Source organism: Cupriavidus sp. C1SS-2L (genome assembly GCF_057073735.1).
Genome location: NZ_CP172708.1, coordinates 1914575 through 2375947, shown reverse-complemented (window position 1 = coordinate 2375947; position 461373 = coordinate 1914575). Strand labels below are relative to the sequence as shown.

General features: G+C 64.7%; 391 protein-coding genes, 7 tRNA genes, 3 rRNA genes and 1 other RNA gene (2 of these 402 only partly in view). 270 read left to right on the top strand and 132 right to left on the bottom strand.

Translation table 11 applies throughout. The features are described from left to right. The 4 genes from ACIGJG_RS10970 to ACIGJG_RS10955 all read left to right on the top strand — a co-directional run. Position 1: transfer RNA gene (locus tag ACIGJG_RS10970), tRNA-Asp, on the top strand (it extends 76 nt beyond the left edge of the window). A gap of 816 nt (positions 2-817) precedes the next feature. Then, positions 818-893 (top strand) — tRNA-Ala (locus tag ACIGJG_RS10965). Positions 894-1001: 108 nt separating this feature from the next. Beyond that, positions 1002-1076: transfer RNA gene (locus tag ACIGJG_RS10960), tRNA-Glu, on the top strand. Between the two features lie 68 nt (positions 1077-1144). Continuing rightward, positions 1145-1221, top strand: a tRNA-Asp gene (locus ACIGJG_RS10955). 136 nt (positions 1222-1357) lie between these two features. Here ACIGJG_RS10955 and ACIGJG_RS10950 read toward each other — a convergent pair. The 6 genes from ACIGJG_RS10950 to trxA form a co-directional block, all read right to left on the bottom strand. Beyond that, entirely contained in the window at positions 1358-2710 is a 1353-nt protein-coding gene (locus ACIGJG_RS10950; protein ID WP_011298281.1) for an MATE family efflux transporter, read from the bottom strand. Positions 2711-2800: 90 nt separating this feature from the next. Then, on the bottom strand, positions 2801-4582 hold the full coding sequence (locus ACIGJG_RS10945; RefSeq protein WP_011298280.1) for an ArnT family glycosyltransferase: 1782 nt from the start codon (positions 4580-4582) through the stop codon (positions 2801-2803). Between the two features lie 177 nt (positions 4583-4759). After that, the gene (locus tag ACIGJG_RS10940; RefSeq protein ID WP_011298279.1) at positions 4760-5020 is read right to left on the bottom strand and encodes a type B 50S ribosomal protein L31; all 261 of its coding nucleotides are present in this window, start codon (positions 5018-5020) and stop codon (positions 4760-4762) included. 174 nt (positions 5021-5194) lie between these two features. Next, positions 5195-6052, bottom strand: a complete 858-nt coding sequence (locus ACIGJG_RS10935; protein ID WP_220630891.1) for a M90 family metallopeptidase — start codon at positions 6050-6052, stop codon at positions 5195-5197. A 95-nt stretch (positions 6053-6147) separates the two neighbouring features. Next, entirely contained in the window at positions 6148-7410 is a 1263-nt protein-coding gene (gene rho / locus ACIGJG_RS10930; RefSeq protein WP_011298277.1) for a transcription termination factor Rho, read from the bottom strand. A 187-nt stretch (positions 7411-7597) separates the two neighbouring features. After that, positions 7598-7924, bottom strand: a complete 327-nt coding sequence (gene trxA / locus ACIGJG_RS10925; protein ID WP_010814265.1) for a thioredoxin TrxA — start codon at positions 7922-7924, stop codon at positions 7598-7600. A 425-nt stretch (positions 7925-8349) separates the two neighbouring features. On the opposite strand from trxA, the gene ACIGJG_RS10920 reads away from it, so the two are divergent. The 3 genes from ACIGJG_RS10920 (at position 8350) to ACIGJG_RS10910 (ending at position 15259) form a co-directional block, all read left to right on the top strand. Next, entirely contained in the window at positions 8350-8625 is a 276-nt protein-coding gene (locus tag ACIGJG_RS10920; RefSeq protein ID WP_011298276.1) for a hypothetical protein, read from the top strand. A gap of 170 nt (positions 8626-8795) precedes the next feature. After that, positions 8796-11669 (top strand): PD-(D/E)XK nuclease family protein, encoded by a 2874-nt coding sequence (locus ACIGJG_RS10915; RefSeq protein ID WP_011298275.1) that lies wholly within the window; start codon positions 8796-8798, stop codon positions 11667-11669. Next, a complete protein-coding gene (locus tag ACIGJG_RS10910; protein ID WP_011298274.1) occupies positions 11666-15259 on the top strand; it encodes a UvrD-helicase domain-containing protein in 3594 nt (1197 codons plus the stop codon). The genes ACIGJG_RS10915 and ACIGJG_RS10910 overlap by 4 nt, the downstream gene beginning before the upstream one ends. 217 nt (positions 15260-15476) lie before the next feature. Here the strand turns inward: ACIGJG_RS10910 and ffs are convergent. Continuing rightward, an RNA gene (ffs, locus tag ACIGJG_RS10905) (signal recognition particle sRNA small type) lies at positions 15477-15575 on the bottom strand. Positions 15576-15705: 130 nt separating this feature from the next. Here ffs and ACIGJG_RS10900 point away from each other — a divergent pair. The 11 genes from ACIGJG_RS10900 (at position 15706) to ACIGJG_RS10850 (ending at position 28909) form a co-directional block, all read left to right on the top strand. Further along, positions 15706-18192, top strand: a complete 2487-nt coding sequence (locus ACIGJG_RS10900) for an adenosylcobalamin-dependent ribonucleoside-diphosphate reductase (protein ID WP_011298273.1) — start codon at positions 15706-15708, stop codon at positions 18190-18192. Positions 18193-18291: 99 nt separating this feature from the next. Next, entirely contained in the window at positions 18292-20484 is a 2193-nt protein-coding gene (locus ACIGJG_RS10895; protein ID WP_011298272.1) for a DNA polymerase III subunit gamma/tau, read from the top strand. Positions 20485-20549: 65 nt separating this feature from the next. Then, the gene (locus ACIGJG_RS10890) at positions 20550-20876 is read left to right on the top strand and encodes a YbaB/EbfC family nucleoid-associated protein (protein WP_008647477.1); all 327 of its coding nucleotides are present in this window, start codon (positions 20550-20552) and stop codon (positions 20874-20876) included. Between the two features lie 61 nt (positions 20877-20937). Beyond that, positions 20938-21552 carry a recombination mediator RecR gene (gene recR / locus ACIGJG_RS10885; protein ID WP_011298271.1) on the top strand — a complete coding sequence of 205 codons (615 nt, stop codon included), beginning with the start codon at positions 20938-20940 and terminating at the stop codon, positions 21550-21552. Between the two features lie 69 nt (positions 21553-21621). Further along, a complete protein-coding gene (locus ACIGJG_RS10880) occupies positions 21622-22527 on the top strand; it encodes a LysR family transcriptional regulator (protein ID WP_011298270.1) in 906 nt (301 codons plus the stop codon). A 147-nt stretch (positions 22528-22674) separates the two neighbouring features. Next, on the top strand, positions 22675-23871 hold the full coding sequence (locus tag ACIGJG_RS10875) for a CaiB/BaiF CoA transferase family protein (RefSeq protein ID WP_220630888.1): 1197 nt from the start codon (positions 22675-22677) through the stop codon (positions 23869-23871). After that, the gene (locus ACIGJG_RS10870; protein WP_011298268.1) at positions 23868-24848 is read left to right on the top strand and encodes a hydroxymethylglutaryl-CoA lyase; all 981 of its coding nucleotides are present in this window, start codon (positions 23868-23870) and stop codon (positions 24846-24848) included. Before ACIGJG_RS10875 ends, ACIGJG_RS10870 begins: the two co-directional genes overlap by 4 nt. A gap of 76 nt (positions 24849-24924) precedes the next feature. Then, complete coding sequence (locus ACIGJG_RS10865; RefSeq protein WP_011298267.1) at positions 24925-25938, top strand: Bug family tripartite tricarboxylate transporter substrate binding protein; 1014 nt, start codon at positions 24925-24927, stop codon at positions 25936-25938. Positions 25939-26106: 168 nt separating this feature from the next. After that, on the top strand, positions 26107-27150 hold the full coding sequence (locus ACIGJG_RS10860; protein ID WP_011298266.1) for an ABC transporter substrate-binding protein: 1044 nt from the start codon (positions 26107-26109) through the stop codon (positions 27148-27150). A gap of 118 nt (positions 27151-27268) precedes the next feature. Continuing rightward, the gene (locus ACIGJG_RS10855) at positions 27269-28081 is read left to right on the top strand and encodes an ABC transporter ATP-binding protein (protein WP_041679646.1); all 813 of its coding nucleotides are present in this window, start codon (positions 27269-27271) and stop codon (positions 28079-28081) included. Positions 28082-28117: 36 nt separating this feature from the next. Then, the gene (locus tag ACIGJG_RS10850) at positions 28118-28909 is read left to right on the top strand and encodes an ABC transporter permease (RefSeq protein ID WP_140950595.1); all 792 of its coding nucleotides are present in this window, start codon (positions 28118-28120) and stop codon (positions 28907-28909) included. A gap of 7 nt (positions 28910-28916) precedes the next feature. Here ACIGJG_RS10850 and ACIGJG_RS10845 read toward each other — a convergent pair whose 3' ends face one another. Further along, positions 28917-30335 carry a sensor histidine kinase gene (locus tag ACIGJG_RS10845; RefSeq protein ID WP_011298263.1) on the bottom strand — a complete coding sequence of 473 codons (1419 nt, stop codon included), beginning with the start codon at positions 30333-30335 and terminating at the stop codon, positions 28917-28919. Then, entirely contained in the window at positions 30332-31012 is a 681-nt protein-coding gene (locus ACIGJG_RS10840) for a response regulator (RefSeq protein WP_011298262.1), read from the bottom strand. The genes ACIGJG_RS10845 and ACIGJG_RS10840 overlap by 4 nt, the downstream gene beginning before the upstream one ends. Positions 31013-31507: 495 nt before the next feature. On the opposite strand from ACIGJG_RS10840, the gene ACIGJG_RS10835 reads away from it, so the two are divergent. Continuing rightward, on the top strand, positions 31508-32566 hold the full coding sequence (locus tag ACIGJG_RS10835; protein WP_041679645.1) for a porin: 1059 nt from the start codon (positions 31508-31510) through the stop codon (positions 32564-32566). 176 nt (positions 32567-32742) lie between these two features. On the opposite strand, the gene ACIGJG_RS10830 is transcribed toward ACIGJG_RS10835, so the two are convergent. Further along, a complete protein-coding gene (locus ACIGJG_RS10830; protein ID WP_011298260.1) occupies positions 32743-33717 on the bottom strand; it encodes an NADPH:quinone oxidoreductase family protein in 975 nt (324 codons plus the stop codon). Between the two features lie 217 nt (positions 33718-33934). Between ACIGJG_RS10830 and surE the strand changes: the two genes are divergently transcribed. The 5 genes from surE to ACIGJG_RS10805 are packed head-to-tail and all read left to right on the top strand — an operon-like array spanning position 33935 to position 38496. Then, positions 33935-34687, top strand: a complete 753-nt coding sequence (surE, locus tag ACIGJG_RS10825; protein WP_140950594.1) for a 5'/3'-nucleotidase SurE — start codon at positions 33935-33937, stop codon at positions 34685-34687. Positions 34688-34715: 28 nt separating this feature from the next. Then, a complete protein-coding gene (locus ACIGJG_RS10820; protein ID WP_140950593.1) occupies positions 34716-35609 on the top strand; it encodes a protein-L-isoaspartate(D-aspartate) O-methyltransferase in 894 nt (297 codons plus the stop codon). An 8-nt stretch (positions 35610-35617) separates the two neighbouring features. Continuing rightward, complete coding sequence (locus ACIGJG_RS10815) at positions 35618-36481, top strand: peptidoglycan DD-metalloendopeptidase family protein (protein WP_140950592.1); 864 nt, start codon at positions 35618-35620, stop codon at positions 36479-36481. A gap of 6 nt (positions 36482-36487) precedes the next feature. Beyond that, on the top strand, positions 36488-37663 hold the full coding sequence (gene rpoS, locus ACIGJG_RS10810; protein WP_011298256.1) for an RNA polymerase sigma factor RpoS: 1176 nt from the start codon (positions 36488-36490) through the stop codon (positions 37661-37663). Next, on the top strand, positions 37660-38496 hold the full coding sequence (locus tag ACIGJG_RS10805; protein ID WP_011298255.1) for a 3'-5' exonuclease: 837 nt from the start codon (positions 37660-37662) through the stop codon (positions 38494-38496). The genes rpoS and ACIGJG_RS10805 overlap by 4 nt, the downstream gene beginning before the upstream one ends. A gap of 33 nt (positions 38497-38529) precedes the next feature. Here ACIGJG_RS10805 and ACIGJG_RS10800 read toward each other — a convergent pair whose 3' ends face one another. Further along, on the bottom strand, positions 38530-39384 hold the full coding sequence (locus ACIGJG_RS10800; RefSeq protein WP_011298254.1) for an endonuclease/exonuclease/phosphatase family protein: 855 nt from the start codon (positions 39382-39384) through the stop codon (positions 38530-38532). Positions 39385-39516: 132 nt separating this feature from the next. Here ACIGJG_RS10800 and rlmD point away from each other — a divergent pair, with 132 nt between their 5' ends. After that, entirely contained in the window at positions 39517-40908 is a 1392-nt protein-coding gene (rlmD, locus tag ACIGJG_RS10795) for a 23S rRNA (uracil(1939)-C(5))-methyltransferase RlmD (protein ID WP_011298253.1), read from the top strand. 74 nt (positions 40909-40982) lie between these two features. Here rlmD and ACIGJG_RS10790 read toward each other — a convergent pair whose 3' ends face one another. Continuing rightward, entirely contained in the window at positions 40983-41684 is a 702-nt protein-coding gene (locus tag ACIGJG_RS10790) for a Bax inhibitor-1/YccA family protein (RefSeq protein ID WP_011298252.1), read from the bottom strand. Positions 41685-42029: 345 nt separating this feature from the next. Between ACIGJG_RS10790 and ndk the strand changes: the two genes are divergently transcribed. From ndk to ACIGJG_RS10710, 16 genes are all read left to right on the top strand, one after another. Further along, positions 42030-42455 carry a nucleoside-diphosphate kinase gene (ndk, locus tag ACIGJG_RS10785; RefSeq protein WP_011298251.1) on the top strand — a complete coding sequence of 142 codons (426 nt, stop codon included), beginning with the start codon at positions 42030-42032 and terminating at the stop codon, positions 42453-42455. Positions 42456-42506: 51 nt separating this feature from the next. Then, on the top strand, positions 42507-43661 hold the full coding sequence (gene rlmN, locus ACIGJG_RS10780; protein WP_011298250.1) for a dual-specificity RNA methyltransferase RlmN: 1155 nt from the start codon (positions 42507-42509) through the stop codon (positions 43659-43661). Then, a complete protein-coding gene (gene pilW / locus ACIGJG_RS10775) occupies positions 43658-44437 on the top strand; it encodes a type IV pilus biogenesis/stability protein PilW (protein WP_011298249.1) in 780 nt (259 codons plus the stop codon). Before rlmN ends, pilW begins: the two co-directional genes overlap by 4 nt. Next, positions 44430-45446 (top strand): RodZ domain-containing protein, encoded by a 1017-nt coding sequence (locus ACIGJG_RS10770; RefSeq protein ID WP_011298248.1) that lies wholly within the window; start codon positions 44430-44432, stop codon positions 45444-45446. Before pilW ends, ACIGJG_RS10770 begins: the two co-directional genes overlap by 8 nt. A gap of 40 nt (positions 45447-45486) precedes the next feature. After that, positions 45487-46779 carry a flavodoxin-dependent (E)-4-hydroxy-3-methylbut-2-enyl-diphosphate synthase gene (gene ispG, locus ACIGJG_RS10765; protein WP_011298247.1) on the top strand — a complete coding sequence of 431 codons (1293 nt, stop codon included), beginning with the start codon at positions 45487-45489 and terminating at the stop codon, positions 46777-46779. A 39-nt stretch (positions 46780-46818) separates the two neighbouring features. Beyond that, complete coding sequence (gene hisS / locus ACIGJG_RS10760; protein ID WP_011298246.1) at positions 46819-48189, top strand: histidine--tRNA ligase; 1371 nt, start codon at positions 46819-46821, stop codon at positions 48187-48189. A 110-nt stretch (positions 48190-48299) separates the two neighbouring features. Then, a complete protein-coding gene (locus tag ACIGJG_RS10755) occupies positions 48300-48932 on the top strand; it encodes a YfgM family protein (RefSeq protein WP_011298245.1) in 633 nt (210 codons plus the stop codon). A 54-nt stretch (positions 48933-48986) separates the two neighbouring features. After that, a complete protein-coding gene (gene bamB / locus ACIGJG_RS10750; RefSeq protein ID WP_011298244.1) occupies positions 48987-50165 on the top strand; it encodes an outer membrane protein assembly factor BamB in 1179 nt (392 codons plus the stop codon). Positions 50166-50409: 244 nt separating this feature from the next. Beyond that, entirely contained in the window at positions 50410-51753 is a 1344-nt protein-coding gene (der, locus tag ACIGJG_RS10745; protein ID WP_140950591.1) for a ribosome biogenesis GTPase Der, read from the top strand. Positions 51754-51961: 208 nt separating this feature from the next. Beyond that, the gene (hfq, locus tag ACIGJG_RS10740; RefSeq protein ID WP_006577126.1) at positions 51962-52201 is read left to right on the top strand and encodes an RNA chaperone Hfq; all 240 of its coding nucleotides are present in this window, start codon (positions 51962-51964) and stop codon (positions 52199-52201) included. A 278-nt stretch (positions 52202-52479) separates the two neighbouring features. After that, on the top strand, positions 52480-53724 hold the full coding sequence (gene hflX / locus ACIGJG_RS10735; RefSeq protein ID WP_011298242.1) for a GTPase HflX: 1245 nt from the start codon (positions 52480-52482) through the stop codon (positions 53722-53724). A gap of 104 nt (positions 53725-53828) precedes the next feature. Further along, positions 53829-55202: an FtsH protease activity modulator HflK gene (gene hflK, locus ACIGJG_RS10730; protein WP_011298241.1), complete on the top strand. Its 1374-nt coding sequence runs from the start codon at positions 53829-53831 to the stop codon at positions 55200-55202. Between the two features lie 10 nt (positions 55203-55212). Further along, positions 55213-56124 carry a protease modulator HflC gene (gene hflC / locus ACIGJG_RS10725; RefSeq protein ID WP_011298240.1) on the top strand — a complete coding sequence of 304 codons (912 nt, stop codon included), beginning with the start codon at positions 55213-55215 and terminating at the stop codon, positions 56122-56124. A gap of 170 nt (positions 56125-56294) precedes the next feature. Then, positions 56295-57446: an ATP phosphoribosyltransferase regulatory subunit gene (locus tag ACIGJG_RS10720; protein WP_011298239.1), complete on the top strand. Its 1152-nt coding sequence runs from the start codon at positions 56295-56297 to the stop codon at positions 57444-57446. 87 nt (positions 57447-57533) lie between these two features. After that, the gene (locus tag ACIGJG_RS10715; RefSeq protein WP_011298238.1) at positions 57534-58874 is read left to right on the top strand and encodes an adenylosuccinate synthase; all 1341 of its coding nucleotides are present in this window, start codon (positions 57534-57536) and stop codon (positions 58872-58874) included. Between the two features lie 129 nt (positions 58875-59003). Continuing rightward, entirely contained in the window at positions 59004-59573 is a 570-nt protein-coding gene (locus tag ACIGJG_RS10710; protein ID WP_011298237.1) for a phosphoribosyltransferase, read from the top strand. Positions 59574-59627: 54 nt separating this feature from the next. Here ACIGJG_RS10710 and ACIGJG_RS10705 read toward each other — a convergent pair whose 3' ends face one another. The 3 genes from ACIGJG_RS10705 to ACIGJG_RS10695 all read right to left on the bottom strand — a co-directional run bounded on the left by ACIGJG_RS10705 (position 59628) and on the right by ACIGJG_RS10695 (position 61183). Then, positions 59628-60239: an NAD(P)-dependent oxidoreductase gene (locus tag ACIGJG_RS10705; protein WP_011298236.1), complete on the bottom strand. Its 612-nt coding sequence runs from the start codon at positions 60237-60239 to the stop codon at positions 59628-59630. Positions 60240-60345: 106 nt separating this feature from the next. After that, positions 60346-60780, bottom strand: a complete 435-nt coding sequence (locus ACIGJG_RS10700; RefSeq protein WP_011298235.1) for an Rrf2 family transcriptional regulator — start codon at positions 60778-60780, stop codon at positions 60346-60348. Between the two features lie 316 nt (positions 60781-61096). Continuing rightward, positions 61097-61183 (bottom strand) — tRNA-Leu (locus tag ACIGJG_RS10695). Between the two features lie 70 nt (positions 61184-61253). Here ACIGJG_RS10695 and rnr point away from each other — a divergent pair. The 3 genes from rnr to ACIGJG_RS10680 all read left to right on the top strand — a co-directional run bounded on the left by rnr (position 61254) and on the right by ACIGJG_RS10680 (position 65679). After that, on the top strand, positions 61254-63842 hold the full coding sequence (gene rnr / locus ACIGJG_RS10690; RefSeq protein ID WP_041679644.1) for a ribonuclease R: 2589 nt from the start codon (positions 61254-61256) through the stop codon (positions 63840-63842). Positions 63843-63930: 88 nt separating this feature from the next. Beyond that, positions 63931-64671 carry a 23S rRNA (guanosine(2251)-2'-O)-methyltransferase RlmB gene (gene rlmB / locus ACIGJG_RS10685; protein ID WP_041679986.1) on the top strand — a complete coding sequence of 247 codons (741 nt, stop codon included), beginning with the start codon at positions 63931-63933 and terminating at the stop codon, positions 64669-64671. A 225-nt stretch (positions 64672-64896) separates the two neighbouring features. Beyond that, positions 64897-65679, top strand: coding sequence for an SIR2 family NAD-dependent protein deacylase (locus tag ACIGJG_RS10680; RefSeq protein WP_483672310.1), 783 nt, complete (start codon positions 64897-64899; stop codon positions 65677-65679). A 21-nt stretch (positions 65680-65700) separates the two neighbouring features. Here ACIGJG_RS10680 and tal read toward each other — a convergent pair whose 3' ends face one another. Continuing rightward, entirely contained in the window at positions 65701-66657 is a 957-nt protein-coding gene (tal, locus tag ACIGJG_RS10675) for a transaldolase (protein WP_140950589.1), read from the bottom strand. A 146-nt stretch (positions 66658-66803) separates the two neighbouring features. Between tal and rpiA the strand changes: the two genes are divergently transcribed. Next, positions 66804-67490, top strand: a complete 687-nt coding sequence (gene rpiA, locus ACIGJG_RS10670; RefSeq protein WP_011298230.1) for a ribose-5-phosphate isomerase RpiA — start codon at positions 66804-66806, stop codon at positions 67488-67490. Positions 67491-67566: 76 nt separating this feature from the next. On the opposite strand, the gene ACIGJG_RS10665 is transcribed toward rpiA, so the two are convergent. Both ACIGJG_RS10665 and argA read right to left on the bottom strand, forming a co-directional pair. Continuing rightward, complete coding sequence (locus tag ACIGJG_RS10665) at positions 67567-67839, bottom strand: oxidative damage protection protein (protein WP_011298229.1); 273 nt, start codon at positions 67837-67839, stop codon at positions 67567-67569. Between the two features lie 146 nt (positions 67840-67985). Further along, positions 67986-69419 (bottom strand): amino-acid N-acetyltransferase, encoded by a 1434-nt coding sequence (gene argA / locus ACIGJG_RS10660; RefSeq protein ID WP_011298228.1) that lies wholly within the window; start codon positions 69417-69419, stop codon positions 67986-67988. 23 nt (positions 69420-69442) lie between these two features. On the opposite strand from argA, the gene hrpA reads away from it, so the two are divergent. The 6 genes from hrpA (at position 69443) to ACIGJG_RS10630 (ending at position 78194) form a co-directional block, all read left to right on the top strand. Continuing rightward, complete coding sequence (hrpA, locus tag ACIGJG_RS10655) at positions 69443-73414, top strand: ATP-dependent RNA helicase HrpA (protein WP_011298227.1); 3972 nt, start codon at positions 69443-69445, stop codon at positions 73412-73414. A gap of 212 nt (positions 73415-73626) precedes the next feature. Beyond that, the gene (locus ACIGJG_RS10650; protein WP_235679811.1) at positions 73627-74550 is read left to right on the top strand and encodes a YVTN family beta-propeller repeat protein; all 924 of its coding nucleotides are present in this window, start codon (positions 73627-73629) and stop codon (positions 74548-74550) included. 18 nt (positions 74551-74568) lie between these two features. Further along, positions 74569-75420 (top strand): polysaccharide deacetylase family protein, encoded by an 852-nt coding sequence (locus ACIGJG_RS10645; protein ID WP_140950587.1) that lies wholly within the window; start codon positions 74569-74571, stop codon positions 75418-75420. Beyond that, positions 75420-76394 (top strand): sterol desaturase family protein, encoded by a 975-nt coding sequence (locus tag ACIGJG_RS10640; RefSeq protein WP_220630885.1) that lies wholly within the window; start codon positions 75420-75422, stop codon positions 76392-76394. The genes ACIGJG_RS10645 and ACIGJG_RS10640 overlap by 1 nt, the downstream gene beginning before the upstream one ends. A 90-nt stretch (positions 76395-76484) precedes the next feature. Then, positions 76485-77360 carry an EI24 domain-containing protein gene (locus ACIGJG_RS10635; protein ID WP_011298223.1) on the top strand — a complete coding sequence of 292 codons (876 nt, stop codon included), beginning with the start codon at positions 76485-76487 and terminating at the stop codon, positions 77358-77360. Positions 77361-77372: 12 nt separating this feature from the next. Beyond that, positions 77373-78194, top strand: coding sequence for a competence/damage-inducible protein A (locus ACIGJG_RS10630; protein WP_011298222.1), 822 nt, complete (start codon positions 77373-77375; stop codon positions 78192-78194). Between the two features lie 68 nt (positions 78195-78262). Here ACIGJG_RS10630 and ACIGJG_RS10625 read toward each other — a convergent pair whose 3' ends face one another. Continuing rightward, positions 78263-78727, bottom strand: a complete 465-nt coding sequence (locus ACIGJG_RS10625) for a rhodanese-like domain-containing protein (RefSeq protein ID WP_011298221.1) — start codon at positions 78725-78727, stop codon at positions 78263-78265. A gap of 514 nt (positions 78728-79241) precedes the next feature. Between ACIGJG_RS10625 and ACIGJG_RS10620 the strand changes: the two genes are divergently transcribed. The 4 genes from ACIGJG_RS10620 (at position 79242) to ntrC (ending at position 84176) form a co-directional block, all read left to right on the top strand. Continuing rightward, positions 79242-80657, top strand: a complete 1416-nt coding sequence (locus tag ACIGJG_RS10620) for a 3-hydroxylaminophenol mutase (RefSeq protein WP_011298219.1) — start codon at positions 79242-79244, stop codon at positions 80655-80657. A gap of 127 nt (positions 80658-80784) precedes the next feature. After that, on the top strand, positions 80785-81351 hold the full coding sequence (locus tag ACIGJG_RS10615; RefSeq protein WP_011298218.1) for a hypothetical protein: 567 nt from the start codon (positions 80785-80787) through the stop codon (positions 81349-81351). Positions 81352-81355: 4 nt separating this feature from the next. Beyond that, positions 81356-82537, top strand: a complete 1182-nt coding sequence (glnL, locus tag ACIGJG_RS10610) for a nitrogen regulation protein NR(II) (RefSeq protein WP_011298217.1) — start codon at positions 81356-81358, stop codon at positions 82535-82537. A 91-nt stretch (positions 82538-82628) separates the two neighbouring features. Further along, entirely contained in the window at positions 82629-84176 is a 1548-nt protein-coding gene (ntrC, locus tag ACIGJG_RS10605; RefSeq protein ID WP_041679642.1) for a nitrogen regulation protein NR(I), read from the top strand. Between the two features lie 56 nt (positions 84177-84232). On the opposite strand, the gene ACIGJG_RS10600 is transcribed toward ntrC, so the two are convergent. Further along, a complete protein-coding gene (locus ACIGJG_RS10600) occupies positions 84233-85033 on the bottom strand; it encodes an HAD-IIB family hydrolase (protein ID WP_041679984.1) in 801 nt (266 codons plus the stop codon). A gap of 205 nt (positions 85034-85238) precedes the next feature. On the opposite strand from ACIGJG_RS10600, the gene ugpB reads away from it, so the two are divergent. The 18 genes from ugpB (at position 85239) to ACIGJG_RS10510 (ending at position 105874) form a co-directional block, all read left to right on the top strand. Beyond that, the gene (gene ugpB / locus ACIGJG_RS10595; RefSeq protein WP_140950585.1) at positions 85239-86555 is read left to right on the top strand and encodes a sn-glycerol-3-phosphate ABC transporter substrate-binding protein UgpB; all 1317 of its coding nucleotides are present in this window, start codon (positions 85239-85241) and stop codon (positions 86553-86555) included. 109 nt (positions 86556-86664) lie between these two features. Then, positions 86665-87546 (top strand): sn-glycerol-3-phosphate ABC transporter permease UgpA, encoded by an 882-nt coding sequence (ugpA, locus tag ACIGJG_RS10590; RefSeq protein WP_011298213.1) that lies wholly within the window; start codon positions 86665-86667, stop codon positions 87544-87546. A gap of 15 nt (positions 87547-87561) precedes the next feature. Further along, positions 87562-88410, top strand: a complete 849-nt coding sequence (gene ugpE / locus ACIGJG_RS10585) for a sn-glycerol-3-phosphate ABC transporter permease UgpE (RefSeq protein ID WP_011298212.1) — start codon at positions 87562-87564, stop codon at positions 88408-88410. Positions 88411-88458: 48 nt separating this feature from the next. Then, positions 88459-89568 carry a sn-glycerol-3-phosphate import ATP-binding protein UgpC gene (locus ACIGJG_RS10580; protein ID WP_011298211.1) on the top strand — a complete coding sequence of 370 codons (1110 nt, stop codon included), beginning with the start codon at positions 88459-88461 and terminating at the stop codon, positions 89566-89568. Positions 89569-89570: 2 nt separating this feature from the next. Further along, entirely contained in the window at positions 89571-90338 is a 768-nt protein-coding gene (ugpQ, locus tag ACIGJG_RS10575) for a glycerophosphodiester phosphodiesterase (RefSeq protein ID WP_011298210.1), read from the top strand. Between the two features lie 310 nt (positions 90339-90648). Next, on the top strand, positions 90649-93501 hold the full coding sequence (locus ACIGJG_RS10570) for a 2-oxoglutarate dehydrogenase E1 component (protein WP_011298209.1): 2853 nt from the start codon (positions 90649-90651) through the stop codon (positions 93499-93501). Positions 93502-93587: 86 nt separating this feature from the next. Further along, on the top strand, positions 93588-94868 hold the full coding sequence (odhB, locus tag ACIGJG_RS10565) for a 2-oxoglutarate dehydrogenase complex dihydrolipoyllysine-residue succinyltransferase (protein WP_483672309.1): 1281 nt from the start codon (positions 93588-93590) through the stop codon (positions 94866-94868). A 105-nt stretch (positions 94869-94973) separates the two neighbouring features. Continuing rightward, the gene (gene lpdA, locus ACIGJG_RS10560) at positions 94974-96398 is read left to right on the top strand and encodes a dihydrolipoyl dehydrogenase (RefSeq protein WP_011298207.1); all 1425 of its coding nucleotides are present in this window, start codon (positions 94974-94976) and stop codon (positions 96396-96398) included. Between the two features lie 152 nt (positions 96399-96550). Beyond that, positions 96551-97648, top strand: a complete 1098-nt coding sequence (gene zapE / locus ACIGJG_RS10555; RefSeq protein ID WP_011298206.1) for a cell division protein ZapE — start codon at positions 96551-96553, stop codon at positions 97646-97648. A 102-nt stretch (positions 97649-97750) separates the two neighbouring features. Further along, positions 97751-100300: a heavy metal translocating P-type ATPase gene (locus ACIGJG_RS10550; RefSeq protein ID WP_011298205.1), complete on the top strand. Its 2550-nt coding sequence runs from the start codon at positions 97751-97753 to the stop codon at positions 100298-100300. A gap of 10 nt (positions 100301-100310) precedes the next feature. Next, on the top strand, positions 100311-100457 hold the full coding sequence (ccoS, locus tag ACIGJG_RS10545; RefSeq protein ID WP_011298204.1) for a cbb3-type cytochrome oxidase assembly protein CcoS: 147 nt from the start codon (positions 100311-100313) through the stop codon (positions 100455-100457). Between the two features lie 138 nt (positions 100458-100595). Next, on the top strand, positions 100596-102044 hold the full coding sequence (ccoN, locus tag ACIGJG_RS10540) for a cytochrome-c oxidase, cbb3-type subunit I (RefSeq protein WP_011298203.1): 1449 nt from the start codon (positions 100596-100598) through the stop codon (positions 102042-102044). Between the two features lie 18 nt (positions 102045-102062). Beyond that, positions 102063-102725, top strand: coding sequence for a cytochrome-c oxidase, cbb3-type subunit II (gene ccoO / locus ACIGJG_RS10535; protein WP_011298202.1), 663 nt, complete (start codon positions 102063-102065; stop codon positions 102723-102725). Positions 102726-102728: 3 nt separating this feature from the next. Further along, positions 102729-102893, top strand: a complete 165-nt coding sequence (locus ACIGJG_RS10530; protein WP_011298201.1) for a cbb3-type cytochrome oxidase subunit 3 — start codon at positions 102729-102731, stop codon at positions 102891-102893. Positions 102894-102895: 2 nt separating this feature from the next. Then, the gene (gene ccoP / locus ACIGJG_RS10525; protein WP_220630881.1) at positions 102896-103810 is read left to right on the top strand and encodes a cytochrome-c oxidase, cbb3-type subunit III; all 915 of its coding nucleotides are present in this window, start codon (positions 102896-102898) and stop codon (positions 103808-103810) included. A 49-nt stretch (positions 103811-103859) separates the two neighbouring features. Beyond that, positions 103860-105332, top strand: a complete 1473-nt coding sequence (gene ccoG / locus ACIGJG_RS10520; RefSeq protein WP_011298199.1) for a cytochrome c oxidase accessory protein CcoG — start codon at positions 103860-103862, stop codon at positions 105330-105332. Positions 105333-105416: 84 nt separating this feature from the next. Further along, positions 105417-105632 (top strand): FixH family protein, encoded by a 216-nt coding sequence (locus ACIGJG_RS10515; protein ID WP_140950869.1) that lies wholly within the window; start codon positions 105417-105419, stop codon positions 105630-105632. Then, positions 105629-105874, top strand: a complete 246-nt coding sequence (locus ACIGJG_RS10510; RefSeq protein WP_011298197.1) for a hypothetical protein — start codon at positions 105629-105631, stop codon at positions 105872-105874. The genes ACIGJG_RS10515 and ACIGJG_RS10510 overlap by 4 nt, the downstream gene beginning before the upstream one ends. Before the next feature lie 42 nt (positions 105875-105916). Here the strand turns inward: ACIGJG_RS10510 and fnr are convergent, their stop codons facing one another. Next, positions 105917-106642: a fumarate/nitrate reduction transcriptional regulator Fnr gene (fnr, locus tag ACIGJG_RS10505; protein WP_041679641.1), complete on the bottom strand. Its 726-nt coding sequence runs from the start codon at positions 106640-106642 to the stop codon at positions 105917-105919. A 79-nt stretch (positions 106643-106721) separates the two neighbouring features. Between fnr and ACIGJG_RS10500 the strand changes: the two genes are divergently transcribed. From ACIGJG_RS10500 to truB, 8 genes are all read left to right on the top strand, one after another. Continuing rightward, complete coding sequence (locus tag ACIGJG_RS10500) at positions 106722-107477, top strand: sulfite exporter TauE/SafE family protein (protein WP_140950870.1); 756 nt, start codon at positions 106722-106724, stop codon at positions 107475-107477. A 555-nt stretch (positions 107478-108032) separates the two neighbouring features. Beyond that, the gene (gene scpB / locus ACIGJG_RS10495) at positions 108033-108911 is read left to right on the top strand and encodes an SMC-Scp complex subunit ScpB (protein WP_041679640.1); all 879 of its coding nucleotides are present in this window, start codon (positions 108033-108035) and stop codon (positions 108909-108911) included. Between the two features lie 5 nt (positions 108912-108916). Further along, positions 108917-110770 carry a 23S rRNA pseudouridine(2605) synthase RluB gene (gene rluB / locus ACIGJG_RS10490; RefSeq protein WP_483672308.1) on the top strand — a complete coding sequence of 618 codons (1854 nt, stop codon included), beginning with the start codon at positions 108917-108919 and terminating at the stop codon, positions 110768-110770. Positions 110771-111055: 285 nt separating this feature from the next. Beyond that, entirely contained in the window at positions 111056-111544 is a 489-nt protein-coding gene (gene rimP, locus ACIGJG_RS10485; RefSeq protein WP_011298192.1) for a ribosome maturation factor RimP, read from the top strand. Then, positions 111541-113016 carry a transcription termination factor NusA gene (nusA, locus tag ACIGJG_RS10480; protein WP_011298191.1) on the top strand — a complete coding sequence of 492 codons (1476 nt, stop codon included), beginning with the start codon at positions 111541-111543 and terminating at the stop codon, positions 113014-113016. Before rimP ends, nusA begins: the two co-directional genes overlap by 4 nt. Before the next feature lie 96 nt (positions 113017-113112). Beyond that, the gene (infB, locus tag ACIGJG_RS10475) at positions 113113-116013 is read left to right on the top strand and encodes a translation initiation factor IF-2 (RefSeq protein ID WP_011298190.1); all 2901 of its coding nucleotides are present in this window, start codon (positions 113113-113115) and stop codon (positions 116011-116013) included. A 62-nt stretch (positions 116014-116075) separates the two neighbouring features. Beyond that, positions 116076-116444: a 30S ribosome-binding factor RbfA gene (rbfA, locus tag ACIGJG_RS10470; protein ID WP_011298189.1), complete on the top strand. Its 369-nt coding sequence runs from the start codon at positions 116076-116078 to the stop codon at positions 116442-116444. A gap of 66 nt (positions 116445-116510) precedes the next feature. Further along, positions 116511-117458 carry a tRNA pseudouridine(55) synthase TruB gene (gene truB / locus ACIGJG_RS10465; RefSeq protein WP_483672307.1) on the top strand — a complete coding sequence of 316 codons (948 nt, stop codon included), beginning with the start codon at positions 116511-116513 and terminating at the stop codon, positions 117456-117458. Here truB and ACIGJG_RS10460 read toward each other — a convergent pair. Then, the gene (locus tag ACIGJG_RS10460) at positions 117374-117574 is read right to left on the bottom strand and encodes a Type 1 glutamine amidotransferase-like domain-containing protein (protein ID WP_235679809.1); all 201 of its coding nucleotides are present in this window, start codon (positions 117572-117574) and stop codon (positions 117374-117376) included. The two genes, truB and ACIGJG_RS10460, sit on opposite strands and share 85 nt — an antisense overlap. A gap of 114 nt (positions 117575-117688) precedes the next feature. Here ACIGJG_RS10460 and ACIGJG_RS10455 point away from each other — a divergent pair, with 114 nt between their 5' ends. Next, positions 117689-117883, top strand: coding sequence for a DUF3606 domain-containing protein (locus ACIGJG_RS10455; protein WP_041679639.1), 195 nt, complete (start codon positions 117689-117691; stop codon positions 117881-117883). A gap of 174 nt (positions 117884-118057) precedes the next feature. Here ACIGJG_RS10455 and ACIGJG_RS10450 read toward each other — a convergent pair whose 3' ends face one another. The 4 genes from ACIGJG_RS10450 to ACIGJG_RS10435 all read right to left on the bottom strand — a co-directional run bounded on the left by ACIGJG_RS10450 (position 118058) and on the right by ACIGJG_RS10435 (position 123095). Then, a complete protein-coding gene (locus ACIGJG_RS10450) occupies positions 118058-119659 on the bottom strand; it encodes a DHA2 family efflux MFS transporter permease subunit (RefSeq protein WP_011298187.1) in 1602 nt (533 codons plus the stop codon). Positions 119660-119661: 2 nt separating this feature from the next. Next, the gene (locus ACIGJG_RS10445) at positions 119662-120951 is read right to left on the bottom strand and encodes an EmrA/EmrK family multidrug efflux transporter periplasmic adaptor subunit (protein ID WP_483672306.1); all 1290 of its coding nucleotides are present in this window, start codon (positions 120949-120951) and stop codon (positions 119662-119664) included. Between the two features lie 43 nt (positions 120952-120994). Next, positions 120995-122539, bottom strand: a complete 1545-nt coding sequence (locus ACIGJG_RS10440) for an efflux transporter outer membrane subunit (RefSeq protein ID WP_140950872.1) — start codon at positions 122537-122539, stop codon at positions 120995-120997. 79 nt (positions 122540-122618) lie between these two features. Further along, positions 122619-123095, bottom strand: coding sequence for a MarR family winged helix-turn-helix transcriptional regulator (locus tag ACIGJG_RS10435; RefSeq protein WP_011298184.1), 477 nt, complete (start codon positions 123093-123095; stop codon positions 122619-122621). A gap of 190 nt (positions 123096-123285) precedes the next feature. Here ACIGJG_RS10435 and typA point away from each other — a divergent pair, with 190 nt between their 5' ends. From typA to dusA, 5 genes are all read left to right on the top strand, one after another. Beyond that, complete coding sequence (typA, locus tag ACIGJG_RS10430) at positions 123286-125106, top strand: translational GTPase TypA (protein ID WP_011298183.1); 1821 nt, start codon at positions 123286-123288, stop codon at positions 125104-125106. Positions 125107-125425: 319 nt separating this feature from the next. Continuing rightward, the gene (locus ACIGJG_RS10425) at positions 125426-126991 is read left to right on the top strand and encodes a methyl-accepting chemotaxis protein (RefSeq protein WP_220630878.1); all 1566 of its coding nucleotides are present in this window, start codon (positions 125426-125428) and stop codon (positions 126989-126991) included. Positions 126992-127091: 100 nt separating this feature from the next. Then, positions 127092-128174 (top strand): enoyl-CoA hydratase/isomerase family protein, encoded by a 1083-nt coding sequence (locus tag ACIGJG_RS10420; RefSeq protein ID WP_483672305.1) that lies wholly within the window; start codon positions 127092-127094, stop codon positions 128172-128174. Between the two features lie 127 nt (positions 128175-128301). Next, positions 128302-128865: an NADPH-dependent FMN reductase gene (locus ACIGJG_RS10415; protein WP_011298180.1), complete on the top strand. Its 564-nt coding sequence runs from the start codon at positions 128302-128304 to the stop codon at positions 128863-128865. A gap of 780 nt (positions 128866-129645) precedes the next feature. Further along, positions 129646-130671 carry a tRNA dihydrouridine(20/20a) synthase DusA gene (gene dusA, locus ACIGJG_RS10410; RefSeq protein ID WP_011298179.1) on the top strand — a complete coding sequence of 342 codons (1026 nt, stop codon included), beginning with the start codon at positions 129646-129648 and terminating at the stop codon, positions 130669-130671. A 446-nt stretch (positions 130672-131117) separates the two neighbouring features. Here the strand turns inward: dusA and ACIGJG_RS10405 are convergent, their stop codons facing one another. The 3 genes from ACIGJG_RS10405 to ACIGJG_RS10395 form a co-directional block, all read right to left on the bottom strand. Beyond that, positions 131118-131267: a hypothetical protein gene (locus ACIGJG_RS10405; RefSeq protein WP_166486968.1), complete on the bottom strand. Its 150-nt coding sequence runs from the start codon at positions 131265-131267 to the stop codon at positions 131118-131120. Between the two features lie 314 nt (positions 131268-131581). After that, a tRNA-His gene (locus tag ACIGJG_RS10400) sits at positions 131582-131657 on the bottom strand. A gap of 103 nt (positions 131658-131760) precedes the next feature. Then, complete coding sequence (locus tag ACIGJG_RS10395) at positions 131761-132054, bottom strand: hypothetical protein (protein ID WP_084791905.1); 294 nt, start codon at positions 132052-132054, stop codon at positions 131761-131763. 200 nt (positions 132055-132254) lie between these two features. Here ACIGJG_RS10395 and ACIGJG_RS10390 point away from each other — a divergent pair, with 200 nt between their 5' ends. Together ACIGJG_RS10390 and ACIGJG_RS10385 are read left to right on the top strand one after the other, a co-directional pair. Beyond that, entirely contained in the window at positions 132255-132431 is a 177-nt protein-coding gene (locus ACIGJG_RS10390; protein ID WP_166487004.1) for a hypothetical protein, read from the top strand. 68 nt (positions 132432-132499) lie between these two features. Next, positions 132500-132706: a hypothetical protein gene (locus tag ACIGJG_RS10385; protein WP_041679638.1), complete on the top strand. Its 207-nt coding sequence runs from the start codon at positions 132500-132502 to the stop codon at positions 132704-132706. Positions 132707-132712: 6 nt separating this feature from the next. Here the strand turns inward: ACIGJG_RS10385 and ACIGJG_RS10380 are convergent, their stop codons facing one another. The 7 genes from ACIGJG_RS10380 to lexA form a co-directional block, all read right to left on the bottom strand. Next, positions 132713-134146 (bottom strand): C25 family cysteine peptidase, encoded by a 1434-nt coding sequence (locus ACIGJG_RS10380; protein ID WP_483672304.1) that lies wholly within the window; start codon positions 134144-134146, stop codon positions 132713-132715. Further along, the gene (locus tag ACIGJG_RS10375; RefSeq protein WP_483672303.1) at positions 134143-135489 is read right to left on the bottom strand and encodes a hypothetical protein; all 1347 of its coding nucleotides are present in this window, start codon (positions 135487-135489) and stop codon (positions 134143-134145) included. The genes ACIGJG_RS10380 and ACIGJG_RS10375 overlap by 4 nt, the downstream gene beginning before the upstream one ends. A gap of 27 nt (positions 135490-135516) precedes the next feature. Further along, the gene (locus ACIGJG_RS10370) at positions 135517-139227 is read right to left on the bottom strand and encodes an nSTAND1 domain-containing NTPase (RefSeq protein ID WP_483672302.1); all 3711 of its coding nucleotides are present in this window, start codon (positions 139225-139227) and stop codon (positions 135517-135519) included. Position 139228: 1 nt separating this feature from the next. Continuing rightward, entirely contained in the window at positions 139229-141283 is a 2055-nt protein-coding gene (locus ACIGJG_RS10365) for a CHAT domain-containing protein (RefSeq protein ID WP_483672301.1), read from the bottom strand. A gap of 21 nt (positions 141284-141304) precedes the next feature. Beyond that, positions 141305-142117 carry a hypothetical protein gene (locus ACIGJG_RS10360; protein ID WP_011298172.1) on the bottom strand — a complete coding sequence of 271 codons (813 nt, stop codon included), beginning with the start codon at positions 142115-142117 and terminating at the stop codon, positions 141305-141307. A gap of 314 nt (positions 142118-142431) precedes the next feature. Continuing rightward, complete coding sequence (locus tag ACIGJG_RS10355) at positions 142432-142605, bottom strand: hypothetical protein (protein WP_011298171.1); 174 nt, start codon at positions 142603-142605, stop codon at positions 142432-142434. A gap of 126 nt (positions 142606-142731) precedes the next feature. Next, complete coding sequence (gene lexA, locus ACIGJG_RS10350) at positions 142732-143388, bottom strand: transcriptional repressor LexA (RefSeq protein ID WP_011298170.1); 657 nt, start codon at positions 143386-143388, stop codon at positions 142732-142734. A gap of 211 nt (positions 143389-143599) precedes the next feature. Between lexA and ACIGJG_RS10345 the strand changes: the two genes are divergently transcribed. The 8 genes from ACIGJG_RS10345 to ACIGJG_RS10310 all read left to right on the top strand — a co-directional run bounded on the left by ACIGJG_RS10345 (position 143600) and on the right by ACIGJG_RS10310 (position 149647). Further along, positions 143600-144598 (top strand): asparaginase, encoded by a 999-nt coding sequence (locus tag ACIGJG_RS10345; RefSeq protein WP_041679637.1) that lies wholly within the window; start codon positions 143600-143602, stop codon positions 144596-144598. Between the two features lie 101 nt (positions 144599-144699). Beyond that, positions 144700-145074 (top strand): 30S ribosomal protein S6, encoded by a 375-nt coding sequence (rpsF, locus tag ACIGJG_RS10340; RefSeq protein ID WP_011298168.1) that lies wholly within the window; start codon positions 144700-144702, stop codon positions 145072-145074. Between the two features lie 77 nt (positions 145075-145151). Further along, positions 145152-145451 carry a primosomal replication protein N gene (priB, locus tag ACIGJG_RS10335; protein WP_011298167.1) on the top strand — a complete coding sequence of 100 codons (300 nt, stop codon included), beginning with the start codon at positions 145152-145154 and terminating at the stop codon, positions 145449-145451. Between the two features lie 3 nt (positions 145452-145454). Further along, positions 145455-145733, top strand: a complete 279-nt coding sequence (gene rpsR, locus ACIGJG_RS10330) for a 30S ribosomal protein S18 (protein ID WP_011298166.1) — start codon at positions 145455-145457, stop codon at positions 145731-145733. 36 nt (positions 145734-145769) lie between these two features. Next, entirely contained in the window at positions 145770-146222 is a 453-nt protein-coding gene (gene rplI / locus ACIGJG_RS10325; protein ID WP_011298165.1) for a 50S ribosomal protein L9, read from the top strand. A 204-nt stretch (positions 146223-146426) separates the two neighbouring features. After that, positions 146427-147818, top strand: coding sequence for a replicative DNA helicase (locus ACIGJG_RS10320; protein WP_011298164.1), 1392 nt, complete (start codon positions 146427-146429; stop codon positions 147816-147818). A 181-nt stretch (positions 147819-147999) separates the two neighbouring features. Then, positions 148000-148626 (top strand): DUF47 domain-containing protein, encoded by a 627-nt coding sequence (locus ACIGJG_RS10315; RefSeq protein ID WP_011298163.1) that lies wholly within the window; start codon positions 148000-148002, stop codon positions 148624-148626. Between the two features lie 13 nt (positions 148627-148639). Continuing rightward, positions 148640-149647, top strand: a complete 1008-nt coding sequence (locus ACIGJG_RS10310; protein WP_011298162.1) for an inorganic phosphate transporter — start codon at positions 148640-148642, stop codon at positions 149645-149647. A gap of 70 nt (positions 149648-149717) precedes the next feature. On the opposite strand, the gene ACIGJG_RS10305 is transcribed toward ACIGJG_RS10310, so the two are convergent. The 5 genes from ACIGJG_RS10305 to ACIGJG_RS10285 form a co-directional block, all read right to left on the bottom strand. Continuing rightward, positions 149718-150398 (bottom strand): C40 family peptidase, encoded by a 681-nt coding sequence (locus tag ACIGJG_RS10305; protein ID WP_011298161.1) that lies wholly within the window; start codon positions 150396-150398, stop codon positions 149718-149720. 41 nt (positions 150399-150439) lie between these two features. After that, positions 150440-150892 carry a hypothetical protein gene (locus tag ACIGJG_RS10300; protein WP_140950863.1) on the bottom strand — a complete coding sequence of 151 codons (453 nt, stop codon included), beginning with the start codon at positions 150890-150892 and terminating at the stop codon, positions 150440-150442. Between the two features lie 114 nt (positions 150893-151006). Next, entirely contained in the window at positions 151007-152710 is a 1704-nt protein-coding gene (locus ACIGJG_RS10295) for a PhoH family protein (protein ID WP_140950864.1), read from the bottom strand. A 376-nt stretch (positions 152711-153086) separates the two neighbouring features. After that, positions 153087-153554, bottom strand: coding sequence for a peroxiredoxin (locus tag ACIGJG_RS10290; RefSeq protein WP_483672300.1), 468 nt, complete (start codon positions 153552-153554; stop codon positions 153087-153089). Between the two features lie 160 nt (positions 153555-153714). Next, complete coding sequence (locus tag ACIGJG_RS10285) at positions 153715-154104, bottom strand: Mth938-like domain-containing protein (protein ID WP_011298157.1); 390 nt, start codon at positions 154102-154104, stop codon at positions 153715-153717. Between the two features lie 311 nt (positions 154105-154415). Here ACIGJG_RS10285 and ACIGJG_RS10280 point away from each other — a divergent pair, with 311 nt between their 5' ends. From ACIGJG_RS10280 to clpB, 15 genes are all read left to right on the top strand, one after another. Then, on the top strand, positions 154416-155651 hold the full coding sequence (locus ACIGJG_RS10280) for a pyridoxal phosphate-dependent aminotransferase (RefSeq protein ID WP_041679980.1): 1236 nt from the start codon (positions 154416-154418) through the stop codon (positions 155649-155651). A gap of 49 nt (positions 155652-155700) precedes the next feature. Beyond that, entirely contained in the window at positions 155701-157011 is a 1311-nt protein-coding gene (locus tag ACIGJG_RS10275; RefSeq protein ID WP_011298155.1) for a homoserine dehydrogenase, read from the top strand. Between the two features lie 21 nt (positions 157012-157032). Further along, the gene (gene thrC, locus ACIGJG_RS10270) at positions 157033-158481 is read left to right on the top strand and encodes a threonine synthase (protein WP_011298154.1); all 1449 of its coding nucleotides are present in this window, start codon (positions 157033-157035) and stop codon (positions 158479-158481) included. A 179-nt stretch (positions 158482-158660) separates the two neighbouring features. Then, complete coding sequence (locus tag ACIGJG_RS10265) at positions 158661-159902, top strand: molybdopterin molybdotransferase MoeA (protein ID WP_011298153.1); 1242 nt, start codon at positions 158661-158663, stop codon at positions 159900-159902. 26 nt (positions 159903-159928) lie between these two features. Then, positions 159929-160186 (top strand): molybdopterin converting factor subunit 1, encoded by a 258-nt coding sequence (gene moaD, locus ACIGJG_RS10260; RefSeq protein ID WP_011298152.1) that lies wholly within the window; start codon positions 159929-159931, stop codon positions 160184-160186. Position 160187: 1 nt separating this feature from the next. Continuing rightward, on the top strand, positions 160188-160688 hold the full coding sequence (gene moaE, locus ACIGJG_RS10255) for a molybdopterin synthase catalytic subunit MoaE (RefSeq protein ID WP_011298151.1): 501 nt from the start codon (positions 160188-160190) through the stop codon (positions 160686-160688). Further along, positions 160688-161068 carry a fluoride efflux transporter CrcB gene (gene crcB / locus ACIGJG_RS10250; RefSeq protein ID WP_011298150.1) on the top strand — a complete coding sequence of 127 codons (381 nt, stop codon included), beginning with the start codon at positions 160688-160690 and terminating at the stop codon, positions 161066-161068. Before moaE ends, crcB begins: the two co-directional genes overlap by 1 nt. Positions 161069-161284: 216 nt before the next feature. After that, a complete protein-coding gene (locus ACIGJG_RS10245) occupies positions 161285-161920 on the top strand; it encodes a TetR/AcrR family transcriptional regulator (protein WP_011298149.1) in 636 nt (211 codons plus the stop codon). A gap of 51 nt (positions 161921-161971) precedes the next feature. After that, complete coding sequence (locus ACIGJG_RS10240) at positions 161972-163159, top strand: substrate-binding domain-containing protein (protein ID WP_011298148.1); 1188 nt, start codon at positions 161972-161974, stop codon at positions 163157-163159. Positions 163160-163191: 32 nt separating this feature from the next. Beyond that, a complete protein-coding gene (locus ACIGJG_RS10235) occupies positions 163192-163959 on the top strand; it encodes an ABC transporter ATP-binding protein (protein ID WP_011298147.1) in 768 nt (255 codons plus the stop codon). Continuing rightward, positions 163952-164701, top strand: coding sequence for an ABC transporter ATP-binding protein (locus ACIGJG_RS10230; RefSeq protein ID WP_011298146.1), 750 nt, complete (start codon positions 163952-163954; stop codon positions 164699-164701). The genes ACIGJG_RS10235 and ACIGJG_RS10230 overlap by 8 nt, the downstream gene beginning before the upstream one ends. A gap of 78 nt (positions 164702-164779) precedes the next feature. Further along, positions 164780-165805 carry a branched-chain amino acid ABC transporter permease gene (locus tag ACIGJG_RS10225; RefSeq protein WP_140950865.1) on the top strand — a complete coding sequence of 342 codons (1026 nt, stop codon included), beginning with the start codon at positions 164780-164782 and terminating at the stop codon, positions 165803-165805. A gap of 13 nt (positions 165806-165818) precedes the next feature. After that, positions 165819-166895, top strand: coding sequence for a branched-chain amino acid ABC transporter permease (locus tag ACIGJG_RS10220; RefSeq protein ID WP_483672299.1), 1077 nt, complete (start codon positions 165819-165821; stop codon positions 166893-166895). A 192-nt stretch (positions 166896-167087) separates the two neighbouring features. Then, positions 167088-169211 (top strand): D-(-)-3-hydroxybutyrate oligomer hydrolase, encoded by a 2124-nt coding sequence (locus ACIGJG_RS10215; protein WP_011298143.1) that lies wholly within the window; start codon positions 167088-167090, stop codon positions 169209-169211. A 325-nt stretch (positions 169212-169536) separates the two neighbouring features. Then, positions 169537-172125 (top strand): ATP-dependent chaperone ClpB, encoded by a 2589-nt coding sequence (gene clpB / locus ACIGJG_RS10210; RefSeq protein WP_011298142.1) that lies wholly within the window; start codon positions 169537-169539, stop codon positions 172123-172125. Between the two features lie 85 nt (positions 172126-172210). On the opposite strand, the gene ACIGJG_RS10205 is transcribed toward clpB, so the two are convergent. Next, positions 172211-175012: an autotransporter family protein gene (locus ACIGJG_RS10205; RefSeq protein ID WP_483672298.1), complete on the bottom strand. Its 2802-nt coding sequence runs from the start codon at positions 175010-175012 to the stop codon at positions 172211-172213. Positions 175013-175637: 625 nt separating this feature from the next. On the opposite strand from ACIGJG_RS10205, the gene ACIGJG_RS10200 reads away from it, so the two are divergent. The 19 genes from ACIGJG_RS10200 to loiP all read left to right on the top strand — a co-directional run bounded on the left by ACIGJG_RS10200 (position 175638) and on the right by loiP (position 194536). After that, on the top strand, positions 175638-176645 hold the full coding sequence (locus ACIGJG_RS10200) for a sulfate ABC transporter substrate-binding protein (RefSeq protein ID WP_011298140.1): 1008 nt from the start codon (positions 175638-175640) through the stop codon (positions 176643-176645). 366 nt (positions 176646-177011) lie between these two features. Then, positions 177012-178067 carry a sulfonate ABC transporter substrate-binding protein gene (locus ACIGJG_RS10195; protein ID WP_483672297.1) on the top strand — a complete coding sequence of 352 codons (1056 nt, stop codon included), beginning with the start codon at positions 177012-177014 and terminating at the stop codon, positions 178065-178067. Between the two features lie 42 nt (positions 178068-178109). Next, positions 178110-179273, top strand: a complete 1164-nt coding sequence (gene ssuD / locus ACIGJG_RS10190) for an FMNH2-dependent alkanesulfonate monooxygenase (RefSeq protein WP_140949691.1) — start codon at positions 178110-178112, stop codon at positions 179271-179273. 10 nt (positions 179274-179283) lie between these two features. After that, on the top strand, positions 179284-180087 hold the full coding sequence (ssuC, locus tag ACIGJG_RS10185) for an aliphatic sulfonate ABC transporter permease SsuC (RefSeq protein WP_011298137.1): 804 nt from the start codon (positions 179284-179286) through the stop codon (positions 180085-180087). Between the two features lie 12 nt (positions 180088-180099). Then, entirely contained in the window at positions 180100-180999 is a 900-nt protein-coding gene (locus ACIGJG_RS10180) for an ATP-binding cassette domain-containing protein (RefSeq protein WP_483672296.1), read from the top strand. 66 nt (positions 181000-181065) lie between these two features. Beyond that, positions 181066-181281, top strand: a complete 216-nt coding sequence (locus tag ACIGJG_RS10175) for a TOBE domain-containing protein (RefSeq protein WP_011298135.1) — start codon at positions 181066-181068, stop codon at positions 181279-181281. A gap of 86 nt (positions 181282-181367) precedes the next feature. Beyond that, entirely contained in the window at positions 181368-182210 is an 843-nt protein-coding gene (locus ACIGJG_RS10170; protein ID WP_483672295.1) for an EAL domain-containing protein, read from the top strand. Continuing rightward, positions 182207-182866, top strand: a complete 660-nt coding sequence (locus ACIGJG_RS10165) for an RBBP9/YdeN family alpha/beta hydrolase (RefSeq protein ID WP_483672294.1) — start codon at positions 182207-182209, stop codon at positions 182864-182866. Before ACIGJG_RS10170 ends, ACIGJG_RS10165 begins: the two co-directional genes overlap by 4 nt. A 139-nt stretch (positions 182867-183005) precedes the next feature. After that, positions 183006-183962, top strand: coding sequence for a sulfate ABC transporter permease subunit CysT (gene cysT, locus ACIGJG_RS10160; protein WP_011298132.1), 957 nt, complete (start codon positions 183006-183008; stop codon positions 183960-183962). Position 183963: 1 nt separating this feature from the next. After that, positions 183964-184887, top strand: a complete 924-nt coding sequence (gene cysW / locus ACIGJG_RS10155; protein ID WP_483672293.1) for a sulfate ABC transporter permease subunit CysW — start codon at positions 183964-183966, stop codon at positions 184885-184887. Further along, on the top strand, positions 184884-186020 hold the full coding sequence (locus ACIGJG_RS10150) for a sulfate/molybdate ABC transporter ATP-binding protein (protein WP_483672292.1): 1137 nt from the start codon (positions 184884-184886) through the stop codon (positions 186018-186020). The genes cysW and ACIGJG_RS10150 overlap by 4 nt, the downstream gene beginning before the upstream one ends. Continuing rightward, positions 186017-186964: a CysB family HTH-type transcriptional regulator gene (locus tag ACIGJG_RS10145; protein ID WP_220630747.1), complete on the top strand. Its 948-nt coding sequence runs from the start codon at positions 186017-186019 to the stop codon at positions 186962-186964. The genes ACIGJG_RS10150 and ACIGJG_RS10145 overlap by 4 nt, the downstream gene beginning before the upstream one ends. 349 nt (positions 186965-187313) lie before the next feature. Beyond that, on the top strand, positions 187314-188483 hold the full coding sequence (locus tag ACIGJG_RS10140) for a sensor histidine kinase (RefSeq protein ID WP_011298128.1): 1170 nt from the start codon (positions 187314-187316) through the stop codon (positions 188481-188483). Between the two features lie 48 nt (positions 188484-188531). Continuing rightward, complete coding sequence (locus ACIGJG_RS10135; protein WP_011298127.1) at positions 188532-189353, top strand: LytR/AlgR family response regulator transcription factor; 822 nt, start codon at positions 188532-188534, stop codon at positions 189351-189353. A 148-nt stretch (positions 189354-189501) separates the two neighbouring features. Further along, on the top strand, positions 189502-190764 hold the full coding sequence (locus tag ACIGJG_RS10130) for an MFS transporter (protein ID WP_041679636.1): 1263 nt from the start codon (positions 189502-189504) through the stop codon (positions 190762-190764). Between the two features lie 44 nt (positions 190765-190808). Continuing rightward, the gene (rraA, locus tag ACIGJG_RS10125) at positions 190809-191306 is read left to right on the top strand and encodes a ribonuclease E activity regulator RraA (RefSeq protein WP_140949700.1); all 498 of its coding nucleotides are present in this window, start codon (positions 190809-190811) and stop codon (positions 191304-191306) included. 1 nt (position 191307) lies between these two features. Further along, positions 191308-191724, top strand: a complete 417-nt coding sequence (locus ACIGJG_RS10120; RefSeq protein ID WP_140949702.1) for a gamma-glutamylcyclotransferase family protein — start codon at positions 191308-191310, stop codon at positions 191722-191724. A gap of 437 nt (positions 191725-192161) precedes the next feature. Continuing rightward, complete coding sequence (aceA, locus tag ACIGJG_RS10115) at positions 192162-193457, top strand: isocitrate lyase (RefSeq protein ID WP_483672291.1); 1296 nt, start codon at positions 192162-192164, stop codon at positions 193455-193457. A 326-nt stretch (positions 193458-193783) separates the two neighbouring features. Continuing rightward, a complete protein-coding gene (gene loiP / locus ACIGJG_RS10110) occupies positions 193784-194536 on the top strand; it encodes a metalloprotease LoiP (RefSeq protein WP_140949704.1) in 753 nt (250 codons plus the stop codon). 136 nt (positions 194537-194672) lie between these two features. On the opposite strand, the gene ACIGJG_RS10105 is transcribed toward loiP, so the two are convergent. Continuing rightward, entirely contained in the window at positions 194673-194873 is a 201-nt protein-coding gene (locus ACIGJG_RS10105; RefSeq protein ID WP_140949706.1) for a DUF3562 domain-containing protein, read from the bottom strand. 267 nt (positions 194874-195140) lie between these two features. Here ACIGJG_RS10105 and ACIGJG_RS10100 point away from each other — a divergent pair, with 267 nt between their 5' ends. Genes ACIGJG_RS10100 through ACIGJG_RS10085 form a run of 4 tightly spaced genes read left to right on the top strand, consistent with a single transcriptional unit; the run spans position 195141 to position 199220 of the window. After that, positions 195141-197525 (top strand): HAMP domain-containing protein, encoded by a 2385-nt coding sequence (locus tag ACIGJG_RS10100; protein WP_483672290.1) that lies wholly within the window; start codon positions 195141-195143, stop codon positions 197523-197525. Positions 197526-197566: 41 nt separating this feature from the next. Beyond that, positions 197567-198277 carry a methyl-accepting chemotaxis protein gene (locus tag ACIGJG_RS10095; RefSeq protein WP_245001867.1) on the top strand — a complete coding sequence of 237 codons (711 nt, stop codon included), beginning with the start codon at positions 197567-197569 and terminating at the stop codon, positions 198275-198277. Continuing rightward, on the top strand, positions 198274-198807 hold the full coding sequence (locus tag ACIGJG_RS10090; RefSeq protein ID WP_220630744.1) for a hypothetical protein: 534 nt from the start codon (positions 198274-198276) through the stop codon (positions 198805-198807). The genes ACIGJG_RS10095 and ACIGJG_RS10090 overlap by 4 nt, the downstream gene beginning before the upstream one ends. 47 nt (positions 198808-198854) lie before the next feature. Continuing rightward, positions 198855-199220, top strand: a complete 366-nt coding sequence (locus tag ACIGJG_RS10085) for a response regulator (protein ID WP_011298117.1) — start codon at positions 198855-198857, stop codon at positions 199218-199220. A 57-nt stretch (positions 199221-199277) separates the two neighbouring features. Here the strand turns inward: ACIGJG_RS10085 and ACIGJG_RS10080 are convergent, their stop codons facing one another. Then, positions 199278-199712, bottom strand: a complete 435-nt coding sequence (locus ACIGJG_RS10080; protein ID WP_011298116.1) for a universal stress protein — start codon at positions 199710-199712, stop codon at positions 199278-199280. 185 nt (positions 199713-199897) lie between these two features. Beyond that, on the bottom strand, positions 199898-200848 hold the full coding sequence (locus ACIGJG_RS10075) for a LysR family transcriptional regulator (protein ID WP_140949712.1): 951 nt from the start codon (positions 200846-200848) through the stop codon (positions 199898-199900). Positions 200849-201098: 250 nt separating this feature from the next. Here ACIGJG_RS10075 and ACIGJG_RS10070 point away from each other — a divergent pair, with 250 nt between their 5' ends. The 3 genes from ACIGJG_RS10070 to ACIGJG_RS10060 all read left to right on the top strand — a co-directional run bounded on the left by ACIGJG_RS10070 (position 201099) and on the right by ACIGJG_RS10060 (position 204086). Next, positions 201099-201800, top strand: a complete 702-nt coding sequence (locus tag ACIGJG_RS10070) for a haloacid dehalogenase type II (protein ID WP_011298114.1) — start codon at positions 201099-201101, stop codon at positions 201798-201800. Positions 201801-201854: 54 nt separating this feature from the next. After that, entirely contained in the window at positions 201855-203441 is a 1587-nt protein-coding gene (gene aceB / locus ACIGJG_RS10065; protein WP_140949714.1) for a malate synthase A, read from the top strand. 153 nt (positions 203442-203594) lie between these two features. Further along, positions 203595-204086 carry a DUF3597 domain-containing protein gene (locus tag ACIGJG_RS10060; protein WP_011298112.1) on the top strand — a complete coding sequence of 164 codons (492 nt, stop codon included), beginning with the start codon at positions 203595-203597 and terminating at the stop codon, positions 204084-204086. 80 nt (positions 204087-204166) lie between these two features. Here ACIGJG_RS10060 and ACIGJG_RS10055 read toward each other — a convergent pair whose 3' ends face one another. Beyond that, complete coding sequence (locus ACIGJG_RS10055; protein ID WP_235679808.1) at positions 204167-204619, bottom strand: NAD(P)/FAD-dependent oxidoreductase; 453 nt, start codon at positions 204617-204619, stop codon at positions 204167-204169. A gap of 258 nt (positions 204620-204877) precedes the next feature. Between ACIGJG_RS10055 and ACIGJG_RS10050 the strand changes: the two genes are divergently transcribed. Both ACIGJG_RS10050 and ACIGJG_RS10045 read left to right on the top strand, forming a co-directional pair. Further along, positions 204878-205528: a DsbA family oxidoreductase gene (locus tag ACIGJG_RS10050; protein ID WP_220630742.1), complete on the top strand. Its 651-nt coding sequence runs from the start codon at positions 204878-204880 to the stop codon at positions 205526-205528. Positions 205529-205715: 187 nt separating this feature from the next. Beyond that, on the top strand, positions 205716-206162 hold the full coding sequence (locus ACIGJG_RS10045) for a PaaI family thioesterase (RefSeq protein WP_011298110.1): 447 nt from the start codon (positions 205716-205718) through the stop codon (positions 206160-206162). 27 nt (positions 206163-206189) lie between these two features. Here ACIGJG_RS10045 and ACIGJG_RS10040 read toward each other — a convergent pair whose 3' ends face one another. From ACIGJG_RS10040 to ACIGJG_RS10025, 4 genes are all read right to left on the bottom strand, one after another. After that, positions 206190-207047: a lysophospholipid acyltransferase family protein gene (locus ACIGJG_RS10040; protein ID WP_041679633.1), complete on the bottom strand. Its 858-nt coding sequence runs from the start codon at positions 207045-207047 to the stop codon at positions 206190-206192. Positions 207048-207349: 302 nt separating this feature from the next. Further along, positions 207350-208165: a MetQ/NlpA family ABC transporter substrate-binding protein gene (locus tag ACIGJG_RS10035; protein WP_011298108.1), complete on the bottom strand. Its 816-nt coding sequence runs from the start codon at positions 208163-208165 to the stop codon at positions 207350-207352. A 418-nt stretch (positions 208166-208583) separates the two neighbouring features. Continuing rightward, entirely contained in the window at positions 208584-208991 is a 408-nt protein-coding gene (locus ACIGJG_RS10030) for a VOC family protein (RefSeq protein WP_483673071.1), read from the bottom strand. A gap of 67 nt (positions 208992-209058) precedes the next feature. Beyond that, the gene (locus ACIGJG_RS10025; RefSeq protein WP_483672289.1) at positions 209059-209751 is read right to left on the bottom strand and encodes an SGNH/GDSL hydrolase family protein; all 693 of its coding nucleotides are present in this window, start codon (positions 209749-209751) and stop codon (positions 209059-209061) included. Positions 209752-209865: 114 nt separating this feature from the next. Between ACIGJG_RS10025 and ACIGJG_RS10020 the strand changes: the two genes are divergently transcribed. Both ACIGJG_RS10020 and ACIGJG_RS10015 read left to right on the top strand, forming a co-directional pair. Next, positions 209866-210336 (top strand): SRPBCC family protein, encoded by a 471-nt coding sequence (locus ACIGJG_RS10020; protein ID WP_011298105.1) that lies wholly within the window; start codon positions 209866-209868, stop codon positions 210334-210336. After that, positions 210333-211814 (top strand): DHA2 family efflux MFS transporter permease subunit, encoded by a 1482-nt coding sequence (locus ACIGJG_RS10015; RefSeq protein ID WP_483672288.1) that lies wholly within the window; start codon positions 210333-210335, stop codon positions 211812-211814. The genes ACIGJG_RS10020 and ACIGJG_RS10015 overlap by 4 nt, the downstream gene beginning before the upstream one ends. 41 nt (positions 211815-211855) lie before the next feature. Here the strand turns inward: ACIGJG_RS10015 and ACIGJG_RS10010 are convergent, their stop codons facing one another. Beyond that, positions 211856-212125, bottom strand: a complete 270-nt coding sequence (locus ACIGJG_RS10010; RefSeq protein WP_011298103.1) for an acyl-CoA-binding protein — start codon at positions 212123-212125, stop codon at positions 211856-211858. 121 nt (positions 212126-212246) lie between these two features. Here ACIGJG_RS10010 and tsaB point away from each other — a divergent pair, with 121 nt between their 5' ends. Genes tsaB through ACIGJG_RS09990 form a run of 4 tightly spaced genes read left to right on the top strand, consistent with a single transcriptional unit; the run spans position 212247 to position 215506 of the window. Then, a complete protein-coding gene (gene tsaB / locus ACIGJG_RS10005) occupies positions 212247-213011 on the top strand; it encodes a tRNA (adenosine(37)-N6)-threonylcarbamoyltransferase complex dimerization subunit type 1 TsaB (RefSeq protein WP_041679631.1) in 765 nt (254 codons plus the stop codon). Between the two features lie 56 nt (positions 213012-213067). Then, positions 213068-213553 (top strand): ribosomal protein S18-alanine N-acetyltransferase, encoded by a 486-nt coding sequence (gene rimI / locus ACIGJG_RS10000; protein WP_084791933.1) that lies wholly within the window; start codon positions 213068-213070, stop codon positions 213551-213553. Beyond that, positions 213550-214407: a uracil-DNA glycosylase gene (locus ACIGJG_RS09995; protein ID WP_483672287.1), complete on the top strand. Its 858-nt coding sequence runs from the start codon at positions 213550-213552 to the stop codon at positions 214405-214407. The genes rimI and ACIGJG_RS09995 overlap by 4 nt, the downstream gene beginning before the upstream one ends. After that, on the top strand, positions 214388-215506 hold the full coding sequence (locus ACIGJG_RS09990) for a DUF1853 family protein (protein ID WP_011298099.1): 1119 nt from the start codon (positions 214388-214390) through the stop codon (positions 215504-215506). The genes ACIGJG_RS09995 and ACIGJG_RS09990 overlap by 20 nt, the downstream gene beginning before the upstream one ends. Before the next feature lie 16 nt (positions 215507-215522). Here ACIGJG_RS09990 and lplT read toward each other — a convergent pair whose 3' ends face one another. Further along, positions 215523-216842 (bottom strand): lysophospholipid transporter LplT, encoded by a 1320-nt coding sequence (gene lplT / locus ACIGJG_RS09985; RefSeq protein WP_011298098.1) that lies wholly within the window; start codon positions 216840-216842, stop codon positions 215523-215525. A gap of 476 nt (positions 216843-217318) precedes the next feature. On the opposite strand from lplT, the gene alr reads away from it, so the two are divergent. From alr to ACIGJG_RS09965, 4 genes are all read left to right on the top strand, one after another. Beyond that, on the top strand, positions 217319-218440 hold the full coding sequence (gene alr, locus ACIGJG_RS09980) for an alanine racemase (RefSeq protein WP_011298097.1): 1122 nt from the start codon (positions 217319-217321) through the stop codon (positions 218438-218440). A 90-nt stretch (positions 218441-218530) separates the two neighbouring features. Next, the gene (gene radA / locus ACIGJG_RS09975; protein ID WP_041679630.1) at positions 218531-219895 is read left to right on the top strand and encodes a DNA repair protein RadA; all 1365 of its coding nucleotides are present in this window, start codon (positions 218531-218533) and stop codon (positions 219893-219895) included. 3 nt (positions 219896-219898) lie between these two features. Beyond that, complete coding sequence (locus ACIGJG_RS09970; protein ID WP_483672286.1) at positions 219899-220471, top strand: GNAT family N-acetyltransferase; 573 nt, start codon at positions 219899-219901, stop codon at positions 220469-220471. 165 nt (positions 220472-220636) lie between these two features. Then, positions 220637-221122 (top strand): disulfide bond formation protein B, encoded by a 486-nt coding sequence (locus ACIGJG_RS09965; protein WP_011298094.1) that lies wholly within the window; start codon positions 220637-220639, stop codon positions 221120-221122. Positions 221123-221213: 91 nt separating this feature from the next. Here ACIGJG_RS09965 and ACIGJG_RS09960 read toward each other — a convergent pair whose 3' ends face one another. Further along, positions 221214-223145 (bottom strand): ATP-binding cassette domain-containing protein, encoded by a 1932-nt coding sequence (locus tag ACIGJG_RS09960; protein WP_483672285.1) that lies wholly within the window; start codon positions 223143-223145, stop codon positions 221214-221216. 265 nt (positions 223146-223410) lie between these two features. Between ACIGJG_RS09960 and ACIGJG_RS09955 the strand changes: the two genes are divergently transcribed. From ACIGJG_RS09955 to ACIGJG_RS09910, 10 genes are all read left to right on the top strand, one after another. Beyond that, on the top strand, positions 223411-224379 hold the full coding sequence (locus ACIGJG_RS09955) for a MurR/RpiR family transcriptional regulator (RefSeq protein WP_258234599.1): 969 nt from the start codon (positions 223411-223413) through the stop codon (positions 224377-224379). Positions 224380-224384: 5 nt separating this feature from the next. Next, a complete protein-coding gene (locus ACIGJG_RS09950; protein ID WP_011298091.1) occupies positions 224385-225359 on the top strand; it encodes an isoaspartyl peptidase/L-asparaginase family protein in 975 nt (324 codons plus the stop codon). Between the two features lie 48 nt (positions 225360-225407). Then, the gene (locus ACIGJG_RS09945; RefSeq protein WP_140950847.1) at positions 225408-227297 is read left to right on the top strand and encodes a dipeptide ABC transporter ATP-binding protein; all 1890 of its coding nucleotides are present in this window, start codon (positions 225408-225410) and stop codon (positions 227295-227297) included. A 26-nt stretch (positions 227298-227323) separates the two neighbouring features. Next, a complete protein-coding gene (gene gsiB / locus ACIGJG_RS09940; protein ID WP_220630735.1) occupies positions 227324-228880 on the top strand; it encodes a glutathione ABC transporter substrate-binding protein GsiB in 1557 nt (518 codons plus the stop codon). Between the two features lie 122 nt (positions 228881-229002). Beyond that, positions 229003-229923 (top strand): glutathione ABC transporter permease GsiC, encoded by a 921-nt coding sequence (gsiC, locus tag ACIGJG_RS09935; protein WP_011298088.1) that lies wholly within the window; start codon positions 229003-229005, stop codon positions 229921-229923. A gap of 12 nt (positions 229924-229935) precedes the next feature. Then, a complete protein-coding gene (gene gsiD / locus ACIGJG_RS09930; RefSeq protein ID WP_011298087.1) occupies positions 229936-230847 on the top strand; it encodes a glutathione ABC transporter permease GsiD in 912 nt (303 codons plus the stop codon). Positions 230848-230853: 6 nt separating this feature from the next. Further along, positions 230854-231894: a DmpA family aminopeptidase gene (locus tag ACIGJG_RS09925; protein ID WP_011298086.1), complete on the top strand. Its 1041-nt coding sequence runs from the start codon at positions 230854-230856 to the stop codon at positions 231892-231894. Beyond that, complete coding sequence (locus ACIGJG_RS09920) at positions 231891-232709, top strand: M55 family metallopeptidase (RefSeq protein WP_140950849.1); 819 nt, start codon at positions 231891-231893, stop codon at positions 232707-232709. The genes ACIGJG_RS09925 and ACIGJG_RS09920 overlap by 4 nt, the downstream gene beginning before the upstream one ends. Before the next feature lie 110 nt (positions 232710-232819). Then, entirely contained in the window at positions 232820-233578 is a 759-nt protein-coding gene (locus ACIGJG_RS09915; RefSeq protein ID WP_011298084.1) for a hypothetical protein, read from the top strand. A gap of 73 nt (positions 233579-233651) precedes the next feature. Beyond that, a complete protein-coding gene (locus ACIGJG_RS09910) occupies positions 233652-234734 on the top strand; it encodes a M14 family metallopeptidase (RefSeq protein ID WP_011298083.1) in 1083 nt (360 codons plus the stop codon). A 103-nt stretch (positions 234735-234837) separates the two neighbouring features. Here ACIGJG_RS09910 and ACIGJG_RS09905 read toward each other — a convergent pair whose 3' ends face one another. Continuing rightward, positions 234838-235737 (bottom strand): LysR substrate-binding domain-containing protein, encoded by a 900-nt coding sequence (locus ACIGJG_RS09905; RefSeq protein ID WP_011298082.1) that lies wholly within the window; start codon positions 235735-235737, stop codon positions 234838-234840. A gap of 186 nt (positions 235738-235923) precedes the next feature. Between ACIGJG_RS09905 and ACIGJG_RS09900 the strand changes: the two genes are divergently transcribed. The 3 genes from ACIGJG_RS09900 to ACIGJG_RS09890 all read left to right on the top strand — a co-directional run bounded on the left by ACIGJG_RS09900 (position 235924) and on the right by ACIGJG_RS09890 (position 239145). Continuing rightward, entirely contained in the window at positions 235924-236925 is a 1002-nt protein-coding gene (locus tag ACIGJG_RS09900) for a Bug family tripartite tricarboxylate transporter substrate binding protein (RefSeq protein WP_011298081.1), read from the top strand. 18 nt (positions 236926-236943) lie between these two features. Next, on the top strand, positions 236944-237954 hold the full coding sequence (locus ACIGJG_RS09895; protein WP_220630734.1) for an NADPH:quinone oxidoreductase family protein: 1011 nt from the start codon (positions 236944-236946) through the stop codon (positions 237952-237954). A gap of 72 nt (positions 237955-238026) precedes the next feature. After that, entirely contained in the window at positions 238027-239145 is a 1119-nt protein-coding gene (locus ACIGJG_RS09890) for a CaiB/BaiF CoA transferase family protein (RefSeq protein ID WP_049796463.1), read from the top strand. 25 nt (positions 239146-239170) lie between these two features. On the opposite strand, the gene ACIGJG_RS09885 is transcribed toward ACIGJG_RS09890, so the two are convergent. Then, positions 239171-240016 (bottom strand): LysR family transcriptional regulator, encoded by an 846-nt coding sequence (locus ACIGJG_RS09885; RefSeq protein ID WP_011298078.1) that lies wholly within the window; start codon positions 240014-240016, stop codon positions 239171-239173. An 84-nt stretch (positions 240017-240100) separates the two neighbouring features. On the opposite strand from ACIGJG_RS09885, the gene ACIGJG_RS09880 reads away from it, so the two are divergent. Continuing rightward, entirely contained in the window at positions 240101-240712 is a 612-nt protein-coding gene (locus tag ACIGJG_RS09880; RefSeq protein WP_011298077.1) for a cysteine hydrolase family protein, read from the top strand. Positions 240713-240785: 73 nt separating this feature from the next. On the opposite strand, the gene ACIGJG_RS09875 is transcribed toward ACIGJG_RS09880, so the two are convergent. From ACIGJG_RS09875 to ACIGJG_RS09865, 3 genes are all read right to left on the bottom strand, one after another. After that, positions 240786-240862 (bottom strand) — tRNA-Val (locus ACIGJG_RS09875). 64 nt (positions 240863-240926) lie between these two features. Further along, positions 240927-242474 carry a class I adenylate-forming enzyme family protein gene (locus tag ACIGJG_RS09870; RefSeq protein WP_011298076.1) on the bottom strand — a complete coding sequence of 516 codons (1548 nt, stop codon included), beginning with the start codon at positions 242472-242474 and terminating at the stop codon, positions 240927-240929. Between the two features lie 60 nt (positions 242475-242534). After that, positions 242535-243542: a tripartite tricarboxylate transporter substrate binding protein gene (locus ACIGJG_RS09865; RefSeq protein ID WP_011298075.1), complete on the bottom strand. Its 1008-nt coding sequence runs from the start codon at positions 243540-243542 to the stop codon at positions 242535-242537. A 231-nt stretch (positions 243543-243773) separates the two neighbouring features. On the opposite strand from ACIGJG_RS09865, the gene ACIGJG_RS09860 reads away from it, so the two are divergent. After that, a complete protein-coding gene (locus ACIGJG_RS09860) occupies positions 243774-244106 on the top strand; it encodes a helix-turn-helix domain-containing protein (protein WP_483672284.1) in 333 nt (110 codons plus the stop codon). Further along, the gene (locus tag ACIGJG_RS09855; protein WP_166487001.1) at positions 244103-244264 is read left to right on the top strand and encodes a hypothetical protein; all 162 of its coding nucleotides are present in this window, start codon (positions 244103-244105) and stop codon (positions 244262-244264) included. Before ACIGJG_RS09860 ends, ACIGJG_RS09855 begins: the two co-directional genes overlap by 4 nt. Before the next feature lie 12 nt (positions 244265-244276). Here ACIGJG_RS09855 and ACIGJG_RS09850 read toward each other — a convergent pair whose 3' ends face one another. Together ACIGJG_RS09850 and ACIGJG_RS09845 are read right to left on the bottom strand one after the other, a co-directional pair. Continuing rightward, positions 244277-244813 (bottom strand): dihydrofolate reductase family protein, encoded by a 537-nt coding sequence (locus tag ACIGJG_RS09850; RefSeq protein ID WP_041679972.1) that lies wholly within the window; start codon positions 244811-244813, stop codon positions 244277-244279. 97 nt (positions 244814-244910) lie between these two features. Beyond that, a complete protein-coding gene (locus ACIGJG_RS09845) occupies positions 244911-245831 on the bottom strand; it encodes a LysR family transcriptional regulator (protein WP_041679628.1) in 921 nt (306 codons plus the stop codon). Positions 245832-245971: 140 nt separating this feature from the next. Here ACIGJG_RS09845 and ACIGJG_RS09840 point away from each other — a divergent pair, with 140 nt between their 5' ends. The 5 genes from ACIGJG_RS09840 to ACIGJG_RS09820 are packed head-to-tail and all read left to right on the top strand — an operon-like array spanning position 245972 to position 252102. Next, positions 245972-246982 carry a Bug family tripartite tricarboxylate transporter substrate binding protein gene (locus ACIGJG_RS09840; protein WP_011298071.1) on the top strand — a complete coding sequence of 337 codons (1011 nt, stop codon included), beginning with the start codon at positions 245972-245974 and terminating at the stop codon, positions 246980-246982. Next, complete coding sequence (locus ACIGJG_RS09835; protein ID WP_011298070.1) at positions 246975-249074, top strand: acetate--CoA ligase family protein; 2100 nt, start codon at positions 246975-246977, stop codon at positions 249072-249074. Before ACIGJG_RS09840 ends, ACIGJG_RS09835 begins: the two co-directional genes overlap by 8 nt. A 1-nt stretch (position 249075) precedes the next feature. Continuing rightward, on the top strand, positions 249076-249846 hold the full coding sequence (locus ACIGJG_RS09830; protein WP_011298069.1) for an enoyl-CoA hydratase/isomerase family protein: 771 nt from the start codon (positions 249076-249078) through the stop codon (positions 249844-249846). Next, the gene (locus tag ACIGJG_RS09825; RefSeq protein WP_011298068.1) at positions 249843-251261 is read left to right on the top strand and encodes an aldehyde dehydrogenase family protein; all 1419 of its coding nucleotides are present in this window, start codon (positions 249843-249845) and stop codon (positions 251259-251261) included. Before ACIGJG_RS09830 ends, ACIGJG_RS09825 begins: the two co-directional genes overlap by 4 nt. 22 nt (positions 251262-251283) lie before the next feature. Continuing rightward, the gene (locus ACIGJG_RS09820; RefSeq protein ID WP_011298067.1) at positions 251284-252102 is read left to right on the top strand and encodes an enoyl-CoA hydratase; all 819 of its coding nucleotides are present in this window, start codon (positions 251284-251286) and stop codon (positions 252100-252102) included. A 36-nt stretch (positions 252103-252138) separates the two neighbouring features. Here ACIGJG_RS09820 and ACIGJG_RS09815 read toward each other — a convergent pair whose 3' ends face one another. Further along, entirely contained in the window at positions 252139-253569 is a 1431-nt protein-coding gene (locus ACIGJG_RS09815; protein WP_483672283.1) for an aldehyde dehydrogenase family protein, read from the bottom strand. A 145-nt stretch (positions 253570-253714) separates the two neighbouring features. On the opposite strand from ACIGJG_RS09815, the gene ACIGJG_RS09810 reads away from it, so the two are divergent. After that, positions 253715-254641: a LysR family transcriptional regulator gene (locus ACIGJG_RS09810; RefSeq protein WP_011298065.1), complete on the top strand. Its 927-nt coding sequence runs from the start codon at positions 253715-253717 to the stop codon at positions 254639-254641. Positions 254642-254736: 95 nt separating this feature from the next. On the opposite strand, the gene ACIGJG_RS09805 is transcribed toward ACIGJG_RS09810, so the two are convergent. After that, positions 254737-255537, bottom strand: a complete 801-nt coding sequence (locus ACIGJG_RS09805) for an SDR family NAD(P)-dependent oxidoreductase (protein ID WP_483672282.1) — start codon at positions 255535-255537, stop codon at positions 254737-254739. A 109-nt stretch (positions 255538-255646) separates the two neighbouring features. Here ACIGJG_RS09805 and ACIGJG_RS09800 point away from each other — a divergent pair, with 109 nt between their 5' ends. The 3 genes from ACIGJG_RS09800 to ACIGJG_RS09790 all read left to right on the top strand — a co-directional run bounded on the left by ACIGJG_RS09800 (position 255647) and on the right by ACIGJG_RS09790 (position 259281). Beyond that, positions 255647-256609, top strand: a complete 963-nt coding sequence (locus tag ACIGJG_RS09800) for a GlxA family transcriptional regulator (protein WP_483672281.1) — start codon at positions 255647-255649, stop codon at positions 256607-256609. Positions 256610-256837: 228 nt separating this feature from the next. Next, complete coding sequence (locus ACIGJG_RS09795; RefSeq protein WP_483672280.1) at positions 256838-257974, top strand: zinc-binding dehydrogenase; 1137 nt, start codon at positions 256838-256840, stop codon at positions 257972-257974. 386 nt (positions 257975-258360) lie between these two features. Then, positions 258361-259281: a hypothetical protein gene (locus tag ACIGJG_RS09790; protein WP_483672279.1), complete on the top strand. Its 921-nt coding sequence runs from the start codon at positions 258361-258363 to the stop codon at positions 259279-259281. A 379-nt stretch (positions 259282-259660) separates the two neighbouring features. Here the strand turns inward: ACIGJG_RS09790 and ACIGJG_RS09785 are convergent, their stop codons facing one another. From ACIGJG_RS09785 to dapC, 7 genes are all read right to left on the bottom strand, one after another. Further along, the gene (locus tag ACIGJG_RS09785) at positions 259661-260911 is read right to left on the bottom strand and encodes an MFS transporter (protein ID WP_011298060.1); all 1251 of its coding nucleotides are present in this window, start codon (positions 260909-260911) and stop codon (positions 259661-259663) included. Between the two features lie 68 nt (positions 260912-260979). Then, positions 260980-261873 (bottom strand): 50S ribosomal protein L3 N(5)-glutamine methyltransferase, encoded by an 894-nt coding sequence (prmB, locus tag ACIGJG_RS09780; RefSeq protein WP_483672278.1) that lies wholly within the window; start codon positions 261871-261873, stop codon positions 260980-260982. A 45-nt stretch (positions 261874-261918) separates the two neighbouring features. Beyond that, positions 261919-263070, bottom strand: coding sequence for a succinyl-diaminopimelate desuccinylase (dapE, locus tag ACIGJG_RS09775; protein WP_483672277.1), 1152 nt, complete (start codon positions 263068-263070; stop codon positions 261919-261921). Positions 263071-263085: 15 nt separating this feature from the next. After that, positions 263086-263433 (bottom strand): ArsC family reductase, encoded by a 348-nt coding sequence (locus ACIGJG_RS09770; protein WP_140949518.1) that lies wholly within the window; start codon positions 263431-263433, stop codon positions 263086-263088. A 25-nt stretch (positions 263434-263458) separates the two neighbouring features. Next, positions 263459-263821, bottom strand: coding sequence for a hypothetical protein (locus ACIGJG_RS09765; protein WP_181184388.1), 363 nt, complete (start codon positions 263819-263821; stop codon positions 263459-263461). A 113-nt stretch (positions 263822-263934) separates the two neighbouring features. Continuing rightward, entirely contained in the window at positions 263935-264762 is an 828-nt protein-coding gene (gene dapD / locus ACIGJG_RS09760) for a 2,3,4,5-tetrahydropyridine-2,6-dicarboxylate N-succinyltransferase (protein WP_011298055.1), read from the bottom strand. A gap of 76 nt (positions 264763-264838) precedes the next feature. Beyond that, the gene (dapC, locus tag ACIGJG_RS09755; protein ID WP_483672276.1) at positions 264839-266038 is read right to left on the bottom strand and encodes a succinyldiaminopimelate transaminase; all 1200 of its coding nucleotides are present in this window, start codon (positions 266036-266038) and stop codon (positions 264839-264841) included. A gap of 177 nt (positions 266039-266215) precedes the next feature. Here dapC and ACIGJG_RS09750 point away from each other — a divergent pair, with 177 nt between their 5' ends. Next, entirely contained in the window at positions 266216-267181 is a 966-nt protein-coding gene (locus ACIGJG_RS09750) for a DMT family transporter (protein WP_140949516.1), read from the top strand. Between the two features lie 11 nt (positions 267182-267192). On the opposite strand, the gene ACIGJG_RS09745 is transcribed toward ACIGJG_RS09750, so the two are convergent. Then, positions 267193-268020 carry a ferritin-like domain-containing protein gene (locus tag ACIGJG_RS09745; protein ID WP_011298052.1) on the bottom strand — a complete coding sequence of 276 codons (828 nt, stop codon included), beginning with the start codon at positions 268018-268020 and terminating at the stop codon, positions 267193-267195. Positions 268021-268429: 409 nt separating this feature from the next. On the opposite strand from ACIGJG_RS09745, the gene smc reads away from it, so the two are divergent. The 4 genes from smc to def are packed head-to-tail and all read left to right on the top strand — an operon-like array spanning position 268430 to position 275948. Then, positions 268430-271945: a chromosome segregation protein SMC gene (smc, locus tag ACIGJG_RS09740; protein ID WP_011298051.1), complete on the top strand. Its 3516-nt coding sequence runs from the start codon at positions 268430-268432 to the stop codon at positions 271943-271945. After that, entirely contained in the window at positions 271942-273270 is a 1329-nt protein-coding gene (locus ACIGJG_RS09735) for a cell division protein ZipA C-terminal FtsZ-binding domain-containing protein (protein ID WP_011298050.1), read from the top strand. Before smc ends, ACIGJG_RS09735 begins: the two co-directional genes overlap by 4 nt. A 12-nt stretch (positions 273271-273282) precedes the next feature. Then, positions 273283-275418, top strand: coding sequence for an NAD-dependent DNA ligase LigA (gene ligA, locus ACIGJG_RS09730; protein ID WP_011298049.1), 2136 nt, complete (start codon positions 273283-273285; stop codon positions 275416-275418). Further along, a complete protein-coding gene (def, locus tag ACIGJG_RS09725) occupies positions 275415-275948 on the top strand; it encodes a peptide deformylase (protein WP_483672275.1) in 534 nt (177 codons plus the stop codon). The genes ligA and def overlap by 4 nt, the downstream gene beginning before the upstream one ends. A 97-nt stretch (positions 275949-276045) precedes the next feature. Here def and ACIGJG_RS09720 read toward each other — a convergent pair whose 3' ends face one another. The 3 genes from ACIGJG_RS09720 to map all read right to left on the bottom strand — a co-directional run bounded on the left by ACIGJG_RS09720 (position 276046) and on the right by map (position 281632). After that, positions 276046-278130, bottom strand: coding sequence for a pseudouridine synthase (locus ACIGJG_RS09720; protein ID WP_011298047.1), 2085 nt, complete (start codon positions 278128-278130; stop codon positions 276046-276048). A 23-nt stretch (positions 278131-278153) separates the two neighbouring features. Continuing rightward, positions 278154-280736 (bottom strand): [protein-PII] uridylyltransferase, encoded by a 2583-nt coding sequence (locus tag ACIGJG_RS09715; RefSeq protein ID WP_041679625.1) that lies wholly within the window; start codon positions 280734-280736, stop codon positions 278154-278156. Positions 280737-280813: 77 nt separating this feature from the next. After that, entirely contained in the window at positions 280814-281632 is an 819-nt protein-coding gene (map, locus tag ACIGJG_RS09710; protein WP_011298045.1) for a type I methionyl aminopeptidase, read from the bottom strand. A 344-nt stretch (positions 281633-281976) separates the two neighbouring features. On the opposite strand from map, the gene rpsB reads away from it, so the two are divergent. From rpsB to ACIGJG_RS09630, 16 genes are all read left to right on the top strand, one after another. After that, positions 281977-282720, top strand: a complete 744-nt coding sequence (rpsB, locus tag ACIGJG_RS09705; RefSeq protein ID WP_011298044.1) for a 30S ribosomal protein S2 — start codon at positions 281977-281979, stop codon at positions 282718-282720. A gap of 296 nt (positions 282721-283016) precedes the next feature. Next, entirely contained in the window at positions 283017-283895 is an 879-nt protein-coding gene (tsf, locus tag ACIGJG_RS09700; protein WP_011298043.1) for a translation elongation factor Ts, read from the top strand. Positions 283896-284166: 271 nt separating this feature from the next. Continuing rightward, positions 284167-284877 (top strand): UMP kinase, encoded by a 711-nt coding sequence (gene pyrH / locus ACIGJG_RS09695; protein ID WP_011298042.1) that lies wholly within the window; start codon positions 284167-284169, stop codon positions 284875-284877. 108 nt (positions 284878-284985) lie between these two features. Further along, on the top strand, positions 284986-285546 hold the full coding sequence (gene frr / locus ACIGJG_RS09690) for a ribosome recycling factor (protein WP_011298041.1): 561 nt from the start codon (positions 284986-284988) through the stop codon (positions 285544-285546). A gap of 48 nt (positions 285547-285594) precedes the next feature. Beyond that, entirely contained in the window at positions 285595-286365 is a 771-nt protein-coding gene (gene uppS, locus ACIGJG_RS09685) for a polyprenyl diphosphate synthase (RefSeq protein ID WP_140953192.1), read from the top strand. Between the two features lie 38 nt (positions 286366-286403). Continuing rightward, positions 286404-287225 carry a phosphatidate cytidylyltransferase gene (locus ACIGJG_RS09680; protein WP_011298039.1) on the top strand — a complete coding sequence of 274 codons (822 nt, stop codon included), beginning with the start codon at positions 286404-286406 and terminating at the stop codon, positions 287223-287225. A 17-nt stretch (positions 287226-287242) separates the two neighbouring features. Continuing rightward, positions 287243-288430, top strand: a complete 1188-nt coding sequence (gene ispC / locus ACIGJG_RS09675) for a 1-deoxy-D-xylulose-5-phosphate reductoisomerase (protein ID WP_011298038.1) — start codon at positions 287243-287245, stop codon at positions 288428-288430. A gap of 104 nt (positions 288431-288534) precedes the next feature. Beyond that, positions 288535-289926, top strand: a complete 1392-nt coding sequence (rseP, locus tag ACIGJG_RS09670) for an RIP metalloprotease RseP (protein WP_011298037.1) — start codon at positions 288535-288537, stop codon at positions 289924-289926. Positions 289927-290024: 98 nt separating this feature from the next. Then, positions 290025-292379: an outer membrane protein assembly factor BamA gene (gene bamA / locus ACIGJG_RS09665; RefSeq protein WP_011298036.1), complete on the top strand. Its 2355-nt coding sequence runs from the start codon at positions 290025-290027 to the stop codon at positions 292377-292379. A gap of 21 nt (positions 292380-292400) precedes the next feature. Then, positions 292401-292928 (top strand): OmpH/Skp family outer membrane protein, encoded by a 528-nt coding sequence (locus tag ACIGJG_RS09660; protein WP_011298035.1) that lies wholly within the window; start codon positions 292401-292403, stop codon positions 292926-292928. 34 nt (positions 292929-292962) lie between these two features. Next, positions 292963-294051, top strand: a complete 1089-nt coding sequence (gene lpxD / locus ACIGJG_RS09655; RefSeq protein ID WP_011298034.1) for a UDP-3-O-(3-hydroxymyristoyl)glucosamine N-acyltransferase — start codon at positions 292963-292965, stop codon at positions 294049-294051. Positions 294052-294061: 10 nt separating this feature from the next. Continuing rightward, the gene (fabZ, locus tag ACIGJG_RS09650) at positions 294062-294514 is read left to right on the top strand and encodes a 3-hydroxyacyl-ACP dehydratase FabZ (RefSeq protein ID WP_011298033.1); all 453 of its coding nucleotides are present in this window, start codon (positions 294062-294064) and stop codon (positions 294512-294514) included. A gap of 128 nt (positions 294515-294642) precedes the next feature. After that, positions 294643-295446, top strand: a complete 804-nt coding sequence (gene lpxA / locus ACIGJG_RS09645) for an acyl-ACP--UDP-N-acetylglucosamine O-acyltransferase (RefSeq protein WP_140949564.1) — start codon at positions 294643-294645, stop codon at positions 295444-295446. A gap of 88 nt (positions 295447-295534) precedes the next feature. After that, entirely contained in the window at positions 295535-296668 is a 1134-nt protein-coding gene (gene lpxB, locus ACIGJG_RS09640) for a lipid-A-disaccharide synthase (protein ID WP_483673070.1), read from the top strand. Further along, positions 296668-297324, top strand: coding sequence for a ribonuclease HII (gene rnhB / locus ACIGJG_RS09635; RefSeq protein ID WP_483672274.1), 657 nt, complete (start codon positions 296668-296670; stop codon positions 297322-297324). Before lpxB ends, rnhB begins: the two co-directional genes overlap by 1 nt. Positions 297325-297349: 25 nt before the next feature. Beyond that, complete coding sequence (locus ACIGJG_RS09630; protein ID WP_011298029.1) at positions 297350-298135, top strand: TrmH family RNA methyltransferase; 786 nt, start codon at positions 297350-297352, stop codon at positions 298133-298135. Between the two features lie 12 nt (positions 298136-298147). Here the strand turns inward: ACIGJG_RS09630 and ppsR are convergent, their stop codons facing one another. After that, complete coding sequence (gene ppsR / locus ACIGJG_RS09625; RefSeq protein WP_011298028.1) at positions 298148-299053, bottom strand: posphoenolpyruvate synthetase regulatory kinase/phosphorylase PpsR; 906 nt, start codon at positions 299051-299053, stop codon at positions 298148-298150. Positions 299054-299333: 280 nt separating this feature from the next. Here ppsR and ppsA point away from each other — a divergent pair, with 280 nt between their 5' ends. The 3 genes from ppsA (at position 299334) to ACIGJG_RS09610 (ending at position 303326) form a co-directional block, all read left to right on the top strand. Beyond that, a complete protein-coding gene (gene ppsA, locus ACIGJG_RS09620; protein ID WP_011298027.1) occupies positions 299334-301718 on the top strand; it encodes a phosphoenolpyruvate synthase in 2385 nt (794 codons plus the stop codon). A gap of 172 nt (positions 301719-301890) precedes the next feature. Beyond that, on the top strand, positions 301891-302316 hold the full coding sequence (locus ACIGJG_RS09615) for an NfeD family protein (protein WP_011298026.1): 426 nt from the start codon (positions 301891-301893) through the stop codon (positions 302314-302316). A gap of 80 nt (positions 302317-302396) precedes the next feature. Next, on the top strand, positions 302397-303326 hold the full coding sequence (locus ACIGJG_RS09610) for an SPFH domain-containing protein (protein WP_011298025.1): 930 nt from the start codon (positions 302397-302399) through the stop codon (positions 303324-303326). A 31-nt stretch (positions 303327-303357) separates the two neighbouring features. Here the strand turns inward: ACIGJG_RS09610 and smpB are convergent, their stop codons facing one another. Continuing rightward, a complete protein-coding gene (gene smpB / locus ACIGJG_RS09605; protein ID WP_011298024.1) occupies positions 303358-303810 on the bottom strand; it encodes an SsrA-binding protein SmpB in 453 nt (150 codons plus the stop codon). 202 nt (positions 303811-304012) lie between these two features. On the opposite strand from smpB, the gene ACIGJG_RS09600 reads away from it, so the two are divergent. Both ACIGJG_RS09600 and ACIGJG_RS09595 read left to right on the top strand, forming a co-directional pair. Then, positions 304013-304450: a type II toxin-antitoxin system RatA family toxin gene (locus tag ACIGJG_RS09600; protein WP_011298023.1), complete on the top strand. Its 438-nt coding sequence runs from the start codon at positions 304013-304015 to the stop codon at positions 304448-304450. Further along, the gene (locus ACIGJG_RS09595; protein WP_140949561.1) at positions 304437-304772 is read left to right on the top strand and encodes an RnfH family protein; all 336 of its coding nucleotides are present in this window, start codon (positions 304437-304439) and stop codon (positions 304770-304772) included. Before ACIGJG_RS09600 ends, ACIGJG_RS09595 begins: the two co-directional genes overlap by 14 nt. A 25-nt stretch (positions 304773-304797) precedes the next feature. On the opposite strand, the gene ACIGJG_RS09590 is transcribed toward ACIGJG_RS09595, so the two are convergent. Beyond that, positions 304798-305313 carry a DUF4124 domain-containing protein gene (locus tag ACIGJG_RS09590; protein ID WP_483672273.1) on the bottom strand — a complete coding sequence of 172 codons (516 nt, stop codon included), beginning with the start codon at positions 305311-305313 and terminating at the stop codon, positions 304798-304800. A gap of 101 nt (positions 305314-305414) precedes the next feature. Further along, positions 305415-306374 carry a DMT family transporter gene (locus ACIGJG_RS09585; protein ID WP_140949559.1) on the bottom strand — a complete coding sequence of 320 codons (960 nt, stop codon included), beginning with the start codon at positions 306372-306374 and terminating at the stop codon, positions 305415-305417. Between the two features lie 122 nt (positions 306375-306496). On the opposite strand from ACIGJG_RS09585, the gene guaB reads away from it, so the two are divergent. From guaB to pdeM, 5 genes are all read left to right on the top strand, one after another. Beyond that, on the top strand, positions 306497-307960 hold the full coding sequence (gene guaB / locus ACIGJG_RS09580) for an IMP dehydrogenase (protein ID WP_140949558.1): 1464 nt from the start codon (positions 306497-306499) through the stop codon (positions 307958-307960). 76 nt (positions 307961-308036) lie between these two features. Then, a complete protein-coding gene (locus ACIGJG_RS09575; RefSeq protein WP_483672272.1) occupies positions 308037-308660 on the top strand; it encodes a hypothetical protein in 624 nt (207 codons plus the stop codon). After that, positions 308635-310254, top strand: coding sequence for a glutamine-hydrolyzing GMP synthase (guaA, locus tag ACIGJG_RS09570; RefSeq protein WP_140949557.1), 1620 nt, complete (start codon positions 308635-308637; stop codon positions 310252-310254). Before ACIGJG_RS09575 ends, guaA begins: the two co-directional genes overlap by 26 nt. A gap of 266 nt (positions 310255-310520) precedes the next feature. Then, positions 310521-313217: a ligase-associated DNA damage response DEXH box helicase gene (locus ACIGJG_RS09565; protein ID WP_220630724.1), complete on the top strand. Its 2697-nt coding sequence runs from the start codon at positions 310521-310523 to the stop codon at positions 313215-313217. After that, a complete protein-coding gene (gene pdeM, locus ACIGJG_RS09560; protein ID WP_140949556.1) occupies positions 313214-313909 on the top strand; it encodes a ligase-associated DNA damage response endonuclease PdeM in 696 nt (231 codons plus the stop codon). The genes ACIGJG_RS09565 and pdeM overlap by 4 nt, the downstream gene beginning before the upstream one ends. A 26-nt stretch (positions 313910-313935) precedes the next feature. Here the strand turns inward: pdeM and ACIGJG_RS09555 are convergent, their stop codons facing one another. Further along, positions 313936-314337, bottom strand: a complete 402-nt coding sequence (locus ACIGJG_RS09555; protein ID WP_041679619.1) for a hypothetical protein — start codon at positions 314335-314337, stop codon at positions 313936-313938. Positions 314338-314522: 185 nt separating this feature from the next. Between ACIGJG_RS09555 and ACIGJG_RS09550 the strand changes: the two genes are divergently transcribed. Next, positions 314523-315029 (top strand): DUF1993 domain-containing protein, encoded by a 507-nt coding sequence (locus tag ACIGJG_RS09550; protein WP_140949554.1) that lies wholly within the window; start codon positions 314523-314525, stop codon positions 315027-315029. A 27-nt stretch (positions 315030-315056) separates the two neighbouring features. Here ACIGJG_RS09550 and ACIGJG_RS09545 read toward each other — a convergent pair whose 3' ends face one another. Then, complete coding sequence (locus ACIGJG_RS09545; protein ID WP_011298012.1) at positions 315057-316262, bottom strand: MFS transporter; 1206 nt, start codon at positions 316260-316262, stop codon at positions 315057-315059. A gap of 414 nt (positions 316263-316676) precedes the next feature. Between ACIGJG_RS09545 and queE the strand changes: the two genes are divergently transcribed. From queE to ACIGJG_RS09520, 5 genes are all read left to right on the top strand, one after another. Next, a complete protein-coding gene (gene queE / locus ACIGJG_RS09540) occupies positions 316677-317312 on the top strand; it encodes a 7-carboxy-7-deazaguanine synthase (RefSeq protein ID WP_140949553.1) in 636 nt (211 codons plus the stop codon). A gap of 95 nt (positions 317313-317407) precedes the next feature. Continuing rightward, positions 317408-317884, top strand: coding sequence for a 6-pyruvoyl trahydropterin synthase family protein (locus tag ACIGJG_RS09535; protein WP_011298010.1), 477 nt, complete (start codon positions 317408-317410; stop codon positions 317882-317884). Between the two features lie 7 nt (positions 317885-317891). Next, positions 317892-318425 carry a tRNA adenosine(34) deaminase TadA gene (gene tadA / locus ACIGJG_RS09530; protein ID WP_011298009.1) on the top strand — a complete coding sequence of 178 codons (534 nt, stop codon included), beginning with the start codon at positions 317892-317894 and terminating at the stop codon, positions 318423-318425. A 24-nt stretch (positions 318426-318449) separates the two neighbouring features. Beyond that, positions 318450-319406: a muramoyltetrapeptide carboxypeptidase gene (gene ldcA, locus ACIGJG_RS09525; RefSeq protein ID WP_011298008.1), complete on the top strand. Its 957-nt coding sequence runs from the start codon at positions 318450-318452 to the stop codon at positions 319404-319406. 175 nt (positions 319407-319581) lie between these two features. Further along, the gene (locus ACIGJG_RS09520) at positions 319582-321204 is read left to right on the top strand and encodes an ABC-F family ATPase (protein WP_011298007.1); all 1623 of its coding nucleotides are present in this window, start codon (positions 319582-319584) and stop codon (positions 321202-321204) included. A 69-nt stretch (positions 321205-321273) separates the two neighbouring features. On the opposite strand, the gene ACIGJG_RS09515 is transcribed toward ACIGJG_RS09520, so the two are convergent. After that, complete coding sequence (locus tag ACIGJG_RS09515; RefSeq protein WP_140949552.1) at positions 321274-321897, bottom strand: hypothetical protein; 624 nt, start codon at positions 321895-321897, stop codon at positions 321274-321276. 188 nt (positions 321898-322085) lie between these two features. Here ACIGJG_RS09515 and ACIGJG_RS09510 point away from each other — a divergent pair, with 188 nt between their 5' ends. The 4 genes from ACIGJG_RS09510 (at position 322086) to ACIGJG_RS09495 (ending at position 327640) form a co-directional block, all read left to right on the top strand. Then, a complete protein-coding gene (locus ACIGJG_RS09510; RefSeq protein ID WP_483672271.1) occupies positions 322086-323516 on the top strand; it encodes an aldehyde dehydrogenase family protein in 1431 nt (476 codons plus the stop codon). Between the two features lie 124 nt (positions 323517-323640). Then, a complete protein-coding gene (locus ACIGJG_RS09505; protein WP_483672270.1) occupies positions 323641-326130 on the top strand; it encodes a penicillin acylase family protein in 2490 nt (829 codons plus the stop codon). Positions 326131-326198: 68 nt separating this feature from the next. Beyond that, entirely contained in the window at positions 326199-326918 is a 720-nt protein-coding gene (locus tag ACIGJG_RS09500; protein ID WP_140949549.1) for a glutamine amidotransferase, read from the top strand. Beyond that, on the top strand, positions 326915-327640 hold the full coding sequence (locus tag ACIGJG_RS09495) for an MOSC domain-containing protein (RefSeq protein WP_220630720.1): 726 nt from the start codon (positions 326915-326917) through the stop codon (positions 327638-327640). The genes ACIGJG_RS09500 and ACIGJG_RS09495 overlap by 4 nt, the downstream gene beginning before the upstream one ends. 14 nt (positions 327641-327654) lie before the next feature. Here ACIGJG_RS09495 and ACIGJG_RS09490 read toward each other — a convergent pair whose 3' ends face one another. Further along, positions 327655-327897: a DUF1289 domain-containing protein gene (locus ACIGJG_RS09490; protein WP_011298001.1), complete on the bottom strand. Its 243-nt coding sequence runs from the start codon at positions 327895-327897 to the stop codon at positions 327655-327657. A gap of 193 nt (positions 327898-328090) precedes the next feature. On the opposite strand from ACIGJG_RS09490, the gene ACIGJG_RS09485 reads away from it, so the two are divergent. The 9 genes from ACIGJG_RS09485 to ACIGJG_RS09445 all read left to right on the top strand — a co-directional run bounded on the left by ACIGJG_RS09485 (position 328091) and on the right by ACIGJG_RS09445 (position 336806). After that, positions 328091-328555, top strand: a complete 465-nt coding sequence (locus tag ACIGJG_RS09485; protein WP_140949546.1) for a PaaI family thioesterase — start codon at positions 328091-328093, stop codon at positions 328553-328555. Positions 328556-328760: 205 nt separating this feature from the next. Beyond that, the gene (locus ACIGJG_RS09480) at positions 328761-329702 is read left to right on the top strand and encodes a LysR family transcriptional regulator (RefSeq protein ID WP_011297999.1); all 942 of its coding nucleotides are present in this window, start codon (positions 328761-328763) and stop codon (positions 329700-329702) included. A gap of 187 nt (positions 329703-329889) precedes the next feature. Then, positions 329890-331038: an acyl-CoA dehydrogenase family protein gene (locus ACIGJG_RS09475; protein ID WP_483672269.1), complete on the top strand. Its 1149-nt coding sequence runs from the start codon at positions 329890-329892 to the stop codon at positions 331036-331038. Positions 331039-331064: 26 nt separating this feature from the next. Further along, on the top strand, positions 331065-331580 hold the full coding sequence (locus ACIGJG_RS09470) for a MaoC family dehydratase (RefSeq protein ID WP_011297997.1): 516 nt from the start codon (positions 331065-331067) through the stop codon (positions 331578-331580). A gap of 10 nt (positions 331581-331590) precedes the next feature. Beyond that, on the top strand, positions 331591-332805 hold the full coding sequence (locus ACIGJG_RS09465; protein WP_041679967.1) for a thiolase family protein: 1215 nt from the start codon (positions 331591-331593) through the stop codon (positions 332803-332805). Between the two features lie 13 nt (positions 332806-332818). Then, entirely contained in the window at positions 332819-333235 is a 417-nt protein-coding gene (locus tag ACIGJG_RS09460) for a Zn-ribbon domain-containing OB-fold protein (RefSeq protein ID WP_140949543.1), read from the top strand. Between the two features lie 54 nt (positions 333236-333289). Continuing rightward, on the top strand, positions 333290-334312 hold the full coding sequence (locus ACIGJG_RS09455) for a Bug family tripartite tricarboxylate transporter substrate binding protein (RefSeq protein ID WP_011297994.1): 1023 nt from the start codon (positions 333290-333292) through the stop codon (positions 334310-334312). A 6-nt stretch (positions 334313-334318) separates the two neighbouring features. Beyond that, the gene (locus tag ACIGJG_RS09450; RefSeq protein WP_140949541.1) at positions 334319-335524 is read left to right on the top strand and encodes a CaiB/BaiF CoA transferase family protein; all 1206 of its coding nucleotides are present in this window, start codon (positions 334319-334321) and stop codon (positions 335522-335524) included. Positions 335525-335651: 127 nt separating this feature from the next. Next, positions 335652-336806 carry a CaiB/BaiF CoA transferase family protein gene (locus ACIGJG_RS09445; RefSeq protein ID WP_483672268.1) on the top strand — a complete coding sequence of 385 codons (1155 nt, stop codon included), beginning with the start codon at positions 335652-335654 and terminating at the stop codon, positions 336804-336806. Positions 336807-336841: 35 nt separating this feature from the next. On the opposite strand, the gene ACIGJG_RS09440 is transcribed toward ACIGJG_RS09445, so the two are convergent. From ACIGJG_RS09440 to ACIGJG_RS09415, 6 genes are all read right to left on the bottom strand, one after another. After that, positions 336842-337642 carry an SDR family NAD(P)-dependent oxidoreductase gene (locus tag ACIGJG_RS09440; protein ID WP_011297991.1) on the bottom strand — a complete coding sequence of 267 codons (801 nt, stop codon included), beginning with the start codon at positions 337640-337642 and terminating at the stop codon, positions 336842-336844. A 35-nt stretch (positions 337643-337677) separates the two neighbouring features. Further along, positions 337678-338940: a CaiB/BaiF CoA transferase family protein gene (locus tag ACIGJG_RS09435; protein ID WP_483672267.1), complete on the bottom strand. Its 1263-nt coding sequence runs from the start codon at positions 338938-338940 to the stop codon at positions 337678-337680. 157 nt (positions 338941-339097) lie between these two features. Further along, positions 339098-340558, bottom strand: a complete 1461-nt coding sequence (locus ACIGJG_RS09430) for an aldehyde dehydrogenase (protein ID WP_140949538.1) — start codon at positions 340556-340558, stop codon at positions 339098-339100. Between the two features lie 59 nt (positions 340559-340617). Continuing rightward, the gene (locus tag ACIGJG_RS09425; protein ID WP_140949537.1) at positions 340618-341673 is read right to left on the bottom strand and encodes a zinc-dependent alcohol dehydrogenase family protein; all 1056 of its coding nucleotides are present in this window, start codon (positions 341671-341673) and stop codon (positions 340618-340620) included. Further along, positions 341661-342593: an alpha/beta hydrolase gene (locus ACIGJG_RS09420; RefSeq protein ID WP_220630715.1), complete on the bottom strand. Its 933-nt coding sequence runs from the start codon at positions 342591-342593 to the stop codon at positions 341661-341663. Before ACIGJG_RS09420 ends, ACIGJG_RS09425 begins: the two co-directional genes overlap by 13 nt. 33 nt (positions 342594-342626) lie before the next feature. Then, positions 342627-343955 (bottom strand): MFS transporter, encoded by a 1329-nt coding sequence (locus ACIGJG_RS09415; protein ID WP_483672266.1) that lies wholly within the window; start codon positions 343953-343955, stop codon positions 342627-342629. A 410-nt stretch (positions 343956-344365) separates the two neighbouring features. On the opposite strand from ACIGJG_RS09415, the gene ACIGJG_RS09410 reads away from it, so the two are divergent. The 4 genes from ACIGJG_RS09410 to ACIGJG_RS09395 all read left to right on the top strand — a co-directional run bounded on the left by ACIGJG_RS09410 (position 344366) and on the right by ACIGJG_RS09395 (position 349148). Then, positions 344366-345175 (top strand): enoyl-CoA hydratase/isomerase family protein, encoded by an 810-nt coding sequence (locus ACIGJG_RS09410; protein ID WP_483672265.1) that lies wholly within the window; start codon positions 344366-344368, stop codon positions 345173-345175. 68 nt (positions 345176-345243) lie between these two features. Next, positions 345244-347202, top strand: a complete 1959-nt coding sequence (locus ACIGJG_RS09405) for an AMP-binding protein (protein WP_483672264.1) — start codon at positions 345244-345246, stop codon at positions 347200-347202. Positions 347203-347215: 13 nt separating this feature from the next. Beyond that, entirely contained in the window at positions 347216-348397 is a 1182-nt protein-coding gene (locus ACIGJG_RS09400) for a CaiB/BaiF CoA transferase family protein (protein ID WP_483672263.1), read from the top strand. Positions 348398-348584: 187 nt separating this feature from the next. Further along, complete coding sequence (locus ACIGJG_RS09395) at positions 348585-349148, top strand: lecithin retinol acyltransferase family protein (protein ID WP_140949532.1); 564 nt, start codon at positions 348585-348587, stop codon at positions 349146-349148. Here the strand turns inward: ACIGJG_RS09395 and ACIGJG_RS09390 are convergent. From ACIGJG_RS09390 to ACIGJG_RS09380, 3 genes are read right to left on the bottom strand one after another with little or no spacing between them, the layout of a single operon-like run. After that, positions 349078-350589, bottom strand: a complete 1512-nt coding sequence (locus tag ACIGJG_RS09390; protein ID WP_220630712.1) for an efflux transporter outer membrane subunit — start codon at positions 350587-350589, stop codon at positions 349078-349080. The genes ACIGJG_RS09395 and ACIGJG_RS09390 overlap by 71 nt on opposite strands. Positions 350590-350607: 18 nt before the next feature. Next, on the bottom strand, positions 350608-351825 hold the full coding sequence (locus ACIGJG_RS09385) for an efflux RND transporter periplasmic adaptor subunit (RefSeq protein ID WP_483672262.1): 1218 nt from the start codon (positions 351823-351825) through the stop codon (positions 350608-350610). After that, a complete protein-coding gene (locus ACIGJG_RS09380; protein ID WP_483672261.1) occupies positions 351822-355040 on the bottom strand; it encodes an efflux RND transporter permease subunit in 3219 nt (1072 codons plus the stop codon). The genes ACIGJG_RS09385 and ACIGJG_RS09380 overlap by 4 nt, the downstream gene beginning before the upstream one ends. 199 nt (positions 355041-355239) lie before the next feature. Here ACIGJG_RS09380 and ACIGJG_RS09375 point away from each other — a divergent pair, with 199 nt between their 5' ends. Then, positions 355240-355914 carry a heavy metal response regulator transcription factor gene (locus ACIGJG_RS09375; RefSeq protein WP_011297978.1) on the top strand — a complete coding sequence of 225 codons (675 nt, stop codon included), beginning with the start codon at positions 355240-355242 and terminating at the stop codon, positions 355912-355914. Then, positions 355911-357314, top strand: a complete 1404-nt coding sequence (locus ACIGJG_RS09370) for a heavy metal sensor histidine kinase (RefSeq protein WP_140949529.1) — start codon at positions 355911-355913, stop codon at positions 357312-357314. Before ACIGJG_RS09375 ends, ACIGJG_RS09370 begins: the two co-directional genes overlap by 4 nt. 11 nt (positions 357315-357325) lie before the next feature. On the opposite strand, the gene ACIGJG_RS09365 is transcribed toward ACIGJG_RS09370, so the two are convergent. The 6 genes from ACIGJG_RS09365 to prpB form a co-directional block, all read right to left on the bottom strand. Next, entirely contained in the window at positions 357326-357544 is a 219-nt protein-coding gene (locus tag ACIGJG_RS09365; protein ID WP_011297976.1) for a hypothetical protein, read from the bottom strand. Between the two features lie 231 nt (positions 357545-357775). Continuing rightward, positions 357776-358900: an asparaginase gene (locus ACIGJG_RS09360; protein WP_011297975.1), complete on the bottom strand. Its 1125-nt coding sequence runs from the start codon at positions 358898-358900 to the stop codon at positions 357776-357778. 304 nt (positions 358901-359204) lie between these two features. Beyond that, complete coding sequence (prpF, locus tag ACIGJG_RS09355; protein ID WP_011297974.1) at positions 359205-360398, bottom strand: 2-methylaconitate cis-trans isomerase PrpF; 1194 nt, start codon at positions 360396-360398, stop codon at positions 359205-359207. Positions 360399-360467: 69 nt separating this feature from the next. Then, on the bottom strand, positions 360468-363080 hold the full coding sequence (gene acnD, locus ACIGJG_RS09350) for a Fe/S-dependent 2-methylisocitrate dehydratase AcnD (protein ID WP_011297973.1): 2613 nt from the start codon (positions 363078-363080) through the stop codon (positions 360468-360470). 112 nt (positions 363081-363192) lie between these two features. Beyond that, positions 363193-364347 carry a bifunctional 2-methylcitrate synthase/citrate synthase gene (gene prpC, locus ACIGJG_RS09345; protein ID WP_011297972.1) on the bottom strand — a complete coding sequence of 385 codons (1155 nt, stop codon included), beginning with the start codon at positions 364345-364347 and terminating at the stop codon, positions 363193-363195. Between the two features lie 41 nt (positions 364348-364388). Beyond that, the gene (gene prpB / locus ACIGJG_RS09340; RefSeq protein ID WP_011297971.1) at positions 364389-365297 is read right to left on the bottom strand and encodes a methylisocitrate lyase; all 909 of its coding nucleotides are present in this window, start codon (positions 365295-365297) and stop codon (positions 364389-364391) included. Positions 365298-365551: 254 nt separating this feature from the next. Between prpB and prpR the strand changes: the two genes are divergently transcribed. Next, the gene (prpR, locus tag ACIGJG_RS09335; RefSeq protein WP_011297970.1) at positions 365552-367543 is read left to right on the top strand and encodes a propionate catabolism operon regulatory protein PrpR; all 1992 of its coding nucleotides are present in this window, start codon (positions 365552-365554) and stop codon (positions 367541-367543) included. 9 nt (positions 367544-367552) lie between these two features. Here prpR and ACIGJG_RS09330 read toward each other — a convergent pair whose 3' ends face one another. The 4 genes from ACIGJG_RS09330 to ACIGJG_RS09315 all read right to left on the bottom strand — a co-directional run bounded on the left by ACIGJG_RS09330 (position 367553) and on the right by ACIGJG_RS09315 (position 371062). Then, the gene (locus ACIGJG_RS09330) at positions 367553-367990 is read right to left on the bottom strand and encodes a carboxymuconolactone decarboxylase family protein (RefSeq protein ID WP_011297969.1); all 438 of its coding nucleotides are present in this window, start codon (positions 367988-367990) and stop codon (positions 367553-367555) included. A 156-nt stretch (positions 367991-368146) separates the two neighbouring features. Further along, positions 368147-369586 (bottom strand): MocR-like pyridoxine biosynthesis transcription factor PdxR, encoded by a 1440-nt coding sequence (gene pdxR, locus ACIGJG_RS09325; RefSeq protein ID WP_483672260.1) that lies wholly within the window; start codon positions 369584-369586, stop codon positions 368147-368149. 76 nt (positions 369587-369662) lie between these two features. Further along, complete coding sequence (locus tag ACIGJG_RS09320; RefSeq protein ID WP_011297967.1) at positions 369663-370667, bottom strand: cysteine synthase A; 1005 nt, start codon at positions 370665-370667, stop codon at positions 369663-369665. A 101-nt stretch (positions 370668-370768) separates the two neighbouring features. Continuing rightward, on the bottom strand, positions 370769-371062 hold the full coding sequence (locus tag ACIGJG_RS09315) for a putative quinol monooxygenase (protein WP_011297966.1): 294 nt from the start codon (positions 371060-371062) through the stop codon (positions 370769-370771). A 221-nt stretch (positions 371063-371283) separates the two neighbouring features. On the opposite strand from ACIGJG_RS09315, the gene ACIGJG_RS09310 reads away from it, so the two are divergent. Then, positions 371284-372525, top strand: coding sequence for a cyclic di-GMP phosphodiesterase (locus tag ACIGJG_RS09310; RefSeq protein ID WP_011297965.1), 1242 nt, complete (start codon positions 371284-371286; stop codon positions 372523-372525). 89 nt (positions 372526-372614) lie between these two features. Then, a complete protein-coding gene (locus tag ACIGJG_RS09305) occupies positions 372615-373928 on the top strand; it encodes a mechanosensitive ion channel family protein (RefSeq protein ID WP_011297964.1) in 1314 nt (437 codons plus the stop codon). 15 nt (positions 373929-373943) lie between these two features. Here ACIGJG_RS09305 and purT read toward each other — a convergent pair whose 3' ends face one another. Further along, positions 373944-375149: a formate-dependent phosphoribosylglycinamide formyltransferase gene (purT, locus tag ACIGJG_RS09300; RefSeq protein WP_041679615.1), complete on the bottom strand. Its 1206-nt coding sequence runs from the start codon at positions 375147-375149 to the stop codon at positions 373944-373946. A 202-nt stretch (positions 375150-375351) separates the two neighbouring features. On the opposite strand from purT, the gene ACIGJG_RS09295 reads away from it, so the two are divergent. Further along, positions 375352-376539: a BamA/TamA family outer membrane protein gene (locus ACIGJG_RS09295; protein WP_140949526.1), complete on the top strand. Its 1188-nt coding sequence runs from the start codon at positions 375352-375354 to the stop codon at positions 376537-376539. 21 nt (positions 376540-376560) lie between these two features. On the opposite strand, the gene ACIGJG_RS09290 is transcribed toward ACIGJG_RS09295, so the two are convergent. The 6 genes from ACIGJG_RS09290 to ACIGJG_RS09265 form a co-directional block, all read right to left on the bottom strand. Then, positions 376561-378018 carry a PQQ-dependent sugar dehydrogenase gene (locus ACIGJG_RS09290; RefSeq protein WP_483672259.1) on the bottom strand — a complete coding sequence of 486 codons (1458 nt, stop codon included), beginning with the start codon at positions 378016-378018 and terminating at the stop codon, positions 376561-376563. A gap of 68 nt (positions 378019-378086) precedes the next feature. Continuing rightward, complete coding sequence (locus ACIGJG_RS09285) at positions 378087-379256, bottom strand: MFS transporter (protein ID WP_011297960.1); 1170 nt, start codon at positions 379254-379256, stop codon at positions 378087-378089. 319 nt (positions 379257-379575) lie between these two features. Continuing rightward, positions 379576-381285, bottom strand: a complete 1710-nt coding sequence (locus ACIGJG_RS09280; protein ID WP_011297959.1) for a CocE/NonD family hydrolase — start codon at positions 381283-381285, stop codon at positions 379576-379578. Between the two features lie 45 nt (positions 381286-381330). Then, on the bottom strand, positions 381331-382419 hold the full coding sequence (locus tag ACIGJG_RS09275) for a porin (RefSeq protein WP_483672258.1): 1089 nt from the start codon (positions 382417-382419) through the stop codon (positions 381331-381333). A gap of 34 nt (positions 382420-382453) precedes the next feature. Next, a complete protein-coding gene (fahA, locus tag ACIGJG_RS09270; protein ID WP_011297957.1) occupies positions 382454-383764 on the bottom strand; it encodes a fumarylacetoacetase in 1311 nt (436 codons plus the stop codon). A gap of 7 nt (positions 383765-383771) precedes the next feature. Then, positions 383772-384575, bottom strand: a complete 804-nt coding sequence (locus ACIGJG_RS09265; RefSeq protein WP_483672257.1) for a cyclase family protein — start codon at positions 384573-384575, stop codon at positions 383772-383774. A gap of 188 nt (positions 384576-384763) precedes the next feature. Here ACIGJG_RS09265 and ACIGJG_RS09260 point away from each other — a divergent pair, with 188 nt between their 5' ends. The 5 genes from ACIGJG_RS09260 (at position 384764) to ACIGJG_RS09240 (ending at position 389060) form a co-directional block, all read left to right on the top strand. Then, positions 384764-385480 (top strand): TetR/AcrR family transcriptional regulator, encoded by a 717-nt coding sequence (locus ACIGJG_RS09260; protein WP_011297955.1) that lies wholly within the window; start codon positions 384764-384766, stop codon positions 385478-385480. A gap of 301 nt (positions 385481-385781) precedes the next feature. Next, on the top strand, positions 385782-387209 hold the full coding sequence (aspA, locus tag ACIGJG_RS09255; RefSeq protein WP_483672256.1) for an aspartate ammonia-lyase: 1428 nt from the start codon (positions 385782-385784) through the stop codon (positions 387207-387209). 176 nt (positions 387210-387385) lie between these two features. Further along, positions 387386-388003, top strand: coding sequence for an RNA polymerase sigma factor (locus ACIGJG_RS09250; protein ID WP_011297953.1), 618 nt, complete (start codon positions 387386-387388; stop codon positions 388001-388003). Then, positions 387996-388679: an anti-sigma factor family protein gene (locus ACIGJG_RS09245; protein WP_140949522.1), complete on the top strand. Its 684-nt coding sequence runs from the start codon at positions 387996-387998 to the stop codon at positions 388677-388679. Before ACIGJG_RS09250 ends, ACIGJG_RS09245 begins: the two co-directional genes overlap by 8 nt. Positions 388680-388832: 153 nt before the next feature. Next, the gene (locus ACIGJG_RS09240) at positions 388833-389060 is read left to right on the top strand and encodes a hypothetical protein (protein WP_041679612.1); all 228 of its coding nucleotides are present in this window, start codon (positions 388833-388835) and stop codon (positions 389058-389060) included. Positions 389061-389187: 127 nt separating this feature from the next. On the opposite strand, the gene ACIGJG_RS09235 is transcribed toward ACIGJG_RS09240, so the two are convergent. Next, complete coding sequence (locus tag ACIGJG_RS09235) at positions 389188-391629, bottom strand: TonB-dependent receptor (protein WP_483672255.1); 2442 nt, start codon at positions 391627-391629, stop codon at positions 389188-389190. Between the two features lie 163 nt (positions 391630-391792). Between ACIGJG_RS09235 and ACIGJG_RS09230 the strand changes: the two genes are divergently transcribed. The 4 genes from ACIGJG_RS09230 (at position 391793) to ACIGJG_RS09215 (ending at position 396168) form a co-directional block, all read left to right on the top strand. After that, positions 391793-393205, top strand: coding sequence for a sensor histidine kinase (locus tag ACIGJG_RS09230; RefSeq protein WP_220630704.1), 1413 nt, complete (start codon positions 391793-391795; stop codon positions 393203-393205). Then, the gene (locus ACIGJG_RS09225; RefSeq protein ID WP_220630703.1) at positions 393202-393822 is read left to right on the top strand and encodes a response regulator transcription factor; all 621 of its coding nucleotides are present in this window, start codon (positions 393202-393204) and stop codon (positions 393820-393822) included. The genes ACIGJG_RS09230 and ACIGJG_RS09225 overlap by 4 nt, the downstream gene beginning before the upstream one ends. 198 nt (positions 393823-394020) lie before the next feature. Next, a complete protein-coding gene (locus ACIGJG_RS09220) occupies positions 394021-395763 on the top strand; it encodes a PQQ-dependent methanol/ethanol family dehydrogenase (protein WP_011297947.1) in 1743 nt (580 codons plus the stop codon). An 84-nt stretch (positions 395764-395847) separates the two neighbouring features. Next, positions 395848-396168 (top strand): c-type cytochrome, encoded by a 321-nt coding sequence (locus ACIGJG_RS09215; RefSeq protein ID WP_011297946.1) that lies wholly within the window; start codon positions 395848-395850, stop codon positions 396166-396168. 73 nt (positions 396169-396241) lie between these two features. On the opposite strand, the gene pqqE is transcribed toward ACIGJG_RS09215, so the two are convergent. From pqqE to ACIGJG_RS09185, 6 genes are all read right to left on the bottom strand, one after another. After that, complete coding sequence (gene pqqE, locus ACIGJG_RS09210) at positions 396242-397411, bottom strand: pyrroloquinoline quinone biosynthesis protein PqqE (protein WP_483673069.1); 1170 nt, start codon at positions 397409-397411, stop codon at positions 396242-396244. After that, positions 397383-397655 (bottom strand): pyrroloquinoline quinone biosynthesis peptide chaperone PqqD, encoded by a 273-nt coding sequence (gene pqqD, locus ACIGJG_RS09205; RefSeq protein WP_483672254.1) that lies wholly within the window; start codon positions 397653-397655, stop codon positions 397383-397385. The genes pqqE and pqqD overlap by 29 nt, the downstream gene beginning before the upstream one ends. Continuing rightward, a complete protein-coding gene (gene pqqC, locus ACIGJG_RS09200) occupies positions 397652-398344 on the bottom strand; it encodes a pyrroloquinoline-quinone synthase PqqC (RefSeq protein ID WP_483672253.1) in 693 nt (230 codons plus the stop codon). Before pqqC ends, pqqD begins: the two co-directional genes overlap by 4 nt. Then, entirely contained in the window at positions 398341-399258 is a 918-nt protein-coding gene (gene pqqB, locus ACIGJG_RS09195; RefSeq protein WP_483672252.1) for a pyrroloquinoline quinone biosynthesis protein PqqB, read from the bottom strand. Before pqqB ends, pqqC begins: the two co-directional genes overlap by 4 nt. 99 nt (positions 399259-399357) lie before the next feature. Next, positions 399358-399432 (bottom strand): pyrroloquinoline quinone precursor peptide PqqA, encoded by a 75-nt coding sequence (gene pqqA / locus ACIGJG_RS09190; protein WP_009277446.1) that lies wholly within the window; start codon positions 399430-399432, stop codon positions 399358-399360. Between the two features lie 367 nt (positions 399433-399799). Beyond that, positions 399800-401821: a sigma-54-dependent Fis family transcriptional regulator gene (locus ACIGJG_RS09185; RefSeq protein ID WP_483672251.1), complete on the bottom strand. Its 2022-nt coding sequence runs from the start codon at positions 401819-401821 to the stop codon at positions 399800-399802. Positions 401822-402105: 284 nt separating this feature from the next. On the opposite strand from ACIGJG_RS09185, the gene pedF reads away from it, so the two are divergent. Both pedF and ACIGJG_RS09175 read left to right on the top strand, forming a co-directional pair. Next, positions 402106-402585: a cytochrome c-550 PedF gene (gene pedF / locus ACIGJG_RS09180; protein WP_011297940.1), complete on the top strand. Its 480-nt coding sequence runs from the start codon at positions 402106-402108 to the stop codon at positions 402583-402585. Positions 402586-402653: 68 nt separating this feature from the next. Next, positions 402654-403541 carry a substrate-binding periplasmic protein gene (locus ACIGJG_RS09175; protein ID WP_011297939.1) on the top strand — a complete coding sequence of 296 codons (888 nt, stop codon included), beginning with the start codon at positions 402654-402656 and terminating at the stop codon, positions 403539-403541. A 55-nt stretch (positions 403542-403596) separates the two neighbouring features. On the opposite strand, the gene ACIGJG_RS09170 is transcribed toward ACIGJG_RS09175, so the two are convergent. Then, complete coding sequence (locus ACIGJG_RS09170; RefSeq protein WP_011297938.1) at positions 403597-405126, bottom strand: argininosuccinate lyase; 1530 nt, start codon at positions 405124-405126, stop codon at positions 403597-403599. Between the two features lie 150 nt (positions 405127-405276). Continuing rightward, positions 405277-405837, bottom strand: a complete 561-nt coding sequence (locus ACIGJG_RS09165; protein ID WP_011297937.1) for a hemerythrin domain-containing protein — start codon at positions 405835-405837, stop codon at positions 405277-405279. 526 nt (positions 405838-406363) lie between these two features. On the opposite strand from ACIGJG_RS09165, the gene ACIGJG_RS09160 reads away from it, so the two are divergent. Then, complete coding sequence (locus ACIGJG_RS09160; protein WP_483672250.1) at positions 406364-408460, top strand: penicillin-binding protein 1A; 2097 nt, start codon at positions 406364-406366, stop codon at positions 408458-408460. Positions 408461-408509: 49 nt separating this feature from the next. Here the strand turns inward: ACIGJG_RS09160 and ACIGJG_RS09155 are convergent, their stop codons facing one another. Next, a complete protein-coding gene (locus ACIGJG_RS09155) occupies positions 408510-408950 on the bottom strand; it encodes a hypothetical protein (protein WP_011297935.1) in 441 nt (146 codons plus the stop codon). 157 nt (positions 408951-409107) lie between these two features. Here ACIGJG_RS09155 and ACIGJG_RS09150 point away from each other — a divergent pair, with 157 nt between their 5' ends. Next, complete coding sequence (locus ACIGJG_RS09150; protein WP_220630701.1) at positions 409108-410313, top strand: M48 family metalloprotease; 1206 nt, start codon at positions 409108-409110, stop codon at positions 410311-410313. Further along, on the top strand, positions 410310-415769 hold the full coding sequence (locus ACIGJG_RS09145; protein WP_483672249.1) for an AAA domain-containing protein: 5460 nt from the start codon (positions 410310-410312) through the stop codon (positions 415767-415769). Before ACIGJG_RS09150 ends, ACIGJG_RS09145 begins: the two co-directional genes overlap by 4 nt. A 5-nt stretch (positions 415770-415774) precedes the next feature. On the opposite strand, the gene hisN is transcribed toward ACIGJG_RS09145, so the two are convergent. Further along, positions 415775-416566: a histidinol-phosphatase gene (gene hisN / locus ACIGJG_RS09140; RefSeq protein WP_011297932.1), complete on the bottom strand. Its 792-nt coding sequence runs from the start codon at positions 416564-416566 to the stop codon at positions 415775-415777. A 90-nt stretch (positions 416567-416656) separates the two neighbouring features. After that, the gene (locus ACIGJG_RS09135; protein WP_011297931.1) at positions 416657-416995 is read right to left on the bottom strand and encodes a hypothetical protein; all 339 of its coding nucleotides are present in this window, start codon (positions 416993-416995) and stop codon (positions 416657-416659) included. Between the two features lie 346 nt (positions 416996-417341). Here ACIGJG_RS09135 and ACIGJG_RS09130 point away from each other — a divergent pair, with 346 nt between their 5' ends. The 3 genes from ACIGJG_RS09130 (at position 417342) to ACIGJG_RS09120 (ending at position 419796) form a co-directional block, all read left to right on the top strand. Continuing rightward, entirely contained in the window at positions 417342-418628 is a 1287-nt protein-coding gene (locus ACIGJG_RS09130) for an MFS transporter (protein ID WP_011297930.1), read from the top strand. A gap of 115 nt (positions 418629-418743) precedes the next feature. Next, positions 418744-419208, top strand: coding sequence for a fumarate hydratase (locus ACIGJG_RS09125; protein ID WP_140950478.1), 465 nt, complete (start codon positions 418744-418746; stop codon positions 419206-419208). 90 nt (positions 419209-419298) lie between these two features. Next, positions 419299-419796 (top strand): hypothetical protein, encoded by a 498-nt coding sequence (locus ACIGJG_RS09120; RefSeq protein WP_011297928.1) that lies wholly within the window; start codon positions 419299-419301, stop codon positions 419794-419796. Positions 419797-420161: 365 nt separating this feature from the next. Here ACIGJG_RS09120 and ACIGJG_RS09115 read toward each other — a convergent pair whose 3' ends face one another. The 4 genes from ACIGJG_RS09115 to ACIGJG_RS09100 all read right to left on the bottom strand — a co-directional run bounded on the left by ACIGJG_RS09115 (position 420162) and on the right by ACIGJG_RS09100 (position 424081). Beyond that, positions 420162-420932 carry a ferredoxin--NADP reductase gene (locus tag ACIGJG_RS09115; RefSeq protein ID WP_011297927.1) on the bottom strand — a complete coding sequence of 257 codons (771 nt, stop codon included), beginning with the start codon at positions 420930-420932 and terminating at the stop codon, positions 420162-420164. A gap of 148 nt (positions 420933-421080) precedes the next feature. Further along, positions 421081-422079: a Bug family tripartite tricarboxylate transporter substrate binding protein gene (locus tag ACIGJG_RS09110; RefSeq protein WP_140950479.1), complete on the bottom strand. Its 999-nt coding sequence runs from the start codon at positions 422077-422079 to the stop codon at positions 421081-421083. Positions 422080-422164: 85 nt separating this feature from the next. Continuing rightward, the gene (locus ACIGJG_RS09105) at positions 422165-422923 is read right to left on the bottom strand and encodes an SDR family oxidoreductase (RefSeq protein ID WP_011297925.1); all 759 of its coding nucleotides are present in this window, start codon (positions 422921-422923) and stop codon (positions 422165-422167) included. Between the two features lie 204 nt (positions 422924-423127). After that, a complete protein-coding gene (locus ACIGJG_RS09100) occupies positions 423128-424081 on the bottom strand; it encodes a 2-hydroxyacid dehydrogenase (RefSeq protein WP_483672248.1) in 954 nt (317 codons plus the stop codon). 108 nt (positions 424082-424189) lie between these two features. On the opposite strand from ACIGJG_RS09100, the gene ACIGJG_RS09095 reads away from it, so the two are divergent. From ACIGJG_RS09095 to ACIGJG_RS09080, 4 genes are all read left to right on the top strand, one after another. Next, positions 424190-425332, top strand: coding sequence for a citrate/2-methylcitrate synthase (locus ACIGJG_RS09095; protein ID WP_140950482.1), 1143 nt, complete (start codon positions 424190-424192; stop codon positions 425330-425332). A gap of 186 nt (positions 425333-425518) precedes the next feature. Further along, positions 425519-427174, top strand: coding sequence for a S53 family peptidase (locus tag ACIGJG_RS09090; RefSeq protein WP_483672247.1), 1656 nt, complete (start codon positions 425519-425521; stop codon positions 427172-427174). Further along, positions 427110-428834, top strand: coding sequence for a S10 family peptidase (locus ACIGJG_RS09085; protein WP_483672246.1), 1725 nt, complete (start codon positions 427110-427112; stop codon positions 428832-428834). The genes ACIGJG_RS09090 and ACIGJG_RS09085 overlap by 65 nt, the downstream gene beginning before the upstream one ends. Before the next feature lie 228 nt (positions 428835-429062). Next, complete coding sequence (locus ACIGJG_RS09080) at positions 429063-429908, top strand: class II glutamine amidotransferase (RefSeq protein WP_011297920.1); 846 nt, start codon at positions 429063-429065, stop codon at positions 429906-429908. A 24-nt stretch (positions 429909-429932) separates the two neighbouring features. Here the strand turns inward: ACIGJG_RS09080 and ACIGJG_RS09075 are convergent, their stop codons facing one another. Further along, the gene (locus tag ACIGJG_RS09075) at positions 429933-430400 is read right to left on the bottom strand and encodes a CBS domain-containing protein (protein ID WP_011297919.1); all 468 of its coding nucleotides are present in this window, start codon (positions 430398-430400) and stop codon (positions 429933-429935) included. 151 nt (positions 430401-430551) lie between these two features. Between ACIGJG_RS09075 and ACIGJG_RS09070 the strand changes: the two genes are divergently transcribed. Next, on the top strand, positions 430552-430680 hold the full coding sequence (locus tag ACIGJG_RS09070) for a hypothetical protein (protein ID WP_258234682.1): 129 nt from the start codon (positions 430552-430554) through the stop codon (positions 430678-430680). A 30-nt stretch (positions 430681-430710) separates the two neighbouring features. On the opposite strand, the gene ACIGJG_RS09065 is transcribed toward ACIGJG_RS09070, so the two are convergent. From ACIGJG_RS09065 to rpoD, 6 genes are all read right to left on the bottom strand, one after another. Further along, a complete protein-coding gene (locus ACIGJG_RS09065; RefSeq protein WP_041679953.1) occupies positions 430711-431055 on the bottom strand; it encodes a DUF190 domain-containing protein in 345 nt (114 codons plus the stop codon). Positions 431056-431166: 111 nt separating this feature from the next. Continuing rightward, positions 431167-432075 carry a DMT family transporter gene (locus ACIGJG_RS09060; RefSeq protein WP_140952950.1) on the bottom strand — a complete coding sequence of 303 codons (909 nt, stop codon included), beginning with the start codon at positions 432073-432075 and terminating at the stop codon, positions 431167-431169. Positions 432076-432157: 82 nt separating this feature from the next. Beyond that, complete coding sequence (locus ACIGJG_RS09055; protein WP_011297916.1) at positions 432158-434938, bottom strand: Hsp70 family protein; 2781 nt, start codon at positions 434936-434938, stop codon at positions 432158-432160. 29 nt (positions 434939-434967) lie between these two features. Then, positions 434968-436812: an Hsp70 family protein gene (locus tag ACIGJG_RS09050; RefSeq protein WP_483672245.1), complete on the bottom strand. Its 1845-nt coding sequence runs from the start codon at positions 436810-436812 to the stop codon at positions 434968-434970. Continuing rightward, positions 436809-437393, bottom strand: coding sequence for a DUF2760 domain-containing protein (locus ACIGJG_RS09045; protein WP_483672244.1), 585 nt, complete (start codon positions 437391-437393; stop codon positions 436809-436811). The genes ACIGJG_RS09050 and ACIGJG_RS09045 overlap by 4 nt, the downstream gene beginning before the upstream one ends. A gap of 290 nt (positions 437394-437683) precedes the next feature. Continuing rightward, the gene (gene rpoD / locus ACIGJG_RS09040; RefSeq protein WP_483672243.1) at positions 437684-439645 is read right to left on the bottom strand and encodes an RNA polymerase sigma factor RpoD; all 1962 of its coding nucleotides are present in this window, start codon (positions 439643-439645) and stop codon (positions 437684-437686) included. 536 nt (positions 439646-440181) lie between these two features. On the opposite strand from rpoD, the gene ACIGJG_RS09035 reads away from it, so the two are divergent. Both ACIGJG_RS09035 and ACIGJG_RS09030 read left to right on the top strand, forming a co-directional pair. Beyond that, the gene (locus tag ACIGJG_RS09035) at positions 440182-441576 is read left to right on the top strand and encodes a sensor domain-containing diguanylate cyclase (protein ID WP_235679803.1); all 1395 of its coding nucleotides are present in this window, start codon (positions 440182-440184) and stop codon (positions 441574-441576) included. Positions 441577-441840: 264 nt separating this feature from the next. Next, complete coding sequence (locus ACIGJG_RS09030) at positions 441841-442503, top strand: hypothetical protein (protein WP_166487000.1); 663 nt, start codon at positions 441841-441843, stop codon at positions 442501-442503. A 118-nt stretch (positions 442504-442621) separates the two neighbouring features. Here the strand turns inward: ACIGJG_RS09030 and ACIGJG_RS09025 are convergent, their stop codons facing one another. Beyond that, complete coding sequence (locus tag ACIGJG_RS09025) at positions 442622-442846, bottom strand: hypothetical protein (protein WP_140952940.1); 225 nt, start codon at positions 442844-442846, stop codon at positions 442622-442624. A 180-nt stretch (positions 442847-443026) separates the two neighbouring features. On the opposite strand from ACIGJG_RS09025, the gene ACIGJG_RS09020 reads away from it, so the two are divergent. From ACIGJG_RS09020 to ACIGJG_RS08985, 8 genes are all read left to right on the top strand, one after another. Next, positions 443027-444560 (top strand): 16S ribosomal RNA (locus ACIGJG_RS09020). Between the two features lie 329 nt (positions 444561-444889). Then, positions 444890-447770, top strand: a 23S ribosomal RNA gene (locus ACIGJG_RS09015). Positions 447771-447891: 121 nt separating this feature from the next. After that, positions 447892-448004: ribosomal RNA gene (rrf, locus tag ACIGJG_RS09010) — 5S ribosomal RNA — on the top strand. The 16S, 23S and 5S rRNA genes sit together here, the layout of an rRNA operon. A gap of 329 nt (positions 448005-448333) precedes the next feature. Then, the gene (locus ACIGJG_RS09005; protein WP_245001951.1) at positions 448334-450805 is read left to right on the top strand and encodes a hypothetical protein; all 2472 of its coding nucleotides are present in this window, start codon (positions 448334-448336) and stop codon (positions 450803-450805) included. A 31-nt stretch (positions 450806-450836) separates the two neighbouring features. Continuing rightward, on the top strand, positions 450837-452762 hold the full coding sequence (locus ACIGJG_RS09000) for a GMC family oxidoreductase (protein ID WP_011297909.1): 1926 nt from the start codon (positions 450837-450839) through the stop codon (positions 452760-452762). Next, on the top strand, positions 452710-453141 hold the full coding sequence (locus ACIGJG_RS08995) for a hypothetical protein (RefSeq protein ID WP_011297908.1): 432 nt from the start codon (positions 452710-452712) through the stop codon (positions 453139-453141). The genes ACIGJG_RS09000 and ACIGJG_RS08995 overlap by 53 nt, the downstream gene beginning before the upstream one ends. Positions 453142-453148: 7 nt before the next feature. Then, entirely contained in the window at positions 453149-455416 is a 2268-nt protein-coding gene (locus ACIGJG_RS08990; protein WP_483672242.1) for a xanthine dehydrogenase family protein molybdopterin-binding subunit, read from the top strand. 14 nt (positions 455417-455430) lie between these two features. Continuing rightward, complete coding sequence (locus ACIGJG_RS08985; protein WP_011297906.1) at positions 455431-455895, top strand: (2Fe-2S)-binding protein; 465 nt, start codon at positions 455431-455433, stop codon at positions 455893-455895. A 31-nt stretch (positions 455896-455926) separates the two neighbouring features. Here the strand turns inward: ACIGJG_RS08985 and ACIGJG_RS08980 are convergent, their stop codons facing one another. After that, a complete protein-coding gene (locus ACIGJG_RS08980; protein WP_011297905.1) occupies positions 455927-456391 on the bottom strand; it encodes a ferritin-like domain-containing protein in 465 nt (154 codons plus the stop codon). A 425-nt stretch (positions 456392-456816) separates the two neighbouring features. On the opposite strand from ACIGJG_RS08980, the gene katG reads away from it, so the two are divergent. The 3 genes from katG to ACIGJG_RS08965 form a co-directional block, all read left to right on the top strand. Further along, complete coding sequence (katG, locus tag ACIGJG_RS08975) at positions 456817-459003, top strand: catalase/peroxidase HPI (RefSeq protein WP_140951087.1); 2187 nt, start codon at positions 456817-456819, stop codon at positions 459001-459003. A 296-nt stretch (positions 459004-459299) separates the two neighbouring features. Continuing rightward, complete coding sequence (locus ACIGJG_RS08970; RefSeq protein WP_483673040.1) at positions 459300-460853, top strand: TolC family protein; 1554 nt, start codon at positions 459300-459302, stop codon at positions 460851-460853. Continuing rightward, positions 460846-461373: the start of an HlyD family secretion protein gene (locus ACIGJG_RS08965; RefSeq protein WP_011297902.1), read on the top strand. It continues 618 nt past the right edge of the window; 528 of the gene's 1146 nt are visible here — the first part of the coding sequence; its start codon is at positions 460846-460848; its stop codon lies beyond the right edge, outside the window. The genes ACIGJG_RS08970 and ACIGJG_RS08965 overlap by 8 nt, the downstream gene beginning before the upstream one ends.

Below are 461373 nucleotides of genomic sequence, written 5' to 3'. Positions count from 1 at the left end.
AAACTAAACCCACATGGTTAATGCCATGTGGGTTTTTTCTTATAAGTGAGAGGATTATCTGATAATCACCGTAATGGCAAATAACTGTTGCGGTTTATATCGAAGCTGTATATAATCCTTTTATTCGCTGAACGCGGTGTTAATACCGAAGACGGTGAAATGCAGTAGCGAAGTAAATGCAGTAGCGAAAGAAATGCAGTAGCGAAGTAAATGCAGTAGCGAAGTAAATGCAGTAGCGAAGTAAATGCAGTAGCGAAGTAAATGCAGTAGCGAAGTAAATGCAGTAGCGAAGTAAATGCAGTAGCGAAGTAAATGCAGTAGCGAAGTAAATGCAGTAGCGAAGTAAATGCAGTAGCGAAGTAAATGCAGTAGCGAAGTAAATGCAAATGCAGTAGCGAAGTAAATGCAGTAGCGAAGTAAATGCAGTAGCGAAAGTAAATGCAGTAGCGAAGTAAATGCAGTAGCGAAGTAAATGCAGTAGCGAAGTAAATGCAGTAGCGAAGTAAATGCAGTAGCGAAGTAAATGCAGTAGCGAAGTAAATGCAGTAGCGAAGTAAATGCAGTAGCGAAGTAAATGCAGTAGCGAAGTAAATGCAGTAGCGAAGTAAATGCAGTAGCGAAGTAAATGCAGTAGCGAAAGTAAATGCAGTAGCGAAGTAAATGCAGTAGCGAAGTAAATGCAGTAGCGAAGTAAATGCAGTAGCGAAGTAAATGCAGTAGCGAAGTAAATGCAGTAGCGAAGTAAATGCAGTAGCGAAGTAAATGCAGTAGCGAAGTAAATGCAGTGCGAAGTGCCGCGAAGTAAATGCCGTAATACGGGGCTATAGCTCAGCTGGGAGAGCGCTTGCATGGCATGCAAGAGGTCAGCGGTTCGATCCCGCTTAGCTCCACCAGAATTCAGGAAGCATCGCAGTAAAAAAGATGCTTCCAAAGCGCAGAGAAGTTTGTTAGAATAGCGGACTAATCAGCGCGAGACGGAACGTGTTGAGAGACAAGTTTCTGTCCCCTTCGTCTAGAGGCCTAGGACATCACCCTTTCACGGTGAGTACAGGGGTTCGATCCCCTAGGGGACGCCATAACATCGGGCGTAATCAAATGCCTGAATATGCTGCGTCGAGCGAAGCTCGAGGTAGCAGCCGACTAAGGAGTGGTAGTTCAGTCGGTTAGAATACCGGCCTGTCACGCCGGGGGTCGCGGGTTCGAGTCCCGTCCACTCCGCCAAACTAAACCCACATGGTTAATGCCATGTGGGTTTTTTCTTTTGTACTTGGCTCAATATCAAATACCGGATCAGTGCCAATAGCGCGGGCCATTCACTCTCCATCCGGGCAGAGAGCCAATACCCGCCCAATAATGCTCAGTGCCGTTCCGCTGCACTGATACGCATGAAATACCGAACCAGGAAAAAGCCGGCCACTGCCAGGCTCGCGCTGTTGGCGATCCAGAAGCCGGAGGCGCCGCGCGTGAACGGGGGCAGGGTATCGATCAGCCCGAATCCCAGCACATACCCCCCACCAATTCCGATGCCCCACAACGAACCGGCGTAAATCAGCGTCGGAATCAGCGCAATTTTGTAGGCGCGCAGGATAAAGGCCGTCATGACCTGGACGGCATCAAAAGCCTGATAGAAGGCGATAAACAGCACCAGTGGCAGTGCCGCGGCCACGACAGCACCATCCTTCGTATAAGCGTGCAGCACAGTCTCCCTCAGCAGCCATAGCAGGCAGCCGGTCAACATGGCCAAGGCTGCTGCCAGGCAGATGCCGCGCCACGCGAGGCGGCTGGCGCCAGCCATGTCGCGCGCGCCAATCGACTGGGCAACCAGCGTCGAGGTGGCGATGGCCAGCGAAAGTGGCAGCATGTAGGCCACGGCACCCAGGTTGGCGATGATCTGGTGTCCGGCAAGCATGACGGTGCCCATGCGCGTGATGAAAATGGACATCAGCGTGAACGATGTGATCTCGATCAGGTAAGTCAGCCCCATCGGCACGCCCAGCCGCAACAGTGCCCGCAACTGTGTGGCCACGGGCCAGCTCCAGGCCGAGAAAATCTTCAGGGACCGATAGACCGCGCTGTAGCGCAGGATCAGTAGCCCCGCGATGCACCAGGTCCAGCTGATCAATGTCGAAGCGAGCGCGCAGCCGGGGCCGCCCATGGCCGGCACGCCGAAGCCACCGTTGATAAACCACGCATTGAGCGGCACCTTCAGGGCCAGGCCGACGATCTGCAGCATTGTCACCATGACCGGGCGCGACAGCGCATTGTTGAGCGCCGAATAGATGCGAAAGCCCAGCGCGGCGGGCAGGCCGAACGCGCCGATATGCAGATACTGGCTCGCCTTGCCGACCAATTCCGGTGGCGCCTTGGCGAAGGCAAGCAGCGGTTCCGGGAAGGCGAGCAGCAGGACGCCAGGGACGGATAGCGCCAACCCGAGCCACGCGGCTTGCCGGACTTCGCTGCCGATCTCGTCGCTGCGTCCCGCGCCATATAGCTGGCCGGCAATCGGCGCTAGCGCCTGCAGGACGCCCATCAGGCTGATGTAGACGGTGATATAGATCGAGCCGCCGAGGCCGACCGCTGCGAGGTCGCTGGCCGACGCGCGACCGGCCATGACCGTGTCCATGACGCCGAACGCTATAACGGCTAGCTGGCCAACCAAAACTGGTGCGGCAAGATGGGCGATGCGCCGCAGATCGTGGAGCAGGTTCATGCCGGATTCATACGAGCGCGAGAGAGCGCATAAGTCAGCCGGCAGCGGCGGCGCGGCCGCCAGCCATGCCGCCGGCAGGAGGGTTCAGGGTTACTGGGGCAGACGGCGCCGCGGCAGTTCAGGGCGTGTGTGCGTGGCGTGCGAAGTATCGACCAGGCGATACATCCGGAAACGTTCGTCACGGTCGGCCGGGCGGCGGCCTTCCCAGATCAGCCGCCATTCGAAATGCGAGATCTTGCTCGGCTCGCCGTAATCGGCGCTGTCGTGCCGCAGCAGGATGTCGCAGCCATCCTCGGGGCCACCGAAGCGGAAATGTCCAAAGTAGGCGAACGAAGCGAGCTGCGCATTGCCCATGCGGATCGGCTGCACGCATTCATAGGTCGACGGCAGCGCCATGGACGCGGCTTCGACGACATCACGGTAAGTCTTGCCGTAATTGATCGACGGCAGCCACAGCGTCATGGCCATGACCCACATCAGCGTGGTGCCGGCTGCGGAAATCACGACGGGGCGCCAGATCTGCTTGGGCGCGCGCGACAGGCGCCAGCGTACCACCAGCACCCACGCCACCGTCGCGAGCAGCGCGAAGATGACCGCGGAAAGCGTGAAGTGGTGCTGGAAGCCGGGCAACTGCCGGAACACGTTGCGGGCGATGCGCGGCGGCCATCCTGTCGTCTTGGCGATCCACAGGAACCACACCGTGCCGCCGAAGATGGTGAAGAACAGCAGGGCGAACCAGTCGATCGCGTTGATCACGCCGCGCGCGAGCGTCGGCAGCGCAAAGGCACCGAGAATCGCCATCGGCGGCAGCAGCAGGATGAATTGCACGTCGCTGGCGTTGGTCTGCAGGAACAGCAACACCAGTGTCGGCAACAACAGTGCGAGCGGCAGCGCCACATGCGGGGCGCGGCGCATGCCGGCCCAGGCAACCCAGGCCCAGCCTGCGATCGGCCAGACCGGCCACGCATACAGGAACAAGTTGCGCATGTTGAAGCCGAAGGTCTGCATGTTCGGCGCGCCGTAGCTGCGGCGGTCATAGCGTGCCCACTCGCGGATGTAGCTCACCGCTTCAGTCCGGTCTGCCACGCTGAAATAGGCAGCCGCCAACCACGCCGCGACGATCACGAGCGCCATGGGCAGGCCAATCGCGGCCAGGCGCCGCCAGGAGAGCTGAGCGCAGATCGCCGCGCAGACCGCGCCCGCAAGCAGCAAGGCCAGCGGCAGGATGGGGCCGCTGGCGAGCGTCAGGGCCCCGAGGCCAATGCCGAACAACAGGCTGCCCTGCACGGGCTTGTCCAGGCTGCGGACCAGCGCGTACAGGATCATCGCGATCAGCGCGACCTGGCCGACCTGGGCGGTCGTTTCATGGCCGCGGACAGCCAGGCCGACACAGGCCAGGAACACGAGCAGCGCACCGTCGGCGAGCGTGCGGCCATAGTCGCGCGCGCTCGGTTGTCCGCCGAAGGCATAAGCAAAGGGCTGGACCTCGTCGCGGCGTCCGAGCAGGTAAGTCGTGTACCAGATAAAGGCGCAGGTGGCGAAGAAGCACAGCGCCGTGGCCAGGCGCGACGCATCGGGGGCGCCGAGCCAGCCGCCGAACAAGCGGATCATGGCGGCACCGATCCAGAACACCAGCGGCCCGTCTTCGGTGAACGGGCGCCCGGCGATGTTCGGCATCAGCCAGTCATGCACGCCGCCCGTTGCAAGCTGCCACATCACGCCGAACCCGGCCGCATCCTCGTTCTTCCATGGGTCGCGGTCGAACAGGCCGGTCAGCCCGTAGATGAGACAGATGGCCAGCAGCAGGACGCGGGGCAGCGCACCGGTTGCGGCGGCAGTCAACTGGACGGGGGAAGTCTTGGCTTCACGCATCGGCGGGTCGGGTCAGCAATGCGGCGCGAGCCGCTGCCGCAAGCGAAACGGCGGCGCTATTGTCATGACAGAGGGTAAAAATGCAAAGAGGCAGCCGCGGCTGCCTCTTTTGCGGGTTTGCACGGTACCGGAACATCCGTCCCCAGGCACCACGCAAACGGAAGTTCGCCGGAGCGATTACTTCGCAACCTTGCCCAGCTTGCTGCCGAACTTCTGGCGGAACTTCTCGACGCGGCCGGCCGTGTCCATGATCTTCTGGGTGCCGGTGTAGAACGGGTGCGATTCCGACGAGACTTCGATCTTGGCCAGCGGGTATTCCTTGCCGTCCTTCACGATCGTGTCTTTGGTCTGGATGGTCGAACGCGTAATGAAGCTGAAGTCGCAGGACATGTCCTGGAACACGACTTCGCGGTAATTCGGGTGGATGCCTTCTTTCATGGTGATTCCTTACTGGTTGGGTAGCCAGTCCGCTGCGCGCTGCCGGCACAATGCCGCGGCGGCCAACGAACCACTTGCCGATTACGGGCAAACCGGAATTATGGCAGAAAAACAATGGCTTGGGGAAGCGCAACCACAATTCGCGGCCGACCGTCTCCTGCTCGTCGGCGCTGGCTATGCGGAAGTTCCAGCCGGGTCCTGCCGGAAGAACGTTGCGAGGCATTGGTACACCACCGGCCAGTGGCGCTTCAGGCCCACGGGCTCGACAAAAAATGCTTCGGCCGTCACTGCAAAGAACTCGCTCGGTGCCTCGCAGCCGTACGGGTCGATCAGCCGCAAGGCGGCCGGCAAGCGCTCGGGGTGTTCCCAGGCTTCGACCGGATGCCGGTCCCAGGTCTCCGCGAAACGGTCGTATTCAGTCAGGAATGTCTCGGCCCACGCTTCGGCATCGACGCCAGGGTGCAACACCCGCGAGAACGGCGGCACGCCGTCCGGCTCGCCGTCGAGCATGTCGAGCTTGTGGGCGAATTCATGGATGACAACGTTGTACGTGTCTGCGGGAACGTCGTGCTCGGTATCGAGCCCCCCGCCTGGGGATTCGACGTCGGGCCAGGACAGGATGACCGGGCCGTGTTCCCAGGCTTCGCCGCTCGCCTCTTCGACGATGCCATGCACGAGACCGATCTCGTCTTCCACCGTACGCCGGATGATGAATTCGCCCGGGTACAGCACGATGCCATGCCAGCCGCGATACCACTCGATGCCAAGCCGGAGGATGGGAACGCATGCCTGCACGGCGACACTGACGACCATGTCGTCGCTCAGCGGCAGTTCGTGCGCGGTCGAATATTCCTTTTCGGCGATGAAGAGCGTGGCGAGTTCACGCAGTGCACGCCGATCATCTTCCGGGTAGCGCTGGACGAACGGCAGTGCCGACACGGTGTGGTCCCACAGCGCATCGGGAATCGCGTAGTGCTCCAGCTTGCGGGCTTTCGAGCGGGTGCGCAGGAATTGGGTCAGTTTGCCGAGCATGGTGCTAGGGGGCAACGTTGCCGCGGGCCACACGACAAAAAACAAAAAGGCGTGCCGCGGCACGCCTTTTGTTCGCAGGGCGAAGATGCCGAGGCTTAGCCGCCTCTGCGCATCATATCGAAAAACTCTGCGTTGTTCTTCGTCGCTTTCATCTTGTCCAGGATGAATTCCATCGCCTGCACTTCGTCCATGTCCGAGATGAACTTGCGCAGGATCCAGATCTTCTGGAGGATGTCCGGCTTGATCAGCAGTTCTTCGCGGCGCGTGCTGGACTTGTTCAGGTTGATCGACGGATAGACACGCTTTTCGGCGAGTCGGCGTTCCAGGTGCACTTCCATATTGCCGGTGCCCTTGAACTCTTCGTAGATCACGTCATCCATGCGACTGCCGGTTTCGATTAGCGCGGTGGCGATGATGGTCAGCGAACCCCCTTCTTCCAGGTTACGCGCGGCACCGAAGAAACGCTTCGGGCGTTGCAGCGCGTTGGCGTCGACACCACCGGTCAGCACCTTGCCGGAGGCCGGCACCACGGTGTTGTAGGCGCGGGCCAGACGCGTAATGGAGTCCAGCAGGATCACCACGTCGCGCTTCAGTTCGACCAGGCGCTTGGCCTTCTCGATCACCATTTCGGCCACCTGGACGTGGCGGATGGCCGGTTCGTCGAACGTGGAGGCGACCACTTCGCCGCGCACCGAGCGCTGCATTTCGGTCACTTCTTCCGGGCGCTCGTCGATCAGCAGCACGAACAGGTCGGCTTCCGGATGATTGTTGGCAATGGCGTGCGCAATATGCTGCAGCATCACGGTCTTGCCGGACTTCGGCGAGGCCACTAGCAGTGCGCGCTGGCCGCGGCCAATCGGCGCGATCATGTCGATGATCCGGCCGGTGATGTTTTCTTCCGCCTTGATGTCGCGTTCGAGCTGGAGCGGCCGGTTCGGATGCAGCGGCGTCAGGTTCTCGAACATGATGCGGTTCTTGACCGCTTCCGGCGGATTGCCGTTGACCTTGTCGACCTTGACCAGTGCGAAGTAGCGCTCGCCGTCCTTCGGCGTGCGGACTTCACCTTCGATCGAATCGCCGGTATGCAGGTTGAAGCGGCGGATCTGCGACGGGCTGATATAGATATCGTCCGTGCTGGCCAGGTACGACGTTTCCGGCGAGCGCAGGAAACCGAAGCCGTCTGGCAAAACTTCCAGGGTGCCGTCTCCGTAGATGGTTTCGCCCATCTTGGCGCGCTTCTTCAGGATCGCAAACATGAGTTCCTGTTTGCGCATCCGCTGTGCGTTGTCGATCTCGAGCGTTGCCGCCATTTCGAGAAGCGCAGACACGTGAAGCGATTTGAGTTCTGTCAGGTGCATAGACAAAGGGTACAGAAGGCCCGGACGGGCGAGACCTAGAGGGAAGGGGGAAGAAATGAGCGAACGCTCGGGGAAGTTGTTGGTGGCATCTTAGCACAATCCGACCGGCGCGCCAGGACGTGGCGCACGCACATCGGATCGTGGGAAACCCGGAGCCCGCGTCGTCAGGGCTCCGGCAGGCAATCGCTTACAGGTTGCCGTCGAGGAACGCCGTCAGTTGCGACTTGGACAGTGCGCCGACCTTCTGGGCCGCCACCGCGCCGTTCTTGAACAGGATCAGCGTCGGGATGCCGCGGATGCCAAACTTGGCCGGCACTTGCTGGTTCTCATCGACGTTGATCTTGGCGATCTGCAGCTTGTCGCCATAGTCCTTGGCCACTTCGTCCAGGATCGGGGCGATCATCTTGCACGGGCCGCACCATTCCGCCCAGAAGTCGAGCAGGACCGGCTTGTCGGACTGGAGGACGTCGGCATCGAACGAGGCGTCGCTCACATACTTGATTTGTTCACTCATGGCGGAAAACCTCTGGTTTCGCTCAGTTTGTCAATGGCTGGGAATGGCCGAACCGTTACCTTACACGAGAATCCCCGAATTCGCCTGAGGCACTCCGGCGGGATTCGGCAGGGCCTCGGTCGCCTCTGTTTCGCGGATATGGTACCAGTTTGCGGATTTTCAAGCGCCCGTCTGCAAGGGGCTCAAAACCTTCCGGAAAATCGTCGGCGTGGGGATATTCTGCCTTGAATCCCGCATTTACATGAATGCTTGTTTCAATGATGCCAAGAGATTCCGTCAATCGTAGATGTGATTCATACGGCATATGTCAGAATCGACAGCTGGCGCCGGATTTGCCCGCATATGTGCCTGATGCGCAGGCCGCACGCGTAGAATGGAAGGGCAGCACTTCCTGCGCGCCATGCGCCATCGACAAGGCCATCGACATGACTCCCGATTCCCGCAAGCCCACAGAGCCCGACGCCGGACAGCCGTCCCCGGATGTGGAACACCTGAGCGACGCGCTGGATCACATCAGCAGCGCGGTCGAGACCAACAGCATTGCCAGCGGCGCAGCCAAGGGGCTGGTGTACAGCATCATCGAGACCCTTGGCACGCTGGTCGGCGACCCGGATCTGCCCGAACACGCCCGTTCTGGCTACGAAGGCCTGCTGGAAACCGCTCGCGAAATCCGCGCGCGGATCGAAGGCGGCCCGCACTGAGCCAGCCCGTACCCGACCGCGCAGATCCCGGGCTTTTGTACAGAGCCGCCGCCGACATTTGCGGCGGGGACCATGGGGATTTTGTTGTTTTTGCCATTGCCGTTGTTTTTTCCTTCGTTGTCGTATCCCTTTTCTCCACGCAGGCCGCGTAGCACGCGGCAGGTGCGCCCATGACGCCGCTGCGCTTTCGTCCCGGCCCGGATTTCCTCGACCAGGCAGCTGCGGCTGCCTGGTTTTTCCTTGACCGCTGCGGTGTGTCCGAAGCGGGCGCGCACGTGATCGTTCCCACGGCGGCGCAGATCCCCGGCGTACGCATGGCGCTCGATGCTGCAGCGCGCGCCGCCGGCCAGCCGCGGCTGCTGCCGCGCGTGCTCACGCTCGGCCACTGGCTGCTCGACCTGCCGCCTGAAGGCGCGCCGGTGCGCAGCCATGCCGCGAGGCTGCTGGCCGTGCAGCAGGCCGTGCGCGCGCAGGACTGGCTCAGGCGATCGTTTGGCGCCCAGACGGAATCTGCCGCGTGGGGCCTCGCGCAGACGCTGCTGTCGATCTGCGACGAACTCAATACGCGCTGGCTCGAAGACGTCGCCGTGAGCGACGGCGAAGCCATGGATGGCACTGACCGCGCGGCGCTGCTGCAGGGGGCGCTCGAACGTACCTATGCGCACCTGTCCGAGCGGATGCTGGGCGAGGAGTCGCGCATCGTGCTCGCGTTCTGGCAGGCGCTGTCGGGACCCGACGATCCGCTGCCATCGCGCCGGCGTGCGCTGCGCCGGCTCGCGCAGCAACTGTCCGGGCCGGTCGTATGGATCGCCCCGACGCCGCCGACGCCTATCGAAGGCGCCTTCCTGCGTGATGCCGACGAGCTCGTGCCAGTGCTGGAGATCGGCTACGACTGGTCTGGCGCCGCCGAAGCCCAAGAGCCGGGCTGGTATGACACTCTGATCTCGCTGTGGCCCGAGGCACGGATCTCCGATGCCGCCGACGCCCCGGCATTCACGCCAGCGTTGCCCACATTGCCCGAAGGGCGCCCGGCTATCCGCGTCATCGGTACCGCCCGTTTCGAGGATGAAGCGGCCGCTGCGGCGGACCAGCTCGTGCAATGGCTCAACGCCGGGCGCCGCAATATCGCGCTGGTCGCACACGACCGCGTCGTGGCCAGGCGCGTGCGTGCTTTGCTGGCGCGCGCCGGTGCACCGGTGCGGGACGAGACCGGCTGGAAGCTGTCGACCACGCGTGCGGCCGCGGCACTGATGCGCTGGTTCGACCTGCTCGTGCGCGATGGCGACACCGCCGCGCTGCTCGACTTGCTGAAAAGTCCGTTCTGCCTGCCCGATTTCCCGGACCGCGGTGCCGCCATCGCGCTGATCGAGCGCCAGGTCCGCCGCGACAATGTCAGTGGCGGTTGGGACCGGCTGCGCCATCTGCCGCGCGCATTGCCCGCTGCGTTGGCCGACGCCGATGCTGACGACACCGAAATCAAGCGCGCCGAGGCAGTGCGCCGCAGTGCGGGCGAGCTGCTCACCATCCTTGCTGACGAGGCGGCACGCTGGCCGCGTGGCCTCGCGCAGCATCCGTTGTCGATGTGGCTCGGTTGCCTGGACGGCACGCTTGACGCGCTCGGCATGCGCGCCGCGCTCGCTGCCGATGAAGCCGGTCGGCAATTGCTCGATGCACTCGCGCGCTTGCAGGACTTGCCTTCGGATGAAACCAGTTCGCACGCCACGCTGAGCCAGGCCGAGTTCCGCGCGATGCTGTCGGCCTTGCTGGAGTCCGTGGCGTACAAGGAGCCATCGGCGGCAAGCGCGGCGCGCATCACCATCTTGCCGCTGAACGGCGCACGCATGCGCCGTTTCGACGGCGTGGTGGTGGTGGGCTGCGATGACGCGCAACTGCCGTCGAGTGCTGCGGAACTGATGTTCTTTTCCAACCAGATGCGCCGCGAACTGCAGCTCGAGGACCGCGAGTCACGCTTTGCGCAGCAGGCGCGCGACCTAGCCGAAGTCCTGCTTAACAACGACGACGTGGTGCTGACCTGGCAGCGCCTGGGCGGCCGCGGCGAGCCCAAGCACGTATCCGGCTGGATCGAGCGCCTTTCCGCATGCTGCGCGCGCGCTGGTGTCGCCATTGAAGCCAGCATGGCACCGCTGGTTCATCAGACCTTCGCCGAAACGCAGGGCATGCCCGCACCGGCAGCACCCCAGCTGGTGCCGGCACGCTGGAGCGCGCAGGCCTACAACATGCTGCGGCGCTGCCCGTATCAATTCTTCGCCGGCCGCATGCTGGGCCTGGCCGGGCTTGACGCTGTCAGCGATGATCTCGAGAAACGCGATATCGGCGAGCTGCTGCACCGCGTGCTGCTGCGCTACCATCGCGAACTGCTGGCGCGCCGTGAGCGCGGCGAGACGGTGCCGGAGGCGGAGCGCCTTGACCGGCTGCGCGAAATCTCGGACGACGTCTTTGGCGCACTGATGGCCGAGGACGGCAATGCCATCGGTTACTACCGGCGTTGGTGTGAAGTCCTGCCGTCCTACGTGACCTGGCAGACCGAGCGCGAAGCGCAAGGATGGTTCTGGCGGGGCGGCGAAATCGACGCCGGCGTGGACCTGCCCATGCCGGACGGCAAGCCGATCCGTTTGAACGGGCGCATCGACCGGCTCGACCAGGGGCCGGGCGGCGCGCATGCCGTGCTCGACTACAAGACGCAGAGCGCCGCGCGCCTCAAGCGCAAGACCAGCGAGGTCGAGGAGGACTGCCAGCTGCCGTTCTATGGCCTGTTGCGCGCGGATGCGGTCGGCGGAAGCTGGGTGGCGCTGGAGGGCGTGCGCGACGGCGCCGCCAGCCTGCAGCGCGAAGTCGACCTGCCTGATTTCGACGCCGCCGTTGCGTGGCTCGAGCGGCAGTTGCGCGACGACGTCATGCGCCTGCGCGAAGGCGCGCGGCTGCCGGCGTTCGGCGACGCATCCGCCTGTATGTATTGCAGTGCCCGCGGCCTGTGTCGCAAGGGCTTTTGGGAATCCACCGCCGTGCCAGCGCTGACAACATGACAGTTCACGCCTACCTGCGCGACGGCCAGCCGGTGGCCGAGGCCGATTTTACCCGCGCCGCTTGCGATCCCGCCAGTTCCGTCGTGGTTGAGGCCTGCGCCGGCAGCGGAAAGACCTGGCTGCTCGTGGCACGTCTGGTGCGCCTGCTGCTGGCCGGCGCCGCCCCGCACGAAATTCTGGCGATTACCTTCACGCGCAAGGCCGCGGAGGAAATGCGCGAGCGTCTGCTGGAAGTGCTCGCACAACTCGCGCGCGACAGCGACGAGGCCGTGGTCGAAGCGCTTGTCATGCGTGGCATGACCGCGCAGGCCGCCCATGAATCGCTGCCGCGCGCGCGTCGCCTGCACGCTCAGGTACTCGCCGCGCCGGGCCGCATGGCCATCGACACGTTTCACGGCTGGTTCGGCACGCTGCTGCGCGGCGCGCCGCTCGCCTCAGGTGTCGTGCCGGGCGCTTCGTTGCGCGAAGATGCGCTGCGCATGAAGCGTGAAGCCTGGGCGCCAGTCTGGCGCGCGCTGGCGACGCCGAAGTACGCCGAACTCAGGCAGGCTTATGAAGCGCTGGTCGATGCGGTCGGCGAATTCCAGGCGCGCGGCCTGCTTGATGCGATGTTCCACGCGCGCAGCGAATGGTGGGCCATGCGCGAAGGCGGCGATCCGGCCGAGGCCCTGGCCGAGTGCCTCGGAGAAGATGCGCAGGGCGAGGTGCTTGTGCAGGCCCTGTGCGATGAAGTCTCGCTGGAGCGGTGCCAGTCGCTGGCATCGCGGCTCGGTACGGCTGGCAAGACAGAGCAGACCCATGCGGGCCGCATCCAGGATGCGTTGATCGCCATCGGCAATTGGCGCGAAGCCGGCGCGGTGTCCGGCAAGCCATGCGAGCAGGCGTTTGCGCTGCTGCGCACAGCGTTCTTCACGGCGGCGGGCAGTGCGCGCTCGCTACGCCGGACCAGCGCGCTGGTCAAGTCGGCCGGCGGGGAATCGCAGGCGGATGCACTGTTGGCCGAGCACGGCGAGTTGTGCGCGATGCTCGAAGAGATCAGCGCCAGACGCTGCGAAGCCGCGGTGCTGGCTGTCAATCTTGCGCTCTACCGGCTGGGCAATGCGCTGCTGGAACGCTACCAGCAGTACAAGAGCGAGCAGCGCGCGATGGATTTCGCCGACCTCGAATGGCAGGCCGCCTGCCTGATGGCGGACGAGGAAACCGCCACCTATCTGCAGGTGCGTCTCGACGCGCGCTACCGCCATCTGCTGCTCGACGAATTCCAGGACACGAACCCGCTGCAGTGGCGCATCCTGCAAGGCTGGCTTGCCGGGTACGCAGGTCTTGGCGAGCGCCCGACGGTGTTCCTGGTAGGGGACCCGAAGCAGTCGATCTACCGGTTCCGCCGTGCCGACGCGCGCCTGTTTGGCGCGGCCAGCACCATGCTGCAAGCGGAGTTCGGCGCTACTGTGCTGCGCACCAATCGCACGCGGCGCAATCGCGCGGAAGTGCTCGCATGGGTCAATGCGGTGTTTGACTCTGCGCGTGCTGAGGGGCGATATCCGCTCTACGAAACGCAGACCACGGCGCTGCCGGAAGGGGGCGGGCCGGTCTGGTTGCTGCCTCTCGTGGAGGCCGAGGACAAAGGAGATGAGGCGCTCGCCAACGCATCGGAATCGGCAGATGACGCTACATCCGAAGTCGGCCACCGCGACACGCTGCTGCAACCGCGGCGGCAGGAGGGCGATTCGCTGCGCCTCGAAGAAGGCCGGCGCGTAGCGGCATGGCTGCGGCACATCCATGACACTGTCCCCGTGCACGAAGGCGGCGAACAGCGGCCAGCGCGCTGGAGCGACATGCACCTGCTGGTCCGGCGCAAAACCCATCTGGCCGACTACGAACGCGCGTTGCGCGAGGCCGGCATCCCGTGCCTGAGCCCGCGCCGCGGCGGCCTGCTGGCTACGCTGGAGGCGCTCGATCTGTCGGCGCTGCTGGCATTCCTGATGACGCCCGAGTCGGACCTGGACCTCGCCCACGTGCTCAAGAGCCCGCTGGTTGGCGCCACGGACGATGACCTGATCGCGCTGTCGCAGCTGGAAGGCGAGCGCGGCTGGTGGACGCGCATTGAGGCGAGCGGTGTTCCGGCATCATGCTCGGACGCCGTGCGCGATGGCGTGGCGCGGCTGCGGCATTGGTTGCGGCTCGCGCCGCACCAGCCCGTGCACGATCTTATCGACCAGATTTTCCACGGCGGCGAAGTGCGACGGCGCTATGCCGAGGCCGCGCCGCCAGACATCCGCGAGCAGGTGCTGGCGAACCTCGATGCCTTCCTGAAACTGTCGCTGGATCTCGACGGCGGCCGTTATCCGAGCCTGCCGAAGTTCATCGACGAGTTGCAGGAAATCCGACGCGGCGACGAGCAGGAGAGCCCGGATGAAGGCGGCATGGCCGAAGATGCCGAGCCAACTGATGAGGATCCTTCGCAGGCCGGGCTCGATGCGGTGCATATCCTGACCGTCCATGCCGCCAAGGGCCTGGAGGCCCCGTTCGTCGTGCTGCTGGACGCGAACCATAGCGATCCCGCACCGGATCGCGGCGGCATCCTGATCGACTGGTCGCCGGAATCGCGGGTGCCGCGGCATTTTTCCGCATATGGCAAGCGCAGCGAGCGCGGGCTGGCCCGAGCGCCGCTGTTCGAAGCCGAGGCCGCGCTGGGCGAGCGGGAGAACTGGAATCTGCTTTACGTGGCGATGACGCGGGCCCAGCAAGGCCTGCTCGTCAGCGGCGTCAAGGGGCGCGCCAGCCGCAATGCCGAGGCGGAGTCGGGCAGCGAGATTTCGGGAAGCTGGTATGTCAGGCTGCAGGCGGCCGGCGTAGGCGCGGCCGTGGCCGATCGTCCTCCGGTGGAAGCGGGCAACGTGCCAGCGGTTTCCCGCGCGAGCGAGCCCGTGCGCTTCACGGATTTCCGCTTGCGCTATCGCGATGCGGCTGACGTGGCACGGTTTGCCGAAGATGCGGACGACTTGGACGCGCCGCTGCTTGAGACATCGGGTGACGAGACCGAAGGCATCGTCTTCAATGCCGCCGCGGCGCGCCACGGGGAACTGATCCACGCGTTGCTGGAGCGGATTACACGCTATCCGGACGCGTTTGATGCCGTGCCGGACGTGGAAACCGTGCTGCGCTGGTTTCCGCTTGCGGGCGCTGGCTCGCCAGGCGCGAAGCAGGCATGGCAGGCGCAGATCGAAGAGGCGGTGGAGGCGGTGCGCACGATGCTGTCGGCCGAGGCGCTTTTCCCGCTGCTACGGAGCGCCGACGCAGTGTCCGCGCGCAATGAGGTCGAACTGTACGATGGCCGCGGCCGCCTGTTGCGTATCGACCGGCTGGTGGAGTTCGACGACAGGGTCGTCATCATCGACTACAAGCTGCGTTTGCTGCCGCAGGAACATGCCGCTTACCGCAGCCAGCTCATGCGCTACGTGGTGGCCGTGACGCCGATGTTCCGCGGCAAGCGCGTGGACGCTGGGGTGGTCACGGCGAAGGGGGAATGGATCCCCGTCGAAGCGCTGTCCGTGCCGGCAGCGGAGCCAGTGCAGGGTTCGCTGTTCTGAAAGCAGAGCCGGGCGCGTCCTCCCATCTCGCCGGAATCGGTGCAGAATGGCGAGGACGGCGCCCGTGGCGTTGCTGTACTACAGTGACGGGATGCCCTGCGTGGACGAACGCACGACGTATCGACGACGTATCGGAAAGGCCTGAGAAAAGTAGGGGATTTTTTTGCCGGACAGCCCGTGAAGCCGGACCGAGGCAGGGGGAAGCGGAAGGAATGAGGTGGACGAGCCTGGCCCTCGGCACTGGTGGAAAACGGCTATGGCTGCTTCGTTCCCGACCTGACCAGGTTGACCGCGCCACCATGCGAGGAGGCCCGTCCGACCGCTATTGTACCCCAGAGTGGCGCACTGCGTCGAACTTGCATCGGATTGATCTTGCGCAGGCGCGTTTGCCTGCCGTGGCTGGAGCATACCGGCTGCCCAATCGGACATGAATGGTGAGCCAAGACATGAACGCAAACGACCAGATCCTGCGCGGCGCGCTGGCGCCGCAGGAAATCTCGACCGAAGTCCTGCTGGAGAAATACGCCAAAGGCGAGGAGCAGAGCGTCACGGACGTGCGCAAGCGCGTGGCGCGCGCACTCGCGCAGGCCGAGACGGAGGATCAGCGCGAAGGCTGGACCGCGCGTTTTCTTTGGGCGCAGGAGAGCGGTTTTGTGCCGGCTGGGCGCATCAACTCGGCCGCGGGCACCGGCATCCAGGCCACGCTGATCAATTGCTTTGTGCAGCCCGTGGGCGATTCGGTGTCGGAGCCGCGCGGTGGCAGGCCCAGTATCTATACGGCGGTCGCGCAGGCAGCCGAAACCATGCGGCGCGGCGGCGGCGTCGGCTATGACTTCTCGGCCATCCGGCCGGCCGGTGCGCTGGTGCGCGCGACGCATTCGCGCGCTTCGGGCCCAGTGTCGTTCATGAAGGTGTTCGACGCGTCGTGCGCGACGGTCGAGTCGGCCGGCGCACGGCGCGGCGCGCAGATGGGCGTGCTGCGTTGCGACCACCCCGATATCGAGAGCTTTATTCACGCCAAGGACAAGGGCGATCTCAGCAACTTCAATATTTCGATCGGCGTTACTGACGAGTTCATGCGCGCGGTCGAGCGTGACGAGGAAGTCGAACTCGTGCACGAGGCCGAGCCCGGTGCCGACCTGATCGCCGGCGGCGCCTACCGGCGCGACGACGGCCAGTGGGTCTACCGGCGCATGCCTGCCCGCCTGCTCTGGGATCAGGTCATGCATGCGACCTACGACCATGCCGAGCCCGGCATCCTGTTCCTGTCCCGCATCAACGCCGACAACAACCTCTATTACTGCGAGACCATCGAAGCGACCAATCCGTGTGCCGAGCAGCCGCTGCCGCCATACGGTTGCTGCTGCCTGGGCTCGATCGACCTGACGCGCTTCGTGCGGCAGCCGTTCACGCCGGACAGCGATTTCGACTTCGACGCGTTCGCGGAAGTCGTCCGGGTGTCCACGCGCATGCTGGACAACGTGCTCGACGTGACCTTCTGGCCGCTGCCCGAGCAACAGGCTGAAGCGCAGGCCAAGCGCCGCGTGGGGCTGGGTTTTCTGGGCCTGGGCAGCGCGCTCGTGATGCTTGGCCTGCGCTACGACAGCGAGCCGGCGCGGGTGGTGGCCGCTCGCATCGCCGAACGCATGCGGGATGAGGCGTACCTTGCATCGACGGAGTTGGCTGCGGAGAAGGGCGCTTTCCCGTTGTTCGACGCCGATGCCTATTTGCAAAGCGGTTTTGCGAGCCGGCTGCCCGAGCCTGTGCGCCAGGCGATTATGCGCAATGGCCTGCGCAACTCGCACCTGCTGTCGATCGCGCCAACCGGCACCATCACGCTGGCCTTTGCCGACAACGCTTCGAATGGCATCGAACCGGCGTTCTCGTGGACGTACCAGCGCAAGAAGCGCATGCCGGACAACACGTACCGCACGTACGAAGTGGCCGACCACGCATGGCGGCGCTACCGTCACACGGGTGCGGACATGAACAAGTTGCCGGATGCCTTCGTCACGGCGCTGCAGATGTCGGCGCTGGACCATATGCGCATGCTGCAGGCCGTGCAGCCGTATATCGATACCAGCATCAGCAAGACCGTCAACGTGCCGGAGGATTACCCGTACGAGGCGTTCCGGAACCTCTATCTGGAGGCTTGGAAGGCCGGGCTCAAGGGGCTGGCGACCTATCGGCCCAATAGCGTGCTCGGTGCAGTGTTGTCGGTCAGTGTGCCGGCTGTCGCGGCCTCCTCGACGGCGACGACCGTTGACGACCCGTTGGTGCGGCCGTATGGCAGCCGCCCCGTGGGCGACCTCGAAGGGGTGACTTCCAAGCTCGACTACATGACCTACGAGGGGCACAAGACCGTCTACCTGACCGTGAACTTCATACGGGTCAGCGGCATGGTGGACGGCAAGCCGGTCGAGATCGAGCGGCCGATCGAGTTCTTCATGCCGGCCGGGCAGCGCAGCGAGGGGCAGCAGTGGATCACGTCGACCATGCGCCTGTTGTCCATGGTGGCGCGCTCCGGCGGCTCGGTGGCGAAGGCGCTGGCCGACATGCGCAATGTCGTATGGGACAAGGGCACGGTCCGCTACGGTACGCTGGCGCGGCAGGACGGCACCGAGGTGCCGCGTTTCCATGATTCCGAGGTGGCGGCCATCGGCTATGCGCTCCAGCGCATCCTGATCAAGCGCGGCTTTCTTGATGCCGAAGGTATCCAGGTGCCGGTGGCCGAACTGGCAGCGCGCCTGGCCCGCCGCGAGAATGGCGCCGCCGGGGCGGAGAGCGGGAAGGGCAACACGGTCGCCGCTGCCCCTGTCAACCCGGCCCTCGGCACCGGAAAACCATGCCCGGAGTGTGGCGCGCACGCCCTGCACAAGGTGGACGGCTGCGCCAAGTGCGCCAACTGCGGATACGTGGGCGAGTGCGGCTGACCGTGCCCGGCGCTAGCCCAGTCGGCGCCAAGGCTGGCGGGGGCGGCGGTTGCCGTGGCGGCCGCCGTCGCGGCCCCGCCTTTTGCTACAATCGCCGGCATGAGTTATCAAGTTCTAGCGCGCAAATGGCGCCCCAGGGATTTCACCACGCTGGTCGGCCAGGAGCACGTGGTCCGCGCGCTCACGCACGCGCTGGAACAGCAACGGCTCCACCACGCCTACCTGTTCACCGGCACGCGCGGGGTCGGCAAGACCACGCTGTCCCGGATCCTGGCCAAGGCCCTCAACTGTACCGGTGCTGACGGCAACGGCGGCATCACGGCGCAGCCGTGCGGCCAGTGCAAGGCATGCACCGAAATCGATAGCGGCCGCTTCGTCGACTATATCGAGATGGACGCGGCCTCGAACCGCGGCGTCGACGAAATGGCGCAGCTGCTGGACAAGGCGGTGTACGCGCCGACGGCGGGGCGCTTCAAGGTCTACATGATCGATGAAGTGCACATGCTGACCAACCACGCCTTCAACGCGATGCTGAAGACGCTGGAGGAGCCGCCCGGCCACGTCAAGTTCATCCTGGCCACGACCGACCCGCAGAAGATTCCGGTCACGGTGTTGTCGCGCTGCCTGCAGTTCAATCTCAAGCAGATGCCGCCCGCGCAGATCGTGTCCCACCTGGACAATATCCTCGGGCAGGAAGGCATCGGCCATGACGGCAATGCGCTGCGGCTGCTGGCCCAGGCGGCCCACGGCTCGATGCGCGACGCGCTGTCGCTGACCGACCAGGCCATTGCCTACAGCGCCGGCGAGGTGTCCGAGGAAGCCGTGCGCGGCATGCTCGGCGCAATCGACCAGGGTTATCTCGTGCAATTGCTCGACGCGCTGGCAGCCGAGGACGGCGCCGCGCTGATCGGCATTGCCGACGCCATGGCCGACCGCAGCCTGTCGTTCGCCGGCGCGCTGCAGGACCTTGGCTCGCTGCTGCACAAGATCGCACTGGCCCAGGCCGTACCGGCTTCGGTGCAGGACGAATGGCCGGAAGCTGGCGATGTGCGCCGTCTGGCGGGCGTGTTCGATGCGCAGGAAGTCCAGCTCTTCTACCAGATCGCGAACCTTGGCCGCAGCGAGTTGGCGCTGGCGCCTGACGAGTACGCTGGTTTCACCATGACGCTGCTGCGTATGCTGGCGTTCCGCCCGTCGTCGACGCCGGAACCGCTGCCTGCATCAGCGCCGGGGCAGGGCGGTGGCGCTACGCCGCGTGCCCGTACTGTGGCAGCGTCCGCGCCGGTCGTGGCTGAACCCGTGGCGCGCTACGCGGAATCTGCTGCGTCGCCGACGCCTGCCCCTGCGCCCGCTCCGGCAGCGCAGGCCCCTGCGGTGGCTGCGCCGGCCAGGCAGGACGCTGGTGGGGATGCACCGATGTCGCCTGCCCGGGCCGCCCTCGCGGCAGCGCGGCAGGCTTCTGCCGCTCGCGGCGGTGGTAGTGGTAGCGGCCGGGCGCTTGCCGCGGCGCCGATGTCGACCCCGGCAGGCGGTGCCGCACGCCAGCCGGCCCAGCCGCTGCGCGCGCCGGCACCCGCCGCCGCCGCGTCGCGCCCTGCGCCTGCGCCCACGGCAAGGCCGGTGCCGCCGGCCGCAGCGCCTGCACCGGCCCGCAAGCCCGCCCCGCAAGCCGAAAGTGCCCCGCCGTGGGAGGCGTCGGGCGGCAGCGACATCCCTCCGTGGGAAGACCTGCCTCCTGACCTGCCGGTCTTTGGCCCCTATGACAACGAGCCCGTGAGCCTGCCGACGAAGGCAGCAGCGCCGGCGCGCGCGTCGAAGCCGGAAGCTCCGGCCCCCGAGGCGCCCCGCCCGCGGCCTGTGGCAAAGGCTGTTCCGCCGCGTCCGCCCGCAGCTGCGGAAGACGGTACGCCGCCGGTGTTCACGGGGGAGTGGCCTACGCTGGCCGCCAACCTGCCGCTCAAGGGCCTGCCGCAGCAGTTGGCCTACCAGAGCGAACTGACCCAGGTGGTCGGGCGTACCTTCAACCTGCGTATTCCAGTTGCGGCGCTCGGCGAAAACGGCGTTGCCGAGCGCCTGCAGCAAGTGCTGTCGGACCACTTCGGTGTGCCGGTGCGCGTGCAGTGCGAAATCGGCGCGGTCTCCGAGACGGCCGCCGCGGCCGATGCGCAGGCCCGTGCCGAGCGCCAGCGCGAGGCGGAGGCCAATATCGAAGCCGACCCGTTCGTGCAAGGCCTGCTGCGTGACTTTGGCGGCCAGATCGTGCCGGGCTCGATCCAGCCGCGCGTGGCCTGAATTTTCCGGGCCGCGCGGGGCGCGGCCTTCCAACCGCTTTCTATCGAATCCAGGAGCATTCCATCATGATGAAAGGTCAACTGGCCGGGCTGATGAAGCAAGCCCAGCAAATGCAGGAAAACATGAAGAAGATGCAGGAGCAGCTCGCCCAGATCGAGGTCGAGGGCCAGTCCGGCGCCGGCCTCGTGAAGGTGGTCATGACCTGCAAGAACGACGTGAAGCGCGTCACCATCGATCCGAGCCTGCTTGCCGACGACAAGGATCTGCTCGAAGACCTGGTTGCCGCCGCGTTCAACGACGCCGTGCGCAAGGCCGAGGCGACCACGCAGGAAAAGATGGGCTCGATGACCTCGGGCCTGCCGCTGCCCCCGGGCTTCAAGCTGCCGTTCTGAGGCACGCCGACGGCATGATCAAGACGCGCGCAATGTCCATGCGGTACGTGGGAGGGCGGCCGTGAAGGCTGCGCCGCCCACCTCGCTGCAGGCGCTGATCGAGGCGCTGCGGGTGCTGCCCGGCGTGGGTCCGAAGTCCGCCCAGCGCATGGCCTACCACCTGCTGCAACACGACCGCGAGGGCGCGCGCAAACTCGGCGATGCACTGCGCGGGGCGGCTGACCATATCCGCCATTGCGCGCGCTGCAATACGTTCACCGAGCAGGAAATCTGTGAGACCTGCCTCGATGACCGGCGCGACGGTTCGATCCTGTGTGTGGTGGAAACCCCGGCGGACCAGATCATGATCGAGCAGACGCTGACCTATCGCGGCAAGTATTTCGTGCTGATGGGCCGGCTGTCGCCGCTTGACGGCATCGGCCCGAAGGAAATCCATCTGGACCGCCTGCTCGCGCGAGCCACCGATACGGAGATGGGCGGGCCGGTGGGCGAAGTCATCGTCGCGACCAATTTCACCAGCGAAGGCGAGGCCACCGCGCACTACATCGGCGAGATGCTCAAGGCGCGCGGCCTCAAGGTATCGCGCCTGGCACGCGGCGTGCCGGTCGGTGGCGAACTCGAGTACGTCGATGCCGGCACCATTGCCCGCGCGGTGATGGACCGCCGCAATCTCTGAGGCTGGCGCACTCCGCATCATGACCTGCTCCGAACTGCCTCTCGCTAACCGACTCCTGCACTGCCCGCAATGAACCTGGCCCGCTTCGATCTTGTCACGCTCGGCTTGTTCGTGGCCGTCGTCCGGCAGGGCAGCATTTCGGCGGGAGCGAGGCAGTCGCACCTGGCCGTGGCCGCCGCAAGCAAGCGCATTTCGGATCTGGAAGCAGCAGTGGGCGCCCCGCTGTTTTTCCGTCATGCCGCGGGCGTGCAGCTGACCGAAGCCGGGCAGGCCTGCTACCACCATGCGCTGACGATCCTACAGGACGTGGAGCGCATGGCCGGGGTGATGTCCGACTATGCAAGCGGCGTGCGCGGCCAGGTGCGCGTCTGCGCCAATACCTCCGCCATCACGCAGTTTCTGCCTGACGACCTGGCGGTTTTCATGCGGCTGCATCCGACCATTCGCATCGAGCTCGAAGAGCAGAACAGCAGCGACATCGTCGCGGCGCTGGTCGAGAATCGCGCCGACGTCGGCATCTTTGCCGATCGCACGCCGTGCGCGGGCCTGGTGACCGTGGAGTACCGCCAGGATGAACTGGTCATGGTCACGCCGCCGGGCCACCCCTTGTCCGAGCGTGGGCCGGTGCGCTACGCCGACACCCTCGAATTCGACTTTGTCAGCCTGCCGCAGGTGACTTCCCTTGCCGCGCGCCTGCTCGAGGAAAGCAGCCGGCTGGACCGCCCGTTCCGGCTGCGCATCCAGGTGCGCAGCTTTGACGCCATGTGCCGCATGGTGATGGCCGGCCTTGGCGTGGGCGTGCTGCCGCGCATCGCGGCCGAACCGCATGTGAAGTCGATGGGACTATCGCTGGTGTCGCTGCAGGATGCCTGGGCGAAGCGCTCGCTGCTGATCGGCATGCGCGACCCGGCCGGCCTGACGGTTTCGGCGCGGCTGCTCATTTCACATCTTTGCGGCGACCGCGCGCCGTTCTAATCACATCTGCAAGCCGCAGGCCTTTCGCATTCGGAGAAAGCCCGCTTCACCGATTGCCGATTCCGGCCAGCCCGCCGCTGGGGCAAACTCCGTCGAAACGCAAACACGCCCGCAACGCTCAGCGGGCCGCACCGTACGGAGACAACCATGGCGCAACAGATTCTCGAGGGCATCCGCGTCCTCGAACTCGGGCAACTGATTGCCGGCCCTTTTGCCGCCAAGACCCTGGCCGACTTCGGCGCCCACGTGGTCAAGATCGAGCCGCCGGGCCTGGGCGATCCGCTGCGCAAATGGCGCATGCTGCATGAGGGCACATCGGTCTGGTGGGAAGCGCAGTCGCGCAATAAAGAATCAGTCTGCATCGACCTGCGCCAGCCCGAAGGCCAGGCGCTGGTGCGCAAGCTGGCCGCCGAAGCCGATGTGCTGATCGAGAATTTCCGCCCCGGCACCATGGAAAAGTGGGGCCTCGGTTGGGACGTGCTGCACGCCGACAATCCGCGCCTGATCATGCTGCGTGTGTCTGGCTATGGCCAGACGGGCCCGAAGAAGGACGAACCGGGGTTTGCCGCCGTGGCCGAAGCCATGGCCGGCCTGCGCCACCTGACCGGCGAGCCGGGCCGGGCTCCCGTACGTGCCGGCCTGTCGCTGGGCGACACGATCGCCGGACTGCACGGTGCGATGGGCGTGCTGCTGGCCCTCTACCAGCGCGATGCGCGTGGCGGGGAAGGGCAGGTCATCGACGTGGCGCTGTACGAGTCGCTGTTCAATCTCAGTGAAAGCTTGCTGCCGGAATACTCGGCATTCGGCGCGGTGCGCCAGCCAGCCGGCGGCGCGCTGCCCGGCATTGCGCCATCGAACGCGTATCCGTGCCAGAGCGGCGAGTATGTACTGGTGGCGGCCAACGGCGATGCCATCTTCAAGCGCATGATGCATGCGATCGGCCGCGCCGACCTGGCCGAGGACCCGGCGCTCGCGCAGAACGATGGCCGTGTGAAGCGTGTCGAGGAAATCGATGCCGCGATCGCTGCCTGGACCAGCACGCAAAGCGTGGAAGCTGTGCTCGCCGTGCTGCGCGAGGCCGAGGTACCGTCTGGGCGCATCTACACCGTCAAGGACATCGCTGAAGACCCGCACTACCGTGCGCGTGGCGTGATCGAATCCGTCACGTCGGCCGGCGGCCTGACCGTGGAAGTGCCCGGCATCATGCCGAAACTGTCGGGCAGTCCCGGCGCGATCCATGACCGCGCGCCGACACTGGGCGAGCACACCGACACGGTGCTGGAACAGGCAGGGTTTGACGCGGCAGCCATCGCCGATCTGCGCGCACGCAAGGTAATCGCATGAGCGCCGCCGAATTCAACTCCCCGGCCTTGCGCGGCCCAGCCCGTATCGAGATTAACGAAGTGTCGCCTCGCGACGGCCTGCAGATCGAGCCGGTCGTGGTGCCTACCGATGCCAAGGTCGCCTTTGTCGATGCGCTGTCCGCCTGTGGCTTCGCGCGCATCGAAGCCACATCGTTCACATCGGCCAAGGCCATCCCGGCGCTTGCGGATGCCGAAGCGCTGATGCACCGCATGCATCGCCGGCCCGGCGTGCGCTATACCGCGCTGGTGCCGAACCTCCGTGGCCTGGAGCGCGCGCTTTCGTGCCGGCCCGATGAGGTCAACCTGGTGATGTCGGTCAGCGAAACCCACAACCGCGCGAACCTGCGCATGACGCGTGCACAATCGGAGGCGCAGTTGCTCGCGATGATCGCTGAGGCCCGCGCGGCCGGTGTGCCGGTCAACGTGTCGCTGTCGACGGTGTTCGGTTGTCCGTTCGAGGGCGAGGTGAGCACTGACGCCGTGATGGCATTGGCTCACAGCTTTGCGGAGGCCGGCGCGCAAGGCATCACGCTGTGCGATACCACCGGCATGGCTTTTCCGAACCAGGTCGCGCAGATGTGCGAGCAGTTCCAGCAACGCCTGCCGGATACGGGCCTGACCATTCATCTTCACAACACGCGCGGCATGGGTTTGGCGAATGCCGTGGCAGCCTGGGAAACCGGCGTCACACGCTTCGATGCCGCGGCCGGCGGCCTTGGTGGCTGCCCCTATGCGCCCGGTGCGAGCGGCAATGTCAGTACTGAGGAGCTCGTGCACATGTTTGCCTGCATGGGCGTGCAGACCGGCGTGGACCTGCCTGCGCTGCTCGATGTCGTCGCCGGCATTCCCGCGCTGGTGGAACGCGACATCGGCAGCCAACTGCTGCGCGCCGGCCCGCGCCTGCGCACGCATCAGCCGCCAGCCTGGCTGGCAGAGCATTTCGCCGGACAGGACTAGGTTCCTGAGGCATGCGCGCGCCGGGGCAAGCGGCGCGACGACAAAAAAAGACTTTTACCGATACCGGAGACATTCCATGAAGCAAGCCTTTTCCCTACGGCCGGCGCGCCGCAAGCTCATGGCCGCAGCCATGCTCGCCCTTGGCGGCGCTATCGTCACCACTGCGCCGCGCGCCTTTGCGCAGGACGGCAGCTACCCGACTCGACCTGTCACGCTGGTGGTCTCGGCCGCGGCTGGCGGCACCACCGATCTGGCGGCACGCATGATTTCGGAGCCGCTGGCCAAGGCGCTGGGCCAGGCCGTCGTGGTGGACAACCGCCCCGGCGGCAACGGCAGCATTGCGGCGCAGGTCGTCGCGCGTGCCAAGCCGGACGGTTACACGCTGCTGGTGCAGTACTCCGGCTTCCACGTTATCACGCCGCTGCTGGTGAAGAACCTGCCGTGGGATCCGGTCAAGGATTTCGCACCGGTCGCCAATCTGTTGTCCGCTCCGCAGGTGCTCGTGGTCCGCCAGGGGCTGCCGGTGAAGTCGCTCAAGGAACTGGTGGCCTATGCCAAGAGCCATCCGGATAAGTTGAACTACGCATCGTCGGGCAACGGTTCATTGCAGCACGTCTCGACGGAGTTGCTGAACCAGATGGCTGGCATCCGCATAACCCACGTGCCGTACAAGGGCACCGGCCCGGCCATGACCGATCTGCTCGGCGGCAATGTGGACCTGACCATGACCACGCCGCCGCCGCTGATGGGCCATATCGCCGCGGGCAAGCTGCGTCCGCTGGTGGTGACCAGCAAGACCCGTCTGCCAAGCCTGAAGGACGTGCCGTCGGCGCCGGAAGCCGGCTATCCCGACCTCGACGTGTCGTCGTGGTTCGCGATGTACGCGCCGGCGGGCACGCCCAAGCCCGTGATCGACAAGCTGGCCGGCGAGATCGAGAAGATCATGCGCACCGATGCGTTCCGCAAGAAAGCCGAGGAGCTGGGTGCCGAGGCTGTCTTCATGGGGCCGCAGCAACTGGCGCAGTATCAGAAGGCAGAACTGGCGCGATGGGGCAAGGTGATCAAGTCCGCGGACATCCACGCCGAATAAGCGCGGACGGCAAGCCGATCGAAAGCAATGGGGCGTATGCTGAAGCCGGCAGCAATCTGGCCGGCTTTAGGTATTCGCACCGATGCGGGTCGGTGAAAGGTCCGCTAGCATCGCACTGGGCCGCAGCGCGGCACGCCGTTTGCAGATCCCAACGGGTAGGAGAATCGAATGTATAACAAGAAATTCTGGAAACAGTTCCTGATCGCGCTGGCGCTGTTTCTGGCCGGGTGGTTCACCTTCGGTCAGGCACAGGCTCAGGGCAAGCCCGAGAAAACCAAGGTGACGATCGCCGTCGGCGGCAAGAACCTTTTCTATTACCTGCCGCTGACCATTGCCGAGCGGCTGGGCTACTTCAAGGAAGAAGGGCTGGACGTCGAGATCGTGGACTTCGCCGGCGGTGCCAAGGCGCTGCAGGCCGTGGTGGGCGGCAGCGCGGACGTGGTGTCCGGCGCGTTCGAACACACCATCGGCTTGCAGGCCAAGGGGCAGCGCTACCAGGAGTTCGTGCTGCAGGGCAGGGCGCCGCAAATCGTGCTGGTGGTCTCGAACAAGACCATGCCGGGGTTCAAATCGATCGCCGACCTGAAGGGCAAGAAGATCGGCGTGACCGCGCCGGGCTCGTCGACGAATATGATGGCGAACTTCGTGCTGGCCAAGGCCGGGCTCAAGCCGTCCGACGTGTCGTTCATCGGCGTGGGCGCGAGCGCCGGCGCGGTGGCTGCGATGCGTTCGGGCCAGATCGACGCCATGGCCAACCTGGATCCGGTGATCTCGATGCTGACGCAGAAGAACGAGGTCCGCATCGCTTCGGATACCCGCACGCTCAAGGACACGCAGACTGTGTTCGGCGGCAATATGCCGTCGGGCTGCCTGTACGCGTCGGCAGCGTTCATCCAGCAGAACCCCAACACCACCCAGGCACTGACCAACGCGATGGTCCGCGCACTGAAGTGGCTGCAGAAGGCTGGCCCGTCCGACATCGTCAAGACCGTGCCCGAAAGCTACCTGCTCGGCGATCGCGCGCTGTACCTGGCTGCGTGGGACAAGGTCAAGGAAGCGATCTCGCCGGACGGCATGATGCCGGCCGATGGTCCGCGCACCGCGCTGAGCATGCTGCAGCAATTTGACGCCGAGCTGAAGGGCAAGTCCGTCAAGCTCGAAGACACGTACACCAACGCGTTCGTGCAGAAGGCCAACGCGAAGTACAAGTAAGCCTGCGCCGCGTGCGTCCCGGGCCCGCTGCTGTGTGCAGCCGGCCTTTGCATTGCGGGGCCGGCGGCCATCATCACCCTCGATGCGCGCCATGGCGCGGCGAACGAGACGGTTTCCCATGAGCATTCCCGCACTTTCCCTCGACAAGGTCACCTGCACCTTTGTCTCGCGCGACGACCGCAGCCAGCGCTATACGGCGGTCAAGGACGTTACCCTGGCCATCCAGCCGGGCGAGTTTCTATCGGTGGTCGGCCCGACCGGCTGCGGCAAATCCACGCTGCTCAATGTCGGCGCCGGGCTACTGGAGCCGTCGAGCGGCGAGGTCCGCGTGTTCGGTGAGCCGCTGCGCGGCATCAACCAACGCGCCGGCTACATGTTCCAGGCCGAGGCGCTGATGCCATGGCGCAGCGCTCTAGACAACGTCGTGGCCGGTCTCGAATTCCGCGGCGTGCCGCGCGCCGAGGCCGTGAAGCAAGGTGAGGAGTGGCTGCGTCGCGTAGGCCTGGGCGGCTTCGGCGACCGCTATCCGCACCAGCTTTCGGGCGGCATGCGCAAGCGCGTGAGCCTGGCGCAGACGCTGGTGCTGGATCCGGACATCATTCTCATGGACGAGCCGTTCTCCGCGCTCGATATCCAGACGCGCCAGCTGATGGAGAACGAGGTGCTGGACCTGTGGGCCGCCAAGCGCAAGGCTGTGCTGTTCATCACGCACGACCTTGATGAGGCGATCGCCATGAGCGACCGCGTGGTGGTGCTGTCGGCAGGGCCGGGCACGCATCCGATCGGCGAGTTCGCGATCGATTTGCCGCGCCCGCGCGACGTAGCCGAGATCCGCAACCATCCGCGCTTCGTCGAACTGCACGCCGCGATCTGGGACGTGCTGCGCGAAGAGGTCCTGAAGGGCTATGCGCAGCAGCGCAACGCGGCCTGATTGCTGCGTTCAACCTGACATCGAATCCGAATTTCCATGGCATTCCGTCCTGACTCCAAGGGCATGCTGCGCGTCTGGCAGCTGCTCGTCCTCGTGGTGATCCTCGGCGTGTGGCACTTTGCCACGCGGTCGCAGGAGGTCGCCTTCTTCTTTGGCGAGCCGCTGATGGTGGCGCAGCGCATCTGGAACTGGTTCATCGTCGAGCGCGATATCTACCTGCATCTCGGCGTGACGCTGCTGGAGACGGTGCTGGCTTTCGGCATCGGCACCGTGGCCGGCCTGGGTGTCGGCCTCTGGCTCGCGCTGAGCCCGCTGACGTCGGCGATCCTCGACCCCTACGTGAAGGCGATGAACTCGATGCCGCGCGTGATCCTGGCGCCGATCTTCGCGGTGTGGTTCGGGCTGGGCATCTGGTCCAAGGTGGCGCTGGCCGTGACGCTGGTGTTCTTCATCGTGTTCTTCAACGTCTACCAGGGCGTGAAGGAAGTCAGCCCGGTGGTGCTGGCCAATGCGCGCATGCTCGGCGCCAATCGCCAGCAACTGCTGCGCCATGTCTATCTGCCGAGCGCGACGAGCTGGGTGTTTTCGTCGCTGCATACGTCGGTCGGCCTGGCCTTTGTCGGCGCGGTGGTCGGTGAATACCTGGGCTCCGCGCGCGGCGTGGGCTACCTGATTCTTCAGGCCGAGGGCACATTCGACATCAACACCGTGTTCGCGGGCATCGTGGTCCTGACGGCGTTTGCGCTGGTGCTGGACTGGATGGTCGGCGCCGGTGAAAAGCGGCTGATGAAATGGCAGCCGAAGACCGGCGAGACCGAGAAGCTCTGAAGATGGACTAGGCCTGCGGCTCGCCACCCGGCGCGGGAAAGCGCACCGTCACGGTGAGCCCGCCGCCGGGCGTGTCGTCGAGGCCGGCAGTGGCCTGATGCAGCCTGGCGATCTCCCTGACAATCGGCAGACCTAGCCCGGTGCCTTCCACGCCTTGGCCGCTTTCGCCACGGTAGAAGCGTCGGAAAACGTCTTCGCGTTCGGCGGAGGCAATGCCGGGACCGTCGTCGATCACCTGCAGCTGGGCGGTGCCGTCCGCTTCCTGCGCCACCCGAACCGTGACAGTCGATCCGTCGCCCGCATAGCGGATCGCGTTGTCGATCAGGTTGCCGGTAAGTTCCTGCAGCAGTTCCATCTGCCCCTGCACCGTGACGGTGTCATCGCCTTCAAATCCCAGGTCCACGCCATGCCGGCGTGCGACCGACACCCATTCCAGTGCCACCGCTCGCGCAGCGGCATCGAGCGGCACGTCGCGCAGCGTGGGCGCGTAGCCGCTGTCCGGATCGAGCCTGGACAGCGACAGCAATTGCTGCACCCCCTTGGCTGCATGGCGCACGGTGCCGTGCAGCAGGCGCATGTGTTCGCGCACGCGCTCGCCATCGGGCTCGCGCAACGCCAGTTCGGATTCGGCCTGGATCACGGCGAGCGGCGTCTTGAGCTGATGCGCGGCATCGGCGAAGAAGCGCTTGCGTGCCTGCAGCATGCGGTGCAGGCGATCCACGTACTGGTTCAGCGCGCGCACCAGCGGCTTCATTTCGGACGGCAGGTCACGATGCTCGATCGGGTCGAGCTGGCTCGCGCTGCGCGCCGCCACCGTATCCGACAAGCGATGCAGTGGCCGCAGCCCGCGGCGCACGCCCAGCCAGACGATGCCGAGCGCCAGCGCTACCAGCACCAGTTCCTGCAGCAGCGAGCCCACCAGGATCTCGCGCGCCAACGCCTGGCGCGGTTCGATGGTTTCGCCCACCACGACCCACACCAGCTGGCTGCGGGCCGAGCCCACGTCATGGATTGGCAGCGCCTGCGCGGCCATGCGCAATGGCTGTTCGCGAAACACCGTGTCGTAGAACACGGTTCGGTAGAGCGGCGGGCGCGTGCCGGGCGGTCCCGGCAGATCGGTGTAGCCGGTGACCGTCTCGCCGTGCTCGTCGCGCACCTGATAGAAGACGTGGGGGCCTGCCTTGTCGTCGAACAGTTCGAGTGCCAGGTTCGGCACGTCGATCTCGAGCCGGCCGTCGCGCAGGGCAATGCCCTCGCGCATGGCGCGCAGCGATGCCTCGAGCGTGCGGTCGAACGCCGTGTGCGCAGCCGACATGGCGCGCTCATAGGTCAGCCAGGCATCGAGCGCCAGCAATCCCAGCAGCGGCAGTAGCAGCCACAGCGACAGTTGCAGGCGCAGGCTCGGTGTCCTGCCCCACATGTTCATGGCGCAGGCTGTGGCCGCGCTTCGATCAGATAGCCGAGCCCACGCAGCGTGACGATCGCCACGCCGCTGCCATCGAGCTTCTTGCGCAGGCGGTGGATGTAGATCTCGATGGCATCCGGATTGACCGACTCGTCAATGCCGAAGATCTTCTCGGAGAGGGCTGACTTGTTGACGGCCTTGCCATTACGCAGCAACAGCACTTCGAGCACCGATCGCTCGCGCCGCGTGAGTTGCAGCAGTTCGCCGTCGATCGTGAACGCGCGGCTCACGCTGTCGTAGTGCAGCGGGCCGCAGCTCAGCTGTGTGGATTCATGGCCGTGGCTGCGGCGGATCAGCGCGCGTGCGCGCGCTTCTAGCTCGGAAAGGTCAAAGGGCTTGGCCAGGTAGTCGTCGGCGCCCAGGTCCAGACCGCGCACGCGGTCCTCCACCGAGCCATGCGCGGTCAGGATGAGCACAGGCATGCGGTTGCGGCGTTGGCGCAGCCGGCGCAGCACTTCAAGACCGTCCAGCCGTGGCAAGCCGAGATCGAGGATCAGCAACGCATAGTCCTGCGTGGCCAGCAGGTGGTCGGCGCTACGGCCGTCGTGCATGCAGTCGACGGTGAATCCGGCCTGGGTCATGGCCTGGGTCAACGAGTTGGCCAGCATCAGGTTGTCTTCGGCAAGCAGGATACGCATCGGGGTAATTCAAAGCGGCAAGGCAGGCAGCGCTGCGGGACGGGCAAGGCGGCGCTTGCTGCACCGGCCCAATAGCCGTGCGCCCAGGCGTGCATGTCCGTGTCCCGCCACGGCGCACAGCCCGGGGGCAATTCAATGGATGGAATGGCCCAGACAGATACAGCCAAGTGCACGGTCTTTGAAACTAGGGAAACTCCCAACCCCGGGTTGGTGCATCACGCGCCAATCCGTCTTCGCACGAAAGCGAACTGAAAGTGCCGGTCCCCTACGATGCCGCTCATTCGAGTGTTCCACCGCCAGCGGATGGAGCGCCATAACGACCAGGGGACAGGTTGTGGTGGGTGTGCCGGCATGCGGTCGTGCCGGTACTGCGGCCGACGCGGGGCGGCCGTCATGCCACCGCGATTCGCCGCCGGCTTTACCGGCGGGCACGATCCTCAGGCGAACGCGATGGCTGTTACCACAAACCACAACAAGCAAAGCAAGGAGAGAAGAATGAAACGTACGGCACTGGCTCTGGCCTGCATCGGTCTGACGGGCACCGGTTCGGTCTGCGCCCAGTCGAGCGTGACCATGTATGGCCTGGTCGACGCGGGGGTCGAGTATGTCAACCATGCCGGGCCCAATGGCTCAGTGGTCAAGCTGACCTCGGGCGGGCGCAATACCTCGCGCTGGGGCATGCGCGGCGTCGAGGATCTCGGCGGCGGCCTGAAGGCGGTGTTCAACCTGGAAAGCGGCATTGCCATCGACACCGGCAATCTCGATACGAGCGGCACGCTGTTCGATCGCCGCGCCACGGTCGGCCTCAGCAGCAACTATGGCCAGGTGGTCATGGGCCGCACGTTCACCACGACGTACGACTTCATGCTGCCGTTCGACCCGATGGGCTACGCGCCGAACTATTCGTGGGCGACGTCGTCCACGGCGACCGGCGGTCGCAAGGACGGCCTGTTCTCGCGTGCATCGAATGCCGTCCGCTATGACGGTAAGTTTGGCGGCCTGAAGCTGGGCGCGACCGCGGCCATGGGGGAAGTGGCGGGCGACTTCAAGACCGCGTCCAAGTATGCCCTCGGCGTCGGCTACAACGCGGGCAAGTTCGCCGCCGCGGCGACCTGGGATCGCCAGAACGGGGCTGGCAGCAGCACCACGCCGGCCGATACCACGGACTATATCCAGGGCATCCACGCGGGCGCGAGCTATGACTTCGGCAGCCTGTCGCTGTTTGCCGGCTACCGCAACTACAAGCGCACGCTGACCACCGGCGCGGCGTCGGAGCGCAGCGATATGTACTGGGGCGGCGCAAGCTATGACTTCACGCCGGCGTTCACGCTGTACGGCGCGGTCTACAAGCAGAACATCAAGGGCGGTAACGACGCCGATCCGATCCTGTTCTCGCTGCGCGCGCAGTACTCGTTCTCGAAGCGCACGCTGGCCTATCTGTCGGCCGGCTATGCCAAGGCCCGCAACGGCCAGAACGTCAGCCTGTCGCGCGATTTCGTGGGGTACGCCAACAGCCAGACCGGCGTGATGGCCGGCCTGCAGCACCGCTTCTGATCAGAGAGTGTCATGTCGAGTCAGCGACTGTTGGAGTGGCTGACCTGATTGGGAACTGTCTTCCGCTGCCAGTAGGGGTGTGCGTGAAGGTGGAAGACAGCTTGGGGCGTCTTGCCCCAGCAGGGGATGCAGAGCGTTGCCGCACGCTCTGCGTCCTTATTTTTTGTGGCGCCTGTTCAGGGAACGATCACCACCTTGCCGGTCACCTTGCGCGCTTCCATGTCCTTGAGCGCCTGCGGAGCCTGCTCCAGCGGGTAGCGCGCGGAGATGTGCGGGCGCAGCTTGCCTTCCTTCATCCAGCCAAGCATTTGCGCCATATTGGCCTGGTTCGCACGCGGTTCGCGCCGCACGAAATCGCCCCAGAACACGCCCACGAGCGAAGCCCCCTTGAGCAGCGCCAGGTTCAGCGGAATCTTCGGGATCTCGCCATTGGCGAAGCCCACCACCAGATAGCGGCCCCGCCATGCGATCGAGCGGAACGCCGGTTCGGCATAGACGCCACCCACAGGGTCGTAGATCACGTCCGGACCGTTGCCATCGGTCAGCGCCTTGACGCGTTCGCGCAGGTCTTCGGTGCTGTAGTTGATCAGCGCATCGGCGCCGTGTTCCTTGCAAACTGCGAGCTTTTCATCGGTCGACGCCGCCGCGATGACGCGCGCGCCGATGGCCTTGCCGATTTCAATCGCGGCAAGCCCCACGCCGCCAGCTGCGCCGAGCACCAGCATGGTCTGTCCGGCCTTGAGTTCGCCACGGTCGACGACGGCGTGGTGCGAGGTGCCGTAGGTAAGGGTGAATGCTGCCGCGGTTTCGTAATCCACGCCGGGCGGCATGGGCACGACCTTGTTGGCCGGCGCCTTCACGTGCGAAGCGAATGCGCCGTTGCCGAGATACGCAATGACGTTGTCGCCGGGCTTGACGTGCGTGACGCCCGCGCCAACGGCAGTCACGATGCCCGCCAGTTCCGAGCCCGGCGTGAACGGCAGTTCCGGCTTGGCCTGGTATTTGTTCTGGATGATGAGCACATCCGGGAAATTCACGCCGGCGGCCTTTACCTCGATGACCACTTCGCCCTGATCCGGCACCGGATCCGGCAGGGTTTCGACGGTCAGGGAATCGGGCGGCCCCCAGGCCTTGCACAGTACGGCTTTCATCATGTCTCCGGTGATATGTATGGGCGGGTAATCGTGCCGTGTGCCGCCGCGCGCGGCGAGACGGCAAGACCAAGTGTAACGCAAATAGCACGATCGTTCTGTTATGGGTTTTCACCCGTTTGCGCGAGTTTGCCGACGCGCCGGCGACGCCTGGCAGAGCGGTTTGGCAGTGCCTTGAGAGGCCGCTTGCACAGTCGTCGTCAGGTACAATCGCGGGATGCACATTCTTCTCGCTAACGACGACGGTTATCTCGCGCCGGGACTGGCCGTCCTGCATGCCGCGCTCGCGCCGCTGGGCCGCATTACGGTGATCGCGCCCGAGCAAAACCACAGCGGTGCTTCTAATTCGCTGACGCTGCAGCGACCGCTTTCGATCTATGAAGCGCGGGAAGGCGTGCAGAAGGGTTTCCGCTTCGTCAACGGCACGCCGACCGACTGCGTGCATATCGCGCTGACCGGCCTGCTCGACGAAAAACCCGACCTGGTGGTGTCCGGCATCAACCAGGGACAGAACATGGGCGAGGACGTGCTGTACTCCGGCACGGTCGCCGCCGCTATCGAAGGCTACCTGCTCGGCATTCCTTCCATTGCTTTCTCGCAGCTGCACAAGGGCTGGGAGCATCTCGACGCCGCCGCCCGCGTGGCGCGCGACATTGTCGAACGCGCGATTGCGACGCCGCCGGTCGAACCGTTCCTGCTGAACGTCAATATCCCGAACCTGCCGTTCGAACACATCAAGGGCTATCGTGCCACGCGGCTCGGCAAGCGGCATCCGTCGCAGCCGGTGATCGCGCAGGTCAATCCGCGCGGCGATCTCAATTACTGGATCGGCGCCGCCGGGGACGCACGCGATGCGAGCGAGGGCACGGATTTCCACGCGACCGCCGAAGGCTATGTTTCGCTGACGCCGTTGCAACTCGACCTCACACATCGTGGCCAGCTCGAGGCGCTTGCCCAGTGGCTGAACTAGCCATTCCCGCCGCAGTGCCTCAGCGCCGATGAGTCCCACACCCCCTCGCAGCAAGTTTCCCCTGCCGCTGGATGCGGTAGTCCAGCGCAAGCCAGCACCGGCGCGTACCGCCGGCATGCCCGCGGTCGGTGCGCCGGGCCCTGCGCAGGCGCAGGCCAAAGCCCGCGACAAGCAGCCGTCGGCGCCCACGGCTGCGGCCAGCGCCGTAGAGGCGCGTGCCTCGGCGGCGACGGCGGGCGGGGGGGGCATGGCATCGGACCGCGCGCGCGGCGCGCTGGCGGCGCGGCTGCGCGCCTCGGGTATCCGCGACGAACGCGTGCTGGCCGCCATTGGCACTGTGCCGCGCCATCTGTTTGTCGAGCCCGGGCTGGCATCGCAGGCGTATGAAGATGCAGCGCTGCCCATCGGCCATCAGCAGACGATCTCGAAGCCTTCCGTGGTGGCGCGCATGATCGAACTGCTGCGCGAGGGCCTTTCGGCGGACACGCCGGTCGAGCGCGTGCTGGAGATCGGCACCGGCTGCGGTTATCAGGCCGCGGTGCTGAGCCTGGTGGCGCGTGAAGTTTTTTCCATCGAGCGCATCCGGCCGTTGCACGAGCAGGCCAAGGCGAACCTGCGGCCGCTGCGTGTGCCGAACCTGCGGCTGCACTATGGCGACGGCAGGCTAGGCCTGCCGCAGGCTGCGCCGTTTTCGGCCATCATCCTTGCCGCCGCCGGCATGGAGGTGCCGCAGGCCCTGCTCGAGCAGCTTGCCATCGGCGGCAGGCTGATCGCGCCCGTGGCGGTGGTTCCGCCAGCGGGCGGATCGGGCCAGACGGTCACGCAGCAGTTGCTGCTGATCGAGCGGCTCAATCGGCATCGTTTTCACCGGACCGCGCTTGAAGCCGTTTTCTTTGTGCCCTTAAAATCGGGCACCATCTGAGTCGAACTATGCACAAGATCGTGAATTCGCAACAATTTGCACGCGCAGGCCAGCTTGTGGCGGCTTCCACGCTGGTGGCGATGCTGGCAGCCTGCGCCAACTCGCCGATGCCGGCACCCGTGGTGGACCGGACTTCCACTGCCGGCACTGCCCCTGCAGCCCCGCTGGAGCCGGCACCCCCTGGGTACTATCGGGTCAAGCGAGGCGATACCCTTTACCGCATCGCGCTCGAGAACGGCCAGTCGTACCGCGATGTCGCGGGCTGGAACAATATCAGCAACGCCAACCAGATCGAGGTCGGCCAGTTGTTGCGTGTCGTGCCGCCAGGCGCCGACGTCAACGCCGGCCAGGGCGTGACCACGACGCCGGTGGCGCCGGGCGCGATCCAGTCGCAGCCGATCGATCAGGCGCGGCCGGCCGGCACGCCGGTGCCGCCGCCTGCAGCCACCACCGCGCCTGCGGCAGGTGCCGCAGCGTCCGCGGGCACGTCAGGCCCGGTTGCGGACACCGCGATGAAACTTGCTTGGCCGGCAACCGGCCAACTGGTCGGTAAATTTGATGACAAGAGCAATAAAGGCATCGATATTGCGGGCAAGAAAGGCGATGCCGTGCTCGCCGCCGACGACGGTCGGGTGATTCACGTTGGCCCCTTGCGCGGCTACGGGAATCTTGTCATCATCAAACACAACGAGACATTTCTTACTGCCTACGGCCACAACGACAAGGTGCTCGTGGCAGAGCAATCAACGGTCCGAAAGGGGCAGAAGATTGCGGAGATGGGCAATAGTGATACCGACCGGGTAAAGCTTCACTTCGAAGTTCGCAAGAACGGAAAGCCGGTTGATCCGATGCGGTATCTGCCACCACAGTGAGGGTTCATGCCACGCCAGAAAACTGTCTCCTCCGGAACCGTCAGCAGGGCTCGCCGTCCCAAGCAGCCGGAAGTGAAGGCTGGTGTGGCCCAAACCGACGATCGCGTTGAACTGGATGCATTCGACAAGGATGTCGGTGCCGACCTGATTCCCCCGACCGACGAGCCGATCTCGACCACGACAACGGTCGGCCTGCGCGAAGCCGATTTGCTCAGCGACGACAACGACCGTCAGCTGCGCGATGATGACGAGGATGAGGCAGAGGAGGAAGAGGAATCCGAAAGCGAGAACGTCGCCGAAGCGGCGCCCGAGCATGACGACTTCCGTACCGTGCTGCATACCGAGCTGGCTGCCGATACGGTCCAGCACTATCTGAATCGCATCAGCATCAAGCCGCTGCTGTCCGCTCCTGAGGAGTTGCATTTCTCGACGCTGGCCAAGGACGGCGATTTTTCCGCGCGGCAGGTCATGATCGAACGCAACCTGCGCCTGGTCGTGAGCATCGCCAAGGGTTATCTCAATCGCGGCGTGCCGCTGCTGGACCTGATCGAGGAAGGCAACCTTGGTCTCATGCACGCGATCGAGAAATTCGATCCGTCACGCGGTTTCCGTTTTTCTACCTACGCGACCTGGTGGATCCGCCAGAGCATCGAGCGCGCCATCATGAACCAGGCGCGCACGGTACGGCTGCCGGTCCACGTGATCCGTGAACTCAACCAGGTGCTGCGCGCCAAGCGGCATCTCGAAAAAGGCGGCACCGACGGCCGCGACGCCAGTCTCGAAGACATTGCCCACCTGCTGGGCAAGACGCCTGACGAGGTGCAGGACGTGCTGGCGCTTAACGAACATACCACCTCGCTCGATACGCCGTTTGACCTGGACCCGGGCTCCAGCCTGCTGGACTTCCTTTCCGACGAGCACAACGCCGCCCCGGACCAGGAAGTCGCGCACCGCGAGCTCGAAGGCCTGATGAAGCTGTGGCTGGCCCGCCTGTCGGAAAAGCACCGCTATGTGGTGGAGCGCCGCTTCGGCCTCAACCATATCGAACCGGCCACGCTTGAAGAGCTGGCCGAAGAGATGGGCCTGACGCGCGAACGCGTGCGCCAGATCCAACAGGAAGCCCTGGTCAAGCTCAAGCGGCATTTCGCATCGCAAGGTGTCAGGAAGGACGCTGTTCTATGACCCCTGTGCTGGTATTCGACATCGAGACCATTCCCGATGTCGACGGCCTGCGCCGTTTGCATGACCATCCCGCATCGATGAGCGACGAGGAAGTCGCCGAGCAAGCGTTCTCAGCCCGCCGCGAAAAGACCGGAAGCGATTTCCTGCCGCACTATCTGCAGCGCGTCGCGGCGATCTCGTGCGTGTTGCGCCGGACGCAGCGCGACGGCTCGGCCGTGTTCCATGTCGGCTCGCTGGGAACGCTCGAGGATGGTGAGGCCACGCTGATCCAGAAGTTCTACGAACTGATTGCGCGCTACAGCCCGCAGCTTGTGTCGTGGAACGGTGGCGGCTTCGACTTGCCCGTGCTGCACTATCGTGGCCTGGTCCATGGCGTGACCGCGCCGCGATACTGGGAAATGGGCGAGGGCCGCGACGACGACAGCCGCGACTTCAAGTGGAACAACTACATCAGCCGCTACCACATGCGGCATCTGGACCTGATGGACCTCCTTGCCATGTACCAGCCGCGCGCAAGCGCGCCGCTGGATGACCTGGCCAAGCTGTGCGGCTTCCCAGGCAAGATGGGGATGGATGGCAGCAAAGTCTGGCAGGCGTACCGGGAAGGTCAGCTCGACGCGATCCGCGCCTATTGCGAGACCGACGTTGTCAACACCTACCTGATGTACTGCCGCTTCCAGCTCATGCGCGGCGGCCTGCTGCCGCGCGAGTTCGATCTCGAGATGGAACTCGTGCAGGAATCGCTGGCCGAGCTGCCAGGCGAGCAGTGGATGGAATACCTGCGTGCATTCCGCCTGAAGCGCCTGACGCCAGAAGACGAAGAGATCGAGTAAGTTGGCGAACGGTCGGCGATCCCGCGGGCCTTTTCATATATCCAGTGACAGCACGATGGGCTGGTGATCCGAGTCCTTCGTCGCTGCATTGACTTCGCAACGCCTGACGCGTTCCGCCAGGTTCTCGGTGACAAAGACGAAATCGCACGCGAAGGGCGGCTCGGGCCATTGCTCCTTGTCGTACATCGCGCAGGTCGGCGCATGCGACTGGCCCGGATGGATGTGCATCCAGGCATCGCGCCACGGCGTGGTGTCGTCGTCGAACGGTTCGAGCATTCGCCGGTAGGCGATGTCGTCGGGCTTGCTGTTAAAGTCGCCGCAAAGGACGGCTTCCGTTGGCCGCACCGCCGGCGTGAATGGCCCCGGCGTCGATTCACTGCGCCCGGGACGCAGCGCATGGCCGCATGCTTCCGCGTGCCAGTCTCGCAGGGCGTTTGCCTGGGCGGCGCGCTGATGCGCCGAGTAGTATTCCAGGTGTGTGCAGATGACGCGCAACGGCCGGCTGCCGGCCTGCAGCGTCGCTTCGATCGCGACGCGGGGCATGGACGCTACGTCGGGGTCCGCCGGCCACGGCAGCGCGTGGCGGAAGACTTCATGCACGGGCAGGCGCGTGGCAATCAGGTTGCCGAACTGGCGCGGGCCACCGTCGCTGCCGAAGCGGTCGACGCCCGGCGCGAACAGCAGCCGATAGCCGGGCAACAGCGCGGACAGTTCGGACACCTGGTCTGCCCCGGGCGCGCCGCGCAGCTCGCCGAAGCCGCGTGTGACTTCCTGCAGGCAGATGACGTCGGCATCGGCCATCGCCCGCATGGTGGCCACGCTGCGGGACAGGTCCACGCGTCCGTCAGCGCCGCGGCCCCATTGAATGTTCCATGAAATCAGTTCCATTGCATCACTCCTTTGCGCGATGCGGCACCATTACCCGGGCGTCGGAGCGCGCGTCTGGACTACAATCGCGCTTTCGCAAAACAATACGTCAGGTTTCGTCTGGTGTCCCAAGCCGTGTCCTCCCCACAAGAAATGCCGGCAGCGCCGCGTGCGGCATCTGCCTCTCCGGCTGCCGTCGCGCCCGGTTCCGATCCCGTGGTTTCCATTGACAGCCTCGACATGGAGGCGCGCGGCGTCGGGCGCCTGGTCAATGAAGACGGCACTCCCGGCAAGGTCATCTTCGTCGAAGGTGCGTTGCCCGGCGAAACCGTGAGCTACAAGAGCTTCCGCCGCAAGCCGAGCTACGAACAGGCCCATCTGCTGGAAGTGCGTCGAGAATCGGTGATGCGTGTCAAGCCAGGTTGCAAGCACTTTGGCGTGTGCGGCGGATGCTCGATGCAGCACCTGGACTCGCGCGCGCAGCTTGCGATCAAGCAGCGGGTACTCGAAGACAACCTCTGGCACCTGTCGAAGGTTCGTCCGGAAGTGATGTTCCGGCCGATCGCCGGGCCGGACTGGGGCTATCGCTACCGCGCACGGCTGACGGTGCGGTATGTGGCTAAGAAGGGTGGGGTACTGGTGGGTTTCCACGAGCGCAAGAGCAGCTACGTGGCGGACATGACAAGCTGCGAGATCCTTCCGCCACATATCTCGGCGATGCTGGTGCCGTTGCGCGAACTGGTGACGGGCTTGTCCATTCGCGACCGCATGCCGCAGATCGAACTGGCGGTGGGCCATGAGGTTACGGCGCTGGTGCTGCGCATCCTCGAACCGCTGACCGACGCGGACAAGGACCTGCTGCGCGCCTTCGCGGACCAGCACAATGTCCAGTTCTGGCTCCAGCCCAAAGGCCCGGATACCGTTGTGCCGTTCTATCCGCTCGACCGTGAGCTGGCCTATACGCTGCCCGAGTTCGGCATCCGTATGCCGTTCAAGCCGACCGACTTCACGCAGGTCAACCACCACATCAACAGGGTACTGATCGGCCGCGCACTGCGCCTGCTGGACGTCCAGCCCCAAGACCGCCTGCTCGACCTGTTCTGCGGCATCGGCAACTTCACGCTGCCACTCGCCACGCAGGGCCGCTCGGTCATGGGCATTGAAGGCAGCGAGGCGCTGACGACCCGGGCGCTGGCGAATGCCGGCTACAACGGCCTGGCGGAAAAGACGGAATTCGCCTGCCGCAACCTGTTCGAAGTGACCGCCGAAGATATCGCCGCGCTGGGCCGCTTCGATCGCTGGTTGATCGACCCGCCGCGCGAAGGTGCGCTGGCGGTGTGCAAGGCGCTGGGCGAGCTGTCGCAGCAGGGCAGCGACGTGCTGCCGCAACGCATCGTCTATGTGTCGTGCAGCCCGGCAACACTGGCGCGCGACGCGGGCCTGCTGGTGCATGAGGCCGGGTATCGCCTGGCAGGGGCGGGCGTCGTGAACATGTTCCCGCATACGTCGCACGTCGAATCGATTGCCGTCTTCGAGCGGCGTTGAGCGCGCGACAACGCTAGCGCCCAATGAAAAACGCCGGCCAAGTGGCCGGCGTTCTTGTTTTACGCAGGACTGCGTCAGTCGCGGCTGCCGCCGAAGATGCCCAGCAGGGCCAGCAGGTTCGTGAAAACGTTGTAGACGTCGAGGTAGATCGCCAGCGTGGCCGTGATGTAGTTGGTTTCGCCGCCATTTACCACGCGCTGCACATCGAACAGGATGTACGCCGAGAAAATGCCGATGGCGATCACCGACACCGTGATCATCAGCGACGGAAGTTGCAGCCAGATATTGGCCACGCTCGCCAGAATCAGCAGAATCAGGCCGACGAACAGGAACTTGCTGAGGCCCGAGAAATCACGCTTGCTGACCGTCGCAATGGTAGCCATGGCGCCAAACACCGCCGCTGTGCCGCCAAAGGCATACATGATCAGCGCCGGCCCATTCGAGAACTGCAGCACCGCGCCGATCAGGCGCGACAGCATCAGGCCCATGAAGAACGTGAAGGCGAGCAGCAGGACCACGCCCATGCTGCTGTTCTTGGTCTTCTCGATGCCGTAGAAGAACGCGAATGCGATGCCGAGGAACAGGATCAGCGACAAGCCGGGGCTGCCGGCCATGAAGCTGAAGCCCGTGGCCACGCCGATCCATGCGCCGAGCACGGTCGGGATCATCGAAATGGCGAGCAGCCAGTAGGTGTTGCGCAATACCCGATTACGCACGACGACATCGCTGACCGTCGACGCATTGCCGAAACCGTAGGTGTTCAGCTTGTTATCCATGGTGACTCCTGTTTCTGAATGGTGAGGCGCCGGAGCGACCCGGAGCGACGCAACGCCAATGTGGCACCGCGTCTGCGGAATTGCAAGAGGATTAAAGTGTCACATTGGTCACTTCCATGCGGTAAAGGCCAGATTTGTTGCTCACGTTGGACGGTTTTATATGTATTGCGTTCCGTGCATTGTGTGGTCAACGGAAGGTGTCGGTTTCGACGCCCCGGATATGGCGTTTTCCGCTCATGCAGCTGCACTTTCGCGAAAGGCTGGCTGCGCTCGAAACCGTCATCGTCTCGTGCTAGAATTGCACGTTTAATCCATTTGTAACCCCTTCATTTTTCGGAGTTTTTCATGGCGATCGAACGCACCCTGTCGATTATCAAGCCGGATGCCGTGGCCAAGAACGTTATCGGCCAGATCTACGCCCGTTTCGAGGCCGCCGGCCTGAAGATCGTTGCTGCCAAGATGGTGCACCTGTCGCGCGGCGAAGCCGAGCAGTTCTACGCTGTCCACAAGGAGCGTCCGTTCTTCAAGGACCTCGTCGACTTCATGGTTTCCGGCCCGGTCATGATCCAGGCGCTGGAAGGTGAAGGCGCCATCGCCAAGAACCGCGACCTGATGGGCGCCACCGACCCGAAGAAGGCCGACAAGGGCACCATCCGCGCCGACTTCGCCGACAGCATCGACGCGAACGCCGTGCACGGTTCGGACGCTGCTGAAACTGCCGCTGTGGAAATTGCCTTCTTCTTCCCGGGCATGAACGTTTATACCCGTTGATTGTCTGGTCAATTCCAAGACTAGACAGACACGGAAGCTGAGTTTGCCGTCATGAACGATCTCGTCAACCTGCTCGACCTGGATGCGGACGCGCTCACTGCCTATTGCGGCGAGCTCGGCGAGAAGCCGTTTCGTGCGCGGCAGCTGCAACGCTGGATCCACCAGTTCGGTGCCAGCCGTTTCGACGCCATGTCGGACCTCGCCAAGTCGCTGCGCGAAAAGCTCGCGACGCGCGCCGAGATCCGTTCGCCGGCCGCCATCACCGACAACCTGTCGGCTGACGGCACGCGCAAGTGGCTGCTCGATGTCGGTAACGGCAACGCGGTGGAGACGGTGTACATCCCCGAGGAAACGCGCGGCACGCTGTGCGTCTCCTCGCAGGCGGGGTGCGCTGTCAACTGCCGGTTCTGCTCGACCGGCAAGCAGGGTTTCTCGCGCAATCTGACTACGGGCGAAATCATTGGCCAGTTGTGGATGGCGGAATTCGCCATGCGCGAACAGCTGGGCCGTGGGCCCAAGGACGACCGCGTCATCTCCAACGTGGTGATGATGGGTATGGGCGAGCCGCTGCTGAACTACGATGCCGTCGTGCCGGCCATGCGGCTGATGCTCGACGATAACGCGTATGGCCTGTCGCGCCGCCGCGTGACGCTGTCCACTTCCGGCGTGGTGCCGATGATGGACCGTCTGTCGAAAGACCTGCCGGTAGCGCTGGCCGTGTCTCTGCACGCGTCGAACGACGCCCTGCGCGACGTGCTCGTGCCGCTGAACAAGAAGTACCCGCTGGCCGAACTGATGGCGGCATGCCGCCGTTATCTGGAATTCGCCCCGCGCGATTTCATTACTTTCGAATACTGCATGCTCGATGGCGTCAATGACGGCGTCGAACATGCGCGGGAACTGTTGAAGCTTGTGGCCGACGTGCCGTGCAAGTTCAACCTGATCCCGTTCAATCCGTTCCCTGAATCGGGTTTGAAGCGTTCCAACAACGATCAGATCCGGCGCTTTGCGCAGGTACTGATGGATGCGGGCATCGTGACCACGATCCGCAAGACGCGCGGCGACGATATCGACGCGGCATGCGGCCAGCTTGCCGGGGAGGTCAAGGATCGCACCCGGCTTGCCGAGCGGGGCAAGTTCGGCAAGATCACGCCTTTGGTGCCGGTCGCCGCGACTGGCCAAGCCGGGGAGGCTCGCCCTGCATGATCCGTCTGATCGCTGCAGCCCTGTTGGGGCTGCTGATGTTGTCCGCCTGCCAGTTGCCGCCCGCACCGACGCAGGACCTCCAGACTACTTCCGACCAGACCGATGCAAGGCGCCGCGCCAGCATCCGGCTGCAGCTCGCCACCAATTACCTTGAGGCCGGCCAGAATTCGGTCGCACTTGACGAGGTGAAGCAGGCGATTGCCGCCGACCCGGCCATGGCCGACGCCTACCATGTGCGTGCGCTGGTCTACATGGCGATGAACGAGAAGGCGCTGGCCGACGACAGTTTCCGCACCGCGGTCTCCATGCGCGGCAATGACGGTGACCTGCTCAATAACTACGGCTGGTTCCTGTGCCAGGAAGGCCGGTATGGCGAGGCGGTGCCGATGCTCGAACGCGCGGTGTCGGCGCCTTCCGCTGGCGGGCCGGCAAAGCCGCTGATCAGCCTCGGAGCCTGCCAGTTGCGCAATGGCGCCGGCGCGGAAGCCGAGAAGAACCTGAAGGCGGCGCTCGGCTATGACCGGAACAATCCTGTCGCCAACACCAACCTGGCGCTCGTCTATTACCGGCGTGGCGACCTCAGGCAGGCTCAGCAATTTGCCGAGCGTGTCAACAACAGCAAATTCGCAAGCGCGCAATCCCTCTGGCTGGGTGCGCGCATTGCGCGCCGTCAGGGCGACGCGGCGGCGCAGGGTGCCCTGGCGGCACAGCTGCGCCAGCGTTTTCCCGACTCGCGCGAATTGAGCGCGTACGAACAAGGAGCATGGGATGAGTGAGCAAGAGCGCGCCGCAGGCCAGGCCGCATCGACGGGACACGTCGGCGGGGGCGCGACCGATTCAGAACGTGAAGCCGTGGCGCGCGAGATCGGCGCCCTGTTGGCGCAGGCACGGGAATCGCAACGGATGTCCGTCGAGGACGTGAGCGCCCGTCTGAAGGTGGCGGCGCCGAAGCTCGTGGCGATCGAATCCGGCAACGTCGAGGCGCTGCCCGACATCACGTTTGCCAAGGGCGTGATGCGCGCGTACGCACGCATGTTGCACGTGGACATTGACGGCTTGCTTGCGCGTTTCCACCCGCGGCCCGTGCAGGTCACCGAAATGGCGCGCCAGCGCGAAGGCGGTCTCAACGAGACGTTTGACGATCGCAGGCGCTTTGGCAAGCGCGGTGGCGGCGCAGGGGCCGGTGGGCGCTGGGTTTGGCTGGCACTCGTGATTGCCGGCCTGGCGGCAGGCGGCTGGTTCGGGCTCGACCATATGAAACAATGGCTGGAAGCGCGCAACAGCGCCGCTCAGGCCGCGCCAGCCGAAGTGCAGGAACCGGCGGGCCAGGGCGGCGAGCCGGGCACCGTGACGGCTGCACTGCCGCCGGTCATGGCTGCCGCCGACTCTCCGGCTCCGTCCGAGGAATTGCCCGCCAGCGCGCCGGCCGCGAGCGGCGTCGCGGTGCCCGCACAGTCCGCGGCAGCGACCACGGCCGTGCCCGCCGTGGCAACGACGGTCACGCCGGTTGCCAATACGGCGCCTGTTGCAGCGACTCCCGCGGCGCAAGGCGAACTTCAGATCAAGTTCTCCGCCGATACCTGGTACGAGATCCGCGACCGCAACGGCAAGGTTGTCCTCGGCGGTACCGCCAAGGCCGGCCAGGAAGTCGCGGGCGGCGGCACGGCACCGTACAAGGTGACCATCGGCAACGTCAAGGGTGTGGAATCGATGAGCCGGAACGGCACGCCGGTTGACCTGAAGGCGGCGAATCGCAACAACGTGGCGCGGTTGACGCTGCCCTGACGCGGCTCGACACCGTGCATCATTGCGAGGTGGTAACGCTATGAACGAACAGCTTTGTCTTCCGGTCCTGCCGGGCCCGCTGCCGCGCCGCGAAAGGCGCCAGGCGAGCATCGCGTGGGGCGACAACATCGTCACCATCGGTGGCAGCGCGCCGGTGCGCGTGCAGTCGATGACCAATACGGATACCGTCGATGCCATTGGCACGGCCATCCAGGTCAAGGAACTGGCGCGCGCGGGCTCCGAGATCGTGCGCATCACGGTCAATACGCCCGAGGCAGCGGCAGCGGTGCCGCATATCCGCGAGCAGCTCGACCGCATGGGCGTCAACGTGCCGCTGGTGGGCGATTTCCACTACAACGGCCACAAGCTGCTGCAGGACTATCCGGCCTGCGCCGAGGCGCTGTCGAAGTACCGCATCAACCCCGGCAATGTGGGGCAGGGCGCCAAGCGCGACACGCAATTCGCGCAGATGATCGAGATGGCCTGCCGGTACAACAAGCCGGTGCGCATCGGCGTCAACTGGGGCAGCCTGGACCAGGACCTGCTCGCGCGCATCATGGACGAGAACGCCGGCCGCGCGGAGCCGTGGCCCGCGCAGAGCGTGATGATCGAAGCGTTGATCACTTCGGCGATCGATTCGGCAAAGAAGGCCGAGGAAATCGGCCTGCCGGGCAACCAGATCATCCTGTCGTGCAAGGTGTCGCAGGTGCAGGAACTGATTGCGGTGTACCGCGAACTCGCGCGCCGCTGCGACTATGCGCTGCACCTCGGCCTGACCGAGGCGGGCATGGGCAGCAAGGGCATCGTGGCGTCGACGGCGGCGCTGTCGGTGCTGCTGCAGGAAGGCATCGGCGACACGATCCGGATTTCGCTGACGCCGGAACCCGGTGCGCCGCGCGAGAAGGAAGTCTATGTCGGGCAGGAAATCCTGCAGACCATGGGCATGCGGAATTTCACGCCGATGGTGATTGCGTGCCCCGGCTGCGGCCGCACGACGAGCACCACGTTCCAGGAACTGGCAGCAAGCATTCAGGCGTACCTGCGCGAGCAGATGCCGCAGTGGAAGACCGCTTATCCGGGCGTCGAAGAGATGGATGTGGCCGTGATGGGCTGCATCGTCAACGGCCCTGGCGAAAGCAAGCATGCCAACATCGGCATTTCGCTGCCGGGTTCGGGCGAATCGCCGGCGGCGCCGGTGTTTGTCGATGGCGTCAAGGTCAAGACGCTGCGCGGCGAGCGCATCGCCGAGGAATTCCAGGCGATCGTCGACGAGTACGTTCGCACGCATTACGGTCCGGGCGCAGCGCGGGCAGAGAAGGAAGCGGTGGCCTGAGCCGGCATTGGCCAGTCCACCCAGCAAGATAACGACAGAATGACGCAAAACGAGAATCCGTCCGCGCAAAGCGGCGCCAAGCCAGAAGACAAGGCACGCCCCGCGAAGGCCTTGCAGGGCGTGAAGGGCATGAACGACATGCTGCCCGCCGATGCCCCGCTGTGGGAGCATTTCGAGAACGCCGCGCGTGCGATGCTGCGCGCCTACGGCTACCAGCAGATCCGCACGCCGATCGTCGAGCATACCCAGCTGTTCGTGCGCGGTATCGGCGAGGTCACGGATATCGTGGAGAAGGAGATGTATTCCTTCACCGATGCGCTCAACGGTGAACAACTGACGCTGCGTCCGGAAGGCACTGCCGCCGCCGTGCGTGCGACCATCGAGCACAACCTGCTGTACGACGGCCCGAAGCGCCTGTGGTACACCGGCCCGATGTTCCGCCACGAGCGCCCGCAGCGCGGCCGCTATCGCCAGTTCCACCAGCTCGGCGCTGAGGCGCTCGGCTTTGCGGGCCCGGATGTGGATGCCGAGATCATCCTGATGTGCCAGCGCCTGTGGGACGACCTGGGCCTGACCGGCGTGCGGCTGGAGATCAACTCGCTGGGCCAGGCGCACGAGCGCGCCGCGCACCGCGAGGAGCTGATCAAGTACCTCGAAGGCTTCAAGGACATCCTGGACGAGGACGGCAAGCGCCGCCTCTACACGAATCCGCTGCGCGTGCTGGATACGAAGAATCCCGCGCTGCAGGAAATGGCCGCCAACGCGCCCAAGCTGATCGATTTCCTCGGTGAGGAATCGCTCGCCCACTTCGAGGGCGTGCAGCGGCTGCTCAAGGCCAACAACATCCCGTACAAGATCAACCCGCGCCTGGTGCGTGGGCTGGACTACTACAACCTGACGGTGTTCGAGTGGATCACCGACAAGCTCGGTGCGCAGGGCACCATCGCCGGTGGCGGCCGCTATGACCCGCTGATTGCGCAGATGGGCGGCAAGGCGGCGCCGGCTTGCGGCTGGGCCATGGGCATCGAGCGCATCATCGAGCTGATCCGCGAGGAAGGCGTGGTGCCTGATGCGGTCGGTTGCGACGTCTATCTGGTGCATCAGGGCGAAGCGGCGCAGCAGCAGGCGACGGTTGCCGCCGAGCGCCTGCGTGATGCCGGCCTGGACGTGGTGCTGCATGCCACGCCCGATGGCAAGAGCGGCAGCTTCAAGTCGCAGATGAAGCGCGCTGACGCGAGCGGTGCGGCGTATGCCGTGATCATTGGCGAAGATGAAGTCGCTGCGGGCGTGGTGCAGGTGAAGGAACTTCGCCAGGGCGCGCAGGCTGAAGGTGGTGGCCAGCAGGCGCAGGTGCCCGCTGAAAACCTGGTCGATTACCTGATCGACGCGATGGTCGGCGCCAGCGAATAACGCGACGACTGACGACGCAAGTAACGGCGTAGCAAGATCCGCCCGGCAGGAAGCGAAGCCTGCCGGAAGCGGCCTGAGATACAAACCAACCGCAAAAAGACTGCCTCGACATGGCATACGATCTGGAAGAGCAGGAACAGCTTGAAAATCTGAAGGCCTGGTGGCGTCAGTATGGCAATGCCCTGACGTGGATCCTGATTGCCGCCTTGCTGGCATTCGCTGCCTGGAACGGCTGGAAGTACTGGGAGCGCAAGCAGGCTTCCGAAGCGGCCGTGCTGTATGACCAGGTGATGAAGGCCGCCGAAGGCCGCGATGCCGAGCGCGTGAAGCGCGCAGCGGGCGACCTCGAGGACAAGTTCGGCAGGACCGCCTATGGCCCGATGAGTGCGCTGGTGGCCGCCAAAGTGCTGTACGATGCCGGCGATCTGGCAGGTGCAAAAACCCAGTTGCAGTGGGCAATGGACCACGGCGATGGCGAGTACTCGCATATCGCGCGCGTGCGCCTTGCCGGCGTGCTGCTTGATGAGAAGGCCTACGACCAGGGCCTGGCGCTGCTGAAGGACGAGCCGCCGGCGGCGTTCGTCGCGATCTACGCCGATCGCAGGGGCGATCTGCTCGCCGCGCAGGACAAGCGTGCCGATGCACGTGCCGCCTACCGCAAGGCGCTGGACAAGCTCGGTGCCGACGATCAGTCGATGCGCCAGATCATCCAGTTCAAGCTCGACGCGCTGGGCACGGCCTGATCGCCGCTGCACGTGAAGGACATCCGCCATAACCCAATCCAGGATTCGAACCCTATGACGTTCATGCTTTCCGGTGCCGAACAACAAGGCCAGTCCCACCGCAAGATTGCCCGTGCGCTCGTCGCCGGCGCCTGCCTTGTGGCCCTGGGCGGCTGCTCGCTGTTCAGCAAGGAGAACAAGCATCCGCCGGCCGAACTGAAGCCGGTGTCGGCGACGCTGTCCGTGCGCCAGGCGTGGAAGGCGGACGTCGGCAAGAGCGGGCCGTATGCGCTGCAGCCGGCCGCGGCGGGCAACAACGTGTATGTGTCGGCCAACAACGGCACCATCATGGCGCTGGACGGCGCAACCGGCCGGACGCTGTGGAAGGCCAAGACCGACGTCGACATCACCACCGGTCCGGGCAGCGATGGCTCGGTGACGGCGGTGGCGGGCGAGAAGGGTGCCGTCTACGCGTTTGACACCAGCGGCAAGCAGATCTGGAAGAAGCAGGTCAACGGTGAAGTCCTGTCGGCGCCGCTGGTCGGCAATGGCATCGTGGTAGTGCGGACGACCGATACCCGGGTGCTCGCACTGGACGCCCAAACTGGTGAGCGCCGCTGGATCTACCAGCGTTCGCAGACGCCGCTGAACCTGCGTGCGGCCATGGGCATGGTCTTCGCCGGCGACGGCATCGTGATGGGCTTCCCCGGCGGCAAGCTGGGCGTCCTGACGCCGGCCAACGGCGTGCTGCGCTGGGAAAGCGCGGTTTCCTATCCGAAGGGCGTGTCGGAAATCGAGCGCCTGAACGACGTGACCGGCCAGCCCATGGTGAGCGGCCGCCAGGTATGCGCGACCACCTTCCAGGGCCGCGTGGCCTGCCTGGAGCTGGCCAATGGCCAGCCGCAGTGGGGCAAGGATTTTTCGTCGCCGTCCGGCCCGGCGCAGGATGACAATGCGATCTATGCCAGCGACGAGCAGTCGGTGGTGTTCGCGTTCGATCGCCAGAATGGCAACGAGCGCTGGAAGAACAACGAACTGCGCTATCGACGGCTCGGCGCGCCGCTGGTACTGGGCCGTTCGGTGGTGATGGGCGACTTCGAAGGCTATGTGCATTTCCTCTCGCGGGAGGACGGCACGGTGGTGGCGCGCATGAAGACCGATGGCAGCGCCATCAGCGCTGCGCCGGTTGTGGCGGGGCAAACCATGGTTGTCCAGACGCGCGACGGCGATGTCTACGGCTATGTGCCGGGCTGAGCCGACGATGAGCCACTGAAGCGTCAATGAGGCAGCGACTGCCCGTACACCTGTCGGTACGGGCGGCGCAATTCCGGTAGCATGATCCCTGGTCGTGCGGCGAAATGCGGGACGGGCTTGGCGCCAGTTCCGCCCGACAGGATAAGCGGCTGGCCATGCATATTTTGCATAAGGCGCCGTAGGATCAACTGACTCCGGAGTTCCAGGGGGACGGCAGGTGCCGGCCCCCGTTTCCGTTTATTGCATGAAACCAGTTATTGCACTTGTCGGCCGCCCGAACGTCGGGAAGTCGACGCTATTTAACCGCATGACCCGCTCACGCGACGCACTCGTCGCCGACCTGCCGGGCCTGACGCGCGACCGCCACTACGGAGAGGGTCGTATCGGCGATCGTCCGTTCATTGCCATCGATACCGGCGGCTTCGAGCCGGTGGTCAAGGAAGGCATCGTCGCCGAGATGGCCAAGCAGACCAAGCAAGCCGTGGTCGAGGCGGACGTTGTCATCTTCATTGTCGATGGCAGGCTGGGCCTGGCCCCGCAGGACCGCGCCATTGCAGACTACCTGCGCAAGACGGGTCGGCGCGTGATGCTCGCGGTCAACAAGGCCGAGGGCATGAAGTACACCTCGGTCGCCGCCGATTTCTATGAACTTGGCATGGGCGATCCGTACGCGATTTCGGCCGCGCACGGCGACGGCGTTCGAGAGCTCGTGGACGAGGCGCTGGAGCTGGCTGTCCAGGAGCGTCCGGAGCTGGCCGAGGAAGACGCGGACAGTGGCAAGGGCGTGAAGATCGCCATCGTTGGCCGCCCCAACGTCGGCAAGTCGACGCTGGTCAATACGCTGATCGGCGAAGAGCGCGTGATTGCGTTCGACATGCCTGGCACCACGCGCGACGCGATCTACGTGGAGTTCGAGCGCGGCGGCAAGCCGTACACGCTGATCGACACCGCGGGCCTGCGGCGCCGGGGCAAAGTGTTCGAGGCAATCGAGAAGTTTTCGGTGGTCAAAACGCTGCAGTCGATCGCCGACGCCAATGTCGTCATCCTGCTGCTTGATGCGCAGCAGGATATTTCCGACCAGGACGCGCATATTGCCGGTTTCATCGTCGAATCCGGCCGTGCCCTTGTAGTCGGTGTCAACAAATGGGATGGCCTCGACGGCCATACCCGCGATCGCATCAAGCACGATCTCGAGCGCAAGCTGCAATTCCTGAGCTTCGCCAATTTCCATTTCGTGTCTGCGCGGGAACGCACAGGCATCGGTGCGCTGATGCGTTCCGTGGACGATGCGTATGCCGCGGCCATGGTCAAGCTGCCCACGCCGCAGCTCACGCGGGTGCTACAGGAGGCCGTGGAATTCCAGCAGCCCAAGCGCGCCGGCGTGTCGCGGCCGAAGCTGCGCTACGCGCACCAGGGTGGCTCCAACCCGCCGATCATCGTGATCCACGGCAACGCCTTGTCGTCCGTTTCCGAGACCTACCGGCGTTATCTCGAGAACCGCTACCGCGCGGCGTTCAAACTGAAGGGGACACCGCTTCGCATCGAATTTCGTACGAACAAAAACCCGTATGCGGACTCGAAGGACTGAGGTCCTGGCGGGTGCCTGGCGCGGCAAGTTTTCGTTTGCGTTCGTTTGGAACTGCGGCTAAATTTGCGGTAGCAGGGGTTCTCTGCACGCTGATGCAGCTTGGTACCGTTTTTGATCTTTTTTCTGGCGCGAGCTTGCGCCGATTGACTTGAACCGGGGACTTCCGTCCCCATTATTCACCACTAAACCTATAAATTTGGAGTGTGCCATGAGCAACAAAGGGCAACTGCTACAAGACCCGTTCCTGAACGCGCTGCGCAAAGAGCACGTGCCGGTTTCCATCTATCTGGTCAATGGCATCAAGCTGCAAGGCAATATCGAATCGTTCGACCAATATGTCGTGCTCCTGCGTAACACCGTGACGCAGATGGTCTACAAGCATGCGATTTCCACCGTCGTCCCGGCTCGCGCGGTCAATTTCCGCGTGGATGATTCCGCCGAGGGCTGATTTTCCTGCCGGCCGCAACGGCTTGCGGCCTCTGCCAGCCGACATCGTGCCAATGCCAGCCGGCGTTGCCGCGGTGCCGGTCACCGGTTCGCAAGTGCGGCCGGCATGCGGTGAACCGGAACGGCTGCCAGCTGTCCCCACGCCGCAATTGCGCAAGGGAGCGCGCGCCTGTGCAGGCCCGCTCCCGTCCCGCTGAACCGGGACACGTCCGGCCTTCCGTCCGGCTCATATCCGGACATCTCCCCAAACCGTCTCACTTCGCGCGTAGCGCCCCCCGCTTGGATCCCAGAGCTACCTCCAACACCGAACCGTCGCGTGCCATTCTCGTTGGCGTGGATTTCGGCAAGCACGATTTCCAGGAAAGCCTGAGCGAGCTTGCCTTGCTGACCACCACTGCCGGCTCCATGCCGGTGCATACGCTGACCGGCAAACGTTCGCGCCCGGACCCGGCGCTGTTCATCGGCTCGGGCAAGGCCGAAGAGCTGCGGGAAGCGGCGGACGCGCTGGATGCCGATATCGTGGTGTTCAACCATGCCCTGAGCCCGGCACAGCAACGTAACCTCGAACGCTTCTTGCAGCGCCATGTGATTGACCGTACCGGCCTGATCCTGGACATCTTCGCGCAGCGTGCCCAGAGCCACGTGGGCAAGGTGCAGGTGGAGCTGGCGCAGGTTCAATACCAGGCGTCGCGGCTCGTCCGTGCGTGGAGCCACCTGGAGCGGCAGAAGGGCGGTATCGGCATGCGGGGCGGCCCGGGCGAACGCCAGCTCGAACTGGACCGACGCATGCTGGATGACCGGGCCAAGCGGCTGAAGTCCGACCTTGCCCGGCTGCAGCGGCAGCACCGCACGCAGCGGCGCGCCCGCGCGCGCAACGACACCTTGAGCATTTCGCTGGTGGGCTATACCAATGCGGGCAAGTCGACGCTGTTCAATGCGTTGACCAAGGCCGGCGCGTACGCGGCCAACCAGCTTTTCGCGACGCTTGATACGACCTCGCGCCGGATGTTCCTGGACGGGCTTGGCAATGTGGTGCTGTCGGACACGGTCGGCTTCATCCGTGACCTGCCGACGCAACTGGTCGAGGCGTTCCGCGCAACGCTGGACGAAACTGTGCATGCCGACCTGCTGTTGCATGTCGTCGATGCGTCTAGCCCCGTGCGGCATGAGCAGATCGAACAGGTCAACCGTGTGCTGGCGGAAATCGAAGCGTCCGGCATCCCGCAGATCATCGTGATGAACAAGATCGATGCTGCGCCGGAACTGCTCGAGCAGGGCGTGCGTGTGGAGCGTGACGAGGAGGGCGTTCCGACGCGGGTGTTCCTCAGTGCGCGCGAGGGCATTGGCCTGGATGCGTTGCGGCAGTCGATCGTCGAGGTCGCGCAATGGCTTGCGAGCCGTCCGCCCGAGCCGGCACCGTTTGATCCACGGCTGGCGGAGCAGGGGCCGCGCTTGGACGACGAGGAGTTTGAATGGGATGAGCGCGAGGGTCACGATGATCGCGAAGATCGCCGCCCGTCCTGATCCTTTTCGGCGAGATTCGCGGCCGGATTACGCGCATTGGCCAAAAGTGGCGCAGATGACTGCTAGAATCCCCCTGTTACAAACTTCCCGGACCCGTGCACTTCATGCCCCAGTTCTCCCGGAATCCTGAATCGAGCCTGACCCCGGGCGGCCGATTTCCGCTGCGTGCGGGATGGCAGCGCCTGCGCGCAATTTTCTCGCTGAACGATCCCCGCTGGGGACGCGATGGCCAGGACGAGGAAGACAAGGACGGCCGCGCGAACGACCGGGACGGGAACCGTCAGCAGAACCAGCGTCCGCAGGATGGCCCGCCTGACCTCGACGAGCTCTGGCGCGACTTCAACCGGCGCCTGAACGGGCTGCTTGGCCGCAAGGAAAACGGTGGCGGCAACAACCAGGGATTTGGCGGACCGCGGACGCCGGGCAAGAGCTCAGGCGTGGGCGTGGGCGTCGTCGCAGCCGCGATCGTCGGCATCTGGCTGGCCAGTGGTTTCTTCATGGTGCAGGAAGGCCAGACGGCCGTGATCCTGCAGTTCGGCAAGTTCAAGTATTCGACCGGCCCCGGCATCAACTGGCGCCTGCCCTGGCCGATCCAGTCGGCGGAGGTCGTCAACCTGTCGGCCGTGCGTTCGGTGGAAGTGGGGCGCTCCACTTCCATCAAGGACAGCAACCTGAAGGACTCGTCGATGTTGACGCAGGACGAGAACATCATCGATGTCCGCTTCACGGTGCAGTACGCCATTCAGGATGCAAGCGAATTCCTGTTCTTCAACAAGACCGACCGCGGTGGCGATGAAGAGCTCGTGACGCAGGCTGCCGAGACTTCGGTGCGCGAGATCGTCGGCCGCAACAAGATGGATGCGGTGCTTTACGAGAACCGCGAGCAGATTGCGCAAGGTCTGGCCAAGTCGATCCAGTCGATCCTGTCTGCCTACAAGACCGGTATTCGCGTGATCTCGGTGAACGTGCAGAGCGTGCAGCCACCCGAGCAGGTACAGGCCGCGTTCGACGACGTGAACAAGGCCAGCCAGGATCGCGAGCGTGCGATCAGCGAAGGGCAGGCTTACGCCAATGACGTAATTCCGCGCGCCAAGGGTACGGCGGCGCGCTTGAAGGAAGAAGCCGAGGCCTATCGTGCGCGCGTGGTGGCACAGGCCGAGGGCGACGCTTCGCGCTTCCGTTCGGTGCAGGGCGAATACGCCAAGGCGCCGCAGGTGACGCGCGACCGCATCTATATCGAAACCATGCAGCAGATCTACGCCAACTCGAACAAGATACTGGTGGATGCCCGCCAGGGCAGCAACCTGCTTTATCTTCCGCTCGACAAGCTGATGGCGCAGAGTCAGGCCGATGGCCGCGGCGCGCAGACGCCGTCGCAGCCGGCCAGCGGTGCCGGCACGCCAGCGCCCACGCAGGATTCCCCCGGCGACAACCGGTCGCGCGAATCCCTGCGCAACCGTGACCGCGATTCGCGCTGAGGAGACCGTCATGAACCGACTGATTTCCTTTGCGATCGGCGCTTTCATCGTGCTCGCCGTGGCGTCTTCGATGATGTTCGTCGTGGATCAGCGCCAGTACGCCGTGGTGTTCGCCTTCGGCGAGATCAAGCAGGTGGTGCGCGAGCCGGGCCTGCACTTCAAGTTGCCGCCGCCGCTGCAGAACGTGGTGTTCATGGACCGCCGCCTGCAGACCATCGACGTGGCCGCCAGCGAGCGCTTCCTGACCGCTGAAAAGAAGAGCATGGTGGTGGACTGGTTCGTCAAATGGCGCATCACTGATCCGCGCAAGTTCTACGTCGCGTTCGGCGGCAATGTGCGCAGCGCTCAGGACCGCATGACGCAGCGTATTGATGCCGTCGCGCGCGAAGAGTTCGGCAAGCGCACCGTGGCTGACGTGGTCGCCGGCGAGCGCGAGAAGGTTATGCAGAATATCCGCGCCGGCATGTCGGAGTATGCGCAGTCGGTCGGGGTCGAGATCCTGGACGTGCGCCTCAAGCGCGTGGACCTGCTGCCGGCCATCAGTGAATCGGTGTACCGCCGCATGGAAGCCGAGCGCAAGCGCGTGGCTAACGAATTGCGCTCGACGGGTGCCGCGGAAGGCGAAAAGATCCGCGCCGATGCGGACCGCCAGCGCGAAGTGGTGCTGGCCGAAGCCTATCGCGACGCCCAGGTAATCAAGGGAGAGGGCGATGCGAAGTCTTCGCAGATCTATGCCGATGCCTTCGGCAAGGATCCCCAGTTCGCGCAGTTCTGGCGCAGCATGGAGGCATATCGCAATACCTTCCGCGACAAGCGCGACATCATGGTGCTGGAGCCGAACTCGGACTTCTTCCGCTACATGCGATCAAGCGGTGGCGCTGCGGCGCCGGCGGCAAGCGGCGCGTCCGGAGGGCGGCGCTAGCGAGACCGCGGAATTTGTGGCGAGATGACAAAACCCCGGCTTGCCGGGGTTTTGTCCGGCTGGAGGTCTGCACCGGAAGTGACGGCGCGGACGCGCTGGCCGATACCGGACTCGCCGGGTGTGCAGGCCAGGCCTGCCCGCAAACGTGTCATACAGAGAAGAGATTCATCATGTCCAACCATTGGCTGCTGCCAGAAAACATTGCCGACGTGCTGCCGTCGGAGGCCCGCAAGATCGAGGAATTGCGCCGCCGCATGCTGGACTTGTTCCGCACCTACGGCTATGAGCTGGTCATGCCGCCGATGCTGGAATACCTCGAGTCGCTGCTGACAGGGACCGGGCATGACCTGGACTTGCGCACGCTCAAGCTCGTGGACCAGTTGTCGGGCCGCACGATGGGCCTGCGCGCCGACATCACGCCGCAGGTTGCCCGTATCGATGCGCACCTGCTGAACCGCCCCGGCGTGACCCGCCTGTGCTATGCCGGCAACGTCCTGCATGCGCGCCCGGCCGGCTTCCACGCAACGCGCGAGCCGATTCAGGTTGGGGCCGAGATCTATGGCCACGCCGGCCTGGAAGCCGATGTCGAAATTCAGGAGCTGATGCTGGCCGCGCTGCAAGCTGCTGGGCTGTCAGATATCCGCATCGACCTGTGCCATGCCGGCATCCTGGAGGCACTGCTGGACGGCCTGCCATCGATCCGCCGGATCGAGGACGCGCTGTTCGCAGCGCTGGAGACCAAGGATGTCTCGGCGCTGCGCGAGATTACGCAGGGCATGCCGCAGACCGAGCGCGATGCGCTGTTGGCGCTGCCGACGCTGTATGGCGGCGTGGAGGTCATCGACCGCGCGCGGGCGACGCTGCCCGCCAGCCCGGCGATCGGCCGTGCGCTCGATGAATTGGTCGCACTTGCCACGCAGGTGCGCGGGGCCAGCATCAATATCGACCTGTCCGATTTGCGTGGTTACCACTATCACAGCGGCGTGATGTTCGCGGCGTACGTGGCAGGTTTGCCGAATTATGTGGCGCGTGGCGGCCGCTATGACAAGGTCGGTGAAGCATTCGGCCGTGCGCGTCCGGCAACCGGGTTTTCGCTGGATTTGCGCGAAGTTGCCGCCTTGTCGCCGATCGAAGTGCGCGCTCAGGCAATATTCGCGCCGTGGGACGCCGATCCGGCGCTTCGCGCGGCCATTGTGGCATTGCGTGCAGCCGGGGAGATTGTGATCCAGTCGCTGCCCGGCCACACCAAGGAACTCGACGAATTCAACTGTGACCGGCAACTCGTACGCCAGGAAGCAGGCTGGGTCGTCGCGCCTCGCTAGGACTTGCCGCCGGGTGGTTGCCCCAAAAAGCGGGAATCGACCGGTAACAAGAGTAGAATACGTTTTTAACCTATTGACCAAAGCAATATGTCCGCATCCGCAGTAGGCCAGGGACGCAACGTCGTCGTGATCGGCACCCAGTGGGGTGACGAAGGCAAGGGGAAAATCGTCGATTGGCTTACCGATCATGCAAAAGGCGTGGTGCGGTTCCAGGGCGGCCACAACGCTGGCCACACCCTGATCATCGGCGGCAAGAAGACCATCCTCCGACTGATCCCGTCGGGAATCATGCGTGAAGGCACCGTCTGCTACATCGGCAACGGTGTGGTGCTGTCGCCGGAAGCCCTGTTCCGCGAAATCGAAGAACTCGAGACGGCTGGCCTGGAAGTGCAGAAGCGTCTGCGCATTTCGGAAGCCGCAACGCTGATCCTGCCGTACCACGTGGCCATCGACAAGGCACGCGAAGCGCGCCGCGGTGCCGCCAAGATCGGCACGACCGGCCGTGGCATTGGCCCTGCTTACGAAGACAAGGTGGCACGCCGCGCGCTGCGCGTGCAGGACCTGTTCGATCCGCAACAGTTCGCCGAACGCCTGCGCGAAAACCTGGATTTCCACAACTTCATGCTGACGCAGTACCTCGGCGCCGAAGCCGTGGACTACCAGCAGACGCTCGATGACGCCCTGGCCTTTGCGCCGCGCCTGGCACCGATGGTCGCTGACGTGTCCGCAGAGCTTTATGCCGTCAATGCTGCCGGTGGCAACCTGATGTTCGAAGGCGCGCAAGGCACGCTGCTCGACGTCGACCACGGCACCTATCCGTTCGTGACGTCCAGCAACTGCGTGGCCGGTGCGGCTGCCGCAGGCGCCGGCGTCGGCCCGGGCCGCCTGAGCTACATCCTGGGCATCACCAAGGCCTACTGCACGCGCGTTGGCGCTGGTCCGTTCCCGAGCGAGCTGTACGACAACGACAATCCGGCGCGCCAGGATCAAGTCGGCGTGCGTCTGGCCAACGTCGGCAAGGAATTCGGTTCGGTCACAGGCCGTCCGCGCCGCACTGGCTGGCTCGATGCCGCCGCGCTCAAGCGCTCGGTGCAGATCAATGGCGTGTCGGGCCTGTGCCTGACCAAGCTCGACGTGCTTGATGGCCTAGAAAGCATCAAGCTGTGCGTGGGCTACACGCTCGACGGCAAGACCGTGGACATCCTGCCGCGCGGCTCCGATGCTGTCGCGCGCTGCGAGCCGGTCTACGAGGAATTCCCGGGCTGGAACGAGTCGACCTTTGGCGTGAAGGCGTGGGATGCGCTGCCGGAAGCGGCGCGTGTCTACCTGAAGCGTGTGGAAGAAGTGGTTGGTATCCCGATCGACATGATCTCGACCGGTCCGGACCGCGACGAGACCATCCTGCTGCGTCACCCGTACCTGGCCTGATCCGGCGTACAACGTTGCAACGGCCGCGCGCCACAAGCGCTGCGGCTGGCAAGAACAAATCGGCCCGCGCATGCGGGCCGAACTATATCGGTCAACCGACCAGAAGACAGAAAGCAGAAAGAGCAAATCATGAATCAGCCAACGAACGACGACGAGAACCTGTGGGTATCCTGGGATGAGTACCATCGCCTGGTAGCACGCCTGTCGCTGAACGTGCATGAATCGGGCTGGAAATTCGACAAGATCCTGTGCCTTGCCCGTGGCGGCTTGCGCGTGGGTGACCAGATGTCCCGCATCTTCGATGTGCCGCTGGCCATTCTGGCCACCAGCAGCTATCGCGAGGCGGCAGGTACGCAGCAGGGCGATCTCGATATCGCGCAGTACATCACCATGACGCGCGGCGAGCTGACCGGCAAGATTCTGCTGGTCGACGACCTCGTCGATTCGGGCGTGACGCTCGAGCGCGTGGGACGCCATCTACGGGAGCGCTATCCCGCAGTGACGGAAGTCCGTTCGGCCGTGCTGTGGTACAAGGCCTGCTCCAAGGTGCAGCCGGACTACCACGTGACGTTCCTGCCCTCGAATCCGTGGATCCACCAGCCGTTCGAGGAATACGACACGCTGCGTCCGCACAACCTGTCTGCCTGGCTCAAGCGCGGAAAGCGCTCGCAGGACGGACAGGACAGCGCGCAAGCTTAACGCGCGCTATCGTGTCAAAGGGCGGCCCCACGCCGGGGCCGTCCACCATCGGCGTTAGTAGCCGACGGTGAAGCGCTGGCGCGGATGCGCCGGCTGCTCGATCTCATCGAGCATCGCAATCGCGTAGTCTTCCATCGAGATCCAGCTCTTGCCGGCGGCATCCGCCAGCAGTTGATCCTTGCCTGCACGGTATTTGCCGGTGCGCTGGCCCGGCTCGAACAGGGCGGACGGCGACAAGAACGTCCAGTCCAGATCCGATTCTCCGCTCAGTGCATTGAGGAAGTCGCGTCCCGCGGATGCCTCACTCTTGTATGCGGCCGGAAATCCCGGTGTATCGACGAGTTGGCTGCCAGGCGCCACGAACAGGCTGCCTGCGCCGCCCACCACAAGCAGGCGCGGCACGCCTGCGGCCTTGACCGGCCCCACGACCTGCTGCGCGTTCAGCTGTTCGAATCGGGCGGTGCTGATGGCCACATTGTGGCCGGCCAGCGCTGCGGCGAGCGCCTGGCTGTCGGTAGCGTCGATATCGTGCGTGGCCAGTCCTTCTCGTGCCGGCAGGCGGCTGACCGTGCGGGCCAGTGCGGTGACGTGGTGGCCGCGGCGCAGCGCTTCGTCGATCAGGCGGGTGCCGACGCGGCCCGTGGCGCCGATGATGGCGATATTCATGGTTGCTCCTTAAGTCAGGATGAAAGCGGGTTAGCGGTTGCCACGTGTTTGGCGTGGAGGCTCCGATATGAAACTACTTCAGTTACATATCGGGGTAAAAAAAATTTCAGCGCTTACGACGCTGCGCAGCGCGCTCGACATCGGCGAGCATGCTCGCAATCGTGATTTCGGCCAGGGCATTATCCATCGCGGATTGGGCGCGGTCCGCCACCTGTCGCAACGCTCCGGTGATTTCCCTGCCAACCATGCACGCCGGATTGGGCGCGCTCTGGTGCAGGGTAATCAGCGCCGTCGTCTCGACCGCGCGGAATACGTCCAGCAGGGTAATGCGTTCAGCGGGGCGGCTCAGTGTAGAGCCCCCGGTACTGCCCATGATGCTGGTGACGAGTCCCGCTTCGGCAAGCTGGCCGATCAGCCTCCGGATCAATGCCGGATTGGTCCCCACGCTGCCGGCAATCAGCGATGACGGCAGCGGCTCGCTGGCGCTGGCCAGCAAGGTCAGGATATGGACGGCGACGGCGAACCGGCTGCTGGTGGTCATGATGGAGAATCGAATGTGAAACCATGATAGTTACACATGAATGGGATTGTCAATCGGTGGAAAGGTGGCGGAATGCAGCTTCGTGGCGACTCGCGCGATTTTGTGTCGTAAAGGTGGCAGCAGAATGCCGGAATCGCCACTGAAACTGATACACTGGTTCGCAGCAGTCCGTATGGCTGCGATAAATCAACAAATGGAATGCAGCGGCGACTGGCTGCAAATCGAGGAGTGCAAATTGCCGGATCAGATGCGCAAGGCGAAGGCGGAAAACAAAAAACCCGCAGGCTTTGAAAGCGCTGCGGGTTTCTCGCTGATCTGGTGCCCAGGAGAGGACTCGAACCTCCACAGTGTTGCCACCGCTAGGACCTGAACCTAGTGCGTCTACCAATTCCGCCACCTGGGCAGGTGTCGAAACAACCGAAGCGCTCATTATAGAGAGCGCCGAAATTTTGTCAAATAGTTTTCAGAAAAAATTGAATCAAAACAACTATCCGATCCCTAGCCGTGAAGAAATCCTCGGCGTACTGAGAACATCGGGGTCGCCCCTGTCGGCCGGCGATATCGCCAAGGCCCTGTCCGTCACGCGCAAGGAGCATGACGGATTCCAGAAGCGCCTGGCCGCGATGGAACGCGACGGGCAGGTCGAACTGAACCGCAAGGGCCGCTATGAACTGGCCCATCAACCCAATTTCGTTACCGGCCGCGTGCAGGGGCACCGCGACGGTTTCGGCTTCCTGATTCGCGACGATGGCGAGGACGATATCTTCCTGCCCGAGCGCGAACTGCAAAAGGCCATGCACAACGATCGCGCGCAAGTGCGCGTGGTCGGCTACGACCGGCGCGGCCGCCCGGAAGGGCAGATCGTCGAGATCCTGGAACGTGCCAACCGCTACGTGATCGGCCGCCTGCTCAGTGAAGGCGGCGTGCTGGTGGTCGCGCCCGAGGACAAGCGCATCGGCCAGGACATCCTGATCCCGCCGAAGGCGCAGGGCAAGGCGCGCGTTGGCCAGGTGGTCAGCGTCGAACTGATCGAGTTCCCGGACCGCTACGTCCAGCCGGTCGGGCGCGTGGTGGAGGTGCTCGGCGATATCGACGATCCGGGCATGGAAATCGAGATTGCGGTGCGCAAGTACGGCGTGCCGCATGCGTTCTCGCAAGCCGCGGCCAAGGAAGCCTCGGCGCTGCCCGATGAGGTGCGCCAGACCGACCTGGACCACCGCATTGACCTGCGCGATGTGCCGCTTGTCACGATCGACGGCGAAGACGCGCGCGACTTCGACGACGCGGTTTACTGCGAGCCGGTGAAGATGGGCCGCAGCAAGGGCTGGCGCCTGATCGTGGCCATTGCCGATGTTTCGCACTACGTGCGGCCTGGCACGCCGCTCGATGCCGACGCGCTCGATCGCGCCACCTCCGTGTACTTCCCGCGCCGGGTGATCCCCATGCTGCCGGAGAAGTTGTCGAATGGCCTGTGCTCGCTCAACCCGCAGGTGGACCGCCTGTGCATGGTGTGCGACGCGGTGATTACGGCCAAGGGCGAGCTGAAGGGGTACCAGTTCTATCCGGCGGTCATGCACTCGGCGGCGCGGCTGACCTACAACGAGGTCTGGTCGGTCCTGTCGAACACGAAGGGGCCGGAGGCCCACAAGCGCGCCGAGCTGGTGCCGCATCTGCAGAACCTGTACGAGCTGTTCCAGGTCCTGCTCAAGGCGCGGCGCGAGCGTGGCGCGATCGATTTCGATACCACCGAGACCTACATCGTCTGCAATGCCCAGGGCAAGATCGAGCAGATCCTGCCGCGCACGCGAAATGACGCCCACCGGCTGATCGAGGAGTGCATGCTGACGGCCAACGTCTGCGCGGCCGATTTCCTCGAGCGCTTCAAGCACCCGGCGCTGTACCGCATCCACGCAGGCCCGAGCGAGGAAAAGCTCAAGAACCTGCGCGAGTTCCTGAAGACCTCGGGCCTGTCGCTCGGCGGCGGCGACAAGCCGCAGGCGTCCGACTACGCCGAGGTGATGGACAAGATCAAGTCGCGGCCCGATGCGCCGATGCTGCAGACCATGCTGCTGCGCTCGATGCAGCAGGCCGTGTACAGCCCGGACAATATCGGCCACTTCGGCCTGGCGTACGAAGCCTACGCGCATTTCACCAGCCCGATCCGCCGCTATCCGGACCTGCTGGTGCACCGCGCGATCAAGGCCGTCCTTGCGCACACCAAGTACCAGCCGGCCTTCGCTCACGGTACCGAACTCAACACCGCGATCTCGCCGAAGGCGCGGCGCCTGCAAGCCAAGGACGCCGAGCAGAAGGCGGAACTGACGGCGGCGCGTGCACGGCGCAACGAGGCGATCTGGGACGAACTGGGGCTGCACTGCTCGGCCAACGAGCGGCGTGCCGATGAGGCATCGCGCGATGTCGAGGCCTGGCTCAAGTGCTACTTCATGCGCGACAAGCTCGGCAGCGATTTCGCCGGTACCGTCAGCGCCGTGACGTCGTTCGGCATCTTCGTGCAGCTCGACGAGCTGTACGTGGAAGGGCTGGTGCACGTCACCGAACTCGGCAGCGATTACTTCCAGTACGACGAAGCGCGCAACGAACTGCGCGGCGAACGCACGGGTATCCGGTACCGACTGACGGATCGCGTGCGCGTGCAGGTGTCGCGTGTGGATCTCGACGCGCGCAAGATCGACTTCCGCCTGGTGCAGGAGCCATCGGCCAAGACGCTGCGGGCCCGTGCCGGCGTTGGCGAACCGCCGCGTGTGCCGGCCGCCCATGCGGTGCCGGCGCGCAAGAAGGGCCGGCAACTGGCGGCTTTGCTCGGCGGTACTTCCAAGCCGGAGGAGTCGTTCGATGAAACGCTGGACCGCGTGATCGAAGAGCAACCGGTGTTCGAAGCCGTGATCACGCCGCTGCGTCCGCACGTCAAGACCGGCGGCAAGCCGGCCAAGCGTGCCGCCAAGCCCAAGCCAGCCCATCTGGACAAGTCGCGCAAGCCGGCCTCGAAGACGCACCCGGCCAAGACCGCAGGCAAAACCTCGCGCACGCCGCGCAAGCGTTGAGCCTGAGCCGCTCCGGGGCGCCTCCACATCGGCGCCCCGGACGGCACGCACAAGCGTGATGGCCGGGCCGGGCGAGTACAATCGCGCCATGGCTAAACAAAAACTTCTGATCGGCTTTCACGCCGTCACCGCGCGCTTGCGCCAGGACGCCAAGGGCGTCACCGACGTCTATGTCGAGGCTTCGCGCCGCGACCGTCGCATGCAGGACTTCATCCGCCTGGCCGAGAGCCTCGGTGTGCGCCTGCACCCCGTTGATGCCGAACGCTTGCGCGGCATGGCGGGCACCGACCGTCATCAGGGCGTGGTGGCGCGTGCTGAAGACGTGGCGCTTGCACTCAATCTCGACGAATTGCTCGATGGTATTGAGGGCACGCCGCTGCTGCTCGTGCTCGACGGTGTGACGGATCCGCATAACCTCGGCGCCTGCCTGCGTGTGGCGGACGGCGCCGGCGCGCATGCGGTGATCGCGCCCAAGGACCGCAGCGTCGGACTGAATACAACCGTGGCCAAGGTGGCGAGCGGCGCGGCCGAGACCGTGCCTTACATCACCGTGACCAATCTTGCCCGCACGCTGCGTGAACTGCAGGAACGGGGCATCTGGGTGGTCGGCACGGCCGACGGTACTGACAAGACGCTCTACGACGTGGACCTGAAGGGCCCGATGGCGATCGTCATGGGAGCCGAGGGCGAGGGCATGCGCCGCCTGACGCGCGAGACCTGCGACGAACTGGTTGGCATCCCCATGCTTGGCGGTGTCGAAAGCCTGAACGTGTCGGTGGCCAGCGGTGTCTGCCTGTACGAAGCGGTGCGCCAGCGGCGCTTGAAGTAAAGCATCCTTGAATCTGCTGCCGCTGTAACGCGGCATGCCGGCCGTCAGCGCTGACCCCGTCGCACGGGGCTAGAATCTGTGTCATCCCCTGGCCTGGCCGCGCCGGCAGCACGTGTGAGCAGGCCGTTGCCGCCGTGCCATGCCTGTCCGACTTCCTGAAGGCGATTGCTATGCAGTGCATTGCAGATATCCCGCAATCTCGGCCGACAGGCGGGAAATGACACCATGAACGATGATCCCCTCATCCCCCTGTCGTCGCCGTGGCCCGGCCTGGAAGAAGCCCGGGAACTGATTGCCCAGGCTCGCAGCGTGTTCGTGCTGACCGGGGCGGGCATCTCCGCGGAATCCGGCGTGCCGACGTTCCGGGATGCGCTGACCGGTCTCTGGGCACGTTTTGATCCCGAGGAGCTGGCGAGCGAAGAGGCATACCGCCGCCAACCGGCACTGGTGTGGGAGTGGTATCAGCATCGCCGCGACCTCGTGGCTGCCGCACGGCCGAATCCTGCGCACTATGCGCTGGTGGCTTTGGCCGCGCAGAAGACGGTGACGCTGGTCACGCAGAATGTGGACGGGCTGCACCAGCGCGCCGGCAGCGATCATGTGATCGAGCTGCATGGAAACCTGTTCGCGAACAAATGGCTGAACGGCTGCGGGCGCTGCGATGAGGCCACGGCGATTCCCGGCGATCCGCCACGCTGCAGCCTGTGTGGTGCGCTGATGCGCCCCGGGGTGGTATGGTTCGGGGAAGACCTGCCGCGTGTGGCGCGTTTCCGCGCCGAACATGCCGCCGAGACGGCGGACCTGTGCCTGGTCGTGGGGACGTCGGGGTTGGTGTACCCGGCAGCCGGGCTGCCGGGTTTGGCCAGGGATCACGGCGCACGGGTCGTCGTGGTGAATCCGCAGCCCTCGGTGCTGGATCAGACCGCTGATGTGGTACTGCAGGCAGCAGCAGGTGCAAGCCTGCCGCTGCTATGGCCGCAGTCCGGCTCCGATACGGAGATGGACTGAGCGGCCGCCTCGGTCGGCGCCTTAGCCGGCGATTTCCGCAACCAGCTTTTCCAGCTTGATTGCGTCCGCAGCAAACAGACGGATGCCTTCAGCGAGTTTCTCGGTGGCCATGGCGTCTTCGTTGAGCTGCCAGCGGAAGGCTGGCTCATCGGCCGGGATGCGGGCAATATTGCCTGCCTGTGCGAGATCGACCGACAGCTTGCGCTCCACCGTGCCTTCGGTGCGTGCCAGTTGCTCGAGCAGGTCCGGGCTGATCGTGAGCAGGTCGCTGCCGGCCAGCGCGACGATCTGTGCAGTGCTGCGGAAGCTGGCCCCCATCACTTCGGTGTTGTAGCCGAATTTCTTGTAGTAGTCGTAGATCTGGCGCACGGAGCGCACGCCCGGATCGTTGTCGCCCGCATTGGTGGCAGCGTCCCACTGGTCGCCGGCCTGCTTCTTGTACCAGTCGAGGATGCGACCGACGAACGGCGAGATCAGTTGCGCGCCGGCCTCGGCGCACGCGACTGCCTGCACCAGCGAGAACAGCAGCGTCATGTTGCAGCGGATGCCTTCGCGCTGCAGGATCTCGGCGGCGCGGATGCCTTCCCACGTCGATGCAATCTTGATCAGCACGCGCTCGCGCGCCACGCCGCGCTGTTCGTACAGGCGGATCAGGTGGCGGGCCTTTTCGACCGTCGCTTCGGTATCGAACGACAGCCGCGCATCGACCTCCGTCGACACACGTCCGGGCACGATGGCGAGGATCTCGCAGCCGAACGCGATCAGCACGCCGTCCATCACGGCGTCGACACCGCCTTCGTTGTGGTAGTCGCGCACGGCCTGTTCCAGAAGTCCGCGGTATTCGGGCTTCTGCACCGCCTTGAGGATCAGCGACGGGTTGGTGGTGGCGTCCTGCGGCGTGTACTGCTTCATCAACTGGAAGTCGCCGGTATCGGCCACGACCGTGGTGAACTGCTTGAGTTGTTCGAGCTGGTTCATGATCGGTAAGTCGTTGCAGTCGTCATGGGGAGGCGGGAAGGCGGCCGACTCGCGGCGCCGTTGAGGCATTGTACCGTCGCGGGCAGCCTTGCCATCGCAATCCGCTACACTACGCGTTTTTCCCCGAAAGCCATCTGGCTGTTGTCATGACTCAGGATGAACTCAAGGCGCTGGTGGCGCAAGCCGCGGCCGACTACGTGAAGCAGGAAGTCCCGGAAGGCGCCGTGCTCGGCGTTGGCACCGGTTCCACGGCCAATCTTTTCATTGACGCCGTGGCGGCGTTCAAGGATCGCTTCGCGGGTGCGGTATCGAGCTCCGAGGCGTCCACGCGCCGGTTGCAACAGCATGGCTTCAAGGTGCTCGACCTCAATGAAGTCGACGATATCCCCGTCTATGTCGACGGCGCCGACGAGATCGACGCCAGTGGCGCGATGATCAAGGGCGGTGGCGGCGCGCTGACCCGCGAGAAGATCGTGGCCTCGGTCGCCGGCCGTTTCGTCTGCATCGCGGACGGCAGTAAGCTCGTCGAAACGATGGGCGCCTTCCCGCTACCCGTCGAAGTGATTCCGATGGCACGCGCGGCGGTCGCGCGCCAAGTCGCCGCGCTTGGCGGCCAGCCCCGCCTGCGCATGAACAAGGACGGCGGCATTTACAAGACCGACAATGGCAATGTGATTCTGGACGTAAGCGGCCTGAAAATCACCGATCCGCGCGGGTTGGAACAGTCGATCAACCAGATTCCCGGCGTCGTGACCGTGGGCCTGTTCGCGCTGCGCGGTGCGAACGTGCTGCTGCTCGGCACGGGCGAGGGCGTGCAGCGCACCGATTACTGATCGGCCAGTGGCTGCAAGCCACAATGAAAATGGGGTGCCGGCGGCACCCCATTTTCATTTCAATCGTGCAGGAAGATCAGGCCTGCGGAGGCACGTAGCCCGCGGCCTCGTCCGCGCCCTCGCCGAAGAAGTACTTCTCCGTCTGCTTGAGCAGATACTGGCGGGCACGCGCATCGGCCATGTTCAGGCGGTTCTCGTTGATCAGCATGGTCTGGTGCTTGAGCCAGCCGGCCCAGGCTTCCTTCGAGACGCTTTGCCAGATCTTCTTGCCGAGTTCGCCGGGCAGGGGCGGGAAATCGAGCCCTTCGGCTTCCTTGTTCAGCTTAATGCATTGGACCATGCGGGCCATGAGGACTCCTTGTGTGCGTGGTCGGAAGCCGGCGCGGCATGCCGCGCGTCCTGCGCTCCCGTTTTGTGGTTCAGTGGACGACTGGTGCGATATTGTAGCCAAGCAGGGCGGGGCGCCGCCCCACGGCGGCATTGCCCCTACATTTCCTACAGCTTTTTCATCAGCACCATCGATTTGCGCTGCCAGTTGTAGAGCTTGCGCTTGTCCTCGGGCAGGTCGTCCACATTGGCGTGGACAAAGCCGCGCTTGAGGAACCAGTGCTCGGTACGCGTGGTGAGCACGAACAGGCGTTCGAGCCCCAGCGCGCGCGCGCGCCGTTCGATACGCTTGAGCAGGCGCTCGCCGTCGCCGGTGCCCTGTGCTTCGGGCGACACCGTCAGGCAAGCCATTTCGCCCATGTTCTCGCGCGGATAGTCGTACAGCGCGGCGCAGCCGAACAGCACGCCATCGTGCTCGATCACAGAGAAGTTGCCGATATCGCGCTCGATCAGGTGGCGGCCGCGCGGAACCAGCGTGCCGTCCTGCTCCAGCGGCGCGATCAGCTGCAGGATGCCGCCGACGTCGTCGAGCGTGGCTTCGCGCAGGCTTTCCAGGTCGGTGTCGGAAATCATGGTGCCGACGCCGTCGTGCAGGAACAGTTCCAGCAAGACCGAGCCGTCGAGGTCATAGGGAATCAGGTGCGCACGCGGCACGCCGCCCTTGAGCGCCTTGACGAGGTGTTCGAGGAAGTAGGCCACGTCGGGCTGCAGGTCATTGTTCTGCAGGCGGTCCACGGCGGTGCGCAGCGACATCTCCTTCATCAGCTTGCCGACCGGATCGAGTACGCCAGGGACTTCGGTGATGAAAATGAGCTTGTCGGCCTTCAGCGTGGTGGCGGTGGCGCTGGCCACGTCCTCCATGGTCAGGTTGAAGGCTTGGCCAGTCGGCGAGAAGCCGAGCGGGGACAGCAGCACGATCTTGCCGTGGGACAGCGACATGCGGACCGATTCGCCGTCGATCTTGCGTACCATGCCGGTGTGCTGGAAATCCACGCCGTTGACGATACCCACGGGCCGCGCCGTGACAAAGTTGCCCGAAATCACGGAAAGCTGCGCGCCGGCCATCGGTGTATTCGGCAGCCCCTGGCTAAAAGCGGCCTCGATGTCCAGACGCAATTCGCCCGAAGCTTCCTTGGCGCATTCGAGCGCTGCGTTGTTGGTGATGCGCACGCCATTGGCGAATTGAGATTCGACATGGCGCAGGGCCAGCTGCTCTTCCACCTGCGGCTGCGAGCCGTGCACCAGCACGATCTGCATGCCCATGGCATGCAGCAGCGCCACGTCATTGACCAGCGCATTTAGGACGCCGGCCTTGACCAGTTCGCCACCGAAAGCGATCACGAAGGTCTTGCCGCGGAATGTGTGGATATACGGTGCGACCGCTCGCAGCCAGTCGACGAATTGCTGATGGTCCGGCGCGCCGCGCTCGCCGGCTTCGGTCTGGGGCGCGCCCACGGCGGGCTGCGATTCGGTGGCAGGCTGTGGCTCGGCCGGCTCGGAAGGAGCGGGCGCCTGCGGGGGCGTGTCGGTTCTGGCATTCATGCCGCGGATTATAATCCCGGCCAATGTCAGAACAACGTCCCGCCAAGCCTTCTTCGCCACGCCAGCCTGCCGCTGGCGCACGGCCTGCCCCCCGATCCGACGGCCGTCCCGCGCAACGCCCGCCATCCCGTTCCGGCCCGCGGCCCGAAATTGCACCGGGCGCGCCCGGCGGGGAGGCGCCGGCCAGGCGCGCGCGCCCGACACGGCCGCCGCGCCAGGCCAATCCGCTGCCGCCGATCACGTTCCCGGAGGCACTGCCGGTCTCGGCCCGCCGCGACGAGATCGCCGCGGCACTGCAGGCCAACCAGGTCGTCATCGTGTCGGGCGAGACTGGTTCGGGCAAGACCACGCAGCTCCCTAAGATCTGCCTGTCGATCGGCCGTGGGCCCGGGCGCGAAGGCGGCGGGCTGATCGGCCACACCCAGCCGCGGCGGATTGCTGCCACTTCGACGGCCAAGCGCATCGCGCAGGAACTCGGCTCCCCGGTGGGCGAGCACGTGGGCTACCAGGTGCGGTTCAACGACGTCCTGTCCGCCGGTGCCTCGGTCAAGCTGATGACCGACGGTATCCTGCTCGCGGAGACGCAGAACGATCCGCTGCTGCGCGCGTATGACACGATCATCATCGACGAGGCGCACGAACGCAGCCTGAACATCGATTTCCTGATCGGCTACCTGAAGCAGATCCTGCCGAAGCGCCCGGATCTCAAGGTCATCATCACGTCGGCCACGATCGACGCGCAGCGTTTCGCCACGCATTTCGCGGCCAACGGCAAGCCGGCCCCGGTGATCGAGGTGAGCGGACGGCTGTATCCGGTGGAGATCCGCTACCGGCCGATCCAGCAGGACAAGCCCGCCGACGCTCCGCCGAAGAGCGCGCAGGCGCGCGAGCGCGACCTGTACGATGGCATCGTCGATGCGGTGGACGAGCTGGCTCGCCTTGGCCCCGGCGACGTGCTGGTGTTCCTGCCTGGCGAGCGCGAGATCCGCGAGACCGCCGAGGCGCTGCGCAAGCATCATCCGCCGCACACCGAAATCCTGCCCCTGTTTGCACGGTTGTCGGTGCAGGAGCAGGAACGCGTGTTCAAGCCGTCGAACACGCGCCGCATTGTGCTGGCAACCAACGTTGCCGAGACCTCGCTGACGGTGCCGGGCATCCGCTATGTGGTCGATACCGGGCTCGCACGCGTCAAGCGCTATTCGTATCGCAACAAGGTCGAACAGCTGCAGATCGAGTCGATTTCGCAGGCCGCCGCTAACCAGCGCGCCGGCCGTTGCGGGCGGGTGGCCAACGGCGTTTGCATCCGGCTCTATGAGGAGTCGGAGTTCCAGGGCCGCGTGCGCTTTACCGATCCGGAAATCCTGCGCTCGTCGCTGGCGGCCGTGATCCTGCGCATGAAGGCGCTGCGGCTGACAGAGATCGAATCGTTCCCGTTCATCGAGCCGCCGCTGGGCCGCGCTATTGCCGACGGCTACCAGTTGCTGCAGGAACTCGGCGCGGTCGACGATGCCAACCAGCTAACCGGCACGGGCCGGCAACTCGCCAAGCTGCCGCTGGACCCGCGCGTGGCGCGCATGATCCTGGCCGCGCGCGAGCAGCACTGTCTGCGCGAGGTCCTGGTGATCGCCAGTGCGCTGTCGGTGCAGGATCCGCGCGAGCGTCCACAGGAAGCGCAGGAGGCGGCCGACCAGGCGCATCGCAAATTCATGGACGAGAAGTCCGAGTTCCTGGGCTGGGTCAAGCTGTGGAAATGGTTTGAAGAGGCCGTTGCGCACAAGAAGTCGAACAAGCAATTGCAGGATCAGTGCCGCGCCAACTTCCTCTCGCATGTGCGGCTGCGCGAGTGGCGCGATGTGCATTCGCAGCTTCTGACCACGGTGACCGAGCAGGGTTGGCGGCTGAACGACAGTGAGCCGACGTTCGAGCAGTTGCACAAGGCGCTGTTGACTGGCCTGCTAGGCAACGTCGGCTGCCGCATCGAGGACAGCGACGGCAAGGGCCGCGAATATCTTGGCGCGCGTGGCATCAAGTTCCACCTGTGGCCGGGCTCGCTGATCGCGCGCAAGGTCGGCCGCTGGGTCATGGCCGCCGAACTGGTCGAGACCAGCCGGCTGTTCGCGCGCACGCTGGCGCGCATCGAGCCAGAGTGGCTGGAGCAAGTTGGCCGCCACTTGCTCAAGGTCAGCTGGAGCGATCCGCACTGGGAAAAGAAGGCGGGGCAGGTGCTCGCGATGGAGCGCGCCACGCTCTACGGGCTCGTGGTGTACCAGCACCGCCGCGTGCACTACGGGCCGATGAACCCGAAGGAAGCGCGCGAAATCTTTATCCGCCGGGCGCTGGTCGAAGGCGAGTTCGACACGCGGCTGCCGTTCTATGCGCATAACCAGCGACTCGTGCGCGAGATCGAGAATCTTGAACACAAGTCGCGCCGCCAGGACGTGCTGGTCGATGACGAGCTGATCTACGCGTTCTACGACCGCGCGATTCCTGCCGACGTCTGCCAGCAGACAGCGTTCGAACAGTGGTACCAGACTGAAAGCGCGAAGGACCGCAAGCTGCTCTACCTGAACCGCGACGAGCTGATGCGGCATGAGGCGGCCGGCATCACGACGGACTTGTTCCCCAAGACCATGTCCGTGGCCGGCGTCGACATGGGACTGACATATCACTTTGAACCGGGCAGCCACCGCGACGGTGTGACGCTGGCCGTGCCGCTGTACGCGCTCAACCAGGTACGCCCGGAGCGCACCGAATGGCTGGTGCCGGGCATGATCAAGGAGAAGGTTCACCTGCTGCTGAAATCGCTGCCGCAGAAGCTGCGCCGCCATTGTGTGCCGCTGCCGGACTACGCCGCCGGCTTCGTCGCGCGGCAACCGTTCGGCGAGGGCGAGCTGACCGACGTGCTGATCGCCGATATCCGCGAACAGACCGGCACGATGGTGCGGCGCGCCGATTTCAAGCCGGAGACGCTGTCCGCGCACCACTTCATGAACTTCAAGGTGGTCGACGAGCACGGCCGGCAGTTGGACATGGGGCGCAACTTGGCGCAGCTTCGCGCCGAACTCGGTGGCCAGGCGCAGCAGTCGTTCCAGAACATTGCCGCGCGCGACGTGCCGGCGGCCGAAGCCGGCCAGTACGAGGGTTTGACGTCCTGGTCGTTCGGCGAACTGCCCGAGCTGCTGGAGATCCGCAAAGGCAACCAGACGCTGTTCGGCTACCCGGCACTCGTGGACAAGGGCACGCATTGCGACGTCGAGGTGTTCGACGATCCGCAGGAGGCCGAACGTATTCACCATGCGGGCCTGCGCCGGCTGTTCGCATTGCAGCTGCGCGAGCAGGTCAAGTTCATCGAGAAGAATATCCCCGGCCTGCAGCAGATGGCGATGCAGTACATGACGCTCGGCACGCAGGAGATGCTGCGGGAGCAGATCGTGCTGCTGGCGCTGGAACGGGCTTGCCTGCAGGCGCCGTTGCCCCGCAACGATGCCGAGTTCACCGCGCGCAAGGACGAGGGTCGGGCCCGGTTGTCGCTGCTCGCACAGGAGATCGCGCGGCTGGCGGGCACCATCCTGGCCGAGTACGCCGGACTGCCGCGCAAGCTGCTGCAGGCCAAGCCGTTCGGCACGGCCTACGCCGACATGGAAGCGCAGCTTGGACGCCTGATGGGCAAGCAGTTCATCATCGACACACCGTATCCGCAGCTCGTGCATTTCCCGCGGTACCTGAAGGGTATCGCCATGCGCGTGGACAAGCTCAAGGGCGACCCCGCTCGCGACACGCAGCGCATGCAGGAAATGATGCCGCTGCTGCAGCAATGGCAGCGCGCAGAAAAGCAGTTGCGCACGCAAGGCAAGGGGGGGGGCGATGCCAGGCTCGACGAATTCCGCTGGATGCTGGAAGAACTGCGCATTGCGCTGTTTGCCCAGGAACTGCGCACGCCTGTGCCGATGTCGGTCAAGCGGTTGCAAAAGGTCTGGGAGGCGATGCAGCGGTAAACCACCGCAGGACCATGCCGATGGGGCAGGAACAGCACAAAGATGTGTAACGAATTGTGAAAGACTTGTTCCTGATCAGTTCGCCGGTCATCGTGGCGTCGGTCCGAAACGTTAGAATGTGCGATTCCGCCTATGGATTAACTGGACTTATGCTCGTGTTGCGTCGTGTTGTTGCTGGTGTGTTGACGGTCGGCTCCCTGGCCCTGGGGTTGATGACGTCGCCGGCCTCGGCGGAAGTCGTGGTGGTGCTCAATTCGGGTGATGCTACCGTCACGCTGATCGACAAGGACTCGCAGAAGGTACTGGAGACCTTCCCGGTCGGCAAGGAACCCCACCACCTGATCGCCACGCCGGACGACAAGTCCCTGATCGTGGCGAACGCCGTGGGCAATGACCTCGTTTTCCTCGATCCGGTGACCGGCAAGGTGCAGCAGCGCGTCCCGAACATCGACGATCCGTACCAGATCGGCTTTTCGCCCGACCAGAAGTGGTTCATCGCCACTGGCAACCGGCTGGACCGCGTCGACCTCTATCGCTGGGACGGCAAGGCGCTGAAGATCGCCAAGCAGTTTCCGCTGGCCAAGACGCCGAGCCATATCGCCTATACCGCCGACAGCCGTATCGCGTTCATCACGCTGCAGGACTCCAACGAGGTGGTCGCGATCGACCTTGTCACGCAGAACGTGATGTGGCGCATGGACGCGGGCTCGGCGCCGGCGGGCATCTGGGTGACGCCGGACCAGCGCTACCTGCTGGTCGGCATGACGGGCGCCGACTATGTCGCGGTGATCGACTGGCGCACACGTACCATCGTCAAGCAGATCCAGACCGGAAAGGGCGCACACAACTTCCGTGCCGTCGGTGACAAGCGCCACCTGTTCCTGAGCAATCGCGTATCGGGCAGCATCAGCATCGTCGACCAGCAGACGCTGACCAAGGTGGGCGAGATCACCGGACTGCCGCCGGGTCCGGACGACATGGAGCTGACTGCCGACGGCAAGACGCTGTGGGTGACGTTCCGCTGGGCGCGCGCGGTCGGCCTGATCGACGTGGCCAACCGCAAGCTGGTGAAAACCATCCGCGTAGGCCGTTCGCCCCACGGGATTTATTTCCGCACCCGGGCGCCGCTCTACTGACGACCGCAGGGCAGGATCATGAGCAAGTCCAACGTGTCTCGCTTCAACTGGCTGATCGCCGCCATCGCGGCAATGGCCGCGCCGGTGACGGGTCTGCAGGCTGCTGACGCCACCTTGGCGCCAGGCCAGGCCTGCCGGGCAGGCACGCTGTACCTGACCTTCGATACAGGCAGCATGAGCCAGGCCCAATTGATTGCCGACACGCTGCGCCGCCACCATATCAAGGCCACGTTTTTCCTGGCCAACGAGCCGACCATCAACAAGGATAGCTCGCTGGAGGCCGGTTGGGCGCCATACTGGAAGGTGCTGGCAGCGGATGGTCATGCATTCGGCACGCATACGTACGATCATGTCTATCTACGCAGCGTGCGCGATGGCAAGGTCACCATGCGCCCGCAGTTCGGTGCCGATGCCGGCAAGGATGTCACCATGGACGCCAACGGTTTTTGCCGCGAGCTGCAACGCAGTGCACAGGCGCTGCGCGGCATGACGGGTGTCGACATGGTGCCGCTGTGGCGCGCGCCGGGCGGCCGCACCGCCCCGCAAACGCTGCAGTGGGCCGAGCAATGCGGGTTCAAGCATGTGGGATGGGCTCCGGCCGGTTTTCTTGGTGACGAATTGTCATCGGAGCGCTATCCGAACCAGGCGCTGCTCTCACGCGCGCTGCGCGACCTGCGCGACGGCGATATCACCATGGCGCACCTTGGCATCTGGTCGCGCAAGGACCCTTGGGCACCCGGCGTGCTGGAGCCGCTGATCACGGGGCTTGAGCACAAGGGCTTCTGTTTCGCCACGCTGCGCGAGCACCCGGCTTATCGGGACTGGATCGCCACTGCCGGACAGGGTGCGCGCAAGGAGGGCAAGCGCTGATGTGGGAAACCCTCAACGGGTGGATTGCCCAGTTCGAAGGCACGCTGTTCCAGGACGTGGTGCTGCCGCTTGTCTACAACCTGGGATTCGGCGGCTATGCCGAAGACGCGTTCACCGGCACCGAATGGCTGCTGGTGGGGCTGGTGCAGATCGCCGTGATGGTGCTGATTCTGGGCCCGCTGGAAAAGCTGCGCCCGGTCGAGCCGGTCACCGACCGGGCCGGCATCCGCACTGACATCCTCTATACGCTGATCCACCGTCTCGGCCTGTTCCGGCTGGCGATGTTCTTCATGCTGGCGCCGCTGACCGATGCGCTGGAAGGGCATCTGCGGCTGGTCGGCTGGCAGCGTGTGAACGTGGAGGACTGGTGGCCCGGCGTGACGTCGATCCCGCTGGTCAGCTTCTTCGTCTACCTGCTGCTGTTCGATTTGCTCGACTACTGGTACCACCGGCTGTCGCACACCTACCGCTGGTGGTGGAGCCTGCACGCGGTGCATCACAGCCAGCGCCAGATGACGCTGTGGAGCGATAACCGCAATCATCTGCTCGACGACATGCTGCGCGACCTCGTGTTCGCCCTGGTTGCCATTGCGGTGGGTGTGGAGCCGTCTCAATACGTGCTTCTCGTAGCGCTGTCGCAACTGCTGCAAAGCCTTCAGCATGCCAACCTGCGCCTGCACTTCGGCGCGTTCGGCGAACGCCTGCTGGTCTCGCCACGCTTTCACCGTACGCACCATGCCGTGGGGATCGGGCATGAGGCGGCCGGCGTGCCGGCGCGTCTCGGCGGCTGCAACTATGGCGTGATCTTCCCGTGGTGGGACATGCTGTTCGGCACCGCTGTCTTCACGCCGGCATACCATCCGACCGGCATCCGCGACCAGATGCCGCCTCCCACGGGCAAGGGCCGCGACTACGGCGCGGGGCTGCTGGCCCAGCAGTGGTACGGCATCAAACGCCTGCTGCGCCTCGGCTGAGCGACACGCCGCGGCACAGGCGGCGTATGCTAGTGTTCCGGTGCGCGTGCATTTTCCGGCGCATTGCACTGTTCCCTTCCGATATCCTGCATGAACGATATTTTTCGCTCGTTTGGCCGCGCGCTTGTGAGCCAGCTGCATCCTCGCATGCTGATGCTGACGATCCTGCCTTTCCTCCTTGCGACGGCGCTGTGGGGCGGCCTGCTCTGGTGGGGCTGGGACCCGATCATGGGCGCCATGCGGTCTTTCCTCGAAACTTCCGTGCTGACCAGCTGGATCTACAGCACGCTGGACTGGTTCGGGCTTCAGTCGATGCGAGCCGTGGTGGCGCCCTTGTTCGTGGTTGCCCTGGCGGTGCCGTTGGTCATTGCGTCGATGCTGCTGTTCATCAGCCTGTTTTCGGTGCCTGCGGTGGTGCGCCATCTCGAGCGTAGCTACCCGGACCTGGACAAGAAGCGCGGCGGCAGCGTCGTGGGCAGCGTGTTCCAGTCGCTCGGCAGCACGGTGGTGTTCCTGGTCCTGGTGGTGGTGACGTTGCCGCTGTGGCTGATGCCGCTGTTCTTTGCACTGATTCCGCCCGTGCTTTGGGGCTGGTTGACCTACCGCGTAATGACCTATGACGCCCTGGCCGATCACGCGTCCGCCGAAGAGCGAAAGACGCTGATGCAGCGCCATCGTGTCCCGCTGCTGACGATGGGCGTGGTGGTCGGGCTGCTCGGCTCAGCCCCGACGCTGCTGTGGGTGTCGTCTGCTGCGGTCATTTTCCTTTTTCCGTTCGTGCTGGCAGGTACGCTGTGGCTCTACGTGCTGATCTTCATTTTCTCGGCGCTGTGGTTCGGCCATTTCTGCCTGCGTGCGCTCGCGCAACTGCGTGCCGAACGGGCCTCGACCGCGCCGCCTTCGGCGCCGGCCGGTGACGTTATTGATCTGGCGCCGTCCGACGTGCGCCGCATTGAACATTCCTGAAGCGGGGGCATCATGGGTTTCGGCCTGATCGTCATTGGCGACGAAATACTTTCCGGGCGGCGGGAGGACAAGCACCTGCGCCGCGCCATCGAGCTGCTTGGCGAGCGCGGCCTAAAACTGGACTGGGCCCAGTATGTCGGCGATGACCGTGAAAGCATCACAGCCACGCTGCGCCGCACACTGGCAGGCCCGGATGTGGTGTTCTGCACGGGTGGTATCGGTGCGACGCCCGACGACCATACGCGCCAGTGCGCGGCCGCAGCGCTCGGCGTGCCGCTGGTGCTGCATCCCGAGGCCCGCGAACAGATCGCACTACGGATTGCCGAAACCGCGCAGGGCGATCCAGTCAAGGGCGACCTCAACCTGCCCGAAAACCAGCATCGCTTCAAGATGGGGGAGTTTCCCGAGGGCGCGCGCATCATCCCGAACAGCTACAACCGCATTCCGGGGTTCTCGGTAGCCGACCACCATTTCATGCCAGGCTTCCCCGTCATGGCATGGCCGATGATGGAATGGGTACTGGACCATGCCTATGCCCACCTGTTTCATCAGGCTGGCCAGCAGGAACGTGCGTTCTACGTGTTCGAGGCGCCGGAATCGACGCTGACGCCGCTGATGGAGCGGGTCGAGGCGGCGTTCCCGGGGATCCGCGTGTTTAGCCTGCCATCAGTGGGCGATGCGCAGCGCGGGGAGATTTTTGCCCGGCGCCATATCGACCTTGGCGTCAAGGGCGCCTCGGAGCAGGTCGCACCGGCGTACGCCATGCTGCTCGAAGGGGTACGCAGCATGGGATTCGAAACGGTGGAGCAGGCCGGCGCGGACGCTGCGCGCTGAGTTGTTCCGAGACAAGAACACAGGGGCCGCGGCCCCTGTTTCATTTTGCGCTTCTACGCTTGCGCGCTTCAGGCGCCGTGCCACGGCAGGCCGCGTACGCACCAGCCCTCAACGGTCTTGCGGTGGTGGTTGTCGTCGCGGTTGCCTTCGAAGCCTTCCAGCACATCCATCGCGTACTGGTAACCGGCTTCGGTCGCAACACGCGCGGCATGCTTGGAGCGCGCGGCGCTGCGGCACAGGAACAGCACCGGCGCGTTGGCCGGCACGCGCGCCTTCAGTTCTTCAACGAAGCGCGCGTTCTGCGCGCCGCCGGGATAGGACATCCACTCCACGTGGGCGAATTGCGCGTCGGGCAGGTCGACGCCGCCGACCCAGTCGAGCTCGGCCTGCGTGCGCACGTCGACCAGCACAGCCGACGGATCGCTCTGCAGCAGCGCGAAGGCTTCCACAGGCGACAGCGCGCCGAAATACGGAAGCTGGTTCTGTTGCTGACGTTGTTGCGCAGTCTTGAGGAGTTCGTCTCGGGTGGTCATCTGGCTGACAAGATTGGTAGTTGGAATGGCGGAGCTGCCAAACCGTTATTCTATAGCGCGCCCCGCCAATGACCATCGATGCAGGCGGGTCGATTCGTCGCTTGCGCAGAGGCAATGAAGCGCAATGGGGCGTTTGCGGTGCGCAATGAACCTGTTTGGTGCATAAGCACTAATAAGGTGCCAAATCTTGATGTGCGCACCGTTATGGTGTTTTATGGGTGGGGTACTTTGCCGGTGTTCTGTTGCGTTTGAATCACGTTGTCATGAGGCGGCTCTGCGCCCGTTGATCGACGTGCCCCCGCAGCGGTGCGCGGGCTTTGGATCCGCACTTTTTTCGGGACGGCGGCAATGCGGCAGGCATTTCCTTGGCATGCTTTCTGCTAACATTCCTCGTCCTTTTCAGGGCAAGGAATCGCGCGGGCACAGCGGCCGTGAGGCTCAGCACTTTGCCGTTGACGCGATGACCGGCCCACGAATGGCTTTCTAGACTTCAGCCGAATTTCAGGAGATTGGCATGGCCCAAAGCGTTGCAGATGTGATGAAGCTTGTGAAGGAAAACGACGTCAAGTTCGTCGATTTCCGTTTCACCGATACCAAAGGCAAGGAGCAACACGTTTCGGTGCCGACCTCGCATTTCGACGACGACAAGTTCGAAAGCGGCCATGCCTTCGACGGTTCGTCCATCGCTGGCTGGAAGGGTATCGAGGCTTCGGACATGCTGCTGATGCCGGATTCGAACACCGCCTTCATCGACCCGTTCTACGAAGAGCCGACGCTGGTGCTGACCTGCGACGTGGTCGAGCCGTCGGATGGCAAGGGCTATGACCGCGACCCGCGTTCGATCGCCAAGCGCGCAGAAGCCTACCTGAAGAGCACCGGCCTGGGCGACACCGCCTTCTTCGGTCCGGAACCCGAATTCTTCATCTTCGACGGCGTGACCTGGAACGTCGACATGCAAGGCTGCTTCGTGAAGGTGCATTCCGAAGAAGCCCCGTGGTCGTCGGGCAAGGAATTCGAACACGGCAACTCGGGCCACCGTCCGGGCAAGAAGGGCGGCTACTTCCCGGTTGCCCCGATCGACACGTTCCAGGACATGCGTTCGGAAATGTGCCTGATCCTCGAATCGCTGGGCATTCCCGTTGAAGTCCACCACCACGAAGTGGCTGGCCAGGGCCAGAACGAAATCGGCACGCGCTTCAGCACGCTGGTGCAACGCGCCGACTGGACCCAGCTGCAGAAGTACGTGATCCAGAACGTCGCCCACACCTACGGCAAGACCGCCACGTTCATGCCGAAGCCCATCGTCGGCGACAACGGCTCGGGCATGCACGTGCACCAGTCCGTGTGGAAGGACGGCCAGAACCTGTTCGCGGGCAACGGCTACGCCGGCCTGTCGGAATTCGCGCTGTACTACATCGGCGGCATCATCAAGCACGCTCGCGCGCTGAACGCCATCACCAACCCGGGTACGAACTCGTACAAGCGTCTGGTGCCGGGCTTCGAAGCGCCGGTGAAGCTGGCCTACTCGGCCCGCAACCGTTCGGCCTCGATCCGTATTCCGTACGTTGCCAACCCGAAGGGCCGCCGTATCGAGACCCGCTTCCCGGATCCGCTGATGAACCCGTACCTGGGCTTCTCGGCACTGCTGATGGCCGGTCTGGATGGCGTGATGAACAAGATCCACCCGGGCGAAGCTGCCGACAAGAACCTGTACGACCTGCCGCCGGAAGAGGATGCAAAGATCCCGACCGTCTGCAACAGCCTCGACCAGTCGCTGGAATACCTCGACAACGACCGTGAGTTCCTGACCCGCGGCGGCGTGTTCTCCAACTCCATGCTTGACGCCTACATCGAGCTGAAGATGGAAGAAGTCACCCGCTTCCGCATGACCACTCACCCGGTCGAATTCGAAATGTATTACTCGCTGTAAGCGAGTTGTTGCCCGGCGATGACGATAGGTTGTGGTCGGGCAACAGTAGCACCATCAAGGGGCGGCTTTGGCTGTCCCTTTTTCTTTTGATGGCTAGAATGGGGCTTTCCGTTCAACCCTATCGCTGATGTTCATGAACGAGTTCGCGCCCCTGGCCCGGCTGGCCAAGCTGCTGCACCATTCCCGTGTCCGACTCCCCATCCTGGTGTCTGCGGCCGTGCTGCTGGCATCTGCGTGGAGCCAGACTGCACAGGCGCAGTCCTCCGACGTCTATGTCTGCGTCGGCCCCAATGGCGTGCCCGAGTATCGCAATGGCAACGCAGGCAAAGGCTGCAAGCGGCTGAACCTGCCCGATGTGGTTTCCGTGCCAGGCGGGCGTACCTCGGCGTCGGCAAAGGCTGCTGCGGCTCCGGCAGCGACAGCGTCCACGGCCGGTTTCCCCCGGGTGGATAGCGCCACGCAGAAGAGCCGTGACAGCGAGCGGCGCACCGTGCTGGAGCAGGAATTGCAGGCCGAGGACGCCAAGCTGGCCACCCTGCGTGCCGAGTACAACAACGGCCAGCCCGAGCGGCAGGGCAACGAACGGAATTATCAAAAGTATCTGGATCGCACGGCAGCCATGCGCGATGACATCGCCCGCAGCGAAGCCAACGCGGCGTCGTTGCGCCGCGAGCTTTCCAACTTGAAGGACTAGTCATATGCGTCGCCTGATTCGCAGCGTGTCGCGCAGGAGCGGTAGCGCCGATGGCGCCGGCGGCGACACTGCCGGCCGGACTCCACCGGCCAATGGTCCGGGCAGCGGTCAGGTGTTGCCACTAGGCGCGGTGGCGCTGCATGCCGGCCTCGATGTCGTCGCTAACCCGGTACTGCTCGTCAGGCAACCGGGTCTGGGCGTGATGTATGCCAATCCGGCGGCGGAATCGACCTTCGCAGTGTCGCGCAAGGCGATGGTGGAGTTGTCGTTGTCGGACCTGTTCGGGCAGTCCGAAGAGCTGCAGGGCATGATCGACACGGTGATCACGCGCCAGTTCGATGTGCGGCGCCAGGACTTGGTGCTGCGCCCACCATTGCAGGAGCCCATTCACGCGCACGTGGTCATCGGCGCGCTGGAGGCCTTCAGCGATACCGTGCTCGTTGAGATCCTGCCCAACGAGCAGAAGGTTCGCAGCGACAGGGAAGAGCGCATTCTCGACCTGACGGCCGCTAACAAGGAATTGATCCGCAATCTCGCCCACGAGATCAAGAATCCGCTCGGCGGTATCCGTGGCGCGGCACAACTGCTCGAGTTCGAGTTGCCCGAACGTGCACTGCGCGAATACACGCAGGTCATCATCAAGGAGTCGGACCGGTTGCAGACGCTGGTGGACCGGCTGCTGGAGCCGCACCGCCATCCGCATATCGTGTCGAGCCTGAATATCCACGAGGTGCTAGAGCGTGTGCGTTCGGTCGTGCTGGCCGAGTTTCCCAACGGGCTGGACATCGAGCGCGATTACGATGCCAGCCTGCCCGAACTGCGCGGCGACATGGAACAGCTGATCCAGGCCGTGCTCAATATCGTCCATAACGCAGCCCAGGCGCTGGCCGAGCGCATTGCGCGCGGCGACGCGCAGATCATCCTGCGCACGCGCGTCGCCCGCCAGGTCACGATTGCGAAGCGATTGTTCAAGCTGGCATTGGACTTGCATGTGATCGACAACGGCCCGGGAATTCCCGATGACATCCGCGAACGCATCTTCTATCCGCTGGTTTCGGGTAGGGACGGCGGCAGCGGACTCGGTCTCACACTCGCTCAAACCTTCGTGCAGCAGCACGAGGGCTTGATCGAATGCGAGAGCAGGCCGGGCTGTACCGACTTCCGCATCCTGCTGCCGCTGCACTAGCTGTCCGCCGGCATCCGCGATCGATCGTTGCACTTGCCGCCAGGCCGGGCATGCGGAAGACCAAATGACACCGAGCAGACAAGCGACGCACATGAAGCCGATCTGGATAGTCGACGACGATCAATCAATCCGCTGGGTACTTGAAAAGGCCCTGGCCCGTGAAAGCCTGCTCTCGCGCAGCTTTACCAATGTCCGCGACGCACTCGCGGCGCTGGAAGACGATGTTCCGCAGGTCCTGATATCGGATATCCGCATGCCCGGCGGCTCGGGCCTGGACCTGCTGCAGGCCATCAAGGCGAAGCACCCGGGCCTGCCGGTCATCATCATGACGGCCTATTCGGACCTGGACAGCGCCGTGGCGGCATTCCAGGGCGGCGCCTTCGAATATCTGGCCAAGCCGTTCGATGTCGACAAGGCCGTCGAACTGATCCGCCGCGCGCTCGAAGAAAGCCTGCGCGAGGAGGAGATGGACGACCGGCTCGTCGATGCGCCGGAAATCCTCGGGCAGGCGCCCGCGATGCAGGACGTGTTCCGCGCGATCGGCCGCCTGTCGCAATCGAATGTGACGGTGATGATTACGGGCGAGTCCGGTACGGGCAAGGAACTCGTCGCGCGAGCCTTGCACAAGCACAGCCCGCGCGCGAATGGCCCGTTCATTGCGCTGAACACGGCCGCCATCCCGAAGGATCTGCTCGAATCCGAACTGTTCGGCCATGAGCGCGGCGCGTTCACGGGCGCGCAAACCATGCGCCGCGGTCGCTTCGAGCAGGCCGAGGGCGGCACGCTGTTCCTCGATGAAATCGGCGATATGCCGTTCGACCTGCAGACCCGGCTGCTGCGTGTGCTGTCCGACGGAAACTTCTACCGTGTGGGCGGGCACAATCCGCTGCGCGCCAATGTTCGCGTGATTGCCGCCACGCACCAGAACCTGGAGTTGCGCGTCAAGGAGGGCCTGTTCCGCGAAGACTTGTTCCACCGCCTGAACGTGATCCGGCTACGCCTGCCGCCGCTGCGCGAACGTCCCGAGGACATCACGCTGCTGGCACGGCATTTCCTGCAGAAGAGCGCGAAGGAACTGGGCGTGGAGCCCAAGCGCATGTCCGACGAGGCGCTGGCGTACGTGAGCACGCTGCCGTTCCCGGGCAACGTGCGCCAGCTAGAGAACCTCTGCAACTGGCTTACCGTGATGGCGCCGGCCCAGACCATCGAGGTCAAGGACTTGCCGCGCGAGATGATCGGCACCGGCAGTGCGGAAAGCGCGCCGGTGCCGCGTGCGGTCGAGGCGCGTTTGCCATCGGCTGATTTCGAGGGCGGCCATGATCTTTCCGATTACGGCGGACTGGCCATGCCAGTCGCCGAGGCGGACACCATGACCGCGGTGAGGCCAGTCACGGCGACCTCGATGCCAGCACCTTCGTCGCTCGCGGCCGGATGGGAAACCCTGCTCGCTGGCGAGGCAAAGGCAATGCTGGAGTCCGGCCAGCCGGAAGTCATGGACGTGCTGACGCGGCGCTTCGAAAAGGCCGTACTGGAGGCGGCGCTCGGTGTGACGCGGGGCCGCCGCGTGGAAGCTGCCACGCGGCTTGGCATCGGACGCAATACAATCACGCGCAAGCTGCAGGAACTGGGCTTCGACTAAGCTACCGATGATGGCTTTCAGCGAAAAGGCCGGGTTCGCCCCGGCCTTTTCTCTTGCTATGCACTATCCGAGCGCGCCGCAAGCAAACGCTCGGCCATCTCGGCGAATCCATCGCCGCCCACGGCCTCGGTCACGTAGGCCGGCGCCACCGGCAATTGCGGCAGGATCTCGCGCACGTTGGCGACGCCGACCGACAAGGGGAAATGCGCGAACATGCTCGCATCGTTGGCCGAGTCGCCGATGAACAGCCATTCGTCGCGCCGGATGTCGAGGTCTTCGCCGAGCAGTTCCGCCGCACACAGCCGGCTCATGCTGAGCTTGTCGTGCTGGCCGAACCAGCCGTTGACGTGGATGGAGCTGACTGTCGCCGTCATGCCTTCGTCTTGCATGAGCCGAACAATATGGGAAACCGCATCGGGCGGCAGCGGCGTGACATCCTCGGCGTGGTCGATGGCCAGGTCGGCTGCGTGCCAGGCCTGGTCAGAGGCGAGCGTGCTGCCGGGGACTTCGCGCACGATGCGCTCGCCCAGTGCACGGATACGGTCGCGATTGCGGGCGCGGGTTGGGGCGTCATCGAGGAAGCGCGTCAGCAATCGGCCATCGCGCAGGTGCGAGTAGAACGCGCCGTTCTCGCCAATGATGGCGTCCACGGGCCATAGCCGCACCAGGATCTCGGCCCAGGCGATGCAGCGGCCAGTGACCGGGATCACATGCAGGCCGGCCTGGTGGAGGTGCTCCAGCGCGAGGGCTGCTCGCGCCGGCAGCCTGCCGCCCGTGGTCAGGGTGCCATCGATGTCGGTCAGGATCCCGCGCACGCGGCGCAGGGCGGGGGCGGCCAGGGTTTGGAGCGGTTGCATGGTGCCGGATTGTACTGCCGCTTGCCCTGCACCATTGCGGGAAGCGGTGGGGTCGGTCGACATTGCACTGCAATAAGTCTCGTACTGGTGATTTTGCTGAATTGCCGCCCGGGGTGCGACAGGCGTAACATGCCGGTGTCATAAAAAGCACATAAATTCGCTTGTTTCCCGATGCAGCGAACAACTTGACCAGGAGAGACCACCCATGTCCTTTTCCCGTAGTGTGCTGAAGATCGCCGTGCTGGCCGCCCTTACCGGGGCGGGCAGCGCCCAGGCAGCGGTCGAGATCCAGTGGTGGCATTCGATGGAAGGCGCCTTGAATGACAAGGTGAATGCCATTGCCAACCAGTTCAATGCCAGCCAGTCCGACTACAAGATCGTGCCCGTCTACAAGGGTCAGTATGACGAGTCGCTGGCGGCGGGTATTGCGGCGTTCCGGTCTGGCAATGCGCCGGCCATTCTGCAGGTATTCGAAGTCGGCACGGCCACCATGATGAATGCCAAGGGCGCCATCAAGCCCGTGGCCACGGTCATGAAGGAGGCGGGCGAAAAGTTTGATCCGAAGGCGTACATTCCGGCGGTGGCGGGCTACTACACGTCGAACAAGGGCGAGATGCTGTCGTTCCCGTTCAACAGTTCGACCACGGTGATGTACTACAACAAGGATGCGTTCAAGAAAGCGGGGCTGGACCCCAACAAGCCGCCTGCAACCTGGCAGGAAGTGGCGACCGACTCAGCCAAGCTGAAGGCGGCCGGCGTTTCGTGCGGCTACACCACTGACTGGCAGTCCTGGGTGCACCTGGAGAGTTTCTCTGCCTGGCACAACGTCCTCTTCGCGACGGAAAACAATGGCTTCGGCGGACCGGGCGCGCGCCTGGTGTTCAACTCGCCGCTGCATGTCAAGCACATCGCCAACCTGCTGGACATGTCGCAGAAGGGCTATTTCGTCTACGGCGGCCGCAAGGATGAGCCGAAGGCCAAGTTCATTGCCGGCCAGTGCGCGATGCTGACGGGCTCGTCGGCAGCGCTTGCCAATATTCGCAAGAACGCCAAGTTCGACTTCACAGTGGCGCCGTTGCCGTACGAGCAGGGCGTGCCGGGTGCCCCGCAGAATACGATCATCGGCGGCGCATCGTTGTGGGTCATGAGTGGCCGCAAGCCGGACGAGTACAAGGGCGTGGCCAAGTTCTTCTCGTATCTGTCGCGCCCCGATGTCCAGGCCGACTGGCACCAGTCGACGGGCTATCTGCCCGTGACGGTGGCCGCCTACGAGCTCACCAAGAAGTCGGGCTACTACGACAAGAACCCGGGCGCGGACGTGGCGGTCAAGCAGATGATCGTCAAGACCACGGATAAGTCGCGGGGCATTCGCCTTGGCAACTTCCCGCAGATCCGCAGTGTGATCGACGAAGAGCTCGAGGCAGTCTGGTCGGGCAAGAAGCAACCCAAGGAGGCGCTCGATGCCGCCGTGGCGCGCGGCAACGAACTGCTGGAGCGGTTCCAGAAGACCGTGCGCGAGTAAGCTTCGCCAGTTCTGTAGCGGGGCCGGGACGGCCGCAAGTGCGGGCGTCCTGCCTCTGCATGGTATTCATGCAAGGCGGCCGCCTGGCCGTCGCGGCGCGGGATGTCTTATGGAAAAACGGGTTGTTTTCCGCTCTTCGTGGCTGCCCTATCTGCTGGTGCTGCCGCAGATGGCGGTCACGCTGATCTTTTTCTTTCTGCCTGCCGGGCAGGCCCTGTATCAATCGGTGCTCCAGCAAGACGCGTTCGGCATCGACCTGCAGTTCGTCGGGCTGGACAATTTCCGGGTGCTGGCGAATGACGGCGAGTACCTGCACTCCTTGCAGGTCACGGCTGTGTTCGCGGTGGGAGTGACGCTGCTGGGCCTTTCCGTGTCATTGCTGCTGGCCTACTTTGCCGACCGCGTGGTGCGTGGCGCGACGGGGTACAAGACACTTCTGATCTGGCCCTATGCCGTGGCGCCGGCGGTGGCCGGCGTGCTGTGGATGTTTCTCTTCAATCCAACGCTGGGCGTCGTGTCCTATGCGTTGCATGCTGCAGGCTTGCACTGGGATTTTCTGCTCAATGCCAACCAGGCGATGTTGCTGGTGGTGATCATCGCCGCGTGGAAGCAGATCAGCTATAACTTCCTGTTCTTCCTTGCCGGGCTGCAGAGCATTCCAAAGTCGCTGATCGAGGCGGCGGCGATCGATGGCGCGGGACCGTGGAAGCGCTTCTGGTCGATCGTGTTTCCGCTGCTATCACCGACCACCTTCTTTCTGATGGTGGTCAATGTGGTGTACGCGTTTTTCGACACCTTTGCGATCATCGACGCGGTGACGCACGGGGGGCCGGTCAACGCGACCAATACGCTGGTGTACAAGGTCTACCACGACGGTTTCCGTGGGCTGGATATCGGCGGCTCGGCGGCGCAGTCAGTGGTGCTGATGGTGATCGTGATCGCGTTGACCGTGGTGCAGTTCAAGTACGTGGAACGCAAGGTGCAATACTAAGAGGCGGGCTGCAAGATGGTAGAACGACGACCTTTGCTCGATGTACTTTCTCATTTGATGCTGCTCCTTGGCGTGGGCATCGTGGCCTTTCCGGTCTATGTGACCTTCGTCGCGTCGACACTAACCGCGGACGAGGTACTACAGGCGCCCATGACGTTGGTGCCAGGCAGCCACTTGCTGGAAAACTACAGGACGGTCCTGGTGGACGGTGTTGGCAATGCCGCGTCGCCCGTTTCCACGATGATGATGAACAGCCTGATCATGGCGCTCGGGATTGCGCTGGGCAAGATCGCGATCTCCATCATCTCGGCCTTCGCGATCGTCTATTTCCGCTTCCCGCTGCGCAAGACCTTCTTCTGGCTGATCTTCATCACGCTGATGCTGCCGGTGGAAGTCCGCATTCTGCCAACCTACAAGGTCGTGTCCGACCTCGGCATGCTCGACAGCTATTTTGGCCTGACGATTCCGATCATCGCCTCGGCCACGGCCACGTTCCTGTTCCGGCAGTTCTTCCTGACGATTCCCGACGAGCTTGCCGAAGCGGCGCGCATCGATGGCGCAGGGCCGCTGCGCTTCTTCTGGGACGTGGTGCTGCCACTGTCGCGCACGAGCATCGCGGCCCTGTTCGTGATCCAGTTCATCTACGGCTGGAACCAGTACCTGTGGCCGCTGCTGATCACCACGCAGAAGTCGATGACGCCGATCGTGGTCGGTGTGACGCAGATGATTTCGCGCTCGGGCGATGCGGCAACGGACTGGAACCTCGTAATGGCCACCGTGATGCTGGCCATGATTCCGCCAGCTGTCGTCGTGGTGCTGATGCAGAAGTGGTTCGTCAAGGGACTGGTCGAAACCGAGAAGTGAGCGCGCGATCCGGAGACTGGATTCACGCAGGCTGTTCAGGAACACACAATGGCAAAACTGTCGCTTCGCAATGTTCAGAAGACCTATGCCGGCAACGTCAAAGTCGTGCACGGTATCGACATGGAGATCGCTGACGGCGAGTTCATCGTCATCGTCGGCCCATCGGGCTGCGGCAAATCCACGCTGCTGCGCATGGTGGCGGGGCTGGAGACCATCACCGGCGGGGATATTCATATCGGCGATCGGGTCGTCAACAATCTGGAGCCGGCCGAGCGCGACATCGCCATGGTGTTCCAGAACTACGCGCTGTACCCGCATATGAGCGTGTACGACAACATGGCGTACGGGCTCAAGATACGCGGCATGGCCAAGGCCGAGATCGAGCAGCGCGTCAAACATGCGGCCGGCATTCTCGAACTTGCGCCGCTGCTGGACCGCAAGCCCCGGCAGCTTTCCGGCGGCCAGCGCCAGCGCGTGGCGATGGGGCGTGCCATCGTGCGCGAGCCGTCGGTGTTCTTGTTTGACGAGCCATTGTCGAACCTCGATGCCAAGCTGCGGGTGCAGATGCGCCTGGAGCTCAAGGAGCTGCATCGACGACTTGGTACAACGAGCCTTTACGTGACGCATGACCAGGTCGAGGCCATGACGCTGGCTGACCGCATGATGGTGCTCAACGGCGGGCGTGTCGAACAGATCGGTACGCCGCTGGAGGTCTATACGCGCCCGGCCAGTACTTTCGTGGCCGGCTTTATCGGTTCGCCGCCGATGAATCTGGTCCCGGTCGCGCGCAACGGCGGCATGGCGGGAGCGGGCGGCGTGGCGCAGATGCGCGTGTTAGGGAAGGAGGGGGGCGCCAGCGACGCGACGCTTGGACACCTGCCGATGGGTTTGCATCTGCCGGCCGAAGCGCTGCTCGGGCTGCGGCCGGAGCATATCGAGCCGTGTGCTGCGCATGATGCGATTGCCGAAGTCGACGTGCGCGTGGTCGAAGCACTGGGTGCGGATTCCTTTGCCTATGGATCACTGGGTGGCCAGCCCATCGTCGTGCGGCTCGACAGCCATGCCCGGGTGCGCGCCGGCGACAAGCTGCCGGTGACATCGTCGCCGGATCATCTTCACTTCTTCGACGCCCAATCGGGCAAGCGCATCGAGGCCTGAGCATGGATGCACCGCAATTCGCGCCCGTCACGGCGGCCAACTGGCCATACCCTCGCCACATCGCGCACCGCGGCGCCGGCAAGCTGGCGCCCGAGAACACGCTGACTGCCGTCCGCCTCGGTGCGTCGTTTGGCTACCGGATGTTCGAGTTCGATGTGAAGCTGAGCGCGGACGGCAAGGCGGTGCTGATGCACGATGCCATGCTGGATCGGACTACCAGCGGTACCGGCCGCGTCGATGCACTAACGTTCGGCGAGTTGGCTCAGCTCGATGCCGGAGCCTGGCACAGCCCCGGATACGCCGGCGAGCCGGTGCCGACCCTGGCCGCCATCGCGCGTTATACGCGAGCCAACGGGCTTCTCTGCAATATCGAGATCAAGCCTGTCCCCGGGCGGGAAACGGAAACCGGCGCTGCAGTCGCGCTGGACGCCCGGTCCATGTGGCGCGGAGCCGACGTGCCGCCCCTGCTGTCGTCGTTTTCGGAAGAGGCGCTCGCCGCGGCGCGGCTGGCCGTGCCGGAGCTTCCGCGCGCCTTGCTGGTCGATGTGCTGCCGCCGGACTGGCTCGCCCGCGCGCAGGCGCTCGGTTGCGTCGCGCTGGATGCGAACCACAAGGGGCTCGATGCTCAGGTCATTGCCGCCGCGCACTCCGCGGGACTGAAGGTGCTCAGCTATACCGTGAACGATCCCGGGCGCGCTGCCGAACTGATCGGCTGGGGGCTCGACGGACTGATTACGGACGCTGTCGACGCCATTTCCCCGGCCGACTAATTGTTGCGGATCTGTTGTTTGAGACGCGAATTAATGCGGCGTGTAATACCACATCGCGAAAAGTCCACATAGCGCATAAGCAAACGTGCTATTCTTACCGCCGTGAAGACTTAGGTCCTTCCCCGCACAACTTGCCCTTTCGGGCCTTGTGGCGGCACTTATACTCCGGCGCCCTAGTGGTGCCGTTTGTCCAAGGGCCGTTCGTTGGGCTCCCAAGAGTTGTTTGCGATCCGCTAACCGGTCAAGCCGTGTCGCGGAAGGTTGAATAACCCGCTGAACTCCGGCATACCCGGAGAAAAGTGAGCGTCCCATGATGCAGCAGTATCAGAGCAATTCGTATCTCTTCGGCGGCAACGCCCCGTACGTTGAAGAGCTGTACGAAGCCTATCTCCAGAACCCCACTTCGGTTCCCGACAACTGGCGCGCGTATTTCGACGCGATGCAGAACGTCCCGGCCGTCGATGGTTCCAATTCGCGTGACGTTCCGCACGCTCCCATCGTTGCCTCGTTCGCCGAGCGCGCCAAAGCAGGCCCCATCAAGACCATCGTTGCCTCGGCCGATTCCGACATGGGTCGCAAGCGTGTCGCTGCCACCCAGCTGATCGCCGCCTACCGCAACATTGGGTCGCACTGGGCCGACCTGGACCCGCTCAAGCGCCAGGAGCGTCCGCCCCTTCCGGATCTGGACCCGGCTTTCTACGGCTTCTCCGAAGCTGATCTCGACATCGTCTTCAATGCCAGCAATACCTACTTTGGCAAGGAGTCGATGAGCCTGCGCGAGTTGCTGAACAACCTGCGCGAAACCTACTGCGGCACCATCGGCGCCGAATTCATGTATGTGAGCGACCAGGCGCAGAAGCGCTGGTGGCAGGAGCGCCTGGAATCCACGCGTTCCAAGCCGGTGTTCACGCTGGAAAAGAAGAAGCACATCCTGGACCGCCTGACCGCGGCCGAAGGCCTGGAGCGCTTCCTCCACACCAAGTACGTCGGCCAGAAGCGCTTCTCGCTCGAAGGTGGCGAGAGCTTCATCGCGGCCATGGACGAGCTGATCCAGGAAGCGGGCAGCAAGGGCGTGCAGGAAATCGTGATCGGCATGGCCCACCGCGGCCGCCTGAACGTGCTGGTCAATACGCTGGGCAAGATGCCGGCTGATCTGTTCGCCGAATTCGAAGGCAAGCACGTCGACGACCTGCCGGCCGGTGACGTCAAGTACCACAAGGGTTTCTCGAGCGATGTCTCGACGCAAGGCGGCCCGGTTCACCTGTCGCTCGCGTTCAACCCGTCGCACCTGGAAATCGTCAACCCGGTGGTCGAGGGCTCGTCCAAGGCGCGCCAGGAGCGCCGCGGCGACGCCGGCCACAAGGAAGTGCTGCCGGTGCAAGTGCACGGCGACGCGGCCTTTGCCGGCCAGGGCGTGGTGATGGAGACGCTGAATCTCGCGCAGACCCGCGGCTACGGCACGGGCGGCTCGATGCACATCGTCATCAACAACCAGATCGGTTTCACGACTTCGGACCCGCGCGACGCCCGTTCGACGCTGTACTGCACGGACGTGGTCAAGATGATCGAGGCGCCGGTGCTGCACGTGAACGGCGACGATCCTGAAGCCGTGGTGTACGCCATGCAGCTCGCCGTTGATTTCCGCATGGAATTCAACAAGGACGTCGTGGTCGACATCATCTGCTTCCGCAAGCTGGGCCACAACGAGCAGGACACTCCGGCTGTCACGCAGCCGCTGATGTACAAGAAGATCAGCCAGCATCCGGGCACGCGCAAGCTGTACGCCGACAAGCTGGTCGCGCAGAACCTGGTTCCGGCCGACTTCGGTGACCAGAAGGTCAAGGAATACCGCGCCGCGATGGACGCCGGCAAGCATACCTCCGACCCCGTCCTGTCGAACTTCAAGAACAAGTTCGCCGTGGACTGGATGCCGTTCCTGAACCGCAAGTGGACCGATGCTGCCGACACTGCCGTGCCGGTGACCGAGCTGAAACGCCTGGCCGAGCGCATCACCACCACGCCTGAGACGCTGAAGCTGCACCCGCTGGTGGAGAAGGTCGTCAAGGACCGCGCCAACATGGGTCGCGGCGATCAGCCGCTGGACTGGGGCATGGGTGAACACCTGGCCTTCGCCTCGCTGGTGGCATCGGGCTATCCCGTGCGTATCACCGGCCAGGACGCCGGCCGCGGCACCTTCACGCACCGCCACGCCGTGCTGCACGACCAGGCCCGTGAGCGCTGGGATGCCGGCTCGTATGTGCCGCTGCAGAACGTGTCGGAAAACCAGGCACCGTTCACCGTGATTGATTCGGTGCTGTCGGAAGAAGCTGTGCTCGGCTTCGAATACGGCTACTCGGCTGCCGAACCGAACGCGATGGTGATCTGGGAAGCCCAGTTCGGTGACTTCGTCAACGGCGCGCAGGTCGTGATCGACCAGTTCATCTCGTCGGGTGAAGTGAAGTGGGGCCGTGCCTCTGGCCTGACGCTGATGCTGCCGCACGGCTACGAAGGCCAGGGTCCGGAACACAGCTCGGCACGTATCGAGCGCTTCCTGCAACTCTGCGCGGACCACAACATGCAGGTCTGCCAGCCGACCACGCCGGCCCAGATCTTTCACCTGCTGCGTCGCCAGATGATCCGTCTGTTCCGCAAGCCGCTGGTGATCATGACGCCGAAGTCGCTGCTGCGTAACAAGGACGCCGTCTCGCCGCTGTCCGACCTGGCCAAGGGTCACTTCGAAACGGTCATCCCCGACCACGAGGAACTGAACGCCAGCAAGGTCAAGCGCGTGATCATGTGCTCGGGCAAGGTCTACTACGACCTGGTCAACACGCGCAAGGAACGCGAGGCGAACGACACCGCGATCATCCGCGTGGAACAGCTGTATCCGTTCCCGCACAAGGCGCTGGCCACGGAGCTCAAGAAGTACCCGAACGCCAACGAAATCCTGTGGTGCCAGGACGAGCCCCAGAACCAGGGTGCCTGGTTCTTCGTGCAGCACTACATCATGGAAAACATGACGGAAGGCCAGAAGCTCGGTTATGCCGGTCGTCCCGCCTCCGCTTCGCCGGCAGTGGGCTACTACGCAAAGCACAACGAGCAACAGAAGGCGCTGCTGGACGCGGCGTTCTCGAAGCTCAAGGGCTTTGTCCTGACCAAGTAAATGTGGCAGCACGGCGGCGCTCGCAGGTGACCGCCGTGTTCTTTCCTGCCTGAAGAACAAAACGCATACACGAGGAATTCACAACCATGGCTATTGTTGACGTCAAGGTTCCGCAACTGTCCGAATCGGTCGCCGAAGCGACCATGCTGAACTGGAAGAAGAAGCCTGGCGAAGCCGTCGCCCAGGACGAGATCCTGATCGAGATCGAGACCGACAAGGTCGTGCTGGAAGTGCCGGCACCGTCGGCCGGCGTGCTGTCGCAGATCATCAAGAACGACGGCGACACCGTCGTGGCCGATGAACTGATCGCCAAGATCGACACCGAAGCCACCGCTGGCGCTGCGGCTCCCGCCGCCGCCGCACCGGCTCCGGCCGCTGCCGCACCGGCTCCGGCCGCTGCCGCACCGGCTGCTGCCGCCGCTGCTGCGCCGGCCGCCGCTGGCGCAGTCGCCATGCCGTCGGCTGCCAAGCTGATGGCCGAAGCCGGCCTGTCGGCTGGCCAGGTCGCCGGCACCGGCAAGGATGGCCGCATCACCAAGGGCGACGTGCTGGGCGCTTCGGCTGCTCCGGCACCCGCACCGGCCGCCAAGGCGGCGCCGGCACCCGCCGCCGCTAAGCCGGCCCTGCCGCAAGTTGCTGCCAATGTGGACTTCGCCGCGCTGGGCGACCGTCCGGAAGAGCGCGTGCCGATGAGCCGCCTGCGCGCCCGTATCGCCGAGCGCCTGGTGCAGTCGCAATCGACCAACGCCATCCTCACCACCTTCAATGAAGTGAACATGAAGCCGGTGATGGATCTGCGCAACAAGTACAAGGACCGCTTCGAGAAGGAACACGGCGTGAAGCTCGGCTTCATGTCGTTCTTCGTGAAGGCCGCTGTCCACGCGCTGAAGAAGTACCCGGTCATCAACGCGTCGGTCGACGGCAACGACATCGTTTACCACGGTTACTTCGACATCGGTATCGCTGTCGGCTCGCCGCGTGGCCTGGTGGTGCCGATTCTGCGCAACGCCGACCAGATGAGCCTGGCCGACATCGAGAAGAAGATCGCCGAGTTCGGCGCCAAGGCCCGCGACGGCAAGCTGTCGCTGGAAGAACTGACCGGCGGTACGTTCTCAATCTCGAACGGCGGCACGTTCGGTTCGATGCTGTCGACTCCGATCATCAACCCGCCGCAATCGGCCATCCTGGGCGTGCACGCGACCAAGGATCGCGCCGTGGTGGAAGACGGCCAGATCGTGATCCGTCCGATGAACTACCTGGCCATGTCGTATGACCACCGCATCATCGATGGCCGCGAAGCCGTGCTGGGCCTGGTGGCGATGAAGGAAGCGCTGGAAGATCCGGCCCGCCTGCTGCTGGACCTGTAAGAACCGGTTTCCCCGCGCGCTGCCGCAATCGGTCGCGCGGGGCGTGTTCCCAGTGTTGAGGGAGTGCCGGCACAAGCTGCTGCCGGCGCCCAGAAAGGAATTTCCATGAGCAAACAATTCGACGTGCTGGTGATCGGCGCCGGCCCCGGCGGCTATATCGCCGCTATCCGTGCCGGCCAGCTCGGCCTGAACGTGGCGTGCTGCGAAGGCAACGCCTACGACGATCCCAAGAACGAACCGCGCCTGGGCGGCACCTGCCTGAACGTGGGTTGCATTCCCTCGAAGGCGCTGCTGGCTTCTTCGGAAGAATTCGAGAACGCCCAGCACCATCTGGCCGACCACGGCATTACCGTGGGCGACGTCAAGGTCGACGTGTCCAAGATGCTCAAGCGCAAGGACGACATCGTCGGCAAGATGACCAAGGGCATCGAGTTCCTGTTCCGCAAGAACAAGGTGACGCTGCTCAAGGGCTACGGCAAGTTCGTCGGCAAGACCGCCGAGGGCTTCCAGGTCGAGGTCGCCGGTGAAGTCGTGACCGCAAAGCAAGTCATCATCGCTACTGGTTCGAAGGCTCGCCATCTTCCGGGTATCACGGTCGACAACGACCTGGTCAGCGATAACGAAGGCGCGCTCAAGTTCCCAGCAGTGCCGAAGAAGCTGGGCGTGATCGGCGCCGGCGTGATCGGCCTGGAGCTGGGCTCGGTGTGGCGCCGTCTCGGTGCTGAAGTGACCGTGCTGGAAGCGCTGCCCGCATTCCTGGGTGCCGCTGACGAAGGCGTGGCCAAGGAAGCGCAGAAGCAGCTGACCAAGCAGGGCCTGAAGTTCAGCCTCGGCGTGAAGGTTGACGAAGTGACGACCGGCAAGAGCGGCGTGACCGTCAAGTACACCGACAAGGATGGCGCTGCCCAGACGCTGGAAGTCGATCGCCTGATCGTGTCGGTCGGCCGCGTCCCGAACACCGACAACCTGGGCCTGGAAGCTGTCGGCCTGGCCGCTGATCAGCGCGGCTTCATCGAAGTCGACGATCACTGCGCCACCAAGGTGCCGGGCCTGTGGGCCATCGGCGACGTGGTGCGTGGCCCGATGCTCGCCCACAAGGCCGAGGACGAAGGCGTGGCTGTGGCCGAGCGCATCGCCGGCCAGAAGCCGCACATCGACTACAACTGCATTCCGTGGGTGATCTACACCTTCCCGGAAATCGCATGGGTGGGCAAGACCGAAGCACAGCTCAAGGCCGAAGGCCGCGAGTTCAAGGCTGGCCAGTTCCCGTTCATGGCCAATGGCCGTGCACTCGGCATGGGTCATCCGGAAGGCTTCGTCAAGATGCTGGCCGATGCCAAGACCGACGAGATCCTGGGCGTGCACATCGTCGCCGCCAACGCGTCGGACCTGATCGCCGAGGCCGTTGTGGCGATGGAGTTCAAGGCGGCGAGCGAAGATATCGGCCGCGTCTGCCATCCGCACCCGTCGATGTCGGAAGTCATGCGCGAAGCCGCGCTGGCCGTCGACAAGCGTCAGCTCAATATGTAAGGCATTTGCCTGCATTTGCCTGAGCACCGGCGCGCCGCAACAGCGGCGCGCCGTTTTCACTTGCAAACCATGCCGGATCGAAACGGTGCCGGGCATGGCCGCGAAGGGCGTATTGGTGCCTTTCGCGCGCAGTCCAGAACGAAACAGCCAGCATGAACGTCAGCGAGTACTACGAGAAGGAACTGAAGGAGCGCGGCTACCATTCCGACGAGGCGCAGTTGCGCGCCGTGGCGCGCCTGCAGCAGTGCTACGACGAATGGGTGGCCTACAAGAGCCGGCGCAGCAATGCCATTCGCAAGCTGCTGGTGCACCCGGAAGTACCCAAGGGCGTGTACATGTGGGGCGGGGTGGGGCGTGGGAAGTCCTTCCTGATGGACAGCTTCTATACGTGCGTCCCGGTCGTGCGCAAGACCCGCCTGCACTTCCATGAGTTCATGCGCGAAGTGCATCGCCAGCTCGAAGAGCTGCGTGGCCGTCCCGATCCGCTGGACGAACTGGCCAAACGGATCGCCCGGCGCTACCGTCTGATCTGCTTCGACGAGTTCCACGTCAGTGACGTCGCGGATGCCATGATGCTGCACCGGCTGCTGCAACAGATGTTCGAGAATGGCGTGCAGTTCGTCATGACGTCCAATTACCGCCCGGACCTGCTGTACCCGGACGGCCTGCACCGTGACCGCGTGTTGCCCGCCATTGCGTTGCTCCAGCAGAAGCTGGACGTGCTCAATGTCGATGCCGGGATCGACTATCGCAAGCGCGCACTGGAACAGGTCGAGGCGTATCACACGCCGCTCGATGCCAAGGCCAACTCGGCGCTGCGCGATGCCTTTACGTCCATCGCGGGCGTGGCCGATGAGTCGCCGGTACTGCATATCGAACACCGCGAACTGCGTGCTCTGCGCAAGGCGAATGGCGTGGTCTGGTTCGACTTTGCGACGCTGTGTGGGGGCCCGCGCTCGCAGAACGACTACCTGGAGCTGGCATCCCAGTTCCACACTGTTATTTTGTCCGATGTTCCGCGCATGACGCCGCGGATGTCGTCGGAAGCCCGTCGTTTCACATGGCTGATCGACGTATTCTACGACCACAAGGTCAAGCTGCTGATGTCCGCTGAAGTGCCTGCGGATGAGCTTTACGTCGAAGGTCAGATGGCCAGCGAATTCCACCGTACGGTCTCGCGCATTATCGAGATGCAGTCTCGCGAGTACCTGGAATCCGAACGGCGCACTATGGATACCTCGCTCACCTGAGCGTTGCGGCCGGATTAGCGAAGGCAGCCGGCCATTATTGACCTATATCAAGGCCGATTTGGAGATCGGCATATACCCTCCAACGGGTAAAAAAAGATCTCCATGTCCGCCCCACACGCCAACCTCCTTGCGGACCCTCCGTCGTCCGCCCTCCAGAACGCTTCCGTCAAGCGCACGGCGCCGGCCGCGCGGTCGGCGTGTTTCCATTGTGGGCAGCCAGTGCCCGCGGGCCAGGCGTTGGCCGAGGAGATGGCCGGCCAGCGGCGCGTATTTTGCTGTGGCGGATGCCAGACCCTGGCACGCACGCTTCACTCCGCCGGCTTTGCCCATCTCTATGGGGACGAGGCACGCTTTGCCCGTCCCATCGATGACTCCGCCAGGCGGGAATCCGAACCGGTCTGGGCGGCCTACGATACGCCTGAACTTCGCAGCCAGTTCGTGCGCCCGCTTGAAGGCGGCCGCGCCGAGATCACGCTGGCGCCCGAAAGCATCCGTTGCGCGGCCTGCGCCTGGCTGATCGAGCAGCATCTGGGGCGCTTGCCTGGCGTGGAATCCACGATCGCAAACGTGGCGACGCGCCGCGTCGTTGTGCGATGGCGCGATGCGGAGCAGACGGTTTCCGGCCTGCTGGCCGCATTGGCCGAGATCGGCTACGTAGCATGGCCGTTCGAGGTCTCCCGCAGCGACGAGGCTGACCGTCGTGCGCGTCGCAGCCTGCTGATGCGTATGGCCGTAGCCATGCTCGGCATGATGCAGGTGATGATGTACGCGTGGCCGATCTACACGCACGAGGCCACGATTGACCCCGGCATGCTGCAATTGATGCGCTGGGCCAGCCTGGCCCTGACGTTGCCGGTCGTCTTCTATTCGGCATCGCCGATCTTCTCGGGTGCCCGGCGCAGCCTGCGCCAGCGGCATCTAGGCATGGATGTGCCGGTCGCTATCGGCGTTGCCGCCGGGTTTGTGGCCAGCACCGTGGCGACAGTGCGCGGTGTTGGCGAGGTGTATTTCGATTCTGTGACGATGTTCGTCGCCTTCCTGCTGGCCGCGCGCTATCTGGAGTTGCGTGTACGGCAAGCCTCGCGCAGCGGCGCCGAAATGCTGGCGCGCCAGTTGCCGGCGACATGCGAGCGGCTTGGTGCGGAAGGCGCGGCGCCGGAGCGGGTACCGGTCGCGCGCCTTCAGCACGGAGATCGCATCCGGGTCAGGGCGGGGGAAATCATTCCCGCCGACGGCACGATCGTATCGGGCGCGAGTGAACTTGACGAATCCATGCTGACCGGTGAAAGCCGGCCCGTGCATCGCACCGTGGGCGACATGGCGCTGGCGGGGTGCTACAACACCGCCAGCCCCCTGGAAATCGCGGTGGATCACGTTGGCGCTGGCACGCGGCTGGCCGAGATCGTGGCCGTGCTTGATCGCGCGCTGGCGGAGAAGCCGCGCCTTGCGGCATTGGCTGACCGTGTCGCTGGCTGGTTCGTGGCCACGTTGCTCGTGCTGGCTGCGTTGACCGGCGTGGTATGGGCGCTCTGGATTGACCCTTCAAGGGCCCTGCTGGTCACCGTCGCGGTGCTGGTCGTCAGCTGCCCGTGCGCGCTTTCCCTTGCCACGCCGGCTGCGCTGGCTGCAGCGGGTGCCGCGCTGTCGCGACGCGGCCTGTTGCTCACGCGGTCACATGCGCTGGAGACGCTGGCAGGCGTGACGGATGTCGTGCTGGACAAGACTGGCACCTTGACCGAAGGATGCTTTGCGCTGACGGGGCAACAGACGCTCGGGCCCAAGCCTGCGGCCCAATGCCTGGCGCTGGCGGCTGCCATGGAGGCGGGCAGTGAACATCCGATAGGGCGGGCGCTGGTTAGCGCCGCTGGCAGCGCTGGTGTCGATATCGGCGGCGCGTCCATGGCCACCGTACGCAATGTGCCGGGGCAGGGGGTCGAGGCTCAAATGCAGGGCAAGCGCTTTCGACTCGGGCGCACCGCCTTTGTGGCCGGAATCCGCAATGTAAACGGTGAGGAGCAGATCAAAGAAGCAGACACCGTTTCGGTTCCAGGGTCGACGCAGGTATGGCTCGGCGATGAAGCGGGCATGCTGGCTGTCTTCGCATTGTCCGACAAGGCGCGCGAATCGACGCCGCAACTGCTGGAGGCACTGAGCCGACATGGGGCGCGTTGCCACCTGGTCAGCGGCGACAGCGCCGAGACCGTGCAATGGTGGGCGTCGCGCTTCGGTATGGATCACGCCATCGGCGCCGTATCACCGGAAGGCAAGCGCGACTATGTCGCGAAGCTTCAGCGCAAGGGCGCCGTTGTGCTGGCGGTCGGCGATGGCATCAACGACGCGCCAGTACTTGCGCAGGCGCAGGTGTCTATCGCCATCGGTAGCGGCGCTCCGCTTGCACAGGCAGGTGCCGATGCAGTCCTGACCCACGGCAACGTCGCCGACATCGCGCACGCGCTTGCGCTGGCGCGTCAGACCCGCCGCGTGGTGCGGCAAAACCTTGGCTGGGCCTTCTTCTACAACGTGGTTGCCATTCCGCTGGCAGCCACGGGCGTTGTCACGGCGTGGATGGCAGGGATCGGCATGTCGGTGTCGTCGCTGCTGGTGGTGGCCAATGCCTGGCGCCTTTTGCGCGCGGGCAGAAACGGAGTCTAGGAGTCTGGGAATGGAAACGCTGTACCTGTTGGTCCCAATGAGCCTGGTCCTTGTCGTGGTCATCGCCGGTGCCTTGTGGTGGGCGCTGCACGCCGGGCAGTACGACGATCTGGACCGGCCGGGAGAGGCCATTCTGCTGGACAACGACAAGCCTTGAACCGGGGCCACGGACTTGCCATGTGGAGATAGGTTCAGGGGCAACCTCCGCAACTTGATAAAGATCAACGCGGCAAGAGCGTTGCTTCCATACAGTCACAGTGTCAATCGGTTTATTCTTCTTTCTGTGGGGGTCTGAATGGATGTCTCAGCCGCGTCTTCACGCGTCGACACCTTCAATTACGGCGTCGTAAGACAGTTCGCTGTCATGACGGTAGTCTGGGGGATCGTCGGCATGGCCGTCGGCGTGCTGCTCGCAGCGCAGCTGATCTGGCCGGATCTTAACTTCAACACGCCGTGGCTATCGTTCGGTCGGTTGCGACCGCTGCATACCAATGCGGTGATCTTTGCTTTCGGCGGCAGCGCGTTGTTCGCGACCTCGTACTACGTGGTCCAGCGTACTTGCCAGGCTCGCCTGTTCTGCGGCCCGCTCGCCGCCTTCACGTTCTGGGGCTGGCAACTGGTGATCGTCGCGGCTGCCATCACGCTGCCGCTGGGCATCACCAGCTCGAAGGAATACGCCGAACTCGAATGGCCGATTGATCTGCTGATCACGGCCGTCTGGGTCGCCTACGCCATCGTGTTTTTCGGCACCATCGTCAAGCGCAAGACCCGGCATATCTACGTCGCTAACTGGTTCTTCGGCGCGTACATCCTGACCATCGCGATCCTGCATATCGTCAACAACATCGAGATGCCGGTGTCGATGTGGAAGTCCTACTCCGCCTATGCCGGTGTGCAGGACGCGATGATCCAGTGGTGGTACGGCCATAACGCCGTGGGCTTTTTCCTGACCACCAGCTTCCTGGGCATGATGTACTACTTCATCCCGAAGCAGGCCGAACGGCCGATCTACTCGTATCGCCTGTCGATCGTCCACTTTTGGGCGCTGAATTTCACGTACATGTGGGCTGGCCCGCACCACCTGCAGTACACCTCGCTGCCTGACTGGGCACAGTCGCTGGGCATGGTGTTCTCGCTGATCCTGCTGGCGCCGTCGTGGGGCGGCATGATCAACGGCATCATGACGCTGTCGGGCGCCTGGCACAAACTGCGTACCGATCCGATCCTGAAGTTCCTGGTGGTGGCGCTGTCGTTCTACGGCATGGCCACGTTCGAAGGCTCGATGATGTCGATCAAGACCGTCAACGCGCTCTCGCACTACACGGACTGGACCATTGGCCACGTGCACTCGGGCGCGCTAGGCTGGGTCGCGATGATCTCCATCGGCTCGCTCTACTACCTGATTCCGCGCCTGTTCGGCGAGAAGCAGATGTACAGCGTGCGGCTGATCGAATGGCATTTCTGGATCGCGACCATCGGCGTGGTGCTCTATATCGCCTCGATGTGGATTGCCGGTGTGATGGAAGGCCTGATGTGGCGCGCCACGCAGCCTGACGGCACGCTGACCTACGCGTTCGTTGAAGCGGTCAAGGCCAAGTATCCGTTCTACCTGATCCGTCTGCTTGGTGGCATCTGCTTCCTGTCCGGCATGCTGCTGATGGCCTACAACGTCGCGAAAACCATCATCGGCAAGCGCGCGGTGGATGCACCGATTCCGGTCAGCATTCCTGCCTCCGCTCACTGATTCATCAGGATAGAAACGATGTCCGCAAAACAAAGCTTCTTTTCCCACGAAACGCTGGAGAAGAACATCGGCTGGCTGATTGTCTGCACGATCCTGGTGGTCAGCATCGCCGGCCTGGTGCAGATCGTGCCGCTGTTCTTCCAGCATTCCACGACCAAGCCCGATGTCGGGATCAAGCCGTACTCGCCGCTTCGGCTGATGGGCCGCGATATCTACATCCGCGAAGGCTGCGTCGGCTGCCACTCGCAGCAGGTGCGTACGCTGCAGGCCGAAACCGAGCGTTATGGCCATTTCTCGACGGCGGGCGAGTCGGTCTACGACCACCCGTTCCTGTGGGGCTCCAAGCGTACCGGTCCTGACCTCGCGCGCGTCGGCGGCCGCTATTCCGACGACTGGCAGCGCATCCACCTGCGCAATCCGCGTGACGTGGTGCCGGAATCGGTGATGCCGTCCTACCCGTGGCTCGAGACAGCGCAATTGCCGACCAACGACGTCCAGGCCCGCATGCGCGCGCTGGTTCGCCTTGGGGTGCCATACACCGAGGCCGAAATCGCCAAGGCGCCCGAGGAAATCAAGGGCAAGACCGAAGAGGATGCGCTGGTCGCGTACCTCCAGGGCCTGGGCACCAATCGTCGCAACGTACGTGTGGAAGCGGCCCCTGCCGCGCCTGCAAAGGAGTAAGCCATGGCGATGCTGACTGCGTTTTTCACGGTCGTGTCGATGGTCGTGTTCCTCGGGATCTGCTGGTGGGCCTGGTCGAAAGGCCGGCAGGCCGCCAACCAAGAGTCCGCGATGCTCCCGTTCGCACTGCCTGACGAGATCCACACAACACCGAGCCGGAATACCTAGTCATGAGCGATTTCTTTTCCGATTACTGGAGTTACTACATCGCTGCCATCGCGCTGGTCGGGATCGTGTGGTGCGTGTGGCTGCTGTTCTCCCAACGCAAGGTCACCAAGGTCGCCAACGGCGGCGATGACACTGGCCATGTCTGGGACGGCGATCTGCGTGAACTGAACAACCCCTTGCCACGCTGGTGGATGTGGATGTTTCTGCTGGCCTGCATCTTTGGCCTGGTCTACCTTGTCCTTTATCCGGGGCTGGGCTCCTATGCCGGTGTGCTGAAGTTCTCCACGCAAGGGGAACTGGCTGCGAACCAGCAGGCGCAGGAGAAGCTGCAGCACGATATCTATGCCAAGTACCTGAACATGGATATCAAGAAAGTGGCGGCGGACCCGCAGGCACGCGAGATCGGCCAGCGTCTGTTCCTGAACTACTGCGCGCAATGCCATGGCTCGGACGCGCGTGGCAGCCGCGGTTTCCCGAACCTGACGGATCATGACTGGCTCTATGGTGGGGAACCCGAAACGATCCAGCAGACCATCACCAAGGGCCGCAATGGTGTGATGCCGCCGTTTGCGTCGACCATCGACGGCAAGCTGGCCGGTGACGTTGCGCAGTACGTGCGTTCGTTGTCGGGCCTGTCGTCCGATCCGATCCGTGCATCACGTGGCGAGAGCACCTTCAAGTCCACCTGTGCGGCATGCCATGGCGCGACCGGCAAGGGCAACCAGGCGCTCGGCGCACCGAACCTTTCCGACAATGTGTGGCTGTACGGCAGCTCGGAAGGCAGCATCGTCGAGGCGATCCTGAAGGGCCACAACAACCACATGCCGGCGCACGAGGAAATCCTGACTCCGGAGCGCATCCGCATGCTGACGGCCTACGTCTGGGGCCTTTCGAATACCGGAGGCGCAGGGCAATGATCACAGACTCAGGCCCGGGGCGCGCCGTATTGCATAAGGGGGGGCGCCCATGAATGCACCCGGGACAGAATCGCTGGCCCGGACGGCTGGCCCGCAAGGGCCGGCGTCGGCGCCTGTCGATACCTCCGACGAGACGCTCTACGAGGTTCGCCGCAAGATCTATCCGCGCTCGGTGACGGGGGCGTTCTCCAACTGGCGGGTCTGGATGGTTCTCCTGACCCAGCTCATCTACTACGGCACGCCCTGGCTGCAATGGAATGGCAGACAGGCCGTGCTGTTCGACCTTGGCGCGCGCAAGTTCTACATCTTTGGACTGGTGCTCTGGCCGCAGGACGTCATCTACCTGGCCGTCCTGCTGGTGATCTCCGCGCTATCGCTGTTCCTCTTCACTGCGCTTGCCGGGCGGCTCTTCTGTGGCTACGCATGTCCGCAGACGGTCTACACCGAGATATTCATGTGGATCGAGCGGCATGTCGAAGGCGATCGCTTCGCTCGGATCCGGCTCGATGGCGATCCGTGGAGCGTGCGCAAGTTCCGGCTCAAGGCCACGAAGCACTTCCTGTGGGTGGTGGTCGCGCTGTGGACAGGATTCACGTTCATCGGCTACTTCGCGCCGATCCGCGACCTTGGCAGTCAGGTGCTTGCCTTCTCGCTAGGGCCGTGGCAGGCATTCTGGATGCTCTTTTACGCGTTCGCCACGTGGGGCAACGCTGGCTTCATGCGCGAACAGGTCTGCAAGTACATGTGCCCGTATGCGCGGTTCCAGAGCGTGATGGTCGATCGCGATACCTATGTGGTGACGTACGACGTCGGTCGCGGCGAGCCGCGCGGCAGCCGGTCGCGCAAGGTGGACCACCATCAGGCGGGACTCGGGGACTGCGTCAATTGCAGCATCTGCGTGCAGGTGTGCCCGACGGGCATCGATATCCGCGACGGACTGCAGTACGAGTGCATCGGCTGCGGCGCCTGCATCGATGCGTGCAACCAGGTCATGGACAAGATGGATTACCCGCGCGGGCTGATCCGCTACACGTCCGAAAACGCGATGCGCAAGGCGCTGTCCGCAGCGGTTGCGCGCAAGCGTCTGGTGCGTCCGCGGGTCATCATCTACTCGGTCATCTGGCTGGTACTGGTGGCGGGCTTCGCAGCCTCGCTTGCGCTGCGCACGCCGTTGAAGGTCGACATCATTCGCGATCGTGGTGCGCTGGGCCGGGAAGTGGATGGACGCTGGATCGAGAACGTTTATCGCTTGCAGCTCATCAACACGACTGAGGCGCCTATGCGTATCAGCGTGCGTGCTGAAAGCGATGACCTGAAGAACCTGACCGTCGAATACGATCCGGATGCGCAGGCCCTGGCGCCGACCTCGAACAAGCTGGTGCCGATCCGGATCCGCGTGCCGATCGATGATGCCGCGCAGGGTACGCACAAGATCAGCGTGACAGTGACCAGCGAAGGTACGGGGCAGGGTAGTGCGCAAATCAGGCAATCTACCAGTTTCATCGTGCCGCGCAATTTGTAAAGCTAAAGGCGGTTGCAGCGCATCGGCGCTGTGCCGCACCAACCGCGAGCGCCCGGACAAGGCGCAGACGAAGGGGGCAAGACGATGCAAGAGGGCAATCCGTGGTGGAAGGAGCCGTGGCCGTGGCTGCTGATGAGCGGCCCGTTGCTGGCGATGGTGGCTTGCGGCGTAACGATCTGGCTGGCTTCCGCGAATCCCGACCGGCCTGTGGTCGAAGGTGTCGCACGCCATGGTCTGGTGGTCGAAAAGGTAGGGGCTTCCTCGGGTGGTGCCAAGGCGCCCCAAGCGAGGCAGCCATGAGGCTGCGCTGGCTGATGTGGGTACTGTGGCCAGCGTTCCTGATGGCCGGCGTAGCGACGGCGACGGTGTTTTCCGTGGTCGATCCCGGTGACCTGAATTTCTTCGGCCAGCCCATCGAGGCTTCACGCGAGGCCGTCTACACGATCGGATTCCTGCTCGCGTGGGTCTTCTGCGCGTTGTCCAGCGGCTTGACGCTGTACACGATGCCGACGAAGCTCAGCGAAACGGACGAACTGGAGTAAAAGGGAGGGCGGCCGCCTTGCCACGCAAGGCGGCCGTCTGCTTCAGCAGGAACGGCTGTAGACCTGCTTGATGCCTGCCATGTCGACGAGTTTCACATGGCGCTGGCGAATCTGGATCAGGCCGGCTTCGGCAAAGCGCGAGAAAAGGCGGCTGACGGTTTCGAGTTTAAGCCCGAGATAGCTGCCGATTTCTTCGCGGCTCATGCGCATGACGAACTCGGTCGAAGAATAGCCACGCGCGGAGAGTCGTTCGGACAGGTTGATCAGGAACGCGGCAAGGCGTTCTTCGGCGCGCATGGAGCCCAGCGTGACGAGCATGAGTTGGTCATTCGAGATTTCCTTGCCCATCAGGCGAAGGAACTGCTGCTGCAGCGATGGCAGGTCCATCGAAAGCGACTGCAGGTCGGACAGGCGCACAACGCAGACTTCGGTATCTTCGAGTGCGGTTGCGTCCGACGCGTGCTGCATTTCGCCGAGGCCGTCGAGGCCGACCACCTCGCCGGGCAGATGGAATCCGGTGATTTGCGAGCGGCCGTCTTCCGTGGTCACATGCGTTTTCAAGGTGCCGAAGCGGATCGCATAGACCGCGGTCAACGGATCGCCCATGCGGTACAGGGTCTCGCCCTTGTGGACGCGAACGCGTTCCTGCACCAGAGTGTCCATCTTCTGCAGGTCTTGCTGGTTCATGCCCACCGGCAGGCACAGTTGCCCCATGCCGCAAGTGGAGCAACGGGGCGACATCTCGGTGACGGGAATGGATGTTAGCAATTGGAACCTGCGAGTAATGAGCGGCGAGGGCGCAATGTATGCATTTTAACGCGCGATGTGATGCGGTAGGGAGTTGCAGTTGACATTTGGTGTGCTTCTCAGTGTTTTCATGCTAGCCCTGCTGGGTGGCTTTCACTGCGCTGCCATGTGCGGCGGCGTTGCGCTGGCTGTCGAGCAGCGTGCCGGGGACGTACCGGTTGCCATGGTGCGCCGGCGGCAGGACTGGGTCGTGGAATTGCTCGTCATGCACCTCGGGCGGATTTCCACCTACATGGTGCTTGGCGCGTTGCTCGGCGGGGTGGGTGCGACGGCCTGGCGGCAGGACTATCTGCCGGTGCAGCGCTGGCTGTTCGGGGCGGGCAGCGCCATGCTGCTCTTGTCCGGTTGGAGGCTCCTGCGTGGCGAGGCGTTTTCCATCGTCTGGCTGGAACAGCTTGCGGCGCGGGCCAGCAGGGCCATTGCTGCGGGCATGGCGCGTCCTGGTCGGAAGCCGCCGGTTGGCGTAGTGCGGCGCGGTGGCCTGATCCGGCGCTATGGAACAGGTCTGGCGTGGGGCCTGGTTCCCTGTGGCATGGTCTATGGTGCACTGGCGCTCGCGCTGCTGGCCGGAAATGCGCCGTCCGGGGCGCTGGTGATGGGCGCATTTGGCCTTGGCACGCTGCCGAATCTTCTGGCGCTGTCCAGTTTTTCGGGACTCCTGCGGGCCTGGTCGCGCCGGAGACGGGTCAGGATGGGAGCCGGGGTAGCAGTCATGGCGTTTGGGGCGATGGGTATCACCCGTGCGGTGTTATTGCCACATTCGCTGGCCGAGCATGGCTTCTGCCTGGTGTTCTAAGGCCCGGGGCGACGCGCTGTCGCCGCGTAGTGGTTGCAGGCGTGGGCGGGAATGCCATACAATCCTCTGCATTGCGGTATCGCGCGGCGTGTTTTCCGAGCGGCGCCTGGCAGCCCTTCCAAAAAAAGGGGCGCGCCCAGGGTTTCGGGCAATGAGCTGACATTTCGGCGCCGAACCCTTCCGCAGTCCATCCGGTTCAAAAGATCTGGTTTCAAAAGTCCGGCTGGCACTGCGACCGTGGTGCGGTCATTGCTGGCCCTGCTCCCGATATCCGTTTATTTTCTTGCGGCCTAGGCGGACGTTCGCCGGAAGCCATGTCCGTCCATTTGGGCGCGTGCAAGAGGTTCGTGCACTGGTACTTGCCGGTGACCGGATGATCTCCTGCCGGATCGACCCGGCAAATCGATGCAAAAAGAAGGTGCACGACCTTGAGGCGAAAGCGCTTCCAGGTTTGCTGCGCGACGAGATGGTGGTGGCATTCGCACCGCTGAATCCACAATGTCCAGGGCTCCGGGTTCGTCCGGGAGCAGGTGCAAAGACAGGCTGCACACCCACATGAATACCCAAGAGGCGAAAATCGTCCTCGAGACCGCGCTGATCTGTGCGCAGGAACCCCTGCGCGTAGGCGATCTGCGCCGGCTGTTCGCCGAAGATGTCGGTGCGGATACCATCCGGGTCCTGCTCGATGAACTGCGCCAGGACTGGCGCCAGCGCGGGGTCGAGCTGGTGGCGCTGGCCAGTGGCTGGCGCTTCCAGAGCCGCCCCGAGATGCGCGAGTACCTGGACCGGCTCAATCCTGAGAAGCCACCCAAGTATTCGCGGGCCGTCATGGAAACGCTGGCGATCATTGCGTACCGACAGCCGGTGACGCGCGGCGATATCGAGGAAATCCGTGGCGTGACGGTCAGCACGGAAGTGATCAAGAAGCTGGAAGACCGTAGCTGGATCGAAGTGATCGGCCACCGCGATGTGCCCGGCCGGCCGGCGCTGTATGCAACGACCAAGGCGTTCCTGGACGATCTCGGGCTGCGCACGCTCGATGAGCTGCCTCCTCTCGAAGACGCCCAGGCGCAGGCCCAGGCGACGCTGCTTGACCAGCAGGCAATAGATTTTGAAGAGCTGGCCACGGCGCAGCCGGTGGTCGGCGACGAAGAGGCCTTCCCCGAATCGGGGGCAACGCCGCCGGCAGGCGAGGTGGCTGAAGTCGCCGAAGCCGCACCGGTTGCCGATGAGTCGCCGGCCGAGGCGGCCGACGCTGTCGCACAAGCCTCCGCCGATGCCATGCACGTGGCAGACCTCGCGTCTGCCGTTTCCGAGGCAAACGGCTTCCATGCCGAAGACGCGCCGGGCGATCAGGACGGCGGCAATCCATCCGGCGACGACGACGCTGCGCCGCCGCACGCGAACGAGCACGATGAGCGCGTGCCCAACTGAACAATATGCAACATCCGATAGTGAATACTTTGTCTGACTCCGCTGAACAAGACACCCGGGCCGCCGGGGCACCGGCCGCCGATGGCGCTGCAGAATCCGGATCAGGCTCCGATGGCGCGCCGCGCAGGAAAGGGCTGAGGCGCGGCTTGCGCAACCTGGTGGCTTCGCGCCGGCAGGCTGCGCAGGATCGCGACGACCGCGGCGAGGAGACGGAATCTTCGGCACCGGCCGATGCGGGCGAGGGCAAGGCTGCCGGCGAGGCCGGCGGACGTGCCGCCCCGCGTGGCCGCGGCAAGCGCAAGCCGGCCAGGGCCGAAGGCACCGCGCCGCGTGAAGGCGGCCAACCCGCGCAGGAAGGTGGCGAAAAGGCCGAGTCGGCTGGCCGCAAGCGCAAGCCACAAGGCCAGCGTGCAGCCAGGGTTTCTCCGGAAGGTGACGCCCAGCCGGCAGCCCGGCAACAGGGCCGACGCAAGGGCGGCCCCCAGCAGGGTGGTGTCCAGCAACAGCGCAAGGGTCAACGCGGCGCCGAGAAGTCGGCCGCAGGCAGCGAAGACCTGTTCCGTTTCGTCATTTCCGACCAGTACGACCAGGAAGACACCGTCATTCCCCGCACCAAGGCAAAGCCGGTGCGCGAACTGTCGGCCGACGACGATGCACCGAAGCTGCACAAGGTCCTGGCCGAAGGCGGCCTTGGCTCGCGGCGCGAAATGGAAGAGCTGATCCTGCAGGGCCGCGTCTCCGTCAACGGACTGCCCGCGCATATCGGCCAGCGGATCCTGCCGACCGATCAGGTGCGCGTAAACGGCAAGCTGATCCACCGCAAAGTCTCCACCAAGCCGCCGCGCGTGCTGCTGTACCACAAGCCGGCCGGTGAAATCGTCAGCCAGTCAGATCCGGAAGGCCGTCCGACCGTGTTCGATAGCCTGCCGCGCATGAAGACCGGCAAGTGGGTCGCCGTGGGGCGCCTGGACTTCAATACCGAAGGCCTGCTGATCTTTACGACGTCCGGCGATATCGCCAACCGCTTCATGCATCCGCGCTATGGCGTGGAGCGCGAGTACGCGGTGCGTACGCTGGGCGAACTGGCGGAAGCCGATCGCCAGCGTCTGCTGCATGGCATCAAGCTCGATGATGGCGAAGCCAATTTCCTGCGCATTGCGGATGGCGGCGGCGAGGGCGTGAACCAGTGGTATCACGTGGCGCTGACCGAAGGCCGCAACCGCGAAGTGCGGCGCATGTTTGAGGCGGTTGGCCTGACTGTGTCGCGTCTGATCCGCACGCGCTACGGCCAGTTCCTGCTGCCGCGCGGCCTCAAGCGTGGCCGCTGGCAGGAGCTGGAGGCGAACGAGGTCAAGTCGATGATGACTGCGATCGGCCTGAAGGTGCCCGGCACGAGCGAGCAGGGCGGCAAGGGCGTGACCAAGGTCGGCGGGCGCAAGCAGCGTACCGAGGCGGCGATCGCAGGCATGCCCATGCACACCGGCATGGACGGTTTGCCGCGCGTCGACAAGGGCGGCGCTGGTCGTGGTCAGCCGGATCCGATGCGCACGTCGATGGGCTATATCAGCCATGGTCCGACCGTGTTGACGTCGCACGCCGCCAATCTCGGTGGTGGGCGCGGGCAGGGAGGCGGGCGTGCTGGTGGTGCCGGCCGTGGCACGGGCATGGGACTGGGTGGCCAGGGTCGGCCCCAGCGCCGCGGCGGTGGCGATGTCAACGGCAATGTGATGCCGAAGGCGGCCAAGTCCGGTGGCAGCGGTGGCGGTGGTGGTGGTGGTGGTGGTGGCAACCGCCCGGGCCGTGGCAACAAGGGTGGTGGCGGCAACAATCGCGGTGGCAATCGCGGCGGAAACCGCTGAATCTTCCCGCTCCAACCCCGGCGGCTAGCGCCTGCCGGGGATCCATTACGCGCCGATACATGCCCTTTTGCCTTTTGGACATAATCTGCGTATAATTAAAGTCTATTCAAAAAGTCATCCTCCAGAGGATGGGCGAATGATGGGCATTGCGCCCATTTTTTTTTGGTTCGCCCGTTTGACGCATGCGCGCTGGAGTTGGCTGGCAGGTGGCTGTGCCCATGTCGTCCCAGGCGGGGCAGGCAAAGCCGGCCTGCCTGGTGTTGATGGCCATTATTCGGGAATACAGTGCATCTGGCAGATTTGATCGAAACCACCCTTAACGGCATGGGATACGAGCTGGTTGAGCTCGAACGGGCTCCGGCCGGACTGTTGCGTGTCTATATCGATCAGCCTGAAACCGGCATCGTCATTGAGGATTGCGAGAAGGTAAGCCGGCAGCTGACCCATGTGCTGACCGTCGAGAACGTCGACTATGAACGGCTCGAGGTCTCGTCGCCGGGGCTGGACCGGCCGCTGAAGAAGCTGGCCGACTATGTCCGCTTTGCCGGGGCAGAAGCGCGCGTGACGCTGCGCCTGCCCGTCAATGGGCAAAAGAACTTCACAGGCATCCTGCGTGAGCCCACTGGAGAGGCTGGCGCGGAGAAGGTCGGCCTGGAGTTCGAGGGCAAGGATGGTCCGGCGTTGCTGGAATTCACTGTATCTGATGTCGACAAGGCGCGCCTGGTGCCGGTGATCGACTTCAAAGGAAATCAAAGAAAAGGGAACAAGCAATGAGCCGCGAAGTTCTGTTGCTCGTCGATGCGCTTGCGCGTGAGAAGAACGTCGACAAGGATGTGGTATTCGGCGCGCTGGAGGCTGCACTGGCCTCGGCGACCAAGAAGCGTTTCGAGGAAGACGTGGATATCCGTGTCGCTATCGACCGGGAATCGGGCGAGCACGAGACGTTCCGCCGCTGGCTTGTTGTCCCTGATGAACAGGGCCTGCAGGAGCCGGACAAGCAGATCCTGCTGTTCGAGGCGCGCGATGACGACGCCAGTCTCGAGCTGGGCGACTATGTCGAACAGCAGATCGAGTCGGTCGAATTCGGTCGTATCGGTGCGCAGGCCGCCAAGCAGGTGATCCTGCAGCGTATCCGCGACGCCGAGCGTGAGCAGATCCTGAACGATTACCTCGAGCGCGGCGAAAAGATCATGACCGGCACGGTCAAGCGTGCCGACAAGAAGGGCCTGATCGTCGAATCCGGTCGCGTGGAAGCGCTGCTGGCACGCGACCAGATCATCCCGAAGGAAAACCTGCGCACCGGCGACCGTGTGCGTGCGTACATCCTGAATGTGGATCGCGCCGCGCGCGGCCCGCAGATCGAACTGTCGCGCACCGCGCCCGAGTTCCTGATCAAGCTCTTCGAGAACGAAGTGCCGGAGATGGAGCAGGGCTTGCTCGAGATCAAGGCGGCTGCCCGTGACCCGGGCGTGCGTGCCAAGATCGCCGTCGTGGCGCATGACAAGCGTATCGATCCGATCGGTACCTGCGTCGGCGTGCGCGGTACCCGGGTGACGGCCGTGCGCAACGAGATCGGCGGCGAAGCCGTGGACATCGTGCTCTGGTCCGAAGATCCGGCGCAGTTCGTGATCGGCGCGCTGGCGCCGGCACAGGTACAGTCGATCGTCGTGGACGAGGAAAAGCACTGCATGGATGTGGTCGTCGATGAGGAGAACCTCGCGGTGGCCATCGGTCGCAGTGGTCAGAACGTACGCCTGGCGTCCGAGCTGACCGGCTGGCAGATCAACATCATGACGCAGGAAGAGTCGGCGCAGAAACAGGCCGAGGAAAGCGATGCCGTGCGCAAGCTGTTCATGGCCAAGCTCGACGTCGACGAAGAAGTGGCGGACATCCTGATCGAGGAAGGGTTCTCCACGCTGGAAGAAGTGGCCTATGTTCCCATCAGTGAAATGATGGAAATCGAGGCGTTTGATGAAGACACCGTCAACGAGCTGCGCAACCGCGCACGTGATGCGCTCCTGACGATGGAACTGGCCCGGGAAGAGAAGGTGGAAGAGGTGTCGCAGGATCTGCGCTCGCTCGACGGCCTGAATCCCGAGCTGATCGGCAAGTTGGCCGAAGGTGATATCCATACGCGTGACGACCTGGCCGAACTGGCCGTCGACGAACTCGTCGAGATGACGGGCGTCACCGAGGAAGAAGCCAAGGCGCTGATCATGAAAGCACGGGAACATTGGTTTAACTGAGGGACACGTCCGGGACGCGTGCACAGCACATTGTCCGGACGCGCTTTCCGCATACGATTTGTCCCGACGTAGAAACCATGCATTGAAAGGGTTTGAATGGCAAGCACAACAGTTGCCCAACTGGCCGCAGAACTGAGTCGCAGCGCAGCTGCCCTGCTGGAACAATTGCAGGCGGCTGGGCTGGGCAAGGCGACGCCAGAAGACATCGTCACGGAATCGGATAAGACCAGGCTGCTGGACTATCTGAAGCGCTCGCACGGCCAGGCCGATGACAGCGCACGCAAGAAGATCACACTGACCAAGCGTGAGACTTCCGAGATCCGTCAGGCTGACTCCACCGGCAAGACTCGTACCGTCCAGGTCGAGGTACGCAAGAAGCGCGTGCTGATCAAGCGTGACGAGGCGGGCGCCGACCAGCACAACGAGGCTGCGGATCAGCATGCCTTGGCAGCCGAGGCTGCTGAGCAGGCACGCCGCGAGGAAGAGGAACGCCAGCAGGCTGCAGAGCTGGCGCGCCAGGAAGCCGAAGCGAAGGCACGCCGCGAGGCCGCCGAGCGCGAGGAAGCCGAGCGCCGCGCCAAGCAGGAGGCACTGGAAGCCGAACAGCGCCGCCAGGCTGAACTGCTTGCCAGGAAGGCCGAAGAGGAAGCCGCTGCCGCGCGTGCCGTGGGCGAGGCCGCCGAGGACGCTTCGCGCAAGAAGGCCGAAGACGAGCAGGCTCGTGTCGCCGTCGAGCGCGCTGCCGCGCAAAAGGCTGCCGACGATGCCAAGGCTGCCGCCGACAAGGCGCGTGCCGAGCAAGACGCCGCACGCAAGCGCCGCGAGGCTGCCGAAGCCGAAGCCCGCGCCATCCAGCAGATGCTGAATGCGCCGGCGCGCGTGCTCAAGGCACCGTCCGAGCGCAAGGCCGAGGAAAAGAAGGCCGAGCAGACTGGTACGCTGCACAAGCCGGTGAAGCCGGCTTCCGCGACCGCGACCGAAGCCAAGGCGGGCGACAAGAAGCCCGCGGCGACGACCACGACCACGACCGCGACCACCACCGCCGACAAGAAGGGCAAGACCGGCAAGCCCGGTTCGTGGCAGGACGACAGCAGCCGTAAGAAGGGCAGTGGCCTGAAGACGCGTGGCGATTCGTCGGGCGGCGTGGGTGGTTGGCGCGGTGGCCCGCGCGGCCGTGGCGGCCGTCAGCAGCATGCCGACGATGGCCGCAGCAACTTCCAGGCACCGACCGAACCGGTGGTGCGTGAAGTGCACGTGCCGGAAACCATCTCGGTGGCCGACCTGGCGCACAAGATGGCCGTGAAGGCGTCCGAGGTCATCAAGCAGATGATGAAGCTCGGCCAGATGGTCACGATCAACCAGGTGCTGGACCAGGAAACCGCCATGATCGTGGTGGAAGAAATGGGCCACAAGGCGTTCGCCGCCAAGCTGGACGATCCGGAAGCGCTGCTCGTGGTGGACGGTGAAGAACACACCGACGCCGAACAGCTGCCGCGTCCGCCGGTGGTGACCGTGATGGGTCACGTCGACCACGGCAAGACCTCGCTGCTGGACTACATCCGCCGCGCCAAGGTGGCGGCGGGCGAAGCTGGCGGCATTACGCAGCACATCGGTGCCTACCATGTGGAAACCGAGCGTGGCGTGATCACGTTCCTGGATACCCCGGGTCACGAGGCCTTCACGGCCATGCGTGCCCGCGGTGCCAAGGCGACCGATATCGTGATCCTGGTGGTCGCGGCCGACGACGGTGTGATGCCGCAGACCAAGGAAGCCATTGCGCACGCCAAGGCTGCCGGCGTGCCGATCGTCGTGGCGATCAACAAGATCGACAAGCCGGATGCCAACCCGGACCGCGTCAAGCAGGAACTGGTGGCGGAGCAGGTGTTGCCGGAAGAGTACGGTGGCGATTCGCCGTTCGTGCCAGTGTCCGCCAAGACCGGTGCAGGCATCGAGGATCTGCTGGAGCAGGTGCTGCTGCAGGCTGAAGTGCTGGAACTGAAGGCGCCGGTGGATGCACCTGCCAAGGGTCTGGTGGTGGAAGCCCAGCTCGACAAGGGCAAGGGCCCGATCGCGACGATCCTGGTCAGCAGCGGCACGCTCAAGCGTGGCGATGTGGTGCTGGCTGGCAGCGCCTACGGCCGCGTGCGTGCCATGCTGGACGAGAACGGCAAGCCGACCAAGGAGGCAGGTCCGTCGATCCCGGTGGAAATCCAGGGTCTGTCGGAAGTGCCCGCCGCGGGCGAGGAAGTGCTGGTGCTGCCGGACGAGCGCAAGGCACGTGAAATCGCGCTGTTCCGCCAGGGCAAGTTCCGCGACGTGAAGCTCGCCAAGCAGCAGGCCGCGAAGCTGGAGACCATGCTGGAGCAGATGACGGAAGGCGACGTGCAGACGCTGCCGCTGATCGTCAAGGCCGACGTGCAGGGTTCGCAGGAAGCGCTGGTGCAGTCGCTGCAGAAGCTGTCGACCGCGGAAGTGCGCGTGCAGATCGTGCATGCTGGCGTGGGCGCCATCTCGGAGTCGGACGTCAACCTGGCGACCGCTTCGAAGGCGGTCATCATCGGCTTCAACGTGCGTGCCGACGCTGGTGCGCGCAAGCTGGCCGAGAACCATGGCATCGACATCCGCTACTACAACATCATTTACGATGCGGTAGACGAGATCAAGGCGGCCATGTCGGGCATGCTGGCGCCGGAGAAGCGCGAGACCACGATTGGTCAGGTGGAAGTGCGCCAGGTGTTCCGCGTGCCGAAGATCGGCGCGGTGGCCGGCTGTATGGTTACCGACGGTCTGGTCAAGCGCAACTCGCTGGTGCGCGTGCTGCGCAACAACGTGGTTGTCCACACCGGCGAACTCGACTCGCTCAAGCGATTCAAGGACGACGTCAAGGAAGTCAAGCAAGGCTTCGAGTGCGGTCTGTCGATCAAGAACTTCAACGATGTTCAAGAAGGCGACCAGCTCGAAGTGTACGAAATCACCGAGGTGGCGCGTACGCTGTAAGGCGATACGCAAAACGGCAGGCTCCGGCCTGCCGTTTTCACTTTGGAACAAGACAGTATTGAATGGCCAAGAAAGGCAATATCTCCTCCCGCAATCTGCGCATTTCCGACCAGATTCAGAAAGAACTGGCCGAAATGATCCAGCGCGAAATCCGTGATCCGCGCCTGGGGCTCGTGACGCTCCAGTCCGTGGCGCTGACGCCGGACTACGCGCACGCCAAGGTGTATTTCACCGTGCTCGGTGCGGAACCCGAAGTGGCCGCTGCCATTCTCAAGGAGAAGGCTGGCTACCTGCACTCGCTGCTGTTCAAGCGCCTGCACATCCATACGGTGCCGACGCTGCATTTCCATCACGACACGTCGGTGGAGCATGCGATCGAGATGTCCAAGCTGATCAACGAAGCGAACGCCACGCGTTCCAAGGACGACTGATTCCGGCCTCGCCGGGAAGCGCCGTCCTGGCGCGGGCCGTATCGCCCGTCGCCCCGCATTGTTTCCATGACTGACTCCGCAAACAATCGTCCGCCCCGGCTGCCGCGCCGCGAGGTGCACGGCGTGCTGTTGCTCGACAAGCCGCTAGGGCTGTCTTCCAACGACGCGCTCGTGCGCGCCAAACGCCTGCTGCGGGCCCTCAAGGCCGGCCACACCGGCACGTTGGACCCTCTCGCCACAGGGCTGCTGCCGCTTTGCTTTGGCGAGGCGACGAAGTTCTCGCAGGACTTGCTCGATGCGGACAAGACTTACGAGGCGGTCGTCAGGCTCGGTCAGAAAACCACAACCGGCGATGCCGAAGGCGAAGTTGTGGTTGAGCGGCCGGTGAGCTGCGACCGTGCCGGGCTGGACGCCGCAATCGCACGATTCCTCGGTGAGATCGACCAGGTTCCGCCGATGCATTCTGCGCTGAAGAAGGATGGCCGGCCGCTGTACGAGTACGCGCGAGCGGGGCAGACCGTGGAGCGACCCGCCCGGCGCGTCACGATTCACGCGATCGACGTGCTCGATTGTGCTTTGCTGCTGGCGCCTTCCTTCACGATGCGGGTGAAGTGCAGCAAGGGTACGTATATTCGCACGCTGGCCGAGGATATTGGCGAGGCGCTCGGCTGTGGCGCACACCTGACCGGGTTGCGCCGCATCGCTGTCGGCGACCTGACGCTCGATGGCGCTGTGACGCTCGATCAGATCGACGCGCAGGCGGACGAGGCCCGCCCGGCCATGCTGGCGCCGGTCGATGCGCTGTTGCGACGCTGCCCGCCGGTGACGCTGTCCGCCGAAGCGATGTCGCGCTTCCTGCAAGGTCAACGCCTCGCATACCGGGATCTGGACCCCGACAGTGCGCCGCAGGAAGGCGTGCTTGCGCGTGTCTATGGCGGCGAGCCGCCGAAGCTGCTCGGCGTGGCCCGCATGCGTGAAGGCGCCCTGCGGCCGGAACGACTGGTCCGGCTGTAAGCGTCCGGCAGGCCGCTCCCACGCAGACATTGCAACAGGCGGAAGGTGTTGCCGCCGCCGACTACGATCAGCTCGGCGCTGTCGATGATCCGGCGTGCCGCTTCCGCGTCGCCCACGCGGTTCAGAGACCGTACCGATGCGAATTCAAGCGCTCAGATTGTGCGGGTACAGACCAATCGCTCGCCTACAATGCAAGAGCCGTGTGAAGGCCAATGGCAACAGGAGGCAGCATGAGCGAGCAGATCAGCCAGTTCCGACCTCTCGATCCGGGCCGGATCAACCTGATGGACCCGGCGGAGGTGCAGTACTGGTGTCAGGAACTGGGATGTACCGCAAGCGCCCTGGAGGACGCGGTGGACGAGGTGGGAGAGCACATTGCGGCGGTGCGCGCACAGTTGGAGGCGGGGCAGCCAGGCGCGCATTGACGGCGATGCACACGGTCCGGCGCAGTCAGGCCGTGCCGTAGTCAAACAAGCCACGCGGTTCCGGGGGATCCGGAGCCGCGTGGCTTTGTTACGAGCCGCTCGCGGGCGTCGGCGCTTGTTCCCGCCTGTTCCCGTCTGTTCCGGTCTGTTCCCGGATGTTTCCGTCTGTTCCTGTCAATGTGCGCCGGCTGCGGCGTCTGCTCCTGCGCCGCCCTTGCCCGGCTTGGTGAGCCACACGAAGCCAATCAGCACGAAGAACAGTACGCCCGAGATCCAGAAGATGTCGTTCGCGCCGAGCATCGCCGCCTGCTGGCTGATGTTGCGCTCCATGACGCCGACGGCCTGTGCCTGGTTCATGCCCATCTGCATCAGGTGGTGCAGTTGCTCGGAGTAGGCCGGGTTGTAGGGATTGATCTTCTCCACCAGTTGCGCGTGGTGCAGGGCCGAGCGGTTCTCCCACACCGTGGTCGAAATCGACGCGCCGATACCACCGAACGTGATACGCACGAAGTTCGACAGGCCGGACGCCGCCGGGATTTTCTCCGGTGGCTGGCCGGACAGGATGATCGACGTGAGCGGGATGAAGAACATCGCCATGGCGGCGCCCTGGATCAGCGTAGGGATCATCAGCGTGACGGTGTCCACTTGCGTGGTGAATCCGGCACGCATGAGGCTCACGATGCCGAACGTGATGAACGCTGCCGTGGCGACCCACCGTGCGTCCATCTTCGGCAGGTTGCGTCCGATGAGCGGCGACAGCAGGATCGCGAAGATCCCCACGGGCGCCATCACAATGCCGGCGTCGGTGGCCGTGTAGCCCACGATGGTCTGCAACCACAACGGCAGGATCACCAGGTTGCCGAAGAACAGCCCGTATGCGACCGAGATCGCCACCACGCCCGAGCTGAAGTTCCGGCCCTTGAACAGGGTGATGTCGACGATCGGATGCTTCTCGTAGGTCTCCCATACCAGGAAGAACAGGAAGCCGAGCACGGCCACCAGCGTAAGTACCACGATCTCGGTCGAGTGGAACCAGTCGAGCTCCTTGCCCTTGTCGAGCATGAGCTGCATCGAACCCACCCAGATCACCAGCAGCGCGAGCCCGATGCGGTCGATCGGCAGCACCTTGGTTGGCGTTTCACGGTCCTTGTAGATCGCCCACGTGGCGTACGCGGTAAGCAGGCCCACCGGCACGTTGATATAGAAGATCCACGGCCACGTCATGTTGTCCGAGATCCAGCCGCCGAGCAGCGGCCCCATGATCGGCGCCACGAGCGTGGTCATGCCCCACAGCGCGAGCGCCATGGTGCTCTTCTGCGGCGGGTAGCTCGACAGCAGCAGCGACTGCGACAGCGGGATCATCGGCCCGGCCACGGCGCCCTGGAGGATACGTGCTGCGAGCAGCGTTTCCAGGTTAGGCGCGACGCCGCACAGCCACGACGACAGCACGAACAGCAGGATCGACGTGATGAACAGGCGCACCGCGCCGAAGCGCGTGGTGAGCCAGCCCGTCAGCGGCACCGAGATCGCGTTGGCCACCGCGAACGAGGTGATGACCCAGGTGCCCTGGTTCGGCGCCACGCCGAGGTCGCCTGAAATCGCCGGGATCGACACGTTGGCGATCGACGAATCCAGCACGTTCATGAACGTGGCCAGCGACAGCGCGATGGTGCCGATCACCAGCTTGCCGCCGCTCAGCGGCTGCGGCTGCGCGGGGCGCGCCGGCAGCTTTGGTGCGGCGCCGGCGCGTTCAGCCACGGTCAGTGCGTCCGCCATGATCAGCCGCGGTTGGAAGGCCGCGCCACAGCGGCGCTGGCCGCGTCATCGGCCGGAACATTGATGACCGGTGCGCCCTTGGCAGGTACGGCATCTGCGGGAGCTGGCGCGCGGCCGCCATTGTTCACGGCGATGATGCGCGCGATCAGCTGGTCGGCGTCTTGCGCGACCTTGTCGTAGACGTCCGTCTGCATCGGCTTGGCCGCGGCGGCGCTGACCATGGCGGCGCCTTCTTCATGGCGCACGTCGACGGTCACGTTCATCGACAGGCCGACGCGCAGCGGGTGATCCTTGAGCTGCTGCTGGTCAAGCGCGATACGCACGGGCAGGCGCTGCACCACCTTGATCCAGTTGCCGGTGGCGTTCTGTGCGGGCAGCAGCGAGAACGCGGAGCCGGTACCGGCAGAGAAGCCCGCGACCTTGCCGTTGTACTTGACCTTCGAACCATAGACGTCGGCTTCCAGCGTCACGGGCTGGCCGATGCGCATATGCGTGATCTGCACTTCCTTGAAGTTCGCGTCGACCCAGACCTGGTCCAGCGGCACGATGGCCATCAGCGGTGCCCCGGCGGCCACACGCTGGCCGACCTGGACCGAGCGCTTGGCGACGTAGCCCGTGACCGGCGCGGGCAGAGCGGAACGCGCGAACGACAGATAGGCCGAGCGCAGGTTGGCTGCCGCGCGCTGCACGTTCGGATGCTTTTCGACGGTGGTCTGGTCGGTCAGCACCTTGTTCGAGGCGAGCTGCTCGCGTGCGGCAAGCAGAGCCGATTGCGCCCCCTGCAGCGCGGTCTGTGCGTGGGAGATTTCTTCGCCCGACACCGCACCCGAGCCGGCGATCGCCTGGCGGCGGCGCAGGTCGTCGCGCGCCTTGGCGACGTCGGCCTCGCGCAGCGCCACGTTCGCGGCGAGCGAGCCGTTGTTGACGTAGAGCGTGCGGACTTCGCGCACGGCCTGCGCCAGCATGGCCTCGGCCTGTTCCAGCGAGACTTGCGTATCGGCGCGGTCGAGCTGGATCAGCGGCTGGCCTGCGGTGACGAGCTGCGTGTCATCCGCGGCGATCGACACCACGGTGCCGCCTACCAGCGGCGTGACCTGGACCACGTTGCCGGCGACGTACGCGTCATCGGTACTTTCGAAGTGGCGCGCGTACAGGCCCCAGTACACGCCGTAGCCGACGCCTGCCACGACGATGGCCGCGGTCAGGGAAAGCAACAGGCGCTTGCGCTTGCCATTGTTGTTGACGGATGCCGCCGGAGTGTTCGGGTTGCCGGCTTGCTGGTTATCGCTCATTTTGGTCTCTCGTGAATCTGTTCTGCGACGGCGGGCGCGCGGATCAGCCGCGTGCGCCGGCCTGGCTGGTTGTCTGATTCGCTGCGGCGGCGGGGGCATGGCCTTCGCCGCCTTCCTTCGGCTCTTCATAGCCGCCGCCGAGGGCCTTCATCAGCGCCATCTGCAGGTCCAGCCGGCGGGCCTGCAGGTCGGTGGCGAGACGGCGTTGCTGAAGCACGTTGCTCTCGGCGTTCAGCACGGTCAGTTGCGTGCCAAGGCCTGCCTTGTAACGCGTGGTGGCGAGCGCGTACGCGTGTTCGGCCAGGTCCAGCGCTTCACGCTGTGTCTTGATCTGGTTGTCGACGCTGCGGATGCTCGTCATCGTGTCGGCGGTTTCCTTGAGGGCATCGACCAGCGTCTGGTTGTAGCTGGCCACGGCAATGTCATAGCGCGCGTACTTGCCCTTCAGGTTGGCACGCAGCCGGCCGCCTTCGAAAATAGGGAGGTGCAGCGCGGGGCCGAAGCCCATCGTACGGCTGATGCCCATGAACAGGTCTTCCGGGCGCAGCGAGGCCAGTCCCGCAAAGCCGGTCAGGGTGATGTTGGGCAGGAATTCGGTCTTCGCGACCTTGATTTCCTTGCTGCTGGCTTCGACGCGCCAGCGAGCGGCAACCAGGTCGGGCCGGCGGCCGAGCAGGCCGATGGTCAGGTCATCCGGCAGCTTCGGCGTGGCCTGCGCAAGCAGGACCGGCTTCTGGATCGACAGGCCCCGGTCCGGCCCCTTGCCGAGCAGCGCAGCGATCTGGTTGCGCGACAGCGCGATATCTTCGTCGATGCGCTGCAGGTCGGTGCGTGCCGCTGCCACAGTGCCGCGTGCCTGGGTGGTTTCCACCTGCGTGTCGAGGCCCGCGGCCAGGCGCTGCTGCGACAGGCTCGTCAGGTCCTGGCGTTGCGTGATGGCGCGCTCGGCCACGTCGCGTTGCGCGTAGAGCGCGGCGAGGCGGGCGTAGGCCCTGGCGATCGACGTGGTCAGGATCAGGCGCGAGGCCTGGCTTTCAGCCTCCGCGGCGCGGTCGTCCGAGAGCGCCGCTTCGAGCGCCGAGCGGTTCTTGCCCCAGAAATCGAACTCGTACGACAGGTTGGCCTGCAGGTGCGACTGGTTCCACCAGCGCCCGGCCAGCGGTGTGCCGGCGAACAGGTCGGTCTGCGAGAAGATCTCGCGCGTGATGTCCGCGCTGAAGCCGACGGTCGGATAGAGAGCGCTGCGGGTCACGTCCGCCATGGCGCGCGACGCTTCCACGCGCGCAAACGCGACTTGCAGGTTGGGATTGTCCTTGACCGCTTCGTCGACCAGCGCGTGCAGCTGCGGATCCTGGAACTGGTCAATCCAGTCCATGCCGGGCCATTGGCCTTGCTCGGACGGCAGCGTCTGGCCGGTGGCCAGCGCGCTGGGGTCCATCACGGTCTGGGTGCTGTGCGAGTCGCCGAGGGCGGCGCAACCGGCGAGCACGGCCGCGGCCACGACCGTCAGAGCCAGCGTGCTGGCGCGACGGCCCAAGGTGCGTGCACGCGATGGGCTTGTAACAGGTGTTGAAAGGGCGTGGTTCATTGTTGATGCATTGGGCGAAGGGGCCCAGCTTGTTATCTGGATCGATGTTGGTGGCGCAAGCGCAAAGCGTGCCGGCACGCTAGCCGGAGTTATTGCAGATCACACGCCTGAGCATGCCGCGCAGAATTTCGATCTCTTCCGCGCTGAAGCCGCGGAAATGCTGAGCCATCACCTTGCAGAAGACTGTGGGAAGTTGCGCCGCCAGCGCGTGCCCCGCTGGCGTGAGGGTCACATCCAGAACGCGGCGGTCGTCATCACGGCGCGTGCGTTCGATCAGGCCTCGCTTTTCCATGCGGCTCAGCAGCCGCGTGATGGATCCCATGTCCGTATTCAGTTCCCGGCCCAGGTCCGTGACCGTGCTGGCGCGCCCGGATGACAGCATGATCAGGCAACTGGCCTGGGCATGAGTGATGTCGAGTCCGCTGACTTCCTGTTCAATGCTGTGCGCGAGCGTGTTCTTGGCCCGCGAGATCAGGTAGCCCACACTCTCCGCCATCACATAGCGGGCGGGATCAAACGGATCGTCGGATGAAGTGGCGGAATAGCCGGGTGACATCATTTGCCTCTGCAATCTTTGCTATGGCAAATATATGTAGCCGTTTAACTATCCGCAAGGATAGAAATTCGGCATTTCGGTTTTAGAAATAATTTACCCATGTCTTCGGCGCAGTTGGCGCAAGGCATGTCGCGCCGCAGCATGCTATAATGTTGGGTTACTTCAGATTTCCGTACAGCGAGACGCTGCAATGACCCGCGCCATCCGTAATATCGCCATCATCGCCCACGTCGATCATGGCAAGACCACCCTGGTCGACCAACTCCTGCGCCAGGCAGGCACCTTCCGTGACAACCAGCAGGTTGCCGAACGGGTGATGGACTCGAACGACCTGGAAAAGGAACGCGGGATCACGATTCTCGCGAAAAACTGTGCCGTCGAGTACAACGGCACCCATATCAACATCGTCGACACCCCGGGCCACGCCGACTTCGGCGGTGAAGTGGAGCGCGTGCTGTCGATGGTCGACGGCGTGCTGCTGCTGGTGGACGCCGTCGAAGGCCCGATGCCGCAGACCCGCTTCGTGACCCGCAAGGCACTGGCGCTGGGGCTGAAGCCCATCGTGGTCGTCAACAAGATCGACCGCCCGGGCGCGCGCCCGGACTGGGTGATCAACCAGACCTTCGACCTGTTCGACAAGCTGGGCGCCACCGACGAGCAACTTGACTTCCCGGTCATCTACGCCTCTGGTCTGAATGGCTTTGCCGGCCTGACCGAAGACGTGCGCGACGGCGACATGAAGCCGCTGTTCGAAACCGTGCTGGACAAGGTGCCGGTGCGTGACGACGATCGCGACGGTCCCCTGCAACTGCAGATTATCTCCCTGGACTACTCGAGCTACGTCGGCAAGATCGGCGTGGGCCGCATCTCGCGTGGCCGCGCCCGGCCGCTGCAGGACGTGGTGGTCAAGTTCGGCCCCGAAGGCAACCCCATCAAGGGCCGCATCAACCAGGTGCTGAAGTTCCAGGGCCTGGAGCGCGAGATTGTGTCCGAAGCGGAAGCCGGCGACATCGTGCTGATCAACGGTATTGAAGAACTGGGAATCGGCTGCACGGTGTGCGCGCCGGACGCCCAGGACGCGCTGCCGATGCTGAAGGTGGACGAGCCGACGCTGACCATGAACTTCTGCGTCAACACCTCGCCGCTGGCGGGCCGTGAAGGCAAGTTCGTGACCAGCCGCCAGCTGCGCGAGCGCCTGGACCGCGAACTGAAGTCGAACGTGGCGCTGCGCGTGAACGACACCGGCGATGACACGATCTTCGAAGTGTCGGGCCGCGGCGAACTACACCTGACCATCCTGCTGGAAAACATGCGTCGCGAAGGCTACGAACTGGCCGTATCGCGTCCGCGCGTGGTGTTCAAGGAAATCGACGGCGTCAAGAACGAGCCGTACGAACTGCTGACCGTTGACGTCGAAGACAGCCACCAGGGCGGCGTGATGGAAGAGCTGGGTCGCCGCAAGGGCGAACTGCTCGACATGGCATCGGACGGCAAGGGCCGTACCCGCCTCGAATACCGCATCCCGGCCCGCGGCCTGATCGGTTTCCAGGGCGAGTTCCTGACGCTGACGCGCGGTACCGGCCTGATCAGCCATATCTTCGACGACTACGCACCGGTGCGCGAAGGCGGCCTGGGTGAGCGCCACAACGGCGTGCTGATCTCGCAGGACGATGGCGATGCCGTGGCCTACGCGCTGTGGAAGCTGCAGGATCGCGGCCGCATGTTCGTGAAGCCGGGCGATGCGCTGTATGAAGGCATGATCATCGGCATCCACAGCCGCGACAACGACCTGGTCGTGAACCCGATCAAGGGCAAGCAGCTGACCAACGTGCGTGCTTCGGGTACCGACGAAGCTGTGCGCCTGGTGCCGCCGATCCAGATGTCGCTCGAGTATGCGGTGGAGTTCATTGCCGACGACGAACTGGTCGAGCTCACGCCGAAGAGCATCCGCCTGCGCAAGCGCCACCTGAAGGAGCACGAGCGCAAGCGTGCCTCCCGCGAAGGCGTGTAAGAACGCGCTTCAACGCAGTAATAAAAAACCGCGCCTTGTGCGCGGTTTTTTTATGGCGTCCTTTCAAGATGGTCCAGGAATGCCGGCGCGAACGAGAGCGCGATCAGTCCGGGATCGAGCGATTCGGTGTGCATGCGCATAGCTTGCAAGCGCCGCAGAAAGACACCAGGAGAGATAGCTCCTGGTGCCAGATTCACGTTACCGGACGATGCAAAAAAGTCAGTTCTGTCTGTCGTCAGGCAAGGGTCAAGGAACGATCGGGAGCGCCGTAGACCAGCAGGACGGCCGGTCGGGCCGTTCCCTTTACTCCGGAGAGCCCATGTTTCGCAACACTACTATCGGCGCCAGATTGTGGTTCCTGATTGTCGTCACCAACCTCCTTCTGTTGATTGTCGGAGCCTTCGGCATGATCGGCATGTCGCGCAGCAATGATGCTACGCACGAAATCTATGAGCACCAGTTGACCGCTGCCATGCGCCTCGCGGAGGCCCGTTCCAACCAGTTGCTGGTCCGTGTATTGCTCGACCAGGCGACGCTTGCCAAGGATCCCGCCGATGCGCGCGCGCGCGCCGAAACGGCGCAGGGTTTCGCGCGCGATTCGGAGACCGCGTGGAAGGCTTACCTCGCCGTGCCTCGCTCCGCGGAAGAATCGAACCTGACGCAGGATGTCTCTGCCAAGCGGGAAGCGTTGTTCTCGCAAGGCGTTGCGCCGATGGTTGCGGCGTTGAGGGCCGGCGACCGCGAAGCGGTGATGACGTCGGTGATGAAAACCATTCCAAAGCTCGACATCGCGCTGACTGCAGCCAGCGGCGATCTGAGTCGCGCGCAGATCGCGAGTGCGCACCGCGTGTACGAAGAATCGCAGCAGCGCTACAACGAGTTGCTCGTGTGGTCGGCGGTGGTGCTCGTTGCCGGCCTGGTCTTCAGCACAGTTGTGGCATGGCGTCTGCGCCGTTCTATCGTGCAGCCTCTGGACGTTGCCATCGCGCGATTCGAGCGCATTGCAGATGGCGATCTCAGTGGCGCTGCCACCGATGCCGGCATCGTTGCCGACGAAAAGGCGCGCAGCGAAACCAGCCGCATGCTTGGGATGCTCGGCAATATGCAGGCCAGCCTGGTGTCCATGGTCAGCCAGGTCAACGGCGGTGCGGATTCGATCGCCGCGGCCAGCCGGCAGATTGCGAGCGGCAATGCCGACCTGTCGCAGCGCACGGAACAGCAGGCCGCGTCGCTGGAAGAAACGGCGTCTAGCATGGAAGAACTGACCGGCACGGTACGCCAGAACGCCGACAGCGCGCGCGAAGCGGCGACTCTCGCCAACGACGCGACGACGCTCGCCGAGCGCGGCAGCGAAGCGGTGCTGCGCGTGGTGCATACGATGCAGTCGATCGACGCAAGTTCGGGCAAGATCGTCGACATCATCGACGTGATCGAGAAGATCGCATTCCAGACCAACATCCTCGCTTTGAATGCGGCGGTAGAAGCCGCACGGGCAGGCGAGCATGGTCGGGGCTTCGCGGTGGTCGCGGGCGATGTGCGCGATCTCGCGCAACGTTGTGCGGGCGCTTCGAAGGAAATCCGCGGACTCATCGGCAAATCGGTGGCCAATGTGCGCGAGGGCACGGGTCTTGTGGATGACGCGGGCCGTGCGATGCAGGACATCGTCGATGCCGTGCGGCGCGTGAGCGCGATCATCCGCGATATCAGTTCTGCGTCGGACGAGCAGTCCAACGGCATCGAGCAGGTGAACCTCGCGGTGTCGCACATGGATGGCATGACGCAGCAGAACGCAGCACTGGTGGAGCAGGCCGCTGCCGCGGCAGCATCGCTTCAGGATCAGGCGCAGCGGCTGATGTCGCTGGTGTCGACGTTCCGGCTCGCGTGACGATACAAGGCTGTGACGCGTGTGCGGATGCCGCACATGCAGCGCTCCCGCGCGAATGATCGGCGTAGAATCGCGGCTTGCATTTGCGTAGGAGAGCATCATGACTGACTTCGTCACGACAGAAGTCCAGGGTGGCATCGGCTACCTGACGCTGAACCGGCCGCAGGCGCTCAATGCGCTGTCGCTGGAGATGATCCGTGCCATGACCGCGGCACTGCAGGCCTGGGTCAATGCACCGGAGGTCGTGGCTGTAGTGGTGGCGGGGGCCGGTGGCAAGGCATTCTGCGCCGGCGGCGACATTCGCTATTTCCACAAGGCCGCGCATGAAGGCGATCCGCTGCTCGATCAGTTCTTTGTCGAGGAATACGCGCTCAATTTTCTGATCCACCGCTACGCCAAGCCTTATATCGCGCTGATGGACGGTGTCGTCATGGGCGGCGGCATGGGCATTTCGCAAGGGGCGCGCCTGCGCCTCGTCACGGAGCGCACCAAGATGGCCATGCCGGAAACCAATATCGGGCTGTTTCCGGACGTGGGTGGGGGCTGGTTCCTCGCGCGTACGCCGGGCCGCATCGGCGAATACCTGGGTCTCACCGGCACGGTCATTGCCGCGGCCGATGCGCTCTATGCTGGACTGGCCGACGCCTATCTGCCTTCCAATGTACTGGCTGAAGTGGTCAGCGCGCTGCGCGCGCGCACGTTCGACAACGGCCAGGCCGTGCTCGACCACATCGCCACGTTCGCGCAGCAGCATCGCGATGCGTGCATGCCGGCGCAAAGCCAGCTTGCGGGGCTGTCGGCCGAGATCGACCGTATCTTTGCCGGGGACACCATGGTCGACATTCTTGCCGCGATCAGCGATGCGCCGGGCGACTGGGCCGCGCAAACGGCAGCAATGCTGCGCAGCCGTTCGCCGCTGATGCTGCACGTATCGCTCGAGCAGATCCGCCGTGCGCGCACCATGTCGCTGGACGACGAACTTCGCATGGAACTCGACATGATGCACTACGTGTTCCGCAAGGGCGACGGCGTGGAAGGCATCCGTGCGCTCGCTATCGACAAGGATCACAAGCCACGCTGGCAGGACGCGCGCGTCGACGACGTGAGTCACGAGAAAGTGCTGTCCTTCTTCGATAGCCCGTGGCGTGCGGAAGATCACCCGCTGGCCAGTCTCGGCAAGTAAGGGGGTGAGCCACGCGGCTCTCCAGACTCGGGTAGAGTGACGGCTGGATCGGCGCCAGGCATGACAGGCCATCCATGTGGCCGGCGCCATTCCGCTTCACTCGAACCGCACAGTTGAAGGAGTCGTTATGAGCAATCCTCGTGATGTCGCTGTACTGGTGGGAAGCCTGCGCAAGGAGTCGTTCAGTCGAAAGCTGGCCAAGGCGCTGATCGCGCTGGCGCCACAGCCACTCAAGCTCGAAATCGTCGAGATTGGCAACCTGCAGTTGTACAACCAGGACCTCGACGCCAGTCCGCCAGCCGAGTGGACCGCCTTTCGCGACCGCATCCGCCGTGCCGATTCGGTCCTCTTCGTCACACCCGAATACAACCGCTCCGTGCCGGCGCCGCTGAAGAACGCGATCGATGTCGGATCGCGTCCATATGGCAGCAGCGCCTGGGACGGCAAGCCCGGCGGCGTGATCAGCGCTTCGCCCGGCGCCATCGGTGGTTTCGGGGCGAATCATCACCTGCGGCAGTCGCTGGTATTCCTGAACGTGCCGATCCTGCAGCAGCCAGAGGCCTATATCAGCGGCGTGGACAAGCTGTTCGACGAGCAGGGCGGTATCGCGAACGAATCTACCCGCGGTTTCCTGGGCAAGTACCTGACAACGTACGCGGCCTGGATCGAACGCAACGCAGCTGCGCGCTGATGTAGCTGGCGGATGGCACGGGCCGCGGCGCAATCGTGCGCTGTGGCCTATCTGCTGTCCTGTTTTTTACCACGGCCTGGGACCGAATCGACCTATCTCCGATAGCAACACGATGCTCGTTCTCATCATTTTGCGGCTTTGTGTAATCGTCCCATGCGCACTGTTCTGGCCGGTTTCAAACCGCTTGAGCAGCCGAGATACGTCATAGCATGATATATCGGATCGGGATTCGTGCGCGGAGGTCACCGGAGGTGACTTGGTTTTCGATGTCATGTTGACAGTCCGGCGCCGGCGTAGCCGAGCGCTTCAATGGGCCGGAGCGTAGCGAGCAGGCTTGCCCAGGAATCCCCTCGACTCACTTGGCGAGACCCGATGGCGGGGCGCGTTGCCGTGTTCTGCGCGCGATCATACCGGTTGAGTGGGATGGTGCGCCGACATTCCATGCGCCGGCAGGGGGCGGCGCAAGGCGGGCCTGACCGGGTGCGTTCCACTGCCCGTGCTTGGCTGAAGGCCAACGAAGTCGGCCTGGTGCGACCAATGTCATGGTTTGGTTGTGGGGGGCTTCCGGCCTCGCTTCGGGCGAATCTGCGCCGGGTAACCTATACTCTTGTCCTTGCGTTCGCTCGACAATCGTTTCCGTTGCCCGGCGGTGCTACACGAAATGCTTCGTGGTGCTACAACGTAGCGCTTGCACCCCAAAATGGCTTCAACGAGGTCAATTCCGAGACGACGAGACAGGGCGAGACCGCCCGCAGACCCTAGTACTGACGCCGTTTTCCCATGAAAGTAAGCCCCCGCCGCATCTCGGTTGCCCCGATGATGGACTGGACCGATCGCCATTGCCGCACCTTCCATCGCCAGCTCAGCCGCCATACCTGGCTGTACACGGAGATGGTGACCACTGGCGCGCTGCTGCATGGAGATGTGCCACGGCACCTGGATTTCAACGCCGCCGAGCACCCGGTGGCGCTGCAACTTGGCGGCAGCGAGCCAGCAGATCTCGCCGTAGCCGCTCGCCTTGGCCAGCAGTGGGGCTATGCGGAAGTCAATCTGAATTGCGGATGCCCGTCCGAGCGCGTACAGCGTGGTGCATTCGGCGCTTGCCTGATGGCCGAACCGCAACTCGTGGCCGACTGCGTGAAAGCCATGCGCGATGCCGTGTCGATTCCCGTTACGGTCAAGCATCGCATCGGCATCGATAAGGTCGAGCATTACGGTTTCGTTCGGGATTTTGTCGGAACCGTGGCGCAGGCAGGCTGCGAAACGTTTATCGTCCATGCACGCAATGCCATCCTGAAGGGGTTGAGCCCGAAGGAAAATCGCGAGATCCCGCCGCTCCGCTATGAAGTTGCCTATCAGTTGAAGCAGGATTTCCCGCAACTGGAGATCCTGATCAACGGCGGCATCGTCAGCTATGACGAAATGGCGAGCCACCTCGAGAATGTCGACGGCGTGATGATCGGCCGGGAGGCTTATCACCAGCCCTATGTGCTGGCGGAGATGGATGGCCGGTTCTACGGCGACGCGGAGGCGCCGGTGCGATCGCGGCTGGACGTGGAGCTAGCCATGCAGCGCTATATCGGCGAACTGGTGGAGCGCGGCGGTTACATGGGCGCCGTCACGCGCCACATGCTGGGCCTCTACCGCGGTGTGGCGGGTGGCCGCGGCTGGCGGCGCGTGCTGTCAGACGCCAAGCGGATGTCGGCGGCCCGCACGCATGCCAATGTGGATGCGCTGTTCGAAGAAGCGCGGTCCCATCTGCATGCTAACGCCCCGCTCGAACCCGAGCATCGCGCAGCCGCATAGGCGATTCGGAGGGCCGGCGCCAGAAAAGTCATCGAATAAATACTCTAATTCCGAATGGTGGATTTATGCATCAGGGCAGGGCGGGTAGCGGGAGCGGCACTTGCGTCGATTCGTCGCCCGGAGACCCGCACCAGGAAAGGGATTCCCCTAATTAGCCGAAGGCAGGCCCTTTCTTACACTGTGCCTGCCCTCGAATACAGGGCTTTCTTCAACTGATTATTCAGCCCGCTTTGCGGGCTGCTTTTTTTTGGAGTTGTGCGACGGCGACTTCGGTTTACCCGAATGGCGCTAGTCCCGATTGCCGGTTACATTGGAACGGCCTTCAGGGCATTTGAGATCGCAAAAGTTAAGAGTCCGCGCTGCGGGCTCTTTTTTTTGGGGCGTCTTTCATGTCGAGCAATGACGCTTTGATAGTACTGTGACGATAAAGTTCCACGCCGTGTGAGCTATTTGCTCGTATGGCTGACGCCGACGTCAATCGTGCCGTAGGTGGTAATGCTCGACCCCGACCCGCCATCTGTTGCGCCACTACCGGCGCAACCTGCCAGCGCCATTGCCAACAGGGCTGCTGCTGCCATGCCAAATACCTTGTTCACTGCCGAACTCCTGAAAGCGACACAGCAACTTTGGCTGTGGCGATGCCAAGGGGTTCCGTACGAATGATCCGGCAGATGCCAAAAAAGACAGGCGGCGCTTTAGTCGGCCGCCTGACGGGAAGGTCGAGGGGGGTCAATTTCCCTCGGAAGAGAGTATCTGTGTGCGACGACAACTGTTGAACCCTGCGTAGGTAGGGGCTGTGCGTAGCATATATGCGGGGAAATCGGATATCGCTTTCCGGCTGGCGTAGCCGTTGGATACCCTGAAAACAAAACAGCCGCTTGAGAAAGCGGCTGTTGTGCAAAGATATTCTTGGGGTGGCTGATGGGACTCGAACCCACGACGACAGGAATCACAATCCTGGACTCTACCAACTGAGCTACAGCCACCGTAGAGGTCATCAGCGAAGCGCTGATCGACGAAAACCAAGATTATACAAACAACTTTCCGGTATGGCTAGTATCCCGCACAATTTTTTTTAGGAAAGCGTCTTTATCCTTTGGAGGGGCTCCACTTGGCCTCCAGCAGTACGGCTTGCTTGATGGCTTCGACGGTTTCCGCCTCGGTGTCATAGTGACCCAGCAGCCGGCGCGACTTGCCGTTCAGCACAGCTTCTTGCAGCGCCCGGTCCGCTGCCTCGGAAGTGCCTGGTTGCCAGCAGTAGCGCGCGGTCCATTTGCCGTCCTGCAGGCGCTCCGCCACCCAGATCAAACGGAAGTCTTCAAACACAACGCCAAATGGCGCCTGGTCGTCCCCCACAGCCCACCTCGTTTCTTGCAGTTCCATTGAGCAGCACATTGGCAGTGCCTTACCGCGAATCATGCTATCACGCGTCACCTCGAACACCTGCCGTCGTCCATCAACTTCTATCGCTCAGGTCTTTCCCCAATATGTCCCGGAATGCCAAGAAAATGTCCCGCAATATCAAATGACCTGAGCCAGATTTTCCATACTGAAGCCGCAACAACCTTACGGCGGTCATTATCATGTTTGCTCTCGCGTTCTGGTGTCTTTGCTCTTTTGCGGTTGGCCTGCTGGCTCACATTTTGGGTCGTTCAGGTGCTATCTGGGTGGCGTTCTCGATGGTCTTTACGCCGTCGCTCGGGCTGGTCCTCATGGCGATCCTCGGCAAGAAGAAAACGGCACAACCGCAGTGGATCTGAAGGCTCGTCGAGCGGTCCTGATCATCTGAAGCTTCATGCTACGATGGACCGGCTTTCGGGAGACCGCCATGGAATATCGATACAAGGGCCGCGAAATCTCGATTCAGGCGCTTAAGGCCGCCGAGGGCCAATGGAACTGGTCCTTTTCCATCCGGGGCCATGGACACAGGCATAACGCCGGAGCGCTTTTGACATCGGAAGGCGATGCAATCGACGCGGCCTATGCGGCGGCGAAACACGAGATCGACGATATCTCCGGCGACGCCAACGACTAGCCCGCGCTATCGCTCCATATCCCCCACCCGCAATCGCACCGCCGGGTCGCCCAGCACAACGTAATTGCGTGCATCGTCCCGAGCGATCCAGCGCAGGGCCAGCTCGGTTTCCGACACCGCGGCTCCCGCACTGCGATCACGTAGCACATCGGCGAGTTCCGTACTCAATGCTGCCCAGCGAATATTGAAGCGATCGGTGGCCTGGCCCACGCGCTGGCCGCGCAGCAGGCTGCCGACCACGTCGCGAAAGCCCTGGGTTTGCGGATCGGCGCGCTCGGACTGGAAGCTGTACGCCCACGCACGATCCACATGGCCCAGCACGGCCAATGCTCCGCCCTGCGGGTGTGCGAGCAGCCGCTGGGGCAGGCGCGCCGTGAACGGGTAGGGCGCGATGCGGTGGCTGTCGGCGCCGGGTGCGCTGAAGTTGTCCAGATCGGGAGAGCCCGCGCCGAAGCACGCAAAGCAGAAATGGATCAGGCCATGGCATTGCGCGTCGGCGGGAATGTCGCTACCTGCAAACCAGTGGCTCGAGTCGATGGCGCCATAGCCGGGCCAGTCCTGGCAGACGAGTGCACCTTGTACTTCGGCAATGCGGTCGTCGTCGGCGCGCACGCACATGCCATGCGATCCGGTCAGCAGCACGGCCGGCGCGCCGTCGGGACCGTCGCCGCGTAGCAGGCCCCTCAGCGCTGCCTTGGTGGCGGCATCGCCGAGCAAGGCGCGCATGGCAAAGCCTTGCCGTTCGCCGAGCGGTTTGGTTTGCGCGGTTCCCATGGCCAGTGGCGCGGCGAGCTGGCGCGTCAGCATCTGCGTGGCGCGGTCGAAGTCGTGGCACGTGGCGAAGAGGGCGACGTTGCGGCGCGATGGCACGGTTGGCGCGCTTTCGTAGGCGACGATGCTGTCGGCGTAGCGCCGGTAGTCTTCGAATTCAGGGAAATCCAGCCTGCCGACCGCCCAGTAAAGGTCAAGCGTGTACTGGAAGGCGAACGATATCCCGTCAGGCGGCCCAATCAGAAGCAGGTAGTACGGCACACCAAGCGCAGGATCGACGACGTTCAGTGACACCTTGTGCCGAGCCAGCCAGGTCGTGGCAGTGTCGCCGTGCAGGCAGCCGCCCGGGCCGTGGAAGATTTTGATGTCGCCCGCTTCCGAACGTCGCTTTTCGATCAACGGAGCGAGTGCTTCAAGGTAGGGCGCGGGATCGGTGTCGGCGGCGAACAGCAAGCCCCAGCCGGCTTCCGCGAGATTGTCGGCGTCCACGTCGCCCATGACGGCATAGGTATCGATCTGTCGCGCCTTTTCTGCGGCACGCTCTGGCGCTCGGCGGCCGGCCTGCTCGCGCGTGCAGAACGCCTCGATGCCTGCCTTGTCGAGATCGGCCAGCGGTTGCCCGGTGTCCGCGTGTATCCCCAGCGCGATGGGCAGCGACGTTTCGCTCATGGTGCCTCCGTGGCGCTTGCCTCAGCGGCCTGCCAGATCAGGTGCGCCACCTGTGGTCCGCTGATGTCGTTGTGCGCGCCCGAAACGCCCGACTTGTGGCAGATATAGTCGCTCGCTTCAACGTTCAGCACGCGTGCGCCGGGCATGGTGTAGCGCCCGTCGATATCGAGCATGGCGGTGTCGGCCGCGGCCTCCACGCCCTGGATGCCGAATGCGCCGATTGCGCCGAAGGTGGGATAGGTTTGCGCAGCGTCGAACGCGACCTGTCCCGCGACGCCGGCGGCCCAGGGATAGAGTTCGCACACCGCTGTGTCATGCCGCGAACGCGTAGTGACCAGCGGCCCGTGCAACTTGCCGTCGGCCAGCAGCCGATGGCAATAGCCTGCGGAGTCGGGCCGTACCGGAATCGACGGTGCATAGGCCCACAGCGACATCGCGCCCTGCACGAGCACGCAGGAATCCACCGGCCGGCGCAGTGCCGCGGCACCGCCGGGGCCACCCAGTGCCGCCGACATGACGATGCAGCCGAAGCTGTGGCCCATCAGGTGCAAGCGGGCGTCGGGCAGGGCATCCAGCAAGCGATTGATCAGCGGATGCACGCCTTGCTCGCCGACGGTCTGCGCGCGCTTCTTCATGGTCCAGAACGAGAGCTGGCGCAGCGGTGCGAGGATACCTCCAAGCGAAGGCGCGCCAAACGCGGCGCTCAACTGGCTCGCTTCGGCGAACGACGCATCGGGGTTGAAGGGCAGGCGGTCGGCACTGGCATCGCCGTCCACGCCTTTTGCGCCAAGCGCGAGTGCCTGGTCAAGCTGCAGGTAGGCCTGCCGCACTTCGGGCGGCAGCCGAGCGGCGTCGGCGCCGGTGCGCGCCGCTTCCACGATGACGGCCAGCGCTGCGCGGATTTCCGGTGTATCGCCAAGGCGCTGCGCATAGGCGTCGATCATGGCGTCCTTGCCTGCGTGCGCGGGAGCGGCAAAGCTCGCGCTGTCGCCCAGTTCTTCGTCCCCCCAGGGCAGACTTGGCCAATGCACGCCGATATGGGCCAGTGCGAAGCCCGGTCGTGCCATTTGCATTTCCTGCTCGTCGACCGCGCAGCTGCTGAATGCACCGATCCAGCGGTCATACTGGCTGCGCGCGGCCGGGATATCTCCCTGCCAGCCGTGGCTCCAAAGGAAGATGTCTGTCGGCGCGGGGCCGTCGCGCCATTGCGCGAGCAGGCGGTCGGACAGGCGTCCGGCTTGCGCACCTAGGGCGTCCGGGTCGTCGTTGCGCTCATTGCCGTCGGCGTCCAGCGCGATCAGCGCGTAAGTGGTGCCAGTGGCTGCGATGGTCTGGATTGGCATGGCGGACTCCTGATGTTTGTGCCGGCCTCAGCGCGTCTCGCACGCATCCGGCTGCCGCGTGTCGGCCTTGAAGTAGTCGGCCTTCTGCTGCGCCGTGAAGCCGCCCCCCACAATGGCGCAGGCTTGCCGGCGCCACGCGTCGAGATCGAGATCCCAGACGGCAGCGACTTCGGTGCCCGCGGCATAGAGCCAACGCCCGTCGTCGCTGACGGAAAGCTGGGCGACGGGCTGGCGCGGGTCGTGGTACAGCGCCTGCGGAATCGGCAGCGGCCGGTCGGCATGGCTGTCGAGCAGGAACAGGTTGCCGTGGTCGTCGCCGGCGACGACAAATGGCGCATCCGGGACGGCAAGCGAGGTGATGACGCCCGACGCATCCTGCTTGAGCAATACTGGCGCGACCGATGCCTTGGCGGGATCCGTGGATGGCTGTGGTCCGATCGCAAGCCGGTACACCTTCCCGAGGTAGTTGCCTGCGACCAGCGCATTGCCCTGGTGGTCGAAAGCGAGGCTCGTGATCTGGCCACGCGGCAGGTCCTGGAACTGGCGCACCAATGTGGCCCGCGCGCCAGCGCAATCGGGCGCGGAAACGTCGATGCGCCACAGGCTGAGGCGGTCGTCGTCGGACACGGCAAGCTCGCTGCCGCCGGGGCGGAATACGGCATTGGTGGCGCGCGCAAGATCGTCCGGCAGTGGTATCTGGCACGGCGTTGATGCGCCGGGTTTGCCGGCTGCCGGCAAGCGCCACATCTGCAGGCGGCGGCCATTGCCGGGATCGTCGGAGCGTATCGCGAGCAAATCGGCGCCTGCACTGAGCGCGAGGCGGGCCTGCTTGCCGGCCCTGACGTCCGGCAGCGGCAGGCCTGCGCCGTCGGTACCGACCATCCACACATTGCCGCTGGCATCTGCCAGCGCCAGGCGTTGTGCCGCGCGCGACCATGCCAGCGCGGTGACGGGCGGCTGGAACTGACCGGGCAGGCGGCGCACGGCGGGCTGTGCGCCCTCGGCTTGCAGCATCGTCAGTCCCTGGCTATCGCTGGCGGCAGCCTGTGATGGGCTGCTGCCGGCAAGGGCCAGCAATTGCGGCGGGGCGTTGTCCTGCTTGCGCGCCACAATGCGTGCGATCGGATTGCGCGGCGTATCCACGCGCATCTGCAGCAGTTCGCCTTGTTCGGTCGAGGCCAGCAATTGCTGGTGCCCGCCCGGTGCAAGCCCGGTGATCTGCGCGGGCAAGTCGATCAGCTCGTTGCGCACGACCTGCATGCCTTCGGGGTCGAGCTGCCATTTGATGACACGGCCGTCCCATCCGCCGGACAGCAGTTGCCGGTCGCCTGTGAAGACGAGCCGGACGACCGCGTCGTCATGGCCGGAAAGCGGACGGGGCCAGCGCCCGCCATCCGCGGCGCGCCAGACATCGATGCGGCCGCTGCGCGTACCGGCCACGACAAGGCTGCCATCAGGACTCACGGCGACACTGTGGTAGCCGGAAAACCAGTCGGTGTTGCCGGGCGGCGAAGTCAGCTCCTGAGATGGGTCGGTTAGCAGCAATGGCCCAGGCGCGGCGCCCTCCGACAGGCCCCAGAGCCTTGCCTTGCCATCGCGCGATACCGTAGCGAGTTGGCGTCCGTTGTCGAACAGCGCCAGTCCGGTGACGCGCATGGCATGCGCGCGGCCGGTGGCGACCGGCTGCTGCCAGTTGCCGCCCGCACGGGCCAGGTCCCATATGACTACCCGGCCGCCTTCGAAGCCGGCGACCAGCCGCCGACCGTCACTGGCGAGCGCGGATACCGGACCCCAACCGGCCGACGGGCGTGCGCCGCGCGGCAGTGCCAGCCGCGTGGCCCGGCCGGGCTGCGCGATGCTCCACAGCGCCACGCTGCCGTCCTGGCCGCCCGTGGCGAGCGTCCCGGCTCCGGCCAGCACGAAAGCACGCACGCCTTGCGGATGCTGGTTGCGCAATTGCGCCTCGTCGAGGCTGGCGCTGCGTCCGCCCGGTGCCAATTCGACAATCTCGATGGCCCAGCGTCCGTTTTCGAGGCGCGCTGTCACGCGGTGCGTGGCATCGGCCTGGACTTCGAGCATGCGGCCGTCGGCGCGGGCCAGGTAGGCATCGATATGGCGTGCGCGATGCAGCGTGCCGAGCAGCGGGCGGCGGAAATCGAATGCATTGTCGGGGCGATCGTGCCCGTGTTGTCCGCGCGTGCCTTCGACGGCGGCGAGCAATGCCGCGTCGGGCGCCGGACGTGAATTGAGCAGCGAAAACAGCGCGTTCTGGCGCGCAAGATCCTGCTTGGTTGACCGCAGTTGCCATGCCGACAGCACGAAGCCGATCAGGAACAGCAGCGTGACCGTGCCCAGCGCATAACCCAATATGCGCCATTTGCGCGAGCGTGCGCGAGATTCGCGGTGGCGCCGGTATGCCGCCAGGAAGCGGTTCTCGGCTTCGCTGTGCATGTCTTCCGGTTCGAGCAGGGTGTCGTCGAGTTCTTCGGTGGACGTGAGCTTGCCGAAGACGCCCGGGTTCTCGCCGGACAGCGCCCACGCGCGCGCAAGTTGCTTCCAGTGCGGCAGGAACTGCGTGCGCCATTGGGCGTTGCTCGCGCGCAGCGGCTCGGTCAGGCGGTCGTGCGTGAGCTCGTACCACTGCGCGTCCTGCCGGCTCTGCGCACGCACGAGGTGATATTGCTGCAGCACGCCAAGTTCCGCCGCGGTGGGCGACGCGCGAACACCGGCATCGAGCGTCGCCTGTGCGCGCATATTCGCGGCGGTGATCAGCCGGCTTTCGATCCATTCGCGTACCACGCGCTGGCGCGCGCGGGTCGGCGCCGCAGCATCGAGGGCGAGGTTGCAGTACGAGGCCAGCGCGGCACCCGTGTCGAGCCGTTGCACCTGATCGAGCGTAATGACCGCACCGGCGGGCGGGGTGCCGGCTTCGCCAAAGCACTGTCGCCACAGGCTCAGGCCAACAACTTGCAGCTGGACCGGTTCGACAAAGCGGCCCTCGCGCATAACGGCCTGGCCATTTGCGTCGCGCGTGCGGATCTGCGCGAGGTCATGCACCAGGCGTTCCGCGGCGTCTTCGCGGAAATCCACACCCACGGCTTTTGCCGGCCCGGTCAACGCCTCCAGTGCCTGCTCGCGCGTCAGCAAGTCGATACGCATGGTGTTGGTGAGCCGCGTCGGCACGAGATCGCGATAGGCGTCGAGCCACGAGAAATATTCCTCGCGCATCGACACGAGTGCCCAGACCGGGCTGGCGCCGTGCTCGAGCACATCGCCGAGCTGCGCGAAAAACTCGCGCTTCTGCGCGATGTCGTCGCTGTCGAGCGTGAAGATCTCCTCGAACTGGTCGAGCACGATCATGAGCCGTCGCGGCCTGGTGTTGCTGGGCTGATCCTGCATGCGGGACACGCACGACAGCAGCGTGTCGTCCGCGCGCGGCTTTACGCCCGTGCGCGTGGCCCAGCAATGCAGCACGCTCGTGACATAACGGTTGGCACCGCCATACGGTGCGCTCACGCGCGCGGTGGGCAGCACGTCAAAGCGATCGGCCAGCCGCGGACGCAGCCCGGCTTCGATCAGCGAGGTCTTGCCCGCACCCGATGGCGAGTACAGCAGCACGATGCGGTCGGCGATGAGGCGGTCGCGCAACTCTTCGATCTCGGCGTCGCGGCCGAAGATGGGGTCGGTTTCGTCGAGTGGACTCGGGCCGATGTAGGGGCCGGCGTGGGCGTCTGCCATGTCATGGCTCCATGCGCTGCTGTAGCTCGGCGGTGAACATGCCGACATCGCCCCAGTACAACTTGAGCCTGGCCTTGTCCTGGAAATAGCGCTCCAGGTAGCGGCGCGCACTGACCGGGTCGACGATGCTGTTCGGATCGAGCTGTGCCGACAGGTGCTGGTATTCCTGCCGCAGGTCCGCTCCTTCGAGGTTCAGGATGCTGCGGAACAGGATGCGGAATTCCCACGACTGCACGTCGAAGCCGACGAAGAGCAGGGCGCTGTCGTTCAACCTTGCACGCACGGCAAGCGGGATCGCATTGCGGTTGACCGAGACGCTCGTGAGGTAATCGAAGTAGTGGTCTTCGGTGAGCACGAGCGAGCCGGGCTCGCGCAGGTCGCCGAACAGCTTGAGCACCATCGGCGCTTGCGCGGTCGGTGCGGCGCGCTTGCGGCCCTCGGCGAGCGCGTCGTCGCAAGCCTCGGCCTGGCGGTTCCAGCGGCATAGCCGCACGCTCGGATCGGCACCGTTCTCGCGCAGCGCATCGGGAAGGAGGTCGCTGGGGTCGGTGCTCAGGTACACCGGCAGCTTCAGACGCGCCATGGTGCGATACGGACTTTGCGGCTCGCGGTCGCGCTGCGCGCGGCCGACGGCGCTGACCACGTCGCTGAGCTGCGCGATGATGTCCTCGTTCTTCAGCGCGAGCAGCTCGGGTGGGAGCAGGTCGCGATACAGCTGCACGATATGCTGGTAGGCGAACTTGTAGAACAAGCGCCGCGGAAATACCCCCTGCTGTGAAACCGCGAGGTACTGGGCGACTTGCGGCAGCTCGTCGCGCTCGTGCGGCGCCATCGGGAAGTGGTAGGCCTCGGCCCACATTTGCGCGAGCTGCAGCCGTGAACCAAACACCGTTTCGCTCATCGCGGGGCCGAGGATTGGCGTGGTCTCGCCGTGGCGGATGTTCTCGATGACGGCGCGCCATGCGTCGCCGCCATCGCCGTCGTCGGGCGCGAAGCCAGGTGGATAGAAGATGCGGCCGCTGTCCAGTCGCGTGAACACCGCGGGCATCCACCAGTCCGGATGCTCGCTGACCGCCGCGCGTGCCACGCCGGCGGCGCGATCGACTTCGCCATGCTCGCGCAACTCGGCAAAAAAGAGCGGCAGGAACGCATCCATGGTGGCCATGCCGACATTGCCCTGCATCGCGAGCACGGCCGGCACGCCGGCCTGCGCGAGCAGAGGACCCAGCGCCATCAGCGTGCTGGCGCTGCGCGCGGCGCCAGCACCGGCGCTCTGGCATGAGCACAGCACGACCAGGCTCGGCGGGCGCTCCAGCGTGCCGATGCGGTTCACGAGCACGCTGCCGCTGACCGGATCGCGGCTGCCGTCGGCCTGTTCGAGCCAGAGCATGGGCTGGTCATCGACGAGCGCGCCGTGGCAGATCAGGCAGAACACGTCAGCGCCTTCCTGCAGCGCGGCGAAGATGCGGTCGATCGTGGCGTGGCCCGGCTCGGCCAGTGTCGTGGCTGGAATCGGCGCTAGCGCGGCAATGACGCGCGCGGCTTCGCCGGCCGCGTCGATCGGCTTGAGTTCGGGGCCCAGCCCGCTCGGGTTCGCTACGACCACGAGCGCGCTGACATCGCTCTTCGCGCGCAGGCGTGGCAGGCGCATCTCGCGCGCGAACAGGTAGCGCGAAAAGAAGCAGCGCTGGGTGATGAACAACGCGTGCTCGCCGGCGGGGTCGTACAGCGTTTCCCACGGCAGCGCGTGCAGTTCCCGCGCATCGACGCCGATGCGCAGGCGCACGCGCAGGTCCAGGCGACGCTCATTGGCCGATGCCTGGGCGACGACGAAGGCGTCACGCAGTGGCGGTGCGCCGAACAGGCTCGCGGCCAGCGCGCGGCCGCATACCTGCGGATCGGCATCGCGCAGGGCGGGGTCATCCGGCGCAAGCTTTAGCGCGACGCGTGGCGTGATGACGTCGCCTTCTGGCACGCGATGCCTGGCCTCGGCTTCGTATCCGCCCGCGGCATCCGTGCCGATGACGATTTCCAGTTCGGAGTAGTTGCGTGGCATGGGCGGTCGGGGGAGGGAGGCCTATGCCAAGGTTCGCGGATCGCCGGGCAGGTAGTGCCCGGTCACGTCGCGGTAGGCTGCCGAGGTACGCTTGCCCGGATAGCCGTCCAGTTTGACGAAGATTCCGGGGTACGTATTGAGCCAGCGCTGTAGCGCGTCTGCCTGCGCGATGACGGTGGCATCCATAGGCTTGCGCGCGGCATAGCGCACGACCAGCGGCGCATCTGTCTCGGCATGCGGTGGCTGGTCCGCGAAGCCGATCGCACCGGTCTCGGCCATGCGCCGCAGCAGTACCGCGGCGCCGCACTGGCGCGACACCGCCGTGTCGGACCACGTGCCATCAGCCACGTATTTGCCGCAAACGTAGTGGTTGGAAAAGCTCCAGAGGTAAGGCGTCGAGACCTGCGGATGGTAGGAGCGGTAGCCGAAGCCGTTGTACCGCTCCACCTGGAACAGCATGCCGGACAGGCTCCAGTCGGTGGCCGCGCCAAGTCCCTTGAGGGCCAGCGCATCGGCTGCACTGTCTTCCCAGCTGAACGGCGGCGAACTGGCGCGCGGGCGGCCGGCGGGCACATGCGTGGTGCGGGCGCCCAGCGGGTCGCCATTGTGGAGATGGCAATCGAACCGCTGGCCGCACTCCATGTTGTGGATCACGGCGATGAAGTGCCAGGGCACGCCTGAGAGGGTGCCCGCAGTCTCATAGCGAGGCCGGTTGCGTTCCAGTGACCTGACGAGCCCGTCGACGTCCGCCGCGCGCGCGGCGTTGATGACGCAGTTGTTGAACAGCGATGCGTAGTCCTGACGCAAGGCGTCCGTTAGCGCAATGGTGGCCATGATGCCTCCCATGCGGATTCGCTGACGGCGCCGACAGCGCCGAGCGTTCGCAAATACCCCGGCAAACGCAAAGCTGGCGGCCGGCGGCAACGGGCGCGAGCCGGTCCCCTCCGATGGCGCGCCATGCTGCGGTCGGGCCGTTCTGCGACGGCGCCGTGGCGCGCTGTGCCTGCTATCTGAAGGCTAGAAGGTGACACCCTCGATGGAAAGGTGCCGCGGACAAAACAAATGAAGATGAGATATGCAGAATATGCAATTCTCGATCAATCTGCCATCAAGGAGGGCTGCAGCGCCCTCATGCCTGGCGGGAAGGATCAGGCCAGGAGCTTCGGCGGCTCGGCCAGTTCCAGCATGCGGCAGATGTCTGCCATGCTGCCGACCATGGTGCGGCGCTGCGCGCCCTGGTAGATGCGAACGCCTTTCGATTGCCGGAACGGGACCGGCTTGACCGGTTGACGGGCGGCGGCAATGTGGTTGATTTGCGGCATGGCTACACCTCTCGATTTGGCAAAAGCAGCAAAAAGCGGCAAAAGCGGGGTCAACACCCGTCTGGCGGGCGGCATCGGTACAGCAAAAGGGGAGGGCGGCGACCGGCGCGCGGCTGGCCGCGTCGGTCAGAAGCCCGAGGAGCGGATCAGCCCGACGGCGATACCTTCCAGTGAGAATTCTTCTCGCCCGGGCGTGACCATGATGTTCGGAAAGTCCGGGTTTTCCGCGATCAGTTCGATCGCGCCGTCACGGCGCTGCAAGCGCTTGACGGTCACGTCATCGCCGAGCCGGGCCACGACGATCTTGCCGTTGGGCGCTTCGCTGGCCTTGCGCACGGCGAGCAGGTCGCCGTCGAGGATGCCGGCGTCGCGCATGCTCAGGCCGCGCACGCGCAGCAGGTAGTCGGGGCGTTCGTCGAAGACCGAGGCGTCTACCTGATACTGGCGGTCGATATGTTCGGCGGCGAGGATCGGGCTGCCGGCGGCCACGCGGCCCACCAGCGGCAACGTGAGCTGCATGATGCCGGACACGGGCAGCGAGAACTGGTCGGGCATCTCGGAATCGCTGCGCGCCACCTTGAGGCGGATGCCGCGCGAGGCGCCCGGCGTCAGTTCGATCACGCCCTTGCGTGCCAGCGCCCGCAGATGCTCTTCCGCGGCATTGGGTGATGAGAAGCCGAACTCGGCAGCAATCTCGGCGCGCGTGGGCGGAAAGCCCGTATTGCGGATCGTGTTGCGGATCAGATCGAAAATCTGCTGCTGCCGGGGTGTCAGGGTCGCCATGGAAGCGCTTTCTTGATGAGTGCCCCGGTGCAATACGGCTGCCAGCCAGGCGGGCACTGTATGTTTAAACAGTATGCCTGTGATTTTATACAGTATCGGCACAAGCGCAAGCAGAATTTCAGAGCCGTCTGCTCGACTTCGGGTTTGCCGGCATGCCGCAGGTAGAATCGGCGAACCTTTACTTCCTCGTGCCCTGCCCATGTCACGATCCATGTCCCAGCTTCCCCGCGTCGTCATTCTGGCTACCGGCGGCACCATTGCCGGCGCTTCCGCCAATCCGGCCAGCAGTGCGCGCTATCAGGCTGCAACGGTGCCGGTGACGACGCTGCTGGCTGCCGTGCCGGCGCTGCAATCCGTGGCCAGGGTTGAGGCCGAGCAGGTGGCGCAGGTCGACAGCAAGGACATGGTGTTCTCTCTATGGTCGACGCTGGCGGCGCGCGTGCAGCACTGGTCGGGCCAGCCGGACGTCGCGGGCATTGTCATTACGCACGGCACCGACACGCTGGAAGAAACCGCCATGTTCCTGCACCTGACGCAGGCTTGCCCGGTGCCGGTGGTGCTGACTGCGGCGATGCGGCCGTCGACCTCGCTGTCCGCCGATGGTCCGCTAAACCTGCTCGATGCGGTTCGGGTTGCGGCCCATCCCGATGCCTGCGGCAAGGGCGTGCTGGTCGTGCTGAACCAGCAGATCCACGCGGCGCGCGACGTGGTCAAGGCGCATACGTCCGCGGTAGATGCTTTCGTATCGGTACCATGCGGGCCGCTTGGCTTCGTGCAGGACGAGCTGGTGCGCATTGCCCGCGCGCCGGTGCGGTCTGGCGTGGGGGTGTTGCCAGTGCCGCAGCATTGGCCCGATGTGGAGATCATCGCCAGCTATGCGCAACCTGGCCGCATGGTGGTGGATGCCCTCGTCGGCGCTGGTGTGCGGGGGATCGTCGTAGCGGCGGCGGGCAACGGCTCGGTACACGAGACGCTCGTGGCCGCGCTCAGGGATGCCGTGGCGGCTGGCGTCGCGGTGGTCCGCAGTTCGCGTACCGCGGCGGGTCATGTGGCGATTCCGCCAGTTGTTGATCCTCTCGGCGGGGCATTCCTTTCCGCCGCCGATCTCAATCCCTATAAGGCCAGGGTCCTGCTGTTGCTGGCCCTGGCGCAGGATCCGGGGCTCGCTTCCGACCCGGAGCGCCTGCAAGGGCAGTTTGCCTCTTCGTGACAGCGGTTGCGCGTTTGTCAATAGCCGGGCTATAATTTAAGGCTATTCAACCTTGCCGCACCGGACGTGACGCCCGGGTGGCTCATCCAAAAGGAGCGTCAATGCGTCATTACGAAATCGTCTTCATCGTCCATCCGGACCAGAGCGAACAAGTCCCGGCCATGATCGAGCGCTACAAGTCGCTCGTGACGTCGCAAGGCGGTCAGGTTCACCGCGTGGAAGACTGGGGCCGTCGCCAGATGGCTTACATGATCCAGAAGCTGGCCAAGGCTCACTACGTTTGCGTCAACATCGAGTGCGGCAAGGAAACCCTGGCTGAACTGGAGCACGCCTTCAAGTTCAATGACGCCGTGCTGCGTCATCTGATCGTGCAGACCAAGAAGGCTGAAACCGCTCCTTCGCCGATGATGAAGGAAGTGCAGCGCGAAGAAGCCCGTAAGGCCGCGCAAACGACCACCGAAGGCCAGGCCGCCTGAATGCGGACTGCGGTGCCTGTCGTGGCTGGCAAAGCTGACCACGGCGGCATGGGCAACACACTGCAAGGGGCCGCGCGTTGAACCAGCTTCGGCTAGCCGCCACCTTGGCGGAACGCGATGCTCTCAGGTATACCCCGGCCGGCGTGCCCGTCGTGAACTGCATCTTGCAGTACAGCGGCGAGGCGGTCGAGGCGGATACGCCGAGGCAGGTCGAGTTTGCCATTGCTGCGATGGGGATCGGGCCGGTTGGCCAGCGCCTGGAGCGATTGCCGCTCGGCACGCTGCTCGACTGCGAAGGATTCCTGACTCGCAAGCACCGCAACAGCAAGGCCCTCGTCTTTCACATCACCGGATGTAAAGCATTCGTAAAGGATTGAATCATGGCATTCATCAAACGTGACAACAAGAACAAGAAGCGCTTCCAGCAACAGAACCCGCTGTTCAAGCGCAAGCGCTTCTGCCGCTTCACCGTGGCTGGCGTGGAACAGATCGACTACAAGGATCTGGACACCCTGAAGGACTTCATCGGCGACAACGGCAAGATCACGCCGGCTCGCCTGACCGGTACCAAGGCTCACTATCAGCGTCAGCTGGATACGGCCATCAAGCGCGCCCGCTTCCTGGCGCTGATGCCGTACACCGACCTGCACAAGAACTGATAGTCCAGGCCATAGGTCCGTAAAGGAGAGAACACGATGCAAATTATTCTGCTGGAAAAAGTGATCAACCTGGGCAACCTGGGTGACATCGTCAAGGTGAAGGATGGTTACGCCCGTAACTTCCTGATCCCGAGCAAGAAGGCCCGCCGCGCCACGCAAACCGCGATCCAAGAGTTCGAGGTGAAGCGCGCCGAACTGGAAAAGGCTGCTGCCGAGAAGCTGGCCGCTGCGCAAGCTGAAGGCGAGAAGCTGAACGGCCAGACCGTCCAGATCAGCCAGAAGTCGGGTGTGGACGGCCGCCTGTTCGGTTCCGTGACCAATGCCGACATCGCCATTGCCCTGGGCACCCAAGGCTTCAAGGTCGAGAAGGCTCAGGTTCGCCTGCCGAACGGCCCGCTGAAGACCGTTGGCGAGCACCCGGTCGCCGTTGCCCTGCACACCGACGTGGTGGTCGACGTGACCGTCGCCGTCGTGGGCGAGCAAGTCTAAGCAAGACCTTGCGTGGCCGGCCTGTCCGGCAAGCGCAACAAGAAAGGCAGGAGCATGGCTCCTGCCTTTTTTCTTTGTCTGCGGCATCCGCGCCGTGTCACCTCCGTTTTCGCTGCACACGTTCTGGTGTCAAGGCCTGATGCCGAATTGTTGCCGCTCATTTGTCAGGCGGGTAGCGTCCGCCCGCCGGTATAATCCCACCCCATGAACGCGCCCGTCGCCGACCCCCAACTCGACAGTCTCAAGGTACCCCCGCATTCGATCGAGGCCGAGCAATCGGTACTCGGTGGTCTGTTGCTGGACAATGCCGCCTGGGACCGTATTGCCGATTTCATCTCCGAAGCGGACTTCTACCGCTTTGACCACCGGATGATCTTCCAGAGCATCGCGAAGCTGATCTCCGCCACCAAGCCGGCGGACGTGATCACGGTCTTCGAGATGCTGCAGGTGGCCGGCAAGGCCGAGGAAGTCGGTGGCCTTGCGTACCTGAACTCGCTCGCGCAGAACACGCCTAGCGCCGCCAATATCCGGCGCTACGCGGAAATCGTGCGCGAGCGTGCGGTGCTGCGCAAGCTGGTGACGGTGGCGGATGACATCGCTTCGTCGGCATTTGCGCCACAGGGCCGTGAAGTCCGCGAACTGCTGGATGCAGCAGAATCCAAGGTCTTCGCGATTGCCGAAGAGGGCTCGCGCGGCCAGAAGGGTTTCCAGGAAATCCAGCCGCTGCTGACGCAGGTGGTCGAGCGTATCGACGAGCTGTACCACCGCGATTCGACTACCGACGTGACCGGCGTGCCGACCGGCTTCATCGACCTCGATAAGATGACCAGCGGCATGCAGCCCGGTGATCTGGTCATCGTGGCAGGCCGCCCGTCGATGGGCAAGACGGCCTTCTCGCTGAATATCGGCGAACACGTGGCCGTGGAACAGGGCCTTCCGGTCGCGGTGTTCTCGATGGAAATGGCGGGCACCCAGCTGGCCATGCGTATGCTGGGTTCGGTCGGTCGCCTGGACCAGCACCGCCTGCGTACCGGCCGGCTGCTCGACGAAGACTGGCCGCGCCTGACGCATGCGATCCAGCGCATGAACGACGCCCAGCTCTTCATCGACGAGACGCCCGCGCTGAATCCGATGGAACTGCGTGCGCGCTCGCGCCGGCTGGCACGCCAGTGCGGGCAGCTCGGCCTGATCATCATCGATTACCTGCAGCTGATGTCGGGCTCCGGTGGCGGTGAGAACCGGGCGACCGAAATCTCGGAGATTTCCCGTTCGCTGAAGGGCCTGGCCAAGGAACTGAACTGCCCGGTGATCGCGCTGTCGCAGCTGAACCGAAGCCTGGAGCAGCGCCCGAACAAGCGCCCGGTGATGTCCGACCTGCGTGAATCCGGCGCTATCGAACAGGATGCCGACGTGATCCTGTTCATTTACCGCGACGAAGTCTACAACCAGGATTCGCAGGACAAGGGCACGGCCGAAATCATTATCGGCAAGCAGCGTAACGGTCCGATCGGCACGGTGCGCCTGACCTTCCTGGGCCAGTTCACCAAGTTCGATAACTTCAGTGGCGGTCCTGCCTTCTTCGACAACGACAACTGAAGTCAAGCCTGCCTGCGAACAAGCGTCTCGTTTGCGACATATGGGCGGGCATTGCAGCAACAACCCTGTAAAATATTGCGCTTTGATGACGGGGGCTCAAAAAGCTGCCGTCGCGCGACGCATTGCGCATCCTCCAGCAACAAACCAAGCGGCGCCATGGCGCTGCGACAAGGAACATTCCATGTTCGGCCGATTCATGCCCACTGAGGGCAAGTTCTTCGAATACTTTAACCAGCATGCCGACTGCGCGGTGACTGCCGCCCATGAACTGCAGACACTGGTCAATGACTTGCCCAATGCCGAGGCGCATGCCCGCCGGGTCCAGGCCACAGAAAAGAAGGCCGACCGGATCACGCACGACACCATCGACCTGCTGCACAAGACCTTCATCACGCCACTGGACCGCGACGAGATCCACAAGCTCATCACGACCATGGACGACATCCTGGACCTGATGGAAGACGTGGCGGAAACCATTTCGCTGTACGACGTGACCAGCCTGACCGATGAGGCGCTGCGTCTCGCCGCCATCTGCGTGCAGTGCTGCGATCAGGTCAAGATCGCCGTGGGCCTGCTCGAGGACATGGGCAACGCGAGCACCATCCTGAAGACCGCTCAGCAGATCGACCAGCTGGAATCGGAAGCTGACCGCGTGATGCGCTCGGCCATGTCGAAGCTGTTCCGCGACGAGACCGACGTCAAGCGGCTGATCAAGCTGAAGGCCATCTACGAACAGCTCGAAACGATTACCGACAAGTGCGAGGACGTGGCCAACATCATTGAAGGCATCGTCCTGGAAAACGCCTGAAGCGGAATCGGCAATGCATACCATTCAAATGAGCCTGTGGGTGATCGGCCTGCTGGTGGCGCTCGCACTGCTGTTCGATTTTATGAACGGCTTTCACGATGCAGCCAACTCGATCGCCACGGTGGTGTCTACGGGCGTGCTCAAGCCGCACCATGCGGTGGCCATGGCGGCAATGTGCAACGTCGTCGCGATCTTCATCTTCCACCTGAAGGTGGCAGCCACCGTCGGTACCGGCACCGTAGACGTCAATATCGTTGACCACTACGTGATTTTCGGTGCGCTGGTCGGGGCCATCGCGTGGAACGCGATCACGTGGTACTACGGTATTCCTTCGTCGTCGTCGCATGCGCTGATCGGCGGTTTGGTCGGGGCTGCGGTGGCCAAGGCTGGCACCGGTGCACTGGTGGGCAACGGCCTGCTGAAGACCGTTGCCTTTATCGTGATCTCGCCGCTGCTGGGTCTCATCCTCGGCTCGCTGATGATGGTGATCGTGGGCTGGACCTTCTTCCGTACGCCGCCGTCGCGCGTGGACCGCTGGTTCCGCCGGCTGCAGCTCGCGTCGGCGTCGCTGTACAGCCTGGGCCACGGCGGCAATGACGCGCAGAAGACCATCGGTATCATCTGGATGCTGCTGATCGCCAGCGGCCATGTCGCGGCGGGCGGCGAACCGCCGGTGTGGGTGATCGTGAGCTGCTACGTGGCGATTGGCATGGGCACGCTGTTCGGCGGCTGGCGCATCGTGCGGACGATGGGGCAGAAGATCACCAAGCTGAAGCCTGTCGGCGGCTTCTGTGCCGAAACCGGTGGCGCGATGACGCTGTTCCTGGCATCGGCGCTGGGTGTGCCTGTGTCGACCACCCACACGATTACCGGCGCGATCGTCGGTGTGGGCTCCGCGCAGAAGATGTCGGCGGTCCGCTGGGGCGTGGCTGGCAACATCGTATGGGCCTGGGTGCTGACCATTCCGGCCTCCGCGTTCATGTCCGCGATAGCGTGGTGGGTTGGCCGCCACATCCTGTAAGGCTGGGTGGATATCCGCGTATGAAGAAAAGCCAGGCACTTGCCTGGCTTTTTTGTCGTTCTGGAAGTCGCTATTTATTGGCGAAAGCCGCGATCGGATCGTCGTCGACAGCCGGGACGGGGTCAGGTGGCGCAGCGGGGGGCACTGGTGTCGGGACAGGACTGGCGGGCTGAACCGGCAGCGGCTGGTTGACGGCCGCCACCACGCGGCGCGCGCCGTTGTATCGCGATGCCCAGTATGGCTTGCCCATGTCCTCGAGCCGCACCGTGCCGCCAGTGGACGGCGCGTGCACGAATCGGTTCTGGCCGACGTAGATGCCGACATGGGAATTGGCGCGCCCTGTTGTATTGAAGAAGACGAGGTCGCCTGAAGCTACCTCGCTTCGGTCCAGCGCCGAGCCGCGCGTGCCCATGGCTTCGGTGGTGCGCGGCAGGTTGACGTCGGCGGCGCGCGCAACCACGTATCGCACCAGGCCACTGCAGTCGAAGCCGCTGTCCGGCGTATTGCCACCGTAGCGGTATGGCGTGCCGACCAGCGACATGGCCTGGATCGAAATTTCTTCCAGTCCCGCACTCGGATCGATCATCGGCTTGCCCGGGGTGCGGGGCAGACTGGCGTGGCGGGTCGGCGCGCCGGCGCACGCCACGAGCAGCAGCGCGGCGGCACATACCAGCGGCAGCCGTGCCCCGGCAGGAACCGCGGGCAGGCGCAGCCGGATGGCGCGAAGAACAGGGGAACGGCGCGAAGGCATCCTTGCTGGGTCGGTCGCCAGCCTTGACCCGGATCCTTTCGCTACCAGCGCAACTGTGCGTCGCGGCTGCCGGTGCCGATCTTGATGGTCTTGGTCTGGCCCTTGTAACTGGCCTCGATATTGTAGCTGCCTTCTGGCGCACGTATGAGGCAGCGTGGGCCGGCGGCGCGGAACGTGGCAATTTCCTGCTCGTCGCGCAACAGGCGCACGGCGACGTCAGACAGGAATTCGCCGTTGCTGCCCTGCGTGAACAGAATGCCCATATTGAAATTCTTTTCCAGGTCGGCCAGTGCCTTGCGTTCGTCTTCGGCGATGCCGCCGCAGACATAGCTTACCGGGCCCATGGTGCGGATCACCATTTCGTCGGCGGCGTGTGCGGGCCGCCATGCGGTGCTCAGCGCCATCCCCGCGGAGGCCAGTGCAGCCAATGCCAGCATGCGCTTGCGGTCCTGCAGGCGCAGCGTAGCCGGGACGCGCGGTTGCTGAGGGGTCATCGACGCCTCCTGTCGGGCAATCTCACAGCGAACGGGACAAGCGCCCGCGGCCCGTGGGCCGGGGAGCGAACCATGTCCGCCGGCCGGGCCACGAGGGCCGGCCGGCGGCAAGCCTTACAGTACGTCGCCAGCGTGATCGGCCAGGCGCGAGCGCTCGCCGCGCGCCAGCGTGATGTGGCCGCTGTGGCTCCAGCCCTTGAAGCGGTCCACCACGTAGGTCAGGCCCGACGAACCTTCGGTCAGGTACGGCGTATCGATCTGCGCGATATTGCCCAGGCAGATGATCTTGGTGCCCGGGCCCGCGCGCGTGACCAGCGTCTTCATCTGCTTCGGCGTCAGGTTCTGCGCTTCATCGATGATGACGAACTTGTTGACGAAGGTGCGGCCGCGCATGAAGTTCATGCTCTTGACCTTGATGCGCGAGCGGATCAGTTCCTGCGTGGCAGCGCGGCCCCATTCGCCCGCGCTGTCGTCGCTCTTCTGCAGGACTTCGAGGTTGTCGTCAAAGGCGCCCATCCACGGCTGCATCTTCTCTTCCTCGGTGCCGGGCAGGAAGCCGATGTCCTCGCCGACCGGCACGGTAGCGCGGGTGACGATGATCTCGTTGTACAGCTTCTGGTCCAACACCTGTTCCAGACCCGCGGCCAGGGCCAACAGCGTCTTGCCGGTGCCGGCCTGGCCAAGCAGCGTGACGAAGTCGATGTCCGGGTTCATCAGCAGGTTCAGCGCGAAGTTCTGCTCCCGGTTCCGGGCCGTCACGCTCCACACATTGTTCTTGTGGTGCGTGTAGTCCTTGAGCGTTTGCAGCAGCGCGGTCTTGCCGTTGATTTCCTTGACCTGCGCGTAGAGCGGCAGGCTGCCGTCAACCGGCTCCAGGTAGACGAACTGGTTGACCAGGAAGGAGGGCACGAGCGGGCCGGTCAGGCGATAGAACATCGCGCCAGTCTTGGGGTCCTGCCAGCTTTCCACGCCCTTGCCGTGCTTGGCCCAGAAGTCGCTGGGCAGCTGCATCACGCCTGCGTAGAGCAGGTCCTTGTCTTCGAGAACCTGGTCGTTGTAGTAGTCCTCGGCCGGCAGCCCCAAGGCACGCGCCTTGATGCGCATGTTGATGTCTTTCGACACCAGCACGACCTCGCGCTCGGGGTACTGCTGCTGCAGCGCGCTGACCACGCCCAGGATCTGGTTGTCGGCCTTGCCTTGCGGCAGGCCTTCGGGCAGCTTGATGTCGTTGAGCTTGGTCTGGAAAAACAGCTTGCCCTGCGCGTCGCGGTTGCCGAGCTTGGCCAGCGGCAGGCCGTCATCGAGCCCGCCGCCGGTGCCGCTCACGAGCGAATCGAGCGTGCGGCTGACCGTGCGCGCATTGCGCGCAACTTCGCTCATGCCCTTCTTGTGGTTGTCGAGCTCTTCGAGCGTCATCATCGGCAGATAGACGTCGTGCTCTTCAAAGCGGAACAGCGAGCTCGGGTCGTGCATCAGCACGTTGGTGTCGAGCACGAACAGCTTGCTCGGACCTTCGGTCTTGCGTGCGCGGCGCGTCGGGCCGGCGGCCGGTTTGACCAGGCTGACCGGAGGTGTGGCGGCGGGCGTTGCGGGAATGTCTTGCGTGGGTGTCGAACGGGCGCGGGTGCCACCGGCAGCGCGCGCCTTGACGGCAGGCGCCTGTGTTTCGCCGGTTTCCAGCAATGCCACGCGTTCGAGCGCCGGCACAGGTTTTTTCCCCTGTGCGACGGCTTTGGCCTTGGGCACCGCAGTGACCGGAGCGAACTCGCTCGGATCCAGCAATTGGGCAGGCTTGGCGGGCATGGTAGGCAGCGGCATGCTTGGCTTTCCTTTCAGGGGGACAAGATGGGGGCGGAACTATCCGTGTGGCAACTCGCAAGGAGAATGCCAGCGGCCACCGGGGCATGCACGCGCGAGGCACCCGGGGCATCGGATAAACAAAAAAGCCGCCAGCCCTGCGGTACAGGTTTGGCGGCTTGCTTGCGGACCTGCGACACGGCAGATCCGCTACCGGCCTGCGGCGCGAACCGCCTGGGCCAGGAAGTCGAATCAGCGTGGCATCCGGAATCTGAACTCATTACGACCCAATGTATCCGAAGGTTTTCGGTTTGGCAATTGCCAGTCACGCGGGGTATGCGTGGTGTCGCAGCAATGCCAATCGGCTCGCGTTGCCGGAGGCCACGCGGATGGTGTTTCAGAGACCGCGCACGATCTCCAGCACCTCGTCCACGTGGTTGGGTACCTTGATGCCGCGCAGCTCGTGGCGCAGGATGCCCTTGCCGTCGATGATGAAAGTACTGCGTTCGACGCCGCGGTGTTCCTTGCCATATAGCTTTTTCATCTTCATGACATCGAAGAGATTGCACACGGCCTCGTCGGGATCCGAGATCAGTTCGAACGGCAGTTCGAGTTTCGCCTTGAAGTTCTCGTGCGAGCGCAGGCTGTCACGCGAGATGCCGAACACGGTCACGCCGGCCTTGATGAAGTCGTCGTACTGGTCGCGGAAGTTCATGGCCTCGGTCGTGCAGCCGGGGGTGTTGTCCTTCGGGTAGAAGTACAGCACCACGGTCTTGCCGCGGTGCTCGGACAGGCGGAAGGTACCGCCGTCACCAGTGACCGGTGCGCTGAAGTCGGGCACTGCCTTGTTGAGACTGACTGTCATTATTATGGCTCCAGGGGAGGGGCGGTGTCGGAGACGCTGCGAGAGTGTGGGCACAGGGGGCACGGGTAGCGCGCCTGCGTCACGGAAGGGGCAGATTGGGGCGTGCAGCCGAACTTCAAGCGTGGCGTCGCCTTAACTTTCCCTGGCGGCCAATGACGGCTCAGTTGTCCGTGGCTTCCGGCTCCAGCAGCAGCACGGCCGCCACCTTGCGCCCTTCCGCCATCAGGATATTGTAAGTGCGGCATGCGGCCTGCATGTCCATGGCGTCGACTCCGACATGCTTGCGCGCGAGCGACGCGGTCAGGCGCGGGTGTGGAAAGCGCAGCTTCGAACCCGTGCCCAGCAGCACGACTTCGGGCCCGAGTTCGGCCAGCGTCTCAAAGTGGGCGGGCTCGAGGTCTTCGAAGCGTTGTACCGGCCAGGGACGGACTTCACCCTCCGGCAGTACCAGGACTGAGTGCGTGTGACGTATCAGGTTGATTTCAATGTAGTCTGGCCCGTAGGCCGTGACGGTATTGAGCGACTGTGGCTGGTCAGCGTGGAGTTTCAATTTGGGCCCCGGAGGCGGCCTGGCTGGCGCAGCGGTGCCTTCCGCGGGGCGGATGGCCGGCAGCGCGGGCAGGCAGCGGGTTGGCGGCAGGCTGCAGGCGCGGGCGGCGGGTATCCCCGAGGCACGCTGCAATGCAAGAATTGCTGCCGAAGTCTGTCATAATCCGATAAATTATAGCTTTTGCCTCCGTGTCTGCCACTTTCGCGGCGTGACTGCGTTGCATCGCAGCGGACGGCGCCCTGAGACACTCCATCCGGATTCCCATGTTCGCTGCCGCCGACGCGGCAGTTTTCGCCTCCGCCGATATCGCCGTGAAACCCATCCAGAAATCCAACAAACTCAATAACGTTTGCTACGACATCCGCGGCCCGGTGCTGGAAAAGGCCAAGCAGATGGAGGAAGAGGGGCACAAGATCATCAAGCTGAATATCGGCAACCTGGCCGTATTCGGTTTCGATGCCCCGGAGGAAATCCAGCAGGACATGATGCGCAACCTGCCGAATTCGGCGGGCTATTCGGATTCCAAGGGCATTTTCGCCGCGCGCAAGGCGATCATGCATTACACGCAGCAGAAAAATATCCAGGGCGTCGGCCTGGAAGACATCTACGTGGGCAATGGCGCCTCGGAACTGATCGTGATGGCGGTCAACGCGCTGCTCAACAGCGGCGACGAGGTTCTGGTGCCGGCGCCGGACTATCCGCTGTGGACTGCGGCAGTGAGCCTGTCGGGTGGCACGCCGGTGCACTATATCTGCGACGAGTCCAACGAGTGGATGCCTGATCCGGCCGATATCCGTGCCCGCATCACGCCGCACACCAAGGCCATCGTCATCATCAACCCGAACAACCCGACCGGCGCGCTGTATTCGGACGAACTGCTGCTCGAGATCGTCGCGATCGCGCGCGAGCACGGGCTGATCATCTTCGCCGACGAGATCTACGACAAGGTCCTGTACGACGGCAATGTCCACACCTCGATCGCCTCGCTGTCGACCGACGTGCTGACGGTGACCTTCAACGGCCTGTCCAAGAACTACCGCTCGTGCGGCTACCGTGCCGGATGGATGGTGGTGTCGGGCGACAAGCGTCCGGCGCTCGACTATATCGAGGGCCTGAACATGCTGTCCTCGATGCGTCTGTGCGCGAACGTGCCGGGGCAGTGGGCCATCCAGACCGCGCTGGGCGGCTACCAGAGCATCAACGACCTGGTTGCCGAAGGCGGCCGCCTGCGTCGCCAACGCGACCTGGCCTATGAGCTGATCACCGCGATTCCGGGCGTGAGCTGCGTCAAGCCCAAGGCCGCGCTGTACCTGTTCCCGAAGCTGGACCTGTCGATGTACCCGGTGCAGGACGACCAGGAGTTCATTTACGAACTGCTGCAGGAGTCCAAGGTGCTGCTGGTACAGGGCTCCGGCTTCAACTGGGACAAGCCGGACCACTTCCGAATCGTATTCCTGCCGCATGAGGAGGATCTGCGCGAGGCGATCAATCGCATTGCGCGCTTCCTGGAGGCGTATCGAAAACGCCACGGCAAGGTGGCTGCCTGATCAGGTGGCCGCTGCAACTTATCCTTAGCAACCTAGAGTCAGATCGTCCATGAACCCCATCAAAGTTGGCCTGCTCGGCATCGGTACCGTCGGTAGCGGCACGTTTAACGTGCTCAAGCGCAACCAGGAAGAAATTCGCCGCCGCGCTGGCCGCGGCATCGAGATCGCTGTGGTGGCGGATCTCAACACCGAGCGCGCACGCGAGCTGACCAACGGCGAAGTCGAAATTGTCAACGACGCCAACCTGGTGGTGGCGCGCCCGGACATCGACATCGTGGTCGAGCTGATCGGCGGCTACGGCATCGCGCGTGAGCTGGTGCTGAAGGCCATCGAGAACGGCAAGCACGTGGTCACCGCCAACAAGGCGCTGCTGGCCGTGCACGGCAACGAGATCTTTGAAGCCGCACGCAGGAAGGGCGTGATCGTCGCGTTCGAGGCCGCAGTGGCCGGTGGCATCCCCATCATCAAGGCACTCCGCGAAGGCCTGACCGCGAACCGCATCCAGTGGATCGCCGGCATCATCAACGGCACCACGAACTTCATCCTGTCCGAGATGCGCGACAAGGGCCTGGATTTCAACACGGTCCTGAAGGAAGCTCAGCAACTCGGCTATGCCGAGGCCGATCCGACCTTCGACATCGAAGGTGTCGACGCCGCGCACAAGGTCACGCTGATGAGCGCCATCGCGTTCGGCATGCCGGTGCAGTTCGAAAAGGCCCATGTGGAAGGCATCACCAAGCTGGCCGCGACCGACATCAAGTACGCCGAGGAACTGGGCTACCGCATCAAGCTGCTGGGCATCACGCGCCGCCGTGACGATGGCGTGGAACTGCGCGTGCATCCGACGCTGGTGCCAGCCTCGCGCCTGATCGCCAACGTGGAAGGCGCGATGAACGCGGTGCTGGTGCAGGGCGATGCCGTGGGCGCCACGCTGTACTACGGCAAGGGCGCCGGCGCCGAGCCGACCGCCTCGGCCGTGATTGCGGATCTGGTGGACGTGACCCGCCTGCACACCGCCGACCCGAATCACCGCGTCCCGCACCTGGCGTTCCAGCCGGACGAGCTGTCGAACGTGCCGGTGCTGCCGATCGAGGAAATCAACAGCGCCTACTACCTGCGCATGCGCGTGTCCGACGAGACCGGCGTGCTGGCCGAGATCACGCGCATCCTGGCCGAGGGGGGCATCTCCATCGACGCGATGCTGCAGAAGGAATCGCGCGAGGGCGAGCCGCAGACCGACATCATCATCCTGACCCACGTGACGCGCGAGAAGCATGTCAATGCCGCCATTGCGAAGATCGAGTCGCTGCCGACTGTGCTGTCGCCGGTCACGCGCCTGCGCATGGAAGAACTGAACTGATCGGCAGGATATTCCGGACCCATGAAATACCAGTCGACCCGCGGCCACGAAGTGCCGCAATCGTTCTCTGAAATCCTGCTGGGCGGCCTGGCGCCGGACGGCGGCCTGTACCTGCCCGTGCAGTACCCACAGGTCACCGCCGACGAGCTGGAGGCCTGGCGCAAGCTGTCGTACGCCGACCTGGCGTTCGAGATCCTGAGCAAGTTCTGCGACGATATCCCGGCCGAGGACCTGCGCGCGCTGACGCGCAAGACCTATACCGCCGAGGTGTACTGCAACGCGCGCGCCGGCGATAACACCGCCGACATCACGCCGCTGCGCACGCTGGGCGAGGAAGGCGGCACGAAGCTGCAACTGCTGGGCCTGTCCAACGGCCCGACGCTGGCCTTCAAGGACATGGCCATGCAACTGCTCGGCAATATGTTCGAGTACGCGCTGGGCCGTGCCGGGCTGGAGCTCAACATCCTGGGCGCCACGTCCGGCGATACCGGCAGCGCTGCCGAATACGCGATGCGCGGCAAGCGCGGCATCCGCGTGTTCATGCTGAGCCCGCACCGCAAGATGAGCGCGTTCCAGACCGCGCAGATGTTCAGCCTGCAAGATCCGAACATCTTCAACCTGGCGGTGGAAGGTGTGTTCGATGATTGCCAGGACATCGTCAAGGCGGTCTCGAACGACCTCGAATACAAGGCCCGCCAGCGTATCGGTACGGTCAATTCGATCAACTGGGCGCGTGTGGTGGCCCAGGTCGTGTACTACTTCAAGGGCTGGCTGCTCGCGACCACGGGCCCAGGCCAGAAGGTGTCGTTCTGCGTGCCGTCGGGCAACTTCGGCAACGTCTGCGCCGGCCATATCGCGCGCATGATGGGTTTGCCGATCGACAAGCTCGTGGTTGCCACCAACGAGAACGACGTACTCGACGAGTTCTTCCGCACAGGCGCCTACCGTGTGCGCAAGTCGGCCGAGACTTACCATACGTCGAGCCCGAGCATGGATATCTCGAAGGCGTCGAACTTCGAACGCTTCATCTTCGACCTGCTCGGCCAGGACGCCGGCAAGCTGGCCGCGCTGTTCCGCGATGTGGACGAGAAGGGCGGCTTCGACCTGTCGGGGACGCCCGAGTACGAGCGCATCCGCGGCGAGTTTGGCTTTGTCTCGGGCCGCAGCACGCACGGGGACCGCGTGGCGACGATCCGCGACATGTCGGCGCGCTATGGCATCACGATCGATACCCATACCGCGGATGGCATCAAGGTGGCGCGTGAGCATCTCAGCGCCGACGTGCCGATGGTAGTGCTGGAAACCGCGCTGCCGGCCAAGTTTGCCGACACCATCCGTGAAGCGCTGGGCCACGAGCCCGAGCGCCCGGCGGCGTTCGAAGGCATCGAGAAGCTGCCGCAGCGCTTCGAGGTGATGGCCAACGACGCCAGCCAGGTCAAGGCCTTTATCGCTGGTCACACCGGCCTGTAAGCGGAGCGGGCGCCAATGTGGCTGCGGCGCCGCCGCATGCCTTGGCGGCGCCAACTCGCTACAATCAGGCTAGCCGTGGCCCAGTCGCGGCCCCCGGATTGCCCGCCAGGTCGAATGACCCAGTGCGACGCAATGCGCGGGCCGTTTTTCATGGGCGCCCAGAAATCACACATCCCACCATGACCCAAGCTGCAGCGTCTTCCCGCCCCCCGATGCTGACCATGGCCCAGGCGCTCGACGCCTTGCTGGCCGCCGCCCGCCCGCTGGCGCAGTTCGAGCAGGTCGATACCCTGGCCGCCAACGGCCGCGTGCTGGCCACGCCGGTCACCAGTTCCCTGCAGGTGCCGCCCGCCGACAATACGTCGATGGATGGCTACGTGATGCGTGCCGCGGACGTACCCGCAGCCGGTACACGCTTGCCGGTGTCGCAGCGTATTCCGGCCGGCCATGTCGGTACGGAACTGGCGCCGGGCACCGCCGCACGCATTTTCACCGGCGGGCTGATCCCGCCGGGCGCCGACGCGGTGGTGATGCAGGAACAGTGCGTGGCCGATGGCAATGACGTGATCGTCAACCACGTGCCGCAGTCCGGCGAGTGGATCCGCCGCGCCGGCGAGGACATCGAAGCCGGTAGTGTGATCCTGCCCGCCGGTACGCGGCTGACACCGCAGGCGTTGGGTCTGGCTGCTTCCGTGGGCCAGGCACGGCTGGAGGTGGTGCGGCGTGTACGCGTCGCAGTGTTCTTCACGGGCGACGAGCTGGCCATGCCTGGCGAGCCGCTGAAGCCGGGTGCCATCTACAACTCGAATCGCTTCACGCTGCGTGGACTGCTCGAGAACCTCGGTTGCGAAGTCAGCGACCTTGGCATCGTCCCCGATACGCTGGCTGCCACGCGAGAGACCCTGCGCAAGGCTGCGCAGGGCCACGACCTGATCATCACGTCGGGCGGTGTCTCGGTCGGCGAAGAGGACCACATCAAGCCCGCGGTCGAAGCCGAAGGGCGTCTCGACATGTGGCAGATCGCTATCAAGCCAGGCAAGCCACTGGCGTTCGGGCACGTGAACCATGGCAGCAGCGATGCGGCGTTCTTCCTTGGGCTGCCGGGCAACCCGGTGTCGAGCTTCGTCACGTTCCTGCTGTTCGTGCGGCCATTCATCCTGCGCCTGCAAGGCGTGGCCGACGTGGCGCCGCGGCGCCTGCCGCTGCGAGCGGACTTCGAACTGAAGAAGGGCGACCGCCGCAACGAGTTCCTGCGCGCGCGCATCAACGCCAATGGCGGCCTGGACCTGTTCCCGAACCAGAGTTCGGGCGTGCTGACCTCCACGGTGTGGGGCGACGGCTTGATCGACAACCCGCCCGACCGGGCGATCGCGCACGGCGATACCGTGCAGTTCATTCCGTTCGACGGCCTGCTCGCATAGTGGGCCATAAGGTGCAAGAAGTCGCGATGAACATCGAACTACGTTTCTTTGCCAGCGTGCGCGAACAACTGGGCGTTGCCGGGGAGCGCGCCGAAGTCCCGGGCGACGTGCGCACGGTAGGCGAGCTTCGCCAATGGCTGCGTGCGCGCGGTGGCGCGTGGGCGGAAGCGCTGGCGGAAGGCCGTGCGCTGCGCATGGCCGTTGACCACGCCGTGGCACGCGCTGATACGGCGATCACCGAAGGCTGCGAGGTGGCCTTCTTCCCACCGGTCACCGGAGGCTGACATGAGCGTCAGGGTACAGAGGGAGGATTTCGACCTCGGCGCCGAAGTCGCGGCGCTACGGAGCGGCCGTCCGGCCGTGGGCGCGGTGGCAAGCTTCATCGGCACGGTACGCGATATCAGCGAGGGTAGCGCCGTCAGCGCGATGGAGCTCGAGCACTATCCCGGCATGACCGAGAAGGCGCTCGCCCGCATCGAAGCCGCTGCCTGCGCGCGCTGGGAGCTACTGGGCGTGACGATTATCCACCGCGTCGGGCCGCTGCTGCCGCTGGACCAGATCGTACTGGTGGCGGTCGCCTCCGCGCATCGCGGCAATGCGTTTGCGGCGTGCGAATTCATCATGGACTACCTCAAGTCCGAAGCGCCGTTCTGGAAGAAGGAAGAGACGCCGGAAGGTGCGCGCTGGGTCGACGCCCGCGTGACCGACGAGGCGGCCCTGAAGCGTTGGGGGATTCCGTCCTTCAACGCGAGCGGCACTGAAGCCGACAGCGACGGCGAGGCCTGATGGGGCCGCTCGGATTCGTTGCGGTCGGCATCGGCGCTGCGGTCGGCGCGTGGCTGCGCTGGGGGTTATCGGTCATGTGGAACGCCCTGAACCCGGCCTTGCCGTACGGCACGCTGGCCGCCAACCTGCTCGGCGGATACCTGATCGGGCTAGCCGTGGGCTTTTTCGATACTCATCCCGGGTTACCGCCGGAATGGCGGCTGCTGGCCATCACGGGCTTCCTCGGCGGCCTGACGACGTTCTCCACCTTTTCCAGCGAAGCGCTGGCCAACCTGATATCAGGTGACTACGGCTGGGCCTTGCTGCATCTGCTCAGCCACCTTGGCGGCTCGTTGCTGTTCGCCGCGCTGGGCCTCTGGACGTACCGCCTGCTGGCCTGAAGGCCGTATCGGCAGCCGCGCCCGTCGGCTCGCTCGCGCGGCGTGATACGGGAAAGCCATGAATTGACATCGGCCGCCGAGGCCTCATACGATGAAACATGAATCAGTCATCATGTTTCGCAGGGCCGCTCCGGGCAGAGGAGGCCGGACGGCGGGCAGGGCGCGGGACACAGCTTGCACACACAGAGGGCGCCCGAGCGTCACAGTGGAGACACGATGTCCCAGACCGACTCCGGCAGGACTGAATCCGCCAGGACTGAATCCGGCATCTGCCCGCCCAAGACCCCGCGCGGGCAGAAAACCCGCGAGTCCCTGCTGCGTGCCGCCGAGAAGGTGTTCGGCGAGAAAGGCTACTACGTCGCATCGATTTCCGAGATCACGCAGGAAGCCAAGGTGGCCATGGGCACCTTCTACCTGTACTTCAAGGACAAGGAAGATGTCTTCCGCGCGCTGGTCCAGCACATGCTCGAGCTGCTGCGCACCCACCTGCGCAAGCACGTGGCGCCGGCCACCAGCCAGATCGAGGCCGAACGGCTGGGCCTGAAGGCGTTCCTGTCCTTCGTTTCCCGACACAAGAACCTCTACCGGATCGTGCTCGATTCGTATTCGGTGGACGAGACCATCTACAGCGGCTACTTCCAGGTCTTTGCCGATCTCTACAGCCGGCGCCTGAGCCGTGCGGCAGAGCAGGGCGAGTTCCGACCCGGCGACGCCGAGGTGCGCGCCTGGTGCCTGATCGGCATCAGCAATTTCCTGGGTATGCGCTATGCGCTGTGGAAACGGCCGGCATCGATGGAGAAGGTGGTCGATGCCGCGTTCGACATGATCACGCACGGGCTGCAAGCGCGGTGATGGCTGGCGGCGGCCGAGATACCGAAGCGACAAGAAAAAGAGGAGACAACCATGCAACGCAGAACGATCGCCATACATGCCCTGGCGCTGGCCGCCGGCTTGCTCGCCAGTGCGGGCGTGCTTGCCAAGGACATCCGCATTGCCCACGTCTACGACAAGACCGGCGCGCTGGAAGCCTATGCCAAGCAGACCCAGACTGGACTCATGATGGGCCTGGAGTACGCCACGAACGGCACCATGACCGTCAACGGCAACAAGCTCGTGGTGATCGAGAAGGACACCCAGGGCAAGCCCGATGTGGCGAAGGCCCAGCTCGCGGCTGCCTACAGCGATGACCGCGCCGATATCGCGCTGGGGCCGACGTCGTCCGGCACCGCGCTGGCCATGCTGCCCGTGGCGGAGGAATACAAGAAGATCCTGCTGGTCGAGCCCGCCGTCGCCGATTCCATTACTGGGGATAAGTGGAACCGCTACATCTTCCGCACCGGTCGCAACTCGTCGCAGGATGCCATCTCCAACGCGGTGGCACTGGACAAGCCCGGCGTGCAGATCGCCACGCTGGCGCAGGACTACGCCTTCGGCCGTGATGGCGTGAAGGCGTTCAAGGGCGCGCTGAAGAACGCGAAGATTGTCCATGAGGAATACCTGCCGACCAACACCACCGACTTCACCGCCGGTGCGCAGCGGCTGTTCGATTCGCTCAAGGACAAGCCCGGCCGCAAGGTGATCTTCATCATCTGGGCCGGTGCGGGCAACCCGTTCAAGATCGCGGACCTCGACCCGAAACGCTACGGCATCGAGATTGCCTCGGGCGGCAACATCCTGCCGGCCATGACCAGCTACAAGAATTTCCCGGGCATGGAAGGCGCGACGTACTACTACTTCGGCATTCCGAAGAACAAGGCCAACGAATGGCTGGTGTCGAACCACTACAGCAAGTTCAAGTCGCCGCCTGATTTCTTTACGGCTGGCGGCATGTCGGCCGGCATCGCGCTGGTGGAAGCGCTGAAGAAGACGGGCGGCGACACCAACACCGAAAAGCTGATCTCGACGATGGAAGGCATGGCGTTCGAAACGCCCAAGGGCCGGATGGTCTTCCGCAAGGAAGACCACCAGGCGATGCAGTCCATGTACCACTTCAAGATCAAGGTAGACCCGGCGTTCGCCTGGGGCGTGCCCGAGTTGGTCCGCGAGATCAAGCCCGAAGAAATGAACGTACCGATCCGCAACCGGCGCTGACGGACGTGGCGGCCACTGCGGCAACGCCGCCGATGCTGGAAACGCGCGATCTGACCATCCGCTTCGGCGGCCATGTGGCCGTCAATGCGGTGTCGTGCGCGTTCCGGCCCGGCGAGCTGACGTGTATCGTGGGTCCCAACGGCGCGGGCAAGACGACCTACTTCAACCTGATCTCGGGACAGCTGCCTGCCATGGCAGGGCAGATCCTGCTGGACGGGGAGGACGTGACTCGCCTGCCGGTCTCGCTCAAGGCGCGCCGCGGCATCGGGCGCGCGTTCCAGCTGACCAGCCTGTTCCCGAACCTGCCGGTGCTGGAAAACGTGCGCCTGGCCGTGCAGGCGCGCCAGCAGCGCGGCATCGACCTGCTGTCGATGTGGACCAGCCACCGCGGCGTGCGCGCGCAGGCGGAGGCTTGCCTGGAACGCGTGGCGCTGGCCGACAAGCGGCACCTGCCGGTGGCCGCGCTGCCGCATGGCGACCAGCGCAAGCTCGAGGTTGGCATCTTGCTGGCGCTGCAGCCGCGTATCTTCATGTTCGACGAGCCGACGGCCGGCATGAGCGTGGACGAGGTGCCGGTGATCCTGGATCTGATCCGCGAAATCCGGCAGGACCGCAGCAAGACCGTGCTGCTCGTCGAACATAAGATGGACGTGGTGCGCTCGCTGGCCGACCGCATCATCGTGCTGCACAACGGCACGCTGATGGCGGACGGCGACCCGGCGGAGGTGATTGCGTCGCCGATCGTGCAGCAGGCGTATCTGGGCGTGGCCGAAACCGGCATGGAGGCAAGCCATGCGTGAACAACATGACCACGCCAGCGCAAGCCCGATCCTGCGTCTGCGCGATGTGCAGACCCATATCGGCCCGTATCACATCCTGCATGGCGTGAGCTTCGACGTGCCGCGCGGCGGTGTGACCATGCTGCTGGGGCGCAACGGCGCGGGCAAGACCACGACGCTGCGCACGATCATGGGCCTGTGGCGCGCCAGTGCGGGCACGGTGGCGTTTGATGGTGGCGACATCACCGGACACGGCACGCCGGCCATCGCGCAGGCTGGCATTGCTTACGTGCCCGAGAACATGGGCGTGTTTTCCGATCTGACAGTGGCCGAGAACATGAGGCTGGCCGCGCGTAGCGGCGCCATCGACGAGCGGCGGCTGGACTGGGTCTTCCGCATGTTCCCAGCGCTAAAGACGTTCTGGCACCAGCGCGCCGGGGTCCTGTCGGGCGGCCAGAAGCAGATGCTGTCGGTGGCACGCGCCATCATCGAACCGCGCAAGCTGCTGATTGTTGATGAACCGACCAAGGGACTGGCGCCGGCCATCATCCAGAACATGATCGCCGTGTTCCGCGAACTGAAGCAGACCGAGGTGTCGATCCTGCTGGTCGAGCAGAATTTCCATATGGCAAAGTCGGTGGGCGATACGGTGGCCGTGATGGATGACGGGCGTATCGTGCACACCGGCACGATGGCGGCGCTGGCGCAGGATGAAACGCTGCAGCAGCGCCTGCTTGGGTTGTCGCTGGCAGCGCACCAGTAAGGACGCACGCAGTTCGAGGATTTGCTGGCCTTTCCCGCACGCGCGGGAAGCGAGTACACGATCAGCAGGACGAGACACATGACAACTTCAACCACGTTGCCCTCGGCAGGCGCGGCATCGCTGCCGAAAGTCCGGCGTGACTGGACGCCGCTGGCCCTGGTGCCGCTGCTGATGCTGCTGGCATTCCCGCTCGTGGGCAGCGGTTCGACCTGGCTGACGCTGACCATTGCCGGACTGGCCATGGGCATGATCATCTTCGTGGTCTCGTCGGGCCTGACGCTCGTGTTCGGCCTGATGGACGTGCTCAATTTCGGCCATGGCGCCTTCATTGCGCTGGGCGCCTATGTGGCGGCATCGGTGCTGTTGCCGCTGTCGGGCTGGGTCCAGGCCGACAGCCTCGCGCTGAACCTCGCGGTGTTCGCGCTGGCGGTGTTCGCCGCCATGGCGGCGGCCGGGGCGGTGGGGCTGTTCTTCGAGCGCGTGGTGGTGCGCCCGGTCTACGGCCAGCACCTGAAGCAGATCCTGATCACCATGGGCGGCATGATCGTGGCCGAGCAGTTGATCAAGGCCATCTGGGGGCCGGAAACCATCGCACTCGAGGTGCCAGCGGCGTTCCGCGGCGCGGTGCTGCTCGGCGATGCCGCGATCGAGAAGTACCGGCTAGTCGCCATGGTACTCGGGCTGGTGGTCTTCATCGCCATGCTGCTGCTGCTCAACCGCACGCGTATCGGCCTGCTGATCCGGGCCGGTGTGGAAAACCGCGAGATGGTGGAAGCGCTGGGCTATCGCGTGCGGCGCCTGTTCATCGGCGTGTTCGTGGCCGGGGCCGCGCTGGCGGGCATGGGCGGCGTGCTGTGGGGCCTGTACCAGCAGAACATCACGGCGGCGATCGGCGCGCAGGTCAATGTGCTGATCTTCATCGTCATTATCATCGGCGGACTGGGCTCCACCACCGGTTGCTTTGTCGGCGCTGTGCTGGTGGGGCTGATGGCTAACTACACAGGCTTCCTGTTCCCCAAGGTGGCTCTGTTCTCGAACATCCTGCTGATGATGCTGATCCTGCTGTGGCGGCCGCAAGGGCTGTTTGCGGCGGCCAGGCGCTGAGAGGAGACGCGACATGATCCGACTGCTTTCGGGCGACCTGCCGCGCAGCCGCTTGCTGGGCGCGATGCTGGTGCTGATCGTGCTGGCCCTGGCCTGTGCGCCGTTCGTGTTTCCGGGCGCCCGCGCGCTCAACATGGCGGCCAAGATCTGCATCTTCGTGGTGCTGGTGGGCAGCTATGACCTGCTGCTTGGCTATACCGGCATCGTGTCGTTTGCCCACACCATGTTCTTCGGCATCGGCGGCTACGGCGTGGCGATTGCCATGTCGCGCATGGAGCCGGGGTGGGGCGCGCTGCTGGCGGGAACCGTGGCGGCGCTGGCGGTGTCGGCCGTGCTGGCGTTCCTGATCGGCCTGTTCTCGCTGCGCGTGCGGGCCATCTTCTTTGCCATGATCACGCTGGCCGTGGCCACGGCCTTTGCCACGCTGATCTCGCAGCTGTCAGAATGGACCGGCGGCGAGGACGGCCTGACCTTCAAGGTGCCGGAGGCCTTGCGCCCCGGCTTTTCGCTTGGGGACGCCGAATGGTTCGGCGCGCCGCTCAATGGCAAGCTGCTGAGCTACTACCTGGTCTTTGCCGGCGCCGTGCTGCTGTTCCTGCTGTTGCTGCGCATCGTCAACTCGCCGTTCGGCCGGGTATTGCAGGCCATCCGCGAGAACGATTTCCGCGCCGAGGCGATCGGCTACCGGACCGTGGTCTACCGCACAGTCTCCACGGTACTGTCTGCCATATTCGCGACCATGGCTGGTGTATTGATGGCGATCTGGCTGCGGTACAACGGGCCGGACACCTCGCTGTCGTTCGAGATCATGGTCGATATCCTGCTGATTGTCGTGATCGGCGGCATGGGCACGCTCTATGGCGCGGTCATCGGCACGACGTTGTTCCTGCTGGCGCAGACCTACCTGCAGGACGTGATGAAGCTCGCGAGCGATGCTACGGCGTCCGTGCCCTTACTTGCCGGACTGTTGCACCCGGACCGCTGGCTGCTGTGGCTGGGGCTGCTGTTCGTCCTCAGCGTCTATTATTTTCCGCAGGGCGTGGTGGGACGGCTGCGCGGCGCCGCTTTGTCGCGCGATGCCTCATCCTGAACCGGCGCACGGAGATGGTATGCCAAGTATGTGATTGACTGGCTGCACCGGAACGCCCGGCACTAAAGCACAAGCTGCGCACGCGGTTTTCGGGTCACGGACAAGCGGTGTGAGACCAGGCAGTTTGCAGTTCGAAAGTCTTACCGGCAGGAGCGGAACGTCAGCAAACCTCGGCAAAACAGGAGGCGTCCCATGCACCATGACAACTTTCGTCGCCTTGGCAACGCAGCATTCGCGGCAGCGGCGGCACTGCTGGCCGTTGCCTGCGGGGGCGGCGACAGCAGCGACGGCAACACCAACCCGAACATCAAGCCGGCCAACATTGGCACGGTGACGATCCAGGCCTACGATGGCGCGACCGATGACCTGCTGACGGCCGGGCTCGGCAAGGACGGGTTGGCGAGCGCCACGGCGCCTGTCCCCGCGAGCCCGAACAGCCCGACCGCGGCCGAGTTGCGCCGCTATGCGATCTACACCAACTACCGCGCCATCGTGGACACCACGGCCGGCGGCGGCTTTGGCTCGCTCTACGGGCCCAATGTGGATGCGCAGGGCAATGTCACCACCGGGCAGGGCAAGATCGCTGGTGTGGAGTATCTGGCCTTCTCCGACGATGGCAGCGGGCAGGAAAACGTGACCATGCTGGTCCAGATCCCGAACACGTTCAACCAGAGCAAGCCGTGCATGATTACCGCGACGTCTTCCGGCTCGCGTGGCGTGTATGGCGCCATTGCCGTGGGCGAGTGGGGACTCAAGCGCGGCTGCGCGGTGGCCTATACCGACAAGGGCACCGGCGCCGCGCCGCACGATCTCGACACCGACACCGTGCCGCTGATCGACGGCACGCGCACGACGCGTAGCGCAGCCGGTACCAACGCCCAGTTCGCCGCGAGACCCGGCATCCTGTCGCTCGCTGATTTCACGGCGCAGGTGCCGCATCGCCTGGCTTTCAAGCACGCGCATTCCCAGCGAAACCCCGAAAAGGACTGGGGCAAGTTCACGCTGCAGGCGATCGAGTTCGGCATCTGGGCCATCAATGACCGCTTCGGCACAGTCGCCTCCAACGGCGTGCGCCAGCGCACGCTGGCCAAGAGCAAGATCGTCGTGATTGCGTCGAGCGTATCCAATGGCGGCGGCGCGGCGGTTGCCGCGGCCGAGCAGGATACCGATGGGCTGATTGATGGTGTGGCCGTGGCCGAGCCCAACCTGAACCTGCCGCCGAATGCCAGCATCCTCGTCAAGCGTGGCAGCAAGCCGGTCAATGCGTCGGGTCGTTTGCTGTACGACTACATCACCACGGCCAACTTGCTGCAGCTATGCGCATCCCAGGCGACCGCGCTGGTCAATGCCCCGGCGTTTGCCACCAACCAGTTCTATATCTCCCGCTGCCAGACACTTGTGGACAACAAGTTGATTTCCGGCACGACGGTGAGTGACCAGGCGGCGAGTGCACTCGACCAGCTACATCTGGCTGGCTGGGAGCCGGAATCGGATGCACTCCATCCGTCGTTGTCGCTATTCGATACGGCGGCCTCGATTGCCGTGACCTACGCCAATTCGTACGCCAGGGCCAGCGTGACCGACCGGCTGTGCGGCTACAGTTTCGCCGCCACGCTGGCTGACTTCAAGCCGGCGGCGATCGCGCCGTCCGTGCTGGCATCGATGTTCGCTACCGGTAACGGCGTACCGCCGACCAGTACCGTACAACTGATCAATGACCGGGATCTGCAGCATGGGCCGTTCATGAACGGCCAGTCGGTGTCGGCTTCCAATAACCGGGCCGATGCCAACTTCGACGGGGCCAAGTGCCTGCGCGACCTGCTGACTGGCACCGATTCGCAGGCGCAGGCGCTGCAGTCGGGCGTGTCGCAGATTCAGCGCTCGGGCAACCTGCACGGCAAGCCAGCGCTGATCGTGCACGGCCGCAGCGACGGCCTGCTGCCCGTGAATCACACCTCGCGGCCGTATCTCGGATTCAACCGGCAGCAGGAAGGTGCGGCCAGCAAGCTGTCGTATATCGAAGTCGAGAACGCCCAGCATTTCGATGCTTTCATTGGGGCCGTGTCGGGGTACAGCAACCGTTACGTGCCGCTGCACCTGTACCTGATCCGTGCGCTCGATGCCGTCTATGACAACCTCACGACCGGCAAGGCGCTGCCGCCGTCGCAGGTAGTGCGCACCATTCCGCGTGGCGGCGCCACCAATACGACGACCGCGCCGACGCTGCTGCCGGTCAACGTGCCACCGATCTCGGCAAGTCCGGATGCTGCCAATCAGATCGCGGCCAGCACTGGCTCTGTCGATGTGCCTGATTGATGCGTGCCGGTGTCCGTACCGCAATGCGACTGCGAGGTCGGTGCGGCCGGTGACTTGCACGTCATCTGGCGACGTTCCCGGTGTAGTGGAGGGAAAGGCTCATTCCGGGGCGGAATCCTCTCTGGAAACAAGGGAAGACTTACGCTAGACAGCGACGTCCCGTGCCGCTCGTTTGGCGTATCGCATCCCGCACTCGCAGACATTTCAAGATTGCTCCGGCGTGGCCTTGAAATGTCAAGTCAAAGCCTTATCTTTCGGAAAGACATCCAGTGTCCGGCGGGGCGAGCTTCCTAGCATCAGGACACTCACTGAGAGAGGGAATCCTATGCGTCTTGACAAACTGACTACCCGGTTCCAGGAAGCGCTGGCTGATGCGCAAAGCCTGGCACTGGCCAATGACAACCAATACATCGAACCGCAGCACCTGCTGCGTGCGCTGATTGCGCAGAACGACGGCGCAGCCAAGGCGCTGCTGCAGCGCGCCGGCGTCAACGTGAACGGCTTGCAGACCGCGCTGGACGCGGCCATCAAGCGTCTGCCGCAAGTGCAGGGCACCAGCGAGGTCCAGGTGGGCCGCGATCTGGTCAATCTGCTTAACGCCGCCGAGAAAGAATCCATCAAGCGCGGCGACCAGTTCATCGCCAGCGAGCTGTTCCTGCTTGCCGTGTCGGAAGACAAAGGCGAGGCCGGGCGCATTGCGCGCGAGAACGGGCTGAACCGCAAGCCATTGGAAGCGGCCATCCAGGCCGTGCGCGGCGGCGATGCCGTCAATAGCGCCGACGCCGAAACGCAGCGTGAGGCGCTCAAGAAGTACACCATCGACCTGACCGAGCGCGCTCGAATGGGCAAGCTCGACCCGGTGATCGGCCGCGACGACGAGATTCGACGTGCGATCCAGATCCTGCAGCGCCGCACCAAGAACAACCCGGTGCTGATCGGCGAGCCGGGCGTGGGCAAGACCGCGATCGTCGAAGGCCTCGCGCAGCGCATCGTCAACGGCGAAGTGCCCGAAAGCCTGAAGAACAAGCGCGTGCTGGTGCTCGACATGGCCGGCCTGCTGGCTGGCGCCAAGTACCGCGGCGAGTTCGAGGAACGCCTGAAGGCCGTGCTGAACGATGTGGCCAAGGATGAAGGCCAGACCATCGTCTTTATCGACGAGATCCACACCATGGTCGGCGCCGGCAAGGCTGAAGGCGCGATCGACGCGGGCAACATGCTCAAGCCGGCGCTGGCGCGCGGCGAGCTGCACTGCATCGGCGCGACCACGCTGGACGAGTACCGCAAGTACATCGAAAAGGACGCCGCGCTCGAGCGCCGTTTCCAGAAAGTGCTGGTCGATGAGCCGAGCGTGGAGGCGACCATCGCCATCCTGCGCGGCTTGCAGGAAAAGTATGAGCTGCACCATGGCGTTGAAATCACCGACCCGGCCATCGTCGCTGCGGCGGAGCTGTCGCATCGCTATATCACCGACCGCTTCCTGCCCGACAAGGCCATCGACCTGATCGACGAGGCGGCTGCGCGCATCAAGATGGAAATCGACTCCAAGCCGGAGGCGATGGACAAGCTCGAGCGCCGCACCATCCAGCTCAAGATCGAACGCGAGGCGGTCAAGAAAGAGACCGACGAAGCGTCGCTCAAGCGCCTGGACCTGATCGAGCAGGAGATCACGCGCCTGGAAAAGGAGTATGCGGATCTCGACGAGATCTGGAAGGCCGAAAAGGGCGCCGCTCAGGGTACGGCTGCGCTGAAGGAAGAGATCGAGAAGGTCAAGCTGGAGATCGCCAAGCTGCAGCGCGAAGGCAAGCTCGACAAGGTGGCGGAACTGCAGTACGGCAAGCTGCCGGGCCTGGAGGGCAAACTCAAGGCTGCGACCGACGCCGAAGCGAGCGAGCAGAAGCAGCCCAACAAGCTGTTGCGCACGCAAGTCGGTGCCGAGGAAATCGCCGAAGTGGTGAGCCGCGCGACGGGCATCCCGGTATCGAAGATGATGCAGGGCGAGCGCGAGAAGCTGCTCAAGATGGAAGACCGACTGCACAACCGCGTGGTGGGCCAGGACGAAGCCGTGCGGCTGGTGTCCGATGCCATCCGCCGTTCGCGTGCGGGCCTCGCGGACGAGAACAAGCCGTATGGCTCGTTCCTGTTCCTGGGACCGACCGGTGTCGGCAAGACCGAACTGTGCAAGGCCCTGGCCGAGTTCCTGTTCGATTCGGAAGAGCACCTGATCCGCATCGACATGAGCGAGTTCATGGAGAAGCACAGCGTGAGCCGCCTGATCGGCGCGCCGCCGGGATATGTCGGCTATGAAGAGGGTGGTTACCTGACCGAAGCCGTGCGCCGCAAGCCGTACAGCGTGGTGCTGCTCGACGAAGTCGAGAAGGCACACCCGGACGTTTTCAACGTGCTGCTGCAGGTGCTGGACGATGGCCGCCTGACCGATGGCCAGGGACGTACGGTGGACTTCAAGAACACCGTGATCGTGATGACGTCCAACCTCGGTTCGCAGATCATCCAGTCGATGGTGGGCGAGCCGCAGGAAGCGGTGAAGGGCGCGGTATGGCAGGAGGTGCGCACGCATTTCCGGCCCGAGTTCCTGAACCGGATCGACGAAGTCGTGGTGTTCCACGCACTCGACCAGAAGAACATCGAGTCGATCGCGCGCATCCAGCTGCAACGCCTGCAGGGTCGCCTGGCCCGCATGGACATGACGCTGGAGGTCAGCGAACTGGCGCTGGAGAAGATCGCGAGCGCGGGTTACGACCCGGTGTTCGGGGCCCGTCCGCTCAAGCGGGCGATCCAGCAGCAGATCGAAAACCCGGTGGCACGTGCCATCCTGGAAGGAAAGTTTGCTGCGAAGGATGTGGTGCCGGTGGACTATGCCGATGGGGCGTTTGTGATCGGTGGAGTTGCCCAGTAAGCGCGAAGCCTGACAGCAATGTCGCCTTCATGTGCTTGCCAAAAACCCGCCGCAGCGATGCGGCGGGTTTTTTGTTGTCCCGGGCTTACCAGTTGAACCGCACGCCAAGCTTGCCGTCCCAGGCCTGCCGCGTGCCATCGAATCCGCGCTGGTATCCGGCACTGGCGTAGGCGAACAGGTTGCGCCGGAACTCTGCGCTGAAACCGGCCTTGAGTTCGCTCCAGCCGCCCGACAGATCTGCCTGGAACGGGATGAACCCCGATGCAGTGGAAAACGCCGTGCGCGGATCGCCAAGAAATTCATACCACGCCGATACACGTGCCCACACGGTGAACTGGCGCGGCTGGACAGCTTCGTCGTCTTGCCATGTTCTGGCGATTCGTGCGCCGACACGGCCCGCCAGCGAGCGGACGTTGTCGAAGTGCACGGTGGCGCCCGCATCCGACGAGTCGTCGAGCTTCACCCACTGGTACAGCAGTTGCGATTGCGGTTCCAGCACCCAGCCCTGGCCCAAGGCAAACGGATAGCCTGCTTCGATGGATGAGGCAAGCCCGACGCCATGGGTGGTCAGTTCGGGCAGGCCGCGGTTCGAGCTTGCGCGCACGTTGTACCAGGTGCCCTGAATCACGCCGTCCAAGTACCAGTCCTGCAGGCCGTAGTGGGTCCAGTAGCTGCCGACCGTGTAGCCGTCGAAGCGGTTGGTGCCGGCACGCACGCCGGTGAAGTGATCGACATCCATGCCCGCGTAGCCGATGGCGCCATAGACGCCGGCGTGGTCGCGGCGTCCGTCGTCATGCGTGTGGCGCAGCAGGTCTGCGCCGATTTGCATGCCGGCGAAGCGATAGTCGTAGCTCGGTGTCTTGCCGTAGATGCCACGCTGGCCGCCATCGCGATTGCCCTGCATGCCGATGACGCGGCCCCAGCCAGCGCTGGGCACCGGCTCGCCTGAAAGGTCGCTGCGGTTGCGCAGCACGGCCTGCTCGCCCATGCGTTCATGCAGCGTGTCCATCAGCGAGCGGCCGTACTGAAGCGCCAGCGGTGCGATGGCGGTATAGAGCGAGACTTCAGGCCGGTAGTTGGGAATCGGCGGTACAGGACCAGGAGGTGCGGGCGATGGCTTCGGCGCAGGGCAGGGCGGGGACGGCGCTCCCGCGCCCGAACAGTCGAGTGTCGAGCGCAGGTACCAGCTCTGCGGCGCGCTCGCGTCGGTGCTGCCGCGCTGCAGCGTGTACTCGTACGGGCCTGCGACCACGGGGCCGGCCAGCGCAAAGGCATGCGGTTCACTGGCGTGGGCGTCGATGACGAGTATGCCGTTGCCGGTCGTGGTGGCGCCGGGGCCACCGGCATTGCGTATGCGCAGCGCCGTGGTGCCGGATGCCATGTCTGCGACCTGCAGGCGATCGGACGGTGATTCGTCGATGCCCAGTCGGGTATTGAGCGTCAGATTGCCGGACTGGCCGGTGTAGCTACGCGTGGCGAGCAGGTGAAAGCCATCACCGAAGACGATGGCCCCGCTGTTGGTCAGCGTGCTGACGGTGCTGTCGGCAGTGACGGTCCACTGGCTTTGCTGTACGCCAAGCGTGCGTGCGCCGGTGACGGCCCCTGTCAGCACTGTTCTGTTGGTCAACGTGACATCTGCAATGTTGCCGCCGGAGGCATCGGCAACGATGTCACCGTTCAGCGTGGCGCGGTCGGCTGCCAGGGTGAGTCGTGCCGCCTGGCCGTTCATCGACATGACTTCGGCCACGCGTCCTGTGCCGGCGCGCAGGATGGCCCCGTTCCGCACGGTCAGATCCATATCGCTGCCCGCTACCTGGGCGGCTGATTGCGCCGTATCGACAAGGCCGCCGTCGATCAGCACGGTAACAGGTGCATTGGCGTCGGCAGCATGGCTGTAGAGGCCAGCGCCGCTGCCGGTGCTGCGTAGGGTCACGTTGTACAGGTCGAGCCGTGCGCCGTTGGCGAGCTCGGCCCCATGGGCCTGCTGACCCGACGTGTTGACTGTCACATTGCGCGCGACCATGCTGGCGCCCTCATGGACGGCCAATCCGTGGCTGCCTGGGCCAGTCGTGGTGATGGTGCTATCGGCCAGCGTGATGGCGCCGTGCTGCGTCGCGAGCGCGCCAAGGGCGGATGGGCCTTCGGTGCGGACCTGCGCGTTCTGCGCCGTCAGGCTGGAGCCATCGGCGTACACATACAGGCCATGGCTGCCGCGGCCCGCTGTCGTAATGGCACTGTTGCCACGCAGGTTCAGCACGCCGCCGTTGCGAGCGATGGCGGCCGGGGCGTCGGCGCCGTTGGTGCGGATCGTGAAGTTGCCAGCGCCGTTCACGCCGAGAATTCCGCGTGAACCCGCATCGGTCGCAAACAGGCCCGGCGCCGAATCGCCGCGCGTGGTGATGGTGGTGGTGCCTTCCAGGTCGATGACGCCGCCGCCCTGAATCGCCGCGCCTGCCGCGCGCGCGCCGCTGGTCGTGAGGTCAGAGTCCGTCAGCCGGATGGCGCCGCCGAAGTCTTCGAACGCCGCGTGCGATTGCTCGCCCGAGGTCACGATCGTGGCTTGCGCGGTGATGTATTGCGAGCCGAAGCTCTGCACGCCGTAGGAATTCTTGCCGCTTGTCATCACGGAATTGCCGGGCACGGTGAGCGTGATCTTGCCTTGGCTTTGCGCGAAGATGCCCGTTGCGTCGTTGCCGGCGGTGAACAGCTTGAGCGGGCCGGTGGCCGTCACGATGCCGCCGTCTTGCGCAGTCACCGCAGCCTGGTAATCGCCCCGGCCGGTATCGATGGTGCCACCGGCAAGCGTCAGCTCGCACGCATTGGCAACGGCCTTGCCGCCTTGCCATGGCGAACATTCGGCCGCTTCGGCCTCGGGGACTCCGGGCATGGCACCGAAGATAAGCAACGCCAGGGAAGATCTCGCGAGCATAAGCGGGCGCGCCGGGCGGCACGTTATGAAAACCGAAAGGGACACTAACGGCAGCAAAGGGCGTACGCAATTGCAGTTTTTTGAGCGCCCGATAAAGTGTTTTGCGATGCAGCAAAGTACTGAACGGTTTGTGATGCGGGCGGCGCAACCCGGCGCGGCGAACCGAAAAATCCATGCGTCCCGACGCAATGAGCCCGGCTTGACCTTGATCAATCCGGAATCGAGGCTGTCCCGATACCATTGGTTCTGTCATGGAGATGCGGGGGCGCTCTTCATGACTTGTCTACCCGTTTCCGAATGGAAACTTGGCCCGCACCGGTCATACGGTGCGGGCGTTTTCTTTTGGGCGTCCGCTTTTGGTGTCCGATTGACCACCAGAGCCACCCTGCGTCACCCATGCACCGGCATGTGCATATTTCCGCGCGATCTTATGCGGAAAACACGCAAGGATCGGCGAAACCATTCGTTCCGTTCAGATAGGCCCCTCGGTAGTCTTGCTCCTGACATAAGCCCGACCACACATTGCGGGCAAGCCAATGAGGCGCCTCCGGCGCCAGTCACGAGACCTGACGGGAGCAACAAGATGATCCGCAAGCTGGCCATTGGCCTGGCCGCATTTGCCGCTATCGGCGCCGCGCAGACGGCGACGGCAACCAATCTGCTGAACGTTTCGTATGATCCGACGCGCGAACTGTACGTGGACGTGAACGCCGCGTTTGCCAAGGCCTGGAAGGCGCAGGGCGGCGATACCGTGACAGTACGCCAGTCGCACGGCGGCTCGGGCAAGCAGGCCCGCTCCGTGATTGACGGCCTTGATGCCGATGTGGTTACGCTGGCGCTCGGCTACGACATCGACGCGATTGCCGAGAAAGGCCTGATCAAGCCAGACTGGCAGAAGCGCTTGCCGCACAACGCCTCGCCGTACACCTCGACCATCGTGTTCCTGGTGCGCAAAGGTAACCCGAAAGGCATCAAGGACTGGAACGACCTGGTGAAGCCAGGCGTGCAGGTCATCACGCCCAATCCCAAGACTTCGGGCGGCGCGCGCTGGAACTACCTGGCCGCATGGGGCTATGCGCAGCGACAGCCGGGCGGCAATGACGCCAAGGCGCGCGAATTTGTTGGCGAACTGCTCAAGCACGTGCCCGTGCTCGATTCCGGCGCGCGCGGCGCGACCACGACCTTTGTCGAGCGCGGCCTTGGCGACGTGCTGATCGCATGGGAAAACGAAGCGATCCTGGCGATCAAGGAACTCGGTCCGGACAAGTTTGACATCGTCGCGCCGTCGGTCTCGATCCTGGCCGAGCCGCCCGTCGCGGTGGTCGACAAGGTGGTCGACAAGAAGGGCACGCGCAAGGTGGCCGAAGCCTACCTGCAGTTCCTGTACACCGATGAAGGCCAGGAAATCGCTGCCAAGAACTACTACCGTCCGATTTCAGCGAAGGTGGCCGCCAAGTACGCGGCAAACTTCCCGAAGGTGAAGCTGTTCACCATCGATGAAGCTTTCGGCGGCTGGCAGAAGGCGCAGAAGACCCACTTTGCCGATGGCGGTTCGTTCGACCAGATCTACCAGCCCGGCAAGAAGCAATAGTCATCCAGAAGACGGACGGGCCGGCCCCAAGGTTTCGGGCGACCGGCACCGTCCCGCCAACCAGAAGAAGGAAGCCCCGATGTCGATCCTTACGCTGTCCTGCAGTCCCTCGGGGCTATCGCCCTCTGCTTCGCTGCCCCGGCGCTCCACGCAGGCCGCGGCGACACAGCGATGTCCCGCCTGAGCTGATTCGTAGTCCCGCCGGCGAACCGTACTGACGTACCGACACCGGGCCGGCGCCTCCACCGCAATCACGTTGTCATGCCGCCTGCAGAGCAGGCCGGCAGGGCGGATTGCGGACCGCATTCGGCCACAACCATCCATGCAGACAGATTGCCGGACCAGCGCCGGCTGAGGAAGCCATCCATGACATCGTCCAGCTTGTCGCCGGTTGCCGGCGAATCGATCCATTCCCGCCATCCGCAAATCGGCAGCCAGCGCCGCCGCCGCATTCTGGCCGCCGCGCTAGTGCTGGCGACCGGCCTGGCCTACGGCGTGTTGCCCGGCCGCGCCGAGGCGCAATCGACGAACGTCGATCCGAAGGTGCTGCGCATCGGCTACCAGAAGTACGGCACGCTGACGCTGCTGAAAGCGCGCGGCACCTTGGAGAAGCGCCTGGCGCCGCAGGGCATCACGGTCAAGTGGACGGAATTCCCGGCCGGGCCGCAACTGCTGGAAGGCCTCAACGTGGGCGCGATCGACTTCGGCACGGTCGGCGAAGCGCCGCCGATCTTCGCGCAGGCCGCCGGCGCGCAACTCGCGTATATCGGCAACGAGCCGCCGGCGCCCACTGCCGAGGCCATCGTCGTGCCGAAGGACTCGGCCATCAAGAGCGTCGCCGACCTGCGCGGCAAGCGCGTGGCGCTGAACAAGGGCTCGAACGTGCATTACCTGCTTGTGCGCCAGCTCGAGAAGGCCGGCATTCCCTTCAGCGACATCCAGCCGGTCTACCTGCCACCAGCAGACGCGCGTGCCGCATTCGAACGCGGCGCGGTCGATGCGTGGGTGATCTGGGACCCGTTCCTGGCCGCCGCGGAAAAGCAGCTCGGCGCGCGCGTGGTGGCCGATGGACGCGGCGCCGACGGCAAGAACGTGGTCAGCAATCACCAGTTTTATCTCGCGTCGCGTCCCTATGCGCAAGCCAGGCCCGAGATCGTCAAGCTGCTGCTCGATGAACTCGCGTCGCTCGGCGCGTGGGCAGAGAAGAACCCGAAGGACGCGTCGGCCGTGCTGACCGGCGAACTCGGACTCGACCCCGCCGTGCTCGACCTGGCCGTCTCGCGCTTTTCGTATGGCGCGCGGCCGGTGAGTGCTGACGTGCTGGCTGAGCAGCAACGCATTGCCGACGTCTTTCACTCGCTCAAGCTGATCCCGAAGCCGATCAAGGTCTCGGACGCAAGCTGGCAGCAGGCGCGGCGCTGACGCAAATCCTGCTGGACGACCACAACGATAACGAGGTACCGCATGCAAGTATTCTGGTTTATCCCGACCCACGGCGACAGCCGCTACCTGGGTACGTCCGAAGGCGCGCGCGAGGTTGGCATCGACTACCTGAAACAGGTAGCCGTTGCCGCCGACACGCTGGGCTACGAGGGCGTGCTGATTCCGACGGGACGTTCGTGCGAAGACCCGTGGGTGGTGGCATCGGCGCTCGCTGCCGTGACGCAGAAGCTGCGCTTCCTCGTGGCCGTACGCCCGGGGCTGATGACGCCGACGCTGGCCGCGCGCATGGCCGCGACGTTCGACCGCATTTCAGGCGGACGGCTGCTGGTCAACCTGGTGACGGGTGGCGATGTGGCCGAACTCGAGGGCGATGGCCTGTTTCTCGACCACGCCGCACGCTACGAAGCGTCGTCCGAGTTCATCCGCATCTGGCGCGACGTGCTCGCGGCCAGCCATGACAGCGGCGAGATCAGCTTCAAAGGGCGCCACCTGAGGGTGAAGGGCGCGCGCGTGCTGTACCCGCCGTTGCAACGCCCCCATCCGCCGGTGTACTTCGGCGGTTCTTCTGCCGCTGCACACGAGCTGGCGGGCGAGCAGGTCGATACCTACCTGACCTGGGGCGAGCCGCCGGCCGATGTCGCGCTGAAGCTGGCCGACGTGCGCAAGCATGCCGAGCGCCACGGCCGCACGGTGAAGTTCGGCATCCGCCTGCACGTGATCGTGCGCGAGACCGAGGCCGCTGCCTGGGCCGCGGCGGACGATCTCATCAGCCGCCTCGACGACGAGACCGTGGCGCGCGCGCAGGCCGTGTTTGCCAAGATGGATTCCGAAGGCCAGCGCCGCATGGCTGCATTGCACGCCGGTGGCAACAAGCGCACGCGCGAGGCGCTGGAAATCAGTCCCAACCTTTGGGCTGGCGTAGGCCTCGTACGTGGGGGCGCAGGCACGGCGCTGGTGGGCAATCCCCATCAGGTCGCGGAGCGCATCCGCGAATACGCCGAGCTGGGCATCGATACCTTCGTACTGTCCGGCTATCCGCATCTCGAAGAAGCGTACCGCTTCGCGGAACTGGTGTTCCCGCTGCTGCCGCTTGCCGTACGCAACAAGCTGCCCGGGCAGGTCCTGTCGGGTCCATTCGGGGAAGTCATGGCGACCGGCATCGTGCCGCGCGCGTCGCAGAGCTGAGGAGGCCGCCATGTCCGCTGTTTGGATTGGGTCGCCGCGCCGTGACTGGCGAATCGTGGCGCGCACGCTCGCGCCGTGGGTCGTGCCTGCGCTACTGCTCGTTGCCTGGCAGGCTGCATCGCAGCACGGCTGGCTGTCGACGCGCGTACTGCCGGCGCCGCTCGCCGTGGTGAAGGCCGGCTGGGAACTGGCCCGTTCGGGCGAACTATGGACGCACGTCTGGGTCAGCACGTGGCGCGCCGTTGTGGGCCTCGCCGTAGGCGGAGGCCTTGGCCTGTTGCTCGGGTTGCTGACCGGTACGTTCCGCACCGCGGCCACGTTGCTCGACAGCACGCTGCAGATGGTCCGCAACATTCCGACGCTTGCGCTGATTCCGCTTGTGATCCTGTGGTTCGGCATCGATGAGACCGCCAAGCTGTTCCTGGTCGCGCTGGGCGTGTTTTTCCCGGTGTACCTGAACACGTTCCACGGCATCCGTGCCGTCGATCCGGGTCTGATCGAGATGGCGCGCAGCTACGGGCTGTCGGGCTGGCGCCTGTACCGCGAGGTGATCCTGCCCGGCGCGCTGCCGAATATCCTCGTTGGGGTGCGTTTTTCGCTGGGCCTGATGTGGGTGATCCTGATCGTTGCGGAGACCATATCGGCGCAATCGGGCATCGGCTACATGACCATGAACGCGCGCGAGTTCCTGCAGACCGATGTGGTGCTCGTGGGCATCCTACTCTATGCGCTGCTTGGCAAGCTGGCCGATGTGCTGTCTCGCGGGCTCGAACGAATCTGGCTGCGCTGGCATCCCGGCTATCAGGCTGCATAAGGAGAACGCGACATGCAAAGCAATCCCGTGGAACAGGCCGCGCTCGCTTATGCCGGTACGCGTCTGAAGCAGACGGATGCGCCGCTCAGTGCCGAAACGCAGCCTGGTGGTGTCGCGCTGCACGTGCAGCAGGTCATCAAGCGCTATGACGGGCGTGAGGTGCTGCACCGTATCGAACTCACAGCGGCACCGGGAGAATTCGTCGCCATCGTGGGCCGCAGCGGCTGCGGCAAGAGCACCTTGCTACGGCTGGTGGCAGGGCTCGAATGCGCGGACGAAGGCGCCATCACGCTCGACGCACAACCGGCACGTACGCTGCAGCAGGACATCCGCGTGATGTTCCAGGACTCGCGCCTGCTGCCGTGGAAAGGCGTGCTGGAGAACGTAGCGCTGGGCCTGCCGCGCGAACGCCGCGAAGAGGCCGCAGCGGTGCTCGCGCAGGTTGGCCTCAGAGATCGCGCGGATGCGTGGCCGGCGCGGCTCTCCGGCGGGCAGCGCCAGCGCGTGGCACTGGCGCGCGCGCTGGTGCACCACCCGCGCCTGCTGCTGCTCGACGAACCGCTCGGTGCGCTGGATGCGCTCACGCGCATCGAGATGCAAGGGCTGATCGAATCGCTGTGGCGACGCTTAGGCTTTACCGCGCTGCTCGTGACGCACGACGTGTCCGAGGCCGTGGCACTGGCCGACCGCATCGTGCTGATCGAAGACGGCCACATTGCGATGGATGAGCGCGTGGCGCTTCCACGGCCCCGGCAACATGGCTCGGCCGCGTTCGCGCAGATTGAGGAACGGGTGCTGCGGCGGGTCATGCAGCACACGCCGGATGCGGAGGGCGTTTCGCAATCAGAGCCGGAAGCCACCGCGGACTGGTCGCTCGTGCGCACGGTGGAGTCGGTGCGCTTCGCGGTGTAACGCATTCGGAACCCGCGCATCGTCATTACACAATCTTCATACGCCTTCACCAAAGGAGCTTCTATCATGAGCATTCAGGCGATCAACGTACGCAACCAGTTCCGCGGCAAGGTTGCCGCCATCATCGAAGGCCCGGTGGTTTCCGAAGTGGACGTGGAAACGCCAGCCGGCATCGTCACCTCGGTCATCACCACGCGCTCGATCCGCGACCTCGGCCTCACGCTGGGCAGCGAAGTCGTTGCGCTGGTCAAGGCCACCGAAGTGTCCATTGCCAAGCTGTAAAGTGCCGCGGGCTGTGTACGCACGGCCTGCAGCTTGACTGTCCAATAGGAACAAAGGCGCCGGGAGGCGCGAAAGGAAACACAGGCATGGCCATCGCAGGCGCGAACGCACCCGAAGCCACGTGGGGCGCCCTGGAGCGCTATCTTGAAACGCTGCCGCGGCAGCCGCTGGCCGACCGCCAGCTTTGGCGCGACGCGCGTGGCCAGGTGCAGGGCCAGTTCTTCAACTGTTCGCTCACGAGCGCATTCGAGCCGCTGGTGACGCTGGCCGACCGCGAGGTCGTTGCACACGAAGGGGCGATCCACACGTATGCAGAGGACGGTGTCGGCCTTGCCGCCTGGAAGCTGTTTGCAATGGCCGCCGATGACGCTACGCTGGTGTCGCTGGACCGTCTGTCGCGCCTCGTGCATGCCATCAATTACTTTGCCGCGGACGGCGCCCACAAGCTGGTGCTCAATGTGCACAACCGCCTGCTGGCGGCAGTGGCCGATGACCATGGCTCCGCATTCCGGCGCGCGCTGCAGTCGCTGGGCCTGCCCGTCGATCGCTTCGTGATCCAGGTGCCCGCCAGCGCCAATGACGACTTGCCGCTGCTGCTGCATGTAGTGGGCAACTATCGCCGCAATGGCTTTGCCGTGAGCCTGCAGGCGTCCGATCCGGCCGAGGCCGGCGCGTTGATGGCGCACGCCTTGCCCGACTGGCTCAAACTGGATATGCGCCGTACATGGACCGACCGCCAGCTTGCCGGGCTGGGCGCGAGCGCGGCCAACGCCGGCGTCACGCTGATTGGCCGGCGGCTGCAGGACGCATCGAGCGTGGAGCGCCTGCAGGCGGCAGGTATCGGGCTGGGGCAGGGCGCGTTTGCGGGCGGGCTGATGACGCCTGCGTCGCTGCGGTCTGCACGGACATTGAGCGAGGAGGTGGCATGACGGAGATTAGCAAGCCGGTTCCGCGCCTGGAAATCCCCAGGCACCTGCAAGTGCTCACGGTGCCGGGCCTGCACGGCAGCGGTCCGGGGCACTGGCAAAGCCGCTGGGAGCAGCGCTTCCCCGGCTGGCAGCGCATCGAGCAGCATGACTGGTCGCGTCCGAGCCTGCCGTTGTGGGCGGAACGCGTGTCAGAAGGCGTCATGCGCGCGCAACGCGTGGCATCGCGCGGCGCGGTGCTGGTCGCGCACAGCTTCGGGTGTCTGGCCACGCTGCGGCAGGCAGCGCTCGATCCGGCGGGCATCGCCGGCGCGCTGCTGGTGGCGCCCGCGGATCCAGACAAATTCGCTGTCGCGCATCTGTTGCCCGCTTACAGGCTGCCATTCCCAACCATTCTGATTGCGAGCCGCAACGATCCGTGGATGCCGCAACGCACGGCCTTCAGCTGGGGGACGCTTTGGGGCAGCGAGCTGATCGATGCGGGCAGCCTCGGTCACATCAATGCAGATTCCGGCCTGGGTGAGTGGGGCGAAGGTCTGGGTTTGCTTGGCACGCTTGTGCAGCGGATCAACTTCGCAGGTAGCGCCGAAGCCACAGGTGACCAGACAGCTCCTTGGGAAGCTGGCGTGGAAGTCACTTCTACGGTCCCATATATCTAAATCGTCTAAGAAAATTCGCAAAGATTCGTTCTGTTTATAAGGCGGCATCTGCAGAATTTGTCTCGTAGGGCCGGTGCTTTATGCGCCGGTTTCATAAGGACCCGCGCCACGTCGCGGGGCCGATCACCAACGAGACGACATGCCACCGACCATTTCCCTGGCGGACACGCCCCCACCGGCCGCCCCCGATTCGCGTGCCAGCCGCAGCGCGCCGGGCCGTAACAGCCGCCAGCGCTTTACGGTATTGCCAGGCTTTGGCCTGTCCCTCGGTTTCACGATTTTCTATCTCACGCTGATCGTGCTCGTCCCGCTGTCGGCCACGTTCCTGAAGACGTTCACGATGACGTGGGAGGCCTTTTGGACGACGGTGACGGCGCCACGCGTGGTCGCCTCGTATCAACTGAGCTTTGGTGCTTCGCTGATCGCCGCCATCATCAATACGGTCTTCGGGCTGGTGGTCGCGTGGGTGCTGGTGCGCTACCGCTTTCCGGGCAAGCGCCTGATCGATGCGCTGGTGGACCTGCCGTTCGCGCTGCCCACGGCCGTGGCTGGTATTGCGCTGACGGCATTGTTCGCGGGCAATGGCTGGATTGGCCGCTATCTGGAGCCGCTAGGCATCAAGGTGGCCTTCACCCCGCTGGGCGTGGTGGTGGCGCTGACTTTCATTGGCCTGCCGTTCGTCGTACGCACGGTGCAGCCGGTGCTCGAAGACGTCGAGCAGGAGCTCGAAGAAGCCGCGGCCAGCCTCGGTGCCACGCGTCTGCAGACCTTTATCCGCGTGATCCTGCCCGCCATCCTGCCCGCGCTGCTGACCGGCTTTGCGCTGTCGTTTGCACGGGCCACCGGCGAGTACGGCTCAGTGGTGTTCATCTCCGGCAACATGCCAATGGTCTCGGAAATTGCGCCGCTGATGATCTATTCGAAGCTCGAGCAATACGACTACGCCGGCGCCACCGCCGTGGCCGTGGTGATGCTGGTGATTTCCTTCGGGCTGCTGCTCGTGATCAACCTGCTGCAGGCCTGGACGCGCCGCCACCAGTCGGGCGCGCATAGCGGCCTGGCACTCGAAGCGCCCGCCACGGACAAGGAGCACTGACATGGCCGGCGCAGTTTCGGGCCGCCTTGGGCGGCAGGGTGGGGCCCACCACAAGTTCGACGCCACCGGCGAAGCCGTATGGGTGCGCTTCACGCTGATCACCGTGGCGGTGTTGTTCCTTACGCTGTTCCTGTTCGTGCCGCTCGCATCGGTCTTCTACGAGGCGCTGCGCAAGGGCGTAGAGACTTACTGGGAAGCGCTGATCGAGCCGGACGCGCTGTCTGCAATCGAGCTCACGCTGACGGTGGCCGCGATTGCCGTGCCGCTGAACTTGGTGTTCGGCGTGGCTGCAGCATGGGCCATCGCCAAGTTCGAGTTCCCGGGCAAGAGCCTGCTGACCACGCTGATCGACCTGCCGTTCTCGGTGTCGCCGGTGATCTCGGGCCTGGTCTATGTGCTGATGTTCGGCGCGCAGGGCTGGTTTGGTCCGTGGCTGGAGGCGCATGACATCAAGATCATGTTTGCGGTGCCCGGCATCGTGCTGGCCACGATCTTCGTAACCTTCCCGTTCGTGGCGCGCGAGCTGATTCCGTTGATGCAGGCGCAGGGCAGTGAGGAGGAAGAAGCCGCCATCGTGCTGGGTGCGTCGGGCTGGCAGACCTTCTGGCACATCACGCTGCCGAATATCCGCTGGGGCCTGCTGTACGGCGTGATTCTGTGTAACGCCCGTGCGATGGGCGAGTTCGGCGCGGTATCGGTCGTATCGGGCCATATTCGTGGCCTGACCAACACCATGCCGCTGCACGTGGAGATCCTCTACAACGAGTACAACTTCGCTGCGGCATTCGCGGTCGCATCGCTGCTGACGCTGCTGGCCCTGGTCACGCTGGGCATCAAGACGCTGGTCGAACTGCGCGCCCGCAAGGAAAACGAAGACGCTGCCACGGAACGTCCGCTGGCTGCATTGCAAGGACAGGCATCATGAGCATTCAGGTCAAGAACGTAGAGAAGCGCTTTGGCGATTTTGTCGCGCTGGACAACGTCTCGCTGGACTTCGAAGAGGGCGAGCTGACCGCGCTGCTGGGGCCGTCGGGCTGCGGCAAGACCACGCTGCTGCGCATCATCGCGGGCCTGGAGCGCGCCGATGCGGGCCAGATCGTGCTGGCCGGGCGCGATGCCTCGGAGCAGCATGTGCGCCAGCGCCAGGTTGGCTTCGTGTTCCAGCACTATGCGTTGTTCAAGCACATGAGCGTGTTCGAGAACGTGGCGTTCGGCCTGCGCGTGAAGCCGCGCAACGAGCGCCCGAGCGAAGCGAAGATCCGCGAGAAGGTGAAGTCGCTACTGGAACTCGTCCAGCTCGACTGGCTGGCCGACCGCTATCCCGCGCAGCTTTCGGGTGGCCAGCGCCAGCGTATTGCGCTGGCCCGCGCGCTTGCCGTGGAGCCGCGCGTGCTGCTGCTCGACGAGCCGTTCGGCGCGCTCGATGCCAAGGTGCGCAAGGAACTGCGCCGCTGGCTGCGCCGCCTGCACGACGAACTGCACGTAACCAGCGTATTTGTCACGCACGACCAGGAAGAAGCGCTTGAAGTAGCCGACCAGGTGGTGTTGATGAATCGCGGCCACGTCGAACAGTTCGGCTTGCCGGAAGCGGTCTACAACCATCCGGCCACGCCATTCGTGTTCGGCTTCCTCGGCAATGTCAACCTGTTCCATGGCCGCCTGGAAGTGGGAGAGAGCGGTGGCCTGCTGCATACCGGCGAAGCGGTGCTGCCCGTGGTGGGCAGCGGCCATGAGACGGCCGGTGACGCGGTGGCCTATGTGCGGCCGCACGATCTCGATCTCGAACGCTATGCGCCGGGCACTGACGGTATCGCCGTCACGCTGCGCCGCGCGCTGACGCTCGGCCCCGTGGCTCAGCTCGAACTTGAGCGCGAAGACAACCAGGACGTCATCGAAGTGGCGCTGCCGCTTGAACGCTTCCGCCACGCGGGCTTCCGCGAAGGCGAACTGCTGGCGGTGCGTCCGCGCCAGCTGCGTGTCTTCACCCAGCACACACAACAACAATCGAACGCGCGCGCCAACGGCGCGACGTCAAGCCGGCAAGGGGCAGTGCGATGAATTTTCAGCAACTCCGATCGATCCGCGAGGCGGTACGCCGCCAGTTCAACCTGACCGAAGTCGCCAACGCGCTGTACACCTCGCAGCCGGGCGTGTCGCGCCAGATCCGCGAACTCGAAGAAGAACTCGGCGTGGAGATTTTCGAGCGCTATGGCAAGCGCCTGACCGGGCTGACCGAGCCGGGCCGCGAGATCGTGCGCATTGTCGAGCGCCTGCTGCTCGAGGCCGAGAACCTGCGCCAGGCCGGCGACGAATTTGCGGGCCGCCATACCGGCCGCCTGACGGTGGCCACGACGCACACGCAGGCACGCTATGCGTTGCCGAAGGTGGTGCAGTCGTTCCGTCGCGAGTATCCGCACGTCACGCTCGCGCTGCAGGAGGCGTCGCCCACGCACATCGTCGAACTGCTGCTGACGGGGCAGGCCGACATCGGCATCGCGACCGAGGCGCTTGCCACCGAGGCCGGGCTGACCTCGTTTGACGCCTACACATGGCAGCACGTGCTGGTGGTCTCGCCCGATCATCCGCTGACGCTCGTGCCGGAGCCGACGCTGGAAGACCTGGCCGGTTTCCCCCTGATCACGTATGACGCCGGCTTCACCGGCCGCCGCAAGATCGATGGTGCCTTTGCCGAGGCCGGCCTGCAGCCCGAAATCGTGCTGACGGCGCTGGATGCGGACGTCATCAAGACCTATGCCGAGCTCGAACTTGGCGTCGGCATCATTGCCTCGATGGCCTACGACGACCGCAAGGATTCGGGCCTGGTGCGGATTTCCGCCGACCATCTGTTCGACTCCAACACCACGAGCGTCGCAGTGCGCCGTGGCTCATACCTGCGCGGCTATGCGCACGCCTTCATCAACATGTTCGCGCCGCACCTGTCACGCGATACGGTCTCCAGCGCGCTGGGCGAAAGCGACACGCGGCAGGCCCTGGCCGCGTGATTGCGCGCCGGCTACCCGGCCGGCCTTGCCTCGCTGCCCCATCCGGGCAGCCCCATCTGTGCAGGCAGCGGCGCATGCCGCTGTCCATCCCGTCCCGGCGCGGTTCGCGCCGCGCGCCCGCCGTTCGTCGCACGATACTTTTCTTTCCGGCCCAAGGCATCGTAAAGTGCCTGCACGTGCGGGAGACGTCGACTGAGAAGCGACTCTCCGTTCCATGCTGCAGCGCAACAGAGACTGCGCGCGATGCCATTGACAAGTGAGAGAGACATGAGAACGGGTGGCTCAGGCGGGGCAGGAACCGTATGCTTGCGGATCACCGCACATTGCGTAAGGCATAGGGCACGCTAACATGAACGCCATGGAACGCTGTATCTCTGCTGCCATCCCGTCCCGGCTGACAATCCTTGGGCGTGACCTGCTCTTTGTGCTTTGCATGAACACGGTGATCGCGGTCAGCCTGAACTACGGCTTCCAGACCGGAGGCACGCTGTGGCACAACTTTGTCTACAGCCACCTGATCGGCATATCGATCTGGATGCTGATCGATATTCCGCGCGTGATGATTTGGTGGAACGATCGCCCGCGCCGCTGGCCGTTCCTGTTCCTGGCCGCGGCAGCCGTGCCTATGGGCGTGGTGCTGGGCAGCTGGGCCACGCGCGAAGTACTGAACCTGCCGCCAAAACTGTCCGCTGAAACCGGCGATATGCTGCGCATGTGCCTGGTGGTGGGCATGCTGGCGTCCGCCAGCATGATCTATTTCTACTGGTCACGCGAAAAGCTGGCTTATCTAGAACGCCAGGCCGCGCTGGACGCCCTCCAGCGCGAAGAAGCCGAGAAGCAACTCGTGCGCGCTCAGCTGATGGCACTCCAGGCACAGATCGAACCGCATTTCCTGTTCAACTCGCTGGCCAATCTCGACGGACTCATTGCCACCGACCCGCGCGCGGCACGCAAGCTGCTGCAACGGCTGATCGGTTTCCTGCGCACCTCGCTGTCGCATACGCGGGCCGAGCAATGCACGCTGCGTCAGGAGTTCGAGTTGCTGCGCAGCTATCTCGATATCCAGGGCATGCGCTTCGGCACGCGCCTTGGCTACGACTTCGACCTGCCTGCCGAGCTGGCCGGTGTGGAGATTCCGCCGATGCTGATCCAGCCGCTCGTGGAGAATGCGGTCACGCATGGCATCGAGCCGTGCATGCGCGGTGGCCACATTACGCTGTCGGCGCGCGCGGCTGGCGAAGACGCGGTACAGGTCATCATCGCCGATACCGGCGTCGGCTTCGGCCATGGATCGGGCAAGGGCTCTGGCCTCGGCCTGACGCACGTGCGCGAACGGCTCGCGCGCATCTTTGGCGCGGCGGCCAGCATGCAGATGGAAGAAAACACGCCGCGCGGCGTGGTCGTGCGTCTGACGCTGCCGATGACCCGCCATACCGAAGTGCCAATGCCGGCGCCGGCTGCTCCTCCCGTGCCGGCCACGCCTGCCGGTGCTACACCGGCCATGCCTCGCCTCGGATGATCTGAAACGCCCTGCCTGCTGACATCGATCACGCCCCTGATCCCTGCCATGACTCCGACCCTGCTGATTGCCGATGATGAACCCCTGCTGGCCCGCGTGCTGGAATCCGAGCTGAGCGCGCTGTGGCCGGAAGCCAGCGTGGTCAGCGTGGTGCACGATGGCGTCGCTGCGCTGGAAGCCGCACGGCAACAACAGCCGACCGTGGTGTTCCTCGACATCCGCATGCCCGGTATGAGCGGCATGGACGTGGCCCGCGAACTGGTCGAGTTCGATGACCCGCCGCTTGTGGTATTCGTGACGGCCTACGACCAGTTCGCGCTGGAGGCGTTCGAACGCGCCGCCGTGGACTACGTGCTCAAGCCCGTGCAGCACGAGCGGCTGGAGGCAACGGTTTCGCGGCTGAAGGCGCGGCTGGCGGCGGCACAGGCCGATGCGGAGCCGAGCACCGCCCAAATCGACAACGACCGGCTGGCTCAACTGCTTAACCGGCTGGATGCGCTGGAGAATCCAACAGCCGCCCGTGCCGCGACAGGGCAGCAGGGCAGTTACCTGCGCTTCATCAAGGCGCTGGTCGGACAGGAGGTCCGCATCATCCCGGTCGATGAGGTGATTTACCTGGAAGCGACCGACAAGTACGTCAACGTCGTGTCTACCGGTGGCGAGGCGTTGATCCGCACCAGCCTGCGCGAACTGGCGCAGCAGTTGGATCCCGAGCGCTTCTGGCAGATCCACCGCGGTACCGTGGTCAATATCACATGCGTCGCCAGCGCTGTCCCGCAGTCGCTCGGCCGCGTGTCGCTGCGCCTGCGAGATCGGCCGGAATCGCTGCCCGTGGCCCGGCAGTACGCCTACCTGTTCAAGCAGATGTAGTTGGCTCCGGCGTTGCGGCGGCGGCTGCACCGGGACGCAGTCGCTTGCGGTTTTCCACTATGATGCGAGCTTCGGTGCGCGTTTTTGCATGCCCTCGCTTGCAGGGCTGCGGCGCGCGTGCCTGGCTCCATCCCGCGAATCCGCCGCCATGACTACCGCCGCTTTCGATCCCAGCCGCAATACGCTCCGCCATGATGCCCAGGTGATCGGGCTGGTAGGGCTGGCGCACGGGGTTTCCCACTTCTATCACCTGTTGCTCGCGCCGCTGTTCCCATGGATCAAGGCGGAGTTCGGGCTGAGCTATGCCGAGCTCGGGCTGCTGATGACGGTCTTCTTTGCTGTGTCGGCAGTGGTGCAGACGGCGTCAGGCTTCGTGGTGGATCGCATAGGCGCCCGGCCGGTGCTGTTTGGCGGTCTGGCCTTCCTGGGTGCGGCGGCCTTGCTGCTGTCGACGAGCACCGGCTATGCGATGCTGCTGTTCGGCGCCGGCGTGGCGGGACTAGGCAACGGCGTGTTCCATCCGGCCGATTTCACGCTGCTGAACAAGCATGTGTCGCAGCCCCGGCTAGGCCATGCGTTCTCGGTGCACGGCATCTCGGGCAACCTGGGCTGGGCGGCCGCACCGGTATTCCTGGTAACCATTGCCAACCTGGCGACATGGCGCGTGGCGCTGGCCGCTGCTTCGGTGGTGGCCTTCAGCGTGCTGGCGGTGTTGCTGGTGCTGCGCCATGTGCTCGACCCGCGCGAACTGGGCAGTGCGGTCGGCCGTCCCAAGGCCGCGCAGTCCGGCGCCGGCGGCAGCCTGCTGGGTTTCCTGAAACTGCCGCAGGTCTGGGTATGCTGGGCCTTCTTCCTGCTGACCACGTTCTCGGCCGCCGGCATCCAGAGCTTCGCACCGACGGCGCTGACGCAGCTCTACGGCATTCCGTTTACGCTCGCGACGGCGTCCTACACCATCTACATGCTCTGCAGCGCGGGCGGCATGGTGGTCGGCGGGTTTGCCGCGACACGCACGAGCAACCATGACAGGCTGATCGCGCTGAGCTTCACGGTATCGGGCCTGATGGCCGTGCTGGTGGGCCTGAATGTTGCACCGGGCCTGTTGGTGCCGGTGCTGCTGGGCGTGGTCGGCTTTGGCGCGGGCACGGCGGGTCCGTCGCGCGACCTGCTCGTGCGTGCTGCGGCCCCGGCCGGGGCTACCGGGCGCGTGTACGGGGTGGTGTATTCGGGCCTGGATATCGGCCTGGCGAGCGGCCCGCTGTTCTTCGGTGCGCTGATGGACGCGCACCTGCCCAACTGGGTGTTCTTCATGATCGGCGGCTTCCAGCTGGTGTCGATCCTGACCGCCGTGACGGTCGGCAACGGCAACCGTTCGCGCCGCGATGCTGGTTCGCAGGCAACGGCGGCGTAGCGCTGACCAGGCGGTACCGAAATTCTTCCTTGCAGGAGTGTTAGATGAAGCATGTCACCACCGATCTTTGCGATGCCAACGAGCCGCGTCTGGCTGACGGCACGCTGCGCGTCATGGCTCCGGTGTTCCGCGCGTTCGGCAAGCAGCAGGCCTTTGCCGGCCCGGCTGCGACGCTGAAGATCTTTGAAGACAACTCGCTCGTGCGCGAGGCGCTGGAATCGCCGGGGCGGGGCCGTGTGCTCGTAGTCGATGGCGGCGGCTCGCTGCGCTGCGCGCTGGTCGGGGGCAACCTCGGTCTGCTGGCCGAGAAGAACGGCTGGGTCGGCATCATCGTCAATGGCTGCGTGCGCGACACGGGCGAGCTGGATGTCTGCGACATCGGCATCCGCGCGCTCGCCGCGCATCCGCAGAAGAGCCAGAAGCGCGGTGCTGGCGAGCGCGACGTGGCAGTGCAGATGCCCGGTGCCGTGGTACGCCCCGGCAACTGGATCTACGTGGATGCCGATGGCGTACTGGTGTCCGAAGAAAAGCTTGGTGCCTGATATGCCAAAGGTTTTTGTCTACGGCACGTTGCGCGCCGGCGAGGTCAACGATCTGAACACTGCTGCACACCGGCACGGCATCGCCGCCCCTACGCTGCTCGGCACGGGGACCATTGCCGGGCGGCTCTATGACTTCGGCACCTATCCGGGGCTGGTGCTCGATTCGACGGCCAGTCCGGCGGTGGGCGATATCTACGACGTGCCTGAGGCGCTGTTGCCGGTCCTCGACGAGATCGAGGAAGTCTATCCGGGCCAGGCCTCGCTCTTTGTCCGGGAAGAACAGGCCGTCCTTCATCAGGGCCAGCCGGTGGATTGCCTGTTGTATCCGGTGGCCGATGCAGCCGTCACGGGACTACCGTGCATCAACAGTGGCGACTGGGTGGCTTACCGCAAGGCGCGAGATACCGCTGCAGCGTGATACTCGCTTCTGCTTCTATCCGTCCAAAACGGCGCCCATCCAAGGCGCCGTTTTTCATTGTGCGTTCGATAGGAAGCACCGCCACATGTGCCCGACAGTATTGACAATCCAATCGGCCTTTTTCTGCTCATATTCCACAATGTGGAAAGATATTTTGAGCCGCAAAATTAGAGGGTTGCAGAGCACAACGAGATTTCTCATGATGGAATATTGTGTCCCGCATCGTGAAATAAACCTGGTAAGCCTTTGATATCCATAGATAAAAAAACTAAGTAGTAGCTGCATTCAAGGCTTGTTGCGACGCGGGACGTTTCCCTACACTCTTATATAAGACAAATGACCTGAGACGTAAAAGACGCGTCACCGTCGACAAGAGCGGACAGGTCAGGCATCACAGGTTTCCTTGCCATCCCCCGTTTGTCGACAGGAGAGTGAACATGAACCGCGAACAACAAATCCAGGCTCTGCAAAAGGATTGGGATACCAATCCACGCTGGAAGGGCATCAAGCGCAACTTCACGGCTGAAGACATAGTGCGCCTGCGCGGTTCGGTCCAGGTGGAGCACACGCTGGCACGCCGCGGTTCCGAGAAACTGTGGAACTTGCTGCATACAGAGCCGTTCGTGAACTCGCTGGGCGCACTGACCGGCAATCAGGCCCTGCAGCAAGTCAAGGCCGGCCTGAAGGCCATTTACCTGTCGGGCTGGCAAATCGCTGGCGATGCCAATCTCGCCGGCGAGATGTACCCGGACCAGTCGCTGTATCCGGCCAACTCGGTGCCGCAGGTCGTCAAGCGCATCAACAACACGTTCCAGCGCGCCGACCAGATCCAGTGGAGCGAGGGCTCGGGCGACACCGATTTCTTCGCCCCGATCGTGGCTGACGCAGAAGCCGGCTTCGGCGGTGTGCTGAACGCGTTTGAACTGATGAAGTCGATGATCGAAGCGGGCGCAGCCGGCGTGCACTTCGAAGACCAGCTCGCTTCGGTGAAGAAGTGCGGGCACATGGGTGGCAAGGTACTGGTCCCGACTCGGGAAGCCGTGGCCAAGCTGACCGCGGCGCGTCTGGCTGCCGACGTGTCGGGCGTTCCGACATTGGTGATTGCTCGTACCGATGCCGAAGCTGCTGACCTGCTTACCTCGGACGTAGACGACAACGACAAGCCGTTCTGCACTGGCGAGCGCACTGTGGAAGGCTTCTATCGCGTCCGCAACGGCCTGGAGCAGTCGATCTCGCGGGCCCTGGCCTACGCTGAAGTTGCTGATCTGGTGTGGTGCGAAACCGGCAAGCCGGACCTCGAGTTCGCCAAGAAGTTTGCCGAAGCCGTGCACGCCAAGTTCCCGGGCAAGATGCTGGCCTACAACTGCTCGCCGTCGTTCAACTGGAAGAAGAACCTCGACGACGCGACCATCGCCAGGTTCCAAAGGGAGTTGGGCGCGATGGGCTACAAGTTCCAGTTCATCACACTGGCCGGTTTCCACTCGCTGAACTACTCGATGTTTAACCTGGCCTACGGCTACGCCCGCAACCAGATGAGCGCGTTCGTGGAACTGCAGGAAGCCGAGTTCAAGGCAGCCGAGAAAGGCTTCACCGCCGTGAAGCACCAGCGCGAAGTCGGCACCGGCTATTTCGACGCCGTGACACAGGCGATCGAAGGCGGCCAGTCATCGACAACCGCATTGAAGGGATCTACCGAAGACGAGCAGTTCTTCGAAGACAAGAAAGTGGCCTGACTCTCCTGGCCACCGTTTGCTGAAACATAGATCGGGGGGAACCGAGCAGTCTCTAGGTTCAGCAGACCAGGGGGAGCGTGCGACCATCACGCTCCTCTTTTTCAGGCACCGCGCCGTTTCTCTCTCAGGAGGCGGCGCGGTTTTTTTTGTCTGCTCGGCAGGGCAACTCAAATGTAATTAATTGTCATAATTGGTGGCTATCGCGCATCAACTGTCCCGCTGCGGCATAAAAGTGGAATAAAGTCCGGGTGCCCTGAATGACACATTCAAGGCACATCCGACACACATCCTCTTGCACGCTTGCCGTGCGTTGATCCCGCGACACCATGAAAGCAACTCTTCTCATTGCCCTCGCAGCAGCCGCCGCCGCGACCCTGGCCGGCTGCGCCGGCACCAACCTCGACGGCATGATGGCCGCCGGCAGCAGCCTGGCCAAGGCGGCTACGCTCAGCGACGCCGACGTCAAGAGCCTGTCCGACCAGGCCTGCGCTGAATCCGACAAGACCAACAAGATCGCCGCCTCCGGCAGCACGTATTCCAGACGCCTGGCCAAAGTCATGACGGGTCTGAAGAATTCGGATATGCCCAACGTGAACGCCAGGGTCTACATGACCAAGGACGTCAACGCGTGGGCGATGGCCAACGGTTGCGTGCGCGTGTACAGCGGCTTGATGGACATGATGACCGACGATGAGGTGCGCGGCGTGCTCGGCCACGAGATGGGCCACGTGGCGCTGGGCCACACGAAGAAGGCGATGCAGGTCGCCTACACGGCAACCGCGGCGCGTGGCGTGGCAGCGTCGGCCAGCAGCAGTGCGGTGGCCGCATTGTCGTCGTCGCAACTCGGCGAACTCGGCGAGAAGCTGATCAACGCGCAGTTCTCTCAGTCCCAGGAATCGGCGGCGGACGACTACTCGTTCGACCTGCTGACGAAGAACAAGGCCAGCAGAAGTGGGCTGGTAACGGCGTTCCAGAAGCTGGCCAAGCTCGATGGCGGCAAGTCCAGCATGTTCTCGTCGCATCCTGGATCGGATGCGCGCGCCCAGCATATTCAGGAGCGCATCAACAAGGGTGCGTAAGTACGGCGGCCCTGCAACGGCGGGTACGGCAACAACGCCACGCCCGTCCGCTCGCCCGCTTCGAGCTCTACGAGGCAAGACGCCTGGGCCGCAACCGCGTGGTGTGCTTGGCCTGGCGGCACAGCGCCTCAGCGCCTCAATGCAAGATGTGCTGGCCGTCCTTGATTTCCTGCCGGACACGCCGCGCCACCATCAACGGCAGATAGTCGCGGATGCGAGCCTGTGCGCTCAGATCCTCCATCGTGTGTTCGTACATGTCCGCGACCAGCGCCTCCGGGGCGTGGCATTCCTCGGCGATCTTGCGGATCAGTTGCTGCTTGCTGTCTGTCTTTATCATGGCCGTTCCTCCGCGACTGCCATCCAGATCAGCAATCTGACTCCGCCGGGCAAGGTCCTTTTTGACCTGGCGGTGCCTCTTCCCGAACGCCGCTGCCTGACCTGCAAGTTTCCGCTCCCGCGTTGCATAAGTAAAAAAAGTGACGCGTAGTCATGTCGCGGTAACACTTTGTCACAATAATTTGGCCCTGTCTTTCACCTCTCTTCTGACTTGCGCAATGCCGCAGGATCAGCTCGCAAACGCAGCATTGGGGCATTGCAGGTAGCTATGAGTATTCGTCATCGCATTACGCTGTTGATCATGCTGGCGTTCCTGTCGCTGGCCGGTATTGGCGGCTACGCCGTCTATCAGACGCGGGGCAGCGCCGCACAGGTCAGGGAAGTGACGGAAGGCGTCGTGCCGAGCGCGCTGGCGTCTGCCGATGTCGTCGCACTCGTCAAGGATGTGCAGCTTGCGACGATGGCGCTCGTGTATGCGCCCGATGCCGCGCTGGTGGCGCAAAGCCAGTCCGAACTGAAGGACCATCAGGCGGCGTTAAGCGTGGCGCTCGCAGCCCAGGCGGAGCACGCGCATACGCAGGCTCAGCGCGGACTGGTGGACCAGGCCAGGGAAAGCTTCGGCAATTACGCCGAGGCCATCCGCGAGACCGCGGAAATGAAAGCCGCCGGCCGCGATGAACTCGCGCAGGCCTTTCTGTTTGCCAACGTGGCGCGCTATCGCGACGAAATGGAAAAGATCGTTCAGACGCTTCGCGTGGAAAAGAACCGCGAGAAAGACGAGGCCATCATGGCACTGAACGGGCTGATGAGTACGACTACCACGGCGATCGGCGTGGTGAGCGGCATCGCAGTGCTGCTACTGGTTGGTGTCGGCATGGTGCTGTATCGCCAGATCGCTCGCCCGCTGACACGCATGCAGGCAATGATGAGCGAGATTGCGGACAGCCAGGATTTTTCGCGACGCGTACCGGTCGGCAGCGCGGACGAAATCGGCCGTTCGATCGTCGCGTTCAACAGCATGATCGAGAAGATCCAGGAGAACGCAGGCCTGCTGGGCCAGAAGACTACCGACATGCAGGCCATCCTGCAGAACATGCAGCAGGGCATCCTGACCGTGGTGCCGGGCGCCGTTGTTCATCCCGAGTACTCGAAGTTTCTCGAACAGATTCTGGAAACGCACGAGATCGAGGGCCGCCATGTCATGGAGCTGATCTTTGCGCACAGCGATATCAGCGCCGAGCTGGCGTCGCAGGTGGATGCTGCGATTGACGCCTGTCTAGGGCAGGACCTGATGAACTTCGACTTCAACGAGCATCTGCTCGTGAAGGAAGTCACGCGCCGCATGCCGGACGGGAGCGTGAAAGTGCTGGACCTGAGCTGGTCGCCGATCACCGACGAGTACGACAACATCGTGCGGCTGATGCTGTGCCTGCGCGATGTCACGCAACTGCGCAAGCTTGCCGCCGAAGCGAGCGAACAGAAGCAGGATCTCGAGATCATCGGTGAAATCCTCGCGGTGAACGAGGCATCGTTCAGCCGCTTCATGGAAAGCGCGGTCGGGTTTGCGCGCGAGAACGAGCGCATCCTGCGCCAGAACGTGCAGGCGGACATCGACGCGGTCAACGCGTTGTTCCGCAATATGCATACCGTGAAGGGCAATGCGCGCACGCACCAGTTCCGCCATATTGCCGAAGTCGCGCACGAGATCGAACAGTCTTACGACTCGCTGCGCAGCGCCGCCGCCCAGGGCAACTGGGACAAGGACCGCCTGCTCGACGAACTTGAGCGCGTGCATGACGCGCTGGGCCGTTATGCAATGATCAGCGAATCGCGGCTCGGGCGCAGCATGCAGGGCGGTGGTTCGGCGGTGGGCATGCCGTCTGCCGATGAAGAAGCCATCCGCGCGACGCTGGCGCTCGTGGAGCAATCTGATCCGACCAGCCTGCGCGAACTGGCTGCCATGCGTGATGCCGTGCACCGCAACCTGAGCTGCCTTGGGACAGTCAGCGTCGATCATGCGCTGTCGGGCGTGATCGACTCCCTGCCGTCGCTGGCCACGGAACTCGGCAAGGTCGCACCGGCTGTACAGGTCAATGGTGGCGGCCAACGCGTAGTGGCGAAGGCCGGCGCCGTGCTCACGGATGTCTTTACCCACCTGTTGCGCAATGCGCTCGACCACGGGATCGAGCAGCCCGACGTGCGCCGACTGGAGGGCAAGCCGGCTGCAGGCCGGATCACGGTCGATGTGATCACGGACGAACAGGGCCTGCGGGTAACGCTAGCCGATGACGGTCGCGGGCTCGGCCTTGGGCGCATCCGCAGCGTTGCCATCGCGCGCGGTTGGTTGCAAGCCAATCAGGCGTGCAGCGATGCGGCGCTTGCGCAGTTCATCTTCCGCGCCGGGTTTTCCACGGCGCAGAACGTGACGGCTGTTTCGGGTCGCGGTGTCGGCATGGAGGCGGTGCTGGCCTTCTTGCAGCGCGAGGGCGGCAACGTGAGCCTGCACTTTGCCGACGACAACGAAGGCGCGATGTTCAGGCCCTTCGAAACCATCGTGCGGCTGCCGCAACGCTACATCGTGGACGCCGCCGGACTTGAGGGCCGGCACCCGCAAGCGGACCGCGCGGCCGTACCGCAGCCGATGGAAGCGTAATCGATCTACGTATCAGTATCAGTGCAATGCGCAGACAGACTTTGACAGAGGGATCCGCCGGCCGTGCCGGCACGTGGGCCGCGCGATGCAAGACATGGTTCGGTGAAAGGCGCACCGTGCGCGCCACGGCAGCGCAGCCGGTGGTTGAGCCGCCGGTGTGGCACGACGATGGCGAGCGCGAGCGGCGCGAGGCTGCCGAACAGCGCGTGGCGCAGCTCGAGCAGGAACTTGCGCAGAGCCGGGAGGCTTTGACGGAGCAGTCCCGGCAGGCACGCCAGGCAGCCGAGGCGCTGCGCGGCGCGCAAGAGGCCGCGCGCAACGGGGCTGCGCATGCCGCCCGTATCGCTGCCGAAACGAACCGCCTGCGCGGCCTGGCCACGACCTTCGAGCGCTGGCACGAGCAGATGATCGCGCTGATGGCGCAGAACCGCGAGATGCACACCAAGAATGCGGAGCTCGCTTCTATCGTGCGACACGTGGTCATTGTCTCGCTGAACGCTTCGATCGAAGCCGCGCATGCCGGGCAGTTCGGCCGCGGCTTTGCGATCGTCGCTGGCGAAGTCAGGACGCTCGCGGCCCGGTCGGAAGCGCTGGCGCGCGGCTTCGGCGAATGCCTGCACAAGAACGACCTGTCCACCGCAGCGACGTTCCAGGATATCCAGGCCGGCGGCAAGATGATTACCGCATCGCTGAGCCAGGTCGAGTCGCTGGCCGGCCAACTCGTTTCCCTGTCTGGCAGGGCCGGGTCGTGATCAGCGCGAACGCAAGCGACAGCTTCGACCGGATCCTCCAGCACGCCGTGCGCAGCCGGCTGGTGATGGATGCCGCCGACCACTGCAACGTGGCGCGCGTCAGCACGGAAACCATGGAGACCGACGCGGATATCGTCACGTTCACGATTTCGGGCCTCGCGTTTCGGTTGCTGCTCCTGCTGCACCTGCCGGCGCGTGCACAGACGCGCCAGTACTTCGTGCGTGATACGGCCAGCGTGACGCCGCTGGAAGGCTTCCTGGAAATCGGCAATCTTTGCTGCGGCGCCATCAGCCAGGTGCTGTCCGCGTATTTCCCGGATCTGGGTATGTCCACGCCCTACGTGCTTGGCGCGCATTGCCTGTCGTACGTCGATGCGCTCGGCCCCCAAATGCTGGCCACCTATGCGGTGGTCATCAACGATGGGGTGCAGGTGGGTGTGACGCTGGCGGTGTGTGCCAATGGTCCGCTCGACTTCCAGGCCGAAGTCGCGGCGGAGACCGAGAGTGGCGGCGAGCTGGAATTGTTTTGACACGAAAATTGATACGAAAGTTGATGCAAAGGAAAGCGAGGCAATAAATGGGGAAGATTCTCGTAGTAGACGACTCGAGCACCGTGCGGGACGAGGTCGCCGGATTCCTGCGGCGCAATGGCCTGGATGTCGAGACTGCGGTGGACGGCAAGGACGGCCTCGCGAAGCTGCGTGGCCGTCAGGACATTCGCCTGGTGGTCAGTGATATCAATATGCCCGAGATGGATGGCCTGACCATGGTGGAAAAGATCCGCGGCGAACTGAAGAACGCCGGTGTCAACATCATCATGCTGACCACGGAAAGCAGCCCGGCCATGAAGGAACGCGGCAAGGCAGCCGGCGTGCGCGGCTGGATCGTCAAGCCGTTCAAGGGCGACGCCGTGCTTGAGACGTTCCGCAAGCTCGCGGCCTGAGCCAGAACGGCAGGGGCAGGACCGGGCCGTTGGCCTCGGTCCTGCCAGCGATCGAAATTAGCGATAAACGATCACCGGAATGTCGGTGTGCGTGAGCACCTTCTGGGTTTCCGAGCCCAGCAACAGCCCGGACAAGCCGCGCCGGCCGTGCGACGCCATGAAGATCACATCGCAGCCATGCCGCTCGGCCGCGTCGATGATGCCGAGATAAGGCACTGCAAACGTCGACATGTCGGTGTCAAACGTCACGCCCGCCGCCATGGCGAGGTTTTCCACTTCCTTCAGGTATAGCTTGGCCTGGTTCTCGATGCGGTCCTTGAAGGCCTGCGGTGCCTCGACCACGATCTCGCTGAACGGTGTGTATGGATACTCTTCCAGGCAGACATAGGCAGTGACGCGTGCGCCGATGGCCTTGGCTAGCTCCAGTCCGCCGTTGATTGCCTTCTTGGAGAGGTCGGAACCGTCGGTGGGGAGAAGGATGTGTTGGAACATGCGGGACTCCTTTCATGCGGGGGATGAGGGGAGGGCAGGCCCGGTTGCGACCTTCACAAGACTTTTGCTTGCGACCGGAAAGCGCCTGTCTGAAAACCATTGTAGACAGTGTGCCGAGTAGGGCATTGCGCTAAATCAATTGCAACAGAGTGCGATAGCGCACATCCTGCTCCCGCGTAGCTGCCTTATCCCGCCACTGCCGTCATGGCTGTCCGAGCCGGAGTCTGCTCAGTCCGGCGCCAGTAGGCCGGATTGCCGTAAGTGTTCTTCAGATGGTCGATAAACAAGCGCACGCGCAGCGGCAGGTGCTTGCGCTGCGGAAATACGGCGTGGATGCCGATCGGCGGCGCCTGGAACTCATCGAGCACTGTCACCAGCCGGCCGCTGGCGATTTCGCTGCCCACCTCCCACCACGAACGCCAGGCCAATCCATGCCCCTGCAGGCACCACTCGTGGAGCACGGCGCCGTCCGTGCATTCCATATCGCCGCCCACTTTGACCGTGACCGTACGGCCTTCCTGCTGGAATACCCAGCCGCGCTGGACATTGGCGCTCGCGCCGAACGCCAGGCAGTTATGGCCCTGCAGTTCTTCCGGCAGAACCGGAGTGCCTGCCCTTGCCAGATAGTCGGGTGATGCCACCACCACACGACGTGTTTCGGCGAGCCGGATGGAAACCAGGCTGGAATCCGGCAGATCGCCCAGCCGAATGGCGCAGTCAAAGCCTTCATTGACGAGATCGACGACGCGATCGGACAGATCCAGCGTAATCGTCACATCAGGGTGCGATTCGATAAACAGCGGCACGAGCGGCGCCACATGCTTGCGTCCGTAACCGGCCGGGGCCGTGACACGCAGGTGGCCGCTGGCCTTTACGCCACCGGCCGACACGCTGGCTTCCGCGTTGTGCAGGTCATTCAGGATGCGCTGGCAGTCTTCCAGGAAGGCTGAACCCTCGAAGGTCAGGCTGATCTTGCGCGTGGTGCGGATCAACAGCTTGACGCCCAGCCGCTCCTCCAGGGCATCGATGCGCCGTCCGATGATGGCGGGTGCCACCCCTTCGGCTCCCGCCGCGGCGGACAAGCTGCCGCGCGAGGCCACGGATACAAAAGTCTCCAGTTGTTTGAAATGGTCCACAAATGTTTGCCTGCGATGCCTGCGCGATCACCCGCACGGGCTGGTGGACGGGGATTTCACGCAAATGGGAGAGGATTGGTGTTTATTGTTCGATGAGTCAGCCAAGATTAGATGCCGAAAAGTAAAAGATCAAGTGACCCGGGCCCGCTTTGCCGCACTGCAGCGACTGCCTACAATGCGATGCATTCAATGGTGTACAGCCCCACGCAAACGCCTACGGCACAGCACATCTCCAGAAACCAGAGCGCCCATGACCAAGATCCGCGCAGTCGTCTTCGACGCCTACGGCACGCTGTTCGACGTGTATTCCGTCACGGCGCGCGCGGAACAGTTGTTCCCGGGCAAGGGTGAGGCACTGGCATTGCTGTGGCGCGAGCGCCAGATCGACTACACCCGCGTTCGCAGCATGGCCTCGCCCGACGGCAAGTACTACAAGCCGTTCTGGGCCCTGACGGTGGATTCGCTGCGCTACGCCGCAGAGCGGCTGCGCGTGACGCTGGACGAGGCGACCGAGGCGCAATTGCTTAAGGAATACGCCTGCCTGTCCGCGTTCCCGGAGAACCTGGGTGCGCTCAAGCGACTGCGACGCGCGGGCCTGCCGCTCGGCATCCTGTCCAACGGCAATGCCGAGATGCTGGACATTTCGGTCAAGAGTGCCGGCATGCACGGGCTGTTTGACCACGTGCTGTCCGTGGATGCCGTGCGCCAGTACAAGACGGCACCGGCGGCCTATGCGCTCGGGCCGAAGGCATTCGACCTGCCGGCAGAAGACATCCTCTTTGTCTCGTCGAATGGGTGGGATGCCTGCGGCGCGACCTGGTTTGGCTACACCACGTTCTGGATCAACCGTGCCGGCCACCCGGCGGAGCGCCTTGACGTAGCGCCCTCCGGCACCGGGCACGATATGAACGACCTGCTCGATTTCGTCCGCGCCAAAGGCGTGGAAATCTAAACGGCAACGAGCGGTCAACCCTCTAACAAGCTATCGACTAACAGGAGAAGACTGATGGCTATCACGCTGCCCGCGGGCATGAAGATTACCGGCGAGATCCTGCCGGCCTACGAAGATATCCTCACGCCGGAAGCCCTGGCCCTGGTAGACAAACTGCACCGCGCCTTCGAGCCGCGCCGTCAGGAACTGCTGGCCGCGCGCGTGGAACGCGCCAAGCGCCTGGACGCTGGCGAAGTGCCCGATTTCCTGCCGGAAACCAAGCACATCCGCGAAGGCGACTGGAAGGTTGCCCCGATCCCCAAGGCCCTGGAATGCCGCCGCGTGGAAATCACCGGTCCGGTCGAGGCCAAGATGGTCATCAACGCCTTCAACTCGGGCGCTGACAGCTACATGACCGACTTCGAGGACTCCAACACCCCGAACTGGCACAACCAGATGCAGGGTCAGGTGAACCTGAAGGCTGCCGTGCGCCGCACGCTGACGCTGGAATCGAAGGGCAAGCAATACAAGCTCAACGACAAGATCGCTACGCTGCAGGTGCGTCCCCGTGGCTGGCACCTCGACGAAAAGCACGTCACGATCGACGGCAAGCGCGTCTCGGGCGGCATCTTCGACTTCGCGCTGTTCCTGGTCCACAACGCCAAGGAGCAAATCGCCCGCGGCGACGGCCCGTTCTTCTACCTGCCGAAGATGGAGAGCCATCTGGAAGCACGCCTGTGGAACGATATCTTCGTGATGGCCCAGAACGAGATCGGCCTGCCGCAAGGCACGATCAAGGCCACGGTGCTGATCGAAACCATCCTCGCCGCGTTCGAAATGGATGAAATCCTGTACGAACTGCGCGAGCACAGCGCTGGGCTGAACGCCGGCCGCTGGGACTACATCTTCTCGTGCATCAAGAAGTTCAAGAACGACAAGAACTTCTGCCTGGCCGACCGCGCCAAGGTCACCATGACCGCGCCGTTCATGCGCGCGTACGCACTGCTGCTGCTGAAGACCTGCCACTATCGCGGCGCGCCCGCCATGGGCGGCATGAGCGCACTGATCCCGATCAAGAACGATCCGGAGAAGAACGCCATCGCCATGCAGGGCATCATCAACGACAAGAAGCGCGACGCGACCGACGGCTACGACGGCGGCTGGGTGGCTCACCCGGGCCTGGTCGAGCCCGCCATGAAGGAATTCGTGGCTGTGCTCGGCGACAAGCCGAACCAGTTCGAGAAGCAGCGTCCGGACGTGAACGTGAAGGGTTCGGACCTGCTGGACTTCCAGCCGGAAACGCCGATCACCGAAGGCGGCCTGCGCATGAACATCAACGTGGGCATCCACTACCTGGGCGCCTGGCTGGCCGGCAACGGCTGCGTGCCGATCCACAACCTGATGGAAGATGCGGCCACCGCCGAAATCTCGCGCTCGCAGGTGTGGCAATGGATCCGCTCGCCGAAGGGCAAGCTGGAAGACGGCACCAAGGTCACGGCCGAACTCGTGCGCAAGCTGATTCCGGAAGAACTGGCCAAGGTGAAGGCTGAAGTCGGCGGCGAGACCAAGACGTACGACCGCGCTGCGGAAATCTTCGAGCAGATGTCGACGTCGGAAGACTTTGCCGAATTCCTGACGCTGCCGCTGTACGAAGAAGTCTGAGCCTGTAGCGGCTTAAGGCAGGGCTTAAGGCAGTGAAAAAACCCGCGGTGAGAGCCGCGGGTTTTTGTTTGAGTAGTGGTATTGCCGGGCCGGCTGACGACAGGGAATGAAAGTTGCACGGAACGCTCTCGTCAATCTGAACAGGGAGCTGACATGAGCATCTTCAAGGACATCCTGAACAAGCTGTTGCACCGGGGCCAGTCCGCGCAAACGCAGACACAAGCGCAGACCGGCACTGCGACCGCCACGCCTGGCACGACACCCAGTGCTACCACCGGGACGACGTCGCCCTCAGCGAGCCCGCAGGCACCGTCCGCTGGCGCAGTGCCACCGGCAGGCAGCACGGCGCCATCTGGAACGACGGCAAGCCAGCAGCAGCCGCTCTCGCAAGTCGACGTGGAGGCCGTCATGGACAAGGCTGCCAATGATTCGGGCCAGGCGCTCAGCTGGCGGACATCCATTGTCGACACGCTCAAGGCACTGGGCGTCGACAGCAGCCTCGAACATCGCAAGGCACTTGCGAAAGAGCTGAACTACTCGGGCGACACCAACGACTCGGCAGCGATGAACACCTGGCTCCACAAGCGCGTGATGCAGGAACTCGCTGCAAACGGCGGCAAGCTGCCGAAGGACCTGACCGACTGACCGGACTAACCGTTTTGCACGGCCCTGAAAAACTGCGCTACGTGTTCTGCAATGCGCAACGTTACCGGGGGCTGACGGCATCAAAGCGGGTCGCGCAGCTTGTAGTACCACATGCCGAGCACCAGTGCCGGCGTTCGCAAGGCATCGCCGCCCGGAAAGCGGCGATGCCGGATGCGCGCGAACACATCGAACCGCGTGGCATCCCCGCTGACGGCTTCGGCCATCAGCTTTCCCGCCATGCCCGCGAACACCACGCCATGCCCGGAGAAGCCTTGCGCGTAGTAAAGGCATTTGCCGATACGGCCGAGGTCGGGTGCGCGGTTCATGGGGATGTCGATAAAGCCGCCCCAGGCATATTCGATCTGCAGATCGGCCGTCTGCGGAAATACCCTGACCATGCGTGAACGGATGCGCTCCACAAGGTTGCGCGGCGGGCGCGCGCTGAACGTCTCGCCGGCGCCGAACAGCAGCCGGCGATCCGCGCTGAGGCGGAAGTCATCGACGATGAGGTTGTTGTTCGAGGCGGCAGCCATGGCCGGTCGATCGCCCGTTCGCCCTCGGCCCCGAACCCGACGATTGCCTGGCCGCCGTTACGCCCCGAGGCACCCCACCCGATTCGTTGCGGTCCAGTCCCCATACACGCCGACGACCTCGCCCAGGTAGGGGCTGGCAACACGCAACACCGTTTCGTGTTTGAGGACCGTCAATTCCCTGCGTCAGCAAGGTCTAGCGATTCGCGATACCCTGTCCGCCACTGTTACTCCACGAATCGCGTTCCCGTCACAAACACCATGACCCAACCGCTCCGCATCGACTTCGTTTCCGATATCTCCTGCCCGTGGTGTGCCATTGGGCTGTCTTCGTTGCAGCTTGCGCTGTCGCGCCTTGGCGATGCGGTCGACGCCGAGATCGCCGTCCATCCGTTCGAACTGAATCCCGACATGGGTCCCGGCGGTGAGACGATCGTCGAGTACCTCGGCAAGAAGTACGGGCGCACTCCTGAGCAAGTTGCCGAGACGCAGGCGATGATTCGCGATCGTGGGGCTGCGGTGGGCTTTGCGTTCGGGCCGCGCACGCGTGTCTACAACACGTTCGATGCGCATCGGCTGCTGCATTGGGCAGGGCTCGAAGGTCGCCAGCTTCCGCTCAAGCTGGCACTGCTGAAGGCCTACCATGGCGACGGCCGGGATCCCAGTGACCATGATGTGCTGGTCGATGTTGCGGAGTCGGTAGGGCTCGATGGCGCGCGGGCGCGCGAGGTGCTGCAGGGCGGCGACTATGCCGATGAGGTGCGCGAGGCGGAACGCGAAAACCAGTCGATGGGCATCAGTTCTGTGCCTGCCATCATCTTCAACCGCCGTTACCTGGTGACGGGCGGACAGCCGGTGGAAGCCTTCGAGCAGGCGATCCAAAGCATCCTGGCGGAAACCGCAAAGGAATAAGGGATTCACGCGGACAAAAGGGACCGTTCGCGAAATCCGGCTTTACGCGCAGGGGCAAATCGCCGGAAGTTACGCTCTTGCTGTCGCGCGATAGCAAACGGGCCTGCGCTTCCTGAAGGGGCGGCCCGGCGTGCCCCTGTAGCTTGCAAGGCGTGCGCTTCCCCAAGAAGCAGCGCCGATTCATGAAATGAAAGATCCATTCTCCGAAACCGCCACTGCTGCGGATGTTGTTTCGTGCGACGAGCGCGGCCGATTCAGCCTCGATAATCCTGCGCTGGAAAGTGTCGGTGTCCGCATTACCCAATGGCGCCGCGATTACGTGGAGCTGGAGCTCGACGTCGCGCCCCATATGCTAAACCGCAGCCGTGTCATTCACGGCGGCACCATCTGCACGTTGCTGGATGCTGCGACCGGTTATTCGGGCCTGTACTCGCCGCCCGGCGAAGCGCCGTTGCACGCCGTCACGTTGTCGCTGACGTCAAACTTCCTGAGCAACGGGACAGGCAAGCTGCTGACCGCGAAAGGCATGGTCGAGCGGCGTGGCCGTTCGATCTTCTTCTCGCGCGCGGAGGTCTGGCTGGACGAAGAAACGCTCGTCGCCACGGGCGTGGCGACGATGAAATACCTCAAGTGAGCGAGGAATGCGCCGCGAGCGCAGTCGTCACGCGGCGTTTGCGGTCTCCGTGCTGTTCGCGCTCGGCGCTTGCGTGCCGGACGGTACCTTGTAGCGGTTGTAACCCCACAGATACTGCTCGGGGAATCGGCGAATCATTTCCTCGACCTCGGCATTGATCCACGCTGCCTGTTCTTCCGCGGTCGGCGGCATCGGCGCCGTCAGTCGCTTCACATGCATGCGCCAGCCGCGCCCATGCGGCAGCCGCTCGCCGGCGGCGATGATCAATGGCGCACCAGTTTGGGATGCCAGCTTGCACGGCAAGGTGATCGTATAGGCTTTGCGGCCGAAGAAGGGCACCCACACGCCATCGCCCTTGGGGGCCTGGTCGGGCAACAGACCGACCGCCTCGCCCTGCCGCAATGCGCGTACGAACGCACGTACCCCCTGTGCGGTCGCCGGAAACGCCTTCAGGTTCGACGTTTCGCGCACGGAGTCGAGCAATTCCCGAAACACTGCCTTGCGGTGCGGCCGGAACATGATCGTCAACGAGATGCGTTCCGCGGCATAGCGGGCCGCCAGTTCGAAGCATCCCAGGTGAGGCGTAAGCATGACGAGACCACGGCCTTCGGCGAGCGTTTGCTCGATCACGTCCCAGTCTTCGCAGATGACCTTCTCCATACAGTCCGCGCTGCGAAACCAGACATGGGCCAGTTCGGTCATCATCGCACCGGTTTCGGCCGCCGCGCGGCGTGCGAAAGCAGGCCCCGGATATCCGGCTTGGGCCGCATTCTGTTGCACATGCTGGCGGTACCGGCCCGGCAGGGCATAGACGAGCCGTCCCAACATGCGTCCGACTGCATGGGCGACCGGCAGCGGCAGCGCGGCAACGAGCCGTACCACCATGGAAAGAGGGCTGCGTGAGGAAGGCTGGCGCGGGGAGTCGGTCACGCGAGCGTCTCCCTTTTCAGCGTGAAATCATTGGCGCGGCGGAACATGCGGGCCTCTCGCGTTGAAGGGCGCTCACTGTACCACGCATCGGTTTGCGGGCCCGGGTTTTGGCAGGAGACACGGTGCGCTTGCACGGCACGTACATGGTCGCAATCGTGGGGGATTTGCCGTGGCGTACGGGACCGGATCATGATGTTCGATGCTTGATCCGGTCCCGTATGGCTATCAGTCCATCAGGACATCACTCCGTCGTTCCATCAGAACGAAGGGACCATCGCGCCCTTGAACTGGGTCTTCATGAACTGCTTGACGTCTTCCGACTGATAAGCCGCCACCAGCTTCTTCACCCACGGCTTGTCCTTGTCCTGCGTGCGAACGACGATGATGTTGGCGTACGGGCTGTGGATGTCTTCCAGGGCGATTGCATTCCTGGTCGGCTGGAGGCCGGCGGCCAGCGCGTAGTTGGTGTTGATGACGGCGGCGCCGACGTCGGGCAGGGCGCGAGCAAGCTGGGCGGCGTCCAGCTCCACGATCTTCAGTTTCTTCGGGTTCTCGGCGACGTCCAGCGGGGTCGCGTTGGCGCCGTTTGTGCCTGCGCCGGCCTTGAGCTTGATCACGCCCTGTGCCTGGAGCAGCAGCAGGGCACGGTTCTCGTTCGACGGGTCATTCGGCACGGCAACCTTGGCGCCCTGCGCCAGATCCTTCGGCGACTTCAGGTTCTTCGAGTAGATGCCCAGTGGCGAGATGTAGGTGTAGCCCACGCTAACCATCTTGTAGCCGCGCTGCTTGATCTGGCTGTCGAGGTAAGGCTGGTGCTGGAAGCTGTTGGCGTCGAGGTCGCCGGCATCCAGTGCGGCGTTCGGCTGCACGTAGTCGTTAAATTCCACGACCTTCACGTTCAGGCCATTCTTCTTGGCCGCTTTCTGCACGACTTGCCAGACTTCAGCGTCCGGCCCGCTCACGGTACCCACGCGAATAGTCTGTTCCTGGGCCGAGGCGTTGCCGGCGGCGGCAATGAAACCTACGGCGGACACGGCAACCGCCAGACGCTTGTAAAGGGAGATGCTGCGCATAGGAGAGTTTGGATGTTATTGGAAGCTTGTGGCTTGAAAGGCGCCTGGCCCCGGTCCGTGTAGGGTGGGGCGGGCGAGGCCAAAGATTAACGCAATTGCGTACAAACGGGGTGGCGCAGGGGATTTTGGCGTCTATTTGTTTTTCATATGCTTATGAATTCAAGCATCAGGCTCGGCTTGGCATTTAATGCTGCCCGGGTTGTCCTGCCACTGGAGATACTCGTCGTCGACGTTGGCGAAATCGCCGAGAGCTAGCGTGTCTTCACCCGCGGCGGAAATTGCCCGACTGGCCGTAGCCCAGCCTTGCCCGAGCGTGGGCCAGGGAGGGCAGTGTCGTTGGGTTTCATTCGATCTTCTGAGGAAGGGATTGTCACTACGGAATCCGCATCGTTGCGGACTAGGAATATAGCAACGCAGCTTAGTGCCGCGCCGCCCCATACCCCTCACCCTTCCACTCAATAAAACAGAGCCCATGCCCGAACGGGTCCGACAGCGTCGCCTGCCGGCCCCAGTCGAACTCCTGCGGCCAGTCCTCGATCTTCGCACCGGCTTCCAGCGCGCGCTCGATGGCGGCTTCGAGGTTGTCCACGACAAAATCGAGATGCACCGGCGTCCAGTGCCGGCGGTAGTCGCGCCGGGTATCGGCGCGCGAGGTCGGGCGCGTGCCGGCCGGCTTGACGAGCAGATAGATGGGCGTGGCACCGCCCGTCATTTCTGCGACGGTATCGTCAAACAGCTTGCGGCTCAGGCGCAGGCCCAGTCCTTCCTGGTAGAAGCCGATGCCGCGCGGCAGGTCATCGACGTCGACGTTGATCAACAACTGCATCATGGTCTCCTGACAGCTTCGGGGGATTTGCCGCCTCATTGTGCGCCCGCGCTCCTGACAGCTGCTGTCAGGAGGGATGTCCCGAGGATTCAGCGAGCAGCGCACGAACGACCGGTTGCAGGGCATCGCCCAGGGCGACATGGGCATCGGCGTCAAGGTGTACGCCGTCGACGGCACTGCTCTGGATCACGGTGCCCGCATCGAACAGCGCACAGTCGACAGTGGCGCACAGTTCGCGCAGCGCCCCGGGCAGGCCTGCCCACTTGTGTTCGCCGCTGGCGAACTTGGGCGCGAGCGGCCCGCAGGGCGTGCGGATCGGCGGCGGCACCACCACCAGGATCGGCGGCGTCGGCATTCCCGGTTCGATCGGCGCTGTCCGGATGGCGTGGACCAGCGCGCCGACGCCCTGTGCCGCATGCCAGGCGTTGTGCGGATGCATGGACTGGAAATCGTTGTTGCCCAGCATCAAAACCACGAGCGCCAGCGGGGAATGGATCTCGATGCGCTGCGCCAGCCCTTGCAAGCCGTTGCGGCCCGGTTTGAACGGGTCGTCCCAGACGGTGCGCCGGCCGTTCAGGCAGTCCTCGATGATGCGGACCGGGGCGCCGCCGTCGGCGTTCAGGCCGAGTTCGAGCCGGCCTGGCCAGCGAACCGGGAAGGGAAGCCGCCGGCGGGTGCCAGGCACGATGCCCCACGAAAGCGAATCGGCATAGACCAGGATTTGCAGCGGATCGACTTCAGACGGCGCGGTCAATGGCATGCGAAGGGCTCCTTCAGGCGCGTGGCGCGGATGCTGCGCTGCGCAGTGAAATGGTACTGACGAACCAGCCGGACACCTCATAATATCGATTACATCAGAACACGGAGAAATAAGTTGCGTTTCGAGCACTTGGTAGAGATCAACGATCCAGGCAATCCTCAACTGGATCCGCTCACGCCTGACCAGCTCTGGCAAGGGTTGGTCCTGCGCGCCGAGTCGCCCGAACTGTTCGTGCTGGGCCTGGACCGCGCCGAAGTCGTCGGGCGCGGCGAAGGCTGGATCGACCGGGTGCTGCATTTCGGGGCTGCGAAGATCCATGACCGCGTGGTGTTCGAGCCGCGACGCCAGGTCCGCTACGAGACCGCTGCCACCGCCGAACACGCCGGCGGCACGCTGACGATGGTGATCGAGACGCCCGCGGCGGACGCGCTGCTGCTGCGCTTCGTGTACGACACGACCATGCCGGCCGTAGATGCCAGCGGCGACGACCGCTACGCCGAGATCGTCAAATCCGCCTATCACGAGGCGGACATCGACACCGTCCGCAAGATCCGCGAGATCGCCGCCACGGGGCGCCTGGGGTGAGCCGCGCTCCGCAAGCGCCGGAAGATTCCGGCGGCGGGTCGGGCGGACCGACCCGGGCGGCGCTGCGCGCGCGCTACGGCGACCGCCTGCGCTGGCTGGTACTGCTCACGCTGATGCTTGGGACGATGTCGTCCATCGTCTCTTCCACCATCATCAACGTGGCTATTCCCGACCTGAGCCGCCATTTCGTGCTGGGACAGGAACGCGCACAATGGGTCGCGGCCAGTTTCATGATCGCCATGACGCTGGCGATGCTGCTAACCCCGTGGCTGCTCAACCGGTACGGCCTGCGGCGGACGTTTCTGGGCGCGCTGGCGCTGCTGGGCGTAGGCGGGGCGGTAGGCGGGCTCTCGCCGACCTACGGCGTGATGATCGCGATGCGCGTGGCGGAAGGCGCCGCCGCGGGCATCATGCAGCCGCTGCCCAACATCCTCGTACTGCGTGTCTTCGACGAACGCGAGCAGGGCAAGGCCATGAGCCTGTTCGGTTTCGGCGTGGTGCTGGCGCCCGCGCTGGGTCCGAGTCTGGGCGGTTTCCTTGTCGAGGCCTTCGGCTGGCGCTCGATCTTCTTTGTGGTGGTTCCATTGACGCTCCTCGGCGCAGTCATGGCGCGTCGCTTCATGGCCGTCGACTCGATCATGATGGGCGAACGCAAGCCGCTGGACTGGCGCGGGCTAGCGCTGGCCGGTGTCGCCACGGTCTGCCTGTTGAACGGGCTCGTGGAAATGCGCGAAAGCGTGGGCGCCGGGCTGGCGCTGGCCGGTCTGGGCGTGGTGCTGATCGTGGTGTTCGTGATGTGGCAGCTGCGCGCGGCCGATCCGCTGATGGACATGCGGCTCTACAGCTACCGCCAGTTCTCGGCGGGCGCGGTGGTCGCGTTCATCTACGGCGCCGGCCTGTTCGGTTCGACCTACCTGCTGCCGGTGTACATGCAGATGGCGCTGAGCTATACGCCGTCGCGCGCGGGCCTGGTGCTGCTGCCGGCCGGCATTGCGCTTGGGATTACGATCGCTGTGGCGGGACGCTTCACGCATCGCGTATCGCCGCACTTGCAGGTGTCGTTGGGACTGGCGCTGCTGGCGCTGTCGTTCCTGCTGATGGCGACGGGTTCGCCGTCCACGCCGTACCTGGTGCTGGTGGCGCTGGCGGTGCTGGGCCGAATCGGGCTCGGTTGCATCCTGCCGTCGCTGACGCTGGGCTCCATGCGCGGTGTGGACTTCTCGCTGATTGCGCAAGGATCTAGCTGCATCAACTTCGTGCGCCAGCTTGGCGGGGCGATCGGCGTCAGCCTGGCCGGCGTGGGCCTGCAATGGCGGCTGAACCAGCACGGCGTGGCGCTGGGGCAGGGCGGCGACGTGCTGGCGCAAGCCGCGCGTATCCGCGCGTTCGATGAAACCTTCCTGGCCGTAGGCCTGGTGATCGCCACGGCCATTCTTGCGTCCTGGCGCATCCGGCCGAAGCCGGTGCCAGGAGCTTGAGGCGGGGCGCCGTCTGCTGGAACGGACGGCGCCAGCGAAGCCTAGTTCGTCGCGCCGTTGCGCAGGTCTTCCACCAGCGCGATGTAGCTCTCCATGGCCGCATCCCTGGCCGTGCCCTTGAGGGCTTCCCACGCCTCGAACTTGTAGCGGCCGACGAAATCCGTCATGCCCGGCTTGTCGCCGTGGGCATCGCCTTCGCTGCCTTGCTTGAACAGTGCGTACAGGCGCAGCAGCGTCATGTTGCTGGGGCGCTCGCTGAGTTGCTTGACGTCGATCTGGGCCTGTTCGAACCGGGCTTGCAGGTCACTCATGGGGTCTCCTGGTGAGGTCGGGGGAAAGAATGGCCCGATGATAGTCGCCAACCCGCCGCCCGCGCCCGTCAAAAAACCGAGGAAGGACTCGGTTTGGGGCGCCACCGGATACAATCGCGCCATGTCCTGGATTCTTGCTGTCGAAACTTCCACCGAGTGGTGTTCTGTTGCACTGGGCCGTGCCACGGCGGATGGCGCGGTCGAGTCATGGTCTCGCCATGAACATACCGGCGCGCGCTCTTCCGCGCGCGTGCTGCCCGCGGCAGGGGAGCTGCTGGCCGAGGCCGGCATTGCACTGGCCGATTGCGCCGCGATTGCGTTTGGCGCGGGCCCGGGCTCCTTTACCGGCCTGCGTACCGCCTGCGGCGTGGCGCAAGGCCTTGCCTTCGGCGCCGGGCTGCCGGTCATTCCCGTTAACACGCTGATGGTCTGCGCCGAAAGCGCACGCGGCGCCACGCCGGCTTTGCCTGCTGACGTGTCGGTGCTGGTCGCGCTGGACGCGCGCATGGACGAAGCCTATTCGAGCGCCTTCCGCTGGAACGAAGCGGCGCAGGAATGGGCGGCCGAAACGCCGCTGCAGGTCGGCCCGCCGGAAACCGTGCCGCTGCCGGCCGGCGAATTCTGGGTAGCCGGCAACGCTGCGACGGTATTTGGCGAGCGCCTCGCGGGACTGGCACAGGCTACGCGCGTGCTGCCCGATGCCATGCCCCATGCGCAGCCGATGCTGGCCATCGCACTGCGCGCGCTGGCGCGCGGCGAAACCATCGACGCCGCTGACGCCATGCCGATCTATCTGCGCGACAAGGTCGCCCAGACCATCGAAGAACGCGAAGCGGCCGCTGCCGCCAAGGCCGCTGCGAAAGCTGCGACAGGGGGCGCATCGTGAGCGTGTCCTACCGTTCGGATGCGACCGCAACGCCTGACTGGCCGGACATTCCGGCCATGCCCGCGCTCGCGAATGGCTGGGCGCTTGGACGCATGAGCGCGCTGGACCTGCATGCGGTGGCGGAGATCGAATCGCGTGCCTACACCCATCCGTGGACGCGTGGCAATTTCGAGAACTCCATCAAGGCAGGCCATATGGGGCTGACCCTGCGCGATCCGCTGGGCCTGCTCGTGGCATATGCCGTGCTGATGCCGGTCGTTGACGAGATGCACCTGCTCAACATCACCGTGGAGCCTCACCGGCAGCGCCAGGGTCTGGGCCGGCTGATGCTGGCGGTGGCATTGGCCACGTCGCATACCCACCACCTGCATACGATGCTGCTCGAAGTGCGGCCTTCCAATACCGGCGCGCTGGCGCTGTACCTGGAGGCGGGCTTTGTCGAGATCGGACGTCGCAAAGGCTATTACCCGGCAACCGGTAACGCTCGCGAAGACGCACTGGTGCTGCGTCGGGCCTGGTCCGGCGGGGAGGACGCAGCATGAGCCGACGCGCGCAGTTCCTGGAAGTGCTGGGGATTCCGACCGAGTGGATTTCGCGCAGGCCGCCTGCCGCCGCTGAAGGCGGCACTGTCGAGGCGGACTTGCCGACCGCTATGGCCGCTGAACCGGAAGAACCAGCGGAAACGATATCCGTGTCGGCGCAGACATTGGTCGACATGGAGGCAGTCGGGGTCGTCGAGGTCGCGGAGGCGTTCGCAGAGCCGTTGCCGCCAGCGGTTGTCGATCTGCCGGTCATCGCCCCGGTTTCGGACCGGGCAGCTGCTATTGCCACCATGGACTGGCCCACGCTGGACGCCGCCGTGGCCGCGTGCGAGGCCTGCGGGCTGTGCAGCACACGCACCAATACCGTGTTCGGCGTGGGCGACCGCGAAGCGGAATGGATGCTCATCGGCGAGGCCCCTGGCGAGAACGAAGACCTGCAGGGCGAGCCGTTCGTCGGCCAGGCCGGCAAGCTGCTCGACAACATGCTGGCGTCGCTCGGGCTCAGGCGCGGCCGCAACGTGTTCATCGCCAATGTGCTGAAGTGCCGTCCGCCGGGCAACCGCAATCCGGAACCGGCCGAAGTCGATCAGTGCGAGCCGTTCCTGAAACGGCAGATTGCGCTGGTGCGGCCCAAGGTCATCGTCGTACTGGGCCGCTTTGCCGCGCAGTCGCTGCTGCGCACCACGACGCCGATCGGCAAGCTGCGCGGTACCGTCCACAGCTACGAGGGGATTCCCGTGGTGGTGACCTACCATCCCGCCTACCTGCTGCGCACCCTGACCGACAAGGCGCGCGCATGGGAAGACCTGTGCCTGGCCCGAGAGGTGCACGATCGTGCGGGAGCCCAGGCCTGATCTCCCGATAAGCCACGGCGGCAACGGCGTGCATACGCCGGCGCTGCCGCTGTGGCGTCAGGCCGCATCGCAACGCGCCCGCGACCTGGCCTGGTGCACGTTGTCACCCCCACTGCTGGAGACCCTGCCCGGTACCGCCAATGGTGACGCGCGTCCGGCTCGCTGGCCCGCGGGTACCCAGGCCGCCTGGGAGCGCTGGCTCGAGCAAGCCGATCCCGCTGGTCTTCCCGCCACCATTGGCGAACTTGCCAATGGCATTGCCGATGCCTTGCCTGAAGAGCCAGGCCGCGCGCGAAGCCTGCGGCTGGGGCGCCATGCCGAGCGCCTGCTGCATTTCGCCCTGCGCCATGCGCAGGGGCTGGAACTGATTGCCGCGAACGTGCCGGTGCGGCGCGCGCATGGCCATGGCATCCAGACGCTGGGCGAGCTCGACTTTGTCTGGCGCGATCTGGGCAGCGGTGAGGTCGTGCACTGGGAAATGGCCACCAAGTTCTATCTGATGGTCGATGCTGGCGGCACGCCGCCGCAAGGGCTGCGAGCGTTTGTCGGTCCCAACCTTGTGGACCGGCTGGGCGACAAGCTCGACCACATCGTGCATCGTCAATTGCCGCTGGCGCGCACGGCCGAGGCGCAGGCGCTGCTGGGTCCTGCGGTGGACCGCAGCGAGGTCTACCTGCTTGGGTGGCTGTTCTATCAGGATGGCCAGTTGCCGGCGGGGCTCGATGCGCTGGGCATTGCGCACAATCACCTGCACGGCTGGTGGTCCACGCTCGATGACTGGTTCGCGCGCGCCTCTTCGGCGCCCGGCGCGCGCTGGTGCCGGCTGCCGCGCCCGGGATGGTTGTCCGGCGCATGGCTGGAGGAACGCGATACGGAAGGCGCCGCAACGCTGCGCGAGGCGCTGGCACAGCGCTTTGCGGATCCTGATCACGGCCACAGCTGGCGACGCGAATCGCCGGTCATGCTGTGCGAACTGGAACCCGCCGGCGCGCAGGCGCCGGGCTGGTGGCGCGAACGCTCGCGCGGCTTCGTGGTACCGCCGGGGTGGGAAGCCCGGGCGCGCGTGCGCGCCGCGGAGCCGGTGGAGGCGAACCCCTAGCGTTGCCTAGGGGTCCCTAGTGATGCTTGTCCTCGCCGATCATGGCGAGCGAATTGAACGTGCGCACGTTGTACTTGTGCACCTTCATGACCAGCGCCATGGTGATGCAGATGAACAGGCCGAGCGCGACGATGACGAGGCCGATTGGCACATTCAGCTTGATCAGCAACGCATACAGGCACAGCATCAGCAGCACCGAAACATTCTCATTGAAGTTCTGCACGGCGATCGAGTGGCCGGCGGACAGCAGCACGTGGCCGCGGTGCTGCAGCAGCGCGTTCATCGGCACCACGAAATATCCGGACATGGCGCCCACGATCATCAGGAATACATAGGCAATCGCCATATACAGCGGCATGTGCAGGCCCAGCACGTCGACCATGATCTGCGGCATGGCGTCCTTGGTGTAGAAGGCCATCAGCATCACGGTAGCGCCCATGGCCACGCCGAATGGCAGCACGGACAGCGACTTGCGCAGCGGAATGCGCGCCGCCGCCATGATGGCGCCGACCGCCACGCCGACGGCGACCACGGCTTGCAGCAGGGCGCCCTGGGACAGGTTCAGGCCCAGCGACTTTTCCGCCCACTTCAGCACGATGAACTGCAGCGTGGCGCCCACGCCCCAGAACAGCGTGGTCACGGCCAGCGAGATCTGGCCGAGCTTGTCGCGCCAGAGCGCGACAAAGCAGTCGCCGAATTCCGCGATCAGCTTGATCGGGTTCTTTTCCTGCTGCGGATACCGGGCGCCCGTATCGGGAATGAAGATGTTGAAGATGGCGGCGATCAAGTAAAAGAGCATGATCACCACCATCGCGGCTTCAGCCGGCGTATTGATCCCGGTGTCGAAATACGGGATGTCAAAGCGCAGCAGGATCTGTGAAATGTGCACGGAGATCAGCGCGCCGCCGACCACGGTGCCCAGGATGATGGAGCCCACGGTCAGCCCTTCGATCCAGCCGTTGGCCATCACCAGCTTCTCCGGCGGCAGCAGTTCCGTCAGGATGCCGTACTTGGCGGGCGAGTAAGCGGCCGCGCCGAAGCCTACGATGCCGTAGGCCAGCAAGGGGTGCAGGCCGAACATCATGATCGCGCAGCCGACGATCTTGATGGCATTCGTGATGAGCATCACCCTGCCTTTCGGCATGGAGTCCGCGAATGCGCCGACGAAGGCAGCCAGGATGACGTAGGAGAGAACGAAGAACAACTTGAGCAGCGGAGTCATCCACTGCGGGGAATGCAACTCAGTGAGAAGGGCGATGGCGGCGATGAGTAGCGCGTTGTCGGCCAGCGACGAAAAAAACTGCGCGGCCATGATGGTGTAAAAACCCTTCTTCATGCTTTCGACTTTGTCTCCATCGCGTTCTGCGTGCGCTTTGGGAAGGGCTACGCCCATCGGCGTGGCCATGGTTTGTTGCAGGGGACCCTGAGCTGCGGCCTTGTCGAATTGTGTCGCATGCTTGGCACCGTGGCGCCGCGCGGTTTGCCTGACCGTCATTGACATATTGCTTCGCGTTTAGAACATGGCCTTAGCGTCCGGCTTTATATCACGAAAACACGACAATCCCGAATCCGCAAAGGCGCCAGTTTGACAGCGCGAGCGCGCTGCGATTCCCCGGGATTTGCAGGTCGTCCTCCCAGGATGTGTTCAAATAACGGCTGCGCATCGCTGACCGCGGACCGGGTCTTCCCTGATCTGGTGCATACGCCGCTGAAAGTGACGCCCGGTGACATCCGGTGACGCCCGCATCACGCCGCGGCGTCTAGAGGATTCCTACCACGGGCAGCGATGCTTGCCTCGCGAGATGTGACTTCATGCCAAGACCGATCCACGCCGTCATCCATCAACCCGCCATTGCGAACAACCTTGAGGTCGTCCGCCGTCACGCCCCCGGTTCCCGCGTATGGGCCGTCATCAAGGCCAATGCCTATGGCCATGGGATCCGCCGTGTGTTCGCCGGCCTGCGTGGCACGGACGGCTTCGGGCTGCTCGACCTGAACGAAGCCGTGCAGCTGCGCGACCTCGGCTGGCAAGGCCCGATCCTGTTGCTGGAGGGGTTTTTCCAACCGCAGGACGTGCCGCTCCTTGAACAATACCGGCTCACCACCGCGGTGCATTGCGACGAGCAGCTCCGGATGCTGGAGAGCGCACGCCCGAAGGGTCCGCTGGCGATCCAGCTCAAACTCAATACGGGGATGAACCGCCTGGGCTTCCACCCGTCGCAATACCGTACGGCGTGGGAGCGCGCACGCGCCATGCCCTGCGTGGGCAGTATCGTCCACATGACGCACTTTTCCGATGCCGACACCCCGCGTGGCATCGCCCACCAGATCGAGGCCTTCGACAAAGCCACGGCCAACCTGCCAGGTGAGGCCAGCCTGTCGAACTCCGCGGCGGTCCTGTGGCATCCCGAAGCGCACCGCGCATGGGTAAGGCCCGGTGTCATCCTGTATGGCGCATCGCCGACCGGCCGCGAGGCCGACATTGCGGGCGTCGGCCTGCAGCCGGCCATGTCGCTGCACAGCGAGCTGATTGCGGTCCAGGACCTGCAGCCTGGCGATACGGTCGGCTACGGTTCCATGTTCACCGCCGACCGGCCGATGCGCATCGGCGTGGTGGCCTGTGGCTATGCAGATGGCTACCCGCGGCATGCAACGGGTTGGGGCGAACACCGCGCCCCCGTGCTGGTGGACGGCGTGCGCACCCAACTCGTGGGCCGCGTGTCGATGGACATGCTGTGCGTAGACTTGGGGCCATGCCCGAAGGCGAGGATCGGCAGTCCTGTCACGTTGTGGGGCCAGGGCCTGCCGATCGACGATGTCGCGCAGGCCAGCGGCACGGTGGGTTACGAACTGATGTGCGCGCTGGCGCCGCGCGTGCCGACCACGGTGGCCACCATTACGGCGCCGGACAGCGCCTCGCCGCTGCTGGCCTGAGTGCTACCCTGACCGGATCTGTCCTGACGGCCGGCTGCCATGCGGTGGCCGGCCGTCGCGTTTCCGCTATCCCAATCCAAGGATCTTCCATTGGCCAAGACCAAGACCGTCTACACCTGTACCGAATGTGGCGGCACCACGCCGCGCTGGGCCGGCCAGTGCCCGCACTGCCAGCAGTGGAACACGCTGGTCGAGACCGTTGCGGAAGGCAGCACGGCGGGCAAGCGCTTCCAGCCGCTGGCGGCATCGGCCACGGTGCGCAAGCTTTCCGAGATCGACGCTGCCGATGTCCCGCGTTTTTCGAGCGGGATCGATGAATTCGACCGGGTGCTCGGCGGCGGGCTGGTTGCGGGCGGGGTGGTGCTGATCGGTGGCGATCCGGGTATTGGCAAGTCGACGCTGCTGTTGCAGGCACTGGCCAACCTGGCCGGACAGCGGCGCGTGCTCTATGTGAGTGGCGAAGAATCTGGCGCGCAGATCGCATTGCGCGCGCAGCGCCTCGGCGTGGAGAGCCCGACGCTCGGACTGCTCGCCGAAATCCAGCTCGAGAAGATCCAGGCCACGCTGGAGGCGGAAAAGCCCGAGGTCGCGGTGATCGACTCGATCCAGACGCTGTACTCTGAGGTGCTGACCTCGGCACCGGGGTCGGTCGCGCAGGTGCGTGAGTGTGCGGCGCAACTGACACGCATTGCCAAGAGCAGCGGTATCACCATCATCCTGGTCGGCCACGTGACCAAGGAAGGCAACCTGGCCGGTCCGCGCGTGCTCGAGCACATCGTCGATACCGTGCTGTATTTCGAAGGCGACACCCATTCTTCGCACCGGTTGATCCGCGCGTTCAAGAATCGTTTCGGTGCTGTCAATGAACTGGGCGTGTTTGCAATGACGGAGCGCGGCCTGCGCGGCATCAGCAATCCGTCGGCGCTGTTCCTGTCGCAGCACGAAGAGATGGTGCCGGGGTCTTGCGTGCTGGTAACGCAAGAAGGCACACGGCCGCTGCTGGTCGAAGTCCAGGCGTTGGTCGACACCGCCAACGTGCCGAACCCGCGACGACTGGCCGTGGGCCTTGAACAAAACCGGCTCGCGATGCTGCTGGCCGTGCTGCACCGGCATGCCGGTATTGCCTGCTTTGACCAGGACGTGTTCCTGAACGCTGTGGGCGGCGTGAAGATTACCGAGCCCGCGGCCGACCTGGCCGTGCTGCTGTCGATCCACTCGTCGATGCGCAACAAGCCGTTGCCGCGCGGGCTGGTGGTGTTCGGCGAAGTCGGGCTGGCCGGCGAAATTCGCCCGAGTCCGCGCGGGCAGGAGCGCCTGAAGGAAGCCGCGAAGCTGGGCTTCACGCAGGCTGTGATCCCCAAGGCCAATGCGCCCAAGCAGAAGATCGACGGACTCGAGGTGATCGCAGTCGAGCGCATCGAACAGGCGATCGATCGCGTGCGCCATCTCGACTGAGCGATGGCCAAGCTCATCGAAATCGACACGCCGCGCCTGCGCCTGCGCCAGTGGCGCAATGCCGACGACGCGCCGTTTGCGGCACTGAACGCCGACGCCGAGGTAATGCGCTACTTTCCCGCGCCACTGAGCCGGGCGGAAAGCGACGGCCTGGCCAACCGTTGCCGCGACAAGATTGCCGCGCTCGGCTGGGGCTTCTGGGCATGCGAGCGTAAGGCCGATGGCGCTTTCATCGGCTTCGTCGGGCTCAACGTGCCGGCAGCGGCCTTGCCGTTCGCGCCATGCGTGGAGATCGGCTGGCGGCTCGCGCGCGAGGCATGGGGGCAGGGCTTCGCGACCGAAGCGGCACGCGCGGCGCTGGCCGTCGGGTTTGAGCGGCTCGGGCTCGATGAGATCGTGTCCTTTACCGCGCTCGGCAACCGCCGCTCGCGCGCGGTGATGGAGCGCCTCGGCATGCATGAGGATGCGCTCGTGTTCGAGCACCCCGCACTGCCGGAAAGCCATCCGCTTCGGTCACATTGCCTCTACCGGTTGGCTCACGCCGAGTGGGCAGCTGCGACACAAGGTCGCGGCTGAGCCTGCGGCAATCCGCCACAGGCGCGAATATGCCGTTTGCGTACGCGGTGTCAGGGGACATTTCGCAAAATCGGTAATAATGCCGTCCAACAGCCGGAGGGGATCGCGTGCTGGCAACCCCGCAACCTTGATCCCGCTCTGTTCATCGTTCATGCAAGCCCGCTTATGCAAGCCAATTCCCGCGCCTATTTCCTGCTGATCGCCTTCATTTCATTCGGGCTGGTCGGTTTTGCGCTCTACCTCCAGTTTGAAAAGGGCTACCAGCCTTGCCCGCTGTGCATCATGCAGCGGTTCGCCTTTATCGGCATCGGGCTGTTCTCGCTGCTCGCGGTCATTGCCCAGAACACGCGTTCGCTGTGGCAAGGGCTGGGTATGCTGTCCGGCGTCGGCGGCATTGCCGTGGCCGTGTATCACGTGTCGTTGCTGCTGAACCCGAAGGCGAGCTGCGGCATCGATCCGCTGGAGAACTGGGTCAACGCCTTGCCGACGGCCAAGGTGCTGCCGCAGGTGTTCTATTCCGACGGCCTTTGCACGGCGCCGCTGCCGCCGGTGCTGGGCCTGTCCGTGCCGGCATGGTCGCTGATCTGGCTGTTCATCCTGACGCTGACGCTGGCGGTGGGACTGATCCGGCGGGAGAAGAATTTCCGTTGATCGGATAGAAAAACCGGCGCCTTGAGCGCCGGTTTTTGTTCGCAGCCACGACATTCGATGGGTGGATACGAGGTAGCGGACTCGAACCCCTTCACTCGATCTGTTCGATCTGCTCCTGCAGCTCCAGCCATTTCTCTTCGAGCGTTTCCAGTTCGCCGTTGACTTCGCCCTGGCGCTTGAGCATCTCCATCAGCTTTGACTTGTTGGCCTCGGCATAGCTGGTCTCATCGGCCATGAACTGGTCGATCTCGGCCTTGGCGGTCTGCAGCACCGTCATGCGCTTTTCCACCTTTTCCAGTTCCTTGGTCAGCGGCTTGCGCAGTTGCGCCAGCCGCTGGCGCTCGTCCGCTTCGGCGCGGCGCTGGTCCTTGCGGTTGACCGCTGCGGCGTTGCCGCCGGTTTCCCCCTGGTGCGCGGCCACGGCGGCGTTGCGCTTGGCCGCGGCCTGCTGCAGCAGCCAGTCGCGATAGTCGTCGAGGTCGCCGTCGAACGGTTTGATGGTGCCATCGGCGACCAGCATGAACTGGTCGGCCGTAGCGCGCAGCAGGTGACGGTCGTGCGAAACCAGGATCAGCGTGCCTTCGAACTGCGCCAGCGCCATGGTCAGCGCCTCGCGCGTGTCGAGGTCCAGGTGGTTGGTCGGTTCGTCGAGCAGCAGCAGGTTGGGCTTCTGCCAGACGATCAGCGACAGCGCCAGGCGGGCTTTTTCGCCCCCCGAGAACGGCTCGATCGGCGCGGTGGCCATATCGCCGCGGAAATTGAAGCTGCCGAGGAAATCGCGCAGTTCCTGCTCGCGGGTGTCCGGCGCCAGTCGCGCCAGGTGCTGCAGCGGAGATTCGTGGTCACGCAGCGTTTCCAGCTGGTGCTGGGCGAAGTAGCCGATCTGCAGGCCCTTGCCCAGGCGCAGCGTGCCGGTCAGCGGATCCTGCGTGCCGGCCAGCGTCTTGACCAGCGTCGACTTGCCCTGTCCGTTGGCGCCGAGCAGGCCGATGCGCTGGCCGTTCTGGATCGACAGCGCCAGCTTGTGCAGGATGGTCACCGGCGGATCGGCCTCGGCATAGCCGCAGTCGACGCCGTCCAGCACCATCATCGGGTTCGGCGCCGCATCGGGCTCGCGGAATTCGAAGGCGAAGCCCGCGGCGACGTGCACTGGCGCCAGCCGTTCCATCTTCTCGAGTGCCTTGACGCGGCTTTGCGCCTGGCGCGCCTTGGTCGCCTTGGCCTTGAAGCGCGTGATGAACGATTCCAGGTGCGCGATTTCCTTTTGCTGGCGGGTATAGGCCGCCTGCTGCTGCGCCATCTGCTGCAGGCGCAGCGTCTCGAACAGCGTGTAGTTGCCGCCGTAGCGGCGCAACTGCTGATTCTCGATATGGACCGTGACGTTGCAGATCGCGTCCAGGAATTCACGGTCGTGCGAAATCATGACCAGCGTGCCGGGGTAGCGCGCGAGCCAGTCTTCGAGCCAGACGATGGCATCGAGGTCCAGGTGATTGGTCGGTTCATCGAGCAGCAGCAGGTCCGACGGGCACATCAGGGCCTGGGCCAGGTTCAGGCGCATGCGCCATCCGCCCGAGAACGACGATACCGGCTGCGACACCTGCGGCAGCGTGAAACCCAGGCCCAACAGCAGCGCCTCGGCGCGCGCCGGGGCGGTGTAGCCGTCGGCGTCGGCAAAGGCCGCGTGCGCTTCGCCTTCCGCGCTGCCGTCGCCGACTGCCTGCGCCTCGGCAATGGCGGCTTCGATCTCTCGCAGGCGTGTATCGCCGTCGATCACGTATTCGACCGCGCTACGCGCCACCGCCGGCGTCTCTTGCGCCACATGCGCGATGCGCCATTGGGCAGGCACCGTCACGTCGCCGCCATCTGCATGCAGTTCGCCGCGCAGCATGGCGAACAGCGTGGACTTGCCGCTGCCGTTGGCGCCGACGAGGCCCACGCGCTCGCCCGGGTTGAGCGTCACGCTGGTGTGGTCGAACAGCACCTTGGTGCCGCGCTGGAGGACAAGCTGGTCGATTCGGATCACGGGTAAGGCAGGAGCGTCGGTAAGCGGGGATAAAAAACAGCGGAAAAGCGCGAGAAAGCGCGGACAGCAGCCCGAGATGAGGCGCTGGGCGGCATTGTAGCGTTTCCCGTTGGCGGTGACCCGCTCGATTGACGGTATGTCCTAGGGATTACCCTTGAATGATGAAAACTCTGTTTTCTTGTTCGCGGTCTGCGTGTAAATTCATTTTCATTGCAGCCACCACGACCGATGTTTGGTTTTCACATCGGCCAGATCTCCTGATCCCATGCCGGACGGCGCCTCGATCTCTGAACGTATTGCGCGCAGCCTGCCAGCGCTGACGCCCGCGCACCAGCGCATGGCCGAGTACGTGCTTGCCAATCCGTTCCGCGCCGCGACGATGCGGATCGACGAGTTCGCGACCGCGGTGCAGGTGTCGGTGGCGACAGCCAACCGATTTGCGCGCGCGCTCGGGTTTGACGGCTATCCGCAGTTCCGCGCCGAACTGGTGCGCGGGTTTGAGGCGACGCTGGCGCCGGTGGAACGGCTGCGTTCGGAGCTGGAGCGGCCCACCACGGCGGCCGAGGCATTCGCCGCGTCGCTGGACAATGCCGCAGCCAACCTCGAGGCCACGCGCCGCGCGCTGGACGCCGACGCGTGCGAACGGGCGGTATCCGCGATTCTTGCCGCGGAGCGTGTCTACATTGCCGGCTTTGGCGCAAGCGGCTTCCTGTCGGGCCTGTTGCAGCACGGCCTGGAAATGCACTGCCGCATGGTGACCTCGGTCGCCGGCGCGGGCGGTGCGTCGCACGCGGCGCGCCAGTTGTTCAAGCTGAGCCCTGCCGACCTGGTCATCGCCATCGCGTTTCCGCGCTACGTGTCCGATACCGTGGTGCTGGCCCAGCGCGCCAAGGCACGCGGCGCGCGCTTGCTGGCGCTGACCGATGGCCCGACCTCGCCGCTGGCGCCGATTGCCGATATCGCGCTCTATGCGCAGGCCGCTAACCGGCTGTCGGCCAATTCGGATGCCAACGTGCTGGCGTTGATCGAAGCGCTGTGCGGCGCCGTGGCACACCGAGCCGAACGCCCGGTCAAGGCCGCGGCCGAGATGACCGAGTTCCTGCTGCCGTGGCTGTATGGCCCCCATGCCGGCAATGCCGGCACCACGGCAGCCGCACAGCCCGTGGCATCAGCCGATGTCGATGGCAAGCCCGGCGCCGACCGCCGCAACCCTTCCAAGCACCCAAAAGCGTAGTCCCAATGAACCAAGCAGTCATTGCCATCCACGGCGGCGCCGGCACGATCACGCGCGCGGCCATGGATTCGGCCCGCGAACGCGAATACATCGAAGCGCTGGAACAGGTGCTGCTGGCAGGCCAGCGCGTGCTGGCCGGCGGCGGCACGGCCATCGACGCCGTGACGGAAGCTGTCCGCCTGCTGGAAGAGTGCCCGCTGTTCAACGCCGGCAAGGGCGCAGTGCTGACGCACGCCGGCACCTACGAACTCGATGCCGCCGTCATGGACGGTGCGACGCTCAACGCCGGCGCGGTGGCCTGCGTGTCGCGGCTGCGCAACCCGGTACTGGCCGCGCGCGCGGTAATGGATCACAGCGAACACGTGCTGTTTGCCGGCGAAGGCGCTGAAGCCTTTGCCGAGGCACATGGCCTGGAACTGGTGTCGCGCGACTACTACTACACCAAGGCCCGCTACGAGCAATGGGAACGCGCGCGCGCCGTGCAAGGCATGGCACTGCTCGATCATGACGCGGCCACGCTCGCCGCGCGCGCGCTGGCCGGCAAGCCCGATCCGATCGATCCGGACAGCAAGTTCGGCACGGTCGGCGCCGTGGCCTGCGACAGCTTCGGCAACCTGGCCGCCGCGACGTCCACGGGCGGCGTCACCAACAAGCAGGTCGGCCGCGTCGGCGATTCGCCGCTGATCGGCGCAGGCTGCTATGCCGACGATGTTGCTGCGGTGTCAGCCACCGGTACCGGTGAAATGTTCATCCGCACTGTTGCAGCCCATGATGTGTCGGCACAGATGCGGTATGCGGGCCTGTCGCTCGAGGAGTCGGCGCGCCGCGTGGTCATGGAAAAGCTGCCGGCCATTGGCGGCCGCGGTGGCCTGATCGCGGTGGATCGTGCCGGCAATATCACGCTGCCGTTCAATACAGAGGGCATGTACCGCGGCTTTGCGCGCGCGGACGGTCCGGTGACCGTGGCGATCTACGGCTGACACGCCGTTTTCCATCCGCAATTCCCGCAGCAATCCCAGGGGGAGCCAGTGGCTGAACTCTCTTCTCAATCGAATATCGTGCTGCCGCCGCAGCGTGTGGTGTCGGTGGACGGCCTGACCGTCCGCTTTTCCACGTCCGAGCGCACCGTCGAAGCCGTGCGCAACCTGTCGTTCCACGTTGACCGTGGCGAGACGCTGGCCGTGGTCGGGGAATCCGGCTCAGGCAAGTCCGTGACATCGCTCGCTTTGATGCGCCTCGTCGAGCATGGTGGCGGCAAGATCGCATCGGGCAGCATGGCGCTGCGCCGGCGCGGCGGCGATGTCATCGACCTGGCCCGTGCCGACAACGCCACGCTGCGCAGCGTGCGTGGCGCCGACGTGGCGATGATCTTCCAGGAGCCGATGACCTCGCTCAACCCGGTGTTCCCGGTGGGCGAACAGATCGCGGAATCGATCCGCCTGCACCAGGGCAAGAGCCGCGCCGCCGCGCGTGCCGAGGCGCTGCGCATGCTGGAACTGGTGCGCATTCCGGAAGCGAAGCGCGTACTTGACCGTTTCCCGCACCAGCTCTCGGGCGGCATGCGCCAGCGCGTGATGATCGCGATGGCGCTGTCCTGCAAGCCCGCATTGCTGATCGCCGACGAGCCCACCACGGCGCTCGACGTGACGATCCAGGCCGAGATCCTGCAACTGATCCGCGGCCTGCAGGCGGAGATGCACATGGGCGTGGTCTTCATCACGCACGACATGGGCGTGGTGGCCGAAGTGGCTGATCGCGTGCTCGTGATGTACCGGGGCGAGAAGGTGGAAGAGGGCGGCTCCGACGAAGTCTTCCGCGCGCCGGCCCACCCGTACACGCGCGCGCTGCTGTCGGCCGTGCCGCGGCTCGGCGCGATGCAAGGCACGGACCTGCCGGCCAAGTTCCCGTTGCTGCAGCTTGGCGATTCCGCACCGACACAAGAAGCACCGCAGGACACGGTATCGTCCGACGCCAAGCCGATCCTGCGCGTGCGCGATCTGGTCACGCGCTTCGACGTGCCGGGCGGCGTGTTCGGCCGCGTCACGCGGCGCGTGCATGCCGTGGAGCAGGTCAGCTTCGATCTCTATCCGGGCGAGACGCTCGCGCTGGTTGGTGAGTCGGGCTGCGGCAAGTCGACCACGGGCCGCTCTCTGCTGCGCCTGGTGGAAAGCCAGAGCGGCAGCATCGAATTCGCCGGGCACGATATCAGCCACATGGAAGGCCCCGCGCTGCAGAACCTGCGGCGCAATATCCAGTTCATCTTCCAGGACCCGTTCGCCTCGCTCGATCCGCGCGTGCCGGTCGGCTATTCGATCATGGAGCCGCTGCTCGTGCACAAGGTGGCCAGCGGCAAGGACGCCGAGCAGCGCGTTGCGTGGCTGCTGGAGAAGGTCGGACTCGATCCCTCGCATGCCGCACGCTATCCGCACGAGTTCTCGGGCGGCCAGCGCCAGCGCATCTGCATTGCACGTGCGCTCGCGCTCAACCCGAAGGTGGTCGTGGCTGACGAGTCGGTGTCGGCACTCGATGTCTCGATCCAGGCGCAGATCGTCAACCTGATGCTGGACCTGCAGCGCGAACTCGGCATTGCGTTCCTGTTCATCTCGCACGACATGGCCGTGGTGGAGCGAGTCAGCCATCGCGTGGCGGTGATGTACCTCGGGCAGATCGTCGAGATCGGTCCGCGCCGCGCGATCTTCGAGAATCCGCAGCATCCGTACACGAAGAAGCTGATGGCGGCGGTGCCGATCGCCGATCCGGCGCGCCGCCACCTGCGGCGCGAACCGCTGTCGGACGAAATTCCCAGCCCGATCCGCGCGGTCGGCGACGAACCGGTGGTGCAGCCACTGGTGCCTGTCGCGGACAGCCGTGGAATCGGTCACTTTGTCGCGCGGCACGCCATTGGCGGTGCCTACTGAAATCGGTTTATCCAAGGAGAATCAAGATGTCTGCATCGATGGTTTCGCCCAGGCTGGTGGCCGGGCTGCTTGTGGCCGGCGCGATAGGCGCGCTGGCGCCGGTGTCCGCTTTTGCCGCCAAGGATGCGGTAATGGCTGTCGCTTCCACGTTCACCACGCTGGACCCGTACGATTCGAACGACACGCTGTCGCAGGCCGTAGCCAAAAGCTTCTACCAGGGCCTGTTCGGCCTGGACAAGGACATGAAGCTGGTCAACGTGCTGGCCGAAAGCTATGACGTCAGCAAGGACGGCCTGACCTACACGATCAAGCTCAAGAAGGGCATCAAGTTCCACGACGGCACCCCCTTCGACGCCGCCGCCGTGAAGGCCAACCTTGACCGCGTGACCAACCCGGCCAACAAGCTCAAGCGCTATACGCTGTTCAACCGCGTCGCCAAGACCGATGTGGTGGACAGCAGCACGGTAAAGGTCACGCTGAAGGAGCCGTTCTCGCCGTTCATCAACGTGCTGGCCCACCCGTCGGCCGTGATGATCTCGCCCGTGGCGCTGCAGAAGTACGGCAAGGAGATTGCCTTCCATCCGGTCGGCACGGGCCCGTTCGAGTTCGTCGAGTGGAAGCAGCCCGATCACCTGAAGGGCAAGAAATTCGCAGGCTACTGGAAGACCGGTTATCCGAAGATCGACACCGTCACCTGGAAGCCGGTGGTGGACAACAACACCCGCGCGGCCATCATGCAGACCGGCGAGGCCGACTTTGCCTTCAGCATCCCGTTCGAGCAGGCCGCGGTGCTGAAGAACAGCCCCAAGGTGGACCTGATCGCGGCGCCGTCGATTATCCAGCGCTACCTGAGCCTGAACACCACGGTCAAGCCGTTCAACGACCCGAAGGTGCGCCAGGCCATCAACTACGCAATCAATAAGGACGCGCTGACCAAGGTGGCCTTCGCCGGCTACGCCGTGCCGGCCGAAGGCGTGGTGCCGCCGGGCGTGGACTATGCGGAGAAGCTGGGCCCGTGGCCGTATGACCCGGCCAAGGCGCGCGCGCTGCTGAAGGAAGCCGGCTACCCGAACGGCTTCGAGACCACGCTGTGGTCGGCCTATAACCACACCACCGCGCAGAAGGTGATCCAGTTCGTGCAGCAGCAGCTGCAGCAGGTCGGCATCAAGGCCAGCGTGCAGGCGCTGGAAGCCGGCCAGCGCGTGGAGAAGGTGGAAAGCGTGCAGAAGCCGGAAGATGCCGGCGTGCGCATCTACTACATCGGCTGGTCGTCGTCGACCGGTGAGTCGGACTGGGCGCTGCGTCCGCTGCTGGCCTCGGAATCGATGCCGCCGAAGTTGCTGAACACCGCGTACTACAAGAACGACCAGGTCGATGCCGACATCGCCGGCGCGCTGCGCACGACCGATCGCGGCGAGAAGGCCAAGCTGTACAAGGACGCGCAGGAACGCATCTGGAAGGATGCGCCGTGGGCCTTCCTGGTGACCGAGAAGGTGCTGTACGCGCGCAGCAAGCGCCTGACCGGTGCGTATGTGATGCCCGATGGCTCGTTCAATTTCGACGACATCGATATCAAGCAGTAAGCCTGCGGAAAGCGCGCCGCTACCGCGGCGCGCACCGGGTAGCAAGCAGTAAGCCGAACGTGGCCGCCTGTCCCATCGCAGGGGCATGGACAGGCGGCCTGCGGCCTTTTCCCTGAAGCGTCATGCTGAACTATTTCCTCAAACGATGCCTGGGCGTGATCCCGACACTGCTGATCGTGGCAGTGCTGGTATTCCTGTTCGTCCACCTCCTGCCCGGCGATCCGGCGCGGTTGGCGGCGGGCCCCGAGGCCGACGAAGCCACCGTCGAGCTGGTGCGCAAGGACCTGGGGCTGGACAAAACCCTGCCCGAGCAGTTCGTGAACTTCTTCTCGAACGCCGTGCGCGGCGAGTTCGGGCATTCGCTGCGCACCAAGCGTGCGGTCAGCGATGAGATCGGCGACCGCTTCATGCCGACGCTGTGGCTGACCGTGGCGTCGATGGCCTGGGCCGTCGTGTTCGGCATGGTGATCGGCATCTGCTCCGCGGTCTGGCGCAACCGCTGGCCAGACCGGCTCGGCATGACGCTGGCCGTGTCCGGCATCTCGTTCCCGGCGTTTGCGCTCGGCATGCTGCTGATGGAAGTGTTCTCGGTGCAGCTCGGCTGGCTGCCGTCGATCGGCGCCGATAGCTGGAAGCACTACGTGCTGCCGTCGCTGACGCTGGGCGCAGCCGTGGCAGCGGTGATGGCGCGTTTTACGCGTGCGTCGTTTGTCGAGGTGCTGCAGGAAGATTTCGTGCGTACTGCGCGCGCCAAGGGCGTGCGCGAGACCGTGGTCGTGGCCAAGCACACGCTGCGCAACGCGATGATTCCCGTGGTGACCATGATGGGCCTGCAGTTCGGCTTCCTGCTGGGCGGCTCGATCGTGGTGGAGAAAGTCTTCAACTGGCCGGGCCTCGGGCGCCTGCTGGTCGATGCCGTCGAGATGCGCGACTACCCGGTGATCCAGGCCGAGGTGCTGCTGTTCTCGCTTGAATTCATCCTGATCAACCTGGTGGTGGACTTGCTCTACACCGTGATCAACCCAACCATCCGCTACAAGTAAAAGGAGGCAGGCATGACCGAGATTTCCACGCCCGCCGACACCCCGGCAGCCACCGTCGCAGCGGCCCCTCAGGCCGTGCGGACGCCCTGGACCGAGTTCTGGCGCAAATTCCGCAAGCAGCATCTGGCGCTCGGCGCCGGTGGGTTCGTGCTGCTGCTGATCGTGGTGGCAATCCTGTCGCCGCATCTGGTGCCCTACGATCCCGAGAATTTCTTCGACTATGACGCGCTCAACGCCGGCCCGTCCGCAGCCCACTGGATGGGTGTGGATTCGCTCGGCCGCGACATCTTCAGCCGCATCCTGGCCGGCACGCGCATCTCGCTGGCGGCTGGTTTCCTGTCGGTCATCATCGGCGCCGTGATCGGCACCGCGCTGGGCCTGCTGGCCGGCTACTACGAAGGCTGGTGGGACCGCATCGTGATGCGCATCTCCGACGTGCTGTTCGCGTTCCCGGGCATCCTGCTGGCGATCGGTGTCGTCGCGATCCTCGGCAACGGCATGGTCAACGTAATCTTCGCCGTGGCCATCTTCAGCATTCCGGCGTTTGCGCGGCTGGTTCGCGGCAATACGCTGATGCTCAAGCGCCTGACCTATGTGGAAGCTGCGCGCAGCATCGGAGCGTCGGACTGGACCATCCTGATGCGGCATATCCTGCCCGGCACGGTGTCGTCGATCGTGGTGTACTTCTCGATGCGGATCGGCACGTCGATCATCACCGCGGCGAGCCTCTCGTTCCTCGGGCTCGGCGCACAACCGCCGACGCCGGAGTGGGGTGCCATGCTGAACGAGGCCCGCGCCGACATGGTGACGGCGCCCCACGTCGCAATCTTCCCGAGCCTGGCGATCTTCCTGACGGTGCTGGCCTTCAACCTGCTCGGTGATGGCCTGCGCGATGCGCTCGATCCGAAGATCGACCGGCGCTGAGGCGAGATGGAGATGGAAGCCCTGACACCGCCGGTCATTGGTGCGCTGCCCGCTGGCGCACGCAACAGCATCACGGACGTGGCCGGCGTGACGGTCGGGCATTGCACGCTGGATGACGGCGACGTCCAGACCGGCGTGACCGTCGTGCGTCCGCATGCCGGTAACGTCTATCTGCAGAAGGTGCCGGCCGCTTGCGCTGTGATCAATGGCTTCGGCAAAAGCATCGGGCTTGTGCAGGTGGAGGAACTGGGCGTGCTGGAAACGCCCATCGCGCTGACGAACACCTTTGCCGTCGGGGCCGTGGCGCACGCGCAGATCTGCGAGGCCGTAGCGGCGAATCCGGAAATCGGTCGGTCGCTGCCGACAGTCAATCCACTGGTGTTCGAATGCAATGATGGCTACCTGAACGATATCCAGGCCATGGCCGTTGATCGCGTTCACTATGAGACGGCCTGTGCTGCCGCTTGCGCCGATGTGCAGGCCGGATCGGTCGGTGCCGGGCGAGGCATGTCGTCGTTTGGCGTCAAGGGTGGCATCGGCACTGCATCGCGCTTAGTCGGCGGCTATTGCGTGGGTGCGCTTGTGCTGGCGAATTTCGGCACGCCGGAATCGCTCGTTATCGCTGGCCGACAGGTCGGCGGTGAACTGGCCGCGCGGCTCGCGGCACCCGCGCCCGAGCCGGAGAAAGGATCGATCATCATGATCCTGGCCACGGATGCGCCGCTCGACGCGCGCCAGCTGCGCCGGCTGGCACTTCGCGCGGGAGCCGGCCTGGCCCGTACGGGGTCGGTGTACGGGCATGGCTCGGGCGATATCGTGTTCGCGTTTTCCACGGCGTACACCGTGCCGCACCATGCTGCGGAGCCGATGCCTTCCGTGCCGCTGCTGCACGAAAGCCGACTCGACCCGTTGTTCCGCGCCGCGGCTGACAGCGTGGAACAGGCCATCCTTCACGCACTCTGGCAGGCGGTGCCCGTCCATGGCCGTAGCGGACACCGCCGTCAGGCGTTGCTCGATGTCATGCCCGAACTACGCACTCCAATATGAAGCTGCTGATCTCCACCGATATCGAAGGTATTGCCGGCGTTTTTCACGCCGAGCAGACGCGTCCGGGCAATGGCGAATATGAGCGAGCCCGTGCATGGATGACCGGCGAAGCCAATGCGGCCGTGCAGGGCGCCTTCGACGCCGGCGCGACCGCGGTGCTGGTCAACGACTCGCACGGCGGTTTCCGCAATCTGCTGCCGGACCAGATCGATTCACGTGCGCAGCTCGTACTCGGCAAGCCCCGCTATCTGGGCATGATGGCCGGCGTGGAAACAGGCTGTGACGGCGTGTTCCTGATTGGCTATCACTGCCGCGCGCAAAGTCGCGGGGTGCTGGCACACACGATCAACAGCAGCGCGTTTGCGCGCGTGTGGTTGAACGAGCAGGAACTGGGCGAAGCCGGCCTGTACGCCGCGCTGGCCGGTGAGTTCGGTGTGCCGGTGCTGATGGCCAGTGGCGACGATGTCTTTATCGGCGAGACCCGCCCGCTGATGCCGTGGGTGCGCTATGTGCAGACCAAGTCGGCGGGCGGCTTCGGCAGCGGCAGCACGCTCGCGCCGGCGGCGGCGCGCGATGCTGTTCGGAAAGCGGCGTCGCAAGCTGTACGCGACCGGGCCGATGCAACGCCATTCCGAATCGACGGCCCCGTGACCTGCCGGCTCCAGACCCAGACAGCCGCCCACGCGGACCTGTTCTGCCAGTGGCCGACGCTGGAGCGCGTCGATGGCGTCACGTTGTCGTTCTCAGCCGATTCCGTGCAGTCGGCCGTGCGCATGCTGAACTGCCTGTCGGCGATGTCGTTCATGCTGAAATAGCGGCATTGGCCGGGTCGCGGCGCGATCGGCGACAATAACGGGTTGGGCGCGGGCTGGTCTGTTGGCCGGCCTCGCTGTCTTTACCCGAAATACCGCATTAACGCAGACTCATGACCCAGGCACAGCACGGGGGGTGGATTCCCGTACGCAAGGACTTCGTCGACCTCGACACGCGCTGCCACGCGCGCGGCGCCACGGGGCGTCATCACGGTTTTCCCGACGGCAGGGCCTATATCCTGCGTGATGCGCAAGGCCACGAATATCCGTTTGGAGAAGCCTGTGCCCGGGCCGCGGTGGTTCATCCCGGCCTGCTTGCCCAAGTACCGGATTACACCGAGCGCGACGTGGTACGGCAATCGGAAGCGCTGGATGCCGTGATCGCCAGTGCTTCACGCCGCCGGCCCACCGGCGCCGAGCGGGACACCGCGCAGCGCCTGGCGGCGATCCGCTACCTTGTGCTGCGCATGGAAAAACTTCTGACCGTGCCGCGCGTGCAGCCCACGGTGCGCTTTGCGCCACTGCAGGACGTCTACGAATACTTCCAGCGCACCGGTGACCTGAGCCGGGCCCAGGTGAGCCGCATCCTTGCCATCGAGCGCAGCCCGACCACGCCGCCGCGGCTCAGGGCGACCAATCTGCTCGATGTCTATACCGCGCATGTCAAGCTCGAGCGGTTGATTGCGGCCTCGAACCGGCTCGACAACATCCGGTTCCTGCGCGGCCTGCATGACTGGCTCGCGCGCCAACTGGTGTTGTCAGCCGCCCAGCTTGCCGCAGCGGGCATCGAGATGCATCCACAGGCATTCAGCTCGCCCGGCATCTGGGGGCCGGACGAGGCACGAGCCGGGGACAGCGGGCAACTCTTCTGACGCACTGCACGTTGGCAAGCCGGGACGAATTGGCGTCTAATGCCAGCATCTCCGTCCGCAAGGGGCAGTTGCCATGGGCCAGGTTTCGGGATGTTTTGCCACCAGTTATGCCGAGGCGCGGCAGAAGTTCCTGGCCGCGGCGCGCGGTGCGGGCGCGACACTTGCCGAATTTCCCCATCCGACCCGGCGCGGCAGTGCCGGCGAGGACCTTGCCATGGATGTCGCCTGGGTAGGGCCTGCCGACGCCCGGCGCGTGCTGATAATCAGCTCCGGTGTGCATGGCGTGGAGGGTTTCTGCGGCTCCGGCGCGCAGGTGGCGCTGCTGTCCGACGCGATACTGCTGGCCGACTGCGCCGAAGCACGCCTGGGCTTGCTGGTCGTGCACGCAGTCAATCCCTACGGCTTTTCGCATTTGCGCCGGGTCAACGAAGACAACGTCGATCTGAACCGCAATTTCATGGATTTCGCGCAGCCACTGCCGGATAACGCGCCCTACGCGGAAATTGCGCCGATGCTGTTGCCCGCACACTGGCCGCCCTCTGGTGAGGAGCAGGCCCAGTTCATGAAGGCCGTCGCGGAGAAAGGCATGGACTGGTACCAGACCGCGGTCAGCAGCGGCCAGTACCAGGATCCGAAAGGCCTCTTCTATGGCGGCAACAAGGAGACCTGGAGCAACTACACGCTGCGGCGTGTGCTCGCGCGCTTCGGCAGCGCGCGCGGCAGTCTGCGCTGGATCGACATCCACACGGGCCTCGGCCCCTGGGGGTATGGCGAGCCGATCTGCATGGGGCCCGATGACGATGGCCAACTCAAGCGTACCCGCGCAATCTGGGGCGGCGAGGTAACTTCGATCTATGACGGCTCGTCAAGTTCGGCCCGACTGACCGGCCTTGCCTGGGAGGCTGTCCCTGGCACGCTGCCGGACGTCGACTATGCAGGAATAGCGCTGGAATTTGGCACGCTGCCGGTTGCGGAAGTCCTCGACGCGCTGCGTGGCGATCACTGGCTGTACCTGCATCCGGAAGCCGATGAAAACCAGCGCACGCTGGTCCGGCAGGCTATGTGGCGCGCGTTCTATGGCGATGCCGACGACTGGCGCGCGGGCGTGGTGGAGCAGGTGACCGAAGCCGTCCGCAAGGCCATGCGCGCGCGATAACGGTCAGATGGCGGTGTGCCGGATGCAGCGCATCTCGGCAATGGATCTGGTCGGAATATGCCGGGCACCGTAGGCAGACCTTGTCATGGCGGTTTGAGGCGGCTCAGATATCCGCCTGCTCGCGCCAGCTCACCACCGCATCGCGAAAGTCCTGGCAGATCGGCGACAGGTATCCATCGGCGCGCCAGAAGATGGCCAGATCATGCTGCCAGGCCATGTCCGGGCCTTCGATGGCTTCGAGTCCCTGTCCCTCCGCCTGCTTCAGGATGCGCGGCGGCATGATGCCGAGCAGGTCCGAATGACGCAGCAGTTCGCCGAATGCGACGGGTGACGCCGTGCTTTCCACGGCCACGCGCGGCGGTGGGAGCCCCACTGCCGTGAAGCGTTCCTCAAGCCATTGCCGCAGATACAGCGAGCTCGCGGGCACTGCCCAGCGTTCTTCGGTCAGGTCCGCCAGCGAACGGAAGCGCGCGCGGCGCGGATGCTCGCTGCGCGCGACGATCTGCATCGTCAGCGGGCCTAGCGGCAGGCCGCTCACGTCCTCGGGCACGCTGGTAGGTCGCGCGGCAAGGATCAGGTCGACGTCGCCGTTCTGCAGTACAGCCATCAGGCGCGCGCTGAGGTGGGTTTCGATTGAAAACACGGCCAGCGGGCGGCTTACGAAAAATTGCGCCAGCAGCGGTGAGAGCAGCGACGGCACCAGATAGGGAATCGCCCCGAGCCGCACCGTGCCCGCCTTGGCGACGCGCTGCTCGGCCAGCTCCTGCCGCATGTCGCTCGCGGCCAGCGAGATCTTGCGTGCATGGGCATGCAGTGTCTTGCCGACGCTGGTCAGTACCAGCCCGCGCGGCGTGCGCTCGAACAGCGGCATGCCGGCTTCTGCCTCGAGCCGCGCCAGCGTCTTGGACAGGGCGGACTGCGTCACGCCCAGCGCGGCGGCGGCGCGATGCAGGTTGGCGTGCTGGGTCACGACCAGGAAAGCTTCGATGTCCTCGAATCGCATCGCGTCGACGAGTGAGCGCAAGAATGGGGTCGGGGCATTGTAGCTGCCATTGGTTGTCCATTCCTGCCGGGAATCGCGCCGGTACTCGCGGGAATCACGGAGCGCGGGCGGCTGCCCTAGACTGCGGCCAAGGCGCTGACAGGCCATGCATGCCGCAAACAGGCGCCACACACAGGAGACAAGCCAATGCAGAACCAATTCGCCACATGCGGCGTGCGGCTGCGTGCCGCCTTGCTGGGCATCGTGCTGAGCGCCGTGACCGGGACCGCCGCGATGGCAGCCGAGACGGAGCCCTATCCGTCTCGGCCGCTGACCATCGTGGTGCCGTCCGTGGCCGGCAACGTCAACGACGCCGCGGCGCGGCTGATCGGGCAGGAGCTCACGAGGACGTGGAACCAGCCCGTGATCGTCGAGAACAAGCCGGGCGCCGGCACGACCACGGGTACCAAATACGTGGCGCGTGCGGAGAAGGACGGCTACACCGTGCTGCTCACGTTCACCGCTCACGTCCAGAACCCGTCGCTATACCAGCGCATCGGCTATGACCCGATCGCGGACTTCGCGCCGGTCAGCGAGGTGGCCATCTCTTACACCGTGCTCGCGGTGTCCTCGGATTTCCCGGCGCGCACGCTCAAGGACGTGGTCGCGCTGGTCAAGGCCAATCCAGGCAAGTATCCGTATGGGTCGTATGGCGCCGGCACCACGGGCCATATCCTCGGCGAACTGTTCAAGCGGGAAGCCGGGCTCGACATGACGCACGTGGCTTACAAGGGCGGCGCGCCGCTCGTGACGGATCTGGCCGCTGGCCACGTAAAGATCGGCCTGGTGCCGGTCGGTACGGCCATGTCGCTGCTGCAAAGCGGAAAGATCATCCCCGTCGCGCTGGCCGGCGCCGAGCGTTCAGCATTGCTGCCAAACGTCCCGACGTTCCGCGAGGCCGGCTACAAGGGCTTCGAGCCCGATGCGTGGATGGGCCTGATGTTCCCGGCTGGGGTGCCCAAGGCGCGTGTCGATGCGCTGTCGCGCGAGGTTGCTCGCATCGTGCGCATGCCCGAGATCGCGAAGAAGATGAAGGACCTGAATCTCGAGCCGGTCGGCAACTCGCCCGAGGCGTTTGCAGCGGTCCTGAAGAGCGACCAGGACAAATGGAGCCGCATCATCCGCGATGTCGGCATCGCGATGGAATGAAGGAGGCTTGAGCGGAGTATGGGCGATTACCTTGGACTGGTGTGCTCGCGCTGGTGTCACTGGAGCGAACTGGAACTGCAGCGTATCGCACGGCGTCCGCTGGCGCCGGGGCAGGTGCGCATCCGGGTGCGGCACGCGGGCGTGGGCTTTGCGCTGAGCCTGTTCGTGTCGGGCAAGTACCAGCGCAAGCCGCCGCTTCCATTTACGCCGGGCACGGAGGCGGCGGGCGAGATCATCGAAGTGGCACCGGACGTGACGCGCCTGCGGCCCGGCCAGCGCGTGGCCGCCGCACTGGACTGGGGTGGCTTCGCGCAGGAAGTGGTGACCACGGCGGATACCGTCTATCCGGTGCCTGATGCGCTGGATCTGGCGAGTGCCGCGGCGTTGCCAGTCACCTACGGCACTGTCTGGGCCGCGCTGGCGTGGCGCGCGGTGCTGCAGCCGGGCGAGACCATGCTTGTTCACGGCGCAAGCGGTTCGCTGGGGACGGCGGCCGTGCAGGTAGGACGGCTGATGGGGGCGCGCGTGATTGCGACGGCCAGCACGGAAGCCAAGCGCGAGGCAGCGTTGCACAACGGCGCTGCGCATGCGTTGTCGTCTGATCCGCAATCGCTGGCGGCCGAAGTGAAGGCGCTGTGCCCTGCCGGCGGCGTGGACGTCGTATTCGATCCCGTCGGCGGCGATCTGTTCGATGCCTCGCTGCGCTGTGCGGCGCCGGGTGGCCGCCTGCTGTCGATCGGCTATGCCGGCGGACGCATTCCCGAGGTGCCGGCCAACCTGCTGCTCGTGAAGAACCTGTCGGTGATCGGCTTCAACTACGGCTACTACATCGGCTGGGGGCTGACCGACGAGCGCAGCCGGTTCGCGCCGCAGGTGCAGGACGTGGTCGGCAAGATCATGCATGCCGTGGCGAACCGCGAGATGCCGAAGCCGGTCCTGCAGCATTTCGGCCTGCACCAGTGGCTCGAGGCCGTCGACACCACCATGTCGCGCCGCGCGATCGGCAAGGTCATGCTCGACATGCCCTGACGGGGCGGCAGGGGCATCAAAGAACAACGGGAGACAGACTTGAACAAGACACCTGTGGCCGACGATGAAGCCATGCTGGCCGGCCTGACCGTGCTGGACCTGAGTCAGGGCATTGCCGGTCCGTATTGCGGGCTGATCCTGCGCCAGCAGGGCGCGCGCGTGATCAAGGTGGAACCGCCCGCTGGCGACTGGGGCCGCCAGATGGGCCGCGTGCGTGAAGGGCAGACTGCGATCGCCATTGCCTACAACGCCGGCAAGGAGAGCGTGGTGCTCGATACGCGCACCGAATCAGGCAAGGCCGCGCTGCGCAAGCTCGCGGAGCAGGCCGACGTGGTCATTCAAAACTATCGCCCCGGCGTGGCCGAGCGCATGGGTGTCGGCTATGAAGCGCTGTCGGCGCGCAACCCTGCGCTGGTCTATGTCTCGATCACGGGCTACGGTCAGGATGGCCCGCTCGCGGGCTTGCCTGCGGTCGATACGACCATCCAGGCCTTCAGCGGCCTGATGCATGTGAACCGCGACGCCACCGGCCAACCGCGCCGCATCGGCTTCTTCCTGGTGGACCTGAGCACGGGCCTGTACGCGGCACAGCATGCATCGGCTGCGCTGTTCCGCGCGGCACGCAGCGGCAAGGGGCGGCACGTGCAGATGTCGCTGCTGGAGGCGAGCGCGGCGTTGCAGTCGTATCTGCTGGTGGACGATGCGATGTTTCCCGACGCAGAGTTTGCCGCCGCGAATGCGCCGACGGGCATGTTCCAGGCTGCGGATGGCCCGCTCTACGTCAGCATGCTCAATGACGCGATGTTCACGCGTCTGGCCTCCGTTCTCGGGTTTGATGACTGGCTGGCCGATCCGGATCTGCGCACGAGCGCGGGCCGCCTGCCGCGTACGGCCGAGCTATGCCAACGGTTGGGCGCCGCGCTGGCGCAGAAGCCGCTGGCGTACTGGGAGTCGATCTTTACGGAGCATGATGTGCTTTTCGCACGCGTAAGCCGGCCACGCGAGTTGCGGGTGAGCGAGCAATGCACGCAGGCTGGCGTATTCGGCAACGTTTCACAGGCCGGCCTTGGCGAGCTGCCGTGGGCGAATTTGCCGGGGTTCGCCGGAACCGTCCATCCGCATGGGACGGCACCTTTGCTCGGCGAACACACGGCATCGGTGCTTGCCGAATTTGGCGTTGCCGACGCCTAGTGGCACACCGGCTGGCCGAGCGTCCTCAACACTGGGACAGCGTATCGGCCAGCCACTCGATCACCGGCCGGAAGCGCGATGCGCCGCGGAACTCTGTCGGATAGGCCAGCCAGATTTCGCGCATGACCTCGGGCACTTCATGAAGTAATCGCAGTCCCGCATCCTCGCGGGCCACATAGTGGGGCAGCAGGGCAGTGCCAAGGCCGGCGCGCACGCCTTCGCAGATGGCGAGCATATTGTTGGCGTGGAAGGCAATGCGTCGCTTCGCATGCAGCGGCCAGGTGGCCTCGGGAATGTCATAGCCTTCGTCGAGCAAGGCGCACAACGGCGTGCTGTCGTCCATGGGCACGCTGGCAGACCCATAGAGCCCAAAACGCACCGTGCCGACGCGCTGGGCCACAACATCGTCTTCCTTAGGGCGCGCGAGCCGTATGGCCAAATGCGCGTGGCGCCGCGCAAGGCTCGCCACGCGGTCATCGAGTTCGAGTCGGACCACGATATCGGGATGCGCGGCATACAGGCCCGGCAAGCGCGGTGTCAGGAAGTGGCTGCCGAGCGCGGCAGTCGCGGCAATACGCACTACGCCCGACACGCCGCTGCCCGCGCCTTCGATCTCGCGCAGCAACCGGCCGGCCGATTGCTCCATCTGCCGCGCTGCGGTCAGTGCGCTGCGGCCTGCCGAGGTCAGTTCGAAGGCGCCTTCAGAACGCGTGGCAACGGGCTTGCCGAGTGCCTCTTCGAGACGGCGAATGCGCCGGATCGCGGTGGCGTGGGTGATATCGAGTTCGCGCGCGCAGGCCGAATAGCTGCCGGCGCGAATCAGCGTGGACAGGGTCAGCAGGTCGTCCCACGAGACTGTACGTTTTTGCACAGCGGCTGTGTGTGAGTGGGTAATTGGCGCACAGCATAGCGTGCTCTACGATGCCTGCACAACTTGTTCACCCGGAGTTCCGACATGACTACCGCTACGCCCGTGACCCTGCTCGATGCCGCTGGCGCCAGCCGCAAGCCCTCCCCTTGGGAGGATTCGGTGCTGGTTCTGGTCGATCATCAGCGCGAATACATTGATGGCGTGCTGCCGCTCGTCGGCATGCCCGAAGCCGTGGCCGCTTGTGCCGATCTGCTTGCGCTGGCGCGGCAGCATGGAACGCCGGTGATCCACGTAATGCATCACGGCAAAGGAAAGGGCGGCGCCTTTGACCCGGAAGGTCCGTATGTGGCGTTCATCGAGGGGCTGACGCCGCAGGCCGGCGAGCAGACCGTGGCCAAGCACCTGCCCAACAGCTTTGCCGGCACAGACCTGGCCGCGAAGCTGGCGGCGCTGGGCCGCAAGGAGCTGATCGTGGCCGGCTTCCAGACGCATATGTGCATCAGCGCGACGGTGCGCTCTGCACTTGATCACGGCTATCGGGTCACGCTCGTGGCCAACGCGTGCGCCACGCGCGACCTGCCTGATCCGCTGGGTGGCGCACCGCTGAGCGCAGCGGAATTGCAGCGCGTCACGCTGGCCGCGCTGCACGACCGCTTTGCGACGGTCGTGTCCGATGCATCGGTCTGGAAGGCCTGAGTCGCAAAAGACGGCACCAAAAACAAAAACGGACGGTGCCGAAGTGGCGACCGTCCGTGTCTGCTTTGTGCGTTGGTAGGCTCGATTGGACTCGAACCAACGACCCCCACCATGTCAAGGTGGTGCTCTAACCAGCTGAGCTACGAGCCTAGCGAAGCCGCAGATTATAGGGATGCCTTTGCGGCTGTGCAAGTGTTTTGGAAAAGTTTTTCGCTCAGGTGGTAATGCGGTCCCGCAGTTCGCGCTTGAGCACCTTGCCGATCGCGCTGCGCGGCAGGCTGTCGACCACGTGCAATGCGCTCAGCCGCTGCGTCTTGCCAAGACGCTCGTTGGCCCAGGCGAGCACGGCCTGCGCGGTGACATCATGCCCATCGCGCAGTGCGATAAAGCCGACCGGCGTCTCCCCCCAGCTTTCCGACGGAACGCCGACTACGGAAACATCCGCCACAGCCTCATGCGTACGCACCACGGCCTCGATATCGCTCGGATAGATGTTGAAGCCGCCGGAGATGATCACGTCCTTCATGCGGTCCATCAGCACGAGGAAGCCATCCTCGTCGAAGCGGCCGATGTCGCCCGTGCGGATAAAGCGGTTGCCTTCGGCATCGTGCCATTCGATTTCAGCCGACTTGTCCGGCAAGTTGTGGTAGCCGTTCATCATCGCGCCTGAACGTCCGACCACTTCGCCGGTGCTGCCGGGTGGCAGTTCCTTGCCGTTCTCGTCGATGATGCGCACGTCCGCGCCCGGCGCCGGGCGGCCGACCGTATGCAGCTTGTCAGGGAACTCGTCCGCGTGCAGCAGGCAGCCACCGCCGCCTTCGGTCATGCCATACAACTCGGTCAGTTTGCCGGGCCAGCGGCGCACCACTTCTGCCTTGAGGGCCGCGCTGAACGGTGCGCTCGTGCAGAACTTGCGCTTGTAGCTCGACAGGTCGTAATTGTCGAAATCCGGGTGGGCCATCAGGCGCTGGTATTGCACGGGCACCAGCATCGTGTGCGTGACGCGGTAGCGCTGGGCGAGCTCCAGGTACTTGCCGGCATCGAACTTCGACATCAGCACGGCCGTGCCGCCGAGCCCGATCGTCGGAAAGAAACTCGCGAGCGTGGTGTTCGAATAGAGCGGGGTGGAGAGCAGCGTGACGGCATCGGTGCCGTAACCCGTCATCGCGCCGCGCGACACGTGCGCCCAGCGCATGCCGTGCGATTGCACAATGCCCTTGGGCACGCCGGTCGTGCCGGATGAGTAGATGATGTTGAGCGGCAGTTCCGGCCGCACTTCCGGTTCGTCAAACGGTGCGCTGGCCGGCGCCAGCCACGACTGGAAGGTCTGCCCCGCGGCGCTGTTGTCGAGCGTCACAAGGCGCGTGGCCCCGAGCTGCGGCAGCACGGACTGGAGCGCTTCAGCGACCGCCGCATCGACGAAGAAAATGCTTGCGCCTGCATCGGCCACCATGCCGGCCAGGCTCTGGGCGGTCGACGACGGCGCTAGCGGGGCGACGACCACGCCAGCGCGGATCGCGCCAAGGTACACCGCTGCGTATTCGATGGACGACGTCGCACAGATTGCGATCGTGCCGCCGGCCTGAACGCCATCGCGCTGAAGCGCGGCGCCGATGCGGGTCATGATGGCATCGAGTTCGCCATAGGACATCGATCGCTCGCCATGCACGAGGGCGGCATGGGCGGGCTGGCTCGCAGCGTGGCCGCGCACAAGCGCGGACATGCTGGTGAAGGGGCGTTGCATGATGGAGGTGTCGGTCATGGCATGCAGGCCGGCGGAGCTTCGTTCCGCCAGCGATGGGAAATTCAAAGCAAGAAGGGCTTACTGTACCTGTGCGCCGGAGTCCTTGACGACCTTGCTCCAGCGCGTGATCTCGGCATCGATATGCGAACGCAGTGCATCCGGCGTGGAGCCCACGGGCTCATAGCCATTGGATGCCAGATTGGCCTTCAGTTCCGGTTCCTTCAGCACAGTCGCAATCTCGCGGCTGAGCCGGTCGACGACCGGCGCGGGCGTGCCGGCCGGCGCGAGCACGGCATACCAGCCCGTGATGTTGATGCCGGGCACGCCGACCTCTGCCAGCGTCGGCACGTCGGGGGCGATGGCGGCACGCTTGGTGCCGGTCACCGCCAGCGCACGCACCTTGCCGCTGCGTACATGCGGCAGCGTGGTCGAGATGCTGTCAAACGTCAGCTGGACCTCGCCCGACAGCATCGCTGTCACGACCTGCGCGCTGCCCTTGTACGGCACGTGCGTCATCTTGATGCCCGCGACCGAATCGAACAACTCGCCCGCGAGATGGCCCGTGTTGCCGTTGCCGGCCGATGCGAACGTGAGCTTGCCGGGCGACGCCTTGGCCTGGGCAATCAGCTCCGGCACCGTGTTGGCGCGCAGCGAACTGCTGCCCGCCAGGATCATCGGCAGGTTCGCCACCAGCGAGACCGGCGCGAAGTCCTTCCGCGTGTCATACGGCAGCTTCGGATACAGGCTCGCATTGATCGCATGCGCGGCCAGCACCATGATCAGCGTGTTGCCGTCGGGTTTGGCGCGCGCGAGCATCTGGGTGGCAATGGTGCCGCCGGCGCCAGGGCGGTAGTCCAGCACCACCGGCTGGCCCAGGCGCTCCTGCAGCTTCGCCGCCACGGGGCGCGCCAGCAGATCGGCGCTGCCGCCAGGCGGATAGGGGATTAGCAACTGGATCGGGCGGGAAGGCCAGGTCTCGGCCCTGGCCAGTCCAACATGGCCTAGCGTGGCGGCCGCGGCGAATGCCAGGCCAGATGCCAGCAGCCAGGCGCGGCGCTGCTGAGCGGTGCGTGAAAGCGTGTTCATCGCTGTCTCCTTCAGTGTTCTTGTGCCGGCCGAAGGCCGGGGCGCCTCCGCGCGTGGAGCGTGGGGCACTTGTGTCGGAAACCTTAAATCGCGCGCGCGAGGAGGGGAATTCGGGAATGGCTAAGGGAGGGTTTGGCCGGGGTGTGGCCTCAGCAAAATCGTGGCGTTCAGGGAGATTTTGCGTTTTGGATGCCCGTGTAAGCTCGAATCTTTGCGATCAGGGAGATTTTTGTGCAGATACAAGTCAACGACGCCTCCGACATCGGCGCCCTTGTGAGGGCCGCGCGCAAGGCGGTTCGCCAGGACGACACTGCGGGGGCGATAGGCGTCAGCGAGAACTTCATGGTTCGTGTCGAAAACGGCGCCGAGGGCATCCAGTGGGGCAAGCTGTTCCAAGTCTTGAGCGGGCTTGGCGTACGTGTCTTGGTAGATGTGCCTGAGGCAGCCACGCCGCTGGTTTCTATCGAACGCGACAAGCTGCAACAGCGGCGGGCGCGCGGCAAGCGACGTCAGACCTCGGCACAGATTGCATCGGAGCGGTCAGCAAAGGACGGGCATGATTGATCGCGAACAGCATCAATGGCGCACCGGTGGGCACGTTGCGCGACGAGCGGGACATCTGGTCATTCGAATATGCACCGGAACGGATCTGGGAACTGGCCTGCTTGCGTGTGATTCGTTTTACCGTCATTGCTGACATGGTGAAGATGATGTCGAGATGAAGGCTTTCGCCATCAGCCCAGCACCCTGTACTTCGATTGCACCAAACCTGACGGAAAGTGCCGGCTCGACTCGAGCGCCAGATCCACGTCGCGCGGCAAGGCGCCGAACAATGGCCTGCCGGTGCCGATCAGCACGGGCACTGTGGTGACGACAAGATCGGTGATCAATCCCTCGCGCAGAAATGACTGGACCACCTGGCCGCCATCGACATACACGCGATGCGCGCCTTCCGCAGCGAGTTCCGCCATTGCGTCCCTGGGGGCGCAATCAGAGAACCGCACCTTTCCCTGCAGCGGTTCCGGCACGGGTTTCCCGGCCAATTGGCGCGAGAGAACCAGCACGGGCCTGTCGTAGGCCCACGGGCCCATCGTGAGGACCTTTTCAAAGCTACCCCTTCCCATCACGATCATGTCCTTGTCGGCGATGAACTCGGCGTAGCCATGATCTTCGGCCGGATCGTCCCGCTCGAGCAACCAACCGATGTCGCCATCGGCGCGGGCAATATAGCCATCGAGGCTGGTAGCAATAAAGACGTGTCCTGAAACCATTTGTCTCCTCTCGTTGCGGTCGAATTCGAACTTCGCCGGTGCAGGCTCCGCTGCAATGGCCATGGGCTTCCCGCGTATGCGGGCCTTGCGGCGAGCGTTACTTCGCCTTGCCTGACCAGTTGCGGGCCGTTACGTGCGGGACCAGGTCATGCAGGCGTGACAGTACCACCCTGGCCGCACGAGACAGCGGGTGATGCTGCGTGACCCCCAGGCTGATGGCTCGTGGCAGTTGCGGCTTGACGATTTCCGCGGCCGCGAGGCGCCCGGCGCCAACTTCATCATCCACGGCCAGTTGCGGCAGTATGGTCAGGGCGTGCCCTGACAATGCAACCTCCTTCATCGCGTTCAGGGATTCGACCTCCAGCGCAACGTCCAGCGCTACGCCCTGTTGCCGTGCGTGCTGGTCCAGGATCAGGCGCAACCCGTTGGGCGCAGGCGGCAATACCAGTGGCACCCCGTCTAGCCGTCGGAAATCGACGGCAGGCCCTGCCGTGAGCGGATGACCCGGCGCGCTGACCAGATAATTCGCCACGGTGGCGAGTACATCCTCGTTCTGGCGCGGGCTTGGACCATAGCGGTTGATGACCGCAAGGTCGAGGTGGCCGGAATCGAGCTGTTCGTCGAGCTGGCCGCTGAAGCCTTCCGCGACACGCAGCCGGACCCCCGGCGCGGTATCGCGCAGGTCGGCGAACAGAGCGGGAATCAGGCGGCGCGTCATGGACGGCAGTACGCCGATCCGCACCATCCCGACCGGCACGCCCGCCGCGTTGCGCACTTCGTCGTGCAGGCGCGCCGACTGGGCCAGCAGCAGTTCGATCTCCGGAAAGATCCGCGTGCCGAATTCGGACAGGACTACGCCGCGTCCCGTGCGCTCGAACAGCCGGTCACCCCATTCCGCTTCGATCTGCGCGATGGCGCGGCTGACCAGCGACTGCGCCGTGCCCAGCGCGCGCGCCGCCCGCGACAGCGAGCCCAGTTCAGCCACCAGGGCCACGGTTTCCAGTTGCTTGAGGTTCACTTTGCCTGGTTGATGGTCATCTATCCATAAAGTGGATAGCTGGTATAGCAGAATATACACTTTTGCGCTAACTGAAGTCTCCATACACTGGGTGCATCCTTCGCTGCAGAGAAGGGTTGCTCAAACGATATGGAGACAACATGCGAAGTTTTTCGACGATAGGGCGCTCCATGCGCCAGTCGCTGCGCACCCTGCTGATGGCCGTTGCGCCGCTCATGCTTTGCGGTGTCGCCGGTGCTGCCACCGCCACCAGCTATCCCATCAAGCCGATCCGCCTGATCGTTCCGTTTCCGGCCGGCGGGCCCACGGATGCCATGGCTCGGTTGATCGGTCAGCACCTGTCGCAACAGCTCGGCCAGCCCGTGGTAGTGGATAACCGGGGCGGTGCCGGCGGCACGATTGCCACCGAGGCAGTCGCCGCCTCGGCGCCCGACGGCTATACGCTGTTGTTTTCCACCACGGGCACGATGGCGATCAATCCGTCGCTCTATCGCTCGCTGAAGGTTGATCCCGTCAAGGGGTTCGATGCCGTGGGCTCGGTGGCGTCAACGACCAACGTGCTGGTCGTGCCGAACAGCCTGCCGGTCAGCAACGTGAGGGAACTGGTGGCGCTGGCGAAGCAGAAGCCCGGTTCGCTGACGTTCGGATCGGCCGGCAACGGCAGCTCGAATCATCTGTCGGGCGAACTGTTCAAGTCGATGGCAGGCGTCGACATCGTCCACGTACCGTACAAGGGCTCGGCGGCGGCATTTACCGATCTGCTGGGCGGGCGCATCTCGATGATGTTCGACACCGTGTCGAGCCAGGTGCAGTACATCGGCTCGGGCAAGGTGAAAGCGCTTGGCGTGACCGGCCCCGCGCGCTCCGATGCGCTGCCGAAGGTGCCGACCATCGCGGAATCCGGGCTGCCGGGGTTTGACGTCACGATCTGGTTCGGCCTGTCGGCGCCGAAGGGCACTCCGCCCGATGCGGTGCAGCGGCTCAACGGCGAACTGCAGAAGGTGCTGGCCCAGGCCGACGTGCAGAAGCAGCTTTCCGCGCTGGGCGCCAGTCCGATGCCCGGCACGTCCGCCGATTTCGCCAGACTCATTCAGCACGATGCCGGCAAGTGGGCGCCTGTGGTGAAGGCTTCGGGAGCTACCCTTGACTGAGATCTTCCATGCGCTGTTCGCGCCGGCCTCGGTGGCCGTGATTGGCGCGTCGGACAATCCCAACAAGGTCGGCGGCCGCCCGATCCATTACATGCGCCACTTCGGCTATGCGGGCGAGGTGTTCCCCGTGAACCCGGGCCGCACGACGATCCAGGGATATCGCGCCTATCCGACACTCCATGACATCGGCAGAACGCCCGAAGCCGCGGTCATCGCGGTATCAGGCGACGCCACGCTGGAACAGGTGCGCTTGTGCGCCGATGCCGGCGTGAAGGCGGCCGTGATCATGGCGTCCGGGTTTGCGGAAACCGGCGAGGCCGGGCGGCGGCGCCAGCAGCAACTCGTGGACGCGGCAAATGCTGGTGGCATGCGGCTGGTGGGGCCGAACGCGCAGGGCACGGCCAACTTCGCCAGCGGCGCGGTGCTGAATTTCTCGACGATGTTCATGGAGGTGACGCCCCAGGACGGGCCGATCGCCATCATCAGCCAGAGCGGCGCGGCCAGCGTGATGCCGTATGCGTTGCTGCGCCAGGCCGGGTTGGGCGTGCGCTATCTGGTGGCCACCGGCAATGACGCCGATCTGGATGCCTGCGCGATGACCGCCGCCGTGGCCGCCGACCCGGAAATCCGGCTGATCCTGGTGTACCTCGAATCGATCACGGACCCGGCGGCGCTGGCGCGGGCCGCCGCGCTGGCCCGCAGCCGCGGGGCGAGCATCGTGGCCGTCAAGGCGGGGAGCAGCCAGCACGGCGCGCGCGCAGCGGCGTCGCATACGGGTGCGCTGGTGGGCAATGATGCAGCCATCGACGCTTTCCTGGCCCGCCATGGCATCTGGCGTGCGCGCGATATCGGCGAACTGGTGCGTGCCGTGCCGCTCTACCTGCAAGGCCGTGCGCCGGGACAGGGCCGCACTGTGGTGATGAGCCATAGCGGCGCCGTCGGGGTGATGTCCGCCGACCTGGCCGAACGCCATGGCCTGCCGCTCGCGGCGCTGCAGTCATCCACGCTCGACCGGCTCGGTGCGATCCTTCCCGAGTTCGGCACCGCGGGCAATCCGCTCGACATGACCGCTGCGCTGATGGGCAAGGGCGACATGTTCCCGCGCGTGCTCGACACACTGGGCGCAGACCCGCAGGCCGACATGCTTATGGTCGGCATACCGGTGGCCGGCCCTGGCTACGATGTCGAAGCGCTGGCGCGCGATGCCGCCGCGTTCAGCAGCCGGTTCGGCAAGCCGCTGGTGGCCAGCGCGCCGCAGCAGAACGTGCGCGATGCATTCGTGCGCCACGGCGTTCCGACGTTCGTGACCGAAGCGGATGCGGTCGCGGCGCTGGCCCAGTACGCCGGCCACGCGCGGCTGGCAGGAGTGGCGGCAGAGCCCGAAGTCGAGCCCCAAGCGGGGTGGCCGGCACTGCAACCGCTGGACGGTACCGGCTTGCAGGACGAAGCGCGCAGCCTGACGCTGCTGGGCGAGGCAGGCGTGCCCGTGGTGCCGTACCGCTGCTGCGCGAATGCCGATGAAGCTGTGGCGGCATTTGCCGCCCTCGGCGGCGGCGCGGTGGTGGTCAAGGGCTGCGCGGCGGAGGTGCCGCACAAGAGCGAGCATGGACTGGTGCATTTGCGGCTGGCCGATGCGCCGGCCGTGGCGCAGGCTGCGGAGGACTGCCTGGCCGCGCTGCGCAGCCTTGGTGTCGCGAGCCCTCGTGTGGTGGTGGCGGCGATGGTCAGGGGGCGCCATGAGTTCGCGCTGGGCGTATCGGTCGATTCCCTGTTCGGGCCGCTCGTGATGATTGGCGAGGGCGGCACGCTGCTGGAACTGCGCAAGGACGTCGTCACGCTGCTGGCGCCGTTCACCATGGCCGACGTGAAGGCAGCCTGTGCCCGGCTGAGGCTGGCGCCGCTGTTCAACGGCTACCGGGACATCCCTGTACTTGATCTCGATGCGCTTGCCGCGTCGGCCGTGGCGCTCGGCAACTGGGCGCTGCGCCATCGCGGCACGCTGAAGTCGGTGGACATCAATCCGCTGATGGTGATGGCCGCCGGCGACGGCGTGGTGGCCGTGGACGCCGTGGTGGAACTGCAAGGAGCCTGACATGGAACCCGTAATTGTGGAACGCGATGGCGACGTGGCCATCGTCACGCTGAATCGTCCCGCGCGCATGAACGCCGTCAACGATGCGCTGCGCGGCGGGCTGATTGATGCGCTGGCCCGGCTCAACGCCGATCCGGCCGTGCGCGCCCTGGTACTTGCAGGGGCCGGCGAGCGCGCCTTCTGTGCTGGACAGGATCTTGATGAAGCAGCTGCGGTGACGTGGCAGCAGATCGTGCCGTGGCTGAACCGTCAGCGGGCCATGTACCAATCCGTGCGCGATCTGGACAAGCCCTGCGTGGCAGCGGTGCGGGGCGTGGCCGCCGGTGCGGGATTCCAGCTTGCGCTGTGCGCGGACTGGCGCCTGACGACGGCGGACAGCCGCTGGGGCCAGCCGGAGGTCAAGGCCGGCCTGGCGAGCATCGTCGGCTCATACCTGATGACGCTGCACGTTGGGCATACCCACAACGTGCAGATGTCGCTGTCGGGCGAACTGGTATCAGGGCAGCGGGCCTACGAGATCGGGCTGGTAACCGCCTTGCATGGCGAGGCGGAACTGATGGGCGCCGCGCTGGCGCGTGCCCGGTCGCTGGCCGCCTTGCCGCCAACATCGGTCAGGCTGTCGAAACAACGGCTGCGGGCAATGACGCAGCCCGGGTTCGACGACGCATGCGTAGCGGGCATCCGCGCGCAGCTCGAATGCTATGCGGATGGCGAGCCGCAACGCGTGATGGCCGAATTTCTCGGCAAACGGAATGCAAGGGAGTCGCAATGATCCAGTGGAACGAGCATCTCATCAACGGCGCGCGACGAGCCGTGCGCGAAGGGCGCACCGTTCGCATTCACGATGCCGCCACCGAAGCACCGCTCGGTGACGTCCATCTCGGCAATGCCGGAGATGTCGATGAGGCCGTCGAGGCGGCACGGGTGGCGCTGCCGGGCTGGCAACAGATGGGGGTGGACGCACGCGCGGCGCTGCTGCGCGCGGTGGCGGACGCGCTGGAAAGCATGGGGCAGGACCTGGCGCACGGCATCTCGCGCGAAGTCGGCATGCCGCTGAAACTGTCGCAACGTATCCAGGTAGAGGCCCCGATTGCGGCGTGGCGCGCGACGGCCGCGCTGGCCGATACCTTCTCCTTCGTCAGCGAGGTGGGCAACTCGCGTGTCACGCAGGTGCCGGTGGGCGTGGTGGCGGCGATCACGCCGTGGAACTACCCGCTGCACCAGATCACAGGCAAGCTTGCACCGGCATTGCTGGCCGGTTGCACCGTGGTATTGAAGCCGTCGGAACTGGCGCCCGCCGCTTCGACCGGTCTGATGGCCGCCTGCGAACGGGCCGGCCTGCCGCCGGGGGTGCTCAACATCGTGCTGGGCGATGCCGAGGTGGGTCACGCGCTGGTCACGCACCCTGATGTCCACATGGTGTCGTTCACCGGTTCGACGGCCGTGGGCCGAAAGGTGGCGGCGCTGGCGGCTGGCGACATGAAGCGGTTGTCGATGGAGCTGGGCGGGAAGTCGGCAGCAATGGTGCTGCCCGGCGCGGACCTCGCACGCGCCGTCAAGGCCACTGTTGCCTCGTGCTTTCTCAACTCGGGACAGACATGCAGCGCTATCACGCGCCTGATCGTGCCGCGGGAAGACTATCCGGCGTGCCGCGCATTGCTGGCGGAGGCTGTGGCGGGCATGCCAATGGGCGATCCGTCCGACGCGTCCACGCGCATCGGCCCGTTGCTGTCGGCACTGCAGCGCGAACGCGTGCTGGCGCATATTGCCGAAGCCGAGCAGGGCGGTTTCGACCGCATTGCAGGCGGCCCCGATGCGCCGGTGCCGGCGCACGGCTACTTCGTTGCGCCCACCATCTACGGGAACGTGGCGCCGGACAGCCGGCTTGCCAACGAGGAGGTCTTCGGGCCGGTCCTGGCGGTGCTTTGCTATGAGTCCGTCGAGGGCGCCATAGCGCTGGCCAACGGCACACGCTATGGCCTGGCTGCTTCGGTCTGGGCGGTCGACGAAGCCAGTGGCGAGGCCGTGGCCAATGCGCTGCGCGCCGGGCAGGTCGATATCAACGGCGCACGATTCAATGCGGCGGCGCCGTTCGGCGGCTTCGGCATGTCCGGCGTTGGCCGCGAAGGCGGTGTCTATGGGCTCGAAGAGTTCCTGGAACCGCGCGCCATCCAGTTTCCCCGCTAAGTCAAACTTCAGGATATCCAGCATGTATCAGCAGATTTCAGTGACCCGCTCGGGCCGGAACGAGCACGTCGCCATCGTGACCATGAACCGGCCGGACAAACTCAATGCGCTGACCAAGGTCATGGAGGCCGAACTGCGCGAAGCCATGGAGGCCGCGGACCGCGACGACACCATCCGCGTCGTGGTGCTGACCGGTGCCGGCAAGGGCTTCTGTGCCGGCATGGACATCAACGAACTTGAGGTCCTGCCCCCTGGCGACATCCGTGCTGCCCAGTGGATGCGGCCGTACGACATGAACCGCCGCGCCGACTACCAGACCCGCTACGGCTACTTTCCGGCGATGCGCAAGCCAGTGATTGCTGCCATCAACGGCGCGGCTGCCGGCCTTGGAATGGTGTTCGCGCTATACAGCGATATGCGCTTCGCCAGCGACAAGGCGGCCTTCAGCACCGCCTTTGCACGGCGCGGCCTGATTGCCGAGCATGGGATCTCCTGGCTGCTGCCGCGTGTGGTGGGGCCGGGGCATGCGGCAGACCTGCTGTACTCCGCGCGCAAGGTACCGGCGGATGAAGCCTTGCGCATGGGGCTGGTGGATCGCGTGTGCGAGGCCGATGACCTGATGGCGCATACGCTGGCCTATGCCGACGACCTGGCCGAAAACGTCTCTCCGCGTTCCATCGGCGTGATGAAGCGCCAGCTCTGGGCGCAGCCGTTCCAGACGCTGGCAGAAGCCACCCAGATGGCCAATGCGGAAATGTTCGACAGCATCCAGAGCGAGGACTTTACCGAAGGCGTGGCGCATTTCATCGAACGCCGTCCGGCTCGGTTCAGCGGGAGATGATGGCTGGGGAAGCGACGGGGCTTTTCGGTCTTGCTGTCAAGCCTGCGTCGACGCCATCATCAAGGTCTTGGGCTCCAGGTACGCACTGATGCCCCATTTCCCCATCTCGCGTCCAAGTCCGGAATGCTTGAAGCCACCAAACGGCGCGCGCGGCTCATGGGCGAGCGTGTTGACGAGCACGCGACCCGCGTCGATCTGCCGGGCGATGCGTTCGCAGCGCTCGATGTCCTTGCCGAGCACCATCGCGCTCAGGCCGTAGGTAGTGTCATTGGCGATGGCAACAGCGTCGGCATCGTCGGTGTAAGGGATGATGGTGAGTACAGGCCCGAAGATCTCCTCGCGCGCAATGCGCATCTGGTTGCTCGCGTTCGTGAAGAGGGTGGGCTTGACGAACCAGCCCTTGTGAAAGCCGTCGGGTCGTCCTGCGCCGCCGGCCAGCAACGCTGCGCCTTCTTCCATGCCGATGCGGATGTAGTTCTGCACCCGTTCCCATTGCGTGGCGCTCACCATCGGGCCGATGTCGGTGTCGGCGTTGCGCGGATCGCCGGATTTGACGTGCGAAACCGCTCCCCTTGCGATCTGCTCGAACTCCGCAAGCCGATGGCGCGGCACCAGAATGCGGGTGCCGGCAATGCAGGCCTGGCCGCTGTTGAGGAAGCCCGCCTGGAGCACGAGCGGCATGATGTCGGCGAAGTCAGCGTCATCGAGCACCACCGTGGGCGACTTGCCGCCCAGCTCCAGCGTGACACGCTTCATGGTGGCAGCCCCCGCGCTCGCCAGCCGCTTGCCGACGGCGGAAGAGCCGGTGAACGAGATCTTGGCGATGCCGGGGTTGCGCACGATCTCTTCGCCAACCACGTCGCCGCGGCCATTGACGATGTTGAACACGCCTGGCGGCAGGCCGGCCTCGTGCAGCGCCTCGGCCACGATCTGCGTCTGCATTGCGCTCATCTCGCTGGGCTTGATGACGGCTGTGCATCCAGCGGCAAGCGCCGTTGCCAGCTTGTTGCAGATAAACCCGGCGTTGCTGTTCCAGGGCGTGATCAGGCCCGCGACGCCAACAGGCGTCATCACGACACGTGCGGCGCCAGCGCGCTCCTCGAACTCAAACGATTCCAGCGCGTCGATGGCTTGCGCAACAGTCTGGGCCGGATACTCCGCCATCCAGCGCGAGCGTACGGACGGCGCACCATATTCGGTCACGATGGCCTCCAGCAGTTCCTCCTCGCGCGCAGCGACGGCCCGGTGTATGCGCCGCAGCGCTGCAATGCGTTCCTCGCGCGTGGTGCGTGACCAGGCGGGGAATGCTGCCTGCGCCGCAGCGATAGCGCGTTGCGCGTCCTTCTCGTCGCCAAGTCGAACCTGGCCAATGATCTCTTCCGTGCTCGGGTTGTGCAGATCGAACCATTCCCGGCCGAGCGGCGTCACGAACTCGCCATTTATGTACATATGATCAATGCGTTGCATATCGTTTCCTTTGGTATGACTGCCAGGTGCGGGAGGTGGGGTGGAACTCCACATTGCGTCCGCGTGCATAGAAGTCTAGGAATACGTTATTGTTTTGATAAGCCGTCCTATGGCAGATGACGTATCCCGGAAATCAGGACAATCTATGCACCGCACAGGAATGACCGAGTTGGAAGTGGTACTGGCCGTCGCGCGCCGCAGCAGTTTTCGTGGCGCGGCGCTGGAGCTTGGCATGTCGGCCACGGCGGTGAGCAGCGCCGTGGCCGGCCTGGAGGCGCGGTTGAAAGTGCGCCTGTTCAACCGCTCGACGCGCAGCGTGGCCATGACCGATGCGGGTCGGCGCTACGTGGAGCGCATAGCGCCGGCGCTTGCCGAAATCCAACGGGCCAACGAAGAGGCGGCAATGGAGTCCGCTGCGCCCAGCGGCACCTTGCGCATCAACGCACCGCAGGGGGTAGCGCTCTTGCTGCTGGAGCCGCTTTTCCATCAGTACGCGCAGCGCTATCCGCAGGTATTCATCGACATCGTGAGCGAGTCGCGTCTGATCGATGTCGTCGCGGAAGGCTTCGATGCAGGCATCCGTCTTGCCGAATCCGTGCCGCAGGACATGATCGCCGTGCCGCTTTCCCGCGACCTCCGCATGCTCGTCGTGGCAACGCCCGACTACCTGAAGCGCAACGGTACGCCCAGGCATCCGCGCGATCTGCTCAAGCACCAGAGCATCGGCATGCGCATGTCCCACGGCGGCATCTATCAATGGGAATTGAAGCACAAGAGCGAGAAGCTGCAGATGGAACTGCCCGTGCGCATGGCCCTCAGCGAGATGCCGGCCATCAAGCAGGCGGTGCTGCTCGGACTCGGCATCGGCTTCATCTCGGAGTGGTTCATTGACGAAGAACTGAAGTCCGGCGCCCTGGTCCCCGTGCTCGTTCCCTGGTGCCAGCCGTTTGGCGGCCTCAGGCTTTACTACTCCGGCCACAGGTTCGTGACAGCGCGGCTACGCGCTTTGGTCGAACTGATCCATGAGCTAGGTCTTGGCAAAGGTCGCCTGGCAGGAAATCAAGCGGGATAGTGGGAGTTCAATTCTGGTACCGATGCCGCTCTTTTTAGCAACGGGTTGATGGCATTCCGGATGAACCTGCCGTTTCGGATAGGCTGAAGGCGTTTTCACACGCCAAGGTAGCGCGGCGCAGGCGTGCTGGTTGACAGCTCGCCCATCATCGCCATGCGTGCTGCTGCGTAGGCTTCCCATTTCGCCACATCATGCAAGGACGGGATCGTGACGAACTCGCCGCGGTCGAATCCGACCAGCGCCGCATCGACCAGCGCCGTAGCAGCCATCACGATACTCGGGTCCAAATTCTCGACTGGCTGGCCTCCCGTGGCCCAGAAGTCCGTGGCAGTTGCGCCCGGCAGCACGGCCTGCACACGCACGCCCTTGCCAGACAGTTCATGGTGCAACGACTGGCTGAGCCCCAGCACAAACGCCTTGCTGGCTCCGTACACGCCATTCAGGATCTCCGGCGCGATGGCTACGATCGATGCAATGTTGATGATCGCGCCCTTGCCGCGTGCGACGAAGCGCGGCGCAGCAGCGTAGGTCAGCCTGGTGAGGGCCGTGACGTTCAGTTCGATCAGTCGAGTCATCCGATCGACATCACTGTCCAGCAGCGGGGTGTGCGTGCCGATGCCAGCGTTGTTGACCAGCAGCGCGATGCTCTCGTCTTCTCTCAGGCGGTTTTCCACAACTGCGAGTTCGTCCCTGTCGTTCAGGTCCGCGCCGATCACTTCGACGTTGCGGCGCGTTTCAGTCGTGAGACGGTCGGCGAGAGCGGAGAGGCGGTCGCGACTGCGGGCGACAAGGATCAGGTCGTAACCGCGGCGCGCCAGGCGGTCGGCGTAAATAGCGCCGATGCCAGAGGAGGCGCCGGTAACGAGCGCGGTGCCAGCGTGGGTGGTCGGGTTCATGTCGTTGCTCCTGTGGGGTTTTCTGTGCCTGAATCGTAGGTGTCCCTGCGCATGGCGTAAATGACGTATATAGTCATGATTCAGGTCGTTACGTTTTTCGGAGCAAAACATGCATCGCATTGGTTACCTGCTGGCCGACGGCTTCCAGATCATGGCTCTCGGCACCCAGGCTGTGTTCGAGGTCGCCAACGCGACGGTAATCGAACCCTTCTACTCGGTGGAGAACTTTTCGACTGCGGGCGGGCAGGTGACGTCGTCGCTCGGCATGACCCTGGGCACAAGGCGGCCGGGCCCGCGCGATCTCATCGACACCTGGATGGTGATCGGCGTGACCGATCCGGTTGCCTCTCGTCCGGCGCCGGAGGAGCTCGCTCTCCTGCGTGACACAGCGCCCCGCGCGCGCCGCATCGCCGGACTCTGTACGGGCGGCTTCGTGCTCGCAGAGGCCGGCTTGCTGGCCGGACGGCGGGCGACGACCCACTGGGCCTTTGCGCGTGATATGCGTCAGCGGCATCCGGACATCGAGGTGGAGGAGGATCGCATCTTTATCGTTGATGGCGCGGTCTGGACGTCGGCAGGCATGACGGCCGCGTTCGATCTCGCCCTTGCGATGGTCGAGCGCGATCTCGGTGCGGTCGTGGCGCGTTCCGTCGCACACAAGCTCGTCATGCATCAGCGGCGCTCTGGCGGGCAGTCGCAGCACTCCGAAATGCTTGACCTCTCGCCGAAGTCGGACCGCATACAGCATGCCTTGAACTACGCCCGCCAGCATCTGAGCGAGCCGCTGACCGTCGACGCACTCGCGCAGTCCGCCAACCTCAGCCCGCGCCAGTTCAGCAGGGCGTTCATGCAGGAGACCGGGCAGTCGCCGGCCAAGGCAGTGGAGGGGCTACGGCTCGAGGCGGCGCGGCTGATGATCGAGCAGAGTCGGCATCCGCTGGAGGTGGTGGCGCGTGAGACGGGCTTCCGTGACCGACGGCATTTGCGCGAGGCGTTTTTGCGAGGATTCGGGGTGCCGCCGCAGGCGGTGAGGCGGGAAGCAAGAGGCGGCGCCGAGCTGTCCGAGCGTTAGGTCCTTCTGCGTAGGCTTCCCTGTGGCCACGTCTGAAAATCCGCCAGGAGATTGCCCGCTATCAACCACTATCACTGCGATGCATGATGGCCTGTCGGCCCACGCATGACCTGAGTCGCCCGCCCAGTACGGGATCCGCAGGAACTTGCTACATTGCTGGCTGCTGGCGAAAACAGCCCCACGCTGCTGCCCCGCTCACCGCAAACCGACAGACCAAGGAGATATCGAATGCACAGTGCACTTCAACTTCGTTCGCGAATCAAGAGCAGCGGTGAGCTCGAGCTGTCGCTAGACAGCATCGACACGCCGCACCCTGGTCCGGATGAAGTGCTCATCCGCATTGAAGCCTCTCCTCTCAACCCGTCCGATCTCGGCCTGCTGTTCGGTGCTGCGGACATGAGCACGGCCAAGGCCGGCGGCACGGCCGAGCGCCCGATAGTCACCGCGCGCGTTCCGGAAGGCGCGATGCGCAGCATGGCGGGCCGCCTGGATGCGTCCATGCCGGTTGGCAACGAGGGCGCGGGAGTGGTCGTCGAGGCAGGCTCGTCCCCGGCAGCGCAAGCCTTGATGGGCAAGACTGTGGCTGCCATCGGCGGCGCGATGTACTCGCAGTACCGCTGCATTCCTGCGGACCAGTGCCTGGTCCTTCCCGAAGGCGCCACACCTGCTGACGGCGCGTCGTCATTCGTCAACCCGCTCACGGCACTCGGCATGGTCGAAACCATGCGCCTCGAAGGACATAGCGCCCTGGTGCACACCGCGGCGGCTTCCAACCTGGGCCAGATGCTCAATCAGATCTGTCTCAAGGATGGCATCAAGCTGGTGAACATCGTGCGCAAGCAAGAGCAGGCGGACTTGCTCAAGGCACAAGGTGCGGTCCACGTCTGCAACGCCGCGTCGCCCACGTTCATGCAGGACCTCACCGAGGCACTCGTCTCCACTGGCGCGACGATCGCGTTCGACGCCACGGGTGGCGGCAAACTCGGCGGGCAGATCCTCACCTGCATGGAAGCGGCCTTGAACAAATCGGCCCGCGAATACAGCCGCTATGGCTCGACCACCCACAAGCAGGTCTACCTCTACGGTGGCCTGGACACAAGCCCCACCGAGTTCAATCGCAACTTCGGCATGGCGTGGGGCATGGGTGGCTGGCTGCTGTTCCCGTTCCTGCAGAGGATCGGGCGCGAGCGGGCCAACGCGCTGAAGCAACGCGTGGTCGCGGAGCTGAAGACCACCTTTGCGAGCCACTACTCAAAAGAGATCTCGCTGGCCGAGGTACTGGATCTGGACATGATCGCCGTCTACAACAAGCGAGCGACGGGGGAGAAGTACCTGATCAACCCGAACAAGGGCTTGGCAGGATAAATCGCGCCGGGGCGCCTTTGCGCCCAGATGCCGCGGCCGTCTCTGACCGACCCCGTTACCGCCCTTCAACCGGGCGCGACAACGGGCTCGGCTTTTTGGGATAACGGCTATTCGGCGCCTGGGCGTCGAGTTATCGGCCAGCCTTTCGCCATGGTGCGAATGACACTGCACGCAAAATTTACCGGTGCGAAGCCAGTCTTACTTTCATGAGTTGCCTGGCTGGCACAGCGAATCTGAACGTCTTGTAGCGCAATGTTAAAGCTCTCAATTTGAGAAAGGGATGGAAACGTGGCTCTGACATGGCAGGCACAGGTAGTGCTTTCTTCCTTCCCGTCCGTAGGGCACTGGAGATCAGTCCCTTACAAACATGGGACAAGGAGGTCCACATGGGCGAGTTCGAAGACACTCGGCGCCACGCGATCGTCGAAGACCCGCCGTCGGTTGAGGCGTTTGCCAGCGCGGTATCGTGGGGAGCGATTCTCGCGGGCGGGGTCGCTGCCGCGGCGTTTTCTCTCATCCTATTGATGCTGGGGTCGGGGCTCGGGCTGGCGGCCATTTCCCCTTGGGCGCCCGCGGGCGAAAGCGCCGCCCGCTTCGGCGTCGCGGCTATCGTCTGGATTTGTGTGACACAGATCTTCGCTTCCGGCCTGGGCGGCTATTTGGCCGGACGGCTGAGGAAACGCTGGGTGGCGGTCCACGGGGACGAGACCTATTTCCGGGATACCGCGCACGGCTTCCTGAGTTGGGCATCTGCGACGCTCGTGACGGCGATTTTCGTCACTTCTGCAGCCTCAGGGCTCTTTCACGTGACTGCGCAGGTAGCGTCGGTCAGTGCGACTGGTGGAGCAATGGGCACATTGAAGGATCGTGGCAACGCGTCTGCCGCGCTGGATGCGTGGCCAATGGGCTATCTTGTCGATGGTCTGTTTCGTCAGTCCGACTCTGCAGCAGCAAACTCTAATGCCACCCCCGACGTGACTGCAGCAGACAAGAAGGAAGTCGTCCGCATATTCCTGAACAGTCTTGCTTCGGGTGCCCCGCTGTCGTCCAGTGACGCCCGCTATGCCGCACGGCTGGTTTCGCAGCGAATAGGGTCTTCGCTTGACGCCGCACAGACACGTGTCATTGCCACCTATTCGCAGCTTCAGCAACGATTTGCTGACCTCAAAGCCGCCGCAAAGGATGCGGCCGACAAAGCCCGAAAAGCTGGCATCCACGTTTCACTTTGGCTTTTCGTCTCGCTGTTGATGGGCGCATTCGCTGCGAGCCTGACCGCCACGATTGGCGGGCGGCAACGCGACTTCTAAGTTCAATTTTCGACAGGACACAATCATGCGTTCGATCCTGCTCTACATGCTTGGCGTACCCATTCCGCTCATCATCCTGATCGCGTTGTTCGCCCATCATTAGACGGGGAGGCGCTTTGCCTTCGCCAAGATATTGCGATCATCGAGATCGTCATCGTGCAAGGGGGAAGTCGTTCCTTCCGGTGAAGTCTGCGTGGTTCGTCCTTGAGGTGCCGTCTGCAAAGCCGGTTACCTAACGCGCGCCTGCTGCTTTGCTCTCATGACAGGTCTGGAGGACTGAGCGATGTCTGAATGAAGTGCGTCGCGACGCTGCGGGGTGGCGTCATGCGCGCCGTCTTCACTGCTGCTTTGTCAGAGCGAATGTGTTACCGCACCAGATTCAATGGTTGCCCTGTGCCGGACTAAAGAAATAAGGCACCAACGCCGCAGCCACCAACATCGCTGCCGACAGGAAAATCGCTGCATACGTGGCGGGCTCTCCCCAGCGCTGCACATGCCCCATATTGGCAATCAACCCGTACCCCCACGAGGTCAGCGCGGAGCCAAGAAACACGAACGTATTGAGCAGTCCAAGCCCACGCCCGCGCTTCGACGGCGGAATCAGGCTACGCCCCTGAGCCATGACCAGCGGATGCAGCATGCCGATGGTCGACAGCAGCGCCATCATCGCAACGCCGCTTGCCACGCCAGAATCGGGCCACGCCGTCAGCATCACGGCACCGGACATCGACACGCACGACCACGCGAGGATGGCAGTCTTGAGCGTACTGCGCCGCACCAGTACAGGCAGCAGAAATGCCGTGACGAAGCCGGCCACGCTCAGCAGTGTGAGCGCCACGCCGCGGGAACCTGAACTGAGTCCATAGACATCGGCCAGATACGGGCCACTCCACGCGTTGCGGAATGCCGTGCCGGCAGCCATGGCGACGCAAAGCGGGATCAGCGTCCACAGCGGCGCCAGGCCCAGCAGACGAACGCTTTGCGTGAGCATCGACGGCCACGAGGCGCTGCGTGCCTCGGCATGGCCGGTGTCACGCACGAAGCGCGAGACGCCCCATGCCGCGGCGACCATGCCGAGCGCAGAAACGGACATCGACATGCGCCAGCCAACCAGTTCGGTCGCCCAGCCGAGCGGCGCGGTCGCGCACAGCGCGCCGATCATCCCCATGGCGTTCGATTTGCTGACTACGCGCGTGTAGTCGCGCTCGGAGAGCTGTTCGGATGCGAAATGCAGCAGTCCCATGAATACCGGCGCGCAGGCCAGGCCCAGGCCAACCTGCGCGAGCGTGGCGATTGCACCGTTGGGCGCTGCGACGAACCCGATCGACGAGACTGCACCGACCGCCAGCAGCCATGCCGTGGGCTTGCCTACGCCATAGCGGTCGAACGCAATCCCGACAGGAATCTGGGCCACGGCAAACGCGAGAAAGAAGGAGGAGGACAGCGCGCCGAAACCGGCCGGAGACAGACCAAAATCGTGCTGCAGTTCCGGCGCCATGACGGCCAGGCAGGAGCGGAAGAACTGGCTTAGCGCAAACGCAAAGGTCAGGATGGCAATGCCGCGTGTCGCGGCATCCCGGGAGGAAGCGGCGCCGCCGTGAGGCAGGGCCTGGAGGTCGTCTCCGGTCATTGTTCTTGTTATGGGTGCTGCAGATTCAGGACTTCAGGAACCCGGGGCGCAGCAGCCGGCCGGGCCGATTAGCCGGGCAGGGCATCGTAGGTCAGCAGGAACACCTGCTCGTCGCCCGCGCTCACGGGCAGCCAGACGATTTCGAGGTTCGGGAACGCCGCTTCCACATTGGCGTGCTCGTTGCCGATCTCCACGACCAGTACGCCGCCCGGGTTCAGCCGCGCCTTGGCGCCGGCGATGATCCGGCGCACCACGTCCATGCCGTCGTCACCGCCGGCCAGCGCAATGCGCGGCTCGGCCAGGTATTCGGGCGGCAGCGCCTGCATCGACGATTCGTTGACGTACGGCGGGTTGGTCAGAATCACGTCGTACGTGGCCCCTGCCGGCAGCGGCGCGTACAGGTCGCCCTCGAACAGGTGGATGCGGTCCTGCATCTTGTAGTCGGCCACGTTGCGGCGGGCCACGGCGAGCGCGTCGGGCGAGATGTCGACGGCGTCGATCTGCGCATTGGGCCAGACATGGGCCGCAATGATCGGCAGGCAGCCCGAACCCGTGCAAAGCTCCAGCACCGGGCCGACCTGGCTGGTTTCGCCGATCCACGGCTCCAGCCCTTCCTGCAGCAGTTCGCCGATGAAGCTGCGCGGCACGATCACGCGCGAATCGACGTAGAAGCGCAGGCCGTGCATATAGGCCTCATGCGTGATGTAGGCGGCCGGCACGCGTTCGTTGACGCGGCGGTCGATGACGCGCATCACCGCGTCAATTTCATCGGGCAACAGACGCGCGTCGAGGAACGGGTCGAGCGTATCGAGCGGCAGGTTCAGCGTATGCAGCACCAGGTAGGCGGCTTCGTCATAGGCATTGGCGCTGCCGTGGCCGAACGAGAGGCGCGCGGCGGTGAAGCGCGACACCGCCAGGCGCAGCAGGTCGCGCACGGTGCGCAGCGGGGAGGGGGTTGCCATGGTCGTGGAGTCCTGTGGTCGATGGGGGGAGCGATCGGCAGGCGATCAGGCAATGAGCCGTTCGAGCACGCCGCGATAGACGTTCTTGAGCGGATCGATAAAGCGGACTTCGACGTTCTCGTCGATCTTGTGGATGGTCGCGTTGGGCGGCCCGAACTCGATCACTTGCGGGCAGATCTTGGCGATGAAGCGGCCATCGGATGTGCCGCCCGTGGTCGACAGTTCGGTCTTGACGCCGGTCTCGGCCTCGATGGCGGCCGACAGCGCATCGGACAGGTCGCCGCGCGGGGTCAGGAACGGCTCGCCGCCGAGCGTCCAGTCCAGCGTGTATTCGAGCTTGTGCTTGTCCAGGATCGCATGCACGCGGGACTTGAGGCCTTCGGGCGTGCTTGCGCTCGAGAAGCGGAAGTTGAAGTCGATCGTGACGTGGCCCGGGATGACGTTGGTCGCGCCGGTGCCGCCGTGGATGTTCGACATCTGCCAGCTCGTCGGCGGGAAGTACTCGTTGCCCTGGTCCCATACCTCGGCAGCCAGCTCGGCCAGCGCGGGCGCGGCTTCGTGGATCGGGTTGCGGCCCAGGTGCGGGTAGGCGATATGGCACTGCACGCCCTTGACGACGAGCTTGCCCGACAGCGAGCCACGGCGGCCGTTCTTGACCATGTCGCCGAGCGTGTCGACCGACGTGGGTTCGCCGATCACGCAGTAGTCCAGGCGTTCGCCGCGCGCCTTCAGCGCTTCGACGACCTTGATGGTACCGTCGTGCGCCGGGCCTTCCTCGTCGCTGGTGATCAGGAACGCGATCGAGCCCGCATGGGCCGGATGCGCCTTGACGAATTCCTCGACCGCCACGACAAAGCCGGCGATCGACGTCTTCATGTCCGCTGCGCCACGGCCATACAGGCGACCGTCACGGTGCGTCGGCTCGAACGGGTCCGAGTTCCATTGTTCGAGCGGGCCGGTCGGCACCACGTCGGTGTGACCGGCAAAGGCCAGCAGCTTGCCGTCCGTGCCTTGCGTGCCGCGCTTCACGGCCCACAGGTTGGTCACGCGGAAATCGTCGGGGCCGCTGACAATGGCTTCGCACGTGAAGCCGAGCGCCTTCAGGCGCGTTTCCAGCACGGCCTGGCAGCCTTCGTCCGCGGGCGTGACGGAGCGGCGGCGGATCAGGTCTTCGGTGAGGGCAAGGGTGGCGGTCATGGGAGGACAAAAAATTCAGAACTGGCTGGCGTACTGGTCGGCGGAGAAACCCACGGAGACCTTGCCGTTGTGCGCGAGCACCGGGCGCTTGATCAGCGACGGGCTCTGCTGCATCAGCGCGATGGCGCCGGCTTCCTGCTCGGCACGGGCCTTGTCGGCGTCGGACAGTGCGCGCCACGTGGTGCCCTTGCGGTTGAGCAGCGTCGACAGCGGCACGTGCTTGAGCCAGCCGCGCAGCATCGCTTCATCGACGCCTTGCTTCTTGAAATCGTGGAAGGTGTAGGCAACGCCGTTGGCGTCCAGCCAGGTGCGCGCCTTCTTGACGGTGTCGCAGTTCGGGATGCCGTAGAGCAGGACGGTCATGGCTTGTTGTATGTTGTGCTGCGGTTCAGCGGAAAAGCAGATTCAGTGCGATCACCAGGCCGCCGAGGCCCAGTGCCACGCCTGCCATCGCCACGGCCGTCATCAGGCGCAGGCGGCGATCCAGCCGCGCGGCTTCCTTGCGCAGCGCATCGATGGTAATAGCGTGCTGTTCGGCGAGCAGCTTGACCGCTTCGGCCTGCTGCACGGCGGCGGCTTCCAGTTCCGCAATGCGCACAGCCGGGTCGCGCGGTTCCGCCGCGGGGCCGCCTTCCACGGCATCGTCCCTGCGCCGGCCTTTCTTGATCTTGTCGATGGTCTTGTTGGCCTGTTCGAGGATCGTGGGCAGGAGGGAGAGGACAGTGCTGACGGTGGTGGGGTCCAGGGCCATGAGTCGCTTGCGGAGGGAGGGCACGTCGCGGGCGGTGTGGCGGGGTGATGCAGAGGGTGGCCCGGCTGCGCTCCACGCTTGGCAGAGCGTCAGGCCGGGCCGGCCGCGGACGATCAGTCGCCGCGCAGCAGGTCGTTCAGGCTGGTCTTGGCGCGGGTCTGCGCGTCGACCTTCTTGACGATCACGGCGCAGTACAGGCTGTACTTGCCATCCTTGGACGGCAGGTTGCCCGCGACCACAACCGAGCCGGCCGGCACGCGGCCATAGTGGATCTCGCCGGTTTCGCGGTCGTAGATCTTGGTCGACTGGCCCAGGTACACGCCCATCGAGATGACCGAGTTCTCTTCGACGATCACGCCTTCCACGACTTCCGAACGTGCGCCGATGAAGCAGTTGTCTTCGATGATGACCGGGTTGGCCTGCAGCGGCTCCAGCACGCCGCCGATGCCCACGCCGCCCGACAGGTGGACGTTCTTGCCGATCTGCGCGCACGAACCGACGGTGGCCCAGGTGTCGACCATGGTGCCTTCATCGACGTAGGCGCCGATGTTCACGTACGACGGCATCAGCACGGCGTTCTTGGCGATGAACGAACCGCGGCGTGCCACAGCGGGCGGCACCACGCGGAAGCCGGCCTTGGCGAAGTCGTCGCCGCTCCAGTTGGCGAACTTGGTCGGCACCTTGTCGTAGAACTGGGCGAAGCCGCCTGCGCTCATGGGCGCGTTGTCTTCCAGGCGGAACGACAGCAGCACGGCCTTCTTGACCCACTGGTTGACGATCCAGTCCTTGCCTTGCTTTTCGGCCACGCGCAGCGTGCCGGCGTCGAGCTGGCCGATGACGTTGGCGACAGCCTCGCGGATATCGGCGGGGGCGGACTTCGGCGACAGGCTGGTGCGGTCTTCCCAGGCCTGGTCGATCAGGGCTTGCAGAGCTTGCGTCATTTGCGTTTCTTCAGTGGTTGTTTGGAGAAGGCGCGGCGGTCGGGCCGCGCCACGGGAGTTCGTTCGATCCGATGGATCAGCCCAGCGACTTGCAGAATTCCACAATGCGCCGCGCGCCTTCCAGGCATTCCTCCGGCGTGGCGACCAGTGCCATGCGCACACGGTTGGCGCCCGGGTTGATGCCATCGGCTTCGCGCGCCAGGTAGCTGCCCGGCAGCACGGTGACGTTCTGCGCCGCCAGCAGCTGCGCGGCGAACTCGACATCATTCAGGCCCGTGCGCGAAACATCGGCCCACAGGTAGAAACCGGCATCGGGCAGCGCCACGTCCAGCACCTCGGCCAGCATCGGCGTCACTTCGCTGAACTTGCGCACGTAGGCGGCGCGGTTCTCGCGCACGTGGGCTTCGTCGTTCCAGGCCGCAGTGCTGGCGGTCTGCACGGCCGGGTTCATCGCGCCGCCGTGGTAGGTACGGTATAGCAGGAATTTCTTGAGCAGCGCGGCATCGCCGGCGACGAAGCCGGAGCGCAGGCCCGGGACGTTGGAGCGCTTGGACAGGCTCGAGAACATCACCAGCCGCTCGAAGCCGCGGCCGAGCTTGTGGGCGGCCTCCAGCGCACCGAGCGGCGCGCGGCTCTCATCGAAGTAGATCTCGGAGTAGCACTCGTCTGAGGCGATTACGAAGCCGTACTTGTCCGAGAGCGCGAACAGTTGCTTCCAGTCTTCCAGCGACAGCACAGCGCCGGTTGGGTTGCCCGGCGAGCAGACGAAGAGGAGCTGGACATTTTTCCAGACATCGTCGGCAATGCGGTCGAACGCCGGGGCGAAGTTGCGCGCCGGGTCGCTGTTCGCGAACACTGGCGTGGCACCCGCCAGCAGCGCGGCACCTTCATAAATTTGATAGAACGGGTTCGGACACAGCACCAGCGCGCCGGAGCGCGTGCCATCGACCACGGTCTGCGCGAAGGCGAACAGCGCTTCGCGCGAGCCCGTCACTGGCAGCACTTCGGTCGCCGCATTGACCTTCGGCAGGCCGTAGCGGCGCTCCAGCCAGGTGGCGATGCACTGTCGTAGTGCATCGGAACCAGCCGTTGTGGGATAATTCGCCAGCCCCGCCAGCGACTCGGCCAGCGCCTTCTTGATGAATTCAGGCGTGGGGTGCTTGGGTTCGCCGATGCCGAAACTGATTGCCGGCTTGTCGGCCGGTTTCACCTCCGCGAACAGCACGCGCAGTTTCTCGAAGGGGTAGGGCTGGAGCAGGTCGAGGCGCGGATTCACGTTCTGGATGGGGCCGGTTGAAACCCAGCATTATAAAGGAACGGCACGGTATCCCGCGCATTGGCGCGGCCCGCGCGGCGCATCTGGTGTGCGGATGCCGGGCATCACTGGTATGTGATGCCCGCGGCGGATGCGTGCGATTTCCCGGGCCTGCGTCCTACGCGTAATTATTTCCAAATGACCAAGAATAATATTGCGGCGAAATATGGCGCCGCCGACCGCCATTCGGTCAAGTCATCGCTTTCCATTTTGATCGGTGCCTCGGTTTGGGGCATCGCATGGTTTCCGTACCGGGTGCTCGCCGGCTGGGGCCTGGGCGGCATGAGTGCGGCCGCGCTAGTGAGTTGTGCTGCAGCCGTCATTTCGTTGCTGGCGTTCCGCAAGCACCTGCGGGGCATGCGTGCGTCCTGGCTGTTCGTGGCCATCGGCCTGGCGGCCGGCGTCACGAATGCGGGCTTTGTCTGGGGCAGCGTGAACGGGCATGTCATGCGCGTGCTGCTGCTGTTCTATCTGACCCCGGTCTGGACTGCGCTGTTTGCGCGGCTGTTCCTCGGCGAGCGGCTGTCGGCGGCTGGCCTGGGGCTGGTTGCGCTGGCGCTGTCGGGTGCCGGACTGATGCTCTGGACGCCCGAGGTCGGCGTGCCGCTCCCGGGCAACGCAGCGGAATGGTCCGGGCTGGTCGGCGGTATGGGCTTTGCCGTTAACAACGTGCTGTCGCGGCGCGCCGGACAGCAGTTTCCCGATATGGATGCGCGACTTCGCACGGTGGTGGTCTACCTCGGCTGCACGGTGGTGGGCGTGCCTTGCGCGCTGCTGCTCGATGCCCAATCGGCGGCGATCGTCCCCGGGGCGGGCGCGGCCGTGGCGGCGCTGGTGGCGGCGCTCGCAGCCGTGCTCGTACTGAGCAATTCGGTGGTCCAGTATGGCCTGCAGCGCCTGCCAGCCAACCGCGTGTCGCTGCTGATGCTCTTCGAGATCGTCGTGGCCGCTGTGTCTTCGTGGTGGCTGGCGACCGAAACGCTGAGCTGGAAGGAGGCCGCGGGCGGCCTTTGCATTGTTGCTGCCGGCGCCCTGTCGGGCCTGGTCCATCGCAGTCGCGTCAAACCGGAAGCCGCGGCAGGCGGCGCCGAAGCGGTCGCCTGAGCCGGCGAGGGTCAGTGCAGCATGACCCGCGATACCACCGCCACCAGCGGCTTGCGCACGGCGCGCTCCACGGTGCTGTGCAGGTGGAGCGGGCGCAGCAGCATCTTCACGGTCATATCGACGGGCAGGTGACGGCGGACCACGGCGCTGACGCGTGAGTTGAGCGCCTTGACTTCGTGTTCGGGGATATCTTCCTGCCCGCGCTCCATGCGCAGTACATTGCGCAGCGCGATGGCGGCATCCTCGTTCTTGATCTCGAGAAGCCGCCGCGCCAGGGCGCCCAGCACCCGGGCGCGCCCGACCTGCTCGGACTCCGCGAAGCGGTTGAAAAAGCGGAAAAAGTGCTTGTAGTGCCGGACCTCGTCGTCGGCGATGCGCCGCGTCAGGCCGCGCAGCACCGGTTCGTCGCTGGCAAGCTCAAGGGCCCGGTAGTAGGCCGCCGTACCGGTTTCCACCACGCAGCGGGCGGCCATTTCGAGCGCCTCGGTCGGTTCGAACTGGTCGATCGAGCAGGTGGCGCTGTATTCCTGGAAGAATCGTTCGTAGCCGCGTTCCCAGTCGAATTCTGGCCAGACATGCTCGACATAGCGTCGCAGTGCCAGCCCATGCTGCAGTTCCTCGGCCTCCCAATGGTCGGCTAGCCATCCGGCGGCCTCGGGCACCCTGGCGTAATAGGAAGCGAGGTTGCCTGCGTAGGTATCGGATCCGCTCTCGATGAACGACGCCGAAACCAGCAGGTAGAACAGGTCGCGGTTATCCCGCACGCGTTCGGACTCGATTGCCCGGAAATCAATTTCGCTGACAGACCACGGCAGAGCTGCCGCTGACGACTGGGTCATGCTCGATCCTCCGCAAGAAAGGCCGTATGCCACGAGGGACGGGCGCCCTGGGGGAGCATTCGGCGTCACGCTGGCATGTCTGAGAGACTAGCATTTACCCTAGTTAGTTTCCCAGTCGTGAAATAACCGCTTGGGAACGCGGTCGCGCGCACATTGCAAAAGTGCTTGCGGAAACGCACGTAAATGGCTGCCGCCAAAGGGAAACCGGGGCGGAAAAATGCCGTGGAACCCACAGCCGGAGCGGCCGGAAGGGCCTTCGGCGATGGTATGATTACCGCCAATTCTCGGGCACGGGGGGCGAGAAGGGACGCTGGCGGCACGCCGCGTCCGGCCGTCCGCGTGCGCCGCTCATTCCTGAACGCTCTAATGCTGCGCGCGCTGCCATCAGCGCCGATACCACACGACAACCGTGCGACTATCTTCGATCAAGCTGGCGGGCTTCAAATCATTCGTCGATCCGACCAATTTCCAGGTGCCCGGTCAACTCGTAGGCATCGTAGGTCCCAACGGCTGCGGTAAATCCAACATCATCGATGCAGTCCGTTGGGTGCTGGGCGAGTCACGTGCGTCCGAGCTGCGTGGCGAATCCATGCAGGACGTCATCTTCAACGGTTCCACGGCCCGCAAGCAAGCGGGGCGGGCCAGTGTCGAACTGGTGTTCGACAATGCCGAAGGCCGTGCCGCCGGGCAGTGGAGCCAATATGCCGAAGTGGCCGTCAAGCGCGTACTGACCCGCGACGGCACCTCGTCCTATTACATCAACAACCAGCCTGTACGGCGCCGAGATATCCAGGACATTTTTCTGGGTACCGGTCTGGGTCCGCGCGCCTACGCCATCATCGGCCAGGGCATGATCTCGCGCATCATCGAGGCCAAGCCCGATGACATGCGGATCTTCCTGGAAGAAGCAGCCGGCGTTTCCAAGTACAAGGAGCGCCGCCGCGAGACCGAAAACCGGCTGTCCGATACGCGCGAGAACCTGACCCGCGTGGAAGACATCCTGCGCGAGCTCGGCGCGAACCTCGAAAAGCTTGAGGGCCAGGCAGAAGTCGCGCAGCGTTTCAAGACGCTGCAGGCCGACGGCGAAGAGAAGCAGCACCTGCTGTGGTTGCTGCGCAAGCGCGAGGCCCAGATCGAGCAGGAGCGGCACCAGCGTGCCATCGAGCAGGCCCAGATCGACCTGGAAGCCCAGACCGCGCAACTGCGCCATGTCGAGGCAGAACTCGAAACCATGCGCGTGGCGCACTACGCGGCGTCCGACGGCATGCACGCCGCGCAAGGCGCGCTGTATGAGGCCAACGCCGAAGTCAGCAAGCTGGAAGCCGAGATCCGCTACGTGGTCGAATCGCGCAACCGCGTGCAGGCGCAGATTGCCGCACTGACGGCGCAGCGCGAGCAGTGGCAGGGCAAATCGGAACAGGCCAGCGACGAACTGGCGCAGGCCGAGGAAAACCTCGCTGTGTCCGAAGGGCGCACTGTGGAAGCGCAGGAAGCGGTGGCCCAGAAGAATGACGAGCTGCCGACGCTCGAGGCGCAGTGGCGTGACGCCCAGCAACTGCTCAACGAGCAGCGTGCCGGCATCATGCAGGCGGAGCAGGCACTCAAGCTCGAAGCCGCGCAGCAGCGCAGCGCAGACCAGATGCTCCAGCAACTGGAACAGCGCCGCGAACGCCTTTCGGGCGAGGAAAAGGGCCTGGATCGACCAGACGAGACGCGCCTCGAGCAGGCTCGTGCGGAACTGGCCGAGCAGGAAGCCGTGCTGGAAGAGGCGCAGGCAACGTTGGCCGATGCCGAAGACAGCGTGCCGCGCCTCGATGGCGAGCGCCGTGCCGCGCAGGAGCGCGTACAGAGCGAAGCCGCCGCGATTGCCGCACTGGAGGCGCGCCTGGCCGCGCTGAAGCAGCTGCAGGAAAACGTGCAGACCGACGGCAAGGTGCAGCCATGGCTGGCCAAGCACGGGCTGGCCGAGCTGCCCCGCCTGTGGAAGAAGGTCCATATCGAGCCGGGCTGGGAAAACGCGCTGGAATCGGTGCTGCGCGAGAAGCTCGCCGCGCTGGAAGTATCAAACCTGGACTGGGTCAAGGCGTTCCTGTCGGATGCACCACCGGCGAAGCTGGCGTTCTATACGCCGCCGCCTGCGGCAAGGCCCGTCGAGGCACCGGCTGGCCTGCGCCCGCTGATGTCGCTCGTGCAGATCACCGAGCCCGGCATCCGCGCGGTGATGCAGGACTGGCTGGCCGATATCTACACCGCTACGGACATGACGCAGGCGCTGGGGGCACGCAACACGCTGCCCGAAGGCGCATCGTTCGTCGTGGCCGAAGGCCATCTGATCGGCCGCAACGCAATCCAGATCTACGCCGCCGATTCCGAGCAAGCCGGCATGCTGGCCCGCGAGCAGGAAATCGAGAACCTGCAGAAGCAGGCGCGCGCGCAGATGCTGCTGTCGGACGAGGCCAAGAGCCAGGCCGTACGTGCCGAAGCCGCCTATACGCAGGCGAGCCAGTCGCTGGCCGACGCGCGTACGCGCGCCGAGCAGGCTACGCGCCGCGTGCATGCCTTGCAGATGGATGTACTGAAGCTGTCGCAGGCGATGGAGCGCTACGCCGCGCGCAGCGGCCAGATTCGCGAGGAACTCGAGGAGATCAACGCGCAGATCGAGGAACAGCGCGCAATCCGCGCCGAATCCGAAGCGAGCTTCGAGCAGCATGACTCGGCGCTGGCCGAGATGCAGGCTACGCACGAAGACCAGCAGATGGCATTCGAGGCGCTCGACAGCAAGCTGTCGTCGGCGCGCCACCAGTTGCGCGACCTCGAACGCGCGGCGCAGGAAGCGGTATTTGCGGAGCGCAACCTGGCCAGCCGCATCGACGAACTGCATCGCAATATCCAGGTGGCGAGCGACCAGGCCGAGCGTATCGTCGAATCGCTCGAGAACGCGCGCGCGGAACTGGAAACGATCAACGAGCAGACGGCTCACACCGGCCTCCAGGATGCGCTCGAACGCCGTGCCGAAAAGGAAGAGAAGCTCGGCGCCGCGCGTATCGAACTCGACGCGCTGTCCGCGCAATTGCGACAGCATGACGAGCAGCGCCTGGCAGCCGAACGCAGCCTGCAGCCGCTGCGAGACCGCATCACGGAGAGCCAGCTCAAGGAACAGGCCGCGCGCCTGAACCAGGAGCAGTTCAGCGAGCAGTTGACGACCGCGCAAGTCGACGAAGTCGCGCTGGCCGAGAAGCTGACGGGGGACCTGAAGCCGTCGTACCTGCAGGGCGAAGTCACGCGCATCAACAACGCCATCAACGCGCTCGGCCCGGTCAACATGGCCGCACTCGACGAGCTGGCGGCGGCGCGCGAACGCAAGACCTTCCTCGACGCGCAATCGGCCGACCTAAACGATGCGATCACCACGCTGGAAGACGCCATCGCCAAGATCGACCAGGAAACCCGCGCGCTGCTGCAAGGCACGTTCGATCAGGTCAACCACCATTTCGGCGAGCTGTTCCCGCAGCTGTTCGGTGGCGGCCAGGCGCGCCTGATCATGACCGGCGAGGAAATCCTCGATGCCGGCGTGCAGGTCATGGCGCAGCCGCCGGGCAAGAAAAACTCAACCATTCATTTGTTGTCGGGCGGCGAAAAGGCGCTGACCGCGATTGCGCTGGTGTTCGCAATGTTCCAGCTCAATCCGGCCCCGTTCTGCCTGCTGGACGAGGTGGACGCCCCGCTCGATGACGCCAATACGGAGCGCTACGCCAATATGGTGGCCCGCATGTCGGACAAGACGCAGTTCGTCTTCATTTCGCACAACAAGATCGCCATGGAAATGGCGCACCAGCTGATCGGCGTGACCATGCAGGAGCAGGGCGTGTCGCGCATCGTGGCGGTGGATATGGATGCGGCAGTCTCGATGGCGGAGGCAGCATGAGCTTCAACATGGACCTACAGACCGCGCTGATCGTTGCGGGTCTCGTTTTCCTTGCGCTGCTGTTTGGCTACAACCAGTGGCAGATCCGCAAGGCGCGCCGCCCGCGCGAACTGCGTCCCGAAGACGACCTGCCGCCGATGCGCGAGCCCGTGGTTGGCCAGTCCACCACGCCTGAAGTGGCTGCCAAGCTGCATGAGCCGCCTGATCAGGAGCACGTCGAGCGGCGTGAGCCGACGCTGACGCCGGCTGCACGCCCGGCGCAGCATGACTTCGCTGCGGCTGCCGCCTCGGCCGCTGCCGGCTCGGCGGACGCTGATGATGTCGTGGCCGAAGAGGTCGCGCTGGCGGGAGTGCCGTCGGAAACAGCCGTTGCGGAGGCGGAACTCGAAGCGGAAGTCGAAGGCGAAGTGGAGACCGAAACCAAGGCAGAAGCCGTGGTGCAGCCCATCAAGAAGCCTCAGCCCGAGCCGGTGGTTCCCGAAGGCCAGCCGATGCCGGCCACGATCGATCCGCTGATCGACTGCATCGTGCCGCTGCACCTGGAGCGCAAGGCGTCCGGCGACCGTATCCTGCCGCTGACCGGCCGGCTGCGCCGCGCTGGCACCAAACAGATCCATATCGAAGGCCTGCGCATGGAAGCCAATGCGTGGGAACCCGTGACGGCCGGCCATCAGTACGAAGACCTGCAGGTGGCGGTGCAGCTCGCCAACCGCAGCGGCCCCCTCAATGCGCTGGAGTTCTCGGAATTCGTGAACGCCGTCGAAGCGCTGGCGGAATCGCTCGATGCTTCGGCCGAACTGCCGGACATGGGCGAGACGGTGGCCAACGCGCGTGAACTCGACGCGTTCGCGGCCAGTAGCGACGTGCAGCTTGGCGTCAACGTGATCTCCGATGGTGCGCCGTGGTCGGCCGCCTACGTGCAGAGCGTGGCGACGCAGGACGGGCTGGTGCTGTCGCGCGACGGGACGCGTTTCATCCGCTACCACGCCAATGCAGAAGGGGTGCAGCGCCCGCTGTTCGCGCTGCAGTTCGGCGACACCAACTTCCTGCGCGATGACCTGACCGTCAAGGGCGGTGGCCAGATCACGCTGCTGCTGGACGTGCCGCAGGCGGACCAGGCCGGCAAGCCGTTCAAGACCGTCTGCGAATACGGCAACTCGCTGGCCCAGCGCATGGGCGCGCAGCTAGTCGACGACAATATGCGGCCGTTGACCGAGGCGTCGTTCGTGGCGATCTTCAACCAGCTCGAGGCCCTCTACCAGAAGCTGGAAACGCGCGGGATGCCGGCCGGTTCGCCGGTGGCGGCACGGTTGTTCAGCGTCTAGCGGGAGCCTGTCATGAACGCAACCCATCGCGGTGCGCAGGCCGATGCCTCCGCGCCGGCTGGCGGCTTGCCGCCCGCAACTGCCGCGGAACGCGTGCAATGGCTGCGCGACGAGCTGGACCGCCACAACTACCAGTATTACGTGCTCGACGCACCGACCATTCCGGATGCCGAGTACGACGCGCTATTCACCGAACTGCAGGCACTCGAAGCCGAGCATCCCGAACTGCTGACGCCCGATTCGCCGACGCAACGCGTGGGCGGCGCGCCGCTGTCGGCCTTTGATACGGTACGCCACCGCGTGCCGATGCTGTCGCTGAACAACGGTTTCTCCGACGAGGACGTCACCGGTTTTGACCGACGCTGCGCGCAAGGACTCGGGCGCAGCGCCGCAGCAGGCGGCGAGCAGGACTTGTTCAGCGCCGCGGAAGGGGTGGAATACGCATGCGAGCTGAAATTCGACGGCCTGGCCATGTCGCTGCGCTACGAAGACGGTCGCCTGGTGCAGGCGGCCACGCGCGGCGACGGTGAAACCGGTGAAGACGTGACCGTCAATGTGCGCACCATCAAGGCGATTCCGCTGAAGCTGCGCGGCGCGGCGCCTGCGGTGCTCGAGGTGCGCGGCGAAGTCTTCATGTACCGCCGGGATTTCGACAAGCTCAATGCGCGCCAGGCCGAGGCCGGCGATAAGACGTTCGTCAATCCGCGCAATGCCGCGGCCGGCAGCCTGCGGCAGCTGGATCCGCGCATTACCGCGAAGCGTCCGCTTTCGTTCTTCGCATATGGCCTCGGTGAGTTGCAGGGCATCGAACGTCCGGCTACTCACAGCGCGATGCTCGATGGCTTTGCGACCATGGGCCTGCCCGTCTGCAACGAGCGCGCGGTGGTGAAAGGCGCACAAGGCCTGCTCGATTTCTACCGCAAGGTGGGCGAGAAGCGCGACCAGTTGCCGTATGACATCGATGGCGTGGTCTACAAGGTCAACGCGCTGGCCGAGCAGGAACAGCTTGGCTTCGTGTCGCGCGCGCCGCGCTTCGCGCTCGCGCACAAGTTCCCGGCGCAGGAGATGACCACCATCGTCGAGGACATCGAAGTGCAGGTCGGCCGCACCGGTGCCATTACGCCTGTCGCGCGCCTGCAGCCGGTGTTCGTCGGTGGTGTGACGGTGACCAATGCCACCCTGCACAACGAGGACGAGGTGCGCCGCAAGGACGTGCATATCGGCGACACCGTGATCGTACGCCGCGCCGGCGATGTGATTCCGGAGGTCGTCGCCGTGGTGCTGGAGCGCCGCCCCGACGATGCGCGCGCGTTCGTGATGCCGACTGCCTGCCCGGTATGCGGCTCGCACATCGAGCGCCTGGAAGACGAGGCCATCGCGCGCTGCACGGGCGGCCTGATCTGTGCGGCGCAGCGCAAGCAGGCGCTGCTGCATTTCGCGCAGCGTCGCGCCATGGATATCGAAGGCCTTGGCGACAAGGTCGTCGAGCAGCTGGTCGACCAGGGCATCGTGCGCACGCCGGCGGATCTCTACAAACTGGGTGTGGCCAAGCTTGCCGCATTGGACCGCATGGCGGACAAGTCGGCGGGCAACCTCGTGGCTGCCATTGAAGCCTCGCGCAGCACCACGTTCAACCGGTTCATCTTCTCGCTTGGAATTCGACACGTGGGCGAGGCTACGGCCAAGGACCTGGCCCGCCATTTCGGCAAGCTCGACGGACTGATGGTGGCCGACGAGGCCGCGCTGCTTGAAGTCAACGACGTGGGCCCTGTGGTGGCGCAGTCGATCGTCAATTTCTTCGGCGAGCCGCACAACGTCGAGGTCATCGAGCAGTTGCGCGCGGCAGGCGTACACTGGCCGGAAAGCGAGCCCGTCGCGCGCGCGCCGGCACCACTCGCGGGCAAGACCTTCGTACTGACAGGCACGCTGCCGAGCCTGTCGCGCGAGGCAGCCAAGGAAATGCTGGAGGCCGCGGGCGCCAAGGTCGCAGGCTCTGTATCGAAGAAGACAGACTACGTCGTGGCCGGCGCCGAGGCTGGCAGCAAGCTCGACAAGGCCGAGGCGCTGGGTGTACCGGTGCTCGACGAGGCAGGAATGCTGGCGCTGCTGGAATCGGTCGGCGCGGGCCAACCGGGGGAGCAGTCATGATCCGCGAGATTCTCAAGATGGGCGACGCGCGCCAGCTGCAGCAGGCGCGGCCGGTGGAGCGCTTCAATACGCCTGAACTGCGCACGCTGATCGAAGACATGTTCGACACCATGGACCACGCCAACGGCGCGGGGCTGGCGGCGCCGCAGATCGGTGTGGACCTGCAGGTGGTGATCTTCGGCTTCGACCGGAACCCGCGCTATCCCGATGCGCCGAAGGTGCCGAAGACGGTGCTGATCAACCCGATGCTCGAAATGCTGTCCGACGATCTGGAGGATGGTTGGGAAGGCTGCCTGTCGGTGCCCGGCCTGCGCGGCGTGGTGCCGCGCCATACGCGCCTGAGATACAGCGGCTACGACCTGATGGGCGGCAGCATCGACCGCGTCGCCGAAGGCTTCCATGCGCGCGTGGTGCAGCATGAGTGCGACCACCTGCAAGGCATCCTGTATCCCATGCGGGTGCGCGACTTTACGCGCTTCGGTTTTACCGAGGTATTGTTTCCGGAATTGCCGCCGAACAGCGACGACTGAAGCGCGGCATGGACACAAAAGAAACGGGGCGCCAACTGGCGCCCCGTTTCTTTTGCGACCTCGCCGGCGACGTGCGCCGGCGATGCGATGCCGATTCTCAGAACTTCTCGAACGGACCCAGGAAGCGCCACTGCCCCGGCGGCAGGTCACCCAGCACGATGCGGCCCATGCGCACGCGCTTGAGGCCAACCACCTCCAGGCCAACCTGTTCGCACATGCGGCGGATCTGGCGCTTGCGGCCTTCGCGCAGCACGAACCGCAGTTGCTCCTCGTTCTGCCAGCTCACCTTGGCCGGCTTCAGGACCACGCCGTCGAGCGATAGGCCATGGCGCAGCAGTTCGAGCTTGTCAGCAGGGAAGACCTCGCTGACATTACGCTCGACCACGCCGTCCGGCGAGTGCCACTGCACGCGCACCAGGTATTCCTTCTCGACGTTGGAGTCTTCGCCGATCAGGGCGCGCGCCACGCGGCCATCCTGCGTCAGCACAAGCAGGCCGGTGGAGTCGATATCGAGACGGCCGGCAGGCGCCAGGCTCTTGCGCTGCCACGGCGCGAAGCGCTTGCGCGTGGGGTCTTCCGACCACTGGTTCTCCGCCGTGAACAGCACGGCCGCGGGCTCGTAGCCGTCTTCGGCCTGGCCGGAGACATAGCCCATGGGCTTGTGCAGCAGTACCGTGACACGCTCGCCTTGTTCGGAACGCGCGGCCTGGTGGATCTCGATATTCGCATCGGCACGCACGCGCGAGCCGAGTTCGGTCACGGGCTTGCCGTCGACGATTACCCAGCCGCGCGGAATCCATTCATCGGCTTCGCGACGCGAGCACAGGCCCAGTTCGGACATGCGCTTGGACAGGCGGATCAGGCCATCGTCGTGGCTGGTCTCAGGGGCGTCGCCGCTGGAATGGGCTGGTTGCCTTTCGGCACGGACCGGGCGCGCGCGGTCGGCGGTGTCGCTGAAGCGTCGGGCCGGTGCATCGCCCCGGCGGGCACCGGCGTCCGGTGCGCGGCGCTGGCGGTCGTCATCGCCGAAACGGCGCGGCCGCGATTCGTCATCGCGGAAGCGGCGCTGCGGTTGTTCGCCACCTTCGGGGCGTCGCGGGCGCTGCGGACGGTTGTCGTCGCTGAAGCGGCGGGGGCGTGCCTCATCGTCGCCGAAACGGCGCGGCCGCGATTCGTCATCGCGGAAGCGGCGCTGCGGCTGTTCGCCACCTTCGGGACGTCGCGGGCGCTGCGGGCGGTTGTCGTCGCTGAAGCGGCGAGGGCGTGCCTCATCGTTGCCGAAACGGCGCGGCCGCGACTCGTCATCGCGGAAGCGGCGCTGCGGCTGTTCGCCACCTTCGGGACGTCGCGGGCGCTGCGGGCGGTTGTCGTCGCTGAAGCGGCGAGGGCGTGCCTCATCGTCGCCGAAACGGCGCGGACGCGACTCGTCATCGCGGAAGCGGGGCTGCGGCTGTTCGCCACCTTCGGGACGTCGCGGGCGCTGCGGGCGGTTGTCGTCGCTGAAGCGGCGAGGGCGTGCCTCATCGTCGCCGAAACGACGCGGACGCGATTCGTCATCGCGGAAGCGGCGCTGCGGTTGTTCGCCACCTTCGGGGCGTCGCGGACGCTGCAGGCGGTTGTCGTCGCTGAAGCGGCGGGGGCGTGCCTCATCGTCACCGAAACGACGCGGCCGCGATTCGTCATCGCGGAAGCGGCGCTGCGGCTGTTCGCCGCCTTCAGGGCGTCGCGGGCGCTGCGGACGGTTGTCGTCGCTGAAGCGGCGCGGCCTTGCTTCATCATCGCCGAACCTGCGCGGAGCGCGGTCGTCATTGCCGAATCGACGGGGGCGGTTGTCATCGTCGCCGAAACGGCGAGGGCGCGACTGGTCGTCATCAAAGCGGCGCGGACGCGCCTGGCGCTCACCATCGGCGGGGCGGCCTTGACGAGGCGGGCGATCGCTGTCGCCGCGCGCAGGCCGCGGAGCGCGGCCGGCTGCCGGGTCGGCCGGAGGCATCCCGCCCTTGCCGGACTTGGCGCCAGCGCCGCCCTGGGCGCGCCGGATCCCTTCGGCCACGGCCTGCACGCGCTTGCGGTTCAGGTCGGAGACGCGCACGGGCCGGTTGCCGGCCGGCTTGCGGGTGGCGGTGCCGTCGGGCGGCTTGATGCCGAGCGTCTTGCGCTTCGGCGAATTGCTGTCGGTCATATCATCAATGCTGCGCGGCCGGATCAGATTTCCAGCGCGGCGAGCAAGTCCTGTTCAAGCTGAATCTGCAATCGGTTGTCGGCGGCAAGACGGCTGCCGTCGACCAGGAACACGTCTTCGACGCGTTCCCCGAGGGTGTTGATGCGCGCCGTATGCACGGACACGCGATGTTTTGCCAGCACGCGCGTGATCGCGTAAAGCAGGCCGGTGCGGTCGTTGGCCGACAGCGACAGCAGGTAATACTGGCCGCGCTCGTCGGGCCGCAGGTCCACGCGCGGCTTGATCGGGAAGCTGCGCGACTGGCGCGACAGGCGGCCCTGGCTCGGTTCGGGCAGCGCAGCCTGTTGCTGCAGGCGGTCGCCGAGTTCATGCTCGACCAGCGCCAGGATATCGCGATAGTTGCCGCCATCGTCGGCCAGGCCCGGGTCGGTGACCTGGAACGTGTCCAGCGCGTAGCCATGGCGCGTCGTGTGGATCTTGGCATCCTGGATCGAGAACGCCTTGCGCTCGAAGTAGCCGCAAATGCGCGCGAAAAGGTCGGGCTGGTCCTTGACGTAGACGGCTACCTGCAGGCCTTCGCCAGCCGGCGAGATGCGTGCCTTGACCACCGGCACCGGGCTGTCAACCTTGTTGAACAGGTGACGGGTCAGCCAGGCGATGTCGCGCGAATCGTGTCGCAGGAAGAAGGCCACGTCGAGTTGTGCCCACAGCGGCTTGCCCAGTTCGGGGTCGAACGCCTTCAGGCGCAGCTGCGAGATGGTTTCTTCCTGGCGCTGCGCCCAGATCGAATGCGGATCGACCCTGGCGCCGCCCAGCACGCGCAGCGTGATGCGGTACAGGTCTTCGAGCAGCTTGCCCTTCCAGGCATTCCAGACCTTGGGGCTGGTGCCGCGGACATCGGCCACGGTCAGCAGGTACAGCGCCGTAAGGTGCCGCTCGTCGCCGACCACGCGCGCGAACGCGTGAACGACGTCAGGATCGGTCAGGTCCTGCTTCTGCGCCACGTGACTCATCGTCAGGTGGTGCTCCACCAGCCAGCAGATCAGGTCGGCGTCCTCGCGCCCGATGCCGTGTTGCTTGCAGAAGCGGCGCGCATCCACGGTGCCCAGCTTCGAGTGGTCGCCGCCGCGGCCTTTGGCGATGTCGTGGAACAGCGCCGCCACTGACAGTACCCAAGGCTTGTCGAAGCTCGCCATGAGCTGGCTGCAGAACGGGAATTCGTGCGTGTGCTCGACGATCGCGAAGCGGCGCATATTGCGCACCACCATCAGGATGTGCTGGTCCACGGTGTAGACGTGGAAGAGATCGTGCTGCATCTGGCCGACGATGCGCCGGAAGTTGATCAGGTAACGCCCCAGCACGCTGGTCTGGTTCATCAGGCGCAGCGCATGGGTGATGCCCTGTGGTTCCTGCAGGATGGCCAGGAACAGGCGGCGGTTTTCCGGGTCGCTGCGCCAGCGCGCATCCATCACGGTACGCGCGTTGTAGAGGCCCCGCAGCGTGCGCGGCGACAGACCCTTGATGCCCGGCGTGCGCTCATAGAGCAGGAAAGTCTCGAGGATCGCGTGCGGGTCGTCTTCATACAGACTGTCGCTCGTGATCTCCAGCATGCCCTGGCGCTCGACAAAGCGCTCGTTGATCACGCGTGTCACCTGCGATTCGCTCGGGAACAGCAGCGCCTCGATATTGAGCAGCAGCACACTGTTGAGCTGGGTCACCGCCTTGGCGGCCCAGAAGTACCGGCGCATGAGCTGCTCGCTGGCGCGCTTGTTGGCGTTCTGCCGATAGCCGAATGATTCCGCCAGTGCGGTCTGCAGGTCGAATACCAGCACGTCCTGCCGACGCCCGGCCACCAGATGCAGTCGCGCGCGGATGGTCTTCAGCAGGCGTTCGTTGCGCGAAAGCTCCTGCGCTTCGCGCTGCGTCAGCAGGCCCCGCTCGAACAATTCTTTCCAGCTGTCGCCGAGGCCGGCAGCCTTGGTCATCCACAGGATCACCTGCAGATCGCGCAGGCCGCCCGGGCTTTCCTTGCAATTCGGCTCGAGCGCGTAAGGCGTGTCCTGGTACTTGGCGTGGCGCTGGCGCATTTCCAGCAGCTTGGCCTGGAAGAACGCGGCCGGGTCGAGATCGGCCTGGTGCTGCGTGCGCAGCGCCTCGAACAGCTTGCGGTTGCCGGTCAGCAGCCGCGCTTCGAGCAGCGAGGTCTGGATCGTGATATCGGCGCGCGCCTCGCGGATGCAATCTTCCACGGTGCGCACTGACGAGCCGATCTCCAGCCCCAGGTCCCAGCACATGCCGATGAACCGTTCGAGCCGGCTCACGGTGTCGGCATCGGGCTCGGCCCGAAGCAACAGCAGCACGTCCACATCGGAGTACGGGAACAGCTCTCCGCGGCCGTAGCCGCCCACCGCCACCAGCGCTGCATCGGCAGGCATGTCGAGCCCGCGCCAGGCCTCGGCGAGCGCGGCATCCACGGCGCGGCGAAGACGCGTAACCAGCGTGCCGACGTGGGACGACAAGTCAAAGTCGGCAAACAGGGCCTGCTTGTCGGCTTTCAACTGGTCGCGAACGCGCGCGGCGAGCAGGAGTTCCGGCGTGGTGTCCATGGGCAGGGCAGGAAGGTTCGTGGGCACGGCTGGAAAAAGAAAGGCGCCTGTCAGGCGCCCCCCAACGATGTTGCGGCTCAGGCCGCGACCGATTCCGTAATGAATGCGGGCGGCGCCGGCGTGCCGGCGGAGACCGTCAGCACCTCGTAGCCGGTTTCGGTCACGAGCACGGTATGTTCCCACTGCGCGGACAGGCTGCGGTCGCGGGTCTTGACCGTCCACTGGTCAGGCATGGTGCGGATGTCGCGCTTGCCGGCGTTGATCATCGGCTCGACCGTGAAGATCATGCCTGCCTTGATCTCGGCGCCCGTACCCGCGCGGCCGTAGTGCAGGATCTGCGGATCTTCATGGAAGTTCTTGCCGATGCCGTGGCCGCAGTACTCGCGCACCACGCTGTAGCCGGCCGCTTCGGCATGCACCTGGATGGCGTGGCCGATGTCGCCGAGGCGCGCGCCATGGCGGACTTGCGCGATGCCCTTCCACATGCACTCGTAAGTCACTTGGGCCAGGCGCTTGGCGAGGATCGAGCCCTCGCCAACGATGAACATGCGGCTGGTGTCGCCGTAGTAGCCTTCCTTGGTGATGACGGTGATATCCAGGTTGATGGCATCGCCGGCCTTGAGCACGCGGTCACCAGGAATGCCGTGGCAGATCACGTCATTGACCGAAGTGCAGATCGCGCCGGGGAAAGGCGGGTAGCCCGGAGGCGCATAATTTAGCGGGGCCGGTACGGTGCCCTGTACGTCACGCATGTAGGCGTGGCACAGCCGGTCGAGTTCGCCGGTCGTCACACCAGGCTTCACGAACGGCGTGATGTAGTCGAGGACTTCCGAGGCAAGGCGGCAAGCCACGCGCATTTGGGCGACGTCTTCGGCGGTATTCAGGTGGATGCTCATGCTGCTTCGCCAGAATAAGTGATGGCGAGGCCACAGGCCGCGCCGGAATCGATAGGGTAATGTGGGATTATCGCACCATCGGCGCCTGATCGCAGCGATCCGCCGTGCAATCGGGGTCAGATGAAACGCGCTGCCCGGCCCACCCGTCGCCGGACAGCACACTTGATGTCCGCTTGAGTGCTGCGCCCATTTATTGCTAGAATAGCGGGCTGACTTGTTTGCGGTGCAGCATTTGCCGCGGCGGGTCAATATATTCTGAACGAAATCGCTAGTCCGCCCATCCGGGGTGTTCCTTTTCAGGAATGTCGGGGCGGACTTCAGACCGAACCCTATTGGAGAATCACATGTCCGTTACCATGCGCGAAATGCTGGAAGCCGGTTGCCACTTCGGCCACCAGACCCGCTTCTGGAACCCGAAGATGGCCCCCTTCATCTTCGGCCATCGCAACAAGATCCACATCATCAACCTCGAAAAGACGTTGCCGATGTTCCAGGACGCACTGAAGTACGTGCGTCAGCTGGCAGCCAATCGCGGCACCATCATGTTCGTGGGTACCAAGCGCCAGTCGCGCGAAATCCTGGCTGAAGAAGCCGGCCGCGCAGGCATGCCCTACGTCGACGCCCGCTGGCTCGGTGGCATGCTGACCAACTTCAAGACGGTCAAGACCTCGATCAAGCGCCTGAAGGACATGGAAGCCGCCAAGGAAGCCGGCGCGCTGGACACCATGAGCAAGAAGGAAGCGCTGATGTTCGAGCGCGAGATGATCAAGCTGGAAAAGTCGATCGGCGGCATCAAGGAAATGGGCGGCATTCCTGACGCCATCTTCGTGGTGGACGTCGGCTACCACAAGATCGCCGTGACCGAAGCCAACAAGCTGGGCATCCCCGTAATCGGTGTGGTTGATACCAACCACTCGCCGGAAGGCATCGATTACGTGATCCCGGGCAACGACGACTCGTCCAAGGCTGTGGCCCTGTACGTGCGCGGCGTGGCTGACGCGATCCTGGAAGGCCGTGCGAACGCCGTGCAGGAAGTCGTTGAAGCCGCCCGCGGCGGTGACGATTTCGTCGAAGTGCAAGAAGGCTGATTGCCGGCCGCCGAGAGGACCCCGATCACGCGCATCGCCACGGAACGATCACAAGGCATCGGCCACCGGACCTGACAAAAGGTGCGGGGCGTTGCGCGGAGCTGGCCAAGGCCGGCCTCGGCAAGTTAAAAGAAAAAAAGGGGGCACATCCGGCGCCCCCTTTTTTTGAATTTGCAGTATCCGAATGATTGTCATCCGCCGCAGGCAAGCTCTGCCGCGGGTGAAGCTGTACACCCCCGGCCGGTTGCGAGCCAGGAAACTGGCGCACCCGGCGCGAACCATTCAAGGAGTGACAAATGGCGGCAATTACCGCAAGCATGGTGGCAGAACTGCGCGCGAAGACCGACGCGCCGATGATGGAATGCAAGAAGGCCCTGACCGAGGCCGACGGCGATCTGAACAAGGCTGAAGAGCTGCTGCGCGTCAAGCTGGGCAATAAGGCCAGCAAAGCTGCATCGCGCGTGACCGCTGAGGGCGTGGTCGCTTCGTTCATCGACGGCACCACCGGTGTCCTGGTCGAATTGAACTGCGAGACCGATTTCGTCTCCAAGAACGACGACTTCCTGGCGTTCTCGGCCAAGGTCGCCGAACTGATCGCCAAGCAGAACCCGGCCGACGTGGCTGCGCTGTCGGCGCTGGAACTCGACGGCGTGAGTGTTGAAGCCACCCGTACCGCCCTGATCGGCAAGATCGGCGAGAACCTGACGATCCGCCGCTTCGTGCGCTACGCCAACGGTGGCAAGCTGGTTTCGTACCTGCACGGCACCCGTATCGGCGTGATGGTCGAGTTCGACGGCGACGAAGCCGCCGCCAAGGACGTCGCCATGCACGTGGCCGCCATGAAGCCGGTGTCGCTGTCGGCTGAGCAGGTTCCCGCGGACCTGATCGCCAAGGAGCGCAGCATCGCCGAGCAAAAGGCTGCCGAGTCGGGCAAGCCGGCTGAAATCGCCGCCAAGATGGTGGAAGGTTCGGTCCAGAAGTACCTGAAGGAAGTGTCGCTGTTCAACCAGCCGTTCGTGAAGAACGACAAGCAGACCGTCGAGCAGATGCTCAAGGCTGCCAACACGACCGTGAAGGGCTTCACGCTGTATGTCGTGGGCGAAGGCATCGAGAAGAAGCAGGACGACTTCGCTGCCGAAGTGGCCGCGCAGGTGGCCGCTGCCCAGAAGGGCTGATGTCCGGGGCGGCCGGTGCCTCCCGTCAGGGTTGGCACGCCGCCTATAATGCCGAAGGGGCGCCGCAAGGTGCCCCTCTGTGTAAGTGGGACCGAAGCAGCAACACGCAGCCCCGGCTGCGTGCGCTGCACCAGCCAGTTTCCGGCGCCATCCGCCTGCCGCGGGTGCCGCCGAAAACCGGTTATCTCCGGCATCCGCGCGGCCTTGCCGCATGGGTGTATCAAAACAATACGTCTCAAATCGAGCAGCTTGCTCCTGTCCGAGGGTGAATATGCCAGCCTACAAGCGCGTCCTACTGAAACTCTCCGGTGAAGCCCTCATGGGCGATGATGCTTTCGGCATCAACCGCGCCACCATCGAAGGGATGGTCAACGACATTGCCGAGATCGTGAAGCTCGGCGTCCAGGTGGCGGTGGTCATCGGCGGCGGCAATATCTTCCGCGGCGTCGCGGGCGGTGCTGCCGGCATGGACCGCGCCACGGCCGACTACATGGGCATGCTGGCCACCATGATGAACGCGCTGGCCCTGCAAGACGCCATGCGCCACGCCAATATCGAGGGCCGTGTCCAGTCCGCGCTGCGCATGGACCAGGTGGTCGAGCCCTATATCCGCCCGCGCGCGATTCGCCAGCTTGAAGAGGGCAAGGTGGTGATCTTTGCCGCCGGTACCGGCAACCCGTTCTTCACTACCGACACCGCTGCGGCACTGCGTGGCGCGGAGATCGGCGCCGAGATCGTGCTCAAGGCGACCAAGGTTGATGGCGTGTACACGGCAGACCCGAAGAAGGATCCGAGCGCCACGCGCTACACCACGATTACGTTCGACGAGGCCATCTCGCGCAATCTGCAGGTCATGGACGCCACGGCGTTCGCGCTGTGCCGCGACCAGAAGCTGCCGATCAAGGTGTTCTCGATCGTGAAGCCGGGCGCGCTCAAGCGCGTGGTGCTGGGCGAGGACGAAGGTACGCTGGTCCACGTCTGAGGACGGGTGCCGGCCGCGGAATCTGTTGCGCGGGCCGGCAAAGAGTAGAATGATTCATTTTCGATCCCGGTATTTCGGGATCCTGGTAGCTGATTTCCGGAGGTAATCATGAGCGTCGCCGAAACCAAGAAGAGCGTCGAGCAGAAGATGCAGAAGTCGATCGAGGCCTTCAAGGCCGATCTGGCTAAAGTCCGCACCGGCCGTGCCCACGTCGGCCTGCTCGACCACGTACAGGTGGACTACTACGGTTCGATGGTGCCGATCAGCCAGGTGGCCAATATCGGCCTTGGCGATGCCCGCACCATTACCGTGCAGCCGTGGGAAAAGAAGATGGTCGGCGCGGTCGAGAAGGCAATTCGCGACTGCGACCTCGGCCTGAACCCGGCGACGATGGGCGAAGTCATCCGCGTGCCGATGCCGCCGCTGACGGAAGAGCGCCGCAAGGAGCTGACCAAGGTCGTCAAGGGCGAAGCCGAAGGCGCCAAGATCGCTGTGCGCAACCTGCGCCGCGACGCCAACGAGCAGTTCAAGAAGCTGGTCAAGGACAAGGCGATCTCCGAGGACGACGAGCGCCGCGGCCAGGACGACGTGCAGAAGCTGACCGACAAGTATGTGGCGGAAATCGACAAGATGGTCGCCGAGAAAGAGAAGGAGATCATGACGGTCTGACGGTTTCCCGGCGCTATGCCGCCGGGACCTTCAGTGTCGTCTGCCATCATGCAGCACATCAGTTCTACGCTCGCCGTCCCCGACAGTACCTATGTGCCCCGCCACGTTGCCATCATCATGGATGGCAACGGCCGCTGGGCGACGCAGCGCCATCTGCCACGCGTGGCCGGTCACAGCCGCGGGCTGGATGCCGTTCGGGCGGTGGTCGAGGCCAGCGCCGCGCGCGGCGTGCAGTTCCTGACGCTGTTCGCGTTCAGCTCCGAGAACTGGCGTCGTCCTGCCGACGAGGTATCGTTCCTGATGCGCCTGTTCATGACTGCCTTGCGCCGCGAGGTGGTCAAGATGCATGCGAACAGCATCCGCTTGCGCGTGGTGGGAGATCTGAGCAGGTTCAGTCCCCGCATCCAGCAGCTGATCAAGGATGCCGAGGCGCGCACCGCCGGCAACACCGGCATGACGGTGACCATTGCCGCCAACTACGGCGGCCGATGGGACCTGCTGCAGGCCATGCGCAAGATGCTGGCCCGCTCGCCGATGCTCGATCCCGAATCGATCGACGAATCGGTGCTGGCGCCGCACCTGGCGATGTCCTACGCGCCGGAGCCGGACCTGTTCATCCGCACCGGCGGCGAACAGCGCATCAGCAATTTCCTGTTGTGGCAGCTCGCCTATTCCGAGCTGTACTTCACCGATGTCTTCTGGCCGGACTTTGACGCGGCCGAGCTGGACAAGGCCTTTGCCTCGTACCGCCAGCGCGAACGCCGCTTTGGCCGCACCAGCGCGCAGCTGGTGGCGCCGGGGCTGTCCGGCACTGCCTGAGCGGCAAGTCATTCAACTTTCCACGGGACTAGCAGCGCATGCTTCTCACCCGCGTCATCACCGCCCTGTGCCTGTTGCTGCTGATCCTGCCGATCCTGTTCCTGGCACCGCCCTCGGCGCTGGCCGGGCTGGTCGCCGTGATCGTGCTGCTTGGCGGCTGGGAGTTCGGGCGGCTCATCGGGCTGCGCGGCGCCTGGCCGTACGTGTACGCCGTGGCCTGCCTGCTCGCCTTGATTGGCTGGCATGACCTGCCGGACCGCCATGGCCTGACCAGGCTGCTGGAGGCTGCCGTGGTCTGCTGGGGCGTGGCGCTTGTACTGCTCGCGCGCGGCGTGCGGACTGCGACGCCGGGGTTCACGGTGCTGGGCGCCATCCTCGGCCTCATCATGCTTCCCGCATTCGGGCACGCCATCATGATCCTGCGCAGCGCCGGCATTGGCGTATTGCTGACAGCGGCCGTGCTGGTGTGGGCGGCGGATATCGGCGCCTATTTTGTCGGCAAGGCCATCGGGCGGCGCAAGCTCGCCCCTTCCATCAGCCCAGGCAAGTCGTGGGAGGGCGCGATCGGCGGCTGGCTGCTCGCCATGCTGATCGGCCTGGGTCTGGCCGCCACCCATGCCTTTGCTCCGACCTGGTTCTCCGTGATGGCCGACCGCGGTGGCCTTGCGCTCGTCGCCCTCTTGACCACGCTGCTGGTTGCGGCGAGCATCGTCGGTGACCTGTTCGAGTCGCTGCTCAAGCGGCAGGTCGGCATGAAGGACAGCAGCCGGCTGTTGCCTGGCCACGGCGGCGTGCTGGACCGCATTGACGCGCTGGTGCCGGTGTTCCCGCTGGCCGCGCTGATGGTGACCTATTTCTGAAGCTGCTCTGTTCTGATATGCATCGAATTACCATCCTGGGCGCTACTGGCTCGATCGGCGAAAGCACGCTCGACGTCGTACGGCGCCACGCCGACCGGTATGCGGTGCATGCCCTCACCGCACATCGGCAGGTGCAGAAGCTCGCGGCGAGTTGCATCGAGTTTCGCCCCGCCCGCGCTGTGGTGGGGACGTCGGAAGCCGCAGCCGAACTGGAAGCGCTGCTGCGCATGGCCGGTGTCAAGACCGAAGTCAGCCACGGCGAAGCCGCGCTGGAATCGGTGGCCAGCGACGCGCAGACCGATTCGGTCATGGCTGCGATCGTCGGTGCAGCGGGGCTGCGTCCGACGCTGGCAGCGGCGCGCGCCGGCAAGCGCGTGCTGCTGGCCAACAAAGAAGCGCTGGTCATGTCCGGGCGCATCTTCATGGATGCGGTCCGCGAACACGGCGCCACGCTACTGCCGATCGACAGCGAACACAATGCCATCTTCCAGTGCCTGCCGGCGAACGATCAGCGTTATCGGGCAGGCGTTGCCAAGGTCGTGTTGACCGCTTCGGGCGGCCCATTCCGTACGCGCGATCCGGCGACGCTCCACGACATTACCCCGGACCAGGCCTGCGCCCATCCGAACTGGGTGATGGGTCGCAAGATCTCGGTGGACTCGGCGACCATGATGAACAAGGGCCTGGAAGTCATCGAGGCCCATTGGCTGTTCGGGGCGCCGGCCGAGCACATCGAAGTGCTGATTCATCCGCAAAGCATCGTGCATTCGATGGTTGCCTACCGCGACGGATCGGTGCTTGCCCAACTCGGCAATCCCGACATGCGCACTCCGATCGCCTATGGGCTGGCTTATCCGGAGCGGATCGATGCAGGGGTTTCTCCGCTTGACCTGACGCTGGCCGGAGCCCTGAATTTCGAGAAACCGGATCTGGTGCGATTTCCTTGCCTGGCGCTTGCCTTCGACGCGCTTCGTGCCGGCGGTGTGGCGCCGGCCGTACTCAATGCCGCCAATGAGGTGGCTGTCGAAGCATTCCTGCAGGGCGGCATCCGCTTCACCGACATCGCCAGGATCGTCGGCAACGTGCTGGAAAAAGCACCCCATGGTGCGGCTGACTCGCTCGAATGCGTGCTCGAGGCCGACCAGTTGGCGCGACAGTCCGCGCGTGCATGTCTGCAGGACGTGACAACAAGCGCCGTCCGCTGACGGCGGGGCCGGTGGCATCTGCGACAATGGTATTGCCGCCGCGACCGGCGCCTATGCCATCGCGACCTGCCCCCCGGCCCTGCCAACTTTCCTGACGACCTGCCATGCAAACCGTAATCGCTTTTGTCGTCGCCCTCTGTGTGCTGATCTTCGTCCACGAGATGGGCCACTACCTTGCTGCGCGCGCTTGCGGAGTCAAGGTGCTGCGGTTTTCGATCGGCTTCGGCCGGCCGCTGCTTCGCTGGATCTCCAAGGGGCGGGACCGCACCGAATGGACCGTCGCGGCCATTCCGCTTGGCGGCTACGTCAAGATGCTCGATGAGCGTGAACGTGACCCGCAGCACGACGCGCCGATCGACCCGGCGGAACTGCCGCGCGCGTTCAACCGGCAGCCCGTCGGGAAGCGCTTCATCATTGTCGCCGCCGGACCGCTAGCCAACTTTGCGCTGGCGATCGTGCTGTATTTCGGCCTTTTTACAGGCGGCATGCGCGAGCCCGCGCCGATCCTGGCAACGCCCGCAGCCGGCACCATGGCCGCCGAGGCTGGTGTGCGTGAGGGCGACCGGGTGCTGTCATTGCAGGCCAACGGCAGGGAAGAGGCCGTGCGCTCCTGGAACGAACTGCGTATGGCGGTATTTGCCGAAGGGTTCGGCGATGCCCGCGCGGTGCTGCGTGTACGCGGATCCGATGGCAGCGAGCGCGACCTGACACTGGCACGTCTGCCCAGCACCGGCAGCAATCCGGAACAGGATCCATTGGCCACGCTAGGCCTGTCGCTCAAGGGCGGCCCGGTGACGATCACCGAGGTCATGGCGGGTTCGGCCGGGGAGCGAGCCGGCCTGAAGGCCGGCGACCGGGTGGTGGCTTGGCAGGGCAAGCCGCTGACGCAGGCCTCGGAACTGATCAAGGCGGTGCGGGCGCAGCCGGGCCAGCGCGTGGCGCTCGGCATCGAACGCAATGGCCAACGGCTGGATATTCCCGTCACGCTTGATACTGCACCGCCTCGGGACGGCGAGGCGTCCGGGGCGGCGCCGGCCGGCAAGCTGGGTGCGGCGCTTACCCAGGCGGTGGAGATGGAGACCGTCCGCTACGCCCCGGTTCAGGCTCTGGACCGTGCCGTCGGGCAGGTCTGGAACACCAGCGCGCTGTCGCTGAAGCTGCTCGGCAAGATGCTGATCGGCCAGGCTTCGCTGCAGAACCTGAGCGGCCCGCTGACCGTGGCGGACTACGCCGGACGTGCCGCCCACCTCGGGCTGCAGGCCTTCGTCAGCTTCCTGGCGCTGGTCAGCGTCAGCCTCGGCGTGCTGAATTTGTTACCTATTCCGGTTCTGGACGGGGGGCATTTGCTGTATTATTGCGTGGAATTTTTGACTGGCAGGCCCGTCCCAGACCACTGGCAGGCAATGCTGCAGAAGGTAGGCATCGCCTGCATCTTGCTCCTGACTTCGCTCGCTTTGTTCAATGACGTCAGCCGGATGTTCCTGGCCAATGGCTAGGAGCAGTACTGGCAAACAGGGCGATCGTGTTGCCGACACCGTCGCCCGGGATGCTATTGACAGGCGCAGTCCCACGAAGCATCGGAGCGCAATCCTGGATGGAATCAAAGAGGGGATCAAGATTGATCAGACATAAGCGCGTCTCGCTGGGCTTGCTCGCGAGTGCCGTTATTGCAGCCTGGAGCCCGGCGGGCTGGGCCGCCGATCCGTTTGTCGTCAAGGACATCCGTGTTGAGGGCCTGCAACGCGTGGAACCTGGTACGGTCTTCGGCTACCTTCCGGTCCGCGTCGGCGAAACGTTCACCGACGACAAGGGCGCCGACGCCATCCGCGCGCTGTATAACACCGGTTTCTTCAAGGACGTGCAGATCCGCGCCGAAGAGGGCGTGCTGGTCGTGCAGGTCGAAGAACGTCCCGCCATTTCGCAGCTTGAGTTCGTCGGCATCAAGGAATTCGACAAGGACACGCTGCGCCGCTCGCTGCGTGCCGTGGGCGTTGCTGAAGCGCGTTACTACGACAAGGCCCTGATCGACAAGGCCGAGCAGGAACTCAAGCGCCAGTACGTGGCCCGCGGCTACTACGCGGCCGACGTGCAGACCACGGTGACGCCGGTGGACCGCAACCGCGTGTCGGTGGTGTTCAACGTGGAAGAAGGCCCGGTCGCCAAGATCAAGCAGATCAATATCGTCGGCAACAAGGCTTTCAAGGAAAGCACGCTGCGCGACGAGATGCAGCTGTCGACGCCGAACTGGCTGTCCTGGTACACCAAGAACGACCTCTATTCCAAGCAGAAGCTCACGGCTGACCTGGAAGCACTGCGTTCGTACTACCTGAACCGCGGCTACCTGGAATTCGCCATCGAGTCGACGCAGGTGTCGATCACGCCGGACAAGAAGGACATCTACCTGACGCTGAACATCAAGGAAGGCGAACAGTACAAGGTGTCCGATATCCGTCTGGCCGGCGAACTGCTGGGCAAGCAGGAGGAAATGGAAAAGCTGCTGCAGCTGAAGAAGGGCGACATTTTCTCGTCCGAGAAGCTGACGGCAAGCACCAAGTCCATTACCGACCTGCTCGGCACCTATGGCTATGCGTTCACCACGATCAACCCGCAGCCGCAGATCGACCAGGAAAAGCGTGAAGTCGCGCTGACGCTGATGGTCGACCCGGGCCGCCGCGTGTATGTGCGCCGCGTCAACGTGGTCGGCAACAGCAAGACCCGCGACGAAGTGGTGCGCCGTGAAATGCGGCAGATGGAAAGCTCCTGGTTCGACAGCGAGAAGCTGACGCAGTCGCAGGCGCGTATCAACCGCACGGGCTACTTCACCGACACCAACATCACCACTGAAGACGTGCCGGGCGCGCCCGACCAGGTCGATGTGAACGTCAACGTGACCGAGAAGCCGACCGGCCAGATCAGCCTCGGCGTGGGCTTCTCGTCCACGGACAAGCTGGTGCTGCAGGCTGGCCTGCGCCAGGACAACGTGTTCGGTTCCGGTACCAGTCTCGGTCTGGACGTGAACACCGCCAAGTCGTTCCGTACCATCGCGCTGACGCAGTACGACCCGTATTTCACGGTGGACGGCATCAGCCGCTCGACTGACGTCTACTACCGTACGTCCCGCCCGCTGTACTACACGGGCGACCAGGACTACAAGATCGAAACGGCCGGCGGCGGCTTCAAGTTCGGTGTGCCGTTCTCGGAAGTCGATACCGTTTTCTTCGGCATCGGCTACGAATGGACCCGTATCTCGGTGTCGCCGAACACGCCGAGCCAGTACGTGAAGTTCCTGCACGACATCGGCAAGATGCCGGCAGGCCAGACGACCGGCACAGCTTCGCCGATCAACAACTTTCCGTTCACGATCGGCTGGGCGCGTGACCGCCGTGACTCGGCGCTCGTGCCGACCAAGGGCCCCTACACGCAGGCCAACCTGGAAGTCGGCATCCCGGGCGGCGACGTGCAGTACTACCGTGCCAGCGTTCAGCAGCAGTACTTCTATCCGATTTCGAAGGCCTTCACGCTGGCCCTTAACGGTGAAGTCGCCTACGGCCATGGCTACGGCAACACGCCGTTCCCGGTGTACAAGTACTTCTATGCCGGTGGTATCGGCTCGGTGCGCGGCTACCAGACCAGCACGCTGGGTCCGAAGGACCAGAACGGCAACCCTGTCGGTGGCGCGTCCAAGATGATCGGTAACGTCGAATTCATCTTCCCGCTGCCGGGTTCGGGTGTGGATCGTACGCTGCGTCTCTTCACGTTCTTCGACTTCGGTAACGTGTATCAGGAAGGTGCACCGCTGTCGTTCAGCGAGCTGAAGTATTCCACCGGTTTCGGTATGTCGTGGTTGTCGCCGATCGGTCCGCTGAAGATCAGCATGGGCTTCCCGCTGAAGAAGGACAATACCGACAAGGTTCAGCGCTTCCAGTTCCAGATCGGCACTGCGTTCTGATTCTGTAAAAGGATCTGTTTCATGAATACAAAATCCAAACTGGTCAAATCCCTGAGCGCCGCCGCTGTGGCAGCTGCAGCGCTGTGTGCCGCGGCTCCGGCAATGGCTCAGGAAGCCCGCATTGCCGCCGTGAATTCCGAGCGGATCCTGCGCGATTCGCAGCCAGCGAAGGCGGCTCAGGTCAAGCTCGAGCAGGAATTCTCCAAGCGCGACCGCGAACTGCAGGACATGGCCCAGAAGATCAAGGGCATGGCCGACAAGCTGGACAAGGATACAGCCGTGCTGGCCGATTCGGACCGTCAGCGTCGCCAGCGCGAAGTCGCCGACCTGGACCGCGAATTCCAGCGCAAGCAACGCGAATTCCGTGAAGACCTGAACCAGCGCCGCAATGAGGAACTGGCGCAGGTGCTGGAACGCGCCAACCGAGTGATCCGCTCGCTGGCCGAGCAGCGCAAGTACGATCTGATCGTGCAGGAAGCGGTGTACGTGAACCCGCGCATCGACATCACGGACGATGTGATGAAGGCGCTGAACGCTGGCGGCAAGTAAGCCGCTGGCCGTTCTTTTTTCAGGAAGTACCGCCATGCAGACACCCACACTGGGGCAGCTCGCCACCGAAAACGGCGCGCAGGTTGTGGGTGATCCCGACCTCGCGATCATCGGCCTGGCTCCGCTGGATCAGGCCGGTTCCGGCGAACTCTCGTTCCTCTCCAATCCGCTGTACCTTGCCCAGGCGTTGTCGTCCGCGGCTGGCGCGGTGATCGTGTCCGCGGCGGACCTGGAGCGCATCCGCGCCGAAGGGCAGGCCGACGGGCGCAACTGGCTTGTGGCGCGCAATCCGTATGTGTGCTTCGCGCGGATTGCGCAGCGCTTCGACAAGGCCAACCAGGACGCGCGTACGGGTATCGATCCGCGCGCCAGCGTTGCTGCGGATGTCACGGTTCCCGCTTCGTGCTTTATCGGCCCGAACGTGGTGATCGAGTCCGGTGCGCGTATCGGCGAGCGCGTGCGCATCGTCGCGAACAGCTTCGTCGGCGCGCATGCCGAGATCGGCGACGACTCGCTGCTGTACGCCAATGTGTCGGTCTACCACCATTGTGTGGTCGGCGCGCGCGCGATCCTGCACAGCGGGGTCGTGATCGGTGCGGACGGGTTCGGCTTTGCGCCCGACATCGGTCCCACCGGCGTTGAATACGTGAAGATTCCGCAGACCGGCCGCGCCGTGCTCGGCAACGATGTCGAAGTGGGCGCCAATACCGCCATCGACCGTGGCGCGATGGCCGACACCGTGATCGAAGACGGCTGCAAGATCGACAACCAGGTCCAGATCGCGCACAACGTGCGCGTCGGCGCGCATACCGTGATTGCCGGCTGCGCCGCAGTCTCGGGCAGTACGCATATCGGCCGGTTCTGCGTGATCGGCGGTGCCGCGAATTTCTCGGGGCACCTGAAGATTGCCGACCGCACTACGGTGTCCGGCGGGACTTCGATCACCAAATCCATTACAAAGCCCGGTGGCCACTTCACCAGCGTGTTTCCGTTCCTGCCACACGGCGAATGGGAGCGCAATGCCGCGATCGTGCGTGGCCTGACCAAGCTGCGTGAACGCGTCATGCAACTGGAGCGCCGCCTGCGCGGCCAGTCCGCCGGGACCCAAACCTCACAAGACTAAGAGAAACATCATGACCGCCGCCGAGATCGACATCCGCCAGATTCTGAAACTGCTGCCGCATCGCTATCCGATGCTGCTGGTGGACCGTGTGCTCGAATTCGAACCGCAGAAGCGAATCAAGACGCTGAAGAACGTCACGATCAACGAGCCGTTCTTCCAGGGACATTTTCCCGGCCAGCCGGTGATGCCTGGCGTGATGATCCTGGAAGCGCTGGCCCAGTCCGCCGGTCTGCTGACCTTCGGCGCCGACATGGAGCGCAAGGAAGGCGCGCTGTATTACTTCGTCGGCATCGACGGCGCGCGCTTCAAGCAGGTCGTCTATCCGGGGGACCAACTGCACATGAACGTGACCGTGGAGCGCTATATCCGCGGCATCTGGAAGTTCAAGGCGTTTGCCACAGTGGACGAGAAGGTCGCGTGTGAAGCGGAACTGATGTGCACTGTCAAGCAGGCTGACGCCTGAGTCCCGCGCCCGCGGCGCGCCGCGGGCAAGGCGGCGGTAGGCCCTGAAAGGCCACCACATGCCGCCATTCCTGGGCCGGGCGGCCCAGCCCCCAGGCCCCCAGACACCAGACCAACAGGACAGGACGTATGACGCAAATCCATCCCACCGCACTGGTCGATCCGAAAGCAGAACTTGCGGCTGACGTGACCGTCGGCCCGTTTTCCATTGTCGGCCCGAACGTGCGGATCGGCAGCGGCACGAATATCGGCGCACATTCCACGGTGGAAGGACACACCACCATCGGCCAGGGCAACAACATCGGCCCTTACGCTTCCGTGGGTGGCGTGCCGCAGGACATGAAGTACCGTAACGAGCCGACGCGGCTCGACATCGGCGATCGCAATACCATCCGCGAGTTCACCACGATCCATACGGGAACGGTGCAGGATCGTGGCGTGACCACGATCGGCAGCGACAACTGGATCATGGCGTACGTGCACATCGCGCACGACTGCACGGTGGGCAACCATACGGTGTTCTCGAGCAATGCGCAGATCGCCGGCCACGTGGAAGTGGGCGACTGGGCCATCCTCGGCGGCATGAGCGGCGTGCACCAGTTCGTGCGCATCGGCGCGCATGCGATGCTGGGCGGTGCGTCGGCCCTGGTGCAGGACGTGCCCCCGTTCGTGATCGCCGCGAGCGACAAGAACGGCAACAAGGCCACACCGCACGGCATCAACGTCGAAGGCTTGCGTCGCCGTGGCTTCGACGCGGGTCAGATTGCCGGCCTGCGCCAAGCCTACAAGCTGCTGTACAAGTCGGATCTCAGCTTCGACGAGGCGCGCAACGAGATCGCTGCGCTGCTGGCCCAGGCCGATGCAAGCGCGGCAGAACCGCTGCGCGCGTTCCTCGACTTCATCGCCGCCACCCAGCGCGGCATCGTGCGCTGAGACTGGCCCGGACATGGTCGACGCTGCGATTCGGGGCACATTGCCTGCCGGTACCGGGACCAACGCCAGCCAGCGTGGCACGATTGCCATGGTCGCCGGCGAAGCTTCAGGCGACCTGCTGGCATCGCTGATGCTGGGCGGGCTCAAGGCCCGCCTCGGCGATACGGTCAGCTATGCCGGCATTGGCGGCAAGCGCATGATGACCGAGGGTTTTGTATCGCACTGGCCGATGGAGACGCTGTCGGTCAATGGCTACGTCGAGGTGCTTGGCTCGCTGCGCGAGATTCTGGCCACGCGCCGTGCCATCCGTGATTCGCTGCTCGCGAATCCGCCGCTGTGCTTCATCGGCGTGGATGCGCCGGACTTCAATTTTGGTCTGGAGGTGCCGCTGCGGCGCGCCGGAATTCCGGTGGTCCATTTCGTCAGCCCGTCGATCTGGGCCTGGCGGGGAGGTCGGATCCGCACCATTGCGCGTGCGGTCGACCACATCCTCTGCCTGTTCCCGTTCGAGCCCGAGATCTACGCCAAGGCTGGCATTCCGGCGACCTATGTGGGCCACCCGCTGGCCGACGTGATTCCGATGGTGCCCGATGTCGCAGGCGCGCGTGCGGCATTGGACCTGCCCGCTGGCTGTCGCGTGGTTGCCGTATTGCCGGGCAGTCGGCAGTCCGAAGTGCGGAACCTCGGGGCGACATTCTTCGCTGCCATGGCGCGGATGCACCGCATGGACCCGAACCTGGCGTTCGTGCTGCCTGCGGCGAGCGCCCCGTTGCGCGCCATCGTTGAGGAGTTGCATCAGCAGTACCCCGAGCTTCGCTTGACGATCGTCGACGGTAACTCGCATCAGGCGATGGAAGCGGCCGACGTGGTGCTGCTGGCCAGTGGCACCGCGACGCTCGAAGCGGCGTTGTACAAGAAGCCGATGGTGATCTCCTACAAGGTGCCCTGGCTTACTGCGCAGATCATGAAGCGGCAGGGTTACCTGCCGTATGTGGGCTTGCCGAACATCCTGTCGGGGCGCTTTGTGGTGCCCGAACTGCTGCAGGACGATGCTACGCCGGAAGCGCTCGCGCGCGAGACGCTGCTGCAGCTCAATGACCAGGGCAATATCGCCTTCCTGTACGAACACTTCACGCGCATGCACGAAACGCTCAAGTGCAATACGGCGCAGCTCGCCGCGGATGTGGTCGTCGACCTGATGCGCTCGCGGGGGCTGGTCTGATGGCGCGCGGCAATCTTTCGTCGGCGCAAATGGGGCTTGACCTTGCGCCGGTGGCAGCAAGTGTCCGATTCCTGTGCGGCGTGGACGAGGCTGGCCGCGGGCCGTTGGCCGGCCCGGTGTATGCCGCCGCCGTGGTGTTCGACCCAGCGAAGCCAATGCTCCGTGGGCTGGCGGATTCCAAGGTCCTCACCGCCAACAAGCGTGAAGCGCTTTACGACAAGATATGCGAGCGCGCGCTCGGCTGGCATATCGCCTTCGCCACGGTCGAGGAAATCGATACGCTGAACATCCTCCATGCCTCGATGCTTGCGATGCAACGCGCGGTGCAGGGGCTGGCGGAGAAGGGCGTCACGCCGGATCTGGTCCAGGTGGATGGCAACCGCTGCCCGCAGGTGCCGTTTCCGGTCGAGGCGATCGTCAAGGGCGACTCGCTGGTCAAGGCGATCTCGGCGGCGTCCATCCTGGCCAAGGTGGCGCGCGACCGTGAGCTGCTGACGCTGCACGAGGTCTATCCGCAGTATGGCTTCGACGCACATTCCGGCTATCCGACACCGCAGCATCTTGCCGCACTGGCGCAATTCGGCGCCACGCCGCACCACCGGCGCTCGTTTGCGCCCGTGCGCGAGGCCATTGCCCGAGGCCTGGTGGCCTTCTGAGCCGGGCGAACCGAGATCCACTCCTGTGAAGCACGTCACATCGCGCGACAACGCGCTGTTCAAACATCTTAAGGCTCTGGCCACGTCGACACACCAGCGCCGCAAGGCAGGGCAGTCGCTGCTCGATGGCGTGCATCTTGCCCAGGCCTATGTCGCGGCGCTCGGTCAGCCGGTGAGTTGCGTGGTGTCGGAGCGGCACTACGATCATGCCGAGGTGGCACCGCTGCTGGCAGCGGTCGACAGCCAGCGGGTCGTGGTCCTGGCCGATGTTTTGTTCACGCAGGTCAGCGGCGTGGTCAACGGCATCGATCTGATGCTCGTGATCGAGACGCCGTCTGGGCACTTGCCGGCACGCATAGAAGAAGACTGCATTATCCTCGATGGGCTGCAGGATGCAGGGAATGTCGGATCCATCCTGCGCAGCGCCGCAGCAGCCGGCATCCGCCACGCATTCCTCGGTACCGGTTGCGCGTTCGCGTGGTCGGTCAAGACCCTGCGCGCAGGCATGGGCGCCAACTTCCACCTGAATATTGTCGAGCACTGCACGATCGACATGCTCGCGCCGCGCCTTGCGGTGCCGTTGCTGGCGACGTCGTCGCATGCGGATGCCGCAGTGTTCGACACCGACCTGCGAGGCCCCGTGGCCTGGATCGTCGGAAACGAAGGCGCCGGCGTCAGTGACGCATGGATGGAGCACGTTGCGCGCACCGTCGGCATTCCTCAGCCGGGCGGCCTGGAGTCGCTGAATGTGGGCGCCGCCACCGCGATCTGCCTGTTCGAGGCAGTGCGGCAGCGCCGCGGCACCCAGTAACGGCAGTACGGCTCAGTAGTTGTCGCGGTCGACCTTGATTTCCTGAAGGATCGTCGTCGCGATTTCCTCGATGGACTTATGCGTCGAGGACAGCCACTTGATGCCTTCCCGTCGCATCATGGCCTCGGCCTCGTTGACCTCGTAGCGGCAGTTCTCGATCGCGGCGTATTTGCTGCCCGGGCGGCGCTCGTTGCGGATTTCCGTGAGGCGCTGCGGGTCGATCGACAGGCCAAAAATCTTCGGCTTGTAGTCGTAGAGCGCCTTTGGCAGCTTGCCGCGCTCGAAATCATCGGGGATCAGCGGATAGTTCGCCGCTTTCAGGCCGTACTGCATGGCTAGGTAGAGGCTGGTCGGCGTCTTGCCGCTGCGCGAGACGCCAACGAGGATCACATCGGCTTCCTGGAGGTTCTTGTGTGACTGGCCGTCATCATGCGCGAGCGAGAAATTGATGGCCTCGATGCGGTTCTTGTACGCCTCGGTGTCCGCGTTCTGGTGGAAGCGGCCGATCGCATGCGTCGACTTGAGCCCAAGTTCCTTTTCCAGCGGTTCGATGAAGGTCTGGAACATATCCAGGATCATCGCCTTGGCGCGGCGCAGTGCCTTGTTCGCTTCCTGGTTGACGAGCGTGGTGAAGACGATGGGAGGCACGCCTTCGGTGTGGAAAGCCTCATTGATCTTCCCGACGGCGATATGTGCCTTTTCAGGCGTATCGACGAACGGCATGCGTACCTTGCGGAAGCGCATTTCGAACTGCGCAAGGATCGAATGGCTGAAGGTTTCGGCGGTAATGCCGGTACCGTCCGAGACGATAAAAACCGTGCGGGTGGCGGGGCGATCGCCCGCAATGGGCTGGAGAGGCTGGGGCGTTGCACCGGCAGGGGCCGGCTGGGCGCCGTCCGGCGCGACAGGCTCAGACATGGGCTGGCAGAAGAATAAATAGATTCAACGTTCCGCAGAAAAGTGCGGCGCAGCACGGTAGAATAGCGGCGATCTTTTCGCTAAGCAATTCTGCAGGGCCTTTGCCTGGGCGGCCTTCCTGCCTGGAATTGTCGACAATGTGCGCTGCGAGACGAGAGCCACAAAACGAAATTCCCCTCAGCACTGCGGGGTTGTTTAGCCAAGCGATCGGTCCGGGGACAGAACAACAAGAACATACCGGATACCCGCGTCAGTTTTCTTACTTTGTTTTGAGGCTTTCATGACTAACCAGGCAAATAACGGCGCCTACGTGCAGCCGTTCGAGCAGTTGCGCATGCAGGATGTGGAAACGGTCGGCGGCAAGAATTCGTCGCTGGGCGAGATGATCTCGCAGCTGGCCGAGGCCGGCGTCCGTGTTCCCGGTGGTTTTGCCACCACCGCGCTGGCATTCCGCGACTTCCTCGCTCACAACGACCTGACCGCCCGTATTTCGGATCGCCTGAAGGCCCTGGACGTCGATGACGTCAAGGCCCTGGCCGAAGCCGGTGCAGAGATCCGCCGCTGGGTCGTGGAGGCACCGTTCCAGCCGCGCCTGGAACAGGAAGTCCGTGAGTTCTATGCACGCGCCGCCGAGCGCGAAGGCGCCGAGGCATCGTTCGCCGTGCGTTCGTCCGCGACCGCGGAAGACCTGCCCGATGCATCGTTCGCCGGCCAGCAGGAGTCGTACCTGAACGTCAGCGGCATCGACGACGTGCTGGACAAGATCAAGCATGTGTTCGCGTCGCTGTACAACGACCGTGCCATTTCCTACCGCGTGCACAAGGGCTTTGCCCACGACGTGGTCGCTCTGTCGGCCGGCGTGCAGCGCATGGTCCGTTCGGACCTGGCCGCTTCGGGCGTGATGTTCACGATCGACACCGAGTCGGGCTTCCCGGACGTGGTCTTCATCACCTCCAGCTATGGCCTGGGCGAAACGGTGGTGCAGGGCGCCGTTAACCCGGACGAGTTCTACGTCTTCAAGCCGACGCTGCAAGCCGGCAAGTACCCGATCATCCGCCGCTCGATCGGCTCCAAGCTGATCAAGATGGAGTTCACCAAGCCGGGCGAAGCTGGCCGCGTGAAGACCGTCGATGTCCCGGCCGAACTGCGCAACCGCTACTCGATCACTGACGCTGACGTGGCGGAACTGGCCAAGTACGCCATGATCATCGAGAAGCACTACGGTCGCCCGATGGACATCGAGTGGGGCAAGGACGGCAAGGACGGCAAGATCTACATCCTGCAGGCTCGCCCGGAAACCGTGAAGAGCCAGTCGGCCGGCAAGGCCGAGCAGCGCTTCAAACTCAAGGGTACCGCTCCGGTGCTGACCAGCGGCCGTGCGATCGGCCAGAAGATCGGTACGGGTCCAGTGCGCGTCATCAACGACCCGTCCGAGATGGAACGCGTGCAGCCCGGCGACGTGCTGGTGGCCGACATGACCGACCCGAACTGGGAGCCGGTGATGAAGCGCGCCTCGGCCATCGTCACGAACCGTGGCGGCCGTACCTGCCACGCGGCCATCATCGCCCGTGAACTGGGCGTGCCGGCCGTGGTTGGCTGCGGCGACGCGACCGACATCCTGAAGGACGGCACGCTGGTGACGGTGTCGTGCGCCGAAGGCGACGAAGGCCGCATCTATGACGGCCTGCTGGAAACGGAAGTGACCGAAGTCCAGCGCGGCGAAATGCCGGAAATCGCCGTTAAGCTGACGATGAATGTGGGCAACCCGCAACTGGCCTTCGACTTCGCGCAGATCCCGAATTCCGGCGTGGGCCTGGCCCGCCTCGAGTTCATCATCAACAACAACATCGGCGTGCACCCGAAGGCCATCCTCGACTATCCGCAAGTCGATGCCGACCTGAAGAAGGCCGTGGAAAGCGTAGCCCGCGGCCATGCCAGCCCGCGTGCGTTCTATGTTGACAAGCTGGCGGAAGGTATCGCCACCATTGGTGCCGCGTTCTATCCAAAGCCGGTCATCGTGCGCCTGTCGGACTTCAAGTCGAACGAGTACAAGAAGCTGATCGGCGGCTCGCGTTACGAGCCGGATGAAGAGAACCCGATGCTGGGCTTCCGTGGCGCGTCGCGCTACATCGCCGAAGACTTCGCTGAAGCTTTCGAGATGGAGTGCAAGGCCATGAAGCGTGTGCGCGACGAAATGGGCTTGACCAACGTCGAGATCATGGTGCCGTTCGTGCGCACGCTGGGCCAGGCCGAGAAGGTTATCGACCTGCTCGCCAAGCATGGCCTGAAGCGCGGCGAGAACGGCCTGCGCGTCATCATGATGTGCGAAGTGCCGTCGAATGCCATCCTGGCCGAGCAGTTCCTGCAGTACTTCGATGGCTTCTCGATTGGTTCGAATGACCTGACTCAGCTGACCCTGGGCCTGGACCGCGACTCCGGCATGGAGCTGCTGGCCAAGGACTTCGACGAGCGCGACCCCGCCGTGCGCTTCATGCTGTCGCGCGCGATCCAGGCCTGCATCAGCCAGAACAAGTATGTTGGCATCTGCGGCCAGGGTCCTTCGGATCATCCGGACTTCGCCGCCTGGCTGGTCAAGGAAGGCATCAAGTCGATCTCGCTGAACCCGGATTCGGTGGTCGACACGTGGCAGCAACTGGCGTCCTGATGTTTTTGACGTCACAATAACGATAACTGCCGGCGCCGCGATGCGCCGGGTAGCACCGGCCCTGCGGCAGGTGTGAACAAGGGCCCCCGCAGGCGCCGCTGGCGTTGCGGGGGTTTTTCTTTGCCTGCCGCATTTGATGACGGTCGCCCGGTCGGGCCGGGGAAGGGGACAGATGGCTTTGCACTACCTGTGGTTCGTCGCCGTGGTCGTGCTAGTGATCGCGGAGCTGGCTACCGGAACGTTCTATCTGCTGATGGTGGCGGTTGGGCTTGCCGCAGGTGGCTTTGCGGCGCTCGCGGGGCTGGAGCCGTCCGCGCAGACGCTGGTGGCCGCGCTGGTGGCTGTCGTCGGCATTGTCCTGCTGCGTCGCTCGCGCTTCGGCCGTCTACGCCGGGGCAGCGCGGCGTCCGATCCTGGTGTCAATCTCGATATCGGCCAGGAGCTCGAAGTGCCGGCATGGGACACCTATCGACGGGCGCGGGTGCCATACCGTGGTGCCGACTGGACCGTCGAACTCGCACCCGGTGCCGACGCTGCACCGGGCCGCTTTCGCATTGTCGAGATCCGCGGCTCGACACTGATTGTCCTGCCGCGCTGATTGCCATTGTTGCTGCGCGCCGTTGCGCGGCATTGTTGTCCGTTGTCGTCCGTTTTGGTCAACTGTCCGGAGGGTCTTACATGGAAGTCTTTCAGCTTGGCCTGTTGCCGCTGATTATCCTGATTGCCGCGATCGTGCTGATTGCGAAGGGCATCAAAATCGTGCCGCAGCAGCACGCTTGGGTGCTCGAGCGTCTGGGGCGCTATCACGCGACGCTGACACCGGGGCTGTCGATCGTGGTGCCGTTCATCGATCGCGTCGCCTACAAGCACATCCTGAAGGAAATCCCGCTCGACGTGCCCAGCCAGGTCTGCATCACGAAGGACAATACGCAGCTGCAGGTCGATGGTGTGCTGTACTTCCAGGTCACGGATCCGATGAAGGCCTCGTATGGGTCGAGCAACTTTGTCGTGGCCATCACCCAGCTGTCGCAAACCACGCTGCGCTCGGTCATCGGCAAGCTGGAGCTCGACAAGACGTTCGAGGAGCGGGAGTTCATCAATCACAGCGTGGTCAACGCGCTCGACGAGGCGGCTTCGAACTGGGGCGTGAAGGTACTGCGCTATGAGATCAAGGATCTGACGCCGCCGAAGGAAATCCTGCACGCGATGCAGGCCCAGATCACCGCGGAGCGCGAAAAGCGCGCGCTGATCGCAGCATCGGAAGGCAAGCGCCAGGAGCAGATCAACCTGGCGTCGGGCGCGCGTGAAGCGGCCATTCAGAAATCGGAAGGTGAGAAGCAGGCCGCTATCAACAAGGCGCAGGGCGAGGCCGCGGCCATCCTGGCGGTGGCGGAGGCCAACGCGCAGGCGATCCAGAAGATCGGTCAGGCCATTCGCGTGGATGGCGGCATGGAAGCCGTGAACCTCAAGGTGGCCGAGGAATACGTCACGGCGTTCGGTAATCTCGCCAAACAGGGCAACACGCTGATCGTGCCGGGCGACCTCGGCGAGATGAGCAGCATGATTGCCTCGGCGCTGCAGATTGTGAAAGGCCAGAAGGCCGTCTGAGAACGTAGCGAAACTGCGGGGCCCGAGCGCGTTACTCCTTGCTGCCGCCCTTCATGATGCGTGACTTCTCGCGCTGCCAGTCGCGTTGCTTCTCGGTTTCGCGCTTGTCGAACAGTTTCTTGCCCTTGCCGAGGCCGATCTCGCATTTCACGCGGCCGCGCGTGTAGTGCAGGTTCAGCGGCACCAGCGTATAGCCACGCTGCTCGACCTTCCCGATCAGCTTCTTGATCTCGTCGGCCTTGAGCAGCAGCTTGCGCGTGCGCACCGGGTCCGGATTCACGTGGGTGGAGGCGCTCTGCAGCGGGCTGATGTGGGCGCCGATCAGGAACATTTCGGCGTCGCGCACGACCACGTAACCTTCCTTGATCTGCACGCGTCCGGCGCGGATCGCCTTGACTTCCCAGCCTTCCAGCACGATGCCGGCCTCGAATCGCTCTTCAATGAAGTAGTCGAAAAAGGCCTTCTTGTTATCTGCGATGGTCATGCGTGCGGGTCAGGGATGCGTAAGTGGAATGGCTGGCCGTGATTGGCCCGTTCTGAGGCGGGGGTGCCTCGGGCGGCAGGGTCGGCTAAAATCCCCATTTTAGCAAACCAGCCCCGGTACCGGTCCATGCCCGCCGCGCGCGAGATTCGACCTCGCGTGATATTGCGGTGCAGTATGGCCGGGAACCTGATTTTCCCCATTCATGGCAGACGTCCATAAATCCGTCCTGCTCGGCTATTCGGCTGCGCAGATGTACGACCTGGTCACGCGCGTGGAGGACTATCCGAAGTTCCTCCCGTGGTGTGGCGGCGTGGAGGTCTTCGAGCAGACCGATACCACGCTGGATGCAAAGATCCACATCCAGTTCAAGGGTATCCAACAGTTCTTCCACACGCGCAATTCGCAGGAGCGGCCCACACGCATCGACATGACTTTCGCCGATGGACCATTCAAGACCTTCAATGGGTCCTGGCGCTTCACGCCGCTGCGCGAGGACGCGTGCAAGATCGAGTTTCACCTTCACTACGAGTTTTCCAGCCTTCTGCTGGAAAAGATCATCGGTCCTGTATTCAGCATCATCGCGAATACCTTCGTGGATGCCTTCGTCAAGCGCGCCGAGGTGGTCTATGGCGCAAGCTGACATGGTGCGCATTTCGGTGTGCTACGCCAGGCCGGACTCGGTGTTCCTCAAGGAGTTCGACGTGCTGCAAGGTACGACGATTGCCGCTGCCATTGTGAGTTCAGGCGTGCAGCAAGTCTGTCCGGAGGTCGATCCGTCGACCATGCGGGTCGGCATATACGGCAAGCTGAAGACGCCCGATACCGTCGTGCGTACCGGCGACCGCGTGGAAATCTATCGGGCCCTCACCGCAGACCCGAAGCTGGCGCGTCGTCGTCGGGTGCAGAAGACACGCGAGAGCGGCACGCGCGAAGGGCAAAAATGGTTGCGCGGCGGCGCCTGAACTGCTGGCGCGGCTGAGTCTGGGTTCAGCCGCAGTTTTTCTCGATGTTGGCGTTCGTTTTCACAATCTCGGCCTGGCGCTGTTCGCCGTCGAGACGCTGGACGCTGCCGTCCCCGGTCATCACGGCGGCACGTACGCCCTGCTGCAAGCCGTTGGCGTAGTTGCGCAGTTCGGCGCAGCGGCTGGCGCGTTCGCTGGCCTCTTTCTCTTTCCGGGCTTCTTCGGTGGCGGCCTCGAGCCGCTCGGCGCGGCGCTTCTGGAAGCCTTCTTCGGCGGTGGGAGCGGGTGCTGCGGCGGACTTGGCGATGGCGGGTTTCGCCGATGCGCCGTCACTGGCGGGGGCGGACTCGGAGGACCTGTATTCTCCGGCGAGTTGTCCCGGCGCCTTGACAATGCGCGTGACCGAAGGCGGTGGGGGCACGTCGCTGTACACCATGCGGCCGTTGGCGTCGCGCCATTGCCACTGGGCGGATGCTGCTGCCGGCACGGCGGCGAGGGCGGCGGCAAGCAGCGAAAGCGACAGCGCAGACGAACGGATCATGGCAGAAAGTCGGTAGTGGCTGGACGTTTTTTGGTGGCCGGCAACGGTTGCTGTCCCAGTCAAATGCCACGGATGTGACCCCGGCGGCATCGAACACCAGTCTACGCAGACTTGTCGTTGGCGTGCAAGCGGACAGACCAGGCAACGCCGACCATGAGCAGCACGATGGCGGCAATTTCCAGCGGCCGCGGCCAGCGATGATCGAACACAAACCCGTATGCCAGCGCGAAAAGCGTCTCGAACACGATCATCTGGCCGGACAGCGTCAGCGGCAACCGGCGGCTCGCGATATTCCAAAGGTTGTTGCCAATCAGCGACGCTCCGAGTGCTACCGCCGCGTTGACCATCCAGAACCATTGCCAGCCACGGTCGGCCTCCGGGGCGCTGAGTGCATCACCGTCCAGCAGCCAGCCTGCCAGCGCGAGCACGGCAGATACCGCCCCGGTCGACAGCCCGTACAGGGCCGACCATTCGTTGCCGCTGTAGTGCGGATTGCGTTGCAGGTAGCGCGCATTGTCCACGGCATACAGCGTCCAGCAGACCAGCGCCCCGGCCGCGCAGGCTACGCCGGCGAGCTTCTGCCAGACAGGCCGCGCCACGGCATCTGCGGCGGCGGCATGGGCGCTCTGGCCACCGCCGAACAGGTCGACATTGATGCAGGCAATGCCGGCCGCCACCACCAGCAGCGGCCAGATCAGCCGCGACAGCGGCACCGCGCCATGGTCGCGGCGGCCCATGATGGTCACGGAAATCGGCAGGATGCCAATGATCAGCGAGGTGGGGCCTACGCCGGCCAGTTGCACGCCGAAGGCGAGCAGCACGTAGTAGAGCAGGTTGCCGGTAAAGGCCTGGCGCAGCAGCGCGACGCAGTCGGCACGCGTGAGCTTGCGCGCAATCCGCTTCATCAGCGGCAGGGCGGCGACAAGCGCGACGACCCCGTAGGCCAGGTAGCGGCCGATGGCGAGTTCCCATGGGGAAAATGCCGGCAGCAGCTTGGGAGCGATGAACACCATGCCCCAGAACGCCCCCGCCATCAGCCCGCACAGTACGCCGATCCCCATTGTCCCTACGCTCGAAAGAAAAAGACATCGAGCATAGCAGAGCCCATTGTGCACGGGCGTTGGCGGCGCGTCAGGGCGCGCGGATTCCTGTATAATTCGCTTTTGCGCCTAGAGGAATTGCTATGCGTCTTGTCCAGAAAGCACTCACGTTCGATGATGTGCTGCTCGTGCCGGCCTATTCGGCCGTCCTGCCCCGGGATGTCTCCCTTCGTACCCGCCTGACCCGTTCGATCGACCTGAACATTCCGCTCGTGTCCGCTGCCATGGATACCGTGACGGAGGCTCGCCTTGCCATTGCCATGGCGCAGGCCGGCGGCATCGGCATCGTCCACAAGAACTTCAAGCCGGCGGACCAGGCCCGCGAAGTGGCTCGCGTCAAGCGCTACGAATCGGGCGTGTTGCGTGATCCAATCACCATTTCGCCGGACATGAAAGTGCGGGAAGTGATCGCGCTGTCGCAGCAGCACGGTATCTCGGGTTTCCCGGTGCTGGAAGGCAAGACCGTTGTCGGCATCATCACCAACCGCGACCTGCGCTTCGAGGAAGAACTCGACGCACCGGTGCGCGCCAAGATGACGCCGCGCGAGAAGCTCGTGACCGTCGCCGAAGGCGCTCCGCTTGAAGAAGCCAAGCGCCTGATGAACCGCCACCGCCTTGAGCGCGTGCTGGTGGTCAATGCGGCATTCGAGCTGCGCGGCCTGATCACCGTCAAGGATATCCAGAAGGCGGTCGAGAATCCGCTGGCCAGCAAGGACGACCACGGCCAGCTGCGCGTTGGCGCGGCCGTTGGCGTGGGTCCGGAGAACGACGAGCGTGTCGAACTGCTGGTCAAGGCCGGGGTGGACGTGATCGTCGTCGATACCGCGCACGGCCACAGCCAGGGCGTGCTGGATCGCGTTCGCTGGGTCAAGCAGAACTTCCCGCAAGTGCAGGTTGTCGGCGGCAACATCGCCACCGGCGATGCCGCGCGCGCGCTGGTCGAGCATGGCGCTGATGGCGTCAAGGTCGGTATCGGCCCCGGCTCGATCTGCACGACGCGTATCGTGGCAGGTGTCGGCGTGCCGCAGATCACTGCCGTGTCGAACGTTGCCGAAGCCCTGAAGGGCACCGGCGTGCCGCTGATTGCCGATGGCGGCGTCCGTTATTCGGGCGACGTGGCCAAGGCGCTCGCAGCCGGCGCGCACACCGTGATGATGGGCGGCATGTTCTCGGGTACCGAGGAAGCGCCGGGCGAGGTATTCCTGTACCAGGGCCGCTCGTTCAAGAGCTACCGCGGCATGGGTTCGGTGGGTGCGATGAAGGACGGCGCGGCCGACCGCTACTTCCAGGAAGACAACACCGCCAACGTCGACAAGCTGGTTCCGGAAGGCATCGAAGGCCGCGTGCCCTACAAGGGCTCGGTCATGGCGATCATCCACCAGCTCACCGGCGGCGTGCGCGCCTCGATGGGTTACTGCGGCAGCAAGTCGATCGCCGACTGGCACGAGAGTGCCCAGTTCGTGCAGATCACGGCAGCCGGCATGCGTGAGTCGCACGTGCACGACGTGCAGATCACCAAGGAAGCGCCGAACTACCACATCGACTGACCCGCGCGGCAGGCATGCCGGGCCAGATGCCAGGCATCCCGGCAGGCATGTTTGCCGTGCCTGCTGAGGAGCGCTCATGAAGGTACTGCTGCGAGCCGTGCTGTTCTTCGATGCCTTGCTCGATCTGCTGCTCGGTGTGCTGCTGCTGATGTCACCGTTCACCACGCTGTATGCGGCATTGCAGTTGCCGCAGCCGCAACCGGCGCTGTTCGGCCAGTTGCTCGGCGTGGCGCTGATTGGCCTGGCCTGGTTGCTGTGGCACGCCGCCTTCAACGGGCAGATGACGGTGACGGTCGCGCGGACTGTCGGCTACGTCAATCTGGCCAGTGCACTGCTGATCCTCTCCTGGATGATTTTCCTGGAGTTGCCGCTCGAAGGCGCAGGCAAGCTCTGGTTGCCCGTGCTGGCGGTCATGCTGGGCTTTTTTGCGCTGCTCCAGATACCGGCAGCCAAGCGCGTACGCAACCGGGAGCGGCAACTTGAGGCAGAACGTGAGCTGGAGCAGGCCACCAACGCCCACGACCCGCGCAAGCAACCCGGCGCCGCGCGCCGACCGCAAACAACGCAATTCCCCGACAGCCGGCGTGAGCCGGTCATCACGCCGCCGCCCGGCTACGGCCCCGGCACGGAAGTGACAACCGAACCCCAGCCGGAAGATACGCCACACGTCCATCATGCACGACAAAATCCTTATTCTTGATTTCGGTTCGCAGGTCACGCAGCTGATCGCCCGCCGCGTTCGCGAGGCGCACGTCTACTGCGAGATCCACCCGAATGATGTGAGCGACGAATTCGTCCGCGAATACGCGCCCAAGGGCATCATTCTGTCGGGCAGCCACGCGAGCACGTACGAAGACCATCAGCTGCGCGCACCGCAGGCCGTGTGGGATCTGGGCGTGCCCGTGCTGGGCATCTGCTACGGCATGCAGACCATGGCCGTGCAGCTTGGCGGCAAGGTCGAATGGAGCGACCACCGCGAGTTCGGCTACGCCGAGGTGCGCGCCCATGGCCACACCCCGCTGCTCAAGGACATCGAGGATTTCTCCACGGCCGAAGGCCACGGCATGCTCAAGGTCTGGATGAGCCACGGCGACAAGGTCGCCGCGCTGCCGCCGGGCTTCAAGCTGATGGCATCCACGCCGAGCTGCCCGATCGCCGGCATGGCCGACGAGGCGCGTGGCTACTACGCCGTCCAGTTCCACCCGGAAGTCACGCACACTTCGAAGGGCCGCGAGATGATCGAGCGCTTCGTGCTGGGCATCTGCCGCGCCAAGGCAGACTGGGTGATGAAGGACCACATCGAGGAAGCCGTCGCGCTGATCCGCAAGCAGGTCGGTGACGAGGAAGTGATCCTCGGCCTGTCCGGTGGCGTGGATTCCTCGGTGGCCGCCGCGCTGATCCACCGCGCGATCGGCGACCAACTCACCTGTGTGTTCGTCGACCACGGCCTGCTGCGCCTGGACGAAGGCAAGATGGTGATGGACATGTTCGCCGGCCGCCTGCATGCGAAGGTCGTCCACATCGACGCATCGGAACAGTTCCTCGGCCACCTGGCCGGCGTGACCGACCCCGAGCAGAAGCGCAAGATCATCGGTCGCGAATTCGTTGAAGTCTTCCAGGCAGAAGCCAAGAAGCTCAGCAACGCCAAGTGGCTGGCGCAAGGGACGATCTATCCGGATGTGGTCGAGTCGGGCGGTACCAAGACCAAGAAGGCAACCACGATCAAGAGCCACCACAACGTTGGTGGCCTGCCCGAGACGCTGGGCCTGAAGCTGCTGGAGCCGCTGCGCGACCTGTTCAAGGACGAAGTCCGCGAACTGGGTGTGGCGCTCGGCCTGCCGCCCGAAATGGTGTACCGCCATCCGTTCCCGGGCCCGGGCCTCGGCGTGCGTATCCTCGGCGAAGTCAAGCGCGACTACGCCGATCTGCTGCGCCGTGCCGATGCGATTTTCATCGAGGAACTGCGCAAGACCATCGCGACCGAGCAGGACGCAGCCGCCGGCCTGTGCGAGCCGCAGCAGGTGGGCAAGAGCTGGTATGACCTGACCAGCCAGGCGTTCGCCGTATTCCTGCCGGTGAAGTCCGTCGGTGTGATGGGCGATGGCCGGACCTATGACTACGTCGTCGCGCTGCGTGCGGTGCAGACTACGGACTTCATGACGGCGCACTGGGCGCATCTGCCGTATTCGTTGCTCGGTCGATGCTCGAACCGCATCATCAATGAAGTCCGGGGTCTGAACCGGGTCGTTTATGACGTGTCGGGGAAGCCGCCTGCGACGATCGAGTGGGAGTGAGTTGACGTCGTCTGAAGTCAATTGCTGACTATCGGCAATGCCAAGAAACCCGCGAAATATCGCGGGTTTCGTCTTTCTGGCTATCGACCTTCATGGTTGTTTCGAGGTTGGCAGTGAGCTTTGTATGGACTTGGAGCGGGCGGAGGTGTCGGAATACGCCGACAAGCGAACGGGACGTCTCCGACTGACGGAGGCGAAGGAGCCGACTACGCTCCACAATACCGGGTGGCCGGCAAGCTTCCCACCACGTCGCGCGAGGTTGCTCCATGAGCGCACGTCGCTCCACTAAAGCCACGGCGGGTGCTCCCCTCACATCCGCTCCGCCGGTGGCGCGCAAACTGCCCGATCTGTTTGCAGCCCGTCACTGGCAGCCGTTTGACTTCCAGCGCGCGGTATGGGAGGCCATTGGCCGAGGCCAAAGCGGCCTGTTGCACGCCACCACCGGCACAGGCAAGACCTATGCCGCATGGCTGGGTGCGTTGCTGGCATTTGCCAGGGCGCCATCCCGCCCCGGCGCGCCGCCGCCTCCGCTGACCGTGCTCTGGCTGACGCCGATGCGCGCGCTCGCCGCGGATACCACGCGTGCGCTGATTGCACCGCTTGGCGAACTCGGCCTCGACTGGGCCGTCGGGCTTCGCACCGGCGATACCAGCAGCAGCGAGCGCGCAGCGCAGGCACGCCGGTTGCCGACCGCATTAGTGACCACCCCGGAAAGCCTGTCGCTGCTCCTGACGCGTGCCGATGCGCGTGAGACGCTCAGAAGCGTGCGGCTGGTCGTGGTCGACGAATGGCACGAACTGATTGGCAGCAAGCGCGGGGTGCAGGTGCAACTGGCATTGGCACGACTGCACCGATGGCAGCCAGATCTGTGCGTGTGGGGCTTGTCCGCGACGCTTGGCAACCTGGACCATGCGCGTGATGTGCTGCTGGCCGGTGTCTCGCCGGAACGGCGGGTACTGGTGCATGGCCATACGCCAAAGACACTGATCATCGACACGCTGCTGCCGGACGCCGCCAGCCGTTTTCCATGGGCGGGGCACCTTGGTCTGTCGATGCTGCCTCACGTGGTGCGGGAACTGGAAGCCAGCGGCACGACGCTCGTCTTTCTCAATACGCGATCGCAGGCGGAGTTGTGGTACCAGGCACTGCTCGATGCGAAGCCCGAGTGGGCGGGACTGATCGCGTTGCATCATGGGTCGCTGGACCGAGCTGTACGCGAATGGGTCGAACAGAACCTCAAGAACGGCGCGCTGCGGGCCGTGGTGTGTACTTCGAGCCTGGATCTCGGTGTGGACTTCCTGCCCGTGGAGCGCGTGCTGCAGATCGGATCGCCCAAGGGCGTAGCCCGGCTGCTGCAGCGCGCAGGGCGATCGGGACACGCTCCCGGCCGGGCCTCGCGCGTGACCGTGGTGCCCACGCACAGCCTGGAACTCGTGGAGGCGGTTGCCGCGCGCCAAGCCGCGCTGGCTGGGCGGATCGAGGCGCGCGATTCGCCGGATAAGCCGCTCGACGTGCTCGTCCAGCACTTGGTCACGGTGGCACTCGGCGGAGGCTTCCGTGCAAGCGAGCTGCTGGCGGAAGTGCGCACCACATGGGCCTACCGCGCGCTGACCGACGAGGAATGGCAGTGGTGCCTGGCTTTTGTGCGCGATGGCGGCGGAACGTTGTCGGCGTATCCCGACTATCGTCGCGCAATGCCTGACGAGGACGGCGTCTGGCGGGTTCCCGACGCCCGGCTTGCGCGCAGGCACCGGATGAGCGTGGGCACGATTGTCAGTGAGACGACGATGCAGGTGCGCTACTGGACCCGGGCGGGGAGCGGCGGGGCGTCGCTGGGCACAGTCGAGGAAGGCTTTATTGCGCGACTTGCGCCGGGCGACTGCTTTCTGTTCGGCGGGCGCCTGCTGGAACTGGTGCGCACACAGGAGATGACCGCCTACGTACGCCGTGCCACGGGCAAGCGGCCAGCGGTACCTCGGTGGAACGGTGGCAAGATGCCCCTTTCCACCGAACTCGCCGACGCCGTTGTCACGACGCTTGACGCGGTGCAGGCGGGCCGGCTGGATCCGTCCACCACGCCGGAGTTGCCGCTGATCCAGCCGCTGGTGGAGCTTCAGATGCGCTGGTCTGCGCTGCCCACTCCCGAAACGCTGCTCGCGGAAACGCTGCATTCGCGCGAAGGGTGGCATCTTTTTCTCTATCCATTTGCGGGACGGTCCGTGCATCTCGGACTGGGCAGCCTCCTGGCGTGGCGGCTGGGGCAGAAGGTGCCGGCCACGTTCTCGGTCGCCGTCAACGACTACGGTCTGGAATTGCTGGCGTCCGCACCCCTCGACTGGAGTCAGTGGTTGCCGCAGGTGCTGGCGGAAGAACGCCATCGCGATCTGGCCGCCGATGTGTTGGGCAGCCTGAACGCAGGCGAACTGTCGTTGCGCCGCTTCCGCGAGATCGCGCGCGTTGCGGGGCTGGTGTTCCAGGGCTATCCCGGCGCGGCAAAGAGTGCGCGGCAATTGCAGGCCTCGTCGAGCCTGTTCTATGAAGTCTTTCGCAAGTACGACCCCGGCAATCTTCTGCTCGGCCAGGCTGAACGCGAGGTGCTGATGCAGGAACTGGATGCGCACCGGCTGGCCACCACGCTGGCGCGGCTGGCGACAATGCGGCTGGACTTGCACGTGCTGGAGCGGCCATCGCCGCTGGCATTCCCGCTGATCGTAGAGTTCCTGCGCGAAAAGCTCAGTACCGAAAAGCTCGCCGACCGCATCGCCCGGATGCTCGCCGACCTGGAGCGGGCGGCGGGGCCCGCACCTGACTACACGGGGCCCATGCATGACATGCAATCAGGGGCCGACGCGGCTTGGGTCGCGGCGCAAGCGCGCTTTGGCATGGCGGATCACGCCGGACCGGCAGGCCCGCGCAAGCCCCGACGGGCGCGCAAGCCATCGCGGCCGTTACCGCTGCTATGACTCGGATCCGAGACATCAACCCGGTGGCGATGGGAGCCCACGTCGTGCACGTGGCCGGCGAAACGCTGTGGTTGCTGCCCGAGCATGCGGTGTGGTGGCCCGCCGGCGGCATGCTGCTCGTCGCGGATGTCCACATCGGCAAAGGCGCGGCGTTCCGTGCGCTGGGGCAGCCGGTGCCCCACGGGACCACGACAGACAACCTGGCCCGGCTGCGCGCGCTGGTGCTGCGCTATCCGGCGGATGAGCTGGTCTTTCTCGGGGACTTTCTGCACGCCCGCGCCGCGCATACTGCGGGAGTGCTTGTGGCGCTGCATGATTGGCGTCGATCTCTGCCGCAGCGCTTGCGCTGCACGCTGGTACGCGGGAACCACGACGCACATGCCGGCGATCCGCCTCCCGAACTGGGAATCATGGTCGTCACGGAGCCATTTGCCGCGGGGCCATTCGCCTTGTGCCACATGCCGGGCGCTTCGCCGCAAGGGTTTGTGCTGGCAGGGCATCTGCATCCGGCTTGTGTGCTGCGTGGTGCCGGCGGCGATACGTTGCGGCTGCCGTGCTTCGTGTTCGGCGCACAATGCGCAATCCTGCCGGCGTTTGGCGCGTTCACAGGCCACACCACCATCCGGGCACAACCGGGGGAGCAGTACTACGTAGTCGGGGACGGCCGTGTATGGCCCGTGCCGGCCAGGTAAGGGCCAGGTAAGGGCCAGGCCCCAGTTCAGGCGCCACCCAGCAGATCCTGCTCATCCAGCAGCGCGTAAGCAATCTCGGGCGTCGTCTCCATCGCCCTGCGGATCGCCGCGGGAATCGCCTGCTTCGTCTTTCTGCAGAGTCCCGGCTGGTCTTCCAGCTGGATGTTGATCCCCCGCAGCGTGCGCACGCCATTGGCACTCGGCGTGATGGTCAGGACGATGCCCAACTGGGCCTGCAACCGGTCACCCACGTGCCGCAGGTCTGCCAGGCTCGTCACGCTTTCCAGGCGCGCCACCAGGCGTTTTTCTTCCTCGCGAGTCAGGCGCAATACGCGGATGTCGGCGTTGGGATCGGCAAGCAACGCTTCCCTGCGGCAGGTGCAGGCGCCGGGTGGGCACTCCGTGCGGATGGGGAAGGGCGCGTTCATCGGGGGCTGGCATGTCGGGCCCGTGCTGGGCCGGTAGCGGGATATCTTAAATCACGACGCGGGGCCGGAGGCAATGGACCGACAGCACGATATGCGGATTCGATTTATGCTGCCGCTGGCGGCGCAGCGCCGTCTCGCCACCAGGAACAGAGCCAACCCCACACGCGACCATGCCAGGAGACCACATGGCCCTCTCGATGTATGACGTATCCATCCCCGCGTTCATTCGCGCATTGACCAACCTGTCCGCGATCCTGGAAAAAGGGGCGGCGCATGCGCAGGCGCAGGGCACGGATCCGGCCGACCTGATCCAGACGCGCCTGATTGCCGACATGGACACGCTGGCGGCCCAGGTGCAGCGCGCCAGTGATGCGGCGAAGGGCTGTGCGGCACGGCTCGCCGGCATCGACAATCCGTCCATGGCCGATACCGAAGCGACCTTTCCGGAGCTGCAGCAGCGCATTATCAAGACGATCGACTTCCTGAAGTCCGTCCGTCCCGAGCTGCTTGATGGCAGCGAGACGCGGACGATTGAGCTGAAGCTGCGGCAGGGCGCCATCACCTTCGATGGCAAGAGCTATCTGTTGGGCTTTGCGCTGCCGAACTTCTATTTCCACATCACGACTGCCTACGACATCCTGCGCCACAAGGGCGTGCAGATCGGCAAGATGGACTATCTCGGCACGCGTTGAGCGTGCCGGTCCCGGCAGCGCCGGGGCTCAGTGCATCGCGGCGCCTGCAGGCAGGCTGCCGCGTGCATCGAAGCCGGCTGCGCGGTCCAGCCGGCCGCTCAGCTCAGTCAGGCCCAGTGCAACCAGCACGACGAGCGCGCCGATCCATGGCGTATGCATCAGCCCCAGGTGGGTCACGATGAGACCACCGGCCCACGCCGCCCCGGCAATGCCAAGGTTGAAGGCCGCGATGTTCAGGCCGGATGCGACGTCGACAGCATGCGGTGTGTGTCGCTCCGCCTGCTTGACGACGTAGACCTGCAGGCCCGGCACATTGCCGAAGGCCACGGCGCCCCAGGCCAGTACCGTCGCCACGACGAGCCACGGGTGCGGTGCGGTGAAGGTCAGCACGAACAGCACCGCCGCCAGCAGCAGGAACACGAGGCGCAGCGCAGCGATCGGACCATGGCGGTCAGCAAGGCGGCCGCCCCAGATATTGCCCACGGCCACGGACACGCCGTACACGAGCATCACCAGCCCGACTGCGTTGGCGCTGAACCCCGAGACGTCCTGCAGGATGGGCGCCAGGAACGTGAACGGGATGAACGAGCCGCCATAGCCGATCGCGGTCTTCGCGTAGACGAGCAGCAACCTCGGCTCGGCCAGCACGCGCGCCTGCTGGAGCAATGAGGCCGGCTGCGTATGCCGGATCGACGACGGCACGAACAGCAGGCTGCCCACGAAGGCGATTGCGCCAAGTCCGGAGACGGCCAGGAATGTCTCGCGCCAGCCGAAATGCTGGCCGATGAACGTGCCCAGCGGGACACCCGTTACCAGTGCGACGGTCAGGCCGGTGAACATGATGGCAATCGCGCTGGCGGCCTTCTCCTTCGGCACGAGGCCGGTGGCGATGGTCGAGCCGATCGAGAAGAATACGCCATGCGCCAGACCGGTCAGGATCCGTGCGACGACCAGCGACTCATAGCTGGGCGCTTTCCATGCAAGCAGGTTGCCGAGCGTGAACAGCGCCATCAGTGACAGCAGCAGCGTCTTGCGTGGCAAGCGGCCGGTCAGCGCCGTCAGTACGGGTGCGCCGACGGCCACGCCGAGCGCATACAGGCTGACCAGCAGGCCCGCCGATGGCAGGCTGATGTGCAGGTCCGCGGCAATGGTGGGAATCAGCCCGACGATGACGAATTCCGTCGTGCCGATGGCGAATGCGCTGATGGTTAGCGCTAACAGGGCAATGGGCATGTCTGCCTCCGAAAAGTGGATGGCGGCAGTGTGCCCGCATTATCTTTGCGGATTAAGGTGGTGATCGACAGAAGATATTTGAATTGAATTCAAGAATGTGTGATCGGGCTGGCCGGTCAAACGTTGAGCAACGGAAGCCGGGGTGTGATGACATCTGCCTTCGCGCGACGTGCGCGCCAGTCGCCCCATCAGCGAAAACCCTGACACGTCTGGTATACTTGCGCGATGTCTGGCCGCTGCCGGATACAGCCTGCGAGAGGCTACGCGGAGCATCGCCCCGATCGACTGCCGGTGGCCGTTTTACCTCATGCCATCTCTGATCCGGAGTCCTGGCCTCGCTCTCCCGACCCATGAAAGACTGGCCGCCATCGGCCGCTGAAACCATTGCGTTCCTGACCGGAGCGCGCGCAAAGCATGACTTACGCCGTCAAGGAAATCTTCTATACGCTGCAGGGCGAAGGCGCCAACGCTGGCCGTGCCGCGGTGTTCTGCCGTTTTGCCGGCTGCAACCTGTGGAGCGGGCGCGAAGAGGACCGGGCGACGGCGGTATGCCAGTTCTGTGACACGGACTTCGTGGGCACCGATGGCACGCGCGGCGGCAAGTACCGTACCGCTGAGGAGCTGGCTGCGGCAGTCGCCTCCGAATGGCCGCAGGGCGCCGGCGGCAAGCCGCTGGTGGTATGCACGGGTGGCGAGCCGCTGCTGCAACTCGATGCGCCGCTGATCGACGCGCTGCACGCGCAGGGCTTCGAGATCGCGATCGAAACCAACGGCACCATCAAGGTGCCGCCGGGCATCGACTGGGTCTGCGTGAGCCCGAAGATGGGGTCCGAATTGGTGGTAAGGAAGGGCGACGAGCTGAAGGTGGTGATCCCCCAGGTCGGCCAGGACTTTGCCGCATATGAGCAGCTGGATTTCCAGTATTTCCTGGTGCAGGCCATGGACGGCCCGCTGGCCCGCGAAAATACCGCCGCCGCCGTGGCGTTTTGCCAGCGGCATCCGCGCTGGCGGCTGTCGCTGCAGACCCACAAGCTGCTCGGCATCCGCTGATTGCTGTCGCGCAGGTCGCACCTCGGCGACAATAGCGCCGCGGACCCCGGCACGAAGCCCATTCAACGCAGGCCGCCTAGCATGCGCCCGTACTCATGAGCAAACAAGTTTCCATTACCCGCCGGCTGGAATTCGATTCCGGCCACCGCATCCCGAACCACTGCGGCCAATGCCGCAATATCCACGGCCACCGCTATCGCCTGGACCTGACGCTGTCGGGCGAAGTGCTGCACCGTGAAGGCGCGTCCGACGACGGCATGATTCTGGACTTCGGCGATATCAAGTCGCTGGCGCAGGAGCATCTGGTGTCGAAGTGGGACCACGCGTTCCTGATCTATCGCGGCGACACCGCGCTGCTGAACTTTCTGCAATCGATGGAAGGGCACAAGACTGTGGTGCTCGATGCCATTCCGACCGTCGAGAACCTCGCGCAGATCGCCTTCGACATGCTGGCGCCCGTGTTCAAGGACTGCTTCGGCCATCATCTGCAGCTGACCCGCCTGGTCCTGTTCGAAACGCCGAATTGCTGGGCGGAAGTCACCGCCACGGTCGCGCTGCCGGCGCAGGACTGAGCCGGCGATGACGGATACCCGCACCGCGGACGAGATCGCGCGCGACGAGCGCTACCTGCGCGCCGCCATGGACGAGGCCCGTCTGGCCGAGGCCGCGGGCGAGGTGCCGGTCGGTGCGGTGGTGGTGTGGAACGACGCCATCATCGCGCGCGGCCACAACCTGCCGATCAAGTCGATGGATCCGTCAGCCCATGCCGAAATGCAGGCGCTGCGCGCCGCGGCCCAGGTGCTCGGCAACTACCGCATGCCGGAGTGCGAACTGTATGTGACGCTGGAACCTTGCGCGATGTGCAGCGGCGCGATCCTCCATGCGCGCCTGCGCCATGTGGTGTTCGGTGCGTCGGACCCGAAGACCGGCGCCGCCGGTAGCGTAGTGAACCTGTTCGAGCAGGCACAACTGAACCACCAGACCACCATTACGGGCGGAGTGCTCGCGGACGAGTGCGGGCAGATGCTGAAGGACTTCTTCGGTGCCCGGCGCCGCGCGCAGAAGGCGGCGCAACTCGCTGCCCGGACGCTGTCCGATCCCGAACAATCCTGATCCCCCGCACGATCACGAATCCGCATGAGCACACCGAGCCCCAAGCCGCATACCGAAGTTCGCCTGATCGCGTCGTCCGGCTACCCGCACGATGTCGCCATTGCGGCGCGCGGCTGTGCGTGGCTCAAGTCGCACGGGTATCACACGACCAACCCCGATGTGCTGGCGCGGCGCTACCTGCGCTTCGGCGGTACCGATGCGGAACGGCTTTCGGACCTGCATGCGATCGGCACCGGTGCGCCGCATGAACTGACGCTGGCCGTACGCGGCGGCTACGGCATTGCGCGACTGCTGGACCGGCTGGATTTCGCGCAGATTGCCGAACAGGCGCGCGCAACCGCCACGCCCATCGTCGGTCACAGCGACTTCACGGCGTTCCAGCTCGCCTATCTGGCCGCAACTGGCGGCGTGACGTTTGCCGGCCCGATGCTCCTCGCCGACTTTGGCGCCGACACGGTCGATCCGTTCATGTGGGAGCACTTCGAGGGCGTGCTGCGCGACCCGGCCTACACGGTGACTGTGCTGGCACCGCAAGATGACGGCCAGCCGTTCTCGGGCACGGTCACGGGCACGCTGTGGGGCGGCAACCTGGCCATGCTGTGCAGCCTGCTCGGCACGCCGTTCATGCCGCGGGTGGAAGGCGGCATCTTGTTCCTTGAAGACATCAACGAGCCGCCTTACCGCGTGGAGCGCATGTTGCTGCAATTGTTCCAGGCCGGCGTGCTTGGTACGCAGCGCGCGATCATCCTTGGAGATTTCTCCAACTACCGCGTGACGGATTACGACAATGGCTACGACATGGACGCCGTCGTTGCTTATCTGCGCGACCAGTTGCACGTGCCGGTGCTGACAGGCCTGCCGTTCGGTCACTGCGCGCGCAAGCTGACGCTGCCGGTCGGTGGGCACGCGCAGCTCACTGCAAGTGCGGAAGGCTTCACGCTGGTCATGTCAGGCTATCCGGTGCTTCCGCCGCTGGCCTGACAGCATGTGCCGCCGTGCCATCCGGTCGCCGGAAAGGCAGGCGGATGGTAAAATAATCGGTTATTTCCCCATTTCCTGCCGGGTTCTCCCATGAACCGGGGCGCATCGACGGCGCACCGTTCCGGCAAGCCAGGCGCACAGGCGCCATACCCCGTTTCCAGACAAGGTTCCAGACGTGCTTTCTACCGCAAACATCACCATGCAGTTCGGCCCCAAGCCGTTGTTCGAGAATATCTCGGTCAAGTTCGGCGAGGGCAACCGCTACGGCCTGATCGGCGCGAACGGCTGCGGCAAGTCCACCTTCATGAAGATCCTGGGCGGCGATCTCGAATCGTCCGCAGGCAACGTCATGCTGGAACCGGGCATCCGCCTGGGCAAACTGCGCCAGGACCAGTTCGCGTATGAAGACATGCGCGTGCTGGACGTCGTCATGATGGGCCACACCGAGATGTGGGCCGCCGCGCAGGAGCGCGACGCGATCTACGCCAACCCGGAAGCGACCGACGAAGACTACATGAAGGCCGCGGAGCTCGAGGCCAAGTACGCCGAGTACGACGGCTACACGGCCGAAGCGCGCGCCGGTGAACTGCTGCTGGGCGTGGGCATTCCTACCAGCCAGCACCAGGGCCCGATGAGCGATGTCGCCCCCGGCTGGAAGCTGCGCGTGCTGCTGGCGCAGGCACTGTTCTCGAACCCGGACGTGCTGTTGCTCGACGAACCGACCAACAACCTGGACATCAACACGATCCGCTGGCTGGAGACCGTGCTCAACGAGCGCAACTCCACCATGATCATCATTTCCCACGATCGCCACTTCCTGAACTCGGTCTGCACGCACATGGCCGACATGGACTACGGCACGTTGAAGGTCTACCCGGGCAACTACGACGACTACATGGAAGCGTCGATGCAGGCCCGCGAGCGCCAGATGGCCGCCAACGCGCGCGCCAAGGAACGCATCAGCGAACTGCAGGACTTCGTGCGCCGCTTCTCGGCCAACAAGTCGAAGGCCCGCCAGGCGACCTCGCGTGCCAAGCAGATCGAGAAGATCAAGGTCGAGGACATCAAGCCGTCGTCGCGCCAGAACCCGTTCATCCGCTTCGAGTTCGAGAAGAAGCTGCACAATCTTGCCGTGGAAGTCGAAGGCGTCACCAAGACCTACGACCGCAAGATCATCAACAACCTGTCATTGGCGATCCAGGCCGGCGAGCGCGTGGCAATCATCGGCGAGAACGGCGCGGGCAAGACCACGCTGCTGCGCAGCCTGCTGAACGGTGCAGTACAGACCGGCGTGCAGCGCGGTGTCGAGGTGGATCGTGGCACGGTCAAGTGGGCCGAGAACGCCAACGTCGGCTACATGCCGCAGGATACCTACGAGGAATTCCCCGAAGACCGCGACGTGATGGACTGGATGAGCCAGTGGACGCAGGCGGGCGATGACGAAACGTCGCTGCGCGGCACGCTGGGCCGCCTGCTGTTCTCGGCCGATGACATCAGGAAGAACGTCAAGGTGCTATCCGGTGGCGAGAAGGGCCGCATGATCTGGGGCAAGCTGATGCTGGGCCGCCATAACGTGCTGGCGCTGGACGAGCCGACCAACCACATGGACATGGAATCGATCGAGTCGATGCAGATCGCGCTGGACAAGTTTACCGGCACGCTGATCTTCGTTTCGCACGACCGCGAGTTCGTGAGCGGCCTGGCCACGCGCGTGATCGAAGTGCGTACCGATGGCACGCTGACCGATTACCTCGGCACGTATGACGAGTACCTGCAGTCGCAGGGTATCGACGGCTGATCGTCGGGCATCCTGACAGCGCAAAGGCCGCCTCCGGGCGGCCTTTGCGTTTGTTGCGCCAGCGTTTCCTTAGATCCCCTTGTCCGCCTCGATCGCCTCGACGATCTGGTCCAACTGCCCCGTAATGGCTTGCGCGGTGATATCGCCCTTGGCCTTGAGCAACGCCGCATGCAGCGGATCGCGCAAGGCGATCAGCGATGGCAGGTCGGTAGCCTTTTCCACCTTGACCTGCATGAGATAGCCGCGCAGGCCGAGATGCTGGCTGATGACGTCCGTATAGAAGTGGTAGAGCCGCTGGTAGGCCTGGATGGCCGCCGGCGAATGCACGGCGTCTTCGCTGGCAGGCGACAGTGCCGCAACCGGTGCCTGGGCCGCGGGCGCTTCGACGCGCCGCATCGCATACAGCGAGAAGAGATTGCTGTCTTCGGTGGCTGGCGCAGAGGCTTGCGCTGGTGCCTTAGAAGGCGATACCGGAAGAGCCTCAGTCACCGGCTCGACCAGCGACATCTGCACGAGTTGACCAAGCGACTCAGGCCCCACGCCCATGCCGTCGAGCTGCGACAGCAGTTCCTGTTCGCGCCGCTCGCCATTGACGATCAGCAGCAGGGCGCGCAGCTTGTGGTCGAGTTTGCGCGCGCGCGTCTTGATCTCGTCGAGACCCGCTTCGGTCTTGCGGTAAATCGGATTGACCATGTCTCGCTCCTTGTTATGTATCGGCCGCGCGGGCGAGCTCCCCTGAGGCGCGGCCGATTATCGCCATCTGTTGTATCGTGGCTTCGCGGCGCAAAAAACCGCCCGGCGCAATCCGCTCTACAATGTGCGTGCACCATAAAAGTAACAAAAATTGCAACCGCTGATTGACCAATCTGACAACTGTGGCCATGCAACAACGAGACAAACTCTTCATTAACGGCAAATGGGTCAGCCCGCACGGCACGGGGCTGATCGACGTCATTCACTCCACCACCGAAGCGGTCATGGGCCGCATCCCCGAAGGCAGCGCGCGTGACGCGGAAGACGCGATCCAGGCGGCCCGCGCGGCGTTCGACGGCTGGGCTGCCACGCCGCCGGCAGAGCGGGCCGGCTACATCCGCAAGATTGCGGAGGGCCTGAAGGCACGCACCGAGGAACTGGCGCAGCTCATCGCGGGCGAGGTCGGCATGCCGATCAAGCTGGCGCGCGCGATCCAGGTCGGTGGCCCCGTCTACAACTGGGGCCAGGCAGCGAAACTGCTCGAAGGTTTCGATTTCGAGGAAGAGGTCGGCAATTCTCTGGTCGTGCGAGAGCCGGTGGGTGTGGTCGCGGCCATCACGCCGTGGAACTACCCGCTCAATCAGATCACGCTAAAGGTGGCCCCAGCACTGGCGGCCGGCTGCACGGTGGTGCTGAAGCCGTCGGAAGTGGCGCCGCTGAATGCCTTCGTGCTGGCAGAGGTGATCGCGGAGGCGGGCCTGCCGCCTGGTGTGTTCAACCTGGTGACCGGCTATGGCCCGGTGGTTGGCGAAGTGCTGGCCAGCCATCCCGAAGTGGACATGGTGTCGTTCACGGGTTCGACCCGCGCCGGCAAGCGCGTGTCCGAACTGGCCTCGCAATCCGTCAAGCGCGTGGCGTTGGAGCTTGGTGGCAAGTCGGCTTCGGTGATCCTGGATGACGCGGACCTGCCTGCCGCGGTAAAGGGCACCATCAATGCGTGCTTCCTGAACTCTGGCCAGACGTGCTCTGCACATACCCGCATGTTGGTGCCGCGCAGCCGCTATGACGAGGTCAAGGCGATCGCCGCGAAGGTGGTCGAGGGTTTCACCGTTGGCGATCCGCTGCAGGAAACCACCAGGCTTGGACCGCTGATTTCCGCCGTGCAGAAGGACCGCGTGACGGGCTATATCCGTCGCGGTCTGGAAGAGGGCGCCGAGCTGGTGGCGGGCGGCCCGGATGCACCGGCTGGCCTGGAGAAGGGCTTCTTCGTCAAGCCGACGGTGCTTGGCAATGTGGAGCCGCGTGCCACCGTGGCGCAGGAAGAGATCTTCGGGCCGGTGCTGTCGATCATCTGCTACGACACGGAAGAAGACGCCGTGCGTATCGCGAACGACAGCATCTATGGGCTCGGTGGCGGCGTCTGGGCGGGCGATGAGGCGCGCGCGATTCGCGTGGCGCGCCGCATCCGGACCGGGCAGGTCGATATCAACGGCGGCCCGTTCAATATGTCGGCGCCGTTCGGCGGCTACAAGCAGTCCGGCAACGGGCGCGAGGCCGGCAAGTACGGGCTCGAGGAATTCCTCGAGTACAAGTCCCTGCAATTCAAGAAGCCGGCCTGATCGCGAGACCGGCATTCTGGTGCAAAAGCCCTGCATGGCAGCATGCGGGGCTTTTTATTTGGATGCATTCGTGGCGATAATTGCGGCCAAACAATAAGGACGAGTCCTCAAAGGGAGACAACAGATGCGCTGGTTCCGACGCCTGGCCTGGCTGGTGATAGTGCTGTTGCTGGTTTCGGCGGCAGCGCTGGCAGGCGGGTATATCTGGTACCGGCAGGCATCGCAACCGCAGACTGCAGGTACCTTGTCATTGCAGGGGCTGCAGGGTCGCGTCACCATCGTGCGCGATCGCAATGCCGTACCGCATATCCGCGCGGCCTCGCGCCTCGACGCTTACTACGCGATGGGGTTCGTGCACGCGCAGGACCGGTTGTGGCAGATGCAGATGAACAAGCGCATCGTGGCCGGGCGGCTCGCTGAAATCCTCGGGCCGAAGGCGCTCGATACGGACAAGTTCCTGCGCACGCTCGGCGTTCGCCGCAATGCTGATGCCATCTACGCGCAACTCGAACCCGATACGCGCGCGGCCTTGCAAGCGTATGCGGCCGGCGTGAATGCCTATATCGACCAGCGCAAGGGACCGCTGCCGCCCGAATTCCTTCTGCTGCAGACGCGCCCCGAACACTGGGAGCCTGCCGATACACTGGGCTGGCAGACCATGATGGCCTGGGATCTCGGCGGCAACTGGACCCAGGAAACGCTGCGCATGGCGCTGTCGCAAGTCTTGCCGACCGCGCGCATCAGCGAACTGCTCGCACCCTACCCGGGTGAGCGGCCCGTGCGCACGCTCGACTACGGCACTCTGTACCGCCATCTGGCGCCGCTCGCCTCGGCACTGGCCCGCGTCGGCGACATGGCGCCGCCCAGCTATGTGGAGGGCATGGGGTCGAACAACTGGGTCGTTTCGGGTGCGCATACGCAATCGGGCAAGCCGATGCTCGCCAATGATCCGCACCTGGGCCTGCAGGCTCCAGCGCTGTGGTATTTCGCCCATCTGCAGGCGCCGGGGCTGGACGTGGCCGGCGCGACGTTGCCCGGTGCGCCGCTGGTGGTGCTGGGCCACAATGCGCGCATCGCGTGGGGCTTCACCAATACCGCGCCGGACGTGCAAGACCTGTACCTCGAGCGCCTGCAGCCGGGCAGCACCGATAACTACCAGACGCCGGATGGCTGGGCCGCGTTCGTGACGCGTGCCGAGACCATCCATGTCAAAGGCGCGGCCGATGTTGCGCTGACGGTGCGCGAGACGCGCCATGGCCCGGTCATCTCCGATGTGTCGGAACCGGTCGCCAATGCCGCGTCGCCGCTGGGCGCTCGCTATGTCGTCGCGTTTCAGTGGACCGCACTGCGCGCTGACGATCGCACGTTTCAGGCCGGCCTGAAACTGAATGTCGCCACGGACTGGGCCAGCTTCACGCAGGCGCTGCGGGACTTCCATTCGCCGCAACAGAACATGGTCTATGCCGATGTGGACGGCAATATCGGCTTTATCGCGCCGGGTCGGATTCCGCTGCGCCGTGCCGACAACGATCTCAAGGGACTTGCGCCGGCGCCGGGCTGGGACGCGCGCTATGACTGGAACGGCTTTATCCCGTTCGAGCACCTGCCGCGTGCCTACAACCCGCCCAACGGCATCATCGTGACGGCGAACCAGCGCATCGTGGGCACGGACTATCCGTACTTCATCACGAGCGAATGGACCGTGCCGTATCGCTACCAGCGCATCCGGTCGCTGCTCGATGCCACGCCGCGCCATACCTTCGAGTCGTTCGGTGCGATCCAGAAGGATGTGGTGTCGCTTGCCGTGCGCGATATTCTGCCGTTGCTGCTGGCCTCGCCGGTAGCGAGCGACAAATCGCGGCCCGGGCGCGAGCGCGAGTTGTTCGATGCCCTGCGAAAGTGGGACGGCACCATGGATGCCACGTCGGCCGAACCGCTGGTGGTTTCCGCGTGGCTGCGCGAGCTGTCGCGCCGGCTGTTCGAGGACAAGGTCGGTGAGCCCCTGTTCCAGCGCATGTGGGAACAGCGCAACGTGCATCAGCCGATGCTGAATATCCTGCGCAATCCGGCGGGTCCGGGATCGCTGGGCAGCTTCTGGTGCGACAAGCTGGGTACGACCGAGCATGAGTCATGCGCCGCTGCCGTCGCGGATGCGTGGACGCTCGCCATCGCCGACCTGTCGCAGCGCTATGGCGATAACGCCGGCAAGTGGCGCTGGGGCAAGGCACACGCAGCGCGTTCCGAGCACAAGCCATTCGGCAAGCAGCCGTACCTGTCGGGCTTCTTCAACCTGCGCGTGCCCACTGGCGGCGATACGTACACCGTCAACGTCGGCCGCAACAACCTGCGCGACGAGCAGGCGCCGTTCGAGAGCACGCATGCGGCCAGCTTGCGGGCGCTCTATGACTTGTCCGATCTGGATGCCTCGCGTTTCATGGATTCGACCGGGCAATCAGGGAATCCCGTGTCGCCGAACTACCGCGACTGGACCGGCAAGTGGGCCGCCGTTGAATACATCACCATGGCAGGAAAGCAGGAGCCGGTGCGCGAGCCGTTCGATACGCTGGTGCTTGAACCCGCCAAGGTACGCGAAGGGGCTGTACGCGGCAAATAGCCGCGCGCCGGACGTCGCTAGCGGAATGGCGTTACTATTTCGGGCCATTCTTTCGGCAGGAGCCGTGCATGGCAACGTCCACCCCATCGCGTACCACTTACATCATCCAGCACGTCGCTTTCGAGCACGGCGGCGTGATCGCCGAAGCGTTGCGCGCGCGCGGCCATGCCCTGCAGGTGTTCCAGGCGGGCGTGGATGACCTGCAACCCATTGCAGACAATGCTCCGGACCTGCTGCTCGTGCTCGGCGGCCCGATCGGCGTGTACGAGACTGCTGCCTATCCCTGGCTGGAACAGGAAATCGCGCTGATTCGCGCGCGCCTTGCAGCCGGTGGCAAGGTGATCGGGGTTTGCCTTGGTGCGCAGCTGATTGCCGCCGCCTCCGGCGCCCGCGTCTATCCCGGAACCCGCGAGATTGGCTGGGCGCCGATCGTCCCGACGGCACGCGGCCGCGATTCCGCGCTGGCGGAACTCGAGGCTGCCGACTGGGAGGTCCTGCACTGGCACGGCGATACGTTCGATCTGCCAGCAGGCGCCGAACTGCTGGCATCGACGGCGGCCGTCATGAACCAGGCCTACGCCATCGGCAAGCAGGTGCTGGCGCTGCAGTTCCATCCCGAGGTGATGCCACGCGATATCGAAGCCTGGCTGATCGGCCACACCGTGGAACTGGCCAAGGCCGGCATCGATCCGCGCACCATCCGCGCCCGCACGGCCGAGGTTGGCGAGCGTGTGGCGGCAGCAGGACAGCGCATGTTCGCGCGCTGGCTCGATGAGGCCGGCCTGTGAGCCAGACAACCTTGGCGGAACTACCCCAGGTCACGATTGATACGGTGCTGATCGGCCCGGTTCGCCCGTTCGGCCCCAAGGGCATCCCGAGCGGCATCGACAAGCGGCCGCTGACGGAGGCTGTAGCGGTGACTACGCTAGGCCTCGCTGGCGATGGCCGGGGCGATCCGAAGCATCACGGCGGCCCGGAAAAAGCGCTGCATCACTACGCATTCGACCACTATCCGGCGTGGCGGGCCGAGCTTGCAGATATCTCGACGCAGGCCGGCGCGGTCCTGTGGGCGCCAGGCGCTTTTGGCGAGAATCTGAGCAGCAGCGGGCTGACTGAGGCGGACGTCTGCATTGGCGACCGCTTCCGTCTGGGCACGGCATTGGTGGAGCTGTCACAGGCGCGCCAGCCGTGCTGGAAGCTGAACCATCGTTTTGGCCACACGGGCATGTCCCGCGCCGTGCAGGAGAGCCTGCGGACGGGCTGGTACTACCGCGTGATCGAAGAGGGTGAACTGCGCGCTGGCGATGCGCTGACACTGGTCAGCCGGCCGTATCCGGACTGGAGCCTGGCGCGCCTGCTGCGCGTGCTGTACGTGGAACGCCTCGACTTTACGGCGCTGGCGGAGATGGCGGAATTGCCGCCCTTGGCCGAGAACTGGCGCAAGCTCGCGCGCCAGCGGGTGGCGCGGCATGAAGTCGAGGATATGGAGAAGCGCCTGGCCGGTGGCTGATGCTCCCTGCGCGCTCAGCCCTGGCGGAAGCGCCGGGCTGTACCCTCGCGGGTGATGCGTTCCCAGACCACCTGCTTTTCATCCTCGCTCAGGAACACCCAGTTGCTGACCTCGGCCGCCGTGCGTCCGCAGCCCTGGCAGATCTCGTCGAACAGCGTCGAGCAGATGCCGATGCAGGGGCTGTCAGGGCGGTCAGCCAGTCCCGTGGCGTCGGACTGGACGGCGGGCAGGGCGGAATCATGGGGGAAGGACGACATGCAGAAGCGGGAGGAACTGGCAGTCCGGCATTATAAACGGCCAGCCAGGACGTCCCGGGTTTGCATGCGCCCGGAGCGGCAGCATTGGCTGCCAGATAGGGGCCGAATCGTGCCAATTACCTCGGAAGTCATTGAGCGGATACGCCATGCCCGGTACGCTGCCAGCAACCACACCGAACCCAAGGAGCCAGACATGCGTGAAGCCCTAGCCCAGGCCGTTCCTGTCCCCGCCGTGACCCATTCGCGCATGCGCCAGATGGTGAAAGAGGTGCTGATCGGGTCCCCCGTGGCGCGAGCGCTCGGCGTGCAGCTCGATGTGCTGAAGCCGGAACACGTCGAACTGGTGTTGCCTTTCCGTCACGAGAACATCACCGTTGGCAATATGGTCCACGGCGGCGTCATCGCCACGCTGATCGATATCGCGGGTGCCGCCGCGTCGGCATCCGGCGCGGACCCGGAGCACATGAAGGGCGGGGCGACCAACTCGCTGACCGTGCAGTACCTTGCCCCGGCCAACGGTACCAGCCTGCGTGCAGTGGCGACCGTGGTGCGTCGGGGGCGTCGCCAGGTTGTCAGCGACGTGGAAGTGTATGCGGAGGAGCCGGATGCCGGCACGCTGGTGGCGAAGGCGCTGGTGAGCAGCACGATATTTGGATAAGTGCGGCCGCACAGCGACTGCTTCGACTACACCGAACGGCCACTTCAAAAAAGGCCAGTTGGCCTGCCGAGCCGCACGCCCTACGCTTCGCCCCTGCATCGCCAGCAGGCAGCGCAGCGCTCCGGGCTGATGAACGCCGTGCCGCGGCGAGGCGTAATATCCTGCTCATCACACCTGTCCCGACCTCCGACACTTGGGCACATCCATGGGCACATTCAATCGCCTGCACCTGATCCGGCAGATCGACCTGTTCACGCTGCGCCTCTTTCTGTCCGCCGTTGAGGAGCAGCAGATCCAGCGTGCTGCGCTGCGGGAAAACATTGCCGCCTCGACGGCGACCAAACGCATCCAGGACCTTGAGGACATCGCGGGCGTCAAGCTGCTCGAACGCGGCCCGAAAGGCGTGGTGCCCAGTCCAGCCGGCGCGGTGCTGGTGCACTACGCACGCCGCATCTTCGAGAACGTGGAGGACATGCGCTCCGAGATATCGGCCTTCACCGAAGGGATGCGCGGCAAGGTCGTGGTCGCGTCGGCGCGCTCGATCATTGCGCCGTTCCTGGCCCGCGAACTGGGCGACTATGCGCGGGATTTTCCGCTGGTTGAGCTGGCCGTGCGCGAGGTGGAGAACGCCCAGATCCTGGAGGCGGTGTCCCGCAGCGATGCCGACATAGGCGTGTTCGCCATGGCTCACGAACTGGAACTCGGCGGCGTGGATGTCACGCCGTATCGACGCGACCGGCTGGTGGCCGTGGTGCCGCGGTCCCACGCGCTGGGCGCGCGCGAGATCGTCACGTTCGCCGACCTGCTGCCCGAGCGCGTGATTCCGGTCGACGCGATGCTCGGCGCTTTTCGCGTCGCGGCAAAGCGGCTTGGGAAGGAGTTCCAGCCGCTGTTCAGCGTGCGCAGCGCCGGCACGGCGATCAGTCTCGTGCAAGCGGGGCTGGGCGTGACGGTGCAGCCGGAGTGCCTGGTCAGCCATGAACTGTTCGATGACGTGAGCTGCATTCCGCTGGATGAACCGTGGGCCGTGCGCAGCGTCCATATCGCCACGCCGCGCGGCCGTTTGCTGAGTCCGGCCGCCGCCGCGCTGATGAAGCAACTGCTCGAACGTCCCGGCGAACAGGCGCCCGCGCCAGCGCAGGACTGAGCTGACACTGATACCCCGGATTTCCGGACCGCCAGCAAGGCGGGCATTCGTGCCCGCCTTTTTCATTTCGCCCGCACCGAAACGCCGCTTCAAAAATGGCCAGTTGGCCTCGCGGTGGCACGACTCTACTCTTCCAATACGCGCCGCATACATGCAGGTCGGCGCAACCCAACAACGGAGAGACGAAGTGCAACCGAACTTCCTGAATGAATCCCAGGCCCTGTGGCTCGACACCGTGAACCGCTTCATGGACAACGAGGTCACGGTCGAATACGTACGCAAGTGCGACCAGAACCGCGACTATCCGTACGAGGCCTACGACAAGATCGCGAAGCAGGGCTGGCTGGGCCTGCTGTTCAGCGAGGAAGAGGGCGGCGCGGGCGGCGACATCTTCGACTACACGCTGATGGCCGAGGGCCTTGGCAAGTTCGGCTTCGACTTCGCGGCCGCGGTACTGGTGCCGACCTTCACGGCGATGAACATCGGGAAGTACGGCACCGCCGCGCAGAAGGACAAGTACATCAAGCCGTTTATCGACGGCAAGATCCGCTTCTCGGTGTCGATCTCCGAGCCCGACGCCGGCTCCGACGCCTCGAACACCAAGACCCGCGCCCGCCGCGACGAGAACGGCGACTGGATCGTCTCGGGCCAGAAGCTGTGGTGCAGCGGCGCTGCGGCGAAGGACACGGTCATTGCCATGCTGGTGCGCACCGATGCCGACAACAAGCACGGCGGCCTGTCGGTGCTGCTCATCCCGAATACCACGCCGGGCCTGGTCATCAACAAGCTGCCGACGCTGTCGCGCCACGCCACGGGCACCACCGAGATCTTCCTCGATGAAGTCCGCGTGCCGGCCGACGCCCTGCTGGGCGAGCAAGGCCAGGGCTGGGAAATCATTACCAAGCACCTTGAACTGGAGCGCTGCGCGGTGGCCGCCGCCTATGTCGGCAACGCGCAGATGGCAGTGTCGAAGGCCACGCAGTACGCCCACGAGCGCATCCAGTTCGGCAAGCAGCTGTGGGACTTCCAGGTGCTCAAGCACATGCTGGCGGACCGCCAGACCGAAGTGGATGCCGCGCGCCTGCTGTGCTACCGCGCTGCGCAGATGGCGGCGGCCGACGTGCCGTGCAGCCGCGAGGTGTCGATGGCCAAGCTGTACGGCTCCGAAACGCTCAAGCAGTGCGCGCTGACGGGCATGCAGGTGCTCGGCGGCTACGCCAACCTGCCCGAAGCCGACATGGAGCGCTACCTGCGCGAAAGCGTGCAGTCGACCATCGGCGGCGGCACCTCGCAGATCCAGAAGACCATCATCGCCAAGTCGATGCGGATCGGCTGAACCAGACGACATAGAAGGAGAAAGACATGAGCGACACGAGCAAGCGCATCATCAACAACCGCATCGACCAGACGTATGACGAACTGGAGATCGGCCAGGTGTTCCGCTCGGGCGGGCGCACCGTCACCGAGGCCGACGTGGTCAACTACTGCGCGCTGACCGGCAACTGGATCGAGATCCACTCCAACACGCACTACGCGTCGAAGACCCGCTTCGGCCAGCGGCTGGTGCAGGGCTCGCTGACGTATTCCATCGTCACCGGCCTGATCCAGTTCGGCCTCGGCATCCAGGCCAACTATGGCATCGACAACATGCGTTTCCGCAACCCGGTGTACATCAACGACACCATCTACGCGGTATGCGAGGTCATCGGAAAGAAGGAGAAGGACGAGAAGTACGGCGTGATCAAGTTCCGCATCAGCGCGATCAACCAGAATGGCGACCTGCTCCAGCAGGGCGAATGGAGCCTGCTGATGCTGCGCAAGCGCGAGGACCTCGACGCGCTGATCGCGTCGTCGCTGCCCGAACTGAAGGCGGCCTGAGGGCGGCATGATGTCGACGAAGCCAGTCGCCGCGATTGTCGGGATGGGGGACGCCTACGCCTCCCGGCAGAATCGCAAGGACCCCCTTCAGCTTGCGGCCGAAGCCACGCGGCGCGCGCTGCGTGACGCGGGCATCCGCAAGGAGCAGGTCGACGCGGTCTACACGGGCCGCTCGCCGTGGGCCGACAAGCGCTCGCAGTGGAGCAACATCTTCATCTCGCACATGCAGATGCCAGTGAAGCGCACCACCGAGATCACGATGCACGGGGCCGGCCTCACGGCGACGCTGGCGGTGGCCGCGGAGATGATCGCGGCCGGGCAGGCCGAGTACGTGCTGTGCCTGCAGAGCGATGCGACGGAGCTGTTCGTCGACGCCGTCGCCATGGGCGCCGAAGCCGACGCCGATCCGCAGTTCGAAGTGCCGTACGGGCCCATCATCCCGGCGCTGTACGGGCAGGCCGCCTGCCGGTATCTGCACGAGTACGGCCTGACCGAGGCCGATCTGGCCGACGTGGCGGTGTCGAACCAGCGCTGGGGCATTCACCATCCGCACGCGGCCAAGGCGCGCTTCGGGGAAGTGGACCGCGAGACGGTGCTGGCGTCGCCCTACGTCGCCAGTCCGCTGCGGCGGTGGATGTGCTCGACGTGGGGCGGCGGCACCGGCGGTGCGCTGGTGGTCACGTCGCCGGAACGGGCGCGGGCGATGCACGCCGATCCGGTCTACCTGCTCGGCTACGGGTCTGCCACGACGCACGAATACCTGACGGACCGCATGAACATGCGCGCGTGCCGGTTCCCCGAACTCGGACCCATGCCCAACCTGACCCACACGGCCACGGCCGCCGCGGCGAACCAGGCGTTCGGCATGTCCGGTTTGTCGCGCGCGGATATCGACATGGCGCAGATCTCCGTGAACTTCGCGCACATGGGGCCCATCGTCATGGAGGACCTGGGCTTTGCAAAGAAGGGCCGCGGAATCGACTTGTACCGCGAAGGCCGCACCGGCATCGACGGCGACCTGCCGACCGATACCAATGGCGGCTGGCTGTCGTTCGGCCAGCCGGGCATTTCCTGCAACATGGACAGCCTCGTCGAAGCCGTGCGGCAGTTGCGCGGCCAGCCGCTGGGCGCGGCGCCGCAGCGCAGGCCGAAGACCGTGCTCGTGCAGGGTGCGGGCGGCATGCTGGCGGCCGGCAGCGTGGTGCTGCTGTCATCGACAACCTGAACGGGAGCACGTGATGATCCAGACCAAAGACGGCTGGCCACAGCCTTACGCGCTGCTCGACGCCCAACCCTACTGGGAAGGGCTCGCGGCGGGGCAGTTGAAGTACCAGCGGTGTACCAGCTGCGGCGAAGCCGTATGGCCCGCACATTCGTTCTGCCCCCATTGCGAGGCGGACGATGGCGAGGGGCTCGTGTGGCAGGAAGCAAAAGGCACCGGCACGCTGTACTCGTTCAGCACCGTGATGCGCGGGCCCACGCCGGCGTTTGCTTCGATTGCCCCGTACACGGTGGGCTTCGTGGAGATGGACGAGGGCTACCACCTGTTCGCGCAGATCGAGGGAGTGCCCGAAACGCTGCACATCGGCGCGCGCATGACGGCGCGGCTAATCGAGCGGGGGGGGCAGCGCCTGCCGGTCTTCGCTGCAGCCTGACGCTTCGCCGGCCATCCGGCAAGACATGTATAAAGAGACATAAGGAGGAGACCCATGACCGACCCCCGTGAACGGGATCGCCGGCGGCGCTGGCTACGCACGGCGGGCGCCGCCTGCGCGGCCGGCTGTGCGGCGATGCTGCTGCCCGGGCTGGCACTGGCGGCGGCCGAACCGTGGCCGACGCGCCCCGTGCGCATCGTCATTCCGCTGGCCGCCGGCTCCAGCGGCGACTTACTCGCGCGCCTGCTGGCGCAACGGCTCGAAGGCATGTGGAAGCAGCCGGTGATCGTGGAGAACCGGCCTGGCGCAGGCGGTGTGATTGGTACCGAATACGTGGTGAACGCCACTGACGGGCATACGCTGCTGCTGGGTACGCAAAGCTCGATCCTGCCGAAGTTCACTACCAAGAACCTGAAGTTCGACCCGACGACCGACCTGGTCCCGGTGTACAAGGTCATCAACTACCAGCTTGTGGTCGCCGCCAACGACGGCACTGCCGGCAAGGCGAAGACCATGCGTGGGCTGGTCGACCTGAGCCGGCGCGATCCGAATGGCCTGTTCTTCGCGGGCACCGGGCGCACGTCGATCTTCAACCTGACGATGGCGCTGCTGAACAAGTCGCTCGGCATGAAGTACGCACCGCTCGACTTCAACAGCGTGACGGCGATGAACATGGCGGTGATGCGCGACGATGCGCAGTTCCTCGTGAACACGCCAAGCTCGATGAAGTCGCAGATGGAGGCGGGCAAGCTGCGGCCGATGGCCGCCATCAGCGCCGAGCGGTATGCGGACCTGCCCAACGTGCCGACGCTGTCGGAGGCCGTGGGTTACAAGGGCTACCTGCCGCTGCTGTGGGCCGGCATGTTCGTGCCGAAGTCCACGCCGCCGGCCCTGGTGGACCGGATCGCGCGCGATCTCCGGACGCTGTCGGCGGACACGCAGTTCAGGAGCCTGGTGGAGTCGCGCCTGAGCGGCAGCATGGTGGCGTCGTCGCCGGGCGCGTTTGCCCAACAACTGAACGAAGAGGTCGCGGTATGGAAAGGCCTCTTCGCCGAACTCAACTACAAGCCGGAGTAAGCAGCCATGCGTGACCTTCCTCTCGATGGCGTGGTGGTCGTGGAACTGAGCGACAGCGCCTCGGCGCCGTTCGCCGGCCAGATCCTTGCGGCGCTGGGCGCCGATGTGTGGAAGATCGAACGTCCCACCGGCGATTCGGCGCGCGGCTGGGGACCGAGCAAGTGGAAGGGCAGCGGTGCCGCCTTCCATGCGATCAACCAGGGCAAGCGCTTCATCAGCCTCGACATCAAGGACCCGGACGACCTCGCCACGCTGCATCGGCTCATTGCCGAGCATGCCGACGTGTTCTTTCACAACCTGCGTCCGGGCTCGGCCGCGCAATACGGACTGGACCCAGACAGCCTGCGCGTGACCAAGCCCGAACTGGTCTGCTGCGAGGTGGGCGCGTTCGGCCACGCCGGTCCGCTGAACCAGGCGCCAGGCTACGATCCGCTGATGCAAGCCTTCGCCGGCATCATGAGCGTGACGGGTGAGGACGGACAGGCGCCAGTGCGCGCCGGCGTGTCGATCGTCGACTTCGGCGCCGGCATGTGGGCCGTCATCGGCATCCTCGCCGCGCTGTGCCGGCGGCAGCGCAAGCACGTGGGAGCGACGGTCAACAGCTCGCTGCTGGAGACGGCCATTGCCTGGATGACAGTGGGCATTGCCAACTACAACGCCGACGGTGACACGGGTGGCCGGCATGGCTCGGGCGTCGGCTTCATCGTGCCGCACCGCGCGTACGACACGGCTGATGGCCATCTGGTGGTCAGTTGCGCCAACGACCGGCTCTTCGCGCGCCTGTGTGCCGCGCTGGACCGGCCGGAGTGGGCCACCGACCCGCGCTTTGCCACCAACGATGCGCGCCTGCGCCACCGCGCGCAGATCGATGCCCTGATAGGCGGGCGGCTGGCCGAACATCCACGCGCGCACTGGCAGGAAGTGCTCGGCGCCGCCGGCCTGCCGTGTGCGCCGGTGCAGACCACCAGCGAACTGGTCAACCATGAGCAGACACGGGCGCTGGGCATCATCGGCAAGCCGTCCGGGGACGATCTCGCGCTGGTCGGGCTGCCGCTGCTGTTCAACGGCAGGCGGCCGGGACCGCTGTCGGCGGCACGCGACGTTGGCGAGGACAATGCGGACCTTGACAGGCTGATGACGTCGCGGCGCGGCCGGCGCGAGGCGGAGCCATCGGGCGGCGAGGCCGTGCTCGACGCGAGGATCGCGGAGTAGACGCGGCGGCTAGACCGCCATGACTGTCGACACGGTGACCGTGGCTACCCGAAGAGGCGGCGCGGTACGCGAGGTAGACCCGGCTCGTCCGCGAGCCGGGTTTTCAACGCTTGAGGAGACCAATACGATGCGCAAAACCCAGGGCCCGCTCGCGGGCGTCAGGATCGTGGAGCTGGGCGGCATAGGGCCCGTGCCGTTCTGCTGCATGCTGCTTGCGGATCTCGGCGCGGACATCATCCGCATCGACCGTCCGCCCGGCCACGACGGCGGGCAGCCCGGCGATCCGCGCTTCAACCTGCTCAACCGCAGCCGGCGCAGCGCCGCACTCGACCTGAAGAAAGCCGAAGCGAAGGACGCGGTGCTGAAGCTCGTCGGCCAGGCCGACGCGCTGGTCGAGGGGTTCCGGCCGGGCGTCGCCGAGAAACTGGGGCTCGGACCCGAGAACTGCCTCGCGGCGAACCCCGCGCTGGTCTACGGCCGCATGACAGGGTGGGGCCAGGACGGGCCGCTTGCTCATGCGCCCGGCCATGACATCAACTACATCTCGCTGACCGGCGTGCTGCACGCGGTCGGCACCGCCGGCGGCCCGCCGGTGATTCCGCTCAATCTGGCGGGGGACCTCGGCGGCGGCTCGCTGTACCTGGCGCTCGGCGTAGTGTCGGCCATCCTTGAAAGCCGGCGCTCGGGCAAGGGCCAGGTGGTGGACGCCGCGATGGTCGACGGCTCCGCCTCGCTCATGACGCTCTTCTACGGCATGTTCGCCAGCGGCTACTGGAAGGACGAGCGCGGCACCAACCGGCTCGATTCGGGCGCGCCCTGGTACAACGTCTACGAGACGCAGGACGGCCGCTGGATCAGCGTGGGGTCCAACGAGGCGCGCTTCTGGCGCCAGACGCTAGAAGTGCTCGGGCTGGACGAGGCGGAGATGCCGGACCAGCACGACCGTTCGCGCTGGCCGGAGGTGCAGGCGAGATTCGCGGAAATCTTCCGCACGCGTACGCGCGACGAATGGTGTGCGCTGGCCGAAGGACGGGAGGTCTGCTTCGCGCCGGTCATGTCGCTGGCGGAGGCGCCCGGCCATCCGCATCTGCGGGCGCGCGGGACGTTCGTCGAGCGGGACGGTGTCGTGCAGCCTGCGCCCGCCCCGCGCTTCAGCCGCACGCCCGGCGCGATCCAGAATTCGCCAGCCCGCCCCGGCGAGCATACCGACGTGGTGCTAGGCGACTGGGGCTTCAGCGCACCTGACATTGCGGCATTGCGCGCGGCCGGCGCCATTGTGTGAGGCGGCGGGCCGCGCAGCCGGTCTTCAGCAGATCGTCAGTGAATCGTCAGCCCGCCGGTCGGGCTGATGGTCGCCCCAGTCAGGTAGCGCGACTCGTCGGAGGCGAGGAAAGCCACCACCTGGCCGATATCCTCCGGGCTTGCCACGCCGAGCGGGCTGCTGGCGATGATTTTCTCGTACTGCTTGCGGTGCCGGTCCGACACGCCATCGGTGCGCTCGAACGCGGCCTTCCAGGAGGGACTGTCGCGCACCACCGTCACGCATACACAGTTCACGCGGATGCGGTCGCGCGCGAGTTCCTTCGATAGCACCTTGCTTGCGCTGATCAGGCCGCCGGCAAAGGTGGCCACCGCGGTCTGCGTCGGCGTCGGCACGCGCCCACCTTCCGAGGTCACGAAGACCACCGCGCCGCCGCCGCGCTCGCGCAGGAAGGGCAGGGCCGACTGCACCGGCAGCAGCTTCGCGGCGGTGTTCTCCGCCACCACGGCGCAGACGCGCGCGACGTCGATATCGCCAAACGGCCCGCGCACTTCCGGGCGGCGCGCCTCGTCGTCGTTGCCGCCGGCATTGGCGACCACGATATCGATGCCGCCGTGGCGGCGCGCGGTCTCGGCGGCGAGCGCATCCATGTCGGCCTTCACGCGGACGTCGCCGGGGATGAAATCGCCCTGGCCGCCCGCCTCGCGCAGTTCGGCGAGCACCGCGTCCGCCTTTGACGCGCTCCTGCCGCTGATGACCACCAGCGCCCCGCGCGCCGCGAGCTGCAGTGCCACGCCCCGGCCGATCCCGCCGGTGCCGCCGGTGACGATCGCCACCTTGCCTTCAAGATTCTTCATTGCTGGTTCCTTGCTGTGCTTTCACTGTCTTCCGGTCAGACGATGCCGTCGGCGCGCAGCGCGGCGACCTGCCGCGCATCGAGGTGTAGCCAGTCGCGCAGCACCGCGTCGGTATGCTCCCCGAGCCGCGGCGGCACCCTCGCCTCGGGCTCGGGCACGTCCGACATCTTGATCGGGTTGCCGACCACCTGCACCGGGCCCCACGCCGGGTCCTGGACCGTCATCAGCATCTCGCGCGCGGCGACATGCGGGCAGTCGAACAGGTCGGCCACGTCGTTGACCACCGACGCTGGCACGCCGCCCTCGCGCAGCAGGTCCACGGCTTGCGCGCGCGTGCGCGTGGCAAGCCACGCGTCGATATGCGGATCGAGCGCGGCACTGTGCTTGCGGCGCTCGATGCCATCGGCGAAGCGCGGATCGTCCACCAGGTCCGGCTTGCCGATCACCTCGCAGAAGCGGCGCCAGATGTGCTCGCCGAGCACCGCGATGACGATATGGCCGTCGCTGGCGCGGAACGGCCCGAACGGCGCTGTCACCGCGGGTACGCCCGGCGGCAGCGGCTGGTGCAGGGCCGAGTACATGGTGACCGAGATCTCGTTCTGGACCAGCGAGGCGTCGTACAGCGAAATGTCGACCTTCTTGCCCCGCCCGGTACGCTCGCGCTGGTACAGGGCCAGCAGCGCGCCTTGCGCAGCGAGGATGCCGCCCTGCAGGTCGGTCATCGAAAAGCCGAGATAGGTCGGCCGGTCGTCCTGCCGTTCGGGCCGGTACATCAGGCCGCTGAGCGCCTGGCCGACGATGTCGAGGGCCGGGTGGTCGGTGTAAGGGCTTGGCTTCACATCGGTGTGGCCAAAGCCGGAAATGGCAACGTAGATCAGGCGCGGGTTGCGCGCGCGCAAAGTGTCGTAGCCGACGCCGAGGCGGTCCATGACGCCCGGGCGCAAGTTTTCGATCACGATGTCGGCGCTGGCGATCAGTTCGAGGAACAGCCGCTTGCCCTCGGGCTGCTTGAGGTCCAGCGTCAGGCTCTTCTTGTTGCGGTTGGTGCGCAGGAACGACAGCGCGTGCGGGCTGCCGTCCTCCGCCATCCTGACGGGGCTGGTGCTGCGCGCGAAGTCGCCGCCGGCCGGGGCTTCGACCTTGATGACCTCGGCGCCCGCGTCGGCGAGCCACATGGACGCGAACGGGCCGGCGACGAAGTTCTCCACGGCCAGCACGCGCACGCCCTGGAGCGGGCGGTCGGGGGTGGGGTGTTGGTCCTGCGTGGCCGCCGTGGCGCGGCCGGTTTCGGTGTTCAAGGCTGTCTCCTTTGCATCTTCCGGACGAGTTTGATGCAAGGGTAGAGCGCCCCGGCCGCGCGGCCAACTTGCCATTTTCGAAGCTGCGATTCGGAAGACCCGAAGGACGACCCGAAGCGGGCGGCGGACATTCGCCCGCTTCGGACGGCCGCCATCGTCAGCTCAGCACGATGGTCTTTGACTCCATGAAGGCGGTCAGTCCTTCGACGCCGCCCTCGCGGCCGATGCCGGACTGCTTGAAGCCGCCGAATCCGATGGAGAAATCGGTGCGCGGGCCGTTGTGGCCTACGGTGCCCGCGCGGATTTGCCGCGCTACGGCGAGCGCGCGGTCGCGGTCGTTGGTGAAGACGGCGGCGTTCAGGCCGAACGGCGTGTCGTTCGCCATGCGGATGGCACTGGCCTCGTCGTCGGCAGGGATCACGCTCAGCACGGGACCGAAGATTTCCTGCTGGGCGATGCTCGAGCGGTTGTCGACGTTGCCGAATACCGTCGGCTCGAAGAAGAAGCCGCGCGCGAGGTGCGGCGGCCGCTTGCCGCCGGTCGCCAGCACGGCGCCTTCGGCCACGCCCATGGCGACGAAGCGCTCGACGGTATCGCGCTGGCGGGCATTGGCGAGGGGGCCCGAGGTGGTCGTTGCCGCGAGCGGGTCGCCTAGCACGATCTCCCGCGCGATGGCGGACAGTGCCTCGACCATCGCGTCGTGCTTTGCGCGTGGCACGATGATGCGGGTGAGGCTATGGCAGATCTGCCCGGAGTTGTAGCTGAAGTAGGAGTTGCCCAGCGTTGCCGCAGCGGCTTCGACGTCGTAGTCGTCGAGGATGACGGCGGGCGACTTGCCGCCGAGTTCCAGCGTCACGCGCGCCACGCGGTCGCCGGCGATGGATGCGATACGGCGGCCGGCCCCAGTCGAGCCAGTGAATGTGATCTTGTCGACGTCCGGGCTGCGCACCAGTGCCTCGGACACGTCGCGTTCGGCCGTGATGACGTTGACGACGCCCGGGGGCAACCCGACTTCCTCGCAAACCTGAGCGAACAGGTAGCCCGAGCACGGCGCCTCGGGCGGCGACTTGATGACCAGCGTGCAGCCCGCCAGCAGTGCCGGCGCTGTCTTGTACGCGAGCAGGCCGGCGGGCCCGTTCCAGGGAATGATCTCGGCGACCACGCCCACCGGCTCGTAGACCCGATACGCGTCGTTCCCGGTGACAGACTGGCACGGCTGAGTGAAGGGAAAGGTCGATGCCATTGCCGCGTACTGTCGGAAGGCGCCGCTGATGAACAGCCCGATCCGTGGCTGCGCGACCTTGTAGACGATACCGGTTTCGAGCGACCAGATGCGGGCGAACTCATCGTTCAGCGCTTCCAGCCGCACGGCGATCTTCTCAAGGAAGCCGGCGCGCTCCAGCGGCGTCATGCGCGGCCAGGGGCCGTCGTCGAATGCCTTGCGGGCGGCGGCGACGGCGCGCTGCATGTCGGCCGACTCGGCGCGGGCGACTGTCGCCACGACCTGCTCGGTGGAGCAGTCCAGCACGTCGAAGACGCCGCCGGTGGACGGTTCGACCCATACGCCGTCGATGTACAGCTGGCGCGGGTGCTTGAGTTCGATAGTTCGATTCGTCATGGAATGGATCTCCGTTGCCCGCCGGGGCCGGCGGCAACCGTGAAAAAGGGGGGCAGGATTCAGAACAGGAACACGCCCTTGCCGCCCGCCTGCTGGTCGAAGTGCGCATAGGCCTGCGCGGCCTGGTCGAGCCGCCAGGTGTCGGTGAACAGACGGTCCACCTCGATGCCGCGTGTGGCGATAAAGTTGGCACAAGCCTTCATCTCGACTTCGGAGAACGTGAAGGAGCCAAGCAACTGCCGCTGCTTGCCGATCAGATCCTTCATCGCATCGAGCACCAGATTGCCGCCCACGGCCACCAGCGCGATGCGGCCCCATACCTTAGTGCTGCGCACGGCCTGAGCGCGCGGCAGCTCGCCGCCGGCACACTCCACCGCGCACGACGCGCCCTTGCCCCCGGTCAGCTTCAGTATCTCTGCGACCGGGTCGGACTGCGTGGCGTCGATCGCGTGTGTCACGCCGAAGTCTTTCGCGCGGGTCACGCGCGCTGCGCTGATGTCGACGCCGAACACCTCGACGCCCATCGCGGCGGCAAGCTGGGCCACCGACAGGCCGACCGGGCCAAGGCCGTAGACGGCCAGCGTGTCGCGGGCGCTGATGTCGAGCCGCAGCAAGGCGCCGTACGCGGTGCCGGTGCCGCATGCCACGGCGGCGCCGCCCGCGAACGACATCTCCTGCGGCAGGTGCACCAGCGATGACACCGGCACCTTCATGTAATCGGCATGGCCGCCATGCGCCAGCACGCCGTGGATGCGCGCGCCGTGGTCGCAGAGCTGCGTCCAGCCGGTGCGGCAATGGTCGCAGTGGCGGCAGCCCTCGTAGTGGAAGACCATCACGCGGTCGCCCACGCGGAACGCTTTACTGTCCACGCCCGGGCCGAGCGCAGCCACCACGCCGCACGGCTCGTGCCCGCCGATGATCCGGTCGGACGTAATGCGGTCCTTCAGGCCAAGCATCTCCAGCGATGCCGCCATGCCATGCCGGTAGTAGTGCAGATCGGTGCCGCACATGCCCGACGCCTTCATCTCGATCACGGCCTCGCCGGGGCCGGGCGTGGGATCGTCGAAGTGCGCCAGCTCGACCTCGCGGGCGCCCCGGAAGATCATCCCGCGCATCCGAGATGCTCCTTGTAGAACGGGATCAGCTTGTCGAGCGCCTTGCGCACGGGCTCGGGCTTGTCGTACAGGTCGTAGTGCGACCAGCCGTCGAGTACGACGAGTTCCTTCTTTTCCGAGCGTGCGCGGCCCACGATCTCGCAGCCGTCGCGGTAGGCGCCGAAGGCACCGACCTTGTCGCCGACCACCACCATCAGCGGCTGCGTCAGCAGGACCTCGGCCAGGTGGAAGGCATCCCATCCGGCTGCGGCGCCCTGGTGGGAGAAGAGCGAGCGGTTGGCGCCGTGTGGCTTCTGCCCGCGCGGCGTGCGGTAGTACTCCGTGGCCTCGTAGAGGTCGATCTCTGTCAGCCCGCGCTGTTTGGCTTCCTCAGGCGACGGCGGCAGCAGGTCGTCCACGCGCAGCGCGGTACCGCGTGCTTCTGCGGTGCGCTGCTGTGCCATGGCTTCCAGCGCGCCGATCGGATCGTAGCCGCTGAAGCCCTCGCGCATCAGGCGGCCGTAGTTGACGCCGGTGATGGTGCCCACGGCGCGGATGCGGCGCTCTGTCATGGCGGCATTGATCGAGTAGCCGCCACCGCCGCAGACGCCGAGCACGCCGATGCGCGCTTCGTCCACATAGGCCAGCGTCACAAGGTAGTCTGCGACCACGCGGAAGTCTTCCACGCGGAGTGTCGGATCCTCGATATAGCGGGGCTCGCCGCCGCTAGCGCCCTGGAAGCTGGCATCGAACGCGATGACGACGAAGCCGGCTTCGGCGAGCGCGGTGCCGTAGACGCTTCCCGAGGTCTGCTCCTTGCAACTGCCGATCGGATGGGCGCTGATGATAGCGGGGTACTTCTTGTTCTCGTCGAAGTCCGGCGGGAAGTGGAGGTCTGCTGCGATATCCCAGTACTGATGCTTGATGCTGACGGCTTTCATGATTTCACCTCTGTGGCGTAGCGGGTTGCGGACTCAGTCCGCAGTACGGTAATCCGCGCTTGGCGCGGCGTCGGGTTCCTGTGCCGGCTTCGGGATCAGGGGCACGAGAAGGATGGCGACGACGGCAGGCACGACGAATGCGTAGAAGTTCCAGTGCAGCGCGAGGTTCGAGCCGACGATCCAACCGCCAATCAGCGGACCGAGAATGGAGCCGAAGCGCCCGAACGCCTGTGACGCCCCGAGCGCGGAGCCGCGGCAGGAAGCCGGGAAGTACGTGGCGATGTAGCCGTAGATCAGTGTAGTCGTGCCGATGGAGCCAATGCCCGCGCCGAACACCGCGAGCATCAACCAGCCGAAGGCCAGCTTCTGGCTCAGCGCGAGCAGTGACAGGCCGCCGATGGCGAAGAACGGAATGATCACCCGTTTGGAGCCCAACCGGTCCGCCAGCCACGCACCGCCGATCATGCCCGCGACGGCGCCGAACTGCATCACCAGCAGGAACTGCAGCGACGACCCCAGCGGATAGCCGGCCTTGCGCATCAGTTGTGGAAGCCATGCGTTCAGGCCATAGACGATCAGCTGGACGCAGAAACTCACCATCCCGAACAACAGCGCCGAGGTGCGGAGTGCATCGGTTGCCAGGAGGCGGTACCCGCGCGTACCGGTCGCGGCCGCCTGCACCGCCTGGGCCCGTTGCTCCCGCGCCATTTGCTCCAAGTCGAGCGAATGGCGGGCGGCCAGGACGCGCGCCTCTTCCATGCGGCCGCGCTCGACGAGGAAGCTAACCGACTCGGGGAGCCACCTGTACATCACGGGCAGGATCAGCGCGTAGAGCGCGCCAAGCGCATAGAGCGTGCGCCATCCGTGTTCCTGCAGCAGTGTCATCGCCAGCAGCGCGCAGATGACGCCGCCCACGGAATAGCCTGTCAGGGTCAGCGCGTTGTACAACTGGCGCCGGTTCGCAGGCGCGTATTCGACCGTCAGCGCCACGGCGGACGGCACCACGCCGCCCAGTCCGATGCCGGTAAAAAAGCGCGCGGCACCCAGTGAAAACGGGGAAGCGGCGAGCGCGCAGAGGATGGAGCCGACCGAGAACCACAGCACGCCGGCCATGATGAGGTTGCGCCTGCCGACGCGGTCGGAAAGCGGGCCGGCTGCGCCCATGCCGACCATCAGCCCGGCGAGCGTCCAGCTCCCGATCATGCCGGCCGTCGCCGGCGTCAGGCCCCAGCCCGGCTCTTCCAGCAGCTTCGGGAGAGTGGCTCCGTAGACGATGAGGTCGTAGCCGTCGGCCACGATCGTCAGAAAGCACAATATGACCACGAACAGGCTGCTGCGGGCCGGCAGTGTTGATTGATGCACGTTGTCTCCTGGATGTCCTTGTTGTGAGTCCCGGCCAATGCAAGGTACGGATGGACTGCGGGCGATGCGGTGACCGGGACCACCGGAAGGGTAGTGGCGTGCCGGTGCCGAACCAATTGACCATTCTCGAAACAGCGATTCGTCAGCGATGAAGCCGGCGGTGTGCCGGCTTCGCGGCGCGTGAACCGGCGCTTCGGAAAAGGCCAGTTGGCGCGCGCGGCGTGCGCCCCTACGCTTCGATGCATGGCGCCAAACGGGATGCCCTCGCAGGAAAGGGCATCTGCTATCGCACCGCCCGTCCGCGCCTGATCTTCCAGAGTACGGAACATCGGTCCGGCTGCTATTGGAGCCATCGAGCCAACCGCGTGTAATGGGGCACGTTGCCCCATCATTTTTCAGGACATTCCACCATGCGTTACGAAGACTTCCAGTTCATCCTGTTCGACCGCCAGCCGGATGGCGTCCTGCTCGCCACCCTGAACCGGCCCGAGGTGATGAACGCGACCAACGCCCGGCTTCACTGGGAACTGACGAAGCTGTGGGGGGTCGTCAATGAAGATCCGTCGGTCAAGGTGGTGGTGGTGACGGGCGCGGGCGACCGTGCGTTCTCGGCGGGCGGCGATCTGGCGTGGGTCGAGGAGATGGTCGGCAACCCCGAGGCTGTGGCAGTGGTGAAGAAGGAGGCCGCCGAGATCGTCTACAACATGCTGGCCTGCGAGAAGCCGATCATTTCGGCGATCAATGGCACCGCGGTCGGCGCGGGGCTTGCGGTCGCGCTGCTGGCGGACGTCAGCATCATTGCCGAATCGGCGCGATTCACGGATGGCCATGCCCGCCTCGGCGTGGCGGCGGGCGACCATGCCGCCATCATCTGGCCGCTGCTCTGTGGTGTGGCCAAGGCGAAGTACTACCTGATGACCGCGGACTTCATCGACGGCAAGGAAGCTGAGCGCCTGGGGCTGGTGACGTTCTGCGTGCCACAGCAGGCTCTGATGGACCGCGCGCTGGCCGTGGCCCAGTCGCTCGCGCGCGGCAGCCAGACGGCGATTCGCGCCACCAAGATGTCGATCAACAACTGGATGCGGATGGCCGGGCCGATCTTCGACGCCTCGCTGGCCGCGGAGATGCTGGGCTTCCTCGGCGCAGACGCGCGCGAAGGCCTCGACGCCGTGCGCAACAAGCGCGCACCGCAATTCCCGTCCGCGAAGCTGCCTGGCTGAGTGACACGGCCTTAAGTCGACATTGCGGCGATCTTGAGCCATCGCCCCGAGAGATTTTGAAGCGAGACATGATGGATACCGAAGCCAACACCTGGAAGCCGGGCCCGCGCGAGTTGCAGGCCTCCGGCATTGCGCAACTGATGCGCGCGTTCGACTTGACGCGATATGACGACCTGCTCGAACTCTCGCGCAATCATCCCGACCGCTACTGGCAGGTGGCCATGCAGCACTGCGGGATCGTGTGGGACACGCCGCCGACGAGCTACCTCGATCCGGCATCGCCGCGCGAATTCCCCCAGTGGTTCCCGGGCGGGCGACTGAACTGGGTCAATACCGTGCTGGCGTGGACCGACGACTCTCGCACGCGCGATCAGGCGGCTGTCGTCGCGGAACGGGAGGACGGCGAGGTCCAGACAGTCAGCTATGCGGAACTCGGCACGCGCGTGCGCCAGTTCGCGGGCGGCTTGCAGGCGCTCGGCATCGGGCGCGGCGAGCGCGTGGGCCTGCTGATGGAGAACGGTATCGAGGCGACGGTATCGCTGCTGGCGCTCGCGTCGATCGGGGCGATCGTCGTGCCTTTGTTCAGCGGCTTCGGCGTGGACGCCATCGTCGCGCGGCTGTCGGCGGCCGAGGCCACTTCGGTGATTGCCTCCACGGGCTTCAGCCGACGCAGCAAGCGCATCGACGTGGAAGGGACGCTGCGCGAAGCGTGGGCACGGCTGCCCGCGCTCAAGCGCGTGGTCTGGAAGCAGGCTGGCGCGGCGCCGGCGGCCGGACCGCAGGATCTCGACTGGCAGGCAGTGATGGCGTCGGGCGCCGGAAGACTGGCCGAGCCTGTCACGCTGGGGCCGCAGGATCCCTTCATGGTGATCTACACGTCGGGCACGACCGGCAAGCCAAAGGGTGTCGTCCATACACATGGCAGTTTCCCGCTCAAGATCGCCCATGATGCGGTAGTGCACTTCGATGTGGCGCCGGGCGACGTCTTCTGCTGGCCCGCCGACATGGGCTGGATCGCCGGCACGCTGGTGCTGGGCTGCGCGCTGCTGCGCGGCGCGACGCTGGTCTGCTACGACGGCGCGCCCGATTACCCGAGCTGGGCACGTATGTCGCAACTGGTGGAGCGGCACAAGGTCACCCATTTCGGCTCGGCGCCGACGCTGATCCGGGGCCTCGCCAGCAACGAGCAAGTGGCGCTGCAAGGCGACGTGTCCTCCGTTCGCCTGTTGATCACAGCCGGCGAGGGCATCGATCCCGAGCATTTCTGCTGGTTCCAGCGGACCTTCGGGCGCGGCACGCAGCCGCTGATCAACTACACGGGCGGCACCGAGGTGTCGGGCGCGCTGCTGTCGAGCGTCGTCGTACGGCCCATCCCGCCGAGCGGTTTCAACACGACCTCGCCGGGGGTGGATGTGGACGTGGTCGACGCGGGTGGCACGCCATTGACCGGTACGGTGGGTGAACTGGTGATTCGCCAGCCTTTCGTGGGCATGACGCAGTCGTTCTGGCAGGACGCGGAGCGCTATCTCGATACCTACTGGCACACCATTCCCGGCTTCTGGGTGCATGGCGATCTGGCGTTGCGCCGGCCGGACGGCACGTTCTTCATGATGGGGCGTTCCGACGACACGCTGAAGGTGGCCGGCAAGCGGCTGGGGCCTGCGGAGGTGGAGGAAGTCGTGCTGGAACTGCCGGAAGTCTCGGAAGCCGCAGCAATTGGCGTGGACGACAAGGACAAGGGGCAGCGGCTGGTGGTGTTCGTCATCGGCGAAACTGGCGGAGCTGCTGACGCCGATGCTGTCGCGTCCCGCGTGATCAGCCATGTCGACAAGCGCCTCGGACGGCCATTCCGGCCGAGCGCGGTGCACGTCGTGAATCAGTTGCCGAAGACGCGCAGTTCCAAAATCATGCGCCGCGTGATTCGCAGCGTGTATTGCAACACGCCGCCGGGCGACCTCTCGTCGCTCGACAACCCCGCGTCGCTCGACGAGATCCGCGCGGCATCGGGCACCGGCCCGCAGGCATGAGGCGGGCAGAAGAATGAAAGTTCTCGAAGGCATCAGGGTCCTGGATTTCGGCAGGTTCATCGCCGGCCCGTTCTGCGCGGCGCTGCTCGCCGACTTCGGCGCGGACGTCATCCGTATCGATCGCGTCGGCGGCAGCGAGGACCGCTTCGTCGCGCCGGTGACCAGTGAAGGCGAGGGCGCGTTCTTCCTGCAGGTCAACCGGAACAAGCGCTCGATCACGCTCGATCTCGACAGCGAGGAGGGGCGCGCGGTGGTCCGCAAGCTGCTGTTGAACACCGACGTAGTCGTGGCGAACATGCCGCCGCGTACCATTGCGGCGCTCGGCCTCGACTATGAGAGCCTGCGCAAGGTGAAGCCCGACATCATCCTGACCGCTTCGTCGGCGTTTGGCGCAGACCCGGCCGTGCGCGACCGTGTCGGCTTCGACGGCGTCGGGCAGGCGATGAGCGGGGCGGTGCACCTGACGGGGCTGCCGGACCATCCCATGAAGTCGATGGTGCCGGTCGTCGATTTTTCGACCGCGCTGTGCTGCGCGCTCGGGACCATGATGGCGCTCTACGAACGCAAGTCGAGCGGGCAGGGGCAGGAGGTCGGCGCGTCGCTGCTGCACACGGCGCTCACGCTGTCCAGCGGCAGCCTGATTGAGGAAGCGCTGCGCGGACTGAACCGGCAGGCAACCGTCAACCGTAGCCCGACCTATGGCCCGTCGGACATCTTTCGCGTCAAGGATGGCTGGATCATCGCGCAGGTGATCGGCCCCGCGATGTTCAAACGCTGGACGCGCATGGTGGAGCGGCCGGAACTGCTGGATGAACCGCGTTTCGCGGACGATGCGCTGCGCGGCGAGCATGGCGAAGTCCTCAGCGACATCATGTCGGACTGGTGCGCTGGCCGGACGCGCGAGGAAGCGCTGGCGATGCTGGAGGACGCGCGCATTCCGGGCGGTCCGGTCAACACGCCGCGACAGGCGCTGGAGGACGAAGTCGTCCGCGCCTCCGGCGCGTTCCATGGCGTTGACTACCCGGGCGCAGCGGCGCAGGTACCGCTCGTTGCCACGCCGGTGTCGCTGTCGCGCACCGCGCCGGCCATCGCCCGGCGTCCGCCGACGGCGGGCGAGCATACCGAGGAAGTGCTGCGCGACGCGGGCTATGCGCCCGGCGAGATCGTGGCACTGCGCGAGCGGGGCGTGATCTGAGAATACCGAGAGGCCAAGCACGAAGCGACAGCAGGTAACCGCATTCCCTATGGATAGTACTGCCGGGCTTTGATTCCAATGCGTCATATATAAGAATACTTATGAACATTAGAAATATGTTTAATTGTTGTTAATGCATGGCGGTCCCTACGCTTTGACCAAGGATCAGTTGTTCAGGCGGTGAAATATGGACCGAACAAGCGCTTCTCGAAATGGCGGCGCCGATGTACTGGCGGCGGTGTGGGGCTCCTGGAGCGGCATGGAACCGCCCATCGGTGCCCATCTTGTCACCCCCCGGCACGGCTACAACCACCACGGCATCTACGTGGGCCACGACAAGGTTGTGCACTACGCGGGCCTGGCGGGGGCGCTGCGGCGCGGCCCGGTCGAGGAGGTCAGCCTCGCGGACTTCTCCGCCGGTGGCGCAATCTGGATCGCTGCCGGTCCGCCTCCGAAGTACGTTGAGCAGGAGGCTGCCAAACGTGCGCGCTCGCGGCTCGGCGAGGATTGCTACCGAGTCTTGAGTAATAACTGCGAGCATTTTTGTACGTGGTGCCTGTATGGCAAGAGCGAGAGCGAGCAGGTACGGGCCCTGATGCTCAATCCATGGGTCGCGCTACGCATCGTGACCATCCTGTTCGGCGCCTGGCTGGCGTCGGCCGCGCAGGTTTCGCCGGTTCTTACTCATGCGGTAGTGGCACTGACCGCGCCACTGGCCCCGTGCCTTCCCAGCCACCTCCGAGCGCCTTGATGAGCCCCACGCTCGCCGTCAACTGACGCCGGCGCACACTCTCGAGCGCGCGGTCGCTGGAAAGTGAGGCCGCCTGCAGGACATTGACGTCGAGGTAGGCCACCGCGCCTTTCCGGTAGCGGTCCAGCCCGATAGACAGGGCCCGGCCAGAGGACTGCGCCGCAATCCGCTGGCTTCGCGCTTCGTCCTGCAAGGCCTGGATGGCGGCGTAGCCGTCTTCGACTTCCTGTACTGCACGTAGCACCGTGGACCGGTAGTCCGCGGCGCTGGCGTCAAACTGCGCGCGGGCGCTGTCTTCACCGGCGCGGCGGCGCCCGCCGTCCAGCAGCGTGCCGGCCAATGCCGGCCCGATGGCCCAGAAGCGGCTTGGTGCGGTCAGCCAGCTTGCCAGGCTTGAGCTTTCCAGGCCGCCGCCCAGCGTCAGCATCAGGCTGGGGAAGAAGGCGGCCCGCGCGACCCCGATCTGCGCATTCGCGGCCGCCACCCTGCGCTCGGCCGCGGCGACATCCGGCCGGCGTTCGAGCAGTTGCGAGGGCAAGGCGGCCGGGACTGGCGGCAGCTGTTCCGGATGGGCTGTCCCATCAGCCGGCGCAAGCGAAAACCGGCTTGCCGGTTCGCCCACCAGCGTGGCAAGGGCGTGTTCGAGCTGCGTCCGGTTCAGGCGCAGGTCCGACAGCTGGGCGCGGGTGCTTTCCAGCTGGGCGCGGGCCTGGGCGACGTCGCCCTCCGTGGCGATGCCGCCGCGGTATCGGTTCGTTACCAGCTCAACCACGGATGTGTATGCCTCGATGGTCTGCTGCAGCAGTGCTGCCTCTCGATCGAGCGAGCGCACGCCGAAGTAGTCGTCGGCCAGCTCCGCCTGCAGGCCCAGACGCACGGCCGCCACGTCTTCCGCGCTGGCCTGTGCGCGCGCCTCGGCCGCATCCACGGTGCTGCCGATACGGCCAAACAGGTCCGGCTCCCAGGAGGCGCCCACGCCAAGCAGGTAGTCATTGGTGGTCTTGCCCGCCAGCGATCGCCCGACGACATTGTCAGAGACACGACTCCTGCTGAATGCCGCGCCGGCTGTCACGGTAGGAAAGTAGGCCGACCTGGCGGCCCGCGCCTGGGCCTGCGCATCCTGCAGTTGCGCCACGGCCTTGCGCAGGGTCTCGCTCGAGACCTCGACGCGCGCTTCCAGGCGGTCCAGGGTCGCGTCGCCATAGGCGCGCCACCAGTCAGGCGCGATCGCGTCGGGGCCACCGGGCCTGGCCGGGCTGGCGCCGGCCTCCTTGTAGGCGTCTGGCAGGTCTATGGGGGGTGGCCGATAGGGCGGGGCGGCTGCGCATCCGGCAAGCAGGACCACGAGCCCCGTTGCCAGTGCCCGCCCGGCCTGGTGTCTGAGTGTTCCATGCCTGGCAGGCTGCTTTTTGCGGTGTTCCGTCGCGGACGTGTTGAGCATGATGGGATGGCAAAGCGATCAGGACGACCGGGCCGCACCGGCCTGGTCGGCAACGACACGTACCGGGGTGCCAGCCATCAGGCCGTCACCCGGGTTGACGATGACCTGCTCCGTGCCTTGCAGCCCGCCCAGCACTTCCACGTGGGTACCGAAGTCACGGCCAAGCGTGATGTTGCGAAGTTCCACGCGCCCATCCTTGCCGACCACGGCGACGCTCGGACCTGCGGGGCGGAACGCCAGCGTGCTGGCCGGCAGGTCGAAGCCAGCAGTGTCCGCATTCGTGCTCAGGTGCACCTCCGCATAGGCGCCCGGCAGGATGCGGCCGCCGTGGCTGTCGACCTCGAGTTCGACCCGCAGGCTGCGCGTGGCGGCATCGAAGGCACCGGCATTGCGCGTCACCGTGGCGGCAAACCGCTCGCCTGGCGATTGCGGCAGCGTCAGCCATGCCTGCATGTCCGGGCCCACCATCGCACTGGCGTCCTGGGGAAGCTGTATGTAGACCCGCAGCGTGCCGCCCGCCGAGATGTGGAACAGTTCACGGCCCTGGCCGGGGGCGCTGCCGGCATCGACCAAGGCACCGGTATCGACATTCCTGGCGGTAATCACCCCGTCGAATGGCGCGCGAATCTCCGTGTAGGACGCAAGTTGCGCGAGGCGCGACGTATTCGAGCGCGCCGATGCCAGTACGGCAGCCTTGGCCTGCATGTCGGCGATCTTCTGGTCGGTCTCTTGCTGCGCGACGGAGTTGGACGCCTGCAGGTCCTTCCAGCGGTCCGCAGTGCTCCGCGCCAGCGCGTAGTTGGCGGCGGCGGTCGCTTCGTCGGCGCGTGCCTGGCGCAACTGGTCAGCCACTTCCGGCGCGTCGATCTCGGCCAGCAACTGGCCCTTCTTCACCGGCGTACCGAGGTCCGCATACCAGCGTCGCAAATAGCCGTTGACGCGCGCATAGACCGCTGCATCCTGATAGGCCCGCACATCTCCGGGCAGGACGATTTCGCGCATCGCCGCCGCATGCCCGGGGCGCACGATCCTGACGGCCGGCACCATCGTCTGCGCGGTGCGCTGGGCCAGTGCAGCGTGCGCGTGCAGCCTGGGGACGATCCCGGCGGCCAGCGCATAGGCGAGGACGGCCGCGGCAGCCAGAATGAGGCGCCCCCTCCCGCGCTCGGCAGGTGGCGGGCAGGCAGTTTCAGGCGGTGCATTGTCAGCGGTTTCCCGCAGTGTGGGCAGTGTCATACCAGACCTTTTTCATCAGAGCCAAGTGCCGAATGCGCGGGCGTTGCAGCGGACCGCGTGCCGAGCCAGGTGTGGAGCATCGCGAAGAAGACCGGGACCAGCACCAGCGTGGCGACCGTGCCGCAAGCCAGGCCGCCGATCACGGCGCGCCCGAGCGGCGCGTTCTGGGCCCCCGCGCCGCCGGCGCCAAGTGCCATCGGCACCATGCCGAACAGCATGGCCAGCGCGGTCATGACCACCGGGCGGAAGCGGCCGGCGCCGGCATCGAACGCCGCCCGGAATGGTGTTTTCCCCTGGGCAAGCAGTTCGCGCGCCCGGCTGACCACCAGGATGCTGTTTGCCGTGGCGATGCCCACGCACATGATGGCGCCGGTGAGGGCAGGCACGCTGACCGTGGTGCGCGTGACAAACAGCATCCATGCGATGCCGGACAGCGCGGCCGGCAATCCGCCCAGAATCGCCAGCGGGTCGAGCCAGGACTGGAAGTTGACCACCATCAGCAGGTAGACCAGCACGATGGCCGCGGCAAGGCCTCCCACCAGTCCGGAAAACGAGGTCCGCATGGTCTGGACCTGCCCGCGCACCACCAGGTCGGATCCGGGCGGCAGGTCCTTGCGCACGCTGGCGACAATGCGGTCGATGTCGGCCGCCACGGCGCCCAGGTCCCGGCCCCGCACAGCCCCGAAGATATCCAGCACGGGCTGCACGTTGTAGTGCGACACCACGCCTTGCTGGCTGGTGCGGGTCACGCTGCTGAAGAGTCCCAGTTCGCCGGCACCGCCAAGCCTTGCCGTGGCGGCGCCGAGCCCGAGCGGGATATTCGACAGCGTCTCCAGCGACCCCATCGCATATTGGGGCACCGACACCGTCAACGGATAGCTCACCCCGTTCTTCGGATTGAGCCAGAAGTTCGGCGAGGTCTGGCTGCTGCCGGAAAGCGAGATCAGCAGGTTCTGCGCGACTTCCCGTTGCGACAGCCCCGCTTGCAGTGCGCGCGTGCGGTCTACATTCACCGTGAGTGCCGGCTGGTCGGCCGGCTGCTGGATATGCAGGTCCGACAGGCCAGGCACCGCCGCGAGCTTCCCGAACAGCCGCTGCGCGACCACGCGGTTGCCGTTCAGGTCATTGCCGACGATCTGCACGTCGATCGGCGCGGGCAGTCCGAAGTTCAGGATCTGGCTGACCATGTCCGAGGGCAGGAACGAGAAGCTCACGCCGGGAAACGCCTTCGGAAGCAGGGCGCCGAGCCTGTCGACCACATCCGCCGTGCCACCGCTGCCGGGCTTCAGCGACACCAGGATCTCCGCATCGGCGGTGCCGATCGGCAGCGCGGAATCGTAGGTCAGGTTGATGCCGCTGACCGGCAGGCCGATGTTGTCGACGATGCCGGACACGCGTGCCGGGCCGACCTCGTTACGGATGGCCGTCTCCACCTCATCGGCAATGCGTGCGGTTTCCTCGATGCGCGTGCCGGTCCGCGCACGCATGTGCAGGCGGATTTCGCCGCTGTCCACGCTGGGGAAGAAGTCCTGGCCAAGAAAAGGCACCAGGGCCATGGAGCCGGCGCAACCCAGCGCGAACACGAGCACGGCACGCCTCGGGTGAGCGAGCGCGGTGCCGAGCAGACGGCTGTAACGCGCGCGCAACGCCTCGAATGCCAGGTCGAAGCGGTGGTGCAGGCCTGCAAAGAACCGCCGCACGCGGCCAGCGGTGGCGGCGCCGTTCCCTTTGGTGGCTTCGCTGCGCAACAGGTAGTGGGCAAGCGTCGGAATCAGCGTGCGCGACAGGAAGTAGGAGGCCATCATCGCGAACACCACGGCTTCGGCCATCGGCACGAACAGGTAGCGCGCCACGCCGCTCAGCATGAACATCGGCAGGAACACGATGCAGATGCACAGCGTGGAGACCAGCGTAGGCAGCGCGATCTGCGCCGATCCGTCCAGGATCGCCTGTTCCAGGGGCTTGCCCATTTCGCGATGGTGCGTCACGTTCTCGATCGCCACGGTGGCGTCGTCCACCAGCACGCCCACGGCGAGCGCCAGCCCGCCGAGCGTCATGATGTTCAGCGTCTGGCCCAGCGCCGACAGCGCGATCAGGGCCGCCAGCACCGACAGCGGAATCGTGACCGCAATGATCAGCGTGGAGCGCCAGCTGCCCAGGAACAGCAGGATCATCAGGGCTGTCAGGCAGGCGGCAATGAGCGCCTCGTGCAGGACTCCGTCAATGGCCGATTGCACGAACACGGACTGGTCGGAGATCGGCTGCACCTGCAGTGATTTCGGCAGCCCTGCAGTGACCTTCGGCAGCAAGGCCTTGATCTGGGCAATGATCGACAAGGTCGAGGCGTTGCCGCTTTTCTCGATCTCCAGCAGCGCGGCACGCTTGCCGTCGCGGCGCACCAGATTGGTCTGCGGCGCATAGCCATCGCGCACATGGGCCACGTCCCGCACGTAGATGGTGCCATCGCGGTCGCTTCGGACCGGCAGGTCGTTCAGCGCCGCGACGGTCTGCGTGCTGCCGTTCAGGTCGACGCGGTACTCGAGCGCGCCGATCTTGGCCGTGCCGCCCGGCAAGATCAGGTTCTGGGCATTGATAGCGTTGACCACGTCCAGCGGCGACAGGCCGCGCGCCTGCAGCGCACGCGTGTCGAGATCCACCATCACCTGCCTGACCTTGCCGCCGTAAGGCAAGGGGATCGATGCGCCCTGCACGGTAGCGAGCTGCGTGCGGATAAAGCTGTTGCCGAGATCGTAAAGGTCCTGCTCTGGCAGGCTGTCGCTGCCCAGCGCGAGCCGCAGGATGGGCACCGTCGAGGCGCTGTAGCTCAGGATCAGCGGCGGTGTGGTGCCCGGCGGCAAGCTCTTGAGCATCGACTGTGCGCCCGACGAGGCCTGGGCAATCGCGCGATTGATATCGGCGCCGGGATGGAAGAAGACCTTGATGACCGCCACGCCGGGCAGCGTCTGCGATTCGATATGTTCAATGTCGTCGACGCTGTTGGTCAGCGAGCGCTCATATACCGTCACCATCCGCTGCGCCATGTCTTCGGCGGAGAGGCCGTTGTAAGTCCACACCACGCTGACCACCGGGATATCGATCGACGGAAAAATGTCGGTAGGCGTGCGCAGAATCACCAGCGGGCCGGCCAGCAGCAGGCAGATGGCCAGCACCACAAAGGTATAAGGCCGGCTCAGGGCGAGCCTGACAATCCACATTTCATCCCCCAGAAGGCTGCCTGGCCCGCTGAATGCGACGGCCTGGCATGTCGACCGGATTCTAGGAAGGCAGGGGTGCGCCGGACGCCAACAGAACGATTACAGTCTTGTCATCCTGAGCGGCAAGCAGCGCCGCTATCATCGGATTGCAGAAAGCAGGCATGCGCGATAAGCGCACGGGGCCTGGAACGGAAAGACCATGAAGATTCTTGTTGTGGAAGACGAGCCCAAGACGGGCGAATACCTGCGCAAAGGCCTGACCGAGTCATCCTTTGTGGTCGATGTCGCGGTGACGGGCGGAGATGGCCTGCACCAGGCCACGGAACACGAATACGACCTGATCATCCTGGATGTCATGCTGCCGGGCATGAGCGGGTGGGACGTGCTCAGGCAGCTGCGCGAGCGCAAGGACACGCCGGTCCTGTTCCTGACGGCCAGGGACGAAGTGGAAGACCGTGTCCGCGGCCTGGAGCTCGGCGGCGACGACTATCTTGCCAAACCGTTTGCCTTTGTCGAACTGCTCGCGCGGGTACGCACGCTGCTGCGGCGCGGACCGGTGCGCGAGGCCGACCGTATCGAAATCGGCGACCTGGAGATCGACGTGATCCGCCATCGCGTCACCCGGGCTGGCCAGCGCATCGACCTGACTCCGCGCGAATTCGCCCTGCTGCATTTCCTGGCCAGGCGGCATGGGGAGGTGCTCAGCCGCACGCACATTGCCTCCCAGGTGTGGGACATGAACTTCGACAGCGATACCAATGTGGTGGACGTGGCCATCCGCCGCCTGCGCGCAAAGATGGACGACCACTTCGCGCCCAAGCTGATCCACAGCGTACGCGGCATCGGCTACGTCCTCGAAATACGGCCATCGTGACACAGGCACGCTCACTGACCACGCGTCTCGCGCTGTCATTTGCGCTGATCGCAGGCTGTGCCTTTGCCGGCGTCGGCATGTACCTGTACCAGGCGCTCGCCACGCAGATTATCGAACGCGATGACGCGGAGCTGCTGCGCAAGGCGACTCGCGCGCGTGCCGAACTGGCCGAACGCGACGGCAGCGCGGCGGAGCCATTGCGCGAACTGGGCAGGGTGGTATCCGGCAATGACGAATACGGCCTGCGGGTGCGATCGCCTGACGGGACCGTGCTTTTGGCGGCTGGCGCCGATGCGGGAACCATTCCCGAGGTGGCTAGCCTTGCAGCGGGCGTGCCGATTGACGGCAATGCGATTCAGTCATGGAGCACAAGCCATGGCTACCCGGTGCGCGGTGTACTCATGCTGGCTCCGGCCGGGGCAGGATCTGGGCAGCCGCAGGTGGTGCTTTATCAGGTTGCCGCCTCGCGCCTGGCGCTGCTGCGCACCTATCGATGGAAAGTCATGATCGCAGCATGCCTCGGCGCGCTGGGTGCCGGCTTGCTTGGCTATGCCGCACTACATGCCGGTATGGCCCCACTCAGGCGGATCGCAGCCGGGACGAAGACGGTCACTTTCTCAAGCGGTGCCTTGCCTGTCGATCCGTCGGAGCTTCCAGCCGAGCTGAACGAGCTGGCGCAGGCGCTCCAGCACATGATCGAACGGCTACGTGAACGGTACGAGCGGCTGTCACAGTTCTCTGCCGATCTTGCACACGACTTTCGAACGCCGATTGGCAACCTGCTCGGGCAAACACAGGTGGCGCTCGCGAGCGACCGCTCTGCAGACGAATACCAGGCGTTGCTGGCGTCGAACATCGAGGAGTATGAGCGTCTGGCCCGCATGATCGAAAACATGCTGTTCCTGGCGCGAGCGGACAACGCACGGGTAGCTCTCAACTATGCTGACCTGGACCTGGCCGTGGAACTGGACCGGCAGGCCGACTACTTTGAGTTGCTCGCGGATTCGAGGCAGATAACCATATCCGTCGACGCACGCGGGATGGTCTTTGCTGATGCTTTCCTGCTGCGTCGAGCCATTGGCAACCTGATCTCGAATGCAGTGCGTTATTCCCCGCCAGGGGCACAGATCGGATTGTCGGCTCGCCAGCTTGAGGGCGAGGCCAGAATCGAAGTCAGCAATCCGGGGCCGGGGATTGCGGCCGAGCATCTGCCTAAGCTGTTCGACCGCTTTTTCCGCGGCGATCCGGCGCGCGCCAATTCGCTTGAGTCTTCAGGCATCGGACTGGCCATCGTGAAGACCATCATGGAACTTCACCATGGCTCCGTGCAGGCCGAATCGACGCCGGGCGAAATGACCATCTTCCGACTGGTCTTTCCTGAACGCCCGGCATCTCCCTGAGCTGCTTTTTTTTAGCCTTCCGACGATTGGTGCGCGCCATCCAGGTAAGGATCGCGCGCATTGTTGTTGGCGCCATCGGTGAAAGGATCGCGTTGACGGTGCACTTGATCGGCGTTGCCCGATTCGAACGCCGTGGCGGAAGGATCGGATACCGCCGAAGCGAACTGCGCGGCGGAACCCAGCGCCGTGGCAAGCACGGCGGCAACGATGAATCGATGGGATGGCTTCATGGTGTTTCTCCTGACAGTTTCCCGGCAAGCGATTGTCTTGCCGTGGAAACGAGTCTAGGAGGGGGATACCAACCATTGACCGGCAGGCTGATGACAGATTTGTCATTAACGCGCGGCGCTCTGCGTGTGATTAACGCAATTAACCGACAGGTTCCGCCTCAAACAAAAAAGCGCGCCGGAATCCGGCGCGCTCAACTTACTACCAGCACAAAGAGGGAGAGCCCCGAAGGCTCAGTACTTCCACATGACCTGCTGCAGCTGCTTGCTGTCGTTGGTCTTGGTCAGCGCCAGCGCCATCAGGATGCGCGCCTTCTGCGGAAGCTGGTCGTCGGTGACGATCCAGTCGTACTTGTCGTCCGGTTGCTCGGCGTTGCGGATCACCACACCGCTGCCGGTGCGCGAGGCACGCACGATCTGCACGCCCTTAGCGCGCGCCGCCTTCAACGGCTCGACCATGTAGTCGCCGACGCTGCCGTTGCCGGTGGCGGCATAGATGATCGCCTTGGCGCCGTTCTTCACAGCAGCGTCGACGCTGCCGGGGTTCACGTTGCCATAGGCATAGACCACCGCGACTTCAGGAAGCTTGTCGATCTTGTCGATGTCGAACTCGGTCTGCGTGGTGTGCGGGCGAGCCGGCAGCCGGTAGAACAGCGTGCGGCCTTCCACGACGTAGCCGAGCGGGCCGAACGGCGAGCGGAAGGTTTCGGTCTTGAAGGTATTGCTCTTGGTCACATCGCGGCCGGTGTGGATTTCGTCGTTCAGCACCGCCAGCGTGCCCTTGCCGCGGGACGCGGGATTGGAAGCAACCAGCACGGCGTCATACAGGTTCAGCGCGCCATCGGCACCGAGCGCCGTACCGGGACGCATCGAGCCAACCACCACTACGGGCTTGTCGCTCTTGAGCGTCAGGTTCAGGAAGTAGGCCGTTTCCTCGATGGTGTCGGTGCCATGCGTGATGACAATGCCATCAACGTCGGGCTGCTTGAGCAGTTCCGAAACACGCTTGCCCAGTTTCAGCAGGCGCTCGTTGTTGAAGCTCTCCGAACCGATCTGGAAAATCTGCTCGCCCTTGACGTTCGCGACCTTCGAGATCTCTGGCACCGAGGCAATGATCTTGTCGACCGGCACCACCGCGGACTGGTAGGCCGCCGTGTTGGTCGCCGATGCGCCGGCGCCGGCAATGGTGCCGCCCGTGCCGATGATGACGATATTGGCCTTGCGGGCTTCCGCCTGGGTCCCAGCGGGCGTTCCCGATGACGGAGCGGCCGGGGCAAGCTGAGCGTGGGCAGTACCGGTGATCAGGCTGGCGGCGAGCAGGGCGGCGGCCAGAGTCGTGGTGCGGGCGAAACGTTTCATGATTCTCCTCGGTGCAAACGGCTTGCGTGCCTTTTGGGCCGGACGCCGCCGCTTATGTTCGATTGGTGGCTGCGAGGAGGCCCGGGTTTCGGGCCATGGTCGGCAGCGGGTCGAACTATAAGGCAGGAGAAATTGCCGCGCGAGAGGGGATACGAGGGTTATGCCGATTCGGCATGACCCTGGTGAGTTGATAACTCAAATCACATAGAAATCCGCATATGCATTGCGGCGGTCCGGATGGCCGGCGGAAGTATTGCCACCGGCGGCAAGGTCAGGAGCGCGCCGGGACCCCGGCGCTTTCCAATCAGAACGCGTCGCCCGGCACGCGCACCCAGCCTTCCATCAGCACGCGTGCGCTGCGGCTCATGATGGCCTTGGTGACGGTCCAGTCGCCGTTGGACTGGCTCGCTTCCGCACCCACGCGCAGCGTGCCCGACGGATGGCCAAAGCGCACCGCATTGCGTTCGCCGCCACCGGCCGCCAGGTTGACCAGCGTACCCGGGATGGCTGCAGCGGTGCCAATCGCCACGGCGGCCGTGCCCATCATCGCGTGGTGCAGCTTGCCCATCGACAGCGCACGCACGAGGAGGTCCACGTCGCCGGCGCCGACCGGCTTGCCGCTGGAAGCGACATAGTCCTTCGGCTTCGCGACGAAGGCGACCTTCGGCGTGTGCTGGCGCTTGGCGGCCTCATCGACGCTCTTGATCAGGCCCATGCGCACGGCGCCGTAGGCACGGATCGTCTCGAACATCGCCAGCGCCTTCGGATCGCCGTTGATGGCTTCCTGCAGTTCGGTGCCGGTGTAGCCGATGGCTTCCGCGTTGACGAAGATCGTCGGAATGCCGGCGTTGATCATGGTCGCCTTGAATGTGCCCACGCCAGGCACTTCGAGATCATCGACGAGATTGCCCGTCGGGAACATCGCACCGCCGCCGTCGCCTTCTTCGTCGGCGGCCGGGTCCATGAATTCGAGCTGGACTTCAGCGGCGGGGAAGGTCACGCCGTCGAGTTCGAAATCGCCGGTTTCCTGCACTTCACCGTTGGTGATGGGCACGTGGGCGATGATGGTCTTGCCGATGTTCGCCTGCCAGATGCGCACGACGGCCGTGCCATTCTGCGGCACGCGCGACGCATCGACGAGGCCGCCGCTGATCGCGAACGGGCCGACTGCGGCGGACAGGTTGCCGCAGTTGCCGCTCCAGTCGACGAACGGCTGGTCGATCGAGACCTGGCCGAACAGGTAGTCGACGTCGTGGTCCGGGCGGCTGCTCTTCGACACGATCACCGTCTTGCTGGTGCTCGACGTCGCAGCCCCCATGCCGTCGATCTGCTTGCCGTACGGGTCAGGGCTGCCAATCACGCGCATCAGCAGCGCGTCGCGTGCCTTGCCGGGAACCTGCGCCGTCTCGGGCAGGTCCTGCAGGCGGAAGAACACGCCCTTGCTGGTGCCACCGCGAATGTAGGTGGCGGGAATCTTGATCTGGGGTACGTGGGCCATGGAAGTCTTTGTCCTGGTCAAAACTGCAGCGGGCGGTACGTTGCCGCACCGCCCGCTTATCTCGCTACCTTAAGCAGCCGCTTTCGCGGATTCAAGGAAGTCCTGCGCGAAGCGCTGCAGCACGCCGCCGGCTTCGTAGATCGACACTTCCTCGTCGCTGTCCAGGCGGCACGTCACGGGCACTTCGATGCGCTCGCCATTGCGGCGGTGGATCACCAGCGTGAGGTCCGCACGCGGCTGGCGCTCGCCCGTCACGTCGTAGGTTTCGGTGCCGTCGAGGCCCAGCGTCAGGCGGTTCACGCCCGGCTTGAACTCGAGCGGCAGTACGCCCATGCCGATCAGGTTGGTGCGGTGGATGCGCTCGAAGCCTTCGGCCACGATCACTTCCACGCCCGCCAGACGCACGCCCTTGGCCGCCCAGTCACGCGACGAGCCCTGGCCGTAGTCGGCACCCGCCACGATGATCAGCGGCTGCTTGCGGTCCATGTAGGTCTCGATGGCTTCCCACATGCGCACGACCTTGCCTTCGGGCTCGACGCGTGCCAGCGAACCCTTCTTGACCTGGCCGTCGACCACGGCCATTTCGTTGATCAGCGTCGGGTTGGCGAACGTTGCGCGTTGCGCGGTCAGGTGGTCGCCGCGGTGGGTTGCGTAAGAGTTGAAGTCCTCCTCCGGCAGGCCCATCTTAGCCAGGTACTCACCCGCGGCGCTGTTGGCGAGGATCGCGTTCGACGGCGACAGGTGGTCGGTGGTGATGTTGTCGCCGAGCACTGCCAGCGGACGCAGGCCCTTCAGCGTGCGTTCGCCGGCCAGGGCGCCTTCCCAGTACGGCGGGCGGCGGATGTACGTGCTCTGCGCGCGCCAGTCGTACAGCGGGCTGATGGGCTCGCCGCTTTGCGCGGTGATCGCGAACATCGGCTCGTAGACCTTGCGGAACTGCTCGGGCTTCACCGACTTGGCGACGATCGCGTCGATCTCTTCGTCGGTCGGCCAGATGTCCTTCAGGTACACCGGCTTGCCTTCCTTGTCGGTGCCCAGCACGTCGCGCTCGATGTCGAAGCGCATCGTGCCGGCGATGGCGTAGGCCACCACCAGCGGCGGCGAAGCCAGGAAGGCTTGCTTGGCGTACGGGTGAATGCGGCCGTCGAAATTGCGGTTGCCCGACAGCACAGCCGTCGCGTACAGGTCGCGGTCGATGATTTCCTGCTGGATCTTCGGATCCAGCGCGCCCGACATGCCGTTGCAGGTCGTGCAGGCGAACGCGACGATGCCAAAGCCCAGTGCTTCCAGGTCCGGCAGCAGCTTCGACTCTTCCAGGTACAGCTCGACCGCCTTCGATCCCGGCGCGAGCGATGACTTGACCCACGGCTTGCGGGTCAGGCCACGCGCATTGGCATTGCGCGCGAGCAGCGCGGCGGCAATCACGTTGCGCGGGTTGCTGGTGTTGGTGCAGCTGGTGATGGCGGCGATGATCACGGCGCCATCGGGCATCAGACCTTCGGCTTCCTGCGCCTTGGCCTTGTCGAGGTCCACGGCGATACCGCGCTCGGCCAGTGCCGAAGTCGGCAGGCGCTTGTGAGGGTTCGACGGGCCGGCCATGTTGCGCACGACGCTCGACAGGTCGAACTTCAGCACGCGCTCGTACTCGGCGTTGTTCAGCGTGTCGGCCCACAGGCCGGCGGTCTTCGCATACGTCTCGACCAGCTTGACCTGCTCGTCTTCGCGGCCGGTCAGGCGCAGGTAGTCCAGCGTCTGGTTGTCGATGAAGAACATCGCAGCCGTAGCGCCGTACTCCGGTGCCATGTTCGAGATCGTGGCGCGGTCCCCGAGCGTCAGGCTCGAGGCACCTTCGCCGCGGAATTCCAGGTATGCGCCGACGACTTTTTCCTTGCGCAGGAACTCGGTCAGGGCCAGCACGATGTCGGTGGCGGTGATGCCAGGCTGGCGCTTGCCGGTCAGCTCGACGCCGACGATGTCAGGCAGGCGCATCCACGAGGCGCGGCCCAGCATGACGTTCTCGGCTTCCAGGCCGCCCACGCCGATGGCGATCACGCCCAGCGCGTCGACGTGCGGCGTGTGGCTGTCGGTGCCCACGCAGGTGTCGGGGTAGGCCACGCCCTTGTCCGCGTGGATCACGGGCGACATCTTCTCCAGGTTGATCTGGTGCATGATGCCGTTGCCCGGCGGGATCACGTCGACGTTCTGGAAGGCCTTCTTGGTCCAGTTGATGAAGTCGAAGCGGTCCTCGTTGCGGCGATCCTCGATGGCGCGGTTCTTGGCGAACGCATCCGGGTCGAAACCGCCACATTCGACGGCCAGCGAGTGGTCGACGATCAGTTGCACCGGCACCACCGGGTTGACCTTGGCGGGGTCGCCGCCCTGGTCGGCGATGGCGTCGCGCAGGCCGGCCAGGTCCACCAGCGCGGTCTGGCCAAGGATGTCATGGCATACCACGCGCGCGGGGAACCACGGGAAATCCAGTTCGCGCTTGCGCTCGATCAGCTGCTTGAGCGAATCGGTCAGCGTGGCCGGGTCGCAGCGGCGCACGAGATTCTCGGCCAGCACGCGCGACGTGTAGGGCAGCTTGTCATAGGCACCCGGCTGGATTGCCTCGACGGCTTCGCGCGCGTCAAAGAAATCCAGCTTGGTGCCCGGCAGTGGTTTGCGGTGTGCAGTGTTCATGGCGTGGGGAATTCTGGGTAATGCAGGAGCCAAGGAATACCCTGGTCCGGTATCGTGCTTCGTACCGCTTTCGCGGGAACGAAGCACGTTTGCCGCAGGGCGCTTGTTCAGATCAGCGCTTTTCGATCGGCACGAACGTCAGGTTCTCCGGACCAGTGTAGTTGGCGCTCGGGCGGATGATCTTGTTGTCGATGCGCTGCTCGATGATATGCGCAGCCCAGCCAGAAGTGCGAGCGATCACGAACAGCGGCGTGAACATTGCGGTCGGCACGCCCATCATGTGGTAGCTCACGGCGCTGAACCAGTCCAGGTTCGGGAACATCTTCTTGATGTCCCACATCACCGTTTCCAGGCGCTCGGCGATGTCGAACATCTTCATCGAGCCGGCGTCCTTCGACAGGTTGCGCGCGGTTTCCTTGATGACCTGGTTGCGCGGGTCCGCCACGGTGTACACCGGGTGGCCGAAGCCGATCACGACTTCCTTGTTTTCCACGCGGCGGGTGATGTCGGCCTGCGCTTCGTCCGGGGTGTCGTAGCGCTTCTGGATCTCGAAGGCCACTTCATTGGCGCCGCCGTGCTTGGGGCCGCGCAGCGCGCCGATCGCGCCGCAGATGGCCGAGTGCATGTCAGAGCCCGTGCCGGCGATCACGCGGCCGGTGAAGGTCGAGGCATTGAACTCGTGCTCCGCGTACAGGATCAGCGAAGTGTGCATGGCGCGCTCCCACAGCGCGGACGGCTTCTTGCCGTGCAGCAGGTGCAGGAAGTGGGCGCCGATGGTGTCGTCGTCGGTTTCCACTTCGATGCGGCGGCCATTGTGGCTGTAGTGGTACCAGTACAGCAGCATCGAACCCAGGCTGGCCATCAGCTGGTCGGCGATGTCACGCGCGCCCGGGGTGTTGTGGTCGTCCTTCTCGGGCAGCACGGTGCCCAGTACCGACACGCCGGTGCGCATCACGTCCATCGGGTGGGCCGAGGCGGGCACGCATTCCAGCGCAGCCTTGACGTTGGCGGGCAGGCCGCGCAGCGACTTCAGCTTGGTCTTGTAGGCGGCCAGTTCGGCCTTGTTCGGCAGCTTGCCATGGACCAGCAGGTGGGCGATTTCTTCGAATTCGCAGGCGTCTGCCACGTCCAGGATGTCATAGCCGCGGTAATGCAGGTCGTTGCCGGTACGGCCGACGGTACACAGCGCGGTATTACCGGCGGTCACGCCCGACAGGGCAACGGACTTCTTGGGCTTCGGGGTGGCGATCGCTTGTGCTTCGGACATCTGGGTCTCCTTGTGAGGTACGGGTCGACAGGTGGGTGGCCTTACTTGGCCTTGCCCTGTGCAAACAGGGCGTCGAGTTTCTGTTCGTAGGCGTGGTAGCCGATGCTTTCGTACAGTTCAGCACGGGTCTGCATGGTCTCGACCACATTCTTCTGGGTGCCGTCGCGGCGGATGGCGGTGTAGACGTTCTCGGCGGCCTTGTTCATCGCGCGGAAGGCCGACAGCGGGTACAGCACCATCGACACGCCGGAGCCGGCCAGTTCGTCGGTGGTGAACAGCGGCGTGGCGCCAAATTCGGTGATGTTGGCCAGCACGGGCACCTTCACGGCGTCCACGAACTTGCGGTACATGGCCAGGTCGGTCATGGCTTCCGGGAAGATCGCGTCGGCGCCAGCCTCGACGCACGCCACGGCGCGCTCGATGGCGCTTTCCAGGCCTTCCACGGCCAGCGCGTCGGTACGCGCCATAATCACGAAGTTCTCGTCGGTACGGGCGTCAACGGCGGCCTTGATGCGGTCGACCATCTCGGTCTGCGTGACGATTTCCTTGTTCGGGCGGTGGCCGCAGCGCTTCGCGCCGACCTGGTCTTCGATGTGCATGGCACCGGCGCCGGCCTTGATCAGCGAGCGGGTGGTGCGTGCCACGTTGAAGGCCGACGAACCAAAGCCGGTGTCGACGTCGACCAGCAGCGGCACATCGCATACATCGCTGATGCGGCGCACGTCGATCAGCACGTCTTCCAGGCCCGAGATGCCCAGGTCAGGCAGGCCCAGCGAGCCCGCGGCCACGCCGCCGCCCGACAGGTAGATCGCACGGTAGCCGGCGCGCTTGGCCAGCAGGGCGTGGTTGGCGTTGATGGTGCCCACCACCTGCAGCGGGTGCTCTTCGGCCAGGGCCTGGCGGAAGCGGGCGCCAGCGGAGCGGGCCAGGTCGGATGCGGAATAGGTCATGGTTGCGGTGTCTCGTTTCAGGCAGGGAATGAACAGGGCCCTTACTGCAAGCGCTATGCCAGCCTGCGCGGCGGACTCATGGTGAGCAACTAACCTATTGATGTAATTGAAATTTTCAATGTATTAAGTCAGCGCTCCGGCTCCGTTTCATGGATTTCATCCCTGCCTTGCATTTCATTGGCGCAATTCGCATTGCATGATTGAAATTCAAGCGGCTGACGCGCACAATAGCGGCACTCTACGCCTTAAACACCATGCCACCGACCGTTTCTTCCCCCGGCCTGCCACGCATCTGGGCGCTCGGCATCAGCCGTCTGCAGCGCGCTTTCGCCGAACTGATTCCCGCCTATTCCCACCTTGCAGAGTTCCGCATCGTCGGGCGCGCCTATGACTCCGCGGCCGACGCGATCCGCCGCGAGGCGCGCGAGGGCAAGCTCGATGTCGTCGTGTCCGGCGGCTCGAATGGCGCCTACCTGCGCCAGCACGTGGATGTGCCGGTGGTGCTGGTCAAGGTTACGGGCTTCGATGTGATGAGCGCGCTCGCGACAGCGCGGCGCATCTCGCCAAATGTGGCGCTGGTGACGCATGCGTCCACCTATGCCGAAGTGGATGAATTCACGCGCGCGTTCTCGCTGTCGATTCCGGCCTACACCTATCTGACCGAAGACGATGCGACCGCCCGCGTGCAGACGCTAAAGCAGGAGGGCGTAAAGGTGGTGGTCGGCCCCGGTCTGGTGACGGACCTGGCGGACCGCCTCGGCCTGATCGGCGTCTTTCTCTATTCCGGCAACTCCGTGCGCATGGCGCTCGAGGACGCGATCGAAGCGGCCCGGCTGCGGCGCATCGAGTCCGGCCGGCGCGACTACGTCAACAACATCCTCGCGCACCTGAACGAGGGCGTGGCGGCCGTCGACGGTGAGGGGCGCATCCAGTCGTTCAACCCGGCGATGGAACGCTTTCTCGGCACGCCTGCCGCGAGCGCCGTCGGGCGCAAGCTGCAGTCGCTGTCGCCGGGGCTGTCGCTGGACGATGTAATCCAGACTGGCGCCAAGGAACTCGAAGCGATCCAGAAGGTGGGCGACCGCATGGTGGTGGTCAACCGCATCCCGCTCGCGAATGAATCCGGCACTACGGGCGCGCTGCTGACGCTGCAGGACGCGACGGCCATCCAGCGCGTGGACCGCAACCTGCGTTCGCGCAGCCGTACGCGCCTGCCCGGTGTGCGCTACAGCCTGGAGGACCTGGCCGGCACGTCGGCAGCCATGATGCACGTGCGCGAACTTGCGCGGCGCTATGCGTCGGTCGACTCCACCGTGCTGATTGGCGGCGAGAGCGGTACTGGCAAAGAGGTGCTGGCACAAGGCATGCACGACGCGAGCCCGCGCCGCGCGTTCCCGTTCGTGGCGGTCAATTGCGCCGCGTTTCCCGAAACGCTGCTGGAAAGCGAACTGTTCGGCTACGAGGAGGGCGCCTTCACCGGCGCGCGGCGCGGCGGCAAGGCTGGCCTGTTCGAGTCTGCCCACAACGGCACGCTCTTCCTCGATGAAGTCGGCGACATGCCGCCCGCTCTGCAGACGCGTTTGCTGCGCGTGCTTCAGGAAAAGCAGGTGCTGCCGATCGGCGGGCTGGAAGCTGTGCCGGTCAATGTGCGCGTGATCGCCGCCACACACAGGGACCTGGTGCAGCGCGTCAGCGAGGGGACCTTCCGGCAGGATCTTTACTACCGGCTGAATATCCTGCGCATCGAAGTGCCGCCGCTGCGCGCGCGCGCGGAGGACCTGCCTGAGCTGGCCGAACTGCTTTACCGGCGCGCGCTCGAACGGCTGGGCCTTGAGGATCACGAAGGCTTGCCGCAAGCGGCCCGCGCCCGCCTGGCGGGCTATCACTGGCCGGGCAATATCCGCGAACTGGAAAACGTGACGGAGCGCATCGCCGTGCTGGTCGCCGGCCGGCCGCTGGAACCGGCGGAATTGCTGCGCGAACTGCAGGCCGCGGTCCCGGAATTGTTTGGCGATGATCTGGGCGCCATGCCTGATGCCGCGATCTCCGTGGATGAGCCCGTACAGGAACCTATGCGCGGTGGCCGCCAGCGTCGCGTCGGCCGTTCGCTAGCCGGTGTTGCGCAGGCCAGCGAAGCCGAGCATATCCGCCGCGTGCTGGCCGAGTGCGGTGGCGACCGCAACGCGGCGTGCCACATCCTCGGGATCAGCCCGACCACGCTGTGGCGCCGGCTCCGGGCTGCCTGAGCGGCTGTATCAGGCCGGCGTCTTGCGGAACGAAATCGCGAAGCGGTTCCAGGTGTTGATGGCGGCCACCAGCAACGTAAGGTTGACCAGTTCCGCATCGTCGAAATGCGGGCGCACCGCTTCCCAGACTGCGTCGGGCACGTGATCTTGGGACACCAGCGTCACGGCCTCGGTCCATGCCAGCGCGGCGCGCTCGCGATCGGTGAAGAACGGCGTTTCGCGCCACACCGACACGGTCGCCAGGCGGCGGTCGTCTTCGCCGCCCTTGCGCGCGTCGGTCGTGTGCAGGTCGATGCAGAAGGCGCAGCCGTTGATCTGCGATGCGCGCAGGCGCACCAGTTCCACCAGCGGCTTGTCCAATCCGCTCCTGGCGATCTGTTCTTCGAGCGCCATGATGGCCTTGATGACGGCGGGGCTTGGCTTGTAGAAATCCAGACGTTGTTGCATGGCTTGCTCCAGTTCGTGTCTCGGGGTCTGTTGCGCGACGCCGGACGGCGTCGCCATGGGAACAAGAGTAGGACGCCAACTGGTTATGCAAAATGGCCGATTTTTACGATTTTTAGGTAACCGGTTGCCGCGGGGCCGCCCTGTCGCAGCCGTCGTTCAGTCTGCGTCGCGGTGGCCGGACAGCGCATCTGCCAGTCGGCCAAGTCCGCCCTGGACTCCAGCGACGTCGATGCCACCGTAGCCGAACAACAGCGCCGGACGCGGTGCCGTGCCGGCGAACATGCCGGCGGTGCCATAAAGCCCGACCGATCTGGTGGCAGCCACCCTGATCATGGCGGCTTCATCGTGCGGGCCCCGGATCGCGGCAACCAGATGGATCCCTGCAGCCGATGGGGGCGGCGTGAACCATTGCGCCAGATCGCCGCGTAAGCGCTCCAGCAATGCGGCGCGCCGCGCGGCGTACTCCTTGTGCATGCGCCGCAGGTGCTTGGCGAAATAGCCATCGAGCATGAACTTCGCGAGCGCAATTTGCGTCATGGTGCAGCTGTGCCAGTCACTGACCTGCCTGGCCCGGCGCAGCGCGGTGCCGAGCGGCGCGGGCGGAATGACATAGCCCACGCGCAGTTCGGGAAAGATGGTCTTGGAAAAGGTGCCCACGTAAGCCACTACGCCGGCGGTGTCCAGGCTCTTGAGCGACTCCATGGGCCGGCCTTCGAAGCGGTATTCGCCATCGTAGTCGTCTTCGACCACCAGCGCGCCGTGGCGCTGAGCCCATGCCAGCAAGGCCAGCCTGCGCTCCAGGCTCATGGGCATGCCTAGCGGAAACTGGTGAGACGGCGTGACGTAGACCATCCGCGCATTCGGTGGCAGCGCGTCGACAATCAAGCCTTCCTCGTCCACCGCTACCGGCACCACGTGCGCGCCCAGCGCGGCGAAGAGGATGCGTGCAGGCGGATAGCCCGGGTCTTCCATGGCAATCACTTCGCCGGGCCGGATGGCAACCCTTGTCAACAGGTCCAGTGCCTGCTGCGCGCCCTGCGTGATGATCACCTCCTGCCAGTGGCTGACCACGGCGCGGCTGAAGGCGAGATAGCGCGCCACGGCCAGGCGCAGTTCCTGCTCTCCTGCCGGATCGTGGTAGGCGCCGCGGCCGCGTGCTTGAACTCGCAGCGCGTGGCTCACGCAGCGGCGCCACTGGTCAAACGGAAACACGCGCTTGTCGGTGACGCCGCCGACGAAGTCATAGTCGGGCGGGGCCTCTGTGCGCGTCATTGGCAGCGCGTCGCCCATCTCGTCCCAGATCGACCCTGTCGCGGGCGAAGTGGCCGGCTTGGTGGGCGGCGGGGCGAGCCGCGTCATGGCGTCCGCGACGAAGGTGCCATCGCCGGCGCGCGAGCGCAGATAGCCCTCGGCAATCAGCCGTTCGAACACATCGAGCGTGGTCTTGCGCGAGACGCCGAGCCGCAGCGCCAGTTCGCGCGTGGAAGGCAGGCGTTGCCCCGGCGCCAGGCGCCCGTCCATCACACCGGCGCGAAGCTGCCGATAGAGCTGGCCGGCAAGATTCTGGCGGCCGTGAATCGTCAGGTGTACATCCATGAGGCGGAGGGGCTCGCAGGAAGAATGCGCAAGGCGCGGGTTATCTGGCCGCCGGAGCGGGCGGCCAGGCGCCATGCTAGCCCGCGCGGGGCGCCATGCGCGCAAATGGCGTTGGCGTCAGCCCCTTTCCGGCGAGCCAATCCTGATTGAAGAGCCGGCCGAAGTAAAGATCGCCGCGATCGCACAGCAGCGTGACGATGGTGTGTCCCGGCCCCATCTCCCGTGCGAGCGCGACGGCGGCGGCAACGTTGATGCCGGTCGATCCGCCGAGAAACAGCCCTTCCTCGCGCAGCAGACGGTAGACCATGTTCACGCAGGCCTGGTCGTCAACCCGCACGGCGTCGTCGATCACGGTGTCCTGCAGATTCGCCGTGATGCGGCTCGAACCAATGCCCTCCGTGATCGAGTTGCCTTCGGACTTCAGTTCGCGATGCTTGACGAAGTTGTACAGGCTGCTGCCGTACGGGTCGGCCAGCACGATACGCACATGCGGGCCATGCTCCTTCAGGAAGCGCGAAATGCCCGCCAGCGAGCCCCCGGTGCCGGTGGCGCAGACGAAGGCATCGATGCGGCCGGCGGTGTCGTGCCAGATTTCCGGGCCCGTGGTTTCGTAGTGGGCCTGGCGGTTGGCGAGGTTGTCGAACTGGTTGGCCCAGATCGCGTTTGCCGTTTCCTGGGCGAGCCGGCCGGCGATCTTCTGGTAGTTGTTGGGGTCGGCGTACGGCTTTGCGGGGACGGCCCGTACCTCGGCTCCCAGCATGCGCAGGCGCTCCATTTTTTCGGGCGATTGGGTATCAGGAATGACGACGATGCAGCGGTAGCCGCGCGCCGCGCAGATGTGCGCCAGCCCGATGCCGGTGTTGCCGGCGGTGCCTTCCACGACCGTGCCGCCCGGGCGCAGCGTGCCGCGTCGTTCGGCGTCGCGGATGATGTAGAGCGCCGCGCGGTCCTTGACCGAACCGCCAGGGTTCAGGAATTCCGCCTTGCCGTAAATGTCGCACCCGGTCTCGGCGCTCAGCCCGCCGAGCCGGATCAGCGGCGTATGTCCGACCGTGCCGACAAAACCATCCCTGACATCCATGGCGCACTCCTGCCGCGCCCCGCGTGGCATGGGGCTTCATCCAGAGTGATAGACCGGGCAGCGGAGATTGACAAGACAGGTGGCGCGCAGGCGCCTGCACCTTATGCGGCGTTCAGCCAGCGGAAGCGGAAATCGCCTTCGACCAGTTCCTGTTGCGTGGCGTGGAAGTCACGCACATATTCGCGGTTCAGGTGCGATTCCAGGGCGCCGCGCGAGTCCCAGACCATGTAGACCACAAAGACGTGGGCGTCTTCGGCGTCTTGTCCGACGTGGTAGTTCAGGCAGCCGGGCTCGGTCAGCCCGCGCGTGCGCAGCGAATCGAGCTTGGTCACCAGGGCTTCCCGGCGGTTGGCCTTGGCGCGGGCGATGCCGACTAGCGTGTACGTTCTGGACATGGATGACCGGCGAGCGTCTGCGAGCGTCTGGTAAGCGTTTGGCGGGCCATTGTAGCCGCGCCCGGCACGGTCCCCGGAATGCCCGACGAGCGTGTCCGGGCATTTCCCCGCCGCTTGACAGCGGCGGCCCGGTCGGTTCCTGAAGTCACATTTTTCCTAAAGTATTGGCAGCCGATGCCGATATGGGGCGAGAACCAGCACCTTTTCCTACGGGGCATTGCATGTTGAGACGAATCAAGGCGGAGCAACTGCAGGTTGGCATGTTCGTGGCCAGACTGGGCGGACCGTGGCACGCGCGCGCTTTCCGGCGCTCGCGGTTCCTGGTCACCAGCGAGGAGCAGGTCGGCGAGATCCGGTCTTCGGGCGTCGATGAGGTCTGGATCGACATCCTCAAGGGGCGCAATGCGCCGACTCCGCAGGCGGCGACCAGTCCGTGGGAAACGCCGGAGCCGGCCCCCGCGCTGGCCACCGCCAATAGCCTGCCGGCGGAATTCGGCCTGGCGCGCGAGCTGCTGCAGTCCGGGAAATCGGTGATCGGCTCGATGTTTGCCGATGTGCGCATGGGACGCGCGCTTGAGGTCAGTGGCGCCTTGCTGCTGGTGGATTCGGCGTCGCAGTCGCTGTCGCGGCATTCGCAGGCGCTGATCGCCCTGGCGCGGCTCAAGGCGCGCGACGACTACAGCTACATGCACGCGTTCGCCGTGTGCGCGCTGATGGTGGCCGTCGGCCGCACGATGGAGCTGCCACCTGAAGAAGTACGCGATCTCGGCCTGGCAGGCCTGCTGCATGACATCGGCAAGCTGACACTTCCCGAGGCCGTGCTGCACAAGCCCACCTCGCGCAGGCCGGGCGAGGACGAGGAGATCAAGCGCCATCCGTCGGCCGGTTACCGCATCCTGAACGAGGCGCGCCTGAACGCCAACATCGTGCTCGATGTCTGCGTGCACCACCACGAGCGCGTGGACGGCCGCGGCTATCCGTTCGGGCTGGTCGGGCGGGAGCTGAGCGTCCACGCCAGGATTGCCGCGATCTGCGATACCTATGACTCGCTGACTTCCAGCCGTCCGGGGCACCAGCAATGGTCGCCGGCACGCGCCATGGAATACATGGCGGTGCGCGTCGACACGCTGTTCGACAGCCGTGTGTTCAAAGCCTTTACACGCACGGTGGGCATCTATCCGCTCGGTACCGTGCTGAGGCTGCGCTCGAACCGGCTGGCGGTGGTGTGCGCGCAGCATGAATCCGAGCCGCTGCGGCCGCGCGTGATGGCGTTCTACTCGGTGTCGGCATCGAGCGCGCTGACACCGGAAGTCATCGACCTGTCTACAAGCGACGACACCGTGGTCGCGTTCGAAGACCCGGCCGACTGGGGCTATACCGACGAACAGTTGCTGGCGATCTACGCCGGGCAGGGGCAGGCTGGCGCGGCACAGGCAGCAGCCATGGCGATGCCCGCGGCCTAGCCGTCACGGATTGCCGCCATGGCCGGGCGGGGGCTGGCCCGCACGTTTTGTACACTGTACGACTGAGTCAGCCCCCAATTCCGCCATTCATGGACTTCGATGCCCTGCCGGACCTGCTCCAGCGATACATGCCCACCCGGCCGTGGGCGCAGAACCTCGTCTACATGGCGCTCCTCGTGCTGGTCGCGACCGTGGCGCAGTGGGTGGTGGCCAGGGTGGTGTCGCGCGTTGCCCACCGGCTGCTGGTGATCGCGCGCAATGGCCACTGGAGCAGGGCGCTCATGCGTCACCGGGTGTACCGGCGCTTTGGCTATGCGGTCTGGTTTGCCATCATCACCGTGGGCGCGGGCGAGGTCCCGAATATCGGTCGCTACGCGCAGGCTGTCGAAAGGGTGACGCATGCGGGCACGTGGATCTGCATCTTCACGATGCTGGCTGGCGCTCTCGGTGCCTGGCAGGACGTCTTTGCCGGCACCAGGCGCGCGCAGACGCGGTCGATCAAGGGCTATGTGCAGGTGGGCCGCCTGGGCTTGTGGCTGGTGTGCGGCGTACTGGTGCTGTCGATCCTGATCGACCGTTCGCCGCTGTGGATGCTGTCGGGCCTGGGTGCGCTGTCGGCAATCCTGCTGCTGGTGTTCAAGGACACGCTGCTGTCGCTGGTGGCCAGCACGCAACTCACGTCGAACGACATGCTGCGCATCGGCGACTGGATCGAGATGCCGCAATGCAATGCCGACGGCTACGTCAAGGACATCGCGCTGCATACGGTCAAGGTGCAGAACTGGGACAACACCGTGACCACAGTGCCGACCTACAAGCTGTTTTCGGAGAGCTACCGCAACTATCGGCAGATGTTCGAGTCAGGCGCGCGCCGCATCAAGCGAACCTTGCGTATCGACGCCGGCAGTGTGCGCTTCCTGAGCGATGATGAAGTCCACGCGCTGATGCGCTTCCGGCTGCTGCACGACTACCTGGAACAGAAGCAGTCCGAGGTCGACGAGGCCAACCGGCTGCTGATCGAAGCCGGGAGCGACCCGGTGAACCGCCGCCGCCTGACCAATATCGGCACGTTCCGCGCCTATGGCATTGCCTACCTGAAGGCGCACCCGGAAATCCACCAGGAACTGCTGCTCAACGTGCGCATGATGGAGGCAGATTCGCAGGGCATTCCGGTCGAGGTCTACTGCTTTACGCGCCTGACCGCGTGGATGGACTACGAACGCATCCAGGGCGACATCTTCGACCACCTGCTGGCGATCCTGCCCGAGCTGAGCCTCCGCCTGTACCAGGCGCCGTCAGGCGCCGACCTGAGCGGCGTGCGCCTCAACCCCGTGCTGGCCGCAGCGCAGGTCGTGGCCGCACAGGCGGCGCCGCCCGTGCAGCTATCCACGCCGATGCGGTAGCCCTCGGCCTCGGCCTCAGCCCGCCACGCGCGGCTTGACGCACGCGGCCGCTTCCTTCGCGCGCTGGCGCGCGGTGTCCACGTCATCGGCATAGGCCAGCGCCACACCCATGCGGCGCTTGGCGAAGCTCTCCGGCTTGCCGAACAGGCGCACCTCGGTTTGCGGCACGCGCAGGGCGGCATCCACGCCGTCGAACACCACGCCCTGCGCATCCACGCCGCCGTAGATGACGGCGCTGGCGCCCGGGCTCTTCAGCGCCGTGCTGACCGGCAGTCCCAGGATGGCGCGCGCATGCAGCTCGAACTCGTTCTGCCATTGGGTCGCCATGGTGACCATGCCGGTATCGTGCGGGCGCGGGCTGACTTCGCTGAACCAGACCTGTTCGCCCTTGACGAACAGCTCCACGCCGAACAGGCCCTGGCCGCCGAGGTCCGACGTGACGGCGCGCGCAATGTGCTGCGCCGTTTGGAGCGCCGCGGGGTGCATCGGGTGCGGCTGCCAGCTTTCGACGTAGTCGCCGCTGACCTGCACGTGGCCGATCGGGGTGCAGAACTGCGTTTCGACCTTGCCGTCAGCGCCCAGTGCGCGCACCGTCAGCAGCGTGATTTCGTAATCGAAGTCGATAAAGCCTTCGACGATCACGCGGCCGTGGCTCACGCGCCCGCCCGCCATGGCGTAGTCCCAGGCCGCCTTGACGCCTTCGGGCCCGTCGATCTTGCTCTGGCCCTTGCCCGAGCTGCTCATGACCGGCTTGACCACGCACGGATAGCCAATGCCGCCATCGATCGCAGTCTGCAGTTCTTCAAGCGAATCGCAGAACTTGTACGGGCTGGTCGGCAGGCCCAGCGTTTCGGCCGCGAGCCGGCGGATGCCTTCGCGGTCCATGGTCAGGCGCGCTGCCCGCGCGGTGGGAATCACGCGCACGACGCCGGCGGCTTCCAGCGACTCGAGCATCGGTGTGGCAATGGCCTCGATCTCGGGCACGACCAGTTGCGGCTTTTCCGCTTCGATCAGTGCCTTGAGCTGCTCCGGGTCGCTCATGGCGATGGTGCGCGCATGATGGGCCACCTGCTGGCCGGGCGCGTTGTCGTAGCGGTCCACGGCAATCGTTTCGACGCCCAGCCGTTGCAGCGCAATCAGCACTTCCTTGCCGAGCTCGCCGGAGCCGAGCAGCATGACCTTGGTGGCCGAAGGGGAGAGGGGAGTTCCGATGGTGGTCATGGGCGTCGTGGCTCGTGTGGCGGGGAAAGCCCGCATTGTAGTGCAGGCCGGGACCCGTTTTCACGCGCGCGGGCTCGCCAACGCGGAGCCAGTGTCACGCCGCTGAATTCACAGCTCGAAAAGTTTCATGACGGCACAGTGTCTCCGATGGGCATCCCGCGATACATTCGGCAACACCGCATGACGCCGAACCAATCCCCGCATGAGACTTGTGCCAACATCCGCCCGAAACCTGCTGGTTGCGCTGCTGACAGCGTTGGCGCCGTCAGTATGGACGACGGCACAGGCGCAAGATGCGCCGCCCGCCATGCCGGCCGGCGCGACGCCCGAACGCAAGCTGTCATTCTTCGATCCCGAAGACGGCATGCTCGACGCCAGCGATTTCCTGCTCAACCACAAGGGCGCGCTGCCGGTGCCGACCATCATCACCGAACCTGCGGTGGGCTACGGCTTCGGCCTCGGATTGCTGTTCTTCTCGCAGTCGATGGCGGAAGCACAGGCCAGCGCGAAGGCCTCAGGCAAAGGACCGGCGCCGCCGAACATCACCGCCGTGGGCGGCGCGTATACGGAAAACGGCACGTGGGCAGCGGGCCTCGCGCATTTCCACACCTGGGATGGCGACCGCTACCGCTATCTCGGTGCCATCGCCCAGGTGGATGCCCAGCTCGACTATTTCGGCCAGCTGAAGCAGGCGCGCGCCTATGAACTGCGCGGGACCTTCCTGGTACAGCAGTTCCTGGTCCGTCTTGGCGACACGCGGTGGTATGTCGGGCCGCGCTACGTGCTGTTCGATTCGTCGGCCACGTTCAAGTTTGGCAACGCGCAGGAGCTGGGCAGCTTCGAGAAGGACCAGCGCATCGGCAAGGGAGGCATCGTCGTCGACTATGACTCGCGCGACAACATCTTCTATCCGAGCCGCGGCAGCTATGCGGAACTCGAAGTGCAGCTGGCCCGCACAGGCTTCGGCAGCACGCAGACCTTCAATATGTACAACGCGCGCGGCTTCACATGGATACCGGTGGCGCGCACGCTGATCCTGGGCCTGCGCGCCGACACGCGTTTTTCCACCGGAGATGTTCCGTTCTACGCGCAGCCCTACGTGGATCTCCGCGGCGTCCAGAAAGGCCGCTACCAGGACCGCAACGCTGTCATGGCCGAAATGGAATTGCGCTGGGATGTCACCCCGCGCTGGTCGCTGCTCGGCTTTACAGGCACCGGCAAGGCCTACGGCCGTTGGCATGATTTCTCGGATGCCAGCAACGTTTACAGCGTCGGCGCGGGCTTTCGCTACATGATCGCCCGCAAGCTCGGCGTTTCCATGGGCATTGACGTGGCGCACAGCCAAGGGCAGAACGCTTTCTACATCCAGGTCGGCAGCGCCTGGCATTGAGCCGCATCCGGCCAATGCCACTTACGGCGTTGTGCGCTGCACGATGCGGTACACCTTGCCGCTGCCAGCCGATGTGGTCGGGTCGGCCAACACATAAATCTCGCCCTGCGCATCCATGCCGAACGACAGCACACTGCCGGGGATGGTGATGCCCCAGTCGAGCTGTTCCGCTGCCGCGTCGCGGAATGCGAACGAGCGCAGCCAGCCACTGCACAGGTCCGAATAGAGGTAACGGCCGCGTAGCGCTGGCATGGCGTTGCCACGGTACACATAGCCGCCTACGACGGCGCAGCCACCATTCGCATCGTGGTTGTATTCGAGTTGCGGCAGTGTGGTCCCATCTGGGCTGCAGGTCGGCGCTCCGAAGCAGGCCGACCCCTCCAGCCGGTTCCAGCCATAGTTCTGGCCACCGGATGCCGCTGCGGCGACATCGATTTCCTCGCGTCGATCCTGGCCCACGTCGGCAATGTAGAGCGTGCCGTCCGCGCGGTCGAACGCAAAGCGCCATGGGTTGCGCAGGCCGCTGGCCCAGATCTCGCCGCGACGTCCTGGCTGGCCAGTAAACGGATTGCCCGAAGCGATGGTGTAAGGCTGGCCCTGGCTGACGTCGATACGTAGCAGCTTGCCGAGCAGCGAGCCGAGATTCTGCGCATTGCCGGCCGGGTCACCGGTGCTGCCGCCGCCATCGCCTGTACCCAGATAAAGCATGCCGTCCGGCCCGAACGCCACCAGCCCGCCGTTGTGATTGCTGAAGTTCGGATGCGCGATGGTGAGCACGATCGTTGCGGCCGGGTCCGCGACATTGGCGTTCGATGCCGACACCTGGTAGCGCGCGATCGTGATGTTGCCGGCCGTGTCGGTGTAGTAGACGTAGAAGCGGCCATTGGCAGCATAGGCGGGATCGAACGCCATCGACAGCAGGCCGCGCTCGCCGTCGGTCGTGGTCAGTGCGGAAATATCGAGGAACGGCGTCGCCAGCATCGCGCCGCCCTGCAGGATGCGGATGCGTCCCGCGCGCTCGACGATGAACATCCGCGGGTCATTGGCGGGCGCCGTCAGGAATACGGGCATGGAGAGCCCGCTTGCGACTTCCTGCAGTGCCAGCGCGAATGGCTGCGACGTGCCGTAGGTGACCGTGACACTTGCCGTGCCGTTGCCGACGGTGACCTGTTGCGTGGTGGGCTGGGGAATGAAGTTCATCGAGTCGGCAAGCACATTGCCGGCCACCACGGTGTAGGTGCCGGACGCCAGGCCGGACAACGTGGCGCTGCTGCTCAGCCGTTGCCGGTAGCCGGCTGGCCCGCTCACGGTTACGTCGCCGGCGGCGCCCGACGGCAGGCCGTTGATGACGACGGCCAGTGCGCTGGCGGGCGGCGTGCCGAAGTTGATCGACACCTGTCCGCTGCCGCCGCAGGCTGCCAGGATGAGGGCTATAAGCAGCAGGGCGGCGTGCCGGATGGCGATTCGCGCACGTGTCATGAGCCAGCTCCCTCAGGGTCTCTCTAAGGAAGACTAGTCCACGAGAACGTGGAAATCAGATGATCACATTACGTTGTCGCCAGCGCCGGCGGCCGCCGCTGCGTGGCCACGGCAAACGCAATCTGCGCGAGGCCCGCCGTTAGCCCAAGCCCGACGCCAACCTGCCAGGCCAGCGTGTACGAACCCAGCGCGTCATACACCAGGCCACCGCCGAAGGCGCCTACAAAGCTGCCGATCTGGTGGCTGAAGAACGCCATGCCGCCGAGCATGGCCTGCCAGCGCAGGCCGAAGGTCTCGCCAATCCAGCCTGCAACCAGCGGTGCCACGCCGAGCCACAGGAAGCCCATCACGGCGGCGAAGACCAGCGTGCTCGTCGGCGTGGGTGCCGACGAGAAGTACCACGTCAGCGCCAGTGAGCGGATGGTGTAGATGCAGCCGAGCAGCAGCAGCTTGTTGACGCGCCCGCCGGCCCAGCCGAAGAAGATGCTGCCCAGCACGTTGAAACCGCCGATGACCCCGAGCGCCTTCGCGCTCAGCATCGGATCCATGCCGCAGATATCGAGGTAGGAGGGCAGGTGCGTGGTCAGAAAAACCAGCTGCATGCCGCAGACGAAATACGCCATTGCCATGACCAGGAACGGGACGTGCCGCAGCGCGGAGCCGAGGGCCTGGCGCGCGTTGTCCTGGCCGGTGCCGTGCGGCACGCTCAGCGGCAGGCGGTCTACGCGTCCGGCGAACCAGGCCGCGGGCAGCATGACCAGTGCGAGCAGCACGAACGCGGCGATGCCGGTGCGCCAGCCGAACGATTGCGCTACGACCTGGCCGATCGGCGCGGCAATCAGCGCGCCCAGCGATCCCGCCCCCGACACCAGTCCCAGCACGGTGCTGCGCATGGCGGCCGGAACCGGACGTGCCGCCACGGCCATGGAGATCGCGCTGCCCGTGCAGGCCATGGACGCGCCAATGGCCACGCCGGCGCCAAGCGTGACGCCGGCCAGGCCATGCGATGTCGCCAGCAGCACCAGCCCGACCACATAGAGCAGCGAGCCGCCCATCATCAGCGGCCGGAAGCCGACACGCGCGGCCCACGCACCTGCGAACGGCTGCAACAGCCCCCACGCCAGGTTCTGCACGGCAATCGCCACCGTGAAGTCAGACACCGAGATGCCGATGTCCTTCGTCAGCGGGGGCATGAAGATGCCCAGGCTCTGCCGCAGGCCCATGGCCAGGCTCAGCATGACAGAGGCGCCCAGGAGGATGGGGAGCGCAGGGCGGAGCGCGTCGAAGCGGGATGGCACGGCGGGATGTCTCGGGTCGTTATTGTTGTCCCGGCGGCATCTCGCAGATCGGCCTGAAGATTAAGCAAGCGCTGAATTCACCGGGTGAAGCCAGCGTAGGGGGTGGCCAGGCGGGTGTCAATGTGAAGCACAGCCGCCTGGCGGGCGGGGGCGCATGTCTTGTGCGGCTATCGGTCAGGCCGCTGCGGGTGCCGCCCATGCGCCTCACCGAAAGGCGGCCAGACAATCGCCTCCTGAATCGCTCCTCGTGGACGACCGGTCAGGTCGCCGGAATAACAGGCAGCAAGATGTGCGCCGCGTATTCACCGCCGCAATGGAGGGACGTCACGCCGCCAAATCGCTCCTGGCTCCTGTCGGCCGGATGATCGTGCAGCATCACGGAACAACCCCGCAGTTCCTTGCCGTACAGGCGGGGATGAGGGCCGGGCAGATCATGCTGGAAGTCGGAGCTGCCCACCGTCAGCACGAGCCGGTAGCCCCTCGGAAACACGAAGCAGGTTGGCCAGATTTCGACGTGGACTTCGTAGACGTCGCCAGGCACAAGCGGCCGGAGTTCGTCGTGCGTATGCACGGGCTGGTACGGCGTGGATGCCTGCCGATCCAGTTTGCGATGCGACGCCCTCAGCCAGCCCTGCGTGATGGGGGCATGGGGCTCGACGGAACCGAGCACCAGGTGTTCCTTTCCGTCCGGAGCGAAGGCGCGCACCGTCAGGAACAGGTCGGCATCGGTGGCGGTCGACGAGATATAGAGCGTTGCGGCCAGTGGGCCGGTCATTTCTGTATCGTGTTCAAACGGCGCCGTGCTGAAACTTGCGTTGCCGGTGAGTCCATCGAACGACTGCAGCGATGTGGCTTTGCCCGGTTCCGGCTGCAATGCAAGGGTGTCCGCGTTCAGATACATGCGGGTCCACGCGGTGCGGGCCAAGGGCCATTCGAATTCGGCTCGCTCGACGAATTTGTCCGTGTGGCGCACCTGCAGTTTGATGGGCGGCTCACGGTCCCAGCCGTTGTCTTCCCCCTTGAGGAAGTGGTCGAAGAACCGGCGCTGGAGCGCAACCCCATAGTCGGTATAGAACTCGGTCCAATGCTCCAGGCCGTGCATCTCCAGCCATTTTTGTTTCGATCCGGCGTGCAGGTACCCCTCGATGTTGCCGCGCATGTGCAAGCCCTGGCCGCCCCAGTTTCCGCACGAGAGCACAGGCACTTCCACGGCCGCGAGGTCGGCGCGCCTGCCGTCGAAGTAGTCCGCCGAGATAAGTTCCGAGCCGACCTGCATGGCATCGATATCGACGCGGTTGGCGATCAGTTGTTCGTCGCTGAGTTCCGCCGGTCCGGAAATCGGCACGCCGTTGTTGGGATTCACATGCCCACGGCTACCCAGGCCGTGCTGCACATTGGTCACCTGCATGGGATACCACTCCGTCATGAAAGTGTTCAGGATCCCGCCGTGCCTGACGACGTCCCGGTAGAAATCGCTGAACCCTTCGAACGGGCAGATGGCCGCCAGATGCGGCGGGCGCGTTCCCGCGACGATCCATTGGCTGGCGGCGTAATAGGACACTCCGGCTAGCCCGATCTTCCCGTTGCTCCAGGGCTGCCGCGCTGCCCATTCGATGCAATCGTGAAAATCCTGCGCCTCGCGCGGGGAGAATGAATCAATGACGCCGGGCGACCGGCCGGCGCCGCGCGAGTCCACGCGAATGCAGATGTAGCCCAGCGGCACCCATCGTTCCGGATCCGCGGTTTCCCAGTTCGCGTACTTGCCGCTGCTGCCCCTGAGGACTTCCGGGTGTTTTTCCGTGAGCGACTGCCATTGCGTGGGAAACCCGGCCTGGAAGGGCAGCCCCTTGGCGTAGGGCCCGTACGACATCAGCACCGGATAGCGGCCTTCCTCTTCCGGCCGGAAGACGTCGGCCCGGACTAGCAGGCCATCGTCCATGAGGATTTCGACATCCCAATCGATTTGCATGTCTGTCTCCTGTCTGTATGTGTCAAACGTTAGAGCGTTGGAGCGTTAGAACTTCTGGCGCATGCCCAGCGCAAGGCTGGTGCCGCTACCCTTTCCAGTGACCTTGTCGAACATCGTCAGAATGTAGAGGTCAGTGCGCTTTGACAGGGCGTAGTCATAGCCGCCGGCAAGTCCGTGGCGGCGGTAGTCCGGCATGGCATCGCTGCGCACGCGCGAAGACACCGCCGAGGCCAGGAGCCTGCCGCTGCCGAGAGGAATCTGTGCGCCGACTTGCAGCGTATCCGTCGACGTCGAGGCACCGCTCGTGCTGGTGTGGGCATACTCGGTCATGAGCCGGATGGTTTTGAAGTCATAGGACAATCCTCCGACCATGGCGGTCTGCGCCCAGCTTCCCGCGGGAAGTCCGGGACCGACCCGGGTCCTCTGAATGGCGAACGTCGCCGAGAATGGCCCGCGCTCATAGAGCAGCATGCCGACCGCATTGTTCTGCGAGTTCGTGCCTGACTGCTCGCCAAGGCTGTACAAGCCCCGGAATGAAAGCCCCGCGAATTCTGGCGAGTAGTAGCCCAGCGCGTTGTTCCATGCGGTGTCGCCGGCAATGTATCGGCCTTGCTGGGGCGTCCACAGCACGTTCTCGAGCGGGGAGAACTTGGTCGATCCGGAAAACGCATCGAAGAGCGCGGTAGCCAGGTATGTAGGATTGGCGAGCCGGCCGAGACGCACTTCGCCAAAGCCATTCTCCAGGCCAACGTAGGCATTGCGCGCAAAGAGCCCGTCGGTAGGCGCGCGTCCGTTGGCACCGGTGTCCGCAAGGAAGAATCCCTCCAGGCGAAAGTTTGCCTTGATCCCGCCGCCCAGGTCTTCGCTGCCGGTCATGCCCCAGAAGGACGTCTGCATGCCGCCGCTTTCCACACCCGCCGCGGAGCGCTGTCCACTGAGATGGGTCACGCCGACATACGCATCGGCGAGCCCATATAGTTGTGCGAGCTGCGCGCCGTTCGCATGGGCTGCACACGGCATGGCGATGAGCACCAGCGTGTACCACTTCGCCCTGGGCGGTGCGCCTTTCGGATTCCTGCGCCGGCTGGAAGCCGTGCCTTGCCTGGCACAAGCCGGCTGTCGTTCCTTGGTCAAGTCGATCTCCTCCGTCGTGGTTGCTTCGGTCTGGTCAAAAGGCAGGGGCCGCCATTACGGTCGCGTAGTTGAGGCCGAAGCCGATGCGCGCAAAGCCCTCGCGCTCGCACCCGCCACGGAACACGACCGTATCGCCATCTTCAAGAAATCCGCGTTGCTCGCCGTCGCCGATATCCACGGGTTGCGTCCCGGATACCGTCAGTTCGATCAGCGCTCCGGCCTCGCCGGGGGTGGGGCCTGAAACGGTGCCGCTGCCAAGGAGATCGCCGGGCTGCAGGTTGCAGCCGCCCACGGTGTGGTGGGCAATCATCTGACCCAGCGTCCAGTACTGGTGACGAAAGCTGGTGTGCGTCAACGTGCGCGGCTTGCGGCCCTGCGCCAGTTGGCGCGCGCTGAGGATCGCGGCTTCGAGCCGGATGTCAAACGCGCCATGCGCAGCGTTGGCGGGGGCGTGGAGGTAGTCGAGCGGCTGCGGGCGATCGGGCGCACGCATCCAACCCTGGCGATAGGGCAGCAACGCTTCCAGGGTCACGATCCACGGCGACAACGTCGTGGCGAAGTTCTTGGCGAGAAAGGGCCCGAGCGGTGGCATCTCCCAGGTCTGGATGTCGCGCGCGGACCAGTCATTGAGCAGGCACAGGCCGAAGATGTGCTGCTGCGCCGTGGCCAAAGGAATTGGCGTCCCACGGGCGTTCCCGATGCCGATCACCGCGCCGACTTCGAGTTCGTAGTCAAGGCGTTGGCAGGGTCCATACACGGGCGCAGAGTCTTGATCCATGCGGTACTGGCCCATCGGCCGATAGACCTGCTGACCACTGACATCTATCGAAGACACGCGGCCGTGGTAGCCGACGGGCAGCCAGTCGAAGTTCGGATTGACCTCGATGCCGAACTGGCGGCAGCAATTCACGGCGTGGTCCAGCGAGGTGTAGAAGTCCGTGTAGTCGCCAATACCCACGGGGACGGCGTGCTCGGCATCCGCCTGCGGCACGAGCGCTTCACGGACCCGCCGTTCCAGCAGGCTGCCATCCTGTAGCAGCGCAAAAAGTCCATGGCGCAGGGCCTGCCAGGCTTCCGGCCCTTGCTCAAGCAGGCCATTGAGCGTGGGTACTGCCGCAGCGCGCATGGCGTTGGCGACACGGTCCTGCAGTCCGGGAAGCGACTCGAGCGCGGCCAGGTCGACGATCTGGTCACCGATGGCTACGCCGCCACGCCACGTTTCAGCGCTCCCTTTGCGCCGGAACACACCAAGCGGCAGGTTTTGCAGCGGGAAATCGGTGCCTGCAAGATTGGCCGAATCCAGCCAACTGCGGCGCGATGCATCATGCGTGTGGTTCAGTTCCATGGCGATTTCACGCAGCGTTGAGGGCGTCGTCGAAGATGGCCACGGCACGGGTCCAGCCCGCCGAGGCGCCGCGAATCTTGTGAGGAAAACACGAGATGTAGAAGCCGCGCGCCGGCAGCGACTCGAGGTTGTGCAGCTTCTCCAGGTGGCAATAGCCGATATTGCGGCCCGCCTTATGGCCTTCCCAAATCAGCGAGGCATCGCGCGTCCGCGCATACCTTTCCGCGGTATGTGCGAACGGCGCGTCCCAGCTCCACGCGTCGGTGCCGGTCAGGCGGACGCCGCGCTCGAGCAAGTACATGGTGGCTTCAAAACCCATGCCGCAGCCCGACGAGACATAGTCGGCGTGGCCGTAGCGCTTGCCCGCACGCGTATTGACCACCACGATTTCCAGCGGCTTGAGCACGTGGCCTATGCGGGCGAGTTCGGCCTCGACATCGTCGGCGGTGACTACATAACCGTCGTCCACGCCGGTGAAATCGAGCTTCACGCCAGGCTGGAAGCACCACTCGAGCGGCACCTCGTCAATGGTGATGGCGCGTTCTCGTTGCCCCAGCGATTCGTTCATGGTGCTGTGGAAGTGATAGGGAGCGTCCAGGTGCGTGCCATTATGGGTATTGAGCTGGACGTGCTCGATCGCCCAGCCTTCGCCGTCGGGGAGGTCCGACGGCTGCAATCCCGGGAAAAAGCCCGTCACCTGCGCGGCGGTGGAGCGATGGGACAGGTACTCTATCCGTGGGCCAAAACCGGGCGGGTCGGAAACGACGTCGTTTTCCAGGTAGATCGAGAGATCGACAAAGTGGCGGGGCATGGTGCGTCTCCGGTGTTTGGCCAGGCGTGGGCTGCGCCTTTGAGTTTGACTGACTGTACGATCGTACAGTACCAGCTTTGGCGAACTGTACGCTCGTACAGTCAAGCGGTGCACTGGGGTAAACGCGGGTGCACGAAGACGTGATGTGAGGTTCGCTACAATGGCGCGTCCAGAACGACGGAGGCAGCATGGAAGGCAGGGAAGCGCGGAAGTCAGCGGCCGGGGCGCGGAGCAAGGCGCGCAAACCAGCGCAGGAGTCGCCGGTACCTGAGGCGAGCAAGCGCGAACGCGTGCTCGATGCTGCGGAACGACTCTTTGCCGAGGGCGGCTTCGACGGCGTGTCGATGCGCGATATCGCGGCCGCCGCGGATGTCGGCCTGCCGCTGATCGTCTATCACTTCGAGACCAAGGGGAACCTGTACCGCGCGCTCTTCGAGCGGCGCAAATCGGTGTTCGAGGCGCGCGTGGCGGCGCTGCGCGAACCGCTGGCGGACGGCGAAGATCCTATCGAGCACATCGCGCGGGCGTTCGTCGAGCCTGTGATGCGGATTCAGGAGACAGAAGGCGGCCTCGCCTATGCCAAACTGGTCGCACGCGAAGCCTCGGATCCGAAGGAGGTGGAGCGTGGCATCGTGGCCGACTACTTCGACCCGTTTGCCGTTGAATTCGCCAAGGCGATCCGCAAGGCGCTGCCGGGAAACGGCACAAGCTATCCGCACTGGGCCTATCTGTTCGCCGTCGGCGCGCTGGTCATGAGTGTGTTCGACAGCCGCATCGAGCGCATCTCCGCAGGCAAGGTCAAGGCCGGCGACACGCGGCGCAAGTCCGAGTATCTGGTGAGTTTTATTGCGGCAGGGATTCGCGCCGGTGCAGAGCCGAAACCATCAACGCGTGCGAATTCCTGAAGAGATCCGCGCTGGTAAACGGGAAGCCGCGATACCACGTATGGGCAGGTGACCAAGCCACTGCGGAGGCGCCTGGTAATCCATTGCTACAGACGTAATACGGCGAAAGATTGAAAGCCGAAAGTTCATCGCATCCGGCCCCGGGTATTAGCGCCAATAGCAGCACTTATGCGATTTGCGCATAAACCTGCCTCGACGTGCCGCAGGCCATGAAATCTCGGCATTGAACGTAGCGGTGGAGCAGCCGATTCCCTAGACTTCTGAAGGAAAGCTGAAGCCACTTTACGCGAGGAGCGCGACCATGACTGCCGGACCCTTCAGAACCGAACATGACCTGCTGGGCGACCGGGAAGTCCCGGCCCAGGCTTACTACGGTGTCCACACCCTGCGCGCCGTCGAGAACTTCCCGATCACGGGCACGCCAATTTCCATCTACCCGGAACTGATCAAGGCGCTGGCCGCGATCAAGCAAGCCGCGGCGCAAGCGAACCATGAGCTTGAGCTGCTAGACCAGGCACGCTGCGACGCGATCGTCGCTGCCTGTCAGGAACTGATGGCCGGAAAGCTGCACGATCAGTTCGTGGTCGACGTGATCCAGGGCGGCGCTGGCACCTCGACAAACATGAACGCCAATGAGGTCATCGCCAATCGCGCGCTCGAGCTTCTCGGGCATCAGAAGGGCGAGTACCAGCACCTGCATCCGAACGAACACGTCAATATCGGCCAGAGCACCAACGATGTCTATCCGACCGCGTTGAAGGTCGCGACATGGTTCGGCATCCGTGGGCTTGTGGAGGCCATGGCGGTACTGCGCCGGGCGTTCGAGGCGAAGGCCGAGGAGTTCGCCCACATCATCAAGATGGGCCGCACGCAATTGCAGGATGCGGTGCCGATGACGCTCGGCCAGGAATTCAGCACCTATGCCGTGATGCTCGGCGAAGACGAGGCGCGCTTGCGTGAAGCCGCGATGCTGATCTGCGAGATCAACCTCGGCGCCACCGCCATTGGCACCGGCATTACCGCGCACCCATCCTATGCGCCGGTGGTGCTGCGGCGGCTGCGCGACATCACTGGCATTCCGCTTGAGACAGCGCCAAACCTGATCGAAGCTACGCAGGATTGCGGCGCCTTCGTGCAACTGTCCGGCGTGCTGAAACGCGTTGCGGTGAAGCTTTCAAAGACCTGCAACGACCTGCGGCTGTTGTCGAGCGGCCCGCGTGCGGGGCTGTGCGAAATCAACCTGCCGCCGATGCAGGCCGGCTCCAGCATCATGCCCGGCAAGGTGAATCCGGTGATCCCCGAAGTCGTGAACCAGATTGCCTTCGAGGTCATTGGCAACGACGTGACGGTCAGCTTCGCAGCCGAAGCCGGCCAGCTGCAGCTCAATGCGTTCGAGCCGATCATTGCCCACAGCCTGTTCAAGAGCGTCAGCCATCTGCGCAACGGTTGCCTGACGCTCGCCGAGCGTTGCGTCAAGGGCATCACGGCAAATGCAGATCGGCTGCGGGCTACCGTCGAGAACTCGATCGGGATCGTCACGGCGCTCAACCCTTACATCGGCTATGCGAACGCAACAGCCGTCGCGCAGGAAGCCCACGCCACCGGCGGCAGCGTCTATGAGATCGTGCTGCGCAAGGGCCTGTTGTCGAAAGAGGAGCTTGACCACATCCTGCGGCCCGAGACGCTGACACAGCCCGTGCCGCTCGATCTGCATGGGAAGTCGCACTGAAAGATTGGGGCGGCAACTCTGTCTTCTCATTTTCCGCCACCAGCGGTATTTGCCGCCGCCGGTATACCTCCTCGCGCCGCATTCTATTCCCGGATCCGGATTAATAAAAATCCGCAACGCCGGGAATAAATCCCGTTTTCTGGCGGTTCTACACAGGCCGGGAACAGGAGAGCGCCGTGATAGCAACCGACAAGTCCAGCCGCTTCGCGCAAGTGGCGCTGCCGCATCTGGATGCCGCCTACAACCTGGCGCGCTGGCTAAGCGGCAGCGCAAGCGATGCAGACGATATCGTGCAGGATGCCTATCTGCGCGCATACCGATTCTTCGACAGCTTCAACGGCGATGGCGCGCGCGCATGGCTGCTGGCCATCGTCAGGAACACGTGGTTCAGCGAATGGCGCCGGCGGCGTGATGCGGCGGACGGGACGCCTTACGACGATACGTTGCATGGCGATGAGCGATTGCCCGGTTGGGTCGACGATATCGGCACCAATCCGGAAATGCTTGCGGTGCGCCACGACGAAGTGCAGCTGGTCCACCGGGCGCTCGAACGCTTGCCAGTCGTGTACCGAGAAGTGCTTGTCCTGCGGGAACTCGAAGACATGAGCTATCGCGATATCGCTCTGGTTGCCGATATCCCGATCGGAACCGTGATGTCGCGGCTGGCGCGCGCGCGTCACATGCTCTGTGCCGCGGTGCGCGCCGAGCAGGCCAGGGCGCATAGCCATGTCGGCGGCAGCGCGCGTCTTCAGGTGCCGGTGCAGGACCATTCGATGGGAGCGAATCATGGATGACGATGCGATGGAAAACTCGCTGCACGGCATGCTGCACGACGGATCGCTCTATTACCGTGCGCCGGCGCATCTGTCCGCGCGCGTGCTGGCCGCCCTGCCACGCGAACCGCGGCCCCGTGCCACCCGCTTGGCCCGCTTCACCTGGCCCACGCTGTCTTCGGGCAGCGCGCTGGCGTGGGCTGGCGGCGGTCTGGCTGGCGTGGCGGCCTCGGCGCTGTTGGTCGGTGCGTTGATCTTCGTGCGGCCGCCTCCGCCCGATGTGGGGCAGGAGATCCTTGCGAGCCATGTGCGCGCGCTGTTGTCGCAGCACCCGATCGATGTGGTCTCGACCGACCAGCACACCGTCAAGCCGTGGTTCAACGGCCGGCTCGACTACGCGCCGCCCGTCATCGATCTCGAGGCGGACGGCTTTCCACTGGCAGGCGGCCGGGTCGACTATGTCGACCGCCGCACCGTCGGCGTGCTGATCTACCGCTACCAGAAGCATCCGATCGATCTCTACATCGTGCCGGCAAAGAACGGCGAAACGGTAGCGGCAAGCTATTCCACTGACGGATACGCGGTGGCGCGCTGGCACCAGCACGGCATGAACTTCTGGGCCATCACCGACGCGGAGCCCGCGCACCTGCAGGCGTTTGTACAAGCACTGCAAGCTACGCAAAGAATGCGGGAATAAAAGGCGCGTGGCGAGCGTTTTACTGGTGCACGGCGCCTGTTCCGCGAGGTCCAGGATCTCTACCAGGACAGAGCGTCGTGCAGCCGAGGCAAGGTCGAGGTAACGATACGCCGTGTGCCTCGGTCCCCGCACTTACCGCATCTGGAGACTGTCATGAAATTCCTGATTCCACTGGCCGCTGTCGCGCTGGCATCCTTCGCGTCCCAATCCAATGCCTTCGCTGGCCGCACCGAAAGTGCCTGCACCGATTGCAATACTCACGTCGCGGGGCCACGCGATCCGTTCACCGACGGCGCGAAGACAAACAATTTCGATGTCTTCACGGACAGCGCGAAGATCACGGATCCGCGCGATCCGTTCACTGATGGCGCTCACATCTGAAATCTGGCTCTGGCGCCGCCGCACGGTAACCGAAATAGAGGGTTCCTGTGCGGCGACCCCAAGCCAGACGAACACGAAGCACAGCCAATCCGCGCGCAATTCGGATCGCGCTATCCCGAGAGGGCTGCTACATCTTGTACACCACGCCCAGCCAGACGCTGCGCGGCGCTCCCGGGGCCACGAACAACGACGTCGCGCTATCTCCCGGCGCGACATGCGGCTGCACGAGGTTACCGCCAGGAAACACGTTGTTAGCCAGTTGGCCGTAGGTCTCGTAGCGCCGGTCGAACAGATTGGCCACGCGCGCATAGACCTCGAACCGTTTGCTCACCTGGTACGCCGCCCGCAGGTTGACGGTGGCGTAGCCGGGCACATGCCAGTCCGCCGTCTTGGGCGGTTGACGCGGCTGCGGATCGCTGCGCAGTCCGTCTTCATTGCCGCTGGCGACGCTGCTGGATACGGCCACCACATCGGCACCCAGCGTGAGGCCCGCCAGCGCCTGCCAGTCTATGCCGAACTTGAACGTGTGGCGCGGCACGCCGGCCATGCGCATGCCGGGGTGAACGTCGATGGTGCGCTCGCCTGCCGCCAGCTGTCCGTTCGCCTGGTAGGTCGCCTGCAGATAGCTGTAGCCAAGGCGCAGCGTGACATCGCCGACCCGATGGTGCGCGGTGAGGTCGAGGCCCTGGTTGCGGGTACGGTCGAAGTTGGCGAAATAGCCGAACTGGGTGTTGGGCGCGCGCAGGAACAGGATGTCGTCGTGGTTGTCGATGCGATAGAGCGTCGCGGTGACTTCGGTGTCCTTGCCGCGGCGCCAGCGCACGCCGGTTTCGAAGGCGTGCGAGACCACCTGCTTGAGATAGGGGTCGGCCTGCAGCCCGGCCGGCAGACGGCACGGCTGCGCGGGGTCGGCGCAGCCGAGTTCGAGAACCGTAGGCACGCGGTTGTTCTGCGCGTAGCCGCCGAACACCGTGACGCCAGCGCCCAGCTTCTGCACCAGCCCGAGCGCGGGGTTGAGGTGGCGGTAGGTAAAACTCTCGCGCGGCTGCTCGCTGCCGTCGCTGTTTTGCAGGGTATTGCTCACCGTGGCAAGGTTCCATCGCGCCGATGCCGTCAGGAAGGTGCTTGGCGTCACCGACCAGGTGTCGGACAGGTACACGCCGAATGTGCGCGCATTGCCGCTGACGCCGGAGACCAGCGCATTGGGCGGATCGGGATCGGCCACGGCGCCGCGGTCGTCGGTAAAGGTGCCGGGCTGGGCGTATTGGGAATAGGTCAGGCGGCTGCGGTCCAGCGTCGTGCCGGCGTTCAGCACGTGGTGCTCGGTCTCCTTGGCCAGGCTCAACGCAACGCCGACGGTCTGCTGCCGCATATGCGTGGTGTTGATGATGGCGGGGCGCAACGCCGCACCTTCGGCCCGGGTCACGCCGCAGCCATCACCGCGTGGGCTGCCGTCGGCGTTGAAGCCATCCTCGCAGGCTTCGATATAGGTTTCGTAGTCAGGGTTGACGTCGCCGTTGGTGGTGTCGCGCCGGCTGGTGCGCACATAGGCCAGGGCGGCGGCGCTGGTCTTGTCGTCGAACCAGTGGCGGCTGTTGACCGCGACCTGTGTGACCTGGTTGCGGGTCTGGTCCGGATAGGTGTAAACCGCGCGGCGGTTCATCTGGTAGAGGTCGGCCTCCGTCCCATTGCCGCTGGCATGGAAGGCCGGTACGAGCCCGTTGCCGGTCAACGTGCTGCTGCCGTGCAGCAGCGACACATCCACGCTGTTGGTCTCCCCCGCATAGCCAGCCTTGGCAAAGACGTTGCCGAGCCGTCCCGACGAGTTGTCGCGCCATCCATGTTCCTGGAACAGCGTGCCGGCGGCGAAAGCGTGCCAACCGCTGTCGCTGCGCACGCCGCCTGAGAGGTCGGCGCGCTTGCGGTTGCCGCTGCCATACGAGAGGTCGGCGGTGAAGCCCGGCGAGTCCAGGCCGGACCGCGTGGTCATTGCCAGCGCACCGCCGAGGCTGTTCAAGCCGTAGGCCGGGTTGGCGCTGGAGACCAGCGAGACGCTTGACAGCGCGGCCTCGGGAATCATGTCCCAGCTGATCACATCGCCGAACGGTTCGTTGACACGCACGCCGTCCAGGTAGACCGAGAGGCCTTGCGGCATGCCCGGCATAGACGAAGCGCGGTAGCCACGGTACGTGATGTCGCTCTGGAACGGGCTGCCCTGGATATCGTTGACGTTGACGCCGGCCAGGTTGCGGGCCAGGTAGTCGGTCAGGTTGCTCGCGCGCGTGCCATCGAGTTGTTCGCCGCGCACGGTCTGCACGGTGTAGGGCACCAGGTCGCTGTCCACGCCGATGCCCGGAAGCGGCGCGGTGGCTACCACCAGGACTTCGGGCAGCACCGCGCTGTCCTGCTTTGGAGCAACGGTGTCCTGTTGTGCAACAGCCGGCCGCTGCGCCAGCACCGCAGCGGCCATGGCGATGATCGTGGTGGCACGGCTACAGCGCCTGCCCCGGTGCGCCGCGGCGTGACGGTTGGCCTGCGATAGCGGGGCAGGGAACGGGTTGGCTGGCATCTTGCATCTCCTCCGGAACACGGGTGCGCTGCCTGCGTCGGGCAACACCTGGTCTGATCTGAACAAGCTGAGTGCAGGAGCGAGCAGGTTCCATACCGCCCGCGTCGGGAAAACCTCCTGACCTGAGCCCTGCCTGCGCCCCATCCTGCGGAGGAGCACCGCCATGACGATGTCCCGCTTTCTGGCCAGCCGAGCGTTGTGGCTGGCTTGCGCGTGCCTGGGCTGTGCGCTGCTGGGAGCCCTGTGGCTAGCACGGCAGGCAATCGGCGAAGAGCGCAGCGGCGCAGCCGCGACAGCGCAACTGGTTGCGCGGCTGTCGGCACTGCAGGCCGCCGGACCGGCCGAACGCGCGGCGCAGCTCGCTGCGCTGCGCGCCATCAATCAGTCGGCGCGGATGCGCCATCTGCGGCTGCACGTCGAGGATGCCGCTGGCCGCGTGCTGGTGGATGCGACACCCAAAGGCGACCTGGTGCACGCAGAAAGCCAATGGGAGATCCGCGCGCGCGATGGCACCGTCTATCATGCGGCGCTGCGCTGGAACCCGGACAGCGAACTGCGTGAGGCGCGCGGAGACGTCGTTGGCAACCTGGCCATGCTTGGGGCGTACAGCGTGCTGTTGCTGTGCTGCTTGTCGTGGACGGCGCGGCGCGCGTTTGCGCCCTTGCAGCAGATCCTCGATGCCATAGGCCACTACGAACGCAAGGACTACAGCGTGCGCCTGCCCGCCATGCACATCCGCGAACTGGATCAGGTGCGCCGGGCGTTGAATCATCTTGCCGGCGCGCTAGCGCAGCACCAGCTCGAGCGCCGGGCGCTGAGCCGCAAGCTGCTCGATGCGCAGGAGTGCGAGCGCGCCAGGCTGGCGCGCGAGCTGCACGATGAGTTCGGCCAGGTGCTGACTGCCATGCGCGCGGACGCCACCTACCTGGTACGCAAGAGCGCGCATGCGCCGATGCTGCAGATCGTGGCCAACGATCTGGCCGGGCACTGCGCCCGGATCCAGGACGAAGTCCGCCACCTGTTGCACCGGCTGCGCCCGCATGGCGGGCAACCCGACGGACGCGTCGCCTGCCTGCCGCGGTTGTTGCAGGACCTGGTCCGGGGCTGGCGCGGACAGCCAGGCCAGGCGGTGGGGCTCGATTGCGATGTCGACCTGGGCGGCGCCGTGCTGGATCCGGATCTGACCCTCACGCTCTACCGGATGACGCAGGAGGCGCTGACCAATGTCATGCGCCATGCCGGCGCCAGCCGCGCGTCGATCTGCATTGTGCGACGCGGCAATGAAGTCCGCTGGTGCGTGGAAGACGATGGCTCGGGCATAGGCGACATCGCCGCAGCGATGCAGCGCAGCCACGGCTTGCGGGGCATGCAGGAACGCGCGTGGGCGCATTGCGCCACGCTATGCATCGGGGCTGCGGAGGGCACCGGGGACACGCGCGGCTGCCGGCTGAGCGCGGCCTTTCCGCTGCCTGCACCAGCGCACGACACGGCGCAGATCCCGCAGATCCCGCCAATCCCGCCAATCCCGCCAATCCCGCCGGTCCCGCAAATTCACCAGGGGAGCCAGCCAGCATGAAAACGATCGACATAGTGATCACCGATGATCACGCAGTGGTGCGCACCGGCTACCGTCGCCTGCTGGAACTGGACGAGGGGATGCGTGTGGTGGCGGAGTTCGGCGATGCCGATACTGCCTACGACTGGCTGGTCCGCAATCGGGCTGACGTGCTGATCCTTGACCTGTCCATGCCCGGCCGCGGCGGCCTGGAGATGCTCCAGCGGCTGCGTATACGCGTTCCCGCGCTGCACACGCTGGTGTTCAGCATGCACGACAGCGCCGCCATCGTGATGCAGGCGATGCGCGCCGGGGCGGTTGGCTATCTGACCAAGAACAGCGCGCCGGAGGCGCTGGTGGACGCTGTACGCAGGGTGGCGGGCGGCCTGCGGGTGCTGTCCGATGACATCGCCGGCCTGCTCGACACGGGTGGGCAGCCGCCGCACCTTGCGTTGTCGCCGCGGGAGTTCGACCTGTTCCGTCAGTTCGCGCGTGGCACCGCGCTTGAGGACGTCGCTGCGCGCTTCTGCCTCAGTACCAAGACCGTGGCCAACTACCAGACGCTCATCCGCAAGAAGATGGGACTGGCCAACCGCATCGAGATGCATCGCTATGCGGTGGAGCATGGTTTCGGTTGACCGGCCAGGCCGTTGGCGGTTGCTCAGTTCTGGAGCAGATGCAACGCAGTGTTGCGCGCTGACACGGTCGCACAGCGCTTTGCGGCCGCAGCCGGCCGGTTTTGGCGGCGATTCGATTGGCATGGGAATTGCCGACTGCGTGTCGGATGCATGGCGCAGTGGTGCGCCGCGGACACCGAGAACAATGAGGAGATGACAATGAGGACGTTACGACTAATGATGGCCGTCGCGACCGCCGTGGCCAGTCTGGCCACTCAGGCGGCAGTGACCGATGCCATGATCGAGAACGATGCGAAGAGCCCCGGCGACGTGTTGTCATGGGGCATGGGACCGCAAGGGCAGCGCTATTCCGGCCTCACGCGCATCAATACCAAAAACGTCGGCAACCTGGTGCCGGCGTGGTCGTTCTCGTTCGGCGGCGAGAAGCAGCGCGGGCAGGAAGCGCAGCCGCTGATCCACGACGGCAAGATGTTCGTCACGGCGTCGTATTCGCGCATCTACGCGCTCGACCTGAAGACCGGCAGCAAATTGTGGAAGTACGAACACCGCCTGCCGGAAGGCATCATGCCGTGCTGCGACGTGGTCAATCGCGGCGCGGCGCTCTACGACAACCTGGTGATCTTCGGCACGCTCGATGCGCAACTGGTGGCACTGGACCAGAAGACCGGCAAGGTCGTGTGGAAGGAGAAGCTGGAGGACTATGCAGCAGGCTATTCCTATACGGCGGCGCCGCTGATCGTCAAGGGCATGGTGCTCACCGGCATCTCGGGCGGCGAATTCGGTGTGGTCGGCCGCGTCGAGGCCCGCGACGCCAAGACCGGGCAACTGGTGTGGTCGCGCCCCGTGGTGGAAGGCCATATGGGCTACAAGTACGACAAGGACGGCAACAAGACCGAGAACGGCGTGACCGGCACGGAGAACGCAAGTTGGCCCGGCGAAACGTGGAAGACCGGCGGTGCCGCCACGTGGCTCGGCGGCACCTATGATCCGGCCACCGGTCTCGCTTACTTCGGCACCGGCAACCCCGGCCCGTGGAATAGCCATATCCGCAAGGGGGACAACCTCTATTCGGCGTCGACGGTGGCCATCGATCCGGCCACCGGCAAGATCGTCTGGCACTACCAGAACACCCCGAACGACGGCTGGGATTTTGACGGCGTCAATGAGTTCGTGACCTTCGACCTGGACGGCAAGCGCATGGGCGGCAAGGCCGACCGCAACGGCTTCTTCTATGTCAACGATGCGACCAACGGCAAACTGGTCAATGCCTTCCCGTTCGTGAAGAAGATCACGTGGGCCACTGGCATCGACCTGAAGACCGGCCGGCCCACCTTCAACGACGAGGGTCGCCCGGGCGATCCGGCCAGCGGCGCCGACCCGAAGAAGGGCAAGTCCGTGTTCGCCGCGCCCGGCTTCCTGGGTGGCAAGAACCAGCAGCCAATGGCCTACAGCCCGCAGACGGGCTTGTTCTACGTGCCGGCCAACGAATGGGGCATGGATATCTGGAATGAGCCCGTCAGCTACAAGAAGGGCGCCGCCTTCCTGGGTGCCGGATTCACCATCCATCCACTGAACGAGGACTACATCGGTTCGCTGCGCGCCATCAACCCCAAGACCGGCAAGATCGTCTGGGAGGTCAAGAACAACGCGCCGCTGTGGGGCGGTGTGATGACCACCGCCGGCGGGCTGGTGTTCTGGGGCACGCCGGAAGGCTACCTCAAGGCCGCCGACGCCCGGACCGGCAAGGAGCTGTGGAAGTTCCAGACCGGCAGTGGCGTGGTCGCGCCGCCGGTCACGTGGGAAGAGAACGGCGAGCAGTATGTCGCCGTGGTGTCGGGCTGGGGCGGTGCGGTGCCGCTGTGGGGCGGGGAAGTCGCCAAGCGCGTGAATTTCCTGGAGCAGGGCGGTTCGGTGTGGGTGTTCAAGCTGCACAAGGGCTGAACGACAGGCAGGTTGATGGCTGGAGACGCTGGCATCCCTGTGCGGATGCCAGCGTTCTCGCAACGCGAAACAGCGGGATACGATATGAAGATCGAATGGATGGCGCTGGTCGTGGCTTCGCTGCTGCCTTGCGCGGCACTGGCGGGCACTGCGGCCGATATGCAGGCCGTGGCTGACAAGAATGGGTGCTTCGCTTGCCATGGCATGCAAGCGAAGGTGATCGGCCCGGGATTTGCCGAGGTGGCGGCCAAGTACAAGGGAGACAGCCAGGCGGCCGATCGTCTGGGCAAGAAGATCCGCGAAGGGGGCAAGGGCGTGTGGGGGCCCGTTCCAATGCCGGCGCACGGGAATCTCGGCGAGGCGGATGCCCGGAAACTGGCGGAATGGGTGCTGAGTATCGGGTAAGCGGTATGGTGGTCCGCGGCACGACCGTTGCAGTTTGTCGTGTCGGGACCCGCCCATCAAAACATCGCTTGTGTCATTCGTTCCCGCTGCTCAGCCGCAAGGAATTGCCATCGCTGCGAAACACCATCGGCTGCACATCGGCGTGCCTCTGCGACGCCGCCAGCCTGCCTTGCAGCACGATCTCCCTGACTTTGCCATGCTCGCCAGAGCGCTCGCACACCGGATCCGTCGCGGCGGCGTCGCCAGTCAGCAGTAGCGCCTGGCAGCGGCAGCCGCCTTGGTCCTCCTCGCGATGGTCGCATGAGCGGCAGGGCTCCTGCATCCACGCGGTGCCACGAAAACGGCGGAAGGCCTCGCTGTCGCACCAGATCTCCCGCAGTCCTTGCGTCGTGACGTTCGGCAATGCCAGGCCCGGCAGCATGCGCGCCGCATGGCACGGCAGCGCAGTGCCGTCGGGCGCCACGCCAAGGAAGGTCGTCCCCCAGCCATTCATGCACTTCTTGGGCTTGCCTTCGAAGTAGTCGGGCACCACGAACAGTATCTGGCACTGCTTGCCGATGCGCGCGCGGTATTGGCTGACGATGTCCTCGGCTTCAAGCAACTGCTCGAGCGTCGGCATCAGCGCAAGACGGTTGTGCCATGCCCATCCGTAGTACTGCGTGTTGGCGAGCTCCAGATATTCGGCGCCCATCTGCAGCGCCATTTCGATGATGGTGCCGACATGGGGCAGGTTATGCCGATGCAGCACGCAGTTCATCACCATCGGGTAATCGTGCGCCTTGATCAGCCTTGCCACGCGCTGCTTCAGGTCGAAGGTGCGCGTACTGGAGAGGAAGTCGTTGAGCTCGCGAGTGGAGTCCTGGAAGGACAGCTGGATATGGTCCAGCCCCGCTTCGCGTAGCGCAGCGAGCCTCGCGTCGGTCAGGCCCACACCAGAAGTAATGAGGTTTGTATAGAAGCCGAGCCCATGCGCATGCCGCACCAGCGTTTCCAGGTCCTTGCGCAGCAGCGGCTCGCCGCCGGACAGCCCGAGTTGCACCGCGCCCAGCGCTCGGGCTTGCGTGAATACATCGCACCATTGCCCGGTGCCGAGTTGGGCCGTGTGCCGGGCATAGTCCACCGGGTTGGAGCAGAACGCGCAGTGCAGCGGGCAGCGGTAGGTCAGCTCGGCCAGCAGCCACAGCGGCGGGCCTGGCCGTTCGGCGGCACGGGGCTCAGACAAGCCAGCCGCGTTCGGTCGCATGTTTGACAAAGGCGTGTACCTCCGGGGCGATGCCCTGCACGCTGAATGCGGCCTGCAGGTCGTCAATCATCATGTCCAGCGTATGACAACCGTCGCAGCGCTGCAGGATGGCGGCGGCGCTGTCGTTGAGGGTCACCATGCCTTCGGGGTAGAGCAGCACCCAGCTCTGCTGGGCCTCTTCCCACTGCAGGCGGAAAGTCCGGTGCAGGACCGGACGGGCGAGGTCTGGCGGATCGGTCGTCATGGGTTGGCTAGCTGGATGGCATCGAGCATCGACCACAGCACGTCGAGCTTGAATTGCAGGATATCGAGCGCGCGTTGCTGTTGCTCCGGTGTACGGAAGTAGCCCAGCGTCACGCGCAGGCCGTGCTCGACGTCGCGCTGCGCGAGCGGGATGCGCGAGCGAAAGTAATCGAGCCCGGCGGCCTCGATCCACGAGTAATGCGTGGGCCAGCCCGCGAGCCGCTCCTTGTGGATCTCCGGGGCAAACATCTCGGTGAGCGAGGAGCACACGGCTTCCTGCCACGGCGCTCGCCGCGCAAAGTTGACATAGGCGTCGACGGCAAAGCGCACCCCTGGGAGCACGTGGCGATGGTCAAGCAATGCCGCGCGCTCCAGCCCTGTGGCTTCGCCCAGCCGCAGCCAGGCTTCAATGCCACCGGGCTGGGTGTCAGTCCCGTCGTGGTCCAGGATGCGTACCACCCACTCGCGGCGCGTGTCGCGCTCGGGGCAGTTGGCAAGGATGGCGGCGTCCTTCAGCGGGATATTGGCCTGGTAGTAGAAGCGGTTGGCGACCCAGGCGCGGATCTGTCCCGGCGAACACAATCCGGCCGCCATGCGCTGGTTGAACGGGTGATGAATGTGGTAGCCGGTTTCTTTGGCGCGCAGCCGCGCTTCGAACTCCGCGGGACCCGATGCGGTGGAATATGTCATAGCGTGATCTCCATGCCGTCGTACGCCACCTCGATGCCGTGCCGCGCCAGCACCGCGTGCTCCGGCGAGTCTTCCACCAGCACGGGATTGGTATTGTTGATGTGGATAAGGATCTTGCGGCTCGCGGGCAGCCGGTCGAGGATTTCGATCATGCCACCCGGGCCAGACAGCGGGAGATGGCCCATATCGGCAGCAGCCTTCGTGGAGAAGCCGAGCGACCGCATCTCGTCCTCGCGCCAGAACGTGCCGTCGACCAGCACGACGTCGGCGCTGCGCAGTTCTGCGAAGACATGGTCGTCGACGCTGCCCAGGCCTGGCGCATAGAAGGCGCGGCGCCCGCTGTGGCGGTCTTCGATGCGCAGGCCGATGTTGTCGCCGAGGCGCGGCGCGTGGCGCCCCGGCGAATAGGGCGGCGCCTTGCTTTGCAATGGCACCGCGGTGAGCATGACGCCGTCCAGCGGCGGCACGGAGAACGGCGTGCCGTCGCAGGGCAAGGTATGCGTCTGCAAGCCGCAGTAGTGCGACAGCAAGCGGGTGAGCGGAAACGCGTTGCTCAGGTCGTCGAGCACTGCGGCCGTGGCAAACAGCGGCAAGGCCTGGCGATGCTCGCGCAGCATCAGCAGGCCGGTGACGTGGTCAATCTGCGCATCCATCAACAGCACCGCGGCGATTGCCGTATCGCGTGGCGAGCGGGCCGGCTGCAGCGCGGGCGTCTGGCGCAGTTGCTGCAGGATGTCGGGAGACGCGTTGACGAGTATCGAATCCGGTCCGTCGCCGGACAGCGCAATCGATGATTGCGTGCGCGGCGTGGCGTGTACGGTGCCGCGGCGCACGCCATCGCAGTTGTGGCAGTTGCAGTTCCACTGCGGAAAGCCGCCGCCGGCGGCCGATCCGAGTACGCGGATAGTTGTCATGGCGCGAGCGAGTCGAAGTGGGTCATCCAGGCGCGGGGCCGGCGTGCGGTTCCGGCATGCCGGAACCGCACGCCGGCACGCCGCCGCGTGCAGCAGGCTTCAGCGGTTGGCGATGTACATCGTGATTTCGAAGCCCAGCCGCAGCTCGGTATAGGCAGGCGTGGTCCAGTTCATGTCTCTCTCCTTGGTTGGCATCGTTGGTGAATATCGTCTTGGCGCGACAGCGGGGCTGCCGCGTTACCCAAAAGGCAACATCCATGCCCAGACGCATTTCCAACTTCCATCTGCGGTGAACTGTGACTGCGGGAAGCGCGGAGGCATGCGTGCGCTGCCGGACTGGGGGGAGAGATGGCTGGCGAGGGATGGCGACGTGGCCAATGCCTTTCAGTCGCGCGGCGGCGGCCAACACATGCTGCGACGCATCAGGCCATACGGTAAGCGTTTACCGCAAGCACGCAGTTGCGTGCTTGCTGTGTCACGACTGCTTCAGCGTGAGACACCTGTTCAGAAATGGGACACTGCTGTTTCGTGCCGTTCGGGATCAGCCTGGGGGTTGCGACAGCGCGCGCGCCTCTTCCATCTTTCGATAGACCGTGTTGCGCGATATCCCCAGCGCCTTGGCCGCCGCCGAGATATTGCCGTGGTGCGCATTCACCGCGGCGACGATGGCAAGCGCTTCGACCTCGGCGAGCCGCGTGGGCTGTGCGGCCCCCTGCCCGACGGGCAAAACCGCGGATACCGGCGCCGCCTGGGCCGCCGTCGTTGCTGCCTGCTGCTGGCGTTCGCGCAAGTCGTCCAGGAAGTCGTCGGGCAGGTGGTCTTCCGTGATCTCGGCTTCGCCTTCCGCCATCAGCCGCGCCGTGCGCAGCAGGTTGCCGAGCTGGCGCATATTGCCGGGCCAGTGATATCGCCGGAACAGTTCCATCACGGCATCGCTGATGCGAGGTGGCTCGCCGCTGGCATGGCCCTGGCTCTGATCCTGGCGCAGCAGCTTGCCCGCTACCACGTCGAGATCGCTGCGCTCGCGCAGGGCTGGCAGCCGCACCACAAGTCCGTTCAGGCGGTAGTACAGGTCTTCGCGGAACTGGGCGCTGGCGACCATCTCGCGCAAGTTTCGGTTGGTGGCGCACACCACCAGCACATCCACCTGGATCACCTTGCTGCTGCCCAGCGGCTGGACAGCGCGTTCTTGCAACGCGCGCAGCAAGCGTCCCTGAAGATGCAGCGGCATGTCGCCGATCTCGTCCAGGAACAGCGTGCCGCCGTTGGCCAGCAGCATCTTGCCGATGCCGCCTTTCTTGCGTGCGCCGGTGAAGGCGCCTTCCTCGTAACCGAACAGCTCCGATTCGATCAGGTTCTCCGGGATCGACGCGCAGTTCACCGCAATGAAGGGGCCCGCGTGGCGCGGGCTGTCGGCATGGATGGCGCGTGCCATGAGTTCCTTGCCCGTGCCGGTTTCACCCAGTACCATCACCGGGATGTCCTTGCCGATGACCTTGCGCAGCTTGCCGATCACGGTCCGGACCTGTGCGTCGCCCGTGTCCAGGTCAGCCAGCCCTTCGGGCTTGGCGGGGGCAGGGCAGAGTCGCCGCGGTGCCGCGACGGCATCTGGCGTGGTCGCGGGCACACCCGCGCCGGCCATCGAGGCGGGACTGGCTTTCCATTCCATGCGCGCGCTGACCTTGACGCCGCTGGGCAGTTGCAACTGCACGATACCAGCCGGCGCACCGCGCACGGCATCGAAGAACAGGGACAACGGCATCCCGAACAGCGAAGAGAAGGTATGCGCCTGCAGCGCCTTGTTGGTCAGGCCCAGCTGGAAATGTCCGCTGCGGTTCGACGACAGGAAACGCCCGCCGGGCGTGAAAGAGACGATACCTTCCACGAGCGTGCCCAGGAACTCCGCGCGCGAATGAAAGTGGATGCAGACCATGTCGCGGAACGCGCTGCCGAACAGCTGGTTTTCGATCATCTGTGCCGACATCCGCACCAGCGCCATGGTGTGCTTGTGAAAGCCACGCTGGTCGCCCGTCACATCGAGCGCCCCGACCGTCTTGCCATAGGCGTCAAGGATGGTCATGCACGAGCAGGTCAGAAACTGGTTGGCCTCCAGGAAGTGGTCCGCGCCGTGGACCAGAGTGGCGCGGTTCTCGGCCAGCGCGGTGCCAATGGCGTTGGTGCCGCGGCTTTCCTCCGACCAGTCGGCACCGGCACGCAACGCCACCTTGTCGGCCCGCGCGAGGAAATCGTCGTCGCCCAGCGAGTGCAGGATCAGGCCGTCGGCGTCGGTCAGGATCACCATGCTCTGCGTGTTCACGATCTGGTCGTAGAGCGTTTCCATTACCGGCAGCGCGTAGGTGAACAGCGACTGGCTGCGTTCGATGCGCGTCTTCAGCTCGCTTTGGAGCACCGGGCAGAAGTCCGGCGACTCGTACGGGCGCAGGCCATAGGAGGCGGAACGCTGGTGGGCCTGCGCGATCAGTTCGGCGCGCTCGGGTTGGACAGCCCCGTCGCCCGTCTCGCCGGAGATGGCAGGGCGAGTGGGCTCCGCTGGGATGGTCATGTCTGGGTCTCCTATGAATTCGCCCGCGATCTTTTGCGCGGGTCGCTGCCGGCCTTCATCGCCGTCGCCGGGCAGGCCGTCGACAGTGTGGCGCCATGAAGCAAAACGCTTGCCAGAGTGTGGCATTCCGGGACACCGCTGGGGCGATGGTGCGCCGCACACGCCGCCGCGAAGCCCCGGAAAGCCTGCTGCAACGCCGTGCAGTGCCCGTTCCGGCCCGCTGGTATGTCTCTTGCGGAAATGATGGCAAACAAAAATCCCATCCACAACTGTAGGAGACACTCATGAGAACGCAGCGCCGCCTGCTTGCCTTGTTTTCGCTCTGCGCCATGCTGAGCGCTGTCCCGGCCGGGACAGTCTGGGCCCATGGCGATGTTACGCCGCAAGCCGTCGACACCAAATCCTTGCCGCAGCTCGGCGACGAATGGCGCCCGGACAACCCCTATCGCGCCGGCAACGAACAGCAGGAAGCCCAGCGTATCGGCAGCTCGGCCTACAACCAGAACTGCGCGCGCTGCCACGGCCTGGAAGCGGTGTCCGGCGGCATCGCGCCTGACCTGCGCAAGCTCGACGGCGATTGCGTGTCTCTCGCCGATGCCAAGAAGAAACAGGCCTGCATGACCGAGATCTCGCAGTACTTCACCACCACCGTGCGCAAGGGCCGCACTCGCGACGGCCGTGTCTACATGCCGCCGTTCGATGGCGTGCTGAGCCAGGAAGCGGTGTGGGCCATCAAGACCTATCTGGAATCGCGGCACGAGTGAAGCGGTCCCGTTCGGCACGCCAGATCTTCCTCTCACCCTTGTTGTATTCCGCGTTCAGGAGAGACTCCATGTCCCCGATGCATTGTCCGCCTGCTGCCTCGCCGGCCAGCAGTGCCCGGCGCCGGCTGTGCGGCGCCTTGCTGGCCGCAGGCGCGCTGCTCGGCACCCGGCCGGCGCTGGCAGACCTGGCCCGGATCCGCCAGAACGGCACGCTGAAGGTAGCGGTCTACAAGGGCTTGCCGCCGTTCTCGGCGGTGGCAGGCAGCCAGTACACCGGCATCGATGTCGCGCTGGCCAAGGCCCTGGCCAGCGAATTGGGATTGCAGGTGTCGCTGTTGCCCTTCGATGCCGACGACGACATGTCCGACGATCTGCGGTCGATGGTATGGCGCGGCCATTACCTCGGCTACGGGCCGGCGGACGTAATGCTGCACGTGCCGGTCGACCGCACCTTCATGCGCGCCAACGAACAGGCCCTGATCTTTGCGCCGTACTACCGCGAGACTTTCGTGCTGGTGCGCGACCGCCAGCGCGTGCCGGACGTTCGTGGCCTCGAAGACCTGGCCGGCCAGCCTACCGGTGCCGCCGCCGGTTCGGGCGGCGCCAGCGCCTTGCTGTCGGGCGCCGGCGGCGCCTTGCGCGACAAGGTGAAGATCTACCCCGAAGGCGAGGACGCCTTGCGCGCGCTTTTTTCTGGTGAGATCGCTGCAGTCGTGGTGACCCGCGCGCAGTACGAGAGCGCGCTGAAAGCCGCGGGTCAGTCGGCCACGCGCTTCGCCACGGCGGACATCAGTTCACCGCTGTTGCCGCCGCGCGGATGGGCCATCGGCATGGCCATCAAGGCTGGGGACAAGGCCTTGGCTGAATCGCTGGAAAACGCGCTCGACGCGGTGCGGCGCAAGGGCGAACTGGCCCGCATCTTTGCCAGCCACGGGGTAACGATGCAGGAGCCATAAGGAAATGAGCGGGGAAGAGGGCGGCCCAGGGCCTTACTGCCGAGGCCGCCACACCTTACTTCAACAGTTTGCTGAAGTCCCGATCGAGCCTGGCCAATGACGCATCGATAGAACCGCGCGTTGCCTTGATCCAGGCCTCCTGTTGCGCGATTTTCTGGTCCTCCTCTTTCAGCATGCGCGCCATCTCTGCGGGCTGAGGGCCGCCGCTCGTGACACGGTGGTTGACGATCGCCACCGGATCCAGCGCCGCACGGAATTCGGCCTCGCTCATCGGGAAATCCGTGGTGCTGCTGTAGCTGCGTACCGACTCGGCATAGATGCGCCGCGCCTCGGCGTAGGGAAATGCGCTCGGGCGGATGTCATGCGCCTTCGCGTACTCGACCAGCTCCGACGCGAAATGATGGCCGACGCGGAACGGCAGCTTGTACTTGCGCATCAGTTCATCGGCCAGTTCCTGCGATGCAGTCCAGTCGCTGTCCAGCTCCTCCAATGCCCGCTTCGGATCGATGACGAGCGCTTGCATGATCTTGTCCCAGCCCTGCAGTACGCGGATCGCGCTATCGACCATCTCGCCGTTGACGACGGCATCCTTGGCGTCCGACATGCCCGGCGGCAGGTTGTGGGCCCGCATCACCGGCCCCATCGCCAGCGTCAGTGCGGTCGACGCGCGCTCCCGCGTGGAATTCAGCAGTCCGGGGTTTTGCTTCTGCGGCATCGCGCTCGATACATAGGTATTGCCGCCGCCTTCGCGCAGGAGAATCCACGGACGCGGCTGGGCATACTGCGTCATCACATCTTCGATGAAGCTGCCGGCGTGCAGGCCGATGCTGGTTACGATCGACGCCACCTCGACCGGCAGGTCCACGGCGCTGATCTGCGACGCGTCATAAGCGTTGTCGACGAGCGCGGAGAAACCAAGGTAGCTCGCCATCCGCGTACGGTTCAGCGGCCAGCCGGTGCCATTGAGCACAGTCGTGCCCATCGGCGAGCGGTCGATGCGGCGATAGGCTTCGCGCAGCCGCTCGGCATCGCGGTCGAGCCCGGCGGTAATGCCGAGCAGGTAATGCCCGTAGCTGTTCGGCTGCGCGGCTACGCCGTTGGTGTAGTTGGGCACGACGGTGCCGGCATGCTGCCTGGCCAGTCCGACGATCGTGGCGGAGGTCTTGTTGAGCTGGTCGGCCAGTGCCAGGACCTTCTCGCGCAGCATCGCCGCGCGGACCGTGGCCAGCATGTCCTGGCTGGAGCGGCCGGCGTGCAGCAGCGTGACTTCCTGGCCTGCGGCCTGGATCATCAGCGGCTCGAACGTAATGACGGTCGACGGGCGTTTGCCGCCGGGCTTGTCGCCGTTCGCGAGCACGGTGGCAATGCCCCCGGCAACTTTCGGTGCCAGTGACTTGTCCAGCAGGCCTTCGTCGGTGTTGATGACGGCCGATGCCTTGTTGATCTCGCCAAGCCAGTAGAAGGCGTCGTGGTGGACGGTATCCGCCGCGAAAGCGGGAAAGGGTGCTGCCGAGGCGGCAACCAGGACGAGGGCTGACGATCCGAGGATGCGCGAGGTATTGCGCTTCCACCGCGTGAGGGGCATGGCATCTCCTGTATCTGGGGCGTTTATTGTCGGCAATGTTCGCGCATCATTGCGCGTTCGTCGACCGGTCCAGTCAGGATTGTTGCCGGATGCCCATTCGGGCCGATGGATTGACGCTCCTCTGCTACCTCCAGGGGCAGTGCATGTATGTCAGTGCATATATGCCTTCGCTTCCCCGTCGATCTGTTTGCGCAAGGTCGCGAAGCGCTCCTGCACCCTGGCGCCAAACAGCGGATCGGCAATGGCCGAATCGGCGGCTGCGATCTCTGCCCAATCCGCTTCGGTCAATAACTGAGCCGCACGCGGCATAACCAGTCCTTCTTCGGTCGAAAGGTGGTTGCGATAGTAGACAAGGTACATGGCTGCAGCAGCTTCCAACGCGGCTCGCGACGTAACGATCTCGCTTTCGGCTTCGCGCAGGCGGTTGAGCAGTTCTTCGCCCACCGTGGCAATCACGCGATGCTCCTGCAGCAGCCGGCTGAGGATGATCTGCATGCCTGGATCGCGCTCGACGAGCAGGGCATAGGCAACATCCTCACGCGGGTGGTGCAACAGATCGCCGTAGTTCCGCATGTAGTAGACGATCGTGCCCATCAAGCCGTAGTTCGGCTCCTCTCCCCGGTGAAAGGCAGTGACCTGCTGTTCCAGCAGGTTGAGCAGGCTGGCGAAATGGATATGGTCGGTATGCCAGACGGCGAGTGGGTCGGCCATGGTTCCCTCCTGGGAAGCTCGTCAAATTGGTGATCGGATCCGCTGCTCGGGTTCGCGCAGCCCGTGTGCACACGATAGTCGTCGGCCACCAATTGGAACTGATCCAGATCAATAGAACGGTTCACGCATAGTGGTCAGACGCGTGCCAACGCACCACCCGGCGATTGTTCCTGATTCTGGAAAGACCGTGCGAGATTTCGCGTCATTGTTCGCGGTGGGTGTCACATTGCTGACTCAATATCTGGCGGCAAAACGGCAGTGCAAGGCGTCTCAGCCAAAAGCACTGTGGTCTTTGCGCATTCGAAACATTTGTAATCGTCTGTTAATCGGTGCATCCCCAGCCTGATCGGGCAGACGACGTGTCCTGTCCCTTTGGTACGATCGCGCTCTTTCCGCAACGCGCCCCGTCCCCGTGAATCGCCGCTATGTATCGTTGTTTCGTGAGTATTGCGCGCGGGGGCTCGTCCACATCCGCCCGCTGGCCAGAGCCGGCATCGCGTTAGCCAGTCGCGCGCTGGGGGGCGCGATGCGCCGCCTTCGGCATCCGACGCGGCGCGGCATCCTCCTGGCCCTCGCCACTGTGCCGGCGCTGTTCCTGCTTTACGCGATCGCACTTGTGCCTTTCACCCCGAGCATCGGCGACATCCGCAAGGCGCGCATCGATCGTCCCGCGCTGATCGTGTCGGCCGATGGCAAGGTCATTGACGAGTTCAAGCCAGTCAATCGCGAATGGGTGCCGCTCGGGCAGATCTCGCCATACATGGTGGATGCATTGATCGCCACCGAAGACCGCCGCTTCTACGAGCACCACGGCATCGACTGGTTGCGGATCGCGTCAGCCGCGCTGCATACGTTCTCCGGTGATCGACAGGGCGGTTCGACCATCACGCAGCAACTGGCGCGCAACCTTTATCCCGACGAAATCGGCCGCGCACCGACGCTTGCGCGCAAACTCAGGGAAGCGATCACGGCGCTCAAGATCGAAACGGTATACAGCAAGGCGCAGATCCTTGAGACATACCTGAACAATGTGCCCTTCCTGTACAACGCCTACGGCGTGGAAATGGCGGCGCGTACCTACTTTGGCAAGACAGCCCGCCAACTCGACATACTCGAAAGCGCGACACTCGTCGGCATGCTGAAGGCCAACAGCACCTACAACCCCGTGCTCAATCCCGAGCGTGCCTTGCAGCGGCGGAACACGGTGCTCGGGCAGATGAACAAGTATGGGACGCTAAAGCCCAGTGCCTACTCGTGGCTGAGCCGGCAAACGCTCAATGTCAATTTCCAGTTGCAGACCGCGTCACGAAGCGCGGCACCGCATTTTTCCGCGCAGCTGCGCCGGTGGCTGAGCGCGTGGGCGGATCGCAACGGCTACAACCTCTACGCTGACGGTCTCGTGGTGCACACGACCCTGGACTCGCGCCTGCAGGCCATGGCGGTGCAGGCCATGGCCTGGCAGGCAAACCAGTTGCAATGGGTCGCGAACGGGGCATGGAACGAATACACGGGTTGCAGGCCAGGCAACGAGCCGTTCCGGACGTTCATGCGCCAAACCTCCGAGTATCGCGCGGCACGCGATGCTGGCGAATCGGACCCGGCCGTGCTCAGGAAGCTCGGGACGAACCCGGCCTTCGTACGCGCCCTTTGCCGCAGCAAGGCGCAGGTGCAGGCAGGCTTTGTCGCGATCGATCCGCGTAGCGGCGATATCAAGGCATGGGTGGGCAGCCGCGATTTCAGCGACACGCCGTTCGATCACGTGCTGCAGGCCCGGCGCCAGCCGGGTTCAACCTTCAAGCCGTTTGTCTACGGGGCGGCGTTCGCGGACGGTGCACGCCCGAGCGACACGCTTTGGGACCGGAACGTTGCCATCCCAACGGCCGGGCAGGTGACCTGGCGGCCTACCGACGCCGAACCGCCGACCGACCAACCGATGTCGCTGCGCGACGCGCTGGTGTACTCGCGCAACCGCGTTACCGCCCAGCTCATGCTGAAGGAGGGGCCCGAGAAGGTCGCGCGGCTCGCGCGTGCGATGGGCGTGCGCGACAGCGCATTGGAAGCGGTACCGTCGCTCGCACTCGGAACAAGTCCGGTCACGCTCAAGGAAATGGTCTCGGCGTACAGCACGATCGCGAACCGCGGCGTTTATCTAGAGCCGCGCATGGTGACTCGTATCGAGGACCACGACGGCAAGGTACTCGCTCAGTTTGCCAGCGCGGCGCCCGAACAGGCCTTGCCGGCCGGCGCGGCGCAAACGCTCGTCGATGTGATGCACGACGCAGTGGTTCGCGGCACCGGTGCGGCGATCCGGACGCGCTTCGGCATCCGCGCGGACGTGGCCGGCAAGACCGGCACGACGCAGGACAACGCGGATGGCTGGTTCATCCTGATGCATCCGCAACTGGTGGCCGGCGCGTGGGTGGGATTTGACGACGGACGCGTGACGCTCGGCGACTACTGGGGCCAAGGCGCGCGCAGCGCCCTGCCGATGGTGGGCGCGTTCTACGATATGGCGCTACGGGGGCGAGTGATCGATTCCGATGCGCGATTCAACCCTGAGAGCCGGCCGCCTCGCAAGGCCCGTCCGCCACGGCATCACCGCTTCCTGTTCTGGAACTTCTGATGCCGTGGCTGGCGGCGGGCACTAGCGCCGTGGTGCCCGGTCGCGTTGCTCAGTCGTCGTGGCGATGCTTCTTCTGGCCCTTGTGCTTGCCGCGATTGCCGTGATCGTGGTCGTCGGCATCGTTGTTGCGCGACACATTGCCGCCCAGCGCCGAACCCGCTGCGCCACCGGCCGCGGCACCGACGATGCCGCCGGTTCGGCCGCCCAGCGCATTGCCGGCCGCTGCGCCCGCACCGCCGCCCAGCGCGCCACCGACGACGGCACCGGTGCGCTCCTTCTTGTTCGAGGTCACCGCGCCGCCCGCGCCGCCACCGACCGCACCGCCGATCACGGCACCCGTGCTGCCGCCCAGCGCACCACCGACGGCTGCGCCCGCGGCACCGCCCAGGCCCCCGCCTACCGCGTTCTTCAGGTCATCGGCCAGCGCCGGCGTGGTGGCTGCGGCGAGCAGGAGTGTCAGGCAGAGGGTACGAAGTGGTTGTCGAGTCATGTTTTTTTCTCAATTCAGGAATGGTTGGCGTCTGGCCAGTGCGCGAGTTTACACGGTGCGCCGAGGCAATCCCTCTGGTCTGCAGGCCGCGGCTGGCCATCGCATCCCCAATCGTGGCCTGTAGAATCGGCGACCACGCAACCCTGGAACGACCTGCATGGACTCTCACGCTCCGGATCGCGGCGCGCTGATGCCGCTGGCCTATCACGCAACGGTGGTCGATTACCTGCGCCAGCACGAGCCCGAGGTCTGGTGCTGGGCGAGCGCGCGCGCAACCGGCGCCGACCACCGCGAGGCATTGCGCGCGATGCTGCTGCGCGACACCTACCGCATCGAGGCGGACGCCCACGCCGATGTACACGCGGTGCTGGCGCAGGCGATGGCGCGGCTTGGCATCGACGCACCGGCGACGCTGTACCAGTCCCCGGGCCAGGACATGAATGCATCGCTGTTCTATGTGCCCGGCGAGGTCCACATCGTCCTGCAGGGGCCGTTACTGGAACGGCTGGCACCGCCGGAATTGCTCGCGGTATTTGGCCATGAGTTGGCGCACTACCTGCTGTGGTCGCGCGACGACGGCCAGTTCCTCATGGCCGACCGCATTCTGAACGACGCGCTGGCGGCGCCCGCTGCCAGCGCGAGCCACCGGGAAACCTGGCGACGCTATGCCTTGCACACCGAGCTGTTCGCGGATCGTGGCGGCGCCGTGGCAGCTGGGGCGGTCGCCCCGGCCGTGTCGACACTGGTGAAGGTGCAGACCGGCATGGGCAGCGTGGACGCGGCCGCCTACCTGCGCCAGGCGGCCGAGATCGAATCCGGCGAGGCGGGCGCGAGCGCGGCCCACAGCCATCCCGAAACGTTCATCCGCGCCCGCGCGCTGGCGTTGTGGTGGGAGGGCGAGGGCAATCTCGATGCATGGATCGAATCCCGACTGCATGGCCCACTGTCGCTGGAGAAGCTCGACCTGCCGGGACAGGTCCGGCTGCAGGCGCTGACGCGCGGCTTTCTCGCGCACTTCCTTGCCGGTACGACGCTGGGAAGCGATGCGGTGCTTGCGCAGCTGCGAATGTTGTTCCCCGACTGGCGCGACGACGAGCCGGCAATCGGCCCCGAGGGCCTGGGCCCGGACGTGGCTGACGACAGCGTGCGCGGGTACCTCAACGCGCTGATGATGGACCTGTCGCTTGCCGACCCCGACCAGCAGGACGCAGCGCTTCTGCGCGCTGGTCACGTGGCACAAGCGCTTGGCAGCCTGGAAGCGCTGCAAGGCAACCTGCGCCGCGATGGCGGCTTCGGCAAGCGCGAGCTGGACCGATACCAGCGCCAACTCCACCGCCAACTGGCCAGGGAGGGCCAGTCATGACCGATAGCACCGATAGCACCATCCACGCCACGAACACGATTCCGGAAGCAACCGGCGGCAACGATCCGCGTACGCTACGGGCCCTGATCGATGCACAGGCGGGCGCGGCGCTGGCGACCGACGACGTGCTGGTGCTCGTATTGCCGCTGTTCTCACAGGTCGCCGCGCTGCACGCGCGGGGCAGGGTAGCGGCGCTCGATCCGGACAGCATCCTCGTGGACGAGGAAGGCGCGCTGCGCCTGCGCCGGCCAGACGGCGAGATGCCGGCGATGGACATTGGTGCGATCCATCGCGTGCAACCCCATCCGACCTCGGCCCTGAACATCGTCGGCGCGCTGCGGCTCGGCCACGCCGATAGCGGGCACCGTGACCAAGCCGACCTGGCCCTGCAGCTGGATCTGGCGGCGCCCATCGAACGCCCGGTCTTCCTGCCCGGACCCGCGAGCTGGGAAAAGCTGATCGGCCATCACGACGAAATCGGCGATGTCTTTCTGCTCGGCATGGCGCTCGCGAGCCTGGCGTGCGGCCTGGACTTCACCGACGAGGACGACCTGCGCAGCTTCGTGGCGCATCGGCGCAATCTGTTCCTGCTGCACGAACGGCTGCATCCGATCGTCGCCGCGCAGGCAACCCGGCTGCGCACCTGGCGCGACCAGCCGGCGGCCCTGGATGTGGAACGCGCACTGGCGGGCACTGCCGGCGCCACGCCGCGCCGTGCCGCCGTGCTCACGCACTTGCGCGACCGCTTGTTCGACCTGTCGCGGCGCAACCGCCTGCTGCATTTCCGTCCGACCGCGGCCAGCGTCAACCTGACCGTGGCCAGCGTGCCGCTGATGCTGCAGATCGAAAGCGTGCGGCCCGAGCACATCTGCACCTGGGGCGGGCCGTTCGCCGCCGACCTGGTAGCGGGCAAGCCGGTGTCGCTGCAGCAGTGGCTGCGCTTTGACGACCAGCCCTACCTGCCGGCATCGCTCGATCGCCTGATCGCCGAAACCCGCCGCGACCGCGCCGAATACGGCTTCAGCAACCTGCGGCTGGTGGTGGCGTTCCTGCGCTGGCACAACCTGAAAGAGGCGCCGGACGAGCGCATCGTGACGCCGCTGCTGTGGCTGCCGGTGGAACTGGTCAAGCGCAAGGGGGTGCGAGACCAGTATGTGATCCAGAGCGCGGGCGGCGAGGCCGAGTTCAACCCCGTGTTGCGCCACTACCTGAACCAGCTTTACGGCATCCAGTTGGATGAGACCGTCGATCTCGGCAAGACCTCGCTCGAAGAGATCCATGCCGGCATCCTCGCGCAGATTCGGCAATCGGAACCTGCGGTGGAGTTGCGCCTCGTCGACAAGGCAGCGGTGCGGCTCGTGCGGCAGAAGGCATTGCAGCGCATGCAGCAGTTCCAGCGCCGCAAGCCAGGCACGGCTGTCGCGCGCATCGGTGGCTGGCTGCCGCCGTACAGCTATGCGCAGGACGATTATCGGCCGCTGGGGCGCGCGCTGTTCGAGCATTGGGTGCGGCCGAGCGCGCTGCCACAGCGATTCGAAGCGGGCGCAGCACCGAGTGCCGGCCCGCGCCAGCCGCAGATGAGTGGCGCTGCCACGGCGGAGAGCGAAGAGCGCCAGGGCTACGTGCTTGAGGAGTCCGAGGGCCACCGTTATGCCTGGGACCTGGACCTGACGCAGGTGACACTGGCGAATTTCAACTATCGCAAGATGTCGCTGGTGCGCGACTACGCGCAGTTGCTCGACGAGCCCGGCGCCAATCCGGCGTTCGATCGCGTCTTCTCGATCGACCCGCGCGACGTGGAGACGGACGCTCCCGCGGCGCTCGCACCGTCCGAGCAGTGGAATGTGGTGGCGGCCGACGCCACGCAGAACGCGGCGGTCGGGCTGGCTCGCAGCGCGCGCAGCTTCATCATCCAGGGGCCGCCGGGCACGGGCAAGTCGCAGACCATCACGAACCTGATCGCCGACTACGCGGGACGCGGCAAGCGCGTGCTGTTCGTCTGCGAGAAGCGCGCCGCGCTCGACGTGGTGTTTCATCGGCTCAGGCAAAGCGGCCTAGACTCGCTGTGCTGCCTGATCCACGACTCGCAAGCCGACAAGAAGGCCTTTATTGCCGACTTGCGCGCGTGCTATGAGCAGTGGATCGCGCAACCTCACGACGGCGATGCTCTGGCGGCGCGCCGCACGCAGGTGGTGGATGCGCTGAGTGCGCATCAGCAGCGCATCGATGCGTTCGAGTCGGCGATGGCTGCCGCGCCCGAGGCGCTGGGCGACAGCGTGCGGGCGCTGCTTCGCCGGGTGGCCGCGTTGCCCGCCGTGCCGGATACCGGGCCGGCCATGCGCGAGCGCCTTCCGGCGCTGGCTGCGTGGGACCGGCAGCGTGATCTCGCGCACCGCGTGCATCGCGCCATGCGCGAGCGCTTTGGCCTGAACAGCCTGGCGGCGCATCCGTTCGCTCGCTTGTCGCCGCGATTGCTCGTCGATGAGCGCGCGTATGGTCGCGCGGAGCAGCTTTGCAGCGACGCCGAGGGGTTGTTCGATGCGCTCGATCCGTTGATGGACAGCACCGCCAGCCTGACTGGCCAGGACACCGCGCTGGAGCAGGCGCGCGCGAATGCCGCCGACAGTCAGTGGCTGCTCGATACAGGACTCGCCGCGCACCTGAACCTGCTGGATTCGGCCTCGCCGGCGCAGGCCGCGTTGCGCGAGATTCGCGCGGAACTGGAGCGGCGCACGCAGGCACTCGCCGATGCGCAAGCGGCAACGGCGAACTGGAAAGACAAGCTGAGCCCCGGCGATACCGAGTCTGCGCTTGCGCTCGCGCGGCGTCTGGAGCCGTCGTTCGCGCGTTGGCTGCAGCCTGCGTGGTGGCGACTGCGCGGCGAACTGAAGCGACGCTACGATTTTGGCAAGCACGCTATCCATCCGGGCTTCGGCAAGGTGCTCGAAGCGCTGGCGGCCGAGCATGCCGCGCATACGGCGCTGGCGGCGGCCGACGCCGACAGCCGCCGCCGCTACGGCGTGAGCGAGATGCAGGCTTTCCTGCGCGCGCTTGGCGAACTCGAGCAGCGCCTGCAGTCGACCACGGGTCCGCGCGAACTGGTCGCGCATCTGCGCCAGGCCGTCGATCCGATCGCGGCGGCGCGCGCCGAAGCCGGTGCGCGCGAAGCGCTGGAAAAGCTCGCGCAGCGTGTTCGCGACGGGCTGGTGCTTGACGGCGATGCACGTCTTGCCGACATCGCCGAACTGCTGCGCGACCTGCGCGAAGCGCTCGACGAGCTGCCCGACCTGTTGCCACTGCTGCGCGCCTTGCATGCCAGCGATCCCGCCTGCGCTGCCACGTTGCAGTGGCTCGATCACGAGCCCGCCCAGCTGGAAGCGTTGGTGGCCGACGAAGCGTTGCGTCGCCTGACGCGCGAAAGCCCGTTGCTCGCGCGCTTCGGCGGCGCTGCGCTGGCGCAGGCCGCGCGCGCCGTGGCGCAGGGCCAGCGCGAACTGCTCGCGCTGAATGCGCAGGTCGTGCGCGCCAATCGCCATCAGCAGTTTGCTGAACATGTGCGCACCTCCTCGTTGTCGGCGACGATGCTGGACGCCGACGGCAAGGCGTTCAAGAAGCAATACGCCACGGGCCGCCGTGAACTGGAACATGAGTTTGGCAAGAGCATGCGCCACCGCTCGATCCGCGATCTTGCCGACGACGAGACTGGCATCGTCATCAACGACCTGAAGCCGATCTGGCTGATGAGCCCGTTGTCGGTATCCGACACGCTGCCGCTGTCGTCGGACCTGTTCGACGTCGTGATCTTCGATGAAGCGAGCCAGATTCCGACCGAGGAGGCCGTGCCCGCGCTGAGCCGGGCGCGCCAGGTGGTGGTGGTCGGCGACGAGATGCAGTTGCCGCCGACGAACTTCTTCACGGCTGGCGGCGCGGACGGCGACGATGAGATCGTCGTGGAGGAGGAGGGCGAGCGCATCGCGATCAACCTGGATTCGGACAGCCTGCTGAACCAGGCCGCGCGCAACCTGCCCGCCACGCTGCTGGCGTGGCATTACCGCAGCCGTCACGAGTCGCTCATCAGCTTTTCCAATGCGGCGTTTTACGACGGGCGTCTCGTCACCATTCCCGACCGTGTGCTGGAAGCGGCCGAGCACGAGGCGCCGCCGCTGCGCTCGGATCTGGAGGATGCCGGCATCGCGGGCGCGGACGCGTTGCTGGCGCGCCCGGTCAGCTTCCATCGTCTCGCCGACGGCGTCTATGCGGAACGACGCAATGCGCCCGAGGCCGTCTACATCGCCCGGACTGTACGCGAGATGCTCCGTCGCGAGACTGGCCTGAGCCTGGGTATCGTCGCGTTTTCCGAGGCGCAGCAGGGTGCCATCGAATCCGCGCTTGAGGCTTTGGCCGCCGAAGACGCGGATTTCGCCATGCGCCTCGAACGCGAATACGTGCGCGAGGACGACGACCAGTTCAACGGGCTGTTCGTGAAGAACCTGGAGAACGTGCAGGGCGACGAGCGCGATGTGATCATCCTGAGTATCTGCTACGCGCCGGGGCCAGACGGCAAGATGCTGATGAACTTCGGCCCGATCAACCAGCGTGGCGGCGAGAAGCGCCTGAACGTCATTTTCAGCCGTGCGCGGCACCGCATGGCGGTGGTCTCGACCATCCAGGCCGAGGCGATTACCAACGTGCATAACGATGGCGCGGCCGCGCTGCGCGCATTCCTGCAGTTCGCGCAGGCCAGCGCGCGTGGCGAGTTCGAGCGCGCGCAGTCGGTGCTCGGTGCACTGAACCCCGGCGCGCGCGATGCCTTCACGCGTACGGCGACGCCCGACAGCATCCGCGATGCGCTGGCCGAGGCGTTGCGTGCGCGCGGCCATCAGGTTCACGTAAACGTGGGTCGCTCGCAGTTCCGTTGCGACCTGGCCATTGCCGAGCCGTCGGGACAGGGTTATGCGCTGGCAATCCTGCTCGACACGCCAGCCGAGGCGGTGGCGGACACTGCCGAACGCTATGTGTTTCGCCCGGGCATCCTGCGTGCTTTCGGTTGGCGCGTACTGGATATCCCCGGCAAGGACTGGCTTGATGACCGGGAGGCCGTGCTGGCCCGCATCGAGGCGATGCTGGCCGACGGCGAGGATCGTGCGCTGGACGTTGTGGCGGAAACGCCGGTGCCGTCTGCCAGGCCGGCTGCGGTGCGGAGCGAGGCGCCTGCGGCTGAGGCAACAGCCACGGGTGCCCAGGCAGAGTTCGCGCGGATGCTGCGCTTCGAACAAGGCACGTCGCGCAAATTCTGGCGCGCGAGCGTGAGCGGGGCGGAACTCTCCGTCACCTACGGCCGCATCGGCAGTGCCGGACAGTCGAGCGTCAAGGTCTTCGACGAGCCCGGTCGGGCCCGCCGTGAAATGGACAAGCTGGTCGCTGAGAAACTGCGCAAGGGCTATGTGGAGGAGTAGTCCGATCAGCCCGGCGAATTCAGTAGCCGGAGGATCTCTGCATGGACACGGGCATCGCCGCAAGCGACGACTGCCCCGCCATGCTGAGGATCGCCGCCGGTCCAGCTTGTCATGATGCCGCCGGCACCCTCGACGATGGGGATCAGGGCCTGCACGTCATACGGCTGCAAGCCTGCTTCCACCACGGCGTCGACCTGGCCTGCGGCGACCATGCAATAGCCGTAGCAATCGCCGCCATAGCGCTGCATGCGCGCAGCGCGTGCCACGCGCTGGAACGCATCCCATTGTTCGCCGGATTCAAACATGTCCGGCGTGGTGCAGAGCAGCGTGGCTTCCGACAACGCCGCGCAGGGGCGCACCTGCAGCGGATTGCCATTGAGCCAGGCTCGCTCGCGGTCACCGGAAAAACGCTCGCGTGTGAAGGGCTGGTCCATCACGCCGAGCACGGGACGCTGTCCATCATTGAGTGCAATCAGGGTGCCCCAGAGCGGCAGCCCGGTAATGAAGGCGCGCGTGCCGTCGATCGGATCGAGTACCCAATGGTGCGGGTCAGTACCGGTAATCCTTTGCTCTTCTTCGCCAAGGATGCCGTGGGCGGGATACGTGCTTCGAATCAGTGCGCGCATTGCCAGTTCCGCTTCCCGATCGGCCACCGTGACGGGGTCGAAGCGCGCGGTACCTTTGTCGACCACGCTAATCGGGGCGCGAAAATAAGGAAGCGTCACGGCACTTGCCGCATCGGCCAGGCGACCGGCGAAGGCGAGATATTCGGACTGCTGGTCGGCGTGCATTGACATTGCGGTGTGCCTGCTGTGGCGAGAATGGAAGGGCGTCCATTGTAGCGGGCAGCATGCCGCCCGCTTGCACGCGCTCCGGTCCGGGCATGTCTATTCCTGCCGCCGCCCAAGTGGACCGGGCAGCATCTTGAGCCCGACCCATAGCGCACCGATGACCACATTGATCGGCACGCTGAGTACGCCCGGTACATAGAACAATGCCGACAGCGCAGGCGCACGAAGCCCCAGTTCCACGACACCACCAGCAGCGGACAGGATCACGCCACACCAGAGCCAGCGCCGCATGTATGTGAGCAGCCAATGCGCATGCGCCTTGTTGAAATGCCAGGCCATGGATCGTTCGGCCAGGTTGCCGCGGCTGACGTCCCTGAACAGCCAGTTGAAAAAGAAATAGCGATATAGCAGGGTGCGAAAGGCCAACTCTTGCATGACTCATCCTTTGGCCACAACCAGCAGCGCAGAGGAGGGCTCACTCCGGCATTCAGAGGGTTGTACCTACAGAATCCAGCCTACCAAAAAGTCGCGGAGTATGGGCAATGGCGCTTGATAGCCTGTTCCCGTTCGTTTCCGTTTGCACCAATGTGGTGATGTCAAAAGAGACAGGTCGGCAGAATGGCACATCGTAAGAGAGCGATCTACTGTTCGCTCGATTTAGTGGGCGCCAGTTTCTTCACCTACACTTAGTTCGCTCGAGAGCCCTGAACGGCGCTCCTGAAGCCGCCCGCGCGCCGGGCAGATGCCGAGCCAAATCCAGCCTTGCCGATGAGCGATCAACATGGCGGCCGCTACTGGTGGAACGGGTTCCGAGGACAGTGACCGAACCTTGCTGTACTTCGGTTGGCTGACCCTGTTCATCTATCTGGCAACGCCGGCCGGATACCTGATCGATATCCAGACGTCGTACCTGCTCAAGAACCAGTTGCATGCGTCGGCGACGCAGATATCGACATTCCGGCTGCTGACGGGCATACCGGTCTATCTGGCGTTCGCGTTCGGCCTGGCGCGCGACCATTGGAACCCGCTGGGATTGCGGGACCGCGGTTTCTTCCTGATCTTTGCTCCCGTTACGGCGGCGGCGTGCATCGGGATGGCGTTCGCAGGCTTTTCGTATGAAGGCCTCGCGGTCGGCATGCTGCTGGCAATGGTGTCGTCCCGATTCGTCGCCGCAGCCTACCAGGGGTTGGTCGCCCTGGTGGGCCAGGAGAAGCTCATGTCGGGGCGCCTGAGCGCTCTGCTGAATGTCGTGAGTTCCGTTCCCGTGGTCGCGGGAGCGTTCGCTTCCGGATATGTCTCCGATCATCTCGCCGTCAGTCAGGCCTTCTTTCTGGTGGCGACGTTCAATGTATTGATTGCCGTATTGGCGCTCTGGAAGCCAGAGTCCGTCTTCGGCCATGCCTACGAGAAGCCGGAAGCCAGAGGCGAGGATTTTTTTGCAAACCTCCGGCGTCTGGTTCGGCATCGGGCCGTTTATCCGGCGGTTCTCATCTGTTTTCTGTGGAATTTCGCGCCCGGAGCCGCCACCCCTCTGCAGTTCTACCTGACCAATGAGCTGCATGCATCGGATTCCGTCTATTCGTACTACAACGGGATATTTGCCCTCGCGTTCATCCCGACGTTCGTACTGTATGGCTATCTCTGCAAGAAGGTCTCGCTGAGCAAGCTGCTGTGGTGGGGAACGATTGTCGCGGTGCCGCAGATGATTCCGCTCGCATTCATTCATTCCGCCAACCTTGCGCTGGTATTGGCGGCGCCGATCGGGCTGATGGGCGGCATCGCTACTGCAGCGTATCTCGATCTTGCAATGCGGTCCTGTCCGCCAGGGTTGCAGGGAACCCTGATGATGCTGGTGGACGGTGTGTTCGCACTTTCCGCGCGCGCCGGCGATCTGCTTGGCTCATGGATCTACAACAGTGGCGCGGCGCAGGGATTCACATATTGTGTGATCGCGACCACCGTGGTCTATGCGCTGATCCTGCCGCTGATCGCGCTGGCGCCGAAGGAATTGATTGCTACGAAGGATGGTGAACCGGCGCTGGAGGCTGATGCAAAGGGCGGGACATGACCCGCGAAACCTGTTTCTGTTGACATCCTGCGATGCGTGCGAAAGCGGGGTCGCTATGGATAAAGCGATCCACAAGCTATACTCCGCGCTCCACAACTAACGGGTAGAGATCGATATGGTCGCAACAACCAAGGCAACGACTGAAAAGAGCGCGGTCGCAAAGAAGAAGCCTGTCGCGCGGAAAATCGCTGCGCCGACGAAGAAGGCCAGCGTGCTGGCACGTGAAGCCCAGGCAGCGAAGAAGCGCCTGCTGAAGCTGCGCGCTGACACGAAGAAGGCAATCGAAGCGGCAAAGCGTGAGATTGCCCAGGCTGTAGACGCCGCAAAGTCTGCACTGCGTTTTGAGAAGCAAGCCGCCAAGGAAAAGCTCGCGGCGAAGAAGGCCAAGGCTGCTGGCGCCAAGAAGGCAACGGCGAGCAAGACCGCTGGCAAGAAGGCCGCCCCGAAGAAGGCCGCGCCTGCCAAGGCAGCCGTGAAGGCTCCGCGCAAGGCAGCAGCGAAGCCCGCAGCGAAGAAGCCGGCAGCGGCGAAAAAGGTCTCGCGCAAGGCAGCTGTGGCAGCACCGGCGGTTTCCGCCTGATTTTTACCCCTCCGACTGGTTTGACTGGTTCGGACCAGTCGGCTGAAAAAGGGGCGCGCGGTTGACGCGCAGACTAGTACGACAAGATTGATGCACGACACCGACGACGCTCATTCAGAGCAAGAATCCTCTGCCATCCATGAGCCCCGACTCTGGCGGGACAAGGGTTGGACCGCCCGCGTGATCAAGAACGAGGACGGCGATGGCTGGGCCGTCGAGATGATCCGCGACGGCAGCGCCGAACCGGCGCTGGTCGGCCCCTGGACCATGGGGAGAAACAAGGTCGATCCGAAGCCGCTCGATGCGACGGCCCATCAGACGCTGGTCAAGACCGCATCGGAAGTCATCCGCCGGCATGAGCAGCAGTTGCATGCCCAACTCAACAAGCAGTGCAGCATCGAGACCGAATCGGGAAGCCTGACGGTCAGGCTGGTGGTCACACCGGATGAGTTCGAGCCGTTTGGCACGCTGACAGCCGTGGATCCTTTCGGGGATGTCATCGCCACGGTGAAGGTGCCGCCCGACTTCAAGCTGACGCGTACGCGTGCGGAGCGCTGGGCAGCCGACGGATTCGGCCGGATTCAGTAGTGCTTCATGTGGTCCCAAGGACCGCAACGCGGCGGAAGGTACGACTCCGAGGGGACACTGAGGTCGATTGGATGTCTCTTTGTGGCTTATTGAGCATTTATCACAATTTATCCTGGCCAAATAACTTATCTGACCAGGATAAATGCCACTAATCGGCTCGCCCGACGCCTTGCTTCGTCAGCGCCGCGACAGTTCAGAATGCGATCGACGGCCTTCGTGAGCGCGAGATCGTATGGAAGGAATCGCGAGGCTCTTACGAGATCGAGAGGTTGCGTGCCAAAGGCCTGACGTCGTGAAGAAATCAGGCTTGGCTAAGCGGGGAGGGTGGAGCGCGCCCCCCTCTTGAAAAGCCGATAGCAGCCGACTCAGCCGACAAACGCCTTTTCGAGCACAAAGTGCCCGGGATGGCTCATATTGCCTTCGATAAAGCCGCGCTCATCGAGCATCGCGCGGACTTCCTTGAGCATGTCCGGGCTGCCGCACAGCATGATCCGGTCATTTTCTTTCGAGAAGGCCGGCATATCCAGGCGGTCGAACAGCTCGCCGGTTTCAATCAGCTCGGTGATGCGGCCGCGAGTGTGGAAGTCCTCGCGCGTGACGGTCGGGAAATACACCAGCTTCTCGCGCACCAGATCGCCGAGGTATTCATGCTTCGGCAGGTGTTCCGAAATCAGTTCGCGATACGCCAGCTCTTCCACAAAGCGGCAGGTATGGGTCAGCACGATCTTGTCGTAGCGTTCATACACTTCAGGGTCGCGGATGATCGACAGGAACGGCGCCAGGCCGGTACCCGTGGCGAGCAGCCACAGGGTCTTGCCCGGCAGCAGGTTGTCGACCAGCAGCGTACCGGTGGGCTTCTTGCCGACGAAGATCTGGTCGCCTTCCTGCAGGTGCTGCAGGCGCGAGGTCAGCGGGCCATCGGGCACCTTGATGCTGAAGAACTCCAGGGTCTCTTCGTAGTTGGCGCTGGCAATGCTGTAGGCACGCAGCAGCGGGCGGCCATTGACTTCGAGGCCGACCATGGCGAACTGGCCGTTCTCGAAGCGGAAGCCCGGGTCACGCGTGCAGGTGAAGCTGAACAGCGTGTCAGTCCAGTGGTGAACGGAAAGTACGGATTGGGGGTTGAGATTGCTCATCAAAAAAGCGCCGGAGGGAGCACCTTCGGCGTAAAAGTAGCAGGAATGCGGATATCGCCGAATATTAGCGCGAATCGTGGCCGGCTTGCTGCAGTGCGTTTGCCGGCCATTCCGCCACAAGGGGCATGCTTCGCAGAGCGTGCGGCGCTTACTCTGCCTGGATGTTCGCTTCTTTGACGACCTTTCCCCACTTGGCCAGGTCCGATTTGATCAGCGCCGCATAGTCTTGCGGCGTGCCGCCCTGGATGTCGATGCCCGCGGTCTCTAGCTTGGCCCGGACTTCCGGCAGCTTCAGCGCAGCGTTGATCTCGGCGTTGAGCTTTGCCACGATGTCCTTCGGTGTGCCGGCCGGGGCCAAGAAGCCGCCGTTGGTGCTGGCGTCATAGCCTTTCAGGCCCTGTTCTTCGGCTGTTGGCACATTGGGCAGTGCCTTCGCGCGCTTGCGCGTGGATACCGCGAGCGCGCGCACATTGCCCGACTTGACCTGCTCCTGGATGGCGCTGAGGGTGTCGATGTACAGGACCGTACGGCCGGCAATCAGGTCGGGGTGGGCGGCGGACGAGCCCTTGTACGGCACCAGCAGCACCGGCGCACCGCTGACCATGCGGAACATTTCCGCCGCCATCTCCTGCGCGCTGCCGCGGCCCGAGGTGGCCACCTTGGCCTCGGCCGGATTCGCCTTCATCCACGTGACAAGCTCGGGCACCGTCTTCACCGGCAGCTTCGGATACGCCGCGAACACCAGCGGAATCTCATGGGTGTAGACGATCGGCTCAAAGCTCTTTTCAGGGTCCCAGCCGAGGTTCTTGAACAGAAACTTGTTGATGTTGTGGCTGCCGCCGACGATGCCGATCGTATACCCGTCGGGCTTGGCGTTGGCCAGCACGGCGGTGCCGAGGTTATTGGAGGCCCCCGGCCGGTTTTCGACGATGAAGGGCTGGCCGAGCGTCACCGAAAGCTTTTCTCCGACCACGCGCGCAATCAGATCAATGCCGCCGCCGGCCGGCGCGGGGACGATGATCGTGACCGGGCGGGTCGGATAGTTCTGCGCGGCCGCCGCGCCCGTCGCAGTAACAAGGGCGACGCAGCCTGCCAAGGCGCCGATCAGCGTGGTGAGTGTAGTGAATTTCGGTGTGGTGATGCGCATGGGGTGTCTCCGTCTGGATGCTGGTCAACTCGTGTCAACTCTGGTGGTGCCCCGGCGTGCGATGCCCCGGGGCGCCCTGTTCCCGTCAGCCGCGGCCGACGAATGGCATGGCGCTGGCCATGACTGTCATGTTCAGCACATTGGCGTCCAGCGGCAGCGATGCCATGTGGCGCACAGCATTGGCCACATGTCGTGCTTCCATCATCGGCTCCGGTGCCGTCGTGCCGTTTGCCTGCAGCACGCCACGCGTCATGCGTTCCGACAGTTCGGTCAACGCATTGCCGATGTCGATCTGGCCCGCGGCAATGTTGAAGGCCCGGCCATCGAGCGCCAGGGCCTTGGTCAGGCCGGTGACGGCATGCTTGCTGGCAGTGTAGGGCGCTGTGAACGGACGCGGCGTGTGCGCGGAGACCGATCCGTTGTTGATGATGCGTCCGCCCTGCGGGGACTGGCGGCGCATCAGGCCGAATGCGGCGCGCGCGCACAGGAACACGCCGGTCACATTCGTGTTGATGACGTTGAACCACTTGTCCAGGGGCAGTTCATCCATCGGCACGGCGGGGGCATTGACGCCTGCGTTGTTGAACAGCATGTCGAGCCGCCCGAACTCGCGCTCGATCGTGTCGAACAGGCTCTGCACGCTGGCGGGGTCGGTGACGTCGGTTGGTACGGCCAGTGCGGTCTGGCCTCGCGCGGCCGCTTCGGCGGCAAGCGTTTGCAGCGGATCGGCACGGCGGCCTGCAAGTACGACCGTCCATCCGTCGTCGAGCAGTGCCAGCGCAGTCAGCCGGCCGACACCGCTGCCGGCGCCCGTGACTAGCGCGATTCTTCGGGAAGTATTCACAGTGGTCTCCGTATTGTTATGGGGTGTTTTTTTACGATGCACAGGATGGGAAGCGGCCGGGGCTAAGTAACGACCAGCGAGATTTCGCCGTGCCCGTGACGCTGGCATCCATCACATCGCCGCGCTGCAACGGGCCTACGCCCGCAAGCGTGCCAGGCAGGACGAACTCCATCATGGCGCTCCTGAGTGGGGGTGCCTGTCGACTCAGGTAGTCAGGCTCATCGCAGGGCGCTTGCCGGCCAGCCCCTCGGCCACGCTGTCCAGCACCATCCGGATCATGGCGGCGCGGGTTTCCCACGTGGCACTGGCGCGATGCGCCTGCAGCGTCGTGCGATCCGACCGGCGCAGCGCCAGCGGCACGCGCGGTTCGTCCACGAAGACATCGAGGCCAGCACCGGCAATGCGGCCGGCTTCGATGGCTTGTGCCAGGTCGTCTTCATTGACCAGGCGCCCACGCGCCACATTGACCAGGAAGCCGCGCGGCCCCAGGGCATCGAGGACGGCGCCGTTCACGATGCCTTCCGCCTTGTCGGCCGCCGCGCAAAGCACCAGCGCATCGCTGTTGCGAGCGAGGTCGACCAGATCGGGCACGAACGCGTGCGGCAAATCGTCCATGCGCCGCAGGTCGGTGTAGCGGATCGGGCAACCAAATGCAACGGCCCGCGTGGCGACCGCGCGGCCGACGCGGCCCATGCCGACAATACCGACGCGCATGCCGCTGAACCGGCGCGCGAGCGGAATGGCCGACGGTTGCGGAAAGCGTTCCCACTGGCCATCGCGGACAAAGCGGTCGCCCGCGCAGATATTCCGGCAGGCGGCAATCAGCAGGCCAATCGCAAGGTCTGCCACGTCCTCGGTCAGTGCGCCTAGCGTAGCGGTGACCGGCAGCCCGCGCTCGCGGCAATAGGGCAGGTCCACCGCGTCGGTGCCCACACCGTTGACGGCCACCACCTTCAACGCTGGCAACTGTTCCAGCATCGCCCGGGAAATCCCGGTGTGCCCGCCCGTGATGACGGCCTGGATGGCCGATCCATGCTCCTTGAGCCAGGCGGCCTGGTCCTCGACCTCGAACAGCTTGTGCACGTGGTAAAGGGCGGCCAGTTCGTCATTGGCGGCGGGGATCAGGATGGGATTCAGTTGCAGGATGTGCGGCTTCATGTGGTCGTCGGAGTCGGCTGGAATGTAGGACCCATGGTAGTTAATGGTTGATTGTCAATGCAATATTGATATATAAAATCAACATAAATAGATGTGGAGCAAATCACCATGGGTCCCTGGATATCGATGGACGAGGCATGCGCGCGGCTCGGCGTGAGGCCGCAGACGGTCTACGCGTACGTCAGCCGCGGCAAGATCGAGGTCATGTCCGATCCGGTCGATACGCGTCGCAGCCTGTATCGCGCCGAAGACGTGGCGACGCTGGCCAAACGCAAGCAGGCTGGCCGCAAGCATGAGACGCTGGCCACCAACACGCTGTTTGGCGCCGAGCCCAGCATTCCGACCGCGATCTCAACGTTCCTGCGCGAACGGCTCTACTACCGTGGCCGCGACGCGGTGGTGCTCGCCGAAACCGCCACGCTGGAAGAGGCCGCGCAGTTGCTGTGGGATTCAGCGCAGCCCGTGAATTTTTCGTCGTCCACCAAGGTGGCAAAACCGGGGCGTGTGGCGGCCTTCAAGGCGTTGGCCGAACTGGCTGCCACCGGTCATTCGACACATGGCCGCATGACGCGCGTCCTGCATGCGGAAGGCCAGGGCCTGGTCGGCCAGCTGGCCAACGCGTTTGGCGCACAGCCGGGGCAGCAAGCGCTGCATATGCGCTTCGCGCAAGGGTGGGGGCTGAAGCCGGCAGGGGCCGAGTTGCTGAGGATGGCCATGGTGCTGCTGGTCGATCATGAACTGACCAGCTCCGCGTTTGCGTCGCGTATCGCGGCGTCGAACGGTGCGTCGTTGCCCGCGTGCCTGCTCTCCGGCCTCGCTACCTTGTCCGGGCCGCTGCACGGTGATGCTTCCGGTCGCGTCAAGGCGCTGTTCAACGACGTCGAACGGCAGGGCGAAGATCAGGTCATCACGCACTACCTGTCGACCGGCCAGGCGCTTGCGGGCTTCGGACACCACCTCTATCCCGAGGGCGACCCGCGCGCCGCCGCGCTGCTGTCGCGGTTCGAGCCGCCGCCGGTCATCGCCCGGTTCATCGCACAGGCAACACGCCTGACCGGCTTGCAGCCCAATATCGACGTGGCATTGGCCGCGCTGGTGATTCACTGCGGCCTGCCCGACGATGCAGCATTCGGGATGTTCGCCACGGCGCGCAGCATCGGACTGCTCGCGCATAGCCTGGAGCAACTGGGTGTGGGACAGGTGATCCGTCCGAGAGGCCGCTATGTCGGCGTGGTGCCGGAACGGGTCTGAGCTACGCAAGTTTGCTGTGCGTGCTCTTGTACGAATGGGCAGACAGGCATGCGGCCCATTGCACTCTGCTTTATCACAGATATAAAACACGCTCAGCAGCGGCATTTTGACGAATGGCCCCGCAATACCTAAGCTCGTTTGAGCCTGCCGCCAAAGCCGCAGGCAACGTCAGTGCGGGAGGAAAACATGGCGGACACACACGTACAGCTTGCTGGCAGTCGCCGGCCGCTGCCGCACAACGCCATCCGGGTGCGCGACGTGGATCCGCACGCGATCGTCGACGTCACGGTCACGCTCAAGGGTCCCGATCTTCCCGCACCGGAACAGATGCCCGACAAGGCGTTGTCGCGCGAAGCGATCGTGCAGCGTTTCGGCGTGCCCGCGGAAACGGTGCGCAAGGTCGAGGACGTGCTCCGGGGCTATGGCCTCCAGGTCGTCGAGGTGAAGCAAGGCGGCCGCAGCATACGGGTGCGCGGAACGGCGTCGGCGATGATCGCCGCGTTCAAGCCCGAACTTGGCATCTACCATGTGCCCGGACAGGGTCAGATCCGCGCGCGCCACGGCGTGCTGATGGTGCCGGGCGAGATCGCCGACGTCGTGGAGGGTGTGTTCGGCCTGGACCAGCGGCAGATGGCGAAGCGTCATGCGCAAGCCGCGGCATTGGTGCGCACGCTAGTCCCGCTGACCCCCGCAGACCTTGTGAAGCGATACCACTTTCCTGATGGCGATGGCGCAGACCGGACGATCGCCATCGCCGAATTCGGCCAGAACATCGGCAATGGGCAGGTACTGCCGCCCGCGTATCTTCCTTCGGACGTATCCCTGTTCTGCAAGCGGCAAGGGTTGCCGGTGCCTGTGGTGCGGATCGAAAGCGTTGGCCTGTCTCCGCTCAGCGAACAGCAGTTCCGGGCCGAGATTCAGGAACTTCCCAAGGACCTGCAGGACCTGCTGTTCGTGCAGACCGCCGAGACGATGATGGATATCGAGATCGTCGCCGGACTTTGTCCGAAGGCGGATATCGGCGTGTATTTCGCGACGTGGGGAGAGAGCGGCTGGATCAACCTGCTCGATGAAGTCACTTCGGGGAAAGGGCCCGTGCCCGTGGCGCTGTCCATCAGCTACGGTCTCGCCGAAGAGGCCACGGACTGGAGCCATGGTGCGATGGCATCGATCAACCAGCGGCTTCAGATTGCAGCGATGCAGGGCGTGACCGTGTGCGTATCGTCGGGCGATGACGGCAGCGGCTGCAATCAACCGGGCAAGCGCTGTCATGTCGCATTCCCGACCTCGAGTCCCTATGTGCTGAGCGTGGGCGGCACCATGCTTGTCACACATGCGGACGGGAAGTCCGAGGAAGTGGCGTGGTGGGAAGCGCCGGGCGAGCGCACACAGCAGGGCGGCGGCTCGACCGGTGGTGGCGTGAGCGTGCTGAATCCGCGGCCGCCGTGGCAGAACGTCTCGGTGGCGTCTCTGAATCCCGGCGCCGCAAACGGGCGCGTGGTGCCTGACGTGGCCGCATTGGCGGGGCCGCCGCTCTACGACCTGCTGCTCGATGGCCACGCATTGCCCGATGGCGGCACGAGCGCCGCCGCGCCGTTGTGGGCGGCGCTGGTGGCGCGTATCGATGCGGCGTTGCCGGCCGGCAAGCGGCAGCGATTCCTTGCGCCGCTGCTCTACAAGGGCGATGTGGGACGCGCGGGCTTCAGCGACGTCGTTTCGGGCCAGAACACCTCGCGTCCGAGCCCCGGCAAGGGCTATACGGCCAAGGCAGGCTTTGATGCGGTCACCGGCTGGGGCGTGCCCAACGGGCAGGGATTGCTCGCCGCGCTGGCTGCGGTCTGACGATCTGGCGCCAGCGGACTTCACCATTTCGCACACGGAGGACAATGCAATGAGCCCGACGACACGAAAGGAAGTTCCGTCCGATGAGCCGCTTATCGACACCACGCCCTATGGCTATGGCCCGGACGATTTGGTGACCGACGTCACGGAGACCGCGGCGATTACGCAGCACACGCTGAAGCTGCATGGCAAATCGCTCGCCTACACGGCGCGCGCGGGCCATCTGGTGACAACAGACCCATACAGCGCCATGCCGGCCGCCAAGCTGTTCTATGTCGCCTTCACGCTCAATGGCACGGCGGCATCCAAGCGGCCCGTGACGTTCTTCTACAACGGTGGCCCCGGATCGTCATCGGTCTTCCTGCTGCTCGGCTCTTTCGGACCACGCCGGATCAAGACCAGCATGCCCGGCTTCACGCCACCCGCGCCCTACGAGATGGAAGACAACGAGGATTGCCTGCTCGACCATACCGACCTCGTCTTCATCAACCCCGTTGGAACGGGCTATTCCAGCGCGGTCGCGCCGGGCACCAACAAGGACTTCTGGGGCGTGGACGAAGACGCTAGCTGCATCAAGCAGTTCATCAAGCGTTATCTGACGGTGTTCAACCGCTGGAATTCGCCGAAGTATTTGTTCGGGGAGTCTTACGGAACGCCGCGTACCTGCGTGCTGACATGGCTGCTGCATGAGGATGGCGTGGACCTCAACGGCATCGTGCTGCAATCGTCGATCCTCGACTATTCGCAGGCGGGAAATCCCATCGGGCTGCTTCCTACGCTTGCGGCCGATGCGTGGTTCCACAAGATGGTCACGCTGTCGCCGGTGCCTGCCGAACTGGCGACGTTCATGGACGACGTGGAGGCGTTTGCCATCGATGCCTACGTCGAGGCGTTATCCGGCTTTCCGAAGTTCGACCAGAAATCGCTCGAGTACCTCAGCGCCATTCTCGGCATCCCGCAGGAAGTCCTGCGCTACTGGAAACTCGACCCCTCGACCGCAAACGGCTCGGTGTTCCTGACCAGCCTGTTGCTGGACAAGGGCCTGGCGGTCGGGGCATACGATGGCCGTGTCACGGCGCAGGACACGGGCATCGCCGAATACATCGCCCCGAATTCCGGCGGCAACGATCCCACCATGACCGCCGTGGGCGGCGTCTATACGGCGATGTGGAATGTGTATCTCAACGAGGAACTGCAGTTCACGTCGACCTCGCCTTTCATGGACCTGAACGACGAGGCCTTTCTCAACTGGAATTTCGGCCACGTCGATCCCACTGGCGCGCAACGCGGCGGTGTCGAAAGCCTCTACACGGCCGGCGATCTTGCTGCGGCGATGGCGCTGAATCCTTACCTGCGGGTGTTCTCGGCGAACGGCTACTACGACGCCGTGACGCCGTTCTTCCAGACCATCCTCAACTTCCAGAACATGCCGGCCGCCCATGCGGGCATCGCGACGACGCTGACCGTCAGGAACTACCCATCCGGGCACATGATTTATCTCGACAATGCGTCCCGTACGGCGATGAAGGCGGACCTGTCCGACTTCTATGCAGGTTCGGACCGCCATGTGGAAGCCATCCAGGCCGCGTTGCCGGTGCAGGAGCAACAGGCGGCGTATGCGGCGCGGTATCGGAGGCGGCTGAGCCGGACGCCGTATTAAGGGCGGGATTTGCGGGCGCTGCCCTGGGTTGCCCGCCAAAAGTGACGAATCGTGCGTATAGCGAGGTCCCTTCGCTTTCCGAATCTCCTTCTGACATGCCAGACCGTCGCGCGCCGGCCGCATCCGGCGCTGGGTGCGGCGGCGTTCCTTTGCCGTTCGCGGGCAGCCGTCCTAAAACAGAAGTGTGGGGCGGCAGTCACCGGCCCCGCCGATAAGAGGAGGAACACCATGTGCCGCTGGCTGGCCTACTCAGGCAGATCCGTGCCGCTCGAAGCGGTGCTATTCCAGCCGGAACACTCGCTGATCGACCAGAGCCTGAATGCGCGGCTGGGCCATACCACCACCAATGGCGATGGCTTTGGCGTTGGCTGGTATGGACGCCACTCCGAGGTGCCATTCCGCTACCGTTGCCTGCACCCTGCCTGGAGTGATACCAACCTGCGCGAGACGGCCCGGGCGGTGCGGGCGCCGCTGTTCGTTGCGCACGTACGGGCGGCTACCGGTACGCCTACGCAGGAAACCAATTGCCATCCGTTCCGCTTCGGCCGCTGGCTCTTTGTTCATAACGGCCTGATCCGGGAGTTTCCGTTATTGCGGCGCGACCTGATGATGGCCGTCTCGCCGCAGTTGTTCCGCTGGATCGAGGGGTCTACGGATTCCGAGATCATGTTTTTCCTGGCGCTGACTTTCGGGCTGGAACGTGACCCACGCGCCGCGCTTGAGCAGATGGTGGGGCTGATCGAGGAAGTCGGCCACCGCTACGACGTGGAGCATCCGATCAACATGACCGTCTGCGTGACCGACGGCCAGCAGATTGTTGCGGTGCGCTATTCCAGTGAAGCGGATTCGCGCTCGCTGTTCCACAGCACCTCGTTCCGCCAGTTGCGCGAACTGTATCCCGACGACCCGCGCATCATCGCCGCCGGCGACGATGCATTCCTTGTGCTGTCAGAGCCGCTGATCGATGTGCAAGGCGTGTGGCAGGAGATTCCCGAGGCCACGATCCTGGTTGGCCGCGCCGGGGTGATCGACTACAGCCGCTTCACGCCGCGGATGCCGGAGCTTTCCAGCTAGCTCCGAGGCGCGGCATGCCGAAAACTAGTAGCAACCGCCCGTGTCGACGGTCAGGTTGAGCATGTCGTGCTCGAGGTCGCGGATCAGGTGTTCGTCTTCGCTCAGCAGTTCTTCCAGGATGTCATGGCTGGACAGCACCCCGGCGATACGCCCGGATTCCAGAACCGGCAGATGGCGGATGCGCCTGGCATGCATCAGCGCAAGGCATTGGTCGCAGGTATGGTCAGGCGAAACACAGACGACCTTGGTCGTCATGATGTCCCGGACCTTCGTTGCGCTGGCGCTGCGGCCTGCCAGTTCGACGCCACGGGCGTAGTCGCGCTGCGACAGTATCCCGGCCAGCGTGTCGCCGTGCATGACCAGCACCGTGCTGATGTCCTTGTCGGCCATCAGCTGGAGCGCTGCCAGCACGAAATCATCCGGCGCGACCGAAATGACATCGCGGGGCTTGTCCGCCAGAAGCTGGCGCGCGGTCTTTCTCACCTTGTTCATCGTCGTCTCCGTCTGACTTCCGTTGCATCGCGCTGCGTCGCGTTGCATCGATCTGACACTGGCACGCTACTTGCCAACTCCCCTTCGCGAAAGGGACAGGGGAGGGCTATTGTTAAAGCATCCCCACATCCAGTCACTAATGGGGGTCATCATGAAACCGGTCGTGCACCATTTCCATTCGGATCCGCCCCATCACGGCGCGCGGTACTACGCAGTGCTGGCGACAGCGTTGCTGGTCCCAGGCGTGCTGTATGTCTGCATGGCGTTGCTGAGCCAGTGACGGAGCGGGCCGCCGTCATGTGATGGGGGCTCACGTGGGGCCGTCATCCATGTCTGGCGCCGCCTTACCAAGGAAGCCGAACTCCACGGGGAACTTGGTGTAGAAGACGCGCACGTCCTCAGCCGCCAGGCGATCGAACAGCGCCTGCGTCTCCGACTCGGTCGCGATCATCATGATTTCCTCGGGGCGATCGGCCAGTTCGACGAAATGCCAGCTGTGGAAACGGTGATCGTGCCCCATGCCTTCGGCCGCCACGCGATGCGTTGCGCCACGAACATTCATGTCCCGCATGAGCTGCAGCAACCAGTGCGACAACTGCTTGCCGTGGTGGCGGCGGCTCTCCACGGTGTAGAAAGTGACCTGATAGCCATGCACGATTGCCTCCTGGCGCACTGCCATCCCTGAGCGGGCACGCTATTCAGTCTACTCCGCAATCGTCAGTGGCTTGGACTGCAGCATTGCGCCATTTGGCAGCAGCGGGGCAGTTCAGCGCCGCTGCGCGAGCCAGATACCGGCCCCGATAGTCACCAACCCGACCGCGTGGTACCAGCGCGGCCAGTCGCCGAGCAGCAGCGTGGACAGCAGGGCCGCGAACACCGGCGTCAACGTGATAAAGAAGACTGGCAACTGCGCGCCGGCACGCGCGATGGCGCGGTCCCAGGCAAAGTAGGCGAGCAGCGATGGGATGGTCGCCACATAGAGCAGGATCGCCGCGACCTTGCCACTCCATTGGAGCGGCTGATCGAGCGTCATCAGTTCCCACGCAGTCACGGGCACGCTTACCACCAGGCCGGTCACGATCTGCGCGAACAGCAGCACGGGCAACGGCAACTCGGGGCGCCGCTTGCGCAGCAGCCAGGTATAGGCGCTCCACGCGATGGTGGCGGCCAGCATATAGAGATCGCCCGCGACAAAGTCGAGTTGGGCAAGGCGGCCAAGCTCGCCGCGTACGAGCACGAACGAAACACCCACGAGGCACAGCAGGGCGCCCGCGACATGCCACGGCTTCATCTTCTCGTGAAAGCACGTAGCGCCGATGATCAGCAGGAACAGCGGCGTGGAGGCGCCGATCAGCGTGACATTGATCGGCGTCGACGTGGTCAGTGCCAGGTACTGCAGCGCGTTATAGCTGGCGATCGACAGCATGCCGAGGGCGAGGATCACCCCCGCATGCCGGCGCAGCGCTGCGCGGTGCTCGACGACGCCGCGCCATGCGTAAGGCGCGAGCAGCAGACCGGCCAGCAGCCAGCGCACGAAGTTCAGCGTGACCGGCGGCACCGTTCCGGCGGCCAGGCGGCCGACGATGGCGTTGCCGGCCCAGCTCAATGGGGGGAAGGTAAGCAGGAACAGTGTGGTCCAGTCCAGGCGTCTGGTACCGGTGGTGCTGGCGTGCATGGGTGTGACGTTGGCTTTTTCTTGTGAAGCCGCATTATCCGCCAGGTCCACGGCACCCGCTGCGACGCGCCGCCAATGCAGTTCAGGCAGTTCCGCCGATCAGTTTCAGGCCCGCAGGCAATGCCTCTCCGAAAACGCGTCCCTCGTCGGCGGCATCGAGCTCCACGGCCTCGCGCACCATGGCGATCCAGCTTTGCGGCGCGTTGGCGGCCTCCAGGCGGCGCACGACGGCTGCGCGCACCTCATCGGGCAGATCCCGCGTGCGGTCGCCGGTCATGCGTGCGATCTGCGTCGCGGCAAACGCCGCCGGTTCGACCTTCTTCCAGTCGAGCGCCAGGATGGCATCCACCCACCGCGCAGCGATGTCGGCCGGGACGACGCCATGCGCGCTGCCATAGAACGGCCGGCGCGCGCCAATACGGCCCACGGCCCACCAGCTCTGGTTGTTTTCCGACGGCTTGCGCAGCCGGGCCAGCAGCCATTCGGCGACCTCGATCTTGCGCTCGGCGGGGATGTTTTCGAGCGAACCGGCCAGCCGAACCATGTCGGCGTACCCGGAACGCGTCGGCCCTGCGGGCTTCTTGTAGTGGCCGCTGCCCGGCGGCTGAAGATAGAAGGCCATATCGTCGAGCAGGCGCAGTTGCGCGCTCTCATCGAGACCACCCGCTGCGCGGCGCCACAGCGTCCACCATTCCGACCAGTTCTGGTTTTCGTTGACATACTGGATGCCCTGGTCGTACATCGACCACAGCTGTTCGACCCGCCACTCGTCCAGCGGATAGCCGAACCCCGGCCGCACGCAATAGCCGGCCAGGTTCAGCCAGAGCCGCTCATGGTCGGCGGTACGCCGCCGGCGCTTGGCCCGCTCCAGGAAGGCGCCGAACAGTTCGCGCAGCAGCGCGCTATCCCATTGCTCGCGCGGCCCCAGCAGCTGTTCCAGATGGGCGCGCTGCCGTTTGACTTCCTTCGGATCGACGCCTTGGGCGCGTGCGCCGAAGGTGCGGTCGATGGCGTCGAAGGCTTGTGGCAACGACGGGTGCAACGTTTCGGTCGTGGGCGCTTCGGCCGGCGCTTCGTTGCCGCGCAACTGGAACTCGAGCCGCCAGCGCTGCGCGGTATCCGCTATCTCGCTGCAGTGGACTTCGAGCGTGCCGACCTCGGTCAGCGATGTCGTGATCTGCACCGGCGTTTCGCGCGGACCGCTGTTGCCGCGCGTCGGCACGACGGTTGCGATCGGCGGCAGGCGCACGAAGTCGCCGCGCTCAAGCCCCGTCAATTCGCCGGGCTGGTAGGCCGTGTCGGCCACGGACGAGACCAGATGGAACTGGACCGGATGGCCAAGCCGCAGCGCGAAGGTGCGGTCCTTCAGGTGAATTTCGTGGCCTTCCTCGGTGCCTTTTGGCAGCAGGCAGATGCCTTGCTGCCCCGATGCGCCGTCATCGAGCACCAGGAAATAGCTGCGCGGCGAACCACCGCCGATGCGCGGTGCCTGTCCCGCTCGCGCACGTGCATAGGCTACAGCGCCGCGCGCAACGGCGACATCGGGATCGGCGTTGTGCAGGACGTTCAGGGGCGACCCGCGCCATGTGCCCAGCGTATCGGCGATGCGGCTCGCCAGCGCTTCGGCACGGAATACCCCGCCGTTAAGCAGCAGCGTGTCGGGCATTGGCAACGCATCGTCGCCGGACTGCGGCTGGCCCAGCGCCACGCGCGACTGCGCGGCGTGCTGGCTCAGAAACGCCGCGACATGTCGCGTGACACCGGGATCGGACGCATAGGGCAGGCCGAATTCGACGATGGCGCCGCGCGCGCGGCCCGGCCGCTCGGTGGACGCCACCTTGGGAAAGAAGCCATCGACCACAAGCTGTTCGACTTCCTGCCGCGTGACCTCCACGGAGCGTGCGCCGCCAATCAGCTTCGAGCCGGCACCAAGGAGCGTGACCGTGACCGCATCCGGCGCTCGCGCACTGAGCAACTGTTCCTTGGCCGCACGGCAGCGGGCAACGAGTTGGGATAAGCCCGAGGCCGACAAGCGCGCTTGCGCGGGACCGAGACGCGCCTCGACCAGATGCGCGAGCGCCAGGTCCATGTTGTCGCCGCCGAGCATCAGGTGGTTGCCCACGCCGATCCGCGTGAGCTGCGGCTGCCCGTCCTGCATGTCGACGCGGATCAGCGTCAGGTCGGTGGTACCGCCGCCCACGTCGCAGATCAGCACCAGGCGAGTCCGCGCGAGCTCTGCATCGAGCGTCTCGCGGTGATGGAACAGCCAGTCGTAGAGTGCGGCCTGCGGCTCTTCGAGCAGGCGCAGCGCAGGCAGGCCGGCCATGCGCGCGGCCTCAAGCGTCAGCGCGCGCGCGCCCTCGTCGAACGACGCTGGCACGGTGAGCACGACGTCCTGCTCTTCCAGCCGGGCGTCGGGGAAGCGATGATTCCACGCGGCAGCCACATAGCCGAGATAGCTCGCGCTCGCGGCGACAGGCGAGATCTTGCCGACTTCCTCGTCCGCGCCCCACGGCAGGATGGGGGCGGTGCGATCAACCGAGGCATGCGACAGCCAGCTCTTCGCGCTGGCCACAAGCCGGCCTGGCACCTGTGCGCCAAGCGTGGCCGCCAGGCGGCCGAACACCGTACGGCGCGCGGCGGCGCTCGCCGCCGACTGCCATGGCAGCTGCAAATCGTCGCCGCTGATTTCACCGGGCGCCGCGTGGTAGCGAACCGAAGGCAGTAGCGGGCGCGCGGCGACTTCACCCAGGCCTACGAGCTGGTCGATCTCGAAGACGCGGATATTGTCCGATCCTGTCTCCGCATAGGCCACCACGGTATTGCTGGTGCCAAGGTCAATGCCGACGGTGTACCGCTTCATTGCTTCCTTGCTTATCCGCTAAACGGTGTTCAACCCTGCGCGCCGCCGCGCACGTCGAATTCGACCTTCCAGCGCTCGTCGTTGCCGCGGACGGCCTCGAGTTCTAGCGTGCCCGCTTCCGTCACGCGTGCGTGCAGCCTGACCGGAACGACTTCGCCCGGCGTGCGTCCTTCGGCCGGCAGGGTCGCCTGGATTTCCTCCAGTTCATGCAGTTCCTCGGGGCCCCAGAAATCGAGCAAGGTACCGACCTGGTCCTGGCGGCGCACCGAGGAGCCGAAGAACCGGAAATGCACTGGTTCGCCGACCACAAGGCCGAGTTCCTGCGGCGGCAATTCGGTTTCGGTGCCTTCTTCCATGCCAAACGGTGCCACACACAGCGCCTGGATCGGCGGTTCGAACCCCGGCACGGCGGGCATCGACGATTCCACGGCGATGTAATACGAGCGCGCGGTGCCGCCACGGATGCGCACGCCCTTGCCGCGTCGCACATAACCGTAGTACGCGGCGCCGCGTGCCACGGCCAGGTCCAGTTCGGCACCGCCGAGCAGCCGGGCAGGGGCCGCGCCTTCTGCGACAAGCCAGCCGTTCAGGGTCTGCTGGATACGGTCCGCGAGCAGGCCCGATTTGAATACGCCGCCGTTGAACAGTACTGCGGTCGGATGCAGGAAAGTCGCGCTTTCCGGCCGCGTACCCCGGAACCCTTCCAGATCGGCGAGCGCACCGACCTGGCGGCCAAGGAAGGCTGCCAGATGCCGCGTGATTGCCGCATCCTGTGCATAGGGCAGGCCAAGCTGCGTCAGGCCGACGCGCGCACGGCTTACCGGCCGGGCCGCAGCGTCGACCTGCGGGAAGAAGCCTTCCAGGATGATCTGGGTGAGTTCCGTACGCGTCAGGTCCGTGCGGATCGATCCGCCGATCAGCTTGGAGCCGCGGCTGGGCACGACCAGCGGCACGGTATCCACCGTCGGGTCAGTCAGCAGCGTTTCCTTGGCCGCCCGGCACGCATAGGTCAGCGCGCGCAGTTGCCACGGGTCGGCTTGCGTGCCTTGCGCAGCGAGCTTGCGCGCGACTACGTGGGCCAGTGCCAGATCCATGTTGTCGCCGCCGAGCAGGATATGCTCGCCGACGGCCACACGATGCAGTTCCAGGTTGCCATCACGCTCGATGACTGCGATCAGCGACAGGTCGGTGGTGCCGCCGCCAACGTCGACGACGAGGATGATGTCGCCGACCTTGACGTCCTTGCGCCACTGGCCACCGCTTTTCTCGATCCAGCTATAGAGCGCAGCCTGCGGCTCTTCGAGCAGCGTCATGCGCGCGTAGCCAGCGGCCGCGGCGGCCTCTGCGGTGAGTTCGCGCGCGGCCGGGTCGAACGAGGCCGGAATCGTCACCGTCACGTCCTGCTCGGCGAACGGCGCGTCGGGATGCGCCTGGTCCCACGCTTCGCGCAGGTGGGTGAGATAACGCACCGATGCCTCGAGCGGCGATACGCGCGGCACTTCAGGCGGCGCATCGTTAGGCAGGATCGCGGCGCGGCGGTCCACGCCGGGGTGACACAGCCAGCTTTTTGCACTCGATACCAGCCGGATAGGGGTGCCGGCACCGCGGCTGCGAGCCAGCTCGCCCACGGCGAATTCGCGCGTGGCACTCCATGGCAGGGCCAGGTCGCCCGGCGCCAGCTCGCTCTCGTGCGGCAGATACAGGAAGGAGGGCAGCAGATCGCGTGCTTCCGTCGCACCCGGTCCGGTCAGCTGCGGGATCGCCAGGACACCCTGGCTGGTCTTCTCGCCGTCGCTGCCGGTCAGGTCGACGTAGGACAGGGCGCTGTGCGTGGTGCCCAGGTCGATGCCGATGGAATAGCGGGCCTCGCTCATAGCTCGACCTCCGCGGGGGCGATGACGGTGGCGTCATGGCGCTCGGCCAGGCGCGGCAGCCTGACTTCCTCGGCCTTCCAGCCGCGATGGCTGAGGTTGCCGTGGAACGGCGCGCTGCCGACCACATTGCCGGTCAGGCGGACGGCCGTGGCATCGAAGCCGTCGGCCAGCGTTACGCGGCTGCCTTCGGCTTCATTGCGTACCGGGCGGATCGTAAAATGCTCGCGCAGCACGGCGCGGCAGCCATCGTGGACGAGACGGGCGGCGCCGCCGATCTCGGTGTCGGTATAGCCGGCAATGTCTTCCTCGACGAAGTCGATGAACCGCGCATCGCGCTGGAGCAGTCCCAGCAGTTGCAGGGCCGCGACGGGGCTTGCTTCCTTCAGTGCGGGCGCCGGTGCGGGCGCAGCGGGAGCCGGGGCTGCCACGGGCGCGGCCACCGGGGCCGGCGCGGCAGCAGGCAGTTCGCCGTTGCGCAGGCGGCGTACCCCGGCAGCCAGTTCACCGTTGCCAAGGATGGCAAAGAAGGTGCCCACGGCCAGCGAGATCCTGCCAAGAAAAGAGATGTTCGAGTCGATCATGGAAAAACTCCTGTGTGCTCTGTTGGGGGACGAGCTGTCCCGGTCCGCGGCAAGTGCGCGATGCGGCATGAGAAGCGGTGCATCGGAACGCTGTGCTTTTCCTGCCGAATGCGCTCCGCCTGGCCCTCAAGTATTCCAGCCGGAATTTTGCACTAAGCGATATGTCAGCCAGTATGGCGTGTGTGGTGTAGCAGCCATCCATGCGAAAACCGGCAGCCCAAGGGCCGCCGGCAGTCGTTGTCATGGTAAGCGAAAGCATCCTGCGGGTGCAGGATGCCCCGCCATGCCGATTACGCGTCGCGCAGATAGGTGATGAGCTGATCGGCGCGGCTCGGGTGGCGCAGCTTGCGCATCGCCTTGCTTTCGATCTGGCGGATACGCTCGCGCGTCACGTCGAACTGCTTGCCGACTTCTTCCAACGTGTAGTCGGTGGCCATATCGATGCCGAAGCGCATGCGCAGCACCTTGGCTTCACGCGGCGTGAGCTCGTCGAGCATTTCACGCACGACTTCGCGCAGGCTCGCCTGGAGGGCGGCGTCGGCCGGCGTCGCGGTGTCCGAGTCGGCAATCATGTCGCCGAGGCTCGTGTCGCCGTCTTCGCCCACGGGCGTTTCCATCGAGACCGGTTCGCGGGCGATCTTCATGATCGCGCGGACCTTTTCTTCGGGCATGTCCATGCGCTCGGCCAGTACGGCCGGATCCGGCTCCTTGCCGGTCTGCTGCATGAGCTCGCGCGACAGGCGGTTGAGCTTGTTGATCTGCTCGATCATGTGGACCGGCACGCGGATCGTGCGGGCCTGGTCTGCAATGGCGCGCGTCACGGCCTGGCGCACCCACCACGTCGCGTACGTCGAGAATTTCCAGCCGCGGCGGTACTCGAACTTGTCCACGGCCTTCATCAGGCCGATATTGCCTTCCTGGATCAGATCCAGGAACTGCAGGCCGCGGTTCGTGTACTTCTTCGCAATCGAGATTACCAGGCGCAGGTTGGCCTGGGTCATCTCGTGCTTGGCCTGGCGCATCTGGCGCTCGGCGGCCAGCATCTTGCGGTTCACCGCCTTCAGCTCGGCCAGCGGGAGCGCCGCGCGGGCCTGGATGTCGATCAGCTTTTGCTGATGCGCTTCGAGATCCGGCAGCGCGCGCGCGACGGCGGCGCTGTACGGGCGCGATGCGGCGGCAAGGTCGCGGCCCCAGCTCAGGTTGGTTTCATTGCCAGGGAAGCGTGCGATGACGTCCTCGCGGTCCATGCCGCAACGGTCGACCAGCAGCTGGACCACCTGGCGCTCGACCACGCGTACATCGTCGACCATGGACTGGACATCGGCGCACAGGCGTTCAATGGTCTTTGCGGTGAAGCGGATCGTACGCAGCTCGTCGCGCACCGTGTCGCGGGCGGTCACGAACCCTGCCGATCCGCTGCCGTTGGCGGCGTATTCCTGCCGCATCAGCTCGAACTGCTCGGACACGCGCGCAAAGCGCTTCAGGCATTCGTCGCGCAGCTTGGCGAGATCGGCTTCAGCGCTCTGCTGCGTCGAGCCTTCTTCGGCATCGTCGTCGTCCTCGTTGCTTTCGTCTTCATCCGCGGTGTCGGCGCTGTCGTCGTCGCTATCGTCAGCGCTGGCGGTCACGGGAGCATCAGCGCCGCTTTCGTCGGTCAGGCCGTCGACCAGATCGTCGATGCCCATCTCGGCGCTGGCCACGCGGCCCGACAGTTCGAGGATGGTGGCAATCGTGGACGGGCAGGCCGAAATGGCGTGCACCATATTGTTCAGGCCATCTTCGATCCGCTTGGCGAGCTCGACTTCTTCCTTGCGCGTCAGCAGCGTGGCGGAGCTCATCTCGCGCATGTACATGCGCACCGGATCGGTCGTGCGGCCGAACTCCGAGTCCACGGTCGAGAGCGCCACTTCGGCTTCTTCATCGGCCTGGTCGTCGGAAGCGACTACTGCGTTGTCGCTGAGCAGCAGCGTCTCGGCATCGGGCGTCTGCTCGAAGATCTTCACACCCATTTCGGCGAACGTCGTGACGATGCTTTCCATCGCCGCCGTGTCGGTGAAGTTCTCTTGCAGATGGTCGCTGATATCCGCGTGGGTCAGATACCCACGTTGCCTGCCCAGCTGGATCAGCGCACGCAGTTGCTGGGTGCGCGCATTGGCTTCATCCGGCGACATGGATTCCGTTGAGCCGCCGAGGCCCTTGACAATACCTGCTTCGCGGGCTTTCGCAGCCGTTCGTTGTGGACCGCTCGTCATCTACTGCTGTTTCCTTCGTGATCGCGTTTTGATTGCACCGCGTTTTGATTGCAGCGCGCACTCATTGCGTGCGTTTTCTGGCCCGCTGTCAAGGCTTCGGACTGACATTGGCGTGGCGATGAGCCGAACCCCGGCGTTATGGGCCGGTGAGCAGGGGGCGCATATTCTACAGTGTTTGGTGCGTTGCAGCATACCGGGACGTGCAAGCGTGGGCTGGACTGCGGGTGAGTCCACTGCAGCCCCATCATTCACGGCCTGTTCCTTGCGCCCCCGTTTGCCGGTCGCACCGACTGCCGGCCGTAAAGCCCGGAAGTCAAAAAGTGGCGCCCATCAGGTCCCCGAAGCGCGGACGGCCCTGAATACAGCCTCACCCGGAACCCAAGGTTTTGCTGCGGCAACCTACTAGTATACCCCGGGTACGGATTCTGGGTAAGTCGGTTATTGAGTTGCCACGCGATGAAGGGCTTGCGCGCAACATCCTGCTGCGTACGGAATAGCACATGTATACTCGCCGCAGGCCCATCTCTGACGTGTGTATGCTTGCACCGCCGACCTCGGAAGACGTACCGACCGCATCGCGGTCCCTGGCGCAATCGGCGGAGGGCCGTGCCGGGGACGGGGTGTTGCAGGGCGACGATATCGAGACACTTCGCAAGCGCGAACGGCTGCTAGCGCTGGCGATTGCAGGCAGTGGCACTGGGATCTGGGATCGCAACGTCGTGACAGGCGAAATCCAGTATTCGAGCGGCTGGAAAGCCATGCTGGGCTATGCCGACTGGGAGGTATCCAACCGGATCGAAGACAGCTACCAACGTCTTCACCCCGACGATCTCGACCGCGTCAAAGCGACAATGCAGGCCCACTTCGAGGGCCGCAGCGACAGCTATGAAGTCGAACACCGCATCCGTTGCCGGGACGGAAGCTACAAATGGATCTGCAGCCGGGGCAGGGTGGTTGACCGCGACGCATCCGGCCGTGCGCTGCGCATGGTGGGCACTTCCACGGACATTACCTCGCAGCGTGCGATGTCGGAGAGACTGCTTGAAGCGGTCAGCCTGATCACGAATCTCACCAACGAGGTGCCGGGGCTGGTGTTCCAGTACCGCTCGGTGCCCGGCGGCCCATCGTTCTTTCCCTACGCAAGCGCGGGCATCACCGAGATCTACGAGCTGACCCCAGCCCAGGTGGCGGCGGATGCGTCGTGTATCGACGCGTTGATCCACCCGGCCGATCTGGCTGCCTATCGAGCTTCGTTTGACGCTTCGGCGGCACAGCTTTCGCCGTGGCATCTCGAGTATCGCGTGCAACTGCCAATGCAGGGCCTGCGCTGGCGGCAGGGCGATGCCAGGCCACAGCGTCTTCCCGATGGCAGCATCCTGTGGCACGGCTTCATTACGGACGTGACCGAGCGCAAGCGGATCGAAGCAGAATTGCAAGAGCTTGCGACCATCGACAGCCTGACGGGCTTGCCGAACCGGCGCCATTTCATGGCGCAGATCGAGACGCGGCTGGCGAGCTTGCAGAGCGGCCGCGGCGCGGCTACGGCGCTCATGATGTGCGACCTTGACCATTTCAAGTCGATCAATGACCGCTGGGGGCACGGGGTCGGCGACCGGGTGCTGCGCCATTTCGGTAGCATCCTGCGCGCGCATTTGCGCCCCGGCGACATGGCCGGACGTCTCGGCGGCGAAGAGTTCGGGATTCTGCTCGATGGGGCCGACATGCGCGGCGCGGTTGGCGTGGCGCGGCAGATTCAGCAACGCATTGCCGAGTACCCGCTGATCGAGCATGAGCAGCGGATCGACCTGACAGTCAGCATCGGTATTGCGCTCATGACCGCGGCCGATGCCAATGCCGAAGCCCCGCTATCGCGTAGCGACCTGGCGCTGTATCGCGCGAAGAAGAGCGGGCGCAACCGGATCGAATCCTGACGCGTTCAGGCCTGCAATCCACCGGGCAAAGAGGGCATCCTGACCATGCGGAATGCACGCAGTTCGTTCTTGAATGGCTTTGCGCAGAACAAGCCCGTGCCGGTTGGGCGTAGCCTTGTCTGCCTTTCTCTGCTTACCGGCTTCATATCTGTGGGGGCGCCATCGGCATGGGCCGACGAGCCTGGGGCACGCGAGAATGCGAACGTCTGCGCCACCGTGTGGTTCACGCACGGCGCACGCGTGCAGATGGAGGCAGATGGCTCGATGCCGCTGTCGCGCCGGACTGTATTGCAACCGCCATTGCCCACGGATGCAGGCTGCCTGGCTGACATCGAGATTCATTCCAAGACAGCGCTTGCTGCATTGATGGGGCCGCCCGTCGTGACGGAGCAGCAGCAACGGGTGCTGCTCCGGCCCGCGACAAACGGAGCTCCGCCGAGCATCACAGGCGAGGCAACGGTCAATGCGTGGGGCAAATACGCACGCCTGTATGGCACCACGAGCATTGACGGGCTGGGTCTGCTGGATAACCAGTACCGCGGCCTGCCGCTGCGGGAAGGCGATGTGATCCCCGGCGAGTCCGTCGACGCCAGTGCGTCCTTCACCATCTATGCGCGCGAATCCGGTGACGAAGTCGGCAAACTCGTCGCGCCGCACGCGACGGTTTCGGTGGCATCGCGGCGCGTCGGCAAGCGGCAGGTTATTCGCACCGCACTTGGGCTTTCGGAATGCGTGCCGATTGAATATGTGCGTACGACGTCGCTGGGGCCGATGGTCATCGCGGGCGAGCAGATCGTGACCAAGGCCACGCAGATGCAGGTCACCGACTGGTATTGCCCGGCCCAAGCCATCGTTATGCGGCAGGACATCAGTGAAGAGGGCAAGGTGCAGCACATTCAAACCACAGTGGTCGAGTCGCTGCAGTAAGCACTAAAGCAGTGGGCGTCTCCTTTTCATACTACCCGGCACATAGAGGCAAATTTGTATCCCCAAAGTCTCTTCACGAGCTTTTTAGAAAAAGACTTGCCAGTCGCGGAGTAACGCTTTAGTATTCGCTCCCTTCTGCTGGAGCCGTCGCTGCAAGGCGGCGCAGGCAAAGGCAAAAAGCAGGAACAAGTTCGGCAGGCAAAGCCGCCGGAAAAAAGAAATTTCGCGAAAATGCTTGATTAATCGTCGAAAATACTTTAAAGTCTTGTTTCTCTGCTGCTGACGCAGCAACGCAAACGGCAAAGCCGGTGAGCGTAGCCCGAAAGGGTGGCTTCTTTAACAATCAAACAACCGATAAGTGTGGGCGCTTGATAATGGATGCGAAAGACTTCGGTCTTTTAGCTCAAAAGTTATCAGTGCTCGCACAGCAAAACGTGACTGGGTCTACGGATCTGGTCAGTCAGTTTTCTGAGAGTGAGCGACCGCTCGAAAGAGCGAGGGCCTTCGGGTCCACACAGAGATTGAACTGAAGAGTTTGATCCTGGCTCAGATTGAACGCTGGCGGCATGCCTTACACATGCAAGTCGAACGGCAGCACGGGCTTCGGCCTGGTGGCGAGTGGCGAACGGGTGAGTAATACATCGGAACGTGCCCTGTCGTGGGGGATAACTAGTCGAAAGATTAGCTAATACCGCATACGACCTGAGGGTGAAAGCGGGGGACCGGTAACGGCCTCGCGCGATAGGAGCGGCCGATGTCTGATTAGCTAGTTGGTGGGGTAAGAGCCCACCAAGGCGACGATCAGTAGCTGGTCTGAGAGGACGATCAGCCACACTGGGACTGAGACACGGCCCAGACTCCTACGGGAGGCAGCAGTGGGGAATTTTGGACAATGGGGGCAACCCTGATCCAGCAATGCCGCGTGTGTGAAGAAGGCCTTCGGGTTGTAAAGCACTTTTGTCCGGAAAGAAAACCCTTGCCCTAATACGGTGGGGGGATGACGGTACCGGAAGAATAAGCACCGGCTAACTACGTGCCAGCAGCCGCGGTAATACGTAGGGTGCGAGCGTTAATCGGAATTACTGGGCGTAAAGCGTGCGCAGGCGGTTTTGTAAGACAGGCGTGAAATCCCCGGGCTTAACCTGGGAATGGCGCTTGTGACTGCAAGGCTAGAGTGTGTCAGAGGGGGGTAGAATTCCACGTGTAGCAGTGAAATGCGTAGAGATGTGGAGGAATACCGATGGCGAAGGCAGCCCCCTGGGACATGACTGACGCTCATGCACGAAAGCGTGGGGAGCAAACAGGATTAGATACCCTGGTAGTCCACGCCCTAAACGATGTCAACTAGTTGTTGGGGATTCATTTCTTCAGTAACGTAGCTAACGCGTGAAGTTGACCGCCTGGGGAGTACGGTCGCAAGATTAAAACTCAAAGGAATTGACGGGGACCCGCACAAGCGGTGGATGATGTGGATTAATTCGATGCAACGCGAAAAACCTTACCTACCCTTGACATGCCACTAACGAAGCAGAGATGCATTAGGTGCCCGAAAGGGAAAGTGGACACAGGTGCTGCATGGCTGTCGTCAGCTCGTGTCGTGAGATGTTGGGTTAAGTCCCGCAACGAGCGCAACCCTTGTCTCTAGTTGCTACGAAAGGGCACTCTAGAGAGACTGCCGGTGACAAACCGGAGGAAGGTGGGGATGACGTCAAGTCCTCATGGCCCTTATGGGTAGGGCTTCACACGTCATACAATGGTGCGTACAGAGGGTTGCCAACCCGCGAGGGGGAGCCAATCCCAGAAAACGCATCGTAGTCCGGATCGTAGTCTGCAACTCGACTACGTGAAGCTGGAATCGCTAGTAATCGCGGATCAGCATGCCGCGGTGAATACGTTCCCGGGTCTTGTACACACCGCCCGTCACACCATGGGAGTGGGTTTTGCCAGAAGTAGTTAGCCTAACCGCAAGGAGGGCGATTACCACGGCAGGGTTCATGACTGGGGTGAAGTCGTAACAAGGTAGCCGTATCGGAAGGTGCGGCTGGATCACCTCCTTTCCAGAGTGTGCATCCCAAGTCAAGCGTTCACACTTATCGGTTTGTTTGTTGTTGCAGCCAGAATGGTTGGCCAAAGGCAAGCGCTTAGCATTGAGCGCTTGCCTTTGGCATTTGCCAAGCGATCGCAAGATCGGCTGTTCTTTAACAATATGGGATGTAGTAAAGGTGTCGCGCGAGCGTTGATGAGACGCTCAGTTGTATAACGCGATACCGGGTTGTGATTGTATCAACCAAAGTATTTAAGTGATCGAAAGATGACTTGGAATACGGCACAAATGCGAGAACTCAACCTGTAGCGAGACGGTGTCCTTGAGACACACTTGTTATAGGGTCAAGCGAACAAGTGCATGTGGTGGATGCCTTGGCGATCACAGGCGATGAAGGACGCGGTAGCCTGCGAAAAGCTTCGGGGAGCTGGCAAACGAGCTTTGATCCGGAGATGTCCGAATGGGGAAACCCGGCCCGAATGGGTCATCCCTGACTGAATACATAGGTCAGGGAAGCGAACGCGGCGAACTGAAACATCTAAGTAGCTGCAGGAACAGAAATCAACCGAGATTCCCAAAGTAGTGGCGAACGAAATGGGAAGAGCCTTGTACTCTTTAGCAGTGTTGTTAGCAGAACGGGATGGAAAGCCCGGCCGTAGCAGGTGATAGCCCTGTATGCGAAAACAGCGTTGTGGAACTAGGTGTACGACAAGTAGGGCGGGACACGTGAAATCCTGTCTGAAGATGGGGGGACCATCCTCCAAGGCTAAATACTCGTGATCGACCGATAGTGAACCAGTACCGTGAGGGAAAGGCGAAAAGAACCCCGGGAGGGGAGTGAAATAGATCCTGAAACCGCATGCATACAAACAGTCGGAGCCTCGTAAGGGGTGACGGCGTACCTTTTGTATAATGGGTCAGCGACTTACATTCAGTGGCGAGCTTAACCGATTAGGGCAGGCGTAGCGAAAGCGAGTCCGAACAGGGCGATTAGTCGCTGGGTGTAGACCCGAAACCAGATGATCTATCCATGGCCAGGTTGAAGGTGCGGTAACACGTACTGGAGGACCGAACCCACTAACGTTGAAAAGTTAGGGGATGAGCTGTGGATAGGGGTGAAAGGCTAAACAAATCTGGAAATAGCTGGTTCTCTCCGAAAACTATTTAGGTAGTGCCTCGTGTGTCACCTTCGGGGGTAGAGCACTGTCATGGTTGGGGGGTCTATTGCTGATTACCCCGCCATAGCAAACTCCGAATACCGAAGAGTGCAATCACGGGAGACAGACATCGGGTGCTAACGTCCGGTGTCAAGAGGGAAACAACCCAGACCGCCAGCTAAGGTCCCCAAATATGGCTAAGTGGGAAACGAAGTGGGAAGGCTAAAACAGTCAGGAGGTTGGCTTAGAAGCAGCCACCCTTTAAAGAAAGCGTAATAGCTCACTGATCGAGTCGTCCTGCGCGGAAGATGTAACGGGGCTAAGCCATATACCGAAGCTGCGGACGCACAGTAATGTGCGTGGTAGGAGAGCGTTCCGTAAGCCTGTGAAGGTGTCTTGTAAAGGATGCTGGAGGTATCGGAAGTGCGAATGCTGACATGAGTAGCGATAAAGGGGGTGAAAGGCCCCCTCGCCGTAAGCCCAAGGTTTCCTACGCAACGTTCATCGGCGTAGGGTGAGTCGGCCCCTAAGGCGAGGCAGAGATGCGTAGCTGATGGGAAGCAGGTTAATATTCCTGCACCGTCGTATGATGCGATGGGGGGACGGATCGCGGAAGGTTGTCCGGGTGTTGGAAGTCCCGGTCCCTGCAGTGGAGAAGGCGCTTAGGCAAATCCGGGCGCGTAATTCAAGGCTGTGGGGCGAGTGAGCTAGGCTCGCGAAGCAATTGGAAGTGGTTCCAAGAAAAGCCTCTAAGCTTCAGTCATACGAGACCGTACCGCAAACCGACACAGGTGGGCGAGATGAGTATTCTAAGGCGCTTGAGAGAACTCGGGAGAAGGAACTCGGCAAATTGGTACCGTAACTTCGGGATAAGGTACGCCCTGGTAGCTTGACTGGCCTGCGCCAGAAGGGTGAAGGGGTTGCAATAAAATGGTGGCTGCGACTGTTTAATAAAAACACAGCACTCTGCAAACACGAAAGTGGACGTATAGGGTGTGACGCCTGCCCGGTGCCGGAAGATTAAATGATGGGGTGCAAGCTCTTGATTGAAGTCCCGGTAAACGGCGGCCGTAACTATAACGGTCCTAAGGTAGCGAAATTCCTTGTCGGGTAAGTTCCGACCTGCACGAATGGCGTAACGATGGCCACACTGTCTCCTCCCGAGACTCAGCGAAGTTGAAGTGTTTGTGATGATGCAATCTCCCCGCGGCTAGACGGAAAGACCCCATGAACCTTTACTGTAGCTTTGCATTGGACTTTGAACCGATCTGTGTAGGATAGGTGGGAGGCTTTGAAGCGTGGACGCTAGTTCACGTGGAGCCGTCCTTGAAATACCACCCTGGTTTGTTTGAGGTTCTAACCTTGGCCCGTGAATCCGGGTCGGGGACAGTGCATGGTAGGCAGTTTGACTGGGGCGGTCTCCTCCCAAAGTGTAACGGAGGAGTTCGAAGGTACGCTTGGTACGGTCGGACATCGTACCTAAAGTGCAATGGCAAAAGCGTGCTTAACTGCGAGACCGACAAGTCGAGCAGGTGCGAAAGCAGGACATAGTGATCCGGTGGTTCTGAATGGAAGGGCCATCGCTCAACGGATAAAAGGTACTCTGGGGATAACAGGCTGATACCGCCCAAGAGTTCATATCGACGGCGGTGTTTGGCACCTCGATGTCGGCTCATCTCATCCTGGGGCTGTAGCCGGTCCCAAGGGTATGGCTGTTCGCCATTTAAAGAGGTACGTGAGCTGGGTTTAAAACGTCGTGAGACAGTTTGGTCCCTATCTGCCGTGGGCGTTGGAATCTTGACGGGGGCTGCTCCTAGTACGAGAGGACCGGAGTGGACGTACCGCTGGTGTACCTGTTGTCTCGCCAGAGGCATCGCAGGGTAGCTATGTACGGAAGAGATAACCGCTGAAAGCATCTAAGCGGGAAACTCGCCTGAAGATGAGGATTCCCTGGAGGCTTGACCTCCTTGAAGGGTCGTTCGAGACCAGGACGTTGATAGGCTGGGTGTGGAAGCGCAGTAATGCGTTAAGCTAACCAGTACTAATTGCCCGTAAGGCTTGATCCTATAACCAGTGTGTTTTAGCCTGGTGAGTCAATCGCCTTGTGCCGATACAGCACAACCCAACGCTACAAAACTACATCCCGAATTGGTGAGGTTGACCGCGTCAGCCTCACAACCCCTCATGCCTGGTGACCATAGCGAGCTGGAACCACCCCTTCCCATCCCGAACAGGTCCGTGAAACAGCTCCGCGCCGATGATAGTGCGGATACCCGTGTGAAAGTAGGTCATCGCCAGGCTCTTATAATGCAGAACCCCTCAGCTCCCTCGAGCTGAGGGGTTTTTGCTTTTGGGGGGCGCAAGTTGCTCACCGGGCACAGCCAGCGTGAGTGGTATATCTGTTCGCTTAACTCTGTCGAAAACATCTTCGAACACGCGGCCCCAAAAATAGCATTGTAGATCAGTAACAACCTTGACTTCTCCTCAGGTCATTTCTAGGTTTATCTGTACTCAACGGCGTGCGTAGCGCACACGCTGCTGTGATAGACCATCCGGTCGGGGAGGGACGACGGTGAACCTGCACAGCAAGTCGATTCTTTGGTCCGCCGTTTTCTGTATCGCGGTGATCATGAGCGGCTGTTCGAAGCTGAAATCCGGCCATGTCGAGGATGAAGCGCAGCAGGCCGGTCGCAAGGACGACTCCTTCCAGCACGCGGCGGAAGACTACTTCCGCGACATGGACCGCGGCGTAGCGCTGACGAAGCAAGAGGTCCAGGGCCGCAACATGTGGATCGTATGGACCGGCGGCAACGACCGGTTCTGGGACGCGATGACGCACTATACGTTCGGCGCGTTCGACCTGCTCAAATCCATCAGCTCGCATCCCAGCCAGGGCTATTCGCGCGACAACCGCTGGACCTATCTCGGTCTGATCAACGAGCCGTGCTTCAGCAAGCCGACCGGGGCGGACCCGCAGCGTTTCGGCCTGTGGCTGGATCAGCGGGGCAAGGATTGCCCTGCAGACCCGTTCGAAAACGAGCAAGCCTATCCCGGCGTCAAGATCGGCGCGCGAGGCGGCACTTTTTCGAACGGCCAGAAGCTCCCCGTCGGCTCGTACTATGGCTACCCGACCGGCATTGTCGGTCTGCGCCTTTTTCCCAATCCCGCATTCGACGAGAAAGCCGCCAAAGCCTGGGACCCGGAACGCTACTACACCGATCCCTCCTACTACAACCGCGCGGACCTGATCCGACCCTATCGCGTGGGGATGTCATGCGGGTTCTGTCATATCGGCCCGAGCCCGGTCCATCCGCCCGCTGACCCCGAACATCCGCAATGGGCCGAGCTTAGCTCTACCGTGGGCGCCCAATACATGTGGGTCGATCGCCTTTTCATCCATAACGCAGCGACGCCCGCTGGCAAGCAGAATTTCATGTTCCAGCTCGTCCACACGTTCCGTCCTGGCGCGATGGATACCTCGCTGGTGTCCACCGACAACATCAACAACCCGCGGACCATGAACGCCCTCTATGACCTGATGGCACGCATGGGCGTGGCCAAGCGGATCGGGCATGAGACCATCGCCGGCGGCGAGAAGAACAACAAGCAACTGAACGATTTCGTCCAGTCGGGGCCGCTTTCCGAGTTCTTCAAGGCACCCGATACGGTATGGACGCCGCATGTGCTCAAGGATGGTGCCGATTCCGTCGGCGTGCTTGGCGCACTGAACCGGGTCTACCTGAACATCGGCCTGTTCAGCGAGGAATGGCTGCTGCATTTCAATCCGATCCTCGGAGGCAAGTCGATCTCGCCGATCGAGATCGCGGTGGCGCAGAAGAATTCCGCTTACTGGCGCGCGACGGAAGCCGGTTCGTTCAACATGGCAGCGTTCCTGCTGAAATCGACACCGGCCGATCATCTCGCCGATGCCCCGGGCGGCAAGGCCTTCCTGGCCGATCCCGCCACGCCTGATGGCGGCCGACTGCTGAACCGCGGCAAGGCCGTGTTCGCCGAGACCTGTGCGCGCTGCCATTCCAGCAAGGGCCCTCCGCCACCAGCCGACCTGAAGATGCGCGAATGCGGTGGCGACAAGTACATCGGCTGCTTCCAGCGCTACTGGAAATGGACTCAGACGGACGAGTACAAGGCGAAGATGCGCGACATCGTCAACGCGCCGGATTTCCTCGCCAATAACTACCTGTCCAGCGACGTCCGCGTGCCTGCCACGCTGCTGCGCACGAACATCTGCAGCCCGCTGGCCACCAACGCGCTTCGCGGCAATATTTGGGACAACTTTTCTTCGGAGACGTACAAGAGCCTGCCGTCGGTCGGCACTGTGACGCTGCACGACCCGTTCACGGCCGAGCGGTGGCAATACCATATGCCCGCCGGCGGACGCGGCTATACGCGTGTGCCGTCGCTGATCAGCATCTGGTCGACCGCACCGTTCCTGCTCAACAACGCGCTCGGGCCGTTCAGTGGCGACCCTTCTGTCAAAGGCCGCGTACAGGTATTCGACGCTTCGATCGAGCAACTGCTCTGGCCCGAGAAACGTAACCACGATTCCGTACTCGGCACAAAGGTGCCGGGCGTAATCGACCGGACCACGGAACGTAGCCAGATCACGATTCCGGTCGGGTTCGTTCCGGATGCGCTGCACCCCATGGAGGACCTGCTGCACCGTTGGGTGCCATGGCTCGTGGGCGAGGGCGGCGATGTGACGATCGGCCCCGCTCCGGCCCGGATGCCGGTGAACCTGCTGGCGAACCTGCAGCCGTTGTCGGAGACATCGGACCCAGTCGCCAAGGCGGAACACGCAGCCAAGGTACTGAAGCTGCTGGTGAAGCTCAAAGGCGATCTGGCATCCGTGCCGGCGGGCGCGAGCGACGACGACCTGCGCAAGATCTATGCGGACGTGGTGAAGCCGATGCTGTCGCTCAGCAAATGCCCGGACTTCGTCGTGAATCGCGGCCACTACTTCGGCACCGCGGAGTTCAACAACCAGGACGGCCTGAGCGCCGACGAGCGCGCGTTCGGCAAGGAACCCGTGTTGAGCGACGATGACAAGCGGGCCTTGATCGCCTTCCTGAAGACGTTCTGACGATGCAATGCCGGCGGCGTAGCGGGGGGCTATGTCTGGGGAAGATGAAACAGAATGGGACTACGTAGTCGTAGGTTCCGGCGCGGGCGGCGGTACGCTGGCCGCGCGCCTGGCAGAGGCGGGCATGCGCGTGTGCGTGCTCGAAGCCGGCTGCGATGCGCGCGCGCATGAGATGTCGTGCATGCCTGAAGACTATGACGTGCCCGGCTTTCACGCCTGTGCAAGCGAGAATCCGGCCATGGCATGGAATTTCTTCGTGCGCCATTACACGGACGACGCGCAACAGCATCGCGATCCCAAATGCGGTCCCGCGGGCGTGCTGTACCCGCGCGCGGGGACGCTTGGCGGTTGCACTGCGCACAACGCGCTGATCTTCCTGTATCCGCACGATGCGGACTGGGACCACATTGCCGACGTGACCGGCGATCCGTCATGGACGGCGACTCGCATGCGGAGCTATGCGAAGCGGATCGAGCAATGCCGCCATCGACCGCTTTGGAATCTCGCGCGACGGTTCGGCATCGATCCCACGCTGCATGGCTGGGATGGCTGGCTGCATACTGAGCGCGCGATGCCGCTGGAAGCGCTCGCCGACGACGCACTGGTCCGCGTCATCATCGGTTCGATGGAACTTGCCGCGCGCAGTGTGCCAAGGCGCGTGCGCGCGTGGCTACGGCTGATTCGCTGGCAAGGTGATCCGAACTCGCGGCTGTGGGGCCGACGCTGTTTTCACGGGGTGTGCTATACGCCGCTGACCACGCAGCGGCACGCGCGCCACGGTACGCGCGAACGTCTGCTCGATGTGGCCGAGCGGTATCCGGACAGGCTCCGGATCGAACTCGATGCGCTGGCCACGCGCGTGCTGTTCGACGCGCAGGGCAATGCGTGCGGCGTGGAGTATCTGAAGGGCAGGCATCTCTATCAAGCCCATGTCAAACCGAGCGATGGGGACGGTGAGCGTTGCCAGGTCCGCGCGCGGCGTGAGGTGATCCTTGCGGGCGGCGCGTTCAATACCCCGCAACTGTTGATGCTGTCCGGGATCGGCCCGGCCGAGCACCTGCAGGAACATGGCATTCCGGTGCGCGTGGATCTGACCGGAGTCGGCCGCAATCTGCAGGATCGCTACGAGATTGGCGTCGTGAACCGTATGTCGCGCTCTTGGGAGGTGCTGCAGGGTGCGAAATTCGTGCGTGACGACGCGCCGTACCAGAGCTGGTTCGATTCGCGCGACGGCGTCTACACCACGAATGGCGTGGCAACGGCGGTGATCCGCCGATCGGGCCGGCGCATGCCTGTACCGGACATCTTCTGCATGGCGCTGCTCGAACGTTTTGTCGGCTACTACCCGGGCTACTCGAAGGTCTTCGCGCAGAACGACAATGTGCTGACGTGGGCGATCTTGAAGGCGCACACGCGCAACCGTGCCGGCGTGGTGTCGCTGCGCTCGGCCGACCCGCGCGATATGCCCGACATCGATTTCCGCTATTTCGACGGCGCGGATGACCCGCACGGCGATGACATGCGCGCGCTGATCGGCGCTATCCGCTTCGTACGCGGGCTGGCGCAACCGCTGGCAGAGCAGGGCTTGATCGCCAACGAAGAACTGCCGGGCGTGGATGTCCAGAGCGACGAAGCACTGGCCGCCTATATTCGCGACAACGCCTGGGGCCATCACGCATCATGCTCGTGCCCGATTGGCGCGCGCGCAACAGGCGGCGTGCTCGACAGCAACTTCTGCGTGCATGGCACGCGCCGCCTGCGCGTTGTTGATGCCTCGGCCTTTCCGCGCATTCCGGGCTTCTTTCCGGTCAGCGCGATCTACATGATGGCCGAGAAGGCCGCCGACGTACTGCTGGCCACGGCGCAGGCCACGCCACCCTTGCCGTTCCCGATAGGAGACCGCCATGGCCTACGACGTGCACAAGCTCCTGCAAATGCAGCAGGCCGAACTGGATGATCTATTTCGCAACAGCGCCGCTGGAGATATCCCGAACGGCGAGGCAAAGGGCACGGCCATCATCTCGCCGGGCACGACATTCAGCGAAAGCATCTCGCGCATGGTCAGCCTGTTCGCCTGGCAGGGCAAGGTGTTCGACGCCAGCCGCGGCGTGCTCAAGAACCGCATCACGCCGTTTGGCCTGGAAGCCATCCTGGCCAAGGTCTACAAGGCGGACAGCTGGCTCGACCAGAAGGAGTGCATTGTGCTCGACTACTCGGAGACCTCGCTGGTCGCGCACTGGATTCGCGACGAGATCCGCTGCATTGCGCCGGGCGTGTATCTCGGCAAAGTGTATTGGGACAAGGCTCGCCTGATCGATTTCTGCCTGGAGTTCTGATCTCGCCATGAAGCGCAGAGCGTTCCTGTTCGGCGGTATCGGCGCGGCCGGCGCATTGCTGGTCGGCTGGACCGTGCTGCCCGTACGCCAGCGGCTGACGACGTCGGCGCCGCTGTCAACGGAAGGCACGGAGGTCGCGCTGAACGGATGGCTCAAGATCGATGCGGACAACAGCGTCACGATCATGATGTGCCGCTCGGAGATGGGACAGGGCGTGCACACCGGGCTGGCGATGATCCTGGCGGACGAACTCGATGCCGACTGGAGCCGCGTGCGCGTGGAAAACGCGCCGCCTGACAAGATCTTCAACAACCTTCAGGTCGTCGTCGACGGGCTGCCGTTTCATCCCGATGATCACAGGTTTTTCCGCCGGCTTTCGGACCACGTCGCGCGCAAGCTGATGCGCGAAATTGGCGAGATTGCCACTGGCGGTTCGTCCGGCATCAGCGACCTCTGGATGCCCATGCGCGAGGCCGGCGCCTCGGCGCGGGCCATGCTGGTGTCCGCGGCAGCGCAGCGCTGGCGCGTGACCGAGGCGGAATGCCGCACGGAAGGCGGCAAGGTGCTGCAGGGCGCCGCGCGCTCGATGACGTTTGGTGAACTCGCATCCGCAGCCGGACGCGTGCCTTTGCCGGACAAGGTGAAGCTGAAGGAGCCATCGGCATTTCGCCTGATCGGCCGGCCGTTGCACAGGGTCGATGCCGAGCGTAAGACCGATGGGTCGGCCCGCTTTGGCATCGACGCGTTGCCGCCCAACCTGCTGTACGCGAGCGTGCTCATGTGCCCGACCGTCGGCGGTCGCGTGAAGCATGCCGACGTCAGTGCGGCACTCGCGCAGCGCGGCGTCGTGAAGGCCTTTGCGGTGCCGCCGTTCGACGGTGGCTCAGGCGGCGTGGCGGTCATTGCCGACAACGTGTTTCGCGCGATGCGGGCGCTCGACGCACTGAAGGTTGACTGGGATCCCGGGCCGGCTGCTGGCCTGACGAGTGCACGCCTGCTGGCGCGGATTACCGCGACGCTGGATCGCGATGATGGCCACGGCTACTACACGCGCGGGGATGTCGATGAGGCGCTGCGCGGCGCGGCCAAGGTGGTCAGCGCCGAGTATCGCGCACCATATCTTGCGCACGGTGCCGTGGAACCCATTAACTGCACGGTGCTGTATGGCGGCGACGCGGCGACAGTGTGGGTGTCGACGCAGGTGCCTGGCATTGCGCGCGCCCATGCCGCCAAGATACTGGGTCTGCGGCCGGATCAGGTGGACCTGCAGGTCATGATGCTGGGCGGAGGCTTCGGGCGCCGGCTGGAAGCGGATTTCGTGTCGCAGGCCGCGGCGATCGCACGCGAGGTCAAGGGGCGGCCCGTGCAGACCGTCTGGACGCGGGCGCAGGACATGACCCATGACTTCTATCGGCCCGCCTGTGTGTCGCGCTTGCGTGCCGGCATGGATCGCGACGGGCGGCTGATCAGCTGGCAGGCGCGATCTGCAGGGCAGGCCGTGGTACCGCAGATGCTGGCGCGGGACTTTGGCTTCCCGCGTATTCCCATCGACAAGACGGCGGCGGAGGGCGCATTCGACCAGCCCTACCGATGGCCGGCAGCGCGGATTTCGCATGCGAATGTCGACCTGCCCATACCGGTGGGCTTCTGGCGCTCGGTTGGGCATTCGCACCAGGCTTTCTTCACGGAGTGCTTTCTCGACGAGGTGGCGGCGGCCGCGGGCAAGGATCCGGTTGCGTTTCGCGCCAGCCTGCTTGGCGAACATCCGCGCCACCGGGCCGTGCTGGAACGCGTGGCGACCTTGTCGGGATGGGGCAAGCCAATGGCGCGCGCTCCGGATGGCATCGCGCGGGCACGCGGTGTGGCACTGCACCAGTCATACGGCAGCATCGTCGCGCAAGTGGCTGAGGTGTCCGTCGCACCCGACAAGACGATCCGCGTGCATCGCGTGTTCTGCGTAATCGATTGCGGCATTGCCGTGAATCCCAACCTGATCCGCCAGCAGGCGGAGAGCGGCATCATATTTGGCTTGTCCGCCGCGCTGTACCAGGAAATCACGTTCGCCGATGGTGTGGTGCAGCAGAAGAACTTTCACGACTTTCCGGTCGTGCGCATGACGGATTGCCCGGTCATCGAGACGGACATCATTCCCAGCCAGGAGCCGCCGCAGGGCACTGGCGAAGTCTGCGCACCGCCGATCGCACCGGCCGTGGCCAATGCGCTGTATACGCTGACCGGCCAGCGCTTGCGTTCGTTGCCGCTCAAGCTGATCTAGTGAAGGAGACCACCATGGCGACCCTGAACGTGAACGACAAGGCCGTCAGCGTTGACGCGGAGCCGGATATGCCGTTGCTATGGATCCTGCGCTGCGACCTTGCGTTGACAGGAACAAAGTTCGGCTGCGGCGTGGGCATTTGCGGCGCCTGCACGCTGCATGTGGATGGCAAGCCCGAACTCGCATGCCAGCTGCCGATGTCGAAGTTGCGGCCGGGCGCGAAGATCACGACCATCGAGGGCATGCGGAGCAAGGAACTCGACGCTGTCCGTGCGGCCTGGCTCGATCTCGATGTGGTCCAGTGCGGCTACTGCCAGAGCGCGCAGATCATGGCCGCATGCGCGCTGCTCAAGGCCAGGCCGAAGCCTACCGACGCTGACATCGACGCGGCGATGGGCAATATTGTCTGCCGCTGCGGCACGTATCCACGGATCCGCGCTGCGATCCATCAGGCGGCCGGGCAAGCGCCGCACGGCTGATGTCCCGGGCGGTACCGGGACATCAGAGCGCTCAACCAGGAGCGGATTGGGTGGTTCCAGTCTGGCCGGGCTTGCGCAGCATCTTGTCGACTTCGCCGGCGTGCAGTTCCTCGATCTGGATCTGCTGGCGCGCATATTCTTCGAGCGCTACCGAGCGGCCTTCTACCAGCGTGAGCAGTTCACGGTACAACGCAAGCGCCAGCGTTTCCGTCGCCAGCGACTCGCGCAGGATCGATCCGATATCGAGCGTATGGCTGTCGAGCAGCTTGCCGATGCCCAGAGACGGATAGGCACCCAGCGTCGTGATCCACTCGCCGGCCTGGTGCGCATGCAACAGCGATTCATTGGCCTGCTCGCGCAGCCACGACACGATCGGGATGCGGCCGAAGCCAAACACCACGAAGGAATAGTGCGTGTATCGCACAACGCCGGCGAGTTCGGCTTCGAGTATCCGATTCAACACGCCGACGACCTTGTCTTTATCGAGTTCCGTCATGGCAATCCTTCCTGCAGCGTGGTTTCAGAGGGGACTGTGCAGCAGCGCCGCCATCAGCGCAGGACCAGCGTTACGCGGGCGGCCGCGTCGATGTACCCGTCGTGCGGGCTGTTTCATTCTAGTCGGCGGGCGTACACTGTCCGGCCCGACTTCAGCATGACCGGTTGCTGCGCCACTGCGAAGGCGGAGGCTACGGCGCGGTGTCTCACCCGAACGGGGTGGCATCGTTCTGTTATCAAGTTCAGCAACGCGAAGTACCGGCTTTAGGTTTTTTCTTGCTCAGCCATGAAGTAAACCTATTTCCGCCTCGTGTGGAGAACCAGTACTCTTCTCAGGGCAGCCCTGAGCCCAAGGCTGGGCCGTGCAGTTGAAGCAAACGATCCGATAACAACGATCTGGATGCAATCGAAGCAAGGAGGGAACACATGTCGACTGAAGCGAAGTGTCCGTTCAATCACGCTGCGGGTTCGGGTACCTCGAACCGGGATTGGTGGCCCCATCAGCTGAACCTGGGCATCCTGCGCCAGCACTCATCGCTGGCAGACCCCATGGACAAGGGGTTCAACTATGCCGAGGAATTCAAGAGCCTGGACCTGGCAGCGGTGAAGCACGACCTTGCCGCACTGATGACGGTCTCGCAGGACTGGTGGCCTGCGGACTTCGGGCACTATGGTGGCCTGTTCATCCGCATGGCATGGCATGCCGCGGGCACGTACCGCACCGGCGACGGCCGTGGCGGCGCGGGTTCCGGACAGCAGCGCTTTGCGCCGCTGAACAGCTGGCCCGATAACGTCAACCTCGACAAGGCGCGCCGGCTGCTATGGCCGATCAAGCAAAAATACGGCAAGAAGATTTCGTGGGCTGACCTGATCGTGCTGACCGGCAACGTCGCCCTGGAATCGATGGGCTTCAAGACCTTCGGCTTCGGCGGCGGGCGCGAGGACGTATGGGAACCGGACCAGGACGTCTATTGGGGCTCCGAAACGACGTGGCTGGCCGACAAGCGCTATTCCGGCGTACGCGATCTCGAAAACCCGCTGGCAGCCGTCCAGATGGGCCTGATCTATGTGAACCCGGAAGGTCCCAACGGCAACCCCGATCCGGCCAAGGCGGCTGTGGATATCCGCGAGACTTTTGCGCGCATGGCCATGAACGACGAGGAGACGGTGGCGCTCATTGCCGGTGGTCACACCTTCGGCAAGACGCACGGCGCGGGCCCGGCATCGCATGTGGGTCCGGAACCGGAAGCCGCAGGCATCGAGGAGCAGGGCCTGGGCTGGCGCAGCAGCTTTGGCTCGGGCAAGGGCAGTGATGCCATCACCAGCGGTCTGGAGGTCATCTGGACCAGCACGCCGACCAAGTGGAGCAACAACTTCTTCTGGAACCTGTTCGGCTATGAATGGGAACTGACGAAGAGCCCGGCCGGCGCGCACCAGTGGAAGCCGAAGGGCGATGCCGGAGCCAACTCCATTCCGGACCCTTACGATCCGTCCAGGCGTCGTGGCCCGACCATGCTGACCACGGACCTTTCGCTGCGCGTGGATCCGGCGTACGAAAAGATTTCGCGTCGCTTCCACGAAAATCCCGACCAGTTTGCCGACGCCTTCGCCCGCGCATGGTTCAAGCTGACGCACCGCGACATGGGGCCGCGTTCACGCTACCTGGGCCCTGAAGTCCCGGCCGAAGAACTGATCTGGCAGGACCCGATTCCCGCGGTCGACCATGTGCTGATCGACGAGCAGGACGTTGCCGCGCTCAAGGGCAAGATCCTGGCGACGGGGGTGCCGGTGTCGCAGCTGGTATCGACGGCCTGGGCCTCGGCGTCGACGTTCCGCGGCTCCGACAAGCGCGGCGGTGCCAATGGCGCGCGCATCCGCCTGGCGCCGCAGAAGGACTGGGAAGTTAACCAGCCGGCCGTGCTGGCACAGGTGCTGGAAACCCTGGAAGGTATCCGCAACGAGTTCAACAGCAGCCAGTCCGGCGGCAAGAAGGTGTCGTTGGCCGACCTGATCGTGCTGGCTGGTTGCGCGGGCATCGAACAGGCGGCGAAGAAGGGCGGCCATGACGTGAAGGTGCCGTTCACACCGGGACGCATGGATGCCACGCAGGAGCAGACCGATGTGGAGTCGTTCAGTGTGATGGAACCCATCGCTGACGGCTTCCGCAACTATCTGAAGGGCACCTATGCCGTGACGGCCGAGACGCTGCTGGTCGACAAGGCCCAGTTGCTGACGCTGACCGTACCGGAAGTGACCGCGCTTGTCGGCGGCATGCGTGTGCTGAACGCGAACTTCGGGCAAACCCAGCATGGTGTGTTTACCGATCGTCCGGAAACGCTGACCAACGATTTCTTCGTCAATGTGCTCGACATGGGCACGGAGTGGAAGCCGACGGCCGACAACAAGGACCTGTTCGAAGGCTACGATCGCGCGACGGGCAAGCTGAAGTGGACCGGCACGCGTGTCGACCTGATCTTCGGCTCGAACTCGGAGCTGCGCGCTGTGGCGGAGGTCTATGGCTGCGCCGACGCCAAGGAGAAGTTCGTCCAGGACTTTGTCGCGGCCTGGAACAAGGTCATGAACCTGGACCGCTTCGAGGCGGCCAACCGATAAGCGTCGCCTGACGACAACAAGGGAAAGCCGGCACGGCCGTTCGAAAGATCGGCCGTGTCTTTTTTTGCCATCGTTTTCGGTTACATCCGCTGCGAAAACGAGGGCTAAAACTAACGACCGATGGCCGAAGTCGCGTCGGCGCATCATAATTGGCGGGTATCGTGTCGTCTCACGGCGGTTTCGCACAGGAGACCCGTATGCCGCAGGTTCCCACCATGGGAATGACGATCCGCCTAAGGCTACCCGGCATGCGCGCCCGGCGCTGGCCTGTTCTTTGCCGTGGCCGGTAGCTGACCATGCCGCTCCCGGCCCGTTCGCCCCTCCGGCTGATGATGGCGGCCTTGCTGCTCGGCGGCTGTACCCAGCTTGGCCCCGACTTCCAGGCGCAACGCGAGCCGTGGACCGAATCCTGGAGCAGCCCCTCACTCGAACAAGCCACTGAGCAACGGGAGCAGTCCGACCTGCGCCAGTGGTGGCGGGTGTTCGACGACCCCATCCTGGAAAAACTGATTGCCGAGGCCGACGCCAATAACGCCGGCGTCAGGATCGCGGGCCTGCGCGTGGTGGAGGCCCGGGCCCAGCTTGGCATTGCGCAGGCCGGGCGCTATCCGCAGGTCCAGCAAGCGAGTGGCGAGGCGCTTTACGTCCATAGCCGGCAGTCCGGCGCCACGGTGCAGACCAGCCGCGTCTGGCAGTTCAGCGCCGGTTTCGACGTTGGCTGGGAGCTGGATTTCTGGGGGCGCTTCAGCCGCGCGATCGAATCGGCGGATGCGGCATATTTTGCTTCCCAGGCCAACTATCAGGACGTACTGGTTCTGCTGCATGCGCAACTGGCCCAGACCTATTTCACTTTGCGCACGGCCGAAGCACGGTTACGCATCGCACGCGAGAACGCGCGGCTGCAGAAGCGCAGCTATGAAATCACCGAACGCCTGTTCAAGGGAGGCGAGAGCGACGAGCTCGATCTGCAGCAGGCCAAGACCCAATACCTCGGCACGCTGAGCAGCATTCCCGAACTGGAGGGCCAGATCCTGCATGCACGCAATGCGCTGGCCATCCTGATCGGGCGCCCGCCGGCTCCCATGCACGAACTGCTGGACATGCCCGACAAGGAGGGTGTGGTGCCACTGATCGACCGGGCGGTGCTGCGGGACGTCCCGGCCAGCCTGCTGCTGCGCCGCCCGGACATCCGCGCTGCCGAACTGCAGATGGCTGCGCAGTCGGCGCTGATCGGCGTGGCCAAGGCCGAGCTTTATCCGTCGCTGACGCTGCTCGGCAGCATTGGCTGGTCGGCCAGCTCGTTGCCCGCCACGCCTAACGGGCTGGTGCTGATCGCCGGGCCCAGCCTGCGCTGGAATGTGTTCGACTACGGGCGCATCCGCAACAACGTGCGCATCCAGGATGCGCGCCTGCAGCAGCTGATCGTTTCCTACCAGGACTCCGTGCGCCAGGCCGCGCGCGAGGCCGACGATGCCGCCAGCGGCCTGATCAAGGCGCTGGAACGCGAAGCGATCCTGGCGCAGGCATCGCAGTCCGCGAACCGTTCGCTGGCGCTGGCCACTGCGCTGTTCCGCGAGGGGTACTCGGACTTCCAGCGCGTGCTGGACGCCCAGCGCGCGCTGTTTGCCCAGCAGGACGCTTACCTGGTCAACCGCAGCACGGCAGTCGCGGATCTGATCGCACTGTACAAGGCGCTCGGCGGTGGCTGGGACACGGCGCAGCCGCTCGTCGATACCGCGACACGGCAGCAGATGGAGCAACGTACCGACTGGGGCGGCCTGCTCGACGAGACGGTGAACGCTACAACCGGCAAACGCTCTTCCTTGCAGCGAGGCACACCCAATGAGTGACGACGCGCCACCCGCCCCGGTATCTCCGCCCCCGGCGCCCGCGCCATCGCCAACGCCATCTCCCTCGGCAGATCCGGCCGGAAAGGGCGTAAAGGTGGTGGTGGTGCTGATCGTGCTGAGCCTGGCCTGGTACTTGTTCGCGGACCGTTATACGCCCTACACACAGCAGGCGCGCGTCCAGGCCTTTGTCGTGCCGGTGGCATCGGAGGTTTCGGGCCGCGTGACGCGTGTGCTGGTGCACAACAACCAGGACGTGCAGGCGGGAGCGGTCCTGTTCGAGGTCGATCCGCAGCAATACCGCATCGCGGCCGATCGGGCGCGCGCGGACCTGGAATCCATGCGCCGGCAGATCGGTGCGAGCACGGCCGGGATCGCCTCGGCTCAGGCCGGGCTGCGCGCCGCGCAGGCCAACGAGGTCAAGGCGCGCCAGGACAGTGACCGCCTGGAACGCCTGTATAGCGAGGATCCCGGCACTGTCTCGCTGAGGCGGCTCGAGGTGGCGCGCGCCACGCATACGCAG

What these genes read in the sequence shown, in the direction of transcription:
- ACIGJG_RS10950 (WP_011298281.1), bottom strand. Translation starts at nt 2,710, where the DNA reads ATGAACCTGCTCCACGATCTGCGGCGCATCGCCCATCTTGCCGCACCA.
- ACIGJG_RS10945 (WP_011298280.1), bottom strand. Translation starts at nt 4,582, where the DNA reads ATGCGTGAAGCCAAGACTTCCCCCGTCCAGTTGACTGCCGCCGCAACC.
- ACIGJG_RS10940 (WP_011298279.1), bottom strand. Translation starts at nt 5,020, where the DNA reads ATGAAAGAAGGCATCCACCCGAATTACCGCGAAGTCGTGTTCCAGGAC.
- ACIGJG_RS10935 (WP_220630891.1), bottom strand. Translation starts at nt 6,052, where the DNA reads ATGCTCGGCAAACTGACCCAATTCCTGCGCACCCGCTCGAAAGCCCGC.
- rho (WP_011298277.1), bottom strand. Translation starts at nt 7,410, where the DNA reads ATGCACCTGACAGAACTCAAATCGCTTCACGTGTCTGCGCTTCTCGAA.
- trxA (WP_010814265.1), bottom strand. Translation starts at nt 7,924, where the DNA reads ATGAGTGAACAAATCAAGTATGTGAGCGACGCCTCGTTCGATGCCGAC.
- ACIGJG_RS10920 (WP_011298276.1), top strand. Translation starts at nt 8,350, where the DNA reads ATGACTCCCGATTCCCGCAAGCCCACAGAGCCCGACGCCGGACAGCCG.
- ACIGJG_RS10915 (WP_011298275.1), top strand. Translation starts at nt 8,796, where the DNA reads ATGACGCCGCTGCGCTTTCGTCCCGGCCCGGATTTCCTCGACCAGGCA.
- ACIGJG_RS10910 (WP_011298274.1), top strand. Translation starts at nt 11,666, where the DNA reads ATGACAGTTCACGCCTACCTGCGCGACGGCCAGCCGGTGGCCGAGGCC.
- ACIGJG_RS10900 (WP_011298273.1), top strand. Translation starts at nt 15,706, where the DNA reads ATGAACGCAAACGACCAGATCCTGCGCGGCGCGCTGGCGCCGCAGGAA.
- ACIGJG_RS10895 (WP_011298272.1), top strand. Translation starts at nt 18,292, where the DNA reads ATGAGTTATCAAGTTCTAGCGCGCAAATGGCGCCCCAGGGATTTCACC.
- ACIGJG_RS10890 (WP_008647477.1), top strand. Translation starts at nt 20,550, where the DNA reads ATGATGAAAGGTCAACTGGCCGGGCTGATGAAGCAAGCCCAGCAAATG.
- ACIGJG_RS10880 (WP_011298270.1), top strand. Translation starts at nt 21,622, where the DNA reads ATGAACCTGGCCCGCTTCGATCTTGTCACGCTCGGCTTGTTCGTGGCC.
- ACIGJG_RS10875 (WP_220630888.1), top strand. Translation starts at nt 22,675, where the DNA reads ATGGCGCAACAGATTCTCGAGGGCATCCGCGTCCTCGAACTCGGGCAA.
- ACIGJG_RS10870 (WP_011298268.1), top strand. Translation starts at nt 23,868, where the DNA reads ATGAGCGCCGCCGAATTCAACTCCCCGGCCTTGCGCGGCCCAGCCCGT.
- ACIGJG_RS10865 (WP_011298267.1), top strand. Translation starts at nt 24,925, where the DNA reads ATGAAGCAAGCCTTTTCCCTACGGCCGGCGCGCCGCAAGCTCATGGCC.
- ACIGJG_RS10860 (WP_011298266.1), top strand. Translation starts at nt 26,107, where the DNA reads ATGTATAACAAGAAATTCTGGAAACAGTTCCTGATCGCGCTGGCGCTG.
- ACIGJG_RS10855 (WP_041679646.1), top strand. Translation starts at nt 27,269, where the DNA reads ATGAGCATTCCCGCACTTTCCCTCGACAAGGTCACCTGCACCTTTGTC.
- ACIGJG_RS10850 (WP_140950595.1), top strand. Translation starts at nt 28,118, where the DNA reads ATGGCATTCCGTCCTGACTCCAAGGGCATGCTGCGCGTCTGGCAGCTG.
- ACIGJG_RS10845 (WP_011298263.1), bottom strand. Translation starts at nt 30,335, where the DNA reads ATGAACATGTGGGGCAGGACACCGAGCCTGCGCCTGCAACTGTCGCTG.
- ACIGJG_RS10840 (WP_011298262.1), bottom strand. Translation starts at nt 31,012, where the DNA reads ATGCGTATCCTGCTTGCCGAAGACAACCTGATGCTGGCCAACTCGTTG.
- ACIGJG_RS10835 (WP_041679645.1), top strand. Translation starts at nt 31,508, where the DNA reads ATGAAACGTACGGCACTGGCTCTGGCCTGCATCGGTCTGACGGGCACC.
- ACIGJG_RS10830 (WP_011298260.1), bottom strand. Translation starts at nt 33,717, where the DNA reads ATGAAAGCCGTACTGTGCAAGGCCTGGGGGCCGCCCGATTCCCTGACC.
- surE (WP_140950594.1), top strand. Translation starts at nt 33,935, where the DNA reads ATGCACATTCTTCTCGCTAACGACGACGGTTATCTCGCGCCGGGACTG.
- ACIGJG_RS10820 (WP_140950593.1), top strand. Translation starts at nt 34,716, where the DNA reads ATGAGTCCCACACCCCCTCGCAGCAAGTTTCCCCTGCCGCTGGATGCG.
- ACIGJG_RS10815 (WP_140950592.1), top strand. Translation starts at nt 35,618, where the DNA reads ATGCACAAGATCGTGAATTCGCAACAATTTGCACGCGCAGGCCAGCTT.
- rpoS (WP_011298256.1), top strand. Translation starts at nt 36,488, where the DNA reads ATGCCACGCCAGAAAACTGTCTCCTCCGGAACCGTCAGCAGGGCTCGC.
- ACIGJG_RS10805 (WP_011298255.1), top strand. Translation starts at nt 37,660, where the DNA reads ATGACCCCTGTGCTGGTATTCGACATCGAGACCATTCCCGATGTCGAC.
- ACIGJG_RS10800 (WP_011298254.1), bottom strand. Translation starts at nt 39,384, where the DNA reads ATGGAACTGATTTCATGGAACATTCAATGGGGCCGCGGCGCTGACGGA.
- rlmD (WP_011298253.1), top strand. Translation starts at nt 39,517, where the DNA reads ATGCCGGCAGCGCCGCGTGCGGCATCTGCCTCTCCGGCTGCCGTCGCG.
- ACIGJG_RS10790 (WP_011298252.1), bottom strand. Translation starts at nt 41,684, where the DNA reads ATGGATAACAAGCTGAACACCTACGGTTTCGGCAATGCGTCGACGGTC.
- ndk (WP_011298251.1), top strand. Translation starts at nt 42,030, where the DNA reads ATGGCGATCGAACGCACCCTGTCGATTATCAAGCCGGATGCCGTGGCC.
- rlmN (WP_011298250.1), top strand. Translation starts at nt 42,507, where the DNA reads ATGAACGATCTCGTCAACCTGCTCGACCTGGATGCGGACGCGCTCACT.
- pilW (WP_011298249.1), top strand. Translation starts at nt 43,658, where the DNA reads ATGATCCGTCTGATCGCTGCAGCCCTGTTGGGGCTGCTGATGTTGTCC.
- ACIGJG_RS10770 (WP_011298248.1), top strand. Translation starts at nt 44,430, where the DNA reads ATGAGTGAGCAAGAGCGCGCCGCAGGCCAGGCCGCATCGACGGGACAC.
- ispG (WP_011298247.1), top strand. Translation starts at nt 45,487, where the DNA reads ATGAACGAACAGCTTTGTCTTCCGGTCCTGCCGGGCCCGCTGCCGCGC.
- hisS (WP_011298246.1), top strand. Translation starts at nt 46,819, where the DNA reads ATGACGCAAAACGAGAATCCGTCCGCGCAAAGCGGCGCCAAGCCAGAA.
- ACIGJG_RS10755 (WP_011298245.1), top strand. Translation starts at nt 48,300, where the DNA reads ATGGCATACGATCTGGAAGAGCAGGAACAGCTTGAAAATCTGAAGGCC.
- bamB (WP_011298244.1), top strand. Translation starts at nt 48,987, where the DNA reads ATGACGTTCATGCTTTCCGGTGCCGAACAACAAGGCCAGTCCCACCGC.
- der (WP_140950591.1), top strand. Translation starts at nt 50,410, where the DNA reads ATGAAACCAGTTATTGCACTTGTCGGCCGCCCGAACGTCGGGAAGTCG.
- hfq (WP_006577126.1), top strand. Translation starts at nt 51,962, where the DNA reads ATGAGCAACAAAGGGCAACTGCTACAAGACCCGTTCCTGAACGCGCTG.
- hflK (WP_011298241.1), top strand. Translation starts at nt 53,829, where the DNA reads ATGCCCCAGTTCTCCCGGAATCCTGAATCGAGCCTGACCCCGGGCGGC.
- hflC (WP_011298240.1), top strand. Translation starts at nt 55,213, where the DNA reads ATGAACCGACTGATTTCCTTTGCGATCGGCGCTTTCATCGTGCTCGCC.
- ACIGJG_RS10720 (WP_011298239.1), top strand. Translation starts at nt 56,295, where the DNA reads ATGTCCAACCATTGGCTGCTGCCAGAAAACATTGCCGACGTGCTGCCG.
- ACIGJG_RS10715 (WP_011298238.1), top strand. Translation starts at nt 57,534, where the DNA reads ATGTCCGCATCCGCAGTAGGCCAGGGACGCAACGTCGTCGTGATCGGC.
- ACIGJG_RS10710 (WP_011298237.1), top strand. Translation starts at nt 59,004, where the DNA reads ATGAATCAGCCAACGAACGACGACGAGAACCTGTGGGTATCCTGGGAT.
- ACIGJG_RS10705 (WP_011298236.1), bottom strand. Translation starts at nt 60,239, where the DNA reads ATGAATATCGCCATCATCGGCGCCACGGGCCGCGTCGGCACCCGCCTG.
- ACIGJG_RS10700 (WP_011298235.1), bottom strand. Translation starts at nt 60,780, where the DNA reads ATGACCACCAGCAGCCGGTTCGCCGTCGCCGTCCATATCCTGACCTTG.
- rlmB (WP_041679986.1), top strand. Translation starts at nt 63,931, where the DNA reads ATGGCTAAACAAAAACTTCTGATCGGCTTTCACGCCGTCACCGCGCGC.
- ACIGJG_RS10680 (WP_483672310.1), top strand. Translation starts at nt 64,897, where the DNA reads ATGAACGATGATCCCCTCATCCCCCTGTCGTCGCCGTGGCCCGGCCTG.
- tal (WP_140950589.1), bottom strand. Translation starts at nt 66,657, where the DNA reads ATGAACCAGCTCGAACAACTCAAGCAGTTCACCACGGTCGTGGCCGAT.
- rpiA (WP_011298230.1), top strand. Translation starts at nt 66,804, where the DNA reads ATGACTCAGGATGAACTCAAGGCGCTGGTGGCGCAAGCCGCGGCCGAC.
- ACIGJG_RS10665 (WP_011298229.1), bottom strand. Translation starts at nt 67,839, where the DNA reads ATGGCCCGCATGGTCCAATGCATTAAGCTGAACAAGGAAGCCGAAGGG.
- argA (WP_011298228.1), bottom strand. Translation starts at nt 69,419, where the DNA reads ATGAATGCCAGAACCGACACGCCCCCGCAGGCGCCCGCTCCTTCCGAG.
- hrpA (WP_011298227.1), top strand. Translation starts at nt 69,443, where the DNA reads ATGTCAGAACAACGTCCCGCCAAGCCTTCTTCGCCACGCCAGCCTGCC.
- ACIGJG_RS10650 (WP_235679811.1), top strand. Translation starts at nt 73,627, where the DNA reads ATGACGTCGCCGGCCTCGGCGGAAGTCGTGGTGGTGCTCAATTCGGGT.
- ACIGJG_RS10645 (WP_140950587.1), top strand. Translation starts at nt 74,569, where the DNA reads ATGAGCAAGTCCAACGTGTCTCGCTTCAACTGGCTGATCGCCGCCATC.
- ACIGJG_RS10640 (WP_220630885.1), top strand. Translation starts at nt 75,420, where the DNA reads ATGTGGGAAACCCTCAACGGGTGGATTGCCCAGTTCGAAGGCACGCTG.
- ACIGJG_RS10635 (WP_011298223.1), top strand. Translation starts at nt 76,485, where the DNA reads ATGAACGATATTTTTCGCTCGTTTGGCCGCGCGCTTGTGAGCCAGCTG.
- ACIGJG_RS10630 (WP_011298222.1), top strand. Translation starts at nt 77,373, where the DNA reads ATGGGTTTCGGCCTGATCGTCATTGGCGACGAAATACTTTCCGGGCGG.
- ACIGJG_RS10625 (WP_011298221.1), bottom strand. Translation starts at nt 78,727, where the DNA reads ATGACCACCCGAGACGAACTCCTCAAGACTGCGCAACAACGTCAGCAA.
- ACIGJG_RS10620 (WP_011298219.1), top strand. Translation starts at nt 79,242, where the DNA reads ATGGCCCAAAGCGTTGCAGATGTGATGAAGCTTGTGAAGGAAAACGAC.
- ACIGJG_RS10615 (WP_011298218.1), top strand. Translation starts at nt 80,785, where the DNA reads ATGTTCATGAACGAGTTCGCGCCCCTGGCCCGGCTGGCCAAGCTGCTG.
- glnL (WP_011298217.1), top strand. Translation starts at nt 81,356, where the DNA reads ATGCGTCGCCTGATTCGCAGCGTGTCGCGCAGGAGCGGTAGCGCCGAT.
- ntrC (WP_041679642.1), top strand. Translation starts at nt 82,629, where the DNA reads ATGAAGCCGATCTGGATAGTCGACGACGATCAATCAATCCGCTGGGTA.
- ACIGJG_RS10600 (WP_041679984.1), bottom strand. Translation starts at nt 85,033, where the DNA reads ATGCAACCGCTCCAAACCCTGGCCGCCCCCGCCCTGCGCCGCGTGCGC.
- ugpB (WP_140950585.1), top strand. Translation starts at nt 85,239, where the DNA reads ATGTCCTTTTCCCGTAGTGTGCTGAAGATCGCCGTGCTGGCCGCCCTT.
- ugpA (WP_011298213.1), top strand. Translation starts at nt 86,665, where the DNA reads ATGGAAAAACGGGTTGTTTTCCGCTCTTCGTGGCTGCCCTATCTGCTG.
- ugpE (WP_011298212.1), top strand. Translation starts at nt 87,562, where the DNA reads ATGGTAGAACGACGACCTTTGCTCGATGTACTTTCTCATTTGATGCTG.
- ACIGJG_RS10580 (WP_011298211.1), top strand. Translation starts at nt 88,459, where the DNA reads ATGGCAAAACTGTCGCTTCGCAATGTTCAGAAGACCTATGCCGGCAAC.
- ugpQ (WP_011298210.1), top strand. Translation starts at nt 89,571, where the DNA reads ATGGATGCACCGCAATTCGCGCCCGTCACGGCGGCCAACTGGCCATAC.
- ACIGJG_RS10570 (WP_011298209.1), top strand. Translation starts at nt 90,649, where the DNA reads ATGATGCAGCAGTATCAGAGCAATTCGTATCTCTTCGGCGGCAACGCC.
- odhB (WP_483672309.1), top strand. Translation starts at nt 93,588, where the DNA reads ATGGCTATTGTTGACGTCAAGGTTCCGCAACTGTCCGAATCGGTCGCC.
- lpdA (WP_011298207.1), top strand. Translation starts at nt 94,974, where the DNA reads ATGAGCAAACAATTCGACGTGCTGGTGATCGGCGCCGGCCCCGGCGGC.
- zapE (WP_011298206.1), top strand. Translation starts at nt 96,551, where the DNA reads ATGAACGTCAGCGAGTACTACGAGAAGGAACTGAAGGAGCGCGGCTAC.
- ACIGJG_RS10550 (WP_011298205.1), top strand. Translation starts at nt 97,751, where the DNA reads ATGTCCGCCCCACACGCCAACCTCCTTGCGGACCCTCCGTCGTCCGCC.
- ccoS (WP_011298204.1), top strand. Translation starts at nt 100,311, where the DNA reads ATGGAAACGCTGTACCTGTTGGTCCCAATGAGCCTGGTCCTTGTCGTG.
- ccoN (WP_011298203.1), top strand. Translation starts at nt 100,596, where the DNA reads ATGGATGTCTCAGCCGCGTCTTCACGCGTCGACACCTTCAATTACGGC.
- ccoO (WP_011298202.1), top strand. Translation starts at nt 102,063, where the DNA reads ATGTCCGCAAAACAAAGCTTCTTTTCCCACGAAACGCTGGAGAAGAAC.
- ACIGJG_RS10530 (WP_011298201.1), top strand. Translation starts at nt 102,729, where the DNA reads ATGGCGATGCTGACTGCGTTTTTCACGGTCGTGTCGATGGTCGTGTTC.
- ccoP (WP_220630881.1), top strand. Translation starts at nt 102,896, where the DNA reads ATGAGCGATTTCTTTTCCGATTACTGGAGTTACTACATCGCTGCCATC.
- ccoG (WP_011298199.1), top strand. Translation starts at nt 103,860, where the DNA reads ATGAATGCACCCGGGACAGAATCGCTGGCCCGGACGGCTGGCCCGCAA.
- ACIGJG_RS10515 (WP_140950869.1), top strand. Translation starts at nt 105,417, where the DNA reads ATGCAAGAGGGCAATCCGTGGTGGAAGGAGCCGTGGCCGTGGCTGCTG.
- ACIGJG_RS10510 (WP_011298197.1), top strand. Translation starts at nt 105,629, where the DNA reads ATGAGGCTGCGCTGGCTGATGTGGGTACTGTGGCCAGCGTTCCTGATG.
- scpB (WP_041679640.1), top strand. Translation starts at nt 108,033, where the DNA reads ATGAATACCCAAGAGGCGAAAATCGTCCTCGAGACCGCGCTGATCTGT.
- rluB (WP_483672308.1), top strand. Translation starts at nt 108,917, where the DNA reads ATGCAACATCCGATAGTGAATACTTTGTCTGACTCCGCTGAACAAGAC.
- nusA (WP_011298191.1), top strand. Translation starts at nt 111,541, where the DNA reads ATGAGCCGCGAAGTTCTGTTGCTCGTCGATGCGCTTGCGCGTGAGAAG.
- infB (WP_011298190.1), top strand. Translation starts at nt 113,113, where the DNA reads ATGGCAAGCACAACAGTTGCCCAACTGGCCGCAGAACTGAGTCGCAGC.
- rbfA (WP_011298189.1), top strand. Translation starts at nt 116,076, where the DNA reads ATGGCCAAGAAAGGCAATATCTCCTCCCGCAATCTGCGCATTTCCGAC.
- truB (WP_483672307.1), top strand. Translation starts at nt 116,511, where the DNA reads ATGACTGACTCCGCAAACAATCGTCCGCCCCGGCTGCCGCGCCGCGAG.
- ACIGJG_RS10455 (WP_041679639.1), top strand. Translation starts at nt 117,689, where the DNA reads ATGAGCGAGCAGATCAGCCAGTTCCGACCTCTCGATCCGGGCCGGATC.
- ACIGJG_RS10450 (WP_011298187.1), bottom strand. Translation starts at nt 119,659, where the DNA reads ATGGCGGACGCACTGACCGTGGCTGAACGCGCCGGCGCCGCACCAAAG.
- ACIGJG_RS10445 (WP_483672306.1), bottom strand. Translation starts at nt 120,951, where the DNA reads ATGAGCGATAACCAGCAAGCCGGCAACCCGAACACTCCGGCGGCATCC.
- ACIGJG_RS10440 (WP_140950872.1), bottom strand. Translation starts at nt 122,539, where the DNA reads ATGAACCACGCCCTTTCAACACCTGTTACAAGCCCATCGCGTGCACGC.
- ACIGJG_RS10435 (WP_011298184.1), bottom strand. Translation starts at nt 123,095, where the DNA reads ATGTCACCCGGCTATTCCGCCACTTCATCCGACGATCCGTTTGATCCC.
- typA (WP_011298183.1), top strand. Translation starts at nt 123,286, where the DNA reads ATGACCCGCGCCATCCGTAATATCGCCATCATCGCCCACGTCGATCAT.
- ACIGJG_RS10425 (WP_220630878.1), top strand. Translation starts at nt 125,426, where the DNA reads ATGTTTCGCAACACTACTATCGGCGCCAGATTGTGGTTCCTGATTGTC.
- ACIGJG_RS10420 (WP_483672305.1), top strand. Translation starts at nt 127,092, where the DNA reads ATGACTGACTTCGTCACGACAGAAGTCCAGGGTGGCATCGGCTACCTG.
- ACIGJG_RS10415 (WP_011298180.1), top strand. Translation starts at nt 128,302, where the DNA reads ATGAGCAATCCTCGTGATGTCGCTGTACTGGTGGGAAGCCTGCGCAAG.
- dusA (WP_011298179.1), top strand. Translation starts at nt 129,646, where the DNA reads ATGAAAGTAAGCCCCCGCCGCATCTCGGTTGCCCCGATGATGGACTGG.
- ACIGJG_RS10395 (WP_084791905.1), bottom strand. Translation starts at nt 132,054, where the DNA reads ATGGAACTGCAAGAAACGAGGTGGGCTGTGGGGGACGACCAGGCGCCA.
- ACIGJG_RS10390 (WP_166487004.1), top strand. Translation starts at nt 132,255, where the DNA reads ATGTTTGCTCTCGCGTTCTGGTGTCTTTGCTCTTTTGCGGTTGGCCTG.
- ACIGJG_RS10385 (WP_041679638.1), top strand. Translation starts at nt 132,500, where the DNA reads ATGGAATATCGATACAAGGGCCGCGAAATCTCGATTCAGGCGCTTAAG.
- ACIGJG_RS10380 (WP_483672304.1), bottom strand. Translation starts at nt 134,146, where the DNA reads ATGAGCGAAACGTCGCTGCCCATCGCGCTGGGGATACACGCGGACACC.
- ACIGJG_RS10375 (WP_483672303.1), bottom strand. Translation starts at nt 135,489, where the DNA reads ATGCCAATCCAGACCATCGCAGCCACTGGCACCACTTACGCGCTGATC.
- ACIGJG_RS10370 (WP_483672302.1), bottom strand. Translation starts at nt 139,227, where the DNA reads ATGGCAGACGCCCACGCCGGCCCCTACATCGGCCCGAGTCCACTCGAC.
- ACIGJG_RS10365 (WP_483672301.1), bottom strand. Translation starts at nt 141,283, where the DNA reads ATGCCACGCAACTACTCCGAACTGGAAATCGTCATCGGCACGGATGCC.
- ACIGJG_RS10360 (WP_011298172.1), bottom strand. Translation starts at nt 142,117, where the DNA reads ATGGCCACCATTGCGCTAACGGACGCCTTGCGTCAGGACTACGCATCG.
- ACIGJG_RS10355 (WP_011298171.1), bottom strand. Translation starts at nt 142,605, where the DNA reads ATGCCGCAAATCAACCACATTGCCGCCGCCCGTCAACCGGTCAAGCCG.
- lexA (WP_011298170.1), bottom strand. Translation starts at nt 143,388, where the DNA reads ATGGCGACCCTGACACCCCGGCAGCAGCAGATTTTCGATCTGATCCGC.
- ACIGJG_RS10345 (WP_041679637.1), top strand. Translation starts at nt 143,600, where the DNA reads ATGTCCCAGCTTCCCCGCGTCGTCATTCTGGCTACCGGCGGCACCATT.
- rpsF (WP_011298168.1), top strand. Translation starts at nt 144,700, where the DNA reads ATGCGTCATTACGAAATCGTCTTCATCGTCCATCCGGACCAGAGCGAA.
- rpsR (WP_011298166.1), top strand. Translation starts at nt 145,455, where the DNA reads ATGGCATTCATCAAACGTGACAACAAGAACAAGAAGCGCTTCCAGCAA.
- rplI (WP_011298165.1), top strand. Translation starts at nt 145,770, where the DNA reads ATGCAAATTATTCTGCTGGAAAAAGTGATCAACCTGGGCAACCTGGGT.
- ACIGJG_RS10320 (WP_011298164.1), top strand. Translation starts at nt 146,427, where the DNA reads ATGAACGCGCCCGTCGCCGACCCCCAACTCGACAGTCTCAAGGTACCC.
- ACIGJG_RS10315 (WP_011298163.1), top strand. Translation starts at nt 148,000, where the DNA reads ATGTTCGGCCGATTCATGCCCACTGAGGGCAAGTTCTTCGAATACTTT.
- ACIGJG_RS10310 (WP_011298162.1), top strand. Translation starts at nt 148,640, where the DNA reads ATGCATACCATTCAAATGAGCCTGTGGGTGATCGGCCTGCTGGTGGCG.
- ACIGJG_RS10305 (WP_011298161.1), bottom strand. Translation starts at nt 150,398, where the DNA reads ATGCCTTCGCGCCGTTCCCCTGTTCTTCGCGCCATCCGGCTGCGCCTG.
- ACIGJG_RS10300 (WP_140950863.1), bottom strand. Translation starts at nt 150,892, where the DNA reads ATGACCCCTCAGCAACCGCGCGTCCCGGCTACGCTGCGCCTGCAGGAC.
- ACIGJG_RS10295 (WP_140950864.1), bottom strand. Translation starts at nt 152,710, where the DNA reads ATGCCGCTGCCTACCATGCCCGCCAAGCCTGCCCAATTGCTGGATCCG.
- ACIGJG_RS10290 (WP_483672300.1), bottom strand. Translation starts at nt 153,554, where the DNA reads ATGACAGTCAGTCTCAACAAGGCAGTGCCCGACTTCAGCGCACCGGTC.
- ACIGJG_RS10275 (WP_011298155.1), top strand. Translation starts at nt 155,701, where the DNA reads ATGAACCCCATCAAAGTTGGCCTGCTCGGCATCGGTACCGTCGGTAGC.
- thrC (WP_011298154.1), top strand. Translation starts at nt 157,033, where the DNA reads ATGAAATACCAGTCGACCCGCGGCCACGAAGTGCCGCAATCGTTCTCT.
- ACIGJG_RS10265 (WP_011298153.1), top strand. Translation starts at nt 158,661, where the DNA reads ATGACCCAAGCTGCAGCGTCTTCCCGCCCCCCGATGCTGACCATGGCC.
- moaD (WP_011298152.1), top strand. Translation starts at nt 159,929, where the DNA reads ATGAACATCGAACTACGTTTCTTTGCCAGCGTGCGCGAACAACTGGGC.
- moaE (WP_011298151.1), top strand. Translation starts at nt 160,188, where the DNA reads ATGAGCGTCAGGGTACAGAGGGAGGATTTCGACCTCGGCGCCGAAGTC.
- crcB (WP_011298150.1), top strand. Translation starts at nt 160,688, where the DNA reads ATGGGGCCGCTCGGATTCGTTGCGGTCGGCATCGGCGCTGCGGTCGGC.
- ACIGJG_RS10245 (WP_011298149.1), top strand. Translation starts at nt 161,285, where the DNA reads ATGTCCCAGACCGACTCCGGCAGGACTGAATCCGCCAGGACTGAATCC.
- ACIGJG_RS10240 (WP_011298148.1), top strand. Translation starts at nt 161,972, where the DNA reads ATGCAACGCAGAACGATCGCCATACATGCCCTGGCGCTGGCCGCCGGC.
- ACIGJG_RS10235 (WP_011298147.1), top strand. Translation starts at nt 163,192, where the DNA reads ATGCTGGAAACGCGCGATCTGACCATCCGCTTCGGCGGCCATGTGGCC.
- ACIGJG_RS10230 (WP_011298146.1), top strand. Translation starts at nt 163,952, where the DNA reads ATGCGTGAACAACATGACCACGCCAGCGCAAGCCCGATCCTGCGTCTG.
- ACIGJG_RS10225 (WP_140950865.1), top strand. Translation starts at nt 164,780, where the DNA reads ATGACAACTTCAACCACGTTGCCCTCGGCAGGCGCGGCATCGCTGCCG.
- ACIGJG_RS10220 (WP_483672299.1), top strand. Translation starts at nt 165,819, where the DNA reads ATGATCCGACTGCTTTCGGGCGACCTGCCGCGCAGCCGCTTGCTGGGC.
- ACIGJG_RS10215 (WP_011298143.1), top strand. Translation starts at nt 167,088, where the DNA reads ATGCACCATGACAACTTTCGTCGCCTTGGCAACGCAGCATTCGCGGCA.
- clpB (WP_011298142.1), top strand. Translation starts at nt 169,537, where the DNA reads ATGCGTCTTGACAAACTGACTACCCGGTTCCAGGAAGCGCTGGCTGAT.
- ACIGJG_RS10205 (WP_483672298.1), bottom strand. Translation starts at nt 175,012, where the DNA reads ATGCCCGGAGTCCCCGAGGCCGAAGCGGCCGAATGTTCGCCATGGCAA.
- ACIGJG_RS10200 (WP_011298140.1), top strand. Translation starts at nt 175,638, where the DNA reads ATGATCCGCAAGCTGGCCATTGGCCTGGCCGCATTTGCCGCTATCGGC.
- ACIGJG_RS10195 (WP_483672297.1), top strand. Translation starts at nt 177,012, where the DNA reads ATGACATCGTCCAGCTTGTCGCCGGTTGCCGGCGAATCGATCCATTCC.
- ssuD (WP_140949691.1), top strand. Translation starts at nt 178,110, where the DNA reads ATGCAAGTATTCTGGTTTATCCCGACCCACGGCGACAGCCGCTACCTG.
- ssuC (WP_011298137.1), top strand. Translation starts at nt 179,284, where the DNA reads ATGTCCGCTGTTTGGATTGGGTCGCCGCGCCGTGACTGGCGAATCGTG.
- ACIGJG_RS10180 (WP_483672296.1), top strand. Translation starts at nt 180,100, where the DNA reads ATGCAAAGCAATCCCGTGGAACAGGCCGCGCTCGCTTATGCCGGTACG.
- ACIGJG_RS10175 (WP_011298135.1), top strand. Translation starts at nt 181,066, where the DNA reads ATGAGCATTCAGGCGATCAACGTACGCAACCAGTTCCGCGGCAAGGTT.
- ACIGJG_RS10170 (WP_483672295.1), top strand. Translation starts at nt 181,368, where the DNA reads ATGGCCATCGCAGGCGCGAACGCACCCGAAGCCACGTGGGGCGCCCTG.
- ACIGJG_RS10165 (WP_483672294.1), top strand. Translation starts at nt 182,207, where the DNA reads ATGACGGAGATTAGCAAGCCGGTTCCGCGCCTGGAAATCCCCAGGCAC.
- cysT (WP_011298132.1), top strand. Translation starts at nt 183,006, where the DNA reads ATGCCACCGACCATTTCCCTGGCGGACACGCCCCCACCGGCCGCCCCC.
- cysW (WP_483672293.1), top strand. Translation starts at nt 183,964, where the DNA reads ATGGCCGGCGCAGTTTCGGGCCGCCTTGGGCGGCAGGGTGGGGCCCAC.
- ACIGJG_RS10150 (WP_483672292.1), top strand. Translation starts at nt 184,884, where the DNA reads ATGAGCATTCAGGTCAAGAACGTAGAGAAGCGCTTTGGCGATTTTGTC.
- ACIGJG_RS10145 (WP_220630747.1), top strand. Translation starts at nt 186,017, where the DNA reads ATGAATTTTCAGCAACTCCGATCGATCCGCGAGGCGGTACGCCGCCAG.
- ACIGJG_RS10140 (WP_011298128.1), top strand. Translation starts at nt 187,314, where the DNA reads ATGAACGCCATGGAACGCTGTATCTCTGCTGCCATCCCGTCCCGGCTG.
- ACIGJG_RS10135 (WP_011298127.1), top strand. Translation starts at nt 188,532, where the DNA reads ATGACTCCGACCCTGCTGATTGCCGATGATGAACCCCTGCTGGCCCGC.
- ACIGJG_RS10130 (WP_041679636.1), top strand. Translation starts at nt 189,502, where the DNA reads ATGACTACCGCCGCTTTCGATCCCAGCCGCAATACGCTCCGCCATGAT.
- rraA (WP_140949700.1), top strand. Translation starts at nt 190,809, where the DNA reads ATGAAGCATGTCACCACCGATCTTTGCGATGCCAACGAGCCGCGTCTG.
- ACIGJG_RS10120 (WP_140949702.1), top strand. Translation starts at nt 191,308, where the DNA reads ATGCCAAAGGTTTTTGTCTACGGCACGTTGCGCGCCGGCGAGGTCAAC.
- aceA (WP_483672291.1), top strand. Translation starts at nt 192,162, where the DNA reads ATGAACCGCGAACAACAAATCCAGGCTCTGCAAAAGGATTGGGATACC.
- loiP (WP_140949704.1), top strand. Translation starts at nt 193,784, where the DNA reads ATGAAAGCAACTCTTCTCATTGCCCTCGCAGCAGCCGCCGCCGCGACC.
- ACIGJG_RS10105 (WP_140949706.1), bottom strand. Translation starts at nt 194,873, where the DNA reads ATGATAAAGACAGACAGCAAGCAGCAACTGATCCGCAAGATCGCCGAG.
- ACIGJG_RS10100 (WP_483672290.1), top strand. Translation starts at nt 195,141, where the DNA reads ATGAGTATTCGTCATCGCATTACGCTGTTGATCATGCTGGCGTTCCTG.
- ACIGJG_RS10085 (WP_011298117.1), top strand. Translation starts at nt 198,855, where the DNA reads ATGGGGAAGATTCTCGTAGTAGACGACTCGAGCACCGTGCGGGACGAG.
- ACIGJG_RS10080 (WP_011298116.1), bottom strand. Translation starts at nt 199,712, where the DNA reads ATGTTCCAACACATCCTTCTCCCCACCGACGGTTCCGACCTCTCCAAG.
- ACIGJG_RS10070 (WP_011298114.1), top strand. Translation starts at nt 201,099, where the DNA reads ATGACCAAGATCCGCGCAGTCGTCTTCGACGCCTACGGCACGCTGTTC.
- aceB (WP_140949714.1), top strand. Translation starts at nt 201,855, where the DNA reads ATGGCTATCACGCTGCCCGCGGGCATGAAGATTACCGGCGAGATCCTG.
- ACIGJG_RS10060 (WP_011298112.1), top strand. Translation starts at nt 203,595, where the DNA reads ATGAGCATCTTCAAGGACATCCTGAACAAGCTGTTGCACCGGGGCCAG.
- ACIGJG_RS10055 (WP_235679808.1), bottom strand. Translation starts at nt 204,619, where the DNA reads ATGGCTGCCGCCTCGAACAACAACCTCATCGTCGATGACTTCCGCCTC.
- ACIGJG_RS10050 (WP_220630742.1), top strand. Translation starts at nt 204,878, where the DNA reads ATGACCCAACCGCTCCGCATCGACTTCGTTTCCGATATCTCCTGCCCG.
- ACIGJG_RS10045 (WP_011298110.1), top strand. Translation starts at nt 205,716, where the DNA reads ATGAAAGATCCATTCTCCGAAACCGCCACTGCTGCGGATGTTGTTTCG.
- ACIGJG_RS10040 (WP_041679633.1), bottom strand. Translation starts at nt 207,047, where the DNA reads ATGGTGGTACGGCTCGTTGCCGCGCTGCCGCTGCCGGTCGCCCATGCA.
- ACIGJG_RS10035 (WP_011298108.1), bottom strand. Translation starts at nt 208,165, where the DNA reads ATGCGCAGCATCTCCCTTTACAAGCGTCTGGCGGTTGCCGTGTCCGCC.
- ACIGJG_RS10030 (WP_483673071.1), bottom strand. Translation starts at nt 208,991, where the DNA reads ATGCAGTTGTTGATCAACGTCGACGTCGATGACCTGCCGCGCGGCATC.
- ACIGJG_RS10025 (WP_483672289.1), bottom strand. Translation starts at nt 209,751, where the DNA reads ATGCCATTGACCGCGCCGTCTGAAGTCGATCCGCTGCAAATCCTGGTC.
- ACIGJG_RS10010 (WP_011298103.1), bottom strand. Translation starts at nt 212,125, where the DNA reads ATGAGTGACCTGCAAGCCCGGTTCGAACAGGCCCAGATCGACGTCAAG.
- tsaB (WP_041679631.1), top strand. Translation starts at nt 212,247, where the DNA reads ATGTCCTGGATTCTTGCTGTCGAAACTTCCACCGAGTGGTGTTCTGTT.
- rimI (WP_084791933.1), top strand. Translation starts at nt 213,068, where the DNA reads ATGCCCGCGCTCGCGAATGGCTGGGCGCTTGGACGCATGAGCGCGCTG.
- ACIGJG_RS09995 (WP_483672287.1), top strand. Translation starts at nt 213,550, where the DNA reads ATGAGCCGACGCGCGCAGTTCCTGGAAGTGCTGGGGATTCCGACCGAG.
- lplT (WP_011298098.1), bottom strand. Translation starts at nt 216,842, where the DNA reads ATGAAGAAGGGTTTTTACACCATCATGGCCGCGCAGTTTTTTTCGTCG.
- alr (WP_011298097.1), top strand. Translation starts at nt 217,319, where the DNA reads ATGCCAAGACCGATCCACGCCGTCATCCATCAACCCGCCATTGCGAAC.
- ACIGJG_RS09970 (WP_483672286.1), top strand. Translation starts at nt 219,899, where the DNA reads ATGGCCAAGCTCATCGAAATCGACACGCCGCGCCTGCGCCTGCGCCAG.
- ACIGJG_RS09965 (WP_011298094.1), top strand. Translation starts at nt 220,637, where the DNA reads ATGCAAGCCAATTCCCGCGCCTATTTCCTGCTGATCGCCTTCATTTCA.
- ACIGJG_RS09955 (WP_258234599.1), top strand. Translation starts at nt 223,411, where the DNA reads ATGCCGGACGGCGCCTCGATCTCTGAACGTATTGCGCGCAGCCTGCCA.
- ACIGJG_RS09950 (WP_011298091.1), top strand. Translation starts at nt 224,385, where the DNA reads ATGAACCAAGCAGTCATTGCCATCCACGGCGGCGCCGGCACGATCACG.
- gsiB (WP_220630735.1), top strand. Translation starts at nt 227,324, where the DNA reads ATGTCTGCATCGATGGTTTCGCCCAGGCTGGTGGCCGGGCTGCTTGTG.
- gsiC (WP_011298088.1), top strand. Translation starts at nt 229,003, where the DNA reads ATGCTGAACTATTTCCTCAAACGATGCCTGGGCGTGATCCCGACACTG.
- gsiD (WP_011298087.1), top strand. Translation starts at nt 229,936, where the DNA reads ATGACCGAGATTTCCACGCCCGCCGACACCCCGGCAGCCACCGTCGCA.
- ACIGJG_RS09925 (WP_011298086.1), top strand. Translation starts at nt 230,854, where the DNA reads ATGGAGATGGAAGCCCTGACACCGCCGGTCATTGGTGCGCTGCCCGCT.
- ACIGJG_RS09920 (WP_140950849.1), top strand. Translation starts at nt 231,891, where the DNA reads ATGAAGCTGCTGATCTCCACCGATATCGAAGGTATTGCCGGCGTTTTT.
- ACIGJG_RS09915 (WP_011298084.1), top strand. Translation starts at nt 232,820, where the DNA reads ATGACCCAGGCACAGCACGGGGGGTGGATTCCCGTACGCAAGGACTTC.
- ACIGJG_RS09910 (WP_011298083.1), top strand. Translation starts at nt 233,652, where the DNA reads ATGGGCCAGGTTTCGGGATGTTTTGCCACCAGTTATGCCGAGGCGCGG.
- ACIGJG_RS09905 (WP_011298082.1), bottom strand. Translation starts at nt 235,737, where the DNA reads ATGCGATTCGAGGACATCGAAGCTTTCCTGGTCGTGACCCAGCACGCC.
- ACIGJG_RS09900 (WP_011298081.1), top strand. Translation starts at nt 235,924, where the DNA reads ATGCAGAACCAATTCGCCACATGCGGCGTGCGGCTGCGTGCCGCCTTG.
- ACIGJG_RS09895 (WP_220630734.1), top strand. Translation starts at nt 236,944, where the DNA reads ATGGGCGATTACCTTGGACTGGTGTGCTCGCGCTGGTGTCACTGGAGC.
- ACIGJG_RS09890 (WP_049796463.1), top strand. Translation starts at nt 238,027, where the DNA reads ATGCTGGCCGGCCTGACCGTGCTGGACCTGAGTCAGGGCATTGCCGGT.
- ACIGJG_RS09880 (WP_011298077.1), top strand. Translation starts at nt 240,101, where the DNA reads ATGACTACCGCTACGCCCGTGACCCTGCTCGATGCCGCTGGCGCCAGC.
- ACIGJG_RS09870 (WP_011298076.1), bottom strand. Translation starts at nt 242,474, where the DNA reads ATGACCGACACCTCCATCATGCAACGCCCCTTCACCAGCATGTCCGCG.
- ACIGJG_RS09865 (WP_011298075.1), bottom strand. Translation starts at nt 243,542, where the DNA reads ATGAACACGCTTTCACGCACCGCTCAGCAGCGCCGCGCCTGGCTGCTG.
- ACIGJG_RS09850 (WP_041679972.1), bottom strand. Translation starts at nt 244,813, where the DNA reads ATGGTTTCAGGACACGTCTTTATTGCTACCAGCCTCGATGGCTATATT.
- ACIGJG_RS09840 (WP_011298071.1), top strand. Translation starts at nt 245,972, where the DNA reads ATGCGAAGTTTTTCGACGATAGGGCGCTCCATGCGCCAGTCGCTGCGC.
- ACIGJG_RS09830 (WP_011298069.1), top strand. Translation starts at nt 249,076, where the DNA reads ATGGAACCCGTAATTGTGGAACGCGATGGCGACGTGGCCATCGTCACG.
- ACIGJG_RS09825 (WP_011298068.1), top strand. Translation starts at nt 249,843, where the DNA reads ATGATCCAGTGGAACGAGCATCTCATCAACGGCGCGCGACGAGCCGTG.
- ACIGJG_RS09820 (WP_011298067.1), top strand. Translation starts at nt 251,284, where the DNA reads ATGTATCAGCAGATTTCAGTGACCCGCTCGGGCCGGAACGAGCACGTC.
- ACIGJG_RS09815 (WP_483672283.1), bottom strand. Translation starts at nt 253,569, where the DNA reads ATGCAACGCATTGATCATATGTACATAAATGGCGAGTTCGTGACGCCG.
- ACIGJG_RS09810 (WP_011298065.1), top strand. Translation starts at nt 253,715, where the DNA reads ATGCACCGCACAGGAATGACCGAGTTGGAAGTGGTACTGGCCGTCGCG.
- ACIGJG_RS09805 (WP_483672282.1), bottom strand. Translation starts at nt 255,537, where the DNA reads ATGAACCCGACCACCCACGCTGGCACCGCGCTCGTTACCGGCGCCTCC.
- ACIGJG_RS09800 (WP_483672281.1), top strand. Translation starts at nt 255,647, where the DNA reads ATGCATCGCATTGGTTACCTGCTGGCCGACGGCTTCCAGATCATGGCT.
- ACIGJG_RS09795 (WP_483672280.1), top strand. Translation starts at nt 256,838, where the DNA reads ATGCACAGTGCACTTCAACTTCGTTCGCGAATCAAGAGCAGCGGTGAG.
- ACIGJG_RS09790 (WP_483672279.1), top strand. Translation starts at nt 258,361, where the DNA reads ATGGGCGAGTTCGAAGACACTCGGCGCCACGCGATCGTCGAAGACCCG.
- ACIGJG_RS09785 (WP_011298060.1), bottom strand. Translation starts at nt 260,911, where the DNA reads ATGACCGGAGACGACCTCCAGGCCCTGCCTCACGGCGGCGCCGCTTCC.
- prmB (WP_483672278.1), bottom strand. Translation starts at nt 261,873, where the DNA reads ATGGCAACCCCCTCCCCGCTGCGCACCGTGCGCGACCTGCTGCGCCTG.
- dapE (WP_483672277.1), bottom strand. Translation starts at nt 263,070, where the DNA reads ATGACCGCCACCCTTGCCCTCACCGAAGACCTGATCCGCCGCCGCTCC.
- ACIGJG_RS09770 (WP_140949518.1), bottom strand. Translation starts at nt 263,433, where the DNA reads ATGACCGTCCTGCTCTACGGCATCCCGAACTGCGACACCGTCAAGAAG.
- ACIGJG_RS09765 (WP_181184388.1), bottom strand. Translation starts at nt 263,821, where the DNA reads ATGGCCCTGGACCCCACCACCGTCAGCACTGTCCTCTCCCTCCTGCCC.
- dapD (WP_011298055.1), bottom strand. Translation starts at nt 264,762, where the DNA reads ATGACGCAAGCTCTGCAAGCCCTGATCGACCAGGCCTGGGAAGACCGC.
- ACIGJG_RS09750 (WP_140949516.1), top strand. Translation starts at nt 266,216, where the DNA reads ATGACCAAGAATAATATTGCGGCGAAATATGGCGCCGCCGACCGCCAT.
- ACIGJG_RS09745 (WP_011298052.1), bottom strand. Translation starts at nt 268,020, where the DNA reads ATGACCCAGTCGTCAGCGGCAGCTCTGCCGTGGTCTGTCAGCGAAATT.
- ACIGJG_RS09735 (WP_011298050.1), top strand. Translation starts at nt 271,942, where the DNA reads ATGAGCTTCAACATGGACCTACAGACCGCGCTGATCGTTGCGGGTCTC.
- ligA (WP_011298049.1), top strand. Translation starts at nt 273,283, where the DNA reads ATGAACGCAACCCATCGCGGTGCGCAGGCCGATGCCTCCGCGCCGGCT.
- def (WP_483672275.1), top strand. Translation starts at nt 275,415, where the DNA reads ATGATCCGCGAGATTCTCAAGATGGGCGACGCGCGCCAGCTGCAGCAG.
- ACIGJG_RS09720 (WP_011298047.1), bottom strand. Translation starts at nt 278,130, where the DNA reads ATGACCGACAGCAATTCGCCGAAGCGCAAGACGCTCGGCATCAAGCCG.
- ACIGJG_RS09715 (WP_041679625.1), bottom strand. Translation starts at nt 280,736, where the DNA reads ATGGACACCACGCCGGAACTCCTGCTCGCCGCGCGCGTTCGCGACCAG.
- map (WP_011298045.1), bottom strand. Translation starts at nt 281,632, where the DNA reads ATGAGCATCCACCTGAATACCGCCGAAGACGTCGCCCAAATGCGCGTG.
- rpsB (WP_011298044.1), top strand. Translation starts at nt 281,977, where the DNA reads ATGTCCGTTACCATGCGCGAAATGCTGGAAGCCGGTTGCCACTTCGGC.
- tsf (WP_011298043.1), top strand. Translation starts at nt 283,017, where the DNA reads ATGGCGGCAATTACCGCAAGCATGGTGGCAGAACTGCGCGCGAAGACC.
- pyrH (WP_011298042.1), top strand. Translation starts at nt 284,167, where the DNA reads ATGCCAGCCTACAAGCGCGTCCTACTGAAACTCTCCGGTGAAGCCCTC.
- frr (WP_011298041.1), top strand. Translation starts at nt 284,986, where the DNA reads ATGAGCGTCGCCGAAACCAAGAAGAGCGTCGAGCAGAAGATGCAGAAG.
- uppS (WP_140953192.1), top strand. Translation starts at nt 285,595, where the DNA reads ATGCAGCACATCAGTTCTACGCTCGCCGTCCCCGACAGTACCTATGTG.
- ACIGJG_RS09680 (WP_011298039.1), top strand. Translation starts at nt 286,404, where the DNA reads ATGCTTCTCACCCGCGTCATCACCGCCCTGTGCCTGTTGCTGCTGATC.
- ispC (WP_011298038.1), top strand. Translation starts at nt 287,243, where the DNA reads ATGCATCGAATTACCATCCTGGGCGCTACTGGCTCGATCGGCGAAAGC.
- rseP (WP_011298037.1), top strand. Translation starts at nt 288,535, where the DNA reads ATGCAAACCGTAATCGCTTTTGTCGTCGCCCTCTGTGTGCTGATCTTC.
- bamA (WP_011298036.1), top strand. Translation starts at nt 290,025, where the DNA reads ATGGAATCAAAGAGGGGATCAAGATTGATCAGACATAAGCGCGTCTCG.
- ACIGJG_RS09660 (WP_011298035.1), top strand. Translation starts at nt 292,401, where the DNA reads ATGAATACAAAATCCAAACTGGTCAAATCCCTGAGCGCCGCCGCTGTG.
- lpxD (WP_011298034.1), top strand. Translation starts at nt 292,963, where the DNA reads ATGCAGACACCCACACTGGGGCAGCTCGCCACCGAAAACGGCGCGCAG.
- fabZ (WP_011298033.1), top strand. Translation starts at nt 294,062, where the DNA reads ATGACCGCCGCCGAGATCGACATCCGCCAGATTCTGAAACTGCTGCCG.
- lpxA (WP_140949564.1), top strand. Translation starts at nt 294,643, where the DNA reads ATGACGCAAATCCATCCCACCGCACTGGTCGATCCGAAAGCAGAACTT.
- lpxB (WP_483673070.1), top strand. Translation starts at nt 295,535, where the DNA reads ATGGTCGCCGGCGAAGCTTCAGGCGACCTGCTGGCATCGCTGATGCTG.
- rnhB (WP_483672274.1), top strand. Translation starts at nt 296,668, where the DNA reads ATGGCGCGCGGCAATCTTTCGTCGGCGCAAATGGGGCTTGACCTTGCG.
- ppsR (WP_011298028.1), bottom strand. Translation starts at nt 299,053, where the DNA reads ATGTCTGAGCCTGTCGCGCCGGACGGCGCCCAGCCGGCCCCTGCCGGT.
- ppsA (WP_011298027.1), top strand. Translation starts at nt 299,334, where the DNA reads ATGACTAACCAGGCAAATAACGGCGCCTACGTGCAGCCGTTCGAGCAG.
- ACIGJG_RS09615 (WP_011298026.1), top strand. Translation starts at nt 301,891, where the DNA reads ATGGCTTTGCACTACCTGTGGTTCGTCGCCGTGGTCGTGCTAGTGATC.
- ACIGJG_RS09610 (WP_011298025.1), top strand. Translation starts at nt 302,397, where the DNA reads ATGGAAGTCTTTCAGCTTGGCCTGTTGCCGCTGATTATCCTGATTGCC.
- smpB (WP_011298024.1), bottom strand. Translation starts at nt 303,810, where the DNA reads ATGACCATCGCAGATAACAAGAAGGCCTTTTTCGACTACTTCATTGAA.
- ACIGJG_RS09600 (WP_011298023.1), top strand. Translation starts at nt 304,013, where the DNA reads ATGGCAGACGTCCATAAATCCGTCCTGCTCGGCTATTCGGCTGCGCAG.
- ACIGJG_RS09595 (WP_140949561.1), top strand. Translation starts at nt 304,437, where the DNA reads ATGGCGCAAGCTGACATGGTGCGCATTTCGGTGTGCTACGCCAGGCCG.
- ACIGJG_RS09590 (WP_483672273.1), bottom strand. Translation starts at nt 305,313, where the DNA reads ATGATCCGTTCGTCTGCGCTGTCGCTTTCGCTGCTTGCCGCCGCCCTC.
- ACIGJG_RS09585 (WP_140949559.1), bottom strand. Translation starts at nt 306,374, where the DNA reads ATGGGGATCGGCGTACTGTGCGGGCTGATGGCGGGGGCGTTCTGGGGC.
- guaB (WP_140949558.1), top strand. Translation starts at nt 306,497, where the DNA reads ATGCGTCTTGTCCAGAAAGCACTCACGTTCGATGATGTGCTGCTCGTG.
- ACIGJG_RS09575 (WP_483672272.1), top strand. Translation starts at nt 308,037, where the DNA reads ATGAAGGTACTGCTGCGAGCCGTGCTGTTCTTCGATGCCTTGCTCGAT.
- guaA (WP_140949557.1), top strand. Translation starts at nt 308,635, where the DNA reads ATGCACGACAAAATCCTTATTCTTGATTTCGGTTCGCAGGTCACGCAG.
- ACIGJG_RS09565 (WP_220630724.1), top strand. Translation starts at nt 310,521, where the DNA reads ATGAGCGCACGTCGCTCCACTAAAGCCACGGCGGGTGCTCCCCTCACA.
- pdeM (WP_140949556.1), top strand. Translation starts at nt 313,214, where the DNA reads ATGACTCGGATCCGAGACATCAACCCGGTGGCGATGGGAGCCCACGTC.
- ACIGJG_RS09555 (WP_041679619.1), bottom strand. Translation starts at nt 314,337, where the DNA reads ATGAACGCGCCCTTCCCCATCCGCACGGAGTGCCCACCCGGCGCCTGC.
- ACIGJG_RS09550 (WP_140949554.1), top strand. Translation starts at nt 314,523, where the DNA reads ATGGCCCTCTCGATGTATGACGTATCCATCCCCGCGTTCATTCGCGCA.
- ACIGJG_RS09545 (WP_011298012.1), bottom strand. Translation starts at nt 316,262, where the DNA reads ATGCCCATTGCCCTGTTAGCGCTAACCATCAGCGCATTCGCCATCGGC.
- queE (WP_140949553.1), top strand. Translation starts at nt 316,677, where the DNA reads ATGACTTACGCCGTCAAGGAAATCTTCTATACGCTGCAGGGCGAAGGC.
- ACIGJG_RS09535 (WP_011298010.1), top strand. Translation starts at nt 317,408, where the DNA reads ATGAGCAAACAAGTTTCCATTACCCGCCGGCTGGAATTCGATTCCGGC.
- tadA (WP_011298009.1), top strand. Translation starts at nt 317,892, where the DNA reads ATGACGGATACCCGCACCGCGGACGAGATCGCGCGCGACGAGCGCTAC.
- ldcA (WP_011298008.1), top strand. Translation starts at nt 318,450, where the DNA reads ATGAGCACACCGAGCCCCAAGCCGCATACCGAAGTTCGCCTGATCGCG.
- ACIGJG_RS09515 (WP_140949552.1), bottom strand. Translation starts at nt 321,897, where the DNA reads ATGGTCAATCCGATTTACCGCAAGACCGAAGCGGGTCTCGACGAGATC.
- ACIGJG_RS09510 (WP_483672271.1), top strand. Translation starts at nt 322,086, where the DNA reads ATGCAACAACGAGACAAACTCTTCATTAACGGCAAATGGGTCAGCCCG.
- ACIGJG_RS09505 (WP_483672270.1), top strand. Translation starts at nt 323,641, where the DNA reads ATGCGCTGGTTCCGACGCCTGGCCTGGCTGGTGATAGTGCTGTTGCTG.
- ACIGJG_RS09500 (WP_140949549.1), top strand. Translation starts at nt 326,199, where the DNA reads ATGGCAACGTCCACCCCATCGCGTACCACTTACATCATCCAGCACGTC.
- ACIGJG_RS09490 (WP_011298001.1), bottom strand. Translation starts at nt 327,897, where the DNA reads ATGTCGTCCTTCCCCCATGATTCCGCCCTGCCCGCCGTCCAGTCCGAC.
- ACIGJG_RS09485 (WP_140949546.1), top strand. Translation starts at nt 328,091, where the DNA reads ATGCGTGAAGCCCTAGCCCAGGCCGTTCCTGTCCCCGCCGTGACCCAT.
- ACIGJG_RS09480 (WP_011297999.1), top strand. Translation starts at nt 328,761, where the DNA reads ATGGGCACATTCAATCGCCTGCACCTGATCCGGCAGATCGACCTGTTC.
- ACIGJG_RS09470 (WP_011297997.1), top strand. Translation starts at nt 331,065, where the DNA reads ATGAGCGACACGAGCAAGCGCATCATCAACAACCGCATCGACCAGACG.
- ACIGJG_RS09465 (WP_041679967.1), top strand. Translation starts at nt 331,591, where the DNA reads ATGTCGACGAAGCCAGTCGCCGCGATTGTCGGGATGGGGGACGCCTAC.
- ACIGJG_RS09460 (WP_140949543.1), top strand. Translation starts at nt 332,819, where the DNA reads ATGATCCAGACCAAAGACGGCTGGCCACAGCCTTACGCGCTGCTCGAC.
- ACIGJG_RS09455 (WP_011297994.1), top strand. Translation starts at nt 333,290, where the DNA reads ATGACCGACCCCCGTGAACGGGATCGCCGGCGGCGCTGGCTACGCACG.
- ACIGJG_RS09450 (WP_140949541.1), top strand. Translation starts at nt 334,319, where the DNA reads ATGCGTGACCTTCCTCTCGATGGCGTGGTGGTCGTGGAACTGAGCGAC.
- ACIGJG_RS09445 (WP_483672268.1), top strand. Translation starts at nt 335,652, where the DNA reads ATGCGCAAAACCCAGGGCCCGCTCGCGGGCGTCAGGATCGTGGAGCTG.
- ACIGJG_RS09440 (WP_011297991.1), bottom strand. Translation starts at nt 337,642, where the DNA reads ATGAAGAATCTTGAAGGCAAGGTGGCGATCGTCACCGGCGGCACCGGC.
- ACIGJG_RS09430 (WP_140949538.1), bottom strand. Translation starts at nt 340,558, where the DNA reads ATGACGAATCGAACTATCGAACTCAAGCACCCGCGCCAGCTGTACATC.
- ACIGJG_RS09425 (WP_140949537.1), bottom strand. Translation starts at nt 341,673, where the DNA reads ATGCGCGGGATGATCTTCCGGGGCGCCCGCGAGGTCGAGCTGGCGCAC.
- ACIGJG_RS09420 (WP_220630715.1), bottom strand. Translation starts at nt 342,593, where the DNA reads ATGAAAGCCGTCAGCATCAAGCATCAGTACTGGGATATCGCAGCAGAC.
- ACIGJG_RS09410 (WP_483672265.1), top strand. Translation starts at nt 344,366, where the DNA reads ATGCGTTACGAAGACTTCCAGTTCATCCTGTTCGACCGCCAGCCGGAT.
- ACIGJG_RS09405 (WP_483672264.1), top strand. Translation starts at nt 345,244, where the DNA reads ATGATGGATACCGAAGCCAACACCTGGAAGCCGGGCCCGCGCGAGTTG.
- ACIGJG_RS09400 (WP_483672263.1), top strand. Translation starts at nt 347,216, where the DNA reads ATGAAAGTTCTCGAAGGCATCAGGGTCCTGGATTTCGGCAGGTTCATC.
- ACIGJG_RS09395 (WP_140949532.1), top strand. Translation starts at nt 348,585, where the DNA reads ATGGACCGAACAAGCGCTTCTCGAAATGGCGGCGCCGATGTACTGGCG.
- ACIGJG_RS09390 (WP_220630712.1), bottom strand. Translation starts at nt 350,589, where the DNA reads ATGCTCAACACGTCCGCGACGGAACACCGCAAAAAGCAGCCTGCCAGG.
- ACIGJG_RS09385 (WP_483672262.1), bottom strand. Translation starts at nt 351,825, where the DNA reads ATGACACTGCCCACACTGCGGGAAACCGCTGACAATGCACCGCCTGAA.
- ACIGJG_RS09380 (WP_483672261.1), bottom strand. Translation starts at nt 355,040, where the DNA reads ATGTGGATTGTCAGGCTCGCCCTGAGCCGGCCTTATACCTTTGTGGTG.
- ACIGJG_RS09375 (WP_011297978.1), top strand. Translation starts at nt 355,240, where the DNA reads ATGAAGATTCTTGTTGTGGAAGACGAGCCCAAGACGGGCGAATACCTG.
- ACIGJG_RS09365 (WP_011297976.1), bottom strand. Translation starts at nt 357,544, where the DNA reads ATGAAGCCATCCCATCGATTCATCGTTGCCGCCGTGCTTGCCACGGCG.
- ACIGJG_RS09360 (WP_011297975.1), bottom strand. Translation starts at nt 358,900, where the DNA reads ATGAAACGTTTCGCCCGCACCACGACTCTGGCCGCCGCCCTGCTCGCC.
- prpF (WP_011297974.1), bottom strand. Translation starts at nt 360,398, where the DNA reads ATGGCCCACGTACCCCAGATCAAGATTCCCGCCACCTACATTCGCGGT.
- acnD (WP_011297973.1), bottom strand. Translation starts at nt 363,080, where the DNA reads ATGAACACTGCACACCGCAAACCACTGCCGGGCACCAAGCTGGATTTC.
- prpC (WP_011297972.1), bottom strand. Translation starts at nt 364,347, where the DNA reads ATGTCCGAAGCACAAGCGATCGCCACCCCGAAGCCCAAGAAGTCCGTT.
- prpB (WP_011297971.1), bottom strand. Translation starts at nt 365,297, where the DNA reads ATGACCTATTCCGCATCCGACCTGGCCCGCTCCGCTGGCGCCCGCTTC.
- prpR (WP_011297970.1), top strand. Translation starts at nt 365,552, where the DNA reads ATGCCACCGACCGTTTCTTCCCCCGGCCTGCCACGCATCTGGGCGCTC.
- ACIGJG_RS09330 (WP_011297969.1), bottom strand. Translation starts at nt 367,990, where the DNA reads ATGCAACAACGTCTGGATTTCTACAAGCCAAGCCCCGCCGTCATCAAG.
- pdxR (WP_483672260.1), bottom strand. Translation starts at nt 369,586, where the DNA reads ATGGATGTACACCTGACGATTCACGGCCGCCAGAATCTTGCCGGCCAG.
- ACIGJG_RS09320 (WP_011297967.1), bottom strand. Translation starts at nt 370,667, where the DNA reads ATGGATGTCAGGGATGGTTTTGTCGGCACGGTCGGACATACGCCGCTG.
- ACIGJG_RS09315 (WP_011297966.1), bottom strand. Translation starts at nt 371,062, where the DNA reads ATGTCCAGAACGTACACGCTAGTCGGCATCGCCCGCGCCAAGGCCAAC.
- ACIGJG_RS09310 (WP_011297965.1), top strand. Translation starts at nt 371,284, where the DNA reads ATGTTGAGACGAATCAAGGCGGAGCAACTGCAGGTTGGCATGTTCGTG.
- ACIGJG_RS09305 (WP_011297964.1), top strand. Translation starts at nt 372,615, where the DNA reads ATGGACTTCGATGCCCTGCCGGACCTGCTCCAGCGATACATGCCCACC.
- purT (WP_041679615.1), bottom strand. Translation starts at nt 375,149, where the DNA reads ATGACCACCATCGGAACTCCCCTCTCCCCTTCGGCCACCAAGGTCATG.
- ACIGJG_RS09295 (WP_140949526.1), top strand. Translation starts at nt 375,352, where the DNA reads ATGAGACTTGTGCCAACATCCGCCCGAAACCTGCTGGTTGCGCTGCTG.
- ACIGJG_RS09290 (WP_483672259.1), bottom strand. Translation starts at nt 378,018, where the DNA reads ATGACACGTGCGCGAATCGCCATCCGGCACGCCGCCCTGCTGCTTATA.
- ACIGJG_RS09285 (WP_011297960.1), bottom strand. Translation starts at nt 379,256, where the DNA reads ATGCTGAGCCTGGCCATGGGCCTGCGGCAGAGCCTGGGCATCTTCATG.
- ACIGJG_RS09280 (WP_011297959.1), bottom strand. Translation starts at nt 381,285, where the DNA reads ATGCAAATCGATTGGGATGTCGAAATCCTCATGGACGATGGCCTGCTA.
- fahA (WP_011297957.1), bottom strand. Translation starts at nt 383,764, where the DNA reads ATGGAACTGAACCACACGCATGATGCATCGCGCCGCAGTTGGCTGGAT.
- ACIGJG_RS09265 (WP_483672257.1), bottom strand. Translation starts at nt 384,575, where the DNA reads ATGCCCCGCCACTTTGTCGATCTCTCGATCTACCTGGAAAACGACGTC.
- ACIGJG_RS09260 (WP_011297955.1), top strand. Translation starts at nt 384,764, where the DNA reads ATGGAAGGCAGGGAAGCGCGGAAGTCAGCGGCCGGGGCGCGGAGCAAG.
- aspA (WP_483672256.1), top strand. Translation starts at nt 385,782, where the DNA reads ATGACTGCCGGACCCTTCAGAACCGAACATGACCTGCTGGGCGACCGG.
- ACIGJG_RS09245 (WP_140949522.1), top strand. Translation starts at nt 387,996, where the DNA reads ATGGATGACGATGCGATGGAAAACTCGCTGCACGGCATGCTGCACGAC.
- ACIGJG_RS09240 (WP_041679612.1), top strand. Translation starts at nt 388,833, where the DNA reads ATGAAATTCCTGATTCCACTGGCCGCTGTCGCGCTGGCATCCTTCGCG.
- ACIGJG_RS09235 (WP_483672255.1), bottom strand. Translation starts at nt 391,629, where the DNA reads ATGCCAGCCAACCCGTTCCCTGCCCCGCTATCGCAGGCCAACCGTCAC.
- ACIGJG_RS09230 (WP_220630704.1), top strand. Translation starts at nt 391,793, where the DNA reads ATGACGATGTCCCGCTTTCTGGCCAGCCGAGCGTTGTGGCTGGCTTGC.
- ACIGJG_RS09225 (WP_220630703.1), top strand. Translation starts at nt 393,202, where the DNA reads ATGAAAACGATCGACATAGTGATCACCGATGATCACGCAGTGGTGCGC.
- ACIGJG_RS09220 (WP_011297947.1), top strand. Translation starts at nt 394,021, where the DNA reads ATGAGGACGTTACGACTAATGATGGCCGTCGCGACCGCCGTGGCCAGT.
- ACIGJG_RS09215 (WP_011297946.1), top strand. Translation starts at nt 395,848, where the DNA reads ATGAAGATCGAATGGATGGCGCTGGTCGTGGCTTCGCTGCTGCCTTGC.
- pqqE (WP_483673069.1), bottom strand. Translation starts at nt 397,411, where the DNA reads ATGCGACCGAACGCGGCTGGCTTGTCTGAGCCCCGTGCCGCCGAACGG.
- pqqD (WP_483672254.1), bottom strand. Translation starts at nt 397,655, where the DNA reads ATGACGACCGATCCGCCAGACCTCGCCCGTCCGGTCCTGCACCGGACT.
- pqqC (WP_483672253.1), bottom strand. Translation starts at nt 398,344, where the DNA reads ATGACATATTCCACCGCATCGGGTCCCGCGGAGTTCGAAGCGCGGCTG.
- pqqB (WP_483672252.1), bottom strand. Translation starts at nt 399,258, where the DNA reads ATGACAACTATCCGCGTACTCGGATCGGCCGCCGGCGGCGGCTTTCCG.
- ACIGJG_RS09185 (WP_483672251.1), bottom strand. Translation starts at nt 401,821, where the DNA reads ATGACCATCCCAGCGGAGCCCACTCGCCCTGCCATCTCCGGCGAGACG.
- pedF (WP_011297940.1), top strand. Translation starts at nt 402,106, where the DNA reads ATGAGAACGCAGCGCCGCCTGCTTGCCTTGTTTTCGCTCTGCGCCATG.
- ACIGJG_RS09175 (WP_011297939.1), top strand. Translation starts at nt 402,654, where the DNA reads ATGTCCCCGATGCATTGTCCGCCTGCTGCCTCGCCGGCCAGCAGTGCC.
- ACIGJG_RS09170 (WP_011297938.1), bottom strand. Translation starts at nt 405,126, where the DNA reads ATGCCCCTCACGCGGTGGAAGCGCAATACCTCGCGCATCCTCGGATCG.
- ACIGJG_RS09165 (WP_011297937.1), bottom strand. Translation starts at nt 405,837, where the DNA reads ATGGCCGACCCACTCGCCGTCTGGCATACCGACCATATCCATTTCGCC.
- ACIGJG_RS09160 (WP_483672250.1), top strand. Translation starts at nt 406,364, where the DNA reads ATGCGCCGCCTTCGGCATCCGACGCGGCGCGGCATCCTCCTGGCCCTC.
- ACIGJG_RS09155 (WP_011297935.1), bottom strand. Translation starts at nt 408,950, where the DNA reads ATGACTCGACAACCACTTCGTACCCTCTGCCTGACACTCCTGCTCGCC.
- ACIGJG_RS09150 (WP_220630701.1), top strand. Translation starts at nt 409,108, where the DNA reads ATGGACTCTCACGCTCCGGATCGCGGCGCGCTGATGCCGCTGGCCTAT.
- ACIGJG_RS09145 (WP_483672249.1), top strand. Translation starts at nt 410,310, where the DNA reads ATGACCGATAGCACCGATAGCACCATCCACGCCACGAACACGATTCCG.
- hisN (WP_011297932.1), bottom strand. Translation starts at nt 416,566, where the DNA reads ATGTCAATGCACGCCGACCAGCAGTCCGAATATCTCGCCTTCGCCGGT.
- ACIGJG_RS09135 (WP_011297931.1), bottom strand. Translation starts at nt 416,995, where the DNA reads ATGCAAGAGTTGGCCTTTCGCACCCTGCTATATCGCTATTTCTTTTTC.
- ACIGJG_RS09130 (WP_011297930.1), top strand. Translation starts at nt 417,342, where the DNA reads ATGGCGGCCGCTACTGGTGGAACGGGTTCCGAGGACAGTGACCGAACC.
- ACIGJG_RS09125 (WP_140950478.1), top strand. Translation starts at nt 418,744, where the DNA reads ATGGTCGCAACAACCAAGGCAACGACTGAAAAGAGCGCGGTCGCAAAG.
- ACIGJG_RS09120 (WP_011297928.1), top strand. Translation starts at nt 419,299, where the DNA reads ATGCACGACACCGACGACGCTCATTCAGAGCAAGAATCCTCTGCCATC.
- ACIGJG_RS09115 (WP_011297927.1), bottom strand. Translation starts at nt 420,932, where the DNA reads ATGAGCAATCTCAACCCCCAATCCGTACTTTCCGTTCACCACTGGACT.
- ACIGJG_RS09110 (WP_140950479.1), bottom strand. Translation starts at nt 422,079, where the DNA reads ATGCGCATCACCACACCGAAATTCACTACACTCACCACGCTGATCGGC.
- ACIGJG_RS09100 (WP_483672248.1), bottom strand. Translation starts at nt 424,081, where the DNA reads ATGAAGCCGCACATCCTGCAACTGAATCCCATCCTGATCCCCGCCGCC.
- ACIGJG_RS09095 (WP_140950482.1), top strand. Translation starts at nt 424,190, where the DNA reads ATGGGTCCCTGGATATCGATGGACGAGGCATGCGCGCGGCTCGGCGTG.
- ACIGJG_RS09090 (WP_483672247.1), top strand. Translation starts at nt 425,519, where the DNA reads ATGGCGGACACACACGTACAGCTTGCTGGCAGTCGCCGGCCGCTGCCG.
- ACIGJG_RS09085 (WP_483672246.1), top strand. Translation starts at nt 427,110, where the DNA reads ATGCGGTCACCGGCTGGGGCGTGCCCAACGGGCAGGGATTGCTCGCCG.
- ACIGJG_RS09080 (WP_011297920.1), top strand. Translation starts at nt 429,063, where the DNA reads ATGTGCCGCTGGCTGGCCTACTCAGGCAGATCCGTGCCGCTCGAAGCG.
- ACIGJG_RS09075 (WP_011297919.1), bottom strand. Translation starts at nt 430,400, where the DNA reads ATGAACAAGGTGAGAAAGACCGCGCGCCAGCTTCTGGCGGACAAGCCC.
- ACIGJG_RS09070 (WP_258234682.1), top strand. Translation starts at nt 430,552, where the DNA reads ATGAAACCGGTCGTGCACCATTTCCATTCGGATCCGCCCCATCACGGC.
- ACIGJG_RS09060 (WP_140952950.1), bottom strand. Translation starts at nt 432,075, where the DNA reads ATGCACGCCAGCACCACCGGTACCAGACGCCTGGACTGGACCACACTG.
- ACIGJG_RS09055 (WP_011297916.1), bottom strand. Translation starts at nt 434,938, where the DNA reads ATGAAGCGGTACACCGTCGGCATTGACCTTGGCACCAGCAATACCGTG.
- ACIGJG_RS09050 (WP_483672245.1), bottom strand. Translation starts at nt 436,812, where the DNA reads ATGAGCGAGGCCCGCTATTCCATCGGCATCGACCTGGGCACCACGCAC.
- ACIGJG_RS09045 (WP_483672244.1), bottom strand. Translation starts at nt 437,393, where the DNA reads ATGATCGACTCGAACATCTCTTTTCTTGGCAGGATCTCGCTGGCCGTG.
- rpoD (WP_483672243.1), bottom strand. Translation starts at nt 439,645, where the DNA reads ATGACGAGCGGTCCACAACGAACGGCTGCGAAAGCCCGCGAAGCAGGT.
- ACIGJG_RS09035 (WP_235679803.1), top strand. Translation starts at nt 440,182, where the DNA reads ATGCTTGCACCGCCGACCTCGGAAGACGTACCGACCGCATCGCGGTCC.
- ACIGJG_RS09030 (WP_166487000.1), top strand. Translation starts at nt 441,841, where the DNA reads ATGCCGCTGTCGCGCCGGACTGTATTGCAACCGCCATTGCCCACGGAT.
- ACIGJG_RS09005 (WP_245001951.1), top strand. Translation starts at nt 448,334, where the DNA reads ATGAGCGGCTGTTCGAAGCTGAAATCCGGCCATGTCGAGGATGAAGCG.
- ACIGJG_RS09000 (WP_011297909.1), top strand. Translation starts at nt 450,837, where the DNA reads ATGTCTGGGGAAGATGAAACAGAATGGGACTACGTAGTCGTAGGTTCC.
- ACIGJG_RS08995 (WP_011297908.1), top strand. Translation starts at nt 452,710, where the DNA reads ATGGCCTACGACGTGCACAAGCTCCTGCAAATGCAGCAGGCCGAACTG.
- ACIGJG_RS08990 (WP_483672242.1), top strand. Translation starts at nt 453,149, where the DNA reads ATGAAGCGCAGAGCGTTCCTGTTCGGCGGTATCGGCGCGGCCGGCGCA.
- ACIGJG_RS08985 (WP_011297906.1), top strand. Translation starts at nt 455,431, where the DNA reads ATGGCGACCCTGAACGTGAACGACAAGGCCGTCAGCGTTGACGCGGAG.
- ACIGJG_RS08980 (WP_011297905.1), bottom strand. Translation starts at nt 456,391, where the DNA reads ATGACGGAACTCGATAAAGACAAGGTCGTCGGCGTGTTGAATCGGATA.
- katG (WP_140951087.1), top strand. Translation starts at nt 456,817, where the DNA reads ATGTCGACTGAAGCGAAGTGTCCGTTCAATCACGCTGCGGGTTCGGGT.
- ACIGJG_RS08970 (WP_483673040.1), top strand. Translation starts at nt 459,300, where the DNA reads ATGCCGCTCCCGGCCCGTTCGCCCCTCCGGCTGATGATGGCGGCCTTG.